This is a genomic window from Seonamhaeicola sp. (genome assembly GCF_028281565.1).
GTDB lineage: Bacteria > Bacteroidota > Bacteroidia > Flavobacteriales > Flavobacteriaceae > Seonamhaeicola.
The window spans coordinates 1-378,724 of sequence record NZ_JANQJQ010000030.1 but is presented as its reverse complement, the minus strand read 5'-3'; the positions used below and the strand labels follow the sequence as shown (position 1 = coordinate 378,724).

Sequence of the window (378,724 nt, the reverse complement as noted above, 5' to 3'; positions counted from 1 at the left end):
AAGTTGGGCTGTAAATTTGAAGTGGATGAACTTTGGACTTTTACAGGTAATAAAGGTAATGTTACCTGGATTACTTATGCGTTGGAAAGAGAAACAAAGTGCGTTGTTGACAAAAAAAATAAAGCCAATAGGAGTATTGATTCTATTAAACGAGAAATTAAAAAACGACAAAATTAATATCCAAAACGTTGTAATGAATGCAAAAATCAAGTAAAGGAATAATATTATCCATAATAATAGCCATTATATATTATTTGATTTTATATTACTTAAGTTTTGGTCTGATTAAATTAGCTATAAATAAGCTACCTGAGGAAAACTATAATCTATTAATAATAACAAAGCCAATATCTTATCTAATAATGATAATATTGGCTTTGATAACATACAAGGTTATAAGCATTAAAATAAAGCTTTATGACATAAAAATTAATTTGAGAGATATTCTATTAGTAATCCTGTTAGCTTTACTATTGAGAGTTTTTAACGACTTTATTATAAACTTTGAATACATATTTTCTAAGAAAGATTTTAGCTATACCAAAAGAGAAGTTCCAATAAATATTAAATTTTGGAGCAATACTGTATCATCAATTATTCTTGTTCCTGTTCTTGAAGAGTTAGTTTTTAGAGGGTTGATTTTTAGGATTTTAAAGTCTCGCGTCAATTTAATCATCTCAATTATTCTTTCGAGTCTGTTGTTTGCAATAGGTCATATTAATCCACTTGAAATAAATTATGGTCCGTTCATAAAAGCATTCATTTTGGGTATTGTTTTGGCTATATTTTATACGAAATACCGATTAGAAGGAGTCATTTTATTGCACGGATGTTATAACTTAATCATTCTTATTGTTGGGATATACTATTATAATTATATGACTTTAATAGAATTTATGGGATTTGATTGGAAGTATTGGCTATTTATTATAGTGTCAATGATTGGAATTATATATGTGATAAGAAAAAAACTAATTAGTACATCTAACGATTAAGGAGTATCACAAATTCAATGACAGTGTCATCTTTAAAACAATCCACTCTTCGGAGTGGTTTTTTATGCATAGACTTTTTTGGTTTTAAAATCCCTTAAAGCCATATCAATCATATTAAATATAAACGCCCTGTTCTCATCTGATAGTTCAGAGATAAGTTCCAAGCGTTGGTAGTGTCCCAAATTAGGACATAACCCAAAAATTATAATTAAATACTTGAAAAACAGTGGTTAACAGAAATGTTGGCTGCTGTTTTTCATTATAGGTATGCATCACTGACAAATAGAACATGTCTTAAACCTTGTTTAACAAGACATTAATAAATCGTTGGGGGGAATTAGGGCATGGAAGGGTTTACAGGTATTGTTTCCTTATCAATTAATATATCAGATAACGAGAATATTTCATACATATACTTTAGGTATAGATGAAGATATGATCAAAAGATATGTTTGTCACCAGGAAAGGGAAGAAAAACAAAAAGCAGACAATAGTCAAAACTATAAATGCTTTTAGAGTTTAATCAAAGCCACCATTTTGGTAGTGGCTATTTATTCCAAAATCTTTATCATTTTAAACGATTTTAACAGGTGAAACAGGCCAGGGAGTATTATGGTACCTCCAATGATCAGGGCTATTCCCAACACTTTAATGACTTCCTTTGTTGCAACTGCATCCAGTATACTCAAGGTTTTATCTGACGTAATTATTAAATCCGGAAATTGGGACACAAAAGCGGCCAGTAAAATCAAAACTACCTGTATACCTGCCAGGGTCCTGGTTTTAATGCTGCTTTGATTCTTAATACTTCTTAAAAGAGGCAGGATGATTAAAGCAGAAAGCACAATTAATACGATACTGTATGGGCTTTTAACGAAGTTCAATACAAAGGTTTTTTCCTGTAAATAGCCAATGGAAAGTACCATAAAACCTAATAGTATCACTGTAATAGTGGTGATCCTTGCTTTTTTGACATACCGTTTTCTTTCTTCTTTATCGGCCTCTCCAATCAATAGAATACTGGCTAAAAAAGCACAAATCCCAGCAAAAAAGAGTCCGATACTCAATGAAAATACGTTAAACCAGGACCCTATATAAGCCGTATAAAAACTGGCTGTTTCTAAATTTTCGGTTACCCTTAATTTCCCCGAAATCAAGCCGCTAAAAGTGATTCCTAAAAATATGGGTGTTAATAAGCTGGAAACTCTAAACATCCAATCATATAGCACTTGTGTTTTGTCTTTATAAACGTCGTAATGCCTGAAAACAAAAGCCACACCTCTTAAGGTGATCCCTAATAAAATCAACGTTAACGGAATGTGTAGATACACAACAAGAATGTTATAAAACCCCGGAAAGCCTACCCATAGAATAACCACCACAATGATGATCCATATGTGGTTGGCTTCCCAAACAGGGCCGATCACTCTGTAAACCGTTTTTTTGGTAACAGTCCTGTTTTGTTTGGAGGACAGAAGCTCAACGATCCCTGCTCCAAAATCAGCTCCGGCCAACAGTACATAAAGTAATAATGAAAATGCTAAAAAGAATAAAACAACGTAGAGCATATTTAATGGATATTGGAGTTATTCAGGAACTTTATTTGTCTAATCATCAACCAGGTAACGGCAATAGACAAGGTGCCATACAGGACTAAATACATATAAAAACTATAAACAATACCGGGCATAGGCGTCACGGCATCTTTGGTTTTCATTACGTTATGAATGATCCAGGGCTGCCTGCCAACTTCGGTAACTATCCAGCCGGCTTCCAACGCCACAAAGCCTAAAGGCGCCAGTAAAAAGAAGAACAACCAATAGCGCTTATGGGTCCACCATGACCGCTTTTTCAAACTGATAAAAAACAGGATGCCTGCAACCATGAGTAATGTACCGAGTCCTACCATGACCTGAAACGCATAATGCACCATGGCTATATTTTTAGGTTTTACATCATCGGGAAAATCGTTTAAACCTTTTACTTCGGCGTTAAAATCTCCAAAAGCTAAAAACGACAGTGCTTTTGGTATTTCAATTTTATGGGTAACTTCCTGTTTATCATTATCAACAATGCCACCTATATATAATGGTGTTCCTTTTGTTGTATGATAATGGGCTTCCATAGCCGCCAGTTTAACAGGTTGTCTTTTGGCTATATCTTTAGCAGAAAGGTCACCACTTATAGGCTGTAAAATAGCCGCAACAGCACCGAATGTTATGGCTATTTTAAACGCTTTCTTATGTAATTCCACCTGCCTTTTTTTATAGATTTGAAAGGCATGGATCCCGGCTACGGCAAAGCCGGTAGCCGTAAAGGCTGCTAATGTCATATGCAAAGCCTGGGTAAACCATGCAGGATTTAGCAAGGCTTTAATAGGGTCAATATTTGTAAACACGCCATTGGCATAATCAAACCCCGAAGGCGCATTCATCCAGCCATTGGCAGAAACCACTAAGATCCCGGATGCCACACCCGCTATACCTACGATCACCCCGGTAAACCAATGAAACTGCTCCGGTAATTTTTTCCATCCGTATAAATAAAAGCCCAGGGCTATGGCTTCAACAAAAAAAGCAGCACCTTCCAGTGAAAAAGGCATACCTATGATGGGGCCGGCGTGTTTCATAAATTCCGGCCAGAGCAATCCTAATTCAAACGATAGGGCCGTACCCGATACGGCACCGGTAACAAAAAAAATGGCAACACCTTTTTGCCATGATTTTGTTAATGTTAAATAAACGGGGTTTTTTGTATTGAGCCATTTTTTATGAGCGACTACCATAAAAAAGGGCATTACCATACCAATACAGGCAAATACGATGTGGAAAATAAGTGTAAAAGCCATTTGCAGTCTGGCTGCATCCAGGTTATCCATTATAACATGCTTTTGAAGTACCACAAAGATACTTCTAAAGCATGAAATTTCCAGCTAAAAGAAGAACAATATTGACTATTATTTCTGCATTTTAAAATAATAATCCAGCGAACGTTTTCCCGAACCATAAACCAGGAAAAAGCCACAAACTAATAAGGTAACAATGGCTAAGGTTAGGTTAGTGCTATGCATTTCTCCAACAAAATTTATAACAATGGCGCCGATAAGTATAGGTAATTGCGCTAAAATAGCCCATCGGGTTAATAAGCCGGTGGCTATGAGCATGCCTCCTATAAAATGTGCCGGTGCTACATAATGGATCATGATCATACCGCCTGCCATATTCTGAATTGGCTTAAAAAGTTCTGCCAGCATTGCGCTATTTCCCATAAAGTCTATTCCCTTTATAAAAAGGAATACGCCCAGGGCTATGCGTACAATATCAAGAGGTAAATAGGTATGCCTATTTGCCCATTTGTTTAATACTTTTATTGTTCCCATGACTTGTAAGTTGATGATTTCTAGTCATAAGATACGAAAAAATAAAAAGAACCGGAAACTAAACCTGCAAGACGCCCAGGTTAAACGGTTTCTCAATAGGAGCATGATCAGCCGCTTCAATACCCATACTAACCCATTTTCTGGTGTCTAATGGATCTATGATAGCATCGGTCCAGATCCTGGCAGCTGCATAGTACGGTGATACCTGATTATCATAGCGATCCTTGATCTTTTTATAAAGGGCTTCTTCTTTTTCTTTGGTAATTTTTTCACCCTGTTTTTCCAATGACGCTTTTTCTATTTGCAGTAACACTTTGGCAGCAGAATTTCCACTCATAACGGCTAGTTCTGCACTGGGCCAGGATACGATCAACCTGGGATCATAGGCTTTACCGCACATGGCATAATTGCCGGCACCATAGCTGTTTCCTATGACTACTGTGAATTTTGGCACAACAGAGTTACTTACTGCATTTACCATTTTAGCACCATCCTTTATAATACCGCCATGCTCACTTTTACTACCTACCATAAACCCGGTGACATCCTGTAAAAAGAGGAGTGGAATTTTCTTTTGATTGCAATTGGCTATAAACCGAGTAGCTTTATCGGCACTGTCATTATAAATAACACCACCAAATTGCATTTCACTGGGTTTTGTTTTGGCGCCTTTGGTTTTTACGATCTGCCGTTGATTGGCGACAATACCAACGGCCCAACCGTCTATGCGTGCATAAGCCGTGATAATGGTTTGCCCGTAGCCGGCTTTATACTCATCAAATTCAGAGTTGTCAACCAGGCGTTTAATGATCTCATACATGTCGTACTGGTCGGCTCGGCTCTTTGGTAAAATACCGTAAATATCTTCGGGATTTTCTTTAGGCTTTTTTGCTTCAACTCTATTGAATCCGGCTTTATCGTAATCGCCAATCTTATCAATAATGTTTTTAATAGTATCCAAAGCATCTTTATCGTCTTTGGCTTTATAATCGGTTACCCCGGAAATTTCACAATGCGTCGTGGCACCGCCTAAAGTTTCGTTATCGATAGTTTCGCCTATAGCGGCTTTCACCAGGTAGCTTCCTGCTAAAAAGATACTTCCGGTTTTATCTACAATGAGGGCTTCATCACTCATAATGGGTAAGTAAGCTCCGCCTGCCACACAACTCCCCATGACCGCAGCTATTTGGGTAATGCCCATACTGCTCATCACAGCATTGTTTCTAAAGATACGCCCGAAATGCTCCTTATCCGGGAAAATCTCATCCTGCATTGGCAAATAAACACCCGCCGAATCAACTAAATAGATAATAGGCAATCTGTTTTCAATAGCAATTTCCTGGGCCCTTAAATTCTTTTTTCCAGTGATGGGAAACCAGGCACCTGCTTTAACGGTGGCATCATTAGCCACTACGATACATTGTTTACCTTTAATATATCCCATTTTTACTACCACACCACCGGACGGACAACCGCCATGTTCAGGATACATGTCTTCACCGGCAAAAGCAGCAATTTCAATAGATTTCAAGGTGTCATCCAATAAATAATCAATACGTTCTCTGGCCGTCATTTTGCCTTTGGCATGATGCTTTTCGATGCGGGATTTTCCACCACCCAGTTTAACTTTTGCAAGCCTTTGGTTTAATTCTGAAAGTAAAAGTTTATTGTAATCTTCGTTTTTATTGAAGTCTATATCCATGTAGTCATTGTTTCATGCTAAAGTACAAAAGTTGTTATTTCTTTAAAAACAGAAGTGAGATTCTTAATAAAATCATAAAATTATATAACATGGAAATATATTCCTTGGAAAATAAATTTATTTGTTATATATTTGTACTATCAAAATGTAAAAAGATGAAAAGAGATAAGATTATATTTTATGTGGCAACAGGACTATTAAGTTTATTAATGTTGTTTTCGGTAAGCATGTACTTTTTTAAACATGAGGATGTTGCTGCCATGTTTACTAATTTTGGATATCCAACTTACATCATTTATCCTTATGCTGTGGCTAAATTGTTAGGGGTATTTGCTATCTGGAATCCTAATTTCAAAGCCATAAAAGAATGGGCCTATGCCGGTTTCTTTTTTGCGTTTGTTCTGGCCTTTTTTGCTCACTTTATGATTGGAGATGGTGAACAGGGCGGTGCACTACTGGCTTTTATCCTTTTAATCATATCCTATATTTTTAATAAAAGAATTAATAAATAAATGAAGAAAATTATAGCCTTTGCGGGAAGCAATAGTAAAGAGAGTATTAATAAACAGTTAGCGACCTATGCTGCCGGATTAGTTGAAGGTACGGATCTGACCGTTTTAGATTTAAATGATTACGAATTGCCTTTATACGGTATCGATTATGAGGTTGAACATGGTATTCCAGAGAATGCCAACAGGTTTTTGGAAGCGATTCAATCAGCTGATGGCGTGGTATTATCTCTGGCAGAACATAATGGTGCTTATTCAACGGCGTTTAAAAATATTTTTGACTGGATGTCCAGGATAAATGGAAAACTTTGGGCAGAAAAACCTATGTTGCTTATGGCCGCATCGCCTGGAGGCAGGGGAGGTGCCAGTGTTTTAGAAATTGCTAAGAATCGTTTTCCTTATATGGGCGGTAATATTGTATCAGAGTTCAGTTTACCGTTCTTCGGAACTAATTTTTCAGATGGAAAGCTCAGTGATGAAGCATTAAATGCTAAATTACTGGAACAAATAGAAGTTTTTCAAAAAGCACTGTAATAAGTAAGCAGTATACAGTAGCAGTAGGCAGTTATTAAGGATAATTAAGATAGAAAAAGTTGTATTATTGGGTAATTGCATCACAAAAGAGCTAAAGACTGCTTACTGAACACTGATAAGATGGGAGATATTTCAAAAGACATAAACTCAACCTTCATAAATAATAAAGTAAAAGCTTTAATAAATATTATTTATACGGCAAACTGGATCAATAGCCATCAGAATGAGTTTTTTAAACCTTTCGGCATATCACCTCAACAATTTAATATTTTACGCATATTACGTGGTGCGGGGGAACCCATAAAGGTGCAAACCATTAAAGAACGCATGATTGAACGGGCGCCTAATGCGACACGATTGATGGATAAATTATGTGCTAAAGAGCTGATCAACAGGCTACCTTGTCCCGGAGACAGGCGCGTGGTACATATTGAGATCACAGATAAAGGCTTACAGTTATTAGATGCTATTGACAAAGACTTTAAAGACGATTTGTTGGAAAACCTTACCGATGACGAGGCGAAACAGTTATCTAATTTATTGGACAAGATCAGATAAAAATTTTAACCAAATAGTTTCCATGGAAACTATTGCAAATGTAATTAAAATGAACCTAAATACAGTAAAAACAGTAGGGCGAAGTGATTTCGTCAATATGGGGCCCATTTTGTTGCGGCAGCCCATTCCAACAAAAACTATTGATAATATAGATCCGTTTATCTTATTACACCATTACGGACCTTATGAGATTTCTGCGGATAGCAATCCGTTTGATTTGGGACCACATCCACACCGGGGTTTTGAGCCTATAACATTTCTAATCCAGGGCGAACAATTACATCGGGATTCGTTAGGGAATGAAAGTGTGGTTACAGCTGGTGATGTGCAATGGACAACAGCCGGAAGGGGTATTATCCATGCCGAAGGCCCCAGAAAGGAATTTGTTGAAAAAGGTGGCACTTTAGAGGGGATTCAGTTATGGTTGAATTTGCCGGCAGCGAAGAAGATGATGGAAGCTAACTACCAGCATGAGAAACACGAGGATTTCAGAGTGGTTACATCGGCCGACAATAAGGTAGAAATTCGTGTTATAGCCGGAGCACTTGAAGGCGTATTCGGGCGTATTAAAACACAAACCCCTGTCAATGCTTTTATGATTGATATAAAGGCAGGTGGCGCGTTTCAGGTAGAAGTTCCCAAATCGCATCAATCCCTTATTTATCTTTTAAATGGTAGCACTGCCATAAATGATTCGGACGTTTTGGAACTCGATAAAAATCAACTCATTCAGTTCAACCAGGACGGTGACGGCTTTAGCCTTAAAGGCAATCAGGACAGTAAGTTACTATTCCTGTCAGGGGAACCGTTTAATGAGCCTATCGCTACTTATGGCCCTTATGTAATGAATACACAAACCGAACTATTGGAAGCCATGAGAGATTACCAGATGGGCAAAATGGGGTTTTTAGCCCCCTAACCCCCAAAGGGGGAACTCAGTATCCTTCAAGGTTTTTAAAATCTTGTAAAGCATACAAGAGAGGAAATTAAGTAAATAGTCAATAAGATTAAAATATTAAAACAAAGTTTAATTAAAAGAAGTCCCTCCTTTGGAGGGATTTAGGGAGGCCTATGAAAACAATAATTCACAAAGCAGAAACCAGAGGATTTGCAGATCATGGCTGGTTGAAATCGCATCATACGTTTAGTTTTGCGGGATATCAAGATCCGGAACGTATGAATTTTGGTATGTTACGTGTGCTAAATGATGATGTGGTACAGCCCGGGATGGGATTTGGAACGCATCCGCACCAGAATATGGAGATCATTTCCATTCCTTTGAAAGGAGCCCTTTCACATAAGGACAGTATGGGGAATAAACGCGCCATTGAAGTAGGCGAAGTACAGGTTATGAGTGCCGGTACGGGTTTGACACATTCGGAATTCAATGATAGTAGAACAGAGGAGGTAAACTTTTTGCAGTTATGGATCATTCCGGAAAAAACAGGGGTAGATCCAAACTATGAGCAACGTAAGTTTGATTCAGAAAATAAGAAAAACAAATTGCAAACTATTGTAGCCCCCAAAGATAAATTAGAGGGTGATGCCTTACCGATCAGTCAGCAAGCTTATATCTATAGAACAACTTTGGATGCCGGTAATTCGGTCTCTTTAGCTCAAAAGGACAGTAACAATGGGTTCTACGTATTTGCGGTTGATGGTAACCTTGAAGTTTCAAAGAATATAATAGAAAGTCGTGATGCCATAGGTGTCTGGGACACAGATAGTATAGAAATTTTGGCTAATGCGCATGCCGAAGTTATAATTATTGAAGTTCCCATGGTTTAGTCCGGTTAGAAAGGTTATTAATGAAAAAGCACCTGCAATTAGGTGCTTTTTTATTTAAAACTCCGATATTTGCTTTTCTTATTAATGATTAATAGTACTGATTATGGCAATGAATAAAAATACGGTGTTAGCCTGGGCAACGTGGATAATGATTTTGGTAGGGATTGGTTTGATTGCATTGGGTGCATTTAAATATGAAGAAGTGGCTGGTTACGGATTTGCCTCTGTAGGTATTGGTTTTTTTGCCATTGCCTGGGTATTCAATGCATTAAAAGGAAGGGTATAAATAACAAATTCCGGTGACTAAGGTGCCACACTGAGCTTGCCTGTGCTGAGCTTAGTCGAAGCATCGAGTGTTCTCGAGGTCACCTTTAACCATATGTGGTTTAGAGTGCCTTAACCACCAATAAACTTAAAAATGAGCGACGATAAAAAAATAATCTTCTCAATGTCCGGTGTTACCAAAACGTTTCAAAGCGCTAATACGCCGGTTTTAAAAAATATATATCTCAGTTTTTTCTACGGGGCCAAAATAGGGATTTTAGGTCTGAATGGTTCCGGTAAGTCCACGTTGTTAAAAATAATTGCCGGAGTTGATAAAAACTATCAGGGTGATGTGGTGTTTTCTTCTGATTATTCCGTGGGGTATTTGGAACAGGAGCCCTTGTTAGACGATGAAAAAACGGTTATGGAAGTGGTCCGGGAAGGCGCAGCCGAAACGGTTGCCATTCTTGATGAGTACAATAAGATAAACGACATGTTTGGTTTGGAGGAAGTGTATAGTGATCCGGACAAAATGGAGAAGCTTATGAACCGGCAGGCCGAACTTCAGGACCAGATTGATGCTGCTAATGCCTGGGAATTGGATACCAAACTTGAAATTGCCATGGATGCTTTAAGAACCCCTGATGGCGATAAGAAAATTGGGGTGCTTTCCGGAGGTGAACGGCGTCGTGTGGCTCTGTGCAGATTATTACTTCAGGAGCCGGATGTATTGTTATTAGATGAGCCTACCAACCATTTAGATGCAGAATCCGTACATTGGTTAGAACATCATTTGGCACAATATAAAGGAACTGTCATAGCTGTTACGCACGATAGATACTTCTTAGATAATGTGGCCGGATGGATATTAGAGTTAGACAGGGGGGAAGGCATTCCCTGGAAAGGAAATTATTCGTCCTGGTTAGATCAGAAGTCTAAACGCCTCGCCCAGGAAGGCAAAGCGGCTTCAAAGCGCCAAAAAACGTTGGAACGTGAGTTGGAATGGGTGCGACAAGGCGCTAAAGGACGTCAAACCAAGCAAAAAGCACGTTTAAAGAACTACGACAGGCTATTAAGTCAGGATCAGAAGCAACTGGATGAAAAACTAGAGATTTATATTCCAAACGGTCCGCGATTAGGCACTAATGTCATAGAAGCAGTTGGCGTAAGTAAGGGCTATGATGATAAGTTGCTGTATGAAGCTCTAAGCTTCAATTTGCCACAAGCCGGAATAGTTGGTGTTATCGGGCCTAACGGAGCCGGTAAAACTACCATATTCAGAATGATAATGGGTGAAGAAACTCCGGATAAAGGTGAGTTTAAGGTAGGTGATACCGCCAAAATTGCCTATGTGGATCAGAGTCATTCAAATATAGATCCGGAAAAAACCATTTGGCAGAATTTTAGTGATGAACAAGAGTTGGTCATGATGGGTGGAAAGCAGGTAAATTCCCGTGCTTATTTAAGCCGATTTAATTTTTCCGGCAGCGAACAAAATAAAAAAGTAAACCTGCTTTCAGGAGGTGAAAGAAACCGTTTGCATTTAGCCATGACACTAAAGGAAGAAGGTAATGTGTTACTTTTAGATGAGCCCACTAACGACCTTGATGTCAATACGTTAAGAGCACTTGAGGAAGGTTTGGAAAACTTTGCGGGGTGTGCGGTGGTCATTAGTCACGACCGATGGTTTTTAGATAGGATCTGTACCCACATTTTAGCTTTTGAAGGGGACTCGCAGGTTTATTTCTTTGAAGGTAGTTTTACGGAATACGAAGAAAACAAAAAGAAACGCCTTGGTGGTGATATCATGCCGAAACGAATAAAATATAAAAAGCTTGTTAGATAAAATGTTAAAAAGAAAATGCTCATTTAAATGAGCATTTTTTTATTGATACATATGGCCTTCCGTAAAGTCTTTGTATTCCTCTTTTTTCTTGGCCATTTCCTCGCTTATTTTATTCAGGCGTTCATTTTCCTTTTTAAGCTTATATGATTTTCTAATACCCAAAATTAAAAGTAGCGCGAAAAAAATAACCACTACAATTAGAACGGTGAGTATGGTGTATTCACTGGTTAGAAGAAAATATGACAGGTTAAGTGACATAATAAGCTTAATCGGGTTAATAGCTTACCAAATATAGCACTAATTAAAGGACTAAACAATTAAAAATGAAAAGGATATGAACAAATTTTGTTAAAAAATTCCATCAAAAGAATCTATAATTTCTTTAAATTCAGTGGTTTTAGTTCATTGAAAGGAAAGTAAAATCTTACCAGTCTGATATGCATTTCGTCGAAAATATTCGAAAGTGTAACAATTTGATAATATTAAATACAGATAAATTGAAGCGATTTATATTTTAAAAGTCATCTTTTTTAACGAAATTGCTTGTCCGTAAAATTGTTCAACTTAAATACTAAACCGACTATGTCTGATGATTTCGATTTATTAGAAACCAATTCAAATGAGAAAACCGAAAAAGTAGATGTTAATTGGGGAAAAGCCATTGACACTATGAAATCTAAACTAGCTCAGGAGGACGACCCTGAAGTACGCCAAAAGATATTAAATGCTACATTAGATGATGTAGTAAATATGGCTGAAAAGGACAGAACCACACTTCTGGATGCTATTAAAGATTTAACCGATTATCAGGACGAAGTTGGTATTTTATTCGAAAAATTTTCTTCATTAAATGCTACTGAGCAAAAAGTTATTGATGATGCTCAAAAAGCGTTGGAACGTGCCAGAGTTGAACTTGAAGATGCCGAAAGTAAAACGGATACCTGGTGGAACAACCTTTGGGGGCGTAAAAGCAAGATCAAAAAAGCGCAAGACGAGCTAAAAGCAGCCGAAAAAGTCAGAGCAGCTGCAGATAACAAGGCGAAAGCTATGTTCCAGGCACGTATTGAGAGCGCCGATGTACAAACCTTATTAAGTGAATTATCTTATAAAAGCCAGGCGGCGGTAACGCGTTTAAAAAACCGTGAACTTGAGATCAAAGAAGTAGAGGATAAGTTGCAAGATGCTATTGTAGAAGCTACCAAGAATCATACTAAGGCCTTAGAGAAAAAGAAAGAAGTAGAGGCCAGGCTTGAAGAGCAATATGCCTTATTAAAGCAAGCCAGACAAGAATTGGAAGATATTGCCGATAAGCAGTCGGCAGACTATGCACAAGCCATTGGTAAGGTTACGGAACTGGAACAAAAGGTTGAAGAACTGGAAGGACTTAAGAATGCCTATACTACACTTGCTGCCAGTAAAGACAGTTTCGTGCATAAGCATAACCTAACCATAAAAGTATTGACCTCGTTACGCAGCAATTTACAAACACATCGTGCTAAATTAAAGTCTGATACCGAAGAAAGATTGAAATACTATGATGGTTACGTAGTGGCTTTAAAAGCCCGTACAGATCAGGAGTTTGCTGCTATTCTGGAACATTTGGGAGTTAAGACCGATGAGCATATTGGAGAAACCCTTGCTGCTATGCATACGGCCAGTGCCAAGGCACGTCAGGATATGATGGACAATATTCCGGTCCATGAAAAAGTTATGCAAGGCGTATACAGCAGTTATGCCGAGGCCTTACAGGAAATTCGGGCCAAAGATATTGACATCCAGAAGAATTTTGCAGAACGTTATGGCATTGATATGAAAGAACTGTTTGAAGATTATTATAAAGCAGATGCCAGTAAACCTTCTGGCGAAGGTGATGCCCCTGAAGGGGAGCCAAAACCGGATGCCGGAGAAGACGATCTTTTAAGTTAATAACCGCACTGCCGTGACAATCCATCTGCGTTAAGGATTGAGGTATTTGTTGAAGCTCTCCCAATACCCATTGGGAAGCGACTGCCGAAAGCCTGACCCGATCCTGCAAGGTTTTGCTAACCTTGTAGGTGTTAGGGGAACGCCAAAATAAAAAAACATTTGTGTATTAGTAACAAACTACATACATAACACTGTAACTGAACATTTAATTAATGTCAATTAATCATATTACCACACCATTAGACTCAGCCATTTTAGACTCTAAAGAGCATTACATTTTTTATCATAAGATGGTAGATTTTGTATTCAAAGAGCTCATTGTGGCAGTACAAAGGCAAAAGATTATTAATAATCAGGAGCTCAATATGTTTAAGCAATATTGCGATTTGTTATTGTATTCCATTGAGGCCATGCGTGTTAAATACATGTATGATGAAGAGGATAATATGAAGGTGGACTTAACAGAGTCCGGATTTCCAAACTATCTGGAGTTTCGGTATTTGTTCAACGATTTGGAATTGCGTGATGACTATTTGGGAAAACTGACTCCGGTAAGTGTGCTACAGGAAGAGTTTCTGGACACTTTAATGCGAAAAAAGGAACCTATTAAGCGTAGTAAACTATTTCAGGCGGCGTCCATAGTGTATTATTCTTCGGTAAATAAGCAGTATATATTCAATCGGTTTGTACAGGGCAAGATAGTCAATGCCCCGGAAGATGTTGATGCAGACCTGCTAACCAGCTGGAGTTTTTATGATGTGGCAAGTAATCGCCCGTTTGTATGTTTTATGTATTTCAACTATGATGGTAGTAGAATAAACGATTATAAGAATGATATATATGAGGTCTTAAAACATACGGCTGACAGGAAAATGAATTTAGATACCATGGCCTATGGTATTGACAGAAAGCTGGAAAAAGTATCACCAAAGCTTATAAAACGTATTGATCTGGGCCCATTGCATAACATGTTTGCCAAAGATGAAAACGACTTAACACATGCTATTTTAAAAGGTATCAGTAAAAAAGAAATTCCTGTAGAGGCTTATGCACTATCGCTTAAAATAGATGAAGTACGATCGAAAAGTGAGTTTAAAGAAGGGAGTTTTTTTAATAAGCAGATATTACAACGATGGGATGCCGTTTTCAGGCAAAAGTATGTCTTTGCGCCACACAGGATCATTCAGTTGCTGTACAATAAAACCCCGGAGCTCATGAATAAACTGGCAAAACCGCCCATTGAAATGGCCAATTTAAAGATAGACAAAATTAAAAAGTAAGCAGAAATCAGTTGGCAGTATGCAGTATCCAGTGGGCAGTATGCTGTTGGTATTAAAGTTAATGAACAATGAGTTTTAGAACACTGTTGGCTTATCAGAAAGGATTTGCTTTGGCAATGGAACTTTTCCATTTAACAAAGGATTTTCCGCAGGCAGAAGTATTTGGGTTGACATCTCAAATTGTTCGCTCAAGTAGATCTGTTTGTTCCAATATAGCTGAGGGTTATAGGAAAAGGCAATACGAAAAACATTTTAAAAGTAAGTTGTCTGATGCTGATAGTGAAAATACCGAAACGCAATTATGGTTAGACTTTGCATTAGCTTGTGATTATATTTCTGATGAGCAAAGGTCAGATTTATTAAGTAAAAGTGAAGAAGTAGGTAAACTTCTTAATTATATGATGAATAACCCTGATAAATTTAAATAAATTAATAAAGTGCATTTGTTTTGGAGTATTTATGACTGCAAACTGGAGACTGCAAACTGAAGACTAAAATGGAACACAACTCAACATTCCCTATAAAACAAACAGAACTGGATATGCTTCGCGATGAAGCAACGTCCTATTTAAAAAGCATCCAGTGGGAGCAAGGTGCCCGCGCCAAAAACCGTGATAAAGATGCCAAAGATGATTCTATTCTGTTATACCTCTCAAGAGCTAATAACGGTCGCAGTGCTACTGAGATCACTTCGGTCTCCAAAACCATATTAGCATTAAAAAAGCGTCTGTTACCTGATTCTGTTGCTATTCCTATTTATTTGAATCAAACACTGTTCGCCGTTCAGGAAGGGATTACTTTAGGTATTTGGGTAAAAGATAGTTATTATGATGCTTCCGGTTTATCGAGTCTAAGCGAAAATAAGTCGGCTCTGGATTCCAGTGGAAAACGCGAGTTTGAAAGTAAAATGCATACGGCTACGGCCTTTATGTTGTTTTCAACCGCTTATAAAATATTGCACGATCTTAAGCCACATGCTTCGGACGACCTAAGTGTCATGAAACAGAAGTTTGCAGGTATTCCTGAGGTATCTCTGTTATCGCCTATAAAAGGGGTTTCCTGTAGTTTGTTCTATTATGATAAGTATTTGGGACATCCGGATATCATAAAATCGGATAAGGATGTTATCGATTTTACTGTGGTGTATTTTGAAGCCTTGATTGACGAGATCCAATTACGTAAAAGCAGTTTGGAATATACCGAAACCATTGAAGACAGAACCTATAAATTAGAAAATTCCGAGTTTGCTGTTTCCGGGTGGAGCAATGTATTTGCAGGAACAGCCAAAAGTGTGGAGTTCAACAAAATTCAGTTTGAGCAAATTGTCGGTAACCGCGACGCTAAACATTTTGCCCGTCGTTTAACCGAACGTTTATTGAGCTACGATTTTATCGCTAAAAAGAATCCGTTCCAGGAATTGGGTGGTTTCATGCCGGTTTTTATGGGCTATGGTATTCCGGGAACCGGAAAAAGTATGCTGATTGCCGCTATAGCAACAAGACTTAAAGAACATTGTGATGAATTAGACATTCCGTTTTTATTTCACCCCATGCCGGATACACTTATAAGCACCTTTCAGGGGGGATCCGCTGAAAAAATGGTGGAGTGGATGAAACCTTTACAAGACCCTTCAAAATTGATCTTTGCACCTATTGATGATGCCGAAAATAATTTACAGGAACGTACAGCACAAGGGGTTTCGGCTGGTGTTAAAGAGGTGATAGGCGTGTTCTTAAGATATACCGAAGGCGCTTATGCGGTTAATTACGGCAATAGTTCTATCGGCTTATTTACAAACCTGCCGGAAATGCTGGATAAAGCGGTGATCTCACGTGTTCAGGGTAGATTTAAAATTGATGGTGCACGAACTGAACATGACTTTTTAGACCAGGATTACCTGTGGTGGCGAAAGTTGGATGATACCTTGCCGGATTTTGTAAACATGCAGGATCCTAGTAATTATAAATACCTTCAGGACCAGGGGTTAGCTAAAAATATGGGGGAGATATTAAGCTCCATTGAAAAACCTACCGAAGAACGTGTGCATGAGATCTATGATGACGTAGAAAAGCATTATAAAACCAATGAGCACTTGTTCTATGCTAACTTATATAAAAACATGCAAAAGGAATTTCCGTTCTTTTCATCAAGAGATGTCAGGAATATTCAAAGTGCCGTGTCATTGCGTTTAACTGATTTTGATTTGGAAGATGATTGGTTTGACAATCCCGAGATCTACTTTAAACAGGATTATGATACCAAATTTGGTATGCTACAGGAATTAATGCGTGACAATATGAAAGGCCTGGATTTCTCAGAAATAAGGCGCCAGGAAGTTGTTCGTTATCTGGACAATGTAGCAACCATTGCAGATACGGATTTTAAACGTAAAGTAGATGCCAGAGTGAACCAGTTAAATATTGAAATGGAAGCCAGAAAAACCTTTGAAGATGATTGATAAACAAGTCAAGAATATAGAAAAAACATTGCTTTCGGATAACTATTATATCCTTAATAAGGTCCATTTTGATTATTTGATGAAAGATGGCAGATGGGTGAATCAAATGCGTGAGGTGTATGACCGGGGTGATGGTGCCGGTATTCTGCTTTATAATAAAGAAAAGAAAACGGTGATCTTAACCAGGCAATTTAGAATGCCAACATTTTTAAATGGCAATGAGGATGGTTTTATAGTTGAAATTGCAGCCGGTATGTTGGACAAAGATAATCCGGAAGCCTGTATTATCAGGGAAACGGAAGAAGAAACCGGATATCGTTTAAAAGAAGTAAAGAAAGTGTATGAAGGCTATTCATCGCCGGGGGTGATGACCGAAAAAATGCATTTTTTTATTGGAGAATACACCGATGCTATGAAAGTAAACGATGGTGGCGGTTTGGATAACGAGCATGAAGATATTGAAGTGTTGGAAATACCGTTTGACAAAGCTGTAGATATGCTGAATAATGGAGATATAGTGGATACACGAACCATTGTGCTGTTACAATATGCGATCATTCATAAGTTAATAGAATAAGTTTGTCATTCCTGCGTGTCACACTGAGCTTGTCGAAGTGAAGGCAGGAATCCATAATTAGCGGTTTATAATAAATAAAATAGTTCCTGCGAAGGCGGGAATGACAGATATGCAAAAACTGATAGAGGCCAATTTATATAGAAGTGAATTAATACCCGTAAGCGGTAAGCTGGTGGAGCGTTATAATAAATGCCTGGTAAAACTTGGATTTACACCAACTAAATTAAAAACCTTTTTGATCGATGGTATTGGATGGAGCCCTGAAATTGCTGAGGAAAAAAAAGATTTACATTACCTAAATAACGGTGAGGCAAACCCACATGGCATCATTATAACGCCATTGCAAAAGGGGAAACCCGTGTATTTGCCCTTTCATACCTTTGATAGGGACATGATGCAACAGATCTTTAAGATCTATGGTGACCAAATCAATGATATTACAAGGGATTCAGCTATTTGTATTGATTTTGATCAAAAGATAGATGCTTTTTATGAACCTTTGGATGTGCTGAAGTACCATACGATACACATTAATTTTCATTTAATGAATAATCTGTATCATCAGCAAAAAGAACAACTCCATATCATAGAAAAGTTTAAGCAGGATCATAATTTTATAGATGAAGATATTCATGCAGAATTATTAAACTCGGCTAAAGCATATGGTGATTTGCGATCCAGAAATTTAGAGCTGCCCGCTATAGATTTTTCCGTAAGCTCTTTTTATACTAGGGCCTTTGGAGGTGTGTATGTCTTACGTGATTTTATATCGCCTATCGTGGTATTTGAAGATGAAACATGGCATAAGGAAGCTATAAAAGACACGAATTATGACGTCCTTATCTATCATATTCAACAAAAGGAGTTAATGGCTAAGTTACGAGACCATGTGATCATTGAATATAATCTTGAAACATCTGTAAAAACAGATCGCTATGAGCGTATCAAGAAGTTTGAAATGTCTCAATATTTACAAAAGCCGAAGCATCCTATCAGAGATATTTTAAGAGATCCTATTTTATATAAGAGCTATTTGAATAAGCTGGATATTGAATCCAGGAAAAAAGTAATGAGTGTGGAGCGTTATTTGGAAAAACTGGAAATCAGTAATCAATATAAAATTGCTGATATTGTTGATCCAAAGCTTTTTGAGGCCTTACATAAACCGCATTCATCATTGGAAGGAAGGCACCAGGACCTAATCTGGAAGTTGTTGGTAAATATTGCCCCTAAAGATGTTTTGTATTGGTACTGGTATGATAAGGAAGATTTTTATAATAACTTCGAACATTGGGACGAATCATTAAAGGAATGGGTTGTAGAGGTTATTAGTAACAATATATGAAAAACATGTACTAATAGGTTAGTAGCCGGAAGCACGAAGTTAGAAGTAAATTGATAATAGATGAATATGAAATTTAAGTTCGAAGATTTAATTATTTGGCAAAAGGGAATGGATTTAGGTGAGGAAATGAACGCCTTGGCTTCTAAGTTTCCTAAAGAAGAACTCTACAATTTGTCTTCTCAGTTAAGAAGAGCTTCAGATTCAATAGCGCTTAATATTTCGGAAGGTTCAATATTACAATCCGGAGCTGAATACAGGAAGTTTTTAGGTTACTCTATTCGATCAATAGCTGAGGTTGTAACTTGTTTACACAAAGCTAAAAGGCGAAATTATGTAGTTGAATCAGTTTTTTTGAAATATTACAAAGACTGTTTTGATTTAATGAATATGACTATTGCATTTAGAAATAAAATAAAGGACTAAAACTCCGAGCTCCGTGCTTCGGACTTCAAACTTAACGACTATGGGACTAGAATTAGTAATTTTTATAACAGCCATTTTATTTGGGATTTTCATTTATTGGAGAGAATCTCAGCATAACAGACTATACCGTTTTTTTAATAAGCTATTTAATAGTAAAGAACTGCAAATGAAACCTGAAGACAAAAAAGGTTTTGTGTACAAACAGGCTTTTTTGCCCAGATTGGTTTATGTTGTCGGCTTGTTTTTGGTTGCGGGTCTAGTCATTCAGTTTTTATCGCCTTTTGAAATTTTTACGAGTTACAATGGTATTTCGGCATTTTCATCTATTACCGTTGGAACGTTGATTGGGACCTATCTGGCAAATTTTGTACTGAAATCCGGTAAGGTTATAGAAGAAAAGAGCGATTCTTTGGGTGATATGGTTCAGGATACCATTGAGAAAGGAAAGCATATTATTGAAGATATCAAAACCAAAGATGCTGAAGAGGTAACTGAGGAAGAGATTAAAGAAGAAACTACTAAAAAGGAAGGTAAAAGTGCCAGAGAACGCTTGAAAGATAAAGGTTATTTGAAGTAAAAGCTTTTTGTCATCCCGAACTTGTTTCGGGATCTCAGAGAAAAAAATTAATTAATAAAATAAGATTCTGAAACAAGTTCAGAATGACAAAAAAATTATGATAAAATCTTACTGGAACAGAGGTAAAAAGCAAAAACGCACAACCATTATCCTTGGATTCATTTTACTGATCCTGTTATTCGTTTTAAGAGACGATTATCAACCGGCTTTACTATTTCTCAGAAAATTTATTTTCATCATCCTGCTAAGCGGACTGGTTCTTTTTTTCGGTTTGAGAAAATTCAGAAAGACAGCCAGTACCGGTGGCAGGCTGGGAATTCTTGGGATTTTGTTACTGTTTTTTGGCGTTTTGTATATGGTAGGATGGCATTTTAAAATGTACGATTATATGAAAACCTATAATGTTTTCAATAATTTAAATCGTGTTGAAATAAACGAATTGCCTTTAACACAAAATGAACGTATTCAACCGTTGCGCAATATCTTTTCCATGGCAAACGAAAGTGTAGGGGAGACCAAGGATGTATCTTTGCCACATTTGGTCAGGGTTGATGATGAGAATAAATGGACCATGGCCATTCAACCCACAGAGAAATATGTTTGGCAAGGGATTACAGATAATACTGAGGAAGTGTTTTCAGTATCCAGTACCACCCCGTTTCCCAGGTTCTCCAGTGAAAATAGAATTCCGGTCACCTTTTCAATAGGAGAGTCGTTAAAGTTTAGTAGAAACACCTATAATGCCGTGGTACAACGATTTAATGTCTTTCAGTTGTTCACTATGGAACCAAGTGATACCTATTACATGAAAAATGATACTGGACAATGGGTTCAGGTAGTGAGTTTAATAAAATGGAAAGGTTTTTTATTCCCGTATCCAACCTTTGGAGGCGTGATGGTAGTAGACAATGGCGAACATGATTTTAAAGATTATTTAGAGCGTATTCTAATAGGAAAGGGTACCTATATCAGTCCCGAAAATATGAAAAATCACGATTATTTAACAAGGCAAAATACCCTGTCAGAGAAAGTATCACAGTTGCAGGCCGAATCCCTTAAGTTTTTAGGAGGTTTTAGTGATCCGTTGCCCTGGAATATGGAAACAGCAGTTAAAACTCCGGAAATGACCAAAGACCAAAATCAACAGCCCTATGTCACCGATTTTGATTTTTCAGATACGGATTCTGATGCTTACAGCGGTTTATACCATTGGTTTGGTCTAGAACCGGTTGGTGATGAGCGTACCAGTTTAAGTTTCAGTGTTTTTATACCGGCAGACGGTACAGACAGGTTGTACTATTACAATCACGCCGCTAAAAAACAAGGGTACGCCGGTGTCTCCGCTATGGTATTAAAAGTACAGGAATCCAGAAAAGAATATGACTGGAACGCTAATACTCCGGTAGAGTTCAGGCCTTATATTAAAGACATAGCCGGTAGAAAACGGATGTTTTTTATGGGTACGGTATCCTCTATCAGTGATGAAAATGCCCAGCAATTTGATGGCTCTGCTACACCCGATCTGGTTTTGATAGATAGTGAATATAGAGATGTGGTATGGATTGATGTAAAGCACCCCAGTCAGTGGGATAAAACGGTTTACGACCAGTTAAACGAAGCCTGGAGAGCCAGTGAAGGTATAGGCTATTATTATGTTGAAGAAACCAAAGACATTGATGTTGTTGAACAATCTACAGATTCCACCGCTATAAAAACGGAAAAAGAAATTCAAATTGAAGCACTACAGAAACAGATTGATTCTTTGAAGTCAAGTAATTAAAATATGCATGGTAGTATAGGGCATTTTAAAGCACTTTTGCAAAGACGTAAGGCCAGAAAACAAAAAGCAGAAGGTAGGTTTGATAAACGAAAACATCTGTCTGAGGTTACTGGTGAACCCCCGAAATTTAACTTTCCAAAATTAAGCCCTAAAGAACTTAAAAGGTTGAAAGCAGATATAAAAGCAAAGATTGAAAGGAATAATTTTAATGACTACTTATTATACATTGTCATTTTTTTAATCCTGTTCATGTCGTTCTACTACTTTATCAATTAGTTTTTAGTCTATTTTGAAGCCCGTTTTTCCTATATAGGATTAAATGTCAAGTTTTTGTCAAGTTAATATTCAAAGGCTCAAAAACATTTGTTCTCATGGTTCAACCATACGTTGTGCAGGCAGGTTTAATATCGGCTTAATTTTGTGTCAAAACAAACTTAAACGATATAACCATGTTTTCTAATAAAAACACCTGTTTCATATTATTTTTCACTTTAATTTTAGCTATTGCAAGCTGTAGTAGTAGCTCCGGCAAGCCAGAGTCAGATAATGGCCCTGTGATTGTTGATGATAGCCCAACAGCTTCTGATGATACCTTAACAGTTGATGAAGATAGTAGTTCCGGAACTGCAAACCAGATAGATGTATCAAAGAATGATGATATTGGTGATGATGGAGGTGATACCGATAATTACAGTCTGGCGACCAATGCCACTAATGGTTCGGTAACAGAAGTTAGTGATGGTGTGTTTGAGTATATTCCCAAGGCTGATTATCACGGTTCCGATAGTTTTACCTACACGATTACAGATAAGGACGGGGATACAGATACAGCAACCGTGAATATTACGGTTAATGATGTGCCGGAAGGGCCAACAGCTGAAGACTTCAACAATATAGATCCAAATTTACCATCCTTTGTTTCCATAGATGACACTACGCCTGAAGGGAAAAAATGGGTGAAGTTAGAAGCTATGTCCGATGAATTTGATACCTGGGACTCTAATAAATGGTTCAAATCAACATGGAACTACGGTGTACCGGTATTTATGTCGAATTCCAATACGAACTCCGGTGTAGCTGATGGAAAATTATGGATTAAAGCCACGCTTAATGAAAGTAATCCGGAAGGCAGGTGGTTTCAAACGGCCAGGATTCATTCTAAAGAGGAAACCAGCTATCCCATGTATACCGAAGCCAGAATTAAGACGGCACATATTTCAGCATACAACACCTATTGGTTGAATAACGGAGATATCAATAACAGAGATGAAATTGATATTATTGAAAATAATTCCAAGCCCTCATGTGGTTGTCAACCGGATTTTCCCAATCAAATGAATTCCCAGTATTTCCAGGCCGATGCCAGTAAAACACCTCAAACGGTAAGAAAACATGGTAATTTCTTAAGGTCTGATTTGTCTGAGGTAAACCCTTTAAAAAATGTTGGCTGGAATGAAGATTACCATACCTACGGTGTCTGGTGGAAAGATTCTAAGAACATTCAGTTTTACCTTAATGGCGAACCGGCAGGAAGTGTTGTAGTAGGAGAGCACCTTGACGGGCAGACTTATGACCGGGAGTTTACAAGAGACTTAGAGATTATTTTTGATTTATGGACCAATGAAGCCAATTGGTTAGGAGGGTTACCACCAAAATCCGATTTAGGTGATAACGCTATAAACACCATGCGGGTTGATTGGGTCAGAACCTGGAAATTAGAAGATGAATAATGCTTTAAAACCAGATTAATAGCAGCCGGAGAATTGTAATTCTCCGGTTTTTTTATCCAAAGAAAATTAAAACACCAATTCCATTTTAATATCACTGCGTTCATATCTGCTATTCGATTCCACAGGAATTTCTATAAACCCAAACTTTCTATAAATGTAAATAGCATTTTCCAGTTTGGTGCTGGAATACAGAATAAGTTTGGGTAATCCCATGATATTTTTAGCATAATCAATGCAATACTCTAAAAGGTGTTGTCCGATTTTTTGCCCTCTGTACTCTGGTGATACGGCCATTTTGGTTAATTCAAACAAGCCGTTTTCGTCAATAGGCATAAGGGCAACCGTACCAACTACGTTACCCTCTATTTTGGCAAAGAAAATATGTCCGCCTTTATCGATAATGTATTTATTGGGTTTGCTTAAGACTTCTTCATCATAAGGTTCTACATAAAAATAAGTCTGTAACCATTCCCTGTTTAGTTCATAAAATGCTTTGGCGTATTGGTCTTTGTAAAAATCAATTTCTATGGATTGTATGTCGGTAGTATTCATTTTAATGTGATTTATTATGGTTCCACTTAAGCTTTTAGCTTTTAACTTGTTTTCAAGATTATTTAAATGCTCAATTAATGAGCTTGAATGTTCTGAAGTATATTCCTTTACTACAGTATCAATACTTTTCCAGATTGGTTTTAACCTTTCAAGAATGTTTTGCCCCTTATCGGATAGAAAGATTATTTTCTTTCTTTTATCCAGTTTATCAGACTTGTAAATGATATATCCTTTTGCATTTAGCTTATTAATTGCTTGTGTTATGGCAGGTTGCGTATATTCTAAAGACGTTTGTATTTCAGAATTTGTAACCCCGTTTTTGTTGCTTATTATTTTGAAAATGGGGAACAAGTGAGAATCAAAATCAATGTTATAATAACGATAAACCAACTGAGCTTCCCTTAAAACGAACTCACTCAATCTTTTTAACCTGGAACCTAAACCTAATTCTCCATAACCTCGCAATGCATCCATTATTAATAATATATTTATTTATATAAACACTTATGCAAATATATAAAATTTTCAATAAAGATTAAAAATAGCTTAGGCTTTAATAAAGTCCGTTACCAGGTAGGCGATAAGCTTACCCACTTGAGTTTCAGTTTTTCTTTTAGGAGCCGCTTCACAAATATGTAAGTATTGGGCGTTTTCATGGCTACCAAAAAAGCTGACAAATTTTCTGGCTTTATTGACGTTAAATCCGCTGGGGGTCATGGCACTACTAGGCATATTTTCAATGGCATCACAATCAATTTCAATGCCGAAAGGATCCTTGGAAACGTGTTTTAATGCGCGTTCCATTTGGGTATCAAATTCCAGATCATTTCTGATTTCAATACTTTCAAAGGTATTGTATTTAACAGCTTTAACTTTATTTAGTGTTGTAAGCGTTTTATCCGAGGTGTAATTTTCATGCAATCCGAAAATAAAATATTTATTCAAAAAGCCTTCTGCGAAAGCGTAGCTAAAGCCGTTTCCGCTATGGCGCCCTTCTTCGGGCCTAAAATCTGAATGCGCATCAAAATTAACAGCACTAACAGGTGTGTTTAAAGCCAATGAAGTACCTTTAATATTGCCATAAGCATTGTTATGGCCACCACCTATGATGATGGGTTTTTTTCCGGCAGCGACAATTTGATTTACCAAATAGGTGACATGTGCATCTATAGTGTTTACCAAATCGCGGGCTTTTTTTAAGTTTCTTTTACTGGTAACACTGAAGTTAGAAATTTGCTTCATTTCGTCACTAAAATCTAAATATCCCAGTATTAAAACGCTTTTTGCCTTAGTATATTTATTACTCTGTATATTTAGTAAAACCTTAAGGGAAGCTTCCCAGGCCTTTGCTGTTCCCGTTTTTCCATGGTTTGCAAAAACACCAACATCTTCGGGAATACCAAAAATTACATGGGTGACATCTAAATTTTTAAGTTGTTCGTATATGTTAGAAATGCGAGTTAATAATTTAACATGTTGACCAAATTTGGATTCGCCAACACGTTTATTTAATAGTTTATTTCTAGACGCATTATTAAATATAACCAGTTTGTCCATTAGGTAGTTATTTTGAATAAAAATACATCAATAATTATTTATAGCATTGCAAAAGTAAAATTAAACTTAAGAATTAATACTAACATTAAAAACAGTAATTATGGAAGGAAACAAAAGTAACATGAGGCTAAAAATTGCATTAGGGATTGCATTGGCTTTATTTTTAGGGGTAGGGTTTTACACTATGAATCTTTATAGTGACAGTAAAAAAAATGAGAACGATTTAAAAGCAGAAAAGCAGCTGGTAATGAACGATTTAAATGCTATGGCTAAACAATATGACGAGGCTATAGGTGAAAATGAAGCTGTTAGTAAAGATTTAGTTGAAGCCAGAGAAAGAATTCAAGGATTGATTGATTCTTTAAAGATCTCTGAAACTAATGTAAGAAGCTTATGGAGATATAAAAAGAAATACTTATCGCTTCAAAAAGAAATGGATGTTTTATTAGCGCAAAACGATTCCTTACGAGTGGAGAACTCTTATTTAGCAACTTCTTTAGACAGTACAAGAGTTAAGTTAGAAGAACGCACCATGTTTACCGATTCTTTATTAGTTCAAAATACTGCTTTAGCCGAAGTTGTTGAGAACGCTTCTATACTTGGCACAGTTGGTTTAAAAGGTTTTGGAGTTATTGAAAGGACTTCTGGTAAACTAATTCCAACAGAAAGAGCCAGTAGAACAGACAAGATCAGAGTTTGTTTTACCGTTGCTAAAAATAGCTTGGTACAAGCCGGAGATCACGAATTATATGTTCAGGTTATTGACCCTAAAAACAACACCTTAGGACTAAATGAGCAAGTGCAGTTTGAGGAAAAAACGTTAAACTACAGTATTATAAGTAAGTTTAACTACGAAAACGCAAACCTGAACATCTGCGAGTTTGTAACCGCCAAAGGACAGGATGATTTTGAAAAAGGACGTTATATAGTTAATGTGTTTAATGAAAAAGATTTAGTTTCAACCTCAGAGTTTACTTTAAAGTAAATATATATAACACTTAAAAACAAGGTCCCGGGTAAATTTGCCCGGGACCTTTTTTATATTACTATTATTTTACAGCTGAACAAGTATATTGGTAAATTGTAGAAAAATTGGTTGATTGCGGGTTAAACATATTATTTTTAGAGCGTCCAGATCTCTAACATAATTTCTTTGATTATTAATGAACCGTAACTTTTCATTCTTAAACTCATTTCTCAATGTTTCTGAGGAAACCTTCTTGGAATTAGAAAAAATTACCGAATTTAAAAGGATAAAAGCAGGAACTCAATTGGTTAAGTTAAATGAAGTTCCTTCAAAAATATACATGCTGGTTTCAGGTATTATAAGGTGTTATCTTACCACAGAAGACGGTAAAGAATACAACAAAAGTTTTTACCTGCCCACAAGTTTTGTAGCTTCCCTTACGGCCTTATTAAAAAACAAACCTTCTCAAATGGTTTTTGAAACACTCTCCGACTGTAAAATTTATGAAATTGATTACAGAGAATTAATGGCGCTTTCGCAAAGGGACAGAGCTATTAACAATTTGTATTCTAAGGTTTTGGAATTTGTTTACATTAAATATGAAAGGCGTTTGGTAGAATTAATGTCACTGGATGCCAAAGACCGGTATTTAGCTTTAAAAGAGCAAATCCCCAATGTTGATGACATCATCCCCCAATATCAAATAGCCTCTTATTTAGGTATTACCGCTGTGCAATTAAGCAGAATTAGAAAAAAAATGGACAGTTATTAACATTTGTTAATAATTAACAACGTGTTAAATAATATCTTTGGCTTGATTTCCTTTCGCAAATGTAAAATGTATAAAGGATTGATAGCTAACCAACCAAAAAAAACAGGTAATGTCTTACCTGTTTTTTTGTTTTCAATTATTTGAACAGAAGATACTATTTCAAACTACCAACCATATCTTCCGGCTTAACCCAATCATCATATTCTTCGGCAGTAACATACCCTAAATTGATAGCTTCTTCTTTTAGAGTAGTTCCGTTTTTATGAGCAGTATTTGCAATTTCTGCTGCTTTATAGTAACCAATTTTTGTGTTCAGTGCAGTAACCAGCATTAAAGAATTGTTTAATAATTCCTTAATAACTGCATGATTAGGCTCAATGCCCACAGCACAATTAACATCAAAACTTACACATGCATCGCCAATTAGTTGGGCAGATTGAAGCACATTGGCTGCCATTACGGGTTTAAATACATTTAGCTCATAGTGGCCTTGCGTACCGCCAACAGATACTGTTACATCATTACCAATTACCTGAGCACAAACCATGGTCAGCGCTTCACATTGCGTTGGATTTACTTTTCCCGGCATAATAGAACTTCCGGGCTCATTAGCAGGAATAATGATCTCTCCAATACCACTTCTGGGTCCGGATGCCATCATTCTGATATCATTAGCTATTTTATTTAATGAAACGGCCAACTGTTTTAAAGCGCCATGAGTTTCAACTAAGGCATCATGAGCTGCCAAAGCTTCAAACTTATTAGGTGCTGTAACAAATGGTAAATTGGTAAACTCGGCAATATATTCTGCTACACGCTTATCGTATCCTTTAGGCGTATTAAGGCCTGTTCCTACGGCAGTACCACCTAAAGCCAATTCACTTAAATGTGATAACGTGTTTTCTAAAGCTTTTAAGCCATGGTCTAATTGAGCCACATATCCGGAAAGTTCCTGTCCAAGTGTTAAAGGTGTGGCATCCATTAGATGGGTTCTGCCAATTTTAACCACATCTTTAAATGCATTCGATTTTTCTTTTAAAGTATCTCTGAGTTGTTCAACACCGGGAATAGTAACTTCCACTATTTTTTTATAGGCCGCAATGTGCATACCGGTAGGGAAGGTGTCATTAGACGATTGTGATTTATTAACATCATCATTCGGTTGAATGGTTTTTTCTCCTTCACCAATGACTTTACCGGCTATTTGATGAGCCCTGTTGGCAACCACCTCATTCACATTCATATTGCTTTGTGTACCGGAACCGGTTTGCCAAACCACTAATGGAAACTGATCATCATGCTTACCTTCTAAAATCTCGTCGCAAACCTGAGCAATTAAGTCGCGCTTTTCAATGGGTAAAACGCCAAGCTCACAATTGGTGTAAGCCGCTGCTTTTTTTAAGTATGCAAAGCCATAAACAATCTCTAACGGCATGGATGCAGACGGACCAATTTTAAAGTTATTTCTGGATCGCTCGGTTTGGGCTCCCCAAAGTTTATCAGCAGGAACCTTAACTTCGCCCATGGTATCTTTTTCTATTCTGAAACTCATTGTCTTATTTATTAATAATGAGCCACAAAGTTACTTTTTTTTAAATGTTTATTGATATGATTTTTGTTAGTTTTTACGGCTTGTTTTTAACAAAAAAATAAGAGTCGGCTCAAAAAAATGAATTATTTTTATAGAGATATGATTTATACCTTGCAAAGGGTATTTATTGAACAATTACTAATATTAAAGACAATAAAAATGGCAACAATTAGACTAGGGGATGTAGCCCCGGATTTTAGTGCTTTATCAACCGAGGGCACCATTAATTTTCACGACTGGCTAGGAGATAGTTGGGGAGTTTTGTTTTCTCACCCGGCAGATTACACGCCTGTTTGTACAACAGAATTAGGTACTGTGGCTAAATATAAAGCGGAGTTTGAAAAACGAAACGTCAAGGTGGTCGCATTAAGTGTAGACGGTCTTGACTCGCATAATGGCTGGGTAAATGACATAAATGAAACCCAGAATACCACGGTTAATTTTCCTATCATTGCCGATGAAGACAAAAAAGTATCCGAACTTTACGATATGATCCACCCGAATGCCGATAGTAATGCCACAGTGCGATCTGTATTTGTAATAGGTTCGGACAAGACCGTGAAATTAACAATTACGTATCCGGCTTCTACAGGACGAAATTTTGACGAACTATTGCGTGTCATAGATTCGCTACAATTAACAGCTTATCATAAAGTTGCAACACCTGCCAATTGGAATAACGGTGATGATTGCGTGGTAGTGCCTTCTATTGCTACTGAAGATATAGATGCGATATTCCCAAAAGGATTTAAGGAGGTTAAACCTTATTTACGTATGACACCGCAACCTAATTTGAATTAGTGAAAAACTCTGTTAATAATTTTTAATTTCATATTGTATAACAAATAGCTTTACATTATCTTTGCGCAAGATTTATAAAAGATAGCTTACTATTATGTTTGAATTTGACCAATATTTAGGATTTTTAGCATTTTTAACCATTTTGACCATTGGGTTCTGGTTAATGATATTTTTATTAACCTTTGTTATTCCTTATTGGATTGGAGGTTCTTTTATTGAAAGAATGAAAGAAATTAGAGAAGCGAAAAAAGCTAAGCGTCAGGAAGCATAGGAATTAAAAAAGATATAATTAAAAAGGAAGCTAATTTAGCTTCCTTTTTTTATGCTGTTAGGTTGGTTTTACATGTCCATACCGCCACCGTCAAAGCCATTACCGTTAGAGCGTTCTCTCTTTTTCTTCTGATTGAATCTATAAGTAAAGGACAGGTTATAGCTTCTGACTCCTCTAAACCGAATCTCCTGATGCGCGGTAAATGTATCAGAAGTAATTTTGTTTCTGTAAATCCCACTATTAAAAACGTCTCTAACATTAAAGGCAATAGAAGCTTTTTCTTTAAACAGATCTTTACTGAAAGCCTGATTTAATGTAAAGGTGCCTTGTCTGTTATTTTGGTTATCGTCTCTAGGGCCTCTATAGCTGGCTGTTGTTTGCCAGTCAATCTTAAAAGGCAATGTTAATTTATTCGTTAGACGCCCTTCCCAGGAAAAGCTATCTGCTCCAAGATCAACACCTTCAAAAAACCCTTCTCTTTTAAATTGATATAAATTAAAATCTGAGTTAATACGCCATTTTCTATTAGGGCTATAGTTTAAGTTAAATTCCAAACCATAACGGTCGTCGGTAGCTATATTCACAGGGCTACGTTGAATTACGGGAAATTCTTCACCGCCAACAATAGCAGTCTCTCCCGTTTTGGTACTTACAAAAGCAATTACATTTGTAGAGTGTCCGTAATATACAGCAGAACTTAAGGTAAAATGTCCAAACCGATTTAAATAACCTAATTCAAATCTTCCTGTGAATGTTGGATCCAAATCGGGATTTCCTTGAAATACGTTCGTAATACTTGACCTTGATGGGAATGGATTCATCATAAATCCACGCGGTCTTCTTAACCTTCGATTGTAACCAAACATGATACTTTCATCTTCACTAAGCTCTAAATTAATATTTACTGTGGGAAATAACCCGGCAATGCTTTTTCTATTAAAATCTCCTGTTGTAGGCTGATCCAGAGTGGTACGGGTATCTTCCATTCTCAACCCAAATAAATATGATAATTTACCTGTTCTACTACCAAATTGAGCATAAAAAGCATTTATGTATTGCTTAAAATTAAAGACATTTGAAAGCATATCATTCACTACAAATGCATTGGTGTTCTCATCTAATAACTCAACTCGATAATCGTTAGTCCTATCGTTAAAATCACCTCGATACCCTATTTCAAACTGACTGTTCTCACCTATTGGAACAACATAATCAGATCTTAAAAAGATTTTGGAATCTGTTTCAACTTGATCAACTATGTCTGTATCTATGCCATTAAAATTGATCAACGAAAATTCGCTATTGTCAGAATCCTCAAATTGAAAATCCAATGTTAAAATGTGGTCCGTCTTATCAAAATTTTTGGTGAAATTCAACGAATATTGGATCGTATTATTCTTTCCGAGTTCAGGATCTAATCTAATATTTGTTGTAGTGGTGTTATTTATTTTATCGAACTGGATCATTCTATTGAAGGAGTTCCATTCATTATCACTATCCCTGTAAACAACCGCAGCAGTTAACGAAGCTGTTTCATTGATATACCACTCAATACCGGCATTGGTTGTTATACCTTCACTAATTCTGTTCCAGTCTCTTTTTTCATCCAAATCTGGGGTGTTGATATCAAAATATTCCACATCATTATACCAATATCCGGGAGAATCATTGTATCTATAGGATGAGGTGTTAAAAAAGTTTACATCACCGGTTCTGTAGTTTATATTTCCTGAAATTCCCCGGCTTTCAGGATACCCTACGTTGGCAGTCATAGAACCGTTTAGGCCTTGTAATTTGCTTCGTCTCAAAATAATATTTAAGATACCCGCAGTGCCTTCGGCTTCATATCTGGCAGAGGGTGACGTGATAACCTCAACTTTTTCAATAGCTTCGGCAGGTAATTGTTGTAAAGCCTCCGCTGAGTTTAGGCCCACCAAACTCGATGGTTTTCCATTAATTAATATCCTGACATTGTCGTTTCCTCTTAAAGCAATACTTCCTTCGGCATCTACAGAAACCGATGGTACGTTATCCAAAACATCACTCACAGTACCGCCACTAACAGTAAGGTCTTTACCAACGTTATAGATCTTTTTGTCAAGCTTGATTTCAACCGTTGTTCTTTCCGCAATGACCTCAACTTCTCCCAAAGACTCCACATCAATTTCCAATTCAAAAACCCCTATGTTTTCACTTTTTGTAATCTGCCGGTTTGAGATCTTTATGGTTTTAAACGAAATGTATTCAATAGAAATATCATAGACACCTTTCGCTACCGGAATGCTGAAGTTACCTTTTGTATCCGTGATGCCACCTGCAACAATTTTATTTTCTTTTTTACTGAAAAAAGAAATGGTGGCATATTCTAAAGGGTCTTTAGTTTCTTTATCAATGATCTTTCCGGTTATAATGGCATCTTTTATACCGGAAAACTCAGCATTTGAGGTTTCCTTGGCTTTAGGTTGTGCGGTTGCAGTAGATGCAAATAATGCAAATAAAAGGCAGATGGCCAGAAGTCTTTTCATCAAAAACGTTTAATGCTTTAGACCGCAAATGTAACCTATGGTTTAGTTAGAATTGGTTAAAATTCTGTTAATAGAATTTAAGAATGTTAAATTAGTCTATACTAAGTATATACAATGTTTAGCAAGTAATGACATGCTAAAAAGAAGCACAATGAAGAAGTACCCGGATTAAATTATTTCTAATATCTTTTCTGTAGGTCTTCCAATAACTGCTTTATCACCATTTATAACAATGGGTCTTTCAATAAGTTTTGGATGTTCTGCCATAGCTTCTATAAGATCGGAATCACTTAGATCCTTTCCTTTAAATTTTTCTTTCCAAATGGCTTCGTTCTTTCTAACCAGCTCAATTGGTTTAATTCCTAAAAGATTAATGATTTCCTGTAATTCTTCTTTGGAAGGAACGGCTTCTAAATATTTTATAATTTCAAAATCTTTGCCTGAAGCTTCTAAAACACCTAACCCTAAGCGGGATTTGCTACAGCGATTGTTATGATATATTTTGATCATTATATATGGATGTTAAATTTTTTTAAATCTACAATTAGTTGTTCCGGACTTTTAAAACGAATGCCATTGATCCCTAAGTTATTAGCAGCCTCAATGTTTCTGGCATTATCATCTATAAAAATGGCATTTTCAGCTTTTATATCAAATCGATTTAGGGTTAAGTGGTAAATGTCATCAAAAGGCTTCCTGGTTTTTTCTTCACCCGAAACGATGATACCTTCAAACCATTGTAAAAACTCAAACCTGTCTAATGCAATAGGGAAGGTTTCGGCGCTCCAGTTAGTCAAAGCCACCACTTTGAAGTTATTTGAATCAATAAGTTTTTTTAAAATCGCGACTGTACCTGAAATAGCATCGCCTAACATTTCTATCCATCTGCCGTAAAACATTCTAATAAGCTTTTCATGTTCAGGAAACATAGCTACACGCTCTTCAGTTGCTTTTGCCATAGGGTAACCGGCATCCTGGTTTTCATTCCAATCACTGGTGCAGATAGTATCAAAAAACCATTGCATTTTTTCCCGGTCGCCGTTAAATTCATCTAAGAAAACATATTCCGGATTCCAATCGATCAGAACGCCTCCAAGGTCGAAAATAAAAGTATCTATTTTGTTCATAACTGGTCTGTTTCTTCTTGTTTTTGTCCCATCATCATTAAGTATGATTTCAGGAACGGATCTATGTCACCGTTCATTACGGCGTCTACATTACCTGTTTCATGCGACGTTCTAACATCCTTAACCAATTTATAGGGATGCATCACGTAATTACGAATTTGACTGCCCCATTCAATTTTCATTTTACCGGCTTCAATATCATCTCTTTGGGCACGTTGTTTTTCAAGCTCTATTTCATATAACTGAGAGCGTAACATTTGCATGGCCCGTTCTCTGTTATCATGCTGCGAACGGGTTTCAGAACATGAAATTTGTATGCCTGTCGGTTTATGGACCAGTTGCACCTTGGTCTCAACTTTATTTACATTTTGTCCACCGGCACCACTGGATCTGGCTGTAGTAATTTCAATATCAGCCGGATTGATTTCTATTTCAATAGTATCATCCACTAACGGATACACGTAAACCGATGCAAAACTGGTATGACGTTTAGCATTGCTGTCAAACGGAGAAATTCTCACCAATCTGTGTACGCCATTTTCACCTTTCAACCAGCCAAAAGCAAAATCCCCTTCAATCTCTAAGGTCACCGTTTTAATGCCGGCAACATCACCTTCCTGATAGTTTAATTCTTTTACTTTATAGCCATTTTTTTCAGCATACATTAAATACATACGCATCAACATACTGGCCCAGTCACAACTTTCGGTACCTCCAGCACCGGCGGTGATTTGAAGAACTGCGCTTAAACTATCGCCTTCATCCGAAAGCATGTTTCTAAACTCTATATCTTCAAGGATAGTGGCAGATTTTTCAAAATGAGCTTCTACTTCTTCAGCAGAGGTTTCACCCTCCTTATAAAACTCATACAACACTTCTAAATCTTCTATTTGCGATTTAATTGTGCTGTAATCTTCAACCCATTTCTTTTTAACCCGGAGCGATTTCATAACCACTTCAGCAGCTTTAGGGTCATCCCAAAAATTGGGATCGAAGGTTTGTTCTTCTTCGTTTTGAATTTCAATAAGCTTTCTATCTATGTCAAAGATAGTGCCTTAGTTTGTCAAGGCGGGTATTAAGATCTTTAATTTGATCTGATGTAATCATAGTAACATTTGTTTGGAACAAAAATAGAATTTATTGTGATACTGTAACTATTATTTTCATGTGTTTTATTATGGTTGAGGTTTTGCATTTGAAAGATAATCTGAACGCTTTAAAAAAAAATATTTTTGTAATTATTTATTTTGCTCTATTTTCAAACGGAATTAAAAGAAATAGTAGACTGATTTATATGCGAAAAAGCTTAAAAAACTTTTCTGTTATGATTCCTGGGGGGGAATCAAATTTGCTAACATATGTTGTAAATTGCTTGTCTGAAATTAAGGGTGTAAAAATCTATGCCCTTTCCAATAATAAAAACGATTTTGTTAGAAAGTCCAGAAAAGTAAAAAACTTTTCATATTACCCTAAAGCAGCTAATGAGACAGAATGGGTTTCGAATTTAAATGAAGAACTTAAAAAATTTGAAATAGATGTTATAATGCCCATAGATGAATATGGGATATTAACTTTGATAAAAAACAAGTCGATTTTACTTCAGAATAGTAAGTTGGTCCTTTTACCGGAACTAAATACTTTTAATACGGCAAACAATAAAGGACTGTTGTCAAAGCACTTGCAGTCTTTTCAAATTCCTGCACCAAAAACAATATTATATAATACCACTGATGATCTAAGTACCCTGCCTCTTGAGTTCCCTGTTTTGATGAAACCTTTTGAAGGTGGCGGTGGAGGTAAAGGGATTATTTTATTAAAGGATAGTTTATCTGTTAAAAACTTTTTTTCATCAAATAAGGTAGAATTCCCTTTTTTAATTCAAAGTTATATTCAAGGGTATGATATAGATTGCAGTGTTTTATGCAAAAATGGCAAAATTTTGGCTTTTACGATTCAAAAGGGGATTTTGCAGGGTGACAGTGAATTTGAACCAAATATTGGACTGGAGTTTTTGCATGAAAAAGAACTATATATAGTTGTTAAAAAATTAGTTAAATCACTTAATTGGTCCGGCATAGCACATATTGATATGCGTTATGATGTTAATGACAAAACATTTAAAGTTATCGAAATTAATCCCAGGTTTTGGGAAACAACCGAAGCATCTGAAATAGCAGGAGTAAATTTTCCATATTTATATTGCCTTGAGCGTTTGGACATAGCATTTGGTAAGCCTGAATACAGAAATATTAAGTTTATGGACTTAAGGGGTATTGGAAAAACATTTAGAAACAATAAGTTGTTTTTATTTAAGATTAAGTTTTTATTGCGCAATACGCCCATAAAATACTACTTAAAAGACCCTTTACCATTTCTGAATCTTATAAGAGATAAAATAAGAAGTTTATTACCCGGTTAATTTTTAGTCGTAATTTTTTTCGATAAAAATTGATGTGAAGCACAGGTGAAAAATAGCATCCAACTGGTAATTCCTAAAAACTTAAAACTATCCTCAATAAAGTATTCTAACCCGCTATTTTCAAAAACCATATCAATAATTAAGGACATTCCTAAAAAAAAGCAGGCCGTAATGAATATGTAATAATGCACACTCAAAAGTATTTTATAAAACCTGAATAAATACCAAAAAGTGAGTAGTATGTAAAGTATTAAAACAATATTTTGGGCATGCTCAAATGGCATAATTAAATATATAGCATAGTCATGTATCATAAACAAGTCATCTAAGAGAAGTATAGAAGAAAAGATACCTGACACTAATAAAAATAAGGCTGATTTTCTATTGGTACGATACAATAGAATTCCTGAAAAAAAACAAACACTACTCGCCACACACCACATTAGAACACCCAGGTTTGAGAGTACTCCGGTAAAAGGGCTTGCGTTATATATTTTTGCAGGATCAGCTGTAAATTTTGCATATGTAATATTATATAAAGTACCTAAAACATAAACAGTACAAATTATTAATAAAGTAGCAGCATAAGTAAGTACGATAACCTTATATTTGTTGGTCATAAGTTTTATATTTCAAATATCAGCGCCTAAATTAACAAAAAAACCTTTTCCTACAAATAATGTAGGTTTATAAAACAAAAAATGATTGACTTAAGAAGTGATACTGTTACTAAACCAACAAAAGACATGTTGAAAGCTATAATGCAAACCAAAGTTGGTGAAGATGCTTTTATAGAAAACTAAACAGTTAATAAACGGCAGCTGGAAGTTACTAAAATGTTTATGGTATTATGACCAACCAAACGGTTCTAAATTGTAGCCAATTAAATACTTTCAGGGTTAAATACAAACTTGCCTATATTAAGTTTAAATTTTTAATTGGAAAAATTCAAATTCGGTTTCTATATATAATACAAGGGCGTAAATAAAAATTGCAATTCCAAGCATTTCCATGAGTTCCTCAATACTTGTAAATATGTAGTATATAATATTATGTTCTCTGGTAGTATAGATAATCTGTGCTTGAAATAGTTCCATTCCAATGGCTCCTCCTACATAAATTATTCCTGAGACTATGAATAATGTCCTGATGTTTTTTTTAAGATTCCAAAGAAACCTGATATAAACTAAACCTAAAACTGCTACGAATAATGAATATGGTATTACCCAGGCAAAAAATAACATTCCAGTAGTGTTAAGCCTGCTCTGCACATAATAATCAATAGTTTCATGAAATTCTATGATTTCATCAAAAAAGAGAAATAAAAATACTAATGATAAAAATAACCACTTTCTGGAATTACTTTTACTAAGGTTATTATCAGTAGAAATTATAAATAGCAGAATGGAACATAATAAGATGGCTACGGCTGAGTATGCCGTTGGGACACTATTTTCATAATTGAAATTGAAAAATGTGGTTAATTTATTTATTATAGGGTTATCAAGTTCAAGATAAACCCGTAAAAAGATATCCACCACGTTTAAAAGGAATAGCAATGCAATTATTACTAAAAGGAATTTTAATATGCTTTTCGCACTTAGTTGTATATTCATGATAAATTATTAACTATTATATAAATTAAATTTAATTAGAAGTTAAATGTTGAATTAACGATGAAACACATGCATTATCGTTAAATGGCTATTTTGAGCATTGCCAAAGGGCTTTATGAAACATTTTGGGCAGGTTATAAATCCTTGATTATTAGTGTAAAATAAAAAAATATCTCATACTAATAAAAGAGGTTTTCTATTGATATGGTAAAGTATAATTCCCACAAAAAACAAACATTGTTAACAACTAATCATACATAGTAGAATATCCAAATTTGAAAAACTCCAATAAAAGGGGTTGTTTATTTTAACCTGATCTGCGGTAAATTTTGCTTATGGAATATTGTACGAAGCACTTAAAACATATACTGCACGAATAATTAATAATCTAACCGGTATACTTAATCATGATTAGTTTATGTTGGCTGGTCATAAGTTTTATATTTGAAATTTAACCGTCTGAATTAATAAAAAAAGATGTTTTCTATAAAATAGTATAGATTCATTAAACCATTAATTGCTAATAGTTTTATTGTTTATTCAACTGAAAAAGTGGTAATAGCATGTAATGGGATACCAGATTCTGAAACCCCTTGTATTTCTATAAGATAGTCACTGTCCGTATCTGAGGTGAAAAAGGAAATATCTTTCCCAAAGTCTGAGTTAACAACAATTTTTGGCTCCCAATGCAATGTGGTTCTTACATCTTCTTCAGCAAATTCATCAAAACCGTTAATATGGTCAGGAGCATAAAATTCTTTTGCCGTGTAAAAGCCTTGTGCCGCAAAGTCTATAATACCGGGCTTTCTTTTTGCCATCCTAAGAAGTTCATTTGTAGTCCTTTCACCAGTTTTAGTATATATGGCTATGACGCCACCTGAGCTTCTGGGGTAAAATGTAGCATCAGCTCCCTTTAAAATATCTATAAAAGAAACTTCTGTTGTATGCATTTTGCTCAGAATCCCTATGTTAATGGGTATTTGATCTAAAAGAACCAAAGGAGGCACAGAGTTACCTCTTATACTTACAACTGTAGTGCCATTTGGTGATTCGTAAGCGTTTACTCCGGGTATAGCACCCGACCCTATAGCTTCTATAAGGTTTTGTCCGCTATCAAAAAAATCAACTTCAAAGTCTAATCTATGTGTGGTTATACCATGATTGGTGCGGTTATTCAGTTCTTCGGTTCGTTTTTCTGCTTCACTTTCCAATTGTGCGATGACCATAACTTCTTCTAATCGTTCCCGTTTCTTATTTATTTCAAAATTGAGCTTTCTAATATATTTGTTGATCTTAAGAAAGTTTTCTAGTTGTATACCTTCATTCTGGTTATCCTTAAAAATATTAGTTCTACTGATTTCAGGGCTGTTATCATTATGGCTAATAGTGATATGTAAATTCCGATGGATATCATCTTTAGATTTAAAATGAGAGGTCCTGGATTCTACAATGGTCTGTACCGAGTCGAAAAAAATAAACGGTCCATATTCAAAATTCCCCATGGCATCTGTTTTCTTAATAGGTTCTTGCGCTATATTTTCATTGTAAAACGTTAACCTGGTAGAAGCCGCCGGTACAGGATTATAAGGGGATTGTAACTTTCTAATTTTCCCGGAGATATAAATGCCTTTTTCTGGTTCAAATTGGTGCCATTCTTTATTGTAAAGTATATCTTTCCAGGTAAAACGTCTCCAACCGTTTGTGAGCATTGTTAAATCTAATAAATGCAATTTTTTGAGTTCATCTTTCCCGTTAAAAAAGTAGCCGGGGTTTTCAATCGCGCCTCTTAAATCAGAATTTAATAACAGATAGGTTTTTATGTTTTTATGGTATTTACTATAAGGGAAAGCGTTTAAATCCCTTATACTCATAGACAAGCGGCTGGGTAAGACATCCCCATTATGGGCTTTAGTAAGTATGTTTAGGGTCTGCTTTTGCCTGTTGCCTAAAGATTTTTTACTTTCATTAATCTCAATAGTTCCTTTATTGTTATCATTAGATACAAAAACCAGGCGTTCGCAGGTAGGGTTCCCAGAGGCATCAAAAAGTGTTAAATGAGCCACACCATCTTTTAGATCATTGGTTGGTATTTTTAATGTGTAGTTGGCTTCTACACGATGTTGAAATTTGCTAAAAACCAGTTTACCTCTTTGGTGCAAAACCAAATATGTATTGTAAAGTCCATTATGCCTGTTTGATCTCACATCAACTAAAAGTTCTCCTTCTGAGTTTGCAACTTCCAGGGTATGACCATCAGGAATGGCATTGGGTATGGGGTATTCATACTCCACACCATTAAAAATTAATTTTGCATGGTAGGCTTGGTTAGGTTCAGGCTTTAAGGTAAATATTCCCAAACCAAACGTTGTTGTTTTAAATTCTGAAACTACTTCGTTATTGCTGTTGTATATTTCTCCGGAGAGATTAATATCATTGGTCCCGATATTTTTAACTTTAATGGCAACTCTACTTCTAATACCTTTTACAAGGTCTCCACCTTCGGGATAAAAATGCAAATCGGGTTTTATCTGTTTAAAATCATCAATTGTTTTGATATCCTTGTTTTTAGCTTGTGGTATGCCCTCAATACTGTCCTTTTTTTCTAATGATAAAATATTTATTTCCTTTTTAAAGAAATAGTCTGAACTATAGTTTCTCATATAATTCGTATAAGCTCTTAAAAGGTATTTACCTGATTTCCAATCTTTGCCAATTCTAAAATCACCGGCAGCGGAAATATTATTTGTAAAAAGCTTCTTCTTTGAAACAATACTGTCCTTTTCATCAATTAACTCTACATGAATCACCCAACTTTTTGTACTTTTTTCATGCGTGATACCATCAACTAAATAGCTTGTAAACCATATGTTTTCATCCAAGGAATAGTAAGGTTTATCAGTATGTACATAAATCTTTTCAGGAGCATTTAGACTATAGTCATTGAGACTTTCATCAACTAGTTGAGAAAAATTATTTCTAGTATAAATTGAAAATGAGCAAAAAATAATACAGACTGTAAAAAGAATAATGTTTTTTTTCATTTTGAATTAAGTTGAAGAAATTACTTATTAAAGATAAAAAAATATGAATTACTTAGCTTATTTTTAACACCATGTTAATAGACTTAAGAAGCGATACCGTCACCAAGCCTACAAAAGGCATGTTGGAAGCCATGATGCATGCCAAAGTTGGTGATGATGTTTTTAGAGAAGATGAAACAGTTAATAAACTGGAGCAGCGAGTTGCCAAAATGTTTGGAAAACCAAAGGCATTGTTTTTTCCAAGTGGCACTATGGCCAATCAAACGGCTCTAAAATTGCATACCAGTCCGGGAGAACAAGTTATTTGCGATAAGTATGCCCATATTTATAATTACGAATCTGGAGGTGTTGCCTTTAACAGTGGAGCTTCCTGTAAATTGATTGATGGGAATAGCGGGATGTTTACGGCGGAACAGGTTAAAGAAGCTATTAACCCGGGTGACTATTGGTATGCTCCATCAAGTTTAGTAGCTGTAGAAAATACTACTAATAAAGGCGGTGGTGCTTGTTGGAATTTTGATGAGTTACTTAAAATTAGAAATGTTTGTAATGATAGCTATTTAGGTCTTCACTTAGATGGTGCCAGATTATGGAATGCTTTAGTAGCTAAAAATGAACCTGCAAGTCAATACGGTGCCATTTTTAATACGATTTCTGTGTGTTTAAGTAAAGGACTAGGATGTCCCGTTGGCTCTGTTTTGGTAGGCGATGAGGATCTGATGAAAAACGCTTTAAGAATTAGAAAAGTCTTTGGCGGTAATATGCGTCAAGCCGGTTATTTAGCTGCAGCCGGACTTTATGCACTGGACAATCATATAGAGCGACTGGCAGAGGATCATAAAAAAGCAAAAGAAATAGGCGAGGTGTTATCTCAACTTTCAATTATAAAAACCGTGGAGCCCATTGAAACCAATATCGTGATTTTTGAACTGAATAATGATATAAACGAAAATGTATTCGTTCAAAAATTAGCAGATAAAAACATTCACATCATCAGTATGGGAAGCAATAAATTAAGAATGGTGACGCATTTGGATTACACGGATGCTATGCACGACATAATACTAAGCTATTTAAAGGATATGTAGTTTTGTCTACCATCTTATTTGAACATATCCATTCCCGGAATGTTCGGCAAGCCTTCTTTAGCCACAGCAGCTAATTCTGATTCATTGACCTTTGTAGCCTTTTCAATAGCTTTGTTTAAGGTTAAAATCAGGTAATCTTCAAGTTGTTCTTTATCCTGAAGCAGTTCATCATCAATGGTAATAGACTTAATTTCCCTGTTAGCAGTAAGGGTCACACTTAGTTTATTATCGGAACTTTGTTCATCAACTAAAACAGTATCCAAGCGTTTTTTGGTCTCTTCAACTTTTTTCTGGGTTTCCTTGAGTTTCCCCATCATATTCATCATATCTCCAAACATAAATCTCTGATTTAATAGTAAAGATGCAAATTTAATAGGTAAATTTATCTCAAAGAAATTTTAATATGAAAAATGGATGCTTTATTTTATTCTTAAGCCTTATTTTTGCGCTTTCCTGTAAAAAAGAAACCAAAATGACAGAGAAGAACATTCTTGAGACCCCTCCTGTTGCAAAAAAAGAACCTAAAAAACTTAGTATTCATGATGATACTAGAATTGATAATTATTATTGGTTAAACCAAAGGGAAAACCAGGAAGTTATTGATTATTTAAATGCAGAGAATGCATATACCAAACAAGTAATGAATCATACAGAATCTTTTCAAAATACTTTATTTGAAGAGATGAAATCCAGAATTAAACAAGATGATACTACCGTTCCTTATAAGCTGAATGGCTATTGGTATAAAACACGTTATGAAAAAGACAAGGACTATCCTGTTTATGTCAGAACCAAAGAAACCATAGAGGCAGAAGAGGAGATCTTATTTGATTGCAATAAAATGGCAGCGGATCATACTTATTTTAAGTTAGGAGGTATTGCCATAAGTCCGGACAATAAATTAGCCGCATTCACTACCGATACGGTAAGCAGACGTCAATATACCATCCAGATAAAAAATCTGGTAACCGGTGAGGTTTTGGATGATAAAATTATGAATACTACAGGAAGTGTTACATGGGCCAATGATAATAAAACCTTGTTTTATGCTATAAAAGATGACGTGACGCTCAGGTCACACAAAATTTTTAAACATATATTAGGAACTGGTGCTGAAGAAGATGTAGAGGTATTTCATGAAACAGATGATACTTATAATACTTTTGTTTACAAATCTAAGTCACGTAAATATATTGTAATTGGTTCTTCAAGTACATTATCTACTGAATACCGGGTTCTAAGTGCTGATGATCCTGACGGTGAGTTCCAGGTATTTCAAGAGCGCCAAAAAGATCTGGAATACAGTATTGCACATTACAATGGCTATTTTTATATAATGTCCAATTCAGATGGCGCCACCAATTTTAAGCTATCGAAAACGGACGAACATCATACAGGTATTAACAATTGGGTAGATGTTATTCCTCACAGAGAGGACGTTTTATTGGAAGATATAGAGATTTTTAAAGATTATCTGGTGGTTAATGAACGGGAAAACGGCTTGAATAAACTCAGGATTATCAGTTGGGATGGAAAAGAGGATTATTATGTGTCATTTAACTCCGAAACTTACACAACTTATATTGGTAACAATCCGGATTTTAATAGCCATACATTACGTTATGTTTATAATTCACTTACCACCCCCAGTTCGGTCATTGATTATGATTTAAAAACCAAACAAAGTGAAGTTAAAAAAGAGCAAGAGGTTTTAGGTGGGAAATTCGATAAAAATAATTATGATTCGACCAGAATCTGGGCAACGGCCAGGGATGGTGTGAAAATACCGATCTCTTTGGTCTACAAAAAAGGAATCAGCCTTGACGGTACTAATCCTTTGTTACAATATGCATATGGATCATACGGTTCCACTATAGACCCGTCTTTTTCAACCATTAGGTTGAGTTTGCTGGACAGAGGATTCATTTATGCCATTGCTCATATTAGAGGCGGAGAGTATTTAGGAAGGGATTGGTACGAGAACGGTAAGCTATTGACCAAGAAAAACACGTTTCATGATTTCATTGATTGCTCGAAATATTTAATTGAGCAAAAATACACTTCCGAGGAACATTTGTATGCGTATGGCGGTTCGGCAGGAGGGTTGCTTATGGGAGCCATTATCAATATGAATCCGGAATTGTATAACGGTATTTTGGCAGCGGTTCCATTTGTAGACGTGGTAACAACCATGTTAGATGATACGATACCATTGACCACAGGTGAATATGATGAATGGGGAAACCCGAATAACCAGGAGTATTATAACTATATGAAATCGTATTCTCCGTATGATAATATTGAGGCTAAAGCATACCCCAATATGATGGTTACAACGGGTTTACATGATTCACAGGTGCAATATTGGGAACCTGCGAAATGGGTAGCTAAATTAAGGGATCTAAAGACCGACTCTAATCTGTTATTACTTTATACGGATATGGATTCAGGTCATGGCGGTGCGTCCGGCAGATTTGAAAGTCTGAAAGAGATTGCCATGGAATATGCATTTTTATTAGATTTGGAAGGTATTGATGCATAATAAAAAAAAATATATTATTTTTGTCAGGTTTTAAGTCTCATTTTAGTAATATTATAAGGCTTATAAAATTCATTTAATGAAACAAGATACTAAGGTTTTTAATAGTTTATTAGATTTAATAGGCAATACACCACTTGTTAAGCTTAATAAAATAACCTCAAAATTTAAAGGTGATTTTTACGCAAAGATCGAATCCTTTAATCCGGGACATTCTTCAAAAGACAGAATAGCACTTTACATCATTGAACAAGCCGAAAAGAAAGGTATTCTTAAACCAGGCGATACTATTATAGAAACAACCTCAGGTAATACGGGGTTTAGTTTGGCTATGGTAAGTATTATCAAAGGTTACGAATGTGTTTTAGCGGTGAGTTCCAAGTCGTCGCCAGATAAAATAGATATGCTTAAGACTATGGGTGCTAAAGTGTATGTATGTCCGGCACACGTAAGTGCTGATGACCCAAGGTCTTATTATGAAGTGGCAAAACGTTTGCATGCGGAAAGAAAAGGTTCCGTTTATATAAATCAATATTTTAACCAACTTAATATAGATGCACATTATCACTCTACAGGCCCGGAAATCTGGAATCAAACTGAAGGGGCAATAACGCATCTTGTTGCTTGTAGCGGAACCGGAGGAACTATTTCCGGAACTGCCAAGTATTTAAAAGAACAAAACCCGAATATCAAAATCATTGGTGTAGATGCTTACGGTTCTATTATCAAAAAGTACCATGAAACCAGAGAATTTGACGAAAAGGAGATTTATCCTTATAGAATAGAAGGTTTAGGCAAAAACTTAATTCCTGCAGCTACTGATTTTGACACCATTGATGAATTTGTTAAAGTAACAGATGAAGATAGTGCACATACTGCCAGAGAAGTAGCTAAAACAGAGGGCATGTTTGTGGGATATACGTCCGGAGCAGTTGTTCAGGCGTTAAAACAACTTGATGAAGCAGGAGCATTTAAAGAAGGAGATAAAGTTGTGGTTATTTTCCCGGATCACGGTTCCCGGTACATGAGCAAAGTTTACAGTGATAAATGGATGAATGATCAAGGCTTTTTTGACAGTATTCATGAGGAATCTGCCGAAAAAGTTCAATACATAAAGTAACAACATAATTGTTTAAAAAAGAGATTACGTTTTGTTATAAAAACAGAATTTAATCTCTTTTTTTATTTTGTAAATAATTGAACGCTAAAAATTATGTTCAAATCATTAAAATATTTAATTTTGCACGAACTAACTAGGGCCTAAACTAATAAAGATTTCTATCTAAATAATGTTATTTAGTTAATTTGTTATTGCACTTACCTAATTAGTTCATCTTAAAATTTAATAGCGATAAGATTATAATAAATGAAAGATTTATTTGAAAAGATTTATAAGGATAAAGGACCATTAGGAAAATGGGCGGCTCAGGCAGAAGGGTATTTTGTATTTCCTAAATTAGAAGGAGAAATTTCAAATAGAATGAAATTTCAGGGAAAAGACGTTATTACATGGAGTATTAATGATTATTTAGGATTAGCAAACCATCCCGAAGTTAGAAAAGTTGATGCTGAAGCTGCTGCCCAATACGGCTCTGCTTATCCAATGGGCGCCAGAATGATGTCCGGGCACACGGATTTACATGAAAAACTTCAGGATGAATTAGCGTCATTTGTTAAAAAAGAAGCAGCCTATCTTTTAAATTTCGGATATCAGGGGATGGTATCAACTATTGATGCACTGGTTGCTAAAGATGATATTATTGTTTATGATGTTGATGCCCATGCTTGTATTATTGATGGGGTACGTTTGCATATGGGTAAACGTTTTACATACAAACATAACGATGTTAACAGTTTAGAAAAGAACTTAGAGCGTGCCACTAAAATGGCTGAACAAACCGGAGGCGGTATTTTGGTTATTTCAGAAGGTGTTTTTGGAATGCGTGGTGAACAGGGGCGCTTAAAAGAAATTGTAGCTTTAAAGAAAAAATTTAATTTCAGATTATTTGTTGATGATGCTCATGGTTTTGGAACTTTAGGAGCAACAGGTGCAGGAGCAGGCGAGGAGCAAGGTGTTCAGGATGGTATCGATGTATATTTCGCGACATTTGCCAAATCCCTGGCAAGTACAGGTGCTTTTATTGCAGGTGATCAGGAAATTATAGATTACTTAAAATATAACCTTCGTTCTCAAATGTTTGCTAAATCGCTTCAAATGCAATTAGTAGTTGGAGCACTTAAGCGTTTGGAAATGCTTAAAACCATGCCTGAATTAAAGGCTAAACTATGGGAGAATGTAAATGCTTTACAATCCGGTTTAAAAGAAAGAGGTTTTGATATCGGAACCACGCAAAGTTGTGTGACACCCGTTTATTTAAAGGGAAGTATTCCGGAAGCCATGGCTTTAGTTAAAGATTTGCGTGAAAATTATGGTATTTTTTGCTCCATTGTAGTGTATCCGGTGATCCCAAAAGGATTGATATTATTACGCTTAATACCTACGGCAACGCATACTTTAGAGGATGTAAACGAAACACTGGCTGCTTTTGAAGGTATTAGGGACAGACTTCAAAATGGAACTTATAAACGCTTATCAGCTGCAGTTATGGCGGCTATGGGAGAATAGTGATAGAAAATAAATATAGAGTAAACGAAAAGTCCGATTATAAATCGGACTTTTTTATACTAAACTCTTTCTATAGGTTTTTCTACGTTTGTATACTACCGGGTTAAAATGCTTCCAAATTTGATGGATAGCAATGTTATCTTCTAATTCCGGAGTTCTAAAGCAATTTATGATGCCTTTCTCTGTAAAAGTCTTATAGTACTCGTTAAAAATTACAGCATGAACACCTTTATTTTGATAATCAGGATGAATACCTATCAAATAAAAGATCACATCTTTACTGTGCTTTTTAGCTTTTAAAATATGTGAAAACCCAAACGGGAACAGTTTACCATTAGCTTTTTGCAAAGCTCTGGCAAAGGCAGGCATAACAATAGCAAAACCAATAAGTTCATCATCTTTATCAACAACAAATTTGATGTATTCCGGGTTTACAAAGCTTATAAACTTCTCTTTAAAATATGCTTTTTGAATATCTGTGATCTCTACAAAAGAAGCCAATGAAGCATATGACTTATTAAAAAGGTCGAACATTTTATCCGTATAGGGCATGACCTCTTCGGTTTTTGTGAATGTCAGAGCTTTAAGCTGATAGCGTCTCTTTATTAGAGCCTGGGCTTTAGTAAAGGTCTCCGGGTTTACATTGCTAAATAGGAATTTACTTTCGGAATACGCTTTTTCTACCTTGTAACCCGCCGCTTCATAATGTTTCACGTAATAAGGGTGATTGTACCAGGTAATCATAGGTGCTATAGAATCAAAACCTTCGGTCATAACACCCACTTTGTCCAGGTTTGAAAAGCCTACCGGACCTTCTGTATATTGCAGATTATGAGCTTTTCCAATATCTTCAACCTTATTAAACAAAGCTTGAGAGACTTCTAAATCATCAATAAAATCAAACCATCCAAAACGCATTTTTTGTTGGTCCTGGTCTTTTACTTCAAGCCAGTTAATAATGGCGGCCACCCTTCCTACAACACCATTGTCTTTATATGCTAAAAATAACCTGGCTTCGGCATCCTTAAACACTGGATTTTCGTTTTTATCAAATGTTTTTAATTCCTGATTAATAATGGGGGGAGTCCAAAATTTGGAATCCTTGTACAGTTTGAATGGAAATTTTACAAAAGTCTTTAAATCTTTTTTAGAGCTGACTTCTTTAATAGTAATCATATGCAGTTAACGCCTTTGGTTGTTAGTTGTCGTCAAAATCTATCGCTTTCTTTTTTTGTTTTCTTATTTTATTGTCATCAGAATCATCGCCTTTTTTCTTCTTTCTTTTAACTTTTGAGTTGTTTCTTCTATCTCTTCGTTTTCCTTCATCATTCACATTGGTGCCATTATCCATCAGTGGATCTTTATGAAAATCCAATCGGTAGGAAGCGCCAATACCGGCATTAAAAACGGAGGGTGTGTCTTTAGTATTAAACGTTAAGGCTGCGTCTAACTGAAAATTTTTCCCTAATAATCGAGCGCCTCCAACCCTAAAAAGGTTATCGGCGTAAAAATCACTTTTAATGCCTTGTACTTCTCCAAAAATAACCCATTTAGGATTGAATGAATGTGTAAGCGTCAATATATATTGAAAATCTGATTGATCTGTACCAATCCTGTCTTTAATTAAGTTCATTACAAATACCCAACCACCTGCAAAATTGTTTTGGGTAGCTACCATTACTTTCGGGCTAAAACCTTCAATGCCGGGAGCTGTATACGGGTTGTTCTTTGTGTCATAATTTCCTCCCAAATAAACTGATACTGCAGGAATTAAATGGCGCCACTTAAAGCTATGGTTTGCTTTCCAGCTGTATAAGTTTGGCTTATTAGCTTCTTCGTCTTTATAAGGATCGAATACCAGATATTTGACACCTAAAGTAAGGTGTTTAAAATTAGCACGCTCATCTTCGGCATCCTCATGGTACGTGTATGTTTTCGTGTCACTTTGATAATTTCCTTCAATATTGATTTCCAGTTGTTCGTACAAAAATCCATATCTGGCAGCAAAATCAGCACCAAATCCAGAAACTTCATAAGTAGTGGCCGGTGTACGTTTCTCTTTAACAAAATAAGGTCCCACTTCAAGTTGTACTACATTTTTACCCACAGAGAAGGCACTTCTGGACGCTCCCGGTCTGTTGGAGTTGATAACATCTGTATACTGGCTAAAGGCGTAGGTTGTGATTAAACAAAAGGCAATAACGAAAGTAGATTTGATAGGCTTCATAATTGGGTTTTTATGTTATAGGTAGCATAAAATTTCATGACACATGTAATAATTTATTTATTAACGTGTTCTCAAAAGTACATGAATTTTTTTTATTTATAAATTACAAATACCAAATGAAAAATATCATAGGCTAATGCCGAGGTACTTATGAGAAACTAAATTTTACATTTTTTATTGTAAGATGAAATTTAAATCATATGGAAGAAATATAGCTATTTTATGCTTTTTTTATCATTTTTGAACACTTTTTAAGCAAGTAGAATTGTATTTTTGTTAAAAATATTTTTTATGCTACAATTTGCATCGGCAACGGGTTTAGTGAGAATGATACTCATCATTCTGTTAATTTACTTTGGAGTAAAAATACTGGCACGTTTGTTATCTCCTTTTTTAGCCAGATTTGTCATAAAGAAAGCAGAGCAGCGTTTTGGCGGTCAATTCGGGCAATTTCAAAAGCAGCAACAAAAACAGAAACCGCAAAAAGAAGGCGAGGTTACCATAGACAAAATACCGGAACAAAAGGCCTCAAATAAAGATGTGGGTGATTATGTAGATTTCGAAGAAATTGATTAATTTCACCAGCATCGTTTTTAAAGCACTTTCATGCAATTTTCACTTAAAAAATTCCTGCCTCATTTACTAGTTTTAATTGGGTTTGTTGTTATTTCATTAGCGTATTTTAGTCCGGTTTTGCAAGGAAAAGCCATTTTCCAAAACGACATCAAGCAATATATCGGGATGTCTAAGCAGCAAAAGGATTTTAGAGCAGAAACCGGTGAGGAAACTTATTGGACAAACAGTGCTTTTGGAGGGATGCCTACCTATCAATTAGGAGCCATATATCCGCATAACTATATTAAAAAGTTGGATTTAACACTTCGGTTCCTTCCAAGACCTGCAGACTATTTATTTCTGTATTTATTGAGCTTTTATATTTTGCTTATAGTTTTAAAGGTGAATTATAGGTTAGCTGCAATCGGTGCTTTGGCCTTTGGGTTTTCAACCTATTTAATCATTATTCTTGGAGTGGGACACAATAGTAAAGCACATGCTATTGCTTACATGCCACTTGTTTTAAGCGGTATTGTACTCACATTTCAGCGAAAATATATTGCTGGATTTTTATTGACAACCGTAGCTATGGGGTTAGAAATTGTATCGAACCACTTTCAAATGACCTATTATTTGCTATTGCTGGTTGTTGTTTTAGGTTTGGTATATCTAATCGATGCTTATAAAAAGCAGGTTTTACCGCATTATTTTAAATCGGTTGGAATTTTAATCCTGGCGGTGATATTGTCCATCGGACTCAACGCTACCGGTGTTTTAGCTACTCAGGAATATGTAAAGGAAAGCACCAGGGGTAAAAGCGAATTAACCATTAATTCTGACGGCTCGCCAAAGGAAGTGACTTCCGGATTAGACAGGGATTATATTACACAATTCAGCTATGGTTTGACGGAGACCTTTAACCTGTATATACCACGGTTTATGGGGGGGGGGAATTTTGAGCACGTTGGAAAGAACTCCGAAATCTATAAAAGATTTCGTTCTGAAGAAGCACCAACCTATTGGGGAAAACAGCCCATAGTGGAAGCACCGGCTTATATTGGGGCGGTTGTATTGTTTTTGTTTGTACTGGCCTTGTTTTTGGTAAAAGGACGATTAAAATGGTGGCTTGTTGGGGGTACCATACTGTCTTTATTGCTCTCCTATGGAAAGAATTTAAGTTTTTTAACAGATTTCTTTATTGATTACATACCATTGTATAACAAGTTCAGGGCGGTTAGTTCTATTCAGGTTATTTTAGAGTTGTGCATTCCGGTTTTGGCCATTTTCGGTTTAGTTAGATTATTAAATGATTTTGAAAAGAAAGACGAGAAGTTAAAAGCTTTGAAAAGCACCACTATGATTACCGGTGGACTGGCTTTGGTTTTCTTGTTATTTAAATCGTCTTTATTTAATTTTTCAGGGGCTAATGATGGTTACTATATCCAAAGTTACGGACAGGAGTTCGTTAACGCCTTAAAAGAAGACAGAAAAACCATTTTTACACATGACACGTTAAGAACACTGGTATTAGTATTACTTTCTGCCGGAACCATATGGTTGTTTTTAAAAGAAAAACTAAAAGAGAAATGGGTCATTGTAGCCTTTGGAGCACTTATTCTTTTTGATTTGGTTGGGGTTAACAGGCGTTATGTGAATAACGATGATTTTGTGTCCTCTATAAAAGTAAATAAACCGTTTACAAGTAATGCCGCAGATAAAGAGATTTTGAAGGATAAAGGGCATTTTAGAGTGTTTGATATTTCTAATGAAGGCTTACAAAACAGAACTAAGGCATCGTACTACCATAATTCATTAAATGGTTATAACGCTGCAGAATTAAAGCGATACCGGGAAGTGTTTGACTTTTATGTTGCCAAGAATAACATCAACGTCTTAAATATGTTAAACACCAAATATATTATTGCTGATACAGAAGCAGGTGTTGTGCCGTATGTAAATGATGAAGCTAATGGCAATGCCTGGTTTGTTGAAACGCTTGAGAGAAAGGAATCAGCAAATGAAGAGATTTTGGCTTTAGATAGTTTAGATACTAAGAATAAGGCTGTCTATACCTTTAACAAACCCGATAGCTTTTATAAACGTGCTCCTACGGAATCGTTGATCCAATACCAATTAGATTCCTTGGCATCTATAACGCTTAAGGAGGTAAAGCCGAACTATTTAAAATATGAGTCTAACAATTCAAATGATGGTTTTGTGGTGTTTTCAGAGATTTATTATGGCAACGGCTGGAAGACTTATATTGACGGAGAAGAAATTGATCATATTCGCGTGAACTATACACTACGTGGTATGGAGGTTCCCAGGGGGAATCACACTATCGAGTTTAAATTTGACCCCGGTGTGGTTAAAACAGGTAGTAGTATTGCTTTAGGAAGTTCGGTACTACTGGGTTTACTTCTTTTAGGAGGATTGTTCTACGAGTTCAAGAAAAACAAAAAAGAAAGTGCGTAAAAAGGCACTCATAATAACTTATTATTGGCCTCCTGCCGGAGGACCGGGAGTACAGCGGTGGCTAAAATTTGTTAAGTATCTGCCTGAATTTAATATTGATCCCGTAGTTTTTATACCTGAAAACCCCAATTATGCTTTAAGAGACGACAGTTTAGTTGATGAAGTGCCTGATGGTGTAACCATTTTAAAATTCCCTATAAAAGAACCGTATAAACTAGCCAGGTTTTTTTCAAAAAAAAAGTCAAATACCATTAGTAAGGGCATTATTTCAGAAGAAAGAAATCAAAGCCTGATTGAAAAGATCATGCTTTATGTTCGGGGAAACTTTTTTATTCCTGATGCCAGGAAAAATTGGGTAACACCGTCGGTTAAGTTTCTTTCAGATTATATTTCAAAAGAGACCATTGAAACCATCATTACCACAGGGCCGCCACATAGCTTGCATTTAATTGGTATGCAACTTAAAGACAGGTTGGGAGTGAAGTGGATTGCAGATTTTAGGGATCCCTGGACTACCATAGGGTATCATAAAAAATTAAAATTAACCAGGCGTTCGCAAAAAAAACATTCATTTTTAGAGCGTAGCGTTTTAAATAGTGCCGACCAGGTCATTGTTACGAGTTTTGTTACTAAAGATGTATTTTCGGAAATGACCCCGAAACCAATTGAGGTGATCACTAATGGTTATGATTATGAACCCGTAGAAGCAGTCGATTTAGATGCTAAGTTTTCACTGGCACATATAGGGTCTTTATTATCAAAAAGAAACCCTGAGATCTTATGGAGCGTTTTAAGTGATTTAGTTAATGAAGTACCGGGTTTTTCAAGCAACTTTCAATTGAATTTTGTTGGTGCGGTAAGTGGTGAAGTGATGCAATCTTTGGAAAACTATAATTTAAGTAGTTTTGTAAATGATATAGGCTATATATCACATAAAGAAGCAGTTAAGTTTCAAAGAAAATCACAGGTGTTATTGTTGATAGAAATAGATTCGGAAGACACAAGAAGCATCATTCCCGGGAAACTTTTTGAATATATGGTTTCAAACAGACCCATAATGGCTATGGGTCCGAAAGGTTCTGATGTTGAAAAACTCATTAAAGAGACCAATACGGGTAACTACTTTTACTACAGCGATTACGATTCATTAAAAACTACAATAATGGATCATTATAAGGCTTATAAAGCCAATTCACTTGAGTCATTTCCAATAGGTTTACAGAAGTATAGTAGAAAAAAACTAACAGAAACATTATCTAAACTAATATAATGGGCATTGTAGCGTCACAATCTTTTAAAAATATGATCTCCACCTACCTGGGATTTTTAATTGGTGCTATTAATACGCTATTTCTTTATACCGAATTCCTTAGTGATGCGTATTACGGTATGGTAGGCTTTATGCTATCAGCAGCTTATGTTATGATGCCTTTGATGGCCTTTGGGGTGAACAATACTTTGGTTAAGTTTTATTCGTCATTTAAAACCCGGGTATCTTTAAATAGTTTTTTAACACTTATGGTGTTACTACCCCTGGCCATTGTTATTCCTTTAAGTTTCATTGGTTATATATGCTATGAGAGCATAGGAGGATTTCTTTCAACAGAGAATGCCATAATAAAAGATTATATATGGCATACCATTGTTACAGCCATTGCATTAGCCTATTTTGAAGTGTTTTTTGCCTGGGCCAAAGTACATTTGAAAACAGTTTTTGGAAACTTTATGAAAGAAGTTTTCCATAGAGCTGGGACTATGGTTTTACTGTTTTTGCTTCATTTCAGTGTTATAGATGTAGAGCAGTTTATGATAGGTTTAGTAGGCGTTTACCTTGTTAGAACGTTTATCATAAAAATATTTGCTTTTAGCATTAAGCTACCAGTTATCACATTTAAACGACTAAGCAACTTTAAACGTATTTTAAAGTATTCGGCTTTAATAGTTATTGCAGGTTCTGTAGCAACTATTTTATTAGATGTTGACAAGGTGATGTTGGGAAAATATATTCCAATTGAGCAAATTGCGTATTATAATGTTGCTATTTTCATTGCTACGGTTATTATAGTTCCCCAACGATCTATGCATCAAATTCTGTTACCGCTATCGGCTAAATTTTTAAATGAAAAAGATTTTGATGCGCTGGAAGACCTGTATAAAAAGAGTTCTCTTAACCTGTTTGTTGTTAGTGGATTAATATTTTTACTAATTATATTGAATATCAATCAATTATATCTTCTCATCGCAGATGAATTTAGCGTTGGCCTCTATGTGGTTTTGTTGATTAGCGTAGCAAAACTTTACGATTCCCTTTTAGGCAGTAACAATGCGATTTTATTTAATAGCGATTATTACAGGGTGGTATTAATTCTTGGGATAATACTGGTTGTTTTGATGATAGTTTTGAATATGATATTTATTCCGTTGTTTGGTATTAACGGAGCAGCCCTGGCAACTTTTTTAGCAATTTTCTTTTATAATACAGGTAAGCTATATTTTGTATATAAATATTTTAAAATACTTCCTTTTACAGTTAATACCTTAAAAACGGGTGGTTTAATTTTAATAGGAGCCTTGCTTTTCTATTTTTGGGACTTCTCTTTTCATCCTGTTATGAGTATAGCTTTAAAGTCGGTATTAATTAGTGTTCTTTACCTCTTTATTGTTTTCAGGTTTAATTTGTCAAATGATATTACAGAGGCCATTCAGAAAGTAGTAAAAAGAATTAGATAAAAGAGAAAACCCCACGATTTTGCTTTGAGGCAAACATGTCGCAGGGCTTTCCAACTAACCAACCAAAACGGTTAAGACCTTCTTCGTGACTGAGTAGATCTTGTATTTTTACTAGAGGAACTTCTGTTTTGAGAAGCTCTAGATTTGTAACTTTTTGATGATCTGGACACCGTTGATCTTTGCGGTGTACTAGATTTCCTTTGTACGCTTGGTCTAGAAGTCACTTTTTGTGAAGATCTTGAAGATCTGTTAGCAACCTGAGGTGTTCTTCTAGAATTGCTACTACTATAATTACGAGATTTTGAACTTTCCGGTTTTCTTACAGTGGAATAACTTCTTTCTCTTGTTATAGTTTTGGACCTGTTTGTGCTTGTTGACGGTCTGGTTTTTCTATTAACGCTTTCTCTGGTTCTTTTAGTATTGTTCATATGAGAATTCACTCTGTTATTAGACCTGTTTACCTTATTGTTATTATTTCTTCCTGACGTACTTCTTCTAAAAGATTCCGAGTTACTATTTCTTGAACTTCTATTGGCAACAGTGTTCCTTTTAGAGTTTGTATATCTTGAAGAACCGCCTTTTGCAAAATCTCTTCTTGAAGTGGCATTTCTGTTAACTCTTGTGACATTCCTCGAGCTCCTGTTCACAGTGGCATAATTCCTGTTTCTAACAATGGTATTGCCACGTCTGCTGTAAACCGAAGTAACGGGTCTGTAGTTATTGTAAAACGGTCTTGAATAAACGTAACGAACCGGATTATAATATCTTCTGTATGGTCTGTTATAAACCACGCAATAGTTAACGGAAGGAATAACATAATACCTGTGCCATGGCCTGTAAATATAATGTCTGTTATAAACGTTTATAAAACCGGTACAGTGGGAGAATCTGTTGTATCTGTTATAGTGTATGTACAATCCACCCACTCGGGTTACATAACCAAAGTTGTTATAATGAATATTCACGTTTCCAGCCTGAATAATGCGTCCATAGTAATCATAATAAATAGGGGTGTTTTCAATTTGAATGATAGCACCGTATTCATCATACTGAACATAAGCATTGTAGTTATATCCTGAATTAAAGCTGATACTTACATGAGGCGAGTTAAATGATGCATTAAAACGGGAATTACCACGTACAATGTTAAAATCGAATTGACCATCAGGAAAGACAGAAAATTCAATACCATTTTCTACAAATATGAAAGAATTGCCATAACCTCCAATATAAGTGGAAGCCACTAAGCTATTTGAATTGGTGGTTGACGCGTTAACAGTAAATCCTCCAAGGATTATTCCTGCCAGTATAAATATTAATTTTTTCATAATTGCAAAGTTTAAATGTGAATACATTTTGATATTACCAAACAGCGTGCCAAAAAAAGAAAGAATATTCAGAAGTGTTTTTATGTTACTGTAAATGAGAGTGTTGTAGTGTAATTATGAAGAGGTATAAACTTTGAGCTGTTTTTTATAGCATTTTGTTTTGTACAATTTTTCACAAACCCCGTTATAGTGTTTTTTTATTTAAAACAAGTGTCACTATCGAACATTTGTTCTGCTGTTTAGGTCAAATGAACAATTGGTAAAGCGTAGGTGCCACTTAATTTTGTTGTATAACTAATTAAATATATTACTATTATGAAAAAAATTACTTTACTTTTTATTGCGTTTTTCGCAGTTTCTTTTTCCTTTGCCCAAATAGATATAACGTTTGAAGAGGGAATGGCAGTATTAGTGGAAAGCACTGAACCGGGAGCCGACTGGACAGGGGTTACTGAATACACAAATTTTGCAGATCAGGATAGTGGTTCTGAAACAGTGACTACTACAGTAGAGGCAATCCCGGGTGGTACTACCGGGAATTCAAGCTCAAGGGCTATGAAGGTTGTTGAGAATGGCTCAAGTGCAAGTTTTCATTATCCGTTTATTTCAAAAGGAAGTATGAGCAGAGCGGATGGTCGTTATATTAGTTTGAAGTTATTGCCGGGAGAAGCTACTGGTCAGTTTGCAATACAATTTAGAACTAGTGGAGGTTCCAAGACGGTTTGGGTGGCCTCTTACAATGCAGTGCCGGCTAATACCTGGATCACATTAGAATTTGATTTGGATTCAACGCCTGATGTAGATGAAGATGGCACAGGTATTACTGCTACTCAAAACAGGTTAGATCTTTGGCAGGATTACGGAACACAACAGAATAATAACGCAACACAGTGGATCGATGATATTAAACAAAGCAATGCCTCTGTTTTGTCTACTACAGAATTTAATACCAAAAGCTTAAATTCTTTTTATAATGCAGATATTGATGCAATTGTAATAAAAGATCAAATTAATGGTGGTTTTTCCATATACAATTTAATGGGACAAGAAGTTTTAGAAGGAGACATAGCAAATGAAATTAGTGTAGAAACTTTAAAATCCGGTTTATATATTTTATCAACCGAGTATGGCACTTTAAAGTTCGTTAAGTAAGGCATTATTGTAATAATATTGAAAAGGACACTTGTTAAAGTGTCCTTTTTTTATGGGTTTTTATGTTTTGTCAAGTTCTTGTCAAGTTAAATTTAATGCAAAGATTAGAAGTGCTATTTAAATTTGTTGCAAACTATTAACCAAAATTATGGCATTATGAAAAAAATTACTTTTACTTTAATTCTAACTTTATTGGCGACTAGTGCTTTTTCACAAAGGGTCGATCCAACTTTTAGCTGGTCTAATAAATCAAACTATCAGATTAATGGAGAAGAAGCTGTGACTTTCAAACCAGGAGATGTTATTTCTATTGAAATGACTTATACTATGGGATCTACAAACGCAGTTGATGATGCCTTTAATTTTATTTTAGCTGGACTACAAGACGAAGCAGTAGCTAATGTTGATGTTCTAAATGGAACTTGGGCAAATGAGACCGTAGCTAATACAACTTATAAATACCCTGGCGCTGGTTCTGGAGGCATCACTACAGCTAGTATAACAATCCCAAATGACATTATTTTAAACTCGGCCGATGCAAATTTAACATACAGAATTTTGACATATTTAGCTTATACACCAGATGGGGGATCTACTATATATGGCGGTACAGGAGCTAGTGATCCTACGTTAGTTTATATTCGTAGTCAAGCAGAAGTTGATGCTTTATTATCAACAAAAGACTTCAATAAAAGTAAATTAAATTCTTTTTACAGTACAGAAAGAGATGCTGTTGTTATAAAAGATAGACTTGATGGCGGTTTTTCAATATATAACTTAATGGGACAAGAGGTTTTGGAAGGAGACATTACTGATGAAATTAGTGTTGAAACCTTAAAATCCGGGTTATATATACTATCAACAGCCTATGGTACTTTAAAGTTTGTAAAGTAAACCATTATATTTAATTAGTTTGAAAAGGGCACCATTTTGGTGCCCTTTTCTTATATTCAACCTACTTTCTCTTTAGGTGTTTTTTCACCTTTCCATTTTGCTTGTAATAGTAGTACTGGTCATCATTATAATAGATATCATCATCGTCATACCAATCATCATCTTCATCACAGTCATCATCATAACGGTGTTTATGCTTCTTAAAAGGATGGTCCATATCCCTGGAATAAATTCCTTGATAATCATTAAACCTGTTTACGCGCCCATGGGTTCTGACAATTTCTCCCCAACGATTATAATCTACAGATAAACCACCTACCTGATTTAAACGTCCGTTGCCACGGTTGTAGTTCATATAAACGGTTCCGGCACGTTTAATTTTTCCATACCTGTCATAATTCAAATACACATTTCCAATACGTCTTACTCTGCCATCCCTGTCATGGGAGATAGACATGCCTCTGTTCCCGTAGTTATTATATCTGAAATACCTGTTGGGTGCTCCAAAGGTGACATTAACATTGTTTCTTCGGTTATAATTATTATACCTGTAATAATTATCATTAATATTGGTATTAAAGTCAAAGCTTCCATCCGGGAAAATCAAAAACTCTACACCACGTTCTATAAACACAATAGGCTGTACATAACGATAGTGTTTCGTTTTATTTAAATGTTTTCTCTTTTTACCGTGATGGAATTCTGAGGCTGTTACAGTTGTTAAACCCATTAACAAACTTGCAAGTAATAGTACTAATTTTTTCATAGTCATAGGATTTTGGGTTGTGCCTACTCTTTAGCTTTTCGGCATACGCTATGTAGTTTCGTTTTCAACTTGCGTGCCAAAAAAAAATATTTAATTATGTTTTTATTGAAAATTATGAGTAAATAAGGCCATAAATTTTGAACAAGCAGTATTTGTTATTGAATAAAAATGTGCTTAATTTTAAGGACTATTGTAATCATCATTTTATGGATGTCTTAGAGCATATTTTATCAAAAAGTCAACCAATTTCGGAAACAACTGATTTTGATTCAGGTATTTTTAAAAAGTCTTATTTGAATAAGAAAAAGCCTGTACTCTTAAAGGGATATGCAAATAATTGGAATGCTACAAAAAAGTGGAACTTAGACTTTCTTTCCGAACTGGAAGTCAAAGACGATGTTATTTTAGAAATTGGTTCTAATAATCAAAGTGATACTAGTTTTACTCACCAAAAGTTGAAAGCGTTTATTGAAAGTGTAAAACAAAATAGACATGACAATGGAAAACCCCCGGCGTACTTAACATTATTTGAGATATTTCGTCTTTTTCCCCATTTAAAAGAGGATGTAGATTTTTCGATATTTACAAAATACACTAAGGTAAATGATATTTATGCATGGGTAGGCCCTAAAGATACGGTTACAGGGTTTCATTATGATACTTTGAATAATTTATTGGCACAGGTTATGGGAGAGAAGTTAGTAGTTCTTGTCTCGCCAAAACACAATAAGAAGATGTATATCAGTAAGAAGTATGATCTTGGAGCAGTTTCCAGTGAAGTGGATGTAAATAATTTTAACGAGGAGTCTTACCCAAATTTCAAAGATGTAGAATTTTTAAGTGTTGTATTGAAACCTGGTGACGTTTTGTTTATACCCAAGAAGTGGTGGCATTATGTTAAATCTGTTGACACTTCTATTAGTGTTAATAATTTCGGAGCTCTTTTAAGCGATATTATTTTTACGAAACCTAAAGAGATAATAAAACATAGTCTTCATTGCAGAGGTTATTATAGAAGTAAAAATAATTGTACATGTCATATGGTTGTTGATGGGGAGGTTATTAACAGGTTTTAATTAAAATATTAGTTTGAATGGTATCTAATGTTTGCAAAAATTGCGAACACGAATTTGATCAGGGTTTTAAGTTTTGCCCTCATTGCGGGCAACAAGCTAAAGACGATCTGACTGTTGGTGTTTTATTTTATAATACCATTAGCAACTATTTTTCTTTTGATGCCCGTTTTTTTAAGAGCTTCCTGCCATTAATGTTCAGGCCGGGTTATTTGGCCAAAAAGTTTATAGAAGGTAAAAGGCTCCTCTATTTACATCCGGCTCAATTGTACTTATTTATATCGGTGGTATTTTTCTTTTTAATGACCGCACTGGTGGTTAGAGAAAACGTTCAGAATATTGATAAAGCTTTTAAAAATGCCAGAATTAAGCCCTTTGTTCCTGATAGTTTAAAGACCGAAGCAGTAAAAGTATTGGACTCTGTTAAAATAGATAGTATTTTAATGCCTTTAGCAGACAAGGGTATTAAGGGGCTGGACACGGAACAAGTAAAAACCATAGATTCTTTAATAAAGACAAAAGCAGACGACGGCCCAAACACACAATTAGATTTTGGTTATGATACTAAAAGGGTGGATTCATTAATAGCTATAGATGCTCCTGAAAAAGAAATTTTTAAGGCTATGGGAATGGATGATGATGCGGGTTATTTAACCCGAAAGTTTTACACCCAAACTTTAAAATTTCATAAACAACGAAACGGGGGGCAAATAATCCAGGCAGTGTATGATACCATCCCCATTTCCTTATTTATTTTATTGCCAATCTTTGCTTTAATATTGAAATTATTCTTCTACAAAAAAGGCACTTACGCACACCATTTGGTATTTAGCTTTTACTTTTTTGCTTTTTTGTTTACAGTGTTTAGCTTAATTCTTGTAGTAAACTATTTCATAAATATTCCCTGGTGGGTAGACTTTTTGGTTGTTGTCTCAACCTTCTTTTACCTGTTTATAGCTATCAAACGATTTTATGGCAACGGGTGGTTATTAAGCTTTATAAAAACCAATATAATTTCATTTTTATATCTCACATTTGTCATCCCAATTGCCCTCGGAATTTTATTTATTGTTGGGTTTTTGTTCTATTAGAGTTTATCTTTCAGATACTTTCCGGTTTCAGAAGCTTTTATTGTTATTATTTCTTCAGGTGTCCCGGATGCCACTAAATTTCCACCATTTTCGCCACCTTCCGGCCCCAGGTCAATTATATGGTCGGCACATTTGATAAGTTCAATATTATGTTCAACTACAATGATGGAGTGCCCATTATCAATTAATGCATTAAACGATTTTAATAGTTTTTGAATGTCATGGAAATGTAAACCGGTTGTAGGCTCATCAAAAATAAAAAGCGCTTTGTCTTTGTTGTTTCCTTTGCCTAAAAATGATGCCAATTTAATGCGTTGTGCCTCACCGCCTGAAAGGGTCGAAGAGCTTTGTCCTAAGGTTACATACCCTAATCCAACATTTTGCAAAGGTTGCAGCTTGTTCTTTATTTTGGCCTGATTTTCCTTTTCAAAAAATGAAATGGCATCATCTATAGTAAAGTTTAAAATGTCGTCGATATTTTTATTGGCGAATGTTACTTCTAAAACTTCTTTTTTAAAACGTTTGCCCTTGCAGGTTTCACATTCCAAATGAACATCTGCCATAAACTGCATTTCTATGGTAACTTCGCCTTCGCCTTTACAGGTTTCACATCGTCCGCCATCTACATTAAATGAAAAATGTTTAGCCTGATAATTTCTTATTTTGCTAAGTTTTTGATTGGAAAACAAAGCGCGAATATCATCATAAGCTTTGATATAGGTGACCGGATTTGAACGTGATGAGCGCCCAATAGGATTCTGGTCTACAAATTCAATAGCTTTAATATTACTAAAATTGCCTTCCAAGGCAGTAAATTGCCCCGGCCTGTCACTAAAATCGGTTAGCCTTTTTTGCAAAGCCGGGTATAGAATTTTTTTTACCAATGTACTTTTACCGCTTCCGGAAACGCCGGTAACAACCGTTAGCATACCCAGAGGAAATGTAACATCTATATTTTTAAGGTTGTTTTCTCTGGCTCCGACAATATCAACATGATATTTTGAAGTTCTCCTGGTTTCAGGAACTTCAATTTTTAGCGTTTCATTTAAATACTGAGCTGTTAAAGATTTTGATTTCAGAATGTCCTTATAAGTACCTTCTGCAACAACGTTTCCTCCAAAAGTTCCTGCTTCCGGCCCAATATCAATAATATTATCGGCAGCTTTCATGATATCCTCATCATGCTCAACAACAATTACTGTGTTACCTAAATCCCTTAACGATTTTAAAACAGACACAAGGCGCTCCGTATCTTTGGGGTGTAGGCCAATACTGGGCTCATCAAGAATATACATGGATCCCACTAAACTGCTTCCCAGGGATGTAGCTAAATTGATTCTTTGGCTTTCACCACCTGACAACGTGTTAGATCTTCTGTTCAAAGTTAAATAGTCTAATCCGACATTGGACAAAAATGATAGACGACTATTGATTTCTTTTAACAGCCTGGAAGCAATTTGAGTGTCGTAATCATTTAATTCCAGTTGTTTAAAGAAGTTAGACAATTTGCTAAGAGGCATTTCAACCAAATCTGTAATAGTGGTTCCTCCAACTTTAACGTAGTTAGCTTCAATTCTCAAGCGTTTACCATTACAGGTTTTACATTTGGTTTTTCCCCGATAACGCGATAACATGACGCGGTTTTGAATTTTATAGGCTTTGGATTCTAACTCAGCGAAAAAGGAATTCAAGCCTTCAAAATAGCTATTTCCGGTCCAAATAAGCTGCTTTTGTGCTTCACTTAATTCAAAATAAGGCTTGTGAACAGGGAAATTAAATTTATGGGAATTATTTACCAATTGATCTTTATACCAACTCATGCTTTCACCGCGCCAGGGAAAAATAGCATTTTCGTAAACTGATAGCCCCGTATTAGGAATTACCAAATCTTCATCAATACCGATAATATCGCCATAACCTTCACATTTAGGACAGGCACCATATGGATTGTTAAAACTAAAAAGGTGCACATTAGGTTCTAAAAAAGTGATGCCATCCAGCTCAAATCTATTACTAAAAACGCGCTGTTTGCTATCTTTTAAGGTCTCTATGGCACATTCGCCTTTACCTTCAAAAAAGGCAGTTTGTATGGCATCGGCTAACCGATTATAAAAGTCTTCCTCATACTTTGTGATAACCCTGTCAACAACTAATTGAATATGCGTCTCGTCTGAAACTTTAGCGTCATCAATTCTCAACACACTTTCATTTACCTTTATTCTGGCATATCCTTGCTGCTGCAAGGCTTTAAGTTTATCTTCAATAGCACGCCCTTCTTCTAAATGAATAGGAGCCAGGAGCAATAGCTTTTCACCTTCGTCAAAGGATTTTATATAGTTCAGGACATCAGTAACAGTGTCCTTTTTTACTTCGTTGCCCGAAACCGGAGAGTAGGTTCTGCCAATTCTTGCAAAAAGTAATTTTAGGTAATCATAGATTTCAGTAGTTGTTCCAACCGTAGAACGCGGATTGGTTGAATTCACCTTTTGCTCAATGGCAATGGCCGGTGCAATACCTTTAATGTAATCTACCTTTGGTTTGTTAAGCCTGCCTAAAAACTGACGTGCATAACTGGATAAGCTTTCAACATAGCGCCTTTGGCCTTCGGCATAAAGAGTATCAAAAGCCAAACTTGACTTTCCGGAGCCTGATAAACCGGTGATAACCACTAATTCGTTCCTTGGTATAACAACATCAATATTTTTTAAATTATGCAATTTAGCACCTTTTATAATGATGTTTTCTTTAGGGTTTACTTCTGAAATATTAGTGTTCATAGGCTTTTAAAGGCAATAATCTTGCAAAGATACTATAAGTATTTGAACTTAGAAAGTATCGATGAACTGTATAAAAATGTGAAAAAAAACTCCTAAATTTTGTTTTTTAGGAATGATTGTTGTTATATTTGAAATATCAATCAATTAACATAAATCAACTTTCGCCTATAGCAGAGCATTACTTTTAAACATTTTAACCCCAAGCAAAGAAGCCCTCCCTTCTTGCATTAAAAGTAATGATTATGCAATACGAACTTATTTCAGATGCTACACTTGTTAGCAATTACATTAAAGGAGACGAATGTGCTTTAGAAACACTTATTTACAGGCACAAACAAAAAATCTACAGTTTTATTTATTCCAAAGTCTACGATAAAGACATTGCGGAAGATATTTTTCAGGATACGTTTATAAAAGTTATCAGAACGTTAAAAGCAGGTTCTTATAACGAAGAAGGTAAGTTTTTGCCCTGGGTCATGCGTATTGCACACAATTTGGTTATTGATTTCTTCAGGAAAAATAACCGCATGCCCAAGTTTGATAATACGGGAGAATTCAGCATTTTTTCCGTTTTAAGCGATTCATCCTTAAATGCAGAAAAAACAATCATTAAGGAACAGGTTGAAAATGATGTAAGACGTCTTGTAGATGAGTTGCCAAATGATCAAAAAGAAGTATTGTTAATGCGTATGTATAACGATATGAGCTTTAAGGAAATATCGGAAAGGACAGGTGTTAGCATTAATACGGCACTGGGTAGAATGCGCTATGCACTCATTAATTTACGTAAGATTATAGATAAACATAACATTGTTTTAACCAATTGATACAATAAAGTAAATTTTGCTACGTTATTGATTTAAGATAAACCCTTAAATTATAAAAATGGCAAAACTTTACACTGAGAAAAATTTTACTAAAAACGAATTGGAACCGAAAGAAGAAACGGTTAAGTTTCTTCTAGATTACTCTAAGGCTTTAAGTGTTATAAATTGTAATAAATTGAAGTTTGAAACGCTTCTGAATTAAACTTGTTAAAGGCCCTGATTTTCAGGGCTTTTTTGTTTTATAATACTGCTGTATAACTGATTTTCTTCCAATAGTTTTAGTTATAATATCTTTTTCTAAATCCCAGCCTCGTGCGGGTGAGTATTGTCTACCATACCAAATAATTTGTAAGTGTAAATCGTTCCATAATTCCTTTGGAAATAATCGTTTGGCATCTTTTTCGGTTTGAGCCACATTTTTACCGTTACTTAAATTCCATCTGTACATTAATCTATGAATATGCGTATCTACAGGAAATGCCGGTACCCCAAAAGCCTGGGACATAACTACACTGGCTGTTTTATGCCCTACAGCCGGTAGGGCTTCCAAAGCTTCAAAACTTTGTGGTACTTTGCCATCATGCTTTTCGATAAGAATTTTAGATAAGCCGTGAATGCCTTTGCTTTTCATTGGCGACAACCCAACCGGCTTTATAATATCTCTGATCTCTTCAACGGTTAACTTCACCATATCATACGGATTATCAGCTTTCTCAAATAATAAGGGTGTTATTTGATTGACTCTGACATCCGTACTTTGAGCCGACATCAATACTGCTATCAGTAAAGTATACGGGTCTTTATGATCTAACGGAATTGGTATTTCGGGATAAAGCTTATAAAGTGTATTAATAACAAAGTTTACGCTTTCTTGTTTGGTCATAGGATTGTATTTTTGCAGAAACAAAGTTATAAAATATGACCACATTAAAAGCAGGGGATCAGGCTCCGAATTTTGAAGTTCTAGACGAACAGGGAAATACCGTGAAACTATCAGATTTTAAAGGAAAAAAACTGGTAGTGTTCTTTTATCCAAAGGCAAATACACCAACTTGTACCGTTGAGGCTTGCAATTTAAGTGATAATTATAAAGTTTTAAAAGACGCCGGATACGAGATATTAGGCGTTAGTGCCGATACGCAAAGAAAACAATCAAATTTTAAAAATAAATTTGGGTTTCCATATCCGTTAATCGCTGATGTTGACAGAACTATGATCGAAGCCTTTGAGGTTTGGGGGCCAAAAAAGTTTATGGGACGTACTTTTGACGGTATTCACAGAATAACCTTTGTTATTAATGAAGCAGGTATTATTGAAAAGGTTATTGATAAAGTAAAGGCCAAAGAACACGCTAAACAAATATTGGAATAAAAAAAAGCCTTTAAATAGGCTTTTTTTTATTATTTGGCAGCTGCTCTACGCTTTATTGTCAAGGGTTTTAATGGTTTTCTGGTATAACCGAATAAACGATAGTCTTTTATTAGATCGGCTGTTCCTTCAGGCAGCATATTTTCCCAACCGGGTTCTCCATTATCAATCATATCCAGCGCTTTTCTTGAGAAAATATTCATGATGCTTTCATCATAATCTTTTATATCAACCACTTTACCATTGTATTTGAAGAACTTGTAAAGCTCTTTCATACGGGGATACACCTTTAAATTTTCACTATTGATAAGCTCTCCTGTTTCCGGATCGAGCATTGGGTACAGATATACTTTTAAATCTTTAAAGAAAAGCTTACCAAAGGCTTCTAAAATACCACCACTGATGTGTCTGTAATATTTCTCGTCAAAAATATCAACCAGGTTACTAACGCCCATGGCTAATCCCATTCTGGCCTTGGTATAATTAGAGAAGTATTCAACAACTTTGTAATATTCCTGGAAATTGGAGATCATTACCGAATGCCCCAGAGCGCACAATAAATCAGCTCTATCAATAAAATCCTGTTCGTCAATCTCACCTTCGGCACGTAAATTAGAAAGCGTAATTTCAAACACCACCATGGTGTTGTTAGAGTCAACCTTCCTTTCGTTTGTAAACATTTCATAAGACTTTTCGTACATGGCCATATTTACCTTGGTAACAGGTCTGAAGCTACCACGAAGTGCTAAAATATTTTTCTTATAGAACACTCTGGCCGGTAATACGTTGGTGCCGTCCGGACCAAAAACTACGGCATCGGTCATTTCATTTTTAACAAGTTGTAAACTCATTAAACGATTATCCACATTTTTAAATACAGGACCGGAGAAGTTAATGGTATCAATTTCCAGCTGATCTTTATCTAAGTGGTCATATAAATACCTTAGTAATTTTTTAGGCTCATTATATTTATAAAAAGCACCATAAATCAGATTGGTTCCCAGGGTACCAAGCGTTTCCTGTTGCAATCTTGCATCGGTTTCTTTAAACCTTAAGTGAAGGATAATTTCATTATAGTCCTGGTCTGCTTCAACCTGATATTTAATCCCTACCCAACCATGGCCTTTAAACTGTTTTGCAAAATCTATTGTGGCAACCGTGTTTGCATAACAAAAGAAAATCTTATCCGGGTGTTTGTCACGCGTAATACGCTTTTCCATAAGATTCATCTCATGAGTAAGCATTTTGCGTAAACGGGATTGTGTTACATATCTGCCGTCGTCTTCAGCACCGTAAATGGCATCACTAAAATCTTTGTCGTAAGCCGACATGGCCTTGGCAATGGTTCCGGAAGCACCACCAGCTCTGAAAAACTGCCTGCAGGTTTCTTGTCCAGCACCAATTTCGGCAAAAGTCCCGTAAATATTCTTATTTAAATTTATGCGAAGTGCTTTCGACTTTATTGAGGGAACATCATCAAATTCTCTATCTCCTTTTATGGTTATTTCCATATCATTTCTAGGTTGTATGCGTTATATGCAAAGGTATTAAATAAGTATAGCAAACAAAAAAATAACGTTATTTTTGTGCAAATCTTAACGCAATTGAAAGTTACTTTTTTAGGTACCGGTACATCACAAGGTATTCCGATAATTGGAAGCAAACACCCTGTCTGCTTAAGCAACAATCCTAAAGATAGAAGATTACGCGTCTCTGTTTTGGTTGAATGGGATGCGTATACTTATGTTGTTGACTGTGGTCCGGATTTCAGATATCAAATGCTTAGGGCCGGTGTTGAAAAAATAAACGGTATTTTGTTTACCCATGAACATGCCGACCATGTTTTGGGTTTAGATGATATCAGGCCATTTTATTTCAGACAAGGAGATATCCCGGTTTATGGGCATAAGCGTGTTTTAAATTCGCTGAAGAAGCGATTCGATTATGTTTTTAAAACAAAAAACAAATATGCCGGAGCTCCCTCCGTTATTTTAAACAGGATTAAAAATGAGCCTTTTGAAATAAGCGGATTAAAGGTTATACCTGTAAACGGAAAACACGATAGGTTGCAGGTTTTTGGATTTAAGTTTAATGATTTTGCATACTTAACTGATATGAAAACCGTTAAAGACAAAGAGGTTGAAAAGATTAAAAATGTAAAGGTTTTAGTAGTTAATGCTTTACGTATAGATCCGCATCGTTCTCATTTTAATTTAGAGGAAGCTCTGGAGTTCATAAAGAAAGTAAACCCTGAAAAAGCGTATTTAACGCATATTAGTCATTTATTGGGTTTTCATGACGAAGTAGAAAAAACATTGCCGGAAAATGTATTTTTGGCATATGATGAATTACAAATAACAATTTAAGCCCACAATGGGCATTTGGCAAACTAAAGCCATTGCCAATCGAAATAATACGAATTAGATTAGCAATGGTTTTTGAAATTTTATAGAAATGAAACAAAGAATTTTTATGTATCTGTTTATTTTTTCAACACTTTTGGTGCTGTTTCAATATGTAAATTCCAAACGTGTTTTTGAGGATTTAAATAGTAAGCTGGAGAAAAACGAATCAAAGATCAAAGCGTATAAAGATTCTTTAGATGTATTGGAAGATGCCTTTTTAGATGTATCACATTTCAATTTAGACAGAAATGAAGATGCTATAAGTTATTTTGAAAGAGACGGTTATAAAGTAGACGAATTAATTCCTTTTATAAAAGACGAATTGTATAAGTTGAATGAAGCAAAAGGCGAACATCCCTTAGTGCCTTATGACTCCAGTGAAGGGCGCAAAATGATGATTAACACTATAAAAATGTTAAATCATAAGTGGATCATAGCCGATTTTTCAGATGGTGAATTTTGGGGTGAGATCTTTTTAACTTATGAAATTACAGATGATAAAGAACTAAAATTCAAATTAGTAGAATCTTTTCTTTATCCCTTATACTGAATTATTTAGCAGTATAAGCAATCCCTTTTTGTTTTTTGGTTTCACCCACATAGGAATATTCAAAAGTATAAGAGCTATCGGTAGTTGTTAGTATTTTTAAATGAACATCCTTTTGTTCTGCCATGTTTTTCGGGTTGATGGTTCTAAAAATCACTTCACAATCATTTATCCAGCGTAATTGGGAGGAATCTACTTTGTTATCATAAACTTCTACCTGAAGGTTTTCGGTTCTTTTGAATTCAGATTTAAAAACAACGCCGTTGATGGTAACTTCGCTGTAAAATTTTCCGGTTTTAAAGTCATTACAGTTTCGTTCTGTATGGTAACAATTAAATAAAAGGATAAAAAATAAGAGGTACTGAAAGCGCATAAAAGGTAGTTTCAGGCAAAACTACTAAAGAATGGGTTAATTCTGAAAGTTTTTGAAAGTTCCGTCAGAATAAAATATAACAATACGCTCTATGGTTTTGTTGTCATCTAATTCAGAATTAATTTTTGTTTCTGTTTTTTCGTCAGGAATAACTTGTTGTGTTTCATTTTTTAAATCTAAAGTTCTTTGAGAAGCAGGGAATGTTCCTTTGCCGTTTAATAACCAATACAATTCAACTTCGGGAAAGGAGGAAAGTATTTTTAAAACAAATTCTAAACTCGGCTTATTTCTTCCGGATAATATATGTGAAATACTGGAGCGCTGTACACTGATTTTTTCAGCAAAAGAAGAGGCGGATTCACCGTAGTAATCCATTACTTTTTTTAACCTATCTGCAAATTCTTTAGTGTTTACCATTGTAAATAGAGTAGTATTGTGATTTGGTGTTACAAATGTAGCAAATAAAACTATATGATGCCTGATATATAGTAACAAAGTTGAATTTTATGTAACTTATAACTTTATATAAATAATCGTAACTATCTGAAATTAAAAATATTATATATTTAAAATTGAATTCACCATCAATATTGAGTTATTTCGGGCAATTCCTGTATACAAATGTAACGATAAATGATCAAAAACAGTGTTTACAATTGTAAAATTGTAAATGTTTACATTTGTAGCCAAAATAAAAAGTATGCAAATTGAAGATATAAAGTCGCTCTTTTCAAGTTACAAGGAGAAGTCGCTTTTTGGTCGGTATATTACCAATAATCATATTGACCCTTTGCTTAAAAATCTAAGTAATTTTTTTAGTGTTGAAACTATTGGATATTCGGTTTTAAACAATCCGATTTATGGTATAAAATTGGGAACCGGTAACAAAAGAATTTTGATGTGGTCTCAGATGCATGGAAATGAATCAACCACGACAAAGGCTTTATTTGATCTCTTAAATTCTTTTTCGGATGATAAAAGTAGTCTGAAGCATATTTTGGAGGCCTGTACTTTGTATATTATCCCTATTTTGAACCCGGACGGTGCAGAAGCTTATACAAGGATTAACGCTAATGAAGTGGATTTAAACAGAGATGCTCAAAATTTAACACAACCTGAGAGTTTAGTGCTTCGCAAAACATTTGAAGCGTTTAGACCTCAATTTTGTTATAATTTGCACGGACAACGCACTATTTTCAGTGCTGGCAAAACAAATATGCCGGCCACTGTATCATTTTTAGCTCCTGCCCAGGATAAAGCATGTACTGTCACTCCAAACAGAAGGGTGGCTATGGAAGTAATTGGGGTTATGAATACTACTTTGCAAAAGGTAATTCCCAACCAGGTAGGTGTTTATGACGATGCATTTAATATAAACTGTGTAGGGGATACGTTTCAAAGTGAAAACGCACCAACAATACTATTTGAAGCTGGTCATTTCGTTCATGATTATGACAGAGAATATACAAGGGAACTCATTTTTATATCGTATGTGCGATCACTAGATTATGTGGCTAAGGTTGATGTAGATGGTGTTAACAGCGATCCGTATTTTGATATCCCTGAAAATGAAAAGTGTTTTTTAGATATAATCATTCGTAATGTCAGCGGCTATGCAAAGGATAGCCTGGTAGATATAGGTATTCAATTTAAAGAAACATTAGTGGAAAACCATATTGAATTTGTCCCAATTGTGGAAAAAATTGAGAAGCTGGATGGGGTTTATGGTCATCGTGAAATTGATGCAAAAGGAGAAAAAGTGTTAGCTGAAGGCGCCAAAAGGCTAACAATTAATAACGAAAACGTTTTCGTAATATTGAAAAATGAAAAAATCGCATTAATTCCAAAATAAAACGTATTGATTATGCGTAATTATTAATAAAAATGTATTATTTTTGGCTTTTATCTAAGAAAAGCTAATTATGGGAAAAATTAAATTAGACGAAATCGACCATCAAATTCTTGATATGTTAATTGATAACACAAGAATTCCTTTTACTGACATAGCAAAAAAGTTATTAATATCTGCAGGTACGGTTCATGTACGTGTAAAAAAAATGGAAGAATCAGGAATCATTAAAGGGTCCTCTTTAATGCTGGATTATAAAAAACTGGGATATTCTTTCATTGCTTATGTTGGTGTATATTTAAACAATACCTCTCAAACAAAGTTTGTATTAGAACGGATCAATGAAATTCCTTATGTAACAGTTGCACATATTACAACCGGAAAGTTCAATATTTTCTGCAAGATCAGGGCAAGAAGCACGGAGCATGCAAAGGAGGTTATATTCCTTTTAGATGATATAGAGGGGGTTTACAGGACGGAAACCATGATTTCGTTAGAAGAAAGCATTAATGACAAAAAGCGTTTGATGCATTCCATTTTTAATGATATGAACTAAAGTTTACAGTAAAACGTTATTAAGCCCTTTAAATAAGGGCTTTTTTATTACTTTATTTTCCGGAAAAACTATCGTTATTTTTGTTAGACGCTTTATTAAGGCTTCTATTTAATAATCCCATGCCTACATATAAAATAGGAGATATTAACATTTCCTGAACACTACGGGCAAATAACTTGACTTTTAAACTAGTGTCTGCAATAAACCAATCAAACAACCCAATTGAAGTTATTATAAGTAACCCGGATATGTGTACAAAATGCCAAAGTGTTGATAACCATTGATCTTTTAGTTTTCCTAAATGAATTGATCCAATTATATAGACCAGAACAGTGATTGCAAACTTTATGAAATGTACGAGTCTTTTTGATAAAGATGCTGAAATTCTATTTTCTACAAAAAACACATAATAGCAGCTGTAAATAATTATTATAAAAACTAATCCAAGAATAAAGCGTAATTTATCAGATTTATATAGTTTCATTTTTTAACTGAATTTTCCTAGAATAAACATACCACATTAAAAATGTTGTTGAATAAACTATAGCCTTAAATAAGTAATGGTGCGCAAAATCAAAGTACAACTCGTAATATTCACGTAAATATATGAGTCCTACGCATCTTAAAATATTGATAAAATCTATAATAAGCGTACCTAAAACAAGATACTTTACTTTTCGCCAAAAGCTTGAAGGCATACAAACAATAAAGCCTATATATAGAATAATTAATTCAAGGCCGTTGCAAACATTCGCTATATTTAAAATAATATTATCGTGATGATAAATAACCGATGCTTCCAGGTAAGTTATGTTTCCTTCATGATAATCTTTAACAGTCATAGTTTCAGCCCTAAAGTCTTTGGTGTTCCCTAAAAAATTGAGAACAAATGCCGAAGCGTTTCCTACATGTGCTGTTAATGGCCGGTCAACAAGATTAGAGTTGAATAAAAAAAAGGTGTATAGTACTTTCCAAACTAAAAAAAACAATAATGCTTTTTTTAAAAAAGATCTAATTTGATAGGGGATTTTACTTTTTAATGATTTGAGGCTTTTTATCATAAAAATGAAATATGGCCATAAAAATAGAAGTCTTTTTTGTTTTGACTTTCTTTTTTTCGATGAAATATAACTTTATTCATTTTAAGTACTCAAATAGCATTTCTTTTTGCGAGATTCGGATGGCTTTCTGTTGGATGAATAGTTAAATCTTATATTTTTAGAGGTATTGCAGTAATTTATGGATCTAAATTTAATTACCCGATTCATGGGAGCCAATAAGAGTAACCCTATAATTGTTCGGGTTTTTTCTTACTAATCAGATAATTTTGCCTTTAATGCGTATGGGTTTTGCCTATAATAGATTATTATGGTAATTCAAGGAATAATTTTTGTCAAAACTGTAAGCATTCTCATTTTTATACCACTAAAGAGCCATTTGGTTGAGGAGCATCTTGTGTGATTCATTGTGAAATACAAATCCACAAAATTTAAAAATTAACGACAATATAGTGGAATGCCCCATTAAGATTTTAGCTTTGTTAGGTGAACAGATGAAGGGATTATAGCAAGTATTAAAGAACTGAATGTAAATAAAATAAGATCTAGACAACTCTAAATATGGTATTTAATTCCCTTGATTTTTTTATATTTCTTCCAATAGTATTTGTTTTTTATTGGTTTGTCTTTAAAAAAAGTGCAAAATCTCAAAATGTCTTAATCCTTATTGCCAGTTACTTTTTTTATGGTTGTTGGGATTGGAGATTCCTTTCTTTAATCTTTTTAAGTACTCTAGTTGATTTTTTTGTTGGACAGAGGATTTATTCTAATGAGAAAAAATCAACTCGGAAATTATGGCTTTGGGTAAGTGTTATTTTTAATGTAGGCTTATTAGGCTTTTTTAAGTATTATAATTTCTTTGTCGATTCCTGGATTGATATGGTTTCTGTCTTGGGGTATGACATTAAGAGTACCTGGACATTGAGGATTATTTTGCCGGTGGGTATTTCGTTTTATACTTTTCAAACCATGTCTTACTCGTTTGATATATATTATAAACGACTACAGCCAACCAAAGATTTTTTATCATTTGCTACTTTTGTTAGCTTTTTTCCTCAATTGGTTGCCGGTCCTATTGAACGGGCTTCTAATCTGCTTTCCCAAATTTTAAATAAAAGAAGTTTTAGCTACGAACAATCTGTGAGTGGATTGAAATTAATTTTATGGGGGCTATTTAAAAAGGTTGTTATTGCAGATGCTTTGGCTCCTATGGTTGATGATATTTTTGCTAATTATTCAACCTATCCGGCTTCAACACTTATTTTAGGAGTTACATTGTTTAGTTTTCAAGTTTATGGAGATTTTAGCGGATATTCGGATATAGCTATTGGTACGGCAAAATTATTTGGTATTGAACTAATGTCTAACTTTAAATTTCCAGTTTTCTCGCGAAATGTGGCTGAATATTGGCAACGATGGCATGTATCACTTTCAACATGGTTTAGACATTATGTTTATATACCTTTAGGTGGATCCCGAGTTAGCAAACTAAAATCAGTACGAAATATTATCATAATATTTTTGGTTAGTGGGTTTTGGCATGGTGCTAACTGGACTTTTATTTTCTGGGGCGCATTTCATGCACTAGCATTTATTCCTGTTTTTTTAATGGGAAGAAATACCATTTATAAGAATAGTGTGGTAGGGGAGAACTCTATATTTCCTTCATTTATTGAAATTGGTCAAATGCTGCTTACGTTTGGTATAGTTACATTTTCAAGGATATTTTTTAGATCAGAATCTATCACAGATGCTTTTGGCTTTATTAGCAACATGATTAATAATTTTTCATTTGAAACTTATTATCATCCCATGGGCTATAGAATGATAGATTATTATTTGCTTTTGGTATTATTTGTGTTATACGAATATAGAATGCGAAAAGACCCGCGTGCTCCTTTTAAATTCAAGTCTAAAGGGGTAAGATTTGTTGCTTATACTATAATTATCCTATTGATGATGCTTTTCTATGATGATGGTGTGGATCGATCATTTATCTATTTCCAATTTTAATATGTCAAATTGAAGAAGTTCTTCTTAAATATCATCATATATTTTTTTCTAATTGTACTAGCATTGGAAATTTTAGTACGCATGTTTCATTTATATAACGATGTTCCCTTACTGTTGTTTATTGATGAATATGATATACAAAAAACTGAACCGGGACAAAGAGGATTTTCTGTAACAGGTAACAGAAGACAAAACTTTGCAGAGTTTAATATAAATAGTTTTGGTTATAACTCTTATAGAGAATTTACTCCTTCAGCAGATAAAATTGAGGTAGCACTAATTGGAGATTCTTATATTGAAGGCTTTAATCAGCATTATTACGACTCAACCGGCAAAAAAATTGAAGTTATCCTAAATAACGAAGTAGAGGTTTATGAATATGGAAGAGGAGGATATGATATGGCGGATCAGCTTCACATAATAAATTCTTATAAAGAACAATTTGAACTCATAGACTACATATTTATTTATATGAAGTTTAAGAATGATTTAAGAAGAACTAAAATAAAACCGGATCATGATTTAGTAAACTTAAAACATACGTTCAAATTTCAAATTAAGAGGTATATAAGGGTGCTCAAATATGCTAATGCCATTGGACTTTTTGATGGTTTTAGAGATATAAGAAGCAGACTAACTCAAGGAAACCATAATTATAAGGCTCCTGAAGTTGACAAGAAAAAACTAGAGCTTAAATATATGGAAAACTTTAAAAGTTTAGTTAAGACTTATGGATTTGATAAAGAAAAAACTATTTTTTTGTTTGACAAAAGAAAGACTAATAAACTCTTTTTAGATCATTGTGATGAAATGGGATACAAATATTTAGACTTTGGTGAATCTTTTGAAAAAGCTACCAGACCCACAGATTTAATATATGACAGACATTGGAACAATTTAGGAAGAACGCTGGTAGCAACAGTAATAGCCAATTATGTTAAAGAGCAAGAAGCGTTAAAGGGTAAATAATTTGAAGGGATTGCTATTGAAATTATTGAATTGATAAATGATTTCGAATATATTTTGCCAGAACTTCAGCTATTAAATTCCTGCCATGATTATTCCAATGCTGATCATAAATAAGTGTTGTAGGCGTTTTGGAATTGTCTAAAGTTGGTCCGTAATCCACATACTTATATCCATTAGAATTGCAATAGTCCAGAAACAGGGGACTTGTTTTTTTACCATCTAACAAGAATGTTGTTTTGGTTTTATCAATATTATATGTTTTTACAAGTGTTTTAAAATTGTCCAAATACTTTTTGGTGTCTTCTTCAGAAGCGTGATCATCAATATATTCCCGATGTACTCTTTGAGTACCCAGAATTCTATCCTTTAAGTTTCTAAACGGACGCAAAACACCGATGCCTTTTGCATAAGCAATTAGTTTAATATTATCCTGTAGTCTAAAGCTTAATGAATTCTGTAGATCAACCCTATAATGATTTGGTTCATAAGTGCCTCTTTCAAGATCCATATAAAATTTTAAATAAATAATAACATGATCAATTAGCTCAAATTGTTCTTTATAAGCAGATATTAAATGCACCTGGTCAGCAAAGTCATATCCGGAGTAACCATATTCATAGACCTGGACTTTTTCTTCCAGTAGGTTCTCAATTTTTCTTCCCGTAGAGTTATAATAGTTTTGGTGAAACCCTTCAATAAACGAATCGCCAATTAAAGCAACCTCAATACCATCGGCAGTGGGCTCAAATTCACGATAAGAATTAAACCCGGATTTATTGATATAGTATTCGGCAAAATTCATTCGCCGGTTTCCGGTTACGTAATACCCGTTTTGATTAGGTGCATTTACTTCAACATTTTTATCGTCTATAATATAGGGAGGGTACTGTTGGTATAGATGAAAAGCCCGAACCATTAATTCTAAAGCTAACAGAATCAAAACACTGTAAATAATAGACTTGACAATTAATTTTTTCATTGTACTTAATTAGTTAGTTCGACCTAACCCTGATCAATTTTAATTTTTTCTGTTGCGCTATGCCAATAACAGTATCAAAAATTAGTTTCCAGTCTATTAAAAATAAACAAATTAATCTATACTGCCTAAACGATATACCCATAAGTTCGCCAATTGATAGATGAAACAGAATTGCTGTAATCAAGAACATGTTTCTATATCTGGAATTAATGAAGACAATGAAAGCCAATAGTTCAAATAATAAACTACCAATAGATAAAAGTGCAACCAGGAACCCGTTATTAGCAACATAGTCTGCCATGGCATTTTTGCTTTTAACAGTTTGATAATTACCATAGGTGTGGGCAACAAAACCAAAAGGATCCTTCCATTTTTTATTAGAAGGCATAGTGGCATCTCCAATAACCAATTGCGCCTCACCTTGCTTTGCATAGTTATCCGTACGTTCTTTTAAATAGAAACTTAACGTAGAACCATCCATCCATTTTAATCCGCCATATCGGATTTTTGACAGACCTGCTGTAAAATAGGTTACTGCTACTAAAGCTAATACCAGGTTAAACCCCCATTTTGGAGTGGGATTATAGGAAAATAGGTTTTTTCTTTTCCTAATAAAAGTCACTAAGATATTATCTACGGATAATTTCATTGATCCCGGTACCAGGGCTAAGGCAAAAAGTACCTGGGCAGGTAGCGAAGTGTGGTGGTCAAAAATACCATAACCTTCTCCTATACCAAAAAGCAAATATGAATAACCTGCCAGAATCAACAAATTTAGCCTTCCTAATAAACCAATACTTGAGCATAATATGACAATAATTAGGAAGTATTTGAAAAAAATGAATTGACTATAATCTAAATTAAAAACAAAGTCTGGTAACATTTCCAGAAACCAGGTTTTGCCATTAATATAGCTTGAATTAAACTCTAAATAAAACTCATAACTTGAACTCCCATAAACCTTTTTACCTATAAAAACCGGCAGAGTAATCCTAATAAGGCTTAAGGGATAGCTAAGGACGTATCTAATTAATTGTATTAGTTTATTTGTTAAAGCTACCACTATTATTTATTTTTAGGCTTATAGACTGACACATAACTGCTGTTAGAACTTATAAAACTCCCTAAGATTTTATAATCCATTAAAACGTTTCTGTTCTGATCAACAGACTTAACTGAAATGTCAATTCTGTCGAAAGTCATTTGGTGTTCTTTTTTAAGGAACGCTGTATAGTCCTCAAAAAAGGCATTCATTCTTTGGTTGAAGGCCTCGGGGCTTTCGGTTAATTTGTGTGTGAAAGGAGAGATAGCCTCTGCAGAACCATACACTTTACTAAAAAAGTGCCTTATAAAGCAATCCTCAGGCTTGTTATAATAATTAGATAGATCCGTTTTGATCCCCTTCCTGACACCTTCAAATTTAAATATATACAAATTGGTATTGTTGTCAATATAATGACCAAACATAGGAGCACAAGTAAACGGAAAGCTTTCAATACCAAACGCCACAACGAATAGGTTGGGAGCCAGAACAACAAAAACAATAAGATGTTTATACCACTTTTTCAGGAGGTTCATTTTGTCTTGGATTTAGGGGGATGGTTTAATTACAGCAGAAGCAATTTTTAGATTTATAATAGCCTCTACGATGCAGATAATCTATTGCTTTTATACTGAACATTTCAAATTTTGAAAAACCGAAATCGCTAATACTAATTGATGTATCAAGAGATTGCACATAATGCCACCATTTTGACGGTACATGAAGTACATCGCCGGGTTCCAAAATGACCTTAATAAACTCAACATCGTTTAACTTTGGAAAGTCCTCCGGAATAATGTCGTTGATATTTACCTTACTGGCAACAGCACCATTTATATATTTGCTGCTGGGATACATTTTACTGTTGAATTTGGTAGAGGCCAAAATAAACATCTTTCGTCCTTTGACCTGAGCATACATATTTTTTCCGGTATCGGCATGAAAACCCGAAATTGTTCCTGCGGGACCTATCCACGCGGTAACATCATTAACTGCATTAAGGCCTTCAAATATGGAAAAATCGATATCCTCTTTAAGGTGAGGATAAGTTTTAAAGATATCTAAGGTTGTCAGGTAGTCTTTGAAATTATCTTTGTTAATCTCAGCATCTTTTAGTTTCTGTATATAATCTTTAAACGAAGATTTTTTATATCGGTTATCATCCTGAATAAAATTACCGGATAACAGATCGATATCTTTATCAGATTCCAGATTTAACAAGAAATCAAAATCCCATTTCTTGGTGGCTCCCCAATCTTTGGCAAAACCTCTTAAAACTACAGGCTTTTTGTTAAAATATTTAGATTTAAAGATCTTGGGATCAATATCGTTAAGTTCTTCAATGGCTTTACTACGCTCTAATATGTCGTTTAAAATATCCATTTAAGCAAGGTTTTAAATTTGGACTATAAATATCCTGTAAATTTTCTTTTTAAGATATTAAAATCGATAAATCGTAAGTTTTTAGGTTTTAGGTGTTTTGAATACTGATTTTTTGATTGGCATTTTTTCCAATTATAACGTATTCATTATCAGATTCATTCTTGAATAGGTTGATGTTCGAAATATGTTCCTTCTGTTTAAAAAGGAAATCAAATAAGGGCCTTTTAAGCATACATCCTTCTTCGGAATTCATATCCACAGGGGTTAATTGTTTCAATTGGCTTAAATCTATATTGTCTATTGTAGAATAGGTTGATAGTCTTAATTGCGCCTTTTTTCCCCGAACCAAGGATTTTAATTGCTTCACTTTTTTATCCACCCTATATTTTTTTAAGACATTTTTAAAGGCTATGATGTTATACTCAATTTTAGCCAAAACACCTACTTTAAAAATATTTTTCGGATAGACAATATGATGATCAAACTTGTAAATTAAAGTGCTCCAACGCCGTTTGTATTCCAAATCACCATAGGCCATATCTAACAGATTATAGTCATTATCAAGAGCCCACTCCAATAGTTTATATATAGAAATATTACCGAGGGCAAATTTGGTGTAATCTAAATCAAACGAGGGGATTGACACAAAAAAAAGTTTGTCGAAATGGTGGTTAACACATATATGAATAGGGGTGTTATCACTGTAAATAACAAACAGGGACGCTTTTTTAGAATTAATTAAATCGTAAGTGCTATCGAGATAAAAAGGCCAGTTTTCCAGTATATCATTCTTTTCATTACGTTGCTTAAATCGAGTTACCAGCATGTCGTGTAGCATCAACATGTATTTTTGATAATCATCTGAAGTAATACTGCCATAGTACATTTTGTACTGAATATTAAAGCAGCTTTCCAATCTGTTTACAAACCGGTTAATATTTTGCTTGAAGCTTTTGCTGTATTGGTCCTTTAAAAAACTCTGAATATCAGTTTTCTCATTAATAACCACAGCATATCCGTTAATCTTACTTTGAGGTATTTTAAGGATGTTTAGTTCAGGTTCGTTCTTAAAAGCAGGAGATAAGTAAGAAGGAAATAACTTTACAGAAACAGCTTTATTTTTGCTGAATTCTACTTCTTCGTTTCGTTCAAAACTTAAACATCTTGCAGAGGTATTTAGTTCTAGTTTGCTGTAAAGACTAAGTACTTTATGCCTTTCGGTGAGCGTATTATAGAAATCAAGTTTATCTACCATTCCAATTCATATTTAATGCTCAAGCGTTATTTGTCCGGCATTGTTCCGCCCTTTGATCAAAAAATGGCTTTCAGAAAGTTTGTAGACACCAATATACTCCAAAGATTCTTTTGACAGAAATACAAAATCGACAATCCATTTTCTTATGTGATTAGTGTCAGCATGGAAAAAATCTAACTTAACGGACTTTTCCGGGACTTTAGTATCAGGCGGTATTTTCTCTAGTTTGAATTGTTGTGCTACTGCATAGACTGGTGGTTTCCTTCCCTGGATTTTGTTTTTAATTGTTTTGAACACCAGGTCGAACTTGATAACTTTTAAGAAGTTTTTAAACTTCATTTTTACTATTTGGATATATGCGATTATATAGGCCGGGAGTGATTTTTTTTTATAAACAAAATGATAGTCGTATTGATAGATGGCATTACACCAGATAGATTTATATTCCATCTCTCCGTTACCCATATCTAGTATGCTATAATTGTTAGCAATGCACCATTCCAATATTTTATAAACTATGGTATTACCCAGGCCAAATTTGGCATAATCGATATCATAGGCAATAATGTGCCCTATTAAAATAGCTTTAATGCTAAAATTGAGCGATATGCCAATAACGGTATCATTGGCATACATTACATAAAGCATTGCTTCTTTATTGCGAATCCTTTGATACGTTTCCGAAACATAATTATCCCAGTTTTCCAAAGCCTCATTTCTGTCGTTTCTTTGGGCAAATCTGCGTTCCAACAGTCGCTTTAATTCCGGTATAACATTGTTGAATGTTTCTTTAGATAAATTCTTTCCAAAATAGAATTCGCTCCGAATTTTAAAACATAATTCCAACCTCTTAATTTTTCTTTTTATTGGAGATCTGGAACTGGGTTTAATGTTATTGGTTAAATAGGTTTCAATGCTATCGGTCCCTGTGATATTGATTCCAAAACCGTCTAATTTGGATTGCTCCAGCTTTTTGAGTTTATAATCATCAGATATTTTTGTAGGATTAATGTATTTAGGGAACAATTTGTTGTAATATACCAGGCTTTCTTTTTCCTGACTATTTTTTTCCGGTTTTTCGTAAAAAGGCTTATTATTATGGGTATAATCTATAGACTCATAGATAGGAGGAATGGCATTTTTAAGAAAAAAAGAACCATAAAAATCTAAAGTAAATAACCCGTTACGTCTGTTCATATCAAAATTTAATCTCTATGGCCTTTTTTTCTCCTTTAATTACAAATAAATTTTCATGTACTTTAAATGCGGAAACCTTGTCTAAATGTTCTTCATAGGTATAAACAAAATCTACTACCATTCTTCTGGTAAGTTTGCCGGACTCATAATTGTTAAGACAATTTAAGCTCTTAGTTTTACGGACTGCTTCATCAAGGCTGATAGCCTCTGTTGTGTAAGCAACTGGCTTGTCATTAGGACTTCTTTTTTTTAACCTGGAAGCGGCTTCATCAAGTTTTAGCTTTTTTATCCTATTTTTAATATGGATTTTAAGGGCTTCAAAATTGGCCACGAGCCTGGCCGAAATCATGCCTTTCTTATAATAGATTTGATACTCTAAATTATAGTCAAAATTGCACCATTTGTTTTTGTAACTTGCGCTTCCCAGGCCTAGATCTAAAAAATATACCTTGTTGTCTATACTCCAATTCAGTAGCATATAATTATCGATATGCCCTAAACCGAACTTACTGAAATCTGTATCATAAGCATGACATTCACTAAGAAAAATATCATTATTAACATGCCTGTTAATAGATATGCTAATAGGATCATCATTATGGTAGACAACAAATAAAGACGATCTTTTTTGTTCAATTAATTGCTTAAGATTTTCTGTGTTTATATCCCATTCGTCCATAAAAACACTGTTCGTGTCTTTTTCCTTAAACCTGACATTCAGCATTGTATATAGGTGACTTAGAATAAGCTTTAATTTCTCTTCAGAAATACTACCATAATTATATTCGTATCTAATATTTAAACAGGTTTCAAGCCTTCTTAGAGAGCGTCTAAACCCCTTTAAAAACGACTTCTTAATATGTTCATTTTTATAACTATCGTAAGTGTAGTCTTTATTAAGTAAAATCCCTAAGCCATCCATACCATAATGGGGAACCTTGATAAGTTTATACGCTTCTTTGGTCAATTCAGCCCGGAAAAAATTGGGGAACAGGCTAATATAGTTTACAGCATCCAATTGATTCCTGGAACGCTTGTTTGAAAAGGTCTTATCATTAAAATAGAGATTAGCATAGCAATCAGGGATAATGCCCTGGCTTCTTTTAAAATAATTCCATAAAAATTGATAACGTTTAATTTGAGGCATTTTCAAATGTTATTTTTGAGTTAATCTTACTGCCTTCAATGATGAAGCTATTGGTATCACTAAGAATCGAATAGGCTTTTACCTTGTCGACAAATTCAGAATTACTATATAAAAAGTCGTAGATCGGCTTTTTTAACGACGGATTTTCAAAGCTTTTAAAATCTATTGGGCGGACATCTTCCGGAAGCTCATCAATAGGGCTCAGGGTATACTCAGTCTCTACTTTCGTTTCCTTTTTACCTTTTAAAAAACCTAAAAGGCTATTATATCTGTTATTTAGTTTCTTTGCTATTAAATAGTTAATCGTCTTAAATTTCAAGAGGTTCCAAAAACAGACTGTCTTGGAAATAAAATTGTTCTTTTTTGAGATGATCAGTGTCTTGAACTGATAGGTTAGATTACTCCACCGTCTCTTGTAATCAAAATCTCCATAACCCATATCGAACAAAATAATATCATTATTGAAACACCATTCCAATTGCATGAATATCTCAATATTTCCAAGACTAAATTTTCCATAATCGAGGTCGTACGAAGAAATAGAACTATACATCATGTTTCCCAGATGAAAATTAAGCGATATCTCTATAGGTTCATTTTCGTTGTAAATTACAAATAATGAGGCTTTTTTGTTCAAAATATTAGCATAAGCAAAACCATGATAGTAGTCCCATTCCTCCAAAACACGATTTCTTCCTTCACGTTGGGAAAACCGCTGTTCTATCATATCAATAAGGCGTTCCATTAATAGATTATAGGTAGTTTTATCTATATCACCATAATACATCTGATAGGAAATATTGAAACATGATTCTAAGCGTTTTACCGATCTTCTTACAACTTTTCTAAAGTTGGGTTTCAGTTGTTTCACAAAACCTTCGAAAGAATCAAAAGGCTTAAGATTAATTGCAAACCCAGGCTTTTGGTAGATAAAACTACTATGGTAACCATCCGGGGTAGTTAACTTCAAATAATCCGGATATAAATTAAAAACGCCAATCTTATCTTGGTACCTATTTAAATTAGGTAAGCTAACATCAGTGGTATTAAAAGCTACTTTCCGAATATGGGTTGGAAGCTCTTGCTCTTCAAAAAGTGCTTTATAAATATTCCTTTTATGTATTAAATAGGACATGTTATAGTTAAAATTACCGTTTTACATTTATTTCTAAAATATTGTTGGCACTTTTAATGTAGTAAGTGTCCTTATTATCCAATGATTGATAAGCTTTAGTGCCATTCTTGTGTACCTTTTGGCGATGTAAATAGTCTAAATATGATTTCTTCAAAAACAGATTTTCATCCGAGGTCATATCTAATTCTTGTGTTCTGTCAAGCTTAATCTTAAAAACCTCATGCTCCATTAATTCAAATGGTGCTTTGTCAGTTTCGATCGATTTTGTCGTTTTATCCAAATCACTACTGGATAACCCCAGACGTTTTAAAATCCAGTTATTTGGATTCTCATAGGAATATCGGTACAGTTTAAATCTGAGTTTTAAATAAACTAATAAGGGAATTGCTATTAAATGACTTAACCAGGAGCCTTTTTTAATTATAACATGGTGCTTTAGTTCGTAAGGGGTATTACTCCAGGTTTTTTTATAATTGGATTCACCCATGCACATATCAAATATGCTATAATTGTTATTGATGTTCCATTCCAATTGTTTGTACAGATCGATAGAGCCTAAACCAAATTTCGAATAGTTAATGTCAAAGCTCGTAAATATATTACAGGTTACACCCTTTAAATGATAATTCAAACATATGTCGATTGGATTCTCGCCATCATAAATCACAAATATGGAAGCTTTTTTCTCTAGGATCAAATCGTAAAACCTTTGTTTTAAATTTTTCCATATACCAAGATGATGATGCCTTTTGTTTACCTGATTAAACCTTTCGGAAGCAAATACCTTAGCCCGATCCATAAGTTTATTGTAAGTTTCAGGAGCGATGTTTCCAAAATAGAATTTATATGAGATATCCAGGCAACTTTCCAACCTGTTAATTGCAGAGCGCATTTGTTTGCGTTTTCTGGAACTGAGTTGATCAATCGTATAGTCGTCAATTGTGTTGTATGATGTAAGATCAATTAAATAACCTTTATCAATCTCCTTCAACCCGAACTTCCTGTAATACTGATTGTTTAGCTCTAGTTTAAAATAAGGTGGTATACGATAAATTCTAACTAAGCCTCGATTCTTGATTGAATCTTCTGCTTTGAAGTTTACAGCCGATTCCCTGTATTGACTCCATTCAATTGAAATATCCCGGTAAATGTCTGGTAAGCTTCTTTTTTGAAAGAAATTTAAGCTATAATGTACAACGTTAACAAGTGTTTTCAATTGCTTTTGGTTAAGGTTTAAGTTAAAGATTTTGGGTTTTACAGCTTCTAAATTAAATATTTTAAGCACGATTATTTTTTTTAATAGACAAAAGGCCAGTAATTCTTGGTAAACGAACAGATTGATGCCCTGAACCAAATAGTATATTAATTTGAGTAATTTTGGCTATTCCCATGATAATGTAATTTAACGTGATAAGCTGTTTTTTTACCGCCTTTTTTTTAAACATATATATATCATATGTATATTGTCGTCAACTATTAATTACCTAACCTATATACTTATGGATATTTTAGATGATATCGTTAAAAGCGCTATTCCTTTAGAGGAAAGCAAGGAATTTGATCACAAATTATTTCATAAAAATTTCATCAAGAAACGAAAACCGGTTTTATTGAAGGGATATGCTAAAAATTGGCCCGCTTTAAAAAAATGGGATTTTGAATTTTTATCAGGTTTAAAACTGGAAGAGAGCGTTCGGGTTGAAGTAGGCAATGTGATTCAAAATGAAATTAATGTAGAACGGTTTGACTTCAGTACTTATTTAAAAAAACTAAAAGATTACGAGGAGAAACCAGAAAGTGAAAGACCCTATCTGTCAATGTTTAATATTTTTGGTCATTTCCCGGAGTTGTTTAAGGATGTTGATTTATCCATTTTATCAGATTATACCAAGTACAATACACCTGGAGGATGGATAGGTCCTGCGGGAACAGTGACTGGATTTCACTGGGATTCAACTGACAATATACTGACTCAGGTTAAAGGACGCAAATTAGTTCTTCTGGTTGCACCAAAGGACAGTTCCAAAATGTACGAGAGTAAAAAGTATGATTATGATGCTCATGGCAGTATGGTTGATATCAATAATTTTGATGAAGCTAAATTTCCAAAGTTTAGAGACGCCGTTGTTTACAAGGTTATACTGGAACCCGGTGATACACTTTATAATCCACGGAAATGGTGGCATTATGTAAAGTCTCTTGATACTTCAATCAGTGTGAGTAACTTTGGGCGCTATAAAAAAGATTTTACGTATTATAAGGAATTTGTGGAATATAGGCTGCATATGCGTGGTTATTATAGAACACAAGATTGTACTTGTCATAAAACAGTGGAGGGTAAGCGAATTTGGTTGGGTAGAAGTTGACCTTAGTTCATTAATTTGGACTATTGATACCTATTGTTTGCTAAAGTTTTATTTATTTACTTCTGATAAAATTACTGAGGCAGTGCTACCTTTAACTAAAAAGGAGCGATTTTTGGAATCAGGAAGTTTATAAATTTTCAGATTTTTATAATGCTCGCTTTTAAGATATAAAAAATCGTATACATACTTTTTTATGAATGCATAATGTTGATCGGAAATATTTATTTCGCTTAATACATTGATGTTAAATTCTTCATTGTTTTCACTTGCTTTAAAACGGGAAAACTTTTGTTTTTTTGGTGTTTTCTTAAGAATAAATGTTAACCGATGCATTTTTTTGTTAATGGCTTTCTCTCTTAAATATTGCTTCAATTTGTAAAGTGATGAAACACCATTAGCAATTAGATTGGCTATAAGGGATTTCGAATTATAAACTATATGGTATTCGAAATCATACTTGGTATCACTCCAACTTTCTTTATAATCAAAATAACCTTTTGAGAAATCAAATATACTGTAGTCTGTATCAAAGGCCCAAACTAGCATGTTATAGAGTGATATTTTACCTAAATGAAATTTGTCGTAGTCTATGTCAAAAACGGTAATTGCGTCAAAAATAACCGTGTCAGAGTAGTAGTTCAATCTTACCGCTATAGGTGTTTCCCCATTGTAAACTACAAATAGGGATGCTTTCTTTTCAAGAATAAGTGGGTAGGCAACATCTTTATAAAAATTCCATTCTTCAGGGTTAAGATTGTTATTTGTTATTCTTTTATCATCAAATCTTTTAACAAGCAAGTTTTTAAAACTATCAAAGATAAAATCATAGTTGGCCTTATCTATCTCGCCATGATAGATTTTATAGGTGATATCGAAACATTGTTCCAGCCTTCTCCTGTATCTGTTGAATTTTTGAATGCTTTTTTTACTAAATGTAGAGGAGAGGTATGACGAAAAATCTTCGTAGTTTTTTAAATTTATGAGATATCCCGGGTATTGCTTAATCCTTTTTTGCCTTAAAGGTGTAGACCAATTGATACGCGGTACATCAAAATAGGAGGCTACATCTAAAATTAAAAATACTTTGTTTTTAATTGTATTTGTTTCTGTTTCTGTTGAATTAATGGTGTAGGCTATTCCTTTGGTTAGGTTCTTTCCCGTATTTATTAAAATGGGCCATAAGCTATACTTAACGAACGAAACATCGTTAAAAATGCCGTAAGTCTCAGAAGGTTTTCTTTTAGCGAAATGTGTTCTCCATACACTTGTAAAAATTCCTGAAGTAAAAGGGTTGTTGATTAGCATGGCTAAGCGTTCTTTTCGTTAAGCCTGTATAGTGGAAAAAAACTGGAGCCTTCGGTAATATTGTTTTGTTTAACCAATTCGTCATACACCTCCTGGTTTATAATAAGTTCCCAAAGTTTGAATTCTCTATAATTACTAGAAAATAATGATTTAAAACGAAACAGAGAATCATTATCCCGTCCTCCTAAACCACCTCCTAGGTTAAAGTATTTGTACCCTTTCTCTGTGGCAATAATTCTCATTTCATCAATTAATAGCTTTGTTGGATTTTTATGTAAAAAAGCTTTCTTAACACCAGATAAATGATATTGGACAATTGAATTTGTGAATACAAATAAACACCCTCCAATTGTTTCTCCTGTTTCATTATCCACAGCCAATAATATTTCAGATTTGAAATCATTGGTAGATAGTAATTTTTGAAAGTACAACGAATTAAAATAATAAAATCTTGTAGCGTTTACGCGATTTAAATTATCATAGTAAATCTCAATGAACTGTTTCAGACCTTCCTGATTACTAGCCTTTTTAATTGAACAAAGCTTTCTTAATCTATTGATGTTCGTTTTTAAACGTTTTTGAATATGTTGTTTCTGAACATCTAAATCCAATTTTAGATCAATATTAACTACTTTTCCCTGATTTACTAAATTTCCTAAATTGATTAAGGTTTTATCCTGCCCTAAAATAAATGGGTTTAATCTTGAAAAAACAGATACAATATTTTTTTCTTTAAAATAGCCTATTAAACTTTTTATAAAGTGTTTATTATTAAAATTACCATTAATTCCTTTATTAATTGGTCCGGCGTACCCATAAACGGAGGTAGCGTCTTTATATTTTGTTCCCGGAATTTCTCTAATAAGTATGGGTAAGGCTATAATAACATCGTTTTCAGTATATTTAAGAATTACCGGTATTTCATTGTCTTTCCTTGCTAGCATGTGATAATCGTAGGTATGATAAAAATCATAACTACCTATTTCTCCTAACAGTTCATCCCATTTTTCTTTTTGGGTTATTTCTTCAATTAAGTTTTTGGTTGAGTCCTCAGGTTTTCCAATTTCTATTAACCTGTCACATTTTGAAAAAATTATCCCTTCTTTATAATTATTAAACTTTGCAAGATTTTCATTTGTTTCTCCTCTCAGCCATCCTAAATATATAGAGGCTAAATTCACTCCTGCCTCATGAGAAAACGGATAACCACCTCCAAACCTTGGATTTATTTCTAATATATGTACATCATCTTTAGTTACAAAGGCATCACAATCCATATTTCCTATATGCTTCAAGGCCTTTCCCAGTTTCTCTCCAAGTTTTTCCAAGCGGGGGTCAATAACTGATATTGCCTTGTCTGTTTCACCAGATCGCATGGATAACTTCTCTCTGGCAAAAGTACCAAAGTACATCCCGTCAAAATCATTCACAACATCTAAACCAAACTCCTTTCCATCAACTTTTTCTTGAATTAAAATTGAATTTTCAATGTCTTCACTGCTAACTAATCCCAATATCGATTTAGTGATTTTTATTTTTTGTAGTTTAAAGGATAGCTCAAGCTCCTCAATCGTTTCAGGGAAATCAATTCCAATGGAAGCACTTCCCCAGCGAGGTTTTAAAACTACAGGAAATTTCAAAGCTCCAGATTTGATCGCTTGTTTAGCCTCTTCAATTTTTGTAAAAGTCTTTGGGGTTTTTAAACCTAAACTGTTAAAATAATTAAAGGTCTTTAACTTGTCAAATCCAATATCTATAACCATTTCATTTGACACAATAACTTTTATGCCTTCCTTTTCAAAAAGTGATTTGTTTTTTGATAGAATTGGCAATTCTAAATCATTTAAAGATATGATGGCAGCAACCGAGTTTGATTTAGCTATTTTCAGGATTGTTTTTAAATATTTTTTCTTATATATATCGGGGACCTCAATAGCTATATCGGCATCAACCAATGCAGGTGCTAAAGTACTTTGGTCTACAGCTATAACCTTTCCATCGCCATTTAAAGCTTCTTTAAAGTAGTTGATTAAATAATTGCGTCTTCCTGCACAAGTAAATAAAATATTCATGATTAATTAAGGTTAGTAGTTTATTTTGAAAATTATGTGAGAATGTAATTTACTTTTTGTTCTTTATAATCTTGATGTTCCCATTCGGATTTTAAAAGGCCATAAAATTTTCTGTCTACAAAACGGTTATTTTTCCATTTATGACTTCTTAGTAATCCTTCTAGCTTAAAACCTAAATTTTCATAAATTTTATAAGCGGCAATATTATCGTCGTTGGTCGACAAGTATATTTTATTTAGGTTGAGTTTTAAAAACCCATAATTTACAATCCACTTTGTTGCTTTTGATCCTATTCCTTTTCCGTGAAAAACAGGGTCCACAAATACATATAATTCTCCCATCCTGTCTGTTAGGCTTATATTTGTGATTCCCCCCATGGCCACAATCTCGTTGTTGTTGTTTAAAAATGTTAAATCTACTCTTACAGCATTATTTTTGTTGTTAAACCATTTAGTAGTTTCTTCTATAGTAGCCGGTAAATTGAAAAACATACTGTTATTAACTAAAGGATTATTAATTAAATTAACACGGGCATTTATATGTTCTTTTGAAAAATATTTAATTAGCATTTTCATTTTGTGATCTGTAATAATCTAAAGTTGTTGTATTGAATTCGCTTGACAAAATTACCACATCTTTTCTCTTTATAACTTTAAGAACAGTTTTGAATAAAATTTTAATATCAAAAATCAGTGATATTTTTTCGGTGTATTGCGCATCCATTTCTAATCTCTCATCCCATGGCAGATTATTTCTGCCATTAACTTGAGAATAGCCTGTTATACCCGGGCGGACAGTATGCCTAAGTTTTTCCCGTTCTGTATAGTAAGGCAAGTATTGAGGTAATAAGGGTCTTGGGCCAACTAAACTCATATCGCCTCTAAAAACATTAATTAGCTGAGGTATTTCATCTAATGATGTTTTTCTTAAAATTTTACCAAACTTTGTGACCCTTTTAATATCCGGTAATAATATACCGTTTTCATCTTTTTTGTCATTCATTGTTTTGAACTTGATTATTTTAAAAAGCTTGTCATTTAATCCGGGTCTAATCTGGTAAAAAAATACCTTTTTGTCATTTGAAAAATAAAGAACTAGGTATATGACCAAGAAAGCAGGGGAAAGGATCAACATTCCTATTATTGAGAGAAAAAAGTCAATTACTCTTTTAAATATGTTCTTGTATAGCATAATGTGTTGTTAAATTTAAAAATATTTTACCTGGCAAGGTAGTTATATATACCCCCTGTATACCAAAATAATATTTTACCTTTAATTGCATTTTGTTCAATATATTTTTTCATTCCATAAAATGTTTTGCCGGTATAGGTTGTGTCCAGAAAAATATTATGGTCGCTTAAGGAATATTTAGAAATGGTATCAATCTCATCATTGTATTTTCCATAGCCACCGCATAAAAATGTATCATTAACTTCAATCTTCCCAATTTTATTTGTAATGTTATATTTTTCACATAATTCTACACAGAATGATTCAACAACTTGTTCTGCTCTACTTTTAGTTCTGCCAACAGAAATACCAATGACTTTAGTTTTTAATTTAAATTTTGCCAGGCCACACAAAAGGCCTGCATGCGTAGAACCTGTACCGTTGGCAATAAAAATATAATCTGGTACATAATCTTCATCAAGTAATTCTTCTATAACATCGATATAAGCTTTAGTGCCTTCAAGAGTATGACCGCCTCCGTATAGATAAAATGGGTTAAAACCCCTAGTTTTATAGCTATCAATAGCACTATCCATATTAAAGGAAATTTCATCCGGTTCGGAAAAAATAATATTAGTAGAAGTGTTTCTAATTATTTTTGCATTTCCCGATTCTGTTAAAAACGCCTCTTCATCACCATGCAAAACAAGCGTGCAGTCTAAATTATATTTATGGCAATAAAGCGCTGTTACCCGGCAATGATTAGATTGTATTCCACCGGTAGTTACTATGGCATTATATTTATTGTCTTCTATTGTTTTGTGAAGAGCCATCATTTTTCTTGCCTTATTTCCACCTGCCAAAAAAGGATAATTGTCATCTCTGAAAATGGCAAATTCACTATGTATTTTTTGAATCATATCTTTTTATTATCTAATGATAGGGTAAAAAGTAATTTCCGCTTAAATTGTTTGTTAAACAATCTATAATGTTTCGTATTCTTTGAGGATTGCTTCCCAAACAAATTGCTGTTCAAATTTTGAAACAATTGTTTTTCTCGATCTTTCACCCATTTGTCTTTGTACTTTTTTAGGTAACATGTACATTGCTTTCATACTATCAAATAGAGCCTTAGTATTTTTTACCGGAATAATTATACCATTTTCATTATTAATAATGATTTCATTACAGCCGTTTATATCCGTTGCTATACATGGCAATTTCATAGCCCCTGCCTGTAATACAACATTAGGAAACCCTTCCCGGTAACTTGGAAACGCTAATGCATTTGATATTGCAAAAAAGGGCCTTATGTCATCTACCCAGCCTGTGGTTATAATATTTTTATGTTGTTTTATTATTTCTAATGTGGTATCACTTAACGGATCTATGGCCGTTTCATACGGCCCTAATAATAAAAGTTTTGTATTATTAAATTCGTCATTAATATTAACGAATGCCCTTATGAGTTCATTAATACCTTTGTCCGTCACCAACCTCCCAGCAAAAACAAATACAAAATCGTTTGGTGCAATTTCTAACTTTTCTTTGAGTTTTAGTTTTTCTGATTCACTAATAAGTTTAGTATCATAGTAGGAGGTATCTATACCGTTTGAACTTCCGTTTCCTATAACTTTTAATTTGGATTTGGTTGTAAATTTGTTTTCCAATATAATTTCTTGTAAGCCATATGAATTAGGGTATATTTTGGTGGCACATGCATAGGTTATTTTTTCTACAAAATTTAACAAAGCACGCTTAAATCCTGTTGCCTCTACTAAAGGCAGTCCTGCAATGGTATGCAATCTGTTTGGAACACCTGCTAATCTTGCGGCCAACATTCCGAGAGTTCCGGCCTTGGGTGTATGCGTATGTACAATAAAGGGTTGTTCTCTTTTAAAAATCCTAAACAGTTTCAAAACGGCTATCAAATCTTTTACAGGAGTAATTTTACGGGTCATCTCAACTGGAATGGTTTTAATAGCCTGCAATATAGCTACTTGGTCCAGAAAACCATCAGATGATGATGAGATGCCTATAACCTTGAAATAATTTGTCATGAACTTGAGCTGTCCATTTAATAACCCTGCCATAGATCTAGGGACAGTTGTTATTCGGATAAGTTTTTTTTGCATAAAAAGGTTAAGCTGTTTTTGTCGTTAGCAAACATAATAAATTTTTACAATCACTTCAGTTATATAGGCTATATGGAACATAAATTCGTTTAACAATTGCTTAAACCATTAATTGCTCAAGGAATAAAATGTATTGCAAATGTTAGATAAAGTATTAATACTTAAGTTACTATTAAGTTTAGTAATTGTAAAAAAAACCTTAACATATTGGTTTTTAACCAATTAGTTATTAAAAGTTATTAACAATTTATTGAATTTTTGTTATTTCAATATATTTTTGACAGCTTTTAAAATTTTATGGGTATGTGCAAATCTAAATTTATTGAATTAGCGTATATATAAATATTTAAAAAAAGCATTTAATCGTAAAAAAACAACTTTTAATCGATCAAGTAGGAAACAGCTTTCGTATTTCATCGAAAAAAAATGTTTTATAGCGATTATGACTAAAAAAAAAATTACTATTGAACAAATTATTGAATGCCCCAAATTATTATTATTATGAAAGAGACAATTAAAGCTACGCTATTTTTTTTACTATTAGGATTCACACTAACCGTCGTATCCTGCAACAATGAAGAGTTATTTGTTGAACCTGTTACTGAAGTAGAAGAAGAGGAAACACCAGTGGAGGAAGAAGAGGAAATTGATACTCCGGATGATACTACAACTTCTGCTGATCCCAGTTTACCCTGTGAATTTTCTTTAAATGATATAGAGCCCAATTCCACCGTCGTTATAGATTGTGTGATGGATTTAGGTGGTGCAACGGTAAACTTACCGGCAAATGTAACTATACTATATGAAGGTGGTGAGATTATTAATGGAACACTTAATTTTTCTGAAGGATCTGTTATAGATGGAGATCTTTTAAATGTTGCATTAACCATAACAGGATCTACCCCTCAATTAAAAGACCCTGCTTTTAATTTTGTTCCAGAGCGTTGGGAGATTGTTCAGGGAGAGACTACCTCGGAGATAGCTCTTAGAAACAGAGACATTCTTGAGTCTATTATGAATGAAATCAAAGAATTAGGAATTACTGAATTCATTATTGATGAAATAGATGCCTATTTTGAAGTAAGCAAAGTAACCAGCGGTACTTCAAATCAAAATTTTTATCCATGGGTTGAAGCTATTAATGTACCTTCTGATTTCAATTTAATAATGACAGACAATACAAATCTTAGAGTGTTTCCAAATAGTAGAGACCGTTATTCGCTAATGTCCGTTTATGATGCTAAAAATGTTACCATTACAGGAGGTAATTTAATTGGAGATCGGGATGAACATGATTATTCAAGTGGAGGCTCGCATGAATGGGGACATGTTATGGAATTAAAAGCAGCTGTGAATACTACTGTTTCTAATGTTCGCATGATGTATGGTGCTGGAGACGGTGTTAAAATATCTTCATTAAATTTTACGTATGATGTTGATTACAGACCTTCAAATAATGTTATTGTACGAGATTGTACATTTGATAGTAATAGAAGAAACAATATTTCTATTACAGGAGGAATGAATATTACAATTGAAAATAATTTGCTTTTGAATGCTGGAGTGGATACACAAAAGTCTTTAGGTACAAATCCAAGATACGGATTAGATGTTGAATCAACAAGAAATTCAGATGGTAATGGAGGATATGTATATCTTGAAAGGGCCGAAAATATTTTAATACGAAATAATACTGAACGAGGAAGTGCACGTGGCGGATTAACGGTTCATATAGGTTTTAATGTAACTATTGACAGCAATATAACAGAAAACAGTATTGGATATTCATATACTGAAGGAACAAAAATAATAAACAACGTTATAACCTCAACCCCTTCTAGTTATAGTACTACTGGAATTGATGGAGGTAAAAGCAGTTCAAAATCTACAAGAAATAATGAAATTTCAGGTAATACTGTAACTGGTTTTAACGTAGGTATTAATGTTAAGAATACAGAGACTCAAGTATTTAACAATACAATACTAAATAATGTTGTTGGAATTGTTCCAATTTCATTGACAAACTCTGATATTTATAATAACACTATTGATAGCGATGTAGATAGCAGTAAGGGTATGGCAATAAATATAACCGAGTTAAATAATGTTACAATAGAAGGAAACAGTATTACTGCCGTGCAAAACTCTATAAAAATTAATAGATGTAATACAGCATCTGAATCAATTAATAACACTGTTCTTATAAAGAATAATGAATTCTATGGTCCAAGATACTCTCAAATTATTGATTCCCATGGTCTTGTTTTTGAAAACAATAAATTTAATCATGGTATTGAACTATACGATTCTAATGATATTACCTTTAATAATAATGAAATTACTACTCCAAACCATGATGGTATATATTTAAGAAGGGTTAATACGGACATTAGTATTTCAAATAATGCAATTGATGTGGCTTCGAATAAAACTTGTATAAGAATTGATTCAACAACAAATAGCAGTGAGATAGCTGACAGCAATAATAATTGTTTTTAATTATTAGGATTTATAATTAGAATAAAAAAGAGATGCTAAATTAATAGCATCTCTTTTTTATTTAAGTTAATTCAGTGTAATTAAAAGATAGAGCTTAAAACACGAATAAATGGAATTTTAATTAGTGGTAGAAAAATAAACACAATTAAATAGAATAATGAGTATTTGGTCAATTGGTTCTTCTTAGTTGTGGACTGGATAAAACCAAGTGTAGTCAGGATTATTGCAAAACCATACACCGTTGCAATAGGGTAGGTAGTCAGTACGAAAGCAATTAAGAAGATATTTCTGTATTTCGATAATAAGAATGAACCTGGAAGACAAAATGATATAGCGATCATACCTTCAATAAAAATGGTCCAATAAGATATCATTAATCCTATTGAGTGAAGGTTTTGAGCTCCATTTAAGGTGAAAACTGTGTTCGGATTTGTCGTACTCATTAGGTTCTCTATATTAGTTTCATTAGCTTTCAAAGCTAACGGATCAACATCTGCAATAAATGAAGTAAAACCGTAAAATCTGGGATCAGCTGTATTCGTGAATTCAAAAAATCTTCCATCCATAAATTCCGGTGCCAGGAATTTTCCAGCTACAGCAAATAAGAAACATAACCCAATAATATATTTAGACTGATGTCTTAAATTTTCAAGGATATCTTCTTCTTTCGATAAAAACAAAATTATGGTCACGGCCAAAATCACATAAGCAAAAATATGTTTATGGTTTGGGACATAGCCCACAAGATCCAGTATTAAATAGGGAATAGCACTAAATAAGGATAATAGTAACCAATAATATTTGTTCAATGTTACTGCCTTAAAAAGTAAACCCGGAACAATAATTACAGGCATTAATATAGATAATACAGCGTTATCTTTCATTAAGATCAGCAATATTATCAATATCATTTTTAATATTAAAATTGTTAAATCGTCCGATTTTAAGGATAAAGCATTTTCTTTCACTTTGGAAAATAGACCTAAAATTGATTTTGTACTATAAACTTTTGACATTATTAATTAATTTTAATGTTACTTCTTTACTTTCTGCATTATATTGAATCTTGTAAACTTCAATATTTTTAATGTTTCCAGATGGAATAGGATGATTACATGTTTCTTCATTTACGCTAATCGTGATCTTATCAGTGGATTCATTATAACACCAATTATAGTCTTTAATTTCTTCCAGAATTTCTTGTAATCTACTTTCGCTTGGAAGAATTTTACTTTCAACGTATTGATCTTCTAATTCTTTGATGTTTCTAAGATTCACAAAGTAACCCTTATTATTATATTCAACATTAAAACCTGATACGCGATACAGCATTTTATCTATTTTACCAAACATACGCATGCCTCCTCCCATCCAGCTGTCTAAATCATGAGTTTCTACCAGAACTATGTTTCTTACAAAAAAGAAGAGCATAACTAAAGGAATAAAATACCTAATAACTATTTTCTTTGTTTTCATATTTAATTGATTTTATAAAAATTGTTTTTTCTCTTGTTCGGTTGGTAATCTACAAGTTTCCTTCTTTCCAAAAAACCTGTATCTGTTTTTAGCTATGAAGCTATAAAAACCATCCCTTATGAACTTTGGAATTATCCAAAAGATTCTGGAGGTTATCTTATGGAAAGTAGACAACTGTAAAAATATTTGTAAAATAGCAGAAGACTTACTGTACAACTTATTGTTAGCGTAGTAGTAAATAGTAGTATATTCCGTTTCTAATGAAATATTATAATCCTTAAGTTTTGCCTTAGCCAAATCTGATTGCAATGTGGTATAGAAAATAGATTTATTTTTATCTCTATTAATTACATAATCAATAAAGCCGTTACATAAGTTACAAACGCCGTCAAAAAAGATGATCTTTCTTTCCTCCATATTTCTATTTTTTAATCACTCTTTTTATAGGTTGGCTAATTCTAAACAGGAAAAAGTTTTTAAGCATTACTTTTCTAAACAGATCTTTCTTTTTAATTGCAACCGGATGGTTTATATAAAATAAATCTTTACTCTTTAGTTTCTTCCTATAGTTGTTAATTTCATCATAGGAATAATTGTTTTTGAACATTTGGTAGAAAGCATTGATATTCACCATAGTTAAGCGCTCTCTAAAAAAGGCAGTCTTAGCCTCATCATTTTGAACATCAGAAAGACTTTTCCAAAAATTTGAAATACTCGAAAGTATTATAACAAAATCATTAAGGTATTTGTCTTTTTTTACTTTATCTCTATTTCTGGTTATGGAATTTGGAGACTGCAAAAAAGCTGCACAGACATTTTTTATAGCCAATATTTTTTTTGCATGAAATAAAGCGCGGGTATTAAATTCAAAATCTTCGCCATAAATTTTTTCTAAAAACAATAAACCATTAGATTGAAGAAATAATCTTGAATATAACTTATTACAGGCAGATCCAGAATATTTAATAGTATTATAATACTCAATACCACTATATACTCTATTCGTACTTATAGATAGGGTATTTATAGTATTTCCGTTTTCAGCAACGCGATTCGCTCCAAACTCAAGAATATCTAATCCATACTCATCAGAAGTAGAAATAAGATCTTTTAAACTATTCGGTAATAACCAATCATCAGCATCTAAAAATAGAATGTATGCTCCTTTGGAATTTTGAATGCCTGTATTTCTGGCACCTCCTAACCCCTTATTTTTTTGGGAAAAAACTCTTATAAAACTAAACTTCTTTGAAAGTTGATTAGCTACCTCACGACTGTTGTCAGGAGATTCATCATCAATCATTAAAACCTCAAACGAATCGGGCTTTAAGTTTTGTTCTATAACAGAATTTACACATCTATCAAGATAGTGTGCAACGTTATACATTGGTATAATAACACTAACTTTAATCATGAACCAAATAAATCAGAATAATAAATAGACCACATAAAAAATGTAAATGAAAAATACACAAAATAGATGTTTCCAAGCTTTACATGTTGTCTTTTGAAAAGTACTTCTTTTAATAATGGATATACAATAACAATTGCCATCATGAACCAAGATAGATAAGCAAATCTATTTGAAAAGTGTGCTCTAATAACCAAAATCCAAAATGCATTGGTTATTAGGTAAGTGTTAAAAAGGAGATTGTAAATGTTATCCTTAAATTTTTTTCTAAAAATAAAATACCATCCGGCAAAAACGGCAAAGCTGCTATAAAACAAAAAGTCAAATCTAAATCCAGGACTCCCTTGTCCGCCTCCACTTGATAAATAGCCTCCTAGCCTGTCACCCCCAAAACCTAGTGCTGTAAATAGGGATTCCCAAACACCTCCCAGAGCAATTGAAAGAGGTATAGCACTTAACCAGCATAATAAGTAGAACTTCGGGTTATTATATAGCATAGAGATAACATATGCAAAAATTGGTAATAACATTGATTTATGAAACAAAGTAGACAGCAATAATAAGACTGCCATTTTAACTTTATTTTCTTGATAAGATATACCCCATAAGAATATTGATGTTGCAATGCCATTTCTTATACCATTAACAGCATAAGACCAAAATGAGAATGATACAATGAACATCAAAAAACAATAATACCAGTAGTCTTTAAAAAAGGCCTTTGATATTTTATACATGGGGAAAATGTACAAAAAGGCACACAGCAAAAAGAATACGTTTATGGATAAAAAACTAGAACAAGTTTTCATGAAAAAATGAAAAACAACATCTTTTTCCATTAAAAGCTCTCCACCAGCAGCATAGTAGTTAAAATGATTTGCATAAGTGCGCATATCAGTAAAATAGCGTCCACTAACAGGTCTTAGTCCAATGTAAAAAATGAATAAAGTTAATATGAGTACACCCACTACATTAATATAGGCTATATTTTTTCTATCATCCATTTTCAATACCCAAGTATGAATTATTGAAAACAGGACAATAGCTAAACAGCTATACATATATACAGCGTAATAATGTTTTAATGGTATAAACTCAATCATTCAAAATTTTATTAATCTTTCATTGGGTTACTTTACTGTTTTTTTTAATTAACTTATCCCATAAATCCATAACATATTCAGGTTTAAACCTATTGATATTGACTATGGCTTTTTTTGACATGCTTCCACGTAACTCTTCATCGGTAATTAGTAATAACATTTTTTTAGCCAAATCTTCCACATCATCAGGCTTGGCTAATATACCATCCTCGTTCTCAATCATAATGCTTCTAGGTCCGGTTGGACAATCAAAAGACACAATAGGCAACCCATGCGAAAGCGCTTCAAGTAATACCATAGGAAATGTTTCAAATCTAGAACTCATCACATAGAATTCAGATTCGGCTAATTTGATATTTACATCAGGGATGGCATCATTTAAGTACATTTTGTTCTTGAAATTATAGGAGTTTAGTTCTTTTAACAAGGCTTCTTTATTTTCTCCATCTCCGTAAACCTGCAAAGTCCAACCTTCAATTTTATTATCTATTTTCGCCCATGCCTTTATTAGAAGATCATAACCTTTTTGATAACTCATTCTCCCTAAAGAAATGATTTGTTTCTTTTTCTCCGTTTTTTCTATAAAATCAACCCTTTCAAAAAAATTGGGAATGATAACTCCATTCTTTCTTTTATAAAAATTTAATTCTTCACTATTTAGAAATACAATGTTCGTATAATAATTTTCGACAACATTGATTACTAAATCCCAAAGCTTCTTTTTAAGCTTACCGACAAAAGACTTGCTTTGTAATTTTAAATGAAACCCATAATAGGAGGTATGGTACTCATTATAAGTGGGCTTTTTTGTTAAAAAAGGTAAAACTAGTCTGATCCAAGATAATGAAATTAGAAAAATGGCATCAGGATTAAATTCCTTTATAGCTTTTTTCAAAGCTTTATAATGTTTGGGGAATTTTGTTAGATTTACCCACTTAAAATAACTCACGTCTTCTTTATACCCCACATCTAAATCGATATGAGAAACTTTTTTTGATAGCGGATAACATACTTCCCTGTTCCTTTGTTCCGAGGTGATCAATAATACATCATATCCATATATGTCAGCCCAATAATTAAGCTTTTGTATAAGGATTTTTTCGGCGCCACCATACAAGTAAACCTGCTCAGTTATATAAATAACCTTCATTATTTTCCAATTAAATTAATTAACCTTTGAACATTCTTATGACCAAATAGGTTCATCATTTTCATTTTCAAAATGTTTCTCCATTTTTTTCTTAATGGGACCCAGGATTTCGAAAAGTGATGGATACAGTACGAGTTTTTAGTTAATTCAATTTTTCCAGTTTTATAACTTTTAGGGCAAAAATAGTCGTTAGGATAAAAGGTAACATATCCGTCAATTTCCTGAAAACTATTATTCATAATAAACCCTTTCTCTTTCATCATAGCAGTTATGATATACGTATTAGAAACAATATCTAATTCACCATTTTCTTTGACGAAAGGACGATTATCGTAATATTTAAGCAACTCCTCAACCCATATACCATCTTTTACACTAGCCATGATTCCCGTAGGAACAAAATCGTCATTTTCAAAACCTGAAAACGCTGCTTTATTTAAAAAATCATCAAGAGGTTTCAATACTTCCACATCCGTATCCATATAAACTCCTCCATGTTTCTTTAAAGCATAAAGCCGACAAACATCTGAAATAAACGCGAATTTTTTGTGATCTAATGCCTCCTTAGCAAACCTGAAACTTTCAATGGGGAAATTGCTTTCATTCCATTCAATAATTTCGTATTCCGGAAGAAATTTTTTCCAAGAATCAATGCATTTCACAGCCAGTGCAGGAAGCGGATTACCACCAAACCAACAATAATGTATTATCTTAGGAATCATAAGTTCTTATTTATGAAATTTACTATTCTTTTGTTTGCCTTACCATCCCCATATGGGTTATGGGCTTTTGACATTTTTTCGTATAACTTAGAATTGTTTAATAAACTAAAAGCTTCGGAGGTTATTTTTTCGAAATCTGTACCAACTAGCTTCACTGTTCCGGCATCCACCGCTTCGGGTCTTTCGGTAGTATCTCTCATTACCAGAACTGGTTTCCCTAAAGAAGGTGCTTCTTCTTGAACTCCGCCTGAATCTGTAATTATTAAATACGATTTCATCATTATCCAAACAAATGTAGGGTAGTCCATAGGGGCAACCAAATGAATATTATCGTAATCAGACAGAAGTTCAGTAACTGGTTTTTGTACATTAGGATTTAAATGGACAGGGAAAACTATTTCAACATCGGTATTCTCTGAAATAGAAATTAAGGATTTACATATATTTAGGAAACCCTGACCAAAATTTTCCCTTCGATGCCCGGTAACCAAAATAATTTTTTTATCAGGATTTATTTTAGAGGTTAAATTAAGGATGGATTCATTAGTGAAATTATTATTTAATTTGTTAACCGTCCATAATAACGAATCAATAACCGTATTTCCCGTAACAGCAATGTTTTCAGATGAATTTTTTTCCTGAAGTAAATTGTTCCTGGAAATATCTGTGGGAGCAAAATGGTAATCTGCAATTCTTCCCGTTATCTGTCTATTAATTTCTTCAGGAAAAGGAGAGTGTTTATTAAAAGTTCTTAACCCCGCTTCAACATGTCCCACTTTTATTCCTCTATGAAAAGCTGCCCAGGCACACACACTTGAAGTAGTAGTGTCTCCATGCACAAGAACCAAATCTGGTTCAAAATCTAAAAGTATAGCGTCTATTTTTATAAATATACGACTGCTTAATTCATTAAGTGATTGATTGGCTTTCATAATATCCAGATCAAAATCAGGAACAATTTCAAAAAAACTAAGAACCTGATCCAACATTTCCCTATGCTGAGCTGTAGCACATATTTTTACATTATAGGCCTTTTCTTTTTTCAGTTCATGAACCAATGAACCCATTTTTATTGCTTCCGGTCTGGTTCCAAAACAAATCAGTATTTTTTTACTCATCGCTAGTAGTAGTTAGTATATTTTAAAGTATGAAGTCTTTACATTTTTTCTTTAAAGGTTCAGCCAATTTGTGATGCAAACCTAAATTCGTGACCATGGTATCTTTAGTTATTTTACCTTCCAGCCCGAAGTTGTTTGTAAAACTCCCATCATCAGCTACATCAATTCGATTGAATAATTCAATGATACCATCAAACCTACAGGTATCAACAAACGTGTTAAAAGAATTCAGGAAAATAACGGGAGTTCCCATTGCAAGACAAGGTAAAGCACAATGTATTCTAGAAGTAATTACCAGTTTGGCCTTGGCATATTTTTTTAAACATTCTTCGGCATAAGCAAACTTTTCCTCATCAGTCTGTTTTCCTACTGGTAAAACTTGAGTCACATAATTGGCACTTTCCAATAAGTCTTTATCAATTACTTTCTTTAATTGCTTTTTGATTTTACCAAGATTGAAAGTATCTCCATTTAAAACGCCACGAACAAAGGACTTTGGTGTTAAGAAGAGTTTATCCGTAGTAGGATAATTGTAAAATGGATCTACAATGTAAATGTCATCACCTCTCAAAGAATCGTCTACCTTATAGTTGTCTAAAGTTAAAGTCAAGCAACCAGAAAAATAAGCATCAATTCCTTTTTCATGTAATAATTTCACAGTGAATTTGTCGCGACATCCAATTGGTTCATGTGCTTTTAGGTACGCAATCCCTTTTTCTGATAACATAAAAGGAGCAGCAGTAGAGTTCATATGGAATGAAACGAATAAAGGCAGAATGTACTCCGATGGCACCCAATGATGGGTATTATGCGTAAACCATCCATTCATTATTAGTTTAATAGTATCACTATCATACTCTCCCAGTTTTTCTCTATTCATAAACAGGTCGGTCTGGGGAAGAAACTGTTTTGCTGCCAGACTTTGAACATAGTCTCCAACATTGTATTTTTCTTTGCGTTCCTGATATGTAAGTAGTCCGTATTTCATGATTATGATTTAAGTTTTTGGTAAATTTTATAAAGTATCGGGAATTTATTTCTTAATATATGCCTACGTTTTTTATTTTGTTTAACTTTTGATTCGTTTTTATTTACTATTTTATCCAAATCTAAGGATGCAAATCTCTTAATGGCATCACTTTCTGTAAGCTCATCATTAAGAACAAAAAAACGGTCTACGCTTGCTGCTTTGTCCTGGATACATGTCCATTGGTATTTGATGCCCTTGGTCATTATGCAATCATCACCAAAGTTTCTGAATATGAGTTTATAGAAATCATTAGGAACTTTAAATCCGTAGTCTTCCGGATTAGCTCCCGCCAAAATCAGACTCAAAATGGTTCTTTGGCATTTATGGCACCTGTTGCAATTGTAGCCTTGTCTTTCATCTGCATAGCAAACACGAAGCTTAATATTATATCCCGTATCGTTAACAAATTTGACTACATTATCGGTCTTATCCGTTCTTTTAAATTGATACCCTTCATGTGTGACTGTTGTGTTAGCCCACTTCATGTTTTCATCGATATATGGAGAAGACCCCCAGCTATAACTTATTTCGTTGGTTGCCGAAGCAGCTATATTAAGATTGGTAAAACCATGTTTATAACTTAACGGAGCTAATACGCCTATCAGTGCCATACCATGCTGTACAGCTCCCCACCAACCTAAGTGGTCTACTAATAAGTCTACTTTGTATGTATAGAACTCTCTAAGATTAGATTCAATATAGAATAGCCTGGATTGATCCAATATGGTTTCTTCAGAATTAAACTTTTTAAATTCGTTCCAGCGCTCTCTATCATTAATCTCAACATCAGCGCCATGAATAGAAATCAAAAAAGGTTTTTTACTGTATTGACGAGTTAGCGAATCAAAGGAATCCAAACCACCGCTAAACAGTAGTGAGGTACCATTTCCATTTATTTCATTCTTAACAATTTTATTGACATGCAAATTACCTCCTAAGGTATTATTGGGATGAAACTTGATAAACTGTTCTTTCAATATTTGTAGTGATTTATAGAAAGTTTCATCAATTTCATCTATATAAACATCAAAACCAATAAACCAGGAAAGTGGCATTATATTGGCTAATAAAGGAATGACCGCCAGACTCATTGGGGTGGTGCTAACATCCTGATCGTAATAGACATAATACAGGTTGTTGACATTAAAGTAACTTCTGATTTTATCATCAATAGTATAGTCATAAGCTATTTTTTTGCCATGCTCCTGAAACGATATGTCATGTAATTTAAACATCAACTTTTAATTTTTGATAAAATTGGTGAGAGTGTGTCTTTAAATAATCTTTTCTCAAATTCAATGGTTCCAATGTAATAGGTAGTTAAGAAATATACGATGGAATAACAAACGGCTTTAAGGATAAAATTAGTCCATCCTACACCTGGTATCATATTAATGAAATACCCAACTAGAAGTGTTAAGCCAAAAGAAATTATGGTTCTGTTCAATAACTCCTTAAAGAATCTGATAATGTTTAATCCAATGACCCGATGATAATAAAAATTCATAACATTTTGTACAATCAACCAACCGGTTACCGTACCTATAATCATTCCTACGGCACCATAATAATAGGCCAGTAGCGCACCCAAACCGGCGCCAACAATCATAAATGACAGGTATAGCGTAGCTTTAAATCTTAGTTTATTTTTGGCTTCTAAGATGGAATTTCCAAAACCTTGAATTAGAGGTAAAGTATAGGCTAACATAATGATAAATGCTATGAGCCATGATTCGTAGCTTCCGCTTTGACCCAATTCACCTCCAACCCACATCATTACAAATTGATTTCCGAATAGATAAAATGCGCCTAAAATGTACATTAAAACAATAAAAGACACTCTTCCGATCTTAATCATCATAGACGTTAATTCTTCCCCACTGGCATTACCAACGGTCATTTTGGTGGCTCTTGGCAAAAACACACTTGAAATTGCCGTTGAAAAGGCTCCGTAATAAGTTCCCAATGTAATACCAATGCCATAAATGGTAAGAACTTCGGGAGTAGCCAATCGTCCTAGTACCCAGTGGCCGGCTTTCCACTGAAAGACCTTAACCAATGAAAAAACAAATATCCAGATGGAGTAGCTAAAAATTTCTATTATAAACCGTTTACTTAATTCATGCAATTTAAATCTTACATCTAATTTTGTAAATACAAAATGGGCTTGAATAGATATTACAACAATATTATATATTGTATCAATAACTACCAGAGCTATTGCCTTTCCGCCAAGTAGTAAGATTCCAACAACCGTTAACGACCTTAAACAATATCTAATTATATTTAGTGATTTAGGGAAAACGAAAGACTCGTAACCATAACAAACACCTACAAAGGTGCCACCAGGCAAGCCTATTGCCATATTAAGTATTAACAGCGCGAATATAACCTTGGCTATCCGTATTTCCTCCGGATCCATTTTAGTGAAGTAGGAATCAATATAACCATAGAAAATTACTCCAATTATAATGGCTATGACTGAAATAGCAAAATAGATAAGCATTACTGTTGCCAAAAAATTTTCTTCGCTTCTTCTGTCTTTTTCGGCTTTGTATTTAGCTACAAATCTAATGATAGTGTTATTTAAGCCAAAATCTAAGATGCCAATAGTGCCTACTAAGGCTCCTATGGTAATATATACACCGTATTCTGACTTTCCCAAATGATTTAAAATGAAAGGAGTCAGAAGTAAGCCTACAATATTCGTAAGAAAAATTGTTGTGTAATTTAAAAATGCTCCTTTTTTTAGCTGGCTCAAAACTTCTAAATTTTAATACTTAAAGGCGTCCATCAACCTTTTCTTCAATGACCCCCTTAACGTCGTATATAATGCCATTGGGATTTAAGAGGGAAGAGAGCTCTTTGTTTAAAAACTCCTTATGAGCTACGGTTAAAACAATGGCATCAAATTTTTTATTTGGAAGCTCCCTTACGGTTTCCAAATTATATTCATGTTCGACCTCTTCAGGGTTGGCCCATGGATCGTATATGGTAACATGGGCACCATAACTTTTTATTTCTTCAATAACATCAACAGCCTTTGTATTTCTTACATCAGGACAATTTTCCTTAAAAGTAATTCCCAATGCTAATATATTACTCCCTTTTACCTTTAAATCATTATGTAGCATGAGTTTGATGATTTCAGATGCAACATATTGTCCCATACCATCATTAACTCGTCTGCCAGCCAATATAATTTCGGGGTGATAGCCAACTTCCTGAGCTTTTTGTGCCAGATAATAGGGGTCAACTCCAATACAATGTCCACCAACCAAGCCCGGTTTGAAAGGCAAGAAATTCCATTTGGTTCCAGCCGCAGCTAAAACATCATGAGTATCAATCTCTAATCTGTTAAATATCTTGGCAAGTTCGTTAACAAACGCAATATTAATATCACGCTGTGAATTTTCAATTACCTTAGCTGCCTCGGCAACTTTGATAGTGGGAGCCAAGTGGGTGCCAGCAGTAATAACGCTCGCATACAGCGCATCAACTTTTTTGCCTATTTCAGGAGTTGAACCTGCCGTTACTTTTAGAATTTTATCTACTGTATGTAATTTGTCACCTGGATTTATTCTTTCCGGAGAATAGCCTGCGAAAAAGTCTTTATTAAACTTAAGTCCACTTATCTTTTCAAGTACAGGTACACATTCGTCTTCAGTTACACCTGGATAAACAGTAGATTCATAAATTACAATATCCCCTTTTTTAAGGACTTTCCCTACCGCCTCACTTGATTTATATAAAGGGGTTAAATCCGGTCTGTTATTTTTATCTATTGGTGTAGGGACGGTAACTATGTAGTAATTGCAATCTTTGATAGCTTCAATATCTGTTGAACAAAATAATCCAATACTATTATTTAATGTTTCTGTTAAAACGGATTTCAATTCATGTTCATCAACTTCAAGCGTAGAATCAATACCTCTCATTAATTCATCAATCCTGTTCTGATTTATATCAAACCCAACAACAGGGTATTTAGTAGCAAAAAGCCTGGCCAAAGGCAAGCCTACATACCCTAAACCTATAACTGCTATTTTTATATCGTTCATTCTTATTTTAAATTTTTCCAATACCAGTCAACAGCCTCACTTAACCCTTTACTGATATCAAATTTTGGATTATAATCTAATAATTTTTTTGCCTTGTCAATGGAAGCTAAAGAGTGCGGAATGTCTCCAACTCTTTTGTCTCTGTGCTTAATTTCAATATTACCTATTTGCGGGTCAAATTTAGATAAGTTTTCTTTTAACAAAGCGGCCAATTGTTTTAATGTAGTTCTTTCACCATAAGCCACATTATATACCGTATTTAGCGCTTTTTCGTTTTGAGTAGTTAGTGCGTTAATATTCATTTGCACTACATTGTCAATATATGTAAAATCCCTGGAATAGCTTCCATCACCATTAATTACCGGGGATTCGCGCTTGATTAATTGTTGCACAAACTTAGGTATTACTGCGGCATAGGCTCCGTCAGGGTCCTGCCTTCTTCCAAAAACATTAAAATACCTTAAACCAATAGAATCTAAACCATAAGTGCTATGAAAAATATCAGCATATAATTCATTTACATACTTTGTAATAGCATAGGGAGATAGTGGTTTTCCAATAACATCTTCAACTTTTGGTAATGCTTCATGATCACCATAAGTAGAAGAACTGGCAGCATAAACAAATCTATTAACTCCGGCATCTCTGGATGCAATAAGCATATTTAAAAACCCTGAGACATTAACATCATTGGTAGTAATGGGGTCATTAATAGATCTGGGAACAGAACCTAAAGCGGCTTGATGCAAAACGTAATCCGCATTTTCACAAGCTTTTTTACAGTCATTTAAATTTCTAATATCACCTTCAATTAACTTGAAGTTTTTAAGGTCGACAAAGGGAGTAATGTTTTCCCGTTTTCCTGTAGAAAAGTTATCTAAACAAATAACGTCGATATTGTTATCCAGAAGCGTTTCGCACAAGTTAGAACCAATAAAGCCGGCTCCTCCGGTAACAAGGACCTGTTTTCCTTTTAAAATATTAAGCTGTTGGTCGGTCATAGTAAATTAGGGCTTGTTTTATTAGCGGCAAATATGAAAAAAATTAATTTAAAACAATTAACTATTTATATTAAGGTTATATTTTTTCCGATGAAATTCAGAAAGGTGTTAAAATTATCGATGAATAAAACATTTTCCTGATAGTTTCGCAAATTAAAATATATAAACAAGACATTTTAACTATAGAATATTAACTATTTGTTAATGTAGTATTACAGCCAATATGTCGAATAAAACCTAATAAATCGATAATCTGCACAGTTTTACTTTTAACTAAAATGATTTATGTAGTTAACCGAATATTATTACTCTTTTAGCGAAATAACCTAAATCTAATCTCTTTGCTTTAAAACAATTACTAAATTTACCCCGTAAAATACAAAATTGAATTGATTAATAGCAAGTTGATTTAATTGTATTAAAAAGGTTTATTGAAAATTTATTCTTTAAAAATCTCTCTTAATTAGTCTGAATAAAATAAAAGGATTAATTAATTAAAATGTTTTTAAGAAACAGTTTTAATACAAGTTGATTGTTAAGCTAATAATGAAAATTGATTTTGTTTTGATGTTTAGAGGGAAATCCATGACGTTTATTCAATAATGTTGTATAGGTAGAAAACCTGTAATGGATTTGTATGCTCTAAATTTAAGAAAATTTAAATGTTGACTAAGACAAAAATATATTTATCATCACCTCATATGGGAGGTTCGGAGCGAAAGTTTGTAGAAGAGGCCTTTGATACAAATTGGATAGCACCATTAGGACCTAATGTGGATGGCTTTGAAAATGATATACAGGAATATTTAGGAGGCAACAAGCATGTAGCTGCTTTGAGTTCAGGTACTGCCGCTATTCATTTAGCACTTCAATTATTAAATGTTTCAGCCGGAGATGAAGTGTTATGCCAAAGTTTTACTTTTTCGGCTTCTGCTAATCCAATTATATACCAGGGAGCCACACCGGTGTTTATAGATAGTGAACAAGACACCTGGAATATATCCCCGGAATTACTCGAAATAGCTATTAAAGATAGAATTGAAAAATACAGAAAGCCAAAAGCCATAATTGCCGTACATCTGTATGGAATGCCGTATAAAGTAAACGAAATTAATGATATAGCCAGGAAATATGAAATCCCTGTTATTGAAGATAGTGCCGAAGCTTTTGGAAGTACCTATTTTAATCAGGCCTGTGGAACACTATCAGATATGGCTATCCTATCTTTTAACGGAAACAAGATAATTACCACTTCTGGTGGAGGCGCTTTGATTACAGATAGCGTAGAATTAAAGAACAAAGCTGTTTTCTTGTCTACTCAAGCAAGAGACAACGCCCCTCATTATCAGCACTCGTCCATAGGCTTTAACTATAGAATGAGTAATGTTGTTGCTGGTATTGGCCGTGGTCAAATGGAAGTGCTAGATGATAGAGTAGCGGCCAGAAGAAAGAATTTTGAATTTTATAAGGCTAATCTATCTAAATACAGTTCAATTAGTTTCTTAGAAGAACCAATTGGCTTTTATTCTAACAGATGGCTAACTTGTATAAAGACCAGTTCATATGATATGCGTGAACAAATACGTCTTGCTTTATCAGAAGAAGATATAGAATCAAGACCGCTTTGGAAGCCTATGCATATGCAACCGGTTTTTAAAGATTATTTACATTTCACTAATGGTATTTCAGAAGATCTTTTTGAAAAAGGGCTTTGTTTGCCAAGTGGATCTAATTTAAGTCAAGACGATTTAGACCGAATTCTAAATATAATATTAAAATCCCCTTACCTATGATAAGAGACTACTTTTCTAATCTTTCACAAAGATACGCCTCTAAGTGGCTTGTTTTTTGTATTGATTTAACCATTGTACTAATAACCCTTTTTTCGGCTTATTTAATTAGGTTTAATTTTACATTGAATTTTGATACTCAGCAATTTTTCGTTCAATTACCGTTTATGGCTATTGTAGCGGCTACCAGCTTTTTGGTAGTTGGCTCCCACAAAAGTGTTATTAGACATACCGGCTTTACCGATGTGGTAAATGTTTTTAAATCCGTGGTATTAATTGCCACAATAGCTTCGGTTGGCGTATTTATTAATAGAACAACTTCATTGATGCCAAGTTTTACCATTCCTTTTTCCATAATCGTAATACATTCTTTATTGAGTTTTGTAGCTCTAGCCGGTAGTAGGTTGATATTCAAATTGGGTTATAATTACTTAAAATGTAAATTTAAAACTTCGAAGAATATATTAATATACGGTGCTGGAGATTCTGGTATTATAACTTACAATGCTTTATTAAATGGTACCGATAAAAGTTTCAATATTATCAACTTTATTGATGATGATATTAAAAAGCGCGGAAAACTGATTAATGGCATTAACATTATTTCATCAAAAGAAATCAATGAGAAGTTCATAAGAACCAATCGTATTGATGAAATAATTGTTGCCTCTCAAACCATTGAACCAAAGAGGCTTATAAAGTTAGTGGATAGTTTGATTGATTTGGATGTACAGGTGAAAAAAGTACCACCTATTGAAAAATGGATTGACGGAGAATTTAGTGCTAATCAAATAAAACAAGTTCAGATTGAAGATTTACTTGGGCGTCCGCCTATTGAAATTGACAATCCAAATCTAATCAACGAATTTAAAGGAGAAACCATTGTAGTAACTGGTGCAGCCGGATCTATAGGTAGTGAATTAGTTAACCAATTATCTAAATTTGATGTTAAGCATTTAATACTTATTGATCAGGCAGAATCTGCCTTATATGATGTTCAACAAGACCTAAAGCGTTCTGGTAAGCATAATTTCACTGCTATAGTTGCTGATATTAGAGACGGTTTAAGAATTGATATCATTTTCCAATATCACAAACCAACCATGGTATTTCATGCAGCTGCTTATAAGCATGTGCCCTTAATGGAAAAATCTCCCTATGAGGCCATAAAAATTAATGTAAACGGAACAAAACTTCTTGCGGATACAGCATCGAGATACAATGTTAAGAAGTTTGTTTTCGTTTCAACAGACAAAGCTGTTAACCCAACTAGTGTAATGGGAGCTACAAAAAGAATGGCAGAAATGTATATTAGTTGCCTTCAAAAAGAAAGTAAAACCAAGTTCATAACAACAAGATTTGGAAATGTTTTAGGCTCAAATGGATCTGTTATACCATTATTTAAAAAGCAGATCGAGGAAGGTGGCCCATTAACTTTAACCCATAAAGATATTACCAGATATTTTATGACCATCCCTGAAGCTTCACAACTGGTTTTAGAAGCCGGAACCATGGGTAAGGGTGGTGAGATATTTATCTTTGATATGGGAGAATGTGTTAAGATTTATGATTTAGCTAAAAACATGATCAAATTATCCGGGTTACGTTACCCTGAGGATATTGATATTAGAATTACCGGATTAAGACCTGGAGAGAAGCTTTATGAAGAACTTTTGGCTAATGGTGAAAATACGTTATCTACTTATCACAAAAAAATTATGATAAGCAAGACTAGAGATCTTGATTATGAAAAGGTTAAAGCTTCAATAGAAGAACTTTGCATAACAAATCGTTTTCAAAGTAATAATATTGTGATGAAAATGAAGCAGTTAATACCTGAATATAAGTCTAATAACTCAGACTATGAACGTTTTGACAAAAGAGTTCAAATTTACAAGAAAGTTAAGGGCATTTCAGAGGAAAAGTCCAGTAAAACTTATGGCAACCTTTAATAAATAATTAAATTTTTATTACTTTCCCCAAATAATTTTTACTATGAACCACTATTTTTTCAAAAGTAAGGCTGCTTACGTGGTAGTTTCTTTTTTGATTTTAACTTCCTGTTATACCAAAAAGGATATTGTATATTTCCAGGATGCTAAAGATTTTGAAACCATAGTTGATACAGACACCTTTAGGGCAAAACTTAAAATAGGTGATGTATTAAGTATTTATGTTTCTACAATAAACCCTGAAGTTACAAAACCTTATAATATAGTTGATGGTACCGGTGGCGAAGGTGGTGGTGGACAATTAATAGATTATTTAATTGACTCAGACGGTAATATAGACTATCCTGTACTGGGAAAAGTAAAGCTTCTTGGATTGACTGTTGAAGAAGCCAAGCAACTATTAAAAAAGAAATTTGAAGAAGGTAATTTATTGAAAGATCCGGTTGTAATTATTAGAATTAAGAATTACACAGTTACTATATTAGGTTGGGTTGGCAATGCTGGTGTTTATCCTATTTCAGGAGAGCGTATATCAATTTTACAGGCAATAGCAATGGCAGGAGATTTACAAATTAGTGGAAAACGGAAAGACGTTACTGTAATTAGGGATTTTAACGGCACTAAGACTTATACCAGAATAGATCTTACCAGTAAGGAAGTTTTTAACTCACCGGTTTACTATTTAACGCAGAATGATATTGTATATGTACACCCAAATAGCGGAGCCATTAGTGCGGCATCGGGAGATTCGAGAATTGGTTTAATTTCGTCTTTGGCTAGTATTGCCGTGAGTTTAGCTTTGATTTTCACAAGAAGATAATTTGTTGTAACCATGGAAAGTTTAGAACAAAAAACATCTGGGTTTCAAAATTTTGATATTAAGAAGGCCTTATCCTTATACTTAAAGCAATGGAAATGGTTTGTTTTGTGTGTAATTATATGTTTAGGAGGGGCGTATTATAAATTAAGATCCACTATACCTGAGTTTACTGCCAAAGCGAAAGTAATGATACTTGATGATACTGAGAATGAATCAGGCAAGGGAGTAATTAAAGACTTAACCATTTTTTCAGGGAATCAGGAAGCTGAAATTGAAGATGAGATTCAAGTTATACTGTCCAGAGGTTTTTTAACAAATATAGTAGAGAAACTTAATTTAAATGTTCAATTTTTTGTACAAGGTAGAGTCAATGAGCATGAAATCTATAAGCGTACTCCTGTAAAGGTTAACTTTATTGAATCTGATTCAGTAATTAACCAGACCCGTTTCAGCTGTTACATTGAGCCTATTTCATCTACGGAATTCAATTTTTGGGAATACGAAGATGATGTTCGAAAAAAAATATCATTTGGAGAGAAAATAGAAACTGATTTTGGAGGTATCATTCTAACACCTTCGGAAAAAAGAATAAGCAGATATATTAACCAGGCTATCAGAATAAGAATTTCTCCGGTAGAAGATATGGCGCAATACTTAAAGGAGAGCATAGATGTGTATCCGTCAAGAGAGTCGTCGAAAGTTATAAATATTACAATGGATGACCCTGTAGAGCGAAAGGCTATTGATGTTGTCAGTTCTTTAATTGATGAATATAACTTCTCTACAATTGATAAAAAACGAAAACAAGCTATTAATACTGCAAATTTTATTAATGACCGTGTTAAATCAATTTCTTCAGACTTAGAAAGTGTTGATGACAGTATTGTTGGGTATAAGTCCAGAAATAGAATAGCAGATATTGCATCGACCGCTACTCAAGCTTTTTCTTCCAGTGTACAAAACGAACAACTTATACAAGAAGTTACCACTCAAATTAGTATGCTTGAATATATGAATGAAACTTTGGGAGATAATCCATTTGAAAGTATTCCGTCAAATTTGGGAGGAGGTGATGTGGCTATTAGTGGTTTGGCTAATCGGTACAATGAGTTATTGGTGCAAAGAGAAAATTATTTAAAAAGTGCCGGAGAGAATAATACGGTTGTTGTAGAGCTTGATAATACCCTTTCACAAATTAGAAATAGTTTAAGACAAAGTATAGACAATACCAAGCAAACTCTCAATATTCAGCTTGGTGTTCTCAATAACTCATCCAGAAGAATTAATTCCAAATTATACTCTGCACCGGATCAAGAAAGAACACTTCGTTCTATTGAAAGAACCCAATCCATTAAAGAAGCTTTATATATATATTTATTAGAAAAAAGAGAAGAGGCCACAATATCTATTTCATCAATTTCTCCAACTGTTAAGGTAGTTGAAGAAGCCTATAGTTTAGGAAGCGAAATTTCTCCAAAGCCTATGGTCATGTATCTTGGGGCACTATTTATTGGCTTGTTTATTCCTTTCGGAGTTATTTATATTAAAGACCTTTTTGATACAAAAATCCATAATAAGGAAGATTTACAGAATGAAATCAATAACATTTCCGTTTTAGGTGAGATCCCAAATTTTGGTAAGAAAGAAAACGGGTTGATTAAAAGAAATGATAGATCTATCATGTCCGAGTCTTTCAGAATTATACGTACTAATTTTGATTATGTTAAAAGAGGGAGAAATGTGAAAAATTATGACAATGTCATATTTGTTACTTCAACTATTAATAGTGAAGGAAAATCTTTTGTTAGTTTAAATACAGCATTAACTTTGGCCAATACAGGAAAAAGAGTGTTGTTAGTTGGAGCAGATATCAGAAACCCTCAAATATATTCGGCAATCAAGAATAAAAAAGATACCAATCAATCTAAAGTGGGGTTAACAGAATATTTAGTTGATAAATCAATTATACTTGGAGAAGCTATAAATTCTTATAGTATAAATGATATATCAATAGACATTATGCTTTCCGGTAAAGTACCTCCAAACCCAGCGGAACTTTTGATGAACGACAGGATGAAAACACTGTTTGATGCAGCTTCAGATCAGTATGATTACGTTATAGTTGATACTGCTCCGGCTATGCTGGTGACAGATACCTTATTAATTAGTCAATATGCGGGGCATACTATTTATGTAACAAGAGCCGGATATACTGAAAAGCGAATCCTTAACTATGCAAGAGAGCTTCACACAGAAGAAAAGCTTAACGGTATGATGCTTATAGTAAATGATGTGAAAGAGTCTAACTTTGGATATGGTGCCAAATATGGATATTATGGTGCTTCCAAAAGGAAAGGCCTTTTTGGTAGAATTAAGGCTTAAGTAACTGAAAACACAGTATTAGTATTCCTAATTACCTGTTTTAAAGAATCAAAAATCTTATTGTTGCTTATTGTTGATTTTGAAAGCTTCATTACGTGGTTTTTATTGTGAACGTCAGAACCAATAAAGTCGATTAAATTTTCTTCAATCAAACGTTTGGCGGTTTTTTCTACATTATTTCCATAATGGTTAGTTAACGACAATAAGTTAAGCTGAAAAAAACACCCTAATTGTTTTAGTCTCTTATAATAATCCAATTTCTTATGATAATAAGCATAACGTTCCGGATGCGCTAAAACAGGTAAATAACCATGGGTCTTAATATCAAATATAATGTCTTCTAAATTAAGCGGTGGCTGGAAATATGATATTTCAACCAAAACATAACTTTTCTTAAGGGTATATAAATCTTTGGTTTTTAATAATTTTTCAAAATTATCATCAAGCATGTATTCGGCTGCAGGATTAATTGTGACCTCAGAAAGCAATTTGGTTTTATTTAGTGCCTCTAATAGTCTTCCATACGAATCTCCAATAGTTTCATCTGTGTTAGGATAAAAATCCTGCATGACGTGAGGCGTTGGGATGAATTCTTTTGCTCCCAACTCTTTAAGGCTAAGAATTAAGTCTATAGACTCATGAACTGTTTTAGCCCCATCATCAATTCCGGGAAGTATATGATTATGTATATCTACAAAACCTTCAAGTAAATCTTTTAAGAATAATTTTTTAGAGAAAAAATGAAACATTAATAACTACCATTAACTAGCATAAAATTCAAAAGCATCAATTATGATATCGTCATCTACTTTACAATCAATTTTTGGCTTTCCTATAGCTTCAAGCAATACAAAATTGATGTTACCGTGATTATTCTTCTTGTCGTATTTAAGCAATTCAATTATTGGTCCATATTCCTCTTTGTCAATGGTCACCTTACCATAATACCCAAGGAATAAGGCCTTGATGCTATTCGTAGCTTCTTTTGGAAAACCTGATAATTCCGAAGAAATGTAACAAGCTAATATCATGCCTACTATGATGGCTTCTCCATGTAATAACGTGTATTTATTAGGGTTGCTCAAAAAGTAGGACTCTATGGCATGGCCTAATGTATGTCCGAAATTTAAAGTTTTGCGCAAGCCATCTTCAAATGGGTCGGCTTCAACTACGTCCTTTTTAATAATGACAGATTGGTGAATTAATTCGTCCAAATCAGCCAGATTAAGTGCTGATAGATCCTGAAACCTATTCCAGTAAGCTTCATCACTTATTAAACCGTGTTTTAGCATTTCTGCCAGACCGGACCGCATTTGATTTGCCGGAAGAGTATTTAAAAAATAAGAATCTATAAGCACCAGGTCCGGATCACTGATAACACCAATTTGGTTTTTTAAATGCCCCAGGTCAACCCCCGTTTTACCACCTACAGATGCATCAACCATAGAAAGAAGTGTTGTAGGCACATTTATATAGGCAATACCTCTCTTAAAAGTACAGGCTACAAATCCGCCCAAATCGGTTATAACCCCACCACCAATATTGATTACCAAACTTTTTCTGTCCGCGTCAAGGTCAGAAAGTGTATTCCAAACCCCAACACAAGTGTCAATGTTTTTATTTTCTTCGCCGGATTCTATTTCAATAATCTCAATTTCTGCGTTTGCCTCAAGTTTTTCTAAGAAAATAGGCAAGCAATGTTGATGTGTGTTTTCATCAACCAAAATAAATATCTTTGAAAAATTATGCTTCTTAAGATGTTTATTAATAGCTAAATAGCAGTCGTTATTAAAATGAATTGTACAATCTTTATAAGTAATAGAATCCATAAAATAATAGCATTTTTTAAGGCTGTGAAATTAAGGAGATTTTATATAAAATGATAACATATGGTTAATTATATTTGCACTAAATTTTAAAGATAATGCAAAAAAACGAGCGAATTTTTGATAATACCGAAATTGCTTTTTCGTTAAAAAACGATTCTGAACTGGAAAGAGCCTATTTTTTATTTAAAATGATTTCTATTGAGCCCCTGGTTAGGATTGGTACAGCGGCTACTAATTTTGCCATTAAAGCCAGACTACCAATAGAGGGTTTGATTCGTTCTACGGTATTTGACCATTTTTGCGGAGGCGTTAATGAGGATGACTGTTTGCCGGTTATAGATAAAATGTTCAAAAAGGGGGTGAGTTCTGTTTTAGACTATTCTGTTGAGGGTAAGGAAGAGGAAGGGGAATTTGATGCTGCCGCCAGAAAGGTCCTTAAAATAATTGATTTTGCTAAAAACATCGATGCTATTCCCATTGCTGTATTTAAACCGACCGGTTTTGGCAGGTTTGATTTATATGAAAAAGTAGGAAGCGGTATAGCCCTAACAAATAAAGAGCAAAGCGAGTGGCAAAAAGTAGTTGAAAGGTTTGATATAGTATGTAGAAGGGCGAAAGAAAATGACGTAGCTGTTTTAATTGATGCCGAAGAAAGCTGGATGCAGGATGCCGCTGATGATCTGGTGACCCAAATGATGAAAAAATATAATACTGAGAAACCTATAGTATTTAATACGCTTCAAATGTATAGACATGATAGATTAGAGTTCTTAAAAAAAGAGCACAAAAAAGCTATGGATGAAGGTTATTTTCTTGGTTGCAAGCTTGTAAGGGGGGCTTATATGGAAAAAGAAAATGAAAGGGCGGAAGAGCTAGGTTATGAATCGCCTATATGTAAAAATAAACTGGCTACAGATGAAAGCTTTAATAATGGGTTACGCTATGTCATTGATCATTTAGATGGTATATCGATTTTTTCAGGAACCCATAATGAAGAAAGTTCTTATTTACTTATGGAACTTATGGAAGCCAAAGGATTAAAAAATAACGATCCCCGGGTTTGGTTTGGGCAATTGTACGGTATGAGTGACCATATAAGTTTTAATCTTGCTAATTTGGGCTATAATGTAGCCAAGTATATTCCTTTTGGCCCTGTTAGAGATGTTATGCCCTATTTAATCAGAAGGGCGGAAGAGAATACCTCTGTTGCCGGACAAACAGGAAGAGAACTTAAATTATTAAATAGCGAAAAGAAGCGAAGGCGAATTTTGTAGCTGATAGATACAATCTTCTAAAATGGCTTTGACCTCTGTATTTTTCATTTCGGAGTTCACTGTTGATAATAGGTTGAAAGATACTTTCTCTTCGGAATAATCATGATGAGGCCTAACTTTTAAAATGTCAGTATGCTTAGTAAGTTCTAAATGCTCATTTTCAGAAAAAAGATCTTCATGTATCTTCTCACCGGGCCTTAATCCTATTATTTCAATTTTATGAGGGTTATCTCCTGTAACATGCTTTATTAGGATTTTAGCTAAATCTATTATTTTAATGGGGTTTCCCATATTAAAAGTAAATAAACACCCATCGTTTTCATCAAGGGCAGCCATTTTTAGTATCAAATAACCGGCTTTTACTTTACTTATAAAATATCTTGTAGTATCATAGCTGGTTAAAGAAACAGGCCTGCCTAAATGTATTTGTTTTAAGAAAATGGGAACTACAGATCCGCTTGAACCAAAAACATTACCAAATCTGGCCGATTTAAAATTTGTTTTGCCATAAGAGTTAAGGTAATTTAAATAGGATTCGGCTATACGTTTGGTCATACCCATTACATTAATAGGTTTTACTGCCTTATCGGTCGATATAAAAACAAATTTTTTAACGTTGTATTCCATGGATAGGTCAGCTATGATTTTTGTGGCAAAAATATTTAGCCTTACCGCCTCATAGGCATTTTCCTCCATCAAGGGCACATGTTTATAGGCCGCAGTATGAAAAATGACCGTAAAAGCATAAGTATTGAAAAGCCATCGCATGGCCTCCTGGTCTCTGATGTCTATTAAAACAAATTCTACATTTTCACGGGCATCCAGTTCCAGTTGCTTGACCAAATTGTAAAGAGGTGATTCCGCATTGTCAATCAACACCAGTTTTTTGAACCTGGTACCTAATAACTGACTAGTAACTTCACTGCCTATAGACCCTGCTGCTCCGGTAATGAGAATGGTATCGTCTTTAAAATTAAAATCTAGGGGTAATTTTGAACTGGAATTCCCGGGAAATAAATCAGAACCATCTATTAATTCTTGGATTTGCTGTACCGATTTTTGATCTATCCCAGTAGGCTGCATCGTTGAAAAGTTTGTTTTTGGGGTTGAAATACATTTGCAAAATATGAATAAATAGCCTTAAAGCCAAATTACGATGTCAAAAAAGTGCCTGTAAATGAACTATTTAGTGATCACTTTAACAAAAGTCAGAGCTATTAACTTGAGATCAAAAAAGAAATTCTGCTTTTGAATATACATTTTGTTATATCTAAGTTTATCCGGGATCACAGTATTAATAAAAAAATCTTCAGGGTCGTCAGCCGCTTTCAAAAGTTCTACTTCGTTTCTGTATTTTAATGAGGCAAGTCCGGTTATTCCCGGCCTTACACAGAAGATCTCCATATCATCTTCACTATAATAATTCACGTAATATCTAAGTTCCGGCCTGGGGCCGACAAAACTCATGTCGCCTTTTAAAATATTTATTAATTGCGGGAACTCATCAATTTTATAACGCCTTAGAAAATAGCCAACTTTCGTGACCCTTGAGTCGTTATTTCCCAAGGTTAACAAACCCTTTTTTTCAGAAAGCATACGCATGGTCCTGAACTTATAAATGTTGAAATCCTTATTGTTTTTGCCCACGCGACCTTGAATAAATAGAACAGGACCTTTGGAGTCTAGCTTAATTAAAATGGAAATCAGCAGCAGAACAGGGAATAAAACTATCAGGCCTATTATGGAAAAAACAACATCAAAACCTCTCTTAAGCATTGTTATTTCTCTATTTTAAGGTCTAATATTTTGGCAATACTATCGCAATTTTCAACACTTAAAATAGCTGTATCATCATTATAAAGTCCTTCAACCTTATAAATGCCGCAAGGTTCCTGCCTGGGATGGCTTTCCGAAAAATTAACATCCCCGAATTTTAAAATATGATTTATAACTGCGGAATCCTTTATAAATGCATTGGTGTAATACAGCTGTTTCGAGTTTATGTTCTTTAAAACTCTGGCTTCCGGGCCATAATCACAGGAGACTTTTTTACCGTTTAAGAAGAATGCCAAAATGATAAGCCCTATAGAGAGGCCACCTAAATAGTAGCCCAAACGTTGAATAAATTTCATTTGAATTGTTTTGCAGAGATTAATTAGAAAATGAGCAAGTTGGCGTCACTATAGCTCAGATCAAACCATTCTCCTACAGGTTTACTGGTTAAAATGCCGTGGTAAAAATACAACCCATTTCTTAAACCTCTATCAAATCTTAACGAATTTTCAATGCCACCGTCTTCGGCAATTTGCATTAAATACGGCGTAAAAATATTACTGATTGAAACTGAGGCGGTTCTGGGGTATCTTGCAGGAATGTTGGGGACACAATAGTGAATAACACCGTGCTTTACAAAAGTGGGTTGTTTATGTGAGGTGACTTCACTGGTTTCAAAGCAGCCTCCCATATCTATACTAACATCAATAATAATGGACCCTTTTTTCATGGATTGTACCATGGCTTCTGATACGACTATGGGGGACCTGTTTTTTCCTCGTACAGCGCCAATAACCACATCACATCGTTTCAGGGCCTTGGTGAGGTTTTTGGGTTGTATGGTGGATGTAAAGAAGGGCCTTCCCAAATTGGTTTGAATGCATCTTAGCTTGGTAATGGAATTATCAAAAACCTTGACATTGGCTCCCAATCCCATGGAACCTCTGGCGGCAAATTCTCCTACGGTCCCAGCACCTAAAATAACCACTTCCAAAGGCGGTACACCACTAATGTTCCCAAACATCAACCCGTTGCCGTTTTTGGTATCCGATAGCAATTCTGAGGCTATTAAAACCGATGCGGTTCCGGCCAGTTCACTTAACGACCTAACTGCCGGATAAGTGCCGTCTGCATCTCTGATAAACTCAAACGCTAAGGCTGTAATGCGTTTGGAAGCTAAGGCCTCAAAATATTTTTTAGTTTGTGTTTTTAACTGCAATGCCGAAATTAAAATAGCTTGTGGATTAATAAGCTTTATTTGCTCCAGGGTAGGCGGTTCGACCTTGAGGATCATGGGACAGGCAAAGACCTTGGCCGTATCTTTAGTGATCTCCGCACCGGCTTCGCTGTAATCTTTATCACTGAAGCTGGCACCTTCACCGGCACCGGACTCAAGTAAAACTTTGTGCCCGTTATTAACCAATGCAAAAACGGCATCCGGCGTTAAACAAATTCGTTGTTCCTGAAAATCGGTTTCTTTTGGAATACCAATAAATAACTCGCCTTTTTTCTTAAATATTTCAAGGGTTTCTTCTTGAGGTAAAAGCTCCTGTTTAGAGAACGGAGAAAGTTGTTTAGACATAATGGTTCAGTTAATGATTTTCTCAACAAGCTTAAAATGCGAGCTTTGAGCTAATTTATCTGAGATCCCGTTTTTCAACGGGATTAGTTTAACTAGCCATTTTGAATGTATTGCTTCGCAACTTTTCAAAATAGAGTTTCACTAATAAAAATCAAATTACAAATAAATTTTCTAATGTTGATAAAAACCAAAAAATAATTGATTTGGTTATCTGGTAGAAAATGTTTGGCTGTGGGAATTTTAATTAAATTCCCTGAGGTTTTTCCATAGGGCTTTTTAATTAAATTATGTTATGTTTGTATATACAAACTATTGTATGTTTAAAAGATTATTAACGCTCTCATTTTTATTCTTTTCTATAACTTGTTTTGCTCAAGATTTCGTTTTAGAAGGCCGTGTTTTTGATGAAAAGAACAACCCTGTGGCCTTTGCAAACGTGGTATTGCTCGATAATGATGTACTTATCACAGGTACAACAACTGATGACTCCGGTAGTTTTACAATAGAAGGCTTAAGTGCGTCTAATTACATCCTTAAAGTTACTTTTTTAGGCTATGAACCCATTGAAATGCCCCTTGATATAAAGGCAAACGTCAAACTTCAAAACATCATTCTTAAAGAAAATGTCGAAACACTTAAGGGCGTCACTGTAGTAGCCAAAAAACCGACTGTAACACGTATGGTAGACCGATTGGTGTTTAATGTGGAGAACTCTACGTTATCTAATAATAATGTGCTGGATGTTTTAAAACACACCCCGGGCGTGTTAGTATATGATGGTAGTATAACTGTTAAGAACGCTACGCCCATGGTTTATTTAAATGACAGGCGGGTGTATTTATCCGCCGAAGAAGTACAACAATTATTGGAAGCAACCCCTGCAAACAATATTAAAGCTGTAGAGGTGATCACCAGTCCACCGGCCAAATATGATGCTGAAGGTGGTGCTGTTTTAAATATAGTTACCAGTAAAAATATCATTGCCGGTTATAATGGCAGTGTGTTTGGTAATTACAAACAGGGATTTGAGTACCCAAAATATGCTTTGGGTACCAGCCATTTTTTTAAAACAAAAAAGCTTAGCACCTATATAAATTATAACGTAAGTCCCAGGAAAGATTTCAGGGAAAAAGATGAGTTTGTAAATTTTATTGATAATGGCTCAAACACTAGCAGTTGGGAAACGGATTATGGGAAAACCATAGAGTCCAGGTACAACGCTATCAATGCTAATATTGACTATGAATTTGATGCCAGAAATAGTATAGGGTTTACCACCAACATGTTAATAGCACCCCGAAAGCATTCTCAAACGGATGTCAACTCTATAACGGAAGTATTTGGTGCCGATAAAGTTTTAGATTCTACCTTCAATACGGCTAATAGTTCCGTATTAGAATCTTTTAACATGGCGTTTACTTTAGACTATATTCACAAATTTAAAAGGGCAGGGGAGCAGTTATCTATAAGTATGCATCATACCAATTATGATTATTCTGATTTTCAAAATGTGGATACGGATTACTTATTTCCGGATCAAAGTTTGATCAGGGACAACCGGTTTCAAACCTTTTCAAGCCAGGTAATTAAGCTTAATGCAGGACAGATAGATTACGAGTTGCCTATTGATGACGTTTCAGTATTTGAAGCAGGAGCCAAGGTATCCAATATCGATTCGGAGAGTGTTTTAACACAATATACGTTTGAAGGCGATACCAGGGTTGAGGATTTGCAAAATTCAGATACCTTTCTATATGATGAAACCAATTATGCCGCTTATATGAGTTATTCTAAAGATTGGAACGAATGGAGTTTAAAAGCCGGGTTACGAGCCGAATATACAGATATTAAAGGCAACTCCCTTTCAGCAAATGAGGTGAATAATAATGATTATTTAAAACTGTTCCCTTCTGTTTATATAACAAACAGGATCAATGATAATAATGAGGTTTATTTCAATTATAGCAAGAGGATTTTCAGGCCTCGATACAGTCAGTTGAACCCCTTTAAGTTCTTTTTAAACGATAATTCTTTTATAACTGGTGATCCTAAATTAGTACCACAGATAGATAATGTATTTACACTAGGCTATACATTAAATAATACCTATACATTTGAACTATATTACCGTTATGAAAATGATCCCGCTATTGAAATAGTGTTTCAGGATAATGATGACAACCTTTTGAAATATGTAAATACCAACATAGACAGGAGTATTTCGTATGGGTTTGACTTTACAACATACAGTTCCATAGCCAAAGATTGGGATCTATATGTGTTATCCTCTTTGTTTTATTATGATAATAGATATGTAAGTCTAGAAAGCAACAATCAATTGAATACTACTGATAAATGGTCTGTATATACTCAAATTAATAATTACTTTTCTTTGTTAAAAGATAAAAGCTTAAATGCAGATGTATCATTGTTGTATATATCTCCTATAGCAGACGGCCCTTCTATTATTAGTGACAGGTTGGGTTTAGATATCAATTTGCGCAAGAGTTTTTGGAATAATAAAGCCTCATTGAGTATTGGTGTTACAGATGTTTTTAATACTCAAAACTTTAATCAAGCTACCAAATATCTTAATCAGGATATTTTTATGAGATCTAGAATGGAAAACAGGCTTTTTACAATTGGTTTTAATTATAAGTTTGGGAATACTAAATTGAAAACTAAGAACAAAACTATTGATCTAAGAGAACGAGATAGATTAGAAAGAAGCGGAGAAAACTAAAAATAATCTTTAACTTTTGCCCAAAAGTTTTTTGGAGATAGTTTGAACTCCTCTTCTAATTCTTCCATAGTCTTACTGGCTTCATTTATTTTGTTAAAAATTCTGGCTCTTATTAAGTAAATGGAAGGTATAATAACCGCCATTACAGGTAATAGATATAATATTTGATTCGTTTCGGTAAAAAGAATTTCATCATTTAATATCTCAATTATATGGTAGACATACATGGCTATAGGCACAAAAATAACATGATACCACCAATGTCTATTAGTAAAAACCCAAACAAACAACAGAACCAATGGTATAAGTTGTCCCATTAAGGTCCAGACCAAAACTTGAACACTTTCATAATAATTACTAGTTATTGAACCAAAAAAAGTGTCCCAGGTCGCTTGATCTGGAACACTTTTCCATAATGTAAATAAATAAGGTGTTATAGCAATAAAAGTAGCTATAATACTACCTTGAACAAGGTTTTTCTTATTGGTGCTGTCCTGGAATCTTAACCTTTCTTTTGTCAATTTTTGCGGTTTGTTCTCCATTTTGATTGAATGCGTCAGCTGCCTGTGCTAAAAATAACATTCCTCCTAGTAATGCTATCGCAATTAAGTACTTTTTAGTTTTCATTTTATAAGGGATTTAATTAATTAATTACCCAAATTTAACTAAAGGCTAGGGTGTACTATTCAGCGAAATGTTAAAGAAATGTTAAAAAGAACTGTTTCGTCAATTTTGCAATGTGGTTTTCCCGTAAAACTTCAAAAACAGTGAGCTTTTAAGTGGTTTTTAGCATTATTTTCAGCGGGCTTTTTTTAGGTTAATTCTGGTTTAAAATTCAATTTTAACGTTCTGGAATTGTCATCATTTAAGGCAATGTCAATTCGGTCGAATCGTTCAGGGGCTATTTGTTCAATCAGTTCCGGCCATTCTACAATTACCCAATTATCAGTGTATAAATAATCTTCAATTCCGAAGTTAAATGCTTCTTCCAAATCGTTGATCCTATACAAATCAAAATGGTAGATCAATTGCTCGCCGGCCTCATATTCATTAACAATAGAAAACGTAGGACTGCTAACTTCATCGGTACTTCCCAGGCATTTAACAAGAGATTTAATTAAGGTGGTTTTACCAACACCCATGACTCCGTAAAGGAAAATGGTTTTGCTAGTCACGCTCTCAACGATCTCTTTTGCAACGGCATCTACATGATCTAATGAATAGTTTTTTTCCAAACTGAACAATATTTAGTGCAATATTATGAATATATTTTTGAAAAACCTAGAAAAAAGTGTATTTCATCGATGTTTTTTGCGTTACATAGATTATTTAGTCTGACTATAAACTGTTTAAAGGTTCTGAAATTGTCATTCTAAATCCTCTTTAATGGCTATTTTTTGTCGCAATAATTAACTTTTTAGCTGCTCCTCCCTTTTTTTAAAGGGAGGTGGATCCCGATGTCAATCGGGATTCGGAGGGTTAAATAAATAAAACGCTGCTTTCTTCCAGTGTTTCTTTTGGAAACCGACTCACATTACCCTCTTGAATTTTAAGAGGAGAGCTATAAATTATATATACCAGCATCCTACTTAGGACTAAAAACCACATAGGGAATGATCATTTCTTCTAAAGACACACCACCGTGCTGATAGGTATTTCTATAATAACTAACATAATGATTGTAGTTATTGGGGTAGGCAAAAAACAGATCGCCTTTCGCGAATATATAAGAACTACTCATAGTTATAGACGGTAAATGCAGTTCTTTAGGGTTTCTGGCTTCTAAAACATCTTTAGAATCGTAGGTCAGGCTGCGTCCCGTTTTGTATCTTAAATTCAAACTGGTGTCCCTGTCTCCTATAACTTTTGATGGATTCTTTACATTAATGGTACCGTGGTCTGTTGTTAAAATTAGTTTAAATCCTAATTGTTGCGCGTGCTGGATCATCTCTAAAAGCGGTGAGTTTTTAAACCAGCTCAGGGTTAAAGACCTGTAAGCTTTATCATTGGAGGCCAGCTCTTTTACAACTTCCATTTCGGTTTTGGCATGCGACAGCATATCAACAAAATTATAGACAATAACCGTTAGATCATTCTTTTTAAGTGTCTTAAAGTTATCCGCTAGTTTTTTACCGTTCCTTAAGTTGGTTATTTTGTGATATTCGTATTTTAAATTATTTAATCCCAATCGTTTCATTTGAGCGTCCAGAAAATCGGCTTCATGGAGGTTTTTCCCGCCTTCATCCGTATCGTTCTTCCAATATTGCGGATACAACTTCTGCATGTCACCTGGCATTAACCCTGAAAAAATAGCATTCCTGGCATATTGAGTAGCCGAAGGAAGAATGCTGTAAAAAGCTTCTTCTTTTTCCTTTTTGTAATAGTTATTAATGACCGGTTCAAAAACTTTCCACTGGTCATAGCGCAAATTATCAATGACCACCAAAACAGTTGGTTGCTCCTTACTTATTTCCGGAACCACGCGCTCTTTAAAAAGTGTGTGAGACATAATGGGAGCATCAGTATGCGGTTTAAACCAGTTTGGATAGTTCTTTTCAATAAACTTACCAAATTGAATGTTAGCCTCCGTTTTCTGAGATTCCAATATCTCAAACATACCGGTGTCTTCAATGTCTTCCAGCTGAATTTCCCAGTAAATCAGTTTTTGATATAGGTCTACCCAGGCTTCATATGAGTTCACCATAGCCATATCCATGGCAATTTTTCTGAACTCCTGCTGGTAGTTAGACGTGGTTTTTTCAGATACCAACCTGGAATGGTCCAGGTTCTTTTTTAAACTTAATAATATCTGATTCGGATTTACGGGCTTAATTAAATAATCCGCTATTTTGTTGCCAATAGCTTCTTCCATGATATATTCCTCTTCACTTTTGGTAATCATGACGACAGGTAGGGTGTCCTGCTTTTCTTTGATCTCATTCAAAGTTTCCAGGCCGGTTAACCCGGGCATGTTTTCATCTAAAAATACAATATCAAAATTAGTATCGTCAAGTATATCAATGGCATCACTGCCACTTCGGCAGGTGGTGACTTTATAATTGCGCTGTTCTAAAAATAAAATATGGGGTTTCAGTAAGTCTATTTCGTCATCAACCCAAAGTATTTGTATCGTATTCATTAAGGCGTTTTATTAAATGTTAATCTTATATTTGTGGGTAGATAACCACAACTTTTAAAGTTTGAACAAACTTAAAATATTAAACGACCCAATTTACGGATTTATTACGATTCCAAATTCCCTCATTTTCGATTTAATTCAACATCGGTACTTCCAAAGATTGAGGCGAATTACTCAAATGGGCATGTCTTATTTAGTATATCCGGGAGCACATCACACCAGGTTTCACCATGCCATAGGTTGTGTGCATTTAATGCAGCAAGCGGTTAATGTACTTCGTTTTAAGGGAGTTACAATTTCCGATGAAGAAGAAAATGCTCTTTATGCTGCTATTTTGTTGCATGATATTGGCCATGGGCCATTCTCCCATGCCATGGAACATAGTATTGTAGACAATGTGTCCCACGAAGAGATCTCCTTGCTTTTCATGGAGCGTTTGAATGAAGAATTTAACTCAAATTTAACGCTTGCCATCAAAATATTTAAGGGGGAGTATCACAGAAATTTTTTGTGCCAGCTAATTTCTGGTCAGTTAGATATGGATAGGGCCGACTATTTAAAAAGAGACAGTTTCTATACAGGTGTTGCGGAAGGTAATATAAATAGTGAACGTTTAATCACCATGTTAAATGTGGTAGATGACGAATTGGTTGTTGAAGAAAAAGGCATTTACAGTGTGGAGAAATTCATTGTTGCCAGGCGTTTAATGTATTGGCAGGTGTATTTGCATAAAACCGGTTTGGTCGCAGAACAATTATTGATCAGGGTATTAAAACGCGCTAAAGAACTACACGAAAAAGGTCGCAAATTATACGCCAGTAAAGGGCTGCTCTATTTTTTAGATCATAAAATATCCATAGAGAATTTTACAAAAGAGACTTTAGAAGTTTTTTCAGAGTTGGATGACTATGATATCATTTCAGCCATGAAACACTGGCAACACGACGATGATTTTGTTTTGAGTAAATTAAGTAATATGATAGTTAATAGAAATTTACTTAAAATAAAAGTCAAAAAGAAAAAAATAAAAGATGATAAGTTGGAAAGTTATATTAAGGTGTTGATGGCTTCCTATAATATAGAAAGGGAGGAAGCGGCGTATTTCGTATTTACAGGTAATATATCCAATCAGGCATACCAGTTAAAACAGAAACGCATTAACATCCTGTTTAAGTCAGGGAAAATTGCCGACATTGTTAAAGCTTCAGACCATCTTAATTTAAAAGCATTATCAAAACCGGTCACTAAGTATTACATATGTTATCCAAAAGAGCTTTTACAATTAAACGACTAGTTTTTAACCTCCTTTTAAATAAAAAGCAATAAGGGTAGGGTGTATGAAAAACTTTAGTACATTTTTCCTATTTTTGCGCTACTAAACTGAAAAACTACAAACTTTATCTTAGTGTGAAATTTACAGCACAACAAATAGCAGGGATATTAGAAGGCGATGTAGTGGGTAATCCAGAAGCAGAAGTATCCAGGCTATCTAAAATTGAAGAAGGAACAGAAGGTTCTTTGACCTTTTTGGCGAATCCTAAATATACATCGCATATTTATACTACAAAAGCCTCTGTGGCCATTGTAAATAAGAACTTTATTCCTGAAAATGACATTGACACCACATTAATTAAAGTGGATGATGCCTATAAGTCATTTTCAAAATTATTGGAATACTACAACCAGGTAAAAAACAATAAGGTTGGTATTGAAGAACCAAATTTTATAGCAGATACCGCAAACTATGGCGACAATATTTATATAGGAGCGTTTTCCTATTTAGGTAATAATGTATCCATAGGGCATAACGTCAAGATATTTCCGGATGTGTATATCGGTGATAACGTTACCATAGGAGATAACTCGGTGATCTTTTCTGGAGCTAAAATATATTCGGAAACTGTTATTGGTAACTATTGTGTTGTTAATTCAGGTGCTATCATTGGAGCCGATGGTTTTGGTTTTACGCCTAATGAAGCAGGGGAGTACAACAAAGTGCCGCAAATAGGAAATGTTATTTTAGAAGATTTTGTTGACATTGGTGCTGCTACTACCATCGATAGAGCCACATTGGGCTCAACTATTATTCGTAAAGGCGTTAAGTTAGATAATCAAATTCAAATTGCCCATAATGTTGAGATTGGCAAAAACACCGTCATAGCTGCACAAACCGGAATCGCCGGATCTACTAAAATAGGTGAGAATTGTCAAATAGGAGGCCAGGTTGGTATTGTTGGGCATATTACCATTGGAAATAACGTTAGGATACAGGCACAATCCGGTATTATAAGAAATGTAAAAGATAATGAAGTGCTTCAGGGATCACCGGCTTTACCTTATTCGGATTACAATAAATCGTATGTTCATTTTAAAAACCTACCTAAGATTGTTAAAGATATTAATGATTTAGAAAAAAATAAATGGGAATAATAAATACAGATGTAAAACAAAAAACCATTGGAAAGGAAATTTCTTTGACCGGTGTGGGATTGCACACCGGTAAAGATGTTACTTTAACATTTGCCCCAGCTCCAGCAAACTTTGGTTTAGCCTTTAAGCGCGTAGATTTAGAAGGAGCCCCGATAATTGAAGCCGATGCCAATTATGTAACCAATACACAACGCGGTACTTGTCTGGAAAAGAACGGAGTGACCATTCAAACGTCTGAGCATGTGCTTGCTGCTTTGGTAGGGATGGATGTAGATAATGTGGTTATAGAATTAAATGCCTCGGAGCCTCCGATTATGGACGGGTCTTCCAAATTCTTTGTCGAAGCTATTGAAAAGGCTGATGTGGTTGAGCTTGATGCTTTCAGAGAAGAATTTGAAGTAACAGACATTGTCTCCTATACCGATGAGGAAACAGGAAGCGAGATATTGGTGATGCCGGCAAAGGAATACCAGATCACTACCATGGTTGATTTTGGCACTAAGGTTTTAGGGACCCAAAACGCCACATTAAATGATATTTCCAATTTCAAGAAAGATATAGCCAACTCACGGACGTTCAGTTTCCTGCATGAAATAGAAATGCTTTTGGAGCATGGTCTTATAAAAGGAGGTGACTTGAATAACGCTATTGTTTATGTAGATAAAGCGTTATCTCCCGAGACCATGGAAAAACTAAGAGTAGCTTTTAAAAAGGATTCTATAGCGGTTAAACCGAATGGCATTTTAGACAATTTGACTTTGCATTACCCTAATGAAGCAGCAAGACATAAACTACTTGATGTTTTAGGAGATCTGGCATTAGTAAAAACGAGGATCAAAGGGAAAGTAATTGCTAATAAACCGGGCCATTTTGTTAATACGCAGTTTGCCAAAAAGCTTTCAAAAATAATTAAGAATGAACGTCGTAATAACGTGCCAAATATTGATTTGAATCAAGCCCCTTTAATGGATATTACTCAAATCATGGCGATGTTGCCACATAGACAACCGTTCTTGCTAATTGACAAGGTTTTTGAGCTCAGTGACAATCATGTTACAGCTATAAAGAATGTCTCCATGAACGAAGAGTTTTTTAAAGGGCACTTTCCGGGAGCTCCGGTAATGCCGGGTGTTTTAATTGTTGAAGCCATGGCTCAAACAGGAGGTATATTGGTTTTAAGCACCGTGCCTGACCCTGAGAACTATTTGACATTTTTTATGAAAATGGATAATGTTAAGTTCAAACAGAAAGTAGTTCCGGGTGATACTTTAATATTCAAATGTACGTTAATCACACCTATACGTCGTGGTATTTGCCACATGCAAGGGTATGCCTATGCCAATGGCAAACTTTGTGCAGAAGCAGAACTAATGGCCCAAATCACAAAAGTTAAATAATTATGAACCAACCACTTGCATACGTTCACCCTGGCGCTAAAATTGCTAAAAACGTAGTCATAGAACCTTTTGCAACCATTGATAATAATGTGGTCATCGGAGAAGGTACCTGGATAGGTAGTAACGTGACCATTATGGAAGGGGCCCGTATTGGAAAAAACTGTAGTATTTTCCCGGGATCTGTTATTTCAGCGATTCCTCAGGATTTAAAATATCAGGGAGAAGATACCACGGTTGAAATTGGTGATAATGTCACTATTAGGGAATGTGTTACTATTAATAGAGGTACTGCCGACAAAATGAAAACGGTTATTGGTAACAACTGTTTGATTATGGCCTATTGCCATATTGCTCACGATTGTGTTGTTGGTAATAACTGTATTTTTTCAAATAACAGTACATTGGCAGGCCATATAACTATTGGTGATTATGTGGTGCTGGCCGGTATGACAGCGGTTCATCAATTTGTATCCGTTGGAAATCACGCATTTGTAACGGGAGGGTCTTTAGTTAGAAAAGATGTACCTCCGTATGTTAAAGCGGCCCGTGAACCTTTATCTTATGTAGGGATTAATTCGGTTGGATTAAGAAGACGTGGATTTACTTCTGAAAAGATCAGGGAAATTCAGAATATATATAGAATCCTGTATCAAAAGCATTATAACAATACCCAGGCTTCGGAAATTATTGAAGCCGAAATGGAAGCAACGCCGGAACGCGATGAAATTCTTCAATTTATTAAGAATTCGCATCGGGGTATTATGAAAGGATATTTTAAATCAAATTAATTATATGGCTACTACAAGTGATATTAGAAACGGATTATGCATAAGATATAATCACGATATTTATAAAATTGTTGAGTTTTTACATGTAAAACCGGGTAAAGGTCCTGCGTTCGTAAGAACAAAACTTAAAAGTGTGACCACAGGAAAGGTTATTGATAACACGTTTTCTGCTGGACACAAGCTGGATGATGTTCGAGTGGAAACACACAAATTTCAGTACTTATACAATGAGGGGGAAACGTATCACTTTATGAATACTGAGGATTATTCTCAAATTGAATTACAAAAGAACACACTTGACAATCCGGGATTAATGAAAGAAGGCGAAGTGGTTACCGTTCTTATTAATTCTGAAGATGGCCTGCCACTTTCTGTAGAAATGCCGGCCAATGTTATTCTGGAAGTTACTCATACGGAACCGGGAGTTAAAGGAAATACTGCCACCAACGCAACTAAGCCTGCGACTGTTGAAACGGGTGCCATTGTGAACGTACCGTTATTTATTAATGAAGGTGATAAAATTAAGGTTGAAACCGAAAAAGGCACTTACAAGGAGCGTATTAAAGAATAGTTGTATTGTTTAATAAGATGTCACACTGAGCGTAGTCGAAGTATTTTCAAAATACCCTTTTCTAGATGAAGTTTCCAAAGCAGCACACTTTAAAGGACATAGCACAACTTATTAATTGCGACTATGTAGGCAACGATGATTTTCCCGTTTTGGGCATGAATGAAATTCATGTAGTTGAACCGGGAGATATTGTTTTTGTGGACCATCCCAAGTATTACGATAAAGCTTTAAATTCAGCAGCAACTATAGTTTTAATTAATAAAGAAGTGGCGTGCCCGGAAGGAAAAGCATTATTGATTAGTGATGATCCTTTTAGAGATTTCAACAAGCTTTCCAATCATTTTAAGCCTTTTAAATCGGCCAATAGTCAAATTTCAGACTCTGCTGTAATCGGTGAAGGTACTATAATCCAACCCAATTGTTTTATTGGTCATAATGTAACTATTGGTAAGTATTGTGTGATTCACTCCAATGTGAGCATTTATGATGATGCCATTATAGGAGACAACGTTACCATTCATGCCGGAACTGTTTTAGGGGCCAATGCCTTTTATTATAAAAAGCGCCCGGAAGGTTTTGACAGGCTATTGTCCTGTGGTAGAGTTGTTCTGGAAGACAATGTTGATTTGGGAGCAGCTTGCACTATTGACAGGGGAGTTACTGGTGATACCAGGATCAAGGAAGGCACTAAAATTGATAATTTTGTCCAGGTAGGTCATGATACGGTTATTGGGAAAAAATGTTTAATTGCCGCTCAGGTTGGCGTAGCCGGTTGTGTAATAATTGGAGACGAAGTGACTATTTGGGGTCAGGTAGGAATCACCAGTGGTATTACTATTGGATCAAAAGCTGTTATATCGGCTAAATCCGGAGTGAGCAAGTCCCTGGAAGGCGGTAAAAGTTACTTTGGGATACCGGCTGATGACTTCAGATCTAAATACAAGGAAATAGCTGCTATCAAAAAGATTCCTGAAATTTTAGATATGTTAAAAAATCAACAAAAAAATTAGCAGATTTTCATTAAAATAAATGGCATAATGCCTTAAAAAATTGCTGCAAAAAAATTACATTTGCTTTTCAATTTTATACATAATAAAATAAACACGTATGAGCGTTTTAGTAAATAAGGATTCAAAGATCATAGTACAGGGGTTTACCGGTAGTGAAGGTACGTTTCACGCTGGTCAAATGATAGAATATGGTACCAATGTTGTGGGTGGTGTGACGCCAGGCAAAGGCGGTCAAACACACTTAGATAAACCGGTATTCAATACGGTTGAAGATGCTGTAAAAGAAGTTGGTGCGGATACTTCAATAATTTTTGTACCACCGGCATTTGCTGCCGATGCTATTATGGAAGCTGCTGATGCCGGAATTAAAGTCATTATCACAATTACCGAAGGTATTCCCGTTGCTGACATGATTAAGGCATCAGATTATATAAAGGAAAAAGATTGTCGTCTAATAGGCCCTAACTGCCCTGGTGTTATTACGCCGGAAGAAGCCAAAGTTGGAATTATGCCTGGTTTTGTATTCAAAAAAGGTAAAGTAGGAATTGTTTCAAAATCAGGGACCCTAACCTATGAAGCTGCAGATCAGGTAGTGAAACAAGGGTTGGGAATTACTACAGCCATTGGTATTGGTGGTGACCCCATTATTGGAACCACTACCAAAGAAGCCGTGGAGTTATTGATCAATGACCCTGAAACAGAAGCTGTCGTTATGATTGGTGAGATTGGAGGTCAGTTAGAAGCAGATGCAGCCAATTGGTATAAAGAAAGTGGTAGCAAGAAACCTGTTGTAGGATTTATTGCCGGAGAAACAGCGCCTGCAGGACGTACCATGGGACATGCCGGAGCCATTGTAGGAGGAAGTGATGATACCGCTCAGGCGAAGAAAAAAATCATGAGGGCCTGTGGTATTCATGTAGTGGATTCTCCTGCAGAAATTGGCAAAAAAGTTGCCGAGGTATTGTAGGTACTTGCTTAAATAAGAAATTATATTTATTTTACAATCCGTTGACATAGTCAACGGATTTTTTATGTTAATAGGATATGCTGTTTTTAAACATTAATGTCTTAGATAACATTTTTCTCAAAAGAATAATTACAAATTAATAGCAACCCCTCTCTCTAAGTAACTAATGAAATTTTATGAAAACAACAATGATAGCATTATAGAAGGCATTAAAAATGGAGATCATGTTATCATTAAAGCGTTTTACAAGACACATTTGCCACGTATTACGCGTTACATTCTCAAAAATTCCGGAAATTTAGATGATGCCAGGGACATTTTTCAGGATGCCTTGGTTATTGTGTTTAAAAAAATAAAGAACAACCGTTTACACATTGATTGTGCTTTAGGAACCTATGTCTACGGTATTTGTAAATACCTTTGGTTAAACAGGCTGAAAAGTATGGGGAAAATGGAAGCATTTGATGCTGACTTCCTGAAACTACAGGACCCGACAGATGATGCTTTGGACATTATTGTGAAGTCAGAAAGAAAATCACTTGTACATAAATATTTGCTGAAACTGGGGGAGGGCTGTCAGGAAATTTTATTGATGTTTTTCGGAGGGTATAGCCTGAAAGAGATTGCTAAGCAAAAAGACCTTTCCGAAGGATATACCAGAAAACGAAAATTTTTATGCCAAAAGAAATTGATCGAATTAACGGAGAAGGACCCTAGGTTTAAGGAGTTTAGGGAAGTTCTTTTATAACAAGTAAATCATGGAAAGAACTCAGGAACTATTTGAAAAAATTGATGCTTACCTGAATGGAAAGCTCGAAGGGTACCATTTAAAATCTTTTCAGGAGGCTTTAAAGGTGGATGAGGCACTTCGGTCAGAAGTAGAAAAATATAGACTGGTACAGACTGCTTTAAAAGATAAAGAGGGGATTGCCTTTAGAAAAAAATTACAGAATATTGATTCCGAGCTTAAAAATGAATCCGCTAACAAAAAGCTCACGTTCAATATACCCCGGATAAATTGGAAGAGTGCAGCTGTTTTTGTCATTTTAATCAGTTTAATATCATTGGTGTATTTTCAGAATCTTAGTTCAGGTAAAAATGATCTATTCGCAAGTTACTATGTACCATATCCTATGGAAGATCTTACCCGTGGTGAAGAAATATCCAGCCATGCATCATTCAATAAATTGGCACTGAACTATAAGAATGAGGACTATGAAAAAGTAATTAAGATACTTGAAAATAAAGCGGAAACAGCGGCAAGTGATCAATTAAAATTATACCTGGGGAATAGTTACCTTAACGTAAATAAGGAAGACAAGGCCATCAAAGTATTTCAGTCTATTGATGAAGAAAGTGCGTTTTATGATGATGCCCGGTGGTTTTTAGCCCTTACCTATGTAAAAATGAATAAAGTAAATAAAGCAATCCCTGTTCTTAAAGAATTAAATGCTTATAACAATTTATATACTGGTAAAGCCTCAGAATTAATAAAAGCCCTAAAAAGAAATAAGTAATACCCTATAACACTCACATTTTATTATATGAAACCCTTTACTAAGCTTTTGTTTGTATTGGCTTTAATAACAGCTGATATATGTTTTGGTCAAACAGAAAAAGACACCCTGATTGCTTTTCAATACTATCAAAAAGCAGACTCCTTATTAACGGTTAAAAAATTTGATGAATCCATTGCTCTTTTTGAAAAAGCCTTGCCTGTTTACCAAAAAGCAAAAGTATGGGAACGAGTAGCGAGTTGTTATAATAAACTTTCGGAAAACCAACGGAGAATTCACGAATTAGAAAAATCAGTACAAAATGCAAACAAGGCTTTAAGTATTTGTGATACTTTTTTTTTAGAGAGTAATGCGGAGGAAGCAAATGCATATGAGAATTTAGGTGCTATTAATTATTATAATGTAAACTATAATATTTGTCTTTCTTATCTTCAAAGAGCATTATCAATACGCAAAAAAATATTACCTGAATATGATAAAAGGGTTTTAAAATCGTATTCGGATGTTGCTTTTATGTATAAGAAAATAAAAAAGCTAGAGCAAGCAATTACTTATTATGAAAAAGCCTTGGAAATTTCAATAAAAATTTATGGAGTTGAACACTATAGTACGAGTAGTTTATATGGTTGGATAGGAGCCACTTATCTGGATATGGAAAAACATAATATTGCTCTTAAATATTACAATAAGTTTTTGGCAGGCGCAATCAAAAATAAAAAGAATATAAATATTGCTCATGCTTATATGAATATAGGCGTACTTTATACAGAAACAAAACGATTGGATTTAGCTTTGGAACAATTAGAAAAAGCATTGTCCATTTTTAAAAGAGAAAACAAAATTGAAGAACTATACGGAATATATATGAGAATAGGGTATCTATATATTAATAAAGGTGAATATAACAAATCATTACAATATTTTAGAAAAAGTCTGGATATAGAAAAGAGTATGGATATGGGTGATAGATATCATCATTTAGGTACCGTTTATGAATATATTGGGTATGTGTATTATTATCAAAAAGATTACGAAAAGTCATTATACTATAACGCGAAGGCATTAGAAGTTTTCAAAAGAATATTTGGAGAAAATTATTATCGGGTATCGACTTGTTATGCTTTGACTGCAGGAGTTTTAATGAAAAAAAAAGAATATAAAAAGGCATTGATATATTTTAATAAATCTTTAAAAATAAACCGAAACATTTTTGGGGATAATAGTTCAAGAGTAGCCAGAACTTATATGAGTTTAGGGTTACTTTATACGGAACAAGAGGATTATGATACAGCGTTGAAGTATTATCAAAAAAGTTTACAAATTATACAAAATACGTCAAGCGATGTAGACATATTAATTTCTCTCTATATAAGTTTTGGAAAAGCATATATCAAATTGTACAAATTTCAAGAAGCCTTGATTTTTTTTAACAAAGCTATTGAGTGTAACACAAAGAAAAGATACATTAAAATTTATAAAAACAAATTTGATCCTGATCATTATCATAATTTAAAAGAATTATTTAGAACTCTTGCATGGAAGGCCAAAACATTACAAGAACATTATAAGATTGGTAAGAACTCAGAAGATCTTGACAAGAGTATTTTTTTATATCGAAATTTAGATAGGTTAACGGATTATATAAGACAATCGTATCTGAGTTATAAGGATAAAGTAAACCTGGCAAGACAAGTAAAGGTAATGTATACATATGCTATTACTGCTCAACTATTAAAGTATAGAGCTACTAAGGATTATGCTTTGCTTGAAAAAGTACGCTACTATGCGGAGAGAAGTAAATCCAATACCCTGAAAAACCTGCTTCTGGATCATAGTGCTAAAAATTTCTCAGAATTGCCCGAGGAACTATTAAAACTGGAAAGTGCTTTAAAATCCAATAGCGCCTACTATCAATCATGTATTACAGCAGAGCAAACAAAAGATTCTGTTGGTGTGGCAACCGTGCAGGAATATGAAGACAAGCTTTTTGATGTAAATCGCAGACAGGACTCTTTAACTCAAGTGTTGGAACAAGAGTATCCTAAATACTTCCAGTTGAAGCACGATAATAAAGTTATTACGGTTTCAGAAATTCAAGAAAGGCTTGATAAAAACACCACCCTGTTAGAATTTTTCACAACAGATAGCACCACCTATGCTTTTGGTATTTCAAAAAACAAGCTTGCATTTAAAGAATTGCAAACCCTTGAACTTGATGATAAAATTGAAGTGTTTCGAAAAGCCATAACGTCTAAAGACCTGGTGTCCTATAAACAGCTAGGAAATGAATTATATAATACACTCATCCATCCTTTAAAAGAAACGCTGGTAGGTAATGAACTTATCATTATTCCGGATGGATCCCTGTGGCATCTTAATTTTGATTTGTTATTAACTAAAGAAGACACTTCGGAAGCACCAAGTGATTTGCCATATTTATTAAGAGACTATGCCATTTCTTATGCCAATTCGGCAACACTGCTTTTAAAGCCGTTTCAGGACAAAAAACAGAAAGCACAACAAGAAGGGTGTTTAGCCTTTTCGTTTTCAGATTCTACAAGTGTTGTAGAGGCTAAACCGATACGTCTGGCAGCATTACGAGATACCGCAGAAGATCTTCCCGGAACACGTAAAGAAATCAAAGCCATAGCGGATATTATTGACGGGCAATACTATTTTGGCTCCGATGCTGATGAAGCCAACTTTAAGAAAAATGCTGGTCGATATAAAGTCCTTCACTTAGCTTTACATGGCGATGTTGATAATGAACGACCGGAGAATTCCAAACTCTATTTTACCAAAAGCAAGGACACCATTGAAGATAGTTATCTATACGGCCATGAATTGTTTGCTTTAAACATTCCAACAGAGTTAACAGTATTAAGTGCCTGTAATACAGGAACCGGGAAAATAGCTAAAGGTGAAGGTATTATGAGTTTAGGACATGCCTTTCAATATGCAGGCACTAAAAGTTTACTGTTAAGCAGTTGGGAGGTGCCGGATGAGACTACCCCTGAACTTATGAAGTATTTTTACACGAATCTTAAAAGCGGTATGAATAAATCAAAAGCACTGCAACAGGCTAAATTGCAATATTTAGAGCAGGCCGATATTTATAAAGCCGCCCCGTTTTACTGGGGAGGTTTTTACCTGGTAGGGGATAAGGCTCCCATTGATTTTGGTATGGATCCCATATGGTATTGGGTAATAGGATTGGTGTTTCTTGCAGTTTTAACAGGGGTTATTTTTTTAGGTAGAAAAAATAAGAGGATCCCACCTAATACCAAATAATATAATCACGAAAATCTTGTGAGGTTTTTATATTTGAAACAACATGTAATTAGTATATTTGAACATAAACTATTTTAAGAAATTAGATAAATAACATATGAAACTATTAGAAGGAAAAACGGCTATCATTACAGGAGCCAGTAGAGGTATTGGAAAAGGTATTGCACAAGTGTTCGCTGAACAAGGTGCTAATGTAGCCTTTACATATAGTTCGTCGGTTGATGCGGCAAAAGCACTGGAAGATGAGTTAAATGCTTTAGGCGTTAAAGCAAAAGGTTATCAAAGTAATGCTGCTAGTTTTGAAGAAGCACAAAAGCTAGCCGATGACGTAGTAAAAGAATTCGGGAGTATTGATGTTTTAGTTAATAACGCCGGAATTACAAAAGATAACCTGTTAATGCGTATCAGTGAAGAAGATTTTGACGCCGTTATTGAAGTGAATTTGAAATCGGTTTTCAATATGACTAAAGCTGTGCAGCGTACTATGCTGAAACAGCGTAAAGGCTCTATCATTAACATGAGTTCGGTGGTGGGTGTAAAAGGCAATGCCGGACAAACCAATTATGCAGCCTCTAAAGCCGGTATTATTGGATTCTCAAAATCAGTTGCTTTGGAGTTAGGCTCAAGAAACATACGTAGTAATGTGATTGCTCCCGGTTTTATAGAAACAGAAATGACCGCTAAACTGGATGAAGAAGTAGTTAAAGGATGGCGTGCCGGAATTCCTTTAAAACGAGGTGGAACGCCTGAAGATGTAGCTAATGCGTGTGTGTTTTTAGCAAGTGATATGAGTGCCTATGTAACTGGGCAAACCTTAAACGTTGATGGCGGAATGCTAACCTAAAATCTGTAATGTCCGCTGAAACCTTAATTTATATTATACTATCTGGAATATTAGCGCTATTTATAGCGCTTTTTCAGTATAGGTATAAATCAAAAGTAAAGCATTTTAAACTAAATGCCTTATTTGCCTTTTTAAGGTTTATAACCGTCTTCTCCATTTTACTGCTCATAGTAAATCCAAAGTTTGAACAGATTAAGGTTTTTACGGAAAAACCAAACCTGGTACTTGTGGTAGATAATTCCAGTTCAATCAAACATTTGAACCGGGAAGCTTCGGCAAGTAGTTTAGTGAATGAACTTATAGATAATAAAGACTTAAACAATAAGTTTAATGTTTCCGCCTACACTTTTGGAAGTTCACTGAATGCTTCAGATTCTTTAACCTTTAATGAAAGAGAAACCAATATAAATGCAGCTTTTAATCAACTTTCACAAGTTTATAAAGCTTCAGTGTCCCCAACCATATTGCTAACCGATGGAAATCAGACCTTTGGAAATGATTACCAGTTTGCTCACAACACTTATAAACAGCCCATTTATCCAATAATCCTGGGGGATACGGTAACGTATACCGATCTGAGAATTCAGCAACTAAACGTAAATAAATATGCGTATTTAAAAAACAGGTTTCCTGTGGAGGCTATTTTGGTTTATAACGGAAATGACAATGTAAATTCTAGGTTAGAAGTGACCAAAGGCAATGCTACGGTCTATTCCCTACCTATAAACTTCTCTAAAAGCAATAACTCTAAAATCATCAACTTTACACTTCCGGCTAATACTATTGGAACCAATAGCTATAAAGTGAATTTAGTACCTCTTGAGAATGAAAAAAACATGATCAATAACACTAAGAATTTTGCAGTTGAAGTCATTGATCAAAAAACTAAAATAGCTTTTGTAACCGATATGTTGCATCCGGACATAGGTGCATTTAAGAAGAGTATAGAAAGTAATGAGCAGCGTTCTGTAACTATTTTAAATTCAAATGAAATTTTAAATCAAATAAATGATTTTCAATTGATTATTGTTAATCAACCAACTAATAAGTTTAAGCTGCTTTTTGAGGTATTGGACAAACTAAATAAGAATAGATTTGTTATTGTCGGTCCAAAAACAGATTTAACGTTCATTAATGAAATAAACAAAAGCTATTCCCATGAAATTGTTTTACAAACCGAAGAATATCAGGCGGATTTCAATGCAAACTTTTCACCTTTTTTAATAGATGATATTGATTTTGAATCGTTTCCGCCATTAAATTCTAATTATGGCGCCTTAACATTCAACGTGCCCTATCAATCTTTATTAAATAAACGAGTGGGTAATGTTTCAATTAATGTGCCTTTGTTAGCCACTTTTGAAACAAACGGAAGAAGAGAAGCGGTGTTATTTGGGGAAAACATTTGGAAATGGCGGGCACAAAGTTATTTAAATTCCAAATCGTTTCATGATTTTGATAATTTTATTGGCAAGCTTGTTCAATACTTGGCTTCCGCTAAACTTAGAAGCAGGCTTAACCTGGATTATGAATCGTTTTACATAGGGAATAGCGGTATAACCATTAATGCGCAATTCTTTGATAAAAACTATGTGTTTGACGACCGGGAAACACTGAATATAAGGGTAAAGGATAAGTTTTCGGATAATGATATTGAATTTCCTTTCGTACTTAAGAACAATAATTACCAAGTAGATTTGAGCAGTTTACCACCTTCGGAATACAGCTTTACTGTGAGCGCTACGAAAGAAAACATTAGCAAATCCGGTAGCTTCACTATTTTAGAATATAACGTGGAGCAACAATTTTTAAATGCCAATGTAACAAAGCTGCAACAGTTAGCTACTAACAGTGACGGCAAAAGTTATTTTATTGAAAATACAGAAGCTTTAATGGACGATTTGATCAACGATAATAGGTACGTTTCTATTCAGAAAAGCAACAAAAATATCATACCTTTGATAGATTGGAAATTCTTATTGGCAATCATGGCTTTTAGCTTGTCTGCCGAATGGTTTCTGAGAAAATATAACGGATTAATTTAAATTAAAACATAATGGAAAAATTACCAAAAATTGGACTACCAATAATAGTTGGCTTAATAATACTTATCATAGTTATTGCCAAATCTGCAGTCACCATTGGATCTGGTCAGGCCGGAGTGCTTTACAAAACTTTTGGAGGTGGTGTTGTAACCGATAAACCACCGTTAGGTGAAGGGTTTCATATAGTAGCACCGTGGAATAAAGTCTATGTTTACGAGGTAAGAAGACAGGAAATTTTTGAAAAAATGAAGGTATTGTCCTCAAACGGATTGGACATACAACTTGATGCTTCTGCCTGGTACAAACCTAAATATGATGAGTTAGGTAAATTACACCAGGAAATTGGGGAGAACTACCTGAACCGTATTTTACTTCCAACAATCAGATCTGCTGCCAGAAGTGTTGTTGGTAGATATACACCGGAGCAATTATACTCAAGTAAAAGAGACGCCATACAGGCTGAGATCTTTGAAGAAACTAAAAAAATTGTCAGTGATCAATATATTATTCTGGATGAAATATTGGTTAGAGACGTTACTTTGCCATCAACAATTAAAGAAGCTATTGAACGTAAATTAAAGCAGGAACAGGAGGCATTGGAATACGAGTTCAGATTGGTGAGTGCACAAAAGGAAGCAGAAAGGCAACGCATTGAAGCACAAGGTAAAGCGGATGCTAACAAAATATTAAGTGCCTCTTTAAATGACAAAATCTTACAGGATAAAGGTATTGAGGCTACGACCAAATTAGCAGAATCACAAAATAGTAAAGTGATAGTCATTGGTTCCGGAGATAGCGGACTACCTATTATTCTGGGAAATCAATAAATAAAATAATTCAGTTTTTAGAATATTATTTTAAACATTAACTAACAATATATGGACTTAATTGTAGAATAATGAATTGTTTTAAAAATTGAGTTTAATATTTGGATTTTTAAACTATTATTACAGATATTTGCAGAAACAAAGAAAGACATGACTTTTATTCAAACACATCATCATTTTCATATTTGCTCTCAAGCGAAGTGAAGATGTATTGAATAAAATCAACATATTTAAACCCGTTTGAGACAATCAAGCGGGTTTTTCATTTCTAAAATCAACTAGATTGTTTCAAACTCATAACAAAAACAAAATGAGTAAGTTAAAAATTGCAGTTCAAAAATCAGGAAGGCTAAACCAGGAATCATTAGAATTATTAAAGAATTGTGGTATTTCTATTGATAATGGTAAAGATCAATTAAAAGCAGAAGCCAGAAACTTTCCAATGGAAGTTTTGTATTTACGTAATGGGGATATTCCTCAGTATTTACGTGATGGTGTGGTAGATATCGCCATATTAGGTGAAAATACTTTAATAGAAAAAGGGAATGATTTACCAATAATTGAGCGTTTAGGTTTTTCTAAATGTAAAGTTTCCGTAGCCGTTCCTAAACATGTAGATTACAACTCAATAGAGGATTTGCGAGGTAAAAAAATAGCGACGTCTTATCCAAATACCGTAAATCAATATTTTGAAAAGAAAGGAGAAAAAGCGGATATCCACATTATAAACGGATCGGTAGAAATTGCACCAAATATTGGCCTGGCTAATGCTATTGTTGATATTGTTTCCAGTGGAAGTACCTTATTTAAAAATAATTTAAAAGAGGTTGAAGTGCTTTTTAAAAGTGAGGCCGTTCTAACGTCAACACCGGAATTGTCTGAAGATAAACTAAAGATTTTAGATACTCTTTTATTCAGGATCAAATCTGTTTTAAAAGGGAAGAACTCAAAATATGTGCTTTTAAACGCGCCTAATGATAAGCTGGATAAAATAGTAAGCTTACTACCTGGAATGAAAAGCCCAACGGTTTTACCATTAGCTGAAGCAGGCTGGAGCTCGGTGCACTCGGTGATCAGTAAAAATGAATTTTGGGATGTCATAGATGAGCTTAAAGCCAATGGTGCCCAGGGGATTTTAGTATGTCCGATTGAAAAAATGGTATTATAATTCATTTTTGTCATTCCCGCGAAGGCGGGAATCTATAAGCCTCAGGACAATTAAATTTAAAAGATTTCCACTTTCGTGGAAATGAAGAAAAAGAAGTTTTTAATGCAAATAATAGAAAATCCAAATAAAGAAATCTGGTCAGATATCTTAAGGCGACCCACGCAAACCGTTGATGACATTGAAGGTATTGTTAGTGAGGTATTTGCTGAGATTCGACAAAATGGAGATCAAGCCATTCAGCAATATACGGAGCGTTTTGATAAGGTCACCCTTGAAAACAATTTAGTGTCTGCGGATGAAATAGAAGTAGCCATTGCAAGTATTCCTGAAGCGCTAAAAGCGGCTATTAAAAATGCTAAACAGAATATTGAAGCGTTTCACGCAGCTCAAAAAACCTCCAAGGTAAATATAGAGACCACTACCGGGGTACAATGCTGGCAGGAAAAACGTCCTATTGAAAGTGTAGGCCTGTATATTCCCGGAGGAACGGCGCCTTTATTTTCAACAGTTTTAATGTTGGCGGCACCGGCTCAAATAGCGGGTTGTGAAGAAATTGTATTGTGTTCACCACCAAATGAAGAAGGCAAATTAGCTGCTGAAATTCTGTATGCAGCCAAACTTTGCGGTGTTACTAAAATTTTTAAGGTTGGAGGTATTCAGGCCATAGCAGCATTGACCTTTGGAACCGAAACAATTCCTCGGGTTTATAAGATCTTTGGTCCCGGAAATCAGTTTGTAACGGTTGCAAAACAGTTGGCAACAAAATATGGGGTTGCTATTGATATGCCGGCAGGACCGAGTGAATTGCTGGTAGTAGCAGATGATAGTGCTAATCCTGCATATGTAGCGTCCGATTTACTAAGTCAGGCAGAACATGGTACGGATAGCCAGGTAATCTTGGTATCTATTTCAAAGGATATGATTGACAAGGTCTCAGAAGAAGTCAAAGACCAATTAAAGGTTTTACCAAGACGTGATATAGCGGAAAAAGCCGTTGAAAACTCTAAACTAATTTATGTTGAAAATGATAAAACGGCTTTAGCAATCATTAATCAATACGGACCGGAACACTTCATTATCTGTACACAAAATGAAGGTTTTTATGTGGGTGGTATCAGAAATGCAGGCTCGGTATTTATTGGAGATTATACACCGGAAAGTGCCGGTGATTATGCGTCTGGTACCAATCACACATTACCGACAAATGGGTTTAGTAAAGCCTATTCAGGTGTGAACTTAGATAGCTTTTTAAAGAGTATGACCTTCCAGAAAATTTCAAAGGAAGGCATTTTAAATATTGGAGAAACCATAGAGTTAATGGCAGAAGCGGAAGGCTTACAGGCACACAAAAATGCGGTAAGCATCCGATTAAAGGATTTGAAAAAATAAATTAAAGTGCAAAATGTCACCCTGAGCGCAGTCGAAGGGTTTTCAGGATTGTAAAAATTTTAATAGTAGACACTGAAATAAATTCAGTGTGACAACAAAATGAACGTTTTAGATTTAATAAGACCAAGCATAAAGGCATTAAAACCTTACTCGTCTGCAAGAGATGAGTTTCAGGGCATGGCAGATGATATGGTGTTCTTAGATGCCAATGAAAATCCTTTTGAAAATGGAGTGAACCGTTATCCGGATCCTAAGCAAAGTAATGTAAAGGTGTTACTTTCTGAGATTAAGGATATGCCTGTTGAAAATATCCTTTTAGGAAATGGCAGCGACGAAGTTCTTGATTTAATTTATAGAGCGTTCTGTGAGCCTAATACGGATAATATCATCATATTACCGCCAACGTACGGGATGTATAGCGTATTGGCCAATATAAATGCGGTTGAAATAAGGAAGGTGCAATTGTCCGATGATTTTCAACCACAAGTTGATAAGATTTTAGATGTTTCAGATGCCAATAGCAAGTTGCTATTCCTATGTTCCCCAAATAACCCAACGGGCAATAGTTTCTCTCAAGAATCTATTGAGAGATTACTGAAAGACTTTAAGGGCGTTGTGGTAATTGATGAAGCTTATATCGATTTCACATCAGAACCCAGTTGGATAACAAGGTTGGATGAATTCCCTAATTTAGTCGTCACACAAACCTTGTCAAAAGCTTATGGTATGGCGGGGATTCGTTTAGGGATTTGTTATGCGTCTAAGGACATTATTTCGGTTTTAAATAACATTAAACCACCGTATAACGTCAATGAGTTGACACAGCAGCGGGCTATAGAGCAATTGAACAATTATGAACTAACCAAACGTCAGGTGCAGTCCATATTAGAAGAAAGAAAGGTCTTAATATCTGAGTTAAAGACGGTTCCGTTTGTGTCAAAAATATATCCGTCAGACGCCAATTTTGTGTTGGCCAAGGTTGACGATGCTACGAAGCGTTACAACCAGTTAATTGAAAAAGGGATTGTTATTAGAAATCGGACCACCCAACCGGGTTGTGAAAATTGTTTGCGATTTACAGTTGGCACTAAGGAGGAGAATGGGATATTGATAAAGGCATTAACAGACCTGCAAGGTTTCTAAAACCTTGTAGGTTTTAAGAATAAATAATATAACAAATACACTTGCTAAACCCGAGTAAGAGTTCCTCCCCATGGGGGAGGTTAGGAGGGGCTGAAACATGAAAAAAGTACTATTCATAGACAGAGACGGCACGTTGGTTTTAGAGCCACCGGTAGACTATCAGTTAGATAGTTTAGAAAAGCTGGAGTTTTATCCGAAGGTATTTCAATACATGGCTAAAATTGCCGGTGAATTGGATTATGAATTGGTCATGGTAACCAATCAGGACGGCTTGGGGACTGATTCCTTTCCCGAAGACACATTCTGGCCGGCTCAAAACAAGATTATAGATGCTTTTGCCAAAGAAGGCATTGTGTTTTCAGCCATTCATATAGACAAAACGTTTCCTTATGAAAATGCGCCTACCAGAAAACCCAGGACAGGCTTATTGCAGCAGTATTTCTCCGAAGAGTATGATTTAGCCAATTCTTTTGTTTTAGGTGATAGAATCACCGACATGGAATTAGCTAAGAACTTAGGAGCCAAGGGCATATTTCTTTCCGAGAATTCCGATTTATGGACTGATGAAACCGAAGCTTCCAAACAGGAGATTTTGAATTGTATCGCATTAACAAGCACGGATTGGAAAGATATATACGAGTTTTTAAAACTTGAAGATAGGGTAGAGGAGATCACACGTAACACCAATGAAACTCAAATCTATATCAAATTAAATCTGGATGGTTCAGGTAAGAATGATATTGACACGGGGCTGTCGTTTTTTGACCATATGCTGGATCAAATCGGTCGTCATGGCGCTATGGATTTAACCATTAAAGTAAATGGTGATTTAGAAGTTGATGAGCACCATACCATTGAAGATACCATGATAGCTTTGGGGGAATTGTTCAACAAGGCTTTAGGTAATAAATTAGGAATAGAACGTTACGGATTTTGTTTGCCAATGGATGATTGTCTGGCACAGGTCGCGGTTGATTTTGGAGGCAGGAACTGGTTAGAATGGGATGCTGAATTTAAACGTGAAAAAATAGGGGATATGCCAACAGAAATGTTCTTTCACTTATTCAAGTCGTTTACAGATGGGGCCAAATGTAATTTAAACGTAAAAGCCGAAGGAGTCAACGAACATCACAAAATTGAGGGTATTTTCAAGGCCTTTGCCAAAGCGATGAAAATGGCTGTAAAGCGAGATGCCAATAAGATGTTTTTACCTAGCACAAAAGGGCTTTTGTAAAGCAGGGTTTGTCATTCCTGTGAAGACAGGAATCCATACAATACAGAAAGAAATGAAATTAGTAATAATAGATTACGGAGCAGGAAATATTAAGAGCATTCAGTTCGCTTTTAACCGTTTGGGGTATGATGCGGTGTTATCAAAAGACCCTGAAGAGATCATGGCAGCGGATAAAGTCATATTTCCCGGTGTAGGCGAAGCAAGTTCTGCCATGAAAATGCTTAAAGAAAGTGGTTTAGATGCACTAATTCCCAAGCTTAAACAACCTGTGTTAGGAATTTGTTTAGGCATGCAGTTAATGTGCTTGCACACCGAAGAAGGCGATACACCGGGTTTAGGCATTTTTCAAACCAACGTCAGGCGTTTTTCCAATGGTGTTAAAGTACCTCAAATGGGGTGGAATGTGATTAAGGAGTTGAAATCCGATTTGTTCAAAGGTATCAGGGAGAATGAATATATGTATCTGGTACATAGTTATTATGCGGAGCATTGCGATGAAACCATTGCGGCAACGGATTATGAAATTAATTATGCTTCGGCCTTGCAACATGAAAATTTTTACGGCACTCAATTTCACCCGGAAAAAAGTGGCAATGAGGGCGCTAAAATTTTGCAAAACTTTTTAGAGCTTTAGTGTCATTCTGAACTTGTTTCAGAATCTTAAGAAAGCGCTTGATGAATGAAAATAACAATTGTTAGTTATGGACGAACAAGAAAAAAAGACCATTCTTGAGACTTATAAATGGATTAAAGTAAAGCGGTATATTGATGATGAAAGTTTATCCTGGGAAGCACGCTATAAGAATTTAGAAAAGCATCATCTTGAAGAAACCAATTTCTTAATTGATAAGATTCGAGAGATCGTTAAAGGCCTTTAAAATATAATAGACAAATCCAGAATAAATTATCATTGCCACCCTGAGCGCAGTCGAAGGGTTTCATTGAAAGGAAGAACAAAAACAGAAAGAGGTAGAAGTTATACTTCTAATATTTAATATTGAATATAAAAGCATGCGAATCATACCGGCCATAGATATTATTCAAGGCAAATGTGTTAGATTATCCAAAGGGGATTATAACACCAAGAAAGTATATAATGAAAATCCGTTGGAAATCGCTAAACAATACGAAGCACATGGCATTGAGTATTTGCATTTAGTGGATTTGGACGGTGCCAAAGCAAGTCATATAGTCAATTATAAAGTATTGGAAACTATTGCGACTAAAACCAATTTAAAAATTGATTTTGGTGGCGGGCTAAAAACAGATGAAGATTTAAAAATAGCTTTTGAATCCGGGGCCGGCCAGATTACGGGTGGCAGTATCGCCGTTAAAAAACCGGAAGTTTTCAAAAATTGGTTATCTCAATATGGAAGTGACAAGATCATTTTAGGAGCTGATGCCAATAACGAAAAGATAGCTATTAGCGGATGGTTGGAAGAATCTGATGAAGAATTGATACCGTTTGTAAAGAATTACATGAAAGAAGGCGTGTCTTATGTGATCTGTACAGATATTGCCAAAGACGGCATGTTACAAGGCCCGTCATTTGATTTGTACGAAAAAATGATAGCCCAATGTCATTCTGACACTGAGGCACTTGAAGTGGAAGAATCTCTAAAATTAATAGCTTCCGGAGGCATTTCGGAATTTGATGAATTACCCAAACTTGCTGAAATAGGTTGTGAAGGCACCATCATTGGAAAGGCTATTTATGAAAACAAAATAAGTCTTAAGCAATTAGAAGACTTCATAGTTAATAATTAGACAATGGCGCTTTTAAGTGAATTTAAAGAACAGATTATATATCGGCTTGATGAAAGTACGAGGATGGTTTCTTTGAGTTTAGAACAGCTGTCAGAAGATGATATTTGGACAAAAACAAATATGTCTACAAATAGTATCGGTAATTTAATAATTCATCTTTGCGGTAATATGACCCAATATGTCATAGCTTCCCAGGGGAAAATGGAGGATATACGAAATAGGGATGAAGAGTTTTCCATAAAAGGAGGGTATAATAAAACTGAACTATTGGAAAAGCTAAAAGAAACGGTCCGGGAAGTAAAAGCCATTATTGCAGACCTCTCGGAAGCGGAGTATTTAAGAAAGAGACATGTACAGGGGTTTAATTTTTCGGGTATTGGCATTGTTATTCATGTAACAGAACATTACTCATATCATACAGGACAGATAGCCTATTTAACTAAAACACTAAAAAATAAAGACCTGGGGTTTTATTCAGGGATTGATTTAAATATTAAAAACGAAGATTAACAATGCTCACAAAGAGAATCATACCTTGTTTGGACATAAAAAACGGACGTACCGTAAAAGGTGTAAATTTTGTTGACTTACGCGATGCAGGAGACCCTGTGGAGTTGGCAAAACAATACGCTGATTACGGTGCAGATGAATTGGTTTTTTTAGATATCACTGCAACCCTTGAAGCTCGGGCTACCACTTTGGAAATGGTGTTGCATGTAGCGGAACAGGTGAATATACCGTTTACAGTCGGCGGTGGGATCTCTTCCGTGGAACATGTGGATGCTTTATTAAAAAATGGGGCAGATAAAGTATCTATTAATTCATCAGCAGTAAAACGTCCTGAATTGGTGAATGAATTAGCAGATAAGTTTGGCAGTCAGTGTGTGGTGGTGGCTATTGATGCTAAGCAGGTGGATGGTGAATGGAAAGTACACCTGGCAGGAGGCACCATTCCAACGGAGATTGATTTGTTTGAATGGGCCAAAGAGGTTGAAGAGCGTGGCGCAGGAGAAATATTGTTCACCTCAATGAACCACGATGGTACAAAAAATGGGTTTGCGAACGAAGCCCTTGCCAGATTATCGGACGAGTTGAACATTCCGATCATTGCCTCCGGAGGTGCTGGGAATGTACAACATTTTATAGATACCTTTACCAAAGGAAAGTCGGATGCGGCCTTGGCAGCCAGTGTATTTCACTTTGGTGAAATTCCAATTCCGGTGCTAAAAAAAGAATTAAAAGAAAATAATATAGAAGTGCGCATTTAAACTAGTTGCGTTCTGTCATTCCGCACTCTTGTGCTGAGCTTGTCGAAGTATGATGCGGAACCCACATAAATTGAACTAATAAAATAGATTCCTGCCTTCGCAGGAATGACAAAAATTATGATTATTAAATACGATTCAAACGGATTAGTACCTGCTATCATTCAGGATGCCACTACAAAAAACGTGTTAATGTTAGGCTATATGAATGAGGAAGCCTATCAAAAGACTATTGAAACCAAACAAGTCACGTTTTTCAGTAGAAGCAAGCAGCGTCTATGGACTAAAGGAGAAGAAAGTGGTAATTTCCTGAATTTGGTTGACATTAAAAACGATTGTGACCATGACACCTTATTGATCCGGGTGAACCCGACTGGACCAACGTGCCATAAAGGCACCGGGAACTGCTGGGGAGAAGAGAACACGCCCATCTACGGATTCTTTTCAACTTTAGAAGATGTCATTGCTGAACGCGTCGCCAATAAAGACACGGCCAAATCGTATGTAGCAAGCCTATTTTCGAAAGGGATTAATAAAGTCGCCCAAAAAGTAGGCGAGGAGGCCATAGAAACTGTTATTGAAGCTATGGATAATAATGACGAGTTATTCCTTTATGAGTCCGCAGACCTTTTATTCCATTACTTAATGTTGCTTCAAGCCAAAGGATTCACCTTGAAAGATATTGAAGCAGAATTAAAGGGGCGCCATAAATAAAAGAAGGCATTAGCCGGTTTAAGTCTAATGCCTTCACATGAATTTGGCGGTTATATACTATTTAAGCCAACCTTTTGATCCTGACATTTTTGAAAACCAATAAAATACTATGGCTAAAACAATGATCATAATGGTCATTCCTACGCTGGAAGCATAGCCATTAATTAATATATAGGCCATTTGGATAATTACGGCAATTAAAGATAATAGCCATAATTTAGTGGCCCACTTTTTTCTTACCAGAAGCCCTATAGCAGCTAAAGCGCCACCAAAAACGGCAATGGCAAAAAGCCCCGTAACCCACGCAGGCATGTTGGCTGCAATTTCAAGTTGTTCTTCTGAATACATGTTTCTATACTTCTCAGTATCATACGCTTGTTGTAAGTAGGCTTCTACTCCCAAACCGTTCCAAATAAGAGCAATAACACTCACAATCCAAAACCAAATAGGTGGTTTGTTTGTTGCTGAATCTGACATAAAAATTAGTTTTTAGTTAGTTAATAATACTACAATTTATAAAAATTTTGCCACAATTAATAAAAGGCTGTACTTTTCGGTGGTGTTAAAATGGAATCATGAAGAAGTATTTTTATGTCATCACCATTCAATATTTAGGGTACCGGTTTCACGGATGGCAAAAGCAACCGGATGTTAAAACCCTGCATCTGATGGTGGACAGAACGTTGAATTTTATCCTGGAAGGCAAACCTTTTAAAAGCCTGAGTTCCGGAAGAACCGATGCCATGGTGTCCGCTGAAATGGCAGCTTTTGAATTGTTTTTACAGGAACCTCTTGAGGATTTGGATGCTTTTTTAGAACTGTTTAATTATAATCTTCCTCAGGATATCAGAGCTTTGACAATTAAAGAAGTTGATGAAAAATTCAATATCATTAATCACCCTAAAACCAAGGAATATCTCTATTTATTTACTTATGGAGGAAAATGCCACCCGTTTTGCGCCCCCATTATGACCACCATTTTAGACGATCTGGATATTGACTTAATGAAGCAGGGGGCTAAATTATTTGAAGGAGCACATTATTTCAAATCCTATTGTTTTAAACCAACGGATAACGGTATATATAATAGAACCATTGAATTATGTGAGTTAGTTGAAAACAATATATACACTGCCAATTATTTTCCTAAGACATCATACCTATTACGGGTTAGGGGTAAAGGGTTTATGCGGAATCAAATACGATTAATGATGGGAACACTGATTGACTTGGGGAAAGGCAAACTGACCTTAAATGACATTGAACACAGCTTAAAACCTGATGTTTTTGTAAAAATGGAATACATCGCCCCGGCTTCCGGGTTAATTCTTAACAGTATTGAATTTGAATAACCCGAATGCTTCGTTCGTCAGGTCGAGTGGAATTCTGAAAGAATTTTGTATCGAGACCTACTTAATTTACCAGTACTTTTTGTAATTTTCAACTCACAATGTGGACTATTACATTTCCGAATTAACTAATCTTCAAAAAACGAATTAAAAATGAGTGTTTCCGTACCAAAAGCTGCCCTGGATTTCTTCAAACAATTAGAAAAAAACAATAACCGTGACTGGTTTAATGAACTTAAAAAGGAATTTAAGGCCATTGAAGCGGAGGTAAAACAGGTTTATAATTCTATTTACGATACGCTTAATACGCATGATGACATCGATAAAATGAAAATGTTCCGTATTTATCGCGATGTGCGTTTTTCAAAAAACAAATTACCGTATAAAACCCATTTTGGAGGCTCCTTTCACAGAACAAAACCTAAGTTAAGAGGTGGGTATTATTTACACATTCAACCCAATAACGAAAGTTTTATTGCTACTGGATTTTGGGAACCTGCACCGGCAGATCTATTACGTATTAGAAAAGAATTTGAAATGGACGATAGTGAGATCCGGGAGATTTTGGCTAATAAAGAATTTAATAGTGTCTGGGGCGACACCTTTGTTGGTGATGAAGTAAAAACAGCGCCAAAAGGATTTAGCAAAGACCATAAAGCCATTGATCTGATTAAGAAAAAGCAATACATCTTCATTAAAAAGTATACCGACAAAGAAGTTCTGGCCAATGACTTTTTAGACGATGTCAATGCGTCGTTTAAAGCCATTCGCCCTTATTTTGATTATATGAGTGATGTGCTTACAACGGATTTGAATGGTGTATCTCTTATTGATTAACCAACTCGTCATCATTACAAGGAGCTAACGACCAAGTAACCTTCTTTAATAAAATGAAAAAAATAACAGATTGCTTCGCTACTCTCGCAATGACAAATTCGACGTCATTACGAGGGAAGAATGACCGAAGTAATCTTCTATTTTATAATCACTATTTACTTTATAATCACTATTTACTTGTGAAAAAATCTTATGTGTACTTTTTAACCAATAAAAACAATACAGTTATTTATATTGGTGTGACCAGTGATTTGCTTAAAAGAGTTTATCAACACAAAACGAAAGCTTACAAAGGGTTTACGGCTAAATACAATTGTGACAAATTAGTCTATTTTGAAGAGTTCTCCGATATTAATGAAGCAATCGCAAGAGAAAAACAATTAAAAGCGGGTAACAGAAAACGAAAAGAAGATTTAATAAACGCAAATAATCCTGATTGGAATGACTTGTCAGACGGTTGGTTATTTTATTTTGACTAACGTCTTTACGAGGAGTGAGCGACGAGGTAATCTTTTTAATAAAAGAAACATATCCAACAGATTGCTGCACTGCGTTCGCAATGACCAACTTTCGTCATTACGAAGGAAGAATGACTGAAGTAATCTCCTCCTTAATTATGAAATTACTTCGTTTCACTCGCAATGACAAGTAAAAGTCATTAAAGGAGGTGCAATGAAAAATTTGCTCATGTCTGAGATTGCTTCGCTGTGCTCGCAAAGACGTACTAAACTGCCGCCAGTAATTCCGGTTTTTCAAACAATTGAATTTGACTCAGTAAACGCTCCTTAACCAGGTTCATCATACGCTTGTTTAAAGCGGAAGAATTCTGTGTATACATGCTGTACTCTTCAACAGTAAACAGACCAATGACCATGCCTTTAACTGAGTTACGGAACTTCATGTCCTTATGAATGGCATTTTCAATATAGTCAATGCGCTTTTCCAAAGTCAAATCGAAAAATACGGATTTGTGCTTAACAATATAATTTTTAAATACGGCAATCAACAATTCGTTTTGCAACTTGATCACAGGACGCAACACTTGATTCTGAAAGCGTTCGTCGCTACTCATATGGTCGTTAATGGTTGTTGAAGAAATCTCCGGACGGATGTCCTTTAGGTTAGTTTGTCTTGGGCTCATGACTTTAGGTTTTACTAAAAGTATAGAATATAAATGCCGGAAAAATGACGGTATTTGTATAGTTGTTAACCGGGTTATTAACAAAAAGGCTGAAAATTCTCATTTTCAGCCTTTTAAAAATCAATCAATAATCAAACTAAATTTGACTTATTCCACCATCAATTTCCAATTCGGCACCATTAACATAGGAGCCTTCATCTGAAGCTAAAAATAAGGCAGCATTCGCGATCTCTTCAGATTTACCAAAACGACCTAAGGGCACAGCAGAAGCAAACCCTTTGCTTATTTCGTCTAAGTTTTCTTCTGGAAAGCCCATTTTACCATAAAGCGGTGTTTCAATTGGTCCGGGAGCAATTGAATTAACTCGAATGCCTCTTGGTTTCACCTCAGATGTAAGTACTCTTGAATATGCTCTAAGTGCGCCTTTGCTGGCCGAATACACACCTAATCCGTCAAACCCTTTTTTGTGTACAATAGATGTTGTAAAAAGAATAGAACCTCCGTCATTCATTGAAGGTAAGGCTTCTTTTACTGTTAAGATGGGGCCCTTAACATTAATATTGAAAACATTGTCATAATGTTCTTCAGTGACGTCGGCAGCTGGTGTAACCGGAGCAATACCAGCATTTAAGAATAGAACATCAATGTTCCCGTAGTGAGATACGGCTGCTTCAATAAGTTTTTTATTGTCCTCGGGCTTTCCTGCATCAGCTAAAACTGTAATAAAATCACCTTCTAACTCTTTGGTTACTTCGTCTAAAGCTTCTTGTCTACGTCCGGACAGTACTACTTTGGCTCCTTCTTTTAGATATAATTTTGCCGTTGCCAATCCAATACCGCTATTAGCTCCTGTAATAACGGCTACTTTGTTTTTAAGTTTACTCATGATGTTAAAATTTTTATTTGAAACAATCGTTTCAAATAAGATTAAAAAAAATTATGTTAATGTTTGTGTAATTGTTTTTGTTATGCTTTCCAAGGCGGTTCTATCCGATATTAAAATACCTGTCATTCTAAAACCTAATAAGCTAGAGTAGAGGTATAGGCCATACTCATTGGCTGATTTTCTTTTATTTATTAGCCCGTTTACCTGTCCGTCCTGAACCAAATCTTCAAATAATTTGATCATTTCATCTTTATTATTTTGTAAAAATCTCGTAATAACCTCGTTGTGATTGGCCATTTCAGAAGCACAGTTTACTATCAAGCAACCTTTGTCATTTTCATGTTTAGTTATCTCCTCCAGGTATATTTTAAAAATCATATTAATAGCCTCTATTGAACTACCGGCCTTTAATACCCTTTCAGATAATCTGTTTCTATTTTTGTCTTGATAGGCTATTAAACATTCAAGAAATAAATTGTGTTTGTTTTCAAATGAATTATAGATACTTGACCTGTTAAGACCTGTAGCGTCCACGATATCCTGCATAGATGTGGCATTAAAACCTTTATCATGAAAGACATCGGTCACTTGCTCAATCACTAAACTTTTATCGAATGTTTCTACTTTTGGCATTTTTATTTGAAATGATCGTTTCAAAAATAAAAATTTATATGATACTACAATGTTAAAATTTTGTTATTCTTTAAAAATGATGAAAATAAAAAACGAAATACCTACATTTGGGTAAAGCAAATTATATGAAATTCGGAAGTGTAGATAACCCCCAGGATATAGATTTTACCTTACCTGAAGACCACCCAAGAACCAAAAACGTACTAAATAAGGTTAAAGATGATAATGTTCCTGAAATCTATGTGGGCTGTGCCAAATGGAACAGGGCAGACCTGAAAGGGTTTTACCCGAGAGGTACCAAAGATGAATTGGGATACTATTCCAAACAGTTTAATTCCATAGAATTGAATGCTACGTTTTACCGTATTTTTCCAGCGGAACAATTTGCTATCTGGTATGACAAAACACCAAGCGGATTTAGATTTTTTCCAAAGTTAAACCAGGAGATCAGTCACTGGAAGCGTTTAAACGACACCAAAGAAGTGGTAGAGCATTACCTATACAATGCTTCAAATTTAAAAGAGAAACTAGGCACCATTTTTTTACAAATGCACAATAATTTTGCGCCAAAAGACTTTGACAGGGTAGTGGCCTTTGTTGAGCGCTGGCCCAAAGAAGTGCCTTTGGCTGTAGAATTCAGGCATACCAATTGGTACAATGATGAAACTATTGCAAAAGAATTGTACGAGCTTTTGGAAACTAATAATATTTCAAACGTCCTTGTAGATACGGCCGGAAGACGGGATCTGATGCATATGCGGTTGACCAATCCAACAGCTTTTGTGCGTTATGTGGGTGCTAATCATGACACCGATTATACAAGATTGGATGATTGGGTAGACCGCCTTAAATTATGGCAGGAACAGGGCGTTAAAGAAATAGATTTTTTCATTCATCAGAATATAGAAAAAGAGTCTCCTTTATTATCAGCATATTTCATTAAAAAGCTAAACGGAACGTTAGGTTGCTCATTAAAAATACCAAATGAAGACCACCAGCAAAAGTTGCTCTAGGTTTTCTGTTTTCTTCATTTAAAAATTATAAGTGATTTTAGCATTATATTGAATAAAATTCATTTTATAATACCTCCTTTATCAATTTTATAAAAAGTATATAACAAAGCATGGCAAAGCTTTAAAAAACTGCATTAATGTTTTAACTTTGTCAACCTTTATAGCTCCAAAAGCTGGATTTTATTTAGCGTAAAGCAGATTTTATACAATTAATAAAGATATTTTATGAGCAAGACATTATTTGACAAAGTATGGGATTCGCATGTGGTCAGAAAGATTGAAGACGGACCGGATGTGTTTTTTATAGACCGTCATTTTATCCATGAAGTTACCAGTCCGGTTGCTTTTGTTGGATTAAAGAGTAGAGGTATTGGTGTTATGTATCCGGAAAAAACATTTGCAACTGCCGATCATAACACACCCACCTGGAACCAGCATTTGCCGGTAGCAGATCCATTATCTGCTAACCAGTTGGAAGCATTGGCTAATAACGCTGCGGAATACGGTATTTCGCACTGGGGATTAGGGCACAGAAACAATGGTATTGTACACATTGTCGGCCCTGAAAACGGTATTACATTACCGGGTTCTACTATTGTTTGTGGTGATTCACACACCTCTACGCATGGCGCATTTGGAGCTATTGCCTTTGGTATTGGTACCTCTGAGGTTGAAATGGTATTGTCTGCACAGTGCATTATGCAGCCAAAGCCAAAAAAGATGCGTATCAACGTGAATGGCAAATTAGGTTTTGGAGTAACGCCTAAAGACGTTGCTTTATATATCATTTCGCAGCAAACCACTTCGGGAGCTACAGGATATTTTGTAGAGTATGCCGGAGAAGTTTTCGAAGACATGTCTATGGAAGGCCGTATGACCGTATGTAACCTGTCAATTGAAATGGGAGCCCGTGGCGGTATGATCGCACCGGACGAAAAAACCTTTGACTATATTAAAGGACGCAAGCATACACCTAAAGGAGCTGATTGGGATAAAGCCATGGAATACTGGCAAACTTTATATACTGAAGATGATGCCGAATTTGATGCGGAATTCACTTATGATGCAGCCGATATAGAGCCTATGATCACTTACGGAACCAATCCGGGAATGGGTATTGGAGTGACGCAATCTATCCCGAATGCCGAAGATGTTGAAGGTGGTGTAGAAACGTATAGAAAGTCGCTTGGATACATGCAGTTTAACGAAGGAGATGCCATGATCGGTAAAGAAGTAGACTATGTATTCTTAGGCTCCTGTACAAATGGACGTATTGAAGACTTCAGAGCTTTCTGTTCCATTATTGAAGGGCATCAAAAAGCAGATAATATTACGGCCTGGTTAGTACCGGGTTCACATAAAGTAGTAGATCAGATTAAAGAGGAAGGTTTAGATAAAATACTTGAAGAAGCAGGTTTTGTCTTAAGAGAACCCGGATGTTCTGCCTGTTTAGCAATGAATGATGATAAAGTTCCTGCCGGTAAATTAGCCGTATCAACATCTAACCGTAATTTTGAGGGGCGTCAGGGCCCGGGATCAAGAACCTTGTTAGCTTCGCCATTAGTGGCAGCAGCAACAGCAATTGCTGGCGTAGTGACGGATCCAAGAACAATATTGGAAGTTAGTAGTGTACAGTAAACGATTTGCAGTACAATAACCAAGAAATTATATAAACAATAAACACTGCCTACTGATAACTGGCAGATTGAATACGAAATAATATGGCTTACGATAAATTTGAAGTATTAACCAGTACAGCGTATCCGTTACCAATTGAGAATGTGGATACCGATCAAATCATTCCGGCACGTTTCCTGAAAGCGACAGAGCGCAAAGGATTTGGAGATAATTTTTTCCGTGACTGGCGATATGATTCTGAAGGCAATCCTATTGCTGATTTTCCTTTGAACGATGCTAAATATGCCGGCTCTAAAATATTAGTAGGAGGTAAGAACTTTGGCTCAGGATCTTCAAGAGAACATGCCGCCTGGTCTGTGTATGACTTTGGTTTACGTTGTGTGATCTCGTCATTCTTTGCAGATATCTTCAGAAACAACTGCTTGAATATTGGTGTGTTGCCGGTACAGGTGTCGGCTGAGTTTGCTCAGAAATTATTTGATGCTATTGAGGCTGATCCCAAAACCGAAATAAAAGTAGACTTACCAAATCAAACAGTAACCTTATTAGCTACCGGTGAATCTGAATCATTCCAGATCAACGGTTATAAAAAAGGAAATATGCTGAATGGTTTTGATGATATAGACTATTTACAAAACATGAAGGAGGAGATTAGTGATTTTGCTGAGACCAGGCCTTTCTAAATAAAATAATTCAACATAAGCTTTTCATTTTTAAATGAAGAAGATCGAAATCATGGATACGACATTACGCGATGGTGAACAAACCTCGAGTGTGTCGTTTTCTGCTTCTGAAAAACTAACCATTGCCAAGCTTTTACTGGAAGAATTAAAGGTAGATCGCATTGAAATTGCATCTGCCAGAGTATCCGAAGGCGAGTTCCAGGCAGTGAAAGATATCACCGAATGGGCCAGGGAATATGGCTATTTAAATGCCGTTGAAGTACTGTCGTTTGTAGACAATGGCACCTCGATTGATTGGATCGTTAAAGCGGGAGCCAGGGTTCAAAACCTGCTTACCAAGGGATCATTAAATCATTTAACTCACCAGCTTAAAAAGACTCCTGATCAGCACTTTAAAGAAATAGAAAAAGCCATTTCTTTAGCTGCAGAACACGGTATCGCTACTAATGTGTATTTGGAAGATTGGAGTAATGGCATGCGTAATTCTAAGGATTATGTGTTTGAGTTTTTAGCGTTCTTAGCAACCCAACCGGTAAAGCGTATTATGTTACCGGATACATTGGGTGTACTAACACCTAAAGAATCTTATGATTTTGTTTTAGAGATCAAATCAAAATACCCGGATCTGCATTTCGATTTTCATGCCCATAACGATTATGATTTAGGAGTTTCCAATGCTATGGAAGCTTTGAAGGCAGGTGCTGATGGCTTACATCTTACCGTAAACGGTATGGGAGAACGTGCCGGAAATGCGCCTATGGCCAGTACCATAGCCGTGATCAATGATTTTATGCCGGAAGTGGAAATTGGCGTCAATGAAAAAGTACTTTACACAGTCAGTAAATTGGTTGAAACGTTTTCCGGGATTATGATCCCGGCTAACAAACCGGTTATTGGTGCTAATGTGTTTACCCAAACAGCTGGTATTCATGCTGATGGAGATAATAAAAAGAACCTGTATTTCAGTGAATTATTACCGGAACGTTTTGGCAGAACCAGGCAATATGCCTTAGGGAAAGCTTCCGGGAAGGCTAATATTCAAAAGAATTTACAGGAATTAGGGCTTCAGCTAAATGATGAAGACCTGAAGAAGGTCACTCAGCGTATTATTGAATTGGGTGATAGAAAACAGGTGGTTACCAGGGAGGATTTACCCTATATCATCTCTGATGTTCTGAATAGCGGATCCTATGAAGAAAAGATCAAGGTCAATTCCTATGTATTAACGCATTCCAAAGGGCTAAAACCATCCACTACGGTGGCGCTTACTATTGAAGGTGAATCGTTTGAAGAAAATGCCCAGGGCGACGGGCAGTTTGATGCGTTTATGAATGCCATTCGAAACATCTTCAAAAGAAAAAAAATGATTTTACCCGATCTGACCGATTACGCTGTAAGAATACCGCCGGGAAGTCGGTCCGATGCTTTATGCGAAACCATAATCACCTGGAAAAATAAGGACACCGAGTTTAAAACCAGGGGACTGGATTCAGATCAAACAGTATCGGCTATCAAAGCCACAGAAAAAATGCTAAACATTATTAATAATTAAGAAATATAAAATGAAATTAAACATAGCGCTTTTAGCCGGAGACGGTATAGGACCTGAAGTTATAGACCAGGCTGTAAAAGTAAGTGATGCGGTAGCTGAGAAATTTGGCCATGAGATCACATGGAAACCGGCACTAACCGGAGCAACGGCTATCGATGCTGTTGGGGAGCCTTATCCTGATGAAACCCATGACATCTGTAAATCATCTGATGCCGTATTGTTTGGTGCCATCGGTGATCCTAAATATGATAATGATCCGTCAGCACCTGTACGTCCGGAGCAAGGCTTATTAAAGATGCGTAAGGCATTAGGCTTATTTGCAAATGTACGCCCTACTTTTGTATTTCCTTCTTTGTTAGACAAATCACCTTTAAAGAAAGAACGTATAGAAGGGACCGACTTAGTGTTCTTACGTGAGTTGACCGGAGGTATTTATTTTGGGGAAAAGGGGAGAAGAGACGATAGAAATACAGCTTATGATAACTGTGTGTACACTAAAGAAGAAGTAACACGTTTGGCACGTAAAGGGTTTGAATTAGCCATGCAACGTTCAAAACGTTTATGCTGTGTGGATAAAGCCAATGTATTGGAAACCTCGCGTTTATGGAGAGAAACGGTTCAAGGGCTGGAAGCTGAATACCCTGAAGTAACAGTTTCTTATGAATTTGTGGATGCCGTTGCCATGCGTTTGGTACAATGGCCGTCGGATTACGATGTTTTGATCACTGAAAACTTATTTGGTGATATATTAACCGATGAAGCCTCTGTAATTTCAGGATCTATGGGATTAATGCCATCAGCTTCTTTAGGGTCTGAAATCGGCTTATTTGAGCCTATTCACGGGTCCTATCCGCAGGCAGCAGGAAAGAATATAGCCAACCCAATGGCGACCGTGTTATCGGCTGCTATGATGTTTGAGAACTTCGGTTTAGCCGAAGAAGGTAAAGTCATAAGAGAGGCCGTAAACAAAGCGTTAGATGAAGGTATGGTTACCGAAGATCTTTCGGATGGCGGAAAAGCTTATGGTACAAGCGAAGTAGGAGACTGGTTAGCAGCTAATATCTAAATTAACTATATATAACTAACTAAAACTGAAAAAGGCCTGTCAAAATTGATAGGTCTTTTTTTTGTTGTCATTCTGAACGAACAAAGTGAAGTGAAGCATCTCATAGCATTCCGTTTATTGTGAGTATTTTAATAATATAAATCAAGCATAGTAAGGAAAAACAAAATAATAGCTCCTCCCTTTTTTTAAAGGGAGGTGGATCCCGATTATTATCGGGATTCGGAGGGTTAATAGATAAAAATCTTGGCTTTCTTCCAGTTTCTTTTGAAAACTGAAATTCATGTTCCTTTGGATGGTGGAAAAGATTATGGTACCAGTAAAGTAGGAGACTGGTTAGCAGTAATATCTAAAAAATGTAAATAATATTTTATTAGACCTGTCAGGTTTTAAAACCAGACGAGTTTTTTTTTGTTTAATGGTTTAGAGTAATATGAAATTTAAAAATGATTTACTAACTTTATAGAGGATAGATTATAGCACTCCCTAAGACAGTATCAATTTAAAAATAGGCATTATGAAACTATCAAAAATTACTTTACTGTCCCTTATCTGCTGCTTTTCAATGATCTCTCAAGGACAAAACATTGGAGATTTTACATCTGTGACCCCTGCTTCACAAACCGACCAATTTGTAATTCCGTCTTCTCATAAGTTTCAAAAAATTATCGAAACCGGTGACGCTTTAACCGAAGGAGGAACTTTTAAAGTAAAACCGGATTTTACAGCTTATGTCCCTATTGGAGGCAGTAGCACTAATGGTTACTTAAGCGTCAATTCTGAAGGTAGTCCGCTAACTGATGGAGGTGGTGGTGTACAAATTTTAGATATAAACTTTAATGCCACTACCAAATTATGGGAAACAACCGCTTCTGAAGATTTAAATTTTGCTGCTTTTGGCGGTACTGCTGCTAACTGTTCGGGAACTGTTACATCCTGGGGAACAGTAATTTCTTGTGAAGAAGTTGCTTTTAATGAATTGGGCACGGGATTAATCGATTTTAATTTTGATGGTTATAATGATGTTGGCTGGAATATTGAGATAAACCCGGCTACTAAAACCGTTTTAGGAAAACATTGGGCCATGGGCAATTTTAAACATGAAAATGTAGCTATTCATTCTAATGACCGAACCGTTTATCAAGGTGCAGATGACACCGTCGGACATGGCTTTTTATACAAGTTTGTCGCTAGCAGTGCTCAGGATTTAAGTGCAGGAGATTTGTATGTATTCTCAGGTTCGAAAAGCGGAACGGGTTCCTGGATCCTTATTAATGATAGTTCAGATCCTACACATCAATTACCTGCGCATCAAAACAATACTAATGCCTTAAGTCTTGCGGCAGGGGCCACTGAATTTGAGGGAATAGAGGATGTCGAAATTGGACCTGGTGGTTGGATATACTTTGCCGTAAAAGGAAGTCCGGACGAAAGAGTTTACCGGTTTACTGATTCAGACCCATTAGAAACAGGGGCTTCTACGGTCACTATGGAAACCTTTGTAGGCGGTATGAGTTATGATATCAATGATGGCTCCAGCACGACCTCTGTTGCCTGGGGAGGCGGCAATGATAATTTGGCATTTGATGGCGATGGCAATCTTTGGGTACTTCAGGATGATAATTCCGGAAGTAAACAGTTTTATATTTGGGTAGTTAAAAGCGGGCATACACAGGCCAGCCCGGATGTGGAATTATTTGGAATTACGCCACATGATGCCGAACCAACAGGTATAACCTTTACACCGGATTACAAATATTTATTCATGTCTTTTATGGCACCCAATGCGACCAATGATTCTAATCAAATAGATGCTGCCGGTAATTCTATCGATTTTAATAAAGGAACAACCCTGGTCATTGCCTTGAGCAGTAATTTAGGAAGCTCCTTATCTACCGATGATATTTCAGGGTTAGAAACATCTGTTAGTCCTAATCCGCTTGACCCTTCCATACAAAACCTGAGGGTTAGCGCTAATAGCATTAACAGAATACGGCTTTACACGTTGCAGGGTCAGCAATTATTAGATCAAAGTTTTAATGGCCTGAGCAGTACGGATATTGAGCTTAAAAATTATAAATCCGGTATTTATTTACTGCAGGTTAATGACCAAAAGGCAACTAAACTGGTCATTGAATAAAGCCTTGCACTCCTATTTTTAGTAACTCCTCCCTTTTTCTAAAGGGAGGTGAATCCCGATAATAATCGGGATTCGGAGGGTTAGCTTCCGGTTTTAATTTAATCGGCTTTTATTATACTCTATAATTAATTTATCTAACTTTTTATCAATCTCATTAGTATAGGCGTTGGATAAGCTTATTTTTCCTTTATATTTATTTTGGGAGGCCACTTTATTAATTGGGTAGTTTTCCAAAAAATCAGGGTGGACCATATATATATCATTTGTTCTGACATTTTGAATTACGTGAAATACATTGTCTAAAAGAAAATGTTCCTTTGTTAATTTATCTTTTTTGGCATCAGCAACCGAAATTAAACTTCGTTCACTGTAACCGTCAAACCCTTTAGAGACATAATAGGATCCCAAATATTTAAATTTTCCAACCACTATATTCTGTGGCTTAAAAATGCTTCGTCGCATTCTTAAGTCTTCATGTTTTTCAACTATAATTTTACTTGGTACTATTTCGTATTTCCTGGTGTTTTTTAAGACTCTTTTAGCAGCTCTTAAACGATTTTTTACTTCGGCCTCATTAAGTTCCTTTGCTATTTGAGGCGTGTACTTTGACTCTCTTTTTAATTGAGCAATCTTTTCACTGTCTTTCTTAGCTTTATCAGCATATGCCAAAGCCTTTTTGTAAAACCCCGATATTCTTTTTGTTGAAGGCTTTTTTATAGTTGTGGTATGGCTATCTGACGATACCTCATAAACATAAGGCGATCCCCCTTCTTTTAAGGCTATTAGATTGTTTAACTCCTTGTTAAAAACGAATGCTGTGTTTTGTGCATTTAATGGAAAGCACATGGATACTAACACAATTATAAAACATAAATATTTCATAACAACATATTATTTATCGTGAAAACTTAGTGCCTTATTTACAGGCACTTACTTGAGGGAAGTACTCAAATATATAGTATTTTTCGTGTTAAATAAAATTATATCGATAAGTGGAATATTTTATCTTTGATTAGCTGCTTTATAAAAAATTAAGGTTACCATAAAATCAAATATTTCTATATCGAAGTAGGGAACTATCAAGCAAAAAAAAAGTAAAGTTATAGCTCCTCCCTTTTAAAAAGGGAGGTGGATCCCGATTATTATCGGGATTCGGAGGGTTATAAAACTCCTCTTTCTTCCAGTTTCTTTTTGAAACTGAAATTCATTCTCCTCTTAAATTAAGAGGAGAGCAAAAAAAATACATGCTTACTTTATAATGACAAGCTAATGCTCAACCGTAAACCCGCTACCACTGGGTAATTCAAACACTTCCAAATCAAAATAAGATGTAGCGGCAATAACATGGTCAAAAATATCAGCCATAATATATTCGTAGTTTTCCCAGCGTTTGTCACTGCTAAAGGCGTAGATCTCAATAGGCAAGCCTTGTGACGACGGTGCCAACTGGCGTACCATAATGGTCATATCCTTGTTTATGGCAGAATGTCTTTGAATATATTCCTGTACATACTTTCTAAACACGCCAACATTGGTCAGATTCCGGCCGTTTAATGCTAAGGACTTATCTATATTATTATCGGTATTATAGGTTTCTATAACCTTTTGACGCTCATTTAAATAAGATTCAATCAAATGGATGCCTTTTAACTTTTCTACAGCTTCCGGCGTTAAATATTTAATGCTTTCCATTTTAATACTAAGGGAACGTTTAATTCTTCGTCCGCCGGAACTGGTCATCCCGCGCCAGTTTTTAAATGATTCCGAAATCAAAGCATAGGTTGGAATGGTGGTAATGGTTTTATCCCAGTTCTGGACCTTTACTGTAGCCAATGTTATTTCAATCACATCCCCGTCGGCACCGAATTTTTCAAAAGTAACCCAATCCCCGATACGCACCATATCGTTTATAGACACCTGGATACTGGCTACAAAGCCTAAAATAGTATCCCTAAACACTAATATAATAACGGCCGAAGCTGCTCCTAATCCAGTCAGGAATGTTAAGAACGGGATCCCGGTGACCACAGCAATGGCAGACATGAGGCCCGCTATCCATGCAAATATCATGAAAACCTGGATATAGCTTTCAACCGGTTTGTCCCTTAAACTCGGTAAGGTCTTTAAAAAATCCTTTACCGTATGGAGTAAACTTCTAACGATCCAAAGCGTTAAAATGATAGCGAATACTTTTAATCCCTTTTCGATCATAATTTCAACATCAGGAAAATCTGAAAATATATCGGGGACAAATTCTATGGCTATTAAAAGCGGGATAATATGCGCTATGTTTCTGGGGACTTTATTGGCAACCAGCAGGTCATCAAAATTGGATTTGGACGCTTTTGCAAACCGGGTAAACATTTGCAATAAGATCTTTCTGATTAAAAAATCAACTAAAAAAACAACGATCAGCAAGGCCAGTAAAAGCGCCAGCATGTTCAAGTACTTGGCGGTATTTTCAGCTATACCCTGGGCTATTAAATAATCGTATAATATATGTTTTACAGAATCCATATCAGTTTACGGTTTTCAAATATTTTCTTTCAATAAAAAAGGTGCCGAACGGAATAATAGCTGCCAAAAGTACCCCTCTGAATTGTTTGGCATCCCAGTTATAATCCGATTTTAATACAAACGCCAGCACCACGTATAACATAAACAAGATCCCGTGTGGCATGCCCAAAAGCTTCACATATTGCGGGTCATCGGCAAAATGTTTTATGGGTGTGGCTATAAAAAGTAACAGGATGTATGACACGCCTTCCAGGAAGGCAATCACTCTAAATAAATTGACAAACGACAGCATGTTCAGAATTTTTAGCAAAAATACGGCAGTGAAATGAAAAAATACTCGGAACATAACAATTTTATTGTAACTTTATGGAACTCGCCAAATTTGTCATTGGATACTACCTAACTAGCTGATAATAATCATATTTTTTTATAAATATTGAGGGTAGCTTTATATCATCTTTAAAACCTAAAGATTTTCTTTTCATGATAAAAAAGAAATATTCCAATTTAAATTATAAACCAAATAAGGCATAATATGAAAGTATTTGATGATAAACACATTAAAAATGTAGTGTTTGTGGGTGCCCACAATAGTGGTAAGACCACCCTGGCCGAAACCATGTTGTTTGAGGCAGGACTTCTTAAAAGGCGCGGTACCATAGAAGATAAGAATACCGTATCAGACTACCATAACATTGAACACGAGCGACAGGCGTCGGTGTTCGCAACACCTATTCATACCGAATGGCGGAATTACAAGATCAATATTATTGACACCCCCGGTTTAGACGATTTTATAGGCGAAATCATTTCATCGATCAGGGTGGGCGACACCATCGCTACCGTGATCAATGGAAAACACGGCGTAGAGGTTGGCACTGAAATTATCTGGAATTATATAGATAAATACAACAAGCCAACCTTATTTATTATAAATCAAATTGATCATCCCGATTGTAATTTTGATGAGGCTTATAAAAGCATAAAAGGTCTGGTAGGCAATAATGCGGTTCAAATTCAATATCCTATAAAATTGGACGGTGCCCAATGTATCATTGATGTGTTAAAAATGAAATGCTACAAGTTCGGGCCCGAAGGGGGGAAGCCTGAAAAAGTACCTATTCCTGATAACGAAAAAGATAAAGCCGAGTATTTGCACAATGAATTAGTTGAAAAAGCAGCTGAAAATGATGAGGAATTAATGGAGCTCTACTTTGACAAGGGTACCCTTAACGAAGATGAAATGCGCCAGGGCATCAAAGCCGGTATGTTGAATCATGATTTATTTCCGGTGTTCTGTGTATCGGCCTTGCAGGATATGGGCAGTGGCCGACTCATGGGATTCATTGATAATGTAGCCCCGGCAGCAGCCGATTTGAAAGGGGAACAAAGTATGGAAGGTGAGGAGATCATTCCTAAACCGGAGGCACCAACATCGCTTTTCGTATTTAAAACCTTGTATCAGCCTAATTTGGGCCAGATCACCTTCTTTAAGGTAAAATCGGGTGAGATCAAGGTCAATGACCGGCTTACCAATTCCAGAACAGGTGAGGTAGAGGTTATCAATCAACTGTTTATTATGGACGGTAAAAAACGGGAGCCTGTTAACAAATTAACTACGGGTGATATTGGAGCTTCTTTAAAACTGAAAGCTACTGAGACCAATGACACGCTTTATAGTGGCAGTAAGCCCATTACCATAAAACCTATTCAATATCCGGATCCAAGGATTAATAAATCGGTGAGTGTTACCAATAAAGCCGATGATGAAAAGTTAACGGATGCCTTGCGTAAGATCCATAAGCAGGACCCCACCGTAGTGATCAACTATTCCAAAGAATCGAAAGAGCAGATATTGAGTTGCCAGGGGGAGTTGCATTTAGCCATTATTGACTGGACCTTAAAACATGATTATAAACTTAGTGTCAACTATAAGAAACCAAAGATCAAGTACAGAGAGACCATACAGCGATCCTCAACGGCCAATTACCGACATAAAAAGCAATCGGGTGGATCCGGGCAATTTGCCCAGGTGCATCTTAAGATTGAGCCCTGGTTTGAAGGTATGCCGGAACCCGAAGGGTTTAATATTAGAGGTAGGGAAGAAGTGGATCTGCCCTGGGGTGGCAAGCTGGTCTTCTATAACTGTATTGTAGGAGGTGTGATAGATGCGCGCTATATACCATCGGTGATGAAAGGCGTTTTAGAAGTGATGGAGGAGGGGCCGTTAACAGGGTCCTATATCAGGGATGTAAGAGTGATGGTGTACGACGGTAAAATGCATTCGGTGGATTCCAATGATATTTCCTTTAAAATTGCCGGAGCCCATGCGTTTAAGGAAGCCTTTTTAAATGCGAATCCGAAGTTACTGGAGCCTACAAACGAACTGACCGTAAAAGTGCCCGAAGATATGGTAGGGAATGTGATGACCGATCTGCAATCCAGGCGTTCCGTCATTCAGGGCTTTGACAACCTGGACCATTACCAGATACTGAAATGTACCATTCCGGCGGCGGAACTGTTTGGCTATTCCACAGATCTTCGGTCGTTAACGCAGGGGAAGGCCACATTCAGTTCTAAATTTTCATCGTACCAGCCGGTACCCAATAACATTCAAAAACAATTAGTAAAAGAAGAAGTATAATTATAAAGTGATAGAAACATGATAACAAAAGCAAATTATTTAAGTGATCTCAAATTTAATTTAGACACCTGGAAGCGTGAGTTGCGTTTCCATTTTGATGAAATGGATACGTTTGAAGAAAAATTAGAAGAAATAGCAAGACGCGAATTTGGTAAAAAAGCTACTATTCCGTTAGAGAATTTTCAGAACAGGATCATGATTGAAAAGGATGCTATTTCTAAGTTAAAACACAGGATAAGAAATAAGGTGGCTAATATTAACCAGGCCGATTTTAATGAGAATATTGATGGTCGCTTACAAAATGAGCAACACACACTGAAAGATGATATGCGTACTTATATTAAAATGCATTATGATTTAAAAGAAGAAATGATGGACTATTTCAGAGAGTGGTTATAATAAATAAAACTATCTCACAAAAGCCGGGACCTTGTTAAAGGTTCCGGCTTTTTTTTTGGATTAATGTCAAAATGCCTGGCCTGTATGTCACACTGAGCGCAGTCGAAGTGCTTGGAGAACCTAAGTATTTTTTCTTGATTTTTATCATAGTATTTAAGTTTAGATAACATTAAGTTTACATTGAATTAACATTAATTAAATGTTCGTTTTTCGCCCTTCCTGTCATGCTGAACTTGTTTCAGCATCTCATAATGACCGAGAACGGATATGTAAACACTAACAATACTATTATGAAAACTAAACTAATACCAATCATCACGTTAATTATAGCAGTATCATTCAGCTATAAAGGAGTTACACAAGAAAAAACCAAAGACATCATCTGGCATGTCAAAGCCTTTAAACCGGATGCCAAGTTCCTAAGGATCAAAGCATTTGATGCCAGGGGCCGAAAATATGATGTGAAGGCCATACAGAACTCCGATCAAACCAGCTTGCTGGATGTCAAAGCCATTGTAAAAGGGAAGACGCTACCGGTTAAAATGCTGGTGATCAAAGGCGATAAATACTATCCGGTTAAGGCCATTGCCGAAGACGGTACCATTTTAAATATTAAGGCCATTACTGAGGATGGTAAAATTCTGCCGGTTAAAGGGGTTAGTAAATCCGGAAATATTGTACATATCAGGGCCATTTATAATGATACGGTGTTTTATAACGTGCTGGCCATTTCACCAAAGGGCAAAGCCAATGTGGTTAAGGGCTTAAAAATGAGTACCGAGGAAGTTGAAACTACCATTCATGGCATTGAGGTCTTTGCGCATATCAAAGCCATACAGCAATCGGATTATTAGGATTTTACTTTTTTGTGTCATGCTGAACTTGATTCAGCATCTCATAACTCTGAGCGGCAGTGTCATGCCGAGCGCTGCGAAGCATCTTATTCATTTTAAAGTTTGAGATTCTTCGTTTCGTTATACTTCACTCAGAATGACAGAACAACATGTAGTACCAAAAAAGGTCCTTGTCATGCTGAGCTTGCCTGTGCTGAGCCCAGTCGAAGTATCGAAGCATCTCTACAAGTCAAAATCATATTTAAGTTAAGACTCTGAAACGAGTTCAGAGTGACAATTCAGGTTAAACCACATTAAAGATCACCAGTCCGTAGATCACAAAACGAAGCAACCGCAAACTCCCGTAAGATATAACCCCTTTAAACGGATAGTTAATGATACCGGCCGCTAAGCAGGAAATGGAAAAGGGCAGTGGTAACAGGGCCCCGACAATGATCAAAAAGCCGCCCCATTTTTTGGCGTTTTTTAGCTGTTTTTGCATTTTGCCTTCCAAATAGCGGTGTACCTTGGGTATTTTGGTAATAATACGTCCCATATGGTAACTTAACAAACCACCTGAATACGATAAAAAGGCTAATAACGTCAGGTAGCCCCAGGGATTGGAAAGTTTTCCGGACCAGGCAATAAAAAGCTCCGGCGGGACAAGCCCCAATAAGGTTTCCGAGACAAAAAAGAACACCAAAACACCAAATACCGGTAAGGTTTCCGTAATGCCGGCCAGGGCATCGTTTATATTAAAAAACCGGTTGACCACATAAATACCGCCAACAGCCAAAATAATATAGGGCAATGCTTTTAAAGTACTTTTACCTACAAAACTGTAAAAGCCGGTATAGCTGTAATATTGATGTAATAAACGTATACGGGATTTATAGGTTTTTGTTTTGGGTTTGGGTTTCATTTAATTCATGATCATATAAGGTTGGCGAAAGTACTTTCTTTTTTTATAACCAAAAAGAAAACCAGAGTGTTTATTAATTATTTAACAATTAGAAGCAGGGAAGTATGGATTATATAGCTATAAATTTTTATTTGACATAATATAAATTATAGTACATTTATAGCAAATTAACGTATGCGTGCATTTTACATAATTGCAGATATAATGACACGCTAGTGTTTTATACCGTTAGTAATTATGTAAAAGTTAATTTGCGCCAACACTCCGCCCACTGTATCTATAATTCTACATTATGTAAAATATCCCCAGAATATGTAGTCTATACAAAAAACTTTCGTCTGGGGGTCATTAAACATTCGGCTTTTTGGTTTTGGTTATAAAGTGAAAATTTCGTCGGTATGTACTATAATTTGCCGTTATGTAAAATATCCGCTCCCAAGCGCTATATTGCTAAATAAAATCAAATTGCTTTATGGCAATTTATTTTAACCACAATTTGCCAACGCTTGCCAGCGCATAATAAAAGCTTCGTTTTGGCTACCTATTATAATTCTCGTAAACGGGAAAATGTACGTCAAAAAAAATTTTAAGGATTACTCACGCATTTCTATTTTAAATTTTTGTGTTCGTGAATGCTGCGCATTTCTCGGCTAACTGCCGCAAGAGTATAAAATTTCCCTCTGCTCAAATCCATGCTTTAAAATTTCTATACACTTGCTTTATTCGGCATTTGTTTTAAACTTTCAAGGGTTTGCATATCTTTTTGTCTTGATACAAAAAGAAACAAAAAAATCAAGGCTGCAGAACCCTTTGGAAACAATATACGGCTCAATCGCTATATTTTAGAAAATCTAGGAACGTCTTAAGACTGTTTAGGAATTGTATTGAAACTTTTATAGTATTTATAATATGTATGGTTGGCCCTCTAAAATATGGCCGCTCATTTCACCTATTGTTTTAGCCAAAGTCTTCTGAGGCCAATTAAAATTGAGACATTTTTGCCATTTCCCAACCAATAATAGCTTTTTTTCGAATCGGATTCCATCTGTAGCCACCAAAATGACCAGAAGTTTGTATTACACGATGACAAGGTATTAAAAATGCAATAGGATTTTTTCCAATAGCTGTTCCTACTGCTCTTGAGGCTTTTGGGTTTTTAATTTGTTCTGCAATTTCTCCATATGTACTCAAATCTCCTTGAGGAATTTGCAATAAAGCTTCCCATACTTTCAATTGGAAATCACTACCTTTTAAATGTAGTTTTATTTCACTCAATTTGCTCCAATCATTTTGAAAAATAAAAAGAGCATCCTGTTGAACCTTATCTAAAACTTGTTCATATTGAGCATTTGGAAACTCCTTTTTCAAATCTAAAAAACCATTTTCCTTATCTTCTACAAAAGCCATATAGCATATTCCTTTCGAAGTAGAAGCCACAATTAAATTCCCAAATGGGCTTTCTGCAAAACTATATTTTATGGTTAACTTTTTTCCACCATTTTTATACTCTGCAGGAGTCATTCCTTCAATATTTATAAATAAATCGTGTAATCTACTTGTGCCTGATAACCCAGTTTCATAAGCTGTATTGAAAAGTGAATTTTGTTTATTATAAAGTAAACCTTTTGCGAAATTTGAACTTAAATATTGTAAATATTTTTTTGGACTAATACCTACCCATTCTTTAAATAATTTTTGAAAATGAAAGGGACTTAAATGGACATGATTTGCAACATCATCCAAAGAGGGTTGCTCTTTGAAGTTTGTATCTAAAAACTCTATAGCCTCTTCTATTTTACTATAATGATATGATTTTTCAACTTTCATATTTACACGAAATTACTATATATTATTTAAGTACTGCTTTCGCAGTTCATTTAACTCTTCTATTAGTTCATCTAATTCCTTTTCAGAGGTATTATAATTGATAATACAAACTCTAAAGGTGTTTAACTGTCCAATTGGGTACGTGGATAACCAAGACTTTCCTTCTTTAAGAATAGTATCAAGAATTTTTTGAGAAAACTGTTTATTATTCAATATTGAATCATCAGTAAAACAAATTATTGGAAGTGGCGTTTTGTTTTTAATACTCCAATTATTTTTTAGTAATTTTTTTCTAAATAAATCTCCCATTTTCTTTTGATGACCAATAATTTGCTCATAACCATCCCAACCAAAAAATAAAAGAGACAAATAGACTTTTAATCCTATAAACCTTCTACTCCATTGAATTGAATGAGAAAATGGCTCAACGATATCTAATGAGTCAGCTTCTTTAGGCATATATTCTGTGGAAATCCTAAATGTTTTTGAAAGTATTTCGTTATGTGAAGTTAAAAATATACTTGTTCCCATAGGAACCGACATCCATTTATGAGCATCAAAAGTAATAGAATCGGAAGTTTCAATGCCTTTTAAATTTGGTTTAATTTCTTTATTTATAACCGCAGCTCCACCATAAGCTGCATCTATGTGAAACCAAAGACCGAATTCATCCGCAATAGTTCTTAATGCAACTAAATCATCAATTGTACCAGCTCCAGTTGTACCAGCCGTTCCAATTATCATAGTCGGAAAATTGTTAGAGGCAATGTCTTCTTGTATTTGATTTCTCAATTTCTTTAAATCGATTTTTAATGCATCATCGGTAGGAATGCTTTGTACTGAAGAATATCCTAAACCAACTGTTTTGGCTGATTTGTGTATAGAATGATGTGCTTCTTGAGAACAATAAATAATAGGGCGTTTTAACATCCCAAACACTCCATTTTTAGCAAATTCAGGAAATGAATGATTTAATGCGCAGAGTAGAGCAGAAAGGTTTGCTTCGGCACCACCTGTAGTAAATACACCATCTATAGATTCTGACTTATAACCGAACTTTTCTCCAAATTCTTTAATAAGCTTCGCCTCTACTTCTACCGCAAAAGGAGCGTGACTCCAGGCGGCAAGTTGCGGATTATATGTTGCAGTAATTAAATCTGCTAATATTCCAGAAAAATTTGCTCTTGGATTAAATAATCCAAAATATTTTGGATGTGGTGTGTGTACAGAATAGTTTTCCAATCCATTTAGAACGTGATTAATTGCGTTTTTATAGTTTACAGACGTCTGTAAATTCTGCGTATTAATATAATCTCTAATTTGATTAATCTCTAAACTAGGGGTTGTTGAATAAGATTTTGTGTTTGAATAATAAGAATCAACCTTATTTATAACTTGCTCAAATAATGCTTTTCTTTGATTTCTATCTAAATCGAGCTTTATCATTTCTTAATTGTTTGATACAAAAATGATAATATATACTGATTCAAAAAATCCGATTCTTGCTATTTATCAAAAAATATAATTTAAATATCATTCCACACACATTACGCTTCCCTCCTACGTCGTCGCATAATAAGTGTTCCATTAACATCGTAAAGAAACTTTTGGGAATAAATTTTTCAAGAAATTGTGGTAAGGATTTGAGCTTTTATCCAAAGCTCAAGTTACATAACGCAGGAACATTATAGTACATTTAAAGCAAATTGACGTATGCTTGCATTTTACATAATTGCAGATGTAATAACACGTTAGTGTTTTATATCGGTAGTAATTATGTAAAAGTTAATTTGCGCCTATAATTTATTAAATCTTTTATATCGTGAATAATTAGGCCTTCCAGACCTCAGTGGCAATGCTTTTAGATTCTCTTTTTTAACCGGATAATTTGAATATTCCATATAATGATCAAGAATTTATTTTTTAAGCGATTCTCAGGGATTAGCATTTAGTATTCTAATATGTAAACAGCGCTTGTGAGATTCATATATACCCGCGTATGTTTTCTGAGGCCATTTTGCCTGCGCCCCATCTGGGTAGAAACATATGGTTTCTATTTGACATAATGTTAAAAAACTAAGATTTAGTTTTTCTATGTAATTTAGAGGTATTAAAATTAATCTTTTATCGGTTAATTCTGACCTTGATTTGTATATTTACGTTATGAATGTAAGATTATCTAAAGAACAAAAAATCAAAATACTAAACTCGTCTGATATTTATAAAGTAATGCAGCAGGTATTACTTCGTGAGAATAAAATAAGACGTAATCAAGAACATTTTTGGGTAGTTGGTTTAGATAACAGCAACAAGGTTCTGTTTATTGAACTTATTGGTTTAGGTGCAGTAAACAGAGTAAATGCTAATCCACCGGATATATTTAGAATGGGCATATACAAGTTGGCTGTAAGACTGATTCTTGTTCATAATCATCCTAGTGGTAATATTGAGCCTTCAAAAACTGACAAGGATTTTACTGATAAAATATTAAAAGTTGGGAAACTCATTAATATAGAAGTTATTGACCATTTAATTATTTCAGAAGAAAAGTATACAAGTTTTGCTGATAAGGGTATTATAGCTGAATTACAAAAGTCTGGAGCATTTGAAATTATTGATAAGCAAAAGAAAGAATTTGAAGAATGGCGTATAAAAACGGAAAAAGAGCATGCCATTAAAATTGATATTGCTAAGAAAATGGTTCAAGACGGTGTTGATATTGATATTATCAAGAAATACACTGGCCTAACTAAGTGGGATATTAAGAAGTTGTAGTTAAGTTCCTTTATTAGTAAAAGTTCTGTAAACTAATACCTGTTTATTATCTTCTCATAAATCTCCTTTGCAAGTATCTTGTAAGCATCATTTTGGAACTCTAAGTCCTCCATATATCTTGATACAATATCATCATTTTCAGACATCCTTTGAATCATCAAATTTTCAATTATTTTTTTGATTCCCAATTGAAATTTATCCAGTGGGTTTGCCTCTGCAGTCTGTATGATTTTTTTATCCTTAACTGCTTTCTCTCTAATTTGTTCAAAAAACAGTCGATCCTCTTCACTAAATTCGGTGCCAAATTTACTGTTAAGTACTTCAATTATCTCGGATAGTGGTTTCTTTGGTTCTTTGCCACCACCAGTTCCTGCTTCTGTGATTCCTTTTACCCCATAAGGCTCTCCCTCTTCTAGTACGATTGAACCACTTGAAACACGTTCAATCCTATAATATTGAAGACTTACCTCATCTTCAGGTCTAATTATTTCGTAATCACGTTCTCTTGGCAAATGGGGTTGCAAGAAACGACAAAAACTATATAGTATTTCCATTTCGGAATCATTATATGGAATAATTTGACTTAGGAAGGCGTATGATTTAATAAATGCTGAGAGTTTATGCTTGAAAATCAGTGCTAATTTCTCGTCTAATGTTTTATATCTATCAACAGCTGGCTGGATATGTTTTTGCATTCTTGCATGATCAGTTGGGTTCTGCTTAGTTAATGCTTTGTAGAAAACTTGGGCAAATGCTTCCACCTCTGACCAATAATATACCTGAATTGCATTCAGTTCATGTTTCAGGGTTTCCAAAAGCTGTGGGTCAGTATCTTCCTGAAGCGAAGTCTGATCGTAATAAGGTTTGAACGCCTTGTATATACTTTCCGAACTATTTACAAAATCAAGGACAAAGGGTGTTTCCTTACCAGGACTAATTCTGTTTAACCTCGACAATGTTTGTACTGCCTGAACACCGTCCAAAGGCTTGTCGACATACATTGTATGCAGTAAAGGCTGATCAAAACCAGTCTGATACTTATTAGCAACTAAAAGTATTTGGTAGTCATCTGTGTCAAACTTTTCGGATAACTGAGATTCGCTTATGGGCTTACCAGTATTTACATCAGTATTCATTTGGGGTTCGGTATATTCTAAACCAGTATCCGGGTCTTGTACTTTACCGCTAAATGCCACAAGCGGTTTAATGTCCGTATATCCTCGCTTTTCAATGTAACGCTCAAATGCTAGCATATATTTAACTGCGTGAAGCCTTGAACTTGTTACAAGCATAGCTTTTGCTTTTCCATTAATTCGGTGCTTTACAGAACTACGATAATGTTCTACCATAATTTGAGTGCGTTGTTCAACATTTACAGGGTGAAGACTCATAAACCTCCCTAAAGCCTTGGTCGCCTGTCTTTGTGGTAACTCAGGATCATCTTCAACGGATTTAATGAGTTTGTAGAAAGTCTCATACACTGTGTAGTTTTCCAAAACATTGAGAATAAATCCTTCTTGTATCGCTTGACGCATTGAGTAAACATGAAACGATTCATTATTCCTACCAAACAATTGAAGTGTCTTGCCTTTAGGCGTAGCTGTAAAGGCAAAAAAACTAATATTTTTTTGCTTCCCCCTAGACTCCATAACCTGATTCAATCTATCTTCCCAGTCAGCATCACCATTATCAATATCTAAGTCTATTCCAGTCCCTAGAATTTCCTTTAGTTCTCTTGCTGTTTCCCCAGTTTGACTTGAATGTGCTTCATCTACTATAATAGCGTAATTACGTTTAGCAATTTCATCCTGCCAATTCTTAGAGGCTTCCACTTGTTCCTCTGTGGCCTTATCTGTGTTTTCCGCCCCTGCAATTTTTAGTAGCCCCTTTAATACAAAAGGAAACTTTTGGAGGGTTGTAATAACAATTTTAGTTCCATCAATCAATGCCTCTGCCAGTTGTTTAGCATCTTGATCAATCGCTTTAACCACTCCTTGTGCATGCTCAATTTGATAAATAGCATCTTGAAGTTGTTTGTCAAGTACTTTTCTATCCGTAATTACAACAATACAGTCAAATATTTTTTCATCTTGATTTGTATGTAAGCTGGCAAGCCTGTGAGAAAGCCATGAAATACTATTAGTCTTTCCACTACCCGCAGAATGTTGAATTAAGTAATTATGTCCTGTACGCTCCTGTTTTGATATTTTGAGTAATTCTCTAACTGCATCTAATTGATGGTAGCGAGGAAAAATTACGGTTTCCTTGTTGTACTGCTTTTTCTTTCCCCATTCATTTGTAATAATTTCTTCCTTGGTTTCTATGAAAATGAAGCTACCTACAATTTCGAGGAAACTATCTTTTTGAAGTATCTCCTCCCAGAAATAACCTGTTCTATGTCCAGAAGAATGTTGTGGGTTTCCTGCTCCACATTGTACTTCTCCTGGATGACTTCCTCTATTAAATGGTAGAAAAAAGGTCTTATTCCCTCTTAGGTGAGTGGTCATGTGTATCTCATCAGGGTCAGCAGCAAAATGTACAAGTGCAGCCGTTTTAAACTTGAATAAGGGCATTCTCCAGTCGCGATCTTTTCTATATTGGGCTATGGCATTTTTCCAGTTTTGACCTGTTGCAGGGTTCTTTAACTCGCAGGTGGCGATGGGTAAACCATTGATTGAGAATACCAAATCTACAGTATCGTAATTGGTAATATGGCACTGAACTTGTCTCGTTACAGTCAATTGGTTTTTCTCATATAGCTCAATTATCTCAGGGTTTAGCCCATGCGCAGGTTTAAAGTAAGCCATATTGAAGGTCTTGCCAAAGAATCGAAAACCATGACGTAGTATGTGTATAGTACCTTTAGTATTTCGTTCTTTAAGTAAGGTCTCAATGATTTTATCATCTAATTCTTTTCCATGCAATTCTGCCATTTTGGAGTAGAGCTCCTTCTGAGTTTCCTTAATAAAGGAAAGCACTCTTTCTGGGAAAACCCCCACTTTTTTATCCCACTCTCTATTGGTGCCTTGATACCACCCTCCTTTCGTCAAAAGAGTTTCCTCAATATATGCTTCAAACGCTTGTTCAGTAGTTGCTTTCATTTACTAATGACCATTTTCAAATTCTTTATATCGTAACCATTTAGCCATTCCATCTAAATCTGGAAAAAGTTGCTTGTCAAAGACACCATATTGTTCTAACTGCTGGCATATTTTAAAATGATTGTTATTCCTGTGCTCAATAATAATTTCAATATACTCTGTTTCATCTATAGGCTTTAAGGGTTGCTGACAAGCCAATAGAACGCCATCTTGTGCTCGTATTCTAGGAGATACATGGGCAGGGTCATAAATAATGTTCTCACTGATGTCAAATGGAGATTCAACATCTTCTTTTTTCATTGAAGATGTTTTTGGAAGTTCGTAACTCGGGCTATCTTCCTCAAAGACGTCGGTATCATTTTCATCTTCATCTAAGCCATAGTCAGAATAAGGGTCATCTTCATCTGATACTTTTTCTGTGAAAGAATCCCCTTCTGGTTGTACATCTCGGTGTTTGTTATCATCCGAACGGAGAATATCGCCATATTTTTCAATGGCGGTAGTTAATACATAAACAGCACTATCTGTGTCCTTTTTTGCATTTCTGCAGGCAAAATACAATGCGACCAATGGATTTGTTGTCCAGTCCATAAATCTAGTGGGTAATCCGTGGTGTTGTGCCAGTGCTAAATATTCCCAATCATTTCTAGGAAGGTGATTTACCTGACCCACAACATGATTCGCAAAAGTGTCTAATACACTACACTCAAAATCATAGAAATCTGCTGGATGTTTCTTTTCCAATTGCTTAAATCGGCCAATGGACGGCATAAGCGTATACCCTTCGGATGTTCGTTTAGATTGCCCCCTATAGTACGGTCTTTTTATTTTGATTTCATCCTTGATGACCTCTAAATAATTTTCAAATGACGATATTCTATAATTTGCGCTCATATTCAGTCAATTACTTTGATTTTTCCTGTAACCGTTGAAGATATCAAGGCCGTTCTATATTCATTTAATTTATCTAGTGCAGATTCCCCCGTTTTAATTACTTCTTCAATTTTCTTTATCTCATCATCGATGTATTTTACAATTTCTGTTTGCTCGACAATATCTGGTACAGGAATCCTAGTATTCTTAATTATTTCTTGACTTAAATTGGGCTGGCCTCCACCTGCAGAAAGTGACAACAATACTGGTTTAGCCATAATAAACCAATAGAAAACAAACTTAATATCAAACGCTATTGGTTCTGACAAGGCACAACAAGCCTGGTTCACACTAGCATTACAAGTCAATATTCCCAACCTGCCAATTGTTGCGCCATACATAGCAATTAACAACGTCCCGGGGGGATATAGTTTTAATGCTGAAAGCTCTTGAAGAGCCTTTTCAGTAATTTTTTTCTTAGAGCTTTCTATATCGTTTTCACGAAGTTCTGAGGTCGTAACCCAATTAATATCTCCTTCATAGTATTCTATATCCTCTGTATTTGGAGTAGTTCCACTGCCAATAACCTTAAAGCCATGAGAAATTTTCCAAACTTCCCAATGCTCTGGTACATTTTCCATCCATTCAACTTCATTTTTTTTCATTTTTACATCAGGATTTAGCCCCTTTGTCACAGCATTAGAAATAATAGCTAATTTTTTTTCTTTTAAACAATCAATAAATTGCTTTTTCTTGTGAATTAATAAATCAATTCGAGATACTTCTTTATCAAGAAATTTAGCAATTTGCTTTTGCTCTTCAATCGGAGGAAGAGATAAGTAGAACTCTCTTATTTTATCCAAATGTAGATTAGTAATGGTATTTGTTTTACCACCTGCATTTATCTGCTCTTCAATACCCTTGCTGAGAAAAATATGCTTCAAAAAGTTCACATCTATTTCTTCCTTTGGTTTTATTAAACAAAGACTAACAAAGATGCTAAATGGCTCATCCCAATCGACAACTCTCGGAATACCAATTGTACCATTCTTTGACAGAAGCAAGTCTCCCTTTTTTGGATTGCATCTTAAATTCAACTCCAGATGTTCATCTTCACTGATTCTTTTGACCTTTTCAAAGTCAATATTCTGGCCTTTAGTTATATCGGTAACTCTTAAAAAAGGAACTCCTTGTTCTATATAATCTGGGGTAAAATGCGTACCATCAACGATTCGTGAAGTAACAAATTTCAATCGTTTTGGTTGCCAATGAGACGGAATTTCTCCTAACCATTCAACACCATTATTTTTATATTCCGAATAACTCATATCTTATACTTTGTCGGATTTAGTAACTTCATTTAAAAGACTAACTATTTCATGTTCCAATTCTTTAAGTTCTTCTTCAATAACTTGCAAATCTCTTGGGGGTTCATATTTATAGAAATACTTATTCAGAGGAATTTCATACCCAACTTTTATTTTTGAATAATCAATCCATGCATCAGACACATGAGGTAAAACTTCTCGTTTAAAATAATCTTCAATGTTTTGTTTCAAAGGAATGATTTCATAATCACGAAGTGTAGTGTCTGGTTCCGGTTCACCTTTTCTATTTCTACAAATTTCTGCTGTCTCATCACGCTCTCCAATCGCTTCCATAATTGCCTTGAGCTCTGAAGCTGTCAGTTTAGCTCTTTTTCCAATATCCACTTCTCGAAGTTCTCGTAAAAACGCCCTTCTATCCTTGTATAATTTGCCTCTATTGGCTTTGTGCAAATCTCTAAGAAGTTCTTTGATTTGTTCCTGTCGTTTTTCTCCAGCTTCTATTTCTTGCAAACGAATGCTCTCATTCTTCTTTTTACTGGATGCAATATTTTTAAAGGAACTTACACCATCCAAGAGAGCAATTCTCTCTTCATTTGCTTGGAAATTTAATCGTAAAGGTCTTTCAACCGTTATTTTATGATAACCGAAGTCTTCATTATCAAATACCTTACTTACAATCAGCTCTTTATTTTTTCCATCTATTGAAAAAGTCCTTTTCTCGTCATTCTTGTTATTATCGTATATTGCAATAATATCTGAGATATGATTCGGACGTCCATCTTTGCCATCTCCAATCTGCTTACGTTTATTCCCCAGGCTTTTTTTCATTTGCAACCAGAAATTACGAGCATCTATTAGTTGTACTTTTCCTTTGCGTGAGCTTTTCTTCTTATTTGTTACCACCCAGATATAAGTGGAGATTCCTGTATTGTAAAACAGTTGATCTGGTAGTGCAACAATCGCCTCTAACCAGTCATTTTCAATAATCCATCTTCTAATTTCGGACTCACCTCCACCTGCATCACCAGTAAACAATGGAGAGCCATTAAACACTATACCTAAACGACTTCCATCTTCTTCTACAGGTCGCATTTTTGAAATCATGTGTTGTAGAAACAATAATGCTCCATCATTTACCCTTGGTAATCCTGCGCCAAAACGGCCATTGTAGCCAAGGTCGGCCTCACGTTTAATATACATTTGCTGTTGTTTCCAAGAAACTCCAAATGGAGGATTAGCAAGCATGTAGTCAAACTTTTGATCTTTGAAGGCATCTTTTGTAAAACTATCACCCAATGCTATTTTATCCTCATCATGCCCTTTAATCAACATATCAGAACGACAGATTGCCCAAGCCTCATCATTCCAGTCTTGACCAAACAAATAAGGCTGTGAATCTTCATTAAGTTCTTTAAGATATTGTTCTGCTTCAGATAACATTCCTCCTGTACCACAAGCAGGATCATATATCATTTTAACCTTGAAACTATCTGCTAGGTCATCTTCAGGAGATAGTAACAAGTCAACCATTAGCTTAATAACTTCCCTTGGTGTAAAGTGCTCACCAGCTTCCTCATTGGACTGTTCTGCTCCTATTCTAATCAGTTCTTCAAAGATGTAGCCCATTTGTAGGTTATCTATGCGCTCAGGAGATAAGTCAACCGAGGCAAACTTCTTAATGACTTGATAGAGAATATTCTTTTCTGACATTGTCCGTATTTCATCCTCAAACTTAAAACGGTCAAATATATCTCTGATATTAGTTGAGAAGTTATTAATATAGCTATTTAAATTAGGTGCTACTTGGTTAGCATCATCCAAAAGACGTTTAAAATCTAGCTTAGACAAGTTGTAAAACTTTACTTGTGTAACTTGTTCCATCCTAGCCTTAACAATACTTTCAGGCTTCCCTTTAACCTTGTTATATTCTTCAATTGCCAGCTCTTTCGTTGGTGCAAGAATACAATCAAATCTTCTTAGTACAGTTAACGGTAGTATGACTTTTCTGTATTCGTTTCTTTTGTACGGACCACGAAGGAGGTTGCAAATGTCCCATATGAATGTCGCCATTTGGCGGTGCGTTTCTGCTGTCATGTATATTTATTAAGTTTTCATTTTTTTTGGCATATAAAAAACTATAATATTAATAATCATTTTACACATACTAACTTATTTTTTAATTATTTTCTCCAATGCTTCTATTTCAAGTACTTTATCATAACTTTCCTTTCTTATTTCTTTTGTTGTTAAGTCATTTTTAACTCTGACAATAAACTCCTTAAAATCTCTATTTTCTTGTGCTAACTTATTTATAGTTTCCCAATCCAAATCTTCTTTTAATCTTGCGTCGAAAAGTACTTCTGATGAATCGGGATCGTCAATATCTAGCTTAATTATTCCTATACCAAATGCAGTACTAAGTCTAGCAAGTTCATACTCAAATTCATCATCTCGCAATACCTTAGTGGCTACTAGAAAGCCATAATTCGACCAAGAAGAATTTGAAACTGCCTGAAAATAGCTTTCCCTAAGATTGGAAAAATTTAGTTCTAATTTTAATTCAAAAGAAAAAAGTGTGATTAAATTTCCTCTCCCAGCGACCAAACCAAAATCTAAAACTTCTTTACTCCAGTCTTCAATTGGAAAATTAACCCCTACAATGTCAGGGTGTAACCATTTGGTATATCTTTTTTTACTAGATCTTTCATGCTTAATGGTTTTACAATTTGCATCAAGATATGTATTTGCAAAATATACCAAGAATGGATGAACCTCTCGTTCGCTGTATTTTTTTTGTTTTGGCTTTTCAATGATTTCAATAGCCTTTTTCTCTAAATCTTTAAGTTCTATATCACCTGCCAATTTTTTTAGATAAAATGTTTTAGGCTTAGAATCAATTTTGATGAATGGTGTATCGGGATTGTTTTTAATATCAACATAAATTCTGGACTTAATTGTCCGCCAAGGTGTTTTTCCAATGCTTTGTTTTAAAATATCCATATTGTTTGCCACAGCATATTCCCATATTCCTTCTGCTGTTAGCGGAATATTCGATTTTTCTAGAACTTTAATGGCTAAATCACGAAATGTTAGTTTTCTCATAAATAGTCTGAGATATAAGATGTTAAATAAAAATAATATTCTTCCAATGATTAGGAAAAACTGAGAACCTAAATATAGTAAGTTTTAACAAGAAATAAATTGCGGAAAACCACAAATATGGCTACAAACATCCTATTCCATACACATTCCCCTACACTCCTCGCCTACGATTTAGCCAATGCTGTTCGTCGCTCCGGGTAAAGCGTATTTGCTCGCTATTTAATAATTGATAAACAGGTGCTCGTGAATCTTAAATGCGTTTGGCTTAAGCCTAATCTCAATCAACCTTAAGCATCAGTCCAACATTCGGGATAGCCTTAATGGAGACCGCTGCGTCTTTTTTTAAATATTTTCGAAGTTTGCTTATAAACACATCCAGGCTCCGGCCGGTAAAATAGTCATCTTCGCCCCATACGGCCTGAAGGATATCAGACCGGTGTACAATCTCATTTATGGAACCTGATAATTGTAAAAGTATTTCAGCTTCTTTTTTTGTTAATCGCTTGGATTCGTTAAAGCCGCTAAGGCTTAGGGTGCTGCTGTTAAACACATACTTCCCTATGCGGTACTCCCTTGAAACCCTTGGTTTAGTAGGTTCTGCCCTATTGAGTATGGCGTTGATCCGATAAACCAGTTCCTCTTCATTAAATGGCTTGGTAACATAGTCATCTATACCAAGCTTAAATCCTTTTAGCTTGTCTTCGTCCATAGCCCTGGCGGTAAGCATTAAAATGGGCGTCCTGGCTTTGTTTTTCCTTATGTTCCGGGCCAGGGTAAACCCATCCATCTTTGGGAGCATTAAATCCAGTATGCAAAAATCATAGTGTCCGTTGGTATAAGCTTTATACCCGGATTCCCCATCCCGATATAATTTAACCTCAAAGCCATGATCTTCCAGATAGGTCAATAACATAAACCCCAGGTTTAGATCGTCCTCAACAAGTAAAATTCGTTTTTTGCTAGTCATGGGCCAACGGAAGTTTTATGGTAACAACAGATCCCTGGTCTAAGGTGCTCTCAATGGAGATGGTGCCACGCATTTGTTCAACTACCATTTTTACATAAGATAGCCCCAGGCCAAAACCTTTTACATCGTGCAAGTCGCCTGTAGAAATACGATAGAACTTTTCAAAAACAGCGTTTAGTTCATTTTTGGGGATACCAATACCATTATCCCTTACAGAGATAATCAGATGTCCGTTTTGGTTAACCGTTGAAATGAGGATCCTTGGTGTTTCCCTGCAATATTTAATGGCATTATCGATGATATTGGACAGGGCATTTTGCAGAAAGGAGGTTTTTCCAGGTAAGGTATAGTGTTCAGCATCCAGTGCCAGTGAAATCTCTAAACCTGGTTTCAATGGGGATGCCATAAAACTTTGTTGTAATTCGTAGATCATGGCATGCAGGTCTACCGTTTCCAATTCCAGTTTTGAAAAATCGTATTCATGCTTCGCTAGCTCCAGGATGTCTTCGCTACTATCGATAATCTTTTGGTTTTCATAGTCTATGATAGCAGTATATTTTTTAATGCTATCCGGGGTTATGTTATCCGATTGACGCCTTAAAAAATTATTGGCAAAGGCAATATTGGCCATAGGGGTCTTAAACTCATGCGTCATGTTGTTTAAAAAATCACGCGTGCGTTCCGCATTGCTGCGCTCTTTTCTATAATAGCCAAAAAGCACGGCGAAGACAATACTAAGAAGCAGGATAATCAAAATTGAGGACATAAAAGCAGGGCTTATTTGCTTTAAGATATAGTTAGACCTGGAGGGAAAATCCAGACGCATCACAATGGTGGATTTTGTTAGTTCCCCGTTAAGCGCTTTGCTAAAGGTGCTTTTACTTATTTGGCCGCCATCATTAACTACGGGGGTACAAAAGTCAAAATTATACCCTAAATCGATGCCGGCTACCTGCAATTCCGATTGGATGATAGAGTCCACGCTATGCCATTCCTTTTGCGATTTAAAATCTCGGCTAAACTGACTATTGCCATTGATAATACAGGAATAATCGACATTAGGGTCTAAGCAACTTTTTACACTATTGCATACCTCATAATCACTGGACACCTCATTGACAATAGCGCCTAAAGCCATTTGGGCCTTGCTTTTAAAATGGGACTCCTGTGCAATGGCCGCATCATAAACATAGATGATCTGATTGATCAAAAGGCCGACCAATAAAACGGACATAATGCCAATGATCCAGTATGCTTTTTTACCTGTCATGGAACAAATTTAGATATTATTTAGTCCGTTTACAGGAATTTAACCTTGTCTTAACCTGATATAACCTGCCTATAACCTACTTTCTTGTAGCTGATAATTTAATTTGCACTAATGAGCTCACAATGACAGAATCAATTTAAAATCGAAACGTTATGAAATCAAATCTAAAATCAATCCTGTATTCAGCATGCTTAGCTAGTAGCATGCTCCTTAGCACTGCTGCCGTTGCGCAATCATCATGTGAAACCACCAAAGTCTGTTGTAACAAGGCTTCGGCAAAAGCTACTTCCGGGTGTTCGCCTTCGGAATGTCGTGGTGCCAAAACCAAATTTGGAGAGGCCAAGGTCATTACTGAGTTGCGACAGGACCTTATTGCCTTAAAAGCGGATATGGAACAATCTAAACAACCCATGTTTGACCAGCGATCTTATGATGTCCGCGGTATTATTGGCGCATCGGACGATGAAAGCATCGAGATTATTGTAAGAGAGCTAAGAGTTATTGAAAAGGCCTTTGCTGATATGCTAGACTACAAGGCAATGGCTTTCAAACTACCCGAAAACAAGGCCAAACAGGTAGTTTACCTGAGTGAACGCATTAAATCCCTAAAGCGCTTGCTCTGATAGCTGGTGTTGCCCGGACCTGGACCGTTTCTATATATCAAGGAATACAGATGCGTATTTAACGAATCCTGCACCTAACGTATACCATGACACTAAGAAAAGTTATAAGCTTGTCCATTGCTTTGTGCTTCATGATCGTATTGGTTACCGGGATTCTGTCCTATGGTACCCCTTACACCAAGACTGTGGCCACATTGCACACCGTGTTCGGCTTATTGTTAGCTGCGGGCGTAGGATGTCATATAGTGAATAACTTTCGTTCCCTTAAAATGTATAGCAAAGGAAACCTGATCCTATGGATAGCAGTGATTGTACTTGTGTTTGCCGGAGGGGCCTATTTGCAGGTAGAGCCCTTTGGTTCCATGATGGATTTTGGAGCGGGATTAAAGGCTACTGGGAAACAAGAAATTAACCCGACTACCTACGAAATCATAGAAATGAACCTTGATAAGGAGGTCGCCATTTCCATAGATCTCTTAAAATCTGAACATTATTGGCATCCGCAAATGGCCATATGGACCGAAGATGAACATGAGAACTACTTAGAAACTCTATTTGTCTCAAAAGCAACGGCAAAGGGCCTATTTTTTGGAGGGCGTACTAAGCAGAACTTCAAGGCCTTTGATGCCTCTAAAGATGCCATTGGGGACTACAGGCGGGTCAATGCGCTACCCGTATGGTCGCATAAGCGCGGGGTTCAGTATGCCGATGGGATGTATGTACCCTCCACCACAGACAACTTCCCAGATGCGATTACAGGCGAGACCATCACCAGTAATTTTAAATTACGGACTTCTATTAATAAAAACACCAGATTACGATTAAAAATAGAACTTAATGTAGCTTTTGACGATAACGAATTCTATTCTGAGTTTGATTTTCCCGATGATGAAGTATATCATAGCGGAACAGGACAGTTGGGGCAACCATCGGTTGTATTCGAGGCTTTTATAGATTTGGAAGACGGGAAAGCCTATTATCTGATGGAGCTCATTGGACATGGCCATCATTCGGGGCAAACAGGAGCGCTTTTCCAAGATCTATCAACCCTGACTACCGCAAAACAAATTGTTGAACGTATTGTTATTGGGGTTCATGAAAAATCTGGGGAATAAAGCTTAAGTTAGCCTTCGACTAAGTTTATATTGAGTTAAGTGGAAATGCTCAGGACAGGCGACACGCGAGAACATTACAGTACAGCTGTTTATCTCAATACTATTTTATTAAACATTTAATTATTAATGAAGGGCCTAATCTTTTTTAGGATTAAAAGATTCTAAAGAATACTTGAAGACTAATCCTATTTGAATTTGTCGTGTAAAAGGTATTGGTTCATCTCTGTTTATATTAAAAACGTCATCAGCTTGCGCAAAAACACCTCCCGCAACTGATCCTTTATTGACATTAAAGGCGTACAAGCCTAGGCCGAATGAAGTATTCGGTTTGAGGGTTTCAGAATCGTAGTAAAAGTTATGCCTGAAATATGGGTTTATTAATAAATATAGTTCTGCTGGCTTCTTTAAGTCATCTTTATTTTTTATATCCTTAAGAGGGACAAACCTCACATAATCAGCGGCTATCTGGTACTTGTCGAATTTATCATATGGACCAGATAAAGCTTTCAATTCAGTAGATGATTCTAAATTGGGTGTAACCGTATCGTCAATAACTTTGAAGGTATAATCTTCTGAATCCAGCCTGCTGGAATTATCGGTGTAACTTCTGGAAAAATTAATTCCAAATACATTATTAGTCAAAAATTGATGAGTCCATCCAATTTCAAATCGAGTTCCTTGAAAATCTCGCTTTACGATTCTTTCATCTTTTATATTTGAATCATTCTCTAAATCGTAGAGGAACGATTTACCTATAAATCCGGCTTTACCATATATAACATGAGTATTAAAGTCAACATTTTTCTTTTCTATACCCTCTATATCTTCTTCGACATATTTTAGGTCATATAGTATATTAATATACGACTGATATTTCGTTTTCAAATCGTCGAAATCACTACTTAAGTCATCATCCAAATCTACAACTCGATTTTTCTTTGCTTTAATCTCTGCCATTTTTTTAACTAATTCTGTTTCAGCAGTTTTCCATGTATCTTTTTCGAATAAATTGTCTAAATCCACCTTTAACTCTTCAAGTACTTCGTATTTAGCTTTCTTTCGTAATTCATTAAATTCAAATACTTCATATTTGACAGAATTTCTTGCTTTGTGAACCTTTTTCATATCATCCTCACTAGCTTTTTTGTAAAGTGGAAATTTTCTATCAGGAATAGATGTTACGATATCGATTTGGTCAATTATATCGTCCAATTCGGAAATATAGTCTCTGAGCTCTGTTAAACGTTCTGATTTCCTGGCCAGTTTATTACCGTCATCCAGCCTATTTAGTAATTCTTCCGCATCTGCAATCTTGTCCTTAGTTGTCTTTTGATTCAATGGGTCAGTTAATAAAAATGCTATTCCAGATGTAACAGTTTCAGGGGAAATGAGAAGTTGTACCTCTTCATTGATCTCAGCTTCAATTTCTGATATCGCTCGGTTTATGGTATCCATTTTCATGACGTTGTATACATAAGAATTATTATCGTTGCGATTGTATCTTAACTTACTTTTGTGCCATCCGATAACTGCATTTACATTTGCGCTGTTAGATAGTGTACCTTCACCAAATATCAGGGCAAGTCCGTTCTTCGAAGATCCAGTGATCTCAAGTCCTAATAATAAACGACTATCTCTGCTTGCTGATTCAACATCATCCTGTACACTTTCTATTCTACTCACTATATTAGGCAAATTAAAAGTAATATTGTTATATGTATCAGGATCAAAACTTTCACCAAAACTTACGTCATCGAGGGAAGTAAATTCTGTAAGCCTTGTGAGTTTGTAGAACGATAAATTTGTTACGTTATTTTTACTATCGATATTAATGCTTGTTGAAGGTAATAGTATGGAACTAAAACCATCACTATCTTGACCCAAGGATTGTCCAAAACTGAAGTATGTACTAAACAAGCAAACTAAAAAGGAATATTTTTTTACCATTTTAAACAACTTTGAATGATGATGTGTTTCCGTTACTTTTCAATGGATTTGGTGACATCTGCATAGAATTACCAGTTTCGAGGTTTCTGATATTACTCGCTATAAATTCCCATTGACCTTTACCATCCCAGTGAACGGTGACAGGTATTCCTGAACTTGTAGATGCTACCTTGGGAAGATACCCTTTTGCCGAATGTTGTAATTTCCCATCAATAACTACTTTAATAAAACCGCTGGCTTTAACTTCGTAGTTCATTTTGACATAGGTTACAGAATTGAAACCGGCTTCTAATGTCTTGGCTAATTCAAAGGCTCTACTTTCAACAATAAATGAATCTGATTTAGTAAAATCTGCTCTTTCACCGTCATCAGCATCAACTTGAGCTTTATATCCCTTAAAGAGATTAAAACTATTAGGATTACTTTTACTTGCTTCCCCTATTACAGCCTCTTGAAGTTTGATAAGGTTCTCTTTGTTCTTTTGAGCCTCTTTCTGGACTTCATCCTTTTCTTGTTGAGCCTTCTGCTTTTCATTTTTCTCTTCTTCAGCCCTTTGCTCAGCCTTTTGTTCTGATTTACGACTTACGTCTCTTCCAAAGACATATCCAACTGCTGTAAATACAATTGCTTCAATACCAGTAAAAAGAAATAGATATCTTGCCCATTTCAAATTATCTGAAGAATTTTTCAAAGTATCTTTAGTAAGCTCGAATAAATCTACTTTTTTCATTAAAAAAATCACAAAGCCCAGATAAATGGCAATAAGTACCACAGCTAGCCAAAACCTAGAAGATTGATAAAATTTATCCGATGCCGTAGTCTGTTGGGTATCAGAAGTTGGATTGTTGTCTGTGAGGTTGGTGGGTTGGTCTTCCATTTTAATATATTTTTATTTATTAATATTTATAATCCTATTGGTTTATATGATCTAAATGCCTTACCAATGATTTTTAATAAATCAATAATAGTTGGTAAAGTAATATCATAAAATACCCAGTATCAGGTAAATTTAATTTCAAAAAATACTATTAAATAATTGTAAGGAAGGGATTAGTAAATATATCAAAAATTTAATATGAAATTAAATACCAATGTAAAATAATTGCAAAAAAGCCCAGGATTTCATTCCACACACATTTCTTACGCTCCTCTCCTATTTTGAGGAAGAGGTACTTGTGAACCCTTCGGGTTTCATTACATTTTTTAAAAAAGCATTTAAAAAGAATTTTTATAATAATTGACATGAAAACCTAGAAAGTATATGGATGCCATACAAGTCCAACAAAAAGAATCCATTCCCTATTCAAAATTTACGGATTATTAGTAAATTACTCCCATATTTCCCAGGCAACATTTATGAACGGAGAGACTCCTAAAAAAATTAAAAAATTTGGAACTTTTGGCGGTGTTTTTACACCAACCTTCCTAACCATTCTTGGGGTCATTATGTATTTACGTTTAGGCTGGGTTGTTGGTAACGCAGGTTTATTGGGCGCCTGGTTAATCATTTTAGTTTCCTTTTTAATCACCTTATGTACGGCCCTGTCCATGTCTGCCATAACCACCAATATACGTATTGGTGCCGGTGGTGCTTACGCTCTTGTATCTCAGGCTTTAGGCTTAGAAGTTGGTGGCAGTTTGGGTATTCCCCGATATATATCGCAGGGGCTAGCCGTTACCATGTATATTTTTGGTTTCAGGGAAGGCTGGATCGCTATTTTTCCGGAGCATAATGCATTTTTGGTAGATATTATTGTGTTCGCCTCGCTTTTTATAATAGCCTATATAAGCGCCAATCTGGCTATTAAAACCCAATATATCATTATGGGAGTGATCCTGGCATCATTTATTTCCATAATCATTGCTGCTTATAATGGCTCTATGCAATTGCCTTTAAGTGATTCTTTAAGTTGGGGAGCTTTTAAAGGGTCAGTTGAAAATGGCTTTAAAGGCAGTAGTTTCTGGATTGTTTTTGCAGTCTTTTTTCCGGCTGCTACCGGTATTATGGCCGGAGCAAACATGTCCGGAGAATTAAAAGATCCAAAGAAAAGCATTCCAACAGGAACCCTTTGGGCCATCGGCGTGAGTTTTGTGATCTATATGTTACTGGCCTTTTGGATCTCAAGAAGTGCTTCTGAGGAAGAACTTCTAACCAACTATTACGTTATGGTAGACAAAGCTTACTTTGGGCCTTTAATTATTGCCGGTATTTTAGGGGCTACCTTTTCCTCTGCTTTGGCTTCCATTGTGGGGTCTTCCCGTATTTTGTTTGCTATGGGCCAACATCGGGTACTGCCCTACTCTAAAATACTGGCCGGAACAAGTGATAGCGGTCAGCCACGTAATGCTATGATGGTTACCGGCATATTGATCTTCCTGACCTTATTATTACGCAACATTAATGCCGTGGCCCCTTTGGTAACACTGTTTTTCCTCATTACCTATGCCATGATCAATATTGTGGTGATCATTGAACAGCGTTTGGGGCTGATAAGTTATCGCCCTGTGTTTAAGATCCATAAATGGGTCCCATGGTTAGGGCTTATCTCTTCCATTTTCGCCATGTTCATTATTAATCCGTCAGTAAGTTTGATCTCTTTTTCCATTGTATTGATGGTCTATTGGTACTTGTCCCGTCAAAATCTTAAAACACCTTTTGAAGATGTACGTTCCGGGCTTTTTGTATCATTTGCCGAATGGGCAGCGAAACACACCTGGGGCATGAAAAAAATGCAGCAACGTGCCTGGAAAGCTAATCTTATGGTACCTGTTAGGGATGTAAACGGTTTAAAAGGGACTTTTGAGTTTCTCAGGAATATTGCGCGCCCTAAGGGATCTATTAAATTGTTAGGTATTGAGCCATTTACGGAGCATAGTAAATTAGCCATACAACTGGAAAACATTTCCACGTCCTTTAGGGAAAAAGGGGTGTTTTCATCGTCTACGGTCATTCATACCGAACAATTTGCCAATGGCATTAACTACGCAAGCCAGGCATTGCAGGGCGCTTTTTTTAAACCCAATATCCTGTTTCTGAATTTACAGGACCATGATGATTATAATAATGAGATCAAGCCCGTTATGAAAGAGTCCATACGGTTGGAAATTGGTATTTTGCTCTTTAACCTCCATACCACTGCTTTATTAGGACAGCGTAATACTATTAATGTCTGGGTAAGCGACCGGAGCGGGAACTGGGAACTTGGTGGCTGGGATATAGGGAATTTGGATCTATCCATTTTAATAGCCTACAAACTGAAAATGAACTGGAAAGCCCGTATCCGGTTGATCATTGTTGTTGAGGATCCTAATGAAGAAGCAAATGCCAAAGATTTCCTGAAGCGATTGACCGGTCTAGCCAGATTACCGAACACCTTAACCGAAGTGTACGTTGGTGTTTTTAATGACTTCGTCACACAGGCACCTGCCGCAGATCTGAATATTTTTGGTATGCAGGACACCCTGCCTTATAATTTTATTAGTAATATGACCGCTAAAACCAATAGTAGCTGCTTATTTGTTAAGGATTCCGGCCATGAAAGTATTTTGGCTTAATGAGCTAAACCATGCTTGATTTAATGCCTTTAGTCATCCTATGACTCATGACTTTTACATTCTTTTATACCCAATTTATCCAGGTATCGCCATAAAACGGCATTGTTAAATGAGAATAAGGAGTACTTAAAAAAGGTATCTCCTTTGGTAACCCATTGGTAGTATTCCTCATTGGTTTTTATTAAGTATTCCGGTTTTAACATGGCTTAATTCATTTATGGACCAGGATCAATTTTCGTTTTTCTAACAAAACTCCTAAATTTTTTACAGTATTGTTTATGGCACGTATAAAGTTGTTTTCATTTGATGACGCATAAATTTCAGGTCCCGGAAGACTTAATTTTATACCACAAATATTACCTTTATCATAGTCTTTAGGTACCTTTTTCAAAGTTACCGCGGCCTTGATCGCGAAAGGATACCTTCTTGTTAAAGCCTGTAATTTACCAATGGCATACTGCCTTAGGTAGTCGCTTTTTTTGGTCTCTTCATGTTTAAAAATCATTTTCATAGCAATTTTTTTTAAATTCTTAATATAAACCCACGAACTTTGTATTAATAGTTTGGTTTTATACTTTCTTTTCTTTCATAAAATTACAAAAACCATATCATATATTTTCATTTATATTAATGATGATTATTATAAATTATTTTTATGATTAAGTAAAGCAAATATAAGTTCCTTATCAAAAATACCATCGAACAGCTATCCTATCATTAGGACAACAACCAAAGAAAATACCCCCTTAATCCATTATTTTATTAGTGTTTTTACAATATTCGGTCTTAATTATTTTGGCTATACATTCTGTTTATGAAATCTGATAACTTAATTGCCTTCAAAAGCATATTTTAATTAAGTATTAGATATATTTATGTTTAATATAAAAATTATAAATAAAAATAAATGAAAAATAATATGGAATTTTGTGTCATAAACTTTTAAAAATCACAATTATGAAAAAGAAAAGCAGTTTGTTACTACCAATACTAGGAACTCTATTAGTTTTTATGCTGATGTCTTCTGAAACCAAACCTAACGAAGATTTGACCGGTCAAAATACCACTTCAATATATGAGGAAAATAATAAAACCATGGCCGTGGACAAGGAAAACACGTCTCGGTTTATTCAAACAAAATTATTCCAGAAGGAAGAGGGCAATTACGAGATCTTCTACAGATATCCTTTCCTGGATCCAAAGTTTAATCCGTCATTTAAAGTATTCAATGACTTCATTAGGAACGAGTATTTAGACCTGGATAATTCCGTAAGAAATATTTTGAATGAAACGGAATTACCATGTCATGTTGGTTATGACAAACTTGAGCGTATGAAAAGAGTGGTTGACTATAAAATTTACACCATAGATGATCATATGCTTAGTATACTCATGTACAAGGCAAACCACTATACAGACAAGAAGCAGAACTCCTATTTGTTTAAAACGCTTAATTTTGATATGGAAAAGGGTCAGTTTCTGTCATATGACTCGGTCTTCAAACCAGGTTCGGAATGGTCTGTGTTAAAACAATTGAATCGGTTACTGGAGAAAAAAGTAAATGCGGAACCAAAATATGAAGAATGTTCTCAATTAACACCAAGTACTTTTGAAGCGTACAAGAATAACTTTGTGATAGATAAAACTTCTATAAAATTTTATTTTGATGACTGTGTCATATGTCCGGTTTATTCCGGCAATTATTTCATTGAGATTCCCAAATCTCAGGTTTCAGAATGGCTTATTATAAAGGCGTAAACGGTTTTGGTAGCAGTGGAAAAATAGAAGATTTTGATGTCATCTATACATTTAAAACCATAATCTCTTAACATGGGAATAATTCCTATGGAGCCTCTCCCCTTTTCGGTTATACAATACAGGGGCACCATCCCAATTTTATACCGCGTATTTAGAAAAATAAAAACGAGGACTTATTAGGTCCTCGTTTTAGCACAAATGCATTTTTCTTTATGTGAAGCAGATCATTGACTAATAGCCTTTAAATGCGCATGTACCGGATTTCCCTGTACCCGCATCTCTACTTCTCTGTCAAAGATCTTGATACCTTTTACCGCATTCAGTTTCCCATCCGGAGCAAACGCTTTAACACCATAGAGATCACCATTTTCATTAACGGCTTTTACATTTATAATGTTACCCAATCTATCAATGCCTTTTACGTCCAGTTTGACACCATCTTCCGTTATTGCTTTAATGTCGTAAATAGCACCGTCTGTTCCAATAGCCTTAATAGGTGCATAGTCTTCTGATTCTGAACGTTGCATTATTTTAACGGGTAATTCCGTGCCCTCTACAAAGGCCTTAATGTTCATAAAGCTATGTTGTTTAGAATCCTGCATAGCTTTTACGTCAAATGCATTGCCTTCGGCATCAATAGCTTTTACATCCAGGTTTTTACCATCGGGCGTTACGGCTTTAATATTCCAGGTAATTTTATTAAAATTACTTGTATAAAGGCCTTTTGCTATATTTTTCTTTGGCATTACAAAGTTATCTTCATTGGGAGACGGATGCATGGCTTTGACATGTGCATAGATGCTATGGCCTTTTAAACTCATCTCTCTATCCTGAAAATTAATTTTTATGCCTTTAATATCATTAAGCTTTCCTGTAGGTGAGATGGCTTTTACACCATAGAACTTCCCCTTTTTGGTAACGGCTTTCATAATGACAATATTTCCATACCTGACAACGCCTATGACATCTATTTTCTCCCCTTCCTGAGTTATGGCTCTGAGTTTGTAGGCACTGCCTGAAGGAGTAATGGCTACAACCGGAGCAAACTGATTTTTACTCACTAATATCTTAACGGGTAACTGCTCTCCATTTACAATGGCCTTAACGTCTAATAAGTTATCCTGATCGGAGTTTTGAATGGCCTTTATATCGAAAGGTTTTCCGGCATTATCAAATATTTTAATATCCAGGCTTTGTCCATTTGGATGGATGGCTTTAACATTCCACAAAATGTTCTCAAATGTTGCAACGTCGGCCGTTTCGGTTTGAGTTGTTTTATCTTTTGAAGCCCCGTCCTTACAGGCTGTTAATAAAAATAAAAAACCAAGAATAAATAAATAATAGCATATAGTTTTAGCGACTGAATGATTTGAATTTTTCATGATTAATGTAACTTTAGAATGACCTAAAGTTAAAAAAGAATGCTGCCATTTTTCATGACATTAGTCATGTAAAAACAGAGGTGAATTTAGGCATTAAGCACCTTTTGCTACTCCTATCGTTGCTTAGGGTAAAAGCGTGGTTGCCTACTCCGCTCCTATTTGAGATATAAGTAGTGTTCCGGAATATAAAATAGAGATCATGCGAATAAAGTTCAAGTTACTTTTCGAATTCGTTCAGGGCAGGCAGTATACGTACAATCGTATTATAATACAAATACTAATTCTTTAACAAAGTATATATATCCTGAACAATTCCATGTCTGCCTTGTCTGAAAATGATAAGCGTGTCTGAATGTATTTTAAAAGTGTACTGTGCAAAAATTCTGTTATCTTTTTGTAGTTGCAACTTATCACCTTTTGTTGTATATAATAATTGTCTGGCTGGGTTTTGTTGAGAAGTGCCAAAAAACTCTTTGATCGTATCATTACTAAATAGGATTGTTTTTGTACCTGCTACATCAGAAGCCTTTATAGAATCGTATTCAGCTGCATCTCTAGAATCAACAATTATCCATGCAGTATTATCTAACGTTTTTTGCTTACTTTGTTTAGTTCTCTGAGCATTACAGCTAAGCACTAAAAAGGTGACCAAACTAAAAAGAATAGCATTTGTTCTATGATAGTATGAACACTTCACAATGAACATTATGTTGGATTTATAATTAGCTCTTTTCTAAACTTTCTAACTGCCCAGTTCATTCTGTTGTTTTGACCGGCTGTAAACTCTCGCATACAGCTATCGTATGAATAATCCATATAATTATGGATTGGATCCAATCCCGGTAGATTAGGACATGTGTCTTTGCCTTGCGGACACCCTTCAGTACTTAACGCCTGAGCAGGAGTATCGGCAACATTATCACCTACAGAACAGCCTTTATGAAATGTATGCCATAAACCTAAATAATGGCCAGCTTCATGGGTTAAAGTTTTACCTTCATTATAGTTGGTGGAAACTCCTCCTGGGATAGAACCATTATAAATGACCACTCCATCAAAGTTACTTTTATCTTCCCATGGAAATTGGGCATAGCCCAGATAACTATTATTACCCACAAAATACACATTTAAAGTAGTTTTGGGATCAACAGCTAATGCTCTGTGCATTTCCTTTTCTTCTTTTGTTTCCATATCAACTTTATAATACCAATCCTTGTTAACGGTGCGTGTAATGGTTTCCAGCTTAAATGAGAATAGAGTATTTGAAAAATTATCATTTAGAACTTTAAGCTGCTTCTGAAGAACTGAATCTTCAATTGCGCCAATATTATTATCAAACTTTATTACATGAAACGCTACATTAACTTCTATAGGTTGCTTTGGTAATCTCAATGAATTACTCTTTACTCTTACAACATTAGCCGGAGCATTATCTACAGTCCTGCATTTTCTGCCCCCTACATTATCAGAATCAGAAGGATTAATAGGCGGTTCGCCACTTTGCATAAATTTTGAGGCGGATTCACCTTCCAGTAAAATAGAATCTATTTTAGTTACTACGGCATCATCATCTTTTTCCATAGCAGTTGCTCTCAAATCGAGTATGTCATTTTGAAAAACACTATCTATGTTTTGAATATCGTTAAAATTACCATACTGATCAAGGAGATACTCCAATTTCTGCGCATTTGAATTTTCAGAAGATTTACAAGAAAAAATTAAAATGGGGACTAAAAAAAATAAGATGTTTTTTTTCATAATTAAATATTTAAAGTATTAGTTGCTTATTGGTAAAGACAAACCAGAGATAACATTTGACAAATTTCTTAGTATTTTTTTACGCTGAAACAAACATCTCCCGGATGTGCCTGTTGTACCAGTTTGTTTTTGAATCAACTCACTGTTAAAAAATCGTTCATTATCTTTATACATATGAATTGTAAAACCTCCACATTCTATTGTTTTGACCAAAACTTTATGAGATCAAACTAACTCTTAATTACTACTTGAAAATAGGCTTCAACACCATCTTTAACAGCAACTGCCACACCACCTTGTAGTAACCACCCATTTCTTAAATAGCTTCTTACTACATTTTCTAACTGGCTCCTGCTACCATGTGATAAAATTTCGTATTTCATAATTGATTTTTTTAAAATTAGTTCTACACTAAACAATATTATAACTTCACTCAAAGCCAAAACATACCCGATACCGGGTAATTAGTAAAAACTTTTGCTATTGAAATTTTTCAGGGGAAGAATAAAAATCACTTATTATTAAGTGATCAGGTAATACACTAAAAATTTAACAAGAAATAAATTATACATGTTAATAATTGTAAAAATCAGTATGGCATTCCGCATACATGCCACTACGCTCTTAGCGTCACTTCGTAAAAGCGTGTTGCATTAACCATCGCAAAGAAATATCAGCAAGCCTCTAAATCCTTTTCCAGTACACGGTGTACGGCCTGTGCGCCCTGAAACATAATAGAATAGCTTTTACTGGCTTTATACACCTTCCGAACATCACCCGGGGTGCCTAAAGCAATAATATCTCCATTACTGTACTTTTTAACTCTTGTGTTTTTTACACAATCTCCTATTGAATATTTCATGATATGATAATTAATTAGAGGCCATTTTTGCTTTATAAGTAGCCCAAAGTGCTTTTATTTCATCAATGGCTGTTTTTAATTCTTCTCCGGATTTATTATCTAGGTTCTTGTTAAGAATATTTACTATCAGTAATTTTCTATAGGCTTCATATTCCTTGCGCTTGTCTGCTAACTTATTTTTCTCTGTAGCAAGATTTTGTATTTCAGGAATGACATCAGGATAGAAATAATTTTGTTCTCCTTTATCCGGCAATGCAATGCCCTGTGAAGAAGCTACTACATTAATAGACTGAGCCAATACATCAAAGCTGGATTGTATGAGTTTATCGGCATCTACCCTAACCCCTTTTATGGCATAGTTATTATTGTAACTTTCAGGGTCTTCCTGTAATACGACGGCAATATCGGCATTGCCAAAAAAGGTGGAAGATTTAGTACGGTTATACGTGCTTTCCCAAAGCGGCAGATTCTCTTCCTTGGTGATATAAGACACCATCGGATCACCTAATAGATTAAAGCGGTCTCCACTGGCCGCTTCGGCATATAAAACACTAAAACATTCAATGGCTTCTATGGAGTTGGCCGCATCAGAATTATCCAGTTCATGTTTAATGTCTTTTTTCAACTGTTCCACCAGGTTATAGGAGTCCCAAAATCTGTCAACGGCTTCACTGTATTTTTTCTGTTCGGTTAGTGCAGTTGCTTGTTTATAGGTGTTTTGAATAACTTTTATTGCTGCATCCGTAAAAGACTTGATGTTGGTCTTCAGAATTGCTTCATCATCACTGGCTATGGTTCCCACGGCAATACCTTCTTTGATATCCTTAGAGATATAGGTATTCATTTTATCCGAATCGAAAAGATCGCAAGCAAAGACCAAAGGTTTAATTTCTACAAAAGCATAGGCTTTCATACGGTCAATATACTTCTCCCCTTCTTCCTGTACACGATCGCTATCGGCGGTACTCACATTAACTACCATGCGGGCACAACTATGAAAGGAGCTTAAACTAATGACGATTATGAAGAATGTAATTAACTGTTTCATAGTCTTAATTATTTTGTAAATACCAGGTTTGAAGTTCGGCGAATGTTTTAGGGGAAACGTCCTTCGACAGGCCCAATAATTCCAATTTCAAAAATTGTTGTAATTGTGCTTTTGATGTTTGTTCATTAAAAGTATCAGAAGTCGTATCCATATCGAGGTAGGTATCCGCTTCGGAAATAAATAATTGGATATCCGTTTCAAGCCCTGATAATTCGGAAGCAACGGTTTTGGCTTCTTCCAATTTATCCTTATTCGCAATAAGTGATAGCGAATTGATCACTGTTCGGCTTTTGGCCAAATTCCCAATACTGGTAGAAATAGCATCCGAATTAGTAGACAACAACAATACCAGTTCCTTATGCCCTGTTTTTTTGGGGTCATCTGCAAGTAAGGGTACAAAAGTACCTTTGGCAGGTTGCGTGATCTCACCAAAATAGGCTTGTACAGCACCTCTATCGTAGTAACCGGAAACATATCTGGAACTTGAAAGAAGGGCGTAACCCTGCACTTCCACTTTATAATAGTTTGCTGTAGGTTTTAGAGAGTCCTTAAAATAGTGTACTTCATGAAAGCTTGAACAAGAAGCTATTAACAAACTGGTTAGTAAAACAAATGCCGTTTTTTTCATAGTAGTATGGTTTAATTATACAGGTGAACTTAAAACAAAGTTATCTGCCGTAACACACCAAACAAATGGCGATTACAGTTGTGTTTTTATCTTTAATTAAATAGGGAGAGTGATCACTAAAATAAAGTGATTACGTAAATATAAGAAAAATATTTCAATATAGTTACTCATTTGTTACATCCTCAAACGGCCATAAATGACTATTATTAAGTTTACACCGGCATTACCGGAAATACTTCACATTATAATATATCTGCATTTGTGGAAACCTTTTAAAATGATAACTTGCAGTAACGTATAATTCATTTAGTTATGAGATTCATAGTTCTAGTGTTAGTATTTGGTTTAGGCTTAGCTTGCAACCAAAGTAGCGATAAAGATCCTATTGTAAGATTTTGGTCCATCACTGCATTACAATTCAATGATGAACCGGTGGCTCTGGATAGCTGTACCAGCGAAGACTATTTGGATGTCAGGGATGATCATATCATGTTATCTTATCACTGCGAATATTCCAAATTAGATTCCGTGCCATCCTATCACATCCATAAACTAAACTGGAAAAAAGAAACCGATACCTCCTACCAGGTTTATAATGATGACAAAAGTATGACGGGTATAGCTTTTATTGACCAACAACAGCAACTACATTTAATCCTTGATAAAAAGAATAACCGACAGATGAAAGCGGTTTTTAAGTAATTAGCAATGCCAAGCCCCCCCTTCCGAAGGTGGTAATTTCTTAACCTTATAAAAAAAGACCCAATAACATGGGCCTTCTTAATAACAAAAAACTAAGTACTAATTAATTCCTAACAATGATAGGATCGTCAACACCATCCGGATCTTCTCTATAAACACTTCTGTTAAAGTCATCCGTAGCAGAATAATTATTTAAAAGAATATAGTTTCCTCTAACTTGAAAATAGCCCCCCAATCTCACGCCATCTGTTGTATAACTTCCCAAAAGCAATACACCGGCAGCATGCGGGCTGGCCATAGAGGTACCACTAAAAGATGCATAGGTATTACCGGGAGTGGTAGAAAGCACATTAACGCCTGGTGCTGCGTAATCTACAGGGCTTCCATAGTTTGAAAACCAGTAAACCACATCCCCTTCTCCAATACCGGAAATGGTAAATACATTAGCCTGATTTGTTCTTGCGGGCGAGTAGAAAGAACAATCATCATAGCTATTACCTGCAGCAATAGCCACTTTAATACCACTTGCACCTAACGCGGCAGTAGCATTATCGGTTGCAGAATCAATGAATCTGGATTGTGGTCCTAAGCTCATATTGGCCACATCCCCATTACTTCCTACGGCCCTGACATAATCCAAAGCCTGGACGGTCCATGAAAAAGCACCGGTTCCGTCATCTCCCAGAACTTTACATGCTACCACAGAAGCACCGGCAGCCACACCAACAACACCAATGTTATTGTCTATAGCCGCAATGGTACCCGCAACATGTGTTCCATGGCCATCTACGTCATTAGGGTTATTGTCTCCGGTAAAAGATACACTTCTGGCAACGTCAACATTCAGGTCCTCATGATCTAAGTCAATACCGGTATCCAGTACCCAGGCCGTTTTTCCGGTACCGTCACCGGCACCACCAACTCTTGTAATGCCATAAGGTATTTGCTGAGTAGCAGATCCTCCTCCACCTCCCCCACGAGGCTTTTTCAAAGTAACCAGGCGGTCCTGGTCTATACTTTTTACTCTGGGATCTTTTCTAAGCATTTCAACTTCATCATCAGTCAGGTTTGCCACAAAACCATCTAAGGCAAAGGTGTAGACCGATTTAATTTTTTTAACATCAAAAGCAAAAGGCTCCGGCCCTTTAGCTGTAGCTACCATACTTGCTTTTGCCGCGTCAATTTGCTGAAAATAGGCTTGCTTTTGGCTTCCTTTGTTAGTGAAGCTTAAATCTTTAGGATTTGGTAAAACACCATCATTTAAAACAACAATGTATTGTCCTTGGATGGGTGTTGAACTGGTTTTATAAACATTGTCCAATTTCACTTCTAAATTTTCCAGTTCAGATACGGTGTCCCGGACTTCGGTGTCTTCAGGTGAAGCACAAAACGTTAGTAAACTCATAGATAACATCAGGGCAGATCTTGTTAAAATTTTTTTCATCATAATTTAATAATTTGAATTAGTCATTTAATTCGCACAAATTATAAATAGCCTTTCATTTTATATTGTGGTTTAACCACAAAAATCAAAAAATGAATATATTTTGTGGTAAAACAGAAAAATATGTAAGTGAAATTGTTAAAATTCCAATTATTTATAATTCAGTATTAATCACATTCTCTTTCAGGCTGTTAGGAGGTTATTTATAAATTATGTTAAAAACACCCGTCTGTTAATAACTCAGGCAATACCAACATAAAACTGACGTTACTAATAATTATATTCGCAAATCTGAAAAATTATATAGGTTAGGTTTCTGGGATGAAATTTTTAATTACGGGCTTCTTATTTCTTGTTTCTATAAGTACGTTTAGTCAGGGGCGATTAAATGATATCTTAAAGGCTTCCAAAGCTATAGAGTTAATTGTTAAAGATTCTATAGTGTCGGATACCCTACCCGAGGTTTCTGTCAGACCGGATATAAAGGCAGAATATTGGGACCAAACCGTTTATAACCCTTATAAGGAACTGAAACTTCAATTTCCATTACAAATACAATTTAAGGATTCTACCTATTTTTCGCCTATAGGCAAACATAAGGTAGTAACATCCCGTTATGGCTGGAGATGGGGACGGCCACACAGAGGTATTGATATTGACCTAATAACCGGTGATAGTATTTTTGCCATGTTTGACGGTGTGGTTAGAATGGCCAGGTACACCAGTGGACACGGAAGAACAGTCGTGGTAAGACATTATAACGGTTTGGAAACAGTCTACGCCCATTTATCGAGATATGGAGTTAAAGAAAACGACACGGTACCCAAAGGGGCTTATCTAGGCAAAGGTGGTGTATCCGGTAATGCACGTGGCAGCCATTTGCACTTAGCTGTGAATTACAAAGGTGTGTCTATAAACCCGGAGTATTTATTTAAATTTAATGACAATAATACCATCAGAGCCAAAGAACTTTGGGTCACTAAAAAATGGACCCAGCCGGCCTTTCACAATTCCAGGAGGCAAAGCAATATAAAACCCTTGTTGACAGAGGAAGAAGCGTTGGCAAGCTTGATAAAACAGCGTTCCATTTATATAGTAAGGCCCGGTGATACGCTATCCAGAATATCCAGAAACAATAATGTTACTATTGCCTCTATTTGTGAGGTCAATCATATAAGACGAAACGCAGTTATCAGAATTGGCCAGAAGTTATTGATTGAGAAATAGTGGCTACTCCAAAACTATTGACAAATGGCTGTACCTTTCTTTACAATGGTTACGCCTTCTCTGATAAAAAGATCGCCATTGGCAAGCTTATATAACGGATAAAACTGCCTGTTTCCGTTGGTAGCAGCATAAAAAATACCATTGACCCCATTTTGGGTTGTGATTTTCCAGGAACCGTATTCCTGCCAATTGCTTTTTTGTTCATTTCCAAGTACCGTGCGCTTTACCGTATTCCCGTATAAGCCGTAATATCCGTTGGGGCAATAATGAACCTCCAGGAAATAATAAGTACCGTACAGCACCTCGCCTTCCCTATACGTAATAAGTAGTTGTTGATTATTAAAGAAGCGATGTAACTCATCAACAGAGGGATTAACCTGTGCATTAAGGGGTTCACCACACATAAATTGAGTTAAAACCATAAAGACAAAAACAGCATAATACTTCATTGTAATATTTTATAAAACAGTAAGTTACAAATTATTATAATGCGTTTCATTGATATGCATAATTATTTGCTAATCAGGTTTATAGTGTACTGGCTGGATTACTGGTTTTTCTTATTAAAAATTCGTAAATTTATAAGGAACCTTAACATCGTATCATACGTTACGACCAAGTAGCACTTGAGGCATCGAACCTTATTTTACACTTCGGTTCATGGCCTTTTCTTATAATATAACCGTACAAACTTAAATACATTGTATCATGCATGCATCAACCATAATTTTAGTTCTGATTGGAATCCTGTTACTGGCCGGTATCCGAATCGTTTTTGAATATAAAAGAGCCATTAAATTTAGATTTGGAAAATTTGTTAAAACACTTAACCCGGGATTCAGATGGATCATCCCGATCATTGAAACCATACAAATAGTAGATATCCGGGTGATCACCTTTAATATAGATTCCCAGGAAGTAATGACCGAAGATAATGTGCCCTGCAGTATAGACGGCGTGGTGTTCTTTAAAATTAACGACCCGGAAAGGGCGGTTTTGGAAGTAGAAGAATATAAATTTGCCATCACACAGTTGGCCCAGGCAGCCCTTAGAGATGTTTGCGGTAAGGTAGAATTAGATACCATACTTTCAAAACGTGAGGAAATGGGTAAGAATATTAAAGGTATTGTAGAACAGGAAACCAAGGAATGGGGTATTGAGATCATTGACGTTAAAATAAAAGACATCCAGTTACCCGAGAATATGCGTAGAATGATGGCCAATCAGGCAGAAGCGGAACGTTCCAGGAGGGCCCGGATCATTCTGGCCCTTGCAGAAGAGCAGGCTGCCTCTAAGCTTTTGGAAGCAGGTAAACTGATTGACCAGTCGCCATCAGCTATTAAATTACGTTTATACCAGACTTTGTCTAACATTGCCGCAGAGAAGAATTCTACCATCCTGTTTCCGTTTCCTGAAGAAGTGCTGCCCCAAAAAAAGAAAAAGTCCAGGATTGTTAAATCCTGAACTTTTTAATTCTTAAAACGACCGGAATGTGAACGGTATCCACTAATAAGAGTCTATTTCTTTACCTAGAACAATGTCTCTGGTGGCCACCCACAAACCTTCTTTTTTATCTAACTTTAGGATTCTCTGAGGGTCGGTTTGTTCTACTTTGGTACGACATTTATCGGTTAATAAAGGATCGTCGTCAAAAAGGAAGGTCTCAATTTTATATTCCGGTTTGTTAGGTTCTTTAACTATGGGGTAAATTTGCTTTAATTCATTTCCGTAAATATAGCTTCCGGGCACAAAAGTATACAGGGTGTATTTACCATCGGCATCGGTTCTCACCCAGCCTCTGTGGTGTACATAACGCTTTTTGTTATGTCTTTTCAATTCAAAATCACCGTTTTCATCGGTTTGGTGAATGAATAACAATACATTTTTTGCCGGAGTTACACCATCACTTTCATAAATGGTTCCGGTAATCTTTAATTTGTTCTTTTTGGAAGCAAAATCGGGAATGGTATCTACGCTATTTAAGTTCTTTTCTGAAAAATCATAAATAGGGCTTCGTTTTTTATAATCCTGAGGGATATCAGCTAAAACATCAGCAGGTTCCTGGGCAACGACTGTAAAACAGGTGGCCAGTAAAAAGGTGATACTAAAAAGGGCTTTTAAATATTTCATGGGGCTTGGGCTTTTAATTTATTTAAAATTAGGGTTTTACATCATAGTTCGCATAAATACTATATGAACTTTAAAATAAAACGATGAATTGTTCTTTTTTGCAAAAATCATCGATTAAAAACCGTTATTTTCAATGTCACGAAGCGTTTAAATTAACTTTATAAAACCATTAAATCTTGCGTCCAATATTTTTTTAATATAAAAAAAATAGCGTACTTAGATTAAAACTTTTTTATGACAATATTTGTTGATATGGATGATGTGCTGGCCGACACTTTTGGTAAACACATTGCATGGTATAACAGAGACTTCAATCAAAATTTAAAACGAGACGATATCATTTCAGGAGAAGTTTATGACAATGTCCCTGAAGCCCATAAAGAAAGCGTTCGACAGCATGCCTGGACTCCAGGGTTTTTCACTGAATTAGAGCCTTTACCCGGCAGTATTGAAGTCATGGAAGCCCTCTACCATAGGCATGAGGTGTATGTTGCTACCGCTGCAACCCAGTTTCCTAATTCTTTAAAAGAAAAGAGTATATGGTTAGCCAAATATTTTCCTTTTATTGATTGGCAACATCAGATTATGTGCGGGCACAAGTTTATTTTAAGAGGTGATCTGCTCATAGACGACAGAACTTACAACCTTGAAAAATTTAAAGGCGACACCCTTTTGTTCACAAATCCACATAATAGTACTGAAACCGGTTATAAACGTGTTTCTAACTGGGAAGAGATTGGTAATATACTGCTAAAACCTCAATATGAGCTATCACAGATCTGATGGGTTGCACTAATAAGCTCATTTATTTTGACTTCATTATATGCATTGGCATGGGCATTTCCAAAACCGCCCCGGTCGTTATCAAAATACTGTCCGCTAACACCATTAAACGCTTCGGAAACAGCTAATTCATATAGAATAGAAGCCCCTTTATCTGCTGACGACCAATGGTGCCCGAACGCTTCTTTTACCATATTGGTATTTAAAAGGGAGCCCGGGTTTACAGCAATGACCTGAATATTTTTTTGATTTTTAGCCAGATCAAAACTCCACATAGTTAAAGCCAGTTTGCTTTTTGCATAAGCTTCATTTGGGAGTACATCCTGTTTTCCGGATAACTCATCCAATGAAAAAGACGATTGGGCTGCAGAGCTCAAATTAATAACCCTGGGGTGATCTCCTTTTTTTAATAGCGGTATGAGAGCATTAGTAAAAACAAACGGTGCTAAATAATTTACAACGAATCGTATGTCCAACCCTTCAGGTGTTGTATTTATTCTGCTTTTATAAACACCGGCATTGTTTATCAGTACATCAAGCTTTGGCAATTCATTTTTAATTGTATCAGCAAGTATTTTGACGGTTTTCAAATCTGAAAAATCAGCAATGAATCCGTTTACCAAATCATTGTTTGATGCCTTTTTTATGTCATCAATAACGGTTTTCAGTTTCTCCTGATGTCTCCCATGAATATAAACCTGATGCCCCTCTTTAGCTAACTTAATAGCGGCTAATTTCCCTATACCATCAGTACTTCCTGTAATTAATACGGTCTTGTTCATATTGTAACGGTTTCTTTTTTTGTTGAATGAAAATGAGGCAATACGTTTGTTGCCAATCGATTTAAAGTGTCATCCATGTTCGCAGCATTAAATCTTAAGTTTAAAGCTACATGGTTAACCCCAATGTCTTCCAGTCTTTTAAAATAGTCCACTAAGAAATTGACCCCTATTTTAAAACCTAATGGAATAGGCTGTGGCTTGAAATCATCTTCCTCCTGTAAATCCAGGTATAAAGGTTGCATAAACGGTTTGTCATAAGTTTGTGACTCATGAATCAGCTTTCGCCATTTGTCAATGGTCTGTTTTTGATTGTACAGATCCTTTGGATAGGACATCCAACCGTCGGCATGTGCTACATTCCAATCTATAGTCTGGCGGCTATTGCCGGTAATAAGCATGGGGATTTTAGGACCACTGGCTTTGGGCAACATATTCATATGCCCTTTTAACTGGCCATAATTGTTGGTTTCTAAAGTTGGAAAACTGCTTTGCACTTTTCGGATATAATCAAAAGATTCCCGAAACAACACCCCTCGTTTTTCATAATCGATACCCATTGCCGGATATTCGTCCGGCCTGTCACCTGAAGCTACGCCCAGAATAAGTCGTCCGTTAGACAATTGATCAATAGACGCAGCACTTTTAGCCACATGTACCGGATGGTGTAGCGGCAATGCAATACTGGCTATTCCCAACGCAATCTCAGAAGTTTGCCCGGCCAGATATCCCAAATAGGTAAAAGGGTCGAACAGTTGTCCGGCATCTCCAAATGAGGGTACGTGAAACGGAATATCCCTGATCCATAAGGCCTTAAACCCCAATTGTTCTATTTGCTGAACACGCTTTAAGTGATCTTCCATAGTAGGAATGGGCCCCAAACTATAGTTTTCAATAGGCACTACCAGTCCGATACTCAACTTATCAGGTTGAAATACTGAATTATAGGCTTTATTGATCGATTCAAATGACTTCATGTTGCTCTTTTGTCTAATATTAATTCTCGATAACAACTTTTCCCATAGCCCGACCACTTTCCAAACGCGCATGGGCTTTACCGGCTTCATCAAGTGAAAATTGTTGTTCATCTAAAATTGGTTTTAAAGCGCCTGCTTCAACAACATTGGCAATATTTCTAAGAATTTCGCCGTGATCTTCTCGTTTGTGATTATATAGCATTGGGATCAACATAAACACAACATGAAGCGACAAACCTTTAAAATGTGCCACTGAAAGATCTAACTCAACCATAGACACCGTAGTTGCTACATGCCCGTTAAGGGCCGCTGCATTAAACGAATTAATAAGATTTTTGGCGCCTACAGAATCGTATACAATGTCAAAACCGGCTCCGTTGGTATGTTTTTGAACATAGTCTTCCACAGTTTCGGTTTTATAATTAATGGCTTTAGCGCCCAGTTCTTCTATAAGTGCTAATTGTCTTTCGCCACCACCGGTAGCATACACCTCGGCACCAAAATGCTTCGCCAGCTGTAAAGCTATATGACCAACACCTCCGGATCCTCCATGAACCAAAACTTTTTGTCCGGATGTAATACCGGCGCGCTCTAAACCTTCGTAGGCCGTTATACCAACCAATGGAATGGCTGCAGCTTCTTTCATGGATAGGTTTTTAGGTTTATGTGCAATTAACTTACTGTCAGCCGCAATATACTCGGCTAAAGTTCCGGGTAAATCCGCTAACCCACCGGCGCATCCATAAACTTCATCACCAACAGTGTACGCCTTTACATCATCGGCCACAGCTTCTACGATTCCGGCAAAATCCATCCCTAAAATAGCCGGGGTATCAGGCGATAATGGTAAATCCTTCCCCATTTTTCTTATCATGGTATCCACCGTATTAACACTGGATGCCGCAATTTTAACTAACACCTCCCCGCTCTTTAATACAGGCGTTTCTACTTCTTTTGCTTCAAATACGGCCTCTTCGCCATATTTGTTAATAGTCATTGCTTTCATAGTTTTTTACGTTTATTTATTTAAAATTACTTTGTATTTGTCACTGGTTCTTATATAAAGAATAGTTTCGTTTTTTGTTGAAATTCGATGTAAAACTTCCCCTTTAGAACTGAAAAAACTCCCTGTTTCCAGAATCGTTGTTTCCTCTCCTGCATACTTTGGTTGTCCCTTAATTACCACAGCCCCAAAAGTTGAAGCCTTCGTGTAAAGGTGTCCTTTAAAACCTTCAGGTAGCTTTAAAAGTGTTCCGTGTAATTGATGCTCTTTCCAAAGAAAAGCCATTTGAGAACCATTAACTTCAGACCAGCTTATTTCAGAGGCATCCAACCAAACCATATTGGATTTATCCTGATTTACCGGGCGCTCTCCACTATCAAAAGCGTCTTCCTTGGGAAGCACCAAATAGGGGCCTTCTTCAATTTCTATATAAGCCATGGTATTTACACCCTTAGCGGAAGTAATATGCACGTGGCCTTTCGGCTGTGTCCAAAAGGAACCCGATGGCATCCACATGTTTTCAGCATTGGGATCATCATTGTGAATAAGCCCGCTAATTACCAGGCCTCTGTAGGACACATTATGGATATGTGGTGGTGACGAAAAACTATCTTTTGGCTTAAGTAGAAATCCGGTAGGCCCACTAGCCGTTCTGTCCCCCCAAAGCGTACCTGCCATAGGAGCTTTGTCCTTTCTTTTGGGGTTAAGATATGTCCAATCTACCTCTGAGGCTAAAACAATTTTCACACTTGAATTATGGATGGAGTCCGGAATAGTATTATTTACTGACGGCCCTTTTGTCAGATCCCTTTCTTTATTACCTTTTTGGCAAGCGGTAAGGAAACATAGGCCTGCAATTATTATAATTTTAAAAATTAAGGGTTTCATTTTATTATACTATCATTTTTATAGTGACAAAATTATGTATAGTATTTGTACTGTACAATAACGGTCAAAAATGATAGTAGCACATTTTTTATTTAAAAACCTGATAATCAAATAATTAAAATATAAAAATTATACTATATTTTTTATAGTGACATTATTTAATATAGTTTTATTACTTTTGTATAAATAATACATTGACATGGAAGTTGAACATAAAAGACGGTTGATAAAATATAATGACAAGCTCTTTTCCTGTGCTACCAGTGTAGCTATGGAATTAATTGGAGGTAAATGGAAAAGTGTCATTCTTATTTATCTGGTTGACGGCAGTAAGCGCTATAGTGAATTGCGTAAATTGATCTCTACCATCACGGAACGCACTTTAAGTCTTCAACTGAAACAATTGGAAAAGGACGGATTAATTAGCCGGAAAGTATATACAAAAAAACCACCACTTAAGGTTGAATATGCATTAACGCCTTTTGGTGAAAGCTTAACGCCGGTGTTAAATTCCATTGCCAATTGGGGTATGACCGTTATTGAAGAAAACGGGGAAGTTATTGAAGGGTAATTAATTATTCCGGGGTCTCATCTTTAATAGCCTGTGCCCTACCCGAATATCTGATCTGAGCCCTGGTATTTCCTCTTAAAAGCAAATGGGACCTTAATCCTGGAAAAAGAGTTATAACCACATTAAAATTTTCATCTGAGTTTTTGGCATCAAAGGACATATCATAACTACCGTTCTTGTTTTCCTTTAGCTGATAATCACTAATGAGCCCGTTAAAGGTAATGGGGCCATCCGTATCACTATAACCCGCATTGAAAAAACGTTCCCCGTAAAAAGGCAAATGAGACTTGATACTATCGCCGGAAATGGTCAAAAAGTTGCTGTTTCCAATTAAATTAATTGAATTTGGTGTATCTCCCGGCCTTAACAATCCCGATATCTGTTGCACGGCAGCCCTGGGGAATGGATATGCCCAATCGTATTCTACCGTAAAATGCCTTTCATTGATAAGTGTTTTCAAGGCCTCTTTTTCAGCCTGTTTTGTCGAAGACTTTGAGCCACCGCAAGCAAACAGCCATCCACAAAGAACAATGCCAAAACAAAAACCTAAGCCTTTCATATTGAAACAATTAAACATACTATAAAGTTACAATACAATAATGTATTTCAGGCGTAGATTAACAAATTTTTATCAACTTAAGGTGCCTAATTCAGAATATTCTTAATTCCGGCTATCCAATCCTCAATATTGGTGTGATTGGTATTAAATGCCAGACTTCCATTCCCATAAGGCCCGTAAACGGCCTCTTTGGTTATGGAAAAGAAACCAACCGTAGGCACTAAGGAGGCACTTGCCAAATGCATCACACCATTATCGGCAGCAATAAATATAGAGACGTTCCTTAGAACACCTCCCATTTCTCTGATATCTTTACTGTAAAAATGGGGTGCCTTAAAGTTAATTTTGGAAATGTTTTCAATTGGCAGCATCTCTATGATATTATAATCCGGAAATTCCTTTTTTAAGCGCTCATAAAATGTTTCCCACCAGGCTTCGGAATAGCACTTATCTCCTGTGGCATTGGTATAAATGCAAATAGTTTTTTTAGCGTTCTTAACTAAATCGTCCAATATCTTTTTACCATTGGCAATTTCAGGGGCATTTAGTTTTATATCGAGTAGAGGCATGTCTGTTTCATGGTTATCAAATCCTAATAGCTCTAAATAACGTCTCAAATTATAAACCGGGTATTTTGAGATATGCCTGTAATCAGAATATTTATTTTCGATGTCACCAGTGACCTCTCCGAAAATTTTGAATTTTGCCTTGGCGTGTTGCGTCAATAATCTGCCCGAGGACGAGCTTTTATCACCATTAATAACCAAATCATAGGACTTGCCTTTTACGGATATCCAGCTTCTAAGGTATTTAAACAGGTTGTTAAAAGGTTTTCTGGGTAGTTTAATAATCCTGTCAACTCTTTCGTAATTTTCAAAAACGGGATGTGCCACACCACCTTTAACAAATAAGTCTACAGTACAATTTGGAAATGTATTCAGAACCTCCTGCACTATTGGTGTTAACAACAATTGATTCCCCAAACGGTGATTTGGGCGTATGATCAGCACATTTTTAACGTCCTCTATTTTTAGATCCCCTTCCTTGGGCATGGAATAAGAACGGCCAACACCCTTTGTCAGACGACCCATTAGTTTTCTTCTGATTCCGTTAATTCGGTCTTTAAAACTCATACTATACCTTACTTTTTTCTTTAAACCGGGCATTTAGGATCAATCCGATAATGATCAACCCTATTCCCAATAAGCTCCAAAATGTATATACTTCGGCAAATATAAACACACCGAACAGTACTGTAAAAATGGTTTCCAAATATTTTAACGGCGCTATTTGACTTGTTGAAGAGGCTGTTTGAAAGGCTTTGGTCATATATACTTGTCCAAAATACCCAAAAACTCCCAAACCAAGCAGCATAACCCATTCAAAACCTATGGGGTTAACCCAATTGCCAATAGACAACAGACCACCGGTAATAACAGAAATAACCATAAAATAATTAACAACCACCACCGGATGTTCACTTTTTCCGATCTTGCTTAATATTACGTATACCAATCCACTAAAAACCGCTGATATTAAAATAAGTAAAAGCCCGTAACTATTCAGCTGCATATCAAACCCTTTTAGAATAACAACGCCGCTAAATGCCATACAGAAAAAGAACCATTGTATGGGCTTAACGTGCTCCTTCAAAAGAAAAATGGCAAAAATGGCTGCAAAAATGGGCGCCAGGTATCTTAAAGAAACGGCCGTTCCTATAGGTAAATACTTGGTTGACATAAAAAAGAAAGTCATGGACGTAACACCCACCAGGCCTCTTATAATCAATAACTTCTTATTATTACCCAAGATAGGGACCTGATGTTTTAAAAGAAATACCATGGTAAAAATTAAAGTAGAGATAGCCCTGAAAAATACTATCTGGTAGGCACTAATATGGGCTAAATGCTTTACAATGCTATTCATACATGCAAAAGACAATGTACTGATAAGCATAAATTTTAAAGCTTTTTTTATATCCAAAAGTTAGTGTTTATGTAGTAGCGGTGTTTTAGTCCTCCGGAGGGTATCCGTGAACCGTTTCAAAAACTTCATCAAAGTTTACCCGTATATACGAATTAAGCTTTTTACGATATTCGCCTTTTAACCACTCTACAAAATTAAAGGTACTCTTACTGATGCATTTGGTATAGCGATTGATCCTGAAATCTATATCATCACCCAACTTTCTTGCTAAAGTGAGTGCATCATAAACATCCTCACTGTTTTCAATACATATTTTAGCATGTTGTGCAATAGAACGCTCTAATACAACCTTAGACGATTCACCTGCCCTGATAGAGTCTACATAAGTTTTTTGAATATCGAAATGCACATCTTCGGAATTACCAAATTCTGCCCTTAATTCATCCGGCATTTCATACCTGAAATTACTTTCTAATTCTTCATCACTCAACAGCGAATCCAGGTAATAGTTTGGCGACCTGAAAATACGTTGCCAATCCAGGTTATCGCCCCAGGGGCCGAATCGGTGGAAATTATTTCCCAGATCAATTACTAAAAACGATTTTTTATGCTCTAAAACCCGCGACCCTCTACCAATCATTTGATAATAAAGTGTAAGTGATTTGGTGGCTCTGTTCAAAATGATACTCTCTACCGTTGGTTCATCAAAACCGGTTGTTAAAATACTCACCGACGTTAAAATAGCATCCGGTGTTTCTTTGAACCATTTTAAAATATAGGCTCGCTCTTTTTTAGAGTGCGTATTATCTAAATGCGCTATGGGGTAACCTGCTCTTCTAAAGGTATCGTAAACGTGTAATGAGGTGTTAATACCGTTATTAAAGATCAGGGTCTTCTTGCCTTTGGAACGTTCTTCATAAGCTCTTATTAGCTTTGAAAGCATGTTATCATCAGTATACAGGTCTTCCGATGATTTCACGGTATAATCACCGTTAGCTCCAACAACTAACGATGTTAGGCCTACGTTATAACTAAACATTTCGGCCCGGGCCAAAAAGCCGTTTTCAATTAAGGACTCAATACTTTCACCAACAATTAGTTCGTCATAATTGTCGGTCATGGGTAATTCAATACTGGAACTTAAAGGGGTGGCCGTAACACCTAAAATAAAGGACTGACTAAAAAACTTAAATAATTTAGTGAATGAGTTATAATGGGCCTCGTCGATAATGACTAAGCCAATGTCCGATATATCCAATTTGTCATCATGCAACCTGTTATTCAACGTTTCTACCATAGCCACAAAGCAGCTATATTCGGCCTGATCACTTAGATCTGCTTTACTATCAACTACTTTATTAACCACACCAAATTCCGTAAGCATGTTAGAAGTCTGTTTACACAACTCGATACGATGTGTCATGACGAGTACCTTCTTTTGGTGATTTTTTAGGTATTGCCTGACAATTTCGGAGAAGATGACCGTTTTCCCGCCTCCGGTTGGCAGCTGGTACAATAGGTGATAATCTGATGGCGATTCATCAAAGCTTTTAAAGATTTTGTTGATGGCTCCTTTTTGGTAACTATAAAGGTCCTTACCGGTTTTCCTTTCTTCTAATTCGATTTGAGATACAACAGACATGCAAATAATTTTGACCCAGCAAAAATAGCATCTTTATTAGGTTTAAAACGAATGTTTTTCCTAAAAATATTAACGAAGTTTTAAACCATCCGTAAAAAACGAAGTCCTAAATCAAAAAAACGACCTATGAGACCCTTTTTCTTATGCCTTTACTTTTTTGCATGTCTGGTTGCTTGCAGTTCTAATGCAGAAGACCTTAATGACGATAATAATACCCCTTTAGAAGAAACTCCTACGCCAACTCCAATACAAACTAGACCAAATATTTTATTAGTTATAGCGGATGATATGGGACTGGACGCCTGTCCGGGATATACCATCGGAACTACAAAACCCAATATGCCTAATCTTCAAAATTTGATCAATAACGGGATTCGGTTTAACAATGTATGGTCCAATCCTACCTGTACACCTACCAGAGCCGGGATACTTACCGGTAAATATGGTTTTAGAACCGGCGTTACTAAAGTAGATGACCCGTTATCCACATCGGAAACCTCCATTCAAAAGTTTTTAGATGATCATACCGGCCGTACATACAATCATGCCGTTATAGGTAAATGGCATCTGAGCAGAAATGCCAGTCACCCCAATACCATGGGCGTAAATTATTTTGCAGGAATAACCGGTGGTGGGATTCCCTCCTATACCAGCTGGACTTTAAACACAAACGGAACAACATCAGCATCTTCTGAATACGTTACTACCAAACTAACCAATTTGGCTATTGATTGGATAGGAAATCAAACGCAGCCCTGGTTTTTATGGCTGTCATACAATGCGCCACATACCCCGTTTCATTTACCACCAAATAATTTGCACTCGCAGGGCGTTTTACCCACAGACCAAGCTAGTATTGATGCGAATCCACTCCCCTACTATTTAGCAGCTATTGAAGCAATGGACACGGAATTGGGAAGACTTATCAGCACCTGGTCTCCGGAAGAAAAGGAAAATACCATCATCATATTCATTGGCGATAACGGGACCCCAAACCAGGTAGTTCAGGTTCACGATTCAAGAAGAGCTAAAGGAAGTGTCTATCAGGGCGGTATTAATGTGCCCATGGTAATTGCCGGAAAAGGGGTAAATAGAATGAATGCAGTTGAAGATGCTTTAATTAATACCACCGATATTTTTGCCACTGTGGCTGATATTGCCGAAACAGGAACTACCGAGATAAATGATAGTAAAAGCTTTAAACCCTTATTTTCGGATGCCAATGCTGTTAAACGGGATTATGTTTATACCGAAGTTGGAAATACTGACGGAACTTCGGATGTCACCATTAGAAATGCTACTCACAAGTACATGCTATTCGGCGATGGCTCTGAAGCTTTATATGGCCTATCTGACAACCCTTTGGAAACCCCCAATTTACTGCATCCAAACCAATTGCCTTTAAGCACTTCCAATAGTGATATGAAGGACGCTTTGGTTTCTAAATTGAATGCGCTTTTAAATTAGAATCTTAAATAGATGTTAAAATTTCAATGGGTTTTGTAACGAAACCCATTTTTTGTCTTCTAACTTAAAATAACATCGTGTTATGATGTGTTTTATACTAAAATATAAAGCGCATTAATTACTTAAACTTCAATCAATAAAATGAAACTTACAATTTCTAAATTAAGCGTGGCCATTACGCTTTTTCTATGTATGGCTACTCAGGTAAAAGCACAGGACATAACAGGGTCCTGGAAAGGAAAGTTATCGGTTCAGGGAACCGAAGTGCCATTGGTTTTTGACATCAAAACCAGTGACGACGGCTATACTTCTACAATGGACAGTCCGTCACAAGGAGCTACCGGTATCCCCATGGATGTAACTACATTTGCCAACGATACCCTGACGATAAAATTCAGTAAAGCCGGCATCAAATATGTGGCAACATTGAACGAATCCGCTCTTAACGGTACGTTTTATCAAGGTGGTATGGAATTGCCTTTAACACTTGCGAAAACTGAAAAAACGCTTCCAGGTAACACGGCATTGCCCACTTCAGATGCAGATTTGGAACAATTAGCAAACTGGAATCCTACGAATTACAAGTATTCCGTTGAAGATTATTTTGCCAGGCCAAAAGCAAGATCATTTAATTTATCACCTAATGGCGATTATATGTCTTACAGAGAGAAAGATGAGAACGCTAAAAATCATGTCTATGTAAAGAACCTGAAAACAGGTGATGTTAAAAGAGTTATTGAAGAAAAAGAAGAACTGATCAGAGGATTTGGTTGGGCAAACGACACCCGGTTGGTCTATGTTATGGATAAAGGCGGAAATGAAGACTACCACCTGTTTGCAGTAAACCTGGATGGTTCTAATCAAAAAGAGCTAACACCTTTTGACGGCGTTAAAGTTAATATCCTTAATGGTTTGAAAGACGATAAAGACCACATGATCATTTCAATGAATCAGAACAATCCTCAAATTTTCGAGCCTTATAAAATTAATATTGTTTCCGGAGACATTAAACAGTTGTATAAAAACGACGATGCTGCCAATCCTATTAATAGCTACGTTTTTGATAAGGATGGCAATTTACGTGGATTTTTCAGATTAAGAGATGGTGTGAATTTAGATTTTTATTACACTATTGATGGTGAAAACTTTGAATTAAAAAAGGAGTTGAGCTGGAAGGATAATTTCAGTATTTCATCCTTTAACTATGCTTCCGATAATCCTCATGAAGCCTATGTTACTTCGAACCTGGAGACCGATAAAACGCAGATTTTCTTATATGATTTAAAAGAAGACAAAGTCATTAAAAAGCTGTTTTCACATGATGAATATGATGTTTCAGGGCTTGGTCTATCAAGGCACCGGGGCTATGAACTGGATTATTTCTCTTATGAAGGCCAAAAAAGGGTTATTGTACCGGTTAGTGATTATGCAAAAAAGATGCACAAAAGATTAACCTCTAAATTCCCCGGATACAACATCTCTGTGGCTGATGCTACCGATGATGAAAGCAAATATTTAATATTTATTCAAAGTGATAGATTATATGGCACCTATTATTCTTATGATCCCGTAAAAGATAAATTTGAATTATTATACAATTTAATGCCTAATCTTATAGAAAGTGATATGGCAGAAATGCGTCCCATTAAATTTAAAAGCAGGGACGGCATAACCATCCACGGCTACATTACATTGCCAAAAGAAGCTTTGGAAGGTCAAAGAGTTCCGGTAATTGTAAATCCACATGGCGGTCCGCAAGGGATCAGAGACTCCTGGGGATTTAACCCGGAAGCCCAATTGTTTGCCAGCAGAGGTTATGCAACACTACAGGTTAATTTTAGGATTTCCGGAGGATACGGTAGAGCCTTTCTGGAATCCGGGTTTAAACAAATAGGAAGAAAAGCCATGGATGATGTTGAAGACGGACTTCAATACGTTATAGACCAGGGATGGGTAGATAAAGACAATGCAGCTATTTATGGTGGTAGCCATGGTGGCTATGCCGTTTTAAGAGGCTTAACAAAAACACCGGACCTCTACGCTTGTGGGGTTGACTATGTTGGAGTTTCAAACCTGTTCACCTTTATGAAAACCATTCCGCCGTATTGGAAACCCTATTTAAAAATTATCAAGGAGATCTGGTATGATGAAGACGTACCGGAAGAAAAAGCTATCATGGAAGAAGTATCTCCGGCTTATCATATAGATAAAATAAAAAAGCCTTTATTTGTTGTTCAGGGCGCCAATGATCCCAGGGTTAACATTGATGAGTCAGATCAGATTGTTAGTGCCTTACGTGCCAAAGGGGTTGACGTACCTTATATGGTAAAATACGATGAGGGTCACGGTTTTGGTAAAGAAGAAAACCGAATTGCGTTGTATAAGTCAATGATGGGCTTTTATGCTAAACATTTAAAGAAAGAAATAAAGCAGCCATTGAAAGATTGACCTTCTAGTTGCTTAAAAAATAATAAGGCCTTTAGATTTAATCTCTAAAGGCTTTTTTTTATAGTCGTTTTAAAACAAAAATTAATACTTTTACCGTCTCAAAATACAAGTTATGCAAATCAACGATAAATCAGGAGTTACAGAATACAAAGCGTCTCAGGAACGCTATAATACCATGACCTATAACCGCACTGGTAAAAGCGGTGTGCTATTACCGGCTATTTCACTTGGGTTATGGCATAATTTTGGTTTTGTAGACAGTCTTCAAAACGGACGGGACATCATTCGATGTGCCTTCGATTTAGGCATTACACACTTTGATTTAGCAAACAATTACGGGCCTCCATACGGCTCTGCTGAAGAAAACTTCGGGACCATTTTAAAACAGGATTTTAAGAACTACAGAGACGAGTTGTTTATGGCTACCAAAGCTGGTTTTGACATGTGGCCCGGGCCTTATGGTAATTTAGGGTCGAGAAAATATTTAATCTCCAGCTTAGACCAAAGTTTAAAACGCATGGGATTGGATTATGTTGATATTTTTTACCACCACAGACCGGATCCTGAAACCCCTTTGGAAGAAACCATGGGGGCTTTAGCCGATATAGTGAGGCAGGGAAAAGCTTTATATGTAGGTATTTCTAATTATAAACCGGAAGAAACACAACAGGCCGCTAACCTTCTTAAAGATTTAAATGTACCGTTTATTTTGCACCAGGCACGGTACTCCATGTTTGACCGTTGGGTTGAAAACGGGCTTTTAGAGACTTTGGAACAAAATGGCGTTGGTTGTATTGCGTTTTCACCATTGGCTCAAGGGATGTTGACCGATAAATACTTAAAAGGTATTCCGGAAGGCTCCAGGGCGGCTAAGAACATGTCTTATCTTAATACGGATACCGTAAATAGTAATCTCGTAAAGATTCAGAAATTAAACACTATAGCGCAGGAACGCGGACAGAAATTATCGCAAATGGCTGTGGCGTGGATTCTTAGACAACCGGCTGTGGCATCAGTACTTTTAGGTGCCAGTTCTGCCAATCAGTTAAAAGAAAATTTAAAGGCCTTAGATAATCTTGATTTTTCTGAAGAAGAATTACAGTTGATTGATGGGATAGTTGGTTAGAATATTTATAAACTTTTAATATAATCCTCATAACCACTTTTTTCTAAGAATTCTTTTGGAGATAACATATAAACATCTTTCCAAGAGTCAGTTCCATTGATTTTTTCATAAGATTCAACTATTCGAAAGCCCAAATTATATCCTAAATTCTGAACTGCTAATTTTGATGGCGCGTTATCAATCAATGGTTCTAAATTGTTATTCCTATTTACATGATATAAAATCCTGTTGTCTTCAGTGTTTGGTTTTAAAAAATAAGGAGAAAGCTTTTCAAAAATTTCTTTTTCATTTTCCATAAACCATTCATGTTCATTCAATACATCAAAAGCAGAAATATTCAAATATTTGTGCTCAAAAAATGATGCAAGCCCTTCATCTATAATCACTCCTATTCCTGTAGAAAAATAGGGGTCATCACCCATCATGTTCTCGTAAACTGTATGCTCAACTTCATGCGGTATAACTTGTTGAATATATTTTTCGTCTTCTATCTTATACATCATATCGAAAGACATTGACATAGTATTGCAACCACCAGAAATACCAAAGCCATAAGGTGGTAAATACAATAAAAATTTTGCATCACTTACAATACCAGTTAAATCCTGGACACCTTTCGCATGACTTCTAATAAGGCTGTCAATATTTTTTTCTAACAAGAACTTTATTTGCTTCCAAACAATACTATCATTATCTATCAAATACGTTTTATTCCACTTAATGACTTCAGGTAAAGTGTAGATTTTGTCAGGAAAAAAATTAAAACAAGAATCAAATAAATATTGATTCGGTTTATGGAATTTTTCAGTAATTAATGTTGAATCATAATTACCTTTCAAATGTGCTAACATTTGGTTTTTAAAACCGTATTGAAAATTAATGCCTCCTATTTGAATGCTATCTGGGTAAGATTCTAATTGCTTAAAAATAGCCAGCTTTTCAGGGGAATAATCGTGTTCTTTAGATTCGGTTTTACAGCTTTCAAAAGTAAAAGTAAGAATTGCGGATAAGAAAATATAATGGCAAAACTTCATATATTTTATGGATCCTTAATTATATTGACCGATCCCTTTACATTTACTGAAAGAGCCCAAAGGTCGGCAGCAATAATTTTATCGTTTTCATCAACAATTCTAAAGTGTGCAGTATTTGGAAGCGCATAGCCTTCATTTAATGCCAGGAACTCAATGGTGTTTATGCCTTCTTTTAGTTCAATTTTAAAACCTTTAAAGGCATTGGTCAATACCACCCTGTAGCTAATGACTTCATCATTGACAGAAACCCTGACCAAATCACCATCTTCCAGACCATAATCCCTGTATAAAACACGTACAAACTTGGATTTGGTTCTGTGATTTCCAAAAAACACATCTATTTTACTGCCCTTTGTTCCCAAGCCTTCACCCTGTTTTATGTTACTCTCATGTTTTTTTAACCGGTCTGTGTACAATTCACCGGGATTCCCGAATTTTTCGCCAAACATGGAAAATTCCTTTTTAGGTATTTTAAGCTTCTGTGCTGCTTTAGGCGTATTTAACCCGCTTGAATTATCACTGTCAATGGGCTTTGAAGGTGTTAATGGCGAAGCATCTAAAGTATCATTTTCATTTTCCACAGCAGGAATGGCTACCGATTTTTTCTTAGAATCAATTTGCGCATGCATCAATCCGGAAAAAATAAGTATAATAAAAACCGTTAGATATGTTTTAAACTGTTTCGGTATCATAGCAATGATCATGATTTGGCAATCACAGGTCAAAGATATTTCTTTCTCTTACTAAACTAATAAATATTTGTATTCATTTAACACAAAAACTGTTCCTAACCTGTTAAATAATGATCTAAATAACCTTCTACCCTGCTTAAAACCGGTAAAAAAAGTTAAAAATTGTTAAATTACTACTTTGTTATGCATAGTACTGTAACATTTTTGATTCGTGGTCGTCTATCTAGTATAAATCAATAAAAAAACAAACAATTATGAGAACTTTAGACAACAATCAAATTTCAGGAACTTTAAGTAACACTAAAAGTAACCATTGGAACAGTAAAAGACGTTACAGATAAGTAACGTCTTTTAGACTTTCATCAATAATCAAAAAATCAAAATGCGAACAGTTATTAAAATATCGAACCACTTAAACAGCATCACTCAAGAACACTTCCTGCCTTCCAGGCGCTATATCAGTTTTAAATCTTCAAATGATATTGTTTGGAAAGGATCTAAGCGATACGCCCATTAATTCGAAAAGAATTTCCCGACGTTTTGCGTCGGGCTTCCTTTAAAATTGTCATTCCCATGAAAATGGGAATCTAAGTCAATTGGTTATGGTATTGTTTTTGTGACCAGGATTCACATTAACCTGCCGGCCGTCAGGCGGGCATTTAAACTATAATTTATGAGACGTTCAAAATTCAGACCTGAGATCAACGCCGGGTCCATGGCAGACATTGCTTTTTTACTACTGATCTTTTTCCTGGTAACAGCAACCATTTCAACAGATGAAGGTATTAACAGGTTACTTCCTAAAGAGTGCCCTCCGGGTATGGATTGCTCAACACCTATTAACGACAAGAACATTTTACGGGTCATGATCAACAATAATGATGAGATCATGGTAGACAACGAATTGATTTCACTTGAAGCATTAAAAGACATTGCCAAAGATTTTCTGGACAACAATGGTGATGGTTCCTGTACTTATTGCAGCGGTAATGGGGATTCCGCTTCCTCTGATAATCCCAAAAAAGCTGTTATTTCGTTACAAAATATGAAGCAAACCAGTTACAGGCAATACATAGCAGTTCAAAACGAACTGACTAAAGCGTATTATGAGCTGAGAAATGCATATTCACTTAATGTAATGAATAAGTCTGCTGATAAGCTGACTAAAGGTGAGTTAAAACAGGTAAGAGAGGCCTATCCTTTTATTTTATCGGAAGCAGAAACTAAATAATGTCATTCTGAATATAGTGAGTAATCTATCAGATAAGATTCTTCGTTTCCCTCAGAATGCCAGTTGTTTGTCATGTTGAGCGCAGTCGAAACATCTCTTTTCGCAATGAGATTGAGATTCTTCCACTTCGAGACCTCAGTGTCAGAATGACAAATCAATGCTTTTTTCTAAAACCATAGAGAAGTTGTGCAAAAAAGTTTTTGGGCATTTTGGAATCACCCGGGTAACCTAATTCTATACTGCCACTACTCTCAGGGACGTAATAGGTCTTAAAAATATAATCCCATAAACTGAGGCTTATTCCAAAATTAACACCGTGCTTACGCACTTTCGGCAAGGTGTAAGCATGGTGATACAAATGCATGACCGGATTATTGAAAATATATTTTAACGGACCATAAGTAAGCTTGATGTTGGCATGATTTAAGTGCCCAATGGAAATAGCTACAAAATGAATGATAAACGCTTGTTCCGGTTCAAAACCTCCTATTAGCATAACAGCAAACACTTTTAAGGGCTTGTATAAGATATTTTCCATCCAGTGGTAACGCAAATGAGCGGCAAAGCCCATTTCCTTTACAGAATGGTGCACTTTGTGAAACCGCCATAAAAATTCAAATCGGTGTAGTAAAACGTGAGTAAACCACTGTACAAAATCAAGGATCAAAAAGAAAATGAGCAGTTCAGTCCATATTGGTAAGTTTGAAAGGTCTATTAATGCCATTGACGACATACTCAATCCGATTTCTGAAAATAAAAGCTCCAAAACTTTATAAAACCCACTGATTACGATAGTGAAAATAAAGAAATTGAAGAACATATAAAACGCATCCAGCCAAAAGTCTTTTCTGAAAACGGCTTGTTCTTTTCGCCACGGAAATGCAATTTCCAGCAGCCAAACCGCTATAGAAATCACCATCAGACCCCAAAAGAAATTATGCTGCCAGGGCACATGGAACAGTATGGAATTCCAGGTCCAGTCAACCGATCCTGTAAGGGCGTCTTTAAATGCATCAAAATATTTCATGTCTTCAGATAGCAAACACTAATTATTCAACCAGATCGTACCATTCAACAGCTTCCAGATTATCACGCCTGCCCCTGGCTTCGGGCGCATAATTTTTTGCTAAATAATTTACGATGACAGCTTCGTTCTCACCAAGATCCCAAAGGTTTTGCGTATCCTGCATCCACCTGATAATACCGATCCAACCTTCCTTTGTGGCCCTGTTTTGAGTGACCAACTTAGCAGAATGGCAAGACGTACAACTTGTTATGACGGTTTGCATGCCCTCATCATAAATGAACCCGGTCTCTGTATGTATGCCATTCTCAATGCCATTATTAATAGCTTCAGTCTCTACGTAGTCGGTATTCTCAAATTTGAGAAATGACGGATTCAATACCGCATATACCAACACTCCAGATACTAGCAATAATAATCCAAAGAACGCAAATAGCGCGGCATAGATCCTTCTAATTTTATTTCTGAACTCCTTACTATCCACTACTTGACCTTTACTGCAATCCTATGACAGGCATTATTTAAGTATCCTTTAGGGTTCCAGCCGGGTAACAACATAGGCTGACTTACGCCCTCACTATCCGTGGCTTTGGCCCAAACTTCATAATATCCTTTTTGAGGAAACTTGATCCTGGCACTAAAATGTTGCCATGCTAAACGATTTACCGGAGATTCTAAAGAACACGTGTGCCATGTAGCTCCAAAATCTATAGAATAGGCAACGCTCTTAACTTCCAGTTCGCCCGCCCAGGCATGCCCTCTAATTTCCAATACCCTGGCTTCTTGTATCATGGCTCCCGTTTTTGGATAGGTGATTAATGACTTAACCGGCATGCTTTCAATTATGCACATGTCCTCCGCTTTCACCTTTTCTCCCGGTGCAACAGGCTTACAGGGAACACAATACGAAGGCGCTTTCATTTTAGTGCCGTCATGTACTTTATTTCTAACACTTATCTTGTTGATCCATTTTCCCGAAGCAGATGCCGGCCAACCTCCGGCGACCAATCGCAACGGATATCCATGTGCCAAAGGAATAGCTTCGCCATTCATTTTAAATGCTATAAGTGTTTCTTCCTGTAATGCTTTATACATGGGAACTCCTCTGGAGATGGGTGCCTTACTTGTGTCTCCGCTTAAATGCGTATCAGCGGCATGATACCCAATATAGACGGCATCATTTTTAAGGCCCACATCATCTAAGACATCCCGTAATCTAACACCGGTCCATTGTGCACAGGATACGGCCCCAACCGTCCATTGATTTCCTTTTGCAGGCGGATTAAATTCGCTTCGTCCGTTACCGCCACATTCCAAAGTTAGTTGATACGTATACTGTTTGAATTTTGATTTTAGCTCATTAAGCGTGAAAGTTTTAGGCTTTATAACAGATTCCCCGTCAATCACCAGTTTCCAGTTTGAAGCATCCGGATCTTTTGGAATCAGTCCATTATTTCTAATAAACATATACTTATTAGGCGTAATCTTATCATCCAGTAAATGGGCCTTAGCCTCCATATTCCATGGCCTGTTGTTTAAAACCGTCATCTCTTTAGATTTATTAAACAACTTGTATGGATCCGGTTCTTCTAAAATTAATGGTCTGTAATGCTCAGGAATAGATTCGGAAAAAACAATCTCAGCACCAACCATGGAGGCGGCAATTCCCAAAAAAGTATTTTTTATGAATGTTTTACGCTTCATAAATATGTTCTTAAAATGCTTTTTAAGTTAAGTTAATATGCCAGCAATGCTTTTAAAGCGGTTTCAAACCTGTCTTTCGGTAAAAACTGACTTTCTAATGGTTTAGCAAACGGAACGGGCGTTTCTAAACTGGCAACACGCTTCACCGGGGCATCTAAATACTCAAAACAATGCTCAGTGATTAAAGCTGAAATATCACTGGCAACCCCTCCAAACAAGGTGTCTTCCTGCAATATAATAGCTTTACCGGTTCTTTTTACCGAATTAAAAATAGTTTCGGTATCTAAAGGCTGAAGGGTTCTCAAATCGATCATATCAACTGACATATCAGGGTACTTTTCTAATGTTTCCAGTGCCCAATGTACTGCAGCACCATAAGAAATGACAGTAATATCGTTTCCTTCTTTTAAAACCGAAGCCTTTCCAAAAGGCAGTGTATAATAATCTGTTGGTACTTCCTGGCGGATGCTTCTGTATAAAGCTTTGTGTTCAAAAAATAATACCGGATTAGGGTCATTTATGGCAGTTGCCAATAAGCCCTTTGCATCGTAGGGAAATGCCGGATACACCACTTTTAAACCCGGGGTTTTGGTAAACCACGCTTCGTTAGTTTGTGAGTGGAATGGCCCTGCTCCAACATCGCCTCCGCAAGGCATGCGCAAAACCACATCAGCATTTTGCTCCCATCTGTAATGAGATTTGGCTAAATAGTTAACCACCGGATTAAATCCGGAACTAATAAAATCTGCAAATTGCAATTCCACAACGCTTTTTATACCGGCAATAGACAATCCCATGGCCGTTTCAATAATGGCCGATTCACAAATGGGTGTGTTACGTACCCGTTCTTTTCCAAACTGAGCTACAAAGCCCTCCGTGATTTTAAAAACACCTCCGTACGCCGCAATATCCTGCCCCATAATAACAAGGTCATCATAGCGCTCCATGCTTTGTTTTAAGGCCTCGGAAACAGCATCAACCAATCGAATCTCTTTTAAACTTGATTCGTTTTTAACTTCCTGATATACAAATGGTTCAAAAACATCATTTAATTCATTAGTTTCATCTGAAATAATAGCTTCCTCGTTGAAAACTACCTCCAGATGTTCATTGATTTCAGCATTAATGTCTTCTTTTAATTTGGCATCAAAAGCGTCATCAATAATATGCTCAGATCTCAGGAAACTCAGATAGTTCTCCACAGGGTCTTTTTTAGCCCATGCTTCTAATAATTCCGCAGGTACATATTTGGTGCCACTCGCCTCTTCATGGCCTCGCATTCTAAATGTTTTGAATTCCAACAAAACCGGATGTGGATCTTTACGAATACTATCAGCCACTTTTTTAACGGTTTTATAAACTTCAATAATATTATTTCCATCCACTATATGCGATTCCATGCCATAGCCTGCACCTCTGTCGGCTATATTGTTGCAACGGTATTGCTCATTGGTTGGTGTTGAAAGGCCATAACCATTATTTTCAACACAAAATATAACCGGTAATTGCCATACCGAAGCCACGTTTAAAGCTTCATGAAAATCGCCTTCACTGGTACCGCCCTCGCCTGTAAAAACAGCTGTAACCTGATCCGTTTGTTTTAATTTACTGGCGAGCGCAATGCCATCGGCAACACCAAGCTGCGGCCCTAAATGCGATATCATGCCAACAATGTTATACTGCTGTGTTCCAAAGTGAAATGATCTGTCACGCCCATTAGTAAAACCTGATGCTTTTCCCTGCCACTGACTAAATAGTCTGTATAACGGAATGCCCCTGGTAGTAAAAACACCTAAATTCCGGTGCATAGGTAAAATGTATTCATCATTTTTTAAGGCCATAGTGACACCAACGGCAATAGCTTCCTGTCCAATACCAGAGAACCATTTGCTTATTTTTCCCTGGCGAAGCAACACCAGCATCTTCTCCTCTATCAGCCTGGGTTTTAACATGCCTTTATAAAGCCTGATCAGTAATTTTCTCTTAAAATCACCGATATCGAAACTTAAATTGTCTGAAGAAAAATTGTTATCCATAGTTAAATATCGAGCTAATCAAATGTACATGAATTTTTTCGTTTATGGATTCATAAATACCAAATGAAAAAATTTAGTTTTACTTCAGTAACCCCTACGTTAGTACATGATTTTTTTTCATTTAGCTTTTTGCATTTTCAAATGAAAAAAAATCATGTACTTTTGTATTACTCACTTATAAACACACACCTCATGAATAGTATACCCAGTGTTAATTTAAAAGATTTTCTTTCTGATGACCCCGGCAGAAAACAAAGCTTTGTTGATGCTATTGGCAAAGCCTATGAGGATATTGGTTTTGTGGCACTTAAAGGGCATTTTTTAGATGATGCTTTGGTAGAAAGGCTTTATAGCGAAGTTAAGAACTTTTTTAATCTGCCATTGGAAACCAAGCATAAATATGAAATTCCGGACATTGGCGGACAACGCGGCTATGTGTCTTTTGGAAAAGAAAGTGCCAAAGGCAAAAAGGAAGGTGATTTAAAAGAGTTTTGGCACTTTGGGCAGTATGTTGAGAATGACGAAAAGTTAAAGGCCGAATACCCGGATAATGTCCTTGTAGAGGAGCTTCCGGAGTTCAACAAAGTGGGTAAAGAGACCTATAGAATGTTAGAAAAAACAGCTAAATATGTCCTTAGGGCTTTAGCACTGCACCTGGGTCTGGAAGAAACGTATTTTGATGAATATATTCATAATGGAAATTCCATTTTAAGGCCTATTCATTACCCGCCAATCACAGAAGAACCAAAAGAAGCGGTTAGAGCTGCGGCCCATGGTGATATCAATTTAATTACACTTTTAATGGGGGCGCAAGGTAAAGGGTTGCAGGTACAAAATCATAAAGGGGAATGGATTGATGCCATTGCGCAACCGGATGAATTGATGATTAATGTTGGAGATATGTTATCCAGACATTCCAACAACAAACTAAAATCTACCATTCACCGTGTGGTCAATCCACCAAAAGAACTTTGGGGAACGTCACGCTATTCTATTCCGTTCTTTATGCATCCTATCAGCGATATGAAGCTGAATGTATTGGAAAGTTGTGTTGATGAAGATAACCCCAGGCAATTTGAAGATATCACAGCCGGCGAATTTTTAAATGAACGACTGGTAGAATTAGGGTTAATAAAGAAGTAAGCGGTCAACTGTACTCAGTTTTCAGTCATTATCGTTACTGAACTGCGTACTGCCAACTGAATACTGAATACTGAGTAAATATGGATTTACAGGATCAACTTAAAAATTTATTCCCGGATCATGTATCGGAAGATGTTTCGAAAGAAACACAAGATGAAGGTGATGATCTTTGGATCCAGGACGACCCGATCATTTGTAAATACGAGAAGCGAAAAGGAAAGCCTGTTACCATTCTTGAGGGCTATACCGGTGCTACTGAAGACTTTAAATCATTAGCCAAAGATTTAAAGACCAGATTAAGCGTTGGAGGTAGTTTTAAAGATGATAAGATCATTATTCAGGGTGATTATAGAGATAAAATAATGGACATTCTTAAAGATAAAGGCTTTAGGGTAAAACGAGTGGGTGGCTAATGGATAGAAAACAATTACATATTACCAATGGCGGTGCGTTAACCAATTATCTTAATGATTCCGGTTATAAAGGTGATATCATTACATGGCACGAAATGCTGTGTGAAGGCCCTACGCATGTTAACATCTTGTCTGAAGCGTTTTTTCAGGCAAGGACCAATTTCTTTAGTGACACTTATAATGTTTACCTGGATGTTGAAGCTTTTAAAACAGAAATAAGCAAACTGGATAGCGCCGATAATTATTCAGAAATAGTCCTTTGGTTTGAATATGATTTGTTCTGCCACATCAATCTGATAGCCGTCATAAGTTTGATTCGGCAGAAAAAGATAAAGCTCCCCATGTATCTGGTTTGTAGCGGTCGGGTTCACGGTAGTAAAAACTTAAAAGGCTTATCCGAATTAAGTTCGGAAGAATTAACGGTTCATTACACAAACAGAGTTAAATTAAAACAAGAAGATATTGAACTGGCAGAAACACTTTGGCAAATTTATAATGGTAAAGACCATAATTTGTTCAAGCCTTTTATTGTTCAAAGCTCCTCTTTTGATTATTTAAGTAATTGTTTAAAGGCGCATTTAAAACGCTTTCCAGATAGTAAAAGCGGGTTGAGTACCATAGAAAGCAATATTTTAGAGATCCTCGAGAAAAACACTATAAAGTCTAAACATCATTTGTTAGGCTATGCCTTGAATTATCAGGGATTTTATGGTTTTGGTGACATGCAATTAGGCAGGATTATAGATCAATTGTCTATTTTTTACACAGAAAGTGAAAACCAAATCAAACTCAACAGAAAAGGACATGAAGCCTTATTAGGGCAGCACAATTTTTCTTCTGAAATAAACGACACCACTGTATTTGGTGGTGTAAAAAAATTAGATTTCCAATTTAACAAACAAGAAAATAAGCTTGTAAAAACAGTTATAAATGCCCATTAAAGAATCTGAACTCATTTTAAATCCGGATGGTAGTGTCTATCATCTAAATTTAAAACCTGAAGATATAGCTGACACCATTATCTTTGTCGGCGATCAAAACCGAGTAGACAAAATATCAAAACATTTCGATACTATTGAGTTTGAAACGCAAAAGCGAGAATTTAAAACACATACGGGTCATTACAAGGGTAAGCGGATTTCGGTATTATCCACAGGTATTGGGCCTGACAATATAGACATTGTTTTAAACGAATTAGATGCCCTGGTAAATATTGATTTAAGCACCAGAAAGCCGAAAGAAACGCTCACAAGCCTGAATATTATCAGGGTTGGAACTTCAGGCTCTCTTCAAAAGGATATTCCCGTTGATGCCTTTGTTTTAAGTCAATATGGTTTGGATCTTAATGGTATGCTACATTGTTATCAAATAGAGGACATTAAAAACCCAGGCATTGAACAGGCATTTATTGAGAAAACCAATTGGAGTTCTGATAAAGCTACACCCATAGTGATTCAAAACAGTCCCTCGTTAGAGAAAAAACTGGAAAGCAGTAAAACTTTTAAAGGTATGACCGCCACAGCAGGTGGATTTTATGGACCACAAGGACGTGTTTTAAGGCTACCGGTTCAGGACCCTCAGCTCAATCATAATATGGATACCTTCAATTTTAATGGTTTACGAGTTACCAATCTTGAAATGGAAACATCTGCCATTTTTGGATTGTCAAAACTCTTAGGGCATCATGCGGTGTCACTGAATGCTATTATTGCCAACAGAGCCACAGGTAACTTTAGTGAAAATCCTGCTAAAACTGTTGAAGAGCTTATCATTTACACTCTAAATAAAATTGTTGAATAGACCGATTGATGAAGCAGGTTAACATAGGCGGTGTTCCGGAGCATTTTAATTTAGCCTGGTATTTAACGCTTAAAAATGGCGAATATAAAGAAGAAGGCATTAACTTAAGATGGCATGATTACTATGGTGGCACAGGTGCTATGTGTAAAGCCCTCCGTGACAAAGACATTGATATAGCTGTTATCCTCACAGAAGGTATCATCAAAGATATTATTGCCGGTAACCCCAGTAAAATAGTTCAAACTTTTGTGCAAACACCATTGATATGGGGAATCCATGTTGCTGCCCGGTCAAAATACAAAACTGTTGAAGATTTAAAAGGCACCAAGGCTGCTATTAGCAGATATGGTTCCGGTTCGCATTTAATGGCTTACATTAATGCCGAGAATAACCATTGGGATTTAGAAAAGGATCTGGACTTTGAAGTTATTAAGAATCTTGACGGAGCCGTTGAAGGCTTAACAAATGGTAATGCAGATTATTTTCTTTGGGAAAAATTCACGACCAAACCTTTAGTTGATGACGGTACGTTTAGGAGTATTGGTAATTGCCCGTCACCCTGGCCCTGTTTTGTCATTGCCGTGAGAGAAGATTTCATTGATTCGGAAAAGGAAACTTTAAAAACCATTTTGGAAATTATCAATAATACTACAATTGACTTTAAGAACATTCCCAGTATTGACAGGACCATTGCCAATAGATACCAACAAAAATTAGAAGATGTTCAGGAATGGTTGGGGCTTACGGAATGGTCTCAAGACATTATTGATAAAGAAACTATCTCCAAAGTTCAGAAAGAGCTTTATAATCTTAATATTATCCCGGAAATTGTAGATTATGATCAGTTAACACTTGCCATTTAAACAGGCTTTAATTTTTATAAACTCTTACGTAATCTATTTCCATTTGGGCTTTTTGGAAATTAGGATCAATAGAAAACCAACTGCCTCCCATAGCCACATTCAATAGGATAAACTGATCTGCTGTATAAGGCCAGTTATCAGCATTTTTAACGGTTGGACTGTAGGTGTATTTATGAATATCATCTATTAAAAAACGAATTTCATTTTCATTCCATATTATGGAATATACATGGAACTCAGTGTCAAAATCATCAATTATAGTTTTGCCTACCGTTACATCAGGACAACCACCAAAACAAGCGGGATTATGGGTTGCACTGGACACAATAGTAGGGTCATGTCCCCAATGCTCCATGATGTCAATCTCTCCACATTTCGGCCAGCCAACATCTGTTATATTGGATCCAAGAGTCCATATGGCGGGCCATGTTCCCTCACCTGAAGGGAGTTTTGCTCTAACATCCACACGACCATATGTAAAAGAGAATTTTGAATTTAAGCGGGCAGAGGTATAACTTTTAGTAGATCCTTGAAACGTATAGCTTTCTTTCTTTGCTACGATCTTCAAAGTACCATTGCTTATGTAAACATTATCTGGTCTGTCTGTATAATGTTGTTTTTCTCCATTCCACCAACTGCCATTATTGGGAGGAATGGTCTCTAACTTCCATTTACCGGTATCTAAAGCCCCATCAACATCAAATTCATCAGAAAATATCAATTTATCATCCGCTTCTACAGGTTCAGAATTGCTTGAATTTTCACGCTTGCTGCAATCTGTTAGGAGCACAATAATCAGTAAGCATATTGTCTTCATAAGTAAGGACATCTCTTTCATAAGTATCTTTTAATATAAAAATACAGTTTTAAATCGGAAAAATTACATACTAGTAGTCACGTTTTGAAATGTTAATAATAATCCAAAATTGATTGAAAAGCTATTCAAATGTTTATTTTTGGCAGATAATTGAAATTTAAAAAAAGGTTACATGCCTGTGCTGAGCACAGCTAAAGTATGACCTCTAAAAGTTAAAACACACATGAAAAAATTACTTTTTATAACCTTAGCAATAGCTTTGGTAGCTTGTAAAGAAGCCCCAAAAGATTATGCAACATTTTCGGGGACAATAATCAATAAGAATAGTGATTCCTTAATGGTTAGAAGCAGAACATATACCAAAACTATTAAAGTAAATGAAGATGGCACTTTTAGTGATACACTAAAAGTGGAAGCAGGTGTTTACAACCTTTTTGATGGTGTTGAATCCACTTATTTATTCCTGAAAGATGATGTTGATATTAACTTGACCCTGGACGCAAAGGAGTTTGATGAAACGATCACTTTTACAGGTAAAGGTTCTGAAACCAGTACTTATTTGGCTAAAAAAGCTTTAATTCAGGAAAAGGGGTTAACTCCGGATCTATTGGATTTAGATGAAGAGGCCTTTAAAGCGAAAGTAGCCGGTGTGCATCAAAGTTTTACCGAATTATTTGAAAGTACTAAGAATTTGGACTCTACTGTGGCTGCAAAAGAAAAAGAAAGCTTTAGTAAAATGCAAGAAGGGCTATTAAATATGTACAAACAACAAAAAGCCATGGCCAGTCAATATGATGACCTGGTTGGAAAGCCCTCTCCTACTTTTGTGAATTATGAAAACTACAAGGGAGGAACAACATCTTTGAGTGATTTAAAGGGAAAATATGTTTATATTGATGTTTGGGCTACCTGGTGTGGACCATGTAAAAGAGAGATCCCGTTTTTAAAAGAAGTTGAAGCAAAATACCATGGGAAAAATATTGAATTTGTAAGTATCTCTGTTGATGAAGGCAGAGGTTTTAAAGGCGATACTCCGGAAGCTAAAAAAGCTGCTTCTAAAGAAGGCTGGAAAAAAATGATTGCCGAAAGAGATATGGGTGGTATTCAGTTACTTTCCGATAAAGCCTGGCAATCTGATTTTGTTCAGGGCTATAAGATTATGGGAATCCCAAGGTTTATTTTAATTGACCCGGAAGGAAATGTTGTTGATGCCAATGCCCCAAGACCTTCAAGTCCTAAGCTTATTGAGTTATTTGAGGAGTTGAAAATTTAAAAGTAAAACTTTATATTCCAAATTGTTTTGTCATGCTGAACTAGTTTCAGCATCTCTATTTACATTAATTAAATGGAAATAGCAATCCAATAAGCCTAACAGTGTTTTAAACATAGGCAAACCAGTGTGGCTTAGATGATAGAATGGAAAGACATGCTGAGGGTGCAGGAAGTTCCTTTGCAATTCAATATAAAATAAGAATCTTTAGACCCTGAAACAAGTTCAGGGTGACAGCCTTACCTTTGTTCTTCTTCCTCGTTTTCCTGCTGTGGCGGTTGCTCCGGTTGCTTAAATAGATCCAAAAAAGCTTTTCCCAAATACTCAATCACATGACTGGCTATCAAACTTTGGTATCCAAAATCTTCAACAGCAATGTCAGCCGATTTTCCATGTAAATAAACCCCGAAAATAGAAGCTACCAACGGATTGTAACCTTGCGATATTAAACCGGTAATAATGCCTGTTAAAACATCGCCGCTTCCGGCTGTAGATAAGCCCGGGTTTCCGGTTGTATTCACATAAAGCTTATCCTCTAAAACCGTAATAGTATTGGCGCCTTTAATAACTACAATGACTTTATGTTTTTTTGAAAAAGCCTTTACCTTTTTTAACTTGTCAAAATCATCACTCCAACTTCCTATCAAACGTTCTAATTCCTTTGGATGTGGGGTCAAAACGGCATTTTCAGGCAATAGTTTTAATAAGGTTTTCTTTTTGGCGAGTATGTTTATCCCATCGGCATCAATAACCAATGGTGCTTTGTTCCGTTTTAAAAACGATTCAAAAGCACTTATGGTTTTAGCATCTGTTCCAATACCCACGCCAATGCCAATTACCGTTGGTTCCAAATCAAAATTAATATCAGTAATAAGCTCCTCGTTGGTATCAGTCATCACCATAGCTTCTGGAAAAGCGGATTGAAGCACATTATATCCACATTTAGGGGTGAATACAGATACTAAACCCGCTCCGGCAGACAGCGCACCTTTACTCGCCAAAGTCAAAGCGCCTATTTTGCCATAACTACCACCAATAATTAAACTATGACCAAACTGCCCTTTATGTGAAAATTTATCCCTGGGGATGTAAACCGGTAAAACTTCAAACTTTCCTATTAATTCAACATCGGTTTCTGTAGTGTGTAAAAACGCCTGGTCCAAACCAATATCCAAAACTTCCCATTGTACAGTGTATTTAGCTGTTTCCGGCAAAAAGAATACCATCTTGGGGGAAGCAAAACTCAAGGTGTAACCGGCCCAAACCACGTCATCCTCATGTTCCGGTACTTTATCCGTGCTTAACCCGGAAGGGATATCAACCGAAAGCGTAAAGGCTTTGGTATTTCTAAAATGTTTAAAAAGTTTTTTAACCCAATCTACAACCGGCCTGTTTAAACCAATACCAAAAATGGCATCAACAATAATATCGTCCGGATGAATTTCAGGAAAATCCGCTTCACCGGTCAGAAGTATGGGCCACTCTTTTGTAACGGTTTTTATTCTATCGTAATTAATTAAAAAATCTTTGGAACGCTTATCACTATAATTAACCACGTAAGTGTTTACATTATAGCCATGAATAATTAAATGTCTTGACAAAACCAAACCATCACCTCCGTTATTACCAATACCGCAAAACACATGTACCGGCACCTGCGCCCCCTGCATACGCATATGCATCCAATTAAAGATCTGGGTAGCTGCACGCTCCATTAAATCGGTTGAAGTGATTTTTTGCCGTTCTGCGGTTAATCTGTCGCCTTCATAAACCTGTTCTCTTGAAAATATCTTCATTAAATTATCTGATTATTGAATTTCTAATTCTTCTGTAAATACGTTGCATTTCTTAAAAGAAAATGGGTTCTGCTTAAGAATATTACAAAAAAATAGTTTTAGTTTTTTTATTAGTCTAAATGTAATACTTTTGGCTTGTATTATCATAGCTTTTATGAACCATTTAGACCAAAATAGAAGATTTACACAGGCTCTTTTAACTAAAGGAGCAACTTCTTTTATTGGTACTACTACAACTACTACCCTTTGGGGTTGTTAATTATATATACTTCAGGCTATCTTTGTGATTTTAGAAAAGGATCACAACTCAAAAAATATATTTTCAATTATCAATTCATTAAACAATGCAAGTTTTAAAATTTGGAGGAACTTCCGTAGGTTCTTCAAAAAATATAAATAACGTCATAAATATCTTAGAAGATTATTCTAAAAACGACGCTGTGATCTGCGTAGTTTCTGCCGTTGGAGGCATTACAGATAAATTGCTCCTGGCGGGAAAATTAGCCCAAAATAAAGATTCGGAGTTTTTAGAGGTTTTTAATACTATAAAAGATATTCATTTAAATATTGTCAACGAACTAATCCCGGGCAATAACGAAACTGTTATCGACTTTGTTAACAAACGATTAGACGAACTAAAAAGCTTATTGGATGGGATTTATTTAATAAACGAACTATCACCTAAAACATCTGATAAATTAGTAGGCTTTGGAGAGTTATTATCCTCATTTATCATCGCAGAAACCATGAAGAACAGGGGGATGTCCGCAGAACGCAAAAACTCCCAGGAGCTTGTTATAACAAACTCTAATTTCACAAAAGCAGAAGTAAATTACAACATTACCAATAAGAATATAAAAGACTATTTTAAGGCTGCCAATCAGCAAATCACTATCCTTCCCGGGTTTGTGTCAACCTCTGTGAACGGTGAACAAACCACTTTAGGTCGTGGTGGTTCTGATTTCACGGCTGCCATCATAGCAGCGGCTTTAAAAGTGGAGCAATTACAGATCTGGACAGATGTAAGCGGTATGTTCACTACCAATCCAAAAATAGTAAAACATGCCTATCCTATAAAAGCGATTTCGTATCAGGAAGCTATGGAATTGTCCCATTTTGGAGCCAAAGTATTGTACCCTCCAACAGTGCAACCGGTTTTAGATCTTGAAATCCCTATTCATATTAAAAACACACTGGAACCGGAAGCTGTAGGAACGATCATTTCCAATGATGCTGTAAACTCAAACAAACCCGTAAAGGGTATCAGTAATATCGGAAATATTGCTTTATTGACACTGGAAGGTAGTGGCATGATAGGTATTCCCGGATTTTCAAAACGATTATTTGAAACGCTATCCCAGGAGAAGATCAACATCATTTTGATCACGCAGGCATCATCAGAGCATTCTATTTGTTTGGGTATTGACGCTAAAGATGCCGAAGCCGCTAAAGAAGCTATTGATGCTACTTTTGAAAACGAAATTGCTCTTAATAAAATTGACCCGATCATTGTTGAGGACAAGTTATCCATAGTAGCGCTTGTTGGCGACAATATGAAAAACCATCAGGGTATTAGCGGTAAACTGTTTAGTGCTCTGGGAAAAAATAACGTGAACGTGAGAGCTATAGCACAAGGCGCTTCTGAAAAGAACATCTCAGTTGTTATAGCTGAAAATGATGTTAAGAAGGCATTAAACGTATTGCATGAGCAGTTTTTTGAATCAAAGACCAAGCAACTCAATGTGTTTATTACAGGAGTTGGTAATGTTGGGGAGCGTTTAGTTGAGCAAATAAAGCAACAACGCAAATATTTAAAGGAGAACCTTAAGATCAATTTACGTGTTATTGGATTATCAAATTCCAGAAAAATGGTTTTTGATGAAAATGGTATTGATCTGAAATCATGGAAAGACCGGTTAGCGGATGGTGAACAGGCTTCTTTGCAGGGCTTTTTTGAGAATGCTAAAGCATTGAATTTACGCAACAGTATTTTTATAGATGTAACAGCTAATAAAGAGGTAGCCGACTTGTACCCGCAATATTTGCGTGAAAGTATATCGGTAGTAGCATGTAACAAAATAGCCTGCTCAAGTGATTATATCGATTATAAAGAGTTAAAGCGTTTATCTCTTAAATACAATGCCCCTTTCTTATTTGAAACCAATGTAGGAGCCGGTTTACCGGTAATAGACACTTTGAGTAACTTAATTGCCTCAGGCGATAAGGTGAATTCAATTCAAGCTGTATTATCAGGAAGTCTAAACTTTGTTTTTAATAACTTCAACGATTCAACCAAGTTTTACGATATTGTGAAACAAGCTGCTGCTGAAGGCTATACGGAGCCGGATCCAAGAATTGACCTTAGTGGTGTGGATGTAGCCAGAAAAATATTGATCTTGGCCAGGGAAAGTGGTGTGGAAATGAATTTGGAAGATATTGAAAATACCTCCTTCCTTTCCGATTCAGGATTGAAAAGTGACTCTGTTGATGATTTTTACCAAACCTTAGTTGAAGATGAAGCGCACTATCAAAATTTATATGCTTCAGCAAAATCCAAAGAGTGTCAGTTGAAGTATGTAGCCAAATTTGATAATGGCAAGGCCAGTGTAGGTTTACAGGAAATACCGGTTGGCCATCCGTTCTATAACCTGGAAGGAAAAGACAATATTGTGATGTTCTATACGGATCGTTATCCGGAACAACCTATGATTATAAAAGGTGCCGGAGCGGGTGCTGATGTAACTGCTTCTGGATTGTTTGCAGATATTATTAGATTAGGAAATGATTAAAAAGACACAAGAATATAGAAACAAGAATAAAGACGGCCACCAAAAAGTCTTTTCTCTTTTATCTATTTTCTTTTTTCTATGAAAAAATGGAATTACACGAAGAAAGTTCTTGTTTTTGCTCTAGTGCGGCCGAGAACTATTTAATAGAAAAAATGAACGAAATAAGACTATTTTCTCCGGCTACCGTCGCCAATGTATCCTGCGGATTTGACGTTATGGGGTTTTGCCTCGATAGTGTTGGAGATGAGATGGTGATTAGAAAGACCGATAAAAAAGGGATTCGTATCACTCATATTGAAGGTTTTGATTTGCCATATGAAACCGAAAAAAATGTTTCCGGAGTATCGGCTTTAGCCATGTATGATGCTATTGACGTGGATTTTGGTTTCGAGATTGAGATCTATAAAAAGATTAAACCGGGCAGTGGTATTGGTAGTAGTGCAGCCAGTGCCGTTGGCAGTGTTTTTGGTATGAATGAGCTTTTAGGCAGGCCCTTTACCAAAACCCAATTAACAGAATTTGCTATTAAAGGTGAGGCTTTAGCCAGTAAATGTGAACATGCCGATAATTTGGCCCCGGCTATCTTTGGAGGTTTTGCATTGGTAAAAAGCGTCTCACCGTTGGAGATTTTAGAAATCCCTGCTCCTGATGATTTATATGCTACGATTATTCATCCTCAGATCGAAATAAAAACCGCTGAATCAAGAGCCCTTTTACCAAAAGAAGTAGCACTTGAAGATGCTATTACCCAATGGGCCAATTTTGGAAGTTTAGTCCATGGCTTGCATACCGGTGATTTTGAAGTTATTAAAAAGTCTTTGCATGATGTAATAGTAGAACCCCATAGAAGCAGGTTAATTCCGTACTTTGATGACGTAACCAAAGCTGCTATTGATGCCGGTGCCTTAGGTTCCGGAATTTCAGGCTCGGGACCTTCAATTTTTTCATTAAGTAAAGGAGAAGAAACTGCTATAGATGTGAAAGATGCTATAGAAAAAATATATTCTAAGACTGGTATTGAATTCGATATGCATGTATCAAAAATTAATACTCAAGGAATTAAAATTCTTTAAAGGACCAAAGACCTATGACCAAAGACCAAAATGATAAAATTGGAAAGTTTAAGTTTGAGAAACTCACAATTTGGCAAAAAGCGATGGACTTTGGAGAGGAGATTGATAAAATGGCAGATTCTTTCCCCGATAAGGAAAAGTTCAATTTATCCAGTCAAATAAGGAAAGCTTCTGATTCCGTCGCTCTAAATATATCTGAAGGCTCAATTGGCCAATCGAACCCTGAGCAAAAGAAATTTATAGGGTATGCCATCCGTTCATTAGCCGAAGTTGTAACCTGTCTATTCAAAGCACAAAAAAGAAACTATATATCTAAAGACGAGTTTTTCAGATTTTACAATGAGTCTTTTAGTCTAATGAACATGATTTAGAAAAAACATAAAATAACAATTATAAAACCATTGGGCTATGTTCCTTCTTTGGTCTTCGGTCCTCGGTCAATGGTCATAAAATAAAACCAATGAATTACTACTCTCTAAACAAACAAGCCCCGGATTCAACGTTTGAGAATGCTGTTGTAAAAGGATTAGCCCCGGATAAAGGCTTGTACTTTCCGGAAAGTATTACACCTTTAAATGCAGATTTCTTTAAGAATATTGATAGTTTATCAAACACCGAAATCGCTTTTGAAGCCATTAAACAATTTGTGTCTCCAGAAATTCCCGAAGCGGTTTTAAAGACCATTGTTGAAGAAACGCTGTCATTTGATTTTCCTGTAGTACAACTTAATGAAAACATTTCGACTTTAGAACTGTTTCATGGGCCAACGATGGCTTTTAAAGACGTAGGAGCTCGTTTCATGGCGCGCTGTTTAGGGTATTTCAACAAGGATAACGACAATGAAGTCACCGTATTAGTTGCTACCTCCGGAGATACCGGCGGTGCGGTTGCGAATGGATTTCTAGGAGTAAAAGGCGTAAACGTGGTTATACTCTACCCTAGCGGAAAAGTGAGTGATATTCAGGAAAAGCAGTTAACTACATTAGGACAAAATATTAAGGCCTTAGAGGTTAATGGTACTTTTGACGATTGTCAGGCCATGGTCAAAACCACTTTTTTGGATGAAGACCTGACTAACCAAATGCAGTTAACGTCTGCCAACTCTATCAATGTGGCACGATGGTTACCGCAATTGTTCTACTTTATGTTTGCTTACAAGCAACTTCATAAAAAGTACGATAATATAGTTTTCTCCGTGCCAAGTGGAAACTTTGGAAACATTTGTGCCGGAATGATGGCGCAACAATTGGGCTTGCCTATAAAGCATTTTGTGGCTTCAAACAATGTAAACAACGTGGTAACACGTTATTTGCAGTCTCAATTATACGAACCAAAGCCATCTATTCAAACTATAAGTAATGCTATGGATGTAGGCGCTCCCAGTAACTTTATTCGTATCCAGGAGATTTACAAGAATCAATTCGACAATCTAAAGAAAAATGTGTCTTCATACAGCTTTACAGACGATGAGACCAAAGAAGCTATGTTAGAGATGCATAATGAATTTAACTATGTAGCGGACCCACATGGTGCTGTTGGCTATTTGGGAAGCCAGGAATATCTAAAAGAAAACCCGGAGGCTCATTGCGTGTTTTTAGAAACGGCTCACCCCACCAAGTTTTTAGATGTGGTTGAAGAAGTTATCAAAAAAGAACAGCCGTTACCGGAGCAAATTCAGGAAGTCATGGGTAAAGAAAAGGTATCGGTTGTTATTTCTACTTATGAGGATCTGAAATCATTTTTACTGAACTAAAAGATTCAACTATAATTTTAATCCCTTGAGTCGTTTACGGTGTAAGGGCTTTTTTTATTAGCCTACAAAACACTTTTACTGTCATATACTAAAACCTTATTCCATAAATGTTCATGGTTTTTAACAAATTCCAAATGAATAGGATGATTTTGATAAATGGCTTCATTTTCTTCATTGGCAAATATTAACATTTCTGTCACTGAAAAACTACTGTCCACTACGCCTCTTTCTTCTGTTGACGCCGGAACACCAACATGTATATCATTTACCTGTTCAATAGCCCCCAAGGTTTTAATACCATCTATTAGTTGTTGTCTGTCTTCTAAGGAGTCTGGCTGTTTTAACCAGAAAAACACATGATGTACTATCGGTCCCATTTTATTTTTTCCACTAAAATAGAAAGATTTTCCACGTTTTTAGTTTCTAACAGGTCTAATTTAATTGTTGAATATTTAATATAACTTCTTCAAAAGGAATCTTACGAATTTATGTACTTTTGTTCCGCAAAATTTAAAATTCAATAAGTAAATATGAAAAATACCGCTTTATCTGCAACTCATGAAGCATTAGGGGCTAAAATGGTGCCTTTTGCAGGCTTTAATATGCCGGTACAATATGAAGGTGTAAATGTGGAACACGAAACTGTTAGAAACGCAGTGGGCGTATTTGATGTATCCCATATGGGGGAGTTTTTAATTGAAGGGGAACATGCTTTGGATTTAATTCAGAAAGTAAGTAGCAATGATGCGTCTAAATTAACTATCGGTAAAGCGCAATATAGTTGCATGCCTAATGAAACCGGTGGTATTATTGATGATTTGATCATTTATCGGGTTAAAGAACAAACCTATTTATTAGTGGTTAACGCCAGTAATATTGAAAAGGATTGGAACTGGATTCAATCAAAAAATGATGTGGGTGCTACCATACGGGATTTAAGTGATGATTATTCCTTACTTGCCGTTCAAGGGCCTAAAGCTGTTGAAGCCATGCAAAGTCTGAGTAGTCATGATTTGGCCGCTATTAAGTTTTACAATTTTATTGTTGGTGATTTTGCAGGTATTGAACATGTCATCATTTCAGCAACAGGTTATACCGGAAGCGGAGGCTTTGAAATTTACTGTAAGAACAGTGAAGTAAAACAAATTTGGGATAAGGTTTTTGAAGCTGGAGCCGATTTTGGCATTAAACCCATTGGATTGGCCGCTCGTGACACCTTGCGTTTAGAAATGGGGTACTGTTTATATGGCAACGATATTGATGATACCACATCACCTATTGAAGCCGGTTTAGGTTGGATCACTAAATTCACTAAAGCATTTACAAATTCTCAGGCCCTGGAGGATGAAAAACATCGCGGACCGGAACGCAAGCTTGTTGCATTTGAACTGGACGAGCGTGGTATTCCAAGACAAGGTTATGATATTGTTGATAGCAATGGCACCAAAATAGGCCATATAACCTCCGGCACCATGTCCCCCAGCCTTGGTAAAGGTATAGGTTTAGGGTATATTCCCATAATTTTTTCAGAAATCGGCAGCAAGATAAATATTCAAATCAGAAAAAAAACAATTCCTGCAACAGTAGTAAAATTACCATTTTATAAGGGGTAACAATGAACTATCAGTCCATTTTAAATGATATACATGATCATGTGGTTTCTGTTGAAGACAAAGGAACCGTGGCTTCCTATATCCCGGAATTGGCGCATGTAAATATCAATAATTTTGGCCTGCATTTAAGAACAAAAGACGAGCAAGAGTATGGTGTTGGACATTACAATACACCTTTTTCTATTCAAAGTATTTCTAAGGTTTTAGCCCTTGCCCTGGCAGCTTCAAAAGAAGGAAGTAGCATTTTGAACAGATTAGGAGTTGAACCTTCCGGACACCCTTTTAATCAATTAGCACTTTTAGAAATTGAAAACGGTATTCCCAGAAACCCGTTTATAAATTCAGGAGCCATTGTGGTTGCAGACGTTTTGGTATCGCTATTTGACAACCCCAAAGAACATTTTTTAAATTATGTTAGAGATCTGGCCGGTGATGACAATATAAATTACAACATGGATATAGCCCGTTCTGAAAAAGAAACAGGGTTTAGAAACTATGCGGCAGCTAACCTGCTAAAATCCTTTGGTAATCTTAATAATCCTGTTGATGATGTCCTGGAATGCTATTTTATGCAATGTGCATTGGAAATGACCTGTACTCAAATTACCAGGTCATTTCATATGTTTGCCAATAAAGGAAAATGCCTGTTAGAAAAAGTTCGGTTAACAGAACAACAAGTAAAACGTATCAATGCTATTATGCTAACCTGTGGTTTTTATGATGAAGCGGGCGAATTTGCTTTTGAGGTCGGACTTCCCGGAAAAAGTGGTGTTGGGGGTGGTATTGTGGCGCTTTTACCAGATAATTATGTCATTACCACCTGGGCACCAGGACTTAATAAAAAAGGAAATTCTAAATTAGGTATGCTGGCCCTGGAACAGTTTACCACCAAAACCCAACTTTCAATTTTCTAGGTGTATTCTAGCTTAGGTGAGGTATGATAAAACGAGAAAGCAAGCATAGAATATTAATACTGGGCGCCAGCGGATTCCTGGGGAATGCTATATACAGAGAGCTTTGCTCCTACTTCAAAACGTTTGGCACCTACAGGACACCCTGCAAACAATTTGAAAAGAATAATAACTTTTTTCATTATGATTTTGAAGAGGATGATGTTTATGAAATTTTGGACATCGTAAAGCCCACTATTATTGTTTCCGCACTCCGGGGTGATTTTTCAAAACAGGTCATGTTACATCAACATTTGGCGGAATACATATTTTCAAAAAAGATCAAACTTATCTTTTTATCATCCGCCAATGTCTTTGACGCTTATAGTAAATACCCGAGTTATGAAGATGACAAAACCCTAAGTAACAGCATTTACGGTCACTTTAAAATAAAAATAGAAAACACCTTACTGAGGTTACCTAAAAAGCAGGTGGCCATTTTAAGATTGCCTATGGTGTTTGGGTCACAATCCCCAAGAGTACAGGAAATTCTTAAAAATATAAAGGATAAAGAACCTGTGGAAGTGTTCCCAAACCTGGTAATGAATGTTACTAATGATGATAAACTAACACAGCAGATCCATTATATTATCAATAGAAATAAATGGGGTATTTTTCATTTGGGTAGTAATGATTTAGTCCATCACGATGACTTTATCAAAGAAATTGTTACAGAACTCACTAATGAAAAAGCTATATATAAGCGGGTTTACACTACAAATGATGAACGCTATCTGGCCGTATTACCTAAAACCAATAAGCTTCCCAAACATTTACAAGTTGTAAGTACCAATATTCTGGAAGCGTTAAAAATTAATTGATTCATAGGGTAATATTCGTTATTTTTAATTACTGTTAATCTTAAAAAACACGATACCAAAATGAGCAAATTATCAGAACAGGATATTGAGAAAAAATTATTGCACTACCCGGATTGGGAATACTTTGATAACGCTATTCATGCCGAATTTGAATTTGACAATTTCAGGGATTGCTTTAGTGCCATGAGTAGAATTGCCTTTGAATGCGAAGCACTTAATCATCATCCAAACTGGAGTAATGTTTATAATATACTTACTATTTCGCTTTCAACGCATGATGCCGGAGGCGTTACCGACAAAGACTTCGAACTGGTAGATGCTATTGAAACTATAGTAGAGCCCATAGAGTAACAAATAGCAGATTGTCATAGCCAAAACTATTAAATGGTGGTTATTGAAAGTTATACCTGTAACTTTTTCAGGAACTTTCATATCTGCTTACTTTTTATATTTTTGCGTTTATATTTTCAAATAACAACAAATAACTTTATAAATTATGGGAAGAGCTTTTGAGTTTAGAAAAGCAAGAAAAATGAAACGTTGGTCGGCCATGAGTAAAGCCTTTACACGTATTGGTAAAGATATTGTAATGGCTGTAAAAGAAGGTGGTCCCGATCCGGATAGCAATTCCCGTTTAAGAGCGGTTATACAGAACGCCAAGTCCGTAAATATGCCTAAGGACAATATTGAGCGTGCCATAAAACGTGCTTCTGATAAAAGTCAGGGGGATTATAAAGAAGTTATTTTTGAAGGCTATGCACCTCACGGCATTGCCATTTTAGTTGAAACGGCTACCGATAATAATACACGTACTGTGGCCAATGTGCGTAGTTATTTTAATAAATGTGATGGTAGTTTAGGCACTTCCGGTTCTGTGGTCTTTATGTTTGATCATACTTGTAACTTTAGAATCAATGGTGAAGGATTGGATCCGGAAGAAATCGAACTTGAATTTATAGATTACGGCGCTGAAGAAGTTTTTGTTGATGATGACGGTATTTTAATTTATGCGCCGTTTGAAAGCTTTGGAGCTATTCAGGCCGAATTAGAATCCAGGGACGTTGAAATTTTGTCATCAGGCTTTGAACGTATTCCTCAGGTTACCAAACAACTAAACCCTGAGCAAGCTGCCGATGTTGAAAAGCTTTTAGAGAAGCTTGAGGAAGATGATGATGTACAGAATGTATATCATACCATGCAAGAACTTACCGAATAGCAATCCTCTTTAATTTAATCTTTCAGAAATGTCCAACGCCTCTAAAACAAATAAAACAATTAAATGGGGCATTATCGGATGTGGTAATGTTACCGAAGTAAAAAGTGGGCCGGCATACAAACTAACTGAAGGTTTTGAATTAGTGGCTGTCATGAGACGTGATGAAGCTAAAGTCAGAAACTATGCAGAACGCCACCAGATTAAAAAACACTACACGGATGCAGATGCATTAATCAATGATCCTGAAGTAGATGCCATATATATTACCACCCCTCCGGACAGCCATAAATACTACGCTTTAAAAGTGGCAGAAGCCGGAAAAATTTGTTGTATTGAAAAACCAATGACCTCTTCGTATGACGATAGCTTAGCAATCTATAAAACGTTTAAAGAAAAAGAGCTTCCGCTATTTGTAGCATATTACAGGCGCTCTTTAACACGCTTTAAAAAGGTCAAAACCTGGTTGGACGATGGCCTTATTGGAGCGGTTCGACACATCAGTTGGCATCTGAGTAAACCCGCCAGTGATTTAGACAAATCAAAAGCTTACAATTGGAGAACTGATGCCCATGTAGCTCCGGGAGGCTATTTTGATGATCTGGCAAGCCACGGATTGGATCTGTTTTCTTATTTATTAGGCGATATTAAAGATGCTAAAGGGTTTTGCATCAACCAACAAGGTTTGTACAGCGCTATGGATGCCGTAACCGCCAGTTGGATCCATGAAAACGGCATCACCGGTTCCGGTACCTGGAATTTTGGATCGGATAACCATTTAGATGAGGTAACTATTTACGGTAATAAAGGACATATTGAATTTGCTGTTTTTCATGATAAACCTCTAATGCTTAATACTGAAACTAAAAATGAATCTATCCTGATTGAAAACCCCAAGCATATTCAACAGTATCATGTTGAAGGTATGCGGGATGAGCTCATTTATAAAAACTATACACACCCTTCTACCGGAGCATCTGCCCTGCATACTAATTGGGTCATGGATAAAATTTTAGGAAAACTATAGTTTGGAGTTATAAAAAACTGCACTTTAACATTTTATTGTAACAATTTTAATAAGGTTTATTTAATTTAGCTATCATTTTTTAAAAAAATGATTAATTCTTATTTAAAATTAACTTAAATCTTATGAATCTCACATTAAAAAAATCAGTTAAATTCATTTTATCTGCTTTAATGCTGGTGGTTTTCTTTGCGCCTCAAAACATGACCGCACAAAGAAAAAATAAAAAGAAGAAAGATGACCTGACTGCTGTAGCTCCAAAACCAAAAACTCCTAAGGAAAAAACCATAGCAGATCTTGTAAAAACAAGTAAAAAACTAGAGGGCCTTTTTACCATTTATCAGGATACTGTAAACGGCTCACTTCAAATGCTTATTTCGGAAGATCAGATTGGTAAAGAGTACATTCATTTTAGTCAGATAGCTGACGGCGTTATGGATGCAGGAAGAACAAACCGGGGCTCTTACCGGGGCTCTAAAATCTTTAAGATTGAAAGATACTTTGATAAAATTGAGTTTGTAACACAAAATACGTCGTTTTATTACGATCCGGACAACCCTATTTCAAAATCTGAAAATGCTAACATAAGTCAGGGGAATATGGCCAGTATAAAAGTTGAAGCTCATGATGCCAAGAAAGGATTGTACCTTATCAAAGCCAACGATTTGTTCTTAAAGGAAACATTTTCCAGAATTAAGCCGCCTTCAAGGCCCGGAAGTTCTCCCACGTCCTTCAAACTTGGTGGTTTGGATAAAAATAAAACAAAAATTAACAGTATAAAGAACTACCCGGAAAACACCAATCTAAAAATTGAATATGTATTTTCAAACCCTTCTGTTTTAAGTCGTGGCTCTAATGCTTTGGCTGATGCCAGAAACGTCAGTATTAAGGTGTTTCACAGTTTAATAGCTATGCCGGATAACGATTATGAGCCGAGGTATGACGACCCGAGAGTTGGTTTTTTTACCACTCAGGTAGATGATCAGACGTCTACATCATCAACACCTTACAGAGATTTAGTGCACCGTTGGAACTTAAAAAAGAAAGACCCTGATGCTGCTATTTCAGAACCTGTTGAACCCATAATCTGGTGGATGGAAAACTCTACTCCTCATGAATGGAGAGAAACCATAAAAGCCGGTGTTTTACAATGGAACAAGGCGTTTGAAAAAGCCGGTTTTAAAAATGCCATGGTGGTTAAGCAACAACCGGATGATGCCAATTGGGATGCAGGTGATATTCGTTATAATGTGTTACGCTGGACCTCCTCGCCTCAACCGCCATTTGGTGGCTATGGTCCTAGTTTTGTGAACCCAAGGACGGGACAGATCTTAGGGGCCGATATCATGTTGGAATACGTTCACTTCACTAACAGAGTTCTATATGATAAAGTTTATAATCTGGCCGATGTTCAGGAGCCTTTTGAAAATGGAAAGGCGCATGAGGATCATGCTCATAACTTCTGTTCTTTTGGAAACGCGGTACATCAGGACATGATGTTCGCAAGTGCAGTAGCTTTCGCAACAGGTGCTTCAGACCTTGAAATGAAGCGTATTAAAAAAGAATCCATGACCGCTTTAATCATGCATGAAATTGGGCATACACTAGGTTTAAACCACAATATGAAAGCCAGTCAGTTGTTTTCACCTGAAGAACTTGCCAATCCTGAATTTATTGAAGGAAAATGTCTTACCGGATCGGTTATGGATTATGCCACTTTAAATATTACCAAAGACAGAAGTAAACAAGGGCAATATGACGATGTAGCTGTTGGGCCTTATGATGTTTGGGCCATTCAGTTTGGATACACGCCATTTAAGTCTGATGACGAAAAAGAAACCCTATTGAACAGATCTACAGAACCTGAATTGATCTTTGGAAATGATGCTGATGATATGCGTTCTCCCGGTAAAGCCATAGACCCAAGAGTCATGGTACACGACCAGTCAAGTGATGCAATACAATATGCTGTTGACCGAATTGAACTGGCCAATAATTTGATGAAAACAGCTAAAGAAAAATTTATTGAAGACGGTAAATCTTATGAAGAATTAAGACGTATTTATGGCCTATTGAGTAGTCAAAGAGGTGGTGCAGCTAACATAATCTCCAGGTATATAGGCGGTGTATACGTAGACAGGGCTATGGCGGGACAAAAAGGTGGCACACAACCTTACACTCCGGTTAGTTTGAGTGATCAAAAGCGAGCCATGAAAGCCTTGAAGGATTATGTGTTTGCCCCCAATGCCTTTAACGCGCCAAAAGAGCTGTATAATTATTTAGCCATGCAAAGACGTGGTTTTGATTTTGGCAGAGAGCCTGAAGATCCAAAAATCCATAACCAGGTGTTATCCTATCAAAAGAATGTTTTAAGTCACTTGCTGCATCCAAATACTTTACAACGTATTACTGATTCTGAACTTTATGGAAACCAATATAAACTATCCCAGTTCATGAGTGATCTAAATGCTGCTGTTTTTAATACGGATATTTATGGTAATGTTAATTCGTTCAGACAAAATTTACAGCTTGAGTATACCAACAGGCTAATTGGTATGCTAACCGGTAAACAAAAAGACAGGTTTACCTATAATTCAAAATCTATGGCCTTGTATAATTTAAAGCGCATCAGAACCATGGCTGGCCCGTCCGGCAATACAGCCTCCAGGGCACATAAGCAACATTTAAGAACTTTGATAGACAATGCTTTAACGGAAATAAAATAAAGCAGCCATAATATAACAGCATAAAAAAAAGCTATTTCATTGAAATAGCTTTTTTGCTTTTAGTGTATTAGTCGATGTTTCTTTTTAGTGACAAAACTTGTTTACTTTATGTTTCATGTACTAGTACACTAATTATATATTCAATTTCTGTGCCATTCTTTACACGGAAGGAAAATATTTTAAGAATATTCGGGAATTCTTCCTTTGACACCTTTGTAAAAATTACGCATAAATTCAAAATCGGTTTTCACATCATCCGTAGGGTAAAACGGCTCTGAGATCTTATTTTGTTTGTTTTCAAAATCCAGTGTGAACATAATAATAGGTACTTTCGCTTCTTTGGCGATATAATAAAACCCTGTTCTCCAGTTTTTTACCTTTCTTCTTGTGCCTTCAGGAGCCATAGCCATTCTGAATTCTTCTCGTTCGTTAAATATTTTTGCAATAGCCTTTACCTTATTTTCATTTGAAAATCTGTTTACCGGGGCACCTCCCAAAGCCCTAAAGAACCATCCATAAGGAAACCTGAATAAACTTTTTTTACCAACAAAATTTGTTCTAACCCCTAAAACGGCACGTAATAAGACACCAATGTAAAAGTCGTGCCAACTGGTATGAGGAACGGCAATAATGACCGCCTTTTTGATCTCGTCTTTAGATAAATTTACGTTACCGGTAACTTTCCATCCAAGCAGTTTAAAATAGATAAATTTGGCTAACCATCGCATATTACATTTTTTGGTATAGCTCTTTTAGTTTTTTTCGAGTCATTATTTTTTCCCAGTTTTTCCCCAATGCATTTTCCCAAAGTGGGACCAGGTCTAAAGCAACATCTATCATGATATCGAACTCTTTGTCACTTAAATCGGCACAAATGCCGGCAGGTAAAACAATATTGTGTTTTTCTTTCATGGCTTTAAAAAGCTTTACCCCTTCCGGATAAAACGCTTCTAAATGATCAAAAACAATACAATTACCTATCCCATGTTTAGTACCAAGTAAATACGACAGGCCATAGCTCATAGCATGGGCAATACCTACCTGAGAGTAAACAATACTCATGCCTCCGTGCCAGGAGGCCATCATCAGCTTTTCCTGTGATTGGGCTTTTGATAACCTGCCTTCAAAGAAAACTTCTTTGCAAAGGGATAGTGCCATGTCACCATAACTCTGACTGAACGCATTTAAATAGGTTCCGTTTAACGACTCAATGCAATGAATATAGCAATCCATTCCTGTATAAAACCACTGGTCTTTAGGAACATTTTTTGTGAGTTCCGAATCTAAAATAACCTGATCAAAGGGTGTGAAATCCGAATTTATCCCCAGTTTTCTACTAGGACCTGTAAGCACTGTAGTTCTTGAGACTTCAGCACCGGTACCTGAAATTGTTGGAATACCTACATGGTACACCCCTGCATTTTTAACTAAATCCCAACCTTGATAGTCTTTGGCTTGACCATCATTGGTCAGCATGATCGAAACCGCCTTTGCCAAATCTAACAAGGTGCCGCCTCCAATGCCTATAATACCAGATGGCCTTTCCTTGGCATTTAATATAATATCCTCTACTAAAGCGTCAACCTGCTCTGTTTTAGGTTCTTCATCGGCTGACACATATATAATTTTATCGTCATAAGATATTGGAATTCTTGGCGTTAACCACGAATTAGCTTTAAAAACATCATCTACTAAAAATATAAACGGAGCATTTATACTCAAGCGTTTTGGGGCTAAAATATCGCTTAACTGATTGAAACTACCTCTGCCAAAAATAACCCTTGGCACCATGGGAAAGTTTTTATAACTCATGTATTATGTTTTCTTTTTCGAAGTGTAAAAATAATACTATTTTAAATCTTACCGGTTTAAATATTGTTGAAATTTCTTAGAAAATAATCCTATATGGTATCCGTCAACCAAAGCATGGTTCACACTGATAGAAACATTCATACTTAATTCATCTCCTATTTTAGCAGCTTTACTAAAAGACAGTTTAGGAACGGAATCCATCACGCCTGAAACCGGCTCTTTATGTCCTGTATAATGTAACCAGGGCATGGCCGAACAATGAATGCAATCCAATCCGTTTTTAGGAGGAAATAAATCAACCGAATTTTGAATTCGTTTCTTTTCTGCTTCTATATTTTTAATAAATACATTCAGGTCTTCATCAAAATCTATAAACGAAAACCCATAGGTGTTATCTTCTCTCATGATAGTTGCCGACGCATGAATAACCTCGTATTCAACCACATTATTGTTCTCAATTCTATATTTTAGGTTTTCCACTGCATTGATGGCTTGCATACAGTTGTGTAAATACTTTGCAAAAAAACTGACACCATTTTTTTTAGAGAAATTATAGGCTTTAGTTACATCAAAAGGTATTGTAATGGCGAAATACGGGTCTTTTAAACTGCAAAAATGCTCGTAATGTGCTTTTCTGTTCCAGGAATTTATATCAATAACCTTCACTAATCTAAAATATTTAATAACTCTCTTAAAGAACCAATAGTCTTATATGATTTTCCGTTCGTTTCACTTTCACTAACCTGTTCATGTGCCCAGGTTGTATGAAACGGTACGTGAATGGCATTAGCTTTTAGATTGACCAATGGCAACACATCAGATTTAAGCGAATTTCCTATCATTAAAAATTCTGAAGGCTCAACATCCAAATGCCCTAATAATTTAGAGTAATTAGCTTCTTTTTTATCGCTTAACACTTCTATATGGTGGAAATAATCAGTTAATCCGGACTTTTCCAATTTTCGTTCCTGGTCTAGCAGATCGCCTTTGGTAGCTAAAATCAATTTGTATTTTTTTGACAATGCTTTTAAAACCTCTTCTACCCCATCCAGTAACTCCACAGGTTTATTAAGCATGTTTTTACCAATGTTTAATATACTTTCAATAGTTTTATGAGACACATTATAATTGGAAAGTTCCAATGCCGATTGTACCATTGATAATACAAATGCTTTTACCCCATAGCCATAAAGTTCCAGGTTATCCATTTCCGTTTTGAATAACTCCTGATCTATTTTGTTAGGCGTCTCATAATCTGATAACAATCTGCCAAACGCCTCTTCCGCTTCCCTAAAATAGGTTTCGTTTACCCAAAGTGTATCATCGGCATCAAAACCAATAACTTTTATGTTTTTGTAATCGTTCATTGATCTAAACTTTATTAAGCGTTACTGAAACAGGTTCAGCATTAGTTATTGCCAAGCTTTTTTGGCACGTTCCAGGTCTTCAGGGGTGTCAATTTCAATACCCTGCACATCAGTTTCTACCATTTTTATTCTTTTACCATATTCCAAATACCGTAATTGCTCCAACTTTTCCGAGGCTTCCAAGGTCAGCATGGGTAAATGATAGAAATCCAAAATAGCTTGTTTTCTAAAGGCATAGACACCTTTATGCTTATAATACTTTACAGCCACACTTTTATCACGAGGATACGGGATTGGGCTTCGCGAAAAGTACAATGCAAAATCAAACTTATCTATTATAACCTTTACCGTATTGGGGTTGTTGATTTCATCAACATCCGTAATATGAACCATTAATGATGCTAAATCAACCGCCTTTGTGTCATCTTCCTTAAACACATTGATTAGTTTTGAAAGCGATTCCTTATCTGTGAAAGGTTCGTCTCCCTGGACATTAATTACAACATCAACCTCCATATTTTCGACGGCTTCGGCTATTCTGTCACTGCCACAATCATGTTCTTTAATGCTCATGATGGCTTTGCCGCCATTATTCACTATCTCATCGTAAATAATATCACTATCGGTCACCACAAAGACATCATCAAATAAATTAGTTGCTACAGTTGCCTCGTAAGTTCTTAAAATCACCGACTTACCATTAAGATCTTGCATTAGTTTTCCGGGAAAGCGAGAGGCACTATAACGTGCAGGAATCATTGAAATTATCTTCATAAACCAATTAGTCAATTCTGTATCAAAAGTACATGATTTTTTTCATTTAGAAATTTTTAAAAACCCAAATGAAAAAATTTCATGGACTCAACTAGTACTTGTAGAGCTAGGACAAAATTTTGTGTTCGTTGAGACGATATTCAGGTTTTGCCAAGGAAAAACACAATGGCTATTTTGGGTTTCAGTTCTTGGATTTCCTAAGCTTTTTATACAATTTGAGAATCATAAAAAATAGTATAAAAACCAATACAACTGCCAAAATTGGCATAAAAATAGATACTACGGACATCACCAAAGAAGTCCCTGTTTCGATTGTAGAAACCACAGGATTTGCGATACCTGCCGTAGTAGCCGTGGAAGCCAGCCTGGTGGTGCTTGATGTTCCGGCAATGGCAGCCGCAGTACCACCACCGGCAATTATAGCCAAAGACCATGTGGTTACCGGATCCAGATCAGCAACGGTTGAAAGCATGATTACAGTACCTGCAATGCCTGCCAGCGGAACCGCAATACTATCTAAAAGATTATCTATATATGGAATAAAATAGGCGCAAATTTCAACCAGTGTTGCTACACCTAAAGTTATTAATGCGGATGTACTGCCTACCCATTGCCAGGATGCATTGAGCTGCCAAATATCAAAATAAGCGGCTAAACTCAAAGCAAATAAAGGTAAAAACACTCTGAAGCCAACGGAAGCAGAGAGCCCAATTCCCAAACAAATACTAATGACGGTTTCCGGTGTCATAGGTTATACATCTTCAAAAAAATCATCTTTAAAGCCAATAAGGTACAATTTTTCTTTGGCTCTTGTAACTGCTGTATAAAGCCAACGTAAATAGTCTTTATCTATGCCGTTTGGTAAATAAGGTTGTTCTACAAAAACGGTATGCCATTGCCCTCCCTGGGATTTATGACAGGTTATGGCATATGAGAATTTAACCTGCAGGGCATTAAAATGTTTACTGCCCTTAATCTTTAAAAACCTTCGGTAATTGCTGCTTTCATTTTCAAAATCTTTGGCCACTTCCTGGTATAAACGATTTGAATCTTCATAAGATAACGAAGGGGTCTCAGCATGTATCGTATCTAAAAGCAAGACGGTTTCAAACGGTCGCATTCTGGGATAATCCACCATTCTGATTTTTACAGTGGCAAATCTGAAACCATATAATGCTTCAATCTTAAAGATCTCCAAAACTTCAATAATATCGCCATTGGCAATAAAGCCGGCTTCGGTGGTCGGTTTGATCCAAAAATAATTATTCTTAACCACCATTAAATAATCACCAGCGGTCAATTCGTTCTCATTGAAAAGGATTCTACTGCGTATTTGTTGGTTATAAAGATTAGCCCGTTTATTACTTCTAACTATGATGGCCGTTTCTTCGTTTCCCAAATCACTGTAGGCTCCATTGATCGCATCCATAATGTCATGGCCATCAATAAGCCTGACAATGTCTTTAAAGCCGTTCAAATCAAATTTAAAATAGTCATGAATACTATTAGATAACGCTTCCCTTAAAACAGTGGCATTAGCTAAAATACCGGAATCGTATTCTTGTCTTACCACTTCATCAAGCTCCATTTTACTAACATCTTTGTTATAATTCAAACGCAATGAATTTTCGTTTAACGCCGGGCTTAAATCCAATTTCACAGGTGGCAATTGGGCCGTGTCACCTATTAAAAGCAATTTGCATTGATGGCCGGAATACACGTATTGCATCAGATCGTCTAACAAAGACCCGTTTTCAAAAAGTTTGGATTCTCCAGGAGTATCCGGGATCATAGAAGCTTCATCTACAATAAAAATGGTGTTTTTATGCTTGTTTGGCTGTAAGACAAATTTAACGCCTCCGCCCTTTTCCTTCTTAGGAAAATAAATCTTCTTATGAATAGTGAACGCTTCTTTTTTTGAGTAATTAGAGATCACTTTAGCTGCTCTTCCGGTTGGAGCCATTAAAACCGCACTTTTTTTAGCCTTCCATAAATTGGTTACAATAGTTCCTATAATAGTAGTTTTCCCGGTACCCGCATATCCTTTTAAAACATATAATGCATTGGATGCTTTGTTGAAAATAAAATCAGATAACTGTTGCAGTACAACCTCTTGCTTAGATGTGGGTTGAAACGGAAATTGCTGTTTTATAAGTGAATAAAATTCTGAAGACGTCATTAAAAATTAAATTATTCAAATATAGAAATGATTTTTATTCACTGGAGGTTTTAACGATTAAAAAAAAATTGTAGATTTGCGAAAGACCTTTGATAACTTTTTAATTAAAAACAACAATGTTAAAATTTATTCTTATTGCAGTTGGTGCTATTGTGTTAGCTTTCGTGTTAGTTAAAGTAGTAGATAAACTTTTACCTTCCAAAGCAAAACCGATATTAACCATAGTTCTTTGGGCGTTAATAGCGTATTTTGGATACGAGACTTACCAATCTATTTATGAACCAATTCAGTTTAATAAGTTAAAGAAAAAGCGTTATGCACAAGTCATTGAGAGTTTAAAGGATATAAGAGATGCACAATTAGCTCATAAAACCGTTACAGGGAAGTTTGCTAAGGACTTTGACGGTTTAATTAAATTTATAGATACGGCAGAGTTCACTATTACACAACGTAGAGACTCCAGTGTTCTTGATGAAGAAATGACAAAACGTTATCAAGTAGACATGTTTAAGGACATTGTTATAATTGACACTTTAGGATTTGAGCCTGTTAAGGATTCTTTATTTAAAAACTCCGATAGGTATAAAACCATGATGAACGTTCCGGTTGGTAAAACCGGTGAAACGTTTAAATTGGAAGCCGGATTCTTAGAGCAAAATGGTATTAATATTCCCGTTTTTGAAGCGTCTGTATTAAAGAATGTTATTTTACACGACCAAAACAGGGACTTGCTGGTTCAGGAAAACCAGGTGGTTTCTGTGGATGGTGTAAATGGTAACGCCTTAAAAGTAGGATCCATGGAAGAAGTTAAAACTATTGGAAACTGGCCAAAAACATATGGCGATAACGAATAGTAATACTGAAAACAAACTAACTAATCAACAACTGTCCATTCAACTTAGTTTGAATGGACTTTCTTTTTGTATTTTACAAAAGGATACAAATACGATCACTGCTTTAAAGCAGATTGAATTTGAAAGAAAGCTAAATCCCCTGGAGCTTTTAGATAAGCTAAAAGGGATATTCCATTCGGAAGCACTGCTTCAAAATAATTTTGATATTGTTTGTGTTATACATGATAATGAACTGTCTACGCTTGTCCCCAGGCCATTATTCAAAGAGGATACGTTAGCAGATTACTTAAAATTTAACTCTAAGATCCTTAAATCTGATTATATCACACATGATGAGGTCTTACTTAGTGAGAGTGTTTGTGTTTATGTACCCTATATAAACATTAACAATTATTTAATCGACAAGTTTGGAGCTTTCACATTTAAACATATATCTACTGTACTAATTGAATCGATCCTTCAATTAGAAAAGAATGCAGAAACTACTAAAGTATATGTAAACGTAAGTGCCGATCATTTTGAACTGATTATTATAGAAAATGCAAAACTCTTGTTTTACAATACTTTTGAGTATACTACAAAGGAAGATTTCATCTACTATATTTTATATACCGCAGAACAATTAAATCTTAATCCGGAAGTATTCAACTTAGTTTTTATTGGTGACATAGACAAGGATGATGAGTTTTATAAGATTGCTTACAGGTATGTAAGACATGTAGACTTTGGAAGTAGAAACGATGCATTCAGGTTTTCGGATTCCCCCAAGTCAACGTATTCAAACTTCGCTTTAATTAAAAGTTTTTAATGCGTATTATATCAGGCACATACAAAAGACGAAAGATAACAGCGCCTAAAAACCTTCCTGTCCGGCCTACGACGGATATGGCCAAAGAATCTTTGTTTAACATCCTGAATAACCTGTATTATTTTGAGGATATTTCAGTTTTAGATCTGTTTGCCGGAACCGGAAACATTAGCTATGAATTTGCCTCCAGAGGAACAGAACAAATAGTCTCAGTGGATCAAAACTTTCACTGTGTAAAGTTTATAAATAAAACGGCTGAAGCCTTTGGTATGCTCATCCAAACCATTAAAAGTGATGTCTTTAAGTTTCTGGAAAAAACGCAAATTAAATCAGATATCATTTTCGCCGACCCACCGTATAGCTTCACTTTGGATCAATTTTCTACTATTTTAGAATTAGTTTTCAATAATGACTTGTTACAGCAAAATGGGGTGTTGATTATTGAGCATTCCAAACACACAGATTTATCAGATTCACCTCACTTTAACTATTCAAAAAGTTACGGAGGCAGTGTGTTTAGTTTTTTTGAATTAACTCAAAGTTAATAACTCCTTTTTAATAATTGTCTTTTTTTCAGTATCTTAGAGTTCTCCCTAAGAGTCCCGGGCTCTATTAGTGCTTCTCTCTCAATTTCGGAAAAGGCATTCTTTTTCTGCATATATGTTTATGGTTACATTGAATTACCAACCTTAAAACCATAAATGAAATGAAACAACTTTTTTTAATCGGGCTTGCACTCTCTCTGTTTGTAGCCTGCCAAAACAAACCCCAACGTTATTTTGCCGAATCTGCCGAAACCGAAACATTGAAAGCCGGAATAAAGGCTTATGAATCCGGTGACTGGGATGCCTGGAAATCTCATTTTGTCGATACCGCAAAAATCTATGTAAACTCTATAAAGCCTGTTGGTTTGGAAGAAAGAGCTGAAGTACTTAAAGGCATGACCAGTGCCATGTCTTCTTATGGTTTTGACCACGAGAAAGAATATATTGAAATGGTGCTAGATAAAGAAGATGAGACCTGGGTGTATTACTGGGCTACGCATAAAGGCACCTTTGCTGCAACAAATAAAGAATTAGCTATACCGGTGCATTTAGCTGTACAGTTTGTCAATGGAAAAATAGTGGAAGAACACATCTATTTTGATGGCACATCAATGAATGCAGAGTTTGCAGCCATAGCTGCAGCTCAGGCTGCTGAAGAAAGCGAAACCTCAGAAAACTAGAATAAAATTAAGTGACTAAATCAAATAAACAACCAAGATTATGAAAACAATTAAAACAACTTTACTGGCAACCCTAACCTTATTGCTAAGTATAACTTATTTACATGCCTGGCAACAGGCGTATCAAGTACATCAGGACAATGTAAAGCCTTCTAAAATTTGGGATTATGAAAAAGTAGCCAAAGAATTTCACGAAGCCTGCGTAGAGCACAATCTTCAAGCTTCCTGGCTTTGTGCTACCATGGATGACATGCGCTATTTATATGTGACGCCCATTGAGAATTTTGCAGATTTAGACAAACGTCCTTTTGCTGATATGGCCAAAGCCATGGGTGACAAATTTGGAGACATGTTTGATCGTTTTGATCAGTGTTATGATTCACATGGCGACTATATAATCCTACTGGATGAGGAATTAACCTATATGCCTGACGGGATTTCCCAAACTCAAGAAGGTCAGGACTACAGGGATTACTTCTTTATTCATTTTAAACCAAAAAATGAAAAGAAACTAAGAGAAGGTATGAAAGCTGTAAAAGAAATGTTTGCAACTAAGGGTTCAAAAAGTTATTATAGAATGTACAGAACCGGATTTGGCAACGTAGACAGCTATTATATGGTAGCCATGTCCAGTAAAGACGCTATTGATTCGGCTACCAAGCAAAAAGCAAATGAAGAATTGTTAGGGCCTGAGCGCTATGACACCTTTAAGAAAGTTATGGATTACGCTTCAAAAGTGGAAGATATGACCGGAGAAATAAGACGTGACTTATCTTACGCTCCTAAAAAAGAATAACCCCGTAGCCAACCATTTTTAACTATAAACCCTTCTTAAAAACTAAGAAGGGTTTATTATGTTTTAAGCAGATATATAAGCCGAATTCTGTACTCAAAAGAGCCCTTATCATTTATCTGAATGCATTGTTGCCAATACACTTTAGCTGCCTACCCTCCAACATCGGGCGTGCTACCCTCAAACGTTGGTTTACGTGACATTGCACCACATAGAGTTTACCTGATTTCACTACAGCATGACCTGTACATACTTTCTGTTGCACTTTTCCTGGTCTCACAACCGGTGGCCGTTAACCACTATATTGCACTACGGTGTTCGGACTTTCCTCCACGCCTAAGGCGTGGTGATAAGGCAATCTACTTAGGTGCAAAGGTACGATAGTAATTCTAATTTGTATTGCTTTTTTGATGTTCCATTTATCCTGAACTTAATTCTGTACAGTTCGTTATCTTTATTCTACATTTCTAACTAATCGAACAAAATTACTGATACGAACGGCATCATTTTGTGGTCCAAAACCTTGTGAATAAGTTGCACTTGTGGGATCTCCGGTTTTTGGATCACTGCGTTGAGCTCCTGCTCCGTGTACATCTATCCAGTTTCCATTTATATATCCCAAAGATCTGCCAAAACTAAAATAGACAGCCTGACTTCCCTGGCTGTGAGATTGGGAGCAAAACGTAGTGTTTGTCCAATAATAAGGATAATCAATAGCTCCTGCTTCATTTGTTATTAGAGAGGCATTGAAAATGGGGTCAATTGCAGCAGTATTTGTAGTAGCTGGTGAACGGCTATAATCAACTATACTGTGTAATTCTTTTGGGTCAGGTAATCTCCAATCGGAATAACCTGCGAACTCATAATTCTCGGCATATGCCAGAGCATCTTTCCAAAGCATGGCCATTCCTGAATCGTTTTGCGTCCACATCAAGCCAGTTGCATTGTCGGTTATGGTTTCATTACCATTATCCAAAAAGTCATTTTGGCCGTATTCTGAATTCCCTCTAACGTAGAGCACATAAAACCGGTTTGCTTCATTAGATTGCATTCCCGGATTAATATCTGTTGGATACCCTTTAATTCTACCATCTGCAAAATTATATCCGAACATGGTTCTATCGCCATTCATGGTTGTACTAACGTAAATGGTGGTTGTTGCATATTGCGCATCGATAAGACGCTCCCCCGCACTCAGATCTCCATATCCGAATTCAAAATAATTGGTATTGATAAATGGTACTGCAGTGCCTTGTGATGTTGCTGTTGGACTAGGTTCGGCACCATGAAACATTACCAAAGAATACAATTCCTTTATACTGGGCAATCGCCAATCATCATACCCGGCAAAGGTGCTCGTTTCGGCGTCGCTTTCTGCATCAGCTAGTGTTTGTTTATCACTATAGTTAATAAAGCCATCATTATTCCAATCTGGGCTTTGCGTCCACATTAAGCCTGTTACCATATCTGTTATGGTACCATCGCCATTATCTACATAATTGTGACTTGTACCAATATAATTGGAGTTTTGACCATAAAAATCCTGCCCTGAAGTGGGCAAAGCTATGATGGTATTATTGTTATAAGAATTTGTTTGGCTTGAACTTACAATTGGATAACCGGAAATGTCCGGTAAATTACTGCTTGATTCAACTTGGGGTTTATCGTCTTTTTCGCAAGAATTTAGGGCAAAAACAAATAATACCATTGCTAGTAGGATAGATTTTTTGTTCATGAATACTTTAAGTTATGTTATACACTTGCTAATAAAATAGTTTTCATATATAACTTAGATGCTATTTTTAAAATTTTCTTGCGCCGGGATATTGATTTTTTTAAATCAAGTATATCCAATGTCAAATACCTGTTAATAACTCCTGCCAAATTCTAAGTTGAAAACTCAAAAATCTAAGTCGAATTTTTAACTTTGTTATTATCAAACTGTCATTTCGAGTGTCCCGAACTTGTTTCGGGATATATCGAGAAAGTTTTAAGACGAAATTTGACTTGTTTTTGATAGTACTGCTAAGCAGAGTCGAAGTACTATTTTCTATCGAAAATCACACAAACTGACGTAAATTTCTATGGAACACTTTGTAGTATCGGCCCGAAAATACAGACCGCAATCCTTTAAGGATGTTGTGGGCCAACAGGCTATTACCAATACCCTTTTAAATGCCATAGAAAATAATCATTTAGCACAGGCATTACTTTTTACAGGTCCGAGAGGTGTTGGAAAAACTACCTGCGCCCGGATACTGGCTAAAATGATCAATAGTGACGGTACCGAAACCGAAGAAGATTTCGCTTTTAATATTTTTGAATTAGATGCCGCTTCAAATAATTCGGTTGATGATATCAGAAACCTGACCGACCAGGTTAGAATTCCTCCTCAAGTAGGTAAATACAAAGTGTATATCATTGATGAGGTACATATGTTGTCTCAGGCCGCTTTTAATGCCTTTCTCAAAACGTTAGAAGAACCTCCCAAGCATTGCATTTTTATTTTAGCTACTACAGAGAAGCATAAAATAATACCAACTATTTTATCGCGTTGCCAGATTTTCGACTTTAAACGAATTACCGTCAAAGATGCCAAAGAATATTTAAAATATATTGCCGAAGAACAAGGTATTGAAGCTGAAGACGATGCCTTACATATCATAGCGCAAAAAGCAGATGGTGCCATGCGTGACGCCCTTTCCATTTTTGATCGCGTGGTAAGTTTTTCCGGTAAAAACCTTACCAGGCAGGCCGTAACGGAGAATTTAAATGTCCTGGATTACGAAACGTATTTTAAGAGCACTGATCTGATTCTTGAAAATAAAATACCGGAGCTCTTATTACTTTTTAACGACACGCTTTCCAAAGGATTTGACGGGCATCATTACATTGCCGGTTTAGCTTCTCATTTCAGAGATCTATTGGTTAGCAAGACCGAAAACACTATTGATCTTTTGGAAGTTGGTGATCAAACTAAGGAAAAGTATTTGGAACAGTCCAGAAAAGTCTCCCGGGAGTTTTTAATAAAGGGCATTGACTTGGCAAACGACTGTGACCTCAAGTATAAAAGTAGCAAAAACCAACGCTTATTGGTTGAACTATGCCTTATGCAGCTTGCCTCTATCACTTTTGATGGAGAAAAAAAAAATAGCAAACATTACATAATTCCGGCTTCTTATTTTAAAAATAAGGGCATCACCCCTATTCCTGTAGCTATTCCTAAACAGGCGGAAAGTAATGACGTTTCGGAAGAAACAGAAAAAGAGGCTTTGGTTACCGAAAAAGCCTATAGTAACAGTACTGTGGGGGCATTCCAGGTCAAAGAACCTCCAAAAATTATATTAAAACAAGAAACCAAACGTACTTCCGGGCTTTCTTTGAGTAGTTTAAAAGCAAAAAAAGAACATCAAATAAAACAAATGAATGTTATTATTGATGAAGAAGATCTGCCCAAAGAACCATTTACGGAAAGTGAACTTATTAAAGTTTGGAATACATACATTCAAAACCTGCAAAAAGCAGGAAAGCGCAATTTAGCTTCTATCTTATCCATTGACACACCAAAAGTTAAAGACACTACAGTGTATTTGGAGTTTCCCAATGCTACTAATAAAGTTGAAGTAGAGCGAAATCAATACGATTTATTAGCATTTGTTAGAAAGGCTCTCAATAATTTTGATATTGATCTGTCCATTACTGTTAATGAAGTCATGGAAAAGCAATACGCTTACACACCCATTGAGAAATTTGAAAAACTAAAAGAAAAAAACCCTAATATTGAGTTACTAAAGAAAACCTTCAATCTGGATGTATAAGGCTTTATTAAATAAATTACCGCTTTTATTTTTACTATTGACTATTGCTTTCTGTAGCTGTGATAGCAGGAAATCTAAAAACGATTTATTACGGGAATCCATTACAAAATACAAAGACTCTATTGAACCTATTGTAATAGTAAAATACATTCCTGAGGAAAATAGAGTTACAGAAACGGACACTATCCTGACTACAGGTTTTAGATATAAAATCTCTTCTTCAGTTGACATGAACCACGCTATTATAAAAGAAGTAGCCACGGATACGGTAATAAAAAAATACCACTACCGAAAAAGTATTGTTAAATTGCAAGTGTTCTCAGAGAACAAATTAATTTTTGATGCTACTATAGATTCCACTTTCTTAAATAATTATTCAGGTTTAGTGGAAGAAATAAAGGACGCCGATTTAATTATAAGTGACTTAAGGTTGGACCCGAAAAGCCTTTTAAGTCCAAAAGCGGATAAAATATTTTTTAAAATAAGAGCTTATAACCCTAACCACGAATTAGATGTTCGTATCAATCTTCATATTGATAAAAAAGGACATTATAATATGCATACATCGAAAAGTTATCCGATTTAATTATTAAGAGTTATGCTAGGACTTAAATTACCAACAGACCCGAGATGGGTTAACATAGTTGAAAAAAATATTGAAGAAATACTAACAGATCATGCTTTTTGTGAGCAAAAAGCGACCAGTACTGCTATTTCTTTAATTGTAAGTTTCCCGGAATATACTGAACTGGTCCAGGAAATGGTGGCTTTAGTAAAAGAAGAGATCAGTCACTTTAAAATGGTACATGATAAGATCTTGGCGCGTGGCTGGGTTCTCGGCAGAGATAGAAAAGATGATTATGTGGTACAATTGGTGAAATTCTTTCCGAAAGGTGGTAGCAGAACCACCCAATTGGTTCACAGGCTTTTATATGCCGCTTTAATTGAAGCCAGAAGTTGTGAACGTTTCAGGTTGCTTTCTGAGGAATTGCAGGATAAAGAACTGGCAGACTTTTACAGAAACCTTATGGTAAGTGAAGCTAACCATTATACTATGTTTTTAGGGTTTGCCAGGAAGTATGGCAATAAAAAAGAAGTTGATACCAAATGGCAGCAACTTCTTGAATATGAAGCTAAAATTATGTCTGATCTAGGAAAAAAAGAGACCGTACACGGTTAAAACTTATAACCAATGCCTATCTGAATATTAGTATTCTTAGCGCTTACCCCAGAGGCATCGTCAAATATATTTCTAAAACCGTAAGTATATCTGGCATCGGCAAATAACATATAACTGATCTTATATTCAACTCCTCCTACGGCAGAATAAGCCATGTTATTGATACCATCTTCGAATTTATGAACTTTTAACCCGGCCTGCGGGCCAGCAGCAATGTGAAGTTTTTCACTTAACCTGAATCTTAAAAGCACAGGAGCCTGAATGTAGTCCAGATGCAATTTTTCATCGTTTGCGCCTTCGGCAGAAAACTGCAGTTCAGGAACCAGGGAAATGGTTCTTGATAAACCAATATTGGCAAAACACCCGAAATAAAAACTATTTCTGTGTTTATTTGTCATATTAGGCGTGCCATCAAAATCCAGGTTCGAAATATTATAACCGGCTCTTACTCCATACTTAACACCTTGAAATACAAAGCTTCCCGATTTTACGTCAGTAGAATCTTTACTGGTTTCAGGCATACGCTCTTCCTGGGAAAATCCATAAACAGAAAATACAAGTAGTACTGCAAATAGTAATATTTTTTTCATAAGTAATAAATTTGGGCCTATAATTTTAGTAATTATACGCTACGAATATATGTTTTATAATTAAAAACCTATATTTTACAGGGTAAAGTGCAAAATTTTACTGTGTATTACTCGAAACCGTATCATAATATATGCTTTTTATGATACCATCAGACAGACCAATTTTTGGTACATAAATGTGCTTTGAGTTGCTCCACTTCATGGCGGAAAGATAAATTCTCATGGCTGGAATAATAACATCTGCCCTGTCTTGATTTAGCTCTAATTCGGTGATACGCTCTTCATATGAGTAGCTTTGAAGTGTTTTGTAGTAATTGGTTAAGTAAAAGTAAGTTAATGGTTTCCCAATGGCTTTACCGGATACCTTGAATATTTTATTGATGTTACCACCGGAGCCCAAAACACTGACCTTATCATAGTCTGACGTGTGTGTTTTAATCCAATTTTCTAATTTTTCCCAGGCTTCATCCTTAACCATATCGTTTAAGAGACGTACCGTTCCTATTTTAAACGATTTGGACGCCCTTTGTTTACCATTGCTTATAACAGTAAACTCCGTGCTACCTCCACCGACATCCACATATAAATAGGTCTTATTTGGGTTTATAAATTTGTTCAGATCGGTTGCTGCTATAATTTCGGCTTCTTCTTTACCTCCAATAATATCAATTTTGATACCTGCCTGTTTCAATATCAGATCAACAACTTCTCCTCCGTTGTCAGATTCACGCATGGCGGAGGTGGCACAAGCCTTATATTTGGCCACTTTATGAGACTTCATTAACAGCCTGAAGGCCAACATGGTATCAACCATGCGTTCTTTGTTTTCTTCGGAAATTCTTTGATTTAAAAACACATCGGCTCCCAAACGAATAGGCACCCTAACCAGTGAATTTTTCTTAAACTTTACGGGTTTCCCCGTTTCTTCTATGATGTTAGAAATTAATAATCTTACAGCATTCGAACCGATATCGATTGCTGCATATTTTTTAATTGAGAGCATATTAATCTTTAAGCTTGTCTACATAATAATCATAAATAGCGACTTGTGATCTCACTTTAGGATTATCATCTATTCTGTATTCATTTTCGTTGGACGTATTGATCAATCGGGCTTTTACATTGTCATTCCAACAAATATTGAATGTATCTATTATTTCTTGTTTTATGTCCGGTTCATAAATAGGACAACTCACTTCCACCCTATTGTGTATATTTCTGGTCATCCAATCTGCCGAAGATATAAATATCTGGGCATCTTCATCTTTCCCAAAGATATAAACTCTCGGGTGTTCTAAAAATTTATCTACTATACTAATGACTTTAATGTTCTCACTCATGCCTTTTACACCGGGTATTAGGCAACATATGCCGCGAATTATCATATCTATTTTTACACCGGCATTACTGGCCTCATATAGTTTATCAACCATGGCATAATTGGATAAACTATTCATCTTAACTCTAATATAGCCTTCATTCCCTTTCTTGCTTTCCTCTATTTGTTCATCAATTAATCTAAAAAACCGTTTTTCCGTATAATGAGGAGACACTATTAGGTGTTTATAGGAATACACCCGGTAATTGGTCTCAAAGAAGTTAAATATTTTATTTAGCTCCTTTAAAATGGGCTGATTATATGTAAACAAGGTATAATCGGTATAAATTTTTGCCGTAGATTCGTTAAAATTTCCAGTACTGATAAAACCGTACCGCTTGAGCTTTTTACCTTCTTCACGCTCAATAACGCACATTTTACTATGAACTTTTAATCCAGGAACACCAAAATGGAGGTTAACCCCCTCTTTTTTCATCTGCTCAGCATAGTGAATATTGGCTTCTTCATCAAACCGGGCACGCAATTCTATGGAAACAGTCACCGTTTTACCATTAATAGCCGCATTAATTAACGAACTGGCCACATGCGAAATTTGAGCCAACCTGTAAATAGTAATTTTTATGGTCTTTACTTTTGGGTCTAAAGCAGCTTCCCTTAGAAACTTTACTATATAAGAAAATGTTTGATAAGGAGCGTGAATCAAATAATCCTTTTCTCTTATAGATTTAAAAAGGCTTTTTTCCAGGCTTAACCCTTTTACCCGTAAGGCTTCTATTTTGTCATACATTAAATCCCGCCTTCCCAAACTTGGAAAACTCATATAATCACGCTTATTGTGATAACGCCCCCCGGGAATGATACTATCGGTATTATCTATTCCCATTTTCTCCATGAGATACTTTAATGTATCATCTTCTATGGTTTTATCATACACAAAGCGAACCGGATCTCCAATTTCACGATGTTTGACACTATCTGACAATTTATCTATAAAACTCTTACTCAAATCACCATCAAAATCAAGTTCGGCATCCCTGGTAATTTTAATCATGTGGGCAGAAATAGTTTCATAATCAAAGATGTTAAAAATATCGCTCAAGCAATACCTTAAAAGATCGTCATACATGATTATATAACTATGACCATTTTGTTTGGGTAACTCTATAAATCTATTAACACCCTTTGGTATTTCAATTAAAGCAAATTGTTTAGACCCATCTTTCATCTGCATTTTAACTGTTAAATAGGCTGCACTATCTTTTAAGTTTGGAAGTTGGACCAAATCATTTAAAATGATGGTAACCAAGGCCTGGCTTACATTTTGAAAGAAATACTTTTTTATATAATCGTGCTGACTACTATCCACCTGAGTTTCATCAATCACATAGATATTTTCCTCCTTCAACTTATCGTCAATCTCCTCTAAAACCCTGATGCTTTCAGCTTGTTGTTCAATAACAATTTGGGTAATAATATCCAGTAATTCCTTTGCTTTTATCCCTCCAAGTTGGTTTTTACCACCTCTACCCGCTTCAACAATACGCTTAACGGTTGCATATCTAACTTTAAAAAATTCATCCAGATTGTTTGAAAAAATGCCTAAAAAACGCAGCCTTTCAATTAAGGGTACTTGTTCATCTGAAGCTTCTTGTAAAACGCGAGCATTAAATTGTAACCAACTTATTTCTCTGTTTATATAAGTGTTTTTAACAGTTTCAGTAGCAATCATAGTGTCAGGATTAATTTCCTAACAAATATATTCTATTTAAGTAGAAAAATGAATCGTCTTACTTTAAATTTCCTTTAAAAAACCGGTAGAATTATATTGAAATGGCAATTAATGGTGTACAGGATCCTGAGTACAAGGACAGTTACTGATTCCCTGTAAAAAGTCAATACCAATAGTAACCACATGGGTCCCTGAGTTGTATGCCGCTAAATCGTTCGTAGTAAGCTGGTAAGCATATCCGAAGTAAAAGATCGATTTTTTAAAACCAACCATAGGACCAATATTTAAAGGTTTCAGTAATTGGTCATTTAAAAAACGATATGATATACCTGCCCAATAATAGTCTTCATTTCTGTTGTACTTCCTGAATTTGAAGTTTAAATCGGTAGCAGAACGTTTATCACTTGTAAACATTTGATAGAATATAGAGGGTTCAAACTCCAAACCGCTCTTTTTGGGGCCCCTGAATGTATAACCGGAGTATACCTGGTAGTTTAAAAGCAGATTCGGCTCAAATACACGTTCAAATGAATCAAAATCTTTGTCTAAAAGATTGTTGACATTCAAACTAAAGAAAAAGCCTTTCATTCTGAATAAAGCGCCAATATCAAAATTATGATTGGTGGTTCTCCTGTCGTCTGTCACAAAGGGATCTATTGTAGGGTTTTCATAGGTGGTGTTAAAATTGTTGATATCAATTCTGAAATTGTTGATGTTATATGAAAGTCCCAGGGACAAATACATTTTTGCGTAATAATCCAGGATAAGATGGTGTGCAAACGAAAACTTCGCCCCTGTTTGAATAGTATTACCATTTCTATCGTTATAAAACGATAAGCCTACCCCCGATCTGTCTGCTATTCTAATATCACCGTATATGGATTGATTATCGGGAGCCCCCTGAATACCAACCCATTGTGTGAGCCCGTTAGCTCTGATTTTTACATTATCACCTATACCGGCATAAGTTGGGGAGATCACAAAATTATTGTCGGCTAAATACTGGGTAAATACAGGCAGGTTCAGCTCCTGGCTAAAGCCATGAGCTACAACAAAGAAACAGAGTATTAATAATTTTCGCATGTCAATTCTTTTTTACTACCTGTAAAGCGTGAAATGCCCAACAAAACTGCGTTTATCTCTTGAATCATTAAGGTTAACTACATACCAATAATCTCCGGTTGGCAAATCTCTTCCGTTATATCTGCCATCCCATTTTTCGTTAACGCCTAAAGTCACCACTTTACGGCCATATCTATCAAAAATATCAAAGGTTAAATCTTTATATTGTGAGGTACATCCGGGACCCCAGGTATCTAAATTACCATCACCATTTGGTGTGAAATAATTTGTGATACACACATCTATAAATTCAAAATATCGCGATGCCGTGGCAACACAGCCGTTGCTATCGGTTACGGTTACGGTATACACACCAGACTCATATATAATGAACGTTCCGGTGTCTCCGTAGGGTTCAAAATCAACGGTATTAACACGCTGGATAGCGTATTGATACCCTCCGGAACCACCACTGGCCTGAGCTTCTATCTCATTGATGCCGCCGTCACTTAAAGCAATTTCAAGTGGGGCGTATTGATTAATATCGAAGAATACTACTTGTTCGCAGCCGTTGGAGTGTCTTACGGTAACGGATTGATTCAAGCCGGCAGGTACATCAACAAACACATTGCTGGTTTGGAAATTAACACCATCCAACGAGTAATCCACATCTGCAGGGTCTACACTGCTGTCAACCGTTACGGTAACAGCATTACTGGAAGCATCAGCTACATCTGTACAGTATTCAACACTTACCTGAGGATCTAACAACACGGATTCCGGGAAGGTGATATTCCATTCGGATGTACAGCCTTCGGCATCACGTACATAAACAATATGGTCGCCTCCGTTTAATCCTGTAAAATCAAATATAGTTTGAGTGGCGCCACCTGTAGTGTAAGTACCGTTAATATCATCTAAAGCAACACTGTATGGCAGGGTCCCTCCGGAAATATCAATACTGAACTCACCATTTAAATCACCATCACACACTTCCGGTAAAATAGAATTGGGTACAATAGTAAGAACAACCGGCGTTGGTTCATTAACTGTAAAATCGAATAACACATAGCATCCTAATTCATCCTGGGCAATGGCCTGGTAATTACCCGGAGCTAAGTCTTCAAAAATAGGTTCATCAAAGAATTGATTCATTTGCGGAGAAATGGCATATTTTATAATGCCCGTACCTCCTGTAGCAACAATCTCTAAAATACCGTTATTCTCCCCGCTACAAGTAACATCGGAAACGGTGAAATTAACCTGAAGTGGCAAATTAGGCTCTGTAATAGTTATAGTTGACGATGTGAATAAGCAATCACCACTATCAACTCGCACCTGGTAGTCTCCAATTGGTAAGTCTGTAAATACGCCCGGACTGTTTTGAGTAGCCGGAATAGCATTTCCAGATGTGTCTTGCAACGTATAAACATAACTACCTAATCCTCCCTGTGCAGTCGCTACAATAACACCTGTAGCATCTCCGGCACAATTAACTTTTGCATTGGTAACATCTAATTCTAAAGTCAACGGTGGTAGCGGGTCAATGGTGATTTGATTGGAAACCGCAGAAATACAACCATTGGCATCTCTTACATAATACATGTAATCTCCCGGGGTTACAGAAAATGTTATTGAGGTGGCAAATGTTCCAATAATCGTTGAAAAATTGGCCGTAGTACTATATTCATAAGTTCCGGTACCGCCTGTTGCACTCAACGTAAGTGTAGCATCTGTAGTACAGGTCCCGGAAGTGGCCTTCACTAAACTGGCTTCTACCGGTGTAGGTTGTGTAATAACTACATCCGCCGTGGTGAATTCACAGTTGTAACCGTCTGTTACGGTAACATTATAAGTACCAATACCTAAATCCGTAAACACGGTGGACGTCTGCGGTCCTGAAGAACTTACTGTAGGCGACACCATATTCAATGTATAGGTATAATTACTACCCTGCCCTCCGGTAACACCACTAACGGTAATAGTAGCATTAGCATCATCAAAACAGGATAACAGTGATGGGGTAGCCATAATGTTAGCATCTATAGGGGTTGGTAAATTCAATGTAATATTATAAGAGGCCACACAGCCACCGGCATCCCTGACATTAACCGTATAGGCTCCGGCTGATAAATCAGTGAATGTGGCATTGGATGAATAGGCTACGCTGGCTGCTCCGGTTAATTCATATTCATAAGAGCCCCAACCACCACTGGCTACAGCAGTGATAGTGCCTTTATCATCATCACAGGTAACATTAGATGTCTCTGATGCAGTGAGTGCTAACGGAACAGACGGTGTTGGAACCGAAATAGTTCCTGACGACGTTGAACAAAACGGACTGGCAGTCTCTGTTACTACCACAGTATAATTATCGGATAATAACCCTGTAATGACTTGCGGATTTGTACTTGTATTTCCTGAAAGCACACCAAATACGGAATTACTTGAGCTGTCAAATACTTCATAGTTATACGGTCCGGAATAACCGGTAATATTTATTTCGATGGCTCCGTCATTATCACCAAAACAGGTTATCGCAGTTGCATTGGTTGTAAATGACAATGGAATGGCTTCCGGTACAAAAACAGATACATCAGCCGTACAGGTTGTTATAGCATCTGTAATAGTAACCGTATAGGTTCCTGATGGTACACCACTAAACACATTGCCCGTTAAACTTATGGAGGCCGGATTTGGACTAATACTGTACGTATATGTTCCGGAACCACCTGAACCTGTAATCGTTATTTCGCCATCATCATCATTACATGTTGGCAATGCGGTAACATCCGGAATTAAATTAACAGGGGCTTCAATATCAACAGTAACTAAATTACCGCAGCCATTGGCGTCCTGTATTTCTATAGTATGTGTGCCAGATGATAAATTCGTTAAAGTAAACGGAGCAGTCCTGGTTTGAAAGGCTCCACCATCAACACTATAACTATAAGGTGCAATTCCGGGTGTTGTTAAAACGACATCTATTTCAAAATTACCTTCGGTCACCGTACATTGATTGGTTACCGACGCTGCTATTACCGGTTCCGGATCGGCAGGCAAGACTATTGCTGATGTTGTTTTTATACAGTCATAAGCATCTTTTACATGCACATAATATGTGTTGGCGTCAACATTAAATGTATTGGCAGATGCCCATGAAGGATCATTTGCTGCCGGTGGTGTGGCCACTGTCGTAATTTGATATACATAGGGAGCCGTACCGTCTCGTGCCACAGCACTAATCAGACCTGAAGCCGGATTACAATTAGCATTTCTGTCAACAGAAGCCGTTATACTTAAATCAATAGCCGATTCATTGATATTGAAAGGTGTTGTGATAACACCACAACCGGCATTCGGACCAGTTGTTTCAGTTACTGAAACGAAATAGGTTCCAAAAGGCAACGACCCTAAATTTGACACTGACAATGATGATCCGGCAGGTACTGTTCCAGTACCACTAACTCCTGTTGAAACTAACGATAAGGAGTCGAATATTTCATAAGTTACATCAACTGATGCTACATAAATACTATTGATAGTAAATGATACGTTACCATCCGCACTGCCAACACAAGTAATATTATTAGATGTTAAAGCAGTTGTTGTCAGGGTTGAATTAGTAGGGACTGATGATGTTGCCGTTTCAAAGTAACTACAACCCGTTGAACTGTCGTATACAATAAAGGTATAAGTAATTCCCGGTGTTAAGCCAGTAAAAGTCGTTCTGGGCGTACCCACAACAGGACTATCTTGTAAGACCCATGTACCTCCCGGAGGAGCGGGTGGAATTACACCGCGGTAAATATCGAAATAGAATGGACCTGCACTAGCCAAAGCGGTGCTCACGCTGACCGTAGCTTCCCCTCCTGTTGTACAATCCACTACAGTATCTATAGCAATATCCAAATCATTTGGTGGCGATGCTACCAAAACATCTTGTACTAATACAGAACAACCATTACTATCCACCACATTAATTTGATACAAACCAAAATCAACCACATCAAATGTTGTAGACGTAGTTCCGGAAGCATTCAACTCTGAAGCCGAATACCCGTTTGTTCCTGTTACGAAGTAATTATATGGAGCTGTCCCTCCCGTTACACCGTCGATAATAACGGAACCTTTTGAAACACCACTTGGACTACAGGTAATATCAACGGAGTGATGTGTTACCACAATTGGTGTTGGCTCTGAAATAGTAATTGTTTCCGTATCTGTACATGACTTTGCATCAGTTAAAGTGATCGTATATGTTCCGGCAGGTAAACCGGATGTTTGCGTACCATAATCAGTGCCGGTAGTGTCATTATTTACGTTGATTGTAAATGGCGGTGTTCCAACTGAACTGTTGATAGTGATATCAATAGCTGCGGTATTATCGCCATTACAAAGAATGTCCTGTGTTTGCACTACTGAAGTAATTTCAGGATAAGAAATCGTATTTATGGTAGTGACTCCTGACTGTACCGTACATCCTCTGGAATCTGTAACTTCAAATTCATAAGTCCCGTCATTTGGCGTTGTGTAGGTAAATGAGGTTCCTGTTATAGCAACTGATGATCCAAAAGCACCACCGTTAAACGAAACAGCGTACGTATAAGGTGCTGTGCCACCTCCAACTGTTCCGCTAATAATGGCATCCGGTGAAGCCGTACAATCCAGGTCTTTTGTAAGTACTATGTTTACAGTAACCGGTGGTATTGGAGCTACCGTATAAGATCCAGCATATTCACAATTATTGGCATCTCTTACCTGGAAGGTATAGGTTCCCGGAGTTAATCCGGTAAATGTGTTGGCCGCTTGATACGGGGTTACCGCACTTGCGGGTGCAATAATTTGATATTCCAAAGGCGCTATGCCTCCGGTAGCATTTACTGTAACTGTGGTTGTATTGGCCGGACAACTCAATGTGGTATGGCTAAAGTCCAGATCTGTTGGAGGATCTAACGGATCAATGGTCACAGGAACAGTGATAAAAGTACAATTACTGGCATCTCTGATGGAGACCGTATAAGTACCGTCTGTTAAGCCGGTAAACGTTGTACCTGATTGATAGTTGATACCGTCAATACTATACATATAAGGTGATGTGCCTCCGGTAACACCGGAAACGGTCACTACACCATTGGTAGTACAGGTATAAGGAGTGGTAACAGTTGCTGTGCCGTCTAATGCAGGAGCAGCTGTAATGGTAACAGATTGTGGTACGGTAGTACAAACATCGGTTCCAAAAGTGTATTCAACTATAACATCATAGGTTCCGGCTGTAAGCCCCGTAAACACATTTGAATTGGCGTATGTAGCACCATTATCTATACTGTATCTGAGTGTATTGCCATTAGGGTTGGTCACATTAACCGTGATACCACCACTGTCAGGGGCATCAGCACATAAAATATTGGTAGATGTCACATTGAAATCAGGTGGATCAACGGCATCCACATCAATGGAAACATCAGTCGAACAGTTGTTAGAATCTACAACTGTAATATTATAAGTTCCGGCTGTTGGTACATCTATAATGGGGGTACTTTGGAAAACCGTGGTACTATTTACAAAATAGTAATAGGGCGGTGTGCCTCCTTGTGGGTATACGGTGATCTCCCCGTTAGTACAGGTTAACGGTTGTGTAAGTGCTGCCGTAGCCGTCAATAAAGGCGGTTCAATAATGTCTACGGTTCCGGTATATGTACAGCCATCTTCGGTGGACACATTAACCGTATAGGTGCCGGGGTTTAAATTATCGAATGTATAATTGTTATCTGTAATGGGGCCTACGCTATTTACTAATACGGGGCCGTCATAAATAGAGAAAAAATATTGTGGTCTAACATCGTTAGCCGCTAAAACAATACTACCCAACTCACCATGACATAGGGGCTGTGTGACGGTAGTTGAAACCGTAAAATCCCGTTCTCTGATTTGAACATCAGGCACTTCAAAAATACAAGGATTGGGGCTTACACCTACTTGTCTTACATAAACCGAATAAATACCGGCTGTATTTACAACAAAGGTATTACTGGCCTGATAGTTGGTGCCATCAATACTATATTCGTACCCACTGGGTACACCTCCAACAACAATCTCTCCAGGAGTTGTACAAATAATATCTCTGGACGTAACTGTTGGAACCAATAAATTCTCATAAACATTGAAATAATACTGATTGAAACATCCCCCAGTATAATTCAGTGTTAATCTGTATTGACCGGCCGTATCTATAGTATAATCCGGCCCGGTAGCCACCTGATTCCATGTACAGGCTGCATCTTCGTTTGCACAATCCTGATTTGTAACTGCCGGACAACTGGCTTCGTCCAACCGTTCCCAGATCATGGACGAGGTATCTGTAATTCCTGTTTGAATGAATCTTGAGTCGTTAGCACCACATAAAAAGAAATTGGGCAATTCTTTACCATCATTCGGACAGATAACAACCTGATCTGCAAACGGGATAACCGGATTAGGTACACCGGCTCCATAGGTAACAACATCAAAAATCTGATCGATAGATTGACAAGGTGCTGTAGCTGCATTATGAACATAATAGGTTCCAATCTGAGTTACCGTAATGGATTGCGTAGTTCCTATAACCGGAGTTCCTGTCGGACTCGTTGACCAGGTATAAGAATCGTAACCATCTCCGGCAGTTAACTCCACACTGTCACCACAAAGAATGACTTCTTCTCTAAATTCACAATCCAGATCAGCTATAAAATTGGTTGCTCTTGGTGTAATTAAACACCCTGTATTACTGTTGTAACTGGGATCATCTGAAATTGTAAATGTTGGATTGATAGTTCCCTGATACGTGGCATAAGCCTGGTTATCTACAATATTAGAACAAGCATCGTCTAATAAACTACAGGATTCTACAACCCTTACGTTAAACCTGATATCCAAACGGGGATCATTTTCTTCAACAACCGACCTGTCTACTGCAAAAATAATCTCTCTGGTGGCAGGATCATAACTTTGAACCGTAACTCCGGGAGGTAAATATTCAATATCAGCCGGATAATTAAATACAATATTTATCGGGAGAATATCCCTGATAGTTAAATTGGTAGCATCATCATTTCCGGTATTTTGAAATCCGATGACATACGTTAGTTGATCACCCAGGCCAACCAATTGCCCTTCAATATTATTATCATTTTCATCAAGAACAATCTTGGTCAGTACAATATTTGGCGCAATAATTTCAATGGCAAAAGCACTAAAGTAGAAGTAATAAATATCCAAATTACTACCCAGGCTAATGGTAGCATTGGTGTCTCCATTTCCAATAATAGTATTTCCTGCGTTAGGAATATTGATGATACCTGCATCAAAACCTAAAGTATTGGTCCCATCCGGATCTCTATCAAAGAACAGTTCCGGGGTGTTTGTAGCCGGATCTATAATGGATACCGTACTATTAAAGAAATTGTTCCCGGGACGAATAACGGTACCAGCATTATTGGTAGCATCAATGGTAAATCCGTTAAGCCTTAAATAATCGCCTCTATATCTTCTGTCGCCTTCAATAGTACTAAATGCATATTTGGCACGTACCGGACCTACCGGAATGGTTTGGAATCCGGAAATAGGAAAAGTTTCGTTTATGACACTGGTGATTTTTGTAAACCCATCAAATGATGTAATGTACTTACTTGGTAACAAGGGATCCTCATAAATAACAAAAAGCGACCAACCGGCCGATAATCCCTCAGAGTTTGGTTTTGGACCAATCAAAGACGAAATATTCGCAACACCATAGGTCCCTTCCGGGTCCGGAAGTGCCGTAAGCATACTGGTTACATCATGATAATACACATAGGTATTGGAATTATTATTATTTGAAGCATTTTGAAAATATATCTCTGTACCGGTAATATCTACATAAGAGGTACTCCCCGGCATTCTGAATTTAATATTTGAAATTGGGTCCGAACCATTAACCACTGCACTCCAGTATAAACCGGCATATACAATTTGGTAACAATTGGTGTCACTTGGTACATCTAAATCGGCCGTACTTGAGTTAAACGTTGTTGGGTCACTATCCACATCAACATAAACAGCAGCGTCTATTCTATCATTGGTGTCATTTCCATTATAAGGATTTGTAGGATGTAACCCTACATTACTGTTACCAATTAAGAGCATATCACCTTTAATGGCCTCATCATACCTGGGAACAAAAGGAACCAGATTTTGGGCAAACAATTGCGTACCTAACAAAAGAAGTATAACAACAATACCATAAGTTACATAAGTAGTTTTTTTCATAGGCGGTTATTTTGGTATTTCTATTTAAGGGGCATTAAAAAGAAATATGCTTTGCTATTGCTTTAACCAAATCTATTCTTTGTATGTATATTTTTACTAAATATGTTATTCAGCTTCTAAAAATACTTTTAAACGAGGTAAATATCGGGATTTTTTTTATAACAAAGAAGTCAAAGATCACTTTTTTATGCATTTCATCGATAAATATTTACTTTTAAACACAGTTCATCGAAATTAATGTAGTAAATTAAGCACAAAATTATTTCTAAATCAGCCATACCAAACGAAATCCTAATTATTGTATGGACATAAAAAAAATCGGATAGCCAATTATCCGATTTTTAAAAGGTATTTAAAAACGATGTTTATGATTAATTTTCAATCTTCACTATGGACATATTGGCGTTATAAGGTTCATTTCCTTTAGATTGTAATATACGTTGCGCTTCTTCAATAGTATCAAACTTATTGTAGTAAATGAAGTATTTATTCGTATTCACATCAAAGAAGAAATTGATATCCTTTCTTCCGGAAGCTACTACTTTTGTCAAGAATTCATCTCGTTTTGCTTCATCATCATGTACTGCAATGACCATGTAATAACCACTTTCTGAGTGACTTACATTTTTAATGATTTGAATATTGTTACTTGGCTCTTCACCAAAATCAAAGTCAGCTTCAGTTAAAGTCTTAACACTTGGGTCCGTATACTTTTTAATAAACGCTAATGACGCACTGTCTTTCTCGTATCTATCTTGTTGGTTATCGTACGCAGCACGCTTAATTCTACGTTTACGCTCTACTTCGGTAGCCACGTTAATGGTTTCTAAAGAAGCTTCCAGGTCAGCTTTAGCCCTAATGGTCCTTAGCTGTTGTGCTTTAAGTGCTTCAATAGCTTTCAAATAGGCAGCATTTAACGGGTCTCTATCATCACGTACCTTACGTTTTCTAATGATATAAACCGCTTCTAGCTCTTCAATCCTGATTCTTTGCTCTTCAATGACTTTATCAAGCTCTTCCTTCAATGTCTCAATTTCTGCATTTTCTGCCGATACGCTTTTGAATGGTTTTGGTTCCACATAAATGCCCTGCTCACTTAAATCATTTTCTTCTTTTAGGTCATCCAGGTCCTTTTGTTTAATAGCTACTTTTTCAGTCAATCTATCAATCAATACCTTTTGGACTTCTTTTGACGCTTCTGCGGACTCATTCAAGTCATTTATAGAATTGGCAGTTGCTTCATCCAGTTCGGGTTTAGGTTCAGCATCATGTTCCTCTTGTTGAGGGTCTTCAATGGCCTTAACCTCAGCTGCAGCTTTTGCTTCTTCCTCTGCTTTTAATCGTTCTGCCGCTATTCTAGCCTGTTCTTCAGCCTCTGCCCTGGCCTTAGCTTCTTCTTCTGCTTTAAGTCTTTCGGCTGCTTCCGCCTTACGCTTCTCGGCTTCTAATCTGGCTTTTTCCTCAGCCTCAGCTTTCAACCTGGCTTCTTCTCTGGCTTTAGCTTCAGCTTCGGCTTTTTGTTTTTCCTGTAATATTCTTTCTGCTCGCTCCTTGGCCGCTTGTTCAGCCTGAAGTCTTTCAGCTTCTTCTCTGGCCTTCTTTTCTGCCTCCAGTTTTGCAGCTTCCTCTGCTTTACGTTGTGCTTCTTCTATATTTGTTTCTTCAGCCGGAATTTCAACATCCTGGGATGTTATTTGTACATTTTCCTCAGTTGTGTTATTTGATGGAACTTGTGTTTCTTCTGTATTTTGCGGTTCATTATCAGCAACTTCAGTAGTGTCTTCTTTTGATCTTACAGGTTTAGAGCCGGTAGTAGGCTTGCGTTTGGCAACGTAACGTTTTTTACTTTTTTTAGGGGTGAAAACCGATTTTTCCGCATCATCTCCACTATATAAATACCTATTATTGTTTTTAAAACGATATGCAATGGTGACTTCATGAGAATTCCCGAAACCGGATAAATCCCCAACAGACTGTTCGTAATTATATTCCAAAGCAATTTGTTCGCTAATATTAATTCCAACGCCGGCAGATGCACCATAAAGCGTGTTATATCCTATTTGTCCCCACATCCCTTTGGGAACAGATAATATGGCAAGTCCGGAGATCACAGTGGTTTCTTTTTTAAATTCTGACCGAATTAACGTTGAAAACTTACTTTCATCAAAAAAGCCACGGCTATCCATATAGCCTGTGTACATGACATGTGCCTGAAAACTCTGTTCCGGGTTGTCTTCAATAATTTTTGAAGCATTGAGGTTATAGGACACCAGATTATTGACCGAAAGCCCGAAATCAAAAAAAGCCGTGCCATAGTTAATTCCGGGATTTACGGTTAACAACATATGTTTGGGAATATTTTGAAGTGCCGGATCCGGAAAATTAGTGATCACCTTCCCTTCATTAATACCACTTTGATATGCTCCTATATTTAACCCAAAGGTCAAGTTGTTATCTCTATCTAAAACAGCATTGTAAGCAAAGTTTAAAATACCACCAAATACAGTTTGCACCCCGTAGTCTTGTTGAAATAAACCAATCCCTGCACCAATATTTTCTCTAAATCTACCGGAGTAACTAAACAAATAGGCTTGTGGTGCATTATCAAACTGCACCCATTGCCTTTTATTTGTAAAACTTATGTACCTGTTTTGTTCACGTACAAAACTAAAGGTTGGATTTACAGCATATCTATTAAACTTTAAAGAATTCCTTATAGGCAGGTCTAAAGCAACAACCCCATTCTCTTGGGAATGGGAAATTTGCGCTAAGCATAAAAATAAAATCAGATATAGTAGATTTTTTTTCATTTTATTTGACCACCGTAATGGATCCTTTACGGGTCTGGTTATTTGGGGTTGTTATTATATAATAGTAAACCGGGTTTATATCTTTAAAACTCAGATCTTGCGGCCAGTCATTTAGATAATCCTTCGTATTAAGTACTATTTTTCCCTGAGAGCTCACAATCATTACCTGAGTATCGGTCCCGCTAATATATTCCTGTGGAATCACCCAGGTGTCATTAATACCATCTCCATTAGGGCTAATTAAATTTGGAATCTGTGATACGTTTGGGAATTGTTCCGTAACTCTGAACGCAAATTCCCTGGAGGACGAACAACCAATACTTTGCGTTATGGTTACACTATAATTTCCGGATTCTGAAACTTCATAGGTATTTGATATGGCGCCTGCTATGGAAGATCCGTTTCTAAACCATTGATAGGTTGGATTTAAAGCCGATGTGGTCACCGTAGCCATTAAAGTTTCTCCTTCTTCCAGCCTGTTCACATCTTCAACATCAATGCTACTGGTAAATCCGCTGTTTTCCAAATCTATCGAAGCGGTAGCAGTACAATCGCCTAAATCAACGGTTACCGAATAAGTCCCGGCTTCATTGGTTTCATACGTTTGGCCAGTCGCCCCATTAATTCTCTCACCATCTTTAAACCATTGAAAACTGTCACCATTTATAGCACTTAATACGGTTGGTCCGTTTTCATGACAATAAGGGTTTCCTAATAAAGAGTTAATGGATGTTCCGGTTTCATCGGAAGACGCTTCGCTTACGGTAACCCTGTTTGAAAACGAATCCGAGGTACAGGAACCGTAATTAGTCTCTACAAAATAAGTTCCTGATTCTGTCACATTTAAGCTTTCTCCGGCAGCGACAAAAACCGACGTAGTCGGCCCTGTTTCTTTATACCAGTTAAAGGTCAAAGACGGATACTGTAATGGAGAATCGTTCATGGCACCCCCGGGATTATCAATAGTTAACAAATAACTATCGCCGGAACAAAACACAGCAGTTTCAATTAAATTATTAATGGTAAACGGTGTGTCCTGAATTTTATAATAGGCGGCAAAAGCATCAGAACCACTACTCGTGGCAGCCGGTGACGTACTTTTTATTCTAATTTTATAGGCTTCGCCTGCTGTTTCTACAGGTAATGAAAAACTTAAATTTGCCGGAGAACTTGTCACGCTTCCTGCTGTGGAAGTGAAAACTGTTGTTGGGTCTGCGAAATCCCCGGTTTCATCTGAAAGTTCAATAATAAATTGATTAGACCCGGTTAGATTGGATTCCGGCGAAAAAGAAAAGGTTACATTATAGGTATTAAAGGAAGCACTGGCACAAGCCTGCGTAAAACCTAAATTAGGTTTGCTAATAACAATTTGAGCATTTACCATTAAGGTAAACACACAAATGATAAACGTTACAAGCGTTAATTTCTTCATTAGATTGAGGTTTTATTTTCAACATAAACAACTATTAATCTCCCTTTAATCCTTGTTAATATCAGGCTTATTAATTGCAATTATTTTATTGATCCTCAATCTGTAGTCTGGTCTTCTTTGATTAGTAATATCTATAAAGGTTTCACCATTGGGGCTCTTTGAATACACATTAAAAAACGCAGCATTACCGTACCAGTTTTCCAAATCGTCATTATTGCTATTATTGTTTACATAAATGTTACCGTTACAGTTGTTAAAGTACATATCCGTAAACTTAATTTTCTCAAGATTAGCCTGATTGATACTAATTCTATCATCTAAAATAACAGCCGGATTAAAGCCGGATATAACACTTTTATTCATGTCCAATGAAGCACCTTCCCCAATATAAACCGCTTCATTCACCAATCCTTTCTCTATGTCTTCTTTTAAGGTTTCACTGTCGTTTAACATCGTTAGGTTTTTAGCAACAAGAAGAGTCCCTTTTTTTGAAAAGTCTACTTCTTCCTTTTTATCATATGATAGAACCTTTACACAACGGGAACCTTCACTACTGGAAATATATGGTGAACGGATCGCCAATGAATTATTTAAAAGACACTGTGCGCCATAGTTGAATTTGAAATCGTTACTACTGGTTCTGTATGAAATGGCTTTGTTTATAGTAACATCACCTCCCCAAACTTCATAAGCGTCGCCGGCACAGTAGCTTACCATAATATTTTCAAAAACGGTTTTCGAGCCTACACCTGCTAATAATAAACCATTAAGATACCCTGCACCTCTTATTCTTTTACCTGCATATTCTATCCTAACATACTTTAAAACCCCGGAATTACTAACGGCGTCATTACCACCGTAATTGACATTCATATAATTTGAAGGATCCAGTTGACTATGTAAGTTTGCTACGGAACCATTACCAAATTTGTTCAATGGAGCATCGCCTAACAACACAATACCACCCCAATCGCCGGCATGTTTTACACTTCGGTTTGAAGAAAACACAATAGGATCTGTTTCGCTACCCTCTGCCATAATCTTTGCCCCTTTGGAAATTGTAAGAGACGTTTTCGAGGTATAATCGGCTAATATCACAGTTCCCGGTTCAATGAAAAGCGTCGCACCATTTGTTACAAAAACACTTCCTACAAGTAAATAAGTATCCCGTTTATAAAGTTTTGTATCCTTGGTGATATTTCCGGAAATGATTTGAGTAGGCTCTCTGTAGTTCTGTTGATTGGGCTTAAACTCCGTCCAATTATCCAACCAATTACTGGTGCCAACGATTCCTTTTTCCTGTTGTGCAAAAAGATTAACACACACCAATAACACTATCCAGGTTAATTTCTTAATATTTTTCATAATCAATCGTTTATGATTTAAGTAGAAATGGGGGTTTCTATTATTTTTCAAATATATAATAAATTCTATGAAATACCAAATTAATCGACAAAACACATTTTTATTATAAGAATTTACATATAAAAATTAAATTTAATTAAAAAAGGAACAGCGAAAGCCGTTCCTTAGTATATAATTTTAATACTTGTAAAGCTGCTTTATTAATGAAATTCACTGTATTCATGCAGAGACTTTAACGTGTCTTCATAAAACAGAATGGCCGAAATGAGATCATCTGTATCAGAATACGGTAGTATGCGTTCCTGAAATTCCTGATTTTTATCCAAAAAATCTTCGGTAGCTTCAAATTGCTCATCCAAGATCTTTCTATTGTCATTGTCGTTAGGAATTCCTAAGGTAGTCATAGTGATTCCTGGCTTGGTTGCGAATGCAATGTAGGGCATTAGCTGAACCAGACTTTCTATTCTTTCTATATACAGCACCAATAACTCACCCTTCTGTTTTCTGTCTAGTTCTTCTTTACTATGGTATTTTTTTATAGCTACTTTATCGCTAATAATACTCTTTGCCTCCTTCTTCTTTTGAGCAAAACTAACACCAGCTATTAAGAAAAAGCCAAAACTAAGTAGGATTAATTTCGTTTTCATTTGTTAAGATTTGTGGTTTAGTCGGCTAATTTATACATTTTATCGTTAAAAACAATCATTTTATCGATTTTTTTTTAGTTTTTTTATAAATGCACAAACTTTCTTACAGGAAATAAACCTAATTTGATGTTTCAGAAGTTATTAGCTTTTTAAATCTCTCGGGAAAATTGCTTCAATAGTCTTTCCCTTATTTAAATTTTGCCAATTATTTATGTCAAATTCAATAATTACTACGCCACTGGTAGTGACATTATCAATATATGTATCGCCATATGTATTGGCAAAAGATGTCAAGGCATGATTATGTCCAAAAATCATCAGGCAATTAATAGATGGGTCACAATTTTTAATAACGTTTACCAGGTCTCTTCCTGCAAAATCATATAGGCTGTGCCTGAGTTCTACCATACTTTTATCAATATTCAGGTTTTCAATAAAAATAGCTGCCGTGGTTTTTGCTCTTACAGCATCACTAGATAAAACTTTATCAATATTTAAACGTTTCGTCTTTAAATAGTTTGAAACAATATGTGCATCATTCACGCCTCTTTTTTTCAAAGGTCGTTCGTGGTCTATGACATCAAATTCCCACGAAGATTTTGCATGCCTCACTATAATTAGTCTCTTCATAATTATCGATTAAATGCGTTTTTAATCGACAAAAAGTTGTTTTTCTCGATTAAATTCAAGTTATTTGCTCTATAAAATTAATTAAAATAATAGAGAGTTTACCAATTAATGAGCATGATAATAAAGTTTAAATAACAAGAGGTTAGTTTGTTAATCGAAACCGATCGGTAAAGAACCTATTCAACCGATTAAATGCTTCTATAGTACTGTTAATCGAATTTATAAGTGATTTGCCATGAATTTTTGAGCAACTTCGCACATCTTGTTTCTTTTGTAGTACCTATAAAAAGAAAGTTATGACCCCAAATCTAATTTCGAAAGTAAATAAGGTATTCTTAAGCAATACCTCTCCCTCACTGTTTTTTCCCTCAAAAACTTTATTGCTGTTTATTTTAATTGTTAATAACAGGCTCTAATAGTGACTTAGCCGTTGCTATTGTGTCCAAAAATATAGTTTAAAAATTTTATTGAATCATGAAAAATAAAACCTCTATAAAAAATTATAGTATTTGTCTGGTTTTCTTTATTTCATTTTTTTCATTTAGTGCTTTGGCTCAGGAAAATGGGATTTTTGAATTGAAACAAAATGCGAGACCGTCAGCTTCCAGTAAGACTAATTCCTTAGTTGTTAGTATTAGTAAAGACAGTAAATCTACAATAGATGCAAGAGCAGAGTTTAATACGCTGGTTTACAAATTGCATCCTACCGTATATGTAAAAAACGGTATTGTAAAAAAAACCTATGGAGAAGGTCCGATAATTAAGTTGACTTTAGAGGATGTTAATTCAATTAGTTCCCTTAGTTCTTTAGCATCTAACTATCCTGAAATAGAATTGTTGACCATTAAACTAAATTCAATTAGTGATATAAACAGTACACTTGATTTAAATTCAATATCGAACTTAAGCAAGTTAAAATATGTTTTCATTAAGGGTAGATTTAATTGTAATGAAGCTCTTTTAAACAGATTTGTTAATTATAGTTCCAACACGAGAGTTTTCTACTTATGTGGAGAATCAGAATAGCTATCAATATAAAGGTTAACTAAAGATAAGCCTACCATGAAAAAACTTTACACATATAGTCACTTTCTAATGCACAATAATCTAATTAAACTGCTTTGTATTGCCGTTTTTATTTTAGGAAGCATTAGTAATACCTACAGTCAGGTAAGAGTTCCGTTTACACCGAGAGCCTCTCAAGCAACTCCTACACAAACAATATATAATATTAAAGGAGATTTTGCCATGTTGGGTAATACCAATATGACCCTGGTAAATTATGATCCCACAGATCCTGATCAAACTAATGACGGAGACATGGAATATGTTGATATTGACGGGGACTCCAATACATTAAACTCCTCATCGGCTACTTTACAGTTATCAACTGAAAATGGGGCTATTCCTGATTGTTCAAATATTATTTATGCCGGATTATATTGGGTTGGTAGAGCAGATTCAGGATCAGATGCTAATGCAGATGGCGATAATAACCCTAATACATTTCAGGTAACAAAAAATGGCGTAACAAAAAATTACGATAAGCAAAAGGTCTATTTAAAAGGGCCTTCAAGTGCTAGTTATACTGAAATTACAGCTAACTCTACAGATATTTATTTTCCTACTAACATAGATAGTAATATTTTTTCAGCATATGCAGAGGTGACTGATTATGTTAAAAACAATGGTCTGGGAGAATATTTTGTAGCAGATATTGCACTGACTGAAGGGACCATTGATATCATAGGGTATTCCGGTGGTTGGGGTATGGTAGTTATTTACGAAAACCCTAATATGAAATGGAGGGATATTACTGTGTTTGACGGACATGCCTATGTTAGAGGACAAACCCCTGAAGAATATACCATTGATATCAATGGCTTTCAAGCGGCGCCGTCCGGAGATGTTAATCTAAAACTTGGCTTTATGGCGAGTGAGGGTGAATTAGGATGGACCAGTGATTATTTTGAAATTGAAACCCAAAACACAGGTACCTATCAAAGATTAGCTAATAACAGTGGCTTTACAGATAACTTTTTCACATCATCTATATTAACTGGTGGTAATGCAAGAAACCCCAATTTAGTTAACAATACTGGGGTAGATATTTTTACGCTTGACGTTCCTAACCCAGGTAATAGTATTATTGCAAACGGACAAACCAGCACATCATTCAATTACGGATCTAATGAAGATACTTATGCCATCTTTAATTTAACGTTTGCTGTTGATGCCTATGTTCCGGAACCCGAAGGCGTTTTAACCAATACTACCATTAATGGAAACCCTCCGGGGCCCACTAATGACATGTTAGAACCTGATGAAAGTGCTAATTACATTATTGAAATAAAAAATACAGGTACAGAGGCCCTTGATAATACGGTTTTAACCATCCCATTGCCTCTGTCAGTTAATCCAAGCGGGTTAAGTATCGTTACAAATACATATCCTCCGTTTTCAACCGGGAATACTCCGGTCTACAATTCGTCAATTGGAGTAAACGGTGCTATTGTTTGGGACATGGGCACATTACCGGTACCCACCGATCCTGATACGGTTTTAGCCGATATAAGCTTTACCTTAACCGTAACCACAGATTGTTCTATTTTAGGAGATGTTAATTTTGATCCAACTGTGACACTAGATGGTACTCTAAGCGGTGTTGGTGCTGTTTCCGGGGTATCATTTACAACAGCCTTAATTCAAGGCTATGAGACTACCGGTTTATGTACCGGAGACCCCATACCGGTTCCGCATGTTATTGACATAGATTATGAAGATTACGTGAACGAAGCGCCAGTTATTACAGCTCCCAGCCCAATAAACATAGATGGCTGTGACGAAAATGACATCACTGCATTAGCAGCAAGATACCCGTATAGTGCTACCGAATCAGCAGACATTAAAGATACCTATGTTACTACCGGTTATACAGCTTCTGATAACGGGACCATTGTTAGTATTACATATATAGATGTGATTACACCTAACACAGATTGTCCTTTAGAGGTTGAAAGAACTTTTACGGCTACTGATGATTGTGGTAACTCAACTAATGCAACACAGATTATTACTATAATTCATATCGCGGCTCCAATAGTACCGGATGATGGCTCAGAAACGGTAGAATGTCTTGACGATGCGGTCCAACCTACAGCACCGGTAGTTACCGATGCTTGTGATAATGAGATCATACCGGTAATTACTGAAAATACAGACCCTGATTGTGAAGGTGATAAAATATACACATTCACTTATACTGACTGTGCCGGTAATGCTGCGGTATACACATATACCTATACGATCGATTTAACACCGTTTATATTACCTGCTAATGGTATTCAAACTGTTGATAATCTAGCTGATGCTGTTGAGCCTACACCGCCAACTGTAAATGATAACTGTAACAATGAAATTATACCTACAGGTCCTACAGTTTCTGACACTCCTGATTGTCAAGGTTCTATTGTATATACATTCACTTATACTGATTGTGCTGGTAACTCTGCTGATTGGACCTATACTTATACTATTGAATTAGCTCCTTTTACAACACCTGATGATGACGGTTCTACAGTAGAATGCATTGACAATGCTGTGGCTCCTACACCGCCTGTTGTAAATGATGCTAATGGGGATCCTATTACTCCGGTAATGACTGAAAATACAGACCCTGATTGTGAGGGTGATAAAATATATACATTCACTTATACTGACTGTGCTGGTAACTCTGATACTTGGGTATATACTTATACCATTGACCTGACTACAGCTCCGGTAGTACCAAATGATGGCTCAGAAACGGTAGAATGTCTTAACGATGCGGTCCAACCTACAGCACCGGTAGTTACCGATGCTTGTGATAATGAGATCATACCAGTAATTACTGAAAATACAGACCCTGATTGTGAAGGTGATAAAATATACACATTCACTTATACTGACTGTGCCGGTAATGCTGCGGTATACACATATACTTATACCATTGACCTGACTACAGCTCCGGTAGTACCAGATGATGGCTCAGAAACGGTAGAATGTCTTAACGATGCGGTCCAACCTACAGCACCGGTAGTTACCGATGCTTGTGGTAATAACTTAACAGCTTCTGATCCGGTTGTTACAGATACGCCAAATCCTGCAAGCTGTGAAATTACTCGTGCATATGTATTTACCTACACAGATTGTGCAGGCAACGTCTCTGAGTATACTTTTACTTATAATATAATTGACACTACTCCTCCAGACTTGACATTACCAGCTAATGTATTTCCTGAATGTAGTGTAGGTGATTTTAGTCCGACAGCGTTTGGAACGGCAACGGCCACCGATAATTGTGATACAAACCCGGGGATCACATTTGAAGATGAACGAGTAGATGGTGCATGTGAAGGAACTTTTGAAATTAGACGTACCTGGACTGCAGAAGATGCCTGTGGTAATACTACAAGCGGTGTTCAAATAATTTCCGCATCAGATCAACAAGCACCTCAATTTGATCAAACAAACCTGCCGCAAGACATGGAAGTTGAATGTAGTTCTGTTCCCGATGCTGTAACATTGACTGCTACTGATAATTGTGGTAACGCAACAGTTACCTATGAAGAAAATAGAGAGGATGGAAACTGTCCTAATAACTATATCATTACACGTACATGGACTGCAATAGATGATTGTGGTTTAACTAATACTCATGTTCAAAAAATAACGGTTCAAGACATTACACCTCCGGATTTTGTCGGAACGTTACCTCCTTCAACATTAGTTGTGGAATGTGACTCTGTGCCAGACGCAGAAACACTTGAAGCTACAGACGCATGTGGTAGTGCTGTTGTAAGTGTCGAAGATGAAATAGTAGACGGAACCTGTGTTAATGATTATAGAATTTTACGTACATGGACTGCGGAGGATCAATGCGGTTTAAAGACCTCACACACACAAACTATTATTGTTCAGGATACTAAAGCTCCGGAATTTATATCAGAATTACCGGAAAACACCACAGTACAATGTGATGAAATACCGGATACTGAAACGTTAGAAGCAATGGATAATTGTGGGGATGCAGTGGTAACCACTCAAGATGTTAGAATAGATGGAGATTGCCCTTCAAATTATCAAATTGCTAGAACCTGGATAGCAACCGATGAATGTGGATTAACCACAATGCATACACAAATAATTACTGTTCAGGATACAAAAGGACCTACTACTACTACTACTTTTGAAGAAACAATAGATGTGAGTTGTACGGATATCCCTGACGCCCCTGAATTAGAATTTACTGATAATTGTTCTTCAGATCTAACCGTAGTATTTAATGAAACAAGCACTTATGAAGAAAATGTGTTCTTAGATTATGAAATTGTAAGAACATGGACGGTAAGAGACGAATGTAATAACGAATCTGTTTTCACACAAACACTTAATGTGGCACTTGACGAAATAATAACTGATATTGTTGCTCCTGACTGGTGTTTTGATGAAGGTGTGGTTAATATGAATGATTTGTTACCAGACGAATTAAATACTGATGGTACCTGGGAGATGCTGGAAGGCGATACTGCCGCAACCCTAAACGGTAATATCTTTGATCCTACAACTTTAGAGTTGAGCTTAGACTTCTTACCGGAAGATGGTGGCATTGATTATAGATTCAGATATACGACCACCAATGAAGGGTGTATCAGTATTACCGAAATAACCATGAACGTTCATGCAGACTGTGTGGTCTTACCATGTGGTGAAAAGGATGTTGTTATATCAAAAGCCATTACCCCAAATGGAGATGCTTATAATGAGACATTTGAAATTAATGGTATTGAATTATGCGGATTCGAATATGCTGTTAAGATATTTAACAGATGGGGCGCCCTGGTTTTTGAATCTGATGACTACCAGAACAACTGGAACGGTGCTAGTTCTAAATCGTCTATTGGTAACGCAGGTAAAGTACCTAACGGAACATATTATTATATAATTACTATAAAAGATAGTGGATTGCCTCCATTTACTGGACCAGTTTATATCGGAACCAAATAAAAACTTAACCTATGACACGTATTAAACATCTTATAATAGCTATTGCATTGTTTAGTTGTGCTTCGGGAATTGCACAGCAAATGCCCCAATTCACGCAGTACATGTACAATACAATCTCGGTAAATCCTGCGTATGCAGGAAGTAGAGAGGCTTTGAGTATTGTTGGATTACACCGTAGCCAGTGGGTTGGTTTTAAAGGTGGCCCCATAACCCAGACACTTTCTATTCATACCCCGTTAAGGAATGACAGAGTTGGTTTAGGATTGTCTTTTATTGAAGATGATTTAGGTCCGCAGAATTTTTCATACTTATATGGAGATTTTGCATATGCCATCCCAACCGGAGTTGATGGAAAATTATCATTTGGTTTAAAAGCCGGATTTACACAGTATAGCTTTGACCAGGATTTTTTGAACGCCGACGATGTTAGAAATGACCCGTTTTTTAGAGGCTACGAAAACCGTTGGGCCCCTAATTTTGGCGCCGGTGTTTACTGGAGCACCAACAGGATTTATGCAGGATTATCTGCTCCAAGAATATTAAATACTGACAGTAATAGAAATGATGACATTGAAGCTCTAGACAGAATTAGTTATTATTTCACAGTAGGTGGTGTCATAGATTTAAGTAAAAGCATTAAATTTAAACCTGCCGGTTTAATAAAAGCGACCAATGGAGCTCCCATTTCGTATGACCTTACAGCCAATTTCTTGTTTAATGAGAAATTCTGGTTAGGAGCGTCCTACAGAATAAGTGAACAAACCTCTGCCTTTGGTGGTATTGTGGATTTTCAGGTATCCAGACAATTACGTTTGGGATACGCTTATGAAAAACCTAATTCTGATATAACCAGTTATACTTCAGGAACCCATGAGATATTATTAATTTATGAATTTAAATTCCTGAGTTCTAAACTAAAATCACCGAGATATTTCTAATATAGGTCATAATATGAGATTAAAACATTACATATTAATTTGTATCACTTTAGCCTTAAGCTTTTCTGCTTTCCCACAACAAGGACGGCAAAAAAGAGCAGATACTTTATTTAACAAATTTTCATTTGTAAAAGCTGCTAAAGTATACAGAGAACTTATTCAGAAGAACTACAATAAAGATTACGCCACAAGACGTTTGGCAGATTGTTATGCCTATTTAAGAGATCCTAAAAATGCGGCACGTTACTATAAATCGGTTGTTAAACAGGAAAATGTACCTATACAATATTATTACAGTTATGCCCAATCGTTACGAGGCATAAAAAAGTATAAAGAATCCAATCTTTGGCTGCAACGGTTTAAAGATTCCGGAGGCGTTGTAAATGCCAACGATTTCTCTAAAGACGTGAATTTTATTACCAGTGTTTTTAATGCCAAAAAGCAGTACTTTTTAGATAGAGTAAGGTTTAACTCAAGATTCAGTGATTTTGGTGCTTTTGAACACAATGGAAAAATATATTTTGCTTCTACCAGAGACAAAGGTGTTTCAATTAAGCGCGTTTACGGTTGGAACGAACAACCGTTTCTGGATGTTTATGTAACTGAAGTTGGAACCAGAAGGAATGTAGATCATACCGGAAAAGTAAAAGGTGATATCAATTCCATTTATCATGACGGTCCTGTTACCATTACCAAAAATGGCAGGTACATGTATTATTCAAGTAATAACTTTAATAATCAGATTGAGAAAAAGGATAGGAAAGGGTTAACCAATATGAAAATATACCGTGCTACCTATCGTGATAGTATATGGACAGATATTGAAGACCTTTCAATAAATGGTGATGAATTTTCAACACAGCATGCAGCTTTAAATAAAGACGACACCAAATTATATTTCGCATCAGACAGGCCAGGTGGTTTTGGCGGATCTGATATTTATGTAGTTGATATTAATCCTGACGGCTCCTTGGGTGAACCGAAAAACTTAGGCGGTGTTATCAATACGGAAAGTGCCGAAGGATTTCCTTTTATAAACCAGGAAGATGTGTTATTCTTTTCATCTGACGGACACACCGGTTTAGGGCTTTTAGATGTATTTGCCACTATTAAGGATGAAGCAGGTGATTTTGTTGACGTGGTGAATTTAGGAGTGCCGATAAATTCAAATAAGGATGATTTCTCTTTTACCATGAACCCCAATGGCATTACCGGTTATTTTGCTTCAAACAGAACCGGTGGTCGAGGTGATGATGATATTTACGCCTATCACAGAGAACCAACATTACATGTTGAGGGTGTAGTTACAGATGCCATTAACACCCAGCCAATAGTTGGAGCTAAAATCACATTATTCGATGATAAAGGGAATCAGATAGCCTATATGGAAACTGATGAAAACGGTTTCTATCAAATAAATATTGATAGAAATCAGGATTATAAAATAGTCGCCAGCCAGGAAAAATATATTGAGGATTACAGAAACTTTACATCAAAAAATATTCAAACGGAACTGATTACAATTAACGCTAACTTGTTATTAAACCCGGTTCCAAATGTTGTAAAGCTTGCTGAATTAAATACTATTTATTTTGATTTCGATAGTCATAACATAAGAAAAGATGCGGCCGAGGAACTTGACAAGATCGTGGATTTAATGCAGAATGATTATCCGGAAATGGTAATTCGAATCGAATCCCATACAGATTCCAGAGGTGCCCTCACCTATAACGATAAATTATCTATTGACAGAGCAAATTCAACATACGAATATTTAATCTCTAAAGGTATTGATCCTGCAAGAATTACGGCCTATGAAGGCTTTGGTGAACGCAGGTTAACAAACGGTTGTGAAGATGGTCAAAATTGTGAAGAAGAAGAACACCAATTAAACCGACGTACACAATTTATTGTTGTAAAAATGGAGTAATCACACGCTTAATGTGTGTAAAAAACATGAACTATAACTGGTAGATTTTTAATTTAAACTAAAGACCCCATGAAATTAAAAAGTTACATATTATCCGGTTTTATACTGCTAGCAAGTATGGCAGCTTTTGCCCAATATGGCTCTCAAAAAAAAGCGGATAATCTATTTAATAAATTCTCATTTGCAAATGCAGCTGAAGTATATCATGAACTTATTGATAAAAACTACAATGCTGATTATGCAACAAGGCAATTAGCCGATAGTTATGCCTTTATGCGCAACCCGGACAGTGCCGTAGTGTACTACAGGAAAGTGGTTGAACAGGAGAATATTCCCATTGCATATTATTATAACTATGCACAAGCTTTAAGAGGGGTTAAAGACTATAAAGAGTCCCGTAAGTGGCTTCGTAGATATAGAAAAGAAGGAGGCAGAATAAACGACCTTAACTTTTCTAAAGATGAAGATTTTATCAACTCTATTTTCAATGCCAAGCAACAGTACTTTTTAGCTGATGTTAACTTCAATTCGAAATATGCCGATTTTGGGGCTTACGAACACGACGGAACTATCTATTTTGCTTCGTCCAGAGATGAAGGGGTATCTTCAAAACACATTTACGGATGGAACGGAGAACCTTTTCTGGACATATATGCTACAGGTAACCGTACGGATAGCATCGTAGACCATAAGTCCAGAATAAAAGGTGATGTAAACTCTGTTTTCCATGAAGGGCCTATTACTATGACTAAAGATGGCAAAACCATGTATTTTTCAAGAAATGATTATAATAAAAACACCTTGGGAAATGACCAATACGGCATCACTAATTTAAAGATATATAAAGCCTCTTTAATTGAAGGGGAATGGACCAACATTGAAGAACTTAGTTTTAATGACCATAGTTACTCTAATGGACATCCGGCTTTAAGTCATGACGAAACCAAATTATATTTTGCTTCAGATAGGCCTGGTGGCTATGGCGGATCAGATATCTATTATGTAGACATTAAAGATAATGGTTCTTACGGAACGCCTCAAAATGCAGGTAAGATCATTAATACTGATAAAAACGAACGTTTCCCATTTGTAAATAGTGAAGGTACCTTGTTCTTTGCTTCGGATGGCCACCCCGGATTAGGCTTGTTGGATATTTTTGGAACCGTTTCTGATAAGAACAACCAAGTGATAAGTGTATTAAATCTTGGTGTTCCCGTAAACTCCAGTAAAGACGACTTTTCATTCTTTATGAGTGAAGATGGTTTGTCCGGTTTCTTTGCTTCTAACAGAAATGGTGGTGTGGGAAGTGATGATATTTATGCTTATGACAGGATTCCTCAATTGATTATTGAAGGAACAATCACAGACGCTAATACTAATGCCCCCGTAACAAATGCCTTAGTTACGCTAAAAGATGCTAACGGTAACAAAATTGCAGATTTAATTTCTGATGAAGACGGGCATTATGAAATAAACATAGACCGAGATGCTGATTATATAGTTGATACCAGAAAGGAAAACTATGTAGACCACACTCAAAATGTGACTTCAAAAGGCATTAAAAACAGTGTTACAAGGTTAACAACGAATATTAGGTTAGAGCCTGTATCAATAGAAGACATTCCAATTGAAGAATTATACCCTATTTACTTCGATTTTAATAAATATAATATTAGAGAAGACGGCACCGTTGAGTTAAACAGAATAGTTAACTTAATGATGAATGTATATCCAAGTATGGTTATTAAGATTGAATCGCATACAGATTCCAGAGGTTCAGAAGCATACAATGATATTCTTTCCCAGGAAAGAGCCAATGCTACTTATGAGTACCTGATCAAGAATGGTGTGGATCCTTCCAGAATAACAGAATATAAAGGCTATGGTGAGCAAAAATTAGCTAATGATTGTGATGGTACTGTTAATTGTACTGAAGACCAACACCAGTTAAACCGTCGTACCCAATTTATTGTTATTAAAATGAAATAATTTTGTCATTCCTGCGTGTCATGCTGAGCTTGTCGAAGTAAAAGCAGGAATCCATCCCCATAATCGGATTTTACCCTCGATAACTTAAACCATCAAAAGATTAGATATTTTTGATGGTTTTTTTATTGTAGGTATATTTAGTATCCATAAGTAATATCGTTCGTTACATAAAGTTATGTCTAATGGTAACTCATTCGTGGTAAATTGAAAAAAATAATTTTGTTCATATTTGTAATCTTAACTTTAATCGTTCTTGGACTTTACGCCTATAAACAACTTAATCTGAACCCGAAATTCAAAGTTGGACAAGAAGTTGATAATTTAAATGGGGTTCCTGTCTACTTCAACGGTAATATTGGGAACGTTGATGGTCGAAATTTGACTAAAGATGGATATAACCTTGGCTTAAAATACCAATGTGTTGAATTTGTAAAACGATATTACTATCAAGAACTGAATCATAAAATGCCTAACAGCTATGGACATGCAAAAGACTTTTTCAATCCTAATGTAAATGACGGAAATATTAATAAACAAAGGCGTTTAATTCAGTATACTAATCCCAGCAAATCTAAACCAAAAATAAATGATTTGGTTGTTTACTCAGGAACGGTAATGAATAAATATGGGCACGTTTCAATAATTTCACAAGTTACTGAAGAAGAAATTGAAATCATACAACAGAACCCAGGACCTTTTGGGAATTCCAGAGCAAAATATGATTTAGTTAAAGAAAAGGGAAAATGGCAAATTAAAAATGATAGAATTTTAGGTTGGCTGAGAAAGGAAGCTAACCATTAGATCACAAATATTCTATATACTGGAATTTTAACTTAAAAACCCTCCCGGAACTGGGAGGGTTTTATACCTAAAGCTAAATTCAATAACATAAAGTTATTAAAATAACCTATTTAATTTTTTAATTGCACAATACCGCTACCGTGCAAAGTTGCTAATAATCAGTAAATCAAATAAGGTTATAGGTTTACGTTACAACCAAGTAACGTTACTTTTTAATAAAGATGTTAGTAAAATACCATCTGCCCTTTTCATTTTTTTCGGCAGATACATCACAATTCGTAAAATCACCTTCTATATTGGCTTTATGTGCTTCGCTCTTTAACCAGGCGTTTACAACCGTTCTGGCTGTACTATAGCCGTAAGCAACATTTTCAGATACTTTTTTGGCACCGGCATTTTGCTTTAAATAATTGCTGCGTGTAAAGAAATTATCATGAGAAATTTCACCGGTATCAACCATATAATCCGTGTGGCTGTAAGCCACAGATTTAACAATAGTCATACCTTCCAGCGGGTCTAAACCCATAGACAATCTATGATTATTGATGTTCTCTAGGATTTCAATTTCAATGGTTTTTGTTTCGGGAGTGACAAGACTTAATTCAATGGCGTTCGCCTTTTCATCAATGCTGTCTGTTGAGCAGGAAAAACTCAAAACAGCTAACAATGCCAACAATGGCAGCTTGTTTAATAACTTCATAAGTAGGTAAATTTAGATTTGGTCCTATAAAGTTATTAACCAGGGATAGCATATGCACCTATCAAGGTTTAAAATCGATAAACGACATGCTTAAAATCGATGAAATACGTTTTTAATCGATAAAATGTAAAATAAAATATTAAAATATGTATTTCAACGGATTTTCTAAGGAGATAATCGATGAATTAACCAGTTGTAATCCGGTTGAAGTTGATACCTGATTCTGTCGTGCAATCTGTTAGGTCTCCCCTGCCAAAATTCTATCTCAACAGGCTTTACGATATACCCACCCCAATTAGTGGGTCTCGGTACGTCTTTACCTTCAAACTCCTTTTCCAAATCAGAAAGCTTTTGTTCTAAAAAATCACGGTCCTCAACGACTTCACTTTGGTTGGATGCTAAAGCCCCCAACTGACTGCCACGAGGCCTGGACTCAAAATAACCATCACTTAAATTTTCGGCAACCTTTTCCGCTTTTCCTTTAATGATGACCTGGCGTTCGGCTCCATGCCAAAAAAAAGACAAACAAACATTGGGGTTTTGTTCTATGGCTTTGCCCTTTTCACTTGCGTAATTTGTAAAGAAAATAAAACCTTCATAGGTATATTTTTTAAGCAGCACTACCCTATTCTTGGGATATCCGTCAACTCCAATAGTAGAAATAATCATGGCATTGGTTTCGTCTTCAGCAAAAAACTTATCCACCTCAAAGAACCACTTTTGAAACAATTCCATAGGGTTTTCAGGGACTTCACTTAAAAGTAGAGCTCCCTTTTCATAAGACTTTCTATAGCTACTTAAATCCTTTTCCATACCCCTGCAATTTACATGATTTTACTTTATTAATGCTATTTTTTAGTATTTTTAGTATCATGCTAAAAATCAATAAAATGAAATTTACTTGTACTGTCAATATCAATAAACCCAAATTGGAAGTCGTAAAACATTTTGAAGATCCTGAAGCTCTAAAACAATCACAAAAGGGTTTTCAAAACATGGAGCACCTGAGTGGTAACAAAGGCGAAGCAGGAGCCACATCAAAACTCATTTATGATAAATTTGATCTGATAGAAACCATTATTGAAAACAAACTCCCGGATGCCTTTTATGCACAATACGAGCATAAAAATATGAGCAATACCATGCACTCTAAATTCGCAGCCATCAAGGACAACGAAACTCAATTGACTTGTGATATTCATTATACCAGGTTTTCGGGGTTTATGATAAAATTCATGGCTAAAGTATTTCCGGGTATGTTCAAAAAACAAGTTGATAAATGGTTGGTAAACTTCAAAAATTACGCTGAAAGCCGGTAAATATGCCCAGAATTCACCTGTTTGAGTTTGAAGACTTAAAATGGTTTCCTTCATCTTTAAGAGACTATATGACTGACTTTTTACAGTTTATTTCGAATAAGTTTGATGTCTATAAACCCATTGTACCTGTCATTGAAGAAGGACTGGAAAAAAGCAATACTAATACTATTATTGATTTAGCTTCCGGTGGTGGTGGCGGACTTTTAAAACTAAATGCACATTTACTGGAAAAAAATCCGGAACTTAAAGTTATTCTAACTGATTACTATCCGAACGTGGAAGCCTTTAGAAGTACTAAAACTAAAGCTGATAACATGGAATACATAGCAACTTCTATTGATGCTTTACGTGTTCCGGAAAGCTTAAAAGGCTTAAGAACCCAGTTTTTATCGCTTCATCATTTTAGACCAAAGGAAGCGCAACAGATTCTACAGAATGCGGTGGATAGTCAAAGTGCCATTGCTGTTTTTGAAGCCCAGGAGCGCAACCTTAAGAGTTTCATCTTTATGTTGCTTTCTCCAATAAACGTGTTGTTTTCAACCCCCTTTATAAAACCATTCAAAACAGGTAGAATTATATTTACGTATTTAATTCCTATTGTTCCGCTATTAGTATGTTGGGATGGTATAGTGTCTGTTTTAAGAACCTACTCCATAAAAGAAATGAATGACCTTATTGACGGATTATCAAATAAAGATACTTTTGAATGGCAGGTTGGAAAAGTAAAATCCGGCCCCGGTGCTATTATTTATCTGTTGGGTTATAAAAAGAATAACTAAAACTCGAAGATCTTACCGTCCTCAGATAATTCCACAGCTTCAAACACCTCTTTAGCTTCCAATTTAAAGTCATTTATATCCTTGTAGCGCGTAGAATAATGCCCAAGTAACAAAGTGCCTGCATTAGCCTTTTTAGCAATAGCAGCAGCTTCTTTTGCAGTTGAATGCTTCGTTTTTGGTGCCAAATGAGCCTGCGTCTCTAAAAATGTGGATTCGTGATACAGCACATCTACATTTTCTATGATAGGTACAATATCTTCCTTATACATGGTATCACTGCAAAAGGCATAACTTTTTGGCTTATCACCCGGTTTTGTAACAGTTTCATTCTTAATGGTTACACCATCTTCATTTACCACATCAAAGCCTTGCGTTAATTTCCTGTAGTAAGCTACATCAATATTAGCCGCTTCAGCAGCTCTGATATTTAGTTTTCGCTTGCCCTCTTTTTCTTTAAACAAAAAACCGTTGGTGTAAACCCTGTGATTTAAGGGGATGGTGTGAACTTCAACCTTTTCATCTTCAAAAATTAATTCGGATTCATCAGAAGTTAATTCATGAAATATAAGCTTATAATTAGTCCAGGAATCAGCAAGTTTCATTTGCAGTGTGATCACATCCTTAATACCTTTAGGGCCGTAAATATGCAGATCGGCTTCCCTGGTAAGCAACCTGAATGTAGAAATTAGGCCTACTAATCCAAAAAAGTGATCGCCATGTAAATGGGATATAAAAATATGCTTGATTCGGCTGAACTTTACTTTGTGTTTTCGTAATTGCACCTGGGTCCCTTCACCACAGTCAATTAAAAACATATGGCCCTGTACCTCTAAAACCTGAGATGTGGGGTTGGTTAAAATTCGCGGTGTGGCACTATAACAGCCTAAAATGGTTAATTTCATGTAAATAATATCAGTACGGCACCATTAAAATCCCAGATCGCGCTCCATTTCTTCCATTTCTATGATGTCATAGGCTTCCTGAAGTGTCGGCACAACAACAATTTCGTCCGGCATGTCATCAAAGTCTACTTTATTGGTCACAATTACAAACGAATGTTTAGCCGCTCTATGGGTATTGGATATCTGTAAAAACTCTACTATTTCTTCCAAACTAATCTGATCAAGCGTAGTTAAGCTAACAATGATATTATTGTTTTTAAACTTGGGATACAACGCTTGCAACTTCTTTACCAACTCTATAGTAGTGGCTTTTTCCTGAGTAACAATTGTAATATTGCCGTTTTGATCAAAAATCATAGTCTACTGCTTTATTTTGGACGCTAATAAATAAATAACTGCCATTCTTATAGCTACGCCGTTTTCAACCTGATCTAAAATAATAGATTGCTTAGAGTCAGCCACATCACTGGTAATCTCAACCCCCCTGTTTATCGGTCCCGGATGCATAATGGTGATGTCTTTATCTAACGAATCCAGTAAATCTTTGTTAACTCCAAACTGTTGTGTGTACTCCCTGGTTGATGGGAAATAACTAATATCCATGCGTTCGTTTTGCACCCGCAACATATTAGCTACGTCACACCAATTTAAGGCTTTACGTAAGTTTGTTTCAACCTTTACTCCAAGTTTATCAATGTACTTGGGAAGCAATGTTTTTGGTCCGCAAACCATAACCTCTGCACCTTGTAGCTGTAACGCAAATATATTGGAAAGCGCTACTCTACTATGCAAAATATCACCAACAATCACTACTTTTTTACCCCCTACATCCCCGTGCTTTTCCCGTATGGAATACGAGTCCAATAAAGCTTGTGTTGGATGCTCATGAGCCCCGTCCCCTGCATTTACAATACTGGCATCAACATGCTTGGACAAAAAGATTCCCGCTCCCGGATTGGGATGTCTCATCACCACCATATCTACTTTCATAGATAAGATGTTATTAACGGTATCAATAAGCGTCTCGCCTTTTTTAACCGAGGATTGCCCGGACGAAAAGTTGATAACATCTGCCGATAATCGCTTTTCGGCCAGTTCAAAAGACAACTTGGTTCGGGTGGAGTTTTCAAAGAACAGATTGGCTATGGTAATATCTCTAAGCGAAGGCACTTTTTTGATGGATCTGTTGATCACTTCTTTAAAATGATCTGCCGTTTCAAAAATAAGTTGAATATCTTTTTGGTTAAGATACTTTATTCCTAATAAGTGATCAACACTTAATTCGCTCATTATTCTCTTTTATTATTTAAGTTTTCGACTACGCTCAACCTGACAAAACCTTATGACTTCCAGGTTCTGACTTCGGTCTTCAAGCTTCATCATTTTTCAATTAAATACACGGCATCTTCACCTTCATTTTCCTGCCAATGCACTATGACTTTTTCATTGTTAATAGCATCTACCTGCCTTCCTCTATAATCAGGCTGAATAGGTAAATGCCTGCTAAATCTACGGTCTATCAGCGTTAATAATTCTATTTCATCCGGTCTTCCAAACGATTGAATAGCTGTTAAAGCCGCTCTGATACTTCTGCCGGTATACAATACATCATCTATAAATACAATATTCTTGTTTTCAACTAAAAAGTCAATTTCGGTACTATTGGCTTTAAGTGGCTTATCACCTCTTCTAAAATCATCTCTGTAAAATGTAATGTCCAACTGACCTGATTTTACATCTTTTACTTTGTAATCTTCCTGTAAGATCCTGGTGATCCTGTTAGCTAAAAAAACCCCTCTCGGTTGTAGTCCGATCAGAACGGTATTAGAGAAATCATTGTGTTTTTCAATAAGTTGACAAGCCAATCGATGAAGAATGATGTTTACCTCTTTGGTGTTAAGTAAAACTTTTTGACTCATATACTATCCAAGCGTATCTGGGGTACAAAGGTAATGCAAAATTTTAGAAGTAAAAATCATTATATGTAGGATTATACCGTAATTATAGGTAAGACATAGATTAAATTATTTAAAACCAGATTGTATTAATACCTTGCTAGAACTTAATTGACAATTGAAAACATGGGTTTAAAATATCACCTAAAATCATTGGCGAGCAAATCATTTTTTACAATAAATAAATTTTATGATGACCATGCCATCTCTAAAGACAAAAAAAGAGGGGTCGATTTTTATAAAAATGTAAAGCCTGAAAATATAGAAGGGTATGACCATCACAAATATGTTCATTACATACCTTCTAAATCATGGCAAATCAAAAGATTGCTCAAAGCTTCAAAAATCACTTGTAATGATGCCATTTTTGATTATGGTTGCGGAAAAGGCAAAGCTCTTTATGAATTCTCAAAATACAAGCTTAATAAAATTGGAGGCATAGAACTTGCCAAGGAATTAGCAGATATAGCAAAAATTAATATGCAAAAGCTAAATCTACCCAATGTAAAAATAGTTAACGGAAACGCATTAAATTTCACCGAATTAGATGACTACAACTATTTCTTCTTTTTTGATCCTTTTAGTGTAGACATCTTTAAATCAGTAATAAACATTATCCTTACAAACTATAAAAAGAATCCAAGGGAGATTACAATAATTTATATGAACTTAAGAGGCCATGACAAGTACTTAGATACTATTGAAGGGTTTATCAAACATAAAACTTTATATAATCCCGTGAGATCGGTTATTTATAAATATAATCCTTAATAAATAAGTTCGTATTATTTTCCGCGTCATTTCATAGGAATATTGCGGCTAACTATAGGGCAACCCCAAATGGAATAAAAAAAGCCTTCAGGTACTGAAGGCTTTAGTTTTTATACTGAGACACTTCGGCTGCGCTCAGTGGGACAAAGAAAAAATTATTTCTTTCCGTCCAATTTATCTTTAAGAGCCTGTAAAGCATCATTAGCATCACCTAAAGTTGGTTTTGCTTCTGCTGCTGCAGCGGCCGCTTTCTTAGCAGCAGCTTTTACATTCTTAGCTTCTTCCGCTTTAAAAATAGCTGTGTGAGATGCTACAACTCGTTTGAACTCTTTACTGAACTCAATAATCTTAAAGTCTGCAGCTTCTCCTTTTTTAAGTTTACTGCCATCTTCTTTCTCTAAGTGACGAGATGGAATAAACGCTACGATATCATCGTTAAATTTAACAGTAGCGCCTTTGTCAACTATTTCTTCAATGGCAGCTGAGTGTGTGGTATCTAAAGCAAACTCCTTTTCATATTTATCCCAAGGATTATCAGTGGTTTGCTTGTGACCTAAACTTAATTTACGTCCTTCAACATCCAGTTCTAATACAATAACATCTAACTTGTCTCCTACCGCACAGAACTCACTTGGGTGCTTGATCTTCTTAGTCCAGGATAAATCAGAGATATAGATTAATCCGTCAATACCTTCTTCTAATTCAACAAAAACACCAAAGTTAGTAAAGTTACGTACTATACCGGTGTGTTTAGATCCTAAAGGATATTTACCGGTAATATCGGTCCATGGATCCGGTGTTAATTGCTTAATACCTAAAGACATTTTACGCTCTTCTCTATCCAATGTTAAGATAACGGCGTCAACCTCGTCTCCTACAGAAACGAAATCCTGGGCAGAACGTAAGTGCGTAGACCATGACATTTCAGATACGTGAATCAATCCTTCAACACCTTCGGCAACTTCAATAAATGCACCGTAATCTGCAATGACTACAACTTTACCTTTTACTTTATCACCAACTTTCACCTCTTCAGCAAGCGCTTCCCATGGATGTTTGCTTAACTGTTTTAATCCTAATTGGATTCTTGACTTATCTTCATCAAAATCAAGGATTACAACATTTAATTTTTGGTCTAACTCAACGATCTCGTTAGGGTGGTTAATTCTGGACCAGGAAAGGTCTGTAATGTGAATTAATCCGTCAACACCACCAAGATCAATAAATACACCGTAAGATGTTACGTTTTTAACAACACCTTCCAATACCTGACCTTTTTCTAACTGACCAATAATTTCTTTCTTTTGTTCTTCAATATCAGCTTCAATTAAAGCTTTATGAGATACCACTACGTTTTTAAACTCATGGTTGATCTTTACAACCTTGAATTCCATAGTCTTGTTTACATACTGATCGTAATCTCTAATTGGTTTTACATCAATTTGAGACCCAGGTAAGAAGGCTTCAATTCCAAAAACATCCACAATCATACCACCTTTAGTTCTGCATTTCACAAAACCGTTTACAATCTCACCGGAATCATGAGCAGCATTCACTCTGTCCCAGGCTTTGATAACTCTTGCTTTTCTGTGAGATAAGACTAGTTGACCTGTAGCATCTTCGCGTACATCAATTAATACCTCTACTTTGTCTCCTACTTTTAAGTTTGGATTGTAGCGGAACTCGTTTAAAGAAATAACACCTTCAGATTTAGCGTTGATGTCAATAATGGCATCTCTGTCAGAGATATGAACTACCGTACCTTCAACAACCTCATCATTTAAAGTGTCTACAAAGTTTTCTGCTACTAATTTTTCAAATTCTTTAAGTTGTTTGTCATCAACTTCATCAATACCTTCCTGGTAATTGTGCCAATTGAACTCTTTTAAGAATTTTTCCGGATTTGCTTGAGCTTCCGATACTATCGGAGCTTCTTCTACTGTTGAAGTCTCAGGAGCTTCAACTTCAGCTTTTTTTGCTTTTTCAGCCATAGCTGATTAAAATTTGTATTCTGTATGCCCGGAAAGAATTAAGCAAATAACACACAGAAGCGTTAATTTTATTATTGTTTCATCCCTTTTACCTTTCCATAATTCGCTAAAAGGAGCGCAAAAATACATATTATTGACTTAATTACCTAAAAATGAATAAATAATATTAGTTGTGACTATTTTGTACTTTCTGTGTCTTTATTAATAGAAACTTAAAATTAAAGTTGGTTTACAGTAAGCGGAATTCATTATATTGTATCAATAATTAAATAACATAATATTTACAAACATGGCAGTAAAAGAAAAATATCAAGAAGTATTAGCATTAGGGGAAGCTTTAAACGTACAAAACGGGGATGTACAGGTTGAAAGCGGTCAGTTAAAAGTTTGGGGTACTGCAAACACCCAATATGAAAAAAACCTGATTTGGGATAAGATCAAAGAAATAGGCGGAGAAAACCCTACAGATATCATGGCAGATATTAAAGTTGCCGATGAAAGTGTTTATCACAGGCACGTGGTAAAAAGTGGTGAAACTTTAGGAAAAATAGCCAAACACTACTACAAAGATGCTATGAAATACAAAGAGATTTTTGCAGCCAACACAGACATTTTAAAGAACCCGGATTTAATTTACCCGGACCAGGAATTAATAATTCCAAACTTATAAAAGAACTTTTGTTATAGATAATTGAACAAACGTTGTTCAGACAAGCGAGCCTTATAAATATATTTGTAAGGTTCGCTTTTTTATTTTAAATAAACCCTTATGAGTATTAGCTTAAAACAATTGGTTCTTACAACATTGCTATTGTTTCCAATAATTGCCATGGCTCAAACCGACAAAATTGAAGTTAATGGCATTATTCTGGATGAAACCAATAACCCTGTGCCTTATGTAGCTGTTGGTATTGTAAAAAAACATATGGGTACGGCCAGTACGGAAGATGGTGAGTTTTCTTTTTTAGTCACCAAAAATGAATTGCAGGATACCTTATCTATTTCCAGTTTGGGGTATGATCCTTTTAAAATTAAAGTAGCTGATTATTTAAAGCAGGGAAAAAAGGAAATCGTTTTAAAAGAAACCATTACGGAATTAGACGAAGTTAAAATTCTAAAACCAGGCGAATATGTTGAAAATGCTTTGGATCTGTTAAAAGACAATACTATTAGTAAGCCATATCAAATAGAAATGCTCTACAGACGTGCCGCTACTGAAAATGGCAAGTCTAAATTCTTTGTTGAGAACTATATTAAAATCCGTGACCGGGGACCAGCTTATCCTTTAGGATTAGTTCAGGTGACAGAAGCAAGAAAATCTGCCGATTACAGAATCTGGAAACGAAAGCAATGGACGCATTCCTTAACATGGATGGCTACTGCAAATCCCTTACGCCCTACTGAAAAACAACCTAACTTAAAACGTTTTATCTGGAAGAAGATTGGAGACTCCTCCTATGAAGGTGAAGATGTTGTCATTATTAGAGGGAAAAACCCAAAATCACACCGAACCGTTACTTTTTATATTGGTGTAGACAATTATGCTATTTATAGAATTGAAAAAGAGAAAGCCCTGTTTTTGTATAAAAAACATCAGGATGGCAGATTATATTTAAGTTACTATTCCAATGAATGGGGCTTTGGTAAAAATCAGGTACCAAGAGAGTTTTGGGGAACGGAAGCCGAAAAAATGACTTACAGGCTCGAAGCTTTTGTATATAACATTGAAACCGACAAAAAGAAAATAAGGGTTGTTCCTTACGGAGGTGATACAGATATGGGGTCTTTAGAACTACCATATCACCCTGATTTTTGGAGCAACTTAAGTATGCCCCCGGACACCAAGTTCTTTAAACGCATAAAAAGTGAATTGGAAAGTAACTATGGAGTGTCTTTAGAAAATCAGTTTAAATTTGTGAACAAATAAGAACCTTTTTAATTATGAAAAAACAGATAACCTATGTTTTATTGATTCTATTTGTATTGCCGTTTTGTGCTAATTCACAATCAAAAATTGAGATCAGTGGTATAATAATAGATGAATTTAATGAACCTATCCCTTATGTGGCCGTGGGCATTGTTGAAAAATACATTGGTACGGCCAGTACGGAAGACGGTGGGTTTTCATTTTTAGTAACCGCTGCCGAAATGCAGGACACCTTGTCTATTTCCAGTTTAGGGTATGACCCGTTCAAAATCAAAGTAGCCGATTATTTAATGTTGGAAAAGAAGGAAATAGTCTTAAAAGAAACAGTTACTGAGCTCAACGAAATTACGCTATTAAGCCCTAAAGACTACGTGTTGAACGCTATTAAAAGCTTAAGAGATAATACTTTAAGTCAGGCCCACAAACTGGAATTATTATACAGAAGGGCTGCCGAAGAAGACGGAAAAGCAAAGTTCTTTGTTGAAAATTATATAAAGATTAGAGATAAAGGACCGGCTTACCAAATGGGAGTTGTAGAGGTTACGGCTGCCAGGAAATCTGCAGATTACAGATATTGGAAAAGAAAACAATGGCGGCATTCCATTCATGATATGTTTCATGTAAACCCATTCAGACCCAGTGATTCCCAACATGCCAGGAACTTAAAAAAGTTTACCTATAAAAAAATTGGCGACTCCTCTTACGATGGTGAAGATGTAGTGATAATTGAAGGCAGGAATCCCAGGATCGATTGGGAAAAAATGACCTTTTATATTGGGGTTGACACTTACAAAGTTTATAGGATTGAGCGTGGCAGATCTTTGTATGTCTACAAAAAACACAAAACCGGCAAAATGGTTTTAAGTTACTTTAAAAACGAATGGAGCTTCCCAAAACATCAGATTCCTAAGGAGTTACGCGGAACACTGGCAGAAACCCTTCGTTATAAAACAGAGGCTTTTATTTACAGTGTTGAAACCGATAAAAAGAAAATTAGAGTCATTCCATTTGGGGTTGAAACTGATATGGGGTCTTTGGACTTAAAATATGATGCCAACTTTTGGAAGAATCTCAGTATGCCACCTGATACTAAGTTTTATACGCGTATAAAGAATGAATTAGAGGGCCTTTTTGGTGTTCCTTTAGAAAAGCAGTATCAAATTGTAAATCAATAATTTTATCATTTTATGTCTTATCGTTATTTACTGAATGCTTTTATAGGTTTGTTAATGCTGTTTCCTTTTCAGGTTTCGGCGCAACAAAAAATAGAGATCAATGGTATTATTTTGGATGAATCTAATAACCCGATTCCTTTTGTAGCCATTGGGATTGTAGAAAAATATATAGGTACGGCCAGTACGGAAGATGGTGAGTTTTCCCTACTTGTTACTAAGGCTGAACTTCAAGATTCTTTGTCCATTTCAAGTTTGGGCTATGATCCCTTTAAAATAAAAGTGGCAGATTATTTAAAGCTTACAAAAAGAGAAGTCGTTTTAAAGGAAAGCGTTACCGAACTCGATGAAATTAAGATTTTAAAGCCAAGTGAATATGTTGCTCTTGCCAGTAAAAACATGAAAGCCAACACAATTAGTACGCCACATCAAATTGAAATGCTCTACAGAAGAGCGGTGACTGAAGGTGGACAACCGAAATTTTTAGTTGAAAACTATATTAAAGTAAGAGATCGAGGGCCTGCCTATTATTTTGGGCTTATGCAAGTGGCCGAATCACGTAAATCTGCCGACTACAGAATTTGGAAACCAGACCAAAGGTGGCACTCCATAAATGGCATGGCCAGTTTACACCCTTTTCGTCCAAACGATTCCCAACATAAAAGGAACTTAAAAAAATTCATCTGGAAGAAGATTGGGGACTCCTCATATGAGGGTGAAGATGTTTTAATTCTTGAAGGTACAAATTCTAAAATGACTTGGGAAAAGATTAAAGTATTTATTGGTATGAATAGCTATAAAGTTTATAGAATAGAACGTGGAAACACGCTATACATTTATAAAAAGCATAAAAGTGGAAAATTGGTTTTAAGCTATTACAGGCACAGTTGGAAAATCCCAAAAGAACGATTTCCATTACACCTAAGAAACTCGCCTGCTTCAGATTCAGATTACAAGGCAGAAGCTTTTGTTTATAAAGTAATTACCGATAAAAAACAAATAAAAGTAGTTCCTTATGGCATTGATGTGGATATGGGAATGATTGATTTACCATATAATGCTACTTTTTGGAATAATTTAAGCGTTCCTCCGGACACGAAATTTTATAAAAAAATAAAAGACGGACTAGAAGGGGTTTACGGTGTTTCCCTTGAAGATCAATATAAATATGTAAATGAAAAATAAGCTATGAAATGAGCCATAATAACTAAACGGAATGCCCACCAAAATGCGTTGCATTGAGCTTGTCGAAATGTTTAATGGCGAATTACATCTGGCCTATGTAGAACAATAAAATTTAAACAGATGAAAAAGACATTCTTCCTTACCCTTATATTTCTATCTGCATTAATTCCCTTTAGCGGGAATTCACAATCTAAAATTGAAATAAATGGTCTCATTTTAGATGAATCTAATACCCCTATCCCCTTCGTGGCAGTTGGTATTGTTGAGAAATACATTGGTACAGCAAGTACAGAAGATGGTGAATTTTCGTTTTTAGTTACCGCTGCAGAAATGCAAGACTCCCTATCCATTTCCAGTTTAGGATACAACCCTTTTAAAATAAAAGTTGCTGATTATTTAAAGCTGGCAAAGAAAGAAATAATTTTAACTGAAACGGTTACTGAACTTGACGAAGTTAAGATCTTAAAACCAGGCGAATATGTCCAGTTGGCCAAAGACAATCTTAAAGACAATACCATAAACAAACCTCACCAGGTAGAATTGTTATACAGAAGTGCCACTACCGAAAATGGCAATGCCAAATTTTTGGTAGAGAATTACATTAAAATTAAATCTAGGGGCCTGGGAAATTGGTTTGGTCCTATGCAGGTGGCTGAATCCAGAAAATCTGCAGATTATAGAATTTGGAAAACAGACACTAAATGGCATTCTATAAACATTTTAGACCAGTTTAATCCGCTAAGGCCCAATGGCTCTGACCATGTTAGAAACCTCAAAAAATTTATCTGGAAGAAAACCGGAGATTCGTCTTTTGAAGGTGAAGATGTACTGATCTTAGAAGGCACAAATCCTAAGAATCAATCTGAAAAGATCATCTTTTATATTGGAATAGACACTTATAAGGTATATAGAATTGAGCGTGGAAACAGCTTATACATTTATAAAAATCACCGCAGTGGTAAGTTGGTTTTAAGCTACTACAGACATGATTGGGACTTCCCGAAAAACAAGATTCCGTCAGAGTATAAACACCTCTTGAATGAAACCCACTATAAAGCTGAAGCCTTTGTATATAAGATTGTTACTGATAAAAAGAAAGTACGAGTAATTCCTTATGGTATTGATATGGATATGGGTATGATAGACCTACCATATAAACCCAACTTTTGGAATAACCTAAGTGCACCACCAGACACCAAGTTCTATAAGAAAATTAAGGACGGATTAGAAGCCATGTATGGGGTGCCCTTAGAAAAACAATACCAATTGGTTAACAAATAAATTTTCACTTAAGGCCCGTTTATTTAATGTATAACAAGGGTTCTTTCATAGCGCGAACACTATATGTCTTGGTACAAAAATTGAAATTAGTATCTTAAATTTAGGGGCGAATAATATTATAAAGCATTTTAACTTATGAAAAATCGATTGATACATTTTTTACTTGTAATGGCATTCATCATGCCATCAATAGCCATCTCTCAAGAAGGCAAAATTGAAGTAAAAGGAATTATTTTAGACGAATTCAATGAACCTATACCTTTTGTTGCTGTTGGTATCGTTGAAAAATATTTAGGTACCGCCAGTACTGAAGACGGCGAATTCTCATTTTCAATTACTGAAAACGAACTACAAGATTCCTTATCAGTTTCCAGTTTAGGTTACGACCCCTTTAAAATTAAGGTGGCTGATTATCTGAAATTAGAAAAGAAAGAAATTGTTCTAAAGGAAACGCTCACTGAGCTTGATGCCATTACACTATTGGCACCGGGCGACTATGTTTATAAAGCAATTAAATCCTTAAGGGACAATACGCTTAGTCAATCCCATAAATTGGAGATACTTTATAGAGCTTCCTCTACGGAGAACGACGTGGCTAAGTTCTTTGTTGAAAATTATATAAAGGTAAAAGACAAAGGACCTGCCTATTATATGGGGCAAGTTGAGGTAGCCCACGCAAGAAAATCTGCAGATTACCGCTATTGGAAAAGAAAACAATGGCGGCATCCAATTAATGGTCTGTTTGAGGTAAATCCTTTTAGACCTATGGATTCACAACACTCTAGAAATTTAAAAAAGTTTGCCTGGAAAAAAATTGGAGACTCTTCCTATGAAGGCGAAGACGTGGTAATTCTTGAAGGACAAAGCAATGTACATAAATGGGAAAAAATAAAGCTTTACATAGGCGTAGACAGCTATAAGGTTTATAGAATTGAACGTGGACAATCACTTTATATCTATAAAAAACATAACAGCGATAGAATGGTGTTGAGCTATTTCAAAAATCAATGGCGTTTTCCTAAAGACAAAATTCCAAAAGAATTAATTGGGACACCAGCAGAGACACTACAGTATAAATCGGAAGCTTTTGTTTTGAACGTAGAAACGGATAAAAAGAAAATTAAAGTGGTGCCCTATGGTATTGAAAAAGACGTTAATGACCTGGAGGTAAAATATGATCCTAATTTTTGGAATAATCTAAGTATGCCTCCAGACACCAAATTCTACAAGAAAATAAAAAGTGAGCTGGAAAGCAACTTTGGTGTACCATTGGAAACCCAATTTCAATTGGTCAATAAAAAATAAGCATGATTTGTATCAAAACAGGGAATTTCAAAGTAATCTTTGGGATTCTTTTTTTTGAGACAAAGTAACTATTCTGTGTCTTCCAGTGCCATGCTTACAAGGCGCAGGACCTTTTCAAACTGCTGCTGAATGCTGAGTTCGGAATTATCAATTGCTATGGCGTCCTCGGCCTTAATTAACGGGGAGTCCTTTCTTGAGGAGTCTAAACGATCACGATCTTGAACATTTTTAAGAACACTTTCATAGGTTACCTTATCACCTCTATCCATAAGCTCTTTAAATCGCCTTTTAGCCCTCGTTTCTGCAGAGGCGGTCATAAATATTTTTAATTCGGCATCCGGGAACACCACAGTTCCAATATCACGTCCGTCCATCACAACCCCTTTATCTTTTCCTAATTGTTGCTGAATAGCAACCAGTTTTTTTCGTACTTCGGTAACAGCAGCTACTTTGCTAACAAAGTTTGACACTTCCAAAGTACGTATGGATTTTTCAACATTTTCATCATTCAAATACACTTCGGCAAAACCCAGATCCTTATTAAACTTAAAGCTGATTTTCACTTGATCCAATTGATAAATGAGCGCTTCAACATTAAAATCATCGGCATGAATTAAACCTTGCTTCATGGCATAAAGTGTTACTGCCCTGTACATAGCACCTGAATCTACATATACATAGCCCAAATGTTTGGCAATTTGCTTTGCAATGGTACTTTTTCCTGTTGAAGAATACCCGTCTATGGCTATGGTGATTTTATTCATCTTTTAAGTTTGAAGTGGCTAAAGTACTTAAAGTGTTTTAAAGTTTAAAGTGTCTTAAGCACTTAAAGTGCGCTAAAGTCTAAACATACACGAACTTTAAATACTTGTAACTTGAAACTTTAGGCACTCTGCTATTGTAAATCTATTTGTAAACCGAAAAAATTGGAATTGGCTGCGCTTGTATATTTAGCGTGCGTATAACTGAAGCGCATTTTATTCATTTTAATTGAAATCCCTGCAGAAAGCCCGGAGAAATTTCTTTGATCAACAATTCTAAGCTCCTCGCCTCTTCTGAAATTATATCCCAACCGGATATTAAATCCACCGTCAGGAAATAGTTCAGCACCAATAATGGTATGCCTGATAACCTGCCCTAAAAACCCAACTTTTTCGTTGGATTGATTGCCACTTAAATCGCTGATAGCCCTTGCAGGGTTTGCCCTGGCTATAGGCCATTCCTGTAAATTCTCTAAAGTTACATGCCATCTGATAGGAACATTTTCCAAACGTTGAGACATTCCAAAACTTACTTCAAAAGGTAGACTTTCCCGGAGCCCCGCATAGGTGGTTATTTGGGTTCCCAAATTTCTAATTACCAAAGCGGCATTAAAATCCAGGTAATCATTGATATATAATAAGCCAACATCTACGGCAGCTCCAAACGAAGTATATTGCTCTAACTTGGAACTTATGAGTTTTATGTTGCCTCCCAAATAAAAATCCGAGTAACCTATTTGGCGGGAGTATCCGAAAGACAAAGCAGTCTCTCCTCCAGAAAACGTTCCGGTGGAATTACCGTCTTCATCATAACCGTCAAAAGAACCATAATTAATATAGGTAACGCCTCCGTGAAAGGTTTGTGTGCGTCTGTCTATAGTATAGGCATAAGCGGCCGTACCATAGCCTATGCCTCCTAAATAGTTTGTGTAATTAAGTGCTAACTGCTTATCCATTTCAACATTGATAGTAGCCGGATTGAACAAGCCTTGCGTAACATCATAATCAACATTGGTCAACACCTTACCACCTAAAGCCGCTTGCCTGGGAGAGGAAATTAGATTGAGAAATTGATAAGTATGCTCCCCTCCTATTTGCGCAAAATTTGAGGCACTCAAGCACAGACAAAATAAAGTGATAATTCTCCTTAGCATATTTACGGTACAAAGAAAGTAAATCTATCTTAAAACGATGGTAAGTATCTTTTATTTTAAATAACAAAAGTGACCTTCAAAAAAAATGTCATTCTGAGTGTAACGAAGAATCTCTTTTAAAATAAGGAATACATGAGATTCTTCACCATGTTCAGAATGACAATTTTAAATACTTTCAGGCAGTCTTGTATTGCCTCACAATTTTTTAGCGTTTTTCACTTTCTGATTTGTGAGTGCTATTTTAATAACCTCACTCATATCAGTCACATAATGGAACGTTAAGCCCTTAAGATATTCCGTCTTTATTTCATTAATATCCCGTCTGTTTTCCTCGCTAAGCAATATTTCTTTTATTCTGGCACGTTTTGCAGCTAAGATCTTTTCTTTAATACCTCCCACCGGAAGCACTTTTCCCCTAAGGGTTATCTCACCGGTCATTGCTATGCTTTTCTTTACTTTTCTCTGAGTGAATAAAGACACCAGAGATGTTAGCATAGTGACGCCGGCACTTGGTCCGTCTTTAGGCGTAGCGCCTTCCGGAACGTGAATATGAACATTGTATTTATCAAAAACGTCAGCATCAATACCAAAAGCATCAGCATTAGACTTTATATACTCCATAGCAATGGTAGCCGATTCTTTCATGACCTTACCAAGGTTTCCCGTAATGGTCAAAGCCCCTTTGCCTTTTGATAAAATAGACTCAATAAAAAGGATGTCCCCGCCTACACGTGTCCATGCCAAGCCTGTAACTACACCTGCCACATTATTATTTTCGTATTTATCGCGTTCTAACTTCGGGCTTCCTAAAACTTCGATAATATCATCATTACTAACTTTGATATTATACGTTTCTTCCATGGCAATGTTTTTGGCGGCATAGCGTACCATTTTTGCTATTTGCTTTTCAAGTCCTCGAACACCCGATTCCCTGGTATAGCCTTCAACAATTTTTTCTAACTGCGGTTTACCTATTTTTAGATTATTCCCTGTTAAACCATGCTCTTTCAATTGCTTTGGAAGTAAGTGACGTTTAGCTATTTCAACTTTTTCTTCAATAGTATATCCTGTTACATTGATAATTTCCATACGGTCTAATAACGCAGGCTGAATGGTAGCCAAACTATTGGAAGTAGCAATAAACATAACTTTGGAAAGGTCATAACCCATTTCCAAAAAGTTATCATAAAACTCACTGTTTTGCTCAGGGTCCAATACTTCCAACATGGCCGAAGAAGGATCCCCCTGATGTGAGTTTGATAACTTGTCAATTTCATCTAAAACAAACACCGGGTTAGAGGTTCCTGCTTTTTTCAGGCTTTGAATAATACGCCCCGGCATAGCACCTATGTAAGTTTTACGATGCCCTCTGATCTCCGCTTCATCACGTAAACCACCAAGTGAAATTCTGACATACTCTCTGCCTAAAGCTTCGGCTATAGACTTTCCTAACGAGGTTTTACCAACTCCCGGAGGGCCGTATAAGCATAAAATAGGCGATTTCATGTCATTACGAAGCTTCAACACGGCCAGATACTCAATGATTCTGCGCTTAACGTCATCTAAGCCATAGTGATCCCTGTCAAGGATCTTTTTAGCGCGTTTTAAATCGAATTTATCATTACTAAACTCGTTCCATGGCAAATCTAAAAACAGTTCAAGATAGTTGCGCTGTATAGAGTATTCCGCTACTTGCGGGTTCATACGTTGCAGCTTTCCTATTTCTTTATCGAAATGTTTCGCTATTTTTTCATCCCAAAGCTTTTCTTTGGCCTTAGCCTTCATATCCTCTATCTCTTCATCATGACTAACGCCTCCCAACTCTTCCTGAATGGTTTTCATTTGCTGATGCAGGAAATACTCGCGCTGCTGCTGGTTCATATCCATTTGAACCTTAGATTGAATATCATTTTTAAGTTCCAACTTTTGATATTCAACATTCATATATTTAAGCGTGGCCAAAGCACGTTGCTTAAGGTCATTCATTTCTAACAGGGCTTGTTTTTCAGCCACACTTAGATTCATATTGGACGACACAAAGTTTATTAAGAATGAGTTGCTTTCAATATTTTTTATAGCGAAAGAGGCCTCACTTGGAATATTAGGGCTTTCCTTAATAATTTCAAGTGCCAGGTCCTTCATGGACTCTATAATAGCACCGAATTCTTCATTATTAACAGCTGGCTTTGCCTCAGGCAAATCTCTGATAGTAGCATTCATATAAGGGTCTTCGGTTAGAACCTCAGCTACTTTAAAGCGCTTTTTACCCTGAATAATAACCGTGACATTACCATCAGGCATTTTTAAAACCCTTAAAATCCGGGCTACCGTACCTGTTTCATTGATCTCTTTTACCGTGGGGTTTTCAACCGATTCGTCTTTTTGGGCTACTACGCCAATCACCTTACTGCCCTTGTTGGCATCATTTATAAGTTTGATGGACTTATCACGCCCGGCTGTAATTGGGATTACTACACCGGGAAAGAGGACCGTATTTCTTAAAGACAAAATTGGTAATGTTTCCGGTAACTCTTCATTATTTATGGCTTCTTCGTCTTCAGGTGTCATTAACGGAATTAACTCTGAATTTTCATCGAATTCCTGAAATGACAAACTGTCAAGCGTTATAAAATTAGATTTCTTCATATATATTTTTAAGTCAATCTGTCATTAAAACACATTAACTCATTCAATTTTTAAATTCAAAAAATTATCAACTATTTGATTATCAATTAATTAAAAATAAATCAAAAGAATCATCATAAATATAAAGTCAATACTTATGCCAGAAGTAAGTTTATAAAGTTAAATTATAGTTTCCCTGCTCGTTTTAAAGCAAAAAGCAAAACAATAGGAACTGCCAGTATGCCAACCATAAGTAGATCTTTTTCAAATAACCAGGGGGCTACAATCAAAGTAATCACATAGCCTCCAATAGCGCCGCCAAAATGGGCATCATGACCAATATTGCCCACGCGTTTCTTCATACCATAAATGGAATATAGTAAATAAGCAATCCCTAATATGTACCCGGGAATTCCCAGATCATAAGAACCAATTCTTGAAGGTAAAAACATAAAATAGTAAAGCCTTTCCGGCTCTAACAATATAGCGGAATACAAAATACCTGTAACAGCTCCGCTGGCTCCTACGGCACTGTAATGGTATTCATTCTTGTGAAAATAAAGCGACAGCAGATTGCCTGCTAATAAGCTTCCAATATAAATTAAAATAAAACCACCCTGATCCACTTCATAGATTACTTGCCCTGAAAACAAGTACAAAGCAAACATATTAAAAAACAAATGGGTTGTATCAATATGCAAAAAACCGGCACTTAACAATCTTATTTGTTCGCCTCTCTGAACACCGCCTACATGAAACTTATATTTATCCAAAAAACCATAATCTTTAAACCCTCTCAAAGAAACCAAAACATTGGCTACTATCACTATAATGGTTATTGTATCTAAATTTCCCATGAAGTACAAACGTTTGAAATCAAATTAACATATATTTCCTGTGTAAAAGAACTAAATTTTGTCTTAAAAAAACATACAAAATTTAGTTTTACTTTAATAACCACTTTACTAGTCCATGATGCTTTTTCATTTGGTTTTTCTATACTTTCAAATGAAAAAAATCCTGTACTTTTGTCCCTGCAAATCTAAAATTAATTCATGCAATTTCTAACATATATTGTTGTTTATCCGCTTTTGTGGTGTATCTCCAGGCTTCCGTTCAGATTGCTGTACTTAATTTCAGATGGTGTTTATATCTTACTTTATTATGTAATTGGTTACAGAAAAAAAGTGGTAACCAATAATTTACAACTTGTCTTTCCTGATAAATCAGCAAGTGAAATTGCTGCCATCAGAAAAAGATTCTATAAGCATCTAAGTGATATGTTCCTGGAAATGGCTAAAACCATGTCTATTTCAGAAAAAGCACTGAAAAAACGGTTTTTAGTAACCAATCCTGAAGAATTTAAAAGGCTAGAAACCTTAAATAAAAGTGTTATTCTGATTTTCGGACATTATGCCAGTTGGGAATGGGCTATCGTAATGCAACACTATATTAATTTTAAAGGACTGGCGGTTTATAAACCTTTAGGAAACAAATATTTTGATAAGCTGGTTAGGGACATTCGTTCAAAATTTAATACCCAATTAATAAGTACCAGAGATACCATTAGCACGATTACACGTTATGAAACTTCGGGCACCAAGACCATTACCGGTTTTCTGAGTGATCAGTCTCCCAGAAGGTCCAAAGACGTGTATTGGGGGAGGTTTATGGGTATTGACATACCCTGTTTTACCGGAGCAGAACGATTAGCAAAAAAGCTGGACTTTTCTACGGCTTACCTAAAAATAAACAAAGTGAAACGAGGCTATTATGAAGCGGAAATCATAACACTTGCCGAAGACTCTAACAACTACCCTGATTATAAGTTGACCGATATGTTTCTTGAAGCACTTGAAGAACAGATTCATGAAACCCCTGAATACTATTTCTGGACACATAAACGCTGGAAACACAGGGGCAAAAGTACAAAGTTAGAAGTTAGAAGTTAGAAAGATAATAACCTTTAGGTGTTATTTAAAAAACAACAAGAAAACTCATAAATTTCACCCTAAACTCTAAACTCTGAACTCTGAACCTAAATAAATCATTGGGGTGTAGTATCTACAAAATCTGGATTCATCAATACCTTTCCTTCTTCCCTGGCTTTCATATAAACGGCTTTTGATGGTCTGGGGCGTATGCGGTACTTTGTAGGATATCCTGTTTCCCTGACAAAATCATCCGGTGTTCTTTCGGTTGGAAGAAAATCATTGGTAGTTTCCCGCATCCTTTTTAAGCGCATACGCATATCGTTTAGAACATAATCATAATCCGTATTCAGAGCCAAATTATTCAACTCATAGGGATCCTTTTCAACATCATACAATTCTTCATCGGGCCTGGGAATTTCAAAACATCGCATTTGAGCTTCGGTTAAAGTTCCTTTAGCCTTTTCTTCTTTCATACTCTTCCAGGTAAGATCCCTGATAATATCTGCTGAAGGCGTATTAGGCAGATCGGGATAATAATTCTTTATGTATTTGTATTTTGAAGTACGCACGGCCCTGGTATAGTCCTCAAAATCGTGGAAATGATCTTCGGCATAAATATCGTCTCTCGTACTTTGTTCTACGTCCATCAGGGCTGGAGAAAAATCAATCCCTTCAAAGTCCTCTATAGGTTCTAATCCGGCCATTTTCATAAAAGTGGGTGCTATATCTACCGAACTTACAAGATTATTATTAACACTACCGGGTTTTATTTTCGCCGGCCACTTGATGATCCATGGCGTTTTTATACCGCCGTCATAAAGGGTGGTTTTATCTCTTGGGAAGGCGCGTCCGTTATCTGAGATGAACAACACTACCGTATTTTCTGCCACGCCCTGAGCTTCTAACTCCGCTACTACCTTACCAATATAATCATCCATTCGGGAGATCTCATCATAATAAAGCGCAAAATCCTTTTTTGAAGCTTCGGTTTCCGGCATGTAAGGAGGTATGATCGTTTCTTCGGGGTCATAAGGATCATCACTCATACCTTCATAAAATGGTCTGTGTGCATCAAACGATGCTAACCACGTAAAAAACGGTTTGTCTTTTGGACGTTGTTGTAACAGTTTGATCCATTCATCACACCCACTGCCATCACCTACCAGGCGTCGGTCTAAACCTATTGGCGCATCAATCCATTTCATTTCCAAAAGTGCGTCAAAATCGTCTCTAACTGGATCACCCATGTGATATTTCCCCGCTAAACCTGTCCAATATCCGGCATTTTTAAGCTCCTGGACAAAGGTTTTCTTTTCTTCCGGCAAAGGCCATGACAATTGCTCAGCATCGGTGTTGTGCGGATACAATCCGGAAACAATACTGGTTCTGCTTGGGCTACAGGAACTTGTTGTTAAAAACGCCTGGTTAAAGAGCATCCCGTCGCGTGCCATTTTGTCCAAATGAGGTGTTTTGATCTTTGGATGTCCGTAAGCACCAACATCGTCCCAACTGACATCATCGGCAATGATGAGGACAATATTTGGTTTTTGGTTTTCCTGTGACGTTTTCTGCTTCGACTGACAGGAAACGAAAGTCAATATAATAACTAAGAAAAGATAATTAACGTAAGCTCTTGAAATCATATACACATTATGGTTTATAGTAAAGCTAACCATAAATCTCTGGTCTTTTAAAAAACGACCAATATTTCCATAATTTCGATATGATTTTACTACTTAGAGCACCGGCACTACCTCATTTAACTAGACGCAATAGCCCCCAACTCTTCAATAAACTTGTCTGCCAATGTATCAGCTTCCTCCTGCGATTTAGCTTCCGTATAAATTCTGATGATGGGTTCCGTATTACTTTTACGAAGATGGACCCAACTTTCGGCAAAATCTATTTTTACACCATCAATGGTAGTTAACCGCTCATTTTGATAACGGTTTTCTATTTCTTTTAAAATCCCGTCAACATCCAGATCCGGTGTTAACTGGATCTTCTTTTTGCTCATAAAATAGTTAGGATAGGTTTTTCTAAGGGCACTAACAGAAATATTCTTATCGGCCAGCAAACTTAAAAACAGCGCCACGCCAACCAGGGCATCACGTCCGTAATGGGCCTCCGGATAAATAATACCGCCATTGCCTTCACCACCGATCACAACCTTGTTCTTTTTCATAAGCTTCACCACATTGACCTCACCCACAGCACTGGCTTCATAAGTACCGCCGTATTTCTCAGTCACATCTCTTAGCGCTCTGGTAGAGCTCATGTTGCTCACCGTATTTCCGGGCGTTCTGCTTAACACATAATCAGCACATGCCACCAGGGTATATTCTTCCCCGAACATCTCCCCATTTTCATCCATAAAGGCTAATCTGTCTACATCAGGGTCTACAACAATCCCAAAGTCCGCATTGTATTTTCTAACAGCTTCAGACAGGTCTGTTAAATGCTCTTTTAGCGGTTCCGGGTTATGCGGGAAATGCCCGTTCGGTTCACAATGTAATTTAATTACATCCACACCTAAACGTTCCAGGAGCAACGGAATAGCAATTCCTCCCGTAGAATTCACACCGTCAACCACTACCCTGAATTTTGCGCGCTCAATGGGCTTTACAGTTACTAATGGCAAATCTAAAACCTCAATAATATGTAAGTCTATATAAGCATCATTTTTAGTGATCTTACCCAGGCTGTCAACATCGGCAAAATCAATGGCACCGCTTTCGGCAATGTCCAGAATTTTAGCACCTTCCACAGCATCTAAGAACTCACCTTTTTCGTTTAATAACTTAAGGGCGTTCCATTGCTTCGGGTTATGGCTGGCTGTTAAAATAATACCACCATCGGCATGTTCCATTGGAACCGCAACCTCAACGGTTGGCGTTGTTGAAAGCCCCACATTAATTACGTGAATACCCTGGCCAATCAACGTATTCATAACCAAATTCTGAATCATTTTACCGGAAATTCGGGCATCTCTGCCAACAACCACACGATAATTTTCCTTTTTCCTGTTTTGCTTTAACCATTCACCATAAGCCGCAGCAAATTTAACAGCATCAATAGGCGTTAAATTCTCGCCTACCGGTCCGCCAATGGTTCCCCTAATTCCTGAAATTGATTTTATAAGTGTCATAAATTCTGATTCTGATTTCTGCAAACGTACATATTTTTTTTAGCTTATATTTTAACTGAACTTAAAAAATCAATTCGTACATTTCTAAAATGAATTTTTTGGCTCATATTTACCTTTCCGGGGACAATGATTTAGTGACCATTGGCAACTTTATTGCCGATGGTATTAAGGGAAGCAGTTATAAAAAATACCCAAGGGATATCCAGGTAGGGATCTTGTTGCATCGTGAAATCGATACCTTTACCGATGCCCATAAAACCGTTAGATTAAGCACCAAGCGTCTGCATGAAAAATACGCGCATTACTCCGGTATTATAGTAGATATTCTTTATGACCATTTTTTAGCAAAAAACTGGAAACATTATTCGGACATTCCTTTAGATATTTATGTTGAAAACTTTTATGATGCTTTGGAAAACAACTACGAAATCCTACCGGCGCGAATACAGAAAATGATGCCTTATATGATCACGGATAACTGGTTGTTAAGTTATGCTTCGGTTGAAGGGATCTCCAGGGTCTTAGATGGCATGAACAGGCGTACTAAAAACCGTTCCAGTATGAATGAAGCCGTTCACGAACTGGAAGCGTTTTACAATGAATTTGAAAATGAATTCACTTCTTTCTTTGATGAACTTATTAGTTTTTCAAACAAAAAATTAAAAGGGCTAAAGGCCTCTGTCATTTGACCAAATACTTGTTTTATAGATGAACTTAAACCGGAAGTGCAAGTTATCGAGAAGACACTGCGGCTATCGGTTTTTACCAGTTTTCTTTTACTAACTCGATCGTATTTAATAATTTAGACGCTCAAATCGCATAAAAACCTACTGTTGTGAAGTCGAAAAAAATATTTAAAATAGGGGCCGGTATCGTGATCTTTTTCACCTTACCCAGTCTCTTGTTTTTTGGCTATTTATACCTCAAATACGATACACCACTTCCAACAGGTACCGCAGGTAAAGCCGCAGATGACCTTGCTACAAAGATGATAGTGGCCTTGAACTACGAAGCCTACGTCAATACGGATGTCTTTGAATGGACCTACAAACAAAGGCGTCATTACAAATGGGAAAAATCAAAAGGCATTTGCGAAGTCTATTGGGAACAATACAAAGTGAATCTGGATTTGAAAGACAGCAATCATAAGGCCTATGTCCATAGTTTTAAGGTGGATGGCGATCTCGCCGAAGATCTTATTGAAAAAGCTGTAAAGTATTATGAGAACGACTCGTTTTGGGTATTTGCCCCTCACAGGGTTTTTGATCAGGGTGTAGAGCGGGCATTGGTAGATACTGATAATGGCGATGCCTTACTGGTTACTTATAATACAGGGGATACGTACTTATGGCAATTGGATGACGACAGCATGCCAAAAAGTTTTAAAATGTGGACCTCACAACTCCCCATTGACGGTATGGAAACTTCCTGGAGTGACTGGACCACTACGGAAACCGGTGTAAAACTACCTACACTTCATAAGATCCTGTTTTTTGGTATGGAGATTACCGATATAAAAGGGGTTAATTGATAAAAAAAGTTACAGGCTGTCATAATAATTAACAACAATCCTATGACTATCCCGGTCTATGGCATAATACCCAACTGCTACTCCCCTGCTCCTTTTTTCCATCATAGCCTGGTAATGCCCGCCATTGGGGCCTTCCTGGTAGAATAATTTTGGTACCCAGGCAACAGACTTTTCTACGGTCCCGCTGGAGTCATCGCCGCCTCGTCCGCCTCCTGTTGACCCCTGACTTCTCCAGCCACAGCCATCATTCCAGTGAGGCACACCGTTTTCAACAGCCAGCCTGGCTTCCCTGGCGGCACACAATTCATATTCAATAGCCCTGACATAGGGTGGTAAATTATGTTTTGCCCTGTACTCATTAATCAGATTGACTGCAAACTCCCCTACGTCCACATACCCGCAATACGGATCATCAGCCATCAACTGCATAGCCCCATCGGCACATAAGTTTTCCGGGTTGCCATCACCATCAGGCAATTGCCCGACAAGTGAGGTAGTTAATCTGGTTTGCACTTCGGCATCTTCAATCCCTAAATCGATCAAAGGACTATGGGAAGGCCCGTCATCAGTTGAACAGGAAACTATAAGAAGAATAAATAACAAGCAAATCGTTGTAATATAGTTTGGAGCTTTCATAAGTGTAAAGTTTATGGATTTGGGGTATCATAAAACCTAAATTACACTAATGGGTCTGCACCAAAAAATAAAAATATCAGAATTCGACGAATGACATGGACTATTTACTCCTTTGTCCGACAAACTGCTGATTCTTAGACTTAAACAAAATATTAAAACTGGTTAAACTGCCATATATCCTGGTAATGTATTGTTGCAGATCTATTTTTCCCTGTTCGTCCAGATCACTGGAATTAATACGTTGCTCCATAACTCTCAGCCTGTCCCTGACCATGGTGATCTTATGGAAAAACTTGTCAATGGGTAATTCATAAGATTTTAAACTGTCATCAGCCGGCTGTAAAATGATTTTTCCGCCTTTATACTTATCGGCAATAGGTACGACCTCACTGGCATCGCTCCACTTTTTTAAAATGGCCACCAAACTGGTTTCAACATCATAAAAGCTAACTGTATCCACATCGTCATAAGCAGCTTCAATCACATCAAATTCGCTATCAAGGTCAATCGTCTCCAACCCTTTATCAATAAACGTTACCCAATAATGTTGTGATGTTACATTAGTAATAACCCCTTTTCCGTACTCCGGATGATCTATCCTGGAACTTATGCCTAATAATTTCATATCTGTATATCTTTTGAGCGTTTTTACAAATTCTATATACAATGATAATAAATCCAAAAGGAAACTTCACAGAAAATTAACAACTAAAATTGTAACTTTGCACTTTTGCCAATTTATGAACTCATTTGACGATTGTATTGAAGTAAAAGGTGCCAGGGCACATAACCTTAAAAACATTGATGTATCTATTCCCAGGGAAAAACTTGTGGTGATTACAGGGCTTTCCGGTAGTGGAAAATCGTCATTGGCTTTCGATACGATCTATGCGGAAGGACAACGCCGGTATATTGAGACCTTTTCGGCCTATGCGCGTCAGTTTTTAGGAGGACTGGAACGACCTGATGTTGACAAAATTGACGGTTTATCTCCCGTTATTGCCATTGAGCAAAAAACCACCAGTAAGTCGCCACGCTCTACAGTTGGTACGATTACTGAGATTTACGACTTTATGCGTCTTTTATTTGCCCGGGCTGCTGATGCTTACAGCTATAATACAGGCGATAAAATGATAAGCTATAGTGATGAACAAATAAAAGAGCTTATCATCAAAGATTTTGATGGCAAACGCATTAATATTTTGGCCCCTGTGGTACGCTCCAGGAAAGGGCATTATCGTGAATTGTTTGAACAAATAGCCAAACAAGGCTTTGTAAAAGTGAGAACTGACGGTGAGATTCGCGATATCGTCAAAGGCATGAAGCTGGACCGTTACAAAACCCATGATATTGAAATTGTTATCGATAGATTGGTTGTAAACGATGCCGTTGATAACGACAAGAGGCTCACTGAAACCATTAATACAGCTATGTATCATGGAGATGACGTCCTACTGGTTATTGACCAGGACACCAATAAAGCCCGTTATTTCAGCAGAAATTTAATGTGTCCGTCGTCAGGTATCTCATATCCTAATCCGGAACCTAATAATTTTTCGTTCAATTCGCCTAAAGGTGCCTGTAGTACTTGCAATGGCATCGGAGAACTTCACAAAGTGAATATTAATAAAATTGTTCCTGACGAATCACTTTCAATATCCAACGGCGCTTTGGCACCTCATGGCCCTGAAAAAAACAGTTGGATCTTTAAACAGTTTGGAACTATTGCCCAACGTTTCAATTTTAAGTTAACCGATCCTTACAAAAGCATTCCTGAAGAAGCCAAAGACATGATCCTTTACGGGGGCAGTGAAAAGTTCTCTGTTGAAAGCAAAACACTCGGGGTAACCAGAAATTATAACATTGATTTTGAAGGCGTTGCCAATTTTATTGAAAATCAATACAAAACAGCCGAATCCACATCGTTAAAACGATGGGCAAAGGGCTATATGGACAAGATACCCTGCCCGGAATGTGAAGGCAGTCGATTGAAAAAAGAATCTCTGTATTTCAAGATCAACGGTAAGAATATTGCTGAACTTGCCAAAATGGATATTGTTGAATTAGCGGCATGGTTCAATGATCTGGAAAATCACTTATCTGAAAAACAATTCAAAATTGCCGAGGAAATTTTAAAGGAGATCAAGTCCAGGCTCCAGTTCTTATTGGATGTTGGATTGGATTATTTATCGTTGAACCGAAGTTCTAAATCCCTGTCAGGTGGTGAAGCACAACGAATCAGGTTGGCCACTCAAATAGGGTCTCAGTTAGTGGGTGTACTTTATATCCTGGACGAACCGAGTATCGGGTTACATCAGCGCGATAATCAAAAGCTCATTAATTCTTTGGTGTCGCTCCGTGATATTGGTAATTCGGTAATAGTTGTAGAGCATGATAAGGACATGATCGAGCGTGCCGATTATGTGATAGATATTGGCCCCAAAGCGGGAAAACACGGCGGCGAGATCATCAGTACCGGCGCTATTGATGAGCTAAAGACACATCATACACTTACTGCGGATTACCTTAACGGAAGCAAAGAAATTGAGATCCCTAAAAAGCGACGAAGTGGTAACGGCAAGGTTTTAGAACTTACCGGCTGTACCGGTAATAACCTTAAAAATGTATCGGTTAAATTTCCACTAGGGAAAATGATCGGGGTCACAGGTGTTTCGGGAAGTGGGAAATCCACTTTGATCAACGAAACCCTTTATCCTATTTTAAATGCGCATTACTTTAACGGTGTAAAAAAACCCATGCCCTATAAAAGTATTAAAGGTTTGGAGCATATTGATAAAGTGATTGATATCAACCAATCCCCTATTGGCCGCACGCCAAGAAGTAACCCGGTAACTTACACCGGTACGTTTAGTGAGATCAGGGCCTTATTTGCTAAAATACCGGAAGCTATGATCAGAGGGTATAAGGCGGGCCGGTTTAGTTTTAACGTCAAAGGCGGACGATGCGAAACCTGTCAGGGCGGTGGTTTACGGGTCATTGAAATGAATTTTTTACCGGACGTTTATGTAGAATGTGAAACCTGTCAGGGCAAGCGTTTTAACAGGGAAACACTTGAGATCAAGTATAAAGGAAAATCTATTAGCGATGTGCTGAATATGACCATCAATGAAGCGGTACATTTCTTCGAGCATATTCCTAAAATATACAAGAAACTCAAAACCATTCAGGATGTTGGCCTGGGTTATATCACTTTAGGGCAGCAAAGCACCACACTTTCCGGTGGCGAAGCGCAACGTATCAAGTTAGCAACCGAGTTAAGCAAACGGGATACCGGAAATACCTTCTATATCCTTGACGAACCTACTACCGGCCTTCATTTTGAAGATATCAGAGTGCTCATGCAAGTACTTAATAAATTAGCAGACAAAGGCAATACGGTACTTATTATAGAGCACAATTTAGATGTTATAAAAACAGTGGACCATATCATCGATATTGGCTATGAAGGCGGTAAAGGCGGTGGGCAAATTATTGTTGAAGGGACTCCGGAAGCCGTTGTAAAACACCAAAAAAGCTATACGGCTAAATTCCTTAAAAAAGAATTAAATTAGCTACTTGGCCTTTAGTCAGTATACTTGAGGCCGTTAATTAAGATATAAACTTACGTCTATGGACAATAGACTAAAGATTTTAAAAACATGAGAAAAGAATTGCATCATAAAGGGTGGAACGAGATAAAAACAAACGATTCCTGGGCTATTTTCAAGATTATGGGAGAGTTTGTCAATGGATTTGAAAAAATGAGCCAAATTGGCCCCTGTGTGTCCATTTTTGGTTCGGCCAGGGCAAAACCGGACGACAAATATTATAAACTTACCGAAGACATTGCGCAAAGTATAGTTGAGGCCGGTTATGGCGTTATCACCGGTGGTGGCCCCGGAATTATGGAAGCCGGTAACAAAGGGGCCCACCTGGGAGGTGGTACTTCCGTTGGATTAAACATTGAATTGCCCTTTGAACAGCATGACAATCCGTATATTGACCATGATAAGAATTTAGATTTTGACTATTTCTTTGTACGCAAGGTGATGTTTGTAAAATATGCTCAGGGTTTCGTAGTCATGCCCGGTGGTTTTGGTACTTTAGACGAGTTTTTTGAAGCACTGACATTGATACAAACCCATAAGATTGGTAAGTTCCCCATTATTTTAGTAGGAACAGACTTTTGGGAAGGGCTAATTGATTGGATAAAAAAGACACTTCTGGAGGCATTTGGTAATGTCAGCCCGAAAGACCTGGATTTAATTCATTTGGTGGATACTGCCGAGGAAGTTACCACCATTCTTGACGATTTCTACAAAGAATCTCAGTTGAGCCCTAATTTCTAGTTAGGTATTTGGTCATTTAACTTGTTTAATAGTTATATAAAGTACCTCAATACCTGATGATATCATATTTTTTTATATTGCAGTGCCTTAAAAATGAATTTTTAACCCTAATGTTTTAATTGTAAATTGAATTTTCGTCTTCTAAATTGCCTCATATATAGCTTTATTTGCTTGTATAGCTTTGGTCAAAATAAAATAGACCTTAAGGCAGATTTTGACGTCGAGAGTAAAAAGATTCAGATTTCTCAAACCATTCAATATTACAATAGCTCCAATAAAACGCTGGATACTATCTATTTAAACAATTGGGCCAACAGCTATGCTACAAAAAGCACACCACTGGCACAATGGATTGCTGACGAGTATATTAATGACTTTCATTTGGCAAAAAACAAAGACCGGGGCTATTCCGTAATTACATCCGTTAAACAAAACGGTGAAGATTTAGTGTATTGCGAACTTGAAAAGTTCCCCGATGTTATAAAAGTCGATCTCAATGCGCCTCTGAAACCAGGTGATTTTTACAAATTGGATGTGGCGTGCATAGTTCAAATACCAAATGCTAAATTCACGAAATACGGCATTACGGATACAGGCGCCATCAACCTGCGTTACTGGTACCCCACACCGGCTATTTATGATGGCGAATGGCATTATTACAGCAATAAGGATTTAGATGATCTGTACATTCCAAAAGCGGATATCACACTTGAAATCAAGTATCCCATGGGTTATCAACTTACTTCAGAATTAAATTCAAGTAGCTATGTTCAAAAGCTTAAATATCAAGAAATTATACTAAACGGAAAAAACAGATTGAACACCAAGTTGTTTTTAAGGAAGACCAAAGATTTTAAAACCATTCAAAATAAAGATTTGGCACTTGTTTCCAGTATTGACGATGAGGGCTTAGAAATGATAGATAAGGTTTTAATTACTGAAAAAGTTTTAAAATATTTAGAAACTAACCTGGGAGCCTATCCACATGAAAAGTTACTGCTTTCTCAAATTGATTATGATAAAGACCCCATTTACGGTTTAAACTTTCTGCCTAAATTTTTAAAACCTTACCCAAATCATTTTCAATATGAGCTTAAAATATTAAAAATTGCCATCCATAATTATTTGGAAAACACCTTACTTGTTAATCCCAGAAAGGAACAATGGCTTTTAGATGCCATTCAAATATACTACGCTATGAAGTATGTTGATGAACACTACCCTGACATGAAGTTCCTGGGGTCTTTTGCGGATATTTGGGGCGTTCGTTCCTTTCATATTGCCGATATGAAATTTAACGACAAGTACATTTTGGCTTTTATGCTTATGGCAAGAACCAACCGGGATCAAAAGCTTACCATGGCTAAAGACTCCCTTCTAAAATTCAATGCCAATATTGCCAATAAATACAAGGCCGGTGTAGGCCTGAGGTATTTAGACGATTTTGTTAATCAGGATGTTGTTGAAAACAGTTTATCGTCGTTTATTAAAGACAATAAGCTAAAAGAAACTTCAGTAAAGGCTTTTGAAGCCTTTATAAAATCTAAAACAGATAAGAATATAGACTGGTTTTTTAATGACTATTTAGATACCAGGAAAAAAATTGATTTTAAGATCAGAAAGGTTATTAAGACTGAAGATTCCATAACGCTGACCATCAAGAATAAACGCGACAACAGTATGCCTGTATCGTTATACACCTTAAAAGACGATAGCATTATATCAAAAACCTGGATAGAGAACATTTCGAACAGCAAAACCCTGACCATTCCCAGGAATGATGCCAACAAATTAGTTTTAAACTATAACAAAGTCATTCCGGAGATCAATATCAGAGACAATTGGAAATCGTTAAAAGGATTCTTTTTCAATAATAAACCACTGCAATTCAGATTGTTTCAGGATATTGAAGATCCGCATTATAACCAGGTATTCTTTATGCCCGTGGTGGAATTCAATAATATTTATGATGGCCTGACCCTGGGGACCAGGGTCTACAACAAAACCGTACTTAGAAAACTTTTCAACTATAGAATTGAACCGCAATACGCTTTAAAGTCCAAAACCTTTACAGGTTCCGGCTTTGTATCTAATTCGCATTATTTTGAAAATTCAGACCTGTACAATGTAATCTATGGTATTGGTGCCGGGTATTCGTCTTATGCCGAGGACTTATTTGTTACGCAAATCACGCCAACCATATCTTTTTTATTTAGAGAAGACAACGACTTTCGTTCCAATAAACGGCAATCTTTAACCTTCAGATACGTGGATATTCGCAGAGATAGAGACGAGACCAATATTTTAACGTCTTCAGAACCCAACTATGGGATATTCAATGCGCGCTATATTGACTCGAATGATAATTTGATAAATTTTAATAAGTGGTATGTAGATTTTCAGGTGGCAGAAAAATTCAGTAAAATAGCTTTTAACTATGAATACCGTAAGTTGTTTGAAAGCAACCGGCAGTTGAATTTAAGGGTGTTTACCGGAACGTTCATTAAAAACAATACCGATTTAAACTCCAATTATTTCAGTTTTGCATTAGACAGACCTACAGACTATTTGTTTGATTATGCCTATTTAGGGCGCTCTGAAGCCTCCGGTATTTTTAGTCAGCAATATATCACGGCTGAAGGCGGTTTTAAATCTAAATTAGACACCCCTTTTGCCAATCAGTGGATCACCACACTCAATGCCAGTACTACCCTGTGGCGATATATTTTATTCTATGGTGATATAGGACTGGTGAAAAATAAGGGAGATCGTGCCCATTTTATGTATGACTCGGGCGTCAGGCTTAATTTGGTTACGGATTACTTCGAGATCTACTTCCCGGTATATTCAAATTTAGGCTGGGAAATAGGACAACCAAATTACGATCAGAAAATCAGATTTAAATTTACTGTAGACCCCGAAGTATTATTCGGGCTTTTCAGAAGACGATGGTTCTAATATTTCAATTATTCTTATTAAAAAAGCTTTTTTAATGAAGAATAAATAATATTAAAGGCTAATTTTGTTTATTTTTAAATAGTTGTTAACAACTTATCGCTTCGTAAAATTGCAAAAAAGGGAAACATTAACTACTTTTGCACCAGCCAAAGCGTTCCGCCATGCAAAGTATTCCTGATTTAAAAAATATCTCATTTGAAGACTTTAAAGCTGAAGTCATTAACGACTATAAAACAGCTCTTAGAAGTAGAGAATGCAGCTTATTGGGAAGGCGCGAAGTATTGACCGGTAAAGCTAAATTCGGGATCTTTGGAGATGGCAAGGAAGTCCCTCAATTAGCCATGGCTAAAGCCTTTAAAAAAGGTGATTGGAGGTCGGGTTACTACCGGGACCAAACCCTTATGATGGCTTTGGGAGAGCTTACCGTAGAACAGTTCTTTGCCGGATTATATGCCAATACGGATATTAAACTGGAACCCATGTCTGCCGGCAGGCAAATGGGCGGTCATTTTGTGACCCACAGTTTAGACGACAATGGCAACTGGAAAGACCTTACCAAACAGTATAATTCCAGTGCAGACATTTCCTGTACAGCCGGCCAAATGCCCCGTTTATTGGGATTGGCCCAGGCTTCAAAAATTTATAGAGCGGTTGAGGGTATTAAATCCACTAACTTTTCGAACAATGGCAATGAAGTGGCCTGGGGAACCATAGGAAACGCTAGCACCAGCGAAGGTTTATTCTTTGAAACCATAAATGCTGCAGGAGTCTTACAGGTACCCATGATTATTAGTGTCTGGGATGATGAATACGGTATTTCGGTGCATGCCAAACATCAAACCACTAAAGAGAACATTTCAGAAATATTAAAAGGCTTCCAACGTGATAATGATAACAAAGGGTATGACATATTACGTGTTAAGGGATGGGATTATGCCAACCTTATAGAAACCTATCAGGAAGCCGGTGCAATAGCCAGGGAAGAACATGTTCCGGTTTTAATTCATGTCACGGAACTTACCCAACCCCAGGGGCATTCCACTTCCGGTTCACATGAACGCTATAAAACTGCAGAACGCCTGGAATGGGAAAGACAACAGGACTGCAACTTAAAAATGCGGGAATGGATGATTGAAAGTGGCATTTCCACTAATGAAGACCTCACTGAACTTGAGCGCACCATAAAAAGGGAAGTAAGAGAAGCCAAAAAGAATGCCTGGAACACCTTTTTAAGACCTATTCTAAAACAAAAAAGCGAATTAATAGCGTTATTAACGCAGGTGGCCCAAAAATCTTCCAATGGTGTTTTTATCACGAAATTAAAAGAAAACCTGGTGGCTGTTGATGAACCTACCAGAAAAGACATCCTATCCTACGCCAGAAAAGCTTTAAGGCATTTGTTAGGAGAATCGTCTCCTGAAAAACAAAAATTGGCGCATTGGATCGATACGGTCATTAAAAAAACACAGCCTGAATTCAGCTCACATTTATTCTCTGAAACGGCACATTCCAACACACGTATAAATGAAGTCAAGCCAACTTACAATGAGGATGCTGCATTGGTTGACGGAAGGATCATCTTAAGAGATAATTTTGATGCCATCTTTAGCAATTACCCTGAAGCTTTGGTATTTGGTGAAGACACCGGAAATATTGGTGATGTGAATCAGGGACTGGAAGGCTTACAGGCTAAATATGGTGACCTTAGGATTGCAGATACGGGTATTCGGGAAGCCACTATAGTAGGACAAGGTATTGGTATGGCTTTAAGAGGCCTTCGCCCTATTGCTGAAATTCAATACCTGGATTACATTCTTTACGCCATTCAAACGATAAGTGATGACGTAGCCACAACACACTACCGCACCAAAGGAAAACAGAAAGTCCCTTTGATAATTAGAACCAGGGGCCACAGGTTGGAAGGTATTTGGCATTCAGGCTCTCAAATGGGTGGTATTCTTAATTTAGCGAGAGGTGTTAACCTGTTGGTACCACGAAATATGACCAAAGCAGCCGGTTTTTATAATACGTTGCTTCAGGGTGATGACCCTGCCATCGTTGTGGAATGCCTTAACGGATACAGGTTAAAAGAAAAAATGCCAAATAACCTTGGAAACTTAAAAACCCCTATTGGCGTTGTAGAAACCGTTAAAGAAGGTACCGATATCACCTTAGTGTCTTATGGATCCACATTACGAATAGTACAAAAAACAGCTAAGGAATTATTAACGGTAGGTATTGATGCCGAAGTGATTGATGTACAATCGCTATTACCATTCGATCTTAATCACGATATAGTTAAAAGTATTGCCAAAACAAATCGTGTCATGATCATTGATGAAGATGTTCCGGGTGGAGCCTCTGCGTATATTTTAGATGAATTACTAAGCAAGCAAAAAGCGTTTCAGTATTTAGACTCCGAACCTAAAACACTAACCGCAAAACCACACAGGCCCGCCTATGGTAATGATGGTGACTATTTCTCTAAACCATCTGCAGAAGACATTTTTGAAGCCGTTTATGAGGTGATGCACGAACTGGATCCATCAGAATATCCAAAGTTGAGATAAGGTAAAGGTTGGTGCTAGAATGTTACTTTAAGCAACTTTTTGTCAGACAGAACCTGTGGAAGTCTTGTTTCATTCAGGTTTTCATAATTCTTATATGATTGATAAAATGAGATTCTGAAATAAATTCAGAATGACATTCTACACTTCTTTATACAATCTTTTTAATTCAATTGAACAGTAATCACAAATATTTGATTACTATGAATTGATATTACTCAATAAATTAGCTAAATTCGTTCAACGTACTTTTAATCAACTAAATAAACTAAACTATGAAATCTGTATCATGGCTTTTCATGTTAGCATTAGCCACACTAATCTTCTCTTGCCAAAACAAACCGGAAAAAACCGAAAACACAGAGGCCGAAAGCCATACCACCGAAGCTCCTGTGGCTGTAACCGGTGACCAGGACACATTTTATCAATACTCCATTTGGTTTGCCTTTGTAAATAAGGTTTTTGATGGCAGCCTTACTGTAAAGGAACTTAAAACCCATGGTAATGTAGGTTTAGGGTCTTTCGATTTTTTAGATGGCGAACTGGTCATGCTGGATGGCGTACCCTATCGCATTAGAGAAAACGGTGAGATCAGCGTTGGACAAGATCATGATGAAATTGTTTATGCTGATGCGGCATTCTTTGACAAGGAAGAAGGCTTTACCATTGAAGAAACCATCAAATTCTCGGACCTGGCTTCCAAACTGGATGCCAAAAAGAAATCACCACATTATTTCTACATTTATAAGGTTCATGGCACCTTTAAATATATCAAACTTGGAGGCGTACCAAAAGTAGCACGTCCCTTTACTGACGGATTGGATGTATTGATCCCGAACAGGCCCGTTTTTGAAACCGAAAATATTGCCGGCACTTTAGTCGGATTCTATTGCCCTGATTATATTGGGAACATCAATGCCAAAGGCCATCATTTTCATTTTATCAGTGATGACAAAAAATGGGGCGGCCATGTGATGGATTTCGAATCTTCAGGCCCTTTAGAAGTACAATCTGACGCAAAAACCAAATACCAGTTCGATTTACCGGTAAGTACGGAATTTGAAAATGTGGACCTAAGCAAAGAATTTCAATACAACTAGAGATCATGCTTAAGAGATTCCTTGTAATAACGCTGATTGGTGTTACACTTTACAATTGCTCAAATTCAAAGGAAATAGACTCACCATTAGTCGATTTCGCTAAAGAGCACATTGACAAAGTGCTCGCCGAAAGTGGACAAAAAACCATGAATATCACCTGGAAAATTGACAGTGCAACGCAAGAAGTACAGGCTTATAGTATTACTGTAAATTCAAATGACATAACTATTACAGGAGGCGACGAAAGTGGTCTGATGTATGGCGGTTTAGAAGTTGCGGAGCAATTATCATTAAACGGAACTGTTGTAAACACTGCTCACGCCCCTTTTATTCTCAACAGAGGCTTAAAAATGAATATTCCGCTGGATGCTCGAACACCAAGTTATGATGATTCCGGTGATGCCGCTATTAAAAATGTTAAAACCGTTTGGGAATGGGATTTCTGGAAAAACTACCTGGATCAAATGGCTATTAACAGATACAATGTCCTGTCACTTTGGAATCCCCATCCATTTCCATCCATGATCAAACTGGAAGACTATCCGGATGTTGCGCTGGATGACATTTATACCACCAGCTACAAACCTAACGGTTTGGAGAACGAAATGGGCGATCCGGGATTAGTAGCCTCCGTGGTTTTTGATAACCTGGAACTGGTTAAAAAACAATCCATTGATGATAAAATTGCTTTCTGGCAAAAGGTGATGCAATATGCCCATGACAGAGGTATTGCCATTTACTGGGTCAATTGGAATATATGCCCTAATAGTGTAGCCACACCGGTTGAACCGATGTACAAAACCTACAGGATCAATATGCGTGATGAAAAACCTGGAAAACACGGTATTACCCATCAAATAGATAACCCCATAACCATAGCGTATCACAGGGCCGCTACCAAACAGTTTTTATTGACGTATCCGCATATAAAGGGTATTGGTATTACTTCCGGGGAACATATGCCATTGACCTGGGAAGGGTCCAATCGGGAAGAATGGGTTTGGAACACCTACGGATTAGGGATCCTTGACTTCAAAAAAGAACAACCAAACAGGGAGATCCACTTTATCCACAGGGTTTGGCACTCTGATATGGAACAGATCATGGCCTATTGGGGCGATTACCCGGACACCTTTGACGTGAGCTTTAAGTATGCCAAGGCACGATTATACGCCTCACCAAGTATCAATTTTTATGATGACCATATTGAAGACATGAACCAATATGGTTTAAAATCCTGGTGGAACCTGAGGAACGATGATATTTTTGTGTACCGTTGGGCTAACACAGACTATGTCAGGGACTTTATTGCCAACATGCCAAAAGGTGATACCAAAGGCTATTACATGGGATCAGACGGCTATGTATGGGCCCGGGAGTTCATCAGTAAAAATCCGGAACTTTCCGGTGAATATGAATTTGACAAGCACAAATTCCGTTTTATGCTTTGGGGGCGCCTGGGCTATAATAATGACCTATCGGAAGATATGATCCTTAAGGTTTTTAAAAAGCATTATGCTATTGATGATGCCGAATTATTATTCAACACCTGGCAAACAGCCTCTAAGATCATCCCTCAGGTAAATCGCTTTCACTGGCGTAACTGGGATGCCGACTGGTCCGTTGAATCCTGTAGAGCCCGGGAAAAATTAGGTGGTTTCAGGGATGTATTCGATTTTATTGATAACCCGGTGATGCAAAACCAAAACCTGATCAATTGCAAAGACTATGTAACTAAAGTGTTATCAAAAGAAGCTATAACCGAAACCACACCGCCACAGGTCACAGAACGTCTTATAACCTGGAGCAACGACGCCATACACAATGCCGACAAACTGTATTCCGAAGCTGCTTCCGCCCAAACCAAAGCCCTATTGTCTGATATTAAGGCTATGGGCTATTTAGGCTTATTTTACGCATATAAAATCAATGCCGGTACCCAATTGGTTTTCTATCAAACTAAAAAAGATAGGCAATACAAAACCAAGGCTGTTAACCATATGCAAAAGGCTTTAGAAGCCGTTACGGCATATGCCAATATATCAAACACCAATTATCATACGCAAATGTTAGCGCGCCCGGGTGCTTTAAATTGGGATGCCATGGTAGCTGAAGTTAAAAAGGAAGTGGAAGCTGTAACTAATTTGTAAAATATGAAGGCCGTCTCAGTAAAAGAAATAAAACAGGAACTAAACACCCTGACACATAAAGAGGTACAGGATATTTGTCTCAGGTTATCCCGGTTTAAAAAGGAAAATAAGGAGCTCCTCACCTATTTATTGTTTGAATCGCATAATGAAGCTGGATATATAGATAGCGTCAAAGTATATATAGACGATGAATTTGAATTGATAAACCGAGACAGCTTTTATTACATCCGAAAAAGTGTTAGAAAGATTCTGCGGAACATAAAAAAGTACGTCCGGTATTCCCAAAACAAAGAAACCGAAGTGGAGCTCCTCCTCTACTTTTGTAAAAAACTGAAAGACTTTAAGCCAAGCATCACCCGAAGTGTACAACTTCAGAATATGTATAACCGTCAGTTACAATTGGCTAAAAAACATATAGCTACCCTGCACGAAGACCTGCAATACGATTATAATATCCTGATTGAAGACCTTAATTCGTAACGCCATGTCATTCTAAGCAGCCAGAGAACCCTGAATGCTTATAATAGTTTTCAAGAGCTCCTCCCTTTAAATAAGGGAGGTGGATCCCGATTATTATCGGGATTCGGAGGGTTAATAGATAAAAATCTCGGCTTTCTTCCCGTTTCTTTTGGAAACTGAAATTCATGCTCCTCTTAAATTTAAGAGGAGAGCCAAATGAACATATAAATAATTAAACAAAAAACGTAACTTTACTACATACCAGCCATTATCAATGAATACCTTATCCATTATAAAAGACATCATCATATCTGCTGTCATCGCCGTATTAACGTCCGGATTCTTTGAAGTATCTAACATCATTTATCAATCCATAATCACGGTTTTGATCCTGATCATCATCTTCCTGATCTTGAGAGGGATTGATAAAAAGGCCAAACGTATGGAGATCTTGTCCATACTGTATGCAGAGCAGTTCTTGATCCCGTTTATGAAGGCTGTGAATGATACGGAGAACATTCGGGGTGCTACTAAATTCAATAAAGTAAAAGTATTTATCATCCTTCCCGAAAGTATAACTGAACTGGGAGACATAAAACAACTCATCATGAAACTGGATCGGTTTAACATTAGTAATCCGAACAATAAAACACGTGATTTTTACGCCAGTGGCCAGGTGATTGGGCAGGATCAACTCTCCATTTTTGACACCCCGATGACCTGGGTAGCCGGTTTAGAGCATTTAAACAAGGTAAAAGCTATGAGTGATAGAAAACTATCTCAGTTACTTACTAAAATGGCTAATGATATTAAGGCTTATGTAAAAAAGCTGGATAAAGACACGGATATTTTTAAAAATCTGAGTTTTATTTCTTTTTTGGACTATAAGAGTCATTATCAATAGTTATCCACCTTCCAAAACATCTAAATTACAGAAAATTCAACTATTTTAGTGTTAGTAAAATAACTCTGTAAAATGGCAAAAAGGAATCTAATAAATGAAATACTTGAAATAAAGAATAGAAATAAATATAACTCAAGTTTAAACTTATTAGCAAAAATACAAGAAGTAAATCTCACCTTGAATCATATTTCTGGATTAGAGCCAAATAAAAAAAAGGATTTAATAAAATATATTCCTGTTTCAATTGTAGCATGCTTTCAATCTTACTTTAGAGAAATAATAACAGAATTAATAGATTCAGGGGAGCCTTATTCGACAAACGCTATTAAGCTTAACCAATTAAATAATATAAAGTTTAATCTTGAAATTTTAAACGCTCTTAAAAAAAAGAAGTTCTCAATTGGTGAATTTGTAGCACATTTGTTACCCTGCAATAATTTGAGTGATTTCAACTCAGGATTATCAATTATAACTCAAACCGACTTTCTTCAAGAGCTTAAGGAATCAGAAATAGCAATCAAAAAAAATGACATTTCATCAAAAAACAACTTATCATCAGTAATACAGTCAATAAATAAAGTTTTTGAATTAAGACATATTTTGAGTCATGAGTATGCATTTGAAACAAATATTTCTGAAAAAGAAGCAAACAAAATTTTTAATAACTGTGTTATTTTTTTGTCATTTGTCCTCAATTATTTTTCAATTAAGAATAACCCTATCGTAGATAAAACGGATGAAGAGGTTCTTGAGGATATAAAAAGAGAATATCAAAGTGTATCAAAAGAACTTGAAGAATTAGTTAATGACATAATACTACAAAAATCAGAAGGCAAATTCTCGAAATTCTTTGATGAGAATCTTTTTCGCGAATCAATTCAAAAATGGAAATCATACGTTACTGCAAAAATTGATGTCGAATACGGCTTTCTTAGAATAACAAGATTGAAATTTGTTTACAACAGTATTATGGTTACAGAGACTAAAAAAAAAGTGACTGAGCTAAAAGAGTTTTATGAAAAAACTATTATTAATAATTCAGAAAAGGAAACAAAAGATAATACCATTAGGGATGAAGTCTTAAAAGAAATAATAACAAATATGCTGACAGATTAAATCTATTTCATTATTCAAAAGAATCACAAATCCCCACAGTTTAATTTGAATGCTTGATGCAATATTTTATCTTTGCGCATTCTAATAGAAACAGACTTTATGAAGATCTCATATAATTGGTTAAAGCAATTCATAAAAACAGATTGGGCACCTGAAAAAACCGGAGAATTACTAACAGATCTGGGACTTGAGGTTGAAGGCATTGAAACCTATCAATCCGTTCAAGGTGGTTTGGAAGGTGTGGTTGTAGGTGAAGTTTTAACCTGTGCCAAACACCCGAATGCTGATAAACTCAAAGTCACTACCGTTGACATTGGTGAGGATGAACCTGTACAAATTGTATGCGGCGCCCCTAATGTGGCTGCAGGTCAAAAAGTACCGGTGGCAACCATTGGTACGACCCTATATACACCGGAAGGCGAAAGCTGGAAAATTAAAAAGGGAAAGATCAGAGGTGAAGAAAGCTTCGGAATGATCTGTGCCGAAGATGAATTAGGTTTAGGAACCTCGCATGACGGCATTATGGTGTTGGATGATGATCTAAAAGCAGGAACACCCTGCGCTGATATTTTTGATATTGAAAACGACCAGGTGTTTGAGATCGGCCTGACGCCAAACAGAGCTGATGCCATGAGCCATTTGGGTACGGCCCGAGATCTTAAAGCAGGCTTACTGCAAAAAGATATCAACCTGGAATTGATCACACCATCAGTTAGCGCGTTCCGTGTGGATAATCGTATGCTAAAGATGGATGTGGAGGTTATCAATAAAGAACTGGCGCCAAGATATTGCGGCGTTACCATTTCAGGCATAAAAGTCAAAGAATCTCCGGAATGGCTACAAAACCGTTTAAAAGCCATTGGTTTAAGCCCGATAAATAATATTGTAGACGCTACCAATTACGTGCTTCATGAATTGGGGCAACCGCTGCATGCGTTTGATGCCATCAAGATCGCCGACAATAAAGTTGAAGTTAAAACTTTAGAAAAAGGCACCAAGTTTGTCACCTTAGATGGTGTGGAACGTGAATTACACGAAGACGACCTCATGATCTGTGATGGTGAAAAACCCATGTGTATTGCCGGTGTGTTCGGTGGGATTCATTCCGGTGTTACAGAAAGTACTACCAGTATCTTTTTGGAGAGTGCCTATTTTAATCCGGTATCTATCAGAAAATCGGCCAAACGCCACGGATTGAATACCGATGCGTCGTTTAGATTCGAACGCGGTATTGACCCGAATATTACGGAATACGCTTTAAAACGTGCAGCTTTATTGATCCAGGAACTGGCAGGCGGTGAGATCACCAGTGATATAGTTGATATCTATCCTAATAAGATTGAAGATTTCCAGGTGCGTTTGAGCTTTGATAATGCCAAAAAGTTGATCGGTGAGGAAATTCCGAGAGAAACCATCAAAAGCATTTTAACCTCTTTAGAGATCAAAGTGAATAATGTGACCGAAGCCGGTTTAGGATTAACCGTTCCAGCCTATAGAAACGATGTGCAACGGGAAGCCGATGTGATTGAAGAAGTATTACGTGTATACGGATATAACAATATTAATACTACCGAAAAGTTAAACGCTTCCATTTCCAGTACTTCGCGTTTTGACGATCATAGAATTCAAAATGTGGTTGGCGATCAATTGGTATCACAAGGATTCTATGAGATCATGGCGAATTCATTAACCACTCCAAAGTATGTGGAGTTAAGCGACCAGTTAAAAGAAGAACACAATGTATCTATGGTGAATCCGCTAAGCACCGATTTAGGTGTAATGCGCCAAAGTTTATTGTTTTCCGGTTTGGAAGCAGTGAGTTATAACATTAATCGCAAGCAGGACAATTTAAAATTGTTTGAATTCGGGAAAACCTATCACCATTATAACGGGAGCAGAGAAGAATTTAAGCACTTATCTGTTTTTGTAACTGGTAACCGCGCTTCAGAGCGATGGACCAACACTATTCAAAAAAGTGATTTCTTTTATTTAAAAGGGACCATCAGCAGTATTTTAGACCGATTAGGCTTGTCACGTTACAAAGCGTCGCCGGTAAAGAATGATGTCTTCAGCGAAGGGGTTAGCCTGTCGTTGGGAAAAAACAAACTGGTTGATTTTGGATTGGTAAATAAGAAGGTCTTAAAACATTTTGGGATCTCTCAGGATGTCCTTTTTGCCGATTTTAACTGGGATACCATTTTGGATATGGTGAAACATAATAAAGTGACCTTCAAAGATATTCCAAAATACCCGGCTGTACGACGTGATTTTGCTTTATTGCTGGACGAATCCGTGTCTTTTGAGGATATCGACAAGATCGCCTCTCAAACCGAAAAGCAACTTTTAAAAGATGTGGATTTGTTTGATGTCTACCAGGGTAAGAACTTACCAAAGGGTAAAAAGAGTTACGCAGTTAGTTTCACCTTGCAGGATGAGAACAAAACCCTTACCGATAAGCAGATCGATAAAATAATGACCAAATTGCAGACTAATTTTGAAAAGCAATTGGGCGCTGAATTACGATAACTATTGTCTGTTCGAGTGATTTTCTGTCGGACTGAGCTGAGTCGAAGCATCGAAGTCAAGAAAATTGTATCGAGAACTTTTTAACCTAAATTCTTATTCTCGATACAAATTTTACTCCCTATTACTCGAAAAATTCACTCGAATTGACAGAATTTATACTAAGATGAAAAGCCGGCAAATGCTGGCTTTTTTCATTAAAATGTTGTATATTTAAGAGAACTCAAAAACCTAATGCTATGACAGATTCAAACTATATAAAGGTATTTACAGGCAACTTAATCATTACGGAACGTATGATTCAGACCTTAAGGGACTCTGGTATTAATGCCGTTGTAAGAGAACAAAATGAATCCGGGCTTGACCCAAAGATCTACGGAGGTCATTTACTTCAGGAAATACTTGTTCATAAAGATGAACTGGACAAAGCCGTCTCCATTATTGAAGAAATAAACTCTGAGTTACAGTCTTAATAATTTACTGTCAGTATGAGGAGTTCTTTCCCGATAACTATCAGGAAAATTAGGGACAATTTGTATAGTGGATTCCTGCGGAGGCAGGAATGACAGAACAAAAGTTATGGTGGAAAGCCTTTACTAAGTTGGTGGTTGAGGTTCTCGAAACCACATTCTCATAAATGCGATTTCATTTCAACAAGTTCAGTGCGTCATAAGAAAACGAAAACAAGGTGTCTGAGGTTCTCGAAAAAGCCATTAACAACTTTGAATAAACAAAGTTAGCCGGTAATCTAATCAAACTTCTGATGTCAGTCCGAGCCTGTCGAGGACTATTCTTTCATACCTCCTGGTTTGGGTACGCTTCAGTATAAGCAGACCCCATGAAACATAGAAAGCTGAATTAAAGGTGTCTGAGGTTCTCGAAGACACCTGCGTGTAAGTCTAAATGATCAAATATGACTTCTAAACCGTCACACCGTACATTTTATTACGCAACTCTTTAATTTTTGCGTCCAGCATATACTCATCAAACGTGGTATACCGGTCTATCACACCATTTGGAGTCAACTCCACTACCCTGTTGGCAACAGTTTGTGCAAACTCATGGTCGTGTGTTGTAAACAGCACAGTGCCTTTGAAGTTCTTAAGCGAATTGTTAAACGCTGTAATACTCTCCAGGTCCAGGTGGTTTGTAGGCTCATCCAACATCAACACATTGGCTCTGATCATCATCATTCTACTGAGCATACAACGTACTTTTTCACCTCCTGAAAGCACATTACACTTCTTTAAGGCTTCCTCGCCGCTAAAGATCATTTTACCCAAAAACCCACGAATATTAACTTCTTCGCGCTCTTCTTCGGTTTTGGCCCATTGGCGTAACCAATCTACCAGTGACAGGTCATTGTTAAAGAATTCACTGTTATCTAATGGCAAATACGATTGTGTGGTAGTAATACCCCAGGAAAATTTGCCGGAGTCCGCTTTTTCGTTGTTATTGACGATCTGATAAAAAGCGGTTGTGGCCCTGGAATCTCTTGAAAACACCACCACCTTATCACCCTTTGCCAGGTTGAGATCAATGTTTTGAAACAGGACTTCGCCATCAATGGAAGCTGATAAGCCTTCTACATTTAGAATTTGATCCCCGGCTTCCCGTTCACGTTCAAAAATAATGGCCGGATAGCGTCGGCTGGAAGGCCTGATATCTTCAATATTAAGCTTTTCGATCATCTTCTTTCTACTGGTCGCCTGTTTACTTTTAGCAACGTTTGCAGAAAAACGACGAATAAATTCTTCCAGTTCCTTTTTCTTTTCCTCAGCCTTTTTATTCTGTTGTGCCCTTTGACGTGCCGCTAATTGAGAAGATTCATACCAGAAGGTATAATTCCCTGAATAATGATTTATCTTTCCAAAATCAATATCGGAAATATGGGTACAAACCGCATCCAAAAAGTGACGGTCATGAGATACCACGATCACACAGTTCTCATAATTTGCCAAAAACGTCTCCAACCAGGCAATGGTTTCATAATCCAGGTCATTGGTAGGCTCATCCATGATCAACACATCCGGATTTCCAAAAAGAGCCTGTGCCAGTAAGACACGTACTTTTTGTTTTCCATCCAGATCACTCATCAAGGTATAATGAAAGTCTTCTTTGATACCTAAGTTAGATAACATGGCTGCCGCATCACTATCGGCATTCCAACCGTTCATTTCTTCAAATTGCACCTGGAGTTCCCCTATTTTATCCGCATTCTCATCAGAATAATCCGCATATAAGGCATCTATTTCAGTCTTAATTTTAAATAGCGGTTGATTCCCCATCAAAACCGTTTCTAAAACCGTATGCTCATCATATAAATTATGATTTTGTTCTAAAACAGACATACGCTTTCCGGACTCTAAAGACACGTGTCCCGAGGTGGCTTCCATTTTCCCTGAAATGATCTTTAAAAAAGTGGATTTTCCAGAACCATTGGCACCAATAATACCGTAGCAATTTCCTTGCGTAAATGTGGTGTTTACTTCATCAAAAAGGACGCGTTTTCCAAATTGAACCGAAAGATTGGATACTGATAACATAGGCTTATTTTAAATTTTTGGCAAAAGTAGAAAAATGAATCGGTAAGTGGAAACTTATATCTTTTAATTTTAAATGATATTCATCGGTTTTTAATATCGCTTTAACTTAACAAAATCAACATTTAACAACGCATTAACAACAGTTTATAATTACAAGGTCTATTTTTGTATAACAATTTGTAACAGACGAGGGATTCATGAAGATATACGTTTCAACAATATTAACCCTGCTTATGTTTTTTGGCTGTAAAGAAGACAGCGTTAAAACAGGAGTAGATTATGCTTATTTTGGAGGCGAAATAATTAATCCGAGCTCTAAATTTGTCATCCTTGAAAAAGCCGAACAGAAAACCGACACTATCAGACTTGACGGCAGAAACCGCTTTATATTTAAAATAGACAGCTTACAAAAAGGCCTGTACACGTTTAGACATGGTGGTGAATATCAGCTTATTTTACTGGAGCCGGAAGATAGTGTGCTTTTCAGGCTAAACACTTTAGAATTTGATGAGTCTTTAGTATATACCGGCAAAGGCTCTAAAAAGAACAACTACTTTATCAATGAGTTTTTGGAAAATGAAAAGGAAGAAAAGTATATCCTTAAACTTTGTCAGTTAAAGCCTGAAGCTTACCAGGAACGAATTGATTCTTTAAAAGAGCAAAAGCTTGAAAAGTTAGCTCATTTCAATAAGAAGTATAACGGCTCTGAGTTATTTAGAAAAATAGCCCACGCCAATATAGATTACAGCTACTATTCCAGTAAGGAAGTGTATCCTTTTGGGCATTATGGTAAAAATAAAGGCGGCTTTTTAAAATCATTACCCAAAGATTTTTACAGTTATAGAAAGAACATCAATTATAACGATACGTTTTTTAAGCATTACCATAATTACCATGCTTTTTTAAGGCATAATTTCAATACTATTTCGCTGGAAGCACATGCTAAACATGCAAAAAACAAAGCGTTTCACTGGAGTTCCTTATGTTATAATTTAGACAGACTGCATCTTATTGATAGTCTGGTAACGGATGCCGATATTAAAGACGAATTGCTCTACCATTATACGATCAAGTATATTTCCATGAGTAATAATGAGAAGAACAATAGCATCGTTTTAAAATCTTATATTGATAAAACCACAAACGAAAAATCCAAAATCATGATGACCAATTACGCTAATTCCCTAAAGCGGTTGGAGTCAGGTTCTACATTGCCGAGTTTTCAGGTTTTAGATTTCAACAGTAATGAATTTGAAATTAACGATTTGATAAAGTCGCCAACCGTGGTTAGTTTCTGGTCTCATATCTATTATGATCATTTTAAGAAGAGCTATTATAAAATTAAAGAATTAAGAAAGAAATATCCGGAGGTTAAATTTATTACGATAAACATTGATGATATTGGAGTTGAAAGGCCTAAACAGACCTTAAAGGATTGCAGATTTAATTGCGACGATCAATATTTATTTAAAAACCCTAAAGAGTCCAAAAGAACATTGGCCATTTACCCTATGACCAAAACCATTATTTTAGATCAGGACCAAAAAATAGTAAACTCAAACTCAAACATTTTTTCTCATAATTTTGAGCAACAGATTTTAGGCCTGTTAAACAAGTAGTTACCTTACCACTAAAGTATAAACCCTGGAAGTATTGTTACTACATAAAGGATCGTGGCATATTTCCCGGCCTTCGAACTCGTCAAAATAACACTCATTTATAGCCTCCACGTATAATGAGACTCTTATGGTATACCTTCCCGGTTCTTGTGGGATCCCTTCAAATATAACCTCCCTGTAATCGTAATACACTTCTATGCCTGCCGGTATATTCCCGGATACGGTAAAGTAGTAATCATACCCGTTATCATGAGGTTCATTTTTAACCTGGGCCGTAATAGTCTCTGAATAATACTCATTTACATGGCCATGGTCCAATGTTTTGTTTGCTAATTCCGGACGAACATTAATGATACACTCCAAAATATCATTGCAACCGTTAAACAGAAAAAAGGAAAAAAGAAGTATTGCCGATACATAATATTGCTTCATGATTGATGATTTTTGAAACAATAATATCAAATAGCATACCAAATAGCTTAAAGCTTATAATGGTTCATTAGGAGCTTTTCATAAACCTTATCCGGTAAAATTCGTTTTAACACAATGGAGAATTTCTGCATGAACTCACCTACTTTATAATGTACCTTAGGATTGGTGGTGTTTATTATTTTAAAAACTTCTTTAGCCATTAGATTAGGATCGCTACCGGAATCTACATGTTCGTTCATTAAATTCAGGGTGTTTCCGTAAGGGGTTTTATAAGGCGAATCGTCTAAAAGTGGGGCATGATACCTGCCGGCCGCAATATTGGTTGCGAAATCACCCGGTGCTACGTTTGTCATTTTAATATTAAAGCCTTTAAGTTCCATTCTAAAGGCTTCGGTAATTAGCTCTAAAGCACCTTTACTGGCACTATAAACACCCCGATAAGGCAATCCCATATATCCCGCTATTGAGGTTACATTGATGATCAATCCACTTTGCTGTTTACGCATTTGTGGCAACACCGCCTTAATAACATTTATAGGACCGAAAAAATTAGTATTGAAGTTATTCCTTATCTCCGCTTCAGGAATTTCCTCAATGGGCCCGGTAATACCCGCTCCGGCATTATTGATTAACACGTCCAGTTTACCTTCTTTTTCAATGACGGTTTCAACGGTCTTGTTGATTGTAGATACGTCTTTAACATCTAAAGCCAATATGGGAAACTTGCTGTCTTTATACTTATCCGGATTTCTGCTGGTACCATAAACCACATAATCTTTATTAGTCAAAAATTCACCAATGGATTTACCAATTCCGGACGAACCTCCCGTGATTAAAACAACTTTAGACATAACACTGTGAAATTACAATTTTCAAAATATAAATTCCAAAAAACGATAAAAATAAAGAAATCCTAATTCTCTCAGGCATTCAGGATTTAGGTTTATTGTACAAAAAAAGGCAAGCTACCTACATCACACCGCTACGACCGTTTACCTTTGCTGCGTTCCCGCCCTGGAGGATTCAACAGGAGCTGGTTGTGTAGGACTTGCCGGGTGCAAAGATACAACCCTTTTAAAATTTTCACAATGATTTTCTAAACTGATTTTAAATAAATATCTTGCTTCAAATTAAAAAAATGCCATGCCTGCACTCAAATATCTATTAATCATATTTTTAAGCGGACTTATAATATCCTGTGGCTCTAATTCAGGAAAGAAAAAAAACGATTTTGCCCTTAAAACCAATGCTGAAAAGGGCAATATTTCTAATAACAAAACCTTAACCCTTTCATTAATCAATAAAAAAGAGCATACAATAGATTCGGTTGTTTACACTCTAAATGATAAAAGAATCAATGAAAGCACCCCTCTAAATGATTTTAAATTAGGAAAGCAAACCATTGAGACCAAAGTGTATTTTGATGGTGAAACGGAAACTATCAGTACTCCTATCACCATTCTTAACAGCGAGGCGCCTAAGATCTTTAAATATAAGATCATAAACGAATATCCGCATGATATCACTTCTTACACGCAAGGTTTAGAATTTCACAATGGTTATTTATACGAAAGCACAGGACAGTACAAAGAATCTAAACTTAGAAAAATAGACTATAAAACCGGGGAAGTTTTAAAAAATGTGACTTTAGCAGATGACTATTTTGGAGAGGGCCTAACTATTTTAAACAACAAGGTGTTTCAATTGACGTGGAAACGAGGTACCGGCTTTGTGTATGATGTTGACACACTTGAAAAACTGAGTAGTTTCAAATATGGGAACAGCAAAGAAGGCTGGGGTTTATGCCATTATGATAATACCATTTACAAAAGTGATGGCACCGAAAAAATTTGGCTTTTAAATTCGGAAACCTTAGTTGAAGAAGATTATATTCAGGTGTTTACCAACAAGGGTAAAATTGTTGAGATCAATGAAATGGAATGGATTGACGGCAAAATATATGCGAATCGCTACCAAAAAGATGGTGTTGCCATTATTAACCCTAAAAACGGTGGCGTTATAGGTGTGGTTGATTTTTCACCACTAAAAAAATTAGTAACGCAACATCAAAAACTGGATGTTTTAAACGGCATTGCTTACAACCCGGAAACCAAAACCATTTTTGTTACCGGAAAACGCTGGGATAAGCTATTTGAAGTTGAGATTATAGAATAATAATCGTTATAGATTAAACCAGTCTTTTGTAATGTCCTTTTCGATCACTTTGTGGCCTTTATGAATAAACTCATTTTTAATGACGTTATATTCATAATCTTGTCCCCAGTCTTTAAAGTTTTCAGCCACTTCCTTGATAGACGCACAAATAAAATGGATCTCATCATTGGTCATGGTGGGGTGAATGGACATTCTAATCCAACCCGGTCGTTCAATTAAACAACCGTCTAAAATTTTCTTTTCAATGGCCTTGGAGGTGGGTTCGTCAACATTTAACAGATAATGACCATAAGTACCCGCACAAGAGCAACCGCCTCGGGTTTGAATACCAAAACGGTCATTTAAAAGTTTAACAACCAGGTTGTAATGCACATCGTCAATGTAAAACGAAAATACCCCTAACCTATCTGTATGCCTGGGTGCCAATATTTGCAGGTTATCTATTTTACTGAGTTTTTCAAAAATGATGGTATTTAATTCATGCTCTCTATCCAGGATATTTTGGATCCCCATTTGTTCTTTCAACTGAATGGAAAGTGCTATTTTAATCGCTTGCAAAAATCCTGGCGTACCACCATCTTCCCTGGTTTCAATATCATCAATATAATCATGGTCTCCCCAGGGGTTTGTATAAGACACCGTACCGCCTCCGGGGTTGTCCGGCACCAGGTTGTTGTATAATTTTTTATTGAAGATCAATACCCCTGAAGACCCCGGGCCACCTAAGAACTTATGAGGTGAAAAGGTAATGGCATCTAAATAAGCATCTTCATTTTCAGGGTGCATATCAATGGCTACATAAGGAGCTGAACACGCGAAATCAACAAAACATAAACCATTGTTTTGATGCATGATGGTTGCAACTTCATGGTAATTGGTCCTGATACCCGTAACGTTAGAGCACCCCGTAATGGCTGCTATTTTTATAGGACAATCTTTATATGTCTCAATAAGTTTTTTTAAATTTTCCACACACGGTAAACCTTCATTATTTGAAGGGATCACCTCTACCCTGGCAATAGTTTCTAACCAGGACGTTTGATTAGAGTGATGCTCCATATGCGATACAAAAATGATAGGGCGCTTAGCTTCCGGAACTTCGGTATGATCTTTTAAATTTTCATTAAGCTTAATGCCTAAAATACGCTGAAACTTGTTAATAGCACCAGTCATTCCTGTTCCTACAGTGATCAGGACATCATCTTCAGAAGCATTTACATGCTTTTTAATGATATTTCTGGCATCATGATACGCCAGGGTCATAGCTGAACCGGTAATAGATGTCTCGGTGTGCGTATTGGCTACATAAGGACCAATCTCATTAAGTAACTTTTCTTCAATCGGCCTGTAAAGTCTTCCGCTAGCCGTCCAATCGGCATAAATAACCTTTTTTCTTCCATAAGGCGACTCAAAATATTGATCTGCACCAACCGTTTGTTCCCTGAAAGACCTGAAGTATTCCTCAAGATTTGAATGACTATTAGGTTTTGAACCTGGACCTTTTTTTATGCTTTGTGTAATGCTGTTCATAATAATCACACTTTTAACAAAGAATCACCCTGGCAACAATCTAACCAAAGCGATTCTTCTTACTAAAACAAAAAACTTAAACTTATTTTGATGTGCTTTTAGACACCTCTAATCCGCATTCCAAAAACTGTGCATATGCATCTTCATTCGGTGTATATCCAACGGCTTCATTTAATATTTGAGTACCATCAGAATTTAATAACACGTAATAGGGTTGCGAATTAGTTTGAAAAAACTGCGTTTGAAAATTGGCCCATTTATGGCCATAATTTTCCAGCTTTCTTGTACCGCCATTAACTCTATTGACCTCTATCTGTTCATGCTCCGGCAACTCTTTTTTATCATCCACATAAAGCGATATCAATACATAGTCATTTCTTAAATACTTATCTATCTTAGCTAACGGCCAGACATGTTCTTCCATTTTTCTACAATTAACACAGGCATAACCTGTGAAATCCAGCATGATAGGCTTGTTAACTTTTTTAGCATATTCTATACCTGATTTTAAATCTTTAAAACAGCTAAGGTTGTTCGGACAATCATTAGGGTAAATAAAACTGTATCCAACCGGTGGTGCCAAACCACTTAACAAGGTTAAAGGGGTAAATGTTTTTGTATCCTTGTTTACTCTAAATCCGGAAGCCAGATAAACAGTAAAGGCTGCTACCAGTATGGCAAATGATATTCTTGTAAAGGATAGCTTTTTAATAGGAGAATCATGTGGGAACTTTATTTTACCAAACAGATAAAGCGCTAAACCTCCGAATATCACGATCCAAATGATCAAAAACGGCTCTATTTTTAAGATACCCCAATGTTCTACCAAATCAGCATTGGATAAGAACTTAAATGCCAGGGCTAATTCTAAAAACCCTAAAACCACTTTAGTGGTATTTAACCATCCTCCTGATTTTGGAAGTGCATTCATCATATTCGGGAACATAGCAAATAAAGCAAACGGTAATCCTAAGGAGACACCAAAACCTGCCATACCTGCTGTAAGTTGCCATGCTCCACCATCGGCAGTTAACGATCCTGCTAACAAGGATCCTAAGATCGGACCTGTACAAGAAAAGGACACTATGGCTAAGGTCAGTGCCATAAAGAAAATACCTATAAGGCCGCCGGCACTTTCTCCTTTCGTGGTCTTACTGGTCCAACTTGATGGTAAGGTCAGTTCATAATATCCAAAGAACGAAAACGCAAAGAATAAGAAAATCGCAAAGAATAACACATTTAACCATACATTGGTTGATATCTCATTAAGGATATCCGGGTTAACTGAATCCAATAAATGGAACGGCACACTTAATAATACATATACAGCGAAAATGAAGAATCCATAAAGCAGTGCTTTGGAAATTCCCGACCCCTTACTTTGTCCGCTTTTCTTAGTGAAAAAACTAACAGTCAGCGGTATCATTGGGAATACACAAGGTGTTAAAAGCGCCAACAGGCCGCCTAAAAACCCTAATCCGAAAATGCTCCATAATGACTTTCCTGTTTTTTTGACTTCAGACGCATTACTGACCAATTCGTTCGCACACTTGACGTCTGATAACCTGATATCAGAAGTATCCATTCCATACAGTATATTGTTTACTTCAACATTGTCTATATTTGAGGTTGCCTTATCGTCTGTAGTTGCTATATTACTTACAGCATTACTATTTAACGGAAACACTAAATCTATGGTTGTAGGCGCTAAGCATCTCTCGTCATTACAAACCATAAAATCCACAGTGCCACGAACTTCATTAATGTCCTTTGTGAGTTTAATCTTTTGCGTGAAGCTTGCAACATTCTCGAAGAATTTAATTTTCATATTAAATACCGGGTCGTCCACCGTATGCCCCTCAGGTTCTAAAGTTTTCCCTATGGCCGTAAAACCTGCTGCACTATTATCAAAAGTAAAGGTGGTGGCAATAGGTCCGTCTTCAGGCACTTCCTGAGAATATAAATGCCAGCCATCATCAATGGTAGCCTCTATAAGCAAATCGTATTCCGTATCCGATACTTTTTTAACCGAAGTTTGCCATTTTACCGGATCAAATATGCCTTTTGGTTGATCATTACCCAATTGAAGACCTGATTTCCCGGGAATATTAAATACTAAATCAATAGTTTCCGGTGGTAAACATCTTGAGTCATCACAAACCATAAATTCAACGGTACCATAAACAACATCCGTCGCTCCTGTAACTTCAATGTTTTGTTCAAAGATGGCCTCGTCTTCAAAGAATTTGATCTTCATATCAAACACAGGATCATCTACTGTATGGCCCTCCGGTTCTATTGTTTTATCAATAGTTTTAAAACCTCCTTTGCTAACATCATAAGCAAACGTAGTAGGAATAGGCCCGCCTTCAGGCACATCCTGGGAGTACAAATGCCATTTTGGTTCAATGGAAGCCTTACTAATTAATTTATATTCAGTATCGGAAATTCTCTCAACCGATGTCGACCATTTTACGGGCTCTAAAATTTGCGAAAAACTGCTTGTTGAAACAGCCAATACTAATAATACTAATAGTTTTTTCATGATCATATTTTATGTTTTTAAAAAGGGTTATTTGTTACGATAACCCTTTTTTGGCACCTTTCTTTTAAATAAACTTATTGACTGACTAACTCAAAAAATTACACTAAAACAAATGTATAAAGAAAGATGGTAGTTTCTTTTATATTTATTCTGTAGCCGGCTTAAAAACGATCTCGAAAGATTTACCTTTTTCCTGAAGTTTTTTAGCCAGGGCCTGAATATCTTTTATAGTTATGTTGTTTACAATAGCTTCAAAATTCTCAGGGGCATTCATATTGTATCCGTCCCTGTAAAATGTTGTTAACAAGGTCATATCATAGCTGTTATTGCTTTTAGCCTGTTCGCGTTGCTTTTTGTAACTGGTTAACGTTTTATCCAAATCGTCTTGTTTGATGTCTCCTGAAGCCATTTTGGATAATTCGTTATAAACAATACCAATAAGCTTTTCAGCTAAATCCGGATTACAGTCAAAACTAACCGACATATAGGATAACACCTTGGGCTCTTTGTTTAAAAACGCATAAGCTCTTGGACTATAAACACCACCCTCTTCTTCACGAAGTGTTTCCTGCAATCTTAATTGCATAATGGCTCCTAAAGCCTGAGTAACAAATTTATTCTTAACCGTATAATCGCTAGCTATTTTAAAAGCCATGTTCACATTGGTCTTTGGGTCTTCCATCGGAAGGAAAACATCCTCATCTACCCTATCACTTGCCCATGACTGTGATACATCCTTAAAGGTTTCTGTATCTGTAGTTGTTGGTAAGCTGGCCATGTATTTTGATAATAAAGGCTCTAACTGCGCCGCTTTTACATCACCTACTATAAAGAATTCAAAATCTGCAGGATTCGCAAATCGGTCCAAATAAGTAGCTTTCATTTTTTCAAATGCAATGTCATTAACAAAATCCTGGTTAAATACGCGTTTCCTGGGGTTGTCTTTGCCATATAAAGTCGTGGTAATACCATCCTTTATTTGTTCATTAACATCTTTACTTCTTCTAATTAAATAATTATTGATACCACCCTGTAACACCTGAAATGCCTGTTCGTCAAAACGTGGTTTTTCAAAATATAGATGCACTAACTGTAACATGGTTTCTACATCTTTAGTTGTAGAAGACCCTTTTAAGTTCTCAGTAGTTTCGGCTAGACTTGGGGACATGGAGGCTGTTTTTCCTGCCAGAACCTTAGGTAATTCCGTAGCCGAATAATCTCCTAATCCCGACATTTGAATGATGTTACCCATGAGATCTGCCGATGGCAAATGGTCATCGCTTACCAGGGATTTCCCACCATGGCTAATGGCATTAAATGCTACTGTGTTTTTTTGTTTATCAGCAAATTTATAGTGCACCTTTATGCCATTACTTAAGGTGTAAGTGGTAGACCCTAAAGCAGCATTATTTTCAGTTTTTGCAATACTTCCTTCTTTAATAGTTAATCCGGAAATCAAGGTTTTACCATCAAAAGCCTCGGTATAAGCTGTAATCTTTGGGTCATTTTCAACAGCATTTATAATGACTTTGGCCTGTTCTTCAGTTAGATTATTTTTCCCTTCAACACCGGTTACATTTAAGTACCTGTTGTTTTTAGCATATAACCTTTTAATGGTATTATGTAAAGCCTCCGGAGTGAACGAGGCAAATAATTGTTTTGCTATGTCATATTCCTTTTCAATATCAGCGATGGTTTTATTATTTAAATAATCATCTTTAATAAGATTGATGATGGCACCATGCGCCTTATCCTCTTTCTTAGCTATTTGTGTTTCATAAAAATTTGAAAACTCTTTAATAGTTCGCTTGATTTCAGACGGTGTATAACCAAACTTAACAGCTCTGACAACTTCTGTCAGTACTGCGGCAAAAGCTTGTTGCTGCTTACCTGGTTTAGGGGCTATTCTAACACTAAATGAGCTATTGGCTCTGGCCATAGACCCATACCCCACTCTGGCCCCTAAGAACGGTGCTTCCGGTTTTTGAGCCTCTTCTGCAATTCTCGCCGAAAGCATGCGAGTGGCCATAGACTCCAATAAGGATCTTTTTAGATCTGTTACGGTTTCATCTTCCAACGACTTTTTATGACGAATACCAAAATCCAACATCGCTGTTGAGATCTCTTTATCCATTCCCAAGCTATAAAGCATGTCCTCATTCCCAGGTATTTCCACGATAAAACGTTCTCTAGGGTTTTTAACCGCAGGAATTTTAGAGAAAAGGGCTTTAATCTTTGCTTCAACGTCATCTACATTAATATCTCCCACTACGGCAATAGCTTGTAAATCTGTACGATACCAGTCGTGATAGAAATCACGTAACGCCTTATATTCAAAATTCTCAACAATACGCATTAACCCAATGGGTAATCTTTTGGCATATTTTGAATGGTTGAATGTAATTGGTAACGACGTTTGATATAAACGCATTTGTCCGTTTTGACGGGTCCTCCATTCTTCTTTTATAACGCCTCTTTCAGCATCTATCTCTTCATCGGTCAATAACAAATAGTTGCACCAATCATGCAAAACCAATAAACCCGTATCTATTAATTCCGGAGTAGTTGGCACATTGTCAATATTATAAACGGTTTCATCAAATGATGTATAAGCATTGATATCTCTACCAAAGACCAAACCTTTTTCCTGGAATGTGTTTAGTATGCCTTTGCCTTCAAAATTTTCAGTTCCGTTAAACGCCATGTGCTCTAAAAAGTGAGCCAAACCTTGCTGGTCATCATTTTCCAGAACAGATCCCACATTTTGAATGATATAATAACTGGCAGCATCTTTAACTACATCTGTACTCTTTATATAATAAGTAAGGCCATTAGGTAACACGCCTTTTTTAATGCTCTCATCTACAGGAATCGGAGTACTTAGATCCTGGGCAAAACTGTTTAAACTTAGAAGTAGAAATAACACTGATAATTTTTTCATATTGTAGTTTTTTGGATGTTTGTTTGTTCTATAGACGGCTAAATTATTATTTCCCCTTATTAATTAAATGTTAAAATTTGTTATTAGATATTAAAAAACTAAAAAAACAAGGTAATTTTTGCATATAGTTTAAGCCAATGGTGAAATTAATTAAGCCTATAGGGTTTATCTTTAATAACAAGTTACAGCAATTATATTTGCACCGTTACATGCTTAATATGACCTTTTTCCCAATTAAAACATTAAAATACCATTCATTATGGTCGTTTTTTTTCCTGCTTTTTAGTCTTGCATCCTTTAGTCAAAATAAAAGTACAAGCATTACGGGTAAAATTGTTGAATCTTCAAATAATCAACCGGTTGCTTTTGCCACGGTGTTGGTGGTTGATGCCGGCACTAAAAAAAACCTAACCGGAACTACCACCATTGATGACGGTACGTTTAGGCTGAAAACCGAAGCATCTGACTTTTATATAGAAGTTAGTTTTATAGGGTTTAAAACCAAAATGATAACCGATTTCAAAGTAACCAAAGGAAAAGTTGACTTAGGCAACATAATTATTGAAGAAGATCTGGAGCAACTCAGCGAAGTAGTTGTAGAGGCAGAGATATCCAAAACCGAGTTCAAGTTAGACAAGCGCATCTTCAACATTGGAAAAGATCTGAGCAGTACCGGCGCCAGTGCTTTAGAGGTTTTAAACAATGTGCCTTCCGTAAATGTTAATATTGAAGGCGATATCAGCCTTCGCGGCAGCCAGGGTGTACAAATACTTATCAATGGGAAACCCTCAGTCATTGCCAGCGATAGCGGCAATGCTCTAGGAACTATTACGGCAGACATGATGGAACGTGTTGAAGTGATCACAAATCCATCAGCAAAGTATGATGCCGAAGGCACATCGGGTATCATCAATATTGTTCTTAAAAAAGAAGAACGTAAAGGCCTTAACGGATCGGCAAGTATAAACGTAGGAGATCCAACCAATCACAGCTTTGGCTTAAGTTTAAACAGGCGTACCGAAAAGTTCAATTTGTTTAGCCAGTTAGGTGTCGGTTATCGAAAATTACCAAATGACCGAAGGACTATTAACAGAGACCTTGTCAACAATACTACTTTAGAATCCGAAGGCACAGAATACCGAAATGAAAAATATTACAATATCATTTTGGGGACTGATTATCATATCAATGAAAACAATGTATTAACGCTGTCTGGAAATTTTGCCTATGAGGTCGAAGAACAACCTTCCGGAACCAGTTTTGATCTTTTTGACGGCTCTGAAAGATCCCTTTGGAAAAGAACTGAGGAAACCGAAGCCACCAATCCCAAATATCAGTATGAATTGCAATACAAAAAGGATTTTGATGATCACGAAGACCACATGCTCCTTTTTAGTGCTTTGGGACGCTTTTTTGGTAAAGAACAATCCTCGGATTTTGATGATGTTACTTTAACCGGTCCTGATAGAGATGCTGAACAAAAAACACGCACTGATTTTAAGGAAGCCAACTATACATTCAAATTTGATTATACGAAGCCATACAATGATACATTCACCATTGAAACCGGGGCACAGTATGTTTTAAACAATGTAAGCAATGATTTTGAAGTACAGGATTTAATCGGTGGTGAATTTATTACTGACGTTAATCAAACCAATATTTTTGAATTCGACCAAAACGTTTTGGGCCTTTACGGTACTGCGGCTTATGAAGGTGATAAATGGGGCATCAAAATAGGCTTGCGTTTGGAAAACACAGACCTTGAAACTTTGCTTACAAACACAAACGAAAGTAATGACCAAAACTATTCTAACTTATTCCCCAGTTTTCATTCTTCTTATAAGTTTAGTGACGCCTATTCTTTGCAGATTGGTTATTCCCGACGTGTTTACAGGCCACGACTATGGGATCTGAATCCGTTTTTCAATATTAGAAACAACTTTAATATTAGAACCGGAAACCCTGAATTACGTCCGGAATTCACTGATTCGTACGAACTGACCAATATTTACAACTTAGGTAAAGCCTCTATGAATTTTGGTATTTACTACAGATATACAACAGATGCGATTGAAAGACGGATCTCAACGTTTGAAAACAACGTAAACACTTTTAAACCTTTAAACATTGGGACAACAGATGCCATTGGTGTAGAATTTAATGGTAAATACCCGGTTGCCAAATGGCTTATTTTTAATGGTGACTTAAACTATAACTATTTTAATCGCAAAGGCGATTTTGAAGGAACATCCATTGATTTTAATGCGGATCAATGGACCGGTAAGCTAACCAGTAAAATTGAGCTTCCGGCTGAAGTTGATTTTGAGATCACCGGAAACTACCAATCAGGAACCAAAACAGTCCAGGGAAAAATCGCCGAAAACCTGTTTGCCGATTTAGGGTTGCGAAAAAAGATCATCAAAGGAAAAGGGGTGCTCAATTTTAGTGTTAGAGATATTTTTGCCTCCAGAATTGAAAAGTCTGAAACCATACAAGAGAATTTCTACTTGTTCAACCGAAGCCAAAGAGGCCGGTTTATAACCTTTGGTTTTAGCTATGGCTTTGGTAAAGGCGAAGCTATGGAATATTCAGGGCAAAGAAGGAGGCGTTAGAACCTACTCCTAATGTAGCCATTAATTCACAAAACCTGAATAACGAAGCTAAAAAAGGCTCGCAAAGGCGCAAAAGCGGCAAAGCTTTCTTGAAATTTTAATGTAAACTTTAATTTCATTTGGGTACCCTAAGTCCTAATTGCCAAGAATTCTAAAATAAAGACACATCCCTTACTCCCCTCTCACCAGAGCTACCTGTGCCCACAGGTATATTGGATTAATTTAACCCTCCTAATCCCGATTTCCATCCGGATCTGCCTCCCTTAAAAATAAGGGAGGAGCCGGCTATTCCGGTATTATTGTTCTTAACGGTTCAAACCATCCTTTCCTTGACTCTCCCCTTAAATTTAAGGAGAGAATGAATTTCGATTTTCTCAAAATCGGAAGAAAGAGGGGTTTTATCCCAATTATTTTGGCAAATTGAGAAGACGTTGGAAACTGCTCCTTTAAGGTAGCCACTAATTCACGAATGCTTTTGTTTATCATTGATTGCCGAAGCAAGATGCAAGAACAAAGAACAAAGAACAAAGGCCTTTGTCTTTCGAGAAGCTCCATAGTGCAGCGAAACATCACTTTAGTAAAACTCATAATCTTACGCGTAAATCTGAAATAAGAAACTTAGAAAGCCTAACCGATCACTTTTTGCAAACAAACATTTGTGTATTCGTGGCTTTTTGGAGTTTAAAACAATTTTATTCCCAACAAAGAAGAAGGCGTTAAATCATGACAACTTAACACCTTCTAACTAACTAATTAAAAATATACTTATTCAGGTATATAACTCTTATCCTTAACCAGCATCCACTTATCTAACTCAAAGCCATCTTCACGCATGGAGAAAGAAATGATATACTCATCAGCTTTATCAAAGGTTAAGGTTATGGTTTGCGGGTAACCACAGTGATTTTCCGGTACACGTTGCGCTGAAGACCAGGTCCATTGGTGTTTGCCTTTGCAAAGTTGAATTCTTTGTCCGCTTTCCGGCCATTCACCATCCACACCAACGTGTAAACCATTATCTTCCGGTCCGGTAGAAAACGCTCTTACCCAAACATAATAAGTTCCCGGCCTGTTGATTTTCACCTTATAAGACACCATACCTCCTATTCCCGGAATCGGAAAGAAATTCTCTCCTACTATTAACTTGTCATCATGTGTTTTTCTGGTATCGGGCATGGCTTCAATATAAGCTTCACCACTAGCGCCTTTGGTATGGTCATCGTGTTTGGTAAAAGGAAACTTCCCTCCTTTTTTATGAACATAGAATTTTCTGGGACTTCCGTTATTTGAATTGTAATGAAACCCTTCGCCTTCAACGGCCAGTAATCCGTCCTTCTCTTCAAAAGCTTCAGCATCCTTCAGCTCGTCATTTAAGTTGAAAACAACAGGTGTTAAACTTAAAGACTTCCATCTGCCTCGGGACCAGGCCGTTTCATCGTTCTCAGGGATCCTGCCATTTGTTAAGGCCTTAGATGCTATTTTAATAGTATCATTAGTCTCTAAATACAGCTTTCCAATAGCTAAACTTGTATTTTTAAAAGATTCCGGAACATGAGGGTTTTTAACAAACTTCATTTTTTGTTTGTTAACTGTGATCAGGTAAGTTGATTCTCCGTCATTCTCAGCCACTGTATTTAAAACACCTGAATAATAACCGGTATTTCCTTTAAAAACCGTATAAGCACTTGCCAGTTTATCGCGTTGGTCTTTTTTACCGGCATTAATGGCGAACGTGCCTCGTTTTTCCTCCTTGTAATAAACAGCTTCTGAAGTTTTATCAATTTCAAAATCACTAATAGCATTCAATGTAATACCATTGTTAGAAGCAACAACTGCTTTCTTTTTGGATCTATTTTGAATTAAGGCCACCCAATCCCCTTCTGATGACGGCGGAGTTCCAATGGACACTTCACTTCCTCCTTTTATAGTTTTTACACTTCCGTACTGTAAAGCACCTCCGGTTCTTGGGTTATACCACTTTACAGAATATTTGGCTTTGCTTCCCGCCAAGTCGAGTTTGGTTTCCTCCACTTTAGGAAGATAAACCGCATATATAGAACCTTCTTTGGCGAATACATAATCATGGTTGTTTACGGTTAAAGCATCGTTGGACCTCATGGTTTCAAACGGTAGATAATTATTGAAGAACTCCAATGCATAGCGTGTTTGGTCCCAAACATTATTACGTGATCTCCAATCTTCACAGGTTAGATCGTGGTGTGCATATTTATATCCGAAATACCATTCAACACCGGCGCCTCCTGCCATTAAATTACCCCAAAGGACATCCGCTCTGATGTCGTTGTGTTCCGGGTCATCAGTATCCGGTTTGGCTCCTGTACTGGCCGGACCAATCTCATCCTGACATACGACCCATTGTCTGCCAAAATTAGCCGACTCATTAATCCAATTCACGGTAATGTCATGGACGTCATGTGGATGATGGGTCTGCATGGAAGGCCCATCTAAATATTCATAGCCCAACAATGGTGTCAGGAATAAATCCTGAGCCTGGGTGTTGGCATGGGTATGTAATGCCACAAAGTTTTGATACGGATCGTGTGTTTTGATGTACTTAGCCATGGCTTTTCTGTCCTTATCGGTTTGCCCTTTAGGCGTCCAGTGCAACGGTCCGTTTTCTTCCCCTAAATTCCAAGTAATGGCCAAGTGATGCGCAAAACGTGCGATCAATTCCCTGTAATATAGTTTACGCTGCGTTTTAGTTTCCCCAATATCCAACAATAATTCATTTTCGGTTTCCTGGGTTACTATATGCAACATCAAGCCCAAATCATCCATATGATCAAAAACCACTTCCCATTGATCCAGTTTACTACAGTCAAAGCGGTAACGCTCGTGTCGGTTTGTCCAGGGCCAAACATCCTTGCCATCTCCCTGCACATTCATGGTTAAGAAATAAACCGAATTCATCCCTTTAGAAGCCAAATAATTCAGAGCGCCTATGATATTTTTACCTTTACCGTTTTGCCAGGTTGGATTACCTTCTTTCCAGTCACCGGCATGGGCCTCATATTTATGCGATGCAGGGGTCTGATCAAACTCATAGTATCCTAAGAAGCTCTCCGGACTGTCGGCACCACCTTTTAAGAACGCTTCTTTGGTATCGGCATATCTTAAATAACGGTCCCCAGTATATTTTAATCTTCCTTTGGTTCTAAAACGTGAACCACCGGCATCACCTTCAGAAACCGTAAAACTGCCTTTGGTTCCGTTAAAGGCTACAGCTTCTCCGGCGTGGATATCATCACTTACAGCTATATTCTCCCCTTTTCTAAAGGACACTTCATAACTCCACTCACCTACGGCATCAGGCATAAATCTAACCTTCCAAATAGCTCCTGATTTAGCACCGGTTTCGGCTGCATTTCCATCAGCAGCAAAAAAACCGGGAACAGTCATGGTCTTTCCTTTATGCTTGAACATCACATTCAAACGGTAGTTCAAAAATGGATTGGTCTCGTCGCTTTCGCTAAGCGCCTCACCTTCGAAACTTAGGGTTACTTTGTGCCATTTTTTTAATTCGCCTTCAATTTTTTGCGCATTCACACTATGAATAGTAAGAAGCATAATTCCCAATAAAACGGATAGTTTTTGCATGTTTATGACTTAGTTTAGTTGATGTTTTTATAAAATAACCGGCGCATTGATTTCTGCAGATTTATAAACTGCTTCCTGTACCTTAAGTGTTTTCAGGTAGTTTTCTCCATTGGTTTCAAAAGGGTCTCCGGAAATAAGTTTATCAATAAAATCTCTTTGAAAGATGTAGCAGCAATCCCCTGCAAACCCCACATCATTATGAGTGTATTCATGTTTTTTCTCTGCTTCACCCAAATTTTGTACTGTTATAGTTCCGTCAGAATACAAACGAATAGAACCTTTGGAACCATCGATCAAATATTCTCCGAATGTGTATCTGGATTTTTTAAAATTATTCTCGTTATAACGATTGGCATCCCAAATAGCATGTGAATTATTCTCGAAATTCAGAACCACTAATCCGGAATCTTCACCTTTTATTACCGGGTTTAATCGTTTTAAAATGGCATAAACGCTGGTCACTTCACCGGCATGATAACGGAAGGTGTCAATAAAATGAACCCCGGTTTCATAAATGAGAAGCTTTTTATAATCCCTAAAGTATGGCTGTCTTGCTAAATAAGCGTCCGCTCCCCAGCCATCGCCCATTCTGGATCTGAAATTAAGGCTAAACAAATCGCCTATATCGTTATTATTGATGATGTTCTTTATCTCCCTATGCCAAGGCTGAAATCTAAAGTTTTCATGTACGACGAAGCGTACATTTTTAGCGGACACGTAATCCACTATCTTTTTGGATTCCTCGTATGTCGGTGCCAAGGGCTTTTGACAAATAATATGAACCCCATGATCTGCAGCGAACTTACACATCTCAAAATGTGTTTCCGGCGGGGTGATAATGTCTACAAAATCCGGTTTTTCAGTTAAGATCATTTCCTTATAATCGGTGTAATGATTCTTTACGCCATAGGGCTCCATAATCCCCTTAGCCCGTTCTATATTTGAATTACAGAGCGCGGTGATTTCAACTTCAGGAATACGGGTCCAGGCTTCATATTGAAACTTACTAAAATAACCCGCGCCTATGGCAACACCTTTTAATTTAGTTTGCATCGTTTAATTTTTTATTCGGATTCATAAAGGACCAGCAAAATATAGCCACCACACCTAAAGCGGCTGCCACATAAAAGAACGGTTCATTGGAACCTGTCCATTCCTGTAAATAAGGAAAAGCCAAAGCCGTAGTAAAAGAACCTAAATTACCTGCCATATTCATCATTCCGGAGACTTTTCCGGAGTTCTCTTCGCCTATATCCATACAAAATGACCACGATGGACTTAAAGTCATATCCGCTCCAAAAATAGCTACCGATAAACACAATACGGCCCCTAAAGCAGTATCCATATGTAAACTGGCAAGAATACCTATAACCACTAAAATAAAGCCAATGGTTGCCGGTAATTGCCTGGATCGTTTCCACTTACCTTTTCTGTAAATACTATCTACCATAAAACCGGACACCCAGTTTCCTACCGCACCAGCCAATAAAGGCAACATGGCATAAAAACCAGTAGCCACCAAACTGAGCTCGTACTTTGCTTTTATATAAGGAAATAACCAGGTTAACATAAAGAAGAAAATGAAATTACTTCCAATATATTGTACCATAGCCAGAATGACGTTTTTGGAAGTCAACACCGTTTTTAAGGGCAAATCACCTCCTTTTTTCTCAACTTCCTGTTGCCTGTTCTTTACAATAAATTCCTTTTCGGCGTCTGAAAGCCCTTTATGCTCCTCCGGTTTGTTTCTGAAAATTACAAAAAACCAAACGGCGCATATAATCCCTATAGCTCCAAAGAAGTAAAATATATTACGCCAACCCCAGGCATCGATCAAATACGCTACAAGTGGTAATGCAAAAGCAGCCCCCAACCTGGAACCTGAAAAGTTAATGCCCTGAAAAACCCCCCGTTCCTTTGTTGGTACCCAGGAAAATGCCGCTCTGGATATGTTGGGAAAAGCCCCGGCTTCACCCGCTCCAAATATGAACCTAAAGAAAAGCATGGATATATAATTCCATGCGGCCCCAGTTAACGCTGTGAAAATGGACCACAACACCATGATTGAGGTCATTACTTTTCTAACACCGTACTTATCGCCTAAAGTCCCTCCCGGAACCTGAAACAAGGCATAACCTAACGCAAAAGCACTTAACACCCATCCCATTTGAATATCTGTAAGCGTCAAATCGGCAGCAATGGAGTCTTTTGCGGAAGAGATACAAACCCTATCAATATATAATAACAGAGTAATTAAAAAGGATCCTGCAAAGAACCAATATCGTTTTGATGGTACACGTGAAGTCATATTTAGTTTAGTTTAGTTATTACTTGTTTTAGGGTTTCAGTTGTACCCACATTGCCCGGAAAAACAACATAAGGCAAATTAGGAAACTTGGTTTCTTCACCCATTTTCCATACGGGAATTCCGGGTTGAATTTGCCCGATGACCTCAGAGCGTTTCATTTCCAATCCCTTTACTGCCAGATCATGCGAGGTAATGCCGCCTTTAGCAATCAGGTATTTGGGCCTTACACACAAACCATTAATAATACTCACCAAAGCATTTGATATGGTAGATGCAAGGTTAATAGTTGACGAAACATCCGTACCGGTTATAAGCTTTCTACTTGTAAACACGATGGTATCCTTACCGGTTTTTAGATTTGCACCTATTTGGATGATAATGGCATTTAAATACACGTCGGAATTATTACCTAAAACCTGTTCTACATCAACTTCAAGTGTGGTGGTGGTATTAAATAATTTTAATGCTTCCTGAAGTTGCTCCGAGGATTTTTTCACATAAGACCCTACAACAGTTAAACCACCATGACTCGTTTTATAACTTTGAATATCTTCAATATTTAATAACCCTTTTGGTTTTAAACCTATATAGGATGGCACAAATGAACTGGAGGTCCTGTAAATGATCTGTTTACCAAGCTTTTCGGCTTGTAATAAGGCATGCGTTACTTTGTCCAGATCAGCATAATTCAGGCTATTGAAAATACAATAGCTGTTGGCCGGTATTTTGAGGATTTGCTCAGAAAGTGTTTCTATACTTTTTTCTCTGATCGCATTCAAACCGAACGAGTAAACTTCAGAGGATTTGATACGTCCTCCAGATTTTTCTTCTATATAACCCTTAAGGTCAGACGTTGTATATTTAAACGAATGATCCTGCGCAAAGGGTGTTTCACTAACGGGTGTTAATGTTTCATCATCTTTAATATAATGTGTATCGTTTACAGTCACGCGCTTCCCTTCAAACATTACGGGAATAAAGACTGTGATTGCTTCGTTCAGATGCAATGCATCTTTAAGTGTTTGAGGTTCTAAAGGAAAATGACCGCGCAACGTAGAATCGCTTCTGCTTATAATGGTGATGTCCTTTTTCGCTAATCTTGAAGCTTCTAAAATGTTCTCTCCAATACCTTTATACGTCTTTGCGGTTTCCTCAGCACTTAAACTCCTGGAATTTGTCAATAGAAAACATACTGAAGACTGTTTTAATTCAGCTACCAAAGTATCCACATCCCAGCGGGTCAATAGCGGAATATCATAGACCGTTTGATTGCCTGTGGGGTCATCGTCAACCACAATGCAGGCCTTGTTCATATTAGTAAAAAGGCTTCTGTTAAGCGTTCTGTAATCTAAATGCTCCTCTTTGGGTAACTCTGCTAATATGTTTGACAACGACACTTGCATTAATACTTTTCAATGGCAATCACTCTTGCCGGTGAACCGTCACCTTCTCCTATCTTTAAAGGTAAAGCAATGAGCTCGACACAATTGGATGTTAGTTTATCTAAATTGGTAAGTCCTTCAATGATCACCACACTTTGTAACAAAATTTGGTGGATTTTAGTAACCTCCTCCATATTATTGACATCAGCCACCGAAGGTGGTTCCACCCCGATCATCTTCACCTTATTGTCAACACACCAATGGGCTAAAGCCTCACTAATCCTGGGTAATTCATCCCTGTATTTTGGCTCATATACATATTCAGACCAATTGGTCCAAAACACCAAACTATCCCCTGCATCGAATTGTTCTTTAATACTATCCGGAATGTCCGAGGGATTTATCAATCCTTTAGATCCTATATGACGTACATCAATCACCCACGCCTTTCCAACAAAGTCTGAAACAGGCATTTGATCTATGGTTTCGTCTTTTACATTAAAATGAACGGGAGCATCCATATGGGTGCCACAATGCGAATAAAACGTCAGTGTACTGGCATTCCATCCATCATTTTCAACGGTTTTACTGGTTTCTTTTGAAAAACCGGTTAAATCGTCAGTATAAGTTACCGTAAGATCAACAATGTTGCTCATTAGTTTCTAAAGATTTTTAATCACCGCATCTGCTACATCCGATGTGCTGGCACTTCCTCCTAAATCAACCGTTAACACACCTTCAGACGTACTTTTATCAATGGCTTCCATAATATTGTTGGCAGCTTCCACTTCACCAATATGTTCTAACATAATAGCCGCCGACCAAATTTGTCCGTAAGGATTGGCAATGTTTTTACCGGCAATATCCGGAGCAGACCCATGAATAGGCTCAAACATGGATGGAAATTCTTTTTCAGGATTAATGTTTCCACTACCTCCTAAACCTAAACTTCCCATCACAGCACCACCTAAATCACTCAAAATATCACCAAAAAGGTTTGTAGTTAAAACTACATCAAAAATTTCCGGCTTTAAAACAAACATAGCCGTAGAGTTATCAATATACATTTGTTCATGTTGCACATCGGGATACTCCTGAGCCACTTCTTTAATTACCCTGTCCCAATAAGTCAAACTATTGATCAAAGTATTTGACTTAGTAATATGAGTTACTTTTTTACGTCTTGTTCTGGCCAATTTAAACGCATAATGTGCTACGCGCTCAATACCCTTTCTTGTAAAAACACTGGTATCCGTTCCCATACCATTGGCTTCATCGGGAAGATACTGACCACCCATTTGCACAAACTCACCTTCTGTGTTTTCCCTGACAATTACAAAATCAATGTGCTTTTCCGAACGTAACGGACGGGTTACTCCGGGATAGGTCCTAACCGGTCTGTAATTCACATATTGATTAAAACTTGTGCGTACTTTAAAGGTATAGTCCTTAGCAGGTAAGGTGTCATCTACTTCAGGTAAACCAACCGAACCGAAGTAAACGGCATCAAAGTTTTTAAGTGTCTCCAGGCCGCCTTCCGGCATGAATTCCTGATTTTTAATGTAATACCCGGCTCCCCAATCAAAAGATTCCGTTTCAATTGAAAAACCGTGTTTCTCTGCCACAGCATTAATAACCCTTAAGCCTTCCGGTACTATTTCGTTTCCTATACCGTCTCCCGGCACTACTGCAATGTTATAATTCTTGCTCATTTAAATAAATATTCACTTAATTTATTTGCGCAATATTTTGCACAAAACTCATTGTTTTAATAATTTAGGTAACAAATATAGTTCAAAATATCAAAAAACAGTACTAAAATATAAAAATTTGCAAATTTAATTGTGCAATATTTTGCACAAATCAACTTAAATATTTAATTTTGAGGCGCATTAAATTCACGACTTGAAAAAGAAAGCTACATTACAGGATATTGCAAATGCCTTGGGTATATCACCTTCTACGGCATCCAGAGCCCTTCAAAATAACCCGAGAATAAGTGAATCTGTTAGGAAAAAGGTTTTGGAGCTTGCTAATGAGCTTAATTATTTCAGTAATAAATACCCTGAAACCGTACTGCCAAAGAAACTGAATGCCATTGGCGTGATCGTTCCAAAGATCAGTTATCATTTATATGCCATGGCCATCAGTGGTATTGAAAAAGTGGCAGAAGAAAACGGGATGCATTTGATTATTTGTCAATCTGATGAATCTTATGAACGCGAAAAAAGTTTAACTAAAGAACTTCTCGATATTGGTGTATCCGGATTAATAGTGTCATTAGCCGGGGAAACCAAACAATTCGATCATTTTCTGGAACTTAAAAAGAAACACGTTCCTCTGGTTTTTTTCAATAGGCAATGCGATGAAGTGGATACAGACAAGGTGGTTATTGATAATTTCAAGGCGTCCTATGATGCTACGGAACATCTTATCTCTATCGGCTGCAAACGTATAGCCTACATAGGCGGTCCTAAAATACTCCAAATAAGTAACACGCGCCTGATGGGTTACAAACAAGCCTTAACTGATGCCCACATTGAGATTGATGACAAACAAATTGAATATTGTAACTTCACTAAAGAGAGTAATTTAAGTGCTGCCAGAAAACTTTTGTATTCTCCGGATCCTCCCGATGGCATTATTGCGTTTAGTGATCAGGTAGCCATTGCTGCTATGTTAGCGGCCAAGGAAAGAGGATTGAACATTCCAGAAGACCTTGCTATTATTGGCTTTAATAATGAACCTGTTGATGAACTTTTAGAACCGTCTTTAACCAGCATTGACCAACCGGCTTATGAAATGGGATATGAATCGGCTCAATTAATATTCGACAGCATTAAAAATCAATCCAAAATGCATTCACAAAAAGTCTTAAAATCCGAGTTGGTTATCCGGAACTCTACCAATAAAAACAAGCCCAAGTAAATTGGCTTAGGCACATTAAACGTTTGTCTCCTTATAAAATACATTTGTTATAATATAAACAGGAAATAGGCTGTATTTTTACTTTGATTTAATAATCTTATTTCAATTATGACAAGAGCGTTCTTTATACTATTTCTAATACTCCTTACGGCTTGTTCCTCCGAACACAGCAAGCCGATAAAATTAAATACACCGGCATTTTCAAATGAACTGATCAATAAAAAGGTAGATTCCATAATAAGTCAAATGACACTTGATGAGAAGTTGGTCCAAATTGAAGGGATCCGTCCTATGGAAGTAATGAAAAACGGCAAGTTTTCAATAGAAAAAGCCAGAGAAGTCATTCCGCATGGTATTGGACATTTTTGCCAGTTTTCATCGTCATTAACCAAAAGTCCGAATGAGTTACGAGACTTTGTTCGAGATATCCAAAACTACCTTATTACGGAAACCAGAACTAAAATTCCGGCTATTTTTCATGAAGAAGCTATTACAGGGTTCGCTACTCAAGGTGCCACCACGTATCCACAACAAATTGGTATGGGTTGTACCTGGAACCCCGGCCTTATTGAAGCCTGTTCCAATACCACAAGGATTAACATGCGTTCTGCCGGTGCCACATTTGCCTTATCGCCTATGCTGGACATCAGCAGATCCGTCCATTGGAACCGTATTGAAGAAAGTTACGGTGAAGATGCCTATTTAACAGCTCGTTTAGGGGTTGCCTTTGTAAACGGTTTACAAGGTGATGACTTTAAAACAGGCGTAGCCGCCACCACAAAACATTTTGCCGGTTATGGCACTCAAAATAACGACCCCAAGGAATTATACGAAGAATACATTATGCCCCATGAGGCCGTCATGAAACTGGCAGGCTCCAAAAGTGTGATGCCTTCTTATGGCAAATACAAAGGAAAAGCGGTTGCCATAAGTGATGACATGCTCACCAAAATTTTGCGTAATGATCTGGACTACGATGGCCTGGTGGTAAGTGATTACGGTGCTATCAACCTGGTTTATAAAGGCCATAAACAAGCCGAATCTCCAAAACATGCCGGTGTTTTATCTTTAAAAGCCGGCATGGACATTGAGCTATCCAAACCTATTGCCTTCCCGCATTTACCGGAAGCTTTGGAAGACGGTTTAATAACCATAGATGTTGTTGATGCTGCCGTTAAACGCTCATTAACCATGAAAGTGAAATTAGGCCTGTTAGATAAAGATCCACAAATTGGAACGGATGGTGACTTAAATTTTGACCCACCAAAGTTTCGTGAATTAGCTTATAAAGCGGCTAGTCAGTCTATTGTACTTTTAAAAAACAATGGTATTCTTCCGCTTAAAAAAGACATCAAAACAATTGGCCTTTTGGGGCCGAACGGTTCTACCGTCCATTGCCTTTTAGGGGATTACACCTATCAATCCATGATCTCATTCTGGTGGAGCACCCCCTTTGACCCCAATAATCCAAAATTGGTAAGTCTTCATGAAGGCTTAAAAAACAAACTTAGTAATGATGTTGAGATTCTACAGGAACGCGGCTGTGACTGGAGTGCGCCGCTTGAATCTAAAGTTACAGCTGATGGTTTAGGGGATGATCGTTTAAGTAAAGTAAAAATGATTGCCATAGAAGGCTTACCCCAACCTGATTTGAACAGGGCATTAGAGATAGCTAATGAAAGTGATGTAATTATTGCTGCTGTTGGAGAAAATATATACCTCTGTGGTGAAGGCAGGGAACGTAAAGGGATCAGATTACCAGGAGAACAAGAGGCTTTTGTTCAACAATTAGTCAATACGGGGAAACCCGTTGTTTTAGTACTTTTTGGTGGTCGCCAACAATTGGTAAATAAGTTTGAAGATACATGTGCGGCCATTGTACAGGCTTGGTTTCCGGGTGAAGAAGGCGGGAATGCCTTAGCTGATGTTTTAGTAGGAAATGTGAACCCTTCCGGAAAATTATGTGTCACCTATCCGGCTACGGAAAGTAAAACGGAAACCAATTATAAAAACGGTTATACCGATGCAGATGTGCAGTATCCTTTTGGTTATGGTTTGTCATACACCAGCTTTGAATACAGTAATTTGGAAGCTCCTGCTTCTATCAATATACATGACGATCGGTTTACTATCGCTTTAAATGTTAAGAATACCGGACAACTTGATGGTGACGAGATCGTGCAGCTATATGTATCGCCTAAAGATCCAAATTCTACTATGAAACCCAATCAACTTAAAGGGTTCCAACGAGTGTCTTTAAAGGCAGGAGACACAAAAACCATTACTTTTAAGGTAGCGCCGGAGCAACTGGTTCAATACAAAAATGACCAATGGATCGTGGAACCTGGGAATTATGAGTTTAAAATCGGGGCTTCATCCACGGATATCCGTCTGAGCAAAACCATCGAAATAAAAGGTGATTATAAAATACTTGAGAACGGCAGAAGCGTGTTCTTTTCACTAAATAAATAAAGGCACTATACCTTGATATTATAGCCTCTTACGGGTCTCTATATTTCTTACTCTTAAGACATTTCTTCTTTCCTCAATAAATAAGTCGCTGTTCTCTATGGCCGCTTCAATATTTTTGTCATCGGCTTGAAAATACCTACCTGCCAGGGCATCGGCTCTTCCGCTAATGAAAGTGTCTATTAATTTTACGGTATCTTCAATTTTAGACATAGCACCATACTTCATAGTTTCTTCAAGGTATGGCATATATTTTCTACCAACTTCTGACGTTACCAGGATTTCAGTGCGTTCATTTCTGATGAACCCGGGGTTAAATGCAAAAACTTTTATGCCCAGGCCTTCCTTTTCCAGTTCTATATTAACGGTTTCGGAAAATTTAACGACGGCTGATTTAGCTGCTCCGTAGGCAGAACCATAAGGTTTGGGGTCCTGCACACCACCACCGCCTAAATTAAGAATGTAGCCTGCATTTCTTTCTTTCATTAAGTTGATAGCGATACGCGTCCCTAAAAAAGCAGTATAAAGATTTAAGGACACTTCGGTCCACCAGTTTTTGGGTTCTAATTCCCAGGTGGGCCCAATGGCATTATGATTGTTAACACCAACATTGTTGATCCAAACATCAATGATTTCCAGTTCCTCAATTATGCTTTGTCCTGCCTCCCGGACCTCTTTTTCATTAGACATATCAGCAACCTGATAAGAAGCGCTACCTCCATTTGATTGGATTTCCTTAACTAAGGCTTCTAATTTTTCCTTATTGCGACCCAGGCAGACCATATGATGTCCAATCTCAGCGAGCCCTTTAGCTGTTAAACTGCCCACACCACCGGTGGCTCCTGTAATTACTATATTTTGTTGCATAGTGCTTATTTCTTAAAATGTTGAAGAAGATGGTCTCGTCTTCTAATCGGGTATTTAATTTATCGTTGGTATAAGCTCCTTCGGAATATCCAACTTCTTATCGTCTGCTCCACCCGCAAAATTGCTGATGTTATAACTGTTGGGGAGTGACCAGTCACATTCGACTCTACCATCACCTAAAACGATATTTCCGAGTTTTTCCCTGAACCAATCCGCCAACGCTCTGTAATCCCTATGGTCTGCTACATTGTTCTTCTCTAAAGGATCTACCCGTAAATCGTATAAGGCCATATCTGCTTTTGGTCGGTCGCAAGTCAATGCCCAACGCACATCCTTATTCTGGTTCGGACTTCTTACATCGTCCCACATGTCTCTGCTACGCATGGAGAAAGCAAAATCGAGGTTTCTCATATAGGCACGATGGCCGTTCACTACATTGATCTCCCCCAATGCATAATCTCGTTCCGGGGCTTTGCCTGCCACAACATCCTGTAAATTGTAACCGTCAAGATAGGCATATTTTTCCTTGGAAATATCAACACCACCCGCAGCTAACAGAGTTGGTACAAAATCTACATACTCGGTAATGTCCGTTACCACCTTGTCCGCCGGAAATTTTGTTTTGTCCGAAGTTACTACAATGATCGCATCATGCACCGATTGTTTCCAGGGGCCGAATTTTGCCATCACGCCTTGCTCATTCAGGTGCCATCCGTGGTCACCTACCGTATAAACAATCAAATATTCCTCGTTTCTGTCTTCACAATATTTTTTAAAGACCTCCACAGCGTCTCCTATCAAAGCATCACCATAGGCACAAAAGGCATAATAATCTCTTATCGCCTGAAGTTTTTCTTCTTCTGTAAGCTGATCCGATTTACATTCATTGTAATGAATGACCAATTGTGGTGGGAAGTTGGACAATTCTTCGGTACTGAATTCCGGGATCTTATATTTTTTCTTTTTGAAAATATCCCGGTATGCTTTCGGTGGTATTACCGGTGTATGCGGCCATGTAAATCCCAGATTGACGAATATTGGTTTGTTGGTGTTAGCCCCTTCAACCTGTCTTCCGGAAATGGTTTTATAGGATCTGTCCGTATTTGCCAAATAACGTTTCATTTCCTTTACAATCAAACCGTCTATAGTCTTTCCGGCAGGTTGGGGGTTTTCGCCTCCAATGATAAGCGTATTGTGAGGCCTTGTATAGATCCTTAGAATATCAAAGTCTTTATCTACCTTTTCATGCATTTTTCTGTCGGCTTCCGGAACCCCATTGATAATATCATTGGTGATATATTTATGTATAGTACCATCTGGGTAAACAGCTGTTTCCTTTCTGTCTATTAACTTAAAGATGCCATCCGGAAATTCCACCGTCGCGCCACTTGTAAAGATATCACCATGGCCTTTGTTTTGCAGATCCGCTTTAAAATGCACCACCAAATCAAACATAGCATTGGGCTTATCTTTTTTTCTGTCCCTGTTCTTGTAAACTGCCCAATGTGTTTTACCAAAGGCTGCAGTTCCATACCCTTCTTCTCTTAAAATTTGGGACACCAAGGGTTTAGATACATCGGCTTCCTGATGTGAAAAGAATTTATAGTGCCCCGAGCGGAACGGATACCTTCCCATATGCATGGAAGCTCGTGATATGGCACACATAGGCGAGTTATTATAGGCATTGACAAACATGGTGCCTTCTTCAGCCAGTTTGTCTATGTTAGGTGACATGACATACCCCAGGTAGCTTTCGCTTTTCCCGGTAGTAGCCCGGTTATAGCATTCCAGGGCATCGGCCCGTTGATCGTCGGTGATGACCCAAAGAATATTCGGTTGTTTTTCCTGAGCCTTTAATGCTATTGACATAAAACAGCCAATGCATAATACCAGTACAACTTTAATAATAGTTTGATCCATTTGGCACGTAATTTAGTTGATGACTAAAAATACGCAAACCAATAAACCAATTACATTTAAAGGACTATACTAAAGTTATACTATGACCATATGTTATGAGGAAGTTGTTTTTCAAGACAAAAATCAGCCAAGAAATTATCAGATAGCAAACAACAACAATACTCTTGTTAAAACCCTGCGTTCTAAACTATAAAAAGGGTAGCTTGCACTACCCTTTTATTTATGCTATCGGTATAGCTTTTTATAATATTCATCGGCCATTCTATGGCTTGAAAATTCAGGAAGAACCCCTTCTATACCATTAAATACAATGTTCTGCCACTTTTCCGGATGGTCATAATAGGTAGGAATGACCTCATTCTCTAATATATCGTAAAGGTTATTGGCGTCTATCCTATCTTGCTCCCAAACTTCCATATTATGATCTAAGGCCGGTAAAACAAAACAGTTTTCACCTGCTTTCGCAAATTCCGGGATCCATCCGTCATTTGTAGACACATTTACAGAGCCGTTCATAGCAGCCGTCATACCACTTGTACCGGATGCTTCACGTGTAATTCTCGGGGTATTTAACCAAACATCCGAACCTTCTTTTAATTGTCTGGACAAATCCATTTCATAACCTATCAACACGGCTAAATTAGGAGCCATTTTAGAATGATTAACTAAGTGGTTAAAAACGTCAATTGCGTAGTAATCTCTAGGATATGGCTTACCTGCCCAAATGATTTGTACCGGATACTTTTCATTGGAAATGAGCCTGTTAAACCGCTTCAGATCATGTAGCAAAAGGTCCGCTCTTTTATACCCTGCAAAACGCCTTGCCCAAACAAAGGTTATGACGTTTGGATCAAATATTTTTTCAGTTTGATTGAGTACTTCCTTGAAAAGTTCTTTTTTCAGCTTTTTCTTTCGTTTAAGATAGGCCTTGACATCCTTCTTTTTCCAGGCCTTTTCTACCGATTTATCCTGCCAGAAATTTTGGTTCTGGGCATTCGTAATGGGTATGACTTTACCAACACCATTATAGTCTTTCCACATACCGTTGGATACTTCGGCATGCAATTTTGAAACCCCATTGGTAGCTTTTGCCATACGCATGGCGGAAACGGTATAATTTACCATGCCTCCGTTTACCATTTCTTTAGCTAACTCTTCCTCGGAAAGTGTTTTGCCAAAAAACCCACACCGGTTTAAATGACGACCGTCACGCTCTTCATTTCCTGCCTTTTCAGGGGTATGTGTGGTAAATGCGAATTGTTCTTTCTTAACACCTTTATTGGCTAAATAATAAAATGCCGGTAAAGCATGGCCTTCATTCAAATGGTAAATGTCTGCGCCTCCCAGGGCTTCAACCACCTTGGCACCTCCTATACCTAAAACAATACTTTGTGACACCCTTGTTACTTCATTGGCGTCATATAAGTGATTCGTGATCGTTCTTGACAGATAGTCATTACTATCCAGATCTGTACTCAACAGATAAATTGGCACAGACCCAAAGATCTCGGGCTTAAGTACATAGGCTCTTACACGTACATTGGGGTTGTCATGCAGCTTGACGGAAACTTCAATACCCGTATCTTCTAAAAAATTATAAGTCTTCTCAATAAAATCCGTTCTTAGGGTTTGGTCTTCATTACGGGCCTGATCGTAGTAGCCATATTTCCAAAGCATGCCAATACCAATGACATTTTGCTTTAACTCATAAGCGGAGCGCATATGCGAACCTGCCAGAAACCCTAATCCGCCTGAATATATTTTAAGTGCCTGATGGATCCCGAATTCCATACTGAAATAAGCTACTTTTTCTTCGTATTGTTTTGCCGGTTTGTAGGGATGGTACCATGTGTTATAATTACTGTTCATTGTCTTTCTCTTTTTAAAAATAAAACTAAAATTAATAGCTTTTAAAATAAGGAAAGGTGATAAAGATCATGTTTACAAATAATAATGAAATTGTTAATATTTACAGTAAAAACTTAGTATATAGCTGGTTTTTAATTTGAAATAAAGATAATCTAATAAAGAATTAACAAAAGGAAATTATATGAGTTACTTTTCGGTACGTTTTTTACCAATGTTTGCCGGTTATGCAATATAAATCTAGTCTTCCTTATAACTAATGCGTTCCCGAATGCCACCATTGGCGCGATGAATAATGACATCGGCATCATAACGTTTGGCTAAGGTTTTTGCTTTTCGTATGGCCGTACTTTGTTTACGGTGTTTGGAAGTAATACGTTTATTTCCTTCCCTGCGAACGGCCCAACCTTCCTGATAAGGCACCACATGCTGGTGCCAGGTACGTTTACGGGTATTTCGATAACCAAGTGCTTTGAGCACTGCTTCCAGGAGTTCCAGTATGATATCTGTTAAGGTATTCTTTTTAGACATAACATTAATTGATTAGTCCGGTGCTTATTTTCTGATACAAAAATCAGCAAAGAAATCATCAGATGCAAACTCCCTCAGTATAATTATTGGTAAATCAATTGCTTAAAATTAGGGCCTAATAATGACTAATCAAAATCATTAATAGTTGGAATTTCATCTATAATGGTTTTAATTAGTTCCATATCCTTATCAAATAAGACCGGATAAAACGTTCCTGCCATTTTTTCATCCTGGGGAATGATTGGAAACCCCTGTAGATCCTCTGGCCTTTTAAGAGCATCCACATTGGACCTGGTACCATCTGCCATCACATTGAGAACCACGGCTCTTCGTTGCCGGTTGGAAGCATTGGTATAGGAACCATGCATACAAATAGGATGGTGAAAACTGGCATAGCCTTTTTTTAAGACATTGGCGAACTTATTATCCATGGCCTTGTTTTGTTCGGGTGTCAGTACTTTTCGAACCGCATCCATATCCCCGGTTAAACCCGTAATGGGTAACAATCCCCATTTATGGCTCCCGGGAACAAAGTACAAACAGCCATTGTCTTCACTGGCGTCATCCAGGCCCACCCAACAGGTTAAATGATTGTTT

The 378,724-nt window shown here is 36.3% G+C and carries 325 protein-coding genes and 2 other RNA genes; 162 read left to right on the top strand and 165 right to left on the bottom strand.

Annotation, left to right across the window (positions count from 1 at the left end):
- Positions 1 to 197 precede the first annotated feature (197 nt).
- On the top strand, positions 198 to 995 hold the full coding sequence (locus tag Q0983_RS14975) for a CPBP family intramembrane glutamic endopeptidase (protein ID WP_299555036.1): 798 nt from the start codon (positions 198 to 200) through the stop codon (positions 993 to 995).
- Positions 996 to 1,546: 551 nt separating this feature from the next.
- Here Q0983_RS14975 and Q0983_RS14970 read toward each other — a convergent pair.
- The 4 genes from Q0983_RS14970 to Q0983_RS14955 form a co-directional block, all read right to left on the bottom strand.
- Positions 1,547 to 2,563, bottom strand: coding sequence for a cytochrome d ubiquinol oxidase subunit II (locus Q0983_RS14970; protein WP_299555033.1), 1,017 nt, complete (start codon positions 2,561 to 2,563; stop codon positions 1,547 to 1,549).
- Positions 2,564 to 2,565: 2 nt separating this feature from the next.
- Positions 2,566 to 3,873: a cytochrome ubiquinol oxidase subunit I gene (locus tag Q0983_RS14965; RefSeq protein WP_299555030.1), complete on the bottom strand. Its 1,308-nt coding sequence runs from the start codon at positions 3,871 to 3,873 to the stop codon at positions 2,566 to 2,568.
- Between the two features lie 78 nt (positions 3,874 to 3,951).
- Positions 3,952 to 4,374 (bottom strand): DoxX family protein, encoded by a 423-nt coding sequence (locus Q0983_RS14960; protein WP_299555027.1) that lies wholly within the window; start codon positions 4,372 to 4,374, stop codon positions 3,952 to 3,954.
- Between the two features lie 58 nt (positions 4,375 to 4,432).
- Complete coding sequence (locus Q0983_RS14955) at positions 4,433 to 6,076, bottom strand: carboxyl transferase domain-containing protein (protein WP_299555024.1); 1,644 nt, start codon at positions 6,074 to 6,076, stop codon at positions 4,433 to 4,435.
- A 155-nt stretch (positions 6,077 to 6,231) separates the two neighbouring features.
- Between Q0983_RS14955 and Q0983_RS14950 the strand changes: the two genes are divergently transcribed.
- The 7 genes from Q0983_RS14950 to ettA all read left to right on the top strand — a co-directional run bounded on the left by Q0983_RS14950 (position 6,232) and on the right by ettA (position 11,575).
- Positions 6,232 to 6,588 carry a DoxX family protein gene (locus tag Q0983_RS14950; RefSeq protein ID WP_299555021.1) on the top strand — a complete coding sequence of 119 codons (357 nt, stop codon included), beginning with the start codon at positions 6,232 to 6,234 and terminating at the stop codon, positions 6,586 to 6,588.
- Positions 6,589 to 7,119, top strand: a complete 531-nt coding sequence (locus Q0983_RS14945) for an NAD(P)H-dependent oxidoreductase (protein WP_299555018.1) — start codon at positions 6,589 to 6,591, stop codon at positions 7,117 to 7,119.
- 120 nt (positions 7,120 to 7,239) lie between these two features.
- Positions 7,240 to 7,677 carry a MarR family transcriptional regulator gene (locus Q0983_RS14940; protein WP_299555015.1) on the top strand — a complete coding sequence of 146 codons (438 nt, stop codon included), beginning with the start codon at positions 7,240 to 7,242 and terminating at the stop codon, positions 7,675 to 7,677.
- Positions 7,678 to 7,699: 22 nt separating this feature from the next.
- Complete coding sequence (locus Q0983_RS14935) at positions 7,700 to 8,596, top strand: pirin family protein (protein WP_299555012.1); 897 nt, start codon at positions 7,700 to 7,702, stop codon at positions 8,594 to 8,596.
- A 152-nt stretch (positions 8,597 to 8,748) separates the two neighbouring features.
- Positions 8,749 to 9,465, top strand: a complete 717-nt coding sequence (locus Q0983_RS14930; protein WP_299555009.1) for a pirin family protein — start codon at positions 8,749 to 8,751, stop codon at positions 9,463 to 9,465.
- 109 nt (positions 9,466 to 9,574) lie between these two features.
- Positions 9,575 to 9,751 (top strand): CAL67264 family membrane protein, encoded by a 177-nt coding sequence (locus Q0983_RS14925; protein WP_299555048.1) that lies wholly within the window; start codon positions 9,575 to 9,577, stop codon positions 9,749 to 9,751.
- Positions 9,752 to 9,883: 132 nt separating this feature from the next.
- Complete coding sequence (gene ettA / locus Q0983_RS14920; protein ID WP_299555006.1) at positions 9,884 to 11,575, top strand: energy-dependent translational throttle protein EttA; 1,692 nt, start codon at positions 9,884 to 9,886, stop codon at positions 11,573 to 11,575.
- Between the two features lie 39 nt (positions 11,576 to 11,614).
- Here the strand turns inward: ettA and Q0983_RS14915 are convergent, their stop codons facing one another.
- Complete coding sequence (locus Q0983_RS14915) at positions 11,615 to 11,833, bottom strand: FtsL-like putative cell division protein (RefSeq protein ID WP_299555003.1); 219 nt, start codon at positions 11,831 to 11,833, stop codon at positions 11,615 to 11,617.
- Between the two features lie 324 nt (positions 11,834 to 12,157).
- Between Q0983_RS14915 and Q0983_RS14910 the strand changes: the two genes are divergently transcribed.
- The 11 genes from Q0983_RS14910 to Q0983_RS14860 all read left to right on the top strand — a co-directional run bounded on the left by Q0983_RS14910 (position 12,158) and on the right by Q0983_RS14860 (position 23,671).
- Complete coding sequence (locus Q0983_RS14910; RefSeq protein WP_299555000.1) at positions 12,158 to 13,501, top strand: microtubule-binding protein; 1,344 nt, start codon at positions 12,158 to 12,160, stop codon at positions 13,499 to 13,501.
- A 212-nt stretch (positions 13,502 to 13,713) separates the two neighbouring features.
- Positions 13,714 to 14,781 carry a hypothetical protein gene (locus Q0983_RS14905; RefSeq protein WP_299554997.1) on the top strand — a complete coding sequence of 356 codons (1,068 nt, stop codon included), beginning with the start codon at positions 13,714 to 13,716 and terminating at the stop codon, positions 14,779 to 14,781.
- A gap of 68 nt (positions 14,782 to 14,849) precedes the next feature.
- The gene (locus Q0983_RS14900) at positions 14,850 to 15,209 is read left to right on the top strand and encodes a four helix bundle protein (protein WP_299554994.1); all 360 of its coding nucleotides are present in this window, start codon (positions 14,850 to 14,852) and stop codon (positions 15,207 to 15,209) included.
- A gap of 68 nt (positions 15,210 to 15,277) precedes the next feature.
- A complete protein-coding gene (locus tag Q0983_RS14895) occupies positions 15,278 to 17,239 on the top strand; it encodes an AAA family ATPase (protein WP_299554992.1) in 1,962 nt (653 codons plus the stop codon).
- A complete protein-coding gene (locus Q0983_RS14890) occupies positions 17,232 to 17,816 on the top strand; it encodes an NUDIX domain-containing protein (RefSeq protein WP_299554990.1) in 585 nt (194 codons plus the stop codon). The genes Q0983_RS14895 and Q0983_RS14890 overlap by 8 nt, the downstream gene beginning before the upstream one ends.
- 109 nt (positions 17,817 to 17,925) lie before the next feature.
- The gene (locus Q0983_RS14885; protein WP_299554988.1) at positions 17,926 to 19,161 is read left to right on the top strand and encodes a DUF6638 family protein; all 1,236 of its coding nucleotides are present in this window, start codon (positions 17,926 to 17,928) and stop codon (positions 19,159 to 19,161) included.
- A gap of 66 nt (positions 19,162 to 19,227) precedes the next feature.
- Complete coding sequence (locus tag Q0983_RS14880) at positions 19,228 to 19,584, top strand: four helix bundle protein (protein ID WP_299554985.1); 357 nt, start codon at positions 19,228 to 19,230, stop codon at positions 19,582 to 19,584.
- Between the two features lie 40 nt (positions 19,585 to 19,624).
- The gene (locus Q0983_RS14875) at positions 19,625 to 20,161 is read left to right on the top strand and encodes a hypothetical protein (RefSeq protein WP_299554982.1); all 537 of its coding nucleotides are present in this window, start codon (positions 19,625 to 19,627) and stop codon (positions 20,159 to 20,161) included.
- Positions 20,162 to 20,258: 97 nt separating this feature from the next.
- Positions 20,259 to 21,941, top strand: coding sequence for a hypothetical protein (locus Q0983_RS14870; protein ID WP_299554979.1), 1,683 nt, complete (start codon positions 20,259 to 20,261; stop codon positions 21,939 to 21,941).
- Positions 21,942 to 21,944: 3 nt separating this feature from the next.
- Positions 21,945 to 22,217: a hypothetical protein gene (locus Q0983_RS14865; RefSeq protein ID WP_299554976.1), complete on the top strand. Its 273-nt coding sequence runs from the start codon at positions 21,945 to 21,947 to the stop codon at positions 22,215 to 22,217.
- Between the two features lie 173 nt (positions 22,218 to 22,390).
- Complete coding sequence (locus Q0983_RS14860; RefSeq protein WP_299554973.1) at positions 22,391 to 23,671, top strand: Ig-like domain-containing protein; 1,281 nt, start codon at positions 22,391 to 22,393, stop codon at positions 23,669 to 23,671.
- A 66-nt stretch (positions 23,672 to 23,737) separates the two neighbouring features.
- Here Q0983_RS14860 and Q0983_RS21375 read toward each other — a convergent pair whose 3' ends face one another.
- Positions 23,738 to 24,697 (bottom strand): helix-turn-helix domain-containing GNAT family N-acetyltransferase, encoded by a 960-nt coding sequence (locus Q0983_RS21375; RefSeq protein ID WP_366141012.1) that lies wholly within the window; start codon positions 24,695 to 24,697, stop codon positions 23,738 to 23,740.
- A 72-nt stretch (positions 24,698 to 24,769) separates the two neighbouring features.
- Entirely contained in the window at positions 24,770 to 25,780 is a 1,011-nt protein-coding gene (locus Q0983_RS14850) for a formimidoylglutamase (RefSeq protein ID WP_299554971.1), read from the bottom strand.
- Positions 25,781 to 25,880: 100 nt separating this feature from the next.
- Between Q0983_RS14850 and Q0983_RS14845 the strand changes: the two genes are divergently transcribed.
- Entirely contained in the window at positions 25,881 to 26,765 is an 885-nt protein-coding gene (locus tag Q0983_RS14845; protein WP_299554968.1) for a chromosome partitioning protein ParA, read from the top strand.
- Between the two features lie 178 nt (positions 26,766 to 26,943).
- The gene (locus tag Q0983_RS14840; protein ID WP_299554965.1) at positions 26,944 to 27,519 is read left to right on the top strand and encodes a Crp/Fnr family transcriptional regulator; all 576 of its coding nucleotides are present in this window, start codon (positions 26,944 to 26,946) and stop codon (positions 27,517 to 27,519) included.
- Between the two features lie 154 nt (positions 27,520 to 27,673).
- Here Q0983_RS14840 and fumC read toward each other — a convergent pair whose 3' ends face one another.
- On the bottom strand, positions 27,674 to 29,071 hold the full coding sequence (gene fumC, locus Q0983_RS14835; protein ID WP_299554962.1) for a class II fumarate hydratase: 1,398 nt from the start codon (positions 29,069 to 29,071) through the stop codon (positions 27,674 to 27,676).
- Between the two features lie 198 nt (positions 29,072 to 29,269).
- Here fumC and Q0983_RS14830 point away from each other — a divergent pair, with 198 nt between their 5' ends.
- Positions 29,270 to 29,911, top strand: coding sequence for a peroxiredoxin (locus Q0983_RS14830; protein WP_299554959.1), 642 nt, complete (start codon positions 29,270 to 29,272; stop codon positions 29,909 to 29,911).
- 94 nt (positions 29,912 to 30,005) lie between these two features.
- Positions 30,006 to 30,182, top strand: coding sequence for a hypothetical protein (locus tag Q0983_RS14825; protein WP_299554956.1), 177 nt, complete (start codon positions 30,006 to 30,008; stop codon positions 30,180 to 30,182).
- 68 nt (positions 30,183 to 30,250) lie between these two features.
- On the opposite strand, the gene Q0983_RS14820 is transcribed toward Q0983_RS14825, so the two are convergent.
- The 4 genes from Q0983_RS14820 to prfB all read right to left on the bottom strand — a co-directional run bounded on the left by Q0983_RS14820 (position 30,251) and on the right by prfB (position 34,941).
- Entirely contained in the window at positions 30,251 to 32,707 is a 2,457-nt protein-coding gene (locus tag Q0983_RS14820) for a TonB-dependent receptor (protein WP_299554953.1), read from the bottom strand.
- A 168-nt stretch (positions 32,708 to 32,875) separates the two neighbouring features.
- The gene (gene arsC, locus Q0983_RS14815; protein WP_299554950.1) at positions 32,876 to 33,217 is read right to left on the bottom strand and encodes an arsenate reductase (glutaredoxin); all 342 of its coding nucleotides are present in this window, start codon (positions 33,215 to 33,217) and stop codon (positions 32,876 to 32,878) included.
- Positions 33,217 to 33,834, bottom strand: coding sequence for an HAD family phosphatase (locus Q0983_RS14810; RefSeq protein ID WP_299554947.1), 618 nt, complete (start codon positions 33,832 to 33,834; stop codon positions 33,217 to 33,219). Before Q0983_RS14810 ends, arsC begins: the two co-directional genes overlap by 1 nt.
- Positions 33,831 to 34,941 (bottom strand): peptide chain release factor 2 gene (prfB, locus tag Q0983_RS14805; RefSeq protein ID WP_299554944.1). Its coding sequence is split into 2 segments (ribosomal slippage): positions 33,831 to 34,877 and positions 34,879 to 34,941, totalling 1,110 coding nucleotides; the frame shifts between segments, so codons are not numbered across the junction. Before prfB ends, Q0983_RS14810 begins: the two co-directional genes overlap by 4 nt.
- Positions 34,942 to 35,206: 265 nt before the next feature.
- Between prfB and Q0983_RS14800 the strand changes: the two genes are divergently transcribed.
- Positions 35,207 to 36,253 carry an ATP-grasp domain-containing protein gene (locus tag Q0983_RS14800; protein ID WP_299554939.1) on the top strand — a complete coding sequence of 349 codons (1,047 nt, stop codon included), beginning with the start codon at positions 35,207 to 35,209 and terminating at the stop codon, positions 36,251 to 36,253.
- Here Q0983_RS14800 and Q0983_RS14795 read toward each other — a convergent pair.
- The gene (locus tag Q0983_RS14795) at positions 36,250 to 36,873 is read right to left on the bottom strand and encodes a hypothetical protein (RefSeq protein WP_299554937.1); all 624 of its coding nucleotides are present in this window, start codon (positions 36,871 to 36,873) and stop codon (positions 36,250 to 36,252) included. The two genes, Q0983_RS14800 and Q0983_RS14795, sit on opposite strands and share 4 nt — an antisense overlap.
- An 81-nt stretch (positions 36,874 to 36,954) precedes the next feature.
- Here Q0983_RS14795 and Q0983_RS14790 point away from each other — a divergent pair, with 81 nt between their 5' ends.
- Positions 36,955 to 37,056: a beta-eliminating lyase-related protein gene (locus Q0983_RS14790; protein ID WP_299554934.1), complete on the top strand. Its 102-nt coding sequence runs from the start codon at positions 36,955 to 36,957 to the stop codon at positions 37,054 to 37,056.
- 123 nt (positions 37,057 to 37,179) lie between these two features.
- On the opposite strand, the gene Q0983_RS14785 is transcribed toward Q0983_RS14790, so the two are convergent.
- Complete coding sequence (locus Q0983_RS14785; RefSeq protein ID WP_299554931.1) at positions 37,180 to 37,869, bottom strand: hypothetical protein; 690 nt, start codon at positions 37,867 to 37,869, stop codon at positions 37,180 to 37,182.
- A 536-nt stretch (positions 37,870 to 38,405) separates the two neighbouring features.
- Positions 38,406 to 40,748, bottom strand: coding sequence for a TonB-dependent receptor (locus tag Q0983_RS14780; RefSeq protein WP_299554928.1), 2,343 nt, complete (start codon positions 40,746 to 40,748; stop codon positions 38,406 to 38,408).
- Positions 40,749 to 40,981: 233 nt separating this feature from the next.
- On the opposite strand from Q0983_RS14780, the gene Q0983_RS14775 reads away from it, so the two are divergent.
- Positions 40,982 to 41,998: a GntG family PLP-dependent aldolase gene (locus Q0983_RS14775; RefSeq protein ID WP_299554925.1), complete on the top strand. Its 1,017-nt coding sequence runs from the start codon at positions 40,982 to 40,984 to the stop codon at positions 41,996 to 41,998.
- Positions 41,999 to 42,012: 14 nt separating this feature from the next.
- Here Q0983_RS14775 and Q0983_RS14770 read toward each other — a convergent pair whose 3' ends face one another.
- The gene (locus Q0983_RS14770) at positions 42,013 to 42,336 is read right to left on the bottom strand and encodes a YbaB/EbfC family nucleoid-associated protein (protein ID WP_299554922.1); all 324 of its coding nucleotides are present in this window, start codon (positions 42,334 to 42,336) and stop codon (positions 42,013 to 42,015) included.
- A gap of 134 nt (positions 42,337 to 42,470) precedes the next feature.
- Between Q0983_RS14770 and Q0983_RS14765 the strand changes: the two genes are divergently transcribed.
- The 3 genes from Q0983_RS14765 to Q0983_RS14755 all read left to right on the top strand — a co-directional run bounded on the left by Q0983_RS14765 (position 42,471) and on the right by Q0983_RS14755 (position 47,163).
- Complete coding sequence (locus Q0983_RS14765; RefSeq protein WP_299554919.1) at positions 42,471 to 44,540, top strand: S9 family peptidase; 2,070 nt, start codon at positions 42,471 to 42,473, stop codon at positions 44,538 to 44,540.
- Positions 44,541 to 44,616: 76 nt separating this feature from the next.
- A complete protein-coding gene (locus tag Q0983_RS14760) occupies positions 44,617 to 45,657 on the top strand; it encodes a cysteine synthase family protein (RefSeq protein ID WP_299554916.1) in 1,041 nt (346 codons plus the stop codon).
- A gap of 246 nt (positions 45,658 to 45,903) precedes the next feature.
- Positions 45,904 to 47,163: an aminotransferase class I/II-fold pyridoxal phosphate-dependent enzyme gene (locus Q0983_RS14755; protein WP_299554913.1), complete on the top strand. Its 1,260-nt coding sequence runs from the start codon at positions 45,904 to 45,906 to the stop codon at positions 47,161 to 47,163.
- 54 nt (positions 47,164 to 47,217) lie between these two features.
- Here Q0983_RS14755 and Q0983_RS14750 read toward each other — a convergent pair whose 3' ends face one another.
- A complete protein-coding gene (locus Q0983_RS14750) occupies positions 47,218 to 48,339 on the bottom strand; it encodes a GTP cyclohydrolase (RefSeq protein ID WP_299554910.1) in 1,122 nt (373 codons plus the stop codon).
- Between the two features lie 22 nt (positions 48,340 to 48,361).
- Entirely contained in the window at positions 48,362 to 49,390 is a 1,029-nt protein-coding gene (locus Q0983_RS14745; protein WP_299554907.1) for a transporter, read from the bottom strand.
- Between the two features lie 291 nt (positions 49,391 to 49,681).
- Between Q0983_RS14745 and Q0983_RS14740 the strand changes: the two genes are divergently transcribed.
- Genes Q0983_RS14740 through Q0983_RS14725 form a run of 4 tightly spaced genes read left to right on the top strand, consistent with a single transcriptional unit; the run spans position 49,682 to position 55,150 of the window.
- A complete protein-coding gene (locus Q0983_RS14740) occupies positions 49,682 to 49,966 on the top strand; it encodes a DUF4834 family protein (protein WP_299554904.1) in 285 nt (94 codons plus the stop codon).
- Between the two features lie 30 nt (positions 49,967 to 49,996).
- Positions 49,997 to 52,420 carry a YfhO family protein gene (locus Q0983_RS14735; RefSeq protein ID WP_299554901.1) on the top strand — a complete coding sequence of 808 codons (2,424 nt, stop codon included), beginning with the start codon at positions 49,997 to 49,999 and terminating at the stop codon, positions 52,418 to 52,420.
- On the top strand, positions 52,413 to 53,690 hold the full coding sequence (locus Q0983_RS14730; protein ID WP_299554899.1) for a glycosyltransferase family 4 protein: 1,278 nt from the start codon (positions 52,413 to 52,415) through the stop codon (positions 53,688 to 53,690). Before Q0983_RS14735 ends, Q0983_RS14730 begins: the two co-directional genes overlap by 8 nt.
- Positions 53,690 to 55,150, top strand: a complete 1,461-nt coding sequence (locus tag Q0983_RS14725; protein WP_299554896.1) for a polysaccharide biosynthesis C-terminal domain-containing protein — start codon at positions 53,690 to 53,692, stop codon at positions 55,148 to 55,150. Before Q0983_RS14730 ends, Q0983_RS14725 begins: the two co-directional genes overlap by 1 nt.
- Before the next feature lie 71 nt (positions 55,151 to 55,221).
- Here Q0983_RS14725 and Q0983_RS14720 read toward each other — a convergent pair whose 3' ends face one another.
- Complete coding sequence (locus Q0983_RS14720) at positions 55,222 to 56,478, bottom strand: hypothetical protein (protein WP_299554893.1); 1,257 nt, start codon at positions 56,476 to 56,478, stop codon at positions 55,222 to 55,224.
- Positions 56,479 to 56,793: 315 nt separating this feature from the next.
- On the opposite strand from Q0983_RS14720, the gene Q0983_RS14715 reads away from it, so the two are divergent.
- Positions 56,794 to 57,630, top strand: coding sequence for a T9SS type A sorting domain-containing protein (locus Q0983_RS14715; protein ID WP_299554890.1), 837 nt, complete (start codon positions 56,794 to 56,796; stop codon positions 57,628 to 57,630).
- 156 nt (positions 57,631 to 57,786) lie between these two features.
- The gene (locus tag Q0983_RS14710; RefSeq protein ID WP_299554887.1) at positions 57,787 to 58,524 is read left to right on the top strand and encodes a hypothetical protein; all 738 of its coding nucleotides are present in this window, start codon (positions 57,787 to 57,789) and stop codon (positions 58,522 to 58,524) included.
- A 61-nt stretch (positions 58,525 to 58,585) separates the two neighbouring features.
- Here Q0983_RS14710 and Q0983_RS14705 read toward each other — a convergent pair whose 3' ends face one another.
- A complete protein-coding gene (locus Q0983_RS14705; protein ID WP_299554883.1) occupies positions 58,586 to 59,290 on the bottom strand; it encodes a hypothetical protein in 705 nt (234 codons plus the stop codon).
- 137 nt (positions 59,291 to 59,427) lie between these two features.
- Here Q0983_RS14705 and Q0983_RS14700 point away from each other — a divergent pair, with 137 nt between their 5' ends.
- Both Q0983_RS14700 and Q0983_RS14695 read left to right on the top strand, forming a co-directional pair.
- The gene (locus tag Q0983_RS14700) at positions 59,428 to 60,366 is read left to right on the top strand and encodes a cupin-like domain-containing protein (protein ID WP_299554880.1); all 939 of its coding nucleotides are present in this window, start codon (positions 59,428 to 59,430) and stop codon (positions 60,364 to 60,366) included.
- Positions 60,367 to 60,383: 17 nt separating this feature from the next.
- Entirely contained in the window at positions 60,384 to 61,454 is a 1,071-nt protein-coding gene (locus Q0983_RS14695; protein WP_299554877.1) for a DUF3667 domain-containing protein, read from the top strand.
- Here the strand turns inward: Q0983_RS14695 and uvrA (Q0983_RS14690) are convergent.
- Positions 61,451 to 64,231 carry an excinuclease ABC subunit UvrA gene (uvrA, locus tag Q0983_RS14690; protein ID WP_299554875.1) on the bottom strand — a complete coding sequence of 927 codons (2,781 nt, stop codon included), beginning with the start codon at positions 64,229 to 64,231 and terminating at the stop codon, positions 61,451 to 61,453. The two genes, Q0983_RS14695 and uvrA (Q0983_RS14690), sit on opposite strands and share 4 nt — an antisense overlap.
- Positions 64,232 to 64,473: 242 nt before the next feature.
- Here uvrA (Q0983_RS14690) and Q0983_RS14685 point away from each other — a divergent pair, with 242 nt between their 5' ends.
- Complete coding sequence (locus tag Q0983_RS14685) at positions 64,474 to 65,058, top strand: sigma-70 family RNA polymerase sigma factor (protein ID WP_299554872.1); 585 nt, start codon at positions 64,474 to 64,476, stop codon at positions 65,056 to 65,058.
- Positions 65,059 to 65,281: 223 nt separating this feature from the next.
- On the opposite strand, the gene nth is transcribed toward Q0983_RS14685, so the two are convergent.
- Positions 65,282 to 65,941 (bottom strand): endonuclease III, encoded by a 660-nt coding sequence (gene nth, locus Q0983_RS14680; RefSeq protein ID WP_299554870.1) that lies wholly within the window; start codon positions 65,939 to 65,941, stop codon positions 65,282 to 65,284.
- A gap of 35 nt (positions 65,942 to 65,976) precedes the next feature.
- Here nth and bcp point away from each other — a divergent pair, with 35 nt between their 5' ends.
- On the top strand, positions 65,977 to 66,429 hold the full coding sequence (gene bcp, locus Q0983_RS14675) for a thioredoxin-dependent thiol peroxidase (protein WP_299554867.1): 453 nt from the start codon (positions 65,977 to 65,979) through the stop codon (positions 66,427 to 66,429).
- 29 nt (positions 66,430 to 66,458) lie between these two features.
- Here bcp and Q0983_RS14670 read toward each other — a convergent pair whose 3' ends face one another.
- Positions 66,459 to 67,937: a TonB-dependent receptor gene (locus Q0983_RS14670; protein WP_299554864.1), complete on the bottom strand. Its 1,479-nt coding sequence runs from the start codon at positions 67,935 to 67,937 to the stop codon at positions 66,459 to 66,461.
- 93 nt (positions 67,938 to 68,030) lie between these two features.
- Here Q0983_RS14670 and Q0983_RS14665 point away from each other — a divergent pair, with 93 nt between their 5' ends.
- A complete protein-coding gene (locus Q0983_RS14665; protein WP_299555042.1) occupies positions 68,031 to 68,792 on the top strand; it encodes an MBL fold metallo-hydrolase in 762 nt (253 codons plus the stop codon).
- Positions 68,793 to 68,880: 88 nt separating this feature from the next.
- Positions 68,881 to 69,381: a hydrolase gene (locus tag Q0983_RS14660; RefSeq protein ID WP_299554861.1), complete on the top strand. Its 501-nt coding sequence runs from the start codon at positions 68,881 to 68,883 to the stop codon at positions 69,379 to 69,381.
- Position 69,382: 1 nt separating this feature from the next.
- Here the strand turns inward: Q0983_RS14660 and Q0983_RS14655 are convergent, their stop codons facing one another.
- Positions 69,383 to 69,751 (bottom strand): DNA topoisomerase IV, encoded by a 369-nt coding sequence (locus Q0983_RS14655; RefSeq protein ID WP_299554858.1) that lies wholly within the window; start codon positions 69,749 to 69,751, stop codon positions 69,383 to 69,385.
- 36 nt (positions 69,752 to 69,787) lie between these two features.
- Positions 69,788 to 70,168 (bottom strand): helix-turn-helix transcriptional regulator, encoded by a 381-nt coding sequence (locus Q0983_RS14650; protein ID WP_299554856.1) that lies wholly within the window; start codon positions 70,166 to 70,168, stop codon positions 69,788 to 69,790.
- Positions 70,169 to 70,421: 253 nt separating this feature from the next.
- On the opposite strand from Q0983_RS14650, the gene Q0983_RS14645 reads away from it, so the two are divergent.
- Together Q0983_RS14645 and Q0983_RS14640 are read left to right on the top strand one after the other, a co-directional pair.
- Positions 70,422 to 71,603, top strand: coding sequence for a M14 family zinc carboxypeptidase (locus tag Q0983_RS14645; protein WP_299554853.1), 1,182 nt, complete (start codon positions 70,422 to 70,424; stop codon positions 71,601 to 71,603).
- Between the two features lie 70 nt (positions 71,604 to 71,673).
- Positions 71,674 to 72,156 carry a winged helix-turn-helix transcriptional regulator gene (locus Q0983_RS14640; RefSeq protein ID WP_116039934.1) on the top strand — a complete coding sequence of 161 codons (483 nt, stop codon included), beginning with the start codon at positions 71,674 to 71,676 and terminating at the stop codon, positions 72,154 to 72,156.
- Positions 72,157 to 72,208: 52 nt separating this feature from the next.
- Here Q0983_RS14640 and Q0983_RS14635 read toward each other — a convergent pair whose 3' ends face one another.
- Both Q0983_RS14635 and Q0983_RS14630 read right to left on the bottom strand, forming a co-directional pair.
- Positions 72,209 to 72,640 carry a hypothetical protein gene (locus Q0983_RS14635; RefSeq protein ID WP_299554841.1) on the bottom strand — a complete coding sequence of 144 codons (432 nt, stop codon included), beginning with the start codon at positions 72,638 to 72,640 and terminating at the stop codon, positions 72,209 to 72,211.
- On the bottom strand, positions 72,627 to 73,145 hold the full coding sequence (locus Q0983_RS14630) for an exosortase/archaeosortase family protein (protein WP_366141011.1): 519 nt from the start codon (positions 73,143 to 73,145) through the stop codon (positions 72,627 to 72,629). The genes Q0983_RS14635 and Q0983_RS14630 overlap by 14 nt, the downstream gene beginning before the upstream one ends.
- Before the next feature lie 1,038 nt (positions 73,146 to 74,183).
- Here Q0983_RS14630 and Q0983_RS14625 point away from each other — a divergent pair.
- Positions 74,184 to 75,227 (top strand): MBOAT family O-acyltransferase, encoded by a 1,044-nt coding sequence (locus tag Q0983_RS14625; protein ID WP_366141010.1) that lies wholly within the window; start codon positions 74,184 to 74,186, stop codon positions 75,225 to 75,227.
- Between the two features lie 63 nt (positions 75,228 to 75,290).
- Positions 75,291 to 76,196: a hypothetical protein gene (locus Q0983_RS14620; RefSeq protein ID WP_299554832.1), complete on the top strand. Its 906-nt coding sequence runs from the start codon at positions 75,291 to 75,293 to the stop codon at positions 76,194 to 76,196.
- A 22-nt stretch (positions 76,197 to 76,218) separates the two neighbouring features.
- On the opposite strand, the gene Q0983_RS14615 is transcribed toward Q0983_RS14620, so the two are convergent.
- From Q0983_RS14615 to Q0983_RS14575, 9 genes are all read right to left on the bottom strand, one after another.
- Positions 76,219 to 77,175, bottom strand: coding sequence for a hypothetical protein (locus Q0983_RS14615; RefSeq protein ID WP_299554829.1), 957 nt, complete (start codon positions 77,173 to 77,175; stop codon positions 76,219 to 76,221).
- 13 nt (positions 77,176 to 77,188) lie between these two features.
- Positions 77,189 to 78,238, bottom strand: a complete 1,050-nt coding sequence (locus Q0983_RS14610; RefSeq protein ID WP_299554826.1) for a hypothetical protein — start codon at positions 78,236 to 78,238, stop codon at positions 77,189 to 77,191.
- 2 nt (positions 78,239 to 78,240) lie between these two features.
- Complete coding sequence (locus tag Q0983_RS14605; RefSeq protein ID WP_299554823.1) at positions 78,241 to 78,753, bottom strand: hypothetical protein; 513 nt, start codon at positions 78,751 to 78,753, stop codon at positions 78,241 to 78,243.
- A 25-nt stretch (positions 78,754 to 78,778) separates the two neighbouring features.
- Positions 78,779 to 79,600, bottom strand: coding sequence for a cupin-like domain-containing protein (locus Q0983_RS14600; RefSeq protein WP_299554820.1), 822 nt, complete (start codon positions 79,598 to 79,600; stop codon positions 78,779 to 78,781).
- Positions 79,601 to 79,688: 88 nt separating this feature from the next.
- On the bottom strand, positions 79,689 to 80,855 hold the full coding sequence (locus tag Q0983_RS14595) for a GNAT family N-acetyltransferase (protein ID WP_299554817.1): 1,167 nt from the start codon (positions 80,853 to 80,855) through the stop codon (positions 79,689 to 79,691).
- Positions 80,856 to 80,867: 12 nt separating this feature from the next.
- Entirely contained in the window at positions 80,868 to 82,052 is a 1,185-nt protein-coding gene (locus Q0983_RS14590; RefSeq protein WP_299554814.1) for a GNAT family N-acetyltransferase, read from the bottom strand.
- Position 82,053: 1 nt separating this feature from the next.
- Complete coding sequence (locus Q0983_RS14585; protein ID WP_299554811.1) at positions 82,054 to 83,199, bottom strand: GNAT family N-acetyltransferase; 1,146 nt, start codon at positions 83,197 to 83,199, stop codon at positions 82,054 to 82,056.
- Complete coding sequence (locus Q0983_RS14580) at positions 83,186 to 84,334, bottom strand: GNAT family N-acetyltransferase (protein ID WP_299554808.1); 1,149 nt, start codon at positions 84,332 to 84,334, stop codon at positions 83,186 to 83,188. Before Q0983_RS14580 ends, Q0983_RS14585 begins: the two co-directional genes overlap by 14 nt.
- A 13-nt stretch (positions 84,335 to 84,347) precedes the next feature.
- Complete coding sequence (locus Q0983_RS14575) at positions 84,348 to 85,619, bottom strand: GNAT family N-acetyltransferase (protein ID WP_299554805.1); 1,272 nt, start codon at positions 85,617 to 85,619, stop codon at positions 84,348 to 84,350.
- Between the two features lie 214 nt (positions 85,620 to 85,833).
- Here Q0983_RS14575 and Q0983_RS14570 point away from each other — a divergent pair, with 214 nt between their 5' ends.
- Positions 85,834 to 86,700: a cupin-like domain-containing protein gene (locus tag Q0983_RS14570; protein ID WP_299554802.1), complete on the top strand. Its 867-nt coding sequence runs from the start codon at positions 85,834 to 85,836 to the stop codon at positions 86,698 to 86,700.
- Positions 86,701 to 86,748: 48 nt separating this feature from the next.
- Here Q0983_RS14570 and Q0983_RS14565 read toward each other — a convergent pair whose 3' ends face one another.
- The 6 genes from Q0983_RS14565 to Q0983_RS14540 all read right to left on the bottom strand — a co-directional run bounded on the left by Q0983_RS14565 (position 86,749) and on the right by Q0983_RS14540 (position 93,382).
- Positions 86,749 to 88,005, bottom strand: a complete 1,257-nt coding sequence (locus Q0983_RS14565) for a GNAT family N-acetyltransferase (RefSeq protein WP_299554799.1) — start codon at positions 88,003 to 88,005, stop codon at positions 86,749 to 86,751.
- A 2-nt stretch (positions 88,006 to 88,007) separates the two neighbouring features.
- Entirely contained in the window at positions 88,008 to 90,077 is a 2,070-nt protein-coding gene (locus tag Q0983_RS14560) for an ATP-grasp domain-containing protein (RefSeq protein ID WP_299554796.1), read from the bottom strand.
- Between the two features lie 32 nt (positions 90,078 to 90,109).
- On the bottom strand, positions 90,110 to 90,652 hold the full coding sequence (locus Q0983_RS14555; RefSeq protein ID WP_299554793.1) for a GNAT family protein: 543 nt from the start codon (positions 90,650 to 90,652) through the stop codon (positions 90,110 to 90,112).
- The gene (locus Q0983_RS14550) at positions 90,636 to 91,268 is read right to left on the bottom strand and encodes a sugar transferase (protein WP_299554790.1); all 633 of its coding nucleotides are present in this window, start codon (positions 91,266 to 91,268) and stop codon (positions 90,636 to 90,638) included. The genes Q0983_RS14555 and Q0983_RS14550 overlap by 17 nt, the downstream gene beginning before the upstream one ends.
- A 26-nt stretch (positions 91,269 to 91,294) precedes the next feature.
- Positions 91,295 to 92,167: a pyridoxal-phosphate dependent enzyme gene (locus Q0983_RS14545; protein WP_299554787.1), complete on the bottom strand. Its 873-nt coding sequence runs from the start codon at positions 92,165 to 92,167 to the stop codon at positions 91,295 to 91,297.
- Positions 92,168 to 92,230: 63 nt separating this feature from the next.
- Complete coding sequence (locus Q0983_RS14540; protein WP_299554784.1) at positions 92,231 to 93,382, bottom strand: glycosyltransferase family 4 protein; 1,152 nt, start codon at positions 93,380 to 93,382, stop codon at positions 92,231 to 92,233.
- A gap of 501 nt (positions 93,383 to 93,883) precedes the next feature.
- Between Q0983_RS14540 and Q0983_RS14535 the strand changes: the two genes are divergently transcribed.
- Positions 93,884 to 95,881, top strand: coding sequence for a right-handed parallel beta-helix repeat-containing protein (locus Q0983_RS14535; RefSeq protein ID WP_299554781.1), 1,998 nt, complete (start codon positions 93,884 to 93,886; stop codon positions 95,879 to 95,881).
- An 80-nt stretch (positions 95,882 to 95,961) separates the two neighbouring features.
- Here Q0983_RS14535 and Q0983_RS14530 read toward each other — a convergent pair whose 3' ends face one another.
- The 13 genes from Q0983_RS14530 to Q0983_RS14470 form a co-directional block, all read right to left on the bottom strand.
- Entirely contained in the window at positions 95,962 to 96,765 is an 804-nt protein-coding gene (locus Q0983_RS14530) for a hypothetical protein (protein ID WP_299554778.1), read from the bottom strand.
- Positions 96,766 to 96,880: 115 nt separating this feature from the next.
- On the bottom strand, positions 96,881 to 97,357 hold the full coding sequence (locus Q0983_RS14525; protein ID WP_299554775.1) for a hypothetical protein: 477 nt from the start codon (positions 97,355 to 97,357) through the stop codon (positions 96,881 to 96,883).
- A gap of 12 nt (positions 97,358 to 97,369) precedes the next feature.
- Entirely contained in the window at positions 97,370 to 97,774 is a 405-nt protein-coding gene (locus Q0983_RS14520; RefSeq protein ID WP_299554773.1) for a thiol-disulfide oxidoreductase DCC family protein, read from the bottom strand.
- A gap of 4 nt (positions 97,775 to 97,778) precedes the next feature.
- Complete coding sequence (locus tag Q0983_RS14515) at positions 97,779 to 98,771, bottom strand: glycosyltransferase family 2 protein (RefSeq protein WP_299554770.1); 993 nt, start codon at positions 98,769 to 98,771, stop codon at positions 97,779 to 97,781.
- Positions 98,768 to 99,871, bottom strand: coding sequence for an EpsG family protein (locus Q0983_RS14510; RefSeq protein WP_299554767.1), 1,104 nt, complete (start codon positions 99,869 to 99,871; stop codon positions 98,768 to 98,770). The genes Q0983_RS14515 and Q0983_RS14510 overlap by 4 nt, the downstream gene beginning before the upstream one ends.
- Before the next feature lie 19 nt (positions 99,872 to 99,890).
- Positions 99,891 to 101,021 carry a glycosyltransferase family 4 protein gene (locus Q0983_RS14505; RefSeq protein ID WP_299554764.1) on the bottom strand — a complete coding sequence of 377 codons (1,131 nt, stop codon included), beginning with the start codon at positions 101,019 to 101,021 and terminating at the stop codon, positions 99,891 to 99,893.
- The gene (locus Q0983_RS14500) at positions 101,021 to 101,743 is read right to left on the bottom strand and encodes a glycosyltransferase (RefSeq protein WP_299554761.1); all 723 of its coding nucleotides are present in this window, start codon (positions 101,741 to 101,743) and stop codon (positions 101,021 to 101,023) included. Before Q0983_RS14500 ends, Q0983_RS14505 begins: the two co-directional genes overlap by 1 nt.
- Positions 101,740 to 102,861 (bottom strand): UDP-N-acetylglucosamine 2-epimerase (non-hydrolyzing), encoded by a 1,122-nt coding sequence (gene wecB / locus Q0983_RS14495; protein ID WP_299554758.1) that lies wholly within the window; start codon positions 102,859 to 102,861, stop codon positions 101,740 to 101,742. The genes Q0983_RS14500 and wecB overlap by 4 nt, the downstream gene beginning before the upstream one ends.
- A gap of 22 nt (positions 102,862 to 102,883) precedes the next feature.
- Complete coding sequence (locus Q0983_RS14490; RefSeq protein WP_299554755.1) at positions 102,884 to 103,849, bottom strand: polysaccharide pyruvyl transferase family protein; 966 nt, start codon at positions 103,847 to 103,849, stop codon at positions 102,884 to 102,886.
- 2 nt (positions 103,850 to 103,851) lie between these two features.
- The gene (locus Q0983_RS14485) at positions 103,852 to 105,126 is read right to left on the bottom strand and encodes a hypothetical protein (protein ID WP_299554752.1); all 1,275 of its coding nucleotides are present in this window, start codon (positions 105,124 to 105,126) and stop codon (positions 103,852 to 103,854) included.
- A complete protein-coding gene (locus Q0983_RS14480) occupies positions 105,126 to 106,652 on the bottom strand; it encodes an oligosaccharide flippase family protein (protein ID WP_299554749.1) in 1,527 nt (508 codons plus the stop codon). Before Q0983_RS14480 ends, Q0983_RS14485 begins: the two co-directional genes overlap by 1 nt.
- Positions 106,653 to 106,671: 19 nt before the next feature.
- Positions 106,672 to 107,952, bottom strand: a complete 1,281-nt coding sequence (locus Q0983_RS14475; RefSeq protein ID WP_299554747.1) for a nucleotide sugar dehydrogenase — start codon at positions 107,950 to 107,952, stop codon at positions 106,672 to 106,674.
- 2 nt (positions 107,953 to 107,954) lie between these two features.
- Positions 107,955 to 108,953, bottom strand: a complete 999-nt coding sequence (locus tag Q0983_RS14470) for an SDR family oxidoreductase (protein ID WP_299554744.1) — start codon at positions 108,951 to 108,953, stop codon at positions 107,955 to 107,957.
- A gap of 662 nt (positions 108,954 to 109,615) precedes the next feature.
- On the opposite strand from Q0983_RS14470, the gene Q0983_RS14465 reads away from it, so the two are divergent.
- The 4 genes from Q0983_RS14465 to Q0983_RS14450 are packed head-to-tail and all read left to right on the top strand — an operon-like array spanning position 109,616 to position 115,897.
- Positions 109,616 to 110,746: an aminotransferase class I/II-fold pyridoxal phosphate-dependent enzyme gene (locus tag Q0983_RS14465; RefSeq protein WP_299554741.1), complete on the top strand. Its 1,131-nt coding sequence runs from the start codon at positions 109,616 to 109,618 to the stop codon at positions 110,744 to 110,746.
- The gene (locus Q0983_RS14460; protein WP_299554738.1) at positions 110,743 to 112,695 is read left to right on the top strand and encodes a nucleoside-diphosphate sugar epimerase/dehydratase; all 1,953 of its coding nucleotides are present in this window, start codon (positions 110,743 to 110,745) and stop codon (positions 112,693 to 112,695) included. The genes Q0983_RS14465 and Q0983_RS14460 overlap by 4 nt, the downstream gene beginning before the upstream one ends.
- A 43-nt stretch (positions 112,696 to 112,738) precedes the next feature.
- Positions 112,739 to 113,515 carry a polysaccharide biosynthesis/export family protein gene (locus Q0983_RS14455; RefSeq protein ID WP_299554735.1) on the top strand — a complete coding sequence of 259 codons (777 nt, stop codon included), beginning with the start codon at positions 112,739 to 112,741 and terminating at the stop codon, positions 113,513 to 113,515.
- Between the two features lie 12 nt (positions 113,516 to 113,527).
- The gene (locus Q0983_RS14450) at positions 113,528 to 115,897 is read left to right on the top strand and encodes a tyrosine-protein kinase family protein (RefSeq protein ID WP_299554732.1); all 2,370 of its coding nucleotides are present in this window, start codon (positions 113,528 to 113,530) and stop codon (positions 115,895 to 115,897) included.
- Here Q0983_RS14450 and Q0983_RS14445 read toward each other — a convergent pair.
- Positions 115,894 to 116,646 (bottom strand): CpsB/CapC family capsule biosynthesis tyrosine phosphatase, encoded by a 753-nt coding sequence (locus Q0983_RS14445; protein ID WP_299554729.1) that lies wholly within the window; start codon positions 116,644 to 116,646, stop codon positions 115,894 to 115,896. The two genes, Q0983_RS14450 and Q0983_RS14445, sit on opposite strands and share 4 nt — an antisense overlap.
- 12 nt (positions 116,647 to 116,658) lie before the next feature.
- Positions 116,659 to 117,726 carry a 3-dehydroquinate synthase gene (gene aroB, locus Q0983_RS14440; protein WP_299554727.1) on the bottom strand — a complete coding sequence of 356 codons (1,068 nt, stop codon included), beginning with the start codon at positions 117,724 to 117,726 and terminating at the stop codon, positions 116,659 to 116,661.
- Between the two features lie 95 nt (positions 117,727 to 117,821).
- Between aroB and Q0983_RS14435 the strand changes: the two genes are divergently transcribed.
- Positions 117,822 to 119,000 (top strand): proline dehydrogenase family protein, encoded by a 1,179-nt coding sequence (locus tag Q0983_RS14435; protein WP_299554724.1) that lies wholly within the window; start codon positions 117,822 to 117,824, stop codon positions 118,998 to 119,000.
- Here the strand turns inward: Q0983_RS14435 and Q0983_RS14430 are convergent.
- The 4 genes from Q0983_RS14430 to Q0983_RS14415 all read right to left on the bottom strand — a co-directional run bounded on the left by Q0983_RS14430 (position 118,965) and on the right by Q0983_RS14415 (position 122,355).
- Positions 118,965 to 120,083: an SDR family NAD(P)-dependent oxidoreductase gene (locus tag Q0983_RS14430; RefSeq protein ID WP_299554722.1), complete on the bottom strand. Its 1,119-nt coding sequence runs from the start codon at positions 120,081 to 120,083 to the stop codon at positions 118,965 to 118,967. The genes Q0983_RS14435 and Q0983_RS14430 overlap by 36 nt on opposite strands.
- Before the next feature lie 99 nt (positions 120,084 to 120,182).
- Positions 120,183 to 120,776, bottom strand: a complete 594-nt coding sequence (locus tag Q0983_RS14425; protein ID WP_299554719.1) for a sugar transferase — start codon at positions 120,774 to 120,776, stop codon at positions 120,183 to 120,185.
- Between the two features lie 2 nt (positions 120,777 to 120,778).
- On the bottom strand, positions 120,779 to 121,132 hold the full coding sequence (locus Q0983_RS14420; RefSeq protein ID WP_299554716.1) for a hypothetical protein: 354 nt from the start codon (positions 121,130 to 121,132) through the stop codon (positions 120,779 to 120,781).
- A gap of 23 nt (positions 121,133 to 121,155) precedes the next feature.
- Positions 121,156 to 122,355, bottom strand: a complete 1,200-nt coding sequence (locus tag Q0983_RS14415) for an alanine dehydrogenase (RefSeq protein WP_299554713.1) — start codon at positions 122,353 to 122,355, stop codon at positions 121,156 to 121,158.
- Between the two features lie 316 nt (positions 122,356 to 122,671).
- On the opposite strand from Q0983_RS14415, the gene Q0983_RS14410 reads away from it, so the two are divergent.
- Entirely contained in the window at positions 122,672 to 125,098 is a 2,427-nt protein-coding gene (locus Q0983_RS14410) for an outer membrane beta-barrel family protein (protein ID WP_299554710.1), read from the top strand.
- Here Q0983_RS14410 and Q0983_RS14405 read toward each other — a convergent pair.
- The 4 genes from Q0983_RS14405 to Q0983_RS14390 form a co-directional block, all read right to left on the bottom strand.
- Entirely contained in the window at positions 125,095 to 125,619 is a 525-nt protein-coding gene (locus tag Q0983_RS14405) for a hypothetical protein (protein WP_299554707.1), read from the bottom strand. The two genes, Q0983_RS14410 and Q0983_RS14405, sit on opposite strands and share 4 nt — an antisense overlap.
- Positions 125,579 to 125,725 carry a hypothetical protein gene (locus Q0983_RS14400; protein ID WP_299554704.1) on the bottom strand — a complete coding sequence of 49 codons (147 nt, stop codon included), beginning with the start codon at positions 125,723 to 125,725 and terminating at the stop codon, positions 125,579 to 125,581. The genes Q0983_RS14405 and Q0983_RS14400 overlap by 41 nt, the downstream gene beginning before the upstream one ends.
- 185 nt (positions 125,726 to 125,910) lie before the next feature.
- Positions 125,911 to 126,333 (bottom strand): tRNA (adenosine(37)-N6)-threonylcarbamoyltransferase complex ATPase subunit type 1 TsaE, encoded by a 423-nt coding sequence (tsaE, locus tag Q0983_RS14395; protein ID WP_299554701.1) that lies wholly within the window; start codon positions 126,331 to 126,333, stop codon positions 125,911 to 125,913.
- Between the two features lie 350 nt (positions 126,334 to 126,683).
- Entirely contained in the window at positions 126,684 to 128,237 is a 1,554-nt protein-coding gene (locus Q0983_RS14390; RefSeq protein WP_299554698.1) for a bifunctional response regulator/alkaline phosphatase family protein, read from the bottom strand.
- Between the two features lie 61 nt (positions 128,238 to 128,298).
- Between Q0983_RS14390 and Q0983_RS14385 the strand changes: the two genes are divergently transcribed.
- The 23 genes from Q0983_RS14385 (at position 128,299) to hisIE (ending at position 152,604) form a co-directional block, all read left to right on the top strand.
- Positions 128,299 to 129,531, top strand: a complete 1,233-nt coding sequence (locus Q0983_RS14385) for an HD domain-containing protein (protein ID WP_299554695.1) — start codon at positions 128,299 to 128,301, stop codon at positions 129,529 to 129,531.
- A gap of 113 nt (positions 129,532 to 129,644) precedes the next feature.
- On the top strand, positions 129,645 to 130,667 hold the full coding sequence (gene lpxD / locus Q0983_RS14380; RefSeq protein WP_299554693.1) for a UDP-3-O-(3-hydroxymyristoyl)glucosamine N-acyltransferase: 1,023 nt from the start codon (positions 129,645 to 129,647) through the stop codon (positions 130,665 to 130,667).
- The gene (locus tag Q0983_RS14375) at positions 130,658 to 132,064 is read left to right on the top strand and encodes a bifunctional UDP-3-O-[3-hydroxymyristoyl] N-acetylglucosamine deacetylase/3-hydroxyacyl-ACP dehydratase (protein WP_299554690.1); all 1,407 of its coding nucleotides are present in this window, start codon (positions 130,658 to 130,660) and stop codon (positions 132,062 to 132,064) included. The genes lpxD and Q0983_RS14375 overlap by 10 nt, the downstream gene beginning before the upstream one ends.
- Before the next feature lie 2 nt (positions 132,065 to 132,066).
- Positions 132,067 to 132,852 carry an acyl-ACP--UDP-N-acetylglucosamine O-acyltransferase gene (lpxA, locus tag Q0983_RS14370; protein WP_299554688.1) on the top strand — a complete coding sequence of 262 codons (786 nt, stop codon included), beginning with the start codon at positions 132,067 to 132,069 and terminating at the stop codon, positions 132,850 to 132,852.
- Positions 132,853 to 132,856: 4 nt separating this feature from the next.
- Positions 132,857 to 133,423 (top strand): elongation factor P, encoded by a 567-nt coding sequence (gene efp / locus Q0983_RS14365; protein ID WP_299554686.1) that lies wholly within the window; start codon positions 132,857 to 132,859, stop codon positions 133,421 to 133,423.
- A 65-nt stretch (positions 133,424 to 133,488) separates the two neighbouring features.
- On the top strand, positions 133,489 to 134,433 hold the full coding sequence (locus tag Q0983_RS14360; RefSeq protein WP_299554683.1) for a UDP-3-O-(3-hydroxymyristoyl)glucosamine N-acyltransferase: 945 nt from the start codon (positions 133,489 to 133,491) through the stop codon (positions 134,431 to 134,433).
- A gap of 97 nt (positions 134,434 to 134,530) precedes the next feature.
- Positions 134,531 to 135,400 carry a succinate--CoA ligase subunit alpha gene (sucD, locus tag Q0983_RS14355; RefSeq protein WP_299554680.1) on the top strand — a complete coding sequence of 290 codons (870 nt, stop codon included), beginning with the start codon at positions 134,531 to 134,533 and terminating at the stop codon, positions 135,398 to 135,400.
- A gap of 166 nt (positions 135,401 to 135,566) precedes the next feature.
- Positions 135,567 to 136,148 carry a sigma-70 family RNA polymerase sigma factor gene (locus Q0983_RS14350; RefSeq protein ID WP_299554677.1) on the top strand — a complete coding sequence of 194 codons (582 nt, stop codon included), beginning with the start codon at positions 135,567 to 135,569 and terminating at the stop codon, positions 136,146 to 136,148.
- Between the two features lie 10 nt (positions 136,149 to 136,158).
- Positions 136,159 to 136,917, top strand: coding sequence for a hypothetical protein (locus Q0983_RS14345; RefSeq protein ID WP_299554674.1), 759 nt, complete (start codon positions 136,159 to 136,161; stop codon positions 136,915 to 136,917).
- Between the two features lie 27 nt (positions 136,918 to 136,944).
- Positions 136,945 to 140,208, top strand: a complete 3,264-nt coding sequence (locus Q0983_RS14340) for a CHAT domain-containing tetratricopeptide repeat protein (protein WP_299554670.1) — start codon at positions 136,945 to 136,947, stop codon at positions 140,206 to 140,208.
- Positions 140,209 to 140,305: 97 nt separating this feature from the next.
- The gene (gene fabG, locus Q0983_RS14335; protein ID WP_299554667.1) at positions 140,306 to 141,052 is read left to right on the top strand and encodes a 3-oxoacyl-[acyl-carrier-protein] reductase; all 747 of its coding nucleotides are present in this window, start codon (positions 140,306 to 140,308) and stop codon (positions 141,050 to 141,052) included.
- A gap of 8 nt (positions 141,053 to 141,060) precedes the next feature.
- Positions 141,061 to 143,097 (top strand): VWA domain-containing protein, encoded by a 2,037-nt coding sequence (locus Q0983_RS14330; RefSeq protein ID WP_299554664.1) that lies wholly within the window; start codon positions 141,061 to 141,063, stop codon positions 143,095 to 143,097.
- An 11-nt stretch (positions 143,098 to 143,108) separates the two neighbouring features.
- Positions 143,109 to 143,924, top strand: coding sequence for a prohibitin family protein (locus tag Q0983_RS14325; RefSeq protein WP_299554661.1), 816 nt, complete (start codon positions 143,109 to 143,111; stop codon positions 143,922 to 143,924).
- A 310-nt stretch (positions 143,925 to 144,234) separates the two neighbouring features.
- On the top strand, positions 144,235 to 145,092 hold the full coding sequence (gene hisG, locus Q0983_RS14320) for an ATP phosphoribosyltransferase (protein ID WP_299554658.1): 858 nt from the start codon (positions 144,235 to 144,237) through the stop codon (positions 145,090 to 145,092).
- Positions 145,093 to 145,194: 102 nt separating this feature from the next.
- A complete protein-coding gene (gene hisD / locus Q0983_RS14315) occupies positions 145,195 to 146,481 on the top strand; it encodes a histidinol dehydrogenase (protein ID WP_299554655.1) in 1,287 nt (428 codons plus the stop codon).
- A gap of 99 nt (positions 146,482 to 146,580) precedes the next feature.
- Positions 146,581 to 147,624: a histidinol-phosphate transaminase gene (hisC, locus tag Q0983_RS14310; RefSeq protein WP_299554652.1), complete on the top strand. Its 1,044-nt coding sequence runs from the start codon at positions 146,581 to 146,583 to the stop codon at positions 147,622 to 147,624.
- Between the two features lie 97 nt (positions 147,625 to 147,721).
- Positions 147,722 to 148,858, top strand: a complete 1,137-nt coding sequence (hisB, locus tag Q0983_RS14305) for a bifunctional histidinol-phosphatase/imidazoleglycerol-phosphate dehydratase HisB (protein ID WP_299554649.1) — start codon at positions 147,722 to 147,724, stop codon at positions 148,856 to 148,858.
- Positions 148,859 to 148,910: 52 nt separating this feature from the next.
- Positions 148,911 to 149,492, top strand: coding sequence for an imidazole glycerol phosphate synthase subunit HisH (gene hisH, locus Q0983_RS14300; RefSeq protein WP_299554646.1), 582 nt, complete (start codon positions 148,911 to 148,913; stop codon positions 149,490 to 149,492).
- Positions 149,493 to 149,559: 67 nt separating this feature from the next.
- Positions 149,560 to 149,736 (top strand): hypothetical protein, encoded by a 177-nt coding sequence (locus Q0983_RS14295; RefSeq protein ID WP_299554643.1) that lies wholly within the window; start codon positions 149,560 to 149,562, stop codon positions 149,734 to 149,736.
- Between the two features lie 133 nt (positions 149,737 to 149,869).
- Positions 149,870 to 150,625, top strand: coding sequence for a 1-(5-phosphoribosyl)-5-[(5-phosphoribosylamino)methylideneamino]imidazole-4-carboxamide isomerase (gene hisA / locus Q0983_RS14290; RefSeq protein ID WP_299554640.1), 756 nt, complete (start codon positions 149,870 to 149,872; stop codon positions 150,623 to 150,625).
- A gap of 3 nt (positions 150,626 to 150,628) precedes the next feature.
- Positions 150,629 to 151,135 (top strand): DinB family protein, encoded by a 507-nt coding sequence (locus Q0983_RS14285; protein WP_299554637.1) that lies wholly within the window; start codon positions 150,629 to 150,631, stop codon positions 151,133 to 151,135.
- Positions 151,136 to 151,137: 2 nt separating this feature from the next.
- A complete protein-coding gene (hisF, locus tag Q0983_RS14280; protein WP_299554634.1) occupies positions 151,138 to 151,893 on the top strand; it encodes an imidazole glycerol phosphate synthase subunit HisF in 756 nt (251 codons plus the stop codon).
- Between the two features lie 117 nt (positions 151,894 to 152,010).
- Positions 152,011 to 152,604: a bifunctional phosphoribosyl-AMP cyclohydrolase/phosphoribosyl-ATP diphosphatase HisIE gene (gene hisIE, locus Q0983_RS14275; protein ID WP_299554631.1), complete on the top strand. Its 594-nt coding sequence runs from the start codon at positions 152,011 to 152,013 to the stop codon at positions 152,602 to 152,604.
- A gap of 57 nt (positions 152,605 to 152,661) precedes the next feature.
- Here the strand turns inward: hisIE and Q0983_RS14270 are convergent, their stop codons facing one another.
- Positions 152,662 to 153,081 (bottom strand): hypothetical protein, encoded by a 420-nt coding sequence (locus Q0983_RS14270; RefSeq protein WP_299554628.1) that lies wholly within the window; start codon positions 153,079 to 153,081, stop codon positions 152,662 to 152,664.
- A gap of 98 nt (positions 153,082 to 153,179) precedes the next feature.
- On the opposite strand from Q0983_RS14270, the gene Q0983_RS14265 reads away from it, so the two are divergent.
- From Q0983_RS14265 to Q0983_RS14255, 3 genes are all read left to right on the top strand, one after another.
- A complete protein-coding gene (locus Q0983_RS14265) occupies positions 153,180 to 153,956 on the top strand; it encodes a tRNA pseudouridine(38-40) synthase TruA (RefSeq protein WP_299554625.1) in 777 nt (258 codons plus the stop codon).
- Between the two features lie 150 nt (positions 153,957 to 154,106).
- On the top strand, positions 154,107 to 154,790 hold the full coding sequence (locus Q0983_RS14260) for a DUF2461 domain-containing protein (protein ID WP_299554622.1): 684 nt from the start codon (positions 154,107 to 154,109) through the stop codon (positions 154,788 to 154,790).
- Positions 154,791 to 154,969: 179 nt separating this feature from the next.
- Positions 154,970 to 155,269: a GIY-YIG nuclease family protein gene (locus Q0983_RS14255; protein ID WP_299554619.1), complete on the top strand. Its 300-nt coding sequence runs from the start codon at positions 154,970 to 154,972 to the stop codon at positions 155,267 to 155,269.
- A gap of 245 nt (positions 155,270 to 155,514) precedes the next feature.
- On the opposite strand, the gene Q0983_RS14250 is transcribed toward Q0983_RS14255, so the two are convergent.
- From Q0983_RS14250 to Q0983_RS14240, 3 genes are all read right to left on the bottom strand, one after another.
- Positions 155,515 to 155,931, bottom strand: a complete 417-nt coding sequence (locus Q0983_RS14250) for a glyoxalase (RefSeq protein WP_299554616.1) — start codon at positions 155,929 to 155,931, stop codon at positions 155,515 to 155,517.
- A 136-nt stretch (positions 155,932 to 156,067) separates the two neighbouring features.
- The gene (locus Q0983_RS14245) at positions 156,068 to 156,817 is read right to left on the bottom strand and encodes a glucose 1-dehydrogenase (protein WP_299554613.1); all 750 of its coding nucleotides are present in this window, start codon (positions 156,815 to 156,817) and stop codon (positions 156,068 to 156,070) included.
- Positions 156,818 to 156,868: 51 nt separating this feature from the next.
- On the bottom strand, positions 156,869 to 157,474 hold the full coding sequence (locus tag Q0983_RS14240) for a TetR/AcrR family transcriptional regulator (protein WP_299554610.1): 606 nt from the start codon (positions 157,472 to 157,474) through the stop codon (positions 156,869 to 156,871).
- 101 nt (positions 157,475 to 157,575) lie between these two features.
- On the opposite strand from Q0983_RS14240, the gene Q0983_RS14235 reads away from it, so the two are divergent.
- The 6 genes from Q0983_RS14235 to Q0983_RS14210 all read left to right on the top strand — a co-directional run bounded on the left by Q0983_RS14235 (position 157,576) and on the right by Q0983_RS14210 (position 165,539).
- On the top strand, positions 157,576 to 158,463 hold the full coding sequence (locus Q0983_RS14235) for a DUF72 domain-containing protein (protein ID WP_299554607.1): 888 nt from the start codon (positions 157,576 to 157,578) through the stop codon (positions 158,461 to 158,463).
- A 225-nt stretch (positions 158,464 to 158,688) separates the two neighbouring features.
- Positions 158,689 to 160,101 carry a 3-isopropylmalate dehydratase large subunit gene (gene leuC / locus Q0983_RS14230; protein ID WP_299554604.1) on the top strand — a complete coding sequence of 471 codons (1,413 nt, stop codon included), beginning with the start codon at positions 158,689 to 158,691 and terminating at the stop codon, positions 160,099 to 160,101.
- 83 nt (positions 160,102 to 160,184) lie between these two features.
- Positions 160,185 to 160,784, top strand: coding sequence for a 3-isopropylmalate dehydratase small subunit (leuD, locus tag Q0983_RS14225; protein WP_299554601.1), 600 nt, complete (start codon positions 160,185 to 160,187; stop codon positions 160,782 to 160,784).
- A 34-nt stretch (positions 160,785 to 160,818) separates the two neighbouring features.
- The gene (locus tag Q0983_RS14220; RefSeq protein ID WP_299554598.1) at positions 160,819 to 162,336 is read left to right on the top strand and encodes an alpha-isopropylmalate synthase regulatory domain-containing protein; all 1,518 of its coding nucleotides are present in this window, start codon (positions 160,819 to 160,821) and stop codon (positions 162,334 to 162,336) included.
- Between the two features lie 10 nt (positions 162,337 to 162,346).
- On the top strand, positions 162,347 to 163,402 hold the full coding sequence (leuB, locus tag Q0983_RS14215; RefSeq protein ID WP_299554595.1) for a 3-isopropylmalate dehydrogenase: 1,056 nt from the start codon (positions 162,347 to 162,349) through the stop codon (positions 163,400 to 163,402).
- A gap of 514 nt (positions 163,403 to 163,916) precedes the next feature.
- Positions 163,917 to 165,539: an alkaline phosphatase PhoX gene (locus tag Q0983_RS14210; protein WP_299554592.1), complete on the top strand. Its 1,623-nt coding sequence runs from the start codon at positions 163,917 to 163,919 to the stop codon at positions 165,537 to 165,539.
- A 93-nt stretch (positions 165,540 to 165,632) separates the two neighbouring features.
- Here Q0983_RS14210 and Q0983_RS14205 read toward each other — a convergent pair whose 3' ends face one another.
- From Q0983_RS14205 to Q0983_RS14195, 3 genes are all read right to left on the bottom strand, one after another.
- Positions 165,633 to 166,421 (bottom strand): hypothetical protein, encoded by a 789-nt coding sequence (locus Q0983_RS14205; RefSeq protein WP_299554589.1) that lies wholly within the window; start codon positions 166,419 to 166,421, stop codon positions 165,633 to 165,635.
- Between the two features lie 384 nt (positions 166,422 to 166,805).
- Positions 166,806 to 168,056, bottom strand: coding sequence for a mechanosensitive ion channel domain-containing protein (locus Q0983_RS14200; RefSeq protein ID WP_299554586.1), 1,251 nt, complete (start codon positions 168,054 to 168,056; stop codon positions 166,806 to 166,808).
- Position 168,057: 1 nt separating this feature from the next.
- The gene (locus Q0983_RS14195; protein WP_299554583.1) at positions 168,058 to 168,348 is read right to left on the bottom strand and encodes a DUF3817 domain-containing protein; all 291 of its coding nucleotides are present in this window, start codon (positions 168,346 to 168,348) and stop codon (positions 168,058 to 168,060) included.
- Between the two features lie 243 nt (positions 168,349 to 168,591).
- On the opposite strand from Q0983_RS14195, the gene Q0983_RS14190 reads away from it, so the two are divergent.
- The 3 genes from Q0983_RS14190 to Q0983_RS14180 all read left to right on the top strand — a co-directional run bounded on the left by Q0983_RS14190 (position 168,592) and on the right by Q0983_RS14180 (position 171,953).
- A complete protein-coding gene (locus Q0983_RS14190) occupies positions 168,592 to 170,700 on the top strand; it encodes an elongation factor G (RefSeq protein WP_299554580.1) in 2,109 nt (702 codons plus the stop codon).
- An 18-nt stretch (positions 170,701 to 170,718) separates the two neighbouring features.
- A complete protein-coding gene (locus Q0983_RS14185; protein WP_299554577.1) occupies positions 170,719 to 171,099 on the top strand; it encodes a hypothetical protein in 381 nt (126 codons plus the stop codon).
- A 290-nt stretch (positions 171,100 to 171,389) separates the two neighbouring features.
- Complete coding sequence (locus Q0983_RS14180; RefSeq protein ID WP_299554575.1) at positions 171,390 to 171,953, top strand: hypothetical protein; 564 nt, start codon at positions 171,390 to 171,392, stop codon at positions 171,951 to 171,953.
- Between the two features lie 283 nt (positions 171,954 to 172,236).
- Here Q0983_RS14180 and Q0983_RS14175 read toward each other — a convergent pair whose 3' ends face one another.
- The 3 genes from Q0983_RS14175 to Q0983_RS14165 all read right to left on the bottom strand — a co-directional run bounded on the left by Q0983_RS14175 (position 172,237) and on the right by Q0983_RS14165 (position 176,127).
- Positions 172,237 to 172,854, bottom strand: coding sequence for a VTT domain-containing protein (locus tag Q0983_RS14175; RefSeq protein WP_299554572.1), 618 nt, complete (start codon positions 172,852 to 172,854; stop codon positions 172,237 to 172,239).
- A 981-nt stretch (positions 172,855 to 173,835) separates the two neighbouring features.
- A complete protein-coding gene (locus Q0983_RS14170) occupies positions 173,836 to 174,681 on the bottom strand; it encodes a methylated-DNA--[protein]-cysteine S-methyltransferase (protein ID WP_299554569.1) in 846 nt (281 codons plus the stop codon).
- 15 nt (positions 174,682 to 174,696) lie between these two features.
- On the bottom strand, positions 174,697 to 176,127 hold the full coding sequence (locus tag Q0983_RS14165) for a pyridoxal-dependent decarboxylase (RefSeq protein ID WP_299554566.1): 1,431 nt from the start codon (positions 176,125 to 176,127) through the stop codon (positions 174,697 to 174,699).
- A gap of 717 nt (positions 176,128 to 176,844) precedes the next feature.
- On the opposite strand from Q0983_RS14165, the gene Q0983_RS14160 reads away from it, so the two are divergent.
- A complete protein-coding gene (locus tag Q0983_RS14160) occupies positions 176,845 to 177,456 on the top strand; it encodes a JAB domain-containing protein (protein ID WP_299554563.1) in 612 nt (203 codons plus the stop codon).
- A 32-nt stretch (positions 177,457 to 177,488) separates the two neighbouring features.
- Here Q0983_RS14160 and Q0983_RS14155 read toward each other — a convergent pair whose 3' ends face one another.
- From Q0983_RS14155 to Q0983_RS14125, 7 genes are all read right to left on the bottom strand, one after another.
- Entirely contained in the window at positions 177,489 to 180,557 is a 3,069-nt protein-coding gene (locus Q0983_RS14155) for a DEAD/DEAH box helicase family protein (RefSeq protein ID WP_299554560.1), read from the bottom strand.
- Positions 180,558 to 180,560: 3 nt separating this feature from the next.
- Positions 180,561 to 181,451 (bottom strand): FRG domain-containing protein, encoded by an 891-nt coding sequence (locus Q0983_RS14150; protein WP_299554557.1) that lies wholly within the window; start codon positions 181,449 to 181,451, stop codon positions 180,561 to 180,563.
- A 2-nt stretch (positions 181,452 to 181,453) separates the two neighbouring features.
- Positions 181,454 to 182,758 carry a restriction endonuclease subunit S gene (locus tag Q0983_RS14145; RefSeq protein WP_299554554.1) on the bottom strand — a complete coding sequence of 435 codons (1,305 nt, stop codon included), beginning with the start codon at positions 182,756 to 182,758 and terminating at the stop codon, positions 181,454 to 181,456.
- A gap of 3 nt (positions 182,759 to 182,761) precedes the next feature.
- The gene (locus Q0983_RS14140; protein ID WP_299554551.1) at positions 182,762 to 184,852 is read right to left on the bottom strand and encodes a class I SAM-dependent DNA methyltransferase; all 2,091 of its coding nucleotides are present in this window, start codon (positions 184,850 to 184,852) and stop codon (positions 182,762 to 182,764) included.
- Positions 184,853 to 184,927: 75 nt separating this feature from the next.
- Positions 184,928 to 185,860 (bottom strand): HTH domain-containing protein, encoded by a 933-nt coding sequence (locus Q0983_RS14135; RefSeq protein WP_299554548.1) that lies wholly within the window; start codon positions 185,858 to 185,860, stop codon positions 184,928 to 184,930.
- 277 nt (positions 185,861 to 186,137) lie between these two features.
- Positions 186,138 to 186,827 (bottom strand): response regulator transcription factor, encoded by a 690-nt coding sequence (locus tag Q0983_RS14130; protein ID WP_299554545.1) that lies wholly within the window; start codon positions 186,825 to 186,827, stop codon positions 186,138 to 186,140.
- On the bottom strand, positions 186,820 to 188,097 hold the full coding sequence (locus tag Q0983_RS14125; protein ID WP_299554542.1) for a HAMP domain-containing sensor histidine kinase: 1,278 nt from the start codon (positions 188,095 to 188,097) through the stop codon (positions 186,820 to 186,822). Before Q0983_RS14125 ends, Q0983_RS14130 begins: the two co-directional genes overlap by 8 nt.
- Positions 188,098 to 188,249: 152 nt before the next feature.
- Here Q0983_RS14125 and Q0983_RS14120 point away from each other — a divergent pair, with 152 nt between their 5' ends.
- Both Q0983_RS14120 and Q0983_RS14115 read left to right on the top strand, forming a co-directional pair.
- On the top strand, positions 188,250 to 188,720 hold the full coding sequence (locus Q0983_RS14120) for a hypothetical protein (protein ID WP_299554539.1): 471 nt from the start codon (positions 188,250 to 188,252) through the stop codon (positions 188,718 to 188,720).
- A gap of 86 nt (positions 188,721 to 188,806) precedes the next feature.
- On the top strand, positions 188,807 to 189,835 hold the full coding sequence (locus Q0983_RS14115) for a hypothetical protein (protein ID WP_299554536.1): 1,029 nt from the start codon (positions 188,807 to 188,809) through the stop codon (positions 189,833 to 189,835).
- Positions 189,836 to 189,970: 135 nt separating this feature from the next.
- Here the strand turns inward: Q0983_RS14115 and Q0983_RS14110 are convergent, their stop codons facing one another.
- Positions 189,971 to 191,782, bottom strand: a complete 1,812-nt coding sequence (locus Q0983_RS14110; protein ID WP_299554534.1) for a hypothetical protein — start codon at positions 191,780 to 191,782, stop codon at positions 189,971 to 189,973.
- A 1-nt stretch (position 191,783) separates the two neighbouring features.
- Positions 191,784 to 192,659 (bottom strand): hypothetical protein, encoded by an 876-nt coding sequence (locus Q0983_RS14105; protein ID WP_299554531.1) that lies wholly within the window; start codon positions 192,657 to 192,659, stop codon positions 191,784 to 191,786.
- Positions 192,660 to 193,138: 479 nt separating this feature from the next.
- Here Q0983_RS14105 and Q0983_RS14100 point away from each other — a divergent pair, with 479 nt between their 5' ends.
- Positions 193,139 to 195,337 (top strand): amino acid permease, encoded by a 2,199-nt coding sequence (locus Q0983_RS14100; protein WP_299554528.1) that lies wholly within the window; start codon positions 193,139 to 193,141, stop codon positions 195,335 to 195,337.
- Positions 195,338 to 195,375: 38 nt separating this feature from the next.
- Here Q0983_RS14100 and Q0983_RS14095 read toward each other — a convergent pair whose 3' ends face one another.
- Both Q0983_RS14095 and Q0983_RS14090 read right to left on the bottom strand, forming a co-directional pair.
- On the bottom strand, positions 195,376 to 195,540 hold the full coding sequence (locus Q0983_RS14095) for a hypothetical protein (protein WP_299554526.1): 165 nt from the start codon (positions 195,538 to 195,540) through the stop codon (positions 195,376 to 195,378).
- A gap of 8 nt (positions 195,541 to 195,548) precedes the next feature.
- The gene (locus Q0983_RS14090) at positions 195,549 to 195,848 is read right to left on the bottom strand and encodes an HPF/RaiA family ribosome-associated protein (protein ID WP_299554523.1); all 300 of its coding nucleotides are present in this window, start codon (positions 195,846 to 195,848) and stop codon (positions 195,549 to 195,551) included.
- A 446-nt stretch (positions 195,849 to 196,294) separates the two neighbouring features.
- Between Q0983_RS14090 and Q0983_RS14085 the strand changes: the two genes are divergently transcribed.
- Positions 196,295 to 197,095, top strand: coding sequence for an RsiV family protein (locus Q0983_RS14085; RefSeq protein WP_299554520.1), 801 nt, complete (start codon positions 196,295 to 196,297; stop codon positions 197,093 to 197,095).
- A gap of 224 nt (positions 197,096 to 197,319) precedes the next feature.
- On the opposite strand, the gene Q0983_RS14080 is transcribed toward Q0983_RS14085, so the two are convergent.
- The 7 genes from Q0983_RS14080 to Q0983_RS14050 form a co-directional block, all read right to left on the bottom strand.
- A complete protein-coding gene (locus Q0983_RS14080; protein ID WP_299554517.1) occupies positions 197,320 to 198,477 on the bottom strand; it encodes a hypothetical protein in 1,158 nt (385 codons plus the stop codon).
- A gap of 277 nt (positions 198,478 to 198,754) precedes the next feature.
- The gene (locus Q0983_RS14075) at positions 198,755 to 199,174 is read right to left on the bottom strand and encodes a hypothetical protein (protein ID WP_299554515.1); all 420 of its coding nucleotides are present in this window, start codon (positions 199,172 to 199,174) and stop codon (positions 198,755 to 198,757) included.
- Between the two features lie 8 nt (positions 199,175 to 199,182).
- The gene (locus tag Q0983_RS14070) at positions 199,183 to 200,235 is read right to left on the bottom strand and encodes a zinc metalloprotease (protein ID WP_299554512.1); all 1,053 of its coding nucleotides are present in this window, start codon (positions 200,233 to 200,235) and stop codon (positions 199,183 to 199,185) included.
- A gap of 230 nt (positions 200,236 to 200,465) precedes the next feature.
- Complete coding sequence (locus Q0983_RS14065; RefSeq protein WP_299554509.1) at positions 200,466 to 200,618, bottom strand: hypothetical protein; 153 nt, start codon at positions 200,616 to 200,618, stop codon at positions 200,466 to 200,468.
- Between the two features lie 290 nt (positions 200,619 to 200,908).
- Positions 200,909 to 201,097 carry a hypothetical protein gene (locus tag Q0983_RS14060; protein ID WP_299554506.1) on the bottom strand — a complete coding sequence of 63 codons (189 nt, stop codon included), beginning with the start codon at positions 201,095 to 201,097 and terminating at the stop codon, positions 200,909 to 200,911.
- A gap of 10 nt (positions 201,098 to 201,107) precedes the next feature.
- The gene (locus tag Q0983_RS14055) at positions 201,108 to 202,145 is read right to left on the bottom strand and encodes a hypothetical protein (protein WP_299554503.1); all 1,038 of its coding nucleotides are present in this window, start codon (positions 202,143 to 202,145) and stop codon (positions 201,108 to 201,110) included.
- Positions 202,146 to 202,149: 4 nt separating this feature from the next.
- Positions 202,150 to 202,773: a hypothetical protein gene (locus Q0983_RS14050; protein ID WP_299554500.1), complete on the bottom strand. Its 624-nt coding sequence runs from the start codon at positions 202,771 to 202,773 to the stop codon at positions 202,150 to 202,152.
- A gap of 312 nt (positions 202,774 to 203,085) precedes the next feature.
- Here Q0983_RS14050 and Q0983_RS14045 point away from each other — a divergent pair, with 312 nt between their 5' ends.
- On the top strand, positions 203,086 to 203,475 hold the full coding sequence (locus Q0983_RS14045; RefSeq protein WP_299554497.1) for a hypothetical protein: 390 nt from the start codon (positions 203,086 to 203,088) through the stop codon (positions 203,473 to 203,475).
- Positions 203,476 to 203,578: 103 nt separating this feature from the next.
- On the opposite strand, the gene Q0983_RS14040 is transcribed toward Q0983_RS14045, so the two are convergent.
- Positions 203,579 to 204,922 (bottom strand): S8 family serine peptidase, encoded by a 1,344-nt coding sequence (locus tag Q0983_RS14040; RefSeq protein ID WP_299554495.1) that lies wholly within the window; start codon positions 204,920 to 204,922, stop codon positions 203,579 to 203,581.
- Between the two features lie 318 nt (positions 204,923 to 205,240).
- Between Q0983_RS14040 and Q0983_RS14035 the strand changes: the two genes are divergently transcribed.
- The gene (locus Q0983_RS14035) at positions 205,241 to 206,146 is read left to right on the top strand and encodes a M23 family metallopeptidase (protein ID WP_299554492.1); all 906 of its coding nucleotides are present in this window, start codon (positions 205,241 to 205,243) and stop codon (positions 206,144 to 206,146) included.
- Positions 206,147 to 206,160: 14 nt separating this feature from the next.
- Here Q0983_RS14035 and Q0983_RS14030 read toward each other — a convergent pair whose 3' ends face one another.
- Positions 206,161 to 206,595, bottom strand: coding sequence for a hypothetical protein (locus Q0983_RS14030; protein ID WP_299554489.1), 435 nt, complete (start codon positions 206,593 to 206,595; stop codon positions 206,161 to 206,163).
- Positions 206,596 to 206,854: 259 nt separating this feature from the next.
- Here Q0983_RS14030 and Q0983_RS14025 point away from each other — a divergent pair, with 259 nt between their 5' ends.
- Positions 206,855 to 207,610 (top strand): slipin family protein, encoded by a 756-nt coding sequence (locus Q0983_RS14025; protein ID WP_299554487.1) that lies wholly within the window; start codon positions 206,855 to 206,857, stop codon positions 207,608 to 207,610.
- A gap of 42 nt (positions 207,611 to 207,652) precedes the next feature.
- On the opposite strand, the gene Q0983_RS14020 is transcribed toward Q0983_RS14025, so the two are convergent.
- Positions 207,653 to 208,276 carry a hypothetical protein gene (locus Q0983_RS14020; protein WP_299554484.1) on the bottom strand — a complete coding sequence of 208 codons (624 nt, stop codon included), beginning with the start codon at positions 208,274 to 208,276 and terminating at the stop codon, positions 207,653 to 207,655.
- 234 nt (positions 208,277 to 208,510) lie between these two features.
- Between Q0983_RS14020 and Q0983_RS14015 the strand changes: the two genes are divergently transcribed.
- Positions 208,511 to 209,059, top strand: coding sequence for a 5'(3')-deoxyribonucleotidase (locus Q0983_RS14015; RefSeq protein WP_299554481.1), 549 nt, complete (start codon positions 208,511 to 208,513; stop codon positions 209,057 to 209,059).
- On the opposite strand, the gene Q0983_RS14010 is transcribed toward Q0983_RS14015, so the two are convergent.
- The 4 genes from Q0983_RS14010 to Q0983_RS13995 are packed head-to-tail and all read right to left on the bottom strand — an operon-like array spanning position 209,035 to position 212,706.
- Positions 209,035 to 209,841, bottom strand: a complete 807-nt coding sequence (locus tag Q0983_RS14010) for an SDR family NAD(P)-dependent oxidoreductase (RefSeq protein ID WP_299554477.1) — start codon at positions 209,839 to 209,841, stop codon at positions 209,035 to 209,037. The genes Q0983_RS14015 and Q0983_RS14010 overlap by 25 nt on opposite strands.
- Entirely contained in the window at positions 209,838 to 210,926 is a 1,089-nt protein-coding gene (locus Q0983_RS14005) for an LLM class oxidoreductase (RefSeq protein ID WP_299554474.1), read from the bottom strand. Before Q0983_RS14005 ends, Q0983_RS14010 begins: the two co-directional genes overlap by 4 nt.
- On the bottom strand, positions 210,835 to 211,812 hold the full coding sequence (locus tag Q0983_RS14000; RefSeq protein ID WP_299554471.1) for a zinc-dependent alcohol dehydrogenase family protein: 978 nt from the start codon (positions 211,810 to 211,812) through the stop codon (positions 210,835 to 210,837). Before Q0983_RS14000 ends, Q0983_RS14005 begins: the two co-directional genes overlap by 92 nt.
- Before the next feature lie 21 nt (positions 211,813 to 211,833).
- Positions 211,834 to 212,706, bottom strand: coding sequence for a DUF4437 domain-containing protein (locus Q0983_RS13995; protein ID WP_299554468.1), 873 nt, complete (start codon positions 212,704 to 212,706; stop codon positions 211,834 to 211,836).
- 199 nt (positions 212,707 to 212,905) lie between these two features.
- Here Q0983_RS13995 and Q0983_RS13990 point away from each other — a divergent pair, with 199 nt between their 5' ends.
- Complete coding sequence (locus Q0983_RS13990; protein ID WP_299554465.1) at positions 212,906 to 213,277, top strand: helix-turn-helix domain-containing protein; 372 nt, start codon at positions 212,906 to 212,908, stop codon at positions 213,275 to 213,277.
- Between the two features lie 4 nt (positions 213,278 to 213,281).
- Here the strand turns inward: Q0983_RS13990 and Q0983_RS13985 are convergent, their stop codons facing one another.
- From Q0983_RS13985 to Q0983_RS13970, 4 genes are all read right to left on the bottom strand, one after another.
- Positions 213,282 to 213,836, bottom strand: a complete 555-nt coding sequence (locus tag Q0983_RS13985) for a DUF4251 domain-containing protein (protein WP_299554462.1) — start codon at positions 213,834 to 213,836, stop codon at positions 213,282 to 213,284.
- 86 nt (positions 213,837 to 213,922) lie between these two features.
- Complete coding sequence (locus tag Q0983_RS13980) at positions 213,923 to 214,969, bottom strand: glycosyltransferase family 9 protein (RefSeq protein WP_299554459.1); 1,047 nt, start codon at positions 214,967 to 214,969, stop codon at positions 213,923 to 213,925.
- A 1-nt stretch (position 214,970) separates the two neighbouring features.
- Complete coding sequence (locus Q0983_RS13975; protein WP_299554456.1) at positions 214,971 to 215,819, bottom strand: DMT family transporter; 849 nt, start codon at positions 215,817 to 215,819, stop codon at positions 214,971 to 214,973.
- A 28-nt stretch (positions 215,820 to 215,847) separates the two neighbouring features.
- Positions 215,848 to 217,404: a DEAD/DEAH box helicase family protein gene (locus tag Q0983_RS13970; RefSeq protein ID WP_299554453.1), complete on the bottom strand. Its 1,557-nt coding sequence runs from the start codon at positions 217,402 to 217,404 to the stop codon at positions 215,848 to 215,850.
- A gap of 126 nt (positions 217,405 to 217,530) precedes the next feature.
- Between Q0983_RS13970 and Q0983_RS13965 the strand changes: the two genes are divergently transcribed.
- The 3 genes from Q0983_RS13965 (at position 217,531) to mgrA (ending at position 222,445) form a co-directional block, all read left to right on the top strand.
- Positions 217,531 to 218,871 (top strand): sulfatase-like hydrolase/transferase, encoded by a 1,341-nt coding sequence (locus Q0983_RS13965; protein ID WP_299554450.1) that lies wholly within the window; start codon positions 217,531 to 217,533, stop codon positions 218,869 to 218,871.
- A gap of 141 nt (positions 218,872 to 219,012) precedes the next feature.
- Entirely contained in the window at positions 219,013 to 221,319 is a 2,307-nt protein-coding gene (locus Q0983_RS13960) for a S9 family peptidase (protein ID WP_299554447.1), read from the top strand.
- Positions 221,320 to 221,431: 112 nt separating this feature from the next.
- Positions 221,432 to 222,445, top strand: a complete 1,014-nt coding sequence (gene mgrA, locus Q0983_RS13955) for an L-glyceraldehyde 3-phosphate reductase (protein ID WP_299554444.1) — start codon at positions 221,432 to 221,434, stop codon at positions 222,443 to 222,445.
- A gap of 5 nt (positions 222,446 to 222,450) precedes the next feature.
- Here mgrA and Q0983_RS13950 read toward each other — a convergent pair whose 3' ends face one another.
- The gene (locus tag Q0983_RS13950; RefSeq protein ID WP_299554441.1) at positions 222,451 to 223,479 is read right to left on the bottom strand and encodes a DUF2268 domain-containing putative Zn-dependent protease; all 1,029 of its coding nucleotides are present in this window, start codon (positions 223,477 to 223,479) and stop codon (positions 222,451 to 222,453) included.
- A gap of 5 nt (positions 223,480 to 223,484) precedes the next feature.
- Positions 223,485 to 224,183 carry a hypothetical protein gene (locus Q0983_RS13945; protein ID WP_299554438.1) on the bottom strand — a complete coding sequence of 233 codons (699 nt, stop codon included), beginning with the start codon at positions 224,181 to 224,183 and terminating at the stop codon, positions 223,485 to 223,487.
- A gap of 370 nt (positions 224,184 to 224,553) precedes the next feature.
- Here Q0983_RS13945 and Q0983_RS13940 point away from each other — a divergent pair, with 370 nt between their 5' ends.
- Complete coding sequence (locus Q0983_RS13940) at positions 224,554 to 224,688, top strand: hypothetical protein (protein ID WP_299554436.1); 135 nt, start codon at positions 224,554 to 224,556, stop codon at positions 224,686 to 224,688.
- A 156-nt stretch (positions 224,689 to 224,844) separates the two neighbouring features.
- A complete protein-coding gene (locus tag Q0983_RS13935; protein ID WP_299554433.1) occupies positions 224,845 to 225,402 on the top strand; it encodes a biopolymer transporter ExbD in 558 nt (185 codons plus the stop codon).
- 154 nt (positions 225,403 to 225,556) lie between these two features.
- On the opposite strand, the gene Q0983_RS13930 is transcribed toward Q0983_RS13935, so the two are convergent.
- Genes Q0983_RS13930 through Q0983_RS13915 form a run of 4 tightly spaced genes read right to left on the bottom strand, consistent with a single transcriptional unit; the run spans position 225,557 to position 230,082 of the window.
- Positions 225,557 to 226,429: a sterol desaturase family protein gene (locus tag Q0983_RS13930; RefSeq protein ID WP_299554430.1), complete on the bottom strand. Its 873-nt coding sequence runs from the start codon at positions 226,427 to 226,429 to the stop codon at positions 225,557 to 225,559.
- A gap of 22 nt (positions 226,430 to 226,451) precedes the next feature.
- Positions 226,452 to 226,910: a monoheme cytochrome C gene (locus Q0983_RS13925; protein ID WP_299554427.1), complete on the bottom strand. Its 459-nt coding sequence runs from the start codon at positions 226,908 to 226,910 to the stop codon at positions 226,452 to 226,454.
- Positions 226,910 to 228,130, bottom strand: coding sequence for a sulfite oxidase (locus Q0983_RS13920; RefSeq protein ID WP_299554424.1), 1,221 nt, complete (start codon positions 228,128 to 228,130; stop codon positions 226,910 to 226,912). Before Q0983_RS13920 ends, Q0983_RS13925 begins: the two co-directional genes overlap by 1 nt.
- 32 nt (positions 228,131 to 228,162) lie before the next feature.
- A complete protein-coding gene (locus Q0983_RS13915; protein ID WP_299555039.1) occupies positions 228,163 to 230,082 on the bottom strand; it encodes a dehydrogenase E1 component subunit alpha/beta in 1,920 nt (639 codons plus the stop codon).
- Positions 230,083 to 230,358: 276 nt separating this feature from the next.
- Between Q0983_RS13915 and Q0983_RS13910 the strand changes: the two genes are divergently transcribed.
- The 5 genes from Q0983_RS13910 to Q0983_RS13890 all read left to right on the top strand — a co-directional run bounded on the left by Q0983_RS13910 (position 230,359) and on the right by Q0983_RS13890 (position 234,385).
- Positions 230,359 to 231,309, top strand: a complete 951-nt coding sequence (locus Q0983_RS13910; RefSeq protein ID WP_299554421.1) for a 2-oxoglutarate and iron-dependent oxygenase domain-containing protein — start codon at positions 230,359 to 230,361, stop codon at positions 231,307 to 231,309.
- 80 nt (positions 231,310 to 231,389) lie between these two features.
- A complete protein-coding gene (locus Q0983_RS13905; RefSeq protein WP_299554418.1) occupies positions 231,390 to 231,722 on the top strand; it encodes a translation initiation factor in 333 nt (110 codons plus the stop codon).
- Positions 231,722 to 232,663, top strand: coding sequence for a DUF1835 domain-containing protein (locus tag Q0983_RS13900; protein ID WP_299554415.1), 942 nt, complete (start codon positions 231,722 to 231,724; stop codon positions 232,661 to 232,663). The genes Q0983_RS13905 and Q0983_RS13900 overlap by 1 nt, the downstream gene beginning before the upstream one ends.
- On the top strand, positions 232,653 to 233,522 hold the full coding sequence (locus Q0983_RS13895) for a nucleoside phosphorylase (RefSeq protein ID WP_299554412.1): 870 nt from the start codon (positions 232,653 to 232,655) through the stop codon (positions 233,520 to 233,522). The genes Q0983_RS13900 and Q0983_RS13895 overlap by 11 nt, the downstream gene beginning before the upstream one ends.
- Positions 233,523 to 233,530: 8 nt before the next feature.
- Positions 233,531 to 234,385 (top strand): substrate-binding domain-containing protein, encoded by an 855-nt coding sequence (locus Q0983_RS13890; RefSeq protein ID WP_299554409.1) that lies wholly within the window; start codon positions 233,531 to 233,533, stop codon positions 234,383 to 234,385.
- Between the two features lie 7 nt (positions 234,386 to 234,392).
- On the opposite strand, the gene Q0983_RS13885 is transcribed toward Q0983_RS13890, so the two are convergent.
- Positions 234,393 to 235,202, bottom strand: coding sequence for a glycoside hydrolase family 16 protein (locus tag Q0983_RS13885; RefSeq protein ID WP_299554406.1), 810 nt, complete (start codon positions 235,200 to 235,202; stop codon positions 234,393 to 234,395).
- A 223-nt stretch (positions 235,203 to 235,425) separates the two neighbouring features.
- On the opposite strand from Q0983_RS13885, the gene Q0983_RS13880 reads away from it, so the two are divergent.
- Complete coding sequence (locus Q0983_RS13880) at positions 235,426 to 236,475, top strand: TlpA family protein disulfide reductase (protein WP_299554403.1); 1,050 nt, start codon at positions 235,426 to 235,428, stop codon at positions 236,473 to 236,475.
- 236 nt (positions 236,476 to 236,711) lie between these two features.
- On the opposite strand, the gene Q0983_RS13875 is transcribed toward Q0983_RS13880, so the two are convergent.
- Entirely contained in the window at positions 236,712 to 238,268 is a 1,557-nt protein-coding gene (locus Q0983_RS13875; RefSeq protein ID WP_299554400.1) for an NAD(P)H-hydrate dehydratase, read from the bottom strand.
- Positions 238,269 to 238,612: 344 nt separating this feature from the next.
- Here Q0983_RS13875 and thrA point away from each other — a divergent pair, with 344 nt between their 5' ends.
- The 4 genes from thrA (at position 238,613) to thrC (ending at position 243,883) form a co-directional block, all read left to right on the top strand.
- On the top strand, positions 238,613 to 241,057 hold the full coding sequence (thrA, locus tag Q0983_RS13870; protein WP_299554397.1) for a bifunctional aspartate kinase/homoserine dehydrogenase I: 2,445 nt from the start codon (positions 238,613 to 238,615) through the stop codon (positions 241,055 to 241,057).
- A gap of 152 nt (positions 241,058 to 241,209) precedes the next feature.
- Positions 241,210 to 242,130, top strand: a complete 921-nt coding sequence (locus tag Q0983_RS13865) for a homoserine kinase (protein ID WP_299554394.1) — start codon at positions 241,210 to 241,212, stop codon at positions 242,128 to 242,130.
- Between the two features lie 14 nt (positions 242,131 to 242,144).
- The gene (locus Q0983_RS13860) at positions 242,145 to 242,501 is read left to right on the top strand and encodes a four helix bundle protein (protein ID WP_299554392.1); all 357 of its coding nucleotides are present in this window, start codon (positions 242,145 to 242,147) and stop codon (positions 242,499 to 242,501) included.
- Positions 242,502 to 242,590: 89 nt separating this feature from the next.
- Entirely contained in the window at positions 242,591 to 243,883 is a 1,293-nt protein-coding gene (gene thrC, locus Q0983_RS13855; RefSeq protein ID WP_299554389.1) for a threonine synthase, read from the top strand.
- Between the two features lie 62 nt (positions 243,884 to 243,945).
- Here the strand turns inward: thrC and Q0983_RS13850 are convergent, their stop codons facing one another.
- Complete coding sequence (locus Q0983_RS13850) at positions 243,946 to 244,260, bottom strand: Dabb family protein (protein WP_299554386.1); 315 nt, start codon at positions 244,258 to 244,260, stop codon at positions 243,946 to 243,948.
- 153 nt (positions 244,261 to 244,413) lie between these two features.
- On the opposite strand from Q0983_RS13850, the gene gcvT reads away from it, so the two are divergent.
- From gcvT to Q0983_RS13815, 7 genes are all read left to right on the top strand, one after another.
- Positions 244,414 to 245,496 (top strand): glycine cleavage system aminomethyltransferase GcvT, encoded by a 1,083-nt coding sequence (gene gcvT / locus Q0983_RS13845; protein ID WP_299554383.1) that lies wholly within the window; start codon positions 244,414 to 244,416, stop codon positions 245,494 to 245,496.
- A 2-nt stretch (positions 245,497 to 245,498) separates the two neighbouring features.
- Complete coding sequence (locus Q0983_RS13840; RefSeq protein ID WP_299554380.1) at positions 245,499 to 246,410, top strand: glutaminase; 912 nt, start codon at positions 245,499 to 245,501, stop codon at positions 246,408 to 246,410.
- Positions 246,411 to 246,433: 23 nt separating this feature from the next.
- Positions 246,434 to 247,267, top strand: a complete 834-nt coding sequence (locus Q0983_RS13835) for a sugar nucleotide-binding protein (RefSeq protein WP_299554377.1) — start codon at positions 246,434 to 246,436, stop codon at positions 247,265 to 247,267.
- A 60-nt stretch (positions 247,268 to 247,327) separates the two neighbouring features.
- Complete coding sequence (locus Q0983_RS13830; protein ID WP_299554374.1) at positions 247,328 to 247,618, top strand: 4a-hydroxytetrahydrobiopterin dehydratase; 291 nt, start codon at positions 247,328 to 247,330, stop codon at positions 247,616 to 247,618.
- 145 nt (positions 247,619 to 247,763) lie between these two features.
- Positions 247,764 to 248,483, top strand: coding sequence for a YebC/PmpR family DNA-binding transcriptional regulator (locus Q0983_RS13825; RefSeq protein ID WP_299554372.1), 720 nt, complete (start codon positions 247,764 to 247,766; stop codon positions 248,481 to 248,483).
- A 28-nt stretch (positions 248,484 to 248,511) separates the two neighbouring features.
- Positions 248,512 to 249,507 (top strand): Gfo/Idh/MocA family oxidoreductase, encoded by a 996-nt coding sequence (locus Q0983_RS13820; protein ID WP_299554369.1) that lies wholly within the window; start codon positions 248,512 to 248,514, stop codon positions 249,505 to 249,507.
- Between the two features lie 122 nt (positions 249,508 to 249,629).
- Positions 249,630 to 252,230, top strand: coding sequence for a zinc-dependent metalloprotease (locus Q0983_RS13815; RefSeq protein WP_299554366.1), 2,601 nt, complete (start codon positions 249,630 to 249,632; stop codon positions 252,228 to 252,230).
- Positions 252,231 to 252,409: 179 nt separating this feature from the next.
- Here Q0983_RS13815 and Q0983_RS13810 read toward each other — a convergent pair whose 3' ends face one another.
- From Q0983_RS13810 to Q0983_RS13780, 7 genes are all read right to left on the bottom strand, one after another.
- On the bottom strand, positions 252,410 to 252,958 hold the full coding sequence (locus tag Q0983_RS13810; protein WP_299554364.1) for a 1-acyl-sn-glycerol-3-phosphate acyltransferase: 549 nt from the start codon (positions 252,956 to 252,958) through the stop codon (positions 252,410 to 252,412).
- Position 252,959: 1 nt separating this feature from the next.
- Positions 252,960 to 254,042 carry an iron-containing alcohol dehydrogenase family protein gene (locus Q0983_RS13805; RefSeq protein WP_299554362.1) on the bottom strand — a complete coding sequence of 361 codons (1,083 nt, stop codon included), beginning with the start codon at positions 254,040 to 254,042 and terminating at the stop codon, positions 252,960 to 252,962.
- A gap of 48 nt (positions 254,043 to 254,090) precedes the next feature.
- Entirely contained in the window at positions 254,091 to 254,708 is a 618-nt protein-coding gene (locus Q0983_RS13800) for a CatA-like O-acetyltransferase (RefSeq protein ID WP_299554361.1), read from the bottom strand.
- Entirely contained in the window at positions 254,708 to 255,409 is a 702-nt protein-coding gene (locus tag Q0983_RS13795) for an HAD family hydrolase (RefSeq protein ID WP_299554360.1), read from the bottom strand. The genes Q0983_RS13800 and Q0983_RS13795 overlap by 1 nt, the downstream gene beginning before the upstream one ends.
- 45 nt (positions 255,410 to 255,454) lie before the next feature.
- On the bottom strand, positions 255,455 to 256,183 hold the full coding sequence (kdsB, locus tag Q0983_RS13790) for a 3-deoxy-manno-octulosonate cytidylyltransferase (RefSeq protein WP_299554358.1): 729 nt from the start codon (positions 256,181 to 256,183) through the stop codon (positions 255,455 to 255,457).
- Positions 256,184 to 256,364: 181 nt separating this feature from the next.
- The gene (locus Q0983_RS13785) at positions 256,365 to 256,931 is read right to left on the bottom strand and encodes a DUF4126 domain-containing protein (RefSeq protein ID WP_299554356.1); all 567 of its coding nucleotides are present in this window, start codon (positions 256,929 to 256,931) and stop codon (positions 256,365 to 256,367) included.
- A 3-nt stretch (positions 256,932 to 256,934) separates the two neighbouring features.
- Positions 256,935 to 258,362: an AAA family ATPase gene (locus tag Q0983_RS13780; protein ID WP_299554353.1), complete on the bottom strand. Its 1,428-nt coding sequence runs from the start codon at positions 258,360 to 258,362 to the stop codon at positions 256,935 to 256,937.
- A 116-nt stretch (positions 258,363 to 258,478) separates the two neighbouring features.
- Here Q0983_RS13780 and Q0983_RS13775 point away from each other — a divergent pair, with 116 nt between their 5' ends.
- The 5 genes from Q0983_RS13775 (at position 258,479) to Q0983_RS13755 (ending at position 262,045) form a co-directional block, all read left to right on the top strand.
- On the top strand, positions 258,479 to 259,216 hold the full coding sequence (locus Q0983_RS13775) for a hypothetical protein (RefSeq protein WP_299554350.1): 738 nt from the start codon (positions 258,479 to 258,481) through the stop codon (positions 259,214 to 259,216).
- Entirely contained in the window at positions 259,200 to 260,024 is an 825-nt protein-coding gene (locus tag Q0983_RS13770; RefSeq protein WP_299554347.1) for a DUF3822 family protein, read from the top strand. The genes Q0983_RS13775 and Q0983_RS13770 overlap by 17 nt, the downstream gene beginning before the upstream one ends.
- Positions 260,024 to 260,569 carry a 16S rRNA (guanine(966)-N(2))-methyltransferase RsmD gene (gene rsmD / locus Q0983_RS13765; RefSeq protein WP_299554344.1) on the top strand — a complete coding sequence of 182 codons (546 nt, stop codon included), beginning with the start codon at positions 260,024 to 260,026 and terminating at the stop codon, positions 260,567 to 260,569. The genes Q0983_RS13770 and rsmD overlap by 1 nt, the downstream gene beginning before the upstream one ends.
- A 161-nt stretch (positions 260,570 to 260,730) precedes the next feature.
- Positions 260,731 to 261,249 (top strand): nuclear transport factor 2 family protein, encoded by a 519-nt coding sequence (locus Q0983_RS13760; protein WP_299554342.1) that lies wholly within the window; start codon positions 260,731 to 260,733, stop codon positions 261,247 to 261,249.
- Between the two features lie 40 nt (positions 261,250 to 261,289).
- Entirely contained in the window at positions 261,290 to 262,045 is a 756-nt protein-coding gene (locus tag Q0983_RS13755) for a hypothetical protein (protein WP_299554339.1), read from the top strand.
- 60 nt (positions 262,046 to 262,105) lie between these two features.
- Here the strand turns inward: Q0983_RS13755 and rnpB are convergent.
- Positions 262,106 to 262,408, bottom strand: an RNA gene (gene rnpB, locus Q0983_RS13750) — RNase P RNA component class A.
- 88 nt (positions 262,409 to 262,496) lie between these two features.
- Positions 262,497 to 263,777, bottom strand: a complete 1,281-nt coding sequence (locus Q0983_RS13745) for a DUF1566 domain-containing protein (protein WP_299554336.1) — start codon at positions 263,775 to 263,777, stop codon at positions 262,497 to 262,499.
- Between the two features lie 349 nt (positions 263,778 to 264,126).
- Here Q0983_RS13745 and dnaX point away from each other — a divergent pair, with 349 nt between their 5' ends.
- The 3 genes from dnaX to Q0983_RS13730 are packed head-to-tail and all read left to right on the top strand — an operon-like array spanning position 264,127 to position 267,040.
- Positions 264,127 to 265,860, top strand: coding sequence for a DNA polymerase III subunit gamma/tau (gene dnaX / locus Q0983_RS13740; RefSeq protein WP_299554334.1), 1,734 nt, complete (start codon positions 264,127 to 264,129; stop codon positions 265,858 to 265,860).
- On the top strand, positions 265,853 to 266,446 hold the full coding sequence (locus Q0983_RS13735) for a hypothetical protein (RefSeq protein ID WP_299554331.1): 594 nt from the start codon (positions 265,853 to 265,855) through the stop codon (positions 266,444 to 266,446). The genes dnaX and Q0983_RS13735 overlap by 8 nt, the downstream gene beginning before the upstream one ends.
- A 12-nt stretch (positions 266,447 to 266,458) precedes the next feature.
- Entirely contained in the window at positions 266,459 to 267,040 is a 582-nt protein-coding gene (locus tag Q0983_RS13730) for a tRNA-(ms[2]io[6]A)-hydroxylase (protein WP_299554329.1), read from the top strand.
- On the opposite strand, the gene Q0983_RS13725 is transcribed toward Q0983_RS13730, so the two are convergent.
- From Q0983_RS13725 to Q0983_RS13680, 10 genes are all read right to left on the bottom strand, one after another.
- Positions 267,037 to 267,630 (bottom strand): porin family protein, encoded by a 594-nt coding sequence (locus tag Q0983_RS13725; protein ID WP_299554326.1) that lies wholly within the window; start codon positions 267,628 to 267,630, stop codon positions 267,037 to 267,039. The two genes, Q0983_RS13730 and Q0983_RS13725, sit on opposite strands and share 4 nt — an antisense overlap.
- Before the next feature lie 97 nt (positions 267,631 to 267,727).
- Positions 267,728 to 268,633, bottom strand: coding sequence for an exopolyphosphatase (locus Q0983_RS13720; protein ID WP_299554323.1), 906 nt, complete (start codon positions 268,631 to 268,633; stop codon positions 267,728 to 267,730).
- Position 268,634: 1 nt separating this feature from the next.
- Complete coding sequence (gene ppk1, locus Q0983_RS13715) at positions 268,635 to 270,698, bottom strand: polyphosphate kinase 1 (protein WP_299554320.1); 2,064 nt, start codon at positions 270,696 to 270,698, stop codon at positions 268,635 to 268,637.
- Between the two features lie 108 nt (positions 270,699 to 270,806).
- Positions 270,807 to 271,781 carry a type IX secretion system membrane protein PorP/SprF gene (locus Q0983_RS13710; protein ID WP_299554317.1) on the bottom strand — a complete coding sequence of 325 codons (975 nt, stop codon included), beginning with the start codon at positions 271,779 to 271,781 and terminating at the stop codon, positions 270,807 to 270,809.
- Between the two features lie 15 nt (positions 271,782 to 271,796).
- A complete protein-coding gene (locus tag Q0983_RS13705) occupies positions 271,797 to 280,046 on the bottom strand; it encodes a T9SS type B sorting domain-containing protein (RefSeq protein ID WP_299554314.1) in 8,250 nt (2,749 codons plus the stop codon).
- 371 nt (positions 280,047 to 280,417) lie between these two features.
- A complete protein-coding gene (locus tag Q0983_RS13700; RefSeq protein WP_299554312.1) occupies positions 280,418 to 282,856 on the bottom strand; it encodes a PorP/SprF family type IX secretion system membrane protein in 2,439 nt (812 codons plus the stop codon).
- Position 282,857: 1 nt separating this feature from the next.
- Positions 282,858 to 284,288, bottom strand: a complete 1,431-nt coding sequence (locus Q0983_RS13695; RefSeq protein ID WP_299554309.1) for a gliding motility-associated C-terminal domain-containing protein — start codon at positions 284,286 to 284,288, stop codon at positions 282,858 to 282,860.
- Between the two features lie 45 nt (positions 284,289 to 284,333).
- Positions 284,334 to 285,653 (bottom strand): hypothetical protein, encoded by a 1,320-nt coding sequence (locus Q0983_RS13690; RefSeq protein WP_299554306.1) that lies wholly within the window; start codon positions 285,651 to 285,653, stop codon positions 284,334 to 284,336.
- Between the two features lie 200 nt (positions 285,654 to 285,853).
- On the bottom strand, positions 285,854 to 286,300 hold the full coding sequence (locus Q0983_RS13685; protein ID WP_299554303.1) for a hypothetical protein: 447 nt from the start codon (positions 286,298 to 286,300) through the stop codon (positions 285,854 to 285,856).
- Between the two features lie 141 nt (positions 286,301 to 286,441).
- Positions 286,442 to 286,930: a histidine phosphatase family protein gene (locus tag Q0983_RS13680; RefSeq protein WP_299554301.1), complete on the bottom strand. Its 489-nt coding sequence runs from the start codon at positions 286,928 to 286,930 to the stop codon at positions 286,442 to 286,444.
- A gap of 474 nt (positions 286,931 to 287,404) precedes the next feature.
- Here Q0983_RS13680 and Q0983_RS13675 point away from each other — a divergent pair, with 474 nt between their 5' ends.
- From Q0983_RS13675 to Q0983_RS13650, 6 genes are all read left to right on the top strand, one after another.
- Positions 287,405 to 287,956, top strand: a complete 552-nt coding sequence (locus Q0983_RS13675; RefSeq protein ID WP_299554298.1) for a hypothetical protein — start codon at positions 287,405 to 287,407, stop codon at positions 287,954 to 287,956.
- Between the two features lie 36 nt (positions 287,957 to 287,992).
- The gene (locus tag Q0983_RS13670) at positions 287,993 to 292,975 is read left to right on the top strand and encodes a gliding motility-associated C-terminal domain-containing protein (protein WP_299554295.1); all 4,983 of its coding nucleotides are present in this window, start codon (positions 287,993 to 287,995) and stop codon (positions 292,973 to 292,975) included.
- A gap of 11 nt (positions 292,976 to 292,986) precedes the next feature.
- The gene (locus Q0983_RS13665) at positions 292,987 to 293,913 is read left to right on the top strand and encodes a type IX secretion system membrane protein PorP/SprF (RefSeq protein ID WP_299554292.1); all 927 of its coding nucleotides are present in this window, start codon (positions 292,987 to 292,989) and stop codon (positions 293,911 to 293,913) included.
- A 13-nt stretch (positions 293,914 to 293,926) separates the two neighbouring features.
- A complete protein-coding gene (locus Q0983_RS13660; RefSeq protein WP_299554289.1) occupies positions 293,927 to 295,843 on the top strand; it encodes an OmpA family protein in 1,917 nt (638 codons plus the stop codon).
- A 69-nt stretch (positions 295,844 to 295,912) separates the two neighbouring features.
- Complete coding sequence (locus tag Q0983_RS13655) at positions 295,913 to 297,832, top strand: OmpA family protein (protein ID WP_299554287.1); 1,920 nt, start codon at positions 295,913 to 295,915, stop codon at positions 297,830 to 297,832.
- 204 nt (positions 297,833 to 298,036) lie between these two features.
- A complete protein-coding gene (locus Q0983_RS13650) occupies positions 298,037 to 298,633 on the top strand; it encodes a CHAP domain-containing protein (RefSeq protein ID WP_299554284.1) in 597 nt (198 codons plus the stop codon).
- Positions 298,634 to 298,838: 205 nt separating this feature from the next.
- On the opposite strand, the gene Q0983_RS13645 is transcribed toward Q0983_RS13650, so the two are convergent.
- Together Q0983_RS13645 and pdxH are read right to left on the bottom strand one after the other, a co-directional pair.
- A complete protein-coding gene (locus Q0983_RS13645) occupies positions 298,839 to 299,333 on the bottom strand; it encodes a CAP domain-containing protein (protein ID WP_299554281.1) in 495 nt (164 codons plus the stop codon).
- A 165-nt stretch (positions 299,334 to 299,498) separates the two neighbouring features.
- Positions 299,499 to 300,146, bottom strand: coding sequence for a pyridoxamine 5'-phosphate oxidase (gene pdxH / locus Q0983_RS13640; protein WP_299554278.1), 648 nt, complete (start codon positions 300,144 to 300,146; stop codon positions 299,499 to 299,501).
- Positions 300,147 to 300,223: 77 nt separating this feature from the next.
- On the opposite strand from pdxH, the gene Q0983_RS13635 reads away from it, so the two are divergent.
- Complete coding sequence (locus Q0983_RS13635; protein WP_299554275.1) at positions 300,224 to 300,652, top strand: hypothetical protein; 429 nt, start codon at positions 300,224 to 300,226, stop codon at positions 300,650 to 300,652.
- Positions 300,653 to 300,654: 2 nt separating this feature from the next.
- A complete protein-coding gene (locus Q0983_RS13630) occupies positions 300,655 to 301,431 on the top strand; it encodes a hypothetical protein (protein WP_299554272.1) in 777 nt (258 codons plus the stop codon).
- Here the strand turns inward: Q0983_RS13630 and Q0983_RS13625 are convergent.
- The 4 genes from Q0983_RS13625 to pyrR all read right to left on the bottom strand — a co-directional run bounded on the left by Q0983_RS13625 (position 301,428) and on the right by pyrR (position 304,252).
- Positions 301,428 to 302,333, bottom strand: coding sequence for a ribonuclease Z (locus Q0983_RS13625; RefSeq protein WP_299554269.1), 906 nt, complete (start codon positions 302,331 to 302,333; stop codon positions 301,428 to 301,430). The genes Q0983_RS13630 and Q0983_RS13625 overlap by 4 nt on opposite strands.
- A gap of 24 nt (positions 302,334 to 302,357) precedes the next feature.
- A complete protein-coding gene (locus Q0983_RS13620) occupies positions 302,358 to 302,690 on the bottom strand; it encodes a ribonuclease Z (protein WP_299554266.1) in 333 nt (110 codons plus the stop codon).
- 3 nt (positions 302,691 to 302,693) lie between these two features.
- Complete coding sequence (locus Q0983_RS13615) at positions 302,694 to 303,623, bottom strand: aspartate carbamoyltransferase catalytic subunit (protein WP_299554263.1); 930 nt, start codon at positions 303,621 to 303,623, stop codon at positions 302,694 to 302,696.
- Between the two features lie 89 nt (positions 303,624 to 303,712).
- Positions 303,713 to 304,252, bottom strand: coding sequence for a bifunctional pyr operon transcriptional regulator/uracil phosphoribosyltransferase PyrR (gene pyrR / locus Q0983_RS13610; RefSeq protein WP_299554260.1), 540 nt, complete (start codon positions 304,250 to 304,252; stop codon positions 303,713 to 303,715).
- 162 nt (positions 304,253 to 304,414) lie between these two features.
- Between pyrR and Q0983_RS13605 the strand changes: the two genes are divergently transcribed.
- On the top strand, positions 304,415 to 305,059 hold the full coding sequence (locus Q0983_RS13605) for a methyltransferase domain-containing protein (protein WP_299554257.1): 645 nt from the start codon (positions 304,415 to 304,417) through the stop codon (positions 305,057 to 305,059).
- A 155-nt stretch (positions 305,060 to 305,214) separates the two neighbouring features.
- Here Q0983_RS13605 and rpsA read toward each other — a convergent pair whose 3' ends face one another.
- A complete protein-coding gene (rpsA, locus tag Q0983_RS13600; protein WP_299554255.1) occupies positions 305,215 to 307,050 on the bottom strand; it encodes a 30S ribosomal protein S1 in 1,836 nt (611 codons plus the stop codon).
- Between the two features lie 289 nt (positions 307,051 to 307,339).
- Here rpsA and Q0983_RS13595 point away from each other — a divergent pair, with 289 nt between their 5' ends.
- From Q0983_RS13595 to Q0983_RS13570, 6 genes are all read left to right on the top strand, one after another.
- A complete protein-coding gene (locus tag Q0983_RS13595) occupies positions 307,340 to 307,720 on the top strand; it encodes a LysM peptidoglycan-binding domain-containing protein (RefSeq protein WP_299554252.1) in 381 nt (126 codons plus the stop codon).
- A 99-nt stretch (positions 307,721 to 307,819) separates the two neighbouring features.
- Positions 307,820 to 308,977: a carboxypeptidase-like regulatory domain-containing protein gene (locus Q0983_RS13590; RefSeq protein WP_299554249.1), complete on the top strand. Its 1,158-nt coding sequence runs from the start codon at positions 307,820 to 307,822 to the stop codon at positions 308,975 to 308,977.
- A 14-nt stretch (positions 308,978 to 308,991) separates the two neighbouring features.
- The gene (locus tag Q0983_RS13585) at positions 308,992 to 310,152 is read left to right on the top strand and encodes a carboxypeptidase-like regulatory domain-containing protein (RefSeq protein WP_299554246.1); all 1,161 of its coding nucleotides are present in this window, start codon (positions 308,992 to 308,994) and stop codon (positions 310,150 to 310,152) included.
- A 12-nt stretch (positions 310,153 to 310,164) separates the two neighbouring features.
- Entirely contained in the window at positions 310,165 to 311,334 is a 1,170-nt protein-coding gene (locus Q0983_RS13580) for a carboxypeptidase-like regulatory domain-containing protein (protein ID WP_299554243.1), read from the top strand.
- A gap of 120 nt (positions 311,335 to 311,454) precedes the next feature.
- Complete coding sequence (locus tag Q0983_RS13575) at positions 311,455 to 312,615, top strand: carboxypeptidase-like regulatory domain-containing protein (RefSeq protein ID WP_299554240.1); 1,161 nt, start codon at positions 311,455 to 311,457, stop codon at positions 312,613 to 312,615.
- Between the two features lie 135 nt (positions 312,616 to 312,750).
- Positions 312,751 to 313,920 (top strand): carboxypeptidase-like regulatory domain-containing protein, encoded by a 1,170-nt coding sequence (locus tag Q0983_RS13570; RefSeq protein WP_299554237.1) that lies wholly within the window; start codon positions 312,751 to 312,753, stop codon positions 313,918 to 313,920.
- Between the two features lie 68 nt (positions 313,921 to 313,988).
- Here Q0983_RS13570 and cmk read toward each other — a convergent pair whose 3' ends face one another.
- From cmk to Q0983_RS13550, 4 genes are all read right to left on the bottom strand, one after another.
- Positions 313,989 to 314,684, bottom strand: coding sequence for a (d)CMP kinase (gene cmk / locus Q0983_RS13565; protein ID WP_299554234.1), 696 nt, complete (start codon positions 314,682 to 314,684; stop codon positions 313,989 to 313,991).
- Between the two features lie 131 nt (positions 314,685 to 314,815).
- A complete protein-coding gene (gene porQ, locus Q0983_RS13560; protein WP_299554231.1) occupies positions 314,816 to 315,835 on the bottom strand; it encodes a type IX secretion system protein PorQ in 1,020 nt (339 codons plus the stop codon).
- A 195-nt stretch (positions 315,836 to 316,030) separates the two neighbouring features.
- The gene (lon, locus tag Q0983_RS13555) at positions 316,031 to 318,481 is read right to left on the bottom strand and encodes an endopeptidase La (protein WP_299554228.1); all 2,451 of its coding nucleotides are present in this window, start codon (positions 318,479 to 318,481) and stop codon (positions 316,031 to 316,033) included.
- A gap of 164 nt (positions 318,482 to 318,645) precedes the next feature.
- Entirely contained in the window at positions 318,646 to 319,317 is a 672-nt protein-coding gene (locus Q0983_RS13550; RefSeq protein WP_299554225.1) for a rhomboid family intramembrane serine protease, read from the bottom strand.
- A gap of 198 nt (positions 319,318 to 319,515) precedes the next feature.
- Here Q0983_RS13550 and Q0983_RS13545 point away from each other — a divergent pair, with 198 nt between their 5' ends.
- Positions 319,516 to 320,412: a lysophospholipid acyltransferase family protein gene (locus tag Q0983_RS13545; RefSeq protein WP_299554222.1), complete on the top strand. Its 897-nt coding sequence runs from the start codon at positions 319,516 to 319,518 to the stop codon at positions 320,410 to 320,412.
- A gap of 95 nt (positions 320,413 to 320,507) precedes the next feature.
- On the opposite strand, the gene Q0983_RS13540 is transcribed toward Q0983_RS13545, so the two are convergent.
- Together Q0983_RS13540 and glmM are read right to left on the bottom strand one after the other, a co-directional pair.
- Positions 320,508 to 322,037: a sulfatase gene (locus Q0983_RS13540; protein ID WP_299554219.1), complete on the bottom strand. Its 1,530-nt coding sequence runs from the start codon at positions 322,035 to 322,037 to the stop codon at positions 320,508 to 320,510.
- Positions 322,038 to 322,153: 116 nt separating this feature from the next.
- On the bottom strand, positions 322,154 to 323,542 hold the full coding sequence (gene glmM, locus Q0983_RS13535) for a phosphoglucosamine mutase (protein ID WP_299554216.1): 1,389 nt from the start codon (positions 323,540 to 323,542) through the stop codon (positions 322,154 to 322,156).
- Positions 323,543 to 323,631: 89 nt separating this feature from the next.
- On the opposite strand from glmM, the gene Q0983_RS13530 reads away from it, so the two are divergent.
- Both Q0983_RS13530 and Q0983_RS13525 read left to right on the top strand, forming a co-directional pair.
- Complete coding sequence (locus Q0983_RS13530) at positions 323,632 to 324,231, top strand: acyl carrier protein phosphodiesterase (RefSeq protein WP_299554214.1); 600 nt, start codon at positions 323,632 to 323,634, stop codon at positions 324,229 to 324,231.
- A gap of 146 nt (positions 324,232 to 324,377) precedes the next feature.
- Entirely contained in the window at positions 324,378 to 325,073 is a 696-nt protein-coding gene (locus tag Q0983_RS13525; protein ID WP_299554211.1) for a hypothetical protein, read from the top strand.
- Positions 325,074 to 325,082: 9 nt separating this feature from the next.
- Here Q0983_RS13525 and Q0983_RS13520 read toward each other — a convergent pair whose 3' ends face one another.
- Together Q0983_RS13520 and Q0983_RS13515 are read right to left on the bottom strand one after the other, a co-directional pair.
- Positions 325,083 to 325,709, bottom strand: coding sequence for a CAP domain-containing protein (locus Q0983_RS13520; protein ID WP_299554208.1), 627 nt, complete (start codon positions 325,707 to 325,709; stop codon positions 325,083 to 325,085).
- 100 nt (positions 325,710 to 325,809) lie between these two features.
- Positions 325,810 to 326,334 carry a hypothetical protein gene (locus tag Q0983_RS13515; protein ID WP_299554205.1) on the bottom strand — a complete coding sequence of 175 codons (525 nt, stop codon included), beginning with the start codon at positions 326,332 to 326,334 and terminating at the stop codon, positions 325,810 to 325,812.
- Between the two features lie 115 nt (positions 326,335 to 326,449).
- On the opposite strand from Q0983_RS13515, the gene uvrA (Q0983_RS13510) reads away from it, so the two are divergent.
- From uvrA (Q0983_RS13510) to Q0983_RS13460, 11 genes are all read left to right on the top strand, one after another.
- Positions 326,450 to 329,281, top strand: coding sequence for an excinuclease ABC subunit UvrA (gene uvrA, locus Q0983_RS13510; RefSeq protein WP_299554202.1), 2,832 nt, complete (start codon positions 326,450 to 326,452; stop codon positions 329,279 to 329,281).
- Positions 329,282 to 329,368: 87 nt separating this feature from the next.
- The gene (locus Q0983_RS13505; RefSeq protein ID WP_299554199.1) at positions 329,369 to 330,058 is read left to right on the top strand and encodes a TIGR00730 family Rossman fold protein; all 690 of its coding nucleotides are present in this window, start codon (positions 329,369 to 329,371) and stop codon (positions 330,056 to 330,058) included.
- Between the two features lie 171 nt (positions 330,059 to 330,229).
- Positions 330,230 to 333,016, top strand: a complete 2,787-nt coding sequence (locus Q0983_RS13500) for a metalloprotease (protein ID WP_299554197.1) — start codon at positions 330,230 to 330,232, stop codon at positions 333,014 to 333,016.
- Positions 333,017 to 333,177: 161 nt separating this feature from the next.
- A complete protein-coding gene (locus Q0983_RS13495; protein WP_299554195.1) occupies positions 333,178 to 335,586 on the top strand; it encodes an alpha-ketoacid dehydrogenase subunit alpha/beta in 2,409 nt (802 codons plus the stop codon).
- A gap of 272 nt (positions 335,587 to 335,858) precedes the next feature.
- Positions 335,859 to 336,683: an acetolactate decarboxylase gene (gene budA, locus Q0983_RS13490; protein ID WP_299554192.1), complete on the top strand. Its 825-nt coding sequence runs from the start codon at positions 335,859 to 335,861 to the stop codon at positions 336,681 to 336,683.
- A 5-nt stretch (positions 336,684 to 336,688) separates the two neighbouring features.
- The gene (locus tag Q0983_RS13485) at positions 336,689 to 338,833 is read left to right on the top strand and encodes a hypothetical protein (protein ID WP_299554189.1); all 2,145 of its coding nucleotides are present in this window, start codon (positions 336,689 to 336,691) and stop codon (positions 338,831 to 338,833) included.
- A gap of 3 nt (positions 338,834 to 338,836) precedes the next feature.
- Positions 338,837 to 339,313: a hypothetical protein gene (locus Q0983_RS13480; protein WP_299554186.1), complete on the top strand. Its 477-nt coding sequence runs from the start codon at positions 338,837 to 338,839 to the stop codon at positions 339,311 to 339,313.
- A 253-nt stretch (positions 339,314 to 339,566) separates the two neighbouring features.
- Positions 339,567 to 340,196: a hypothetical protein gene (locus Q0983_RS13475; protein ID WP_299554183.1), complete on the top strand. Its 630-nt coding sequence runs from the start codon at positions 339,567 to 339,569 to the stop codon at positions 340,194 to 340,196.
- A gap of 72 nt (positions 340,197 to 340,268) precedes the next feature.
- Positions 340,269 to 341,312, top strand: a complete 1,044-nt coding sequence (locus tag Q0983_RS13470; protein ID WP_299554180.1) for a hypothetical protein — start codon at positions 340,269 to 340,271, stop codon at positions 341,310 to 341,312.
- Between the two features lie 99 nt (positions 341,313 to 341,411).
- Positions 341,412 to 343,838 (top strand): phenylalanine--tRNA ligase subunit beta, encoded by a 2,427-nt coding sequence (gene pheT, locus Q0983_RS13465; RefSeq protein ID WP_299554177.1) that lies wholly within the window; start codon positions 341,412 to 341,414, stop codon positions 343,836 to 343,838.
- 236 nt (positions 343,839 to 344,074) lie between these two features.
- A complete protein-coding gene (locus tag Q0983_RS13460) occupies positions 344,075 to 344,308 on the top strand; it encodes a DUF2007 domain-containing protein (RefSeq protein WP_299554174.1) in 234 nt (77 codons plus the stop codon).
- Between the two features lie 447 nt (positions 344,309 to 344,755).
- Here the strand turns inward: Q0983_RS13460 and Q0983_RS13455 are convergent, their stop codons facing one another.
- Positions 344,756 to 346,381 carry an ABC-F family ATP-binding cassette domain-containing protein gene (locus Q0983_RS13455; protein ID WP_299554171.1) on the bottom strand — a complete coding sequence of 542 codons (1,626 nt, stop codon included), beginning with the start codon at positions 346,379 to 346,381 and terminating at the stop codon, positions 344,756 to 344,758.
- Positions 346,382 to 346,578: 197 nt separating this feature from the next.
- Between Q0983_RS13455 and Q0983_RS13450 the strand changes: the two genes are divergently transcribed.
- The gene (locus tag Q0983_RS13450) at positions 346,579 to 348,000 is read left to right on the top strand and encodes a hypothetical protein (RefSeq protein ID WP_299554168.1); all 1,422 of its coding nucleotides are present in this window, start codon (positions 346,579 to 346,581) and stop codon (positions 347,998 to 348,000) included.
- On the opposite strand, the gene Q0983_RS13445 is transcribed toward Q0983_RS13450, so the two are convergent.
- The 3 genes from Q0983_RS13445 to ffs form a co-directional block, all read right to left on the bottom strand.
- Positions 348,001 to 348,432, bottom strand: coding sequence for a hypothetical protein (locus Q0983_RS13445; RefSeq protein ID WP_299554165.1), 432 nt, complete (start codon positions 348,430 to 348,432; stop codon positions 348,001 to 348,003). It lies immediately after the preceding gene.
- A gap of 47 nt (positions 348,433 to 348,479) precedes the next feature.
- The gene (locus Q0983_RS13440; RefSeq protein ID WP_299554162.1) at positions 348,480 to 349,283 is read right to left on the bottom strand and encodes an SDR family oxidoreductase; all 804 of its coding nucleotides are present in this window, start codon (positions 349,281 to 349,283) and stop codon (positions 348,480 to 348,482) included.
- 104 nt (positions 349,284 to 349,387) lie between these two features.
- Positions 349,388 to 349,486: signal recognition particle sRNA small type (ffs, locus tag Q0983_RS13435), an RNA gene on the bottom strand.
- Positions 349,487 to 349,575: 89 nt separating this feature from the next.
- Here ffs and Q0983_RS13430 point away from each other — a divergent pair.
- Positions 349,576 to 350,607, top strand: coding sequence for a glutaminyl-peptide cyclotransferase (locus Q0983_RS13430; protein WP_299554159.1), 1,032 nt, complete (start codon positions 349,576 to 349,578; stop codon positions 350,605 to 350,607).
- Between the two features lie 6 nt (positions 350,608 to 350,613).
- Here Q0983_RS13430 and Q0983_RS13425 read toward each other — a convergent pair whose 3' ends face one another.
- From Q0983_RS13425 to Q0983_RS13415, 3 genes are all read right to left on the bottom strand, one after another.
- Complete coding sequence (locus tag Q0983_RS13425; protein WP_299554156.1) at positions 350,614 to 352,137, bottom strand: aminotransferase class V-fold PLP-dependent enzyme; 1,524 nt, start codon at positions 352,135 to 352,137, stop codon at positions 350,614 to 350,616.
- Between the two features lie 82 nt (positions 352,138 to 352,219).
- On the bottom strand, positions 352,220 to 354,682 hold the full coding sequence (locus tag Q0983_RS13420; protein ID WP_299554153.1) for a thioredoxin family protein: 2,463 nt from the start codon (positions 354,680 to 354,682) through the stop codon (positions 352,220 to 352,222).
- Positions 354,683 to 354,827: 145 nt separating this feature from the next.
- Positions 354,828 to 357,623, bottom strand: coding sequence for a M16 family metallopeptidase (locus tag Q0983_RS13415; protein ID WP_299554150.1), 2,796 nt, complete (start codon positions 357,621 to 357,623; stop codon positions 354,828 to 354,830).
- Positions 357,624 to 357,760: 137 nt separating this feature from the next.
- On the opposite strand from Q0983_RS13415, the gene Q0983_RS13410 reads away from it, so the two are divergent.
- Complete coding sequence (locus Q0983_RS13410; RefSeq protein WP_299554147.1) at positions 357,761 to 360,238, top strand: outer membrane beta-barrel family protein; 2,478 nt, start codon at positions 357,761 to 357,763, stop codon at positions 360,236 to 360,238.
- A gap of 765 nt (positions 360,239 to 361,003) precedes the next feature.
- On the opposite strand, the gene Q0983_RS13405 is transcribed toward Q0983_RS13410, so the two are convergent.
- From Q0983_RS13405 to Q0983_RS13380, 6 genes are read right to left on the bottom strand one after another with little or no spacing between them, the layout of a single operon-like run.
- Positions 361,004 to 363,856 (bottom strand): DUF5060 domain-containing protein, encoded by a 2,853-nt coding sequence (locus Q0983_RS13405; protein WP_299554144.1) that lies wholly within the window; start codon positions 363,854 to 363,856, stop codon positions 361,004 to 361,006.
- Between the two features lie 27 nt (positions 363,857 to 363,883).
- Complete coding sequence (locus Q0983_RS13400; RefSeq protein WP_299554140.1) at positions 363,884 to 364,909, bottom strand: Gfo/Idh/MocA family oxidoreductase; 1,026 nt, start codon at positions 364,907 to 364,909, stop codon at positions 363,884 to 363,886.
- Positions 364,899 to 366,164, bottom strand: a complete 1,266-nt coding sequence (locus tag Q0983_RS13395) for an MFS transporter (protein ID WP_299554137.1) — start codon at positions 366,162 to 366,164, stop codon at positions 364,899 to 364,901. The genes Q0983_RS13400 and Q0983_RS13395 overlap by 11 nt, the downstream gene beginning before the upstream one ends.
- A gap of 2 nt (positions 366,165 to 366,166) precedes the next feature.
- Complete coding sequence (locus tag Q0983_RS13390; protein ID WP_299554134.1) at positions 366,167 to 367,567, bottom strand: four-carbon acid sugar kinase family protein; 1,401 nt, start codon at positions 367,565 to 367,567, stop codon at positions 366,167 to 366,169.
- The gene (locus Q0983_RS13385; protein ID WP_299554132.1) at positions 367,567 to 368,202 is read right to left on the bottom strand and encodes a cyclase family protein; all 636 of its coding nucleotides are present in this window, start codon (positions 368,200 to 368,202) and stop codon (positions 367,567 to 367,569) included. Before Q0983_RS13385 ends, Q0983_RS13390 begins: the two co-directional genes overlap by 1 nt.
- A gap of 6 nt (positions 368,203 to 368,208) precedes the next feature.
- Positions 368,209 to 369,258 carry a tartrate dehydrogenase gene (locus tag Q0983_RS13380; protein WP_299554129.1) on the bottom strand — a complete coding sequence of 350 codons (1,050 nt, stop codon included), beginning with the start codon at positions 369,256 to 369,258 and terminating at the stop codon, positions 368,209 to 368,211.
- Positions 369,259 to 369,451: 193 nt separating this feature from the next.
- On the opposite strand from Q0983_RS13380, the gene Q0983_RS13375 reads away from it, so the two are divergent.
- Positions 369,452 to 370,474, top strand: coding sequence for a LacI family DNA-binding transcriptional regulator (locus Q0983_RS13375; protein WP_299554127.1), 1,023 nt, complete (start codon positions 369,452 to 369,454; stop codon positions 370,472 to 370,474).
- Positions 370,475 to 370,582: 108 nt separating this feature from the next.
- Entirely contained in the window at positions 370,583 to 372,946 is a 2,364-nt protein-coding gene (locus Q0983_RS13370) for a glycoside hydrolase family 3 N-terminal domain-containing protein (RefSeq protein ID WP_299554124.1), read from the top strand.
- 18 nt (positions 372,947 to 372,964) lie between these two features.
- Here the strand turns inward: Q0983_RS13370 and Q0983_RS13365 are convergent, their stop codons facing one another.
- The 5 genes from Q0983_RS13365 to Q0983_RS13345 all read right to left on the bottom strand — a co-directional run.
- Positions 372,965 to 373,810: an SDR family oxidoreductase gene (locus tag Q0983_RS13365; protein ID WP_299554121.1), complete on the bottom strand. Its 846-nt coding sequence runs from the start codon at positions 373,808 to 373,810 to the stop codon at positions 372,965 to 372,967.
- A 54-nt stretch (positions 373,811 to 373,864) separates the two neighbouring features.
- Positions 373,865 to 375,730 (bottom strand): sulfatase-like hydrolase/transferase, encoded by a 1,866-nt coding sequence (locus Q0983_RS13360; protein ID WP_299554119.1) that lies wholly within the window; start codon positions 375,728 to 375,730, stop codon positions 373,865 to 373,867.
- Positions 375,731 to 375,955: 225 nt separating this feature from the next.
- Complete coding sequence (glgP, locus tag Q0983_RS13355; RefSeq protein WP_299554116.1) at positions 375,956 to 377,599, bottom strand: alpha-glucan family phosphorylase; 1,644 nt, start codon at positions 377,597 to 377,599, stop codon at positions 375,956 to 375,958.
- A gap of 237 nt (positions 377,600 to 377,836) precedes the next feature.
- Positions 377,837 to 378,127 (bottom strand): DUF2188 domain-containing protein, encoded by a 291-nt coding sequence (locus Q0983_RS13350; RefSeq protein WP_299554113.1) that lies wholly within the window; start codon positions 378,125 to 378,127, stop codon positions 377,837 to 377,839.
- Positions 378,128 to 378,252: 125 nt separating this feature from the next.
- On the bottom strand, positions 378,253 to 378,724 hold a 472-nt coding region (locus Q0983_RS13345), incomplete at its 5' end, for a phytanoyl-CoA dioxygenase family protein (RefSeq protein WP_299554110.1).

Bases quoted from the DNA above. Each gene is read 5' to 3' on its own strand.
- Q0983_RS14975 (WP_299555036.1), top strand. From the start codon at position 198: ATGCAAAAATCAAGTAAAGGAATAATATTATCCATAATAATAGCCATT.
- Q0983_RS14970 (WP_299555033.1), bottom strand. From the start codon at position 2,563: ATGCTCTACGTTGTTTTATTCTTTTTAGCATTTTCATTATTACTTTAT.
- Q0983_RS14965 (WP_299555030.1), bottom strand. From the start codon at position 3,873: ATGGATAACCTGGATGCAGCCAGACTGCAAATGGCTTTTACACTTATT.
- Q0983_RS14960 (WP_299555027.1), bottom strand. From the start codon at position 4,374: ATGGGAACAATAAAAGTATTAAACAAATGGGCAAATAGGCATACCTAT.
- Q0983_RS14955 (WP_299555024.1), bottom strand. From the start codon at position 6,076: ATGGATATAGACTTCAATAAAAACGAAGATTACAATAAACTTTTACTT.
- Q0983_RS14950 (WP_299555021.1), top strand. From the start codon at position 6,232: ATGAAAAGAGATAAGATTATATTTTATGTGGCAACAGGACTATTAAGT.
- Q0983_RS14945 (WP_299555018.1), top strand. From the start codon at position 6,589: ATGAAGAAAATTATAGCCTTTGCGGGAAGCAATAGTAAAGAGAGTATT.
- Q0983_RS14940 (WP_299555015.1), top strand. From the start codon at position 7,240: ATGGGAGATATTTCAAAAGACATAAACTCAACCTTCATAAATAATAAA.
- Q0983_RS14935 (WP_299555012.1), top strand. From the start codon at position 7,700: ATGGAAACTATTGCAAATGTAATTAAAATGAACCTAAATACAGTAAAA.
- Q0983_RS14930 (WP_299555009.1), top strand. From the start codon at position 8,749: ATGAAAACAATAATTCACAAAGCAGAAACCAGAGGATTTGCAGATCAT.
- Q0983_RS14925 (WP_299555048.1), top strand. From the start codon at position 9,575: ATGAATAAAAATACGGTGTTAGCCTGGGCAACGTGGATAATGATTTTG.
- ettA (WP_299555006.1), top strand. From the start codon at position 9,884: ATGAGCGACGATAAAAAAATAATCTTCTCAATGTCCGGTGTTACCAAA.
- Q0983_RS14915 (WP_299555003.1), bottom strand. From the start codon at position 11,833: ATGTCACTTAACCTGTCATATTTTCTTCTAACCAGTGAATACACCATA.
- Q0983_RS14910 (WP_299555000.1), top strand. From the start codon at position 12,158: ATGTCTGATGATTTCGATTTATTAGAAACCAATTCAAATGAGAAAACC.
- Q0983_RS14905 (WP_299554997.1), top strand. From the start codon at position 13,714: ATGTCAATTAATCATATTACCACACCATTAGACTCAGCCATTTTAGAC.
- Q0983_RS14900 (WP_299554994.1), top strand. From the start codon at position 14,850: ATGAGTTTTAGAACACTGTTGGCTTATCAGAAAGGATTTGCTTTGGCA.
- Q0983_RS14895 (WP_299554992.1), top strand. From the start codon at position 15,278: ATGGAACACAACTCAACATTCCCTATAAAACAAACAGAACTGGATATG.
- Q0983_RS14890 (WP_299554990.1), top strand. From the start codon at position 17,232: ATGATTGATAAACAAGTCAAGAATATAGAAAAAACATTGCTTTCGGAT.
- Q0983_RS14885 (WP_299554988.1), top strand. From the start codon at position 17,926: ATGCAAAAACTGATAGAGGCCAATTTATATAGAAGTGAATTAATACCC.
- Q0983_RS14880 (WP_299554985.1), top strand. From the start codon at position 19,228: ATGAAATTTAAGTTCGAAGATTTAATTATTTGGCAAAAGGGAATGGAT.
- Q0983_RS14875 (WP_299554982.1), top strand. From the start codon at position 19,625: ATGGGACTAGAATTAGTAATTTTTATAACAGCCATTTTATTTGGGATT.
- Q0983_RS14870 (WP_299554979.1), top strand. From the start codon at position 20,259: ATGATAAAATCTTACTGGAACAGAGGTAAAAAGCAAAAACGCACAACC.
- Q0983_RS14865 (WP_299554976.1), top strand. From the start codon at position 21,945: ATGCATGGTAGTATAGGGCATTTTAAAGCACTTTTGCAAAGACGTAAG.
- Q0983_RS14860 (WP_299554973.1), top strand. From the start codon at position 22,391: ATGTTTTCTAATAAAAACACCTGTTTCATATTATTTTTCACTTTAATT.
- Q0983_RS21375 (WP_366141012.1), bottom strand. From the start codon at position 24,697: ATGGATGCATTGCGAGGTTATGGAGAATTAGGTTTAGGTTCCAGGTTA.
- Q0983_RS14850 (WP_299554971.1), bottom strand. From the start codon at position 25,780: ATGGACAAACTGGTTATATTTAATAATGCGTCTAGAAATAAACTATTA.
- Q0983_RS14845 (WP_299554968.1), top strand. From the start codon at position 25,881: ATGGAAGGAAACAAAAGTAACATGAGGCTAAAAATTGCATTAGGGATT.
- Q0983_RS14840 (WP_299554965.1), top strand. From the start codon at position 26,944: ATGAACCGTAACTTTTCATTCTTAAACTCATTTCTCAATGTTTCTGAG.
- fumC (WP_299554962.1), bottom strand. From the start codon at position 29,071: ATGAGTTTCAGAATAGAAAAAGATACCATGGGCGAAGTTAAGGTTCCT.
- Q0983_RS14830 (WP_299554959.1), top strand. From the start codon at position 29,270: ATGGCAACAATTAGACTAGGGGATGTAGCCCCGGATTTTAGTGCTTTA.
- Q0983_RS14825 (WP_299554956.1), top strand. From the start codon at position 30,006: ATGTTTGAATTTGACCAATATTTAGGATTTTTAGCATTTTTAACCATT.
- Q0983_RS14820 (WP_299554953.1), bottom strand. From the start codon at position 32,707: ATGAAAAGACTTCTGGCCATCTGCCTTTTATTTGCATTATTTGCATCT.
- arsC (WP_299554950.1), bottom strand. From the start codon at position 33,217: ATGATCAAAATATATCATAACAATCGCTGTAGCAAATCCCGCTTAGGG.
- Q0983_RS14810 (WP_299554947.1), bottom strand. From the start codon at position 33,834: ATGAACAAAATAGATACTTTTATTTTCGACCTTGGAGGCGTTCTGATC.
- Q0983_RS14795 (WP_299554937.1), bottom strand. From the start codon at position 36,873: ATGACCAACAAATATAAGGTTATCGTACTTACTTATGCTGCTACTTTA.
- Q0983_RS14790 (WP_299554934.1), top strand. From the start codon at position 36,955: ATGATTGACTTAAGAAGTGATACTGTTACTAAACCAACAAAAGACATG.
- Q0983_RS14785 (WP_299554931.1), bottom strand. From the start codon at position 37,869: ATGAATATACAACTAAGTGCGAAAAGCATATTAAAATTCCTTTTAGTA.
- Q0983_RS14775 (WP_299554925.1), top strand. From the start codon at position 40,982: ATGTTAATAGACTTAAGAAGCGATACCGTCACCAAGCCTACAAAAGGC.
- Q0983_RS14770 (WP_299554922.1), bottom strand. From the start codon at position 42,336: ATGTTTGGAGATATGATGAATATGATGGGGAAACTCAAGGAAACCCAG.
- Q0983_RS14765 (WP_299554919.1), top strand. From the start codon at position 42,471: ATGACAGAGAAGAACATTCTTGAGACCCCTCCTGTTGCAAAAAAAGAA.
- Q0983_RS14760 (WP_299554916.1), top strand. From the start codon at position 44,617: ATGAAACAAGATACTAAGGTTTTTAATAGTTTATTAGATTTAATAGGC.
- Q0983_RS14755 (WP_299554913.1), top strand. From the start codon at position 45,904: ATGAAAGATTTATTTGAAAAGATTTATAAGGATAAAGGACCATTAGGA.
- Q0983_RS14750 (WP_299554910.1), bottom strand. From the start codon at position 48,339: ATGATTACTATTAAAGAAGTCAGCTCTAAAAAAGATTTAAAGACTTTT.
- Q0983_RS14745 (WP_299554907.1), bottom strand. From the start codon at position 49,390: ATGAAGCCTATCAAATCTACTTTCGTTATTGCCTTTTGTTTAATCACA.
- Q0983_RS14740 (WP_299554904.1), top strand. From the start codon at position 49,682: ATGCTACAATTTGCATCGGCAACGGGTTTAGTGAGAATGATACTCATC.
- Q0983_RS14735 (WP_299554901.1), top strand. From the start codon at position 49,997: ATGCAATTTTCACTTAAAAAATTCCTGCCTCATTTACTAGTTTTAATT.
- Q0983_RS14725 (WP_299554896.1), top strand. From the start codon at position 53,690: ATGGGCATTGTAGCGTCACAATCTTTTAAAAATATGATCTCCACCTAC.
- Q0983_RS14720 (WP_299554893.1), bottom strand. From the start codon at position 56,478: ATGAAAAAATTAATATTTATACTGGCAGGAATAATCCTTGGAGGATTT.
- Q0983_RS14715 (WP_299554890.1), top strand. From the start codon at position 56,794: ATGAAAAAAATTACTTTACTTTTTATTGCGTTTTTCGCAGTTTCTTTT.
- Q0983_RS14710 (WP_299554887.1), top strand. From the start codon at position 57,787: ATGAAAAAAATTACTTTTACTTTAATTCTAACTTTATTGGCGACTAGT.
- Q0983_RS14705 (WP_299554883.1), bottom strand. From the start codon at position 59,290: ATGAAAAAATTAGTACTATTACTTGCAAGTTTGTTAATGGGTTTAACA.
- Q0983_RS14695 (WP_299554877.1), top strand. From the start codon at position 60,384: ATGGTATCTAATGTTTGCAAAAATTGCGAACACGAATTTGATCAGGGT.
- uvrA (WP_299554875.1), bottom strand. From the start codon at position 64,231: ATGAACACTAATATTTCAGAAGTAAACCCTAAAGAAAACATCATTATA.
- Q0983_RS14685 (WP_299554872.1), top strand. From the start codon at position 64,474: ATGCAATACGAACTTATTTCAGATGCTACACTTGTTAGCAATTACATT.
- nth (WP_299554870.1), bottom strand. From the start codon at position 65,941: ATGACCAAACAAGAAAGCGTAAACTTTGTTATTAATACACTTTATAAG.
- bcp (WP_299554867.1), top strand. From the start codon at position 65,977: ATGACCACATTAAAAGCAGGGGATCAGGCTCCGAATTTTGAAGTTCTA.
- Q0983_RS14670 (WP_299554864.1), bottom strand. From the start codon at position 67,937: ATGGAAATAACCATAAAAGGAGATAGAGAATTTGATGATGTTCCCTCA.
- Q0983_RS14660 (WP_299554861.1), top strand. From the start codon at position 68,881: ATGAAACAAAGAATTTTTATGTATCTGTTTATTTTTTCAACACTTTTG.
- Q0983_RS14655 (WP_299554858.1), bottom strand. From the start codon at position 69,751: ATGCGCTTTCAGTACCTCTTATTTTTTATCCTTTTATTTAATTGTTAC.
- Q0983_RS14650 (WP_299554856.1), bottom strand. From the start codon at position 70,168: ATGGTAAACACTAAAGAATTTGCAGATAGGTTAAAAAAAGTAATGGAT.
- Q0983_RS14645 (WP_299554853.1), top strand. From the start codon at position 70,422: ATGTTTACATTTGTAGCCAAAATAAAAAGTATGCAAATTGAAGATATA.
- Q0983_RS14640 (WP_116039934.1), top strand. From the start codon at position 71,674: ATGGGAAAAATTAAATTAGACGAAATCGACCATCAAATTCTTGATATG.
- Q0983_RS14635 (WP_299554841.1), bottom strand. From the start codon at position 72,640: ATGAAACTATATAAATCTGATAAATTACGCTTTATTCTTGGATTAGTT.
- Q0983_RS14625 (WP_366141010.1), top strand. From the start codon at position 74,184: ATGTCTTACTCGTTTGATATATATTATAAACGACTACAGCCAACCAAA.
- Q0983_RS14615 (WP_299554829.1), bottom strand. From the start codon at position 77,175: ATGAAAAAATTAATTGTCAAGTCTATTATTTACAGTGTTTTGATTCTG.
- Q0983_RS14605 (WP_299554823.1), bottom strand. From the start codon at position 78,753: ATGAACCTCCTGAAAAAGTGGTATAAACATCTTATTGTTTTTGTTGTT.
- Q0983_RS14600 (WP_299554820.1), bottom strand. From the start codon at position 79,600: ATGGATATTTTAAACGACATATTAGAGCGTAGTAAAGCCATTGAAGAA.
- Q0983_RS14595 (WP_299554817.1), bottom strand. From the start codon at position 80,855: ATGGTAGATAAACTTGATTTCTATAATACGCTCACCGAAAGGCATAAA.
- Q0983_RS14590 (WP_299554814.1), bottom strand. From the start codon at position 82,052: ATGAACAGACGTAACGGGTTATTTACTTTAGATTTTTATGGTTCTTTT.
- Q0983_RS14585 (WP_299554811.1), bottom strand. From the start codon at position 83,199: ATGCCTCAAATTAAACGTTATCAATTTTTATGGAATTATTTTAAAAGA.
- Q0983_RS14580 (WP_299554808.1), bottom strand. From the start codon at position 84,334: ATGTCCTATTTAATACATAAAAGGAATATTTATAAAGCACTTTTTGAA.
- Q0983_RS14570 (WP_299554802.1), top strand. From the start codon at position 85,834: ATGGATATTTTAGATGATATCGTTAAAAGCGCTATTCCTTTAGAGGAA.
- Q0983_RS14565 (WP_299554799.1), bottom strand. From the start codon at position 88,005: ATGCTAATCAACAACCCTTTTACTTCAGGAATTTTTACAAGTGTATGG.
- Q0983_RS14560 (WP_299554796.1), bottom strand. From the start codon at position 90,077: ATGAATATTTTATTTACTTGTGCAGGAAGACGCAATTATTTAATCAAC.
- Q0983_RS14555 (WP_299554793.1), bottom strand. From the start codon at position 90,652: ATGAAAATGCTAATTAAATATTTTTCAAAAGAACATATAAATGCCCGT.
- Q0983_RS14550 (WP_299554790.1), bottom strand. From the start codon at position 91,268: ATGCTATACAAGAACATATTTAAAAGAGTAATTGACTTTTTTCTCTCA.
- Q0983_RS14545 (WP_299554787.1), bottom strand. From the start codon at position 92,167: ATGATTCAAAAAATACATAGTGAATTTGCCATTTTCAGAGATGACAAT.
- Q0983_RS14540 (WP_299554784.1), bottom strand. From the start codon at position 93,382: ATGCAAAAAAAACTTATCCGAATAACAACTGTCCCTAGATCTATGGCA.
- Q0983_RS14535 (WP_299554781.1), top strand. From the start codon at position 93,884: ATGAAAGAGACAATTAAAGCTACGCTATTTTTTTTACTATTAGGATTC.
- Q0983_RS14530 (WP_299554778.1), bottom strand. From the start codon at position 96,765: ATGAAAGATAACGCTGTATTATCTATATTAATGCCTGTAATTATTGTT.
- Q0983_RS14525 (WP_299554775.1), bottom strand. From the start codon at position 97,357: ATGAAAACAAAGAAAATAGTTATTAGGTATTTTATTCCTTTAGTTATG.
- Q0983_RS14520 (WP_299554773.1), bottom strand. From the start codon at position 97,774: ATGGAGGAAAGAAAGATCATCTTTTTTGACGGCGTTTGTAACTTATGT.
- Q0983_RS14515 (WP_299554770.1), bottom strand. From the start codon at position 98,771: ATGATTAAAGTTAGTGTTATTATACCAATGTATAACGTTGCACACTAT.
- Q0983_RS14510 (WP_299554767.1), bottom strand. From the start codon at position 99,871: ATGATTGAGTTTATACCATTAAAACATTATTACGCTGTATATATGTAT.
- Q0983_RS14505 (WP_299554764.1), bottom strand. From the start codon at position 101,021: ATGAAGGTTATTTATATAACTGAGCAGGTTTACTTGTATGGTGGCGCC.
- Q0983_RS14500 (WP_299554761.1), bottom strand. From the start codon at position 101,743: ATGATTCCTAAGATAATACATTATTGTTGGTTTGGTGGTAATCCGCTT.
- wecB (WP_299554758.1), bottom strand. From the start codon at position 102,861: ATGAGTAAAAAAATACTGATTTGTTTTGGAACCAGACCGGAAGCAATA.
- Q0983_RS14490 (WP_299554755.1), bottom strand. From the start codon at position 103,849: ATGAAATACGGACTACTTACATATCAGGAACGCAAAGAAAAATACAAT.
- Q0983_RS14485 (WP_299554752.1), bottom strand. From the start codon at position 105,126: ATGTTTAAATTACATGACATATCGTTTCAGGAGCATGGCAAAAAAATA.
- Q0983_RS14475 (WP_299554747.1), bottom strand. From the start codon at position 107,952: ATGAACGATATAAAAATAGCAGTTATAGGTTTAGGGTATGTAGGCTTG.
- Q0983_RS14470 (WP_299554744.1), bottom strand. From the start codon at position 108,953: ATGACCGACCAACAGCTTAATATTTTAAAAGGAAAACAGGTCCTTGTT.
- Q0983_RS14465 (WP_299554741.1), top strand. From the start codon at position 109,616: ATGTTGACTAAGACAAAAATATATTTATCATCACCTCATATGGGAGGT.
- Q0983_RS14460 (WP_299554738.1), top strand. From the start codon at position 110,743: ATGATAAGAGACTACTTTTCTAATCTTTCACAAAGATACGCCTCTAAG.
- Q0983_RS14455 (WP_299554735.1), top strand. From the start codon at position 112,739: ATGAACCACTATTTTTTCAAAAGTAAGGCTGCTTACGTGGTAGTTTCT.
- Q0983_RS14450 (WP_299554732.1), top strand. From the start codon at position 113,528: ATGGAAAGTTTAGAACAAAAAACATCTGGGTTTCAAAATTTTGATATT.
- Q0983_RS14445 (WP_299554729.1), bottom strand. From the start codon at position 116,646: ATGTTTCATTTTTTCTCTAAAAAATTATTCTTAAAAGATTTACTTGAA.
- aroB (WP_299554727.1), bottom strand. From the start codon at position 117,726: ATGGATTCTATTACTTATAAAGATTGTACAATTCATTTTAATAACGAC.
- Q0983_RS14435 (WP_299554724.1), top strand. From the start codon at position 117,822: ATGCAAAAAAACGAGCGAATTTTTGATAATACCGAAATTGCTTTTTCG.
- Q0983_RS14430 (WP_299554722.1), bottom strand. From the start codon at position 120,083: ATGCAGCCTACTGGGATAGATCAAAAATCGGTACAGCAAATCCAAGAA.
- Q0983_RS14425 (WP_299554719.1), bottom strand. From the start codon at position 120,776: ATGCTTAAGAGAGGTTTTGATGTTGTTTTTTCCATAATAGGCCTGATA.
- Q0983_RS14420 (WP_299554716.1), bottom strand. From the start codon at position 121,132: ATGAAATTTATTCAACGTTTGGGCTACTATTTAGGTGGCCTCTCTATA.
- Q0983_RS14415 (WP_299554713.1), bottom strand. From the start codon at position 122,355: ATGTCTAAACAACTTTCTCCGTTCTCTAAACAGGAGCTTTTACCTCAA.
- Q0983_RS14410 (WP_299554710.1), top strand. From the start codon at position 122,672: ATGTTTAAAAGATTATTAACGCTCTCATTTTTATTCTTTTCTATAACT.
- Q0983_RS14400 (WP_299554704.1), bottom strand. From the start codon at position 125,725: ATGAAAACTAAAAAGTACTTAATTGCGATAGCATTACTAGGAGGAATG.
- Q0983_RS14390 (WP_299554698.1), bottom strand. From the start codon at position 128,237: ATGAATACGATACAAATACTTTGGGTTGATGACGAAATAGACTTACTG.
- Q0983_RS14375 (WP_299554690.1), top strand. From the start codon at position 130,658: ATGGGAATAATAAATACAGATGTAAAACAAAAAACCATTGGAAAGGAA.
- lpxA (WP_299554688.1), top strand. From the start codon at position 132,067: ATGAACCAACCACTTGCATACGTTCACCCTGGCGCTAAAATTGCTAAA.
- efp (WP_299554686.1), top strand. From the start codon at position 132,857: ATGGCTACTACAAGTGATATTAGAAACGGATTATGCATAAGATATAAT.
- Q0983_RS14360 (WP_299554683.1), top strand. From the start codon at position 133,489: ATGAAGTTTCCAAAGCAGCACACTTTAAAGGACATAGCACAACTTATT.
- sucD (WP_299554680.1), top strand. From the start codon at position 134,531: ATGAGCGTTTTAGTAAATAAGGATTCAAAGATCATAGTACAGGGGTTT.
- Q0983_RS14350 (WP_299554677.1), top strand. From the start codon at position 135,567: ATGAAATTTTATGAAAACAACAATGATAGCATTATAGAAGGCATTAAA.
- Q0983_RS14345 (WP_299554674.1), top strand. From the start codon at position 136,159: ATGGAAAGAACTCAGGAACTATTTGAAAAAATTGATGCTTACCTGAAT.
- Q0983_RS14340 (WP_299554670.1), top strand. From the start codon at position 136,945: ATGAAACCCTTTACTAAGCTTTTGTTTGTATTGGCTTTAATAACAGCT.
- fabG (WP_299554667.1), top strand. From the start codon at position 140,306: ATGAAACTATTAGAAGGAAAAACGGCTATCATTACAGGAGCCAGTAGA.
- Q0983_RS14330 (WP_299554664.1), top strand. From the start codon at position 141,061: ATGTCCGCTGAAACCTTAATTTATATTATACTATCTGGAATATTAGCG.
- Q0983_RS14325 (WP_299554661.1), top strand. From the start codon at position 143,109: ATGGAAAAATTACCAAAAATTGGACTACCAATAATAGTTGGCTTAATA.
- hisG (WP_299554658.1), top strand. From the start codon at position 144,235: ATGAGTAAGTTAAAAATTGCAGTTCAAAAATCAGGAAGGCTAAACCAG.
- hisD (WP_299554655.1), top strand. From the start codon at position 145,195: ATGCAAATAATAGAAAATCCAAATAAAGAAATCTGGTCAGATATCTTA.
- hisC (WP_299554652.1), top strand. From the start codon at position 146,581: ATGAACGTTTTAGATTTAATAAGACCAAGCATAAAGGCATTAAAACCT.
- hisB (WP_299554649.1), top strand. From the start codon at position 147,722: ATGAAAAAAGTACTATTCATAGACAGAGACGGCACGTTGGTTTTAGAG.
- hisH (WP_299554646.1), top strand. From the start codon at position 148,911: ATGAAATTAGTAATAATAGATTACGGAGCAGGAAATATTAAGAGCATT.
- Q0983_RS14295 (WP_299554643.1), top strand. From the start codon at position 149,560: ATGGACGAACAAGAAAAAAAGACCATTCTTGAGACTTATAAATGGATT.
- hisA (WP_299554640.1), top strand. From the start codon at position 149,870: ATGCGAATCATACCGGCCATAGATATTATTCAAGGCAAATGTGTTAGA.
- Q0983_RS14285 (WP_299554637.1), top strand. From the start codon at position 150,629: ATGGCGCTTTTAAGTGAATTTAAAGAACAGATTATATATCGGCTTGAT.
- hisF (WP_299554634.1), top strand. From the start codon at position 151,138: ATGCTCACAAAGAGAATCATACCTTGTTTGGACATAAAAAACGGACGT.
- hisIE (WP_299554631.1), top strand. From the start codon at position 152,011: ATGATTATTAAATACGATTCAAACGGATTAGTACCTGCTATCATTCAG.
- Q0983_RS14270 (WP_299554628.1), bottom strand. From the start codon at position 153,081: ATGTCAGATTCAGCAACAAACAAACCACCTATTTGGTTTTGGATTGTG.
- Q0983_RS14265 (WP_299554625.1), top strand. From the start codon at position 153,180: ATGAAGAAGTATTTTTATGTCATCACCATTCAATATTTAGGGTACCGG.
- Q0983_RS14260 (WP_299554622.1), top strand. From the start codon at position 154,107: ATGAGTGTTTCCGTACCAAAAGCTGCCCTGGATTTCTTCAAACAATTA.
- Q0983_RS14250 (WP_299554616.1), bottom strand. From the start codon at position 155,931: ATGAGCCCAAGACAAACTAACCTAAAGGACATCCGTCCGGAGATTTCT.
- Q0983_RS14245 (WP_299554613.1), bottom strand. From the start codon at position 156,817: ATGAGTAAACTTAAAAACAAAGTAGCCGTTATTACAGGAGCTAATAGC.
- Q0983_RS14235 (WP_299554607.1), top strand. From the start codon at position 157,576: ATGAAATTCGGAAGTGTAGATAACCCCCAGGATATAGATTTTACCTTA.
- leuC (WP_299554604.1), top strand. From the start codon at position 158,689: ATGAGCAAGACATTATTTGACAAAGTATGGGATTCGCATGTGGTCAGA.
- leuD (WP_299554601.1), top strand. From the start codon at position 160,185: ATGGCTTACGATAAATTTGAAGTATTAACCAGTACAGCGTATCCGTTA.
- Q0983_RS14220 (WP_299554598.1), top strand. From the start codon at position 160,819: ATGAAGAAGATCGAAATCATGGATACGACATTACGCGATGGTGAACAA.
- leuB (WP_299554595.1), top strand. From the start codon at position 162,347: ATGAAATTAAACATAGCGCTTTTAGCCGGAGACGGTATAGGACCTGAA.
- Q0983_RS14210 (WP_299554592.1), top strand. From the start codon at position 163,917: ATGAAACTATCAAAAATTACTTTACTGTCCCTTATCTGCTGCTTTTCA.
- Q0983_RS14205 (WP_299554589.1), bottom strand. From the start codon at position 166,421: ATGAAATATTTATGTTTTATAATTGTGTTAGTATCCATGTGCTTTCCA.
- Q0983_RS14200 (WP_299554586.1), bottom strand. From the start codon at position 168,056: ATGGATTCTGTAAAACATATATTATACGATTATTTAATAGCCCAGGGT.
- Q0983_RS14195 (WP_299554583.1), bottom strand. From the start codon at position 168,348: ATGCTGTCGTTTGTCAATTTATTTAGAGTGATTGCCTTCCTGGAAGGC.
- Q0983_RS14190 (WP_299554580.1), top strand. From the start codon at position 168,592: ATGAAAGTATTTGATGATAAACACATTAAAAATGTAGTGTTTGTGGGT.
- Q0983_RS14185 (WP_299554577.1), top strand. From the start codon at position 170,719: ATGATAACAAAAGCAAATTATTTAAGTGATCTCAAATTTAATTTAGAC.
- Q0983_RS14180 (WP_299554575.1), top strand. From the start codon at position 171,390: ATGAAAACTAAACTAATACCAATCATCACGTTAATTATAGCAGTATCA.
- Q0983_RS14175 (WP_299554572.1), bottom strand. From the start codon at position 172,854: ATGAAACCCAAACCCAAAACAAAAACCTATAAATCCCGTATACGTTTA.
- Q0983_RS14170 (WP_299554569.1), bottom strand. From the start codon at position 174,681: ATGAAAGTTGAAAAATCATATCATTATAGTAAAATAGAAGAGGCTATA.
- Q0983_RS14165 (WP_299554566.1), bottom strand. From the start codon at position 176,127: ATGATAAAGCTCGATTTAGATAGAAATCAAAGAAAAGCATTATTTGAG.
- Q0983_RS14160 (WP_299554563.1), top strand. From the start codon at position 176,845: ATGAATGTAAGATTATCTAAAGAACAAAAAATCAAAATACTAAACTCG.
- Q0983_RS14155 (WP_299554560.1), bottom strand. From the start codon at position 180,557: ATGAAAGCAACTACTGAACAAGCGTTTGAAGCATATATTGAGGAAACT.
- Q0983_RS14150 (WP_299554557.1), bottom strand. From the start codon at position 181,451: ATGAGCGCAAATTATAGAATATCGTCATTTGAAAATTATTTAGAGGTC.
- Q0983_RS14145 (WP_299554554.1), bottom strand. From the start codon at position 182,758: ATGAGTTATTCGGAATATAAAAATAATGGTGTTGAATGGTTAGGAGAA.
- Q0983_RS14140 (WP_299554551.1), bottom strand. From the start codon at position 184,852: ATGACAGCAGAAACGCACCGCCAAATGGCGACATTCATATGGGACATT.
- Q0983_RS14135 (WP_299554548.1), bottom strand. From the start codon at position 185,860: ATGAGAAAACTAACATTTCGTGATTTAGCCATTAAAGTTCTAGAAAAA.
- Q0983_RS14130 (WP_299554545.1), bottom strand. From the start codon at position 186,827: ATGACTAGCAAAAAACGAATTTTACTTGTTGAGGACGATCTAAACCTG.
- Q0983_RS14125 (WP_299554542.1), bottom strand. From the start codon at position 188,097: ATGACAGGTAAAAAAGCATACTGGATCATTGGCATTATGTCCGTTTTA.
- Q0983_RS14120 (WP_299554539.1), top strand. From the start codon at position 188,250: ATGAAATCAAATCTAAAATCAATCCTGTATTCAGCATGCTTAGCTAGT.
- Q0983_RS14115 (WP_299554536.1), top strand. From the start codon at position 188,807: ATGACACTAAGAAAAGTTATAAGCTTGTCCATTGCTTTGTGCTTCATG.
- Q0983_RS14110 (WP_299554534.1), bottom strand. From the start codon at position 191,782: ATGGTAAAAAAATATTCCTTTTTAGTTTGCTTGTTTAGTACATACTTC.
- Q0983_RS14105 (WP_299554531.1), bottom strand. From the start codon at position 192,659: ATGGAAGACCAACCCACCAACCTCACAGACAACAATCCAACTTCTGAT.
- Q0983_RS14100 (WP_299554528.1), top strand. From the start codon at position 193,139: ATGAACGGAGAGACTCCTAAAAAAATTAAAAAATTTGGAACTTTTGGC.
- Q0983_RS14095 (WP_299554526.1), bottom strand. From the start codon at position 195,540: ATGTTAAAACCGGAATACTTAATAAAAACCAATGAGGAATACTACCAA.
- Q0983_RS14090 (WP_299554523.1), bottom strand. From the start codon at position 195,848: ATGAAAATGATTTTTAAACATGAAGAGACCAAAAAAAGCGACTACCTA.
- Q0983_RS14085 (WP_299554520.1), top strand. From the start codon at position 196,295: ATGAAAAAGAAAAGCAGTTTGTTACTACCAATACTAGGAACTCTATTA.
- Q0983_RS14080 (WP_299554517.1), bottom strand. From the start codon at position 198,477: ATGAAAAATTCAAATCATTCAGTCGCTAAAACTATATGCTATTATTTA.
- Q0983_RS14070 (WP_299554512.1), bottom strand. From the start codon at position 200,235: ATGAAAAAAAACATCTTATTTTTTTTAGTCCCCATTTTAATTTTTTCT.
- Q0983_RS14065 (WP_299554509.1), bottom strand. From the start codon at position 200,618: ATGAAATACGAAATTTTATCACATGGTAGCAGGAGCCAGTTAGAAAAT.
- Q0983_RS14060 (WP_299554506.1), bottom strand. From the start codon at position 201,097: ATGAAATATTCAATAGGAGATTGTGTAAAAAACACAAGAGTTAAAAAG.
- Q0983_RS14055 (WP_299554503.1), bottom strand. From the start codon at position 202,145: ATGAAACAGTTAATTACATTCTTCATAATCGTCATTAGTTTAAGCTCC.
- Q0983_RS14050 (WP_299554500.1), bottom strand. From the start codon at position 202,773: ATGAAAAAAACGGCATTTGTTTTACTAACCAGTTTGTTAATAGCTTCT.
- Q0983_RS14045 (WP_299554497.1), top strand. From the start codon at position 203,086: ATGAGATTCATAGTTCTAGTGTTAGTATTTGGTTTAGGCTTAGCTTGC.
- Q0983_RS14040 (WP_299554495.1), bottom strand. From the start codon at position 204,922: ATGATGAAAAAAATTTTAACAAGATCTGCCCTGATGTTATCTATGAGT.
- Q0983_RS14035 (WP_299554492.1), top strand. From the start codon at position 205,241: ATGAAATTTTTAATTACGGGCTTCTTATTTCTTGTTTCTATAAGTACG.
- Q0983_RS14030 (WP_299554489.1), bottom strand. From the start codon at position 206,595: ATGAAGTATTATGCTGTTTTTGTCTTTATGGTTTTAACTCAATTTATG.
- Q0983_RS14025 (WP_299554487.1), top strand. From the start codon at position 206,855: ATGCATGCATCAACCATAATTTTAGTTCTGATTGGAATCCTGTTACTG.
- Q0983_RS14020 (WP_299554484.1), bottom strand. From the start codon at position 208,276: ATGAAATATTTAAAAGCCCTTTTTAGTATCACCTTTTTACTGGCCACC.
- Q0983_RS14015 (WP_299554481.1), top strand. From the start codon at position 208,511: ATGACAATATTTGTTGATATGGATGATGTGCTGGCCGACACTTTTGGT.
- Q0983_RS14010 (WP_299554477.1), bottom strand. From the start codon at position 209,841: ATGAACAAGACCGTATTAATTACAGGAAGTACTGATGGTATAGGGAAA.
- Q0983_RS14005 (WP_299554474.1), bottom strand. From the start codon at position 210,926: ATGAACAACAATTTTCACTTGATGAAGCCGGTAAAGCCCATGCGCGTT.
- Q0983_RS14000 (WP_299554471.1), bottom strand. From the start codon at position 211,812: ATGACTATTAACAAATATGGCGAAGAGGCCGTATTTGAAGCAAAAGAA.
- Q0983_RS13995 (WP_299554468.1), bottom strand. From the start codon at position 212,706: ATGAAACCCTTAATTTTTAAAATTATAATAATTGCAGGCCTATGTTTC.
- Q0983_RS13990 (WP_299554465.1), top strand. From the start codon at position 212,906: ATGGAAGTTGAACATAAAAGACGGTTGATAAAATATAATGACAAGCTC.
- Q0983_RS13985 (WP_299554462.1), bottom strand. From the start codon at position 213,836: ATGAAAGGCTTAGGTTTTTGTTTTGGCATTGTTCTTTGTGGATGGCTG.
- Q0983_RS13980 (WP_299554459.1), bottom strand. From the start codon at position 214,969: ATGAGTTTTAAAGACCGAATTAACGGAATCAGAAGAAAACTAATGGGT.
- Q0983_RS13970 (WP_299554453.1), bottom strand. From the start codon at position 217,404: ATGTCTGTTGTATCTCAAATCGAATTAGAAGAAAGGAAAACCGGTAAG.
- Q0983_RS13965 (WP_299554450.1), top strand. From the start codon at position 217,531: ATGAGACCCTTTTTCTTATGCCTTTACTTTTTTGCATGTCTGGTTGCT.
- Q0983_RS13960 (WP_299554447.1), top strand. From the start codon at position 219,013: ATGAAACTTACAATTTCTAAATTAAGCGTGGCCATTACGCTTTTTCTA.
- mgrA (WP_299554444.1), top strand. From the start codon at position 221,432: ATGCAAATCAACGATAAATCAGGAGTTACAGAATACAAAGCGTCTCAG.
- Q0983_RS13950 (WP_299554441.1), bottom strand. From the start codon at position 223,479: ATGAAGTTTTGCCATTATATTTTCTTATCCGCAATTCTTACTTTTACT.
- Q0983_RS13945 (WP_299554438.1), bottom strand. From the start codon at position 224,183: ATGATCATTGCTATGATACCGAAACAGTTTAAAACATATCTAACGGTT.
- Q0983_RS13940 (WP_299554436.1), top strand. From the start codon at position 224,554: ATGCGAACAGTTATTAAAATATCGAACCACTTAAACAGCATCACTCAA.
- Q0983_RS13935 (WP_299554433.1), top strand. From the start codon at position 224,845: ATGAGACGTTCAAAATTCAGACCTGAGATCAACGCCGGGTCCATGGCA.
- Q0983_RS13930 (WP_299554430.1), bottom strand. From the start codon at position 226,429: ATGAAATATTTTGATGCATTTAAAGACGCCCTTACAGGATCGGTTGAC.
- Q0983_RS13920 (WP_299554424.1), bottom strand. From the start codon at position 228,130: ATGAAGCGTAAAACATTCATAAAAAATACTTTTTTGGGAATTGCCGCC.
- Q0983_RS13915 (WP_299555039.1), bottom strand. From the start codon at position 230,082: ATGTTAAAACCCAGGCTGATAGAGGAGAAGATGCTGGTGTTGCTTCGC.
- Q0983_RS13910 (WP_299554421.1), top strand. From the start codon at position 230,359: ATGAATAGTATACCCAGTGTTAATTTAAAAGATTTTCTTTCTGATGAC.
- Q0983_RS13905 (WP_299554418.1), top strand. From the start codon at position 231,390: ATGGATTTACAGGATCAACTTAAAAATTTATTCCCGGATCATGTATCG.
- Q0983_RS13900 (WP_299554415.1), top strand. From the start codon at position 231,722: ATGGATAGAAAACAATTACATATTACCAATGGCGGTGCGTTAACCAAT.
- Q0983_RS13895 (WP_299554412.1), top strand. From the start codon at position 232,653: ATGCCCATTAAAGAATCTGAACTCATTTTAAATCCGGATGGTAGTGTC.
- Q0983_RS13890 (WP_299554409.1), top strand. From the start codon at position 233,531: ATGAAGCAGGTTAACATAGGCGGTGTTCCGGAGCATTTTAATTTAGCC.
- Q0983_RS13885 (WP_299554406.1), bottom strand. From the start codon at position 235,202: ATGAAGACAATATGCTTACTGATTATTGTGCTCCTAACAGATTGCAGC.
- Q0983_RS13880 (WP_299554403.1), top strand. From the start codon at position 235,426: ATGAAAAAATTACTTTTTATAACCTTAGCAATAGCTTTGGTAGCTTGT.
- Q0983_RS13875 (WP_299554400.1), bottom strand. From the start codon at position 238,268: ATGAAGATATTTTCAAGAGAACAGGTTTATGAAGGCGACAGATTAACC.
- thrA (WP_299554397.1), top strand. From the start codon at position 238,613: ATGCAAGTTTTAAAATTTGGAGGAACTTCCGTAGGTTCTTCAAAAAAT.
- Q0983_RS13865 (WP_299554394.1), top strand. From the start codon at position 241,210: ATGAACGAAATAAGACTATTTTCTCCGGCTACCGTCGCCAATGTATCC.
- Q0983_RS13860 (WP_299554392.1), top strand. From the start codon at position 242,145: ATGACCAAAGACCAAAATGATAAAATTGGAAAGTTTAAGTTTGAGAAA.
- thrC (WP_299554389.1), top strand. From the start codon at position 242,591: ATGAATTACTACTCTCTAAACAAACAAGCCCCGGATTCAACGTTTGAG.
- Q0983_RS13850 (WP_299554386.1), bottom strand. From the start codon at position 244,260: ATGGGACCGATAGTACATCATGTGTTTTTCTGGTTAAAACAGCCAGAC.
- gcvT (WP_299554383.1), top strand. From the start codon at position 244,414: ATGAAAAATACCGCTTTATCTGCAACTCATGAAGCATTAGGGGCTAAA.
- Q0983_RS13840 (WP_299554380.1), top strand. From the start codon at position 245,499: ATGAACTATCAGTCCATTTTAAATGATATACATGATCATGTGGTTTCT.
- Q0983_RS13835 (WP_299554377.1), top strand. From the start codon at position 246,434: ATGATAAAACGAGAAAGCAAGCATAGAATATTAATACTGGGCGCCAGC.
- Q0983_RS13830 (WP_299554374.1), top strand. From the start codon at position 247,328: ATGAGCAAATTATCAGAACAGGATATTGAGAAAAAATTATTGCACTAC.
- Q0983_RS13825 (WP_299554372.1), top strand. From the start codon at position 247,764: ATGGGAAGAGCTTTTGAGTTTAGAAAAGCAAGAAAAATGAAACGTTGG.
- Q0983_RS13820 (WP_299554369.1), top strand. From the start codon at position 248,512: ATGTCCAACGCCTCTAAAACAAATAAAACAATTAAATGGGGCATTATC.
- Q0983_RS13815 (WP_299554366.1), top strand. From the start codon at position 249,630: ATGAATCTCACATTAAAAAAATCAGTTAAATTCATTTTATCTGCTTTA.
- Q0983_RS13810 (WP_299554364.1), bottom strand. From the start codon at position 252,958: ATGCGATGGTTAGCCAAATTTATCTATTTTAAACTGCTTGGATGGAAA.
- Q0983_RS13805 (WP_299554362.1), bottom strand. From the start codon at position 254,042: ATGAGTTATAAAAACTTTCCCATGGTGCCAAGGGTTATTTTTGGCAGA.
- Q0983_RS13795 (WP_299554360.1), bottom strand. From the start codon at position 255,409: ATGAACGATTACAAAAACATAAAAGTTATTGGTTTTGATGCCGATGAT.
- kdsB (WP_299554358.1), bottom strand. From the start codon at position 256,183: ATGAAGATAATTTCAATGATTCCTGCACGTTATAGTGCCTCTCGCTTT.
- Q0983_RS13785 (WP_299554356.1), bottom strand. From the start codon at position 256,931: ATGACACCGGAAACCGTCATTAGTATTTGTTTGGGAATTGGGCTCTCT.
- Q0983_RS13780 (WP_299554353.1), bottom strand. From the start codon at position 258,362: ATGACGTCTTCAGAATTTTATTCACTTATAAAACAGCAATTTCCGTTT.
- Q0983_RS13775 (WP_299554350.1), top strand. From the start codon at position 258,479: ATGTTAAAATTTATTCTTATTGCAGTTGGTGCTATTGTGTTAGCTTTC.
- Q0983_RS13770 (WP_299554347.1), top strand. From the start codon at position 259,200: ATGGCGATAACGAATAGTAATACTGAAAACAAACTAACTAATCAACAA.
- rsmD (WP_299554344.1), top strand. From the start codon at position 260,024: ATGCGTATTATATCAGGCACATACAAAAGACGAAAGATAACAGCGCCT.
- Q0983_RS13760 (WP_299554342.1), top strand. From the start codon at position 260,731: ATGAAACAACTTTTTTTAATCGGGCTTGCACTCTCTCTGTTTGTAGCC.
- Q0983_RS13755 (WP_299554339.1), top strand. From the start codon at position 261,290: ATGAAAACAATTAAAACAACTTTACTGGCAACCCTAACCTTATTGCTA.
- Q0983_RS13745 (WP_299554336.1), bottom strand. From the start codon at position 263,777: ATGAACAAAAAATCTATCCTACTAGCAATGGTATTATTTGTTTTTGCC.
- dnaX (WP_299554334.1), top strand. From the start codon at position 264,127: ATGGAACACTTTGTAGTATCGGCCCGAAAATACAGACCGCAATCCTTT.
- Q0983_RS13735 (WP_299554331.1), top strand. From the start codon at position 265,853: ATGTATAAGGCTTTATTAAATAAATTACCGCTTTTATTTTTACTATTG.
- Q0983_RS13730 (WP_299554329.1), top strand. From the start codon at position 266,459: ATGCTAGGACTTAAATTACCAACAGACCCGAGATGGGTTAACATAGTT.
- Q0983_RS13725 (WP_299554326.1), bottom strand. From the start codon at position 267,630: ATGAAAAAAATATTACTATTTGCAGTACTACTTGTATTTTCTGTTTAT.
- Q0983_RS13720 (WP_299554323.1), bottom strand. From the start codon at position 268,633: ATGCTCTCAATTAAAAAATATGCAGCAATCGATATCGGTTCGAATGCT.
- ppk1 (WP_299554320.1), bottom strand. From the start codon at position 270,698: ATGATTGCTACTGAAACTGTTAAAAACACTTATATAAACAGAGAAATA.
- Q0983_RS13710 (WP_299554317.1), bottom strand. From the start codon at position 271,781: ATGCGAAAATTATTAATACTCTGTTTCTTTGTTGTAGCTCATGGCTTT.
- Q0983_RS13705 (WP_299554314.1), bottom strand. From the start codon at position 280,046: ATGAAAAAAACTACTTATGTAACTTATGGTATTGTTGTTATACTTCTT.
- Q0983_RS13700 (WP_299554312.1), bottom strand. From the start codon at position 282,856: ATGAAAAAAAATCTACTATATCTGATTTTATTTTTATGCTTAGCGCAA.
- Q0983_RS13695 (WP_299554309.1), bottom strand. From the start codon at position 284,288: ATGAAGAAATTAACGCTTGTAACGTTTATCATTTGTGTGTTTACCTTA.
- Q0983_RS13690 (WP_299554306.1), bottom strand. From the start codon at position 285,653: ATGAAAAATATTAAGAAATTAACCTGGATAGTGTTATTGGTGTGTGTT.
- Q0983_RS13685 (WP_299554303.1), bottom strand. From the start codon at position 286,300: ATGAAAACGAAATTAATCCTACTTAGTTTTGGCTTTTTCTTAATAGCT.
- Q0983_RS13680 (WP_299554301.1), bottom strand. From the start codon at position 286,930: ATGAAGAGACTAATTATAGTGAGGCATGCAAAATCTTCGTGGGAATTT.
- Q0983_RS13675 (WP_299554298.1), top strand. From the start codon at position 287,405: ATGAAAAATAAAACCTCTATAAAAAATTATAGTATTTGTCTGGTTTTC.
- Q0983_RS13670 (WP_299554295.1), top strand. From the start codon at position 287,993: ATGAAAAAACTTTACACATATAGTCACTTTCTAATGCACAATAATCTA.
- Q0983_RS13665 (WP_299554292.1), top strand. From the start codon at position 292,987: ATGACACGTATTAAACATCTTATAATAGCTATTGCATTGTTTAGTTGT.
- Q0983_RS13660 (WP_299554289.1), top strand. From the start codon at position 293,927: ATGAGATTAAAACATTACATATTAATTTGTATCACTTTAGCCTTAAGC.
- Q0983_RS13655 (WP_299554287.1), top strand. From the start codon at position 295,913: ATGAAATTAAAAAGTTACATATTATCCGGTTTTATACTGCTAGCAAGT.
- Q0983_RS13645 (WP_299554281.1), bottom strand. From the start codon at position 299,333: ATGAAGTTATTAAACAAGCTGCCATTGTTGGCATTGTTAGCTGTTTTG.
- pdxH (WP_299554278.1), bottom strand. From the start codon at position 300,146: ATGGAAAAGGATTTAAGTAGCTATAGAAAGTCTTATGAAAAGGGAGCT.
- Q0983_RS13635 (WP_299554275.1), top strand. From the start codon at position 300,224: ATGAAATTTACTTGTACTGTCAATATCAATAAACCCAAATTGGAAGTC.
- Q0983_RS13630 (WP_299554272.1), top strand. From the start codon at position 300,655: ATGCCCAGAATTCACCTGTTTGAGTTTGAAGACTTAAAATGGTTTCCT.
- Q0983_RS13625 (WP_299554269.1), bottom strand. From the start codon at position 302,333: ATGAAATTAACCATTTTAGGCTGTTATAGTGCCACACCGCGAATTTTA.
- Q0983_RS13620 (WP_299554266.1), bottom strand. From the start codon at position 302,690: ATGATTTTTGATCAAAACGGCAATATTACAATTGTTACTCAGGAAAAA.
- Q0983_RS13615 (WP_299554263.1), bottom strand. From the start codon at position 303,623: ATGAGCGAATTAAGTGTTGATCACTTATTAGGAATAAAGTATCTTAAC.
- pyrR (WP_299554260.1), bottom strand. From the start codon at position 304,252: ATGAGTCAAAAAGTTTTACTTAACACCAAAGAGGTAAACATCATTCTT.
- Q0983_RS13605 (WP_299554257.1), top strand. From the start codon at position 304,415: ATGGGTTTAAAATATCACCTAAAATCATTGGCGAGCAAATCATTTTTT.
- rpsA (WP_299554255.1), bottom strand. From the start codon at position 307,050: ATGGCTGAAAAAGCAAAAAAAGCTGAAGTTGAAGCTCCTGAGACTTCA.
- Q0983_RS13595 (WP_299554252.1), top strand. From the start codon at position 307,340: ATGGCAGTAAAAGAAAAATATCAAGAAGTATTAGCATTAGGGGAAGCT.
- Q0983_RS13590 (WP_299554249.1), top strand. From the start codon at position 307,820: ATGAGTATTAGCTTAAAACAATTGGTTCTTACAACATTGCTATTGTTT.
- Q0983_RS13585 (WP_299554246.1), top strand. From the start codon at position 308,992: ATGAAAAAACAGATAACCTATGTTTTATTGATTCTATTTGTATTGCCG.
- Q0983_RS13580 (WP_299554243.1), top strand. From the start codon at position 310,165: ATGTCTTATCGTTATTTACTGAATGCTTTTATAGGTTTGTTAATGCTG.
- Q0983_RS13575 (WP_299554240.1), top strand. From the start codon at position 311,455: ATGAAAAAGACATTCTTCCTTACCCTTATATTTCTATCTGCATTAATT.
- Q0983_RS13570 (WP_299554237.1), top strand. From the start codon at position 312,751: ATGAAAAATCGATTGATACATTTTTTACTTGTAATGGCATTCATCATG.
- cmk (WP_299554234.1), bottom strand. From the start codon at position 314,684: ATGAATAAAATCACCATAGCCATAGACGGGTATTCTTCAACAGGAAAA.
- porQ (WP_299554231.1), bottom strand. From the start codon at position 315,835: ATGCTAAGGAGAATTATCACTTTATTTTGTCTGTGCTTGAGTGCCTCA.
- lon (WP_299554228.1), bottom strand. From the start codon at position 318,481: ATGAAGAAATCTAATTTTATAACGCTTGACAGTTTGTCATTTCAGGAA.
- Q0983_RS13550 (WP_299554225.1), bottom strand. From the start codon at position 319,317: ATGGGAAATTTAGATACAATAACCATTATAGTGATAGTAGCCAATGTT.
- Q0983_RS13545 (WP_299554222.1), top strand. From the start codon at position 319,516: ATGCAATTTCTAACATATATTGTTGTTTATCCGCTTTTGTGGTGTATC.
- Q0983_RS13540 (WP_299554219.1), bottom strand. From the start codon at position 322,037: ATGATTTCAAGAGCTTACGTTAATTATCTTTTCTTAGTTATTATATTG.
- glmM (WP_299554216.1), bottom strand. From the start codon at position 323,542: ATGACACTTATAAAATCAATTTCAGGAATTAGGGGAACCATTGGCGGA.
- Q0983_RS13530 (WP_299554214.1), top strand. From the start codon at position 323,632: ATGAATTTTTTGGCTCATATTTACCTTTCCGGGGACAATGATTTAGTG.
- Q0983_RS13520 (WP_299554208.1), bottom strand. From the start codon at position 325,709: ATGAAAGCTCCAAACTATATTACAACGATTTGCTTGTTATTTATTCTT.
- Q0983_RS13515 (WP_299554205.1), bottom strand. From the start codon at position 326,334: ATGAAATTATTAGGCATAAGTTCCAGGATAGATCATCCGGAGTACGGA.
- uvrA (WP_299554202.1), top strand. From the start codon at position 326,450: ATGAACTCATTTGACGATTGTATTGAAGTAAAAGGTGCCAGGGCACAT.
- Q0983_RS13505 (WP_299554199.1), top strand. From the start codon at position 329,369: ATGAGAAAAGAATTGCATCATAAAGGGTGGAACGAGATAAAAACAAAC.
- Q0983_RS13495 (WP_299554195.1), top strand. From the start codon at position 333,178: ATGCAAAGTATTCCTGATTTAAAAAATATCTCATTTGAAGACTTTAAA.
- budA (WP_299554192.1), top strand. From the start codon at position 335,859: ATGAAATCTGTATCATGGCTTTTCATGTTAGCATTAGCCACACTAATC.
- Q0983_RS13485 (WP_299554189.1), top strand. From the start codon at position 336,689: ATGCTTAAGAGATTCCTTGTAATAACGCTGATTGGTGTTACACTTTAC.
- Q0983_RS13480 (WP_299554186.1), top strand. From the start codon at position 338,837: ATGAAGGCCGTCTCAGTAAAAGAAATAAAACAGGAACTAAACACCCTG.
- Q0983_RS13475 (WP_299554183.1), top strand. From the start codon at position 339,567: ATGAATACCTTATCCATTATAAAAGACATCATCATATCTGCTGTCATC.
- Q0983_RS13470 (WP_299554180.1), top strand. From the start codon at position 340,269: ATGGCAAAAAGGAATCTAATAAATGAAATACTTGAAATAAAGAATAGA.
- pheT (WP_299554177.1), top strand. From the start codon at position 341,412: ATGAAGATCTCATATAATTGGTTAAAGCAATTCATAAAAACAGATTGG.
- Q0983_RS13460 (WP_299554174.1), top strand. From the start codon at position 344,075: ATGACAGATTCAAACTATATAAAGGTATTTACAGGCAACTTAATCATT.
- Q0983_RS13455 (WP_299554171.1), bottom strand. From the start codon at position 346,381: ATGTTATCAGTATCCAATCTTTCGGTTCAATTTGGAAAACGCGTCCTT.
- Q0983_RS13450 (WP_299554168.1), top strand. From the start codon at position 346,579: ATGAAGATATACGTTTCAACAATATTAACCCTGCTTATGTTTTTTGGC.
- Q0983_RS13445 (WP_299554165.1), bottom strand. From the start codon at position 348,432: ATGAAGCAATATTATGTATCGGCAATACTTCTTTTTTCCTTTTTTCTG.
- Q0983_RS13440 (WP_299554162.1), bottom strand. From the start codon at position 349,283: ATGTCTAAAGTTGTTTTAATCACGGGAGGTTCGTCCGGAATTGGTAAA.
- Q0983_RS13430 (WP_299554159.1), top strand. From the start codon at position 349,576: ATGCCTGCACTCAAATATCTATTAATCATATTTTTAAGCGGACTTATA.
- Q0983_RS13425 (WP_299554156.1), bottom strand. From the start codon at position 352,137: ATGAACAGCATTACACAAAGCATAAAAAAAGGTCCAGGTTCAAAACCT.
- Q0983_RS13420 (WP_299554153.1), bottom strand. From the start codon at position 354,682: ATGAAAAAACTATTAGTATTATTAGTATTGGCTGTTTCAACAAGCAGT.
- Q0983_RS13415 (WP_299554150.1), bottom strand. From the start codon at position 357,623: ATGAAAAAATTATCAGTGTTATTTCTACTTCTAAGTTTAAACAGTTTT.
- Q0983_RS13410 (WP_299554147.1), top strand. From the start codon at position 357,761: ATGGTGAAATTAATTAAGCCTATAGGGTTTATCTTTAATAACAAGTTA.
- Q0983_RS13405 (WP_299554144.1), bottom strand. From the start codon at position 363,856: ATGCAAAAACTATCCGTTTTATTGGGAATTATGCTTCTTACTATTCAT.
- Q0983_RS13400 (WP_299554140.1), bottom strand. From the start codon at position 364,909: ATGCAAACTAAATTAAAAGGTGTTGCCATAGGCGCGGGTTATTTTAGT.
- Q0983_RS13395 (WP_299554137.1), bottom strand. From the start codon at position 366,164: ATGACTTCACGTGTACCATCAAAACGATATTGGTTCTTTGCAGGATCC.
- Q0983_RS13390 (WP_299554134.1), bottom strand. From the start codon at position 367,567: ATGCAAGTGTCGTTGTCAAACATATTAGCAGAGTTACCCAAAGAGGAG.
- Q0983_RS13385 (WP_299554132.1), bottom strand. From the start codon at position 368,202: ATGAGCAACATTGTTGATCTTACGGTAACTTATACTGACGATTTAACC.
- Q0983_RS13380 (WP_299554129.1), bottom strand. From the start codon at position 369,258: ATGAGCAAGAATTATAACATTGCAGTAGTGCCGGGAGACGGTATAGGA.
- Q0983_RS13370 (WP_299554124.1), top strand. From the start codon at position 370,583: ATGACAAGAGCGTTCTTTATACTATTTCTAATACTCCTTACGGCTTGT.
- Q0983_RS13365 (WP_299554121.1), bottom strand. From the start codon at position 373,810: ATGCAACAAAATATAGTAATTACAGGAGCCACCGGTGGTGTGGGCAGT.
- Q0983_RS13360 (WP_299554119.1), bottom strand. From the start codon at position 375,730: ATGGATCAAACTATTATTAAAGTTGTACTGGTATTATGCATTGGCTGT.
- glgP (WP_299554116.1), bottom strand. From the start codon at position 377,599: ATGAACAGTAATTATAACACATGGTACCATCCCTACAAACCGGCAAAA.
- Q0983_RS13350 (WP_299554113.1), bottom strand. From the start codon at position 378,127: ATGTCTAAAAAGAATACCTTAACAGATATCATACTGGAACTCCTGGAA.